333 protein-coding genes, 3 tRNA genes, 1 other RNA gene and 5 pseudogenes (1 of these 342 running past the window's edge) are annotated in these 374578 nt (G+C 62.2%); 169 read left to right on the top strand and 173 right to left on the bottom strand.

The window, feature by feature from the left end:
* Positions 1-265 precede the first annotated feature (265 nt).
* Positions 266-1930, top strand: a complete 1665-nt coding sequence (locus BV82_RS26290; protein WP_036995221.1) for a putative bifunctional diguanylate cyclase/phosphodiesterase — start codon at positions 266-268, stop codon at positions 1928-1930.
* Between the two features lie 54 nt (positions 1931-1984).
* Here the strand turns inward: BV82_RS26290 and BV82_RS26285 are convergent, their stop codons facing one another.
* Positions 1985-3376 (bottom strand): NorM family multidrug efflux MATE transporter, encoded by a 1392-nt coding sequence (locus tag BV82_RS26285; protein WP_036995220.1) that lies wholly within the window; start codon positions 3374-3376, stop codon positions 1985-1987.
* Positions 3377-3531: 155 nt separating this feature from the next.
* Between BV82_RS26285 and BV82_RS26280 the strand changes: the two genes are divergently transcribed.
* The gene (locus tag BV82_RS26280; RefSeq protein WP_026001469.1) at positions 3532-4476 is read left to right on the top strand and encodes a LysR substrate-binding domain-containing protein; all 945 of its coding nucleotides are present in this window, start codon (positions 3532-3534) and stop codon (positions 4474-4476) included.
* Between the two features lie 6 nt (positions 4477-4482).
* Here BV82_RS26280 and hglS read toward each other — a convergent pair whose 3' ends face one another.
* Together hglS and BV82_RS26270 are read right to left on the bottom strand one after the other, a co-directional pair.
* Positions 4483-5880, bottom strand: coding sequence for a 2-oxoadipate dioxygenase/decarboxylase HglS (hglS, locus tag BV82_RS26275; RefSeq protein WP_036995219.1), 1398 nt, complete (start codon positions 5878-5880; stop codon positions 4483-4485).
* A 95-nt stretch (positions 5881-5975) separates the two neighbouring features.
* Positions 5976-6872 carry a LysR family transcriptional regulator gene (locus BV82_RS26270; RefSeq protein WP_010225821.1) on the bottom strand — a complete coding sequence of 299 codons (897 nt, stop codon included), beginning with the start codon at positions 6870-6872 and terminating at the stop codon, positions 5976-5978.
* A 135-nt stretch (positions 6873-7007) separates the two neighbouring features.
* Between BV82_RS26270 and amaB the strand changes: the two genes are divergently transcribed.
* Together amaB and amaA are read left to right on the top strand one after the other, a co-directional pair.
* Positions 7008-8498: an L-piperidine-6-carboxylate dehydrogenase gene (amaB, locus tag BV82_RS26265; RefSeq protein WP_215444970.1), complete on the top strand. Its 1491-nt coding sequence runs from the start codon at positions 7008-7010 to the stop codon at positions 8496-8498.
* 119 nt (positions 8499-8617) lie between these two features.
* Positions 8618-9904 (top strand): L-pipecolate oxidase, encoded by a 1287-nt coding sequence (gene amaA, locus BV82_RS26260; protein ID WP_036994855.1) that lies wholly within the window; start codon positions 8618-8620, stop codon positions 9902-9904.
* Positions 9905-9907: 3 nt separating this feature from the next.
* Here amaA and BV82_RS26255 read toward each other — a convergent pair whose 3' ends face one another.
* The 11 genes from BV82_RS26255 to BV82_RS26205 form a co-directional block, all read right to left on the bottom strand.
* Positions 9908-11338: a mechanosensitive ion channel family protein gene (locus tag BV82_RS26255; protein ID WP_036994857.1), complete on the bottom strand. Its 1431-nt coding sequence runs from the start codon at positions 11336-11338 to the stop codon at positions 9908-9910.
* 55 nt (positions 11339-11393) lie between these two features.
* The gene (locus BV82_RS26250) at positions 11394-12887 is read right to left on the bottom strand and encodes a YifB family Mg chelatase-like AAA ATPase (RefSeq protein WP_036994859.1); all 1494 of its coding nucleotides are present in this window, start codon (positions 12885-12887) and stop codon (positions 11394-11396) included.
* A 313-nt stretch (positions 12888-13200) separates the two neighbouring features.
* Positions 13201-13635, bottom strand: coding sequence for a DUF1090 domain-containing protein (locus BV82_RS26245; RefSeq protein WP_036994860.1), 435 nt, complete (start codon positions 13633-13635; stop codon positions 13201-13203).
* Positions 13636-13715: 80 nt separating this feature from the next.
* Positions 13716-14513: an MrpH family fimbial adhesin gene (locus BV82_RS26240; protein WP_036994861.1), complete on the bottom strand. Its 798-nt coding sequence runs from the start codon at positions 14511-14513 to the stop codon at positions 13716-13718.
* Positions 14514-14561: 48 nt separating this feature from the next.
* The gene (locus tag BV82_RS26235) at positions 14562-15065 is read right to left on the bottom strand and encodes a fimbrial protein (RefSeq protein ID WP_081839644.1); all 504 of its coding nucleotides are present in this window, start codon (positions 15063-15065) and stop codon (positions 14562-14564) included.
* Entirely contained in the window at positions 15062-15571 is a 510-nt protein-coding gene (locus BV82_RS26230; protein WP_081839645.1) for a fimbrial protein, read from the bottom strand. The genes BV82_RS26235 and BV82_RS26230 overlap by 4 nt, the downstream gene beginning before the upstream one ends.
* Before the next feature lie 40 nt (positions 15572-15611).
* Entirely contained in the window at positions 15612-16361 is a 750-nt protein-coding gene (locus BV82_RS26225) for a fimbrial biogenesis chaperone (RefSeq protein ID WP_036994864.1), read from the bottom strand.
* 14 nt (positions 16362-16375) lie between these two features.
* Positions 16376-18832 (bottom strand): fimbria/pilus outer membrane usher protein, encoded by a 2457-nt coding sequence (locus tag BV82_RS26220; protein ID WP_036994865.1) that lies wholly within the window; start codon positions 18830-18832, stop codon positions 16376-16378.
* Between the two features lie 286 nt (positions 18833-19118).
* On the bottom strand, positions 19119-19685 hold the full coding sequence (locus BV82_RS26215; protein WP_036994866.1) for a fimbrial protein: 567 nt from the start codon (positions 19683-19685) through the stop codon (positions 19119-19121).
* Positions 19686-19889: 204 nt separating this feature from the next.
* Complete coding sequence (locus BV82_RS26210) at positions 19890-23579, bottom strand: transporter substrate-binding domain-containing protein (RefSeq protein ID WP_244993531.1); 3690 nt, start codon at positions 23577-23579, stop codon at positions 19890-19892.
* Between the two features lie 130 nt (positions 23580-23709).
* Entirely contained in the window at positions 23710-24912 is a 1203-nt protein-coding gene (locus BV82_RS26205; protein ID WP_036994867.1) for an EAL domain-containing response regulator, read from the bottom strand.
* 334 nt (positions 24913-25246) lie between these two features.
* On the opposite strand from BV82_RS26205, the gene BV82_RS26200 reads away from it, so the two are divergent.
* Positions 25247-25876, top strand: coding sequence for a response regulator transcription factor (locus BV82_RS26200; protein ID WP_036994868.1), 630 nt, complete (start codon positions 25247-25249; stop codon positions 25874-25876).
* A 191-nt stretch (positions 25877-26067) separates the two neighbouring features.
* Here BV82_RS26200 and BV82_RS26195 read toward each other — a convergent pair whose 3' ends face one another.
* Both BV82_RS26195 and BV82_RS26190 read right to left on the bottom strand, forming a co-directional pair.
* A complete protein-coding gene (locus BV82_RS26195) occupies positions 26068-26421 on the bottom strand; it encodes a gamma-glutamylcyclotransferase family protein (protein ID WP_036994870.1) in 354 nt (117 codons plus the stop codon).
* A gap of 7 nt (positions 26422-26428) precedes the next feature.
* Positions 26429-26692 (bottom strand): accessory factor UbiK family protein, encoded by a 264-nt coding sequence (locus tag BV82_RS26190; RefSeq protein WP_010221117.1) that lies wholly within the window; start codon positions 26690-26692, stop codon positions 26429-26431.
* A gap of 329 nt (positions 26693-27021) precedes the next feature.
* Here BV82_RS26190 and glnK point away from each other — a divergent pair, with 329 nt between their 5' ends.
* From glnK to sutA, 3 genes are all read left to right on the top strand, one after another.
* On the top strand, positions 27022-27360 hold the full coding sequence (gene glnK / locus BV82_RS26185) for a P-II family nitrogen regulator (RefSeq protein ID WP_002555808.1): 339 nt from the start codon (positions 27022-27024) through the stop codon (positions 27358-27360).
* A 43-nt stretch (positions 27361-27403) separates the two neighbouring features.
* A complete protein-coding gene (locus BV82_RS26180; RefSeq protein WP_036994872.1) occupies positions 27404-28735 on the top strand; it encodes an ammonium transporter in 1332 nt (443 codons plus the stop codon).
* Positions 28736-29198: 463 nt separating this feature from the next.
* On the top strand, positions 29199-29522 hold the full coding sequence (gene sutA / locus BV82_RS26175) for a transcriptional regulator SutA (RefSeq protein WP_010221119.1): 324 nt from the start codon (positions 29199-29201) through the stop codon (positions 29520-29522).
* A 56-nt stretch (positions 29523-29578) separates the two neighbouring features.
* Here sutA and BV82_RS26170 read toward each other — a convergent pair whose 3' ends face one another.
* The 6 genes from BV82_RS26170 to lptM are packed head-to-tail and all read right to left on the bottom strand — an operon-like array spanning position 29579 to position 34150.
* The gene (locus BV82_RS26170) at positions 29579-30274 is read right to left on the bottom strand and encodes an HAD family hydrolase (protein WP_036994874.1); all 696 of its coding nucleotides are present in this window, start codon (positions 30272-30274) and stop codon (positions 29579-29581) included.
* On the bottom strand, positions 30271-31170 hold the full coding sequence (gene xerC / locus BV82_RS26165; RefSeq protein ID WP_036994876.1) for a tyrosine recombinase XerC: 900 nt from the start codon (positions 31168-31170) through the stop codon (positions 30271-30273). The genes BV82_RS26170 and xerC overlap by 4 nt, the downstream gene beginning before the upstream one ends.
* Positions 31170-31907, bottom strand: a complete 738-nt coding sequence (locus BV82_RS26160; protein ID WP_010221122.1) for a DUF484 family protein — start codon at positions 31905-31907, stop codon at positions 31170-31172. The genes xerC and BV82_RS26160 overlap by 1 nt, the downstream gene beginning before the upstream one ends.
* A gap of 13 nt (positions 31908-31920) precedes the next feature.
* The gene (gene dapF, locus BV82_RS26155) at positions 31921-32751 is read right to left on the bottom strand and encodes a diaminopimelate epimerase (protein ID WP_036994877.1); all 831 of its coding nucleotides are present in this window, start codon (positions 32749-32751) and stop codon (positions 31921-31923) included.
* Positions 32752-32755: 4 nt separating this feature from the next.
* Positions 32756-34003, bottom strand: a complete 1248-nt coding sequence (gene lysA, locus BV82_RS26150) for a diaminopimelate decarboxylase (protein ID WP_010221124.1) — start codon at positions 34001-34003, stop codon at positions 32756-32758.
* A gap of 9 nt (positions 34004-34012) precedes the next feature.
* The gene (gene lptM / locus BV82_RS26145; protein ID WP_010221125.1) at positions 34013-34150 is read right to left on the bottom strand and encodes an LPS translocon maturation chaperone LptM; all 138 of its coding nucleotides are present in this window, start codon (positions 34148-34150) and stop codon (positions 34013-34015) included.
* A 195-nt stretch (positions 34151-34345) separates the two neighbouring features.
* Here lptM and cyaY point away from each other — a divergent pair, with 195 nt between their 5' ends.
* The 3 genes from cyaY (at position 34346) to rnk (ending at position 35452) form a co-directional block, all read left to right on the top strand.
* Positions 34346-34678, top strand: a complete 333-nt coding sequence (cyaY, locus tag BV82_RS26140; RefSeq protein WP_010221126.1) for an iron donor protein CyaY — start codon at positions 34346-34348, stop codon at positions 34676-34678.
* Entirely contained in the window at positions 34678-34899 is a 222-nt protein-coding gene (locus tag BV82_RS26135) for a DUF1289 domain-containing protein (protein ID WP_036994880.1), read from the top strand. Before cyaY ends, BV82_RS26135 begins: the two co-directional genes overlap by 1 nt.
* A gap of 133 nt (positions 34900-35032) precedes the next feature.
* Positions 35033-35452 carry a nucleoside diphosphate kinase regulator gene (gene rnk / locus BV82_RS26130; RefSeq protein ID WP_010221128.1) on the top strand — a complete coding sequence of 140 codons (420 nt, stop codon included), beginning with the start codon at positions 35033-35035 and terminating at the stop codon, positions 35450-35452.
* 3 nt (positions 35453-35455) lie between these two features.
* Here the strand turns inward: rnk and BV82_RS26125 are convergent, their stop codons facing one another.
* From BV82_RS26125 to BV82_RS26115, 3 genes are all read right to left on the bottom strand, one after another.
* Positions 35456-38302: a class I adenylate cyclase gene (locus tag BV82_RS26125; protein ID WP_010221129.1), complete on the bottom strand. Its 2847-nt coding sequence runs from the start codon at positions 38300-38302 to the stop codon at positions 35456-35458.
* A 158-nt stretch (positions 38303-38460) separates the two neighbouring features.
* Positions 38461-38706 carry a TIGR02647 family protein gene (locus BV82_RS26120; RefSeq protein ID WP_010221130.1) on the bottom strand — a complete coding sequence of 82 codons (246 nt, stop codon included), beginning with the start codon at positions 38704-38706 and terminating at the stop codon, positions 38461-38463.
* An 84-nt stretch (positions 38707-38790) separates the two neighbouring features.
* Positions 38791-39075, bottom strand: a complete 285-nt coding sequence (locus tag BV82_RS26115; RefSeq protein ID WP_010221131.1) for a hypothetical protein — start codon at positions 39073-39075, stop codon at positions 38791-38793.
* A 146-nt stretch (positions 39076-39221) separates the two neighbouring features.
* Here BV82_RS26115 and BV82_RS26110 point away from each other — a divergent pair, with 146 nt between their 5' ends.
* A complete protein-coding gene (locus BV82_RS26110; protein WP_036994881.1) occupies positions 39222-39884 on the top strand; it encodes a glutathione S-transferase family protein in 663 nt (220 codons plus the stop codon).
* Positions 39885-39939: 55 nt separating this feature from the next.
* Here BV82_RS26110 and argH read toward each other — a convergent pair whose 3' ends face one another.
* The gene (gene argH / locus BV82_RS26105; protein ID WP_010221133.1) at positions 39940-41334 is read right to left on the bottom strand and encodes an argininosuccinate lyase; all 1395 of its coding nucleotides are present in this window, start codon (positions 41332-41334) and stop codon (positions 39940-39942) included.
* Positions 41335-41554: 220 nt separating this feature from the next.
* On the opposite strand from argH, the pseudogene BV82_RS26100 reads away from it, so the two are divergent.
* The 8 genes and pseudogenes from BV82_RS26100 to BV82_RS26065 all read left to right on the top strand — a co-directional run.
* Positions 41555-41662: pseudogene (locus BV82_RS26100) on the top strand (sensor histidine kinase); the annotation flags it as partial.
* A complete protein-coding gene (locus BV82_RS26095; protein WP_010221134.1) occupies positions 41659-42405 on the top strand; it encodes a LytR/AlgR family response regulator transcription factor in 747 nt (248 codons plus the stop codon). The pseudogene BV82_RS26100 and the gene BV82_RS26095, both read left to right, overlap by 4 nt.
* Before the next feature lie 121 nt (positions 42406-42526).
* Complete coding sequence (gene hemC / locus BV82_RS26090; protein ID WP_010221135.1) at positions 42527-43468, top strand: hydroxymethylbilane synthase; 942 nt, start codon at positions 42527-42529, stop codon at positions 43466-43468.
* Positions 43465-44232, top strand: a complete 768-nt coding sequence (locus BV82_RS26085) for a uroporphyrinogen-III synthase (RefSeq protein ID WP_010221136.1) — start codon at positions 43465-43467, stop codon at positions 44230-44232. The genes hemC and BV82_RS26085 overlap by 4 nt, the downstream gene beginning before the upstream one ends.
* 46 nt (positions 44233-44278) lie before the next feature.
* Positions 44279-45370, top strand: coding sequence for a uroporphyrinogen-III C-methyltransferase (locus BV82_RS26080; RefSeq protein WP_010221137.1), 1092 nt, complete (start codon positions 44279-44281; stop codon positions 45368-45370).
* Positions 45367-46605: a heme biosynthesis protein HemY gene (locus BV82_RS26075; protein ID WP_010221138.1), complete on the top strand. Its 1239-nt coding sequence runs from the start codon at positions 45367-45369 to the stop codon at positions 46603-46605. Before BV82_RS26080 ends, BV82_RS26075 begins: the two co-directional genes overlap by 4 nt.
* Before the next feature lie 217 nt (positions 46606-46822).
* Positions 46823-47344, top strand: coding sequence for a disulfide bond formation protein B (locus BV82_RS26070; RefSeq protein ID WP_010221139.1), 522 nt, complete (start codon positions 46823-46825; stop codon positions 47342-47344).
* A 225-nt stretch (positions 47345-47569) separates the two neighbouring features.
* Positions 47570-48040: an Rsd/AlgQ family anti-sigma factor gene (locus tag BV82_RS26065; protein WP_010221140.1), complete on the top strand. Its 471-nt coding sequence runs from the start codon at positions 47570-47572 to the stop codon at positions 48038-48040.
* Positions 48041-48055: 15 nt separating this feature from the next.
* Here BV82_RS26065 and BV82_RS26060 read toward each other — a convergent pair whose 3' ends face one another.
* Positions 48056-48721 carry an FKBP-type peptidyl-prolyl cis-trans isomerase gene (locus BV82_RS26060; RefSeq protein WP_010221141.1) on the bottom strand — a complete coding sequence of 222 codons (666 nt, stop codon included), beginning with the start codon at positions 48719-48721 and terminating at the stop codon, positions 48056-48058.
* Between the two features lie 226 nt (positions 48722-48947).
* Between BV82_RS26060 and BV82_RS26055 the strand changes: the two genes are divergently transcribed.
* Entirely contained in the window at positions 48948-49922 is a 975-nt protein-coding gene (locus BV82_RS26055; protein ID WP_036994883.1) for an AlgP family protein, read from the top strand.
* Here the strand turns inward: BV82_RS26055 and BV82_RS26050 are convergent.
* Positions 49898-50380, bottom strand: a complete 483-nt coding sequence (locus BV82_RS26050) for a TIGR02444 family protein (protein WP_036994884.1) — start codon at positions 50378-50380, stop codon at positions 49898-49900. The two genes, BV82_RS26055 and BV82_RS26050, sit on opposite strands and share 25 nt — an antisense overlap.
* Before the next feature lie 50 nt (positions 50381-50430).
* On the opposite strand from BV82_RS26050, the gene BV82_RS26045 reads away from it, so the two are divergent.
* The 3 genes from BV82_RS26045 (at position 50431) to BV82_RS26035 (ending at position 53644) form a co-directional block, all read left to right on the top strand.
* Positions 50431-52341, top strand: coding sequence for an ATP-binding cassette domain-containing protein (locus BV82_RS26045; protein ID WP_010221143.1), 1911 nt, complete (start codon positions 50431-50433; stop codon positions 52339-52341).
* A complete protein-coding gene (locus tag BV82_RS26040) occupies positions 52341-52928 on the top strand; it encodes a mechanosensitive ion channel family protein (protein ID WP_010221144.1) in 588 nt (195 codons plus the stop codon). The genes BV82_RS26045 and BV82_RS26040 overlap by 1 nt, the downstream gene beginning before the upstream one ends.
* Before the next feature lie 83 nt (positions 52929-53011).
* Positions 53012-53644 (top strand): LysE family transporter, encoded by a 633-nt coding sequence (locus BV82_RS26035; protein ID WP_010221145.1) that lies wholly within the window; start codon positions 53012-53014, stop codon positions 53642-53644.
* Between the two features lie 50 nt (positions 53645-53694).
* On the opposite strand, the gene BV82_RS26030 is transcribed toward BV82_RS26035, so the two are convergent.
* From BV82_RS26030 to BV82_RS26015, 4 genes are read right to left on the bottom strand one after another with little or no spacing between them, the layout of a single operon-like run.
* Positions 53695-54435 (bottom strand): hypothetical protein, encoded by a 741-nt coding sequence (locus BV82_RS26030; RefSeq protein ID WP_010221146.1) that lies wholly within the window; start codon positions 54433-54435, stop codon positions 53695-53697.
* Between the two features lie 3 nt (positions 54436-54438).
* Entirely contained in the window at positions 54439-55026 is a 588-nt protein-coding gene (lpoB, locus tag BV82_RS26025; protein ID WP_010221147.1) for a penicillin-binding protein activator LpoB, read from the bottom strand.
* Between the two features lie 24 nt (positions 55027-55050).
* Complete coding sequence (locus BV82_RS26020; protein WP_010221148.1) at positions 55051-55422, bottom strand: YcfL family putative periplasmic lipoprotein; 372 nt, start codon at positions 55420-55422, stop codon at positions 55051-55053.
* A gap of 9 nt (positions 55423-55431) precedes the next feature.
* Positions 55432-56829 (bottom strand): COG3014 family protein, encoded by a 1398-nt coding sequence (locus BV82_RS26015; protein WP_010221149.1) that lies wholly within the window; start codon positions 56827-56829, stop codon positions 55432-55434.
* 345 nt (positions 56830-57174) lie between these two features.
* Here BV82_RS26015 and BV82_RS26010 point away from each other — a divergent pair, with 345 nt between their 5' ends.
* Both BV82_RS26010 and BV82_RS26005 read left to right on the top strand, forming a co-directional pair.
* Positions 57175-59073 carry a cytochrome c/FTR1 family iron permease gene (locus tag BV82_RS26010; RefSeq protein ID WP_036994885.1) on the top strand — a complete coding sequence of 633 codons (1899 nt, stop codon included), beginning with the start codon at positions 57175-57177 and terminating at the stop codon, positions 59071-59073.
* A 60-nt stretch (positions 59074-59133) separates the two neighbouring features.
* Positions 59134-59592: a YaiI/YqxD family protein gene (locus BV82_RS26005; protein WP_010221151.1), complete on the top strand. Its 459-nt coding sequence runs from the start codon at positions 59134-59136 to the stop codon at positions 59590-59592.
* Between the two features lie 49 nt (positions 59593-59641).
* Here BV82_RS26005 and elbB read toward each other — a convergent pair whose 3' ends face one another.
* Entirely contained in the window at positions 59642-60310 is a 669-nt protein-coding gene (gene elbB, locus BV82_RS26000; RefSeq protein ID WP_010221152.1) for an isoprenoid biosynthesis glyoxalase ElbB, read from the bottom strand.
* Between the two features lie 113 nt (positions 60311-60423).
* Here elbB and BV82_RS26550 point away from each other — a divergent pair.
* Positions 60424-61050 (top strand): annotated as a pseudogene (locus BV82_RS26550) (sterol desaturase family protein); the annotation flags it as partial.
* Between the two features lie 501 nt (positions 61051-61551).
* Here the strand turns inward: BV82_RS26550 and BV82_RS25990 are convergent.
* Positions 61552-62196, bottom strand: coding sequence for a DedA family protein (locus BV82_RS25990; protein WP_010221154.1), 645 nt, complete (start codon positions 62194-62196; stop codon positions 61552-61554).
* Positions 62197-62403: 207 nt separating this feature from the next.
* On the opposite strand from BV82_RS25990, the gene hemB reads away from it, so the two are divergent.
* Together hemB and ppk1 are read left to right on the top strand one after the other, a co-directional pair.
* On the top strand, positions 62404-63414 hold the full coding sequence (gene hemB / locus BV82_RS25985; protein WP_010221155.1) for a porphobilinogen synthase: 1011 nt from the start codon (positions 62404-62406) through the stop codon (positions 63412-63414).
* Between the two features lie 19 nt (positions 63415-63433).
* Positions 63434-65665 (top strand): polyphosphate kinase 1, encoded by a 2232-nt coding sequence (ppk1, locus tag BV82_RS25980; protein ID WP_010221156.1) that lies wholly within the window; start codon positions 63434-63436, stop codon positions 65663-65665.
* Here the strand turns inward: ppk1 and ppx are convergent.
* Positions 65652-67154 (bottom strand): exopolyphosphatase, encoded by a 1503-nt coding sequence (gene ppx / locus BV82_RS25975; RefSeq protein WP_010221157.1) that lies wholly within the window; start codon positions 67152-67154, stop codon positions 65652-65654. The two genes, ppk1 and ppx, sit on opposite strands and share 14 nt — an antisense overlap.
* 241 nt (positions 67155-67395) lie before the next feature.
* Here ppx and trxA point away from each other — a divergent pair, with 241 nt between their 5' ends.
* The 5 genes from trxA (at position 67396) to BV82_RS25950 (ending at position 72706) form a co-directional block, all read left to right on the top strand.
* Entirely contained in the window at positions 67396-67725 is a 330-nt protein-coding gene (gene trxA / locus BV82_RS25970; protein WP_010221158.1) for a thioredoxin TrxA, read from the top strand.
* Positions 67726-67954: 229 nt separating this feature from the next.
* Positions 67955-69214 carry a transcription termination factor Rho gene (gene rho / locus BV82_RS25965; protein WP_010221159.1) on the top strand — a complete coding sequence of 420 codons (1260 nt, stop codon included), beginning with the start codon at positions 67955-67957 and terminating at the stop codon, positions 69212-69214.
* Between the two features lie 129 nt (positions 69215-69343).
* The gene (gene ubiD / locus BV82_RS25960; RefSeq protein ID WP_010221160.1) at positions 69344-70810 is read left to right on the top strand and encodes a 4-hydroxy-3-polyprenylbenzoate decarboxylase; all 1467 of its coding nucleotides are present in this window, start codon (positions 69344-69346) and stop codon (positions 70808-70810) included.
* A complete protein-coding gene (locus tag BV82_RS25955; RefSeq protein ID WP_010221161.1) occupies positions 70811-71779 on the top strand; it encodes a CDP-6-deoxy-delta-3,4-glucoseen reductase in 969 nt (322 codons plus the stop codon). It begins immediately after the preceding gene.
* 276 nt (positions 71780-72055) lie between these two features.
* Positions 72056-72706 (top strand): gamma-glutamylcyclotransferase, encoded by a 651-nt coding sequence (locus BV82_RS25950; RefSeq protein WP_010221162.1) that lies wholly within the window; start codon positions 72056-72058, stop codon positions 72704-72706.
* Positions 72707-72826: 120 nt separating this feature from the next.
* Here BV82_RS25950 and BV82_RS25945 read toward each other — a convergent pair whose 3' ends face one another.
* On the bottom strand, positions 72827-73804 hold the full coding sequence (locus tag BV82_RS25945; RefSeq protein ID WP_036994890.1) for an NADPH:quinone oxidoreductase family protein: 978 nt from the start codon (positions 73802-73804) through the stop codon (positions 72827-72829).
* A 156-nt stretch (positions 73805-73960) separates the two neighbouring features.
* Between BV82_RS25945 and BV82_RS25940 the strand changes: the two genes are divergently transcribed.
* Positions 73961-74365, top strand: coding sequence for a flagellar basal body-associated protein FliL (locus BV82_RS25940; protein ID WP_010221164.1), 405 nt, complete (start codon positions 73961-73963; stop codon positions 74363-74365).
* On the opposite strand, the gene BV82_RS25935 is transcribed toward BV82_RS25940, so the two are convergent.
* From BV82_RS25935 to BV82_RS25920, 4 genes are all read right to left on the bottom strand, one after another.
* On the bottom strand, positions 74366-75484 hold the full coding sequence (locus BV82_RS25935; RefSeq protein ID WP_010221165.1) for an ABC transporter permease: 1119 nt from the start codon (positions 75482-75484) through the stop codon (positions 74366-74368).
* Positions 75484-78207 carry a ribosome-associated ATPase/putative transporter RbbA gene (gene rbbA / locus BV82_RS25930; protein WP_036994892.1) on the bottom strand — a complete coding sequence of 908 codons (2724 nt, stop codon included), beginning with the start codon at positions 78205-78207 and terminating at the stop codon, positions 75484-75486. Before rbbA ends, BV82_RS25935 begins: the two co-directional genes overlap by 1 nt.
* Complete coding sequence (locus tag BV82_RS25925; protein ID WP_036994894.1) at positions 78204-79169, bottom strand: HlyD family secretion protein; 966 nt, start codon at positions 79167-79169, stop codon at positions 78204-78206. Before BV82_RS25925 ends, rbbA begins: the two co-directional genes overlap by 4 nt.
* A gap of 93 nt (positions 79170-79262) precedes the next feature.
* On the bottom strand, positions 79263-79712 hold the full coding sequence (locus BV82_RS25920; RefSeq protein ID WP_010221168.1) for an EVE domain-containing protein: 450 nt from the start codon (positions 79710-79712) through the stop codon (positions 79263-79265).
* A 178-nt stretch (positions 79713-79890) separates the two neighbouring features.
* On the opposite strand from BV82_RS25920, the gene BV82_RS25915 reads away from it, so the two are divergent.
* The gene (locus tag BV82_RS25915; protein ID WP_010221169.1) at positions 79891-80031 is read left to right on the top strand and encodes a hypothetical protein; all 141 of its coding nucleotides are present in this window, start codon (positions 79891-79893) and stop codon (positions 80029-80031) included.
* 18 nt (positions 80032-80049) lie between these two features.
* Here the strand turns inward: BV82_RS25915 and BV82_RS25910 are convergent, their stop codons facing one another.
* From BV82_RS25910 to BV82_RS25895, 4 genes are all read right to left on the bottom strand, one after another.
* A complete protein-coding gene (locus BV82_RS25910) occupies positions 80050-80658 on the bottom strand; it encodes a 5-formyltetrahydrofolate cyclo-ligase (RefSeq protein ID WP_010221170.1) in 609 nt (202 codons plus the stop codon).
* 79 nt (positions 80659-80737) lie between these two features.
* Positions 80738-80915: non-coding RNA, 6S RNA (gene ssrS, locus BV82_RS25905), on the bottom strand.
* A gap of 18 nt (positions 80916-80933) precedes the next feature.
* The gene (locus tag BV82_RS25900) at positions 80934-81251 is read right to left on the bottom strand and encodes a cell division protein ZapA (RefSeq protein ID WP_010221171.1); all 318 of its coding nucleotides are present in this window, start codon (positions 81249-81251) and stop codon (positions 80934-80936) included.
* On the bottom strand, positions 81248-81457 hold the full coding sequence (locus tag BV82_RS25895) for a TIGR02449 family protein (protein WP_010221172.1): 210 nt from the start codon (positions 81455-81457) through the stop codon (positions 81248-81250). Before BV82_RS25895 ends, BV82_RS25900 begins: the two co-directional genes overlap by 4 nt.
* 152 nt (positions 81458-81609) lie before the next feature.
* Between BV82_RS25895 and BV82_RS25890 the strand changes: the two genes are divergently transcribed.
* From BV82_RS25890 to gcvP, 10 genes are all read left to right on the top strand, one after another.
* Entirely contained in the window at positions 81610-82167 is a 558-nt protein-coding gene (locus BV82_RS25890; protein WP_010221173.1) for a YecA/YgfB family protein, read from the top strand.
* Between the two features lie 22 nt (positions 82168-82189).
* On the top strand, positions 82190-83524 hold the full coding sequence (gene pepP, locus BV82_RS25885) for a Xaa-Pro aminopeptidase (RefSeq protein ID WP_036994897.1): 1335 nt from the start codon (positions 82190-82192) through the stop codon (positions 83522-83524).
* On the top strand, positions 83521-84714 hold the full coding sequence (gene ubiH, locus BV82_RS25880) for a 2-octaprenyl-6-methoxyphenyl hydroxylase (RefSeq protein WP_036994899.1): 1194 nt from the start codon (positions 83521-83523) through the stop codon (positions 84712-84714). Before pepP ends, ubiH begins: the two co-directional genes overlap by 4 nt.
* 2 nt (positions 84715-84716) lie before the next feature.
* Positions 84717-85199, top strand: a complete 483-nt coding sequence (locus tag BV82_RS25875; RefSeq protein ID WP_010221176.1) for a DUF4442 domain-containing protein — start codon at positions 84717-84719, stop codon at positions 85197-85199.
* Positions 85200-85208: 9 nt separating this feature from the next.
* Positions 85209-86426 carry a 2-octaprenyl-3-methyl-6-methoxy-1,4-benzoquinol hydroxylase gene (locus BV82_RS25870; RefSeq protein WP_162471124.1) on the top strand — a complete coding sequence of 406 codons (1218 nt, stop codon included), beginning with the start codon at positions 85209-85211 and terminating at the stop codon, positions 86424-86426.
* A gap of 101 nt (positions 86427-86527) precedes the next feature.
* The gene (locus BV82_RS25865; protein ID WP_010221178.1) at positions 86528-87529 is read left to right on the top strand and encodes an extracellular solute-binding protein; all 1002 of its coding nucleotides are present in this window, start codon (positions 86528-86530) and stop codon (positions 87527-87529) included.
* A 154-nt stretch (positions 87530-87683) separates the two neighbouring features.
* Entirely contained in the window at positions 87684-89306 is a 1623-nt protein-coding gene (locus BV82_RS25860) for an ABC transporter permease (protein ID WP_010221179.1), read from the top strand.
* A 121-nt stretch (positions 89307-89427) separates the two neighbouring features.
* The gene (gene gcvT, locus BV82_RS25855; protein ID WP_010221180.1) at positions 89428-90510 is read left to right on the top strand and encodes a glycine cleavage system aminomethyltransferase GcvT; all 1083 of its coding nucleotides are present in this window, start codon (positions 89428-89430) and stop codon (positions 90508-90510) included.
* A gap of 46 nt (positions 90511-90556) precedes the next feature.
* A complete protein-coding gene (gene gcvH, locus BV82_RS25850; RefSeq protein ID WP_010221181.1) occupies positions 90557-90940 on the top strand; it encodes a glycine cleavage system protein GcvH in 384 nt (127 codons plus the stop codon).
* A gap of 79 nt (positions 90941-91019) precedes the next feature.
* Positions 91020-93893, top strand: coding sequence for an aminomethyl-transferring glycine dehydrogenase (gene gcvP / locus BV82_RS25845; RefSeq protein ID WP_010221182.1), 2874 nt, complete (start codon positions 91020-91022; stop codon positions 93891-93893).
* 43 nt (positions 93894-93936) lie between these two features.
* Here the strand turns inward: gcvP and BV82_RS25840 are convergent, their stop codons facing one another.
* The 3 genes from BV82_RS25840 to BV82_RS25830 all read right to left on the bottom strand — a co-directional run bounded on the left by BV82_RS25840 (position 93937) and on the right by BV82_RS25830 (position 96443).
* Complete coding sequence (locus BV82_RS25840; protein ID WP_036994901.1) at positions 93937-94254, bottom strand: DUF2388 domain-containing protein; 318 nt, start codon at positions 94252-94254, stop codon at positions 93937-93939.
* An 89-nt stretch (positions 94255-94343) separates the two neighbouring features.
* A complete protein-coding gene (locus BV82_RS25835; RefSeq protein ID WP_036994904.1) occupies positions 94344-96041 on the bottom strand; it encodes a GspE/PulE family protein in 1698 nt (565 codons plus the stop codon).
* Between the two features lie 81 nt (positions 96042-96122).
* Positions 96123-96443 carry a hypothetical protein gene (locus BV82_RS25830; protein ID WP_051636746.1) on the bottom strand — a complete coding sequence of 107 codons (321 nt, stop codon included), beginning with the start codon at positions 96441-96443 and terminating at the stop codon, positions 96123-96125.
* A gap of 125 nt (positions 96444-96568) precedes the next feature.
* On the opposite strand from BV82_RS25830, the gene BV82_RS25825 reads away from it, so the two are divergent.
* Positions 96569-97039 carry an Lrp/AsnC family transcriptional regulator gene (locus BV82_RS25825; RefSeq protein WP_010221186.1) on the top strand — a complete coding sequence of 157 codons (471 nt, stop codon included), beginning with the start codon at positions 96569-96571 and terminating at the stop codon, positions 97037-97039.
* A 3-nt stretch (positions 97040-97042) separates the two neighbouring features.
* Here the strand turns inward: BV82_RS25825 and BV82_RS25820 are convergent, their stop codons facing one another.
* Positions 97043-98410: a CYTH domain-containing protein gene (locus tag BV82_RS25820; RefSeq protein ID WP_010221187.1), complete on the bottom strand. Its 1368-nt coding sequence runs from the start codon at positions 98408-98410 to the stop codon at positions 97043-97045.
* A 126-nt stretch (positions 98411-98536) separates the two neighbouring features.
* Between BV82_RS25820 and argE the strand changes: the two genes are divergently transcribed.
* The gene (gene argE / locus BV82_RS25815; RefSeq protein ID WP_010221188.1) at positions 98537-99694 is read left to right on the top strand and encodes an acetylornithine deacetylase; all 1158 of its coding nucleotides are present in this window, start codon (positions 98537-98539) and stop codon (positions 99692-99694) included.
* A gap of 115 nt (positions 99695-99809) precedes the next feature.
* Positions 99810-101108 carry an amino-acid N-acetyltransferase gene (argA, locus tag BV82_RS25810; protein ID WP_036994906.1) on the top strand — a complete coding sequence of 433 codons (1299 nt, stop codon included), beginning with the start codon at positions 99810-99812 and terminating at the stop codon, positions 101106-101108.
* Between the two features lie 157 nt (positions 101109-101265).
* Here the strand turns inward: argA and BV82_RS25805 are convergent, their stop codons facing one another.
* Positions 101266-102642: a glutamine synthetase family protein gene (locus BV82_RS25805; protein ID WP_010221191.1), complete on the bottom strand. Its 1377-nt coding sequence runs from the start codon at positions 102640-102642 to the stop codon at positions 101266-101268.
* A 605-nt stretch (positions 102643-103247) separates the two neighbouring features.
* On the opposite strand from BV82_RS25805, the gene BV82_RS25800 reads away from it, so the two are divergent.
* The 7 genes from BV82_RS25800 to BV82_RS25770 all read left to right on the top strand — a co-directional run bounded on the left by BV82_RS25800 (position 103248) and on the right by BV82_RS25770 (position 111542).
* On the top strand, positions 103248-104606 hold the full coding sequence (locus tag BV82_RS25800; protein WP_010221192.1) for a glutamine synthetase family protein: 1359 nt from the start codon (positions 103248-103250) through the stop codon (positions 104604-104606).
* A 47-nt stretch (positions 104607-104653) separates the two neighbouring features.
* Positions 104654-106012 (top strand): aspartate aminotransferase family protein, encoded by a 1359-nt coding sequence (locus BV82_RS25795; protein WP_010221193.1) that lies wholly within the window; start codon positions 104654-104656, stop codon positions 106010-106012.
* Positions 106013-106180: 168 nt separating this feature from the next.
* On the top strand, positions 106181-107278 hold the full coding sequence (locus tag BV82_RS25790; RefSeq protein ID WP_036994907.1) for a polyamine ABC transporter substrate-binding protein: 1098 nt from the start codon (positions 106181-106183) through the stop codon (positions 107276-107278).
* Positions 107279-107441: 163 nt separating this feature from the next.
* On the top strand, positions 107442-108536 hold the full coding sequence (locus BV82_RS25785) for a polyamine ABC transporter substrate-binding protein (RefSeq protein ID WP_010221195.1): 1095 nt from the start codon (positions 107442-107444) through the stop codon (positions 108534-108536).
* Positions 108537-108595: 59 nt separating this feature from the next.
* The gene (locus tag BV82_RS25780; protein ID WP_010221196.1) at positions 108596-109738 is read left to right on the top strand and encodes an ABC transporter ATP-binding protein; all 1143 of its coding nucleotides are present in this window, start codon (positions 108596-108598) and stop codon (positions 109736-109738) included.
* Complete coding sequence (locus BV82_RS25775) at positions 109735-110655, top strand: ABC transporter permease subunit (protein ID WP_010221197.1); 921 nt, start codon at positions 109735-109737, stop codon at positions 110653-110655. The genes BV82_RS25780 and BV82_RS25775 overlap by 4 nt, the downstream gene beginning before the upstream one ends.
* Positions 110652-111542, top strand: a complete 891-nt coding sequence (locus BV82_RS25770) for an ABC transporter permease subunit (protein ID WP_010221198.1) — start codon at positions 110652-110654, stop codon at positions 111540-111542. The genes BV82_RS25775 and BV82_RS25770 overlap by 4 nt, the downstream gene beginning before the upstream one ends.
* Positions 111543-111639: 97 nt before the next feature.
* Here BV82_RS25770 and BV82_RS25765 read toward each other — a convergent pair.
* A pseudogene (locus BV82_RS25765) lies at positions 111640-111840 on the bottom strand (ATP-binding protein); the annotation flags it as partial.
* Positions 111841-112029: 189 nt separating this feature from the next.
* Here BV82_RS25765 and BV82_RS25760 point away from each other — a divergent pair.
* From BV82_RS25760 to BV82_RS25750, 3 genes are read left to right on the top strand one after another with little or no spacing between them, the layout of a single operon-like run.
* The gene (locus BV82_RS25760) at positions 112030-113121 is read left to right on the top strand and encodes an efflux RND transporter periplasmic adaptor subunit (protein WP_036994908.1); all 1092 of its coding nucleotides are present in this window, start codon (positions 112030-112032) and stop codon (positions 113119-113121) included.
* Positions 113118-114188 carry an efflux RND transporter periplasmic adaptor subunit gene (locus BV82_RS25755; protein ID WP_036994909.1) on the top strand — a complete coding sequence of 357 codons (1071 nt, stop codon included), beginning with the start codon at positions 113118-113120 and terminating at the stop codon, positions 114186-114188. The genes BV82_RS25760 and BV82_RS25755 overlap by 4 nt, the downstream gene beginning before the upstream one ends.
* Complete coding sequence (locus BV82_RS25750; protein WP_036994910.1) at positions 114185-117232, top strand: efflux RND transporter permease subunit; 3048 nt, start codon at positions 114185-114187, stop codon at positions 117230-117232. Before BV82_RS25755 ends, BV82_RS25750 begins: the two co-directional genes overlap by 4 nt.
* 80 nt (positions 117233-117312) lie before the next feature.
* Here BV82_RS25750 and BV82_RS25745 read toward each other — a convergent pair whose 3' ends face one another.
* The 10 genes from BV82_RS25745 to BV82_RS25700 form a co-directional block, all read right to left on the bottom strand.
* Positions 117313-117957 carry a methionine ABC transporter permease gene (locus BV82_RS25745; protein WP_036994912.1) on the bottom strand — a complete coding sequence of 215 codons (645 nt, stop codon included), beginning with the start codon at positions 117955-117957 and terminating at the stop codon, positions 117313-117315.
* Positions 117947-119074: a methionine ABC transporter ATP-binding protein gene (locus tag BV82_RS25740; protein WP_010221205.1), complete on the bottom strand. Its 1128-nt coding sequence runs from the start codon at positions 119072-119074 to the stop codon at positions 117947-117949. Before BV82_RS25740 ends, BV82_RS25745 begins: the two co-directional genes overlap by 11 nt.
* Position 119075: 1 nt before the next feature.
* The gene (locus BV82_RS25735; RefSeq protein ID WP_036994914.1) at positions 119076-119879 is read right to left on the bottom strand and encodes a MetQ/NlpA family ABC transporter substrate-binding protein; all 804 of its coding nucleotides are present in this window, start codon (positions 119877-119879) and stop codon (positions 119076-119078) included.
* Positions 119872-121263, bottom strand: coding sequence for an LLM class flavin-dependent oxidoreductase (locus BV82_RS25730; protein WP_036994916.1), 1392 nt, complete (start codon positions 121261-121263; stop codon positions 119872-119874). The genes BV82_RS25735 and BV82_RS25730 overlap by 8 nt, the downstream gene beginning before the upstream one ends.
* Positions 121263-122468, bottom strand: a complete 1206-nt coding sequence (locus BV82_RS25725; protein WP_036994918.1) for an SfnB family sulfur acquisition oxidoreductase — start codon at positions 122466-122468, stop codon at positions 121263-121265. The genes BV82_RS25730 and BV82_RS25725 overlap by 1 nt, the downstream gene beginning before the upstream one ends.
* A 22-nt stretch (positions 122469-122490) precedes the next feature.
* Positions 122491-123732, bottom strand: a complete 1242-nt coding sequence (locus BV82_RS25720) for an SfnB family sulfur acquisition oxidoreductase (RefSeq protein ID WP_010221209.1) — start codon at positions 123730-123732, stop codon at positions 122491-122493.
* A 276-nt stretch (positions 123733-124008) separates the two neighbouring features.
* Positions 124009-124770: an L-cystine ABC transporter ATP-binding protein TcyN gene (gene tcyN, locus BV82_RS25715; protein WP_010221210.1), complete on the bottom strand. Its 762-nt coding sequence runs from the start codon at positions 124768-124770 to the stop codon at positions 124009-124011.
* A gap of 3 nt (positions 124771-124773) precedes the next feature.
* Positions 124774-125439: a cystine ABC transporter permease gene (gene tcyL, locus BV82_RS25710; RefSeq protein ID WP_010221211.1), complete on the bottom strand. Its 666-nt coding sequence runs from the start codon at positions 125437-125439 to the stop codon at positions 124774-124776.
* Positions 125439-126239 (bottom strand): cystine ABC transporter substrate-binding protein, encoded by an 801-nt coding sequence (gene tcyJ, locus BV82_RS25705; protein ID WP_036994921.1) that lies wholly within the window; start codon positions 126237-126239, stop codon positions 125439-125441. Before tcyJ ends, tcyL begins: the two co-directional genes overlap by 1 nt.
* A gap of 105 nt (positions 126240-126344) precedes the next feature.
* Positions 126345-127343 (bottom strand): D-cysteine desulfhydrase, encoded by a 999-nt coding sequence (locus tag BV82_RS25700; protein WP_036994922.1) that lies wholly within the window; start codon positions 127341-127343, stop codon positions 126345-126347.
* A gap of 193 nt (positions 127344-127536) precedes the next feature.
* Here BV82_RS25700 and epsC point away from each other — a divergent pair, with 193 nt between their 5' ends.
* Positions 127537-128469: a serine O-acetyltransferase EpsC gene (gene epsC, locus BV82_RS25695; protein ID WP_010221214.1), complete on the top strand. Its 933-nt coding sequence runs from the start codon at positions 127537-127539 to the stop codon at positions 128467-128469.
* A gap of 212 nt (positions 128470-128681) precedes the next feature.
* Positions 128682-130643 carry a choline transporter BetT gene (betT, locus tag BV82_RS25685; protein WP_174242344.1) on the top strand — a complete coding sequence of 654 codons (1962 nt, stop codon included), beginning with the start codon at positions 128682-128684 and terminating at the stop codon, positions 130641-130643.
* An 87-nt stretch (positions 130644-130730) separates the two neighbouring features.
* Here the strand turns inward: betT and tauD are convergent, their stop codons facing one another.
* Genes tauD through tauA form a run of 4 tightly spaced genes read right to left on the bottom strand, consistent with a single transcriptional unit; the run spans position 130731 to position 134207 of the window.
* Positions 130731-131564, bottom strand: coding sequence for a taurine dioxygenase (tauD, locus tag BV82_RS25680; protein ID WP_036994923.1), 834 nt, complete (start codon positions 131562-131564; stop codon positions 130731-130733).
* Between the two features lie 19 nt (positions 131565-131583).
* Positions 131584-132423 carry a taurine ABC transporter permease TauC gene (gene tauC, locus BV82_RS25675; RefSeq protein ID WP_010221217.1) on the bottom strand — a complete coding sequence of 280 codons (840 nt, stop codon included), beginning with the start codon at positions 132421-132423 and terminating at the stop codon, positions 131584-131586.
* Positions 132420-133214: a taurine ABC transporter ATP-binding subunit gene (tauB, locus tag BV82_RS25670; protein ID WP_036994924.1), complete on the bottom strand. Its 795-nt coding sequence runs from the start codon at positions 133212-133214 to the stop codon at positions 132420-132422. The genes tauC and tauB overlap by 4 nt, the downstream gene beginning before the upstream one ends.
* A gap of 15 nt (positions 133215-133229) precedes the next feature.
* On the bottom strand, positions 133230-134207 hold the full coding sequence (gene tauA, locus BV82_RS25665; RefSeq protein ID WP_036994925.1) for a taurine ABC transporter substrate-binding protein: 978 nt from the start codon (positions 134205-134207) through the stop codon (positions 133230-133232).
* A gap of 553 nt (positions 134208-134760) precedes the next feature.
* Between tauA and BV82_RS25660 the strand changes: the two genes are divergently transcribed.
* The 8 genes from BV82_RS25660 to BV82_RS25625 all read left to right on the top strand — a co-directional run bounded on the left by BV82_RS25660 (position 134761) and on the right by BV82_RS25625 (position 141834).
* A complete protein-coding gene (locus BV82_RS25660; protein ID WP_036994927.1) occupies positions 134761-136107 on the top strand; it encodes an OprD family porin in 1347 nt (448 codons plus the stop codon).
* 157 nt (positions 136108-136264) lie between these two features.
* A complete protein-coding gene (locus BV82_RS25655) occupies positions 136265-136903 on the top strand; it encodes a peroxiredoxin (protein ID WP_036994929.1) in 639 nt (212 codons plus the stop codon).
* 223 nt (positions 136904-137126) lie between these two features.
* A complete protein-coding gene (gene ssuE / locus BV82_RS25650) occupies positions 137127-137720 on the top strand; it encodes an NADPH-dependent FMN reductase (protein ID WP_010221222.1) in 594 nt (197 codons plus the stop codon).
* A gap of 92 nt (positions 137721-137812) precedes the next feature.
* The gene (locus tag BV82_RS25645; protein ID WP_010221223.1) at positions 137813-138778 is read left to right on the top strand and encodes a sulfonate ABC transporter substrate-binding protein; all 966 of its coding nucleotides are present in this window, start codon (positions 137813-137815) and stop codon (positions 138776-138778) included.
* Between the two features lie 58 nt (positions 138779-138836).
* On the top strand, positions 138837-139985 hold the full coding sequence (gene ssuD, locus BV82_RS25640) for an FMNH2-dependent alkanesulfonate monooxygenase (RefSeq protein WP_010221224.1): 1149 nt from the start codon (positions 138837-138839) through the stop codon (positions 139983-139985).
* Positions 139986-139995: 10 nt separating this feature from the next.
* Positions 139996-140790 carry an aliphatic sulfonate ABC transporter permease SsuC gene (ssuC, locus tag BV82_RS25635; protein WP_010221225.1) on the top strand — a complete coding sequence of 265 codons (795 nt, stop codon included), beginning with the start codon at positions 139996-139998 and terminating at the stop codon, positions 140788-140790.
* On the top strand, positions 140787-141599 hold the full coding sequence (ssuB, locus tag BV82_RS25630; protein ID WP_010221226.1) for an aliphatic sulfonates ABC transporter ATP-binding protein: 813 nt from the start codon (positions 140787-140789) through the stop codon (positions 141597-141599). The genes ssuC and ssuB overlap by 4 nt, the downstream gene beginning before the upstream one ends.
* Positions 141600-141618: 19 nt before the next feature.
* Positions 141619-141834, top strand: a complete 216-nt coding sequence (locus BV82_RS25625) for a TOBE domain-containing protein (protein WP_010221227.1) — start codon at positions 141619-141621, stop codon at positions 141832-141834.
* Positions 141835-141935: 101 nt separating this feature from the next.
* Here BV82_RS25625 and BV82_RS25620 read toward each other — a convergent pair whose 3' ends face one another.
* The 4 genes from BV82_RS25620 to BV82_RS25605 form a co-directional block, all read right to left on the bottom strand.
* On the bottom strand, positions 141936-142562 hold the full coding sequence (locus BV82_RS25620; protein ID WP_010221228.1) for a TetR/AcrR family transcriptional regulator: 627 nt from the start codon (positions 142560-142562) through the stop codon (positions 141936-141938).
* Between the two features lies 1 nt (position 142563).
* A complete protein-coding gene (gene gshA / locus BV82_RS25615; RefSeq protein WP_302183699.1) occupies positions 142564-144150 on the bottom strand; it encodes a glutamate--cysteine ligase in 1587 nt (528 codons plus the stop codon).
* A 153-nt stretch (positions 144151-144303) separates the two neighbouring features.
* The gene (locus tag BV82_RS25610; protein ID WP_010221230.1) at positions 144304-144687 is read right to left on the bottom strand and encodes a PaaI family thioesterase; all 384 of its coding nucleotides are present in this window, start codon (positions 144685-144687) and stop codon (positions 144304-144306) included.
* Positions 144687-147005: a Tex family protein gene (locus tag BV82_RS25605; RefSeq protein WP_010221231.1), complete on the bottom strand. Its 2319-nt coding sequence runs from the start codon at positions 147003-147005 to the stop codon at positions 144687-144689. The genes BV82_RS25610 and BV82_RS25605 overlap by 1 nt, the downstream gene beginning before the upstream one ends.
* Before the next feature lie 241 nt (positions 147006-147246).
* On the opposite strand from BV82_RS25605, the gene ompR reads away from it, so the two are divergent.
* Together ompR and BV82_RS25595 are read left to right on the top strand one after the other, a co-directional pair.
* Complete coding sequence (ompR, locus tag BV82_RS25600; protein ID WP_010221232.1) at positions 147247-147987, top strand: osmolarity response regulator transcription factor OmpR; 741 nt, start codon at positions 147247-147249, stop codon at positions 147985-147987.
* Positions 147988-148114: 127 nt separating this feature from the next.
* On the top strand, positions 148115-149428 hold the full coding sequence (locus BV82_RS25595; RefSeq protein WP_010221233.1) for an ATP-binding protein: 1314 nt from the start codon (positions 148115-148117) through the stop codon (positions 149426-149428).
* A gap of 3 nt (positions 149429-149431) precedes the next feature.
* Here BV82_RS25595 and rimK read toward each other — a convergent pair whose 3' ends face one another.
* Both rimK and rimB read right to left on the bottom strand, forming a co-directional pair.
* Entirely contained in the window at positions 149432-150337 is a 906-nt protein-coding gene (gene rimK, locus BV82_RS25590; protein ID WP_010221234.1) for a 30S ribosomal protein S6--L-glutamate ligase, read from the bottom strand.
* A complete protein-coding gene (rimB, locus tag BV82_RS25585; protein ID WP_010221235.1) occupies positions 150334-150816 on the bottom strand; it encodes a retropepsin-like aspartic endopeptidase RimB in 483 nt (160 codons plus the stop codon). The genes rimK and rimB overlap by 4 nt, the downstream gene beginning before the upstream one ends.
* A 143-nt stretch (positions 150817-150959) precedes the next feature.
* Here rimB and BV82_RS25580 point away from each other — a divergent pair, with 143 nt between their 5' ends.
* Complete coding sequence (locus BV82_RS25580) at positions 150960-151361, top strand: RNA-binding S4 domain-containing protein (RefSeq protein WP_010221236.1); 402 nt, start codon at positions 150960-150962, stop codon at positions 151359-151361.
* Here the strand turns inward: BV82_RS25580 and BV82_RS25575 are convergent.
* Positions 151358-152161: a phosphatase PAP2 family protein gene (locus BV82_RS25575; protein WP_010221237.1), complete on the bottom strand. Its 804-nt coding sequence runs from the start codon at positions 152159-152161 to the stop codon at positions 151358-151360. The genes BV82_RS25580 and BV82_RS25575 overlap by 4 nt on opposite strands.
* Positions 152162-152266: 105 nt before the next feature.
* On the opposite strand from BV82_RS25575, the gene hslO reads away from it, so the two are divergent.
* From hslO to BV82_RS25560, 3 genes are all read left to right on the top strand, one after another.
* A complete protein-coding gene (gene hslO / locus BV82_RS25570; RefSeq protein ID WP_010221238.1) occupies positions 152267-153169 on the top strand; it encodes an Hsp33 family molecular chaperone HslO in 903 nt (300 codons plus the stop codon).
* A 179-nt stretch (positions 153170-153348) separates the two neighbouring features.
* Positions 153349-154890 carry a phosphoenolpyruvate carboxykinase gene (locus BV82_RS25565; protein WP_010221239.1) on the top strand — a complete coding sequence of 514 codons (1542 nt, stop codon included), beginning with the start codon at positions 153349-153351 and terminating at the stop codon, positions 154888-154890.
* A gap of 191 nt (positions 154891-155081) precedes the next feature.
* Complete coding sequence (locus tag BV82_RS25560) at positions 155082-155510, top strand: acyl-CoA thioesterase (protein ID WP_036994932.1); 429 nt, start codon at positions 155082-155084, stop codon at positions 155508-155510.
* Between the two features lie 6 nt (positions 155511-155516).
* On the opposite strand, the gene BV82_RS25555 is transcribed toward BV82_RS25560, so the two are convergent.
* The 6 genes from BV82_RS25555 to BV82_RS25530 form a co-directional block, all read right to left on the bottom strand.
* Positions 155517-156173 carry a response regulator gene (locus BV82_RS25555; protein ID WP_026001197.1) on the bottom strand — a complete coding sequence of 219 codons (657 nt, stop codon included), beginning with the start codon at positions 156171-156173 and terminating at the stop codon, positions 155517-155519.
* A 121-nt stretch (positions 156174-156294) separates the two neighbouring features.
* The gene (locus tag BV82_RS25550) at positions 156295-157107 is read right to left on the bottom strand and encodes a CheR family methyltransferase (RefSeq protein WP_010221242.1); all 813 of its coding nucleotides are present in this window, start codon (positions 157105-157107) and stop codon (positions 156295-156297) included.
* A 287-nt stretch (positions 157108-157394) separates the two neighbouring features.
* A complete protein-coding gene (locus BV82_RS25545) occupies positions 157395-157874 on the bottom strand; it encodes a glycine zipper domain-containing protein (protein WP_026001198.1) in 480 nt (159 codons plus the stop codon).
* A 210-nt stretch (positions 157875-158084) separates the two neighbouring features.
* Positions 158085-160421 carry an FdhF/YdeP family oxidoreductase gene (locus BV82_RS25540; RefSeq protein WP_010221244.1) on the bottom strand — a complete coding sequence of 779 codons (2337 nt, stop codon included), beginning with the start codon at positions 160419-160421 and terminating at the stop codon, positions 158085-158087.
* Positions 160418-161257, bottom strand: coding sequence for a formate dehydrogenase accessory sulfurtransferase FdhD (gene fdhD / locus BV82_RS25535; protein ID WP_036994935.1), 840 nt, complete (start codon positions 161255-161257; stop codon positions 160418-160420). Before fdhD ends, BV82_RS25540 begins: the two co-directional genes overlap by 4 nt.
* Positions 161258-161352: 95 nt before the next feature.
* Positions 161353-162240 carry a LysR family transcriptional regulator gene (locus BV82_RS25530; RefSeq protein WP_010221246.1) on the bottom strand — a complete coding sequence of 296 codons (888 nt, stop codon included), beginning with the start codon at positions 162238-162240 and terminating at the stop codon, positions 161353-161355.
* Positions 162241-162324: 84 nt separating this feature from the next.
* Between BV82_RS25530 and lysM the strand changes: the two genes are divergently transcribed.
* Positions 162325-162765 (top strand): peptidoglycan-binding protein LysM, encoded by a 441-nt coding sequence (lysM, locus tag BV82_RS25525; protein WP_036994937.1) that lies wholly within the window; start codon positions 162325-162327, stop codon positions 162763-162765.
* Here lysM and yrfG read toward each other — a convergent pair whose 3' ends face one another.
* Positions 162766-163428, bottom strand: coding sequence for a GMP/IMP nucleotidase (gene yrfG, locus BV82_RS25520; RefSeq protein WP_010221248.1), 663 nt, complete (start codon positions 163426-163428; stop codon positions 162766-162768).
* A gap of 79 nt (positions 163429-163507) precedes the next feature.
* Between yrfG and nudE the strand changes: the two genes are divergently transcribed.
* Both nudE and cysQ read left to right on the top strand, forming a co-directional pair.
* Entirely contained in the window at positions 163508-164074 is a 567-nt protein-coding gene (nudE, locus tag BV82_RS25515) for an ADP compounds hydrolase NudE (protein WP_010221249.1), read from the top strand.
* Entirely contained in the window at positions 164071-164898 is an 828-nt protein-coding gene (gene cysQ, locus BV82_RS25510) for a 3'(2'),5'-bisphosphate nucleotidase CysQ (RefSeq protein ID WP_010221250.1), read from the top strand. The genes nudE and cysQ overlap by 4 nt, the downstream gene beginning before the upstream one ends.
* On the opposite strand, the gene BV82_RS25505 is transcribed toward cysQ, so the two are convergent.
* From BV82_RS25505 to rfbB, 7 genes are read right to left on the bottom strand one after another with little or no spacing between them, the layout of a single operon-like run.
* On the bottom strand, positions 164887-165342 hold the full coding sequence (locus BV82_RS25505; RefSeq protein ID WP_010221251.1) for a YiiD C-terminal domain-containing protein: 456 nt from the start codon (positions 165340-165342) through the stop codon (positions 164887-164889). The genes cysQ and BV82_RS25505 overlap by 12 nt on opposite strands.
* The gene (locus BV82_RS25500; protein WP_036994939.1) at positions 165339-166751 is read right to left on the bottom strand and encodes a sigma-54-dependent transcriptional regulator; all 1413 of its coding nucleotides are present in this window, start codon (positions 166749-166751) and stop codon (positions 165339-165341) included. Before BV82_RS25500 ends, BV82_RS25505 begins: the two co-directional genes overlap by 4 nt.
* On the bottom strand, positions 166748-168562 hold the full coding sequence (locus BV82_RS25495; protein WP_010221253.1) for a sensor histidine kinase: 1815 nt from the start codon (positions 168560-168562) through the stop codon (positions 166748-166750). The genes BV82_RS25500 and BV82_RS25495 overlap by 4 nt, the downstream gene beginning before the upstream one ends.
* Before the next feature lie 35 nt (positions 168563-168597).
* Positions 168598-169470: a dTDP-4-dehydrorhamnose reductase gene (gene rfbD, locus BV82_RS25490; RefSeq protein ID WP_036994941.1), complete on the bottom strand. Its 873-nt coding sequence runs from the start codon at positions 169468-169470 to the stop codon at positions 168598-168600.
* Positions 169467-170012 carry a dTDP-4-dehydrorhamnose 3,5-epimerase gene (rfbC, locus tag BV82_RS25485; RefSeq protein WP_036994943.1) on the bottom strand — a complete coding sequence of 182 codons (546 nt, stop codon included), beginning with the start codon at positions 170010-170012 and terminating at the stop codon, positions 169467-169469. Before rfbC ends, rfbD begins: the two co-directional genes overlap by 4 nt.
* Complete coding sequence (gene rfbA, locus BV82_RS25480) at positions 170009-170884, bottom strand: glucose-1-phosphate thymidylyltransferase RfbA (protein WP_036994945.1); 876 nt, start codon at positions 170882-170884, stop codon at positions 170009-170011. The genes rfbC and rfbA overlap by 4 nt, the downstream gene beginning before the upstream one ends.
* Entirely contained in the window at positions 170881-171963 is a 1083-nt protein-coding gene (gene rfbB, locus BV82_RS25475; protein WP_036994946.1) for a dTDP-glucose 4,6-dehydratase, read from the bottom strand. The genes rfbA and rfbB overlap by 4 nt, the downstream gene beginning before the upstream one ends.
* Positions 171964-172177: 214 nt before the next feature.
* On the opposite strand from rfbB, the gene BV82_RS25470 reads away from it, so the two are divergent.
* From BV82_RS25470 to BV82_RS26485, 4 genes are all read left to right on the top strand, one after another.
* Positions 172178-175087, top strand: coding sequence for an aminotransferase (locus BV82_RS25470; protein ID WP_036994950.1), 2910 nt, complete (start codon positions 172178-172180; stop codon positions 175085-175087).
* A gap of 169 nt (positions 175088-175256) precedes the next feature.
* The gene (aguB, locus tag BV82_RS25465; protein WP_010221258.1) at positions 175257-176135 is read left to right on the top strand and encodes an N-carbamoylputrescine amidase; all 879 of its coding nucleotides are present in this window, start codon (positions 175257-175259) and stop codon (positions 176133-176135) included.
* 20 nt (positions 176136-176155) lie between these two features.
* Positions 176156-177262, top strand: a complete 1107-nt coding sequence (aguA, locus tag BV82_RS25460; RefSeq protein WP_010221259.1) for an agmatine deiminase — start codon at positions 176156-176158, stop codon at positions 177260-177262.
* Between the two features lie 186 nt (positions 177263-177448).
* Entirely contained in the window at positions 177449-177649 is a 201-nt protein-coding gene (locus tag BV82_RS26485; protein WP_036994952.1) for a hypothetical protein, read from the top strand.
* Between the two features lie 70 nt (positions 177650-177719).
* Here BV82_RS26485 and BV82_RS25455 read toward each other — a convergent pair whose 3' ends face one another.
* A complete protein-coding gene (locus tag BV82_RS25455) occupies positions 177720-179822 on the bottom strand; it encodes a TonB-dependent receptor (RefSeq protein WP_036994953.1) in 2103 nt (700 codons plus the stop codon).
* Positions 179823-180068: 246 nt separating this feature from the next.
* Between BV82_RS25455 and BV82_RS25450 the strand changes: the two genes are divergently transcribed.
* Positions 180069-180758, top strand: a complete 690-nt coding sequence (locus BV82_RS25450; protein ID WP_010221261.1) for a DsbA family protein — start codon at positions 180069-180071, stop codon at positions 180756-180758.
* Positions 180759-180986: 228 nt separating this feature from the next.
* Positions 180987-182288 carry an OprD family porin gene (locus BV82_RS25445; RefSeq protein WP_010221262.1) on the top strand — a complete coding sequence of 434 codons (1302 nt, stop codon included), beginning with the start codon at positions 180987-180989 and terminating at the stop codon, positions 182286-182288.
* Positions 182289-182318: 30 nt separating this feature from the next.
* On the opposite strand, the gene BV82_RS25440 is transcribed toward BV82_RS25445, so the two are convergent.
* A complete protein-coding gene (locus tag BV82_RS25440) occupies positions 182319-183983 on the bottom strand; it encodes an FMN-binding glutamate synthase family protein (RefSeq protein ID WP_036994954.1) in 1665 nt (554 codons plus the stop codon).
* A 114-nt stretch (positions 183984-184097) separates the two neighbouring features.
* Complete coding sequence (locus BV82_RS25435) at positions 184098-185000, bottom strand: LysR family transcriptional regulator (protein WP_036994955.1); 903 nt, start codon at positions 184998-185000, stop codon at positions 184098-184100.
* Between the two features lie 97 nt (positions 185001-185097).
* Between BV82_RS25435 and BV82_RS25430 the strand changes: the two genes are divergently transcribed.
* Positions 185098-186279 carry an MFS transporter gene (locus BV82_RS25430; RefSeq protein WP_036994956.1) on the top strand — a complete coding sequence of 394 codons (1182 nt, stop codon included), beginning with the start codon at positions 185098-185100 and terminating at the stop codon, positions 186277-186279.
* Between the two features lie 5 nt (positions 186280-186284).
* Here BV82_RS25430 and BV82_RS25425 read toward each other — a convergent pair whose 3' ends face one another.
* The 13 genes from BV82_RS25425 to tssA all read right to left on the bottom strand — a co-directional run bounded on the left by BV82_RS25425 (position 186285) and on the right by tssA (position 204695).
* Positions 186285-187439, bottom strand: a complete 1155-nt coding sequence (locus BV82_RS25425) for a lysozyme inhibitor LprI family protein (protein ID WP_036994958.1) — start codon at positions 187437-187439, stop codon at positions 186285-186287.
* An 81-nt stretch (positions 187440-187520) separates the two neighbouring features.
* Positions 187521-187952 (bottom strand): Imm30 family immunity protein, encoded by a 432-nt coding sequence (locus tag BV82_RS25420; RefSeq protein WP_010221267.1) that lies wholly within the window; start codon positions 187950-187952, stop codon positions 187521-187523.
* Position 187953: 1 nt separating this feature from the next.
* Positions 187954-192378, bottom strand: a complete 4425-nt coding sequence (locus BV82_RS25415; RefSeq protein ID WP_215444969.1) for an RHS repeat-associated core domain-containing protein — start codon at positions 192376-192378, stop codon at positions 187954-187956.
* 12 nt (positions 192379-192390) lie between these two features.
* Positions 192391-192825, bottom strand: a complete 435-nt coding sequence (locus BV82_RS25410; RefSeq protein WP_010221269.1) for a DcrB-related protein — start codon at positions 192823-192825, stop codon at positions 192391-192393.
* Positions 192826-192840: 15 nt separating this feature from the next.
* Positions 192841-194784 carry a type VI secretion system Vgr family protein gene (locus tag BV82_RS25405; RefSeq protein ID WP_010221270.1) on the bottom strand — a complete coding sequence of 648 codons (1944 nt, stop codon included), beginning with the start codon at positions 194782-194784 and terminating at the stop codon, positions 192841-192843.
* Positions 194785-194807: 23 nt separating this feature from the next.
* The gene (gene tssH, locus BV82_RS25400; RefSeq protein ID WP_036994978.1) at positions 194808-197486 is read right to left on the bottom strand and encodes a type VI secretion system ATPase TssH; all 2679 of its coding nucleotides are present in this window, start codon (positions 197484-197486) and stop codon (positions 194808-194810) included.
* Positions 197479-198531, bottom strand: a complete 1053-nt coding sequence (tssG, locus tag BV82_RS25395; protein WP_036994980.1) for a type VI secretion system baseplate subunit TssG — start codon at positions 198529-198531, stop codon at positions 197479-197481. Before tssG ends, tssH begins: the two co-directional genes overlap by 8 nt.
* Positions 198495-200354 carry a type VI secretion system baseplate subunit TssF gene (tssF, locus tag BV82_RS25390; protein WP_036994981.1) on the bottom strand — a complete coding sequence of 620 codons (1860 nt, stop codon included), beginning with the start codon at positions 200352-200354 and terminating at the stop codon, positions 198495-198497. Before tssF ends, tssG begins: the two co-directional genes overlap by 37 nt.
* Positions 200351-200866 (bottom strand): type VI secretion system baseplate subunit TssE, encoded by a 516-nt coding sequence (gene tssE, locus BV82_RS25385; RefSeq protein WP_010221274.1) that lies wholly within the window; start codon positions 200864-200866, stop codon positions 200351-200353. Before tssE ends, tssF begins: the two co-directional genes overlap by 4 nt.
* Positions 200867-200968: 102 nt before the next feature.
* Positions 200969-201457, bottom strand: a complete 489-nt coding sequence (locus tag BV82_RS25380) for an Hcp family type VI secretion system effector (protein WP_010221275.1) — start codon at positions 201455-201457, stop codon at positions 200969-200971.
* 80 nt (positions 201458-201537) lie between these two features.
* Complete coding sequence (tssC, locus tag BV82_RS25375; RefSeq protein WP_010221276.1) at positions 201538-203031, bottom strand: type VI secretion system contractile sheath large subunit; 1494 nt, start codon at positions 203029-203031, stop codon at positions 201538-201540.
* 15 nt (positions 203032-203046) lie between these two features.
* Positions 203047-203562 carry a type VI secretion system contractile sheath small subunit gene (gene tssB / locus BV82_RS25370; protein ID WP_010221277.1) on the bottom strand — a complete coding sequence of 172 codons (516 nt, stop codon included), beginning with the start codon at positions 203560-203562 and terminating at the stop codon, positions 203047-203049.
* A 95-nt stretch (positions 203563-203657) separates the two neighbouring features.
* A complete protein-coding gene (gene tssA / locus BV82_RS25365; protein WP_302183778.1) occupies positions 203658-204695 on the bottom strand; it encodes a type VI secretion system protein TssA in 1038 nt (345 codons plus the stop codon).
* 389 nt (positions 204696-205084) lie between these two features.
* Here tssA and tagH point away from each other — a divergent pair, with 389 nt between their 5' ends.
* From tagH to rfaD, 15 genes are all read left to right on the top strand, one after another.
* Positions 205085-206425, top strand: coding sequence for a type VI secretion system-associated FHA domain protein TagH (gene tagH, locus BV82_RS25360; RefSeq protein WP_036994983.1), 1341 nt, complete (start codon positions 205085-205087; stop codon positions 206423-206425).
* 36 nt (positions 206426-206461) lie between these two features.
* The gene (gene tssJ, locus BV82_RS25355) at positions 206462-206959 is read left to right on the top strand and encodes a type VI secretion system lipoprotein TssJ (RefSeq protein WP_026001200.1); all 498 of its coding nucleotides are present in this window, start codon (positions 206462-206464) and stop codon (positions 206957-206959) included.
* A gap of 15 nt (positions 206960-206974) precedes the next feature.
* The gene (gene tssK, locus BV82_RS25350) at positions 206975-208309 is read left to right on the top strand and encodes a type VI secretion system baseplate subunit TssK (protein WP_010221281.1); all 1335 of its coding nucleotides are present in this window, start codon (positions 206975-206977) and stop codon (positions 208307-208309) included.
* 6 nt (positions 208310-208315) lie between these two features.
* A complete protein-coding gene (locus tag BV82_RS25345; protein WP_010221282.1) occupies positions 208316-209626 on the top strand; it encodes a DotU family type VI secretion system protein in 1311 nt (436 codons plus the stop codon).
* Positions 209623-213126: a type VI secretion system membrane subunit TssM gene (tssM, locus tag BV82_RS25340; RefSeq protein ID WP_010221283.1), complete on the top strand. Its 3504-nt coding sequence runs from the start codon at positions 209623-209625 to the stop codon at positions 213124-213126. The genes BV82_RS25345 and tssM overlap by 4 nt, the downstream gene beginning before the upstream one ends.
* On the top strand, positions 213126-213776 hold the full coding sequence (tagF, locus tag BV82_RS25335; protein ID WP_036994984.1) for a type VI secretion system-associated protein TagF: 651 nt from the start codon (positions 213126-213128) through the stop codon (positions 213774-213776). Before tssM ends, tagF begins: the two co-directional genes overlap by 1 nt.
* Entirely contained in the window at positions 213777-214496 is a 720-nt protein-coding gene (locus BV82_RS25330) for a PP2C family protein-serine/threonine phosphatase (RefSeq protein ID WP_010221285.1), read from the top strand.
* A gap of 11 nt (positions 214497-214507) precedes the next feature.
* Entirely contained in the window at positions 214508-217456 is a 2949-nt protein-coding gene (locus tag BV82_RS25325) for a serine/threonine-protein kinase (protein WP_036994985.1), read from the top strand.
* A complete protein-coding gene (locus tag BV82_RS25320) occupies positions 217456-218172 on the top strand; it encodes an ABC transporter ATP-binding protein (RefSeq protein ID WP_036994986.1) in 717 nt (238 codons plus the stop codon). The genes BV82_RS25325 and BV82_RS25320 overlap by 1 nt, the downstream gene beginning before the upstream one ends.
* The gene (locus BV82_RS25315) at positions 218172-219374 is read left to right on the top strand and encodes an FtsX-like permease family protein (RefSeq protein ID WP_036994987.1); all 1203 of its coding nucleotides are present in this window, start codon (positions 218172-218174) and stop codon (positions 219372-219374) included. The genes BV82_RS25320 and BV82_RS25315 overlap by 1 nt, the downstream gene beginning before the upstream one ends.
* The gene (locus BV82_RS25310; protein ID WP_051636749.1) at positions 219367-221106 is read left to right on the top strand and encodes a formylglycine-generating enzyme family protein; all 1740 of its coding nucleotides are present in this window, start codon (positions 219367-219369) and stop codon (positions 221104-221106) included. Before BV82_RS25315 ends, BV82_RS25310 begins: the two co-directional genes overlap by 8 nt.
* Positions 221107-221187: 81 nt before the next feature.
* Positions 221188-222147, top strand: coding sequence for a type VI secretion system-associated lipoprotein TagQ (gene tagQ / locus BV82_RS25305; protein WP_036994988.1), 960 nt, complete (start codon positions 221188-221190; stop codon positions 222145-222147).
* Between the two features lie 77 nt (positions 222148-222224).
* The gene (locus BV82_RS25300) at positions 222225-223130 is read left to right on the top strand and encodes an Ssp4 family T6SS effector (RefSeq protein ID WP_010221291.1); all 906 of its coding nucleotides are present in this window, start codon (positions 222225-222227) and stop codon (positions 223128-223130) included.
* Complete coding sequence (locus BV82_RS25295; protein ID WP_036994989.1) at positions 223127-223573, top strand: hypothetical protein; 447 nt, start codon at positions 223127-223129, stop codon at positions 223571-223573. Before BV82_RS25300 ends, BV82_RS25295 begins: the two co-directional genes overlap by 4 nt.
* A gap of 134 nt (positions 223574-223707) precedes the next feature.
* A complete protein-coding gene (gene rfaD, locus BV82_RS25290) occupies positions 223708-224700 on the top strand; it encodes an ADP-glyceromanno-heptose 6-epimerase (RefSeq protein WP_036994990.1) in 993 nt (330 codons plus the stop codon).
* 85 nt (positions 224701-224785) lie between these two features.
* Here the strand turns inward: rfaD and BV82_RS25285 are convergent.
* Positions 224786-225679: pseudogene (locus BV82_RS25285) on the bottom strand (flavin-containing monooxygenase); the annotation flags it as partial.
* A 461-nt stretch (positions 225680-226140) separates the two neighbouring features.
* Between BV82_RS25285 and BV82_RS25280 the strand changes: the two are divergent.
* The 3 genes from BV82_RS25280 to BV82_RS25270 all read left to right on the top strand — a co-directional run bounded on the left by BV82_RS25280 (position 226141) and on the right by BV82_RS25270 (position 227423).
* Entirely contained in the window at positions 226141-226380 is a 240-nt protein-coding gene (locus BV82_RS25280; RefSeq protein ID WP_036994992.1) for a type II toxin-antitoxin system RelB/DinJ family antitoxin, read from the top strand.
* On the top strand, positions 226370-226660 hold the full coding sequence (locus BV82_RS25275) for a type II toxin-antitoxin system RelE family toxin (protein WP_036994993.1): 291 nt from the start codon (positions 226370-226372) through the stop codon (positions 226658-226660). The genes BV82_RS25280 and BV82_RS25275 overlap by 11 nt, the downstream gene beginning before the upstream one ends.
* 430 nt (positions 226661-227090) lie before the next feature.
* Positions 227091-227423 carry a DUF3077 domain-containing protein gene (locus BV82_RS25270; protein ID WP_036994994.1) on the top strand — a complete coding sequence of 111 codons (333 nt, stop codon included), beginning with the start codon at positions 227091-227093 and terminating at the stop codon, positions 227421-227423.
* A gap of 74 nt (positions 227424-227497) precedes the next feature.
* On the opposite strand, the gene BV82_RS25265 is transcribed toward BV82_RS25270, so the two are convergent.
* The 9 genes from BV82_RS25265 to BV82_RS25225 form a co-directional block, all read right to left on the bottom strand.
* The gene (locus tag BV82_RS25265; RefSeq protein ID WP_036995077.1) at positions 227498-227836 is read right to left on the bottom strand and encodes a hypothetical protein; all 339 of its coding nucleotides are present in this window, start codon (positions 227834-227836) and stop codon (positions 227498-227500) included.
* 548 nt (positions 227837-228384) lie between these two features.
* The gene (drt3b, locus tag BV82_RS25260; RefSeq protein WP_036994996.1) at positions 228385-230301 is read right to left on the bottom strand and encodes an antiviral reverse transcriptase Drt3b; all 1917 of its coding nucleotides are present in this window, start codon (positions 230299-230301) and stop codon (positions 228385-228387) included.
* Positions 230294-231589 carry an antiviral reverse transcriptase Drt3a gene (drt3a, locus tag BV82_RS25255; RefSeq protein ID WP_081839646.1) on the bottom strand — a complete coding sequence of 432 codons (1296 nt, stop codon included), beginning with the start codon at positions 231587-231589 and terminating at the stop codon, positions 230294-230296. Before drt3a ends, drt3b begins: the two co-directional genes overlap by 8 nt.
* 1138 nt (positions 231590-232727) lie before the next feature.
* A tRNA-Thr gene (locus tag BV82_RS25250) sits at positions 232728-232803 on the bottom strand.
* A gap of 97 nt (positions 232804-232900) precedes the next feature.
* Positions 232901-233167 (bottom strand): hypothetical protein, encoded by a 267-nt coding sequence (locus tag BV82_RS25245; protein WP_036994997.1) that lies wholly within the window; start codon positions 233165-233167, stop codon positions 232901-232903.
* 24 nt (positions 233168-233191) lie between these two features.
* Positions 233192-233398: a hypothetical protein gene (locus BV82_RS25240; protein WP_036994998.1), complete on the bottom strand. Its 207-nt coding sequence runs from the start codon at positions 233396-233398 to the stop codon at positions 233192-233194.
* Between the two features lie 24 nt (positions 233399-233422).
* The gene (locus BV82_RS25235; protein ID WP_010221298.1) at positions 233423-233803 is read right to left on the bottom strand and encodes a hypothetical protein; all 381 of its coding nucleotides are present in this window, start codon (positions 233801-233803) and stop codon (positions 233423-233425) included.
* A gap of 18 nt (positions 233804-233821) precedes the next feature.
* Positions 233822-234028: a helix-turn-helix domain-containing protein gene (locus tag BV82_RS25230; RefSeq protein WP_010221299.1), complete on the bottom strand. Its 207-nt coding sequence runs from the start codon at positions 234026-234028 to the stop codon at positions 233822-233824.
* A gap of 9 nt (positions 234029-234037) precedes the next feature.
* Positions 234038-234616, bottom strand: coding sequence for a hypothetical protein (locus BV82_RS25225; RefSeq protein WP_036995000.1), 579 nt, complete (start codon positions 234614-234616; stop codon positions 234038-234040).
* A gap of 542 nt (positions 234617-235158) precedes the next feature.
* Between BV82_RS25225 and BV82_RS25220 the strand changes: the two genes are divergently transcribed.
* Together BV82_RS25220 and mdtI are read left to right on the top strand one after the other, a co-directional pair.
* Positions 235159-235518 carry a multidrug/spermidine efflux SMR transporter subunit MdtJ gene (locus tag BV82_RS25220; RefSeq protein WP_010221301.1) on the top strand — a complete coding sequence of 120 codons (360 nt, stop codon included), beginning with the start codon at positions 235159-235161 and terminating at the stop codon, positions 235516-235518.
* Positions 235512-235841 (top strand): multidrug/spermidine efflux SMR transporter subunit MdtI, encoded by a 330-nt coding sequence (mdtI, locus tag BV82_RS25215; RefSeq protein WP_010221302.1) that lies wholly within the window; start codon positions 235512-235514, stop codon positions 235839-235841. The genes BV82_RS25220 and mdtI overlap by 7 nt, the downstream gene beginning before the upstream one ends.
* Before the next feature lie 230 nt (positions 235842-236071).
* Here mdtI and BV82_RS25210 read toward each other — a convergent pair whose 3' ends face one another.
* Genes BV82_RS25210 through BV82_RS25190 form a run of 5 tightly spaced genes read right to left on the bottom strand, consistent with a single transcriptional unit; the run spans position 236072 to position 240325 of the window.
* Positions 236072-237292, bottom strand: coding sequence for a methyltransferase (locus BV82_RS25210; RefSeq protein ID WP_010221303.1), 1221 nt, complete (start codon positions 237290-237292; stop codon positions 236072-236074).
* A 45-nt stretch (positions 237293-237337) separates the two neighbouring features.
* A complete protein-coding gene (locus BV82_RS25205) occupies positions 237338-238027 on the bottom strand; it encodes an ABC transporter permease (RefSeq protein ID WP_010221304.1) in 690 nt (229 codons plus the stop codon).
* A complete protein-coding gene (locus BV82_RS25200) occupies positions 238024-238719 on the bottom strand; it encodes an ABC transporter permease (RefSeq protein ID WP_010221305.1) in 696 nt (231 codons plus the stop codon). Before BV82_RS25200 ends, BV82_RS25205 begins: the two co-directional genes overlap by 4 nt.
* A 57-nt stretch (positions 238720-238776) precedes the next feature.
* On the bottom strand, positions 238777-239538 hold the full coding sequence (locus BV82_RS25195) for an ABC transporter substrate-binding protein (protein WP_010221306.1): 762 nt from the start codon (positions 239536-239538) through the stop codon (positions 238777-238779).
* 13 nt (positions 239539-239551) lie between these two features.
* Complete coding sequence (locus tag BV82_RS25190) at positions 239552-240325, bottom strand: ABC transporter ATP-binding protein (protein WP_010221307.1); 774 nt, start codon at positions 240323-240325, stop codon at positions 239552-239554.
* A 608-nt stretch (positions 240326-240933) separates the two neighbouring features.
* Between BV82_RS25190 and gabP the strand changes: the two genes are divergently transcribed.
* A complete protein-coding gene (gene gabP, locus BV82_RS25185; RefSeq protein WP_010221308.1) occupies positions 240934-242328 on the top strand; it encodes a GABA permease in 1395 nt (464 codons plus the stop codon).
* Between the two features lie 186 nt (positions 242329-242514).
* Here gabP and BV82_RS25180 read toward each other — a convergent pair whose 3' ends face one another.
* The 3 genes from BV82_RS25180 to BV82_RS25170 all read right to left on the bottom strand — a co-directional run bounded on the left by BV82_RS25180 (position 242515) and on the right by BV82_RS25170 (position 244675).
* Positions 242515-242952, bottom strand: a complete 438-nt coding sequence (locus tag BV82_RS25180) for a hypothetical protein (protein WP_010221311.1) — start codon at positions 242950-242952, stop codon at positions 242515-242517.
* 91 nt (positions 242953-243043) lie between these two features.
* The gene (gene ppk2 / locus BV82_RS25175) at positions 243044-244087 is read right to left on the bottom strand and encodes a polyphosphate kinase 2 (protein WP_036995002.1); all 1044 of its coding nucleotides are present in this window, start codon (positions 244085-244087) and stop codon (positions 243044-243046) included.
* Positions 244088-244186: 99 nt separating this feature from the next.
* Positions 244187-244675: an HPP family protein gene (locus BV82_RS25170; protein ID WP_036995004.1), complete on the bottom strand. Its 489-nt coding sequence runs from the start codon at positions 244673-244675 to the stop codon at positions 244187-244189.
* Between the two features lie 108 nt (positions 244676-244783).
* Between BV82_RS25170 and BV82_RS25165 the strand changes: the two genes are divergently transcribed.
* Complete coding sequence (locus BV82_RS25165) at positions 244784-245317, top strand: TetR/AcrR family transcriptional regulator (protein ID WP_036995005.1); 534 nt, start codon at positions 244784-244786, stop codon at positions 245315-245317.
* On the opposite strand, the gene BV82_RS25160 is transcribed toward BV82_RS25165, so the two are convergent.
* The 5 genes from BV82_RS25160 to BV82_RS25140 all read right to left on the bottom strand — a co-directional run bounded on the left by BV82_RS25160 (position 245314) and on the right by BV82_RS25140 (position 249580).
* Positions 245314-245718, bottom strand: a complete 405-nt coding sequence (locus BV82_RS25160; RefSeq protein ID WP_010221315.1) for a hypothetical protein — start codon at positions 245716-245718, stop codon at positions 245314-245316. The genes BV82_RS25165 and BV82_RS25160 overlap by 4 nt on opposite strands.
* 118 nt (positions 245719-245836) lie before the next feature.
* Positions 245837-245912, bottom strand: a tRNA-Phe gene (locus BV82_RS25155).
* Positions 245913-246003: 91 nt separating this feature from the next.
* A complete protein-coding gene (locus BV82_RS25150) occupies positions 246004-246276 on the bottom strand; it encodes an oxidative damage protection protein (RefSeq protein WP_010221316.1) in 273 nt (90 codons plus the stop codon).
* The gene (gene mutY / locus BV82_RS25145; protein WP_010221317.1) at positions 246273-247340 is read right to left on the bottom strand and encodes an A/G-specific adenine glycosylase; all 1068 of its coding nucleotides are present in this window, start codon (positions 247338-247340) and stop codon (positions 246273-246275) included. Before mutY ends, BV82_RS25150 begins: the two co-directional genes overlap by 4 nt.
* Positions 247337-249580, bottom strand: a complete 2244-nt coding sequence (locus tag BV82_RS25140) for an AsmA family protein (RefSeq protein ID WP_036995006.1) — start codon at positions 249578-249580, stop codon at positions 247337-247339. The genes mutY and BV82_RS25140 overlap by 4 nt, the downstream gene beginning before the upstream one ends.
* Before the next feature lie 339 nt (positions 249581-249919).
* Between BV82_RS25140 and BV82_RS25135 the strand changes: the two genes are divergently transcribed.
* The 6 genes from BV82_RS25135 (at position 249920) to hisF (ending at position 254961) form a co-directional block, all read left to right on the top strand.
* On the top strand, positions 249920-251581 hold the full coding sequence (locus BV82_RS25135; RefSeq protein ID WP_036995007.1) for an OFA family MFS transporter: 1662 nt from the start codon (positions 249920-249922) through the stop codon (positions 251579-251581).
* 196 nt (positions 251582-251777) lie between these two features.
* Positions 251778-252371 (top strand): imidazoleglycerol-phosphate dehydratase HisB, encoded by a 594-nt coding sequence (gene hisB / locus BV82_RS25130; RefSeq protein WP_010221320.1) that lies wholly within the window; start codon positions 251778-251780, stop codon positions 252369-252371.
* Positions 252371-253009: an imidazole glycerol phosphate synthase subunit HisH gene (gene hisH, locus BV82_RS25125; protein ID WP_010221321.1), complete on the top strand. Its 639-nt coding sequence runs from the start codon at positions 252371-252373 to the stop codon at positions 253007-253009. Before hisB ends, hisH begins: the two co-directional genes overlap by 1 nt.
* Positions 253009-253272 carry a DUF2164 domain-containing protein gene (locus BV82_RS25120; RefSeq protein WP_036995008.1) on the top strand — a complete coding sequence of 88 codons (264 nt, stop codon included), beginning with the start codon at positions 253009-253011 and terminating at the stop codon, positions 253270-253272. The genes hisH and BV82_RS25120 overlap by 1 nt, the downstream gene beginning before the upstream one ends.
* Before the next feature lie 85 nt (positions 253273-253357).
* Positions 253358-254107 carry a 1-(5-phosphoribosyl)-5-[(5-phosphoribosylamino)methylideneamino]imidazole-4-carboxamide isomerase gene (hisA, locus tag BV82_RS25115; protein WP_010221323.1) on the top strand — a complete coding sequence of 250 codons (750 nt, stop codon included), beginning with the start codon at positions 253358-253360 and terminating at the stop codon, positions 254105-254107.
* Positions 254108-254190: 83 nt separating this feature from the next.
* Complete coding sequence (gene hisF, locus BV82_RS25110; protein ID WP_010221324.1) at positions 254191-254961, top strand: imidazole glycerol phosphate synthase subunit HisF; 771 nt, start codon at positions 254191-254193, stop codon at positions 254959-254961.
* Positions 254962-255071: 110 nt separating this feature from the next.
* On the opposite strand, the gene choV is transcribed toward hisF, so the two are convergent.
* From choV to BV82_RS25095, 3 genes are all read right to left on the bottom strand, one after another.
* The gene (choV, locus tag BV82_RS25105; RefSeq protein WP_010221325.1) at positions 255072-256250 is read right to left on the bottom strand and encodes a choline ABC transporter ATP-binding protein; all 1179 of its coding nucleotides are present in this window, start codon (positions 256248-256250) and stop codon (positions 255072-255074) included.
* The gene (gene choW, locus BV82_RS25100) at positions 256247-257095 is read right to left on the bottom strand and encodes a choline ABC transporter permease subunit (RefSeq protein WP_174242343.1); all 849 of its coding nucleotides are present in this window, start codon (positions 257093-257095) and stop codon (positions 256247-256249) included. Before choW ends, choV begins: the two co-directional genes overlap by 4 nt.
* 66 nt (positions 257096-257161) lie before the next feature.
* Positions 257162-258109 carry a choline ABC transporter substrate-binding protein gene (locus BV82_RS25095; RefSeq protein WP_010221327.1) on the bottom strand — a complete coding sequence of 316 codons (948 nt, stop codon included), beginning with the start codon at positions 258107-258109 and terminating at the stop codon, positions 257162-257164.
* 448 nt (positions 258110-258557) lie between these two features.
* On the opposite strand from BV82_RS25095, the gene BV82_RS25090 reads away from it, so the two are divergent.
* Together BV82_RS25090 and gbdR are read left to right on the top strand one after the other, a co-directional pair.
* Positions 258558-259934, top strand: a complete 1377-nt coding sequence (locus tag BV82_RS25090) for an L-serine ammonia-lyase (RefSeq protein ID WP_010221328.1) — start codon at positions 258558-258560, stop codon at positions 259932-259934.
* Positions 259935-260343: 409 nt separating this feature from the next.
* Positions 260344-261447, top strand: a complete 1104-nt coding sequence (gbdR, locus tag BV82_RS25085) for a choline metabolism transcriptional regulator GbdR (protein WP_010221329.1) — start codon at positions 260344-260346, stop codon at positions 261445-261447.
* A gap of 85 nt (positions 261448-261532) precedes the next feature.
* Here the strand turns inward: gbdR and BV82_RS25080 are convergent, their stop codons facing one another.
* The 5 genes from BV82_RS25080 to choX form a co-directional block, all read right to left on the bottom strand.
* The gene (locus BV82_RS25080; protein WP_026001204.1) at positions 261533-261787 is read right to left on the bottom strand and encodes a hypothetical protein; all 255 of its coding nucleotides are present in this window, start codon (positions 261785-261787) and stop codon (positions 261533-261535) included.
* A 344-nt stretch (positions 261788-262131) separates the two neighbouring features.
* The gene (locus BV82_RS25075) at positions 262132-262602 is read right to left on the bottom strand and encodes a thioesterase family protein (protein WP_036995009.1); all 471 of its coding nucleotides are present in this window, start codon (positions 262600-262602) and stop codon (positions 262132-262134) included.
* 13 nt (positions 262603-262615) lie between these two features.
* Positions 262616-263581, bottom strand: a complete 966-nt coding sequence (locus BV82_RS25070) for an L-carnitine dehydrogenase (RefSeq protein WP_036995010.1) — start codon at positions 263579-263581, stop codon at positions 262616-262618.
* Positions 263582-263596: 15 nt separating this feature from the next.
* Positions 263597-264481, bottom strand: coding sequence for a 3-dehydrocarnitine:acetyl-CoA trimethylamine transferase CdhC (gene cdhC / locus BV82_RS25065; protein ID WP_010221332.1), 885 nt, complete (start codon positions 264479-264481; stop codon positions 263597-263599).
* A gap of 102 nt (positions 264482-264583) precedes the next feature.
* The gene (gene choX, locus BV82_RS25060; RefSeq protein ID WP_036995011.1) at positions 264584-265528 is read right to left on the bottom strand and encodes a choline ABC transporter substrate-binding protein; all 945 of its coding nucleotides are present in this window, start codon (positions 265526-265528) and stop codon (positions 264584-264586) included.
* A gap of 169 nt (positions 265529-265697) precedes the next feature.
* Here choX and BV82_RS25055 point away from each other — a divergent pair, with 169 nt between their 5' ends.
* Positions 265698-266657, top strand: coding sequence for a GlxA family transcriptional regulator (locus BV82_RS25055; protein ID WP_010221334.1), 960 nt, complete (start codon positions 265698-265700; stop codon positions 266655-266657).
* Here BV82_RS25055 and BV82_RS25050 read toward each other — a convergent pair.
* Both BV82_RS25050 and BV82_RS25045 read right to left on the bottom strand, forming a co-directional pair.
* Positions 266644-267063 carry a DUF3010 family protein gene (locus tag BV82_RS25050; protein WP_010221335.1) on the bottom strand — a complete coding sequence of 140 codons (420 nt, stop codon included), beginning with the start codon at positions 267061-267063 and terminating at the stop codon, positions 266644-266646. The two genes, BV82_RS25055 and BV82_RS25050, sit on opposite strands and share 14 nt — an antisense overlap.
* Before the next feature lie 7 nt (positions 267064-267070).
* The gene (locus BV82_RS25045; protein WP_036995012.1) at positions 267071-267478 is read right to left on the bottom strand and encodes a lysozyme inhibitor LprI family protein; all 408 of its coding nucleotides are present in this window, start codon (positions 267476-267478) and stop codon (positions 267071-267073) included.
* Between the two features lie 194 nt (positions 267479-267672).
* Here BV82_RS25045 and BV82_RS25040 point away from each other — a divergent pair, with 194 nt between their 5' ends.
* Both BV82_RS25040 and BV82_RS25035 read left to right on the top strand, forming a co-directional pair.
* Positions 267673-268380, top strand: a complete 708-nt coding sequence (locus tag BV82_RS25040; protein ID WP_010221337.1) for a winged helix-turn-helix domain-containing protein — start codon at positions 267673-267675, stop codon at positions 268378-268380.
* Positions 268381-269670, top strand: a complete 1290-nt coding sequence (locus BV82_RS25035; protein WP_036995013.1) for an ATP-binding protein — start codon at positions 268381-268383, stop codon at positions 269668-269670.
* 3 nt (positions 269671-269673) lie between these two features.
* Here the strand turns inward: BV82_RS25035 and BV82_RS25030 are convergent, their stop codons facing one another.
* On the bottom strand, positions 269674-271500 hold the full coding sequence (locus tag BV82_RS25030; RefSeq protein ID WP_036995014.1) for a serine hydrolase domain-containing protein: 1827 nt from the start codon (positions 271498-271500) through the stop codon (positions 269674-269676).
* A gap of 250 nt (positions 271501-271750) precedes the next feature.
* Between BV82_RS25030 and BV82_RS25025 the strand changes: the two genes are divergently transcribed.
* The 6 genes from BV82_RS25025 to etfB all read left to right on the top strand — a co-directional run bounded on the left by BV82_RS25025 (position 271751) and on the right by etfB (position 279471).
* Entirely contained in the window at positions 271751-272728 is a 978-nt protein-coding gene (locus BV82_RS25025) for a dipeptidase (RefSeq protein ID WP_010221340.1), read from the top strand.
* Positions 272729-272803: 75 nt separating this feature from the next.
* On the top strand, positions 272804-273334 hold the full coding sequence (locus tag BV82_RS25020; protein WP_010221341.1) for a 4-vinyl reductase: 531 nt from the start codon (positions 272804-272806) through the stop codon (positions 273332-273334).
* Between the two features lie 15 nt (positions 273335-273349).
* Positions 273350-275410 carry a dimethylglycine demethylation protein DgcA gene (dgcA, locus tag BV82_RS25015; protein WP_010221342.1) on the top strand — a complete coding sequence of 687 codons (2061 nt, stop codon included), beginning with the start codon at positions 273350-273352 and terminating at the stop codon, positions 275408-275410.
* Positions 275411-275512: 102 nt separating this feature from the next.
* Positions 275513-277462, top strand: a complete 1950-nt coding sequence (dgcB, locus tag BV82_RS25010) for a dimethylglycine demethylation protein DgcB (protein ID WP_036995015.1) — start codon at positions 275513-275515, stop codon at positions 277460-277462.
* On the top strand, positions 277462-278685 hold the full coding sequence (etfA, locus tag BV82_RS25005) for an electron transfer flavoprotein subunit alpha (protein ID WP_036995016.1): 1224 nt from the start codon (positions 277462-277464) through the stop codon (positions 278683-278685). The genes dgcB and etfA overlap by 1 nt, the downstream gene beginning before the upstream one ends.
* Before the next feature lie 15 nt (positions 278686-278700).
* Positions 278701-279471 (top strand): electron transfer flavoprotein subunit beta, encoded by a 771-nt coding sequence (gene etfB, locus BV82_RS25000; protein ID WP_010221345.1) that lies wholly within the window; start codon positions 278701-278703, stop codon positions 279469-279471.
* A 675-nt stretch (positions 279472-280146) separates the two neighbouring features.
* On the opposite strand, the gene gbcA is transcribed toward etfB, so the two are convergent.
* The gene (gene gbcA, locus BV82_RS24995) at positions 280147-281439 is read right to left on the bottom strand and encodes a glycine-betaine demethylase subunit GbcA (protein WP_010221346.1); all 1293 of its coding nucleotides are present in this window, start codon (positions 281437-281439) and stop codon (positions 280147-280149) included.
* Between the two features lie 286 nt (positions 281440-281725).
* Between gbcA and gbcB the strand changes: the two genes are divergently transcribed.
* Positions 281726-282826: a glycine-betaine demethylase subunit GbcB gene (gene gbcB, locus BV82_RS24990; protein WP_010221348.1), complete on the top strand. Its 1101-nt coding sequence runs from the start codon at positions 281726-281728 to the stop codon at positions 282824-282826.
* A gap of 29 nt (positions 282827-282855) precedes the next feature.
* On the opposite strand, the gene BV82_RS26845 is transcribed toward gbcB, so the two are convergent.
* On the bottom strand, positions 282856-284481 hold the full coding sequence (locus BV82_RS26845; protein WP_010221349.1) for a methyl-accepting chemotaxis protein: 1626 nt from the start codon (positions 284479-284481) through the stop codon (positions 282856-282858).
* Between the two features lie 275 nt (positions 284482-284756).
* Here BV82_RS26845 and BV82_RS24980 point away from each other — a divergent pair, with 275 nt between their 5' ends.
* The 4 genes and pseudogenes from BV82_RS24980 (at position 284757) to BV82_RS26810 (ending at position 287366) form a co-directional block, all read left to right on the top strand.
* Positions 284757-284987: a hypothetical protein gene (locus tag BV82_RS24980; RefSeq protein WP_010221350.1), complete on the top strand. Its 231-nt coding sequence runs from the start codon at positions 284757-284759 to the stop codon at positions 284985-284987.
* Positions 284984-285286: a cell division protein ZapA gene (locus BV82_RS24975; RefSeq protein WP_010221351.1), complete on the top strand. Its 303-nt coding sequence runs from the start codon at positions 284984-284986 to the stop codon at positions 285284-285286. Before BV82_RS24980 ends, BV82_RS24975 begins: the two co-directional genes overlap by 4 nt.
* Before the next feature lie 142 nt (positions 285287-285428).
* Positions 285429-286505, top strand: a pseudogene (locus BV82_RS26815) (cache domain-containing protein); the annotation flags it as partial.
* 123 nt (positions 286506-286628) lie between these two features.
* The gene (locus tag BV82_RS26810; protein WP_374045288.1) at positions 286629-287366 is read left to right on the top strand and encodes a methyl-accepting chemotaxis protein; all 738 of its coding nucleotides are present in this window, start codon (positions 286629-286631) and stop codon (positions 287364-287366) included.
* A 90-nt stretch (positions 287367-287456) separates the two neighbouring features.
* On the opposite strand, the gene BV82_RS24965 is transcribed toward BV82_RS26810, so the two are convergent.
* Positions 287457-288497, bottom strand: coding sequence for a threonine aldolase family protein (locus BV82_RS24965; RefSeq protein WP_036995018.1), 1041 nt, complete (start codon positions 288495-288497; stop codon positions 287457-287459).
* A 254-nt stretch (positions 288498-288751) separates the two neighbouring features.
* Here BV82_RS24965 and glyA point away from each other — a divergent pair, with 254 nt between their 5' ends.
* From glyA to fdhA, 7 genes are all read left to right on the top strand, one after another.
* Complete coding sequence (gene glyA, locus BV82_RS24960; RefSeq protein WP_010221354.1) at positions 288752-290005, top strand: serine hydroxymethyltransferase; 1254 nt, start codon at positions 288752-288754, stop codon at positions 290003-290005.
* 20 nt (positions 290006-290025) lie between these two features.
* The gene (locus BV82_RS24955) at positions 290026-291276 is read left to right on the top strand and encodes a sarcosine oxidase subunit beta family protein (RefSeq protein ID WP_010221355.1); all 1251 of its coding nucleotides are present in this window, start codon (positions 290026-290028) and stop codon (positions 291274-291276) included.
* Between the two features lie 14 nt (positions 291277-291290).
* Positions 291291-291620, top strand: coding sequence for a sarcosine oxidase subunit delta (locus BV82_RS24950; protein WP_010221356.1), 330 nt, complete (start codon positions 291291-291293; stop codon positions 291618-291620).
* Positions 291617-294634: a sarcosine oxidase subunit alpha gene (locus BV82_RS24945; RefSeq protein ID WP_010221357.1), complete on the top strand. Its 3018-nt coding sequence runs from the start codon at positions 291617-291619 to the stop codon at positions 294632-294634. The genes BV82_RS24950 and BV82_RS24945 overlap by 4 nt, the downstream gene beginning before the upstream one ends.
* Positions 294635-294771: 137 nt before the next feature.
* Complete coding sequence (locus BV82_RS24940; protein WP_036995019.1) at positions 294772-295404, top strand: sarcosine oxidase subunit gamma; 633 nt, start codon at positions 294772-294774, stop codon at positions 295402-295404.
* 11 nt (positions 295405-295415) lie between these two features.
* On the top strand, positions 295416-296273 hold the full coding sequence (gene purU / locus BV82_RS24935) for a formyltetrahydrofolate deformylase (protein WP_010221360.1): 858 nt from the start codon (positions 295416-295418) through the stop codon (positions 296271-296273).
* 177 nt (positions 296274-296450) lie between these two features.
* Positions 296451-297650, top strand: coding sequence for a formaldehyde dehydrogenase, glutathione-independent (fdhA, locus tag BV82_RS24930; RefSeq protein WP_010221361.1), 1200 nt, complete (start codon positions 296451-296453; stop codon positions 297648-297650).
* Between the two features lie 65 nt (positions 297651-297715).
* Here fdhA and BV82_RS24925 read toward each other — a convergent pair whose 3' ends face one another.
* Positions 297716-298171, bottom strand: coding sequence for an REP-associated tyrosine transposase (locus tag BV82_RS24925; protein WP_036995020.1), 456 nt, complete (start codon positions 298169-298171; stop codon positions 297716-297718).
* 478 nt (positions 298172-298649) lie between these two features.
* Here BV82_RS24925 and BV82_RS24920 point away from each other — a divergent pair, with 478 nt between their 5' ends.
* The 5 genes from BV82_RS24920 (at position 298650) to BV82_RS24900 (ending at position 302149) form a co-directional block, all read left to right on the top strand.
* Complete coding sequence (locus tag BV82_RS24920; RefSeq protein ID WP_010221363.1) at positions 298650-298955, top strand: DUF3077 domain-containing protein; 306 nt, start codon at positions 298650-298652, stop codon at positions 298953-298955.
* A gap of 173 nt (positions 298956-299128) precedes the next feature.
* Positions 299129-299695: a DUF2780 domain-containing protein gene (locus BV82_RS24915; RefSeq protein ID WP_036995021.1), complete on the top strand. Its 567-nt coding sequence runs from the start codon at positions 299129-299131 to the stop codon at positions 299693-299695.
* A 71-nt stretch (positions 299696-299766) separates the two neighbouring features.
* A complete protein-coding gene (locus BV82_RS24910) occupies positions 299767-300195 on the top strand; it encodes a DUF350 domain-containing protein (RefSeq protein WP_010221365.1) in 429 nt (142 codons plus the stop codon).
* 16 nt (positions 300196-300211) lie between these two features.
* Positions 300212-300982, top strand: coding sequence for a DUF1190 domain-containing protein (locus BV82_RS24905; protein ID WP_010221366.1), 771 nt, complete (start codon positions 300212-300214; stop codon positions 300980-300982).
* 9 nt (positions 300983-300991) lie between these two features.
* Positions 300992-302149 (top strand): glutathionylspermidine synthase family protein, encoded by a 1158-nt coding sequence (locus tag BV82_RS24900; protein WP_036995022.1) that lies wholly within the window; start codon positions 300992-300994, stop codon positions 302147-302149.
* Here the strand turns inward: BV82_RS24900 and BV82_RS24895 are convergent, their stop codons facing one another.
* Positions 302150-303037: an acyltransferase gene (locus BV82_RS24895; protein WP_036995023.1), complete on the bottom strand. Its 888-nt coding sequence runs from the start codon at positions 303035-303037 to the stop codon at positions 302150-302152.
* Between the two features lie 180 nt (positions 303038-303217).
* Here BV82_RS24895 and rloA2 point away from each other — a divergent pair, with 180 nt between their 5' ends.
* The 4 genes from rloA2 (at position 303218) to creD (ending at position 307379) form a co-directional block, all read left to right on the top strand.
* Positions 303218-303721 carry a retropepsin-like aspartic peptidase RloA2 gene (rloA2, locus tag BV82_RS24890; protein ID WP_010221369.1) on the top strand — a complete coding sequence of 168 codons (504 nt, stop codon included), beginning with the start codon at positions 303218-303220 and terminating at the stop codon, positions 303719-303721.
* A 111-nt stretch (positions 303722-303832) separates the two neighbouring features.
* On the top strand, positions 303833-304516 hold the full coding sequence (creB, locus tag BV82_RS24885; RefSeq protein ID WP_010221370.1) for a two-component system response regulator CreB: 684 nt from the start codon (positions 303833-303835) through the stop codon (positions 304514-304516).
* Positions 304516-305949: a two-component system sensor histidine kinase CreC gene (gene creC, locus BV82_RS24880; protein WP_036995024.1), complete on the top strand. Its 1434-nt coding sequence runs from the start codon at positions 304516-304518 to the stop codon at positions 305947-305949. Before creB ends, creC begins: the two co-directional genes overlap by 1 nt.
* 95 nt (positions 305950-306044) lie before the next feature.
* Positions 306045-307379, top strand: coding sequence for a cell envelope integrity protein CreD (gene creD / locus BV82_RS24875; RefSeq protein WP_010221372.1), 1335 nt, complete (start codon positions 306045-306047; stop codon positions 307377-307379).
* 225 nt (positions 307380-307604) lie between these two features.
* Here creD and BV82_RS24870 read toward each other — a convergent pair whose 3' ends face one another.
* The 5 genes from BV82_RS24870 to aceE form a co-directional block, all read right to left on the bottom strand.
* Positions 307605-308237: a glutathione S-transferase gene (locus BV82_RS24870; RefSeq protein WP_036995026.1), complete on the bottom strand. Its 633-nt coding sequence runs from the start codon at positions 308235-308237 to the stop codon at positions 307605-307607.
* Between the two features lie 9 nt (positions 308238-308246).
* Complete coding sequence (gene msrA, locus BV82_RS24865; RefSeq protein ID WP_010221375.1) at positions 308247-308912, bottom strand: peptide-methionine (S)-S-oxide reductase MsrA; 666 nt, start codon at positions 308910-308912, stop codon at positions 308247-308249.
* Positions 308913-309043: 131 nt separating this feature from the next.
* Positions 309044-311737 (bottom strand): putative bifunctional diguanylate cyclase/phosphodiesterase, encoded by a 2694-nt coding sequence (locus tag BV82_RS24860; protein WP_010221376.1) that lies wholly within the window; start codon positions 311735-311737, stop codon positions 309044-309046.
* 303 nt (positions 311738-312040) lie between these two features.
* A complete protein-coding gene (aceF, locus tag BV82_RS24855) occupies positions 312041-313672 on the bottom strand; it encodes a dihydrolipoyllysine-residue acetyltransferase (protein WP_036995027.1) in 1632 nt (543 codons plus the stop codon).
* A gap of 13 nt (positions 313673-313685) precedes the next feature.
* Entirely contained in the window at positions 313686-316331 is a 2646-nt protein-coding gene (gene aceE, locus BV82_RS24850; RefSeq protein WP_010221378.1) for a pyruvate dehydrogenase (acetyl-transferring), homodimeric type, read from the bottom strand.
* A gap of 383 nt (positions 316332-316714) precedes the next feature.
* On the opposite strand from aceE, the gene glnE reads away from it, so the two are divergent.
* The 8 genes from glnE (at position 316715) to BV82_RS24810 (ending at position 326768) form a co-directional block, all read left to right on the top strand.
* Positions 316715-319651 carry a bifunctional [glutamate--ammonia ligase]-adenylyl-L-tyrosine phosphorylase/[glutamate--ammonia-ligase] adenylyltransferase gene (gene glnE / locus BV82_RS24845; RefSeq protein WP_036995028.1) on the top strand — a complete coding sequence of 979 codons (2937 nt, stop codon included), beginning with the start codon at positions 316715-316717 and terminating at the stop codon, positions 319649-319651.
* A gap of 156 nt (positions 319652-319807) precedes the next feature.
* The gene (waaF, locus tag BV82_RS24840) at positions 319808-320857 is read left to right on the top strand and encodes a lipopolysaccharide heptosyltransferase II (protein WP_036995029.1); all 1050 of its coding nucleotides are present in this window, start codon (positions 319808-319810) and stop codon (positions 320855-320857) included.
* A complete protein-coding gene (gene waaC, locus BV82_RS24835) occupies positions 320858-321916 on the top strand; it encodes a lipopolysaccharide heptosyltransferase I (RefSeq protein WP_010221382.1) in 1059 nt (352 codons plus the stop codon).
* Entirely contained in the window at positions 321916-323040 is a 1125-nt protein-coding gene (locus tag BV82_RS24830; RefSeq protein WP_010221383.1) for a glycosyltransferase family 4 protein, read from the top strand. Before waaC ends, BV82_RS24830 begins: the two co-directional genes overlap by 1 nt.
* On the top strand, positions 323037-323843 hold the full coding sequence (gene rfaP / locus BV82_RS24825) for a lipopolysaccharide core heptose(I) kinase RfaP (RefSeq protein ID WP_036995030.1): 807 nt from the start codon (positions 323037-323039) through the stop codon (positions 323841-323843). Before BV82_RS24830 ends, rfaP begins: the two co-directional genes overlap by 4 nt.
* Positions 323843-324577 (top strand): lipopolysaccharide kinase InaA family protein, encoded by a 735-nt coding sequence (locus BV82_RS24820; protein WP_036995031.1) that lies wholly within the window; start codon positions 323843-323845, stop codon positions 324575-324577. The genes rfaP and BV82_RS24820 overlap by 1 nt, the downstream gene beginning before the upstream one ends.
* Positions 324574-325326 carry a lipopolysaccharide kinase InaA family protein gene (locus BV82_RS24815; RefSeq protein WP_010221387.1) on the top strand — a complete coding sequence of 251 codons (753 nt, stop codon included), beginning with the start codon at positions 324574-324576 and terminating at the stop codon, positions 325324-325326. The genes BV82_RS24820 and BV82_RS24815 overlap by 4 nt, the downstream gene beginning before the upstream one ends.
* Complete coding sequence (locus tag BV82_RS24810) at positions 325326-326768, top strand: lipopolysaccharide kinase InaA family protein (RefSeq protein ID WP_010221388.1); 1443 nt, start codon at positions 325326-325328, stop codon at positions 326766-326768. Before BV82_RS24815 ends, BV82_RS24810 begins: the two co-directional genes overlap by 1 nt.
* 33 nt (positions 326769-326801) lie before the next feature.
* On the opposite strand, the gene BV82_RS24805 is transcribed toward BV82_RS24810, so the two are convergent.
* From BV82_RS24805 to BV82_RS24775, 7 genes are all read right to left on the bottom strand, one after another.
* Positions 326802-326975, bottom strand: coding sequence for a hypothetical protein (locus tag BV82_RS24805; RefSeq protein WP_162835456.1), 174 nt, complete (start codon positions 326973-326975; stop codon positions 326802-326804).
* Positions 326972-328105, bottom strand: coding sequence for a PepSY-associated TM helix domain-containing protein (locus tag BV82_RS24800; RefSeq protein ID WP_036995032.1), 1134 nt, complete (start codon positions 328103-328105; stop codon positions 326972-326974). The genes BV82_RS24805 and BV82_RS24800 overlap by 4 nt, the downstream gene beginning before the upstream one ends.
* 8 nt (positions 328106-328113) lie before the next feature.
* On the bottom strand, positions 328114-330540 hold the full coding sequence (locus BV82_RS24795) for a TonB-dependent siderophore receptor (RefSeq protein WP_036995033.1): 2427 nt from the start codon (positions 330538-330540) through the stop codon (positions 328114-328116).
* A 157-nt stretch (positions 330541-330697) separates the two neighbouring features.
* Positions 330698-331663: a FecR domain-containing protein gene (locus BV82_RS24790; protein WP_036995034.1), complete on the bottom strand. Its 966-nt coding sequence runs from the start codon at positions 331661-331663 to the stop codon at positions 330698-330700.
* Positions 331660-332178, bottom strand: a complete 519-nt coding sequence (locus BV82_RS24785) for an RNA polymerase sigma factor (RefSeq protein WP_010221393.1) — start codon at positions 332176-332178, stop codon at positions 331660-331662. Before BV82_RS24785 ends, BV82_RS24790 begins: the two co-directional genes overlap by 4 nt.
* Positions 332179-332273: 95 nt before the next feature.
* Positions 332274-332984 (bottom strand): 3'-5' exonuclease, encoded by a 711-nt coding sequence (locus BV82_RS24780; protein WP_036995035.1) that lies wholly within the window; start codon positions 332982-332984, stop codon positions 332274-332276.
* Positions 332981-334918, bottom strand: a complete 1938-nt coding sequence (locus tag BV82_RS24775; RefSeq protein ID WP_036995078.1) for a DUF294 nucleotidyltransferase-like domain-containing protein — start codon at positions 334916-334918, stop codon at positions 332981-332983. The genes BV82_RS24780 and BV82_RS24775 overlap by 4 nt, the downstream gene beginning before the upstream one ends.
* Before the next feature lie 235 nt (positions 334919-335153).
* On the opposite strand from BV82_RS24775, the gene BV82_RS24770 reads away from it, so the two are divergent.
* Positions 335154-335594: a response regulator gene (locus tag BV82_RS24770; RefSeq protein WP_010221396.1), complete on the top strand. Its 441-nt coding sequence runs from the start codon at positions 335154-335156 to the stop codon at positions 335592-335594.
* 107 nt (positions 335595-335701) lie between these two features.
* Here BV82_RS24770 and BV82_RS24765 read toward each other — a convergent pair whose 3' ends face one another.
* A complete protein-coding gene (locus BV82_RS24765) occupies positions 335702-337879 on the bottom strand; it encodes a malate synthase G (RefSeq protein WP_036995036.1) in 2178 nt (725 codons plus the stop codon).
* A gap of 435 nt (positions 337880-338314) precedes the next feature.
* On the opposite strand from BV82_RS24765, the gene BV82_RS24760 reads away from it, so the two are divergent.
* Positions 338315-338833: a glycine cleavage system transcriptional repressor gene (locus tag BV82_RS24760; RefSeq protein WP_010221398.1), complete on the top strand. Its 519-nt coding sequence runs from the start codon at positions 338315-338317 to the stop codon at positions 338831-338833.
* Positions 338834-338931: 98 nt separating this feature from the next.
* Here the strand turns inward: BV82_RS24760 and rarD are convergent, their stop codons facing one another.
* The 5 genes from rarD to BV82_RS24735 form a co-directional block, all read right to left on the bottom strand.
* The gene (rarD, locus tag BV82_RS24755; RefSeq protein WP_010221399.1) at positions 338932-339819 is read right to left on the bottom strand and encodes an EamA family transporter RarD; all 888 of its coding nucleotides are present in this window, start codon (positions 339817-339819) and stop codon (positions 338932-338934) included.
* 65 nt (positions 339820-339884) lie between these two features.
* On the bottom strand, positions 339885-340859 hold the full coding sequence (locus tag BV82_RS24750; protein ID WP_010221400.1) for a serine/threonine protein kinase: 975 nt from the start codon (positions 340857-340859) through the stop codon (positions 339885-339887).
* Positions 340860-340989: 130 nt separating this feature from the next.
* Complete coding sequence (locus BV82_RS24745) at positions 340990-342891, bottom strand: PhoX family protein (protein WP_036995037.1); 1902 nt, start codon at positions 342889-342891, stop codon at positions 340990-340992.
* Positions 342892-342954: 63 nt separating this feature from the next.
* Positions 342955-343719 carry a TOBE domain-containing protein gene (locus BV82_RS24740; protein ID WP_010221402.1) on the bottom strand — a complete coding sequence of 255 codons (765 nt, stop codon included), beginning with the start codon at positions 343717-343719 and terminating at the stop codon, positions 342955-342957.
* A gap of 59 nt (positions 343720-343778) precedes the next feature.
* Positions 343779-344516, bottom strand: coding sequence for a ComF family protein (locus tag BV82_RS24735; protein ID WP_036995038.1), 738 nt, complete (start codon positions 344514-344516; stop codon positions 343779-343781).
* A gap of 90 nt (positions 344517-344606) precedes the next feature.
* On the opposite strand from BV82_RS24735, the gene bioB reads away from it, so the two are divergent.
* From bioB to BV82_RS24690, 9 genes are all read left to right on the top strand, one after another.
* Entirely contained in the window at positions 344607-345665 is a 1059-nt protein-coding gene (gene bioB, locus BV82_RS24730; RefSeq protein WP_010221404.1) for a biotin synthase BioB, read from the top strand.
* Between the two features lie 7 nt (positions 345666-345672).
* Entirely contained in the window at positions 345673-346845 is a 1173-nt protein-coding gene (gene bioF, locus BV82_RS24725; RefSeq protein ID WP_010221405.1) for an 8-amino-7-oxononanoate synthase, read from the top strand.
* A complete protein-coding gene (locus BV82_RS24720; protein WP_036995039.1) occupies positions 346838-347569 on the top strand; it encodes an alpha/beta fold hydrolase in 732 nt (243 codons plus the stop codon). Before bioF ends, BV82_RS24720 begins: the two co-directional genes overlap by 8 nt.
* Entirely contained in the window at positions 347562-348386 is an 825-nt protein-coding gene (bioC, locus tag BV82_RS24715) for a malonyl-ACP O-methyltransferase BioC (protein WP_036995040.1), read from the top strand. The genes BV82_RS24720 and bioC overlap by 8 nt, the downstream gene beginning before the upstream one ends.
* Position 348387: 1 nt before the next feature.
* On the top strand, positions 348388-349068 hold the full coding sequence (bioD, locus tag BV82_RS24710) for a dethiobiotin synthase (RefSeq protein WP_010221409.1): 681 nt from the start codon (positions 348388-348390) through the stop codon (positions 349066-349068).
* Positions 349069-349175: 107 nt separating this feature from the next.
* On the top strand, positions 349176-349472 hold the full coding sequence (locus tag BV82_RS24705; RefSeq protein ID WP_036995041.1) for a hypothetical protein: 297 nt from the start codon (positions 349176-349178) through the stop codon (positions 349470-349472).
* A 269-nt stretch (positions 349473-349741) separates the two neighbouring features.
* A complete protein-coding gene (locus BV82_RS24700; RefSeq protein WP_010221411.1) occupies positions 349742-351547 on the top strand; it encodes a phenylacyl-CoA dehydrogenase in 1806 nt (601 codons plus the stop codon).
* Positions 351548-351710: 163 nt separating this feature from the next.
* Positions 351711-352994, top strand: coding sequence for a GGDEF domain-containing protein (locus BV82_RS24695; protein ID WP_026001207.1), 1284 nt, complete (start codon positions 351711-351713; stop codon positions 352992-352994).
* Positions 352995-353116: 122 nt separating this feature from the next.
* Positions 353117-354895, top strand: a complete 1779-nt coding sequence (locus tag BV82_RS24690; RefSeq protein ID WP_010221413.1) for an acyl-CoA dehydrogenase C-terminal domain-containing protein — start codon at positions 353117-353119, stop codon at positions 354893-354895.
* Between the two features lie 229 nt (positions 354896-355124).
* Here BV82_RS24690 and BV82_RS24685 read toward each other — a convergent pair whose 3' ends face one another.
* A complete protein-coding gene (locus BV82_RS24685; RefSeq protein ID WP_010221414.1) occupies positions 355125-356048 on the bottom strand; it encodes a LysR family transcriptional regulator in 924 nt (307 codons plus the stop codon).
* A 102-nt stretch (positions 356049-356150) separates the two neighbouring features.
* On the opposite strand from BV82_RS24685, the gene BV82_RS24680 reads away from it, so the two are divergent.
* Together BV82_RS24680 and BV82_RS24675 are read left to right on the top strand one after the other, a co-directional pair.
* Positions 356151-356849 (top strand): MOSC domain-containing protein, encoded by a 699-nt coding sequence (locus BV82_RS24680; RefSeq protein ID WP_026001208.1) that lies wholly within the window; start codon positions 356151-356153, stop codon positions 356847-356849.
* The gene (locus BV82_RS24675) at positions 356846-358126 is read left to right on the top strand and encodes an aspartate aminotransferase family protein (RefSeq protein ID WP_010221416.1); all 1281 of its coding nucleotides are present in this window, start codon (positions 356846-356848) and stop codon (positions 358124-358126) included. The genes BV82_RS24680 and BV82_RS24675 overlap by 4 nt, the downstream gene beginning before the upstream one ends.
* A gap of 140 nt (positions 358127-358266) precedes the next feature.
* Here the strand turns inward: BV82_RS24675 and BV82_RS24670 are convergent, their stop codons facing one another.
* The 12 genes from BV82_RS24670 to panB form a co-directional block, all read right to left on the bottom strand.
* Entirely contained in the window at positions 358267-360105 is a 1839-nt protein-coding gene (locus BV82_RS24670; protein WP_036995042.1) for a S9 family peptidase, read from the bottom strand.
* Positions 360071-361231 (bottom strand): pyrroloquinoline quinone biosynthesis protein PqqE, encoded by a 1161-nt coding sequence (gene pqqE, locus BV82_RS24665; protein WP_010221419.1) that lies wholly within the window; start codon positions 361229-361231, stop codon positions 360071-360073. Before pqqE ends, BV82_RS24670 begins: the two co-directional genes overlap by 35 nt.
* Positions 361203-361478: a pyrroloquinoline quinone biosynthesis peptide chaperone PqqD gene (pqqD, locus tag BV82_RS24660; protein ID WP_036995043.1), complete on the bottom strand. Its 276-nt coding sequence runs from the start codon at positions 361476-361478 to the stop codon at positions 361203-361205. Before pqqD ends, pqqE begins: the two co-directional genes overlap by 29 nt.
* Positions 361475-362230 (bottom strand): pyrroloquinoline-quinone synthase PqqC, encoded by a 756-nt coding sequence (pqqC, locus tag BV82_RS24655; protein ID WP_010221421.1) that lies wholly within the window; start codon positions 362228-362230, stop codon positions 361475-361477. Before pqqC ends, pqqD begins: the two co-directional genes overlap by 4 nt.
* Positions 362231-362238: 8 nt before the next feature.
* Positions 362239-363150 (bottom strand): pyrroloquinoline quinone biosynthesis protein PqqB, encoded by a 912-nt coding sequence (pqqB, locus tag BV82_RS24650; RefSeq protein ID WP_036995044.1) that lies wholly within the window; start codon positions 363148-363150, stop codon positions 362239-362241.
* Between the two features lie 67 nt (positions 363151-363217).
* Positions 363218-363289, bottom strand: coding sequence for a pyrroloquinoline quinone precursor peptide PqqA (gene pqqA / locus BV82_RS24645; protein WP_008365141.1), 72 nt, complete (start codon positions 363287-363289; stop codon positions 363218-363220).
* Positions 363290-363457: 168 nt separating this feature from the next.
* Positions 363458-365797, bottom strand: a complete 2340-nt coding sequence (pqqF, locus tag BV82_RS24640) for a pyrroloquinoline quinone biosynthesis protein PqqF (protein ID WP_036995045.1) — start codon at positions 365795-365797, stop codon at positions 363458-363460.
* A 38-nt stretch (positions 365798-365835) separates the two neighbouring features.
* On the bottom strand, positions 365836-366633 hold the full coding sequence (locus BV82_RS24635) for a carbon-nitrogen hydrolase family protein (RefSeq protein WP_010221425.1): 798 nt from the start codon (positions 366631-366633) through the stop codon (positions 365836-365838).
* 13 nt (positions 366634-366646) lie between these two features.
* The gene (locus tag BV82_RS24630; protein ID WP_010221426.1) at positions 366647-368329 is read right to left on the bottom strand and encodes a flavin monoamine oxidase family protein; all 1683 of its coding nucleotides are present in this window, start codon (positions 368327-368329) and stop codon (positions 366647-366649) included.
* Positions 368330-368488: 159 nt separating this feature from the next.
* Positions 368489-368803 (bottom strand): helix-turn-helix domain-containing protein, encoded by a 315-nt coding sequence (locus BV82_RS24625; RefSeq protein WP_036995046.1) that lies wholly within the window; start codon positions 368801-368803, stop codon positions 368489-368491.
* Between the two features lie 316 nt (positions 368804-369119).
* Positions 369120-369581 carry an Lrp/AsnC family transcriptional regulator gene (locus tag BV82_RS24615; protein ID WP_010221428.1) on the bottom strand — a complete coding sequence of 154 codons (462 nt, stop codon included), beginning with the start codon at positions 369579-369581 and terminating at the stop codon, positions 369120-369122.
* Between the two features lie 92 nt (positions 369582-369673).
* On the bottom strand, positions 369674-370492 hold the full coding sequence (gene panB / locus BV82_RS24610; protein WP_010221429.1) for a 3-methyl-2-oxobutanoate hydroxymethyltransferase: 819 nt from the start codon (positions 370490-370492) through the stop codon (positions 369674-369676).
* Positions 370493-370585: 93 nt separating this feature from the next.
* Here panB and BV82_RS24605 point away from each other — a divergent pair, with 93 nt between their 5' ends.
* From BV82_RS24605 to BV82_RS24595, 3 genes are all read left to right on the top strand, one after another.
* Positions 370586-371368, top strand: a complete 783-nt coding sequence (locus BV82_RS24605; RefSeq protein WP_036995080.1) for an AraC family transcriptional regulator — start codon at positions 370586-370588, stop codon at positions 371366-371368.
* Between the two features lie 93 nt (positions 371369-371461).
* Positions 371462-372115, top strand: a complete 654-nt coding sequence (locus tag BV82_RS24600) for a glycosyltransferase family 25 protein (RefSeq protein ID WP_036995047.1) — start codon at positions 371462-371464, stop codon at positions 372113-372115.
* Between the two features lie 71 nt (positions 372116-372186).
* On the top strand, positions 372187-372339 hold the full coding sequence (locus BV82_RS24595) for a hypothetical protein (RefSeq protein ID WP_158491188.1): 153 nt from the start codon (positions 372187-372189) through the stop codon (positions 372337-372339).
* A gap of 53 nt (positions 372340-372392) precedes the next feature.
* Here the strand turns inward: BV82_RS24595 and BV82_RS24590 are convergent.
* Both BV82_RS24590 and BV82_RS24585 read right to left on the bottom strand, forming a co-directional pair.
* A tRNA-Ile gene (locus tag BV82_RS24590) sits at positions 372393-372469 on the bottom strand.
* Between the two features lie 13 nt (positions 372470-372482).
* Positions 372483-374578, bottom strand: partial view of an EAL domain-containing protein gene (locus BV82_RS24585; protein ID WP_036995048.1) — the 3' portion only. 1648 nt of this gene lie beyond the right edge of the window; 2096 of the gene's 3744 nt are visible here — the last part of the coding sequence; its start codon lies beyond the right edge, outside the window; the stop codon is at positions 372483-372485.

Here is a 374578-nt window from a genome sequence, read left to right as displayed (position 1 = left end):
GACGAAAACCGGGGACGCTAGAAAAATAGCCGGGCATTTTAGCAGGGGTAGAAAGTTTCTGCCGCGACCGTCTGACAGTGTGACGTACCACGCGATCTAAATTTGCCGCATTTGATACTTTCCCGCAGGATGCGTGGCGAAACCTGCGGGATGTCGGCAATGGAATGGCATGACTTTAAGTGAAAATCATTTTCATTAATGGTTTAGGATACGCATTCTCGCTGCCCATCGTCATTTGACTGTGTCTACGTCCTAAGGAGCCAGCTTGTCTACGCCCGTCGAACCCTTGCGTTTGCTCCTGCTGGCCGATGAGCCGGAATGGGCCACTGTCTTGCGCGAGTGTCTGCTGCCGATGGCGGGCCAGGCGGTACTGCTGACCGCTCCGAACTGGGAGGCGGTCGACAGCCTGTTTGCCAATGACCGCAATGCGCTGGTCCTGGCGACTCCGCCACTGCAACCGGCGCCCGGGCGCTGCATATTGCCAATGGTTCTGCTGCTCGAGCACGAGCCGCAGGTGCCGCCGCCGGGGGTCAGTGACTGGCTGATCCGTGACCAACTGACCAGCAATATCCTGCGCCGCAGCCTGCGCCACGTCCGCGAACGCGGCGTGCTGGAAGCGACCCTGCAGCGCCTGGCCGAACAGGACCCGCTGACCGGCATCGCCAACCGCCAGGGCTTCCAGACCCTGCTGGCGGCGCGCCTGGCCGACAATGACGGGCGCGGCGTTGCCCTCGGTCACCTGGACCTCGACAACTTTCGCCATGCCAACGATGCCCTCGGCCACCAGGCCGGCGACCGGCTGATCCTGCAAGTGGTGGGTCGGCTGAAAAGCCAGCTGGAAGCCGGTGACCAGGTCGCACGCCTGGGCAGCGACGAGTTCGCCCTGTTGATCGATACCCGCCGCGAGCCACAACGCGCCGAGTGGATGGCCGAGCGCATTACCGAAGCCCTGGCCGAACCCTACTGGATCGATGGCGAAAGCCTGCTGCTCGGCTGCAGCCTGGGTGTCGCCCACGCCCGCGCCCAGGGCGGCGCCGACCCGCTGATGTGGCATGCGCACATTGCCATGCAGCAGGCCAAGAGTACCCAGGGCTGTACCTTTCACGTCTTTAACGAACGCATCAACCGCAACGCCCGCAGCCTTGCCGACCTGGAAAGCGAACTGCGCCGGGCGCTGCGTCGCGACGAGCTGGAGCTGCACTACCAGCCGCGGCTGAACCTGGCCGACGGGCGCATCGTCGGCCTCGAAGCCCTGGTGCGCTGGCGCCATGTCGAGCGCGGGCTGCTGCCGCCCAGCGAGTTCGTGCCGCTGGCCGAGCAGAGCGGGTTGATCGTGCCCCTGGGCTACTGGGTGATTTCCCGCGCCCTGCGCGACATGCAGGCGCTGCGCGAGCGAGGCCTGGCGCCGCTGCACATGGCGGTGAACCTGTCGTTTCGCCAGTTCCAGGACAGCCAGTTGTTGGCGACCCTGAGCCGGCTGATCATCGAGCATGGTGTCGATGCCCGCTGGCTGGAGTTCGAGCTGACCGAAACCGCGGTGATGCGCCGCAATGACCTGGTCAAGCAGACCATGGATGCCCTCGGGCGCCTGGGTGTGCGCTTTTCCCTGGATGACTTCGGTACCGGCTTTTCGTCGTTCGTGCACCTCAACAGCCTGCCGATCACCTTGCTCAAGGTCGATCGCAGCTTTGTCGGCGGTATGGAGCAGCGCGAAGAGAACCGCAAGCTGGTGCACGCGATGATCAACCTGGCGCACAACCTCAATCTGGAGGTGGTCGCTGAAGGTGTGGAAACCCCTGAGCAAATGGGCCTGTTGCGCAGTTTTGATTGCGACCAGGTGCAGGGGTTTCTGATCAGCCGGCCGTTACCGATCGATGAGTTGATGGCGTATTTGCTGCACGGGCCGGCGCAGCAGTCGGTAGCTCTCTAGAGGCTGGGGCTGCTGTGCAGCCCATCGCTGGCAAGGCCAGCTCCCACAGGGGCCTCAAACCACCGAAGCAGTCGCCTTGTTCACCCCAGCCGAACTGCCCAGCAAGCGCTTCACCCGCCATTCGAAGGCCAGGGTCAGGCTCACCGCTGCACACGCCAGGCCCAGCGCCAGCCCCCACCACACGCCCACCGCACCCAGGCCAAGGGTGAACGCCAGCAGCCAGGCGGCCGGCGCACCAATCACCCAGTAGCAGAACAGCCCGACCAGGAAGGTGGTCTTGGCGTCCTTGAGCCCGCGGATCGAACCCATGGCAATGGTTTGCACGCCATCGAACAGCTCGAACCAGGCGGCGACCATCAGCAGGCTTACGGCCAACTGGATGATCGCGGCAAAGGCCGGGTCATCGTGGTCGAGGAACAGTCCCACCAGCGGATCCGGCAGCAGCCAGAAGAGGATGGCGAACATCAGCATCATCGCCGCGCCAAAACCGATCCCGACGCGGCCGGCATGGCGAGCACCGAGAAGGTTATCGGCACCGTAATAGAGCCCTACACGCATGGTCACGGCGTACGACAAGCCTGCCGGGATCATGAATGCGGTAGAGACGATCTGCAGGGCGATCTGGTGTGCGGCCAGTTCGGTGCTGCCGAGCACGCCCATGCACAGCGCGGCGAAGGCGAACAGGCCCACTTCTACGGTGTAGGTGCCGCCAATCGGCAAGCCCAGGCGCCACAACTCGCGCAAGGCCGGCCACGAAGGGCGGCTCAGGCCCTGGCTAATCGGGTAGGGCGCATAGGCCGGGTGCCAGCGGATGTACAGGGCCATGGCCACGGCCATGCAGTTGGCAACGATGGCGGTCACCAGTCCGATGCCCACCAGGCCCAGTTTCGGCAGGCCGAACATGCCCTCGATCAACGCGTAGTTGAGCAGGAAGTTGGCCACTGTGCCGATCAGGCTGATCACCATTACCGGCGTCGAGCGGCCAATGGCGCTGGTAAAACCGCGCAAGGCCATGAAGCTCAGGTAGCCGGGCAGGGCGAAAGGCAGCAACAGCAGGAACTGCGCGGCAGCCTCGACGTTGTTCGGGCTCTGGCCCAGCAGTAGCAGCACTGGCTCCAGGTTCCATAGCGCCAGCGCTGTCACCAGGGCCATGACCCAAGCCAGCCACAACCCGGCCTGGGTCAGGCGGGTGGCGCCGACGATATCACCGGCACCCTTGCGAATCGCCACCAGGGTACCGACCGCGGCGATCACGCCCAGGCAAAAGATCGACACGAACGAATAGCTCGCCGCACCCAGGCCGCCGCCGGCCAGTGCCTGCGGGCTGATGCGGGCCATCATCAGGGTGTCGGTGAGTACCATCAGCATGTGCGCCAACTGCGAGGCGATCAGCGGCCCGGCCAGGCGCAGCAAAGCCTTGAGTTCATGGGGCGGCGCAGCCTGCATGGAGTCGTCCTTTTCTTACGCGATAGATTCAAAGCGTGAAAGTCTGAGCCTTTGTACGGTTATTCACAAAAGGATAATAGCGATGGTTGGCATGATTAAAACTCATGGGAGTATGATCCTGACGATTGCTTGTGGATAACCCGGAGCCCGCCGTCATGTCTCGTCGTTTACCGCCTCTATACGCACTGCGGGCTTTCGAAGCGGCGGCCCGGCACAGTTCGTTTACCCGCGCCGCAGATGAGTTATCGATAACCCAGAGTGCGGTCAGCCGCCATATCCGCACGCTTGAGGAGCACTTTGCCTGTCGTTTGTTCGTGCGCAATGGCCGCAGCCTGCAGCTCAGCGAAGCGGCGCGCTTGCTGTTGCCAGGGGTGCGCGAAGGCTTTGCGGCGCTGGAGCGTGCCTGTAGCACCCTGCGCAGCGAAGACGATATTTTGCGCATGAAAGCGCCCTCGACCCTGACCATGCGCTGGCTGCTGGCGCGCCTCAGCCGCTTTCGTCACTTGCAGCCGGGCAACGAAGTGCAACTGACCAGTGCCTGGATGGACGTCGATCATGTCGATTTCAATCACGAGCCTTTCGACTGCGCGGTGTTGCTCAGTGATGGGCACTTTGCGCCGGACTGGGAGGTCAAGCGGCTGTTTTCCGAGCTGCTGATCCCGGTCGGGGCACCGGAACTGCTCAAGGAAGGGCCCTGGGACGAGCGGCGCCTGGCGGGCATCGAGTTGCTTCACCCGACCCCCGACAAACGCGATTGGCGCAGCTGGCTGGCGCGCATGGACCTCACCGACAAGGTCTCGCTCAAGGGTGGCCAGGTGTTCGACACCTTGGAGCTGGGCATGATCGCCGCCGCCCGGGGCTATGGCGTGTCCATGGGCGACTTGCTGATGGTCGCCGAGGACGTCGCTCAGGGCCGGCTCAGCCTGCCCTGGCCGACGGCGGTTGCCAGCGGGCTGGACTACTACCTGGTCTGGCCGAAAACCCGTCCGGGTGGCGAGCGCTTGCGGCGCTTGAGCGACTTTCTGCAAGGCGAGGCCGATGCCATGGATTTGCCAAAAGTGGAAATTCTGCCGGCAACAGCTGCGATCACCTCGGTATAAAGGGGCTTAAAGCGCAGGAAGCCCCAACGCCTGCGCACACGCCTGCAACGACCGCCGCTGGCTTTCGGCATACAACGCCAACTCATCCTGCACCGGCTTGCCCAGCGCCTGCTCGAAGGCATCGCGGTTGGCATTGCTGCCGTACTCGCTCTGCGCATCATCGCCCAGGTTGGACTGGAAAATCCCAGCCGCACTGACCGGCAGAAAATCCTCGTACACCAGGGCTTCAAAGTGGATATGCCCGGCGTCGATCAAATCTTGCAATGAACTTGGCCGCTGAGTATCCCCGCGCGCCGCCAGGCCACGCTCGGTGGGGAAGTAGCGGAAGTACGCCAGGTCCTGTTCACGCATCTGTGCCAGGTCATCCGGGAAGGCCTTGAAGCTGTCGCTGAGCAAACCCATGTAGTGCGCGGCATTGGCCTCGGCGGGCACGCCACCCAGCGCCGCGCGGGCGCTATCGAGCAGTTGGTCGTACAGCTGGCGACCCTTCGGCGTCAGCGCGGCGCCCCGTTGCTCGATCTCGCCAAAGCGCGCGGTATGGCTGCCGCTGCCTTCACCGTGCTGATCGGTGAAGGCGACCTTTTCCTGCAGCGCCTTGAAACTGGTCTGACGCAGAAGGATCGGGCAGCGACGCGGTGGCGGGCCTTCGATCACGGCTTTGGGCGGAATACCTTTGGCCGGCATGCCCAGCTGGATGGCATCGATGTCCAGGGTGCGCGGGGTCAGGTGGTTGATGTGTGGGCCTTTGAAGGCCACCACATCGGCAATCAGGCGGTGCTGGTCATGCAGTTGCTGGTACTGCTCGGCGGTCACGGTGGCGTCCCGGTGCCAACGGAAGGTGTGCAGAGCTTCGTTGACAAAAAACTGGGCATCGTCGGCATTCAAGCCGCCATCACGCTCGAACTGCTCGATCAGCTGTAGGGCGCGCGGGGTGAAGATCTGCCGCCGGGCGAGAATCTCGCCAGACAGTTCACGCAGCGCCGGGTTGTCGATCAGCTCCAGACGCAGCAGAGAGGTGAAGACTCGGAACGGGCTGATGTGCAGCGATTGCTCGTGCACCGCGCGAAAGGCAGTGGAATGCACCGGCACGCCGGCCGAGCTGAGGTCGTAGTAACCCACTGGCTGCATGCCCATCACCGCGAACAGGCGGCCGATGGTTGCCAGCTCTTCAGCCGTGCCGACGCGAATGGCGCCGTGGCGTTCCTGGTCGAGGCGTTCAATCTCGCCGGTCCAGCGCAGGGCCTGGGCAACCTCGGGCTGCTCGGCCATCACTTGCTGATTGATTTCGCTCACCAGCGACAGCAGCGTGCCGTACAGCGGCACCTCTTGCTTGTACATGAGCGACATGGCGGCCGAGAACTGCGCGCGAATGCTGTCCGGGCTGACGAAATCTTGAGCGGGCATCGAAAGCTTCCTGGTAAGTGGGCACCCTTACATGAAAGCGAGGAATGCAGTGCCTGCACAAGCGAAAAAAAGTCGATCTGTCATTCCAAAAATTATCAATCTTGCCCAGCCAGCTCTCCGCGAATCCAGTCAACCAAGGCGCGCACCTTTGGCACCTCTGCCGCATGCTCGGAAAACGCCAGGAAATGCGCACCATTGCTGCGCATGCTGTACTGCCAAGGCACGATCAGTTTGCCTTCGGCGAGCTCCTGGGCCACCAGGTAGCGGGGCACCAGGGCCACGCCGCAGCCGGACTGAGCAGCGCTGAGGCTCATATAGAAGGTATCGAAGCGCGGCCCGTGATAGCTGTTGGCCGAATGCAGGCCCTGTTCCAGGAACCACTCGTGCCAGGCTTCCGGGCGCGAGGTACTTTGCAGCAGCACCAGTTCGGCCACTTCGCTGGCGTCCTTGAGCGTACGCCCCTGCAACAGTTCCGGCGCGCACACCGGCAGCACTTCTTCGCCGAACAGCTCGATGCAGGTTGCCCCTGGCCAGGTACCCTGGCCAAAGAAGAACACCACGTCGGCGGTGGCCTGCAGCAGGGCGAAGGGCTCCATCTCGTTGCGGATGTCGAGGTGGATGTTCGGGTACTGCTTGCCGAAACCTTTGAGGTGCGGGATCAGCCAGCGCACACCAAAGCTCGGTTGGGTCGCTACCTTGAGGACTTCGGTTTGTTCGCCGTAGGACATGATGTAACGGCTGGACATGTCGACCTGGGTCAGAATCTTGTTGACCTCGGCCAGGTACAGCGCGCCTGCTGGTGTCAGCTGCAGGCGTCGGCGGATACGCAGGAACAGGTGATGGCGCAGCATCTCTTCAAGCTGGGCCACCTGCTTGCTCACCGCGCTCTGGGTCAGGTGCAGTTCCTCGGCGGCGCGGGTGAAGCTCAGGTGCCGAGCGGCAGCCTCGAAACACTGCAGGGCGGCCATCGATGGCACCAGACGTTTGGACATAGCGGTCTCTAAGCCAGTAGATCATTACCTGGCGGAATGATATGCAGAATAAAGGTCGTTTGTTGCGCCAGAGTGATCGGATTAATACTGATCCCTATCACTTTTTCAACCACTCATCGCATGCAGGAGAAGAAAATGGTTGATGGACTGCTTGACCGCCTCGGTGTCCCGGCTGCTGCCTACACCCACGGTAACCATCCCGTTCACACCCCTATCGATGGCAGCGCGATTGCCTCGGTGCACCTGGAAAGCAAAGCCCAGGTGACCGCCAAGATCGATCAGGCCGAAAAAGCCTTCCAGGCCTGGCGCAACGTCCCGGCCCCCCGCCGCGGTGAGTTGATCCGCCTGTTTGGCGAAGTGCTGCGTAAGTACAAGGCCGAGCTCGGTGAACTGGTGTCGATCGAAGCCGGCAAGATCACCCAGGAAGGCCTGGGCGAAGTGCAGGAAATGATCGATATCTGCGACTTCGCCGTCGGCCTGTCGCGACAGCTCTACGGCCTGACCATCGCCTCCGAGCGCCCCGGTCACCACATGCGTGAAACCTGGCACCCGTTGGGTGTGGTCGGGGTCATCAGCGCCTTCAACTTCCCCGTCGCGGTCTGGGCCTGGAACACCACCCTGGCGCTGGTGTGCGGCAACGCCGTGGTGTGGAAACCGTCGGAGAAGACCCCGCTGACCGCACTGGCCTGCCAGGCCCTGTTCGAAAAAGCCCTGAAGGCCTTTGGTGAAGCGCCAGAAGGCCTGAGCCAACTGGTCATCGGCGATCGCGACGCCGGCGAAGCGCTGGTCGACGACCCGCGCGTGCCGTTGGTCAGCGCCACCGGCAGCACCCGCATGGGCCGAGAAGTCGGCCCGCGTGTCGCCGCGCGTTTCGGCCGCAGCATCCTCGAACTGGGCGGCAACAACGCGATGATCCTGGCGCCCAGTGCCGACCTCGATCTGGCCGTGCGCGGCATCCTCTTTAGCGCCGTCGGTACTGCGGGCCAGCGCTGCACCACCTTGCGCCGCTTGATCGTCCATCGTTCGATCAAGGACGAAGTGGTGGCCCGGGTCAAAGCCGCTTACGCCAAGGTGCGCATCGGCGACCCGCGTAAAGACAACCTGGTCGGCCCGCTGATCGACCAGGCCTCGTTCGCAGGCATGCAGGATGCTCTGGCCCGTGCCCGTGATGAAGGTGGCCAGGTGTTCGGCGGTGAGCGTCAGCTTGAGGAGCAGTACCCGAATGCCTATTACGTGGCGCCGGCGATCGTCGAGATGCCAGGTCAGAGCGCGGTGGTGCGTCATGAAACCTTCGCACCGATCCTCTACGTGCTGGCCTACGACGAATTCGACGAAGCCCTGCGCCTGAACAACGAAGTGCCGCAAGGTCTGTCGTCATGCATCTTCACCACCGACCTGCGCGAAGCCGAGCGCTTCCAGAGCGCGGCGGGCAGTGACTGCGGGATTGCCAACGTCAACATCGGCACCAGCGGTGCGGAGATTGGCGGGGCGTTTGGTGGCGAGAAGGAAACCGGCGGTGGCCGAGAGTCGGGTTCGGATTCGTGGAAGGCCTACATGCGTCGGCAGACCAATACCGTGAACTATTCCCGCGAGCTGCCGTTGGCGCAGGGGATTGTGTTCGACTGACGACTGCGTCGGCCCCATCGCCGGCAAGGCCGGCTCCCACAAGGACCGCTGCTCCCTGTGGGAGCTGGCTTGCCAGCGATAAGGGCACCACCGCACAAGAATAAAAGAGGAAGCCGGCCATGCCAGAACTGCGTCAACAATGCCTCTGGGAACACGTCACCCAGCCCGCCGCGCCATCCCGGGTGCTGAACGTCGAGCTCAAGGCCGATGTGTGCATCATCGGCGGCGGTATCACTGGCCTGTCGGCAGCCATCCACCTGCTCGAACAGGGCAAGACGGTGATCCTGCTCGAAGCCTGGAAAATCGGCCACGGTGGTTCCGGGCGCAACGTCGGCCTGGTCAACGCCGGCACCTGGATTCGCCCGGACGACGTTGAAGCGACCCTTGGCCAGAAGCAAGGCAGCCGCCTGAACAAGATATTGGGCGAGGCGCCGAGCGAAGTGTTCGCCACCATCGAACGTCTGGGTATCGACTGCCAGGCCCACAACACCGGCACCCTGCACATGGCCCACAACGCCACCGGCGTTGCCGATCTCGAAGCCCGTCACCAGCAATGGAGCCGGCGTGGCGCCGATGTCGAGCTGCTGACCGGGGCCAAGTGCGAAGAATATTGCGGTACCGACAAGATTTCCGCCGCGCTGCTTGATCGCCGCGCCGGCACCATCAACCCCATGGGTTATACACAGGGCCTGGCCGCTGCGGTCGAGCGTCTGGGTGGGCAGATCTTCCAGCAGTCCGCCGTGCAAGGTCTTGAGCGTGAAGGCAGCAGCTGGCGGGTGAAGACCGCCAAAGGTTCGGTCAGCGCCGACAAGGTGGTGATCTCCACCGGCGCCTACACCGAAGGCGACTGGACCAACCTGCAACGCCAGTTCTTCCGCGGCTACTACTACCAGGTCGCGTCGGTGCCGCTGCAAGGCGCCGCTGCCGACAACGTGCTCAAGCACGGCCAGGGTTCGTGGGATACGCGCACGGTGCTCAGCAGCATCCGTCGCGATGATCAAGGGCGGCTGTTGCTCGGCAGCCTTGGGCGGGTCGACAACAAACCGGCCTGGTTCATCCGCAGCTGGGCCGACCGCATCCAGAACCACTACTTCCCGCAACTGGGCAAGGTCGAGTGGGAAATGCACTGGACCGGCTGCATCGACTTCACCCCGGACCATCTGATGCGCCTGTTCGAGCCTGCGCCGGGTATCGTCGCCGTCACCGGCTATAACGGCCGTGGCAACACCACCGGCACGGTGATCGGCAAAGCCTTTGCCCAGTACCTGCTCTGTGACAACCCGGATGCCTTGCCGATCCCGTTCTCGGCAATGAAACCAGTGTCGGCACCAGCGCTGCGTACCGGCTTCTACGAAACCGGCTTCTCGCTGTATCACGCCGGGCAATGCTTGCGCGTGGTGCTCTGACGGCTACTTGTGCAGCCAGCTGAGAAAACCGCCTTTCTTGATGGCGGCAGGCTTTTGCTCCAGCAGTGACTGGCGGGTTTGCTGGCGGATGCGTTGCAACTTGATCAGTGCGGTCTTGACCTCGGTGCGTTGCTCCAGGCAGCTGCGCACTTCGTCCTTGTCGATGCGGTAGAGAATGCAGCTGGTCAGGGTGCGGAACTCGGCAGTGGAATCTTCCGCTTCCAGCAGGCCTTCCACTCCCAAAACCTCGCCCGGGCCCATGCGCCCGGCTTCGAGCTGCTTGTCGCCATCACGAATGCCGACAGACACCACCCCGGTGCCAATCACCAGCAGGTAATCCGAGCTGTCGCCGACGCCGAGGATCACCTGGTCGGCCAGGTATTCCACGGCGGTCATGCGCTGGCTGAGGTTGTCTTTTTCCTCGTTACTGAGCGAACGGAAGATGCGCACGTCTTCGAGCAGGGCGCGCTGGCGGTTCCACACCTGGCCTTGCTGGGTGTCGCTGTTCCACACCACGCCGGCGGCTTCCAGGTGGCGGTGGGCGAGGTCGAACATATGGTTGCGCACCTCGGTCTTCTGGCTCATGGAGCCGACAAAACCGCTGGCCTCGTACTCCACCGACTCCAGGCTTGAGCTCTTGATCGTGGCTTTCGGTGCCGGGCTGGTCAGTAAAGTACGTGTGCCCTGCAGGGTTTTCTCCAGCGCATCGAGCACCCGTCGCGGGCGCACCTTGGCCGGCACCACGACGCTGATGGAGACGCCGTGTACATCGCTGGGCTGGCTGAAATTGAGCAGCTTGGCCTTGGCCGCCACCGAGTTGGGAATCACCGCCATGCTGCCGTTGCCGGTCAACAGGCGGGTGGCGCGCCAGTCGATCTCGATGACCTTGCCTTCGGTGCCGTCGATGCTGATCGAGTCGCCGATCTGGTAGGGGCGGGTGGTGTTCAGCACAATGCCGGAGAACACATCGCTGAGCGTGCTTTGCAGCGCCAGGCCGATGACGATCGCCATCACCCCCGAGGTTGCCAGCAGGCCCTTGACCGGCAGCTGCAGCACGTAGGCCGCTGCGGCGACAATGGCCACCAGGAAAATCACCGCCCCCAGCACATCCTGCAGCAAGCGCCCGGTGTGACCGCTACGGGCCACCAGCACCAAGCCAATCACCACCGTCGCGGTGCGCGCCGCAAACAGCCACCAGGCAATTCCCAGCACCGTAGCGAGCAGATTGCGCGGCACATCCTCGACCCAGGGCGCAGGTTGCAGCGGGCTGACCCCGGCGCTGATCAGCACCCAGGTGAACAGTGAAAACGCCAGCAAGCGCGCACCGATGCGCCAGGGCCGGCGATTGGCGGGTATCAGTTGCCAGAGCGTGAGGTCGAACACGATCAGGGTAATGCCGAGCAACAGCGGGTAACTCTGGACGAATGCGAACATACCGGTCTCGGTGCGGTGGGCTGTTGCCAAGTTAAGAGCAGAATGCGGGCAATTACTACTGGTTGCTGGGGCGATAGTGCAGCGCTTCAGCCAGATGCTCGCGGCCAATGCTTTCCACCTGTTCCAGGTCAGCCAAAGTGCGCGCCACCTTGAGCAGACGGTGGGCGGCGCGCAGCGACAGGGTCAGGCGTTCGCAGGCGCTTTCCAGCCAGGTCTGGTCGGCTGTGGATAACCCGCAGTACTGGCGCAGGCCGGGCAGGTCGAGGAAGGCGTTGGCGCAGCCCTGGCGTTGTTGCTGGATGTCGCGGGCGGCGGCGACTTGCGCGGCAATGGTGGCGCTGCTTTCGCCGTGGCGGCTGTTGGGGGAGAGTGCCGTGGCTTCGCGGGCGACGGTCAGGTGCAGGTCGATACGGTCGAGCAAGGGGCCGGAGAGTTTGTTGCGGTAGCGCTGGATCTGTTCGCTGCTGCAGCGGCAACGGCCAGTGGGGTCGCCAAGATATCCACAGGGGCAGGGGTTCATGGCGGCGACCAGCTGGAAGCGCGCCGGAAAGCGGATCTTGTCCTTGGCCCGGGCGATGACGATTTCGCCGGATTCCAGCGGTTCGCGCAGCACTTCCAGTACCCGCCGCTCGAACTCTGGCAGCTCATCGAGAAACAGCACGCCGTGGTGGGCCAGGGTGATTTCCCCGGGCTGCGGTCGGCTGCCACCGCCGACCAGCGCAGCACCGGAGGCCGAGTGATGCGGATGACGAAACGGACGCTGCGGCCAGCTGCTCAGTGGTACATGGCTGGCCACCGACTGGATCGCTGCCACCTCCAGTGCCTCGCGTTCATCCAGCGGTGGCAACAGGCCGGGCAGGCGGCTGGCGAGCAGGGTCTTGCCGGTGCCCGGTGGGCCGCTGAACAGCAGGTTGTGCGCGCCAGCGGCGGCAACCAGCAGTGCGCGTTTGGCGGCTTGCTGGCCCTGTACTTCGTTGAGGTCGGGGTAGGGGCGAATCTGCAGCAACAGGCCGTTGGCAGCGTAGGGATTGAGCGGGGTCTGGCCGTTGAAGTGGGCGACCAGCTCCAGCAGGTGACTGACTGCAAACACTACCAGGCCCGATGCTAAGCAGGCCTCTTCGGCATTCTCTTGCGGCACCACCAAGGCCCGGCCTGCTTCTCGTGCCGCCAAGGCGGCGGGCAGTACCCCTTGCACCGAGCGGATCGCCCCGGACAGCGCCAGTTCACCCAGGCATTCCACCTCGCCAAGCGCTGCAATCGGAAACTGGCCGTTGGCGGCGAGAATGCCCAGGGCGATGGCCAGGTCGAAGCGTCCGCCATCCTTGGGTAAATCCGCGGGAGCAAGGTTGAGGGTGATGCGCCGGGCGGGGAATTCCAGGCCGGAATTGAGGATCGCGCTGCGCACCCGATCCTTGCTTTCTTTCACGGTCGCTTCCGGCAGGCCAACCAGGGTCAGCGCCGGCAGACCATTGGCCAGATGCGCTTCAACACTGACCGCCGGGGCCGAAACACCGACCTGGGCACGGCTGTGGACAAGGGCGAGGGACATGAACGCTCCATGATCTAGACGAGGCCGCGTCCTGCGGCTCTGCAAGCGTAGTGGGGTGGAGCGGATCAAGGTGGGGAAGAGTGAGTCTGGTTTTTACAGGAGTGTTTTGAGTGTGTAAGGCTGCACACCGGCTTATGGCGGCTGTGCGTGGGGCACCTTCGGGTGCGCCGGTTCCTTTGCCCGGTCTGCTAACGTCGACCCAGCATTCGCAAGAGATGGCGCGGGCATTGATTGATGCATTGCTCGATGGCATCGAGCTGCGCGCAGTGAGGCCTTATTGAAAACGTAGGTCTTCAGATACCGAGCAAGCCCATCAACTACCCACCGCCATCGCTTGTGCCTCTCGCAGCTCGGCCGCTATTTCATTCAGGTCGTCCTGCTTTTCCTGCAGTTTCCTTCGAGCCTTGGCAATCTTTTTCGGGGTGCCCGTGGCTTGAGCTTCACGCAGTTTGGCCTGGGCTTCTCGCACGTCGTCCAGTTTATCGTGCAGTTTGCTTTCGAGTTTCACGACGCTCTTCTCTACGTTCGTGATCGGGCTGAGGTAGCTGTGGTCGACACAATAGGCGTTTGTTTTACTCAGTGCCCTTTTCAGTCCTGCCACGCGATAGGTATTACCGTACTTCTGCGCTTGCACGATCTGATATTCAAGGGCAGCACGTTTATGCGCACAATCCGCAGAGGCCGGAGTAGAGAATACTGCCCCCACGGTGAGGACTAACGGAAATACAGCGGTTTTCAGCGTTTTCATAGTTGAAGTTCTTAACTAAAACTCAAAAATAGGCAAATTGTCCGTCTGCCCACAACGTTGAGGGTTTCCCCGCTTGTCACTCAGGGGAATGCAAGCTCCACTTTGGCGCTGCCGCTAAAGTCACCCGGGGTTACAGTGCCGACCGTTCTGAGGACCGATTTAAAGTCCACCGGAGTATAGGTGGTGCCTGCCGTAAATTTATAAGGCTGTCCGACGGGTGCGCCACCGACAGTTAACTGCGAGTACAATCCCTCTACGCCATTGAGTTTTACCATCCCTTCAATCGACAGGCTGACCGATGCGTTTCGGTTGCAGGAAACTAAAGCAGCCGTTTGCGCACTGTTGTTGGCGACTGTTTCTAGTGTCAGGCTGCCGTGATGCAGTTCAATGGTGCCTGTGATACTGCAGCTCAATGTTTCTTCCTCTGGCGGTGGAGGTGTGATTTCTCCCCCCGCGGTAGTGGCCATTTTGCAGGTCATCGCCATAGTGTTGGTCTTATAGTCGCAAACCATAAAAATTAAAGACTTAAATGATGCTGTGGTGACGAGAGGCATGATGATGCCGCCGGCAAGCTGGCTGTTAACGAGTTGGCCTAATACCGCATCTGCATTATCAGTAGGCAATAGATTTTGGCCGAGATAGATGGGGTCCTGCCACGCCACTCCCGGAAAAACGAAAATGATCCAAATTCCATTTTTTGAAGGCCATACGGCCGTCATGGTTGATGGGACATGGCTTTTATATATCTCCTTAGCTCGAATGTTATCCATGTCGCCAAACATGCCATAGTATTGTGTGCCAGCGACTTTTTCTATATAAAGCGATCCCGCAGCCGGAGCGGAAAATATCAAAAACACTAAAAATGGTATGTATTTCATTTGGCTGGCTCACTGCTATGGGTAATCACATTAAGGTGTAATTGGTTACTAGTCGTAATTTGCGGAAATACTCACGCTTGCTGAAAACTCGCCCCCTTTGAACTGGGTGCCGGGAAGTGCGGTCAGCGTTGCAAGGATCATGTTGTTGTTTGCCGCGGTGGCTTTGATACTGGTATTAGCTTGCCAGACAGTTCCCAGGCGCATATAGATTAACTTGATCCCCAGCCCCTCGACATCGGTGTTTATCACGTCCGGGCTGTAACCGGGAGTGCCGGTCAGTTTCAGCGTGATTGAGGCCGCCTGGTTTCCACAGGTAACGTTTAGATCAACGGGGACGCTGTACTGGCCCGTGGCGATTTTCGAGACATCGACATCGGTAAACTTCACATCAAGTGAATTGCCAAGGTTGAATTTGCATCCGGGCTGGGTGATGCTGCCGGAGATGTGCGCCGTTGCGACTTCTGTCCCTGCCAGACAGCGGTCGGACGTCAGGCCCATGGCTAGAACAAGGGCAGGCGTGACGAGATGTTTCAGTTGAAGTATCGGTGTCATGGGTAGGACAACTCGAAGTTGGCTACTGCAGAAAAACTACCTGCCTCGATGGTTCTGTTCGGGAGCCTGAGCACGTAGGCCTTGAACGGCAAGCGTTCTTGGGTGCCCCCGGAAATGTTGAAACTAAGGGTGTCACTGTTGAGCTTGATGGGTTCATCTGCCGATGTTTCCAGGCTGATCGCGATGCCGGAAGCAGCGCCACTGATAGCTAATGCCCCACTGGCCAGCGCTTCTTCCTGCCCTTTAAAAATGATATTGATCTTGCTGGCGGATGCGCAGGTTTTGACCGTTATGTAAAACGGCATTGCCGCGCTCTTGCCGGTCAGCATCAGGTCTTTCTTGCTGTAGTCATCAAACTTGACCGTCTGCTCCGGGTTGTCCACGGTGAGTTCGCAGGTGGGCACAATCAGGTTTCCTGAGAAGTTCAGGCGTATTTCATCGGCTATGACAGTGTTGCCAAGCAGCAGCGCACTGAATGCGCCCAATCCCATGAGTGTTTTTTTCATTACGTCAACCTGGAACCAGTACGGTGAATGAACAACTCATTCATTTGTCGGACTTCGTGGCTTCCTTATTTAACTGGCAGGTACTGGCGTCACAGCGATACTTGAGTTGGTGATAGCCGCCGAAGTCATTGATGTAGGTAAGGACCGGCTGGGCGACCTTGCCGTCGGGAACTACTTCCTGAGCGGAGAAGGGGGCAAGCATGATCGGACTGAAATCTGTCTCACCACGGGTGTTCGAGGCATCTACGATCTCGTTGATGGTGATGTAGTAGGGCGTCGGGTTTTCAATAGTGAAACCCCGTGCATTTTTCTTCACCGTCAAGCGCTCTTGCCAGATATCGCCTCGTTCCGGGGCGATGTTCGCCGGGCGATAGAAGAGTTTGACTTTTGTCTGTAGCGCGATCTGCATGGTGTTACTGGTTTCCGCGCGCGGGGGGACTTCACGCAGGTTGAAGTAAAAGAGTGTTTCGCGGTCTTTTGGCAACTGCTCGACTTCAGCGGACTTCAGTATTTTTACCTGTCCACCGGAGGTCGGTTCCAGCCGCTGTAAAGGCGGCAGGACGATCAACGGCCCGGTTACTTTCTTTTGCTGGTCATTCTCGATCCACGACTGCGCCAGGAACGGCAGCTCTTTGTTGTCGTTACGGATACTTAGACTCAACGATTTGTTTTCGCCGTTGAAAATGACCCGAGTACGGTCCAGCGAAATCGCTGCCTGAGGCGCGAGCCCAGGGGCGATCAGACAACCGGCGACTGCCAGGTATTTAAAGAGCTGCTTATTGATCAGCATGTAAGATCCTCAAGTCAGAATTGCGGTTGGCAGAGCAGGGTGTAGCGCTGCTCCGACTGCAGGTTGTCGGGCAGGTTGAGGTTGCAGCGTTTGTTGCGGCCCCAGACCACTTGGAACTCGGAGCTGGCATTGATACCGGTGAGATAGGCGAAACCACTGTCGGCAACAATCGCGACTTCTCGTCCGGATGTATCCACCAGGCTTGCACCGAAAGGTGGGTATGAACCATCGGGCAACTTCAGGGTAACCAGTGCCTTTTTGCCCTGAATCACGGTGAGCTTGCGATAACCAATAGCGCCTTCAGTCAATGTGGCTTCGGTGACCGATTTACTCGCGTCCATGTCATCGGGCAGGCGATTGAGGTCGATCTGAACATCGGTACGGTAATAGCTGTTGAAGGTCGGCAGCACCGCCACGCCCATGGCGTTGGTGCGGGTTTCACCGTTTTGCAGCGGCACCCCGGCCACACCGTCGGTGTCGAGCATGATCCGTGTGCCGCCGTTCAGCGCAGGCGGGTGCAAGGCCGCGCCTTTGGCGGTGACGGTGGCGCCGCCGCGCACGGACAGGCCGACACTTTGGCTGCCGTTCTCGCGGTAACTGCCGTTAAGGCTGTAGTCGGCCTGAGCGGTGTGCTGGCTGTAATAACCCTGGACACCATCACCGTCGAGTCCGGTGGTGGCGCGGACCTGGTAGTTGCGACTGGGCTCGTATTTCGAGTAGCTGGCGGCGTGACGCACCCCGCCTTTATTGGCGTAGGCGTCGTAGCCAATGCGTTGGCCATCGCCAAAGGGCAGGGTCAGTGAAAGCGACAGGCTATTGTCGGATTCCCAGTTGTTGCGGGTCCGGTTCAACGACAGGGTCATGGACAGGCCTTTGAACCTGCCTACATCGAAGTAGCGGCTCAAGTAGGCACTCACGTTTTCGCTGGAACTTTGATCCCAGTAATTCTCATGGGTGTAGGACACATGGGTGCTGAATCCCAGGTCGCGAAACGACTTGCTGGCCAGTAGGGTATAGGCGGTTTTGCTGTTGCGCTGGACGCCATCGTTGTTTCGCGCGTTGAGAAAGTCATCCATGGTCATGAACTGACGCTGGGAAAAGCGATACCCGGCAAAGTTGAGTTCGCTGTCGTACTCATCAAAGCGTTTCGCATAGTTCAGGCGCAGCGAGCTGCCGCGCAGTTGCCCAAGCTCGGGAACGTCTGCACGGGTGTGGGTGACGTCCACAGACACCACGCCGAACTCATGAAGGTTGCGGCCAATGCCGCCGGCGACTGCGGTGTAATCCTGGGTCAGCAGGCTGCCACCGAACAGCGACCAGTCGCTGTTCATGCCCCAAGACATTTCGCCAGCGGCAAAGGTCGGCCCCGTGTCTTCGCGGTCATAGCTGGACGGCCGACCCACGGTCATGTTGTAGCGAAAATATCCCGGGCGACTCAGGTAAGGGACGTTTGCCGTTTCGGTCTGGTAGCGCTGGGTGCTGCCATCATCTTCGCTGATCTCGATGTCCAGCTTGCCGCTGACCGCGCTATTGATGTCGCGAATGCGGAAGGGCCCAGGTGGCACGGTGGTTTCATAGAGCACGCGATCGTCCTGGCGCACCGTGACTCGTGCGTTGCCCTTGGCGACGCCGACCACTTCCGGGGCATAGCCGCGCAGGCTTGGCGGCAGCATTTGGTCGTCGGTGGCCAGGTTGATGCCCTGGTAGCGGAACGAGTCGAACAGTTTTGAGTTCAGGTTGACTTCGCCGACCATCAGCTTTGCCCCTTGCCGTGGCAGGGGGCGATAGGCATAGAAGCTGCTCCAGGAAAAGTCCTGAGTCTTGTAGTTGCGGGTCTGCGAGCTGCTGCCCTGAAAGTCGCCGCGCAGGCGCCATGCGCCCACGTTTAAGCCCATGGTGCCGTTGCCGCTGACCTGGCGGGTGGTGCCGGCGCCGCTGTGCTGGCTAACAGAGGAGTTAAGGTTGTAATCCAGGATGAAACCGGGGATGCCCTCATCCCATTCGCTGATCGGGCTCCAGTTAGGGTCGCGGTATTCCATCCAGGCCTGGGGAACGCTCAGGCGCAGCACGCTGTGCTCCATATCGGGCGTTAGCCGTAGGCCTTGAATACTTTCCAGATCCGCACAGTTGTCCTCGCCGTGCCAACTGGACAGCTTTTTCAGCACTTCTTCTTTGAGGCCCAGGCTGGGTGCCTGGGACATGGGTACACAAACCCGGGTGGTGGTAGCGTCCGGGTCTGTGGCATAGAAATGCAAGCTACGCTCCGCGAGTTTTTGGTCATTGACCTGAATACTCATCAGGTACTCGCCGGGCATAACGTAGTTCGCCGTTTTGAAACGGCTGAGGTCGATGCTGCCGCGCTCGTCCACATCCATGACGTCGAGGTTGAAGTCGACGGCCAAGGACGCCAGCGGCAAAGCCAACGAACTGATCAGTACCCCCAGCGAAAGAGTGAACTTGCCTGCAGTCATATAAATTCAAATAAAAAATGGAAGTTATCGACTGTTCGTCCAGTCAATAAGAATCAAATAAAAAACACTTCTTGCTCTGCGCGCAGCAAAGCAAAAGTGTGGAGGAGTCGGGATGAACTATCTGGATCACGGCCGGCGCGAATGATCGGCACGTGAATAGACATTAATAGAAACTTTTACAGCCTGCCGATGCAGCTAACCTGAAAGGCTTGATAATATCGAGACTGTAAAGTCTCGATATTATTGAACTCATAACCTGGGAGAGTGCACGCTCTCGGCGGTTACTTTATTCGTAAGCCAGCATGAAGTTGGCAGTGGCGGTGAATTCGCCCGGGGTAACCGCTACGTCTTTAGCGGTGGTACCACGCAGGAACGCGCCGAATGCCAGGGTGTTGTTGCCTTCCAGCAGGGTGCGGGCGGCAGAAGCTTCACCCAGCTTGACCTGAGCGCCGGAGCCGTTGGTCAGGGCGATGCCTGCGCCTTTGGCCGAACCGGCAATACCCAGCAGGGTTGGGTCGGTGATGTCGGCGTCGCCACCGAAGGTGACCTTGACCTTCTTCATTTTGCTGATATCGCACTGCTTGAGCTCAATGTTGAAGCTCTGCATTGACGATTCGCCCTGGTTTGCCAGGGTTTTGTTGGAAATTTCGTCCATGCGAACAGTTTGGTCTTTGCTTTCTGCATCCAGCGAGCAAGGAGCGTCGATAATGCTACCGATAAAGTTGACTTTACCCGAACCACCAACTGCGCTAGCGGCGGCTGGCGGAGTCACCGGATCATCAACGGCAAAAGCAGCACCGCTGGACAATACAAGTGCGGTCAGGAGTGCCAAGGGGGCCTTATTAAAATTCATCTTTCATCCTTAATTGAATCGAGGGTCTATACGCCACATAAAACCTCTAGGAATAGAGGGACGTGAACGCATGGGCCATCATATTAAGATTATGAATAATGATAACTAAGAGGGCCGGTCCTACAATCCAGTAAGGCTTTTCCTACAAGTCGGTATGTAATTCTTATGCTATGCCACGCCGGTAATCAGGCAGCGTAGGCGCCCTCAGGTGCCCTCGATGTCCAGGTGGTTCAACGCTTGTTCCAGTTCAAAGATCGCCTGCTCCACGCCATCACTGGCTTCCAGCAGTACCGAGTAAGACAGCTCCTTGTGGGTGCAAACCTGCTCCAGCTGTACGCAACAAGTGATCAAGCGGTTGGCCGTCACCACTCGGGCCGCACCTTTCAACCGGTGGCCAAGCTCCGACAAACCCGCGCCATCCAGATCCTCGACCATCTGGATCAGTTCCTCCAGGTCCTTGCGATTGCTGGCCACCAGTTCATCGACAAGGTGCTTCATCAGCTTGGGATCGCCGTTAGTCACCTCTGCCAGGGGGGCCAGGTCGAAGAGCACGTTTTCATCGAAGCGCAACACCGGTTGCGGGGTGAATACAGCCTGGTTGCCAGCAGGCTGGCGAACGGCCTGATGAATGCTGGCGATGCGTTCCGCGAGCAGGTCCAGGCCCACAGGCTTGATCAGGCAATCGTTCATGCCTGCCTGGATGCAACGTTCCAGTTCTTCAGGCTGGGCATCGGCAGTAAGGCCGACGATGACACAGGCCTGGCGCTGCTGTTCGCGCTCCTCCTGACGAATTGCCATGGCCAGTTCCGGGCCGCTAAGCAGCGGCATGTGGCAGTCGGTGAGGACGACGTCGAAGTCGCTCTTGCGCCACTTCTCCAGCGCCATCGAGCCATTGTCGGCGTCGATCACGGTATGGCCGAGGAAGTTCATCTGCTGGCGCAGGACTTCCCGGTTGACGGCATGGTCATCGACCACAAGCACGTTCCACGACTGCTGGATTTCCGATGGCAACCTGGTGCTTTCCACAGGCGCGGCCTCGACTGGCTCAAGGACGGTGAGCAACAGTTCGACCTGAACCTGGGTGCCTTTGCCACGGGTGCTGGTCATTGCCAGCCGTCCACCCATGAGCTCACATAGAGAACGACTGATCGACAGCCCCAGACCTGCGCCATCCTGGCCTTTACGTACGCCGTCGTCAGCCTGGGAAAATGGCTTGAACAGTTTTCTCTGGTCCTCGGCGGAGATACCGATCCCGGTATCTTCGATCAACAGGTACACATTCATGCGCCCCTGCTCTGTAACTTCCCCTCTGAGTTGTACTTTGACGCTCCCTTCGTCCGTGAACTTGATGGCGTTACTCAACAGGTTGGACAGCACTTGCTTGAAGCGCAGTGGATCAATCCACACATCGCAATCGGTACTGGAGTCGATATCCAGTTGCAGATTCAAGCCTTTCTGCAGAGACAAACTTTCGAAGACCAGTACCACCGTCTCCATCAGCTCGCGCAGGTTGGTCCGTTTCGGCGACAGGCTCAAGCGACCGGACTCGATGCGGGCAATATCGAGAATGTCGCCAATCAGCCCCAGCAGGCTCTTGGCTGACGAATAGGCAATCTCGATGCTTGCCTTGTCGAAGGTACCTCGCTCGCCACGCATGAGGACAAGTTCCAGAATGCCGATCACCGCGTTCATCGGGGTACGGATTTCATGGCTCATGGAGGCCAAAAAGGTGGTTTTGGTGCGGCTGGCTTCATCGGCGATGTTCTTCGCGGTTTCCAGCTCATCCATCATTCGATGATGTTCGGTGATGTCCAGCCAGCCACAGTTGACACCGTTGACCGCTCCCAGGGCGTCGTGGAAGGGTTGAATCCAGTGATTGATCCACAGCGTTTTGCCGTTCAACTCGACAGCACAGGTCCTCTGGACGACTCGATCATTGTCCATGGCGGCCAGGTAACTACCGTGCAAATCGGGAATTGAGGCGCTATAGCCGTCGATGATCTGCTCGGCCGTCTTGCCCAGCACCTCGTCGCGGGTCAGTCCTGTGGCCTGCAAGTAGCTGAGGTTGCACGACAGCATGCGACCTTCACGATCGCGCACATACACAGGGTGGGGCATGCCGTCGGTGAGGGTCTGCATGACGGTGAGTTGTTGGTGCAATGCCTGGTCGGCGGCGATACGTTTGGCGATCTGGCGACGCAGTTGCAGGATCCAGCCCACGGCCAGTAGCACCAGCAGCAGGGCCCCGCCGGCGACGGTGGCAATGACACCCCGATAGTCGCGCCACGTCTGCCCGCTCATTGAAGCATTCGCCCGCCAGCGGTTGAATACTTCATTCATTTCATCGGGTGGAATGCTCTGCAGTGCCTTGTCCAATATCGATTGGAGTTCGGTCTCGCTGCGGTGCATCGCGAAAGTGCCGGAGGCCTCGCTACCGTTATCAATGATGTTGGCAACTTTCAGCTCTTGGTCATACAGCCGTGATACGTAGTAGCGTGCAACGGCGAGGTTGATAAGCGCGGCATCGGCATCACCATCATTGACCCTACTCAGGGTGTCGAGCGTGGTGGACGTTGGGAGCAGACGGATCTGTGGAAACTCTTTGGCGACCTTGTTGAACAGCACATGCCCCTCGGCAATGGCCATACGCTTGCCTTGCAGGCTGGCGAGATCGACTGTCTCCTTACTGGAGCCGGTTTTCGTCACCAGTGCGAAAGCGGTCGAGACGAAAGGCCGGGAAAAGCGTAGAAACTCCTCGCGCTCAGGGCTGGCAGTTAAAATCGCCAGGTCTGCCTTACGGTTTTTGAGTGCTTGCATGATGCTGGTGAAGCTGCCTCTGCGTTGTACTTCAAACTTAAGGCCGGTGCGCATTGAAATCATCACCAGCAGGTCGGCTACTACACCGCTGAAGTTGCCATCGGTGTTGTAGAACGCCACGGGCGCCAGATCGTCATTGATCACCAGGCGTACCACCGGATGGCGAAGCACCCAGCGATTTTCCTGGGGCGTCAGCGTCAGCTTGCCGTCCGCCAGGGCCACATCGCCGCCGGTCCAGAGTTTGATGATGGACTGTTGCAGATTCACGCCCAGCGTATCGATCACCCGGTCGATAATGCGGTGCAGGCGTGGGTTGTCCTTATTCATGGCGAAGCTGAATCCAGCGACATCCAGGTCAACAAAGCGCACGAAACTCACCTCGTTGAAAAAACTCTGGTTGATCATGTTGAAGGACGAGAGGTTGTCTCCCAGGTACAGGTCGACACGGCCAAAAGCCAGCGCCGCCATGGCTTGCAGGTGCGATTTCATCGGCTGGAAATGCGCGCCGGGGAAGCGGGCCTGCAACTCTGCCAGTTGCAGGTAGTCAACAGCCATGGCGATCGTCAGCCCTCTCAGATCACGAGTGAATTTACGAGTGTCGCCCTTGCGGCTGAACAGCGCTGGCCGATCGTTTACGTATGGCTTGCTCAGAACCACCGACGGGTCGTGTCGTTCAAAACTGTTGGAGCTGCCTAACAGATCAATCTTTCCTGAGGCCAACAGGGCAAGGCCGGTGGCCCGGTCGGGCACGGAGACAACCTGCACGTCGACATTCAGCATTCGACCGATCAAGGCAAAGTAGTCGGCTGTGATGCCTTCGTAGTCATGGTTGCTATAGACGACGTCATAGGGCGCGAAGCGCGATGCCGATACGCCCAGCACCAACTGGTGCTTTTGTCGAAGCCAACGCCAATCAGCATTTTCAAGGTCGATTTCGGTTGAGTCGATGGTCGTCCGGCTATTGAGATTCAGGTGATTGGTATTGGGCTCTTTGGACCACACGGCGCTGTTCAAGAGCAAGAGGCAAATCAACAGTACGATACGTCGCGAGCGACTGAAAATAGACAAAGCAGTCAATTGGGATTACCTGGCTGGGCCCGAGGAACTGCTACAAAGCTAGTTTTGACAGGGGACAACTTTAAGAAAGGGCAGAAGCTCCAGAAAGGCAACGCTGCGTGGCGTCTGCATTGCTTTTCCCACACCTGCATTATAGCGGGTCGAGCTGAATCGTTTTTTGATCCAGGCAGTAGGAAACGAAATGTTTAGCGGGCATCGGACGGGCGAACAGGAAGCCTTGGGCCGTGGTACATCCCAGGCTCGACAGGAGTTGTGCCTGTTCCTGGGTTTCAACCCCTTCAACTACCAAAGACAGGCCCAGGGCCTCGGCGAGGGTGACGGCGCTGCGGATGATCGCTCGGCTGCGAGGTTGAATATCCAGTTTGCGAACGAACGAGGCATCCAGCTTGATCTGGCTGAACGGAAACTCGCAGAGCCGTTCAAGTGAGGAGTACCCTGCTCCGAAATCGTCCATGGCCAGTCCGCACCCCAGCAATCGTAATCTAAGCAGGGTTTCCAGACTGCTGGCGGGCGCCAGTATCAAGCCGGACTCGGTCACTTCAAACAGCAATCCATTGGCGGGCAAGTGGAACTGCTCCAAGGATTGACTGACTTGCTTTACCAACTCGACCGAGGCCAACTGCGATACGTGCAGGTTGAAGGCCAGCTCCACGGACTCTGAAAGCTGGGTCAACTGGCGCTGCAAGGCGATGCCCTGGCTGAGCAATGCAGAGAACAAGCGGCCAATAAGCTCATTGGCTTCCATGATGGAAAGAAAGCGCGCTGGCGGCAGAATTCCCAGTTGCGGGTGATTCCACCGAGCAAGAACCTCGGCGCCGCGCAGCTGGCCGCTGCCCAGATCAACCTTGGGTTGGTAGTAGGCTTCAAACTCTCCATTGTTCAGGCCTCGGACAATATCTGACACAGACAACGGATTGGGGCTCTCCGTGGGCATGGCCGCGTGGGGTTCTGGGCGCCTGTAGCGCTTCAGAAGCGCTTTGGCCCTGCCAAGACTGAAGGGTTTGCCCAGGTCCCCAAGAAACTCCAGCCCCAAGGACAGGATCATAGAGGCGGTGGCTTGACGAAGGACCGGGTCCAGATCGCTGCTGAGAATTACCGAGTGCAGCAGTCCGCTCTGACTGGCATGGTGCAGAAATGTCAGGCCATCCATACCCCGCATGTGCAGATCGCAGATCGCCACGTCCACGCCACCGCTCTCTTTGAGCGCAGCCAGTGCCTGGTCGCCGTCGGCGGCTTCATAGATCTGGCCGATTTCGGCGTTTCTTAACGCCGAGACGGCTACCAGCCTTTGAAAGGGCTGGTCCTCAAGTATCAACACGCGGATTCCGGGCATAACAGACTGTCTGAAAGGGGAGAACGGACTATTTTTAACGAAAATTCCTACAAAATCTTTCAGCCTGATCCTCGTGGGGCGTGGGAAATTTCCCAGTGAAATCAGGAAAATCCTTATCCGACAAAAACGCTTTTATGTAGTTGAAAAATAAGAATGATTATAATAATGATAAAGATCTGAGACTTTACAAATCGCAATCTTTACTTCTTAATGTAGAGGTGGATTACGGTTTAGGTCGTTCAGTACGTGAGCTCCTACTGTTAGGTTAGTGCATCGAGTACTAATCAGTGCCGCTGTAAACCGAAGCCCCAATACCTTGCAAGCGATGTGATATATGAAAAAAGCACTGATTGTCGATGATCACCCTGTCATTCGATCTGCCCTGAAGATGTCATTGGCGAATCAGGGCCTGGAGATTGTTGGCGATAGCGATAACGGGGTTGACGCGCTGATTCTTATCAGAAGTCTCCAGCCGGACATCGTGATCCTTGATATCGGTATGCCGAAGCAAGATGGCCTGGAAGTCATTAGTCGAATTCGCGCTGAGGCGCACCCGGTATTGATCCTGGTGTTCACGTCACTGCCAGTGGAAGTTTATCTCAATCGCTGTATCTCGGCGGGCGCCAATGGTTTTGTAAGCAAAGAGGAAAGTATCCATAACCTGAGCAATGCGATCACCGCCTTGCTTAGCGGTTACACTTACTTCCCCAATCGCTCCTTGAACGCTCCGACGGTTAGGGAAGTAGATGCAGGTGACGCGGCCAGGGTAAAGAAGCTTACGGACAGAGAGATTGTCATTCTCCAACAGCTTGCACTGGGCTACAGTAATAAAGTGGTCGCTGAAAAAATGTTGCTCAGCAACAAAACAATTAGTACTTACAAGTCCAGGATTCTGGGCAAGATCAATGCCGACTCGTTCTTGGAGTTAGTGGATTTTGCTAAAAGAAACAACATTATAAGCTAGTTGTTTTGTCGGCTGCTCAAGCCCTCTAGTGCCCGCATTACAATCCGTGTATTTCTGAATGCAGCGCCCGCACAGGTTAAGAGCGCTGTGCGCTGCTCTCAGGGTTGGTACTGCCCTTGTAGGAGTTGGCTTGCCAGCGATGGGTCCAGTCAGCCAGCCACTCCCGGGATCAAACATGGCGCCTGCTAAACTCAGGCGCGCACGTAAACCCAGGCCGTCAGACCAGAGGCCAGGGTCACCGCAACCCGCTTGTAGTCGGCCACTTCATAGGCGTCCGCCGCCGCAAGTTCCGCTTCGCTGATCTGCAAGACCATGCCGGCCACGCAGTCGTTTGCATTGCTGCTGGGGGTGACGATCGGGTGGTGGGTCTTGCCGCTGGTGGCCAGGACTTGCGGGTCGGTGATTTCCACCCAGGCCTGGCTGTAACCGAGCATCTGATCAGCCTGGCCGACCAGTTCGCGGCCGAAGTTGGCCAGCTGCACGGCTTTGTCCTGCAGGGTGCCGTAGGAGAACAACAGCACCGGATATTCAGCAGATGGCGTCATCGCAGGCTCACTCGGCGGCAGGCGGGTTCAGGCGTGCTTCCATTTCCGCGACCTTGGCTTCGAGCGCTTCAAGGCGGGCACGGGTGCGGGCCAGGACGACCATCTGGCTGTCGAATTCTTCCCGGCTGACCAGTTCCAGTTTGCTGAAGCCGCTTTGCAGCAGGGCTTTGAACTGGCTTTCGATTTCGCTGCGAGGCTGCGAGGTATCACCGCTGAACAGGCGCGAGGCCTGGTCGCTCAGGGCATCAAGAAAGGCTTTGGGCGCGAGCATGTTCGGCTGTCCACAGTATGCAATGGGGCGCCAGTGTAACACGCAGTATTCGCGCCCCAATGCTGCACGCTTTTCGCGCATGGCGGCGAAACGCCGCGCACCGTTGTTGTGCATCAAAACGGTGCTGGCGACTGGCCAAGTCGGGCCGGGTAACGTAAGCCCCTGTAATTCCGGGCTTTAACCAATCTGGCAAGCTTTCTGCTAAGACCTTCATGACCCATGCACTGATGCAGTCACCATGACGACGCGTTACAAAGCCAGGCACTGCGCTTAGACTTGAGTCGGGTTTGTTTTCCTGGGGCAAGTCCACCAATTCGGGAGAGAGTTTCATGAAGCTAGTCACTGCCATCATCAAGCCGTTCAAGTTGGACGACGTGCGCGAGTCGTTGTCCGAAATCGGCGTGCAGGGCATCACTGTCACTGAAGTCAAAGGTTTCGGCCGGCAGAAAGGTCACACCGAGCTGTATCGCGGCGCTGAATATGTGGTCGATTTCCTGCCCAAGGTGAAGATCGACGTTGCTATCGACGACAAGGATCTGGACCGGGTCATCGAGGCGATCACCAAGGCGGCCAACACCGGCAAGATCGGTGACGGCAAGATTTTCGTGGTCAATCTGGAGCAGGCGATTCGCATCCGTACCGGCGAAACCGATACCGACGCGATCTAACAAAAAAGCCTCACCAAACCCCAACGCCCCAGGAGATAACAATATGACTCTGCGTCAGTTCGCAGGGCTAGGAGCCCTTTTGTCCCTCGTAATGCCCGGCCTGGCCATGGCAGAGGAGGCAGCCCCCGTGCTCAACTCCGGCGACACCGCCTGGATGTTGACCGCCACAGCCCTGGTGCTGTTCATGACCATCCCTGGTCTGGCCCTGTTCTACGGCGGTATGGTGCGTTCCAAGAACGTGCTGTCGGTGATGATGCAGTGCTTTGCGATCACCGGCCTGATCAGCGTTCTGTGGGTGGTTTACGGCTATAGCCTGGCGTTCGATACCACGGGTATGGAGCAAGGCGTAGTCAATTTCAATTCCTTCGTTGGCGGTCTGTCCAAGGCGTTCCTTGCCGGCGTGACTCCGGCGAGCCTGACCTCTTCGGCGGCGCTGTTCCCTGAAGCGGTATTCATCACCTTCCAGATGACCTTCGCGATCATCACCCCGGCGCTGATCGTCGGAGCCTTTGCCGAGCGCATGAAGTTCTCGGCTATGCTGATCTTCATGGCCATCTGGTTCACCCTGGTCTATGCGCCGATCGCCCACATGGTCTGGAGCGGTAACGGCGGCCTGATGTGGGACTGGGGCGTGCTCGACTTTGCCGGCGGCACCGTGGTGCACATCAACGCCGGTATCGCCGGCCTGGTGGCCTGCCTGGTGCTAGGCAAGCGCAAGGGCTTCCCGACCACGCCGATGGCCCCGCACAACCTCGGTTACACGCTGATGGGCGCAGCCATGCTGTGGATCGGCTGGTTCGGCTTCAACGCAGGCTCCGCCGCCGCCGCCAACGGCACCGCCGGCATGGCCATGCTGGTCACCCAGATCGCTACCGCGGCAGCGGCACTGGGCTGGATGTTCGCCGAGTGGCTGACCCACGGTAAGCCCAGCGCACTGGGCATCGCCTCGGGCGTGGTAGCCGGTCTTGTGGCCATCACCCCGGCTGCCGGCACCGTCGGGCCGATGGGCGCCCTGGTGATCGGCCTGGTGGCGGGCGTGATCTGCTACTTCTGCGCCACCAGCCTCAAGCGCAAGCTCGGCTATGACGACTCGCTGGACGCCTTCGGCGTGCACGGCATCGGCGGTATCGTCGGTGCAATCCTCACCGGCGTGTTCGCAGCCCCGGCACTGGGCGGCTTCGGCACCGTCGAAGACATCGGCGCGCAAGTCTGGATTCAGGCCAAGGGCGTCGGCTTTACCGTGATCTACACCGCGATCGTCACGTACGTGATTCTCAAGGTGCTGGATCTGGTCATGGGCCTGCGGGTCAACGAAGAAGAAGAGTCGGTCGGTCTCGACCTGGCGCAACACAACGAGCGCGGCTACAACCTGTAACGTCCTCGAAAAAATCTTGCCCGGCTTGCCGGGCATTTTTTTGCCCGGATTTTGCCCGTTCGTTCAAGCGCAAACGGTTTCTTGCCGAGCTTTGATGGCTGCATGTGGCGTGGGTAGAAAACTTACAGCGTTCAGTGAAATTTAGGCACTTTGCTTTTTCTCTGAGCACGCTAGAATGCGCGCCGAAGGGTGCTGACGAGCTGTCCGCAAACTTCCATACCCTTTGCTAGGCTTGCCAATAAGCGAGTCGATCACGCCAGGGTATGTCGGCGCGTTAACGCGCCCGCTCTTTATTTGTACAGACCTCGCCCGTGACGTGGGGTTTGCCCGGTTCTCGCCATTCGTTGTGGCGCAACCACGGTCTGCGGCCAGTCCGCGGACATTGAATTTTTTCTGGCAGCTGTCGATTTTCGACGTTGCTGGTCTATAACTAATCTGCTTTTCGCAAGTCATGAGGTAGAACATGAGCGACGACGATCTGGAAAATGACGACCTCGAAGTAGGCGACGAAGACGAAACTGATGACGGTCTGGAAGCGGCAGCCGATGATGTGGCTGACGACAGCGGCGACGACAGCCCGGCTCCCGTAGCCAAAGGCAAGAAGTCGGCGGCGGTCTCGGTCGACGAGATGCCGAGCATGGAAGCCAAGCAGAAGGAGCGTGATGCCCTGGCCAAGGCCATGGAAGAGTTCCTTTCCCGTGGTGGCAAGGTGCAGGAAGTGGAGGCCAACGTGGTCGCCGATCCGCCCAAGAAGCCGGACAACAAGTACGGTAGCCGCCCTATCTGAGTGGTTCCGTCAGCAAGAAAGCCCGCCGTCGCTGCGGGCTTTTTTGTGTCTGCTGTTCAGCGCCAGCTGTTGAGCAGTTCCGGCAACTGCGACAGCCGCTGGATTTCCGCATCAGGGCGGTTCTCGGCTGCCCAGGCCTTGCCCTGGGGGTTGAACCAGATCGCCCGCAGGCCGGCGCGCTGGGCCCCGGCAATGTCATCGCCGGGGTGATCGCCGATGTGTACCGCCGCATCAGCGTCGACTTCGCCCTGGCGCAGGGCCTCGAGGAAGGGTTGCGGGTCGGGCTTGCCTATCCCTAGGTCTTCGGCGCACAGGGCAAACTTGAAGTAATCGGCCAGGCCCAGGCGGCGCACATCGGCGTTGCCGTTGGTGACCACGCCCAGCGTGTAGCTGTGACGCAGGATCTCCAGCACCGGCTGCACTTCGGGGAAGATGTCGATCTGGTGGCGGGCGTGGAGGAACACCTCGAAGCCTTCGTTGGCCAGCTCACGGGCCTTGTTCTCGCTGTAGCCGACCTCTTCCAGGGCGCGGAACAGCACGCGCCGGCGCAAGGCGCTGATGCGGTGCTTGAGCCCAGGCTCAGCCTGCACCAGGCGCTCACGGATGGCGTACAGGTGCTCCACGGGTACTGCGCCAAGGTCCGGCGCATTGGCGGCCAGCCAGTCGCGCAGGATGGCCTCGGCGCTGACGATCACCGGCGCGGTGTCCCACAGGGTGTCGTCGAGGTCGAAGGTGATCAGCTTGATGCTCATGAGTCACTGCCCTTACTGCGTTTGGCCCGGGGGTGGGCGCTGTCATACACGGCGGCCAGGTGCTGGAAGTCCAGGTGAGTGTAGATCTGCGTGGTGGCGATGTCGGCATGGCCGAGCATCTCTTGTACGGCGCGCAGGTCCTGGGACGATTCCAGCAGATGGCTGGCGAAGGAGTGTCGCAACATGTGCGGGTGCAGGTTCTGGCCCAGCTCGCGGGCGCCAGCGGCCTGTACTCGCAGCTGAATGGCCCGTGGGCCGAGGCGCCGGCCCTGCTGGCTGACGAACACCGCGCCGTCCTGCGGGCCGCTGCCGGCGCGCAGGGGCAGCCATTGCTCCAGTGCCTCGCGGGCCTTGCGGCCGACCGGCAGCACGCGGGTCTTGCTGCCCTTGCCATGCACCTGTACCAGGCCGTCTGGCAGGTCGAGCTGGTCGAGATTGAGGCTGGTCAGCTCCGACAGGCGCAGGCCGGAGGAGTAGAACAGCTCGAGCATGGCCTGGTCGCGGCGGGCGAGAAATTCATCTTCGACCGCGCCTTCCAGCAGTTGCAGGGCTCGGTCGGTGTCGAGGGTCTTGGGCAGGCGCCGCTCGCCCTTGGGCGCCGATAGGCCGTTGGCCGGATCGTGGCTGCAATGGCCTTCGCGGTTGAGGTAGCGGTAGAAACCACGCACTGCCGAAAGCAGGCGGGCAAGGCTGCGTGAAGACTGGCCCTGGTGATGCTGGCGGGCGATCAGTTGGCGCAGATGCTGGATCTGTAGCGCGTTCCAGCTGTCGATGCCGCTCTTGGCGCAGAACGCCAGGACACTCTCCAGGTCGCGTCGGTAGGCCAGCTGGGTGTGTTCGGACACCTGGCGCTCGTTGCGCAAGTGCGCGCAGAAGGCCTCCAGCTGGCGCTCCACTAGCGCACCGGACGCAGGGTCTGGGTATGGCGCGGTACTACTCGGCCGAGCACTTCGGCGATGTAGCTGAGGAACAGGGTGCCGACCGTGCTCTTGTAATGCTGCGGGTCGCGGCTACCGATCGCCAGTACGCCATGCAGGCCCTGATGATTGAGGGTGGCGACGGCGCTGGAGCCGACTTCCTTGCGCTGCTCTTCGCCGAACAGGAAGTCCAGCTCATGATCGCGCAGGTTACCGCTGACCGTCTTACCGGCACACAACAGGCCGCCAATGGCTTGCTGGGCGTCGGCGCTGTTGACCCAGCGACCGACCGGCGCGGCGGTTTCGCCGAACAGGATCAGGCTGACGAAGGGCACCTTGAACTCCTGGCGCAGGCTGTCTTCGACGGCCATGACCACGTTTTCCAGGCTGTCGGCATCGAGCAGGTCGAGGATCAGCCGGCGGGTCTTGTCGAACAGCCGGTCGTTGTCGCGGGCCACGTCCATCAGTTGCGAAAGGCGGTGACGCATCTCGATATTGCGGTCGCGCAGCAGCTTGAGCTGGCGCTCGACCAGCGACACGCTATCGCCACGCTGATGGGGGATGTGCAGCTCGCTGAGCAGCTCGTCGTGCTCGGCAAAGAACGTCGGGTTGTCGCGCAGGTAGGCAACCACGGCCTCAGCCCCGAGGGTGGGCGTCGAGCCCTCGGCACTAAGGTCGCAGGGCTGTTCGGCGGGAGCCTGGGGCTGATCGGTCATGGCTGGTACTCACTCATAGACGAACCTGTCCTTCAAACACGCGTACGGCGGGGCCGGTCATCAGCACCGGTGTGCCCGGGCCTGCCCATTCGATGGACAGGCGCCCACCCGGCAGGTCGATCAACAGCGGTGAGTCCATCCAGCCCTGGCTGATCGCCGCCACGGCTGCGGCGCAGGCGCCGGTTCCGCAGGCCTGGGTTTCGCCAGCGCCACGTTCCCACACCCGCAGTTGCGCGCGGTGGCGGTCGATGACCTGGATGAAGCCGACATTGACCCGCTGCGGGAAGCGCGGGTGATGTTCGATCTGCGGGCCCAGTTCGTGCACCGGTGCGGCGTTGATGTCGTCGACCCGCAGTACCGCATGGGGGTTGCCCATCGATGCGGCGAAGAGTTCCACGTTGCGCCCGGCGACCTCGAGCGGGTAGCTCAGGGCCTGGGCCGGCGCCTCGAACGGGATCTCGGCCGGCACCAGCCGCGGCGGGCCCATGTCGACGCTGATCTGCCCGTCGTTGCGCACGTCCAGCTCGATGATGCCGCCCTTGGTTTCGACGCGGATGCGTTTTTTCGCGGTCAGGCGCTTGTCCAGCACGAAGCGCGCAAAGCAGCGCGCACCGTTGCCGCACTGTTCGACCTCGGAGCCGTCGGCGTTGAAGATCCGGTAGCGGAAATCCACTTCCGGATTGCTTGGCGCCTCGACGATCAGCAGTTGGTCGAAGCCGATGCCGGTGTGGCGGTCGCCCCATTGCTTGGCGTGCTTGGGCAAAATGTGCGCATGCTGGCTGACCAGGTCGAGGACCATGAAGTCGTTGCCCAGCCCATGCATCTTGGTAAAACGCAGCAGCATGGGGTTACTCCGGCAGCAGGCTTTCGCCGGCGAACAACTCGGCCACGGTTTCGCGACGACGCACTTCGAAGGCCTGGTCACCATCGACCAGCACTTCGGCACAACGACCACGGGTGTTGTAGTTCGAGCTCATGACAAAACCATAGGCGCCCGCCGAGTGCACCGCCAGCAAATCGCCTTCGGCCAGGTTCAGTTCGCGCTCTTTGGCGAGGAAGTCGCCGGTTTCGCAGATCGGCCCGACGATGTCGTAGGTACGGCCTTCACCGGCACGCGGCTGCACCGCGGTGACGTTCATCCAGGCCTGGTACAGGGCTGGGCGGATCAGGTCGTTCATCGCCGCATCGACGATGGCGAAATCCTTGTGCTCGGTGTGCTTGAGGTACTCGACCTGGGTCAGCAGCACGCCGGCGTTGGCGACGATGTAGCGGCCCGGCTCGAACACCAGGGCCAGGTCGCGATCACCGACGCGTTCGCGGATGGCCTTGATGTAGTCGCCGGCCAGTGGCGGCTCTTCGTCGCGATAGCGCACGCCGACGCCGCCACCCAGGTCCAGGTGGCGCAGGAGGATGCCGCAGTCGCCGAGGCGGTCGATCAGCGCCAGCAGGCGGTCGAGGGCATCGAGGAAGGGTTCCAGGGTGGTCAGCTGCGAGCCGATATGGCAGTCGACGCCGACCACTTCCAGGTTTGGCAGCTGCGCGGCGCGGATGTACACCTCTTCGGCATCGGCGATGGCGATACCGAACTTGTTTTCTTTCAGGCCCGTGGAGATGTACGGGTGGGTGCCGGCATCGACGTCCGGGTTGACCCGCAACGAAACCGGCGCGCGTACGCCCATTTCGGCAGCCACGACCTGCAGGCGCTCGAGCTCGTCGGTGGATTCGACGTTGAAGCAGTGCACGCCGACTTCCAGGGCGCGGCGCATGTCTTCACGGGTCTTGCCGACGCCGGAGAACACCACGCGATCGGCCCGCCCGCCAGCGGCCAGGACACGCTCCAGCTCACCGCCGGAAACGATGTCGAAACCTGCACCCAGGCGGGCCAGCAGGTTCAGCACGCCGAGGTTGGAGTTGGCCTTGACGGCGAAGCACACCAGGTGCGAAACACCCTCCAGGGCATCGGCGTAGCTACGGTACTGGGCCTCGATGTGGGCGCGCGAGTAGACGTAGGTCGGCGTGCCGAAACGTTCGGCGATGGCCGACAGGGCCACGCCTTCCGCGAACAGTTCACCGTCGCGGTAGTTGAAAGCGTCCATGGGTTACCCTTACTGGTGCTTGTGCGATTGCGACTTTTGACCGTCTTTGCTGTCGTCTGGCAGGTACAGTGGGCCCTTCTGGCCGCAGGCGGAGACGAGGCAGGCAACCGCGACGAGCGCCGCGAGGGTGGAGATCAGGCGCTTCATGGCGTAATCCTTTGTAATAAGCAGTATTGCGCCCGAGTATACCGAGCGCCCGGCCCCTTGCCTATGCAGGCAGCCCGCCGTCGGGCGGGGTGGTGGCTGCGCTGCCTGGCGCAGGTCGGTATCCTTTGCATTCGGCGCGCCGCGCTCGTATCTTGCCCGGCTTGCGTGTGTGCAGACATTTTTGAGGTTCTTGCAATGAGTTTGACCGAAGCGCGTTTTCACGATCTGGTCGACGCGACCCAACAGGCGCTGGAAGACCTGTTCGACGAGACGGACCTGGATCTGGACATGGAGAACTCGGCAGGGGTCCTGACCATCAAGTTCGACAACGGCAGCCAGCTGATCTTCAGCCGCCAGGAGCCGCTGCGCCAGCTGTGGCTGGCGGACAAATCCGGTGGTTTCCACTTCGACTACGATGAGTCGAGCGGCAAGTGGACCTGCGAAAAGACCGAAGAGCTGCTCGGTGAGATGCTTGAGCGCATCGTCTGGGAGCGGGTCGGTGAAAAGCTCGATTTCGACGAAATCTGATGAGCAGCGCGCCCAAGCCGGCCAAGCCGCTCTACAGCAATGTCAGCCCGGCAGTGCCGTCGCCGTGCATCAGCACCTGCCGGCTGGATGAGCACAAGGTCTGCATCGGCTGCTTTCGCCATGTCGAGGACATTCGCCAGTGGCGTGCGGCCGACGATGAGCAGCGCCGGCAGATCTGCCGCGAGGCGCTGGCGCGTCGACAGCTGGCCGGGTCGGCATAGACCCTGCGGGTATTGTGTATTTACTTGGCTGTGGTAGTGTCGAACCTGTTTCGGCTGTGCCGAATTCCTGCAAACCCCGCCCTTGGGCGGGGTTTTGCTTTATATCGCCCAGAAAAAGGAGTCTGACCGGATCATGAGCACCAAGCCTTCCATTATCGTCACCCGATTGGACGTACAGCGTCTCGAGCGTCTTATCGAAAGCCTCGATGAGAAGACGCAGGAGTCGCCGGGTGTGCTCGCCTTGCAGGACGAGCTGGACCGCGCCGAACAGGTCGGTCACGAGGAAGTTCCGGCCGGTGTCGTGACCATGAACTCCCGGGTTCATTGCCGCGAAGAAGCCAGCGGCAAGGACTACCACCTGACCCTGGTCTATCCCAAGGACGCCAACGCTGACGAAGGCAAGATCTCCATCCTCGCACCGATCGGCAGTGCACTGCTGGGCCTGTCGGTGGGCGAGAAGATCGACTGGCCGGCGCCGGGTGGCAAGACCCTCAAGCTCGAGCTGCTGGCAGTCGAGTACCAGCCAGAAGCGGCGGGCGACTTCGACCTCTGAGCCTCAAGCCTGCGCCAGGGCCTCGTTGAGCGCCCGCTCCAGTTCACCCTTGTAGCGCAGGTAGAGGATGCTTGAGCCAAGGCCGTCGGCCAGCAGGCCCGACAGGTCCAGGTCGGTGATATAGCAGCGGTAGCGCTCGGCCTCGCGGCGCTGATCGATGATCTCGCGGGCGACCACCGCATACAGTTGGTCGCCATGCTCGAGCTGGGAAAACTCCCGCTGATTGCAGTACAGCGTCACTTGTACGTCGTCGCTGGCGCCGGCTTGTAAAATTGCCTGCACTTCGTAGTACGGCCGGTCGATGGCCTTGACCTCGACCTGGCGCGCTTCCACCTGGCGGACCTTGCCAGGGCCTGACGGCAACAATTGGTAATAAAGAATATCCAGTGAGCCTTGGGCCTGCAGGCTGTCCAGGGGCAGCCGTGCTTCGCGGCGAAACACGATCGATTGCAAAAAGCGCTGCAGGGGCAGCAACAGGCTGTTTTCATCGTGGAACGGCAGGCGTTGCTGCCACAGGGCATTGTGCTCATCGAGCACGTAGACATCGGCGAAGGCCTCTTGCACCCGATAGAACAGCTGGATGCATTGTGGTTGGCCCAAGGGTAGTACCTGCGCCAGGTCCAGCTCCTGCAGGGCGTTGGCGTCCAGGTGCAGGGGGCTGTAATCGCTGCGTTCTTCGCCGAGGTAGCGCAGTACTGCGTCCTGATCGTCGAGGGTCACCAGGTTCACGGCGCCAGGGTGCAGCTCCAGCACATGGGTGTGCTGCTCAACCTGCAACAGGTAGCGATGGTTGAGGTTCTGCGCCAGCAGCCCCTGGGTGGTGGCGAATACGTCTTCGACCCGCAGGGCAATGGCCTGGGCACGGTTGTGGCAGAAGCAGCGCACCCGCAGCCGAGGGATGTGCTCGCTGCCCAGACCATTGAGGTAATCACGCAGGCAGCGCAACAGCGCATGTCCGCCGTCGTAGCGGTGCACCTGCACTTCGTTCCAGCTGTTGAGCGTGACCTGGTCGAGGGTCAGCACCAGGTTTTCGCGCACCCCGGCATAGCTCAGCGAGTCGGTGCGTTCGGTGGTCATCAGGATGTTCAGGTCGCGGTGGTGTTGCAGCGGGTCGACGCCGACGTTGACCAACAGCAGGATCTCGTCGGCCACACTGGGCTGCAGCAGGCGCTGTTCGCTGACCAGCGACAACGGCAGGGCGACGCTCTGTTGCAGGCTGCCGAGCAGGTTGAACAGCTCGTACTCGCTCAGGTCGCTGCTGCCCGGGTGCAGGGCCAGGCGCGTGCTGCTGTCGATCACGCCGTTGCGGTGGGCCCAGGTCAGTAGCTCAAGCAGCTCGCGGCAACGCTTGATCGGAGCAAAATGCTCCCACTCGTGTACGCCCAGGTTGCCGTTGTACAGGCCCCAGTGGTGTTGCCCGGGCTCCTTGCGGTTGGGTGACTGGACCAGGGTCAGGGTATCTTCGGCCAAGTCCGGGGCGATTCCCGGGTTGATGAACTCGACCTTGCCGGCGCGCCGTTCGAAAGCGGCATACAGGCGCCGGCCGAGCACGCTGAGGTCGCGCTGGTCGATGCGGCTGATGGCGTTCTGGCTGCGGGCAAACTGGCAGAGGAAGCGGTAGCTGTAGTTCAGCTCGGCCACCAGCTCGCGGCGCTCGAGCGCCACCTGGCGGACTTTCCACTGGCTGCGGCTGTCGAGCAGCGTCAGTTGACGCTCGTCCCAGCCCCATTCCCGGCTCAGCCGTTGCAGCAGCTCGCGCTGCCAACTGGTGCTGCGCGAGCGGGCCAGGCCGCTGAGCTTCTTGTTGACCTTCAGGTACAGGCTGCGCCGCACCAGCTCCAGCCGCTCACGTTCGCCCCGGCCTTGCAGGTACTGCTCGATGCGCCGGTAGACCATCATGTAGGGGTCGAGCTCGTCGAGGTCGAGGTGATTGCTGAACACCGCCTGCTTGAACTGCAGGCTCAGGCACTGCACCTGTGGGTGTTCACTGGCATAGACCTCGGTCAGCAGCAGCTTGAGCACCGACTTGTAGGGCGATTCGATGCCCTTGAACAGCTGCCAGAGCCCGGCGCCGACGAACTCGCCTGGCGGGATGTGCGCCAGGTGGCCGAGGTCGAGGTTGTCTTCGGCACGCACGAAGCGTTTGCACAGCAGGGTCTCGATGTATTGCCGGTAGCGTGTTTCTTCGTAGACCGGTACCAGCCACCACAAGGGCGTGCGCCCGGCGAGCCAGATGGCGGTGCGGTAGAACTCGTCGAGCAGCAGGTAATGCTGAGTGGTGCCGCAGTCGTCGGAACTGAGCTGGCCGTCACGTTCGCCCTGGACGAAGCTCTGCGGCTCGATCAAGAACAGGTGGGCCTCGGCGCCCTGGCTGGCCGCCCAGATTTCCAGCAACAGGCACTTCTTGCGCAGCTCCGCCAGCTCGCTTTCGCTGAGGTCGGCGGCGTGGCAGACCCAGACGTCCATGTCGCTTTGCTCGGCCTGGGCCAGGGTGCCCAGGCTGCCCATCAGGTACAGCCCGTGAATCGGCTGGGGCGGGTTGCCGCGCCGGGCCTTGTACGAGAACGAGCGGGTCAGGCGCTGGGCTTCGGCCAGCAGTGGGGCATCAGGCTCGAAGTTGGCGACGCCCGCCGGTGTGTTGCCGGATACATAACCGGGCAGCAGCGGGTGATTGACGTGCAAGAACAGCGGCAGCAGGGTCAGCACCTGCTGTTGCCGGCTCGACAGCCCGTCCATGGCCCGCCCCAGGCGCCCCTGGTTGAGCGTCAGAAAACGTTGGCGCAGCTGGCTGAGCACCTTGCGGTCAATGCCCTGATCGAGGTCGGGGCGAATTTCGTGGGGGTGGTTCATGGCGAGCTGAAACCGGCCGTCTAGGGAGCAATGGCGAGTTTAAGCTATTTTAATTTTGACGCCATTTTATTAGCGATGGTGTGGAGGCGACCGATAGCAAGGCCAGCCCCCACTGTGGGAGCCGGCGTTGCCGGCGATGGACTGCAAGGCAGTCCCGATCAGGCAGGTTCGCCGACATTCAGAATGTTCAGCAACACCTGCACGTTCTCGGCAGCATCGTGACCAAGGCTGGTCAGGTAACCGCCATCGGGCTGGTCAGTGAGCTTTTTCTCGTACAGACGACGCGCTGCAGCGATTACCTCCTTGGAGGCAGTGTTATGAACCTTGATACCTTCCTGGCTGCTATCCAGGTTGAACAAGGCAAGGACTTCCAGCTCGGCAATCAGTTCGGGGGTAAACGACATAGAGACTCCGACTTCCAGACAAGGAGGGCAGCACCGTCGCCGGTGCCTGGTTTTGCAGTGTAGTCAGGGAAATCCTGCTTTGCTTCAGACCTTTTCCGGCGGCAGCTCGGGCAGGGCGCGCAAGGCGGTTTCGTACCATTCGGTGTTGAACGCGCGGTCGTCTTCGAGCATCGCGTCAATCTCGTAGGCCAGCACATGGGCCATGAGGTTGAGGATATCTTCACGCTCGTAACCCACCAGGGTCAACTTGTTGAACGTGGCTTTGGCCGCCGGCGGGTTGTCGCTTTCGATCTGGTTCTCGATCGCTTCGATCAGGGTCGACTCGGCGAACTCTTCTTCGTCGTTGTCGATATCGGTTGGTTCGCTCATGGGCGCTTTCCTCTTTTGGGGTGCCCAGTTTGCCACGAGCCGGGCACCGATGCCTTGCTATCGACAGACTCCATGATGCTGGTCAGTACCCGGCACTTGGGTCTATAACAACCCGGCCAACCCCTTTACGGCCTGGAGGCTGTTTCATGCTCAAGCTTCATGGATTTTCGGTCAGCAACTACTACAACATGGCCAAACTGGCGCTGCTGGAAAAGGGCGTGCCGTTTGAAGAAGTGCTGTTTTTCGGCGGCCAGAGCCCCGAAGCGCTGAAGCTCAGCCCGCGCGGCAAGGTGCCGGTGCTGGAGACCGAAGAGGGCTTTATCAGCGAAACCAACCTGATCCTCGACTACATCGAGCGGACCCAGCCGGGCAAGGCGCTATTGCCTGAAGGGGTTTTTGCCCAGGCCAAGGTGCACGAGCTGGCCAAGGAGATCGAGCTGTACATCGAGCTGCCTGCCCGCGCCTGCTACCCCGAAGCATTTTTCGGCGCACGGGTCGATGACGCCATCAAGGCCAAGGCCAAGGCCGAATTGCTGGCCGGTATCGCCACCCTCAAGCGCAATGGCAAGTTCAGCCCATTTGTGGCCGGCGACAGCCTGACCCTCGCCGACATGCTGTTCTGCTTTAGCGTCGACCTGGCCTATGCCGTGGGCAAGAAGGTCTTCGCCATCGACGTGCTGGAAGACTTCCCGCAAGCGCGTGAGCTGTTGGAGCGTTTCAAGCACAACCCGAACGTGCAGAAAATTGCCGCCGACAAGGAAGCGCAGATGCCTGCTTTCCTGGAGATGGTGCGCTCAAGCAAGCCTTGAAGGCCAAGTGCTGCCACCCAGTCAGAACTGGCCGGGCAGCAGCACGCGACAGGGCTTAGCGCGCGGCGAGCAGCGCCTTGCCGCGGGCTACGGCAGCGCGTACTTGCGCAGGCGCAGTACCGCCGATGTGGTCACGGGCGTTGACTGACCCTTCGAGGGTCAGGACGGCGAACACGTCCTGTTCGATCTGGTCGCTGAACTGGCGCAGCTCGTCCAGGCTCATTTCCGCCAGGTCCTTGCCGGTATCGACACCGTACTTCACCGCATGGCCGACGATTTCATGGCAATCACGGAACGGCAGGCCACGGCGTACCAGGTAGTCGGCCAGGTCGGTGGCGGTGCTGAAGCCGCGCAGGGCTGCTTCACGCATGATGGCGTGACGCGGCTTGATCGCCGGGATCATGTCGGCAAAGGCGCGCAGCGAGTCGCGCAGGGTGTCGGCGGCGTCGAACAGCGGCTCCTTGTCTTCCTGGTTGTCCTTGTTGTAGGCCAGTGGCTGGCCTTTCATCAGGGTCAGCAGGCCGGTGAGGGCGCCGAACACGCGGCCGGTCTTGCCGCGCACCAGCTCCGGCACGTCCGGGTTCTTTTTCTGCGGCATGATCGAACTGCCGGTGCAGAAGCGATCAGGCAGGTCGATGAACTGGAACTGGGCGCTGGTCCACAGCACCAACTCTTCGGAGAAGCGCGACAGGTGCATCATCGCCACGCTGGCGGCCGCGCAGAATTCAATGGCGAAGTCACGATCAGAGACACCGTCGAGCGAGTTGCCGGCTACTGCTTCGAAGCCCAGCAGCTGGCAGGTCAGTTCGCGGTCGATCGGGTAGGTGGTGCCGGCCAGTGCGGCGCTGCCCAGGGGCATGCGGTTGGTGCGCTTGCGGCAGTCGACCAGGCGCTCGTAGTCGCGGCTGAGCATTTCGAACCAGGCCAGCAAGTGGTGGCCGAAGGTCACCGGCTGGGCGGTCTGCAGGTGGGTGAAGCCGGGCATGACGGTTTCGGCTTCGCGCTCGGCCTGCTCCAGCAGGCCCTGCTGCAGGCGGGTGATCTCGGCCAGGATCAGGTCGATTTCGTCACGCAGCCACAGGCGGATATCGGTTGCGACCTGATCGTTGCGGCTGCGGCCGGTGTGCAGCTTTTTACCGGTGATGCCGATGCGGTCGGTCAGGCGTGCCTCGATGTTCATGTGCACGTCTTCAAGGTCGACGCGCCAGTCGAAGTTGCCGGCCTCGATGTCGCCCTGGATGGTCTTCAGGCCGTCGATGATGGTGTCGCGCTCGGCGTCGGTGAGGACGCCGACCTTCGCCAGCATGGTGGCGTGGGCGATCGAACCCATGATGTCGTGGCGGTACAGGCGCTGGTCGAAATTGACGGAGGCGGTGAAGCGGGCGACGAAGGCGTCGACGGGCTCACTGAAGCGGCCGCCCCAGGACTGATTGGTCTTGTCGGTGCTCATGGATTCACTCGTTGAAGGCGTGAACGGAAAAAGTGCTGCCGATCATAGCAGGATTGGCGGCCCTGCCGGAGTGCGGCGGTCGGCGTAAATGCGGGTTTATGTCGCAGCACAGGCCCGCGACAGCGCGCTTGCAACAGGATATTTATCGATTGAACGGCAGTGTTGCGGCAACCGTCTACAGTTGGACAGAGGCTCGGCATGTTTCCTGCCGGGCCAGTGAATCTTTAGCCATCGTGCGAGTCTGAGCGTGGATCGCCGTGACGGTCGTCACCTCACCTGTCTACGCTATCCTTGTGCGAGACTCACGCAGGAATCCAGCGCAATATGAATGTCCTGATCGTTGATGACGAACCCCAAGCCCGGGAACGCCTGAGCCGACTGCTCGGCGAACTGGAGGGCTATACTGTGCTGGAGCCCAGCGCCACCAATGGCGAAGAGGCTCTGGCCCTGATTGACAGCCTCAAGCCCGAGGTCGTCCTGCTCGACATCCGCATGCCGGGGCTCGATGGCCTGCAGGTCGCTGCGCGGCTGTGCGAGCGCGAAGCACCGCCTGCAGTGGTGTTTTGTACCGGTGACCATGAGTTCACCGTCGAATCGTTCAAGGACAGCACCTTGGGCTATGTGCTCAAGCCGGTGCAGCCCGATAGCCTGCGTGACGCCTTGAAAAGGGCCGAACGCCCCAACCGCGTGCAGTTGGCGGCGCTGACCCGGCCGGCGGCCGAGAGTGGCAGCGGGCCGCGCAGCCATATCAGTGCCCGCACGCGCAAAGGCATTGAATTGATCCCCCTCGACCAGGTGATCTATTTCATCGCCGATCATAAATACGTGACCCTGCGGCACGAATCTGGCGAAGTGCTGCTCGACGAGCCACTCAAGGCTCTGGAAGACGAGTTCGGCGAGCGTTTTGTCCGTATTCACCGTAACGCGCTGGTCGCCCGTAACCGCATCGAGCGCTTGCAACGCACGCCGCTTGGGCATTTCCAGCTGTTTCTCAAGGGCCTCAATGGCGATGCCCTGATCGTCAGCCGCCGGCATGTGGCCGGTGTACGCAAGATGATGCAGCAACTGTAAGGGCGAGGACTATCGAGCAGTCGAGGGCCAGGGATGGTCGGCACCTAGCATGATTTAGATCTGCTAGCGGTCTGGACTGAGCTGTTATCATCGGGCGAATCTATCTCGTACGGATCGTTCCATGTCCACTCGCGAAATCCGCATTGCCACCCGCAAAAGTGCCCTGGCCCTGTGGCAGGCCGAATATGTCAAAGCCCGTCTGGAGCAGGCCCATCCTGGCCTGGTCGTGACCCTGGTGCCGATGGTCAGCCGTGGCGACAAGTTGCTCGACTCGCCGCTGTCGAAAATCGGCGGCAAGGGCCTGTTCGTCAAGGAACTGGAAACCGCGCTGCTGGAGAACCAGGCCGACATCGCCGTGCATTCGATGAAAGACGTGCCGATGGACTTCCCGGCAGGCCTGGGCCTGTTCTGCATCTGTGAACGCGAAGATCCGCGCGATGCCTTTGTTTCCAACACCTTTGACAGCCTCGAGGCGCTGCCGGCCGGCAGTATCGTCGGTACCTCCAGCCTGCGCCGCCAGGCCCAGTTGCTGAGCCGTCGCCCCGACCTCGAAATCCGCTTCTTGCGTGGCAACGTCAACACCCGCCTGGCCAAGCTCGATGCCGGCGAGTACGACGCCATCATCCTCGCCGCCGCCGGCCTGATCCGTCTGGGGTTTGAAGATCGCATCACCTCCAGTATCAGCGTTGACGACAGCCTGCCCGCAGGCGGCCAGGGCGCAGTGGGCATCGAGTGCCGCAGCGCCGACAGCGAAATCCATGCGCTGCTGGCTCCGTTGCATCACGTCGACACCGCTGACCGGGTTACTGCCGAGCGCGCCCTGAACAAGCACCTCAACGGTGGCTGCCAAGTACCGATTGCCTGTTATGCGGTGCTGGAAGGCGATCAGCTCTGGTTGCGCGGGCTGGTGGGCGAGCCCGCCGGTGGCAAGTTGCTCACCGCCCAGGCCCGCGCGCCGCGCAAGGATGCCGAAGCGCTTGGCATCAAGGTCGCCGAAGACCTGCTCGGGCAAGGTGCCGAAGAAATTCTCAAGGCGGTCTACGGCGAGGCCGGGCATCCGTGAGCCGCTGGCGCCTGCTGCTGACCCGGCCGGCAGAAGAATGCACGGCGCTGGCCCAGACGCTTGCCGAACAGGGGGTGTTCAGCAGCAGCCTGCCGTTGCTGGAAATCGAGCCGCTGGCGCTGACGCCAGCGCAGCTTGGCCAGGTGCAAACGCTCGATCAGTACTGCGCGGTGATTGTCGTCAGCAAGCCAGCTGCGCGCTTGGCTATAGAACAGCTGAATGTGCACTGGCCGCAGCCCCCCGCGCAGGCCTGGTTTACCGTCGGCGCAGCCACTGCGCAGATTCTTGACGACCATGGCCTCAATGTCAGTTATCCAGCCCAAGGCGACGACAGCGAAGCATTGCTGCAGCTGCCGGCGTTGAGCGAAGCGATCAGGCGCTCACAGCCACGGGTGTTGATCATCCGCGGCGAGGGGGGGCGTGAATTGCTCGCTGAGCGCTTGGCCGCATTGGGTGCCCGTGTCGATTACCTTGAGTTGTATCGCCGCTACCTGCCGCATTACCCTGAGGCCACCCTGGCCCGGCGTATTGCCGGGGAACGCCTGAATGGCCTGGTGGTCAGCAGTGGGCAGGGTTTTGAACACTTGCGCGAGCTGGCAGGTGCAGACTGGCCGCAGTTGGTGCAACTACCGTTGTTCGTGCCCAGCCCGCGGGTAGCGGAACTCGCCCGCGCCAGTGGCGCACAGAATGTAGTGGATTGCCGTGGTGCAAGCGCCGCGGCTTTGCTGGCAACATTGCAGGAAACTCCTGCACCAGCCCCCTAAGGCGCTAAGCTGATTGGCGACGTGCCGTAATGCAAAGGATGGATACGTGAGCGAAACTGTCTTGCCCAACGATGAACTGAAGGCCCCAGAGGCTCCTGCACAAACCCCCGTCGAACCGGCCAAGCGGTCCGGCAATGGTCTGGCAATCCTGGCCTTGCTGCTGGGCGCGGCAGGTGTCGCAGTTGGCGGGTGGGGCGTATGGCAGGTTCGCCAGCTCCAGAGCGCCGAGCAGGGCCAGGCACAGAACCTGCAGTCCCTGAGCGAGCAAACCCAGGCCCTGCAGCAGCGTGAACAGCAACTTTCTGCGCAGTTGGCCGTTCTGCCGCCCGCATCCGAACTGGAAGACCGTCGGCGTCTGGTCGCTCAACTGCAGGGTGACCAGCAACGCTTGAGCCAGCGCCTGGAGACCATCCTTGGCGCCAGCCGCAAGGACTGGCGCCTGGCCGAAGCCGAGCATCTGCTGCGCCTGGCCAGCCTGCGCTTGTCCGCCTTGCAGGACATCGTCAGCGCGCGTGAACTGGTCAAGGGCGCTGATGACATCCTCCGTGAACAGAGCGACCCGGGCTCCTTTGCCGCCCGTGAGCAACTGGCCAAGAGCCTGGCTACGCTCAACAGCGTCCAGCAGCCCGATCGCACCGGCTTGTTCCTGAAGCTCGCGGCCCAGCGTGAGCAAGTGCTGCAGCTCAGTGCCCAGACACCGGAATTCAACAGTGATGCCAATGCGCTGGGTGCCCTGACCGCCGATGGCGATGGCGCCAGTCGCTGGTCACAATGGTGGGCGGAGCTGTCCAAGTACTTCCAGATCGAATTTGACGCCGACGAAAACATCCGGCCATTGCTGGCGGGGCAGTCGCTCAACCAGTTGCGCCTGGCCCTGAGCCTGACCATCGAGCAAGCCCAGTGGGCCGCACTCAATGGCGAAGCCAAGGTGTACACCCAGGCCCTGGATGACGCCCGCAGTGTGCTGCTGGCCAACTTCAACGCCGACAACCCACAGAGCAAGGCCATGCTCGATAGCCTCAACGCGCTGGCTGAACAGCCGGTCGCGGTGGTGGTGCCGGACCTGGCGGACAGTATCAGTGCCGTTCAGGCCTACCTGGAGCGCCGGCACTTGCCGGTCGAGGAGGCCAAGCCATGAGGCGCGTTTACCTGCTGGCGGTGGTGGCGATTATCGTTGCTGCCGGGCTCGGGATCGCGATTGCCAAGCACAGCGGCTATGTGCAGATCGCCTACGGCAGCTTTCGCTATCAATCGGGCCTGTGGGCAGCGCTGGCGGCCCTGACCGCGATCATCCTGGCCGTGCTGCTGGTGCGCTACCTGGTCGGCCTGGTGCTGACATCCGGCGGGGTGGTCAACCCTTGGTCGCGGCGTAATCGCAGCCGTCGCACCCAACTGGCCATCGAGCAGGGCCAACTGGACCTCGCCGAGGGCCGCTGGGCCAGTGCCCAGCGTCACCTGCACCGGGCTGCCGAAGCCGAGCGTCAACCCTTGCTGTATTACCTCGGTGCCGCGCGTGCAGCCAACGAACTGGGCCGAACCGAAGACAGCGACAACTTGCTCGAGCGCGCCCTGGAGCGTCAGCCCGAGGCGGAGCTGGCCATCGCCCTGAGTCACGCCCAGTTGCAGATGGACCGTGGTGACAGCGATGCGGCCCTGATTACCCTGCAGGCCATGCAAGAGCGCCATCCGCATAACGTTCAGGTACTGCGCCTGTTGCAGCGCCTGTATCGCGAGCGTGGCGACTGGTCGGCGCTGATTCGCCTGCTGCCGGAGCTACGCAAGGACAAGGTGCTGCCGGTGAGTGAACTGGCCGAGTTGGAGCGCCGAGCCTGGGGTGAGAACCTGAGCCTGGCCGCCAGCCGTGAAGGCGATGAACAGACAGCTCGTCAATCCCTTGAGCGCGCCTGGCAGCAGCTTACCGCTGCGCAGCGCCAGGAGCCGCAGTTGGTGCTGGCCTATGCCGAGCAACTGCGCCAGCTGGGTGCAGAGAGCGAAGCCGAACAGGCCCTGCGCACGGCGCTCAAGCGCCAGTACGAAAGCCATCTGGCTCGGCTTTATGGGCTGGTGCGCGGTGGCGACCTGGCACGGCAGCTGCAAACCGCAGAAGGCTGGCTCAAGGAACATCCCGACGATCCCAGTCTGCTCCTGACCCTGGGCCGGCTAAGCCTGCAGAATCGCCTTTGGGGCAAAGCGCGGGATTATCTGGAAAGCAGCCTGCGGGTGCAGCGCAATCCCGAAGCCTGTGCCGAACTTGCCCGGTTGTTGGCCAGCTTGGGTGATGCCGAACGCAGCAATCAGCTATTCCAGGAAGGCCTGGGTATGCTTGATCAGCGGTTGCTGGCGTTGCCACTGCCTGAGGCTGTTCGAGCTTGATGTACCCATGGGCGCACCGCAAATCGCGCGCTCATGGGCTTGAGTCATCTTTCTGCGCCTTGCTGGTAAATTTTCCTGCAAATTGCTAAGCATTTTTCTTGCGGCACTCGGGATGCTTCCCTTGTCGATCAGCGACTTGTCCCGACTGTCTTGCCTTGATACAAGCCGCGCCTTTCCTCTACCGTTATCGCCTGTCTATCCCGCTTCTGGACTCGCCATGCTGTTGGCCCGCTTGCGTACATTGTTCTTTCCGGCGTTGCTGGCATCGGTGCTGGTCCAGGCGGCCGCTTTCTATCTGGAGTTCGGCTTGGGCCTGGTACCATGCCCGTTGTGCTACAGCCAGCGCTTGTTTTTGGGGGCTTTTGCCTTGGTCTGCCTGTGTGCGTTGGTGCATTCGCCGGGGCGTCTCGGCACCCGCGTCTATGCCGCCCTGGCGCTGTTCTGTGCGACAGGCGGGGCATTGCTGGCGGCCCGGCATGTCTGGCTGCAGGGCAATCCGGCGTTGTCGAGCATCGAGTGCCAGCCGGCTTTCGATTACGTGATCGAGAGCATGCCCATGGTCCAGGTGATCAAGGTGATGGTGATCGGCAGTGCTGACTGCGTGCCAATCAACTGGAGCTTCCTGGACCTTACCCTGCCCGAGTGGAGCCTGTTGTCCTTCGTGTTGCTGGCGACTTTGCCGATCGTTCGCCTGCTCGGTCGCGGCTGCCCGCTGTTCAGTCGGGCAGGTAAAAGCTGAGGCGGTTTTTTAACGGTGCAAGCGACCGACGGCAAAGAATGGTCGGATTAAACGCTTGTATGAACATTGTCGTCTGCGTACCTTGAAGGCAAGGGCGCACGGGAATAATCTCCCTGCACGCATACCGAAAACACAGCTGCTCGATGCCGCTCTGCTGACTTCACCTTTGCTCTGCACATTTGCGGCGCGGGGGCAGGGGCATTACCCAGAAGGGAAGAGATCGCCATGCTAGATAGTTGTCAGAATGCTCAGGAACGCTGGGGTGGGGTTCATAAGCTCATTGACCGCTGGTTGGACGAGCGTGCAGAGCTGGTGAAGGCTTTCCGCGAGCTGCGTGATGCCAAGCCGGCCTTTGCCGACAAGGACAAGAGCCGGGACTTCTGTGCGGTGCTGATCGACTACGTGTCAGCCTGGCATTTTGAAGTGAGCGAGCAACTGGTCAGCGAAGCCAAGGCGTTTGGCGACACTCGCGGGCTGGAGCTGGCCAAGCAGATCAGCCCTCGCATCGACGCCATCACCGAAATCGCTTCGGCGTTCAACGATCATTGCGACAAGGGCAACTGTAACGACCCTGAACGTTTCGCGGAAAAGCTAGGCAAGCTCGGCAGCTTGTTGCACGAGCGTTTCGAGCTCGAAGACTGCCTGATCGAAGTGCTGCACACCGCGCACAGCGAAGAAGGCGCGGTCCAGGCCTGACGGTGCTGCCGACCCTCAGTCGGCAACCCCGAGCAACTCGATTTCGAACACCAGTGGCGTATAGGGCGCAATCAGGTCGCCCGCGCCTTCGGCGCCGTAAGCCTGCGCCGAAGGGATCACCAGTCGCCACTTAGATCCTGTCGCCATCTGCGGCAATGCGACTTGCCATCCCTCGATCACACTGTCCAGATTGAACCATTGCGCTTGCTGGTTTTGATCGAACACTGTGCCATCCGGCAACTTGCCAACATAGCGAACCTGGACTTTGCCACCCGCTTTTGGCTTGCTTCCTGTCCCGGCCTGCAACTCGCTGACGAGTATGCCTTCGGCCAGTTCGCGCACTCCGGCTTTAGCCCGTTCAGTGGCCAAGAACCGTTTTTCCGCTGTCAGCAATTGCTCGGTCTGTGCTTGAACCGCAGCGTCGTTGGCCTGGGCATCATGTTCGCCGAGTATTGTCGTCATGCGCTCTTTGCTCAGTGCCAATGGCTTGTTCTGATAAGCCTGGCGCAACCCTTCAATCAAGGCGTCGAGTTGCAGGTCGGGCACTTCCGTACGCAGGCGCTCACCCAGGCTGGCGCCCAGGCTGTACGCCAGGTCATGGTCGCTGGCAGGTTTAGTTTCAGGCGCTGCAATTAACGAGGTCGGCAATAGCAACAGGGTAAGGATTAGATAGCGCGGCACAGGCTCGCTCCTGCTTCAGAGGAAATAAAGTATGCCAGCCTTCGCTCGTCACTTCGTGTAAATATCAGCAACACTTTGTGCAGCATCTACACTTGTTTCCAGCTGCAGCGATAACAACTTTGCCCAGGCATGCAACGCGGCGCATTTAATACTGTCAACATGCCCTAGCGGCGGTAGCAGCAGAAGCATAGTATGAGCCGCAATCTCGTCAGCCAGGAGGTAAACCATGTCGGCCAATAAGAAGCCAGTAAGTACGCCGTTGCACCTGCTCCAGCAACTCTCGGGCAGCCTGCTCGATCATTTGGAAAATGCCTGCTCGCAAGCGCTGGCTGATGCTGAAAAACTGCTCGCCAAGTTGGAAAAACAACGGGGCAAGGCGCAGGAAAAACTGCACAAGTCCCGGCTGAAACTGCAGGACGCGGCCAAGGCTGGCAAAGCCAAGGCACAGAACAAGGCCAAGTCGGCTGTGGGCGAACTGGAAAAGTTGCTCGACGAGTTGAAAGACCGTCAATCGCAAACGCGCACCTACATCCTGCAACTCAAGCGTGATGCCCAGGAAAGCCTGAAGCTGGCCCAGGGCGTTGGCAAGGTCAAGGAAGCTGCCGCCAAGGCGCTGACCCTGCGTTCGGCCAAACCTGCCGCCGCCGCTGCGGCCAAGCCCGCCGCCAAACCAGCGGCCAAGGCGCCGGCCAAAGCAGCGAGCAAACCTGCTGCCAAGCCAGCGGCCAAGCCCGCTGCTAAAGCTGCCGCTAAACCTGTGGCCAAGCCTGCGGTTAAAGCTGCCGCCAAACCAGCTGCCAAAGCACCCGCCCGTACCGCTGCCGCCAAACCTGCTGCCGCCAAGCCTGTGGCCAAGCCTGCTGCCAAAGCACCTGCCAAACCAGCCGCTAAAACTGCAGCGGCAAAACCTGCAGCCAAGCCTGCGGCCAAACCGGCAGCAGCGAAAGCGCCAGCCAAACCAGCGGCCAAACCTGCCGCGGCAAAACCCGCTGCCAAGCCACCGGCCAAGCCTGCTGCTGCGAAAGCGCCGGCCAAACCTGCTGCAAAACCTGCAGCCAAGCCAGCCGCTGCCAAACCAGCGCAGCCAGCCGCCGCCAAGCCTGCGACTCCAGCAGCACCGGCAGCACCAGCCGCTGCCCCGTCGCCTGCACCAGCAGCTTCGGCAGCACCGGCTACTCAGACCCCGTCTTCGGCGTCCTGAGTCGTCAGCATCACGACGCGCAGCGCGTGCAGCGCGTCGTGATGCGCACCGGCGCCTTTGGGTGCCAGCCAGCTTATCCAGTCCAATCCCGTTTCGGGCGTCGCTGCCCAGTCCTTGCAAATACCCTCGAGACGCTCCAGCAGGACGCGTTCAGCCGCTAACTCCAAGCCTTTGACCTGCTCACGCAGACCCGCCAATTGCGCGTCTTGGGAAGCCTTGTCGCGCCAGGCCTGGCGCAGCGTGCGTAACGGTTTCACTACATCGGTTTGCCAGGCATCGGCCAATTCAGCGAGCTGTCGTGCCCGCTGTTCGTTCGGGGCTATGCCGCGCGCACTGAGCCACATGCCGCACAGCAGCAGGCAGACGTCGCCACCCAGGTCCTGCCATTGCAGGCAGGCAGCCTCCACGCCTGGTCGGGCGTAAAGTTGCAGGGCAAAATTCCACAGGTCGGTGTGCATGGTCCCACTCGCGCCAGTTGCCGACGAAGCTGGTAGACTCCGCGGCCATTATGATCAGACTATCGAACCTCACTTTACAGCGTGGTCCGCAGCGCCTGCTAGAAGGCGCCGAGATGACCCTGCACGCCGGTCAGAAAGCCGGCCTCATCGGTGCCAACGGTGCCGGTAAATCCAGCCTGTTTGCCTTGCTGCGTGGCGAGTTGACGCCCGACTCCGGCGACTGTCAGCTGCCGGCGGACTGGCGCATTGCGCACATGCGCCAGGAGGTCGACACCCTTGAGCGCCTGGCGGTTGATTATGTGCTCGACGGTGATGCCCGCTTGCGCAAGGTCCAGGCCGACCTGGCCGCTGCCGAAGCCGCCCACGACGGCACCGCACTGGCACGCCTGCACATCGAACTCGACAGCGCCGACGGTTATACCGCCGACGCTCGGGCGCGCAAGTTGCTGGCGGGCCTGGGCTTTACCAACGAGCAGATGGACCGCCGGGTAGGCGACTTCTCCGGTGGCTGGCGGATGCGCCTTAACCTGGCCCAGGCACTGATGTGCCCGTCCGACCTGCTGTTGCTCGACGAGCCGACCAACCACCTGGATCTGGACGCCATTCTCTGGCTGGAAGACTGGCTCAAGGGCTACCCGGGCACGCTGCTGCTGATTTCCCACGACCGTGACTTTCTCGACGCGGTGGTCGATCATGTCGCCCACGTCGAGCAGTGCAAGCTGACCCTCTACCGCGGCGGCTACACCGCCTTCGAGCGCACTCGCGCCGAGCGCCTGGCGCAGCAGCAACAGGCCTATGAGAAGCAGCAGGCCCAGCGCGCGCACATGGAAAAATACATCGCCCGGTTCAAGGCCCAGGCCACCAAGGCCCGTCAGGCGCAGAGCCGGATCAAGGCCCTGGAGCGCATGGAAGAGCTGTCGGCGGCCCATGTCGATTCACCGTTCGACTTCGTCTTCCGCGAGTCGGAGAAAATCTCCAGCCCGCTGCTCGATCTGTCCGACGGCCGTTTGGGCTATGGCGACAAGACCATCCTCGAGAAGGTCAAGCTGCAGCTCACCCCCGGTGCGCGGATCGGCCTGCTTGGCCCCAATGGTGCCGGCAAGTCGACCCTGATCAAGAACCTCGCCGGTGAACTGGAGCCGCTGAGCGGGCGCCTGGTGCGCGGCGAGAACCTGTCGGTGGGCTACTTCGCCCAGCACCAGCTCGACTCGCTGGACAACAAGGCCAGCCCGTTGCTGCACCTGCAACGCCTGGCACCGACCGAGCGCGAGCAGACCCTGCGTGACTTCCTCGGTGGTTTCGACTTCCGTGGCGGGCGCATCGACGAGCCGGTGGTGAATTTCTCCGGTGGCGAAAAAGCCCGTCTGGCCCTGGCCCTGATTGCCTGGGAGCGGCCGAACCTGTTGCTGCTCGACGAACCGACCAACCACCTGGACCTGGAAATGCGCCTGGCGCTGACCATGGCCCTGCAGGAGTTCAGCGGTGCGGTGCTGGTGGTCTCCCACGACCGGCACCTGCTCAAGAGCACCACCGATGATTTCCTCCTGGTAGCCGACGGCAAAGTCGAAACCTTCGACGGCGATCTGGATGATTACACCCGCTGGCTGGTCGAGTACCGTCAGCGCAACGCACCGGTCAGCAGCGCCCCGGTCAATGCCGACAAGACCGACAAGAAGGCCCAGCGCCAGGCGGCGGCAGCCCTGCGCCAGCAGTTGGCACCGCACAAGCGCGAAGCCGACAAGCTTGAACGCGAGTTGGGCAGCGTGCATGAGCAACTGGCCAAGGTCGATGCCAGCCTGGGTGACAGTGCCCTTTATGAGGCGGCGCGCAAGGACGAATTGCGTGACTTGCTGGCCCAGCAGGCCAAGCTCAAGGTCCGTGAAGGGGAGCTGGAAGAAGCCTGGATGGTCGCCCTGGAGACGCTCGAGAGCATGCAGGCGGAGTTGGAGGCGATGTCCTGATGGAATCCTTGCAATGGCCATTGCCGGTGGAATGGATCGCACCGTTCTGGCTGGGTTTGCAGATCCTGCTGATCCTCTCGGCGGCCTTCATCCTGCAGCGCGTGGTTGCGCGCTGCCTCAAGCGCCTGGGCGAGCGCTACCCGTTGCCACCCGAGTTGCTGATGCCGCTGCGTGGTGGCTTGCGCTGGCTGATCATGGGCAGCGCGCTGATCTTCGTGCTCGAGCGCCTGGGTGTTTCTGCCACAGTGCTGTGGACCGCCTTGTCCGGTTTCGTCGCCGTGGCGGCGGTGGCCTTCTTTGCCATGTGGAGCGTGCTGTCGAACCTGCTCTGCGCGGTACTGATCTTTACCGTCGGACCGTTTCGCATCGGTGATGTGGTCGAGTTGGTCGAAACTATCGACAAGCCGGGCGTGAAGGGCCGTGTGGTGGCGATCAACCTGTTGTTCACCACCCTGATCGAGCTGCCGGAAACGGGTGGCGCGCTGGTGCAGGTGCCCAACAGCCAGTTCTTCCAGAAGTCGGTACGACGCTGGCGTGGCGCCGAAGTGCTGCCGCTGGTGAGTGAGAGCAAAACCCCGGGCAATTGATCGGTCGCAGAAAAAAATCGTGGTGATTTTTTCGCCAGGGCACTAGCTTAGAGGTTTGTAACAAGTCAGTGCCGAGGTGCGCGATGTCATTGGAAACGTGGTTGGCATTTTTTGCCGCTTGCTGGGTGATCAGTCTGTCGCCGGGTGCCGGGGCCATTGCCTCGATGTCCTGTGGCCTGCAATACGGTTTCTGGCGCGGCTACTGGAACGCGCTAGGCCTGCAGCTGGGCCTGGTGCTGCAGATTGCGATCATTGCCGCCGGCGTGGGTGCCATCCTCGCGGCTTCGGCCACTGCCTTCCAGGTCATCAAGTGGTTTGGTGTGGCTTACCTGGTCTACCTGGCGGTTAAGCAGTGGCGTGCGCTGCCGGCTGACATCACCGACGATTCCGCCGTACGACCGATCGGCAAGCCGCTGAGCCTGGTGTTCCGTGGCTTTCTGGTCAACGTCAGCAACCCCAAGGCGCTGATCTTCATGCTCGCGGTGCTGCCGCAGTTCATCAACCCGCATGCCGCGCTGCTGCCGCAGTACCTGATCATTACGCTGACCATGGTCACGGTCGACCTGATGGTCATGGCCGGGTATACCGGGCTCGCTGCCAAGGTGTTGCGCTTGTTGCGTACGCCCAAGCAACAGCGGCGGATGAACCGGACCTTTGCTGGGTTGTTCCTGGGCGCGGCTACGTTGCTGGCGAGTATTCGCCGGGCACCGGTGTAGGAACCTATCGCAGACAAAAAAGGCGACCCGAAGGTCGCCTTTTTTGTGTCTCAACGCAGGATCTGCGCCGGCTCATCAGGCGGCAGGTTGTTGCGCGCTGGCGCACGTTCGTGCCCCGGTACGCTACCACCCAGTTGCTCGGCCATCTGCCGGGCAACGTCCATCCCCAGTTCCTTCGACACCTCACGCACCACCCGTGGGCGGTTCAGGGTCACGCGCACATCCTGGCTGTTGACCAGCTTGGTGTCCTGGCCTTCGCCCATGGCGGTGAACGCCGAGGTGATCTCGTAGGTCTTGGTGTTGATCAGGCTGAAATCGGCCACTAGGCTCAGGCCAAGGATGGCCGAATAGCTGTTGGTGTTGTCCAGCGAGGTAATGTCGCGCTGGAAGTCGATATCCGACAAAGTGCCGAACAGCACATAGTCGGCGCCCTTGAAGTTGCCGTTCTTGATGCGCCGGATCACGTCATACACGTCGCCTTTGGCATCGGCGGTGTAGGGCGTGCCCTGAACCAGCTGGAACATCCCGGACTTGAGAATCTCGCCCTTGATGTCGCCAGTGAACTTGCGCAGTTCAGTCTGCTCGATGTAGCTGTCGCGGCTCTCGTACTCGCTGTAGCTCGACGAGCCACTGGCGTGGTACATGCTCGCCTGGCCACTGCTTTGCGCCGAGACCGTGTGGATGTACTGCTCCACACGCTCCTGGTAGGCGAGGTCGGTCACCGCGACCTTGGGGGCCGCTTGCACGCTGAACGCGCAAGCCAGGCCCAGGATGCTCATCCATGCACGCATTGCTTAGCGCTCCGTGGTCTTGCGGATTTCTTTCTCGTCCATCCACTCGGCCAGGCCGCTTTCAACATCGATCAGCTGCAGGCTGAACTTGTAGAACACGTCCTTGTAGTCGCTGCTGCGCTTGACGATCGAGCTGATCGAGCCTTCCAGGCGGTACTTGGCGGCGATCATGTTGCCGGTCTTGGCCACGGTGTTCTTCTTGTACAGGCCGCTCTGGTTCTGCAGCTTGAGCTGGTCGACCTGGCTCTGCATCTGGGTGTTGTCGCTAGCGAAGCGGGCGGTGCCGGACTTCATCAGCTGGGTCTTGATCGAGGTGGTGATCTCGCGGGTATCGATGTACTCGCTGGTCTTGTTCTTCACGTCATAGACCTGCACCACCGGGCGGCCCTGAAGGATGCCGGACTGGGCCAGCGAGCGGGTCATGGATTCGGCGATCATCTGCAGGTCGGTCGAACCGAACTCGTTGGTGACCAGCTCCACGGCCTTGCTGTCGCCATAGCCGATGTTCTTGCCGCCCAGGACTGGCGACGGGGTGCTGCAGCCGCTGACCAGTGCAATGGCGAGGGCGGCGAGGGAGATGCGTGCAATCATGGAAAGGTGCTCCTGCAAAAATGATTACTGAGACTGAACTTCAAGGCGGAAATCGGTGGCCTGCGGCACGGGCGCGATCGCCGGCAACACGCTGGACTGTTTGCCGTACAGGGTCACGGTCTTCCAGCTCTCTTCATCGGCAACCGGGAAACCGTCGTTACCCAGCCAGGCGAAACGGTAGAACAGGGTCTTGTTGCTGGCGCTGGTGTTGTTCAACGACACCTTGACGGTCAGGAAACCGTTCTCGCGCGCAACGCGCATCGGGCCGGTTTCGATGTTCTTCAGGTTGCCCATCTTCACCACCTTGCTGGCGGCGCTGCCAGGCGCTGGTGGTGGCGGGGTTGCGCAACCGGCCAGCAGGGCAGTGACGAGAACGGCGAGCAGTTTGATTCGCATGACGCTTCCTTAAGGTTGTTTGAGGCTGGCGACGGCCTGGGCAGTGGCTTTCGGCTCCACATGCAGGGCAGGGCCGCCGGCGAAGACCTGGTTGCCGACCACGCGCAGGGTGACGACCTGGAACGGCCGGTCGATCTTCACGCTGACCTGACTGCCGCCCAGGCTCGATGGCAGGCTCAGCTGGTGCTCGCCCTGGCGCAGGCGCACACGGGCAACCTGGGTTTCATCGGGCAGGGTGCGCCAGGTGCGGGTGTCGGCGCCTTCGGTGACAGTCGAAGCAATACCCACGGCGAGGCCCGCCAGCGGGTTGACGTCGTTCAGCTGCTTCTGCGCCACGCCACGGGAGATGGCCCGTACGCTGGTACGCAGGATGATCCCCGGCATGTCGTCACGCAGGGCGCGGCGGGACATGGCGGTGGTGCTGTTGAGGGCGGTCAGCTTCAGCTCGCGGTCGTTCAGGTAGATCTCGCTGAAGTGCGCGGTGGAAGTGTCTTCCTTGATTACCGGGAACGACAGCGGAGTGATCACCAGGTTGCCGCTGATAGGCAACGGCAGCGGGATGCGCACGGAGTCGCGGGCCGGGGCCAGGCCACTCTGGATCACGATCAGCACGTCGCTGTCGGTGGTTTTCGCCGCTGGCTTGTCCAGCTCGAGCAGGGCCTGCTCCAGCAGCGGGGTGTTCGGGCGCAGCTCGGCGGCCTTGCGGTAACCCGGTGCAGCCAGACCTTTTTCGCCCAGGGCTTCATACACATAACCGGACAGGTAGTGGCTGAACGCACTCTGGTAGCTGTTCTTCAAACCGACCACTTCCGGGGCGTCGAGGGCGGCCACGGGGTAGCCCTGAAGGTCCTTGTACTCGGTCTTGACCCCTTCTTTCTCGGCTTCTTCCTCGCGCTTGAGGTATTCCTTGTCGCGCAGCTCGGCGATGACCGCTTCGCGCTCGTGGGTCTTCTTGATCTCGGTACGGGCGCCGTCGAAGTCGTTCTGGGCCAGCAGGTTGAGGGCCATCTGCGTGGTCAGCATGACTTTTTCGTAGTCATAGCCTTCGTAGCGACGCACCTTGTCGTTGACCAGGTAGCTGCCGAACTGGCTCAGGTACTTGTCGGTGTCGAGTTTGACCGACTCTTCCCATTTGAACACCACGTCATCGGCACTGCGCCAGGCCAGCTGGCTGCCGGCCAGGTCGCCCTTGGAGCGCAGCAGTTCGCCTTTCTCGAAGTAGTAGAGAAGGTCTTTGTCCTCACCCTTGTTGTTTTTTTCCAGCAGTTGCAGGGCAGCATCGACGTTGCCGCTGCTCAGGTGCTGGTTGGTTTCCTGAAGCTCGCTGTCGTAACTGCGAAAGGCCGAGCAACCAGCCAGTTGGACGGCCGCGACCAGGGTCGCGACGGTGAGGACACGGGATGCCATCTGAATTCTTCTTCCCTGAATTGATGAGAGGCCTGGGGGCGAGACGGCGAGTATCCCTTTGGCATATATCGCCAAATCCTATTAAAACAGGAGCCTAAATTCTTAACCGCTATATAACGGCGCGGCATTATAAACGCATTTGCTGGCTAATTAATGGCGTTTTGCTTTTGGATTTTGTCGTTGTGCCAGCATTCACGTATCGGCCGACGAACGGTTTAGCTTTAATCGGCGGGATGCCCAGGATATTTGTCACAAAATTTTTCAACGATTACGCCGGCAAACCTTGAGCGAACCTCAGTGGAAGTGAACAATGCTTTACCTCGTATTTTCATTTGAGAGTCGCTCATGATTCCCCGTTCCCGCTTACTTGCCTGGCTGCTCTGGCCGGTGCTGGCGCTGAGCAGTGCCACACTGCTGGCCGGCAGCGTCGATGGCGCCGCCAAGGCCCTGCACTTGCTCGATTACATCGGTGCCGACTACCCGGCTACCGTCGAGGCGGGCAAGGTCATCGACGAGGGGGAATACCGCGAGCAGCTCGAGTTCATCGATGTGCTGCAGGGCCTGATCATCGCCTTGCCAGCCCGCCAGGAGCGCCAGGCCCTGGAGCAGGGCGTGGTCAACTTGCGCCAGGCGATCAGCCAGCGTCAGGACGGCCCTGGCGTCGCCCGTCAGGCCCGTCTGCTCGGCGCACAACTGGCGGTGGCCTATGAAGTCAGCCAGGCGCCGATCATTACCCCGGACCCGAGCCGCGGCGCGCCGCTGTACGCCCAGCATTGTTCGGTGTGCCATGGCGATAGCGGTGCCGGTGATGGCCCGGCAGGCCTGGGCCTGAGCCCGCCGCCGGCGAATCTGCGCAGCGCCGAACGGCTCGACCGCTTGAGCTTGTTCGACCTGTACAACACCCTTGGCCTGGGCATCGAAGGCACTGACATGCCGTCGTTCGCCGACCAGCTCGATGAGCGCCAGCGCTGGGACCTGGCGACCTATGTCGCCAGCTTCACCGCCGATCCGGCCAAGGCCAAGGGCGACAAGACCTACAACCTGGCCGACCTGGCCCGCCGGACGCCCGCCGAAGTCGAAGCCGGTGAAGGGCCTGAAGCGCTTGCCCAATTCCGCGCCCAGCGAGCGCAGCCGCCGCAGGTCCAGCGTGGCCCGGGGCAACTGCTGGACTACACCGCCAGCACTCTGGACAAGAGCCTGGCGGCTTACCAGGCAGGCGATCATGAGCAAGCCTATGACCTGTCGGTAGCGGCCTACCTGGAAGGCTTCGAGCTGGTCGAAAGCTCGCTGGACAACGTCGATGCCAATGTCCGCAAAGACACCGAAAAGTCGTTGATGGCGTACCGTCAGTCATTGCAGGACGGCTTGCCGCTTGAGCACGTGCAGCAGCGCCTGAGTGCGGCCAAGGCCAAGCTCAAGGATGCCGCCGAACTGCTCGGCGGCGATGGCCTGAGCTGGTCGCTGAGCTACATCTCCGGTTTGTTGATCCTGCTGCGCGAGGGCCTGGAGGCAATCCTGGTATTGGCGGCGATTCTGGCCTTCCTGCGCAATACCGGCCAGCAGTCGGCGGTGCGCAGTGTCAACGTCGGCTGGGGCCTGGCGCTGCTCGCCGGGCTCGCCACCTGGGCGATGGCGGCGTATGTCATCGACGTCAGCGGCGCCCAGCGCGAATTGCTTGAAGGTTGCACGGCGCTGTTTGCCAGCGTCATGGTGCTCTGGCTCGGCGTGTGGATGCACGATCGCCGTCATGCGGCGGCCTGGCAGGACTACATCAAGAGCAGCCTGGTCGGTGGCGGCGGGCGCTTCGGTTTTGCCGTACTGGCGTTTTTCTCGGTATACCGCGAGCTGTTCGAAGTGATCCTGTTCTATGAAACCCTTTGGCTGCAGGCCGGCCCAGCTGGCCACAACGCGGTGCTGGCTGGTGGCGCCACGGCGCTGGTGCTGCTGGTGGGGCTGGCCTGGGTGATCCTGCGCGGCTCGGCCAAGCTGCCGCTGGCCCTGTTCTTCAGCATCAACGCGGCGCTGCTGTGCGCCTTGTCGGTGGTGTTTGCCGGGCACGGGGTCAAGGCGCTGCAGGAGGCCGGGGTGTTCGGTACGCGGCCGGTGGCGTTCTTCGACTTCGATTGGCTGGGTATTCACGCCGACGCCTATTCACTGGCCGCGCAAGTAGTGGCCTTGCTGGCCATTGCCATCCTTTACGGGCGCAGCCGCCTGGCCGAGCAGCGTCGCCAACCGGCGGGCTGATTTGAAGCAAAACGGGCGAGCAGGGATACTGTTTGCCCGTTTTTGTTGGAAATCTGTGCCATGCGTGTGTGGATCGATGCCGACGCCTGCCCCAAGGCGGCCAAGGATCAACTGGTCAAGTTTGCCCTCAAGCGTCAGCTGGAAGTGGTGCTGGTGGCTGGCCAGAGCCAGATCAAACCGGCCTTTGCCTGCGTCAGGCTGATCGTCGTGCCCAGTGGGCCGGATGCCGCCGACGACTACCTGGTCGAGCACGCGGTACCGGGCGAGCTGGTGATCTGCAGCGACGTGCCACTGGCCGATCGCCTGGTCAAGAAGGGCGTTGCCTGCCTCGACCCGCGCGGCAAGGAATTTGACGAGCGCAACATGGGTGAACGCCTGGCGGTGCGCAACCTGTTCACCGACCTGCGCGAGCAGGGGCAGGTCGGTGGTGGCCAGGCGCCTTATGGCGACCGCGAGAAGCAGGCGTTTGCCAACGCCCTGGACCGGATCCTGACCCGCCTGGCGCGCCAGGTGCCATAGTCACTGGCTTGGCCGGCTCCCACAGTGGATCTGTGCCTCACTCCAGTGTTCAATCATTCTCGTGGGTCAGTTCCAGCACCCGGTCGATCAGCTTGTAGATGCCGCCAGCGGCTTCGCTGATGCTTTTTGCCAGCATGTAGGCCGGAGTGCTGACCAGCTTGCGCTGGGTGTCTTCGACGATGTCATGAACATCGCATTCCTCGTGGGTGCCGCCCATCTTGACGATGGCTGCGCTGGTACCGGCATCGGAGCCGATGGTGCAGACCACGCCGGGCCCGTAGATCTTTGCCGCCAGGGCGGGTGAGATGCAGATCAGGCCGACCGGCTTGCCGGCTTCGGCGAAGGCTTCGGCCAGGGCCAGTACGTCCGGGTGCAGGCTGCAGCCCGCGCCTTCAACGGCAAAGTTCGAGAGATTTTTCGCCGCGCCGAAGCCGCCCGGCACGATCAGCGCGTCGAAGTCCTTGGCGTCGGCCTCGCGCAGGTCCTTGACCTCGCCGCGGGCGATCCGAGCCGATTCCACCAGCACGTTGCGAGTCTCGGGCATTACTTCGCCGGTCAAGTGATTGATCACATGCATCTGGGCAATGTTGGGCGCAAAACACTGCACTTTTGCGCCGCGCTGATCCAGGCGCAGCAGGGTGATCACGCTTTCGTGGATTTCGGCGCCGTCGTACACGCCACAGCCGGAAAGAATCACAGCAATTTTTTTCTGGGTCATGCTCACTACTCCCGATTCGAGGCGCTAAATGTCCTCTAGTTTGGCAGATGTCGCCATAGGGTTTGCGCCATTCCCGGCCTAATCTTGCTGGATAGCCTGGAGATGGATGACCCATGGACCTGATCCTGTTGGCGGTACCGTTTTTCTTCGTTCTGATTGTGGTCGAACTGCTCGCGGATTACTTGCGGGGCATGCGTACCTATCGTCTGGCCGATGCGATCAACAGCCTCAGCGCCGGCGTGTTGTCGACCACCACCGGCCTGCTGACCAAGGGGGTGGGCCTGGTTACCTATGCCCTGGCCTGGGAGCACCTGGCGTTGTTCAAGTTGCCGGGCGAGGCGCTGTGGGTATGGGTGCTGGCGTTTGTTTTCTATGACTTCTGCTATTACTGGCTGCACCGTATGGGCCACGAGCGCAACATCCTCTGGGCCGCCCACTCAGTGCATCACCAGAGCGAGGATTACAACCTGTCCACAGCCCTGCGCCAGACCAGCAGCGGCTTCCTGCTGTCGTGGATCTTCTACTTGCCGATGGCTGTGCTGGGCGTGCCACCGCTGGTGTTCATCACTGTCGCGGCGTTGAACCTTTTGTACCAGTTCTGGGTGCACACCCGGCACATTCCGAAGCTGGGCTGGTTCGAATGGCTGTTCATTACCCCGTCCAATCATCGCGTCCACCATGCGCAGAACCCGCTGTACTTGGATCGCAACTACGGCGGGGTGTTCATTGTCTGGGATCGTCTATTCGGCACCTTCCAGGAAGAGGACGATAACGAGCCGGTGATTTTTGGCGTGACCACGCCGCTGGCCAGCTGGAACCCGCTGTGGGCCAATCTGCAGTTCTATGCCCAGTTGTGGAGTGATGCGCGACGGGCCGAACGCTGGTGGGACAAGCTGCGCATCTGGTTCATGCCCACCGGCTGGCGCCCTGATGACGTGGCCCGGCGGTACCCGCAGGCCAAGCAGGACCTGAGCCGTTTCGAGAAGTTCGAGGTCCCCCTGGCCTGGCCGCAGCAGCTCTACGTCGCGTTGCAGTTCGCGGTGTATGTGGGGTTGGGCAGTTACTTGATGGAGCGCGCCGAACAGCTGCCGGTCGCGGCCTTGCTGTTGGGCTGGGGCTTGATGGCTTGGGGCTTGTTCGTGCTGGGTGCGGCGCTGGAGAACCGGCCCAGGGCCTTGAGGCTGGAGTTGCTGCGCCTGGCGGTGAATATCCCGGCCATGGTGCTGGCCGGGTTTACTGGCTTATGGCCGGTCACTGCCCTGGGTTGGATCTTGCTGCTTGGCTATGGTCTGCTCAGCCTGTTCGGCCTCTATGGCAGCCGCTTCCTTGCGCGCAACGCGCGCGGCCTTGAAGCGCCGACGCAGCCACAGGCAGCCGCCGAGCATCAGCAGGCCGCCGAGCACCCATAGCTCGTACTTCTTCACGTTGCCCAGCAGGCCTTCAAGAATGGCGCCGAAGTGATAGGCGGCGGCGCCCAGGGCCAGGGCCCAGATGGCCGCGCCAATGCCGTTGAGCAGCAGGTAACGGCGTGGCGGATAGCCGGACAGGCCAATGGCCACCGGCATGACCGTGCGCAGGCCGTAAACGAAGCGGAAACTCAGGACCCAGATGTCCGGGTGGCGACGAATGTGCTCCAGCGCACGGTCGCCCATCATCTGCCAGCGCGGTTTGCGCGCCAGCAGCTTGCGCCCGTGGCGGCGCCCCATGAAGTACCACAGTTGGTCGCCGGCGTAGCTGCCGAAGAAGGCCACCACGACCACCAGGTTGATATCCATATATCCGCGGAACGCAAGGAAGCCTGCGAGAACCAGGATGGTCTCACCTTCGAAAAACGTACCGAGAAAAAGGGCAAAGTAGCCGAAATCCTGCAGGAATTGTTGGAGCATTTTCTGGGTGCTGGCGAAATGAACGCGCAGCCTAACCCTTCGTGGCCTTTGGGGAAAGTGTCCAAATGTGTCTCGACGTGAACATTTCCTACAAGGACAATGGCTGCGTCCTCAAGTCGCAGGGTTGCCCTTGGCTGTCATACAGGCGTCATAATGGCCGCTTATAACTGTCGCGCTCGCCCGCCTGCGCGGGCTCAGGAGTCTGCCGTGAGCTTTACCCCCGCTAACCGTTTGTTTCCTGCCACCCGTCTGCGTCGCAACCGTCGTGACGACTTTACCCGTCGTCTGGTTCGCGAAAATGTTCTGACTGTCGATGACCTGATCCTCCCGGTATTTGTCCTCGATGGCGTAAACCGCCGCGAAGAGGTCGCCTCGATGCCGGGCGTCGAGCGTTTGTCCATCGACCTGTTGCTGGAAGCTGCGCAAGAGTGGGTAAACCTCGGGATTCCGGCCCTGGCCCTGTTCCCGGTGACCCCGGTGGAGAAGAAGTCTCTGGATGGCGCCGAAGCCTGGAACCCCGACGGTATCGCCCAGCGTGCCACCCGTGCCCTGCGTGAGCGGTTCCCGGAACTGGGGGTGATCACCGACGTTGCCCTGGACCCGTTCACCACCCATGGCCAGGACGGCATTCTCGACGAAGAAGGCTACGTACAGAACGACATCACCGTCGATGCCCTGGTGCGCCAAGCGCTGTCCCATGCCGACGCCGGTGCCCAGGTGGTTGCACCGTCGGACATGATGGACGGTCGCATCCAGGCCATCCGTGAAGCCCTGGAGCTGGCCGGTCACGTCAACGTGCGGATCATGGCCTACTCGGCCAAATACGCCAGTGCCTACTACGGCCCGTTCCGCGATGCCGTCGGCTCGGCGCTGAACCTGGGCAAGGCCAACAAGGCCTCGTACCAGATGGACCCGGCCAACAGTAACGAAGCCCTGCACGAAGTGGCCGCCGATCTGTCGGAAGGTGCCGATATGGTCATGGTCAAACCGGGTATGCCGTACCTGGATATCCTGCACCGGGTCAAAGACCAGTTCAAAGTGCCGACCTTTGTTTACCAGGTCAGTGGCGAGTACGCCATGCACATGGCGGCGATTCAGAACGGCTGGCTCAGTGAAGGGGTTATCCTTGAGTCCCTCACCGCTTTCAAACGGGCGGGCGCCGATGGCATCCTCACCTATTTCGCTGTTCGCGCTGCTCAATTGATGAGAGGGCAGTAACGCCCTTCAGGAACGCTAGATGAATAACGAAGCACTTACCGACGTTGCAGTGAAAGACGCCCAGCCTGTGCCCGAGCAGATGATCGAGACCCCGCCGCAGCCGGCTGCGGTTGCGGAGCCGGTGGTCGAGGCCCCGGCACCGGCGCCGGTTGTTGCGCCTGCGATCGTCATTCCCGGTCTGGACGACAGCAGCCTGTACATTCACCGCGAATTGTCCCAGCTGCAGTTCAACATCCGCGTGCTGGAACAGGCACTGGATGAGTCCTATCCGCTGCTGGAGCGGCTGAAGTTCCTGCTGATCTTCTCCAGCAACCTGGATGAGTTCTTCGAAATTCGTGTGGCGGGCCTGAAGAAGCAGATCACCTTCGCCCGTGAACAGGCCGGCGCCGACGGCTTGCAGCCGCACCAGGCGCTGGCGCGGATCAGCGAGCTGGTGCACGGCGAAGTCGATCGCCAGTACGCGATCCTCAACGACGTGCTGCTGCCGGAGCTGGAAAAACACCAGATCCGTTTCATCCGCCGGCGTCACTGGAACACCAAGCTCAAGACCTGGGTGCGGCGGTTCTTCCGTGACGAGATTGCCCCGATCATCACCCCGATCGGCCTTGACCCGACCCACCCGTTCCCGTTGCTGGTGAACAAGAGCCTGAACTTCATCGTCGAGCTTGAGGGTGTCGATGCCTTCGGCCGCGATTCGGGCCTGGCGATCATCCCGGCGCCGCGCTTGCTGCCGCGGGTGATCAAGGTGCCGGAAGAGGTCGGTGGGCCTGGCGACAACTATGTGTTCCTGTCGTCGATGATCCACGCCCACGCCGATGACCTGTTCCAGGGCATGAAGGTCAAGGGCTGCTACCAGTTCCGCCTGACCCGTAACGCCGACCTGGCGCTGGACTCCGAAGATGTCGAAGACCTGGCCCGGGCCTTGCGCGGCGAGCTGTTCTCGCGCCGGTATGGTGATGCAGTGCGCCTGGAAGTGGCCGACACCTGCCCCAAGCACCTCTCCGACTACCTGCTCAAGCAGTTCAGCCTGAGCGAGAGCGAGCTGTACCAGGTCAACGGCCCGGTCAACCTGACCCGGCTGTTCAGCATCACCAGCCTGGACAGCCATCCGGAGCTGCAATACACGCCGTTCACCCCGGCGATCCCCAAGCTGTTGCAGAACAGCGAGAACATTTTCAGCGTGGTCAGCAAGCAGGACATCCTGCTGATGCACCCCTTCGAGTCGTTCACCCCGGTGGTCGACCTGCTGCGCCAGGCCGCCAAGGACCCGCACGTTCTGGCTGTGCGCCAGACCCTGTACCGCAGCGGGGCCAACTCGGAGATCGTCGACGCGCTGGTCGACGCCGCGCGTAACGGCAAGGAGGTCACTGCGGTGATCGAGTTGCGTGCGCGTTTCGACGAAGAGTCCAACCTGCAGATGGCCAGCCGCCTGCAGGCCGCCGGTGCGGTGGTGATCTACGGCGTGGTCGGCTTCAAGACCCACGCCAAGATGATGCTGATCCTGCGCCGCGAAGCCGGCGAGATCGTCCGCTATGCGCACCTGGGGACCGGTAACTACCACGCCGGTAATGCCCGCCTGTACACCGACTACAGCCTGCTGACCTCTGACGACGCCCTGTGTGAGGACGTCGGCAAGCTGTTCAGCCAGCTGATCGGCATGGGCAAGACCTTGCGCATGAAGAAGCTGCTGCACGCGCCGTTCACCCTGAAAAAGGGCATGCTCGACATGATCGCGCGCGAAACCCAGTTCGCCCTCGACGGCAAACCTGCGCACATCATCGCCAAGTTCAACTCGCTGACCGATCCGAAGATCATCCGCGCGCTGTACAAGGCCAGCCAGTCAGGGGTGCGTATCGACCTGGTGGTGCGCGGCATGTGCTGCCTGCGCCCGGGCATTGCCGGGGTGTCGCACAACATTCAGGTGCGTTCGATCATCGGCCGCTTCCTCGAGCACACGCGGGTGTTCTACTTCCTCAATGGCGGCGAAGAGCAGATGTTCCTCTCCAGCGCCGACTGGATGGAGCGCAACCTCGACAAGCGCGTCGAGACCTGCTTCCCGGTCGAGGGCAAGAAACTGATCCTGCGGGTGAAAAAGGAACTGGAAGGGTATCTGACCGACAACACCCACGCCTGGATCCTGCAGCCGGATGGCCGCTACGTACGCAGCACGCCAACCGGCAACCAGAACCCGCGCAGTGCCCAGGCCACTCTGCTCGAGCGCCTGAGCAACCCGGTGCTTATCGTACGCTGAGGACGAAGCCGACCCGGGCCAGCCATTCTGCCTCCAGGCCGAAGTCGGCCTGGGTCAGCTGGTTTTCGTCCAGCCAGCCGGCAGGGAACTCGACGTCCAGACTGTCGCCCTTGGCGTGCAGGGTCACCGTGGGCATCTGCTGGGTGCCGCGGATGTGGTGGAACAGGATCGCAAAGCGCAGCAAGACGCACAGGCGGATCAGCTTGACGGCATCGTCGCCAAACTCGGCGAACTTGTCCTTGGGAATGTTGCGTCGATGGCCGCGCACCAGCAGCGCCAGCATCAGTTGGTCTTCACGGGAGAAGCCGGCAAGGTCGGAGTGCTCGATCAGGTAGGCGCCGTGCTTGTGGTAATGATAGTGAGCGATGTCCAGGCCCACTTCATGCACCTTGGCCGCCCAGCCCAGCAGTTCGCGCCAGATGCCATCTTCCAGGTCCCAGGCCTTGGCCACCTGGTCGAAGGCATGCAGGGCCTTGCGCTCGACCCGTGCCGCTTGCCCCTGGTCAACGTGGTAGCGCTCCATCAGCGAGGTCAGGGTGCGTTCACGCACGTCTTCGTGGTGGTGGCGGCCGAGCAGGTCGTAGAGCACGCCTTCGCGCAGGGCGCCGTCGCAGTGGTCCATGCGCTGCAGCTCAAGGGCGTCGAAAATCGCTTCGAGAATCGCCAGGCCCGCCGGGAAGATCGCCCGGCGGTCGGGTTTGACCCCGTCGAAGTCGATCTTGTCGGTTTCCCCCAGCTTGAACAGCTTGCGCTTGAGCCAGGCCAGGCCTTCGGCATTGACCTCGCCGCTGCCCATGCCACCGGACTTGAGCGCCAGGCCGATGGCACGAATGGTCCCCGAGGAGCCGATGGCTTCGTCCCAGGTCAGGCGGTGCAGGGCGTTCTCGATGCTCATCAGTTCAAGGCGCGCGGCAGTGTAGGCCTGGGCGTAGCGCGCCGGGGTGATCTTGCCATCGCGGAAATAGCGCTGGGTGTAGCTGACGCAACCCATTTGCAGGCTTTCGCGCAGCAGCGGCTCGAAACGTTGGCCAATGATGAATTCGGTACTGCCGCCGCCAATGTCGGCGACCAGGCGCTTGCCCGGGGTGTCAGCCAGGGTGTGCGAGACACCGAGGTAGATCAGGCGGGCTTCTTCACGGCCAGAGATGACCTCCACCGGATGGCCGAGAATGGCCTCGGCGCGGCGGATGAATTCGCCGCGGTTGCGCGCCTCGCGCAGGGCGTTGGTGCCGACGATGCGCACGGCGCCATCGGGCAGGCCGTTGATCAGCTGGGCAAAGCGCTTGAGGCAGTCCAGGCCGCGTTGCATGGACTCTTCACTGAGCAGGCGCTCTTCGTTGATGCCGGCGGCCAGCTGAACCTTTTCGCCGAGCCGCTCTAGGATGCGGATCTCGCTATGGTGGGCCTTGGCAACTACCATGTGAAAACTGTTGGAGCCCAGGTCTATGGCAGCGATCAAGGACAGATTCTTGGCTGTGGTTTGCGGCATGGTCATGGGTTCTCGGTCGATAACCCGGCAATCCTGCCACGATCCGGCGCTGGCGCCAACGCGCAGCGTATCAAGGCTTGATATGGGGCAGGTTGTGCGGGAAATATGACTTTCCCGTGACAGCAGCGATATGCGCGGTCATGCACAACTATAGTTACACTCAATCGTTCCCGGCTTCCTGTAGTGAGCCGGTGCGGCTATGATGGGCCACGTTTTTTTGCTTACGACCTTGGAGACTTCCATGAGCAGCGATCTTATCAAACACGTCACCGACGCCACCTTCGAAGCCGAAGTCCTGAAGGCTGAAGGCCCGGTGCTGGTCGACTACTGGGCTGAATGGTGCGGCCCTTGCAAAATGATCGCGCCGGTTCTGGACGACATCGCCGCTACCTACCAGGGCAAACTGATCGTCGCCAAGCTGAACATCGACGACAATCAGGAAACCCCGGCCAAGCATGGCGTACGTGGCATCCCGACGCTGATGCTGTTCAAGAATGGCAATGTCGAGGCCACCAAGGTCGGTGCACTGTCGAAATCTCAGCTGGCAGCCTTCCTGGACGCCAATATCTGAGTCAAAAAAGCCCCGCATTCGTCGGGGCTTTTCTTTATCTGGTGACTAGACGCCAGAAAAAGCAGGTGTTACATTCGGCCTCGCACTGTTTCTTCGGTGCCCTCTGCACGCCGTCGCCGACGCATCCCTAATTCGAATCAGTACGCGATCCTGTCGCCTTCTTTGCGGCGCGGCTTCATTAAGCCAGAAGCTTAATTCCCCCTTCTTACATGATTACGTCACTCCCCTTATGAACCTGACTGAACTCAAGCAAAAGCCGATTACCGATCTGCTCGAAATGGCCGAACAGATGGGCATAGAAAATATGGCCCGTTCGCGCAAGCAAGATGTGATTTTCTCCCTGTTGAAAAAGCATGCGAAAAGCGGCGAGGAAATCTCCGGTGACGGCGTGCTGGAGATTCTCCAGGACGGCTTCGGCTTCCTGCGCTCGGCCGATGCCTCGTACCTGGCCGGCCCGGACGACATCTACGTGTCGCCAAGCCAGATCCGTCGCTTCAACTTGCGTACCGGCGACACCATCGTCGGCAAGATCCGCCCGCCAAAAGAAGGCGAGCGTTACTTCGCCCTGCTGAAAGTCGACACCATCAACTTCGACCGGCCGGAAAACGCGAAGAACAAGATCCTGTTCGAAAACCTGACGCCGCTGTTCCCCAACGAGCGCCTGAAGATGGAAGCCGGCAACGGCTCCACCGAAGACCTCACCGGCCGGGTTATCGATCTCTGCGCCCCGATCGGCAAAGGCCAGCGCGGCCTGATCGTCGCTCCGCCAAAAGCGGGCAAGACCATCATGCTGCAGAACATCGCGGCGAACATCACTCGCAACAACCCCGAGTGCCACCTGATCGTCCTGCTGATCGACGAGCGCCCGGAAGAAGTGACCGAAATGCAGCGCACCGTGCGCGGCGAAGTGGTTGCCTCGACCTTCGACGAGCCGCCAACCCGCCACGTGCAGGTTGCCGAAATGGTCATCGAGAAGGCCAAGCGCCTGGTTGAACACAAGAAAGACGTGGTCATCCTGCTCGACTCCATCACCCGTCTGGCCCGTGCCTACAACACCGTGATCCCGAGCTCCGGCAAGGTCCTCACCGGTGGTGTCGATGCCCACGCCCTGGAGAAGCCGAAGCGTTTCTTCGGTGCCGCGCGTAACATCGAAGAAGGCGGCTCGCTGACCATCATCGCCACCGCGCTGGTTGAAACCGGCTCGAAGATGGACGAAGTGATCTACGAAGAGTTCAAGGGCACCGGCAACATGGAGCTGCCCCTGGACCGCAAGATCGCCGAGAAGCGCGTCTTCCCGGCCATCAACATCAACCGTTCGGGTACCCGTCGCGAAGAGCTGCTGACCGCCGACGACGAGCTGCAGCGCATGTGGATCCTGCGCAAGCTGCTGCACCCGATGGATGAAGTGGCTGCCATCGAGTTCCTGGTCGACAAGCTCAAGCAGACCAAGACCAACGACGAGTTCTTCCTGTCGATGAAGCGCAAGTAAACTGTTGCGCTGGGCAAGAGCCGGGGCGACCCGGCTTTTTGCTATCTGTACTTTGGCTATTCTGAGCAGCCGAGTTCGGCGCTACACTCTGCAGCCCGACCGCTACGGCAGCCAATACGAGGCTTTTGCATGCAGTATCGCGATTTGCGCGACTTTATCCGTGGCCTGGAACAGCGCGGCGAACTCAAGCGCATCCAGGTGCCGATCTCTCCAGTCTTGGAAATGACCGAAGTCTGTGACCGCACCCTGCGCGCCAAAGGCCCGGCCCTGCTGTTCGAAAAGCCAACCGGCTTCGACATTCCAGTGCTTGGCAACTTGTTCGGCACCCCGGAACGGGTGGCCATGGGCATGGGCGCCGAGTCGGTCAGCGAACTGCGTGAAATCGGCAAGCTGCTGGCCTTCCTCAAGGAGCCCGAGCCGCCGAAAGGCCTCAAGGACGCCTGGTCGAAGCTGCCGATCTTCAAGAAGGTGGTGTCCATGGCGCCCAAGGTGGTCAAGGATGCGCCATGCCATGAAGTGGTCATCGAAGGCGACGATGTCGACCTCGGCCTGCTGCCGGTGCAGCACTGCTGGCCGGGCGATGTTGCGCCGCTGATCACCTGGGGCCTGACGGTTACCCGCGGGCCCAACAAGGACCGCCAGAACCTGGGCATCTATCGTCAGCAGGTGATCGGCCGTAACAAGGTCATCATGCGCTGGTTGAGCCACCGCGGCGGTGCCCTGGACTATCGCGAATGGTGTGAAAAGCACCCTGGCCAACCCTTCCCGGTGGCCGTGGCCCTGGGCGCGGACCCGGCGACCATCCTCGGCGCCGTGACGCCGGTGCCCGACACCCTCTCCGAGTACGCCTTTGCCGGCCTGCTGCGCGGTAACCGTACCGAGCTGGTCAAGTGCCGGGGCAGCGACCTGCAGGTGCCGGCCACTGCCGAAATCATCCTCGAAGGCGTAATCCATCCGGGCGAAATGGCCCCGGAAGGTCCATACGGCGACCATACGGGTTACTACAACGAAGTCGACAGCTTCCCGGTGTTCACTGTCGAGCGCATCACTCACCGCAGCAAGCCGATCTACCACAGCACCTACACCGGCCGTCCGCCGGATGAGCCAGCGATTCTCGGCGTTGCCTTGAACGAAGTGTTCGTGCCGATCCTGCAGAAGCAGTTCCCGGAGATCACCGACTTCTACCTGCCGCCTGAGGGGTGTTCGTACCGCATGGCGGTGGTGACCATGAAAAAGCAGTATCCAGGCCACGCCAAGCGCGTGATGCTGGGTGTCTGGTCGTTTTTGCGACAGTTCATGTACACCAAGTTCGTTATCGTTACCGACGACGATATCAATGCACGGGACTGGAACGATGTGATCTGGGCGATCACCACGCGCATGGACCCCAAGCGCGATACGGTGATGATCGACAACACACCGATCGATTACCTGGATTTCGCCTCGCCCGTGTCCGGGCTGGGTTCGAAAATGGGCCTGGACGCCACCCACAAGTGGCCGGGTGAAACCACGCGCGAGTGGGGACGGGTCATCGTCAAGGATGAAGCCGTCACCCGGCGGATCGATGAGCTGTGGCATCAGTTGGGAATAGACTAAATGCAGGTAACCTTGCAGCCGTCCGGGGCCGTACTGGCGCTACAACCCGGGGAAAGGATTCTCGATGCGGCGCGGCGCCTGGGCTACGACTGCCCGCAGAGCTGCCGCAACGGTAACTGCCATGTCTGTGCCGCGCTGCTGGTTGAAGGCCGGGTGCGCCAGGATGGCGTCGAACGTGATCATGGCGAACTGTTCACCTGTATCGCCGAGCCCCTGGAGGACTGTGTCTTGTTGTGGGATGGCGTGCTGGCCCTGGGCGAGCTGCCGGTACGGACACTGGCCTGCCAGCTCAGCGAATGTGTTGAAGTCGGCGGCGATGTCTGGCGCGTACGGCTGCGTGCGCCAGCCGGCAAGCCTCCGCGCTACCACGCTGGCCAGTACCTGATGATCGAGCGTGACAGCGGCGACAAGGCCGCTTTCTCGCTGGCCTCGGCGCCACACAGTGGCCGCGACCTCGAGCTGCATGTGCTGGCCCGTGAGAACAGCGCCCTGGAGCTGATTGCCCAGTTGCAGCGCACACGCATGGCGCGAATCGAAATGCCCTTTGGTGACACCCACCTGGCGCAATTGCCTGACGGCCCGCTGGTGCTGATCGCTGCCGGTACCGGCATGGCGCAGATGCACAGCCTGATCGAGCACTGCCGCGCCAGTGGTTTCAAGCACCCGGTGCACTTGTACTGGGGCGTACGTCTGCCGGATGACTTCTACCAGATCGAACACTGGGCCGAATGGCAGCACCTGCCCAACTTGTTCCTGCACAAGGTGGTCAGTGACCTGTGTGGCTGGGAGGGGCGTTGCGGTCTGCTGCACGAGGCCGTCTGTGAGGACATCAGCGACCTGGCGAGTGTGCATGTCTATGCCAGCGGCTCGCCGAACATGATCTATGCCACCCTCGATGCCCTGGTCGATGCCGGCATGGATGCGCATCAAATGCGCGCCGATGTATTTGCTTATGCGCCGCGCAATTGAATGAAGGAATAAGGCACGCTGCAACAGCGTGCCGGTTTAAATAACTGTCGGCACGGCCGTCGGTTATAAGCCACTTATTATTGCCAACACCGAAAATAACTTTCGCTACACTTGAAACAGTGCACCTGTTATCGCACCTGTCCGGCCATTATTGCCGCCGCAGGGCACCGGGGGCTTGTATTCCGGCGCTTATCTGCCGTACGGTAACTCTGTGCACAGTGCTTTGCCTTTATAGTGCGGAGCGTTGTTAATTCATGGGGAAGTGTGGCGACAGCTATGTCGGCGATCGAAACGGTATCTTTGAATGTGACCTATCCGCCGTTGCTTGATTTCGGCGAGCAATTAACCCGCGAGCAACTTGTACATTCGGTCCAGCACACCATGTCCCGGCATCAGGGTGGCCCGGTGTGGTTGTTTGCCTACGGTTCGTTGATCTGGCGTCCGGAGTGCAATGCCGTTGAGCGGCGGCGGGCACGGGTGCACGGTTATCATCGCGGGTTGTATTTGTGGTCCCATGAACATCGCGGCACGCCGGAGTGCCCGGGCCTGGTGTTCGGCCTGGATCGCGGCGGTTCGTGCAGCGGTTTCGCCTACCGCTTGCCGGACGACTGCCTGGAAGAATCGCTGCTGGCCTTGTGGCAACGGGAGATGCCTTACCCGGCCTATCGTCCGCACTGGCTCAATTGTCGTCTTGAGGATGGCAGCAAGGTCCAGGCCCTGGGCTTCGTACTCGAACGCCACTTGCCGTGCTACGCCGGCAACTTGCCGGACACCTTGCTCAGTCAGATCTTTGCCAGTGCCAAGGGCCGTTATGGCACTACCCGCGACTATGTCGAGCAGACCCTCGATGCCCTGCGCAGCCACGCCATGCCCGATCGCAATCTCGAGGCGCGGTTCCGGCGCTGTCATTCACTTCGGGAGGTCTGAGGCGGCAAGACCGGCTCCCACAGTGTCCAGTGTCTACCTTGAAGCGGTGGGCCTGACAAAGTCCCTTGTGGGAGCTGGCTTGCCAGCGATCGAGCGCGAAGCGGTCGCAATCCGCGGCCTTTAGGCCATGGTTACCACCAGCTTGCCCACCGCCTTGCGCTGCCCCAGCATCTCGATAGCCGTACCGGCTTTAGCCAGCGGGAAGGTCTGCGATACCAGCGGCTTGAGTTTGCCCTCGGCGTACCAGGCAAACAGCTGCTGGAAGTTCGCCGCATTGTCAGCCGGCTGGCGCTGGGCAAAGGCGCCCCAGAACACCCCGAGCACCGCCGCGCCCTTGAGCAGCGCCAAGTTTACCGGCAGCTCTGGAATACGCCCGCTGGCAAACCCGACTACCAGCAAGCGACCATTCCAGGCGATCCCGCGCACCGCTTGATCAAACAAGTCACCACCCACCGGGTCGTAGATCACATCAACGCCGTTACCGCCCGTCAGCCGCTTGATCTCGTCCTTGAGGCTGGCTTGGCCGTAGTTGATCAGCTCGTCGGCGCCGGCGGCCTTGGCTACGGCCAGCTTCTCGGCGCTGCTGGCAGCGGCGATCACCCGCGCGCCCATGGCCTTGCCGATTTCTACCGCCGCCAGGCCCACGCCGCCGGAGGCACCCAGTACCAGCAGGGTTTCCCCGGCCTTGAGCTGGCCGCGCTGGCTCAGGGCATGCATCGACGTGCCGTAGGTCATGCCGAAGGCCGCGGCGGTGGTGAAGTCCATCTGCGCTGGGATCGGCAGCACGTTATAGGCCGGCACCGCTACCTGTTCGGCAAAACTGCCCCAACCGGTCAGGGCCATGACCCGATCGCCAACCTTCAGGTTGCCGGCCTTTTCACCCACGGCACTGACCACGCCGGCTGCTTCGCCTCCGGGCGAGAACGGCAGCGGCGGTTGGAACTGGTACTTGCCTTCGATGATCAGGGTGTCGGGAAAGTTGACCCCGGCGGCCTGCACGTCGAGCAGGATCTCATTCTTCTTCGGCACGGGGCTGGCGACTTCTTCCAGAACCAGGTTTTGCGCCGGACCAAGGGCTTTGCACAACACTGCTTTCATCGGGACTATTCCTTTGCGCGTAGTGGCCGATAAGTGTAGGTGGGCGAGGTGCCGGGTCAACGAGCATGGCCCGCCCTGATAGGCCGGCATAAGCCCGGGCTTGGGTTTGACCGGTGCGCTGGGTATGCTGGCGCCAACTGTATGAGGAGCGAATTCGTGAAAGCGTGGATCTTGATGGTACTGGCGCTGATGCTGCCGATGGCGGCCCAGGCCGAGGAAGCCAAGGAAGGGGAGCCGAAGGTCTCCTACATTTCCCTTACCCCGCCTTTTGTCGGCAACTACGCCCTGGATGGCGGGCCGAAACTGCGCGTGTACAAGGCCGACGTGGCCCTGCGGGTCAACAGCGATGCCGCCGCCGCAGCGGTGCGTCATCACGAGCCGCTGATCCGCAATCAGCTGGTGGCCCTGTTCACCCAGCAGAACCTCGAGAGCATGAGCAATGTCGAGGCCAAGGAAAAACTGCGTCAGGAAGCCCTGAAGCAAGTCCAGCAGGTGCTCGAAAACGAAGAAGGCAAGCCGACCGTCGACGACTTGCTGTTCAACAACCTGATCGTTCAGTAATCAGGACGTCAGGCTGCGGCGAAAGCGCGCCAGGGCAATCGCGAAGAAGGCCAGGCCGATCGCGGCAAGTGCCGCAAGGTCCGGCCAGACCACGGGCAACCCGGCGTCGCGGAACAGGATGGCCGCACTGAGGCTGACGAAGTGGGTCGAGGGCGAGCCCTGCATCACCCACTGCAGCCATTGCGGCATGCTATCCAGCGGCGTGCTGCCACCCGAGAGCAACAGCATCGGGATGATCACCGGGATCGCCAGCAGGCCGAACTGCGGGGTCGAGCGCGCCAGCGTGGCGAGGAAGATCCCCAGTGCCGTGCTGGCGAACAGGTAGAGTGCGGTCACCGCCAAAAACAGCCCCAGTGATCCTGCCAGCGGCACCCCCAGCGCCCCTTTGACGATCACTTCCAGCGACACCCAGGTGCACAGCACCACCACCAGGGCGTTGCTGCCGATCTTCGCCAGCATGATTTCCAGGGCGGTCAGCGGCAGCACCAAGAGGTGATCGAGGGTGCCGTGTTCGCGCTCGCGCAGCAGTGCCGTGCCGGTCAGGACGATGGCCAGAATAGTGATGTTGTTGACGATCTGGATCACCGCCAGGAACCAGCCACCCTCAAGGTTGGGGTTGAACAGCGCCCGGGCGCTGAGCAGGGCCGGGCTGCCGGCAGTCGCCGAGCCCTGGTTGGCGTAGTCGAGCAGTTCGCGCTCGACGATCCTGCCGATGTAGCCGGCACCCATGAAAGCCTGGCTCATGGCCGTGGCGTCGACGTTGACCTGCAGCTCTGGTGAGCGCCCGGCCAGCAGGTCGGTCTGGAAGTTCACCGGCACGTTGATCACGAAGGTGTACTGGCCGCTGTCCATGGCTTGGTCGAGCTGGTTGTAGGCCAGTGGCACGGCGCGCTGGAACTCCGGCGGTTGCAGGGCTTCGGTGAGCTTGCGCGATACCAGGCTATGGTCTTCGTCGATCACCGCGACGCTGGCGTTGTGCACGCCGATCACCGAACCCGCTGCCGGCATGTAGATCGCCACGCTGAAGGCGTACAGCAAAAACAGCAGCAATACGCTGTCATGGCGCAAGCTGGTCAGCTCCTTCAAACCCAGGCGCAGGGTGTGTGCCAGACGATGCATCAGACCTCCTGCTTCTTCAGCATGGCCAGGCTCAGGCCGGTGAAACCAATAAAGAACCCCAGCAGCGCCAGGCACTGAGGCCAGAGTTCGCGCAGGTCCAGGGCCTTGGTGAAGGTGCCGACGGCGATATCGAGAAAATACCCGGCCGGGAACAACTGGCCCATCAAGGCCGCAGCACCCTCGAGCGAAGAGCGCGGCACGATCAGCCCGGAGAACTGGATGGTCGGCAGGCTGGTGATGATCATGGTGCCGAGGATCGCGGCGATCTGGGTGCGGGTGAACGCCGAGATCAGCAGGCCCAGGCTGGTGGTCGCCAGCAGGTACAGCAAACCGCCGCAGGCCAGGGCCAGGGCGCTGCCTTTGAATGGCACGCCGAACAGCCAGCGGTTCATCGCCACCAGCAGCGCCAGGTTGATCAGGCTCACCGCCAGGTATGGCGCCTGCTTGCCGAGCAGGAACTCCAGGCGCGTCAGCGGCGTGGCGTAGAAGTTGGTGATCGAGCCCAGTTCCTTCTCGCGCACGATACCCAGCGCGGTGAGCATCGCCGGAATGAAGGCAAGTATCAGCGCCATTACCCCGGGGCCGATGGCATTCACGCTGACCACATCCTGGTTGTAGCGAAAGCGGCTTTCCAGGCGCACCGGGCTTTGCCCTGGCTGAGCCTTGCTGCTCAGCGCCGCCAATTGCTCAAGGTTGGCCTGGTGCACGGCCTCGACATAGTTGCGGCTGGTTTCGGCGCGAAACGGCATGCCGCCATCCAGCCAGGCCGCCACCACTGGCTGGCGCCCGGCGTGCAGGTCGCGGCCGAAGCCTGGCGGAATCTCCAGGGCCAGTTTGATTTCCGAGCGCTGCAGGCGTTTGTGCAACTGCGCGGCATCGTCGATCGGCGTCTGCTCGGCGAAGTAGCGCGAGCCGCGAAAGGCCTCCAGATAGGCACGGCTTTGCGGGCTCTGGTCCTGGTCATACACGGCGAAGGCGAGGTTCTCCACGTCCAGGGAAATGCCATAGCCGAAGATCACCATCATGAACAGGGCGCCGAGCAGGGCAAACGCCAGGCGCACTTTGTCTCGCAGCAGTTCCTTGCCCTCACGGGTGGCGACGGCGAACAGGCGCTTGAGGCTGAAACCTCGGCGCATGTGCAACGGCGTCGCCTGGGCTGGCGTGTCGAGCTGAGCGCTGGCAGTTGGCGCTTCGCCCGCGCCCTGCGCCTGTTCCAGGCAGGTGACGAAGGCGTCTTCCAGGGTCTGGCCGGCAAATTGCTGTTGCAGCGCCGCCGGGGTGTCGCAGGCCAGGACCTTGCCGGCATGCATCAGGGAGATCCGGTCGCAGCGCAGGGCTTCGTTCATGAAGTGGGTGGAGAGGAAAATCGTCACCCCCTGATCCCGCGACAGCTCGATCAGCAGGCGCCAGAAGTCGTCGCGGGCGGCTGGGTCGACGCCTGAGGTGGGTTCGTCGAGGATCAGCACTTCCGGGCGGTGCAACACCGCCACTGCCAATGACAGGCGCTGGCGCAGGCCCAGGGGCAGGGCGCCGGACTGCTGGTCGGCGATGGCGCCAAGATCGAAGCGCTCGATCAACTCGGCGATACGCGGACTGCTCTGGGCCTTGGGCAGGTCGAACAACCGTGCGTGCAGTTCCAGGTTCTGCCGCACGCTGAGTTCGCCATACAAGGAGAAACTCTGCGACATGAAGCCGACCCGCTTGCGCGTCGCCAGGTCCTTGGCGTTCACTGGGCGGCCGAGTAGCGTGGCGCTGCCTTCGCTGGCCGGCATCAGGCCGGTGAGCACCTTCATGGTGGTGGTCTTGCCGCAGCCGTTGGAGCCGAGAAAACCGAAGATTTCGCCTCGGCCGATGGCGAAGCTGACCTTGTTCACGGCGGTGAAATCACCGAAGCGCAGGGTCAGTTCGTGGGCTTCGATGGCGATCTCGGCATCGCCGTTATCATGGGGTGGTATCACCAAGGGTTGTTGGCTGCGCTGGCGGTTGCCCTGGAAGTGGGTGAAGGCGTCATCGAGCTTGTGACTGGCGGTGGCGGCGGCCAGCTCTTCGCTCAAGCCCGCAGCGATCAGTTGGCCGCGATCGAGCATCAGGCAGTGCTCGAACTGTTCGGCCTCTTCCATGTAGGCGGTCGCCACCAGCAAGGTCAGTTGCGGGCGCTCCTGGCGCACCTGTTCGACCAGCTCCCAGAAGCGTCGACGCGACAGCGGGTCGACGCCGGTAGTGGGTTCGTCGAGGATCAGCAAGTCCGGTTCGTGGATCAGCGCGCAACACAGCCCGAGCTTCTGCTTCATGCCGCCAGACAACTTGCCCGCCGGGCGTTCGGCAAAACGCAGCAGGTCGGTGGCCAGCAGCAGGTTGTGCATGCGCTGCTCGCACTCCCTGGCGCCAAGGCCGAACAGGGTGGCGAAGAAGCGGATGTTCTCGCTGATCGACAGCTCGGGGTACAAGTTGTTGCCCAGCCCTTGAGGCATGAAGGCGATGCGCGGGTACAGGCTGTTACGGTGGCGGCGCTGGCGGATCGAGCCGCCGAGCACCTGCAGCTCGCCGCTCTGCAGCTTCTTCACCCCGGCGATCAGCCCGAGCAGGCTCGACTTGCCGGCGCCATCCGGGCCGATCAGGCCGCAACGGGTGCCCGCCGGCAGGCTGAAAGCGATGTCTTGCAGGGCACTCAGCCCAGCGTAGCGGTGGCTGATGCCCTCGGCCTGCAGCGCCAGCGCGCTCATTGCAGGTTGGCCGGCCAGTCCACTTTAGCGGTGCGCACATAGCCGGCGCCCGGCATGCCGGGTTTGGCCTGGGGCACAGCGCTCGGTTCGGTCAGGCGCAGCTTGACCCGGAACACCAGCTTCTGGCGCTCGTCACGGGTTTCCACCTGTTTGGGGGTGAACTGCGCCTTGGCTGCGACGAAGGCAATCTTCGCAGGCATTGCCTGGTCGGGCAGGGCGTCGAGCACGATGCGCGCCTGGTCGCCAACGGTCAGGCGGCCGGTGGTGGAGGCGGGCAGGTAGAGGTTCATGTACTGATCGCTGGGGTCGATCAGCATCAGTACACGACCGCCGGCGCCGAGCACTTCACCCGGTTCGGCCAGGCGTAGCTGGATCACGCCGTTGATCGGCGCGCGCAGGCTGCTGTCGTCGATCTCGCTGGTCAGTTGCGCGACCTGGGCTTCGGCGGCGCCGATGGCGGCCTTGATCGCGGCCAGTTGTGCACGGGCGGCGACGACTGCGGAGTTGCTGGTGTCGTAACGGGCCTGTTGCTGGTCGAGCAGTTGCTGGCTGGCGTATTTGCGCTGGAAGATTTCGCGCACGCGCTTGAGCTCCTGGCTGGCCAGCAGTTGCTCGCTCTGGCGCAGTTGCACGGTGGCCTGGGCGGCGGAGTAGTTTTCCCGGGCGCGTAGCACTTCGGCTTCGGCCTGGCTGCGTTGGGCTTCGAGGGTGCGGGTGTCGATGCGGGCAAGCAACTGGCCCTGTTCGACCGTGTCGCCTTCGTCGACCAGCACTTCGGCCAGGCGCCCGGGGATCTTGCTGGCGATTTGCACTTCGGTGGCTTCGAGCCGGCCATTGCCCATGCTCAAGCCTTCGGGCAGGCGGTCATGCAGGGATTTCCAGTAGCCCAGGCCGCCAGCGGCCAGGAGCAGGGCGATCAAGGCGCCGGCGAAGAGTTTGGGCGTGTGTTGGCTCATCGACATGGTTGGGCATCCTGCTGCATTAACGTCAAATTGTGACGTCGCACCGGTCCTGGTGCGTTGATGTTCGTCAAATGAGCGGCAATCCTACCCTCTTTAACGCAGTGCGAGTACCGCTGCCCATTGTTCGGCGGTTACCGGCATCACCGACAAGCGGCTGCCTTTCTGAACCAGCGGCAGTTCGGCCAGGGCAGTTTGTTGCTTGAGGTAACCCAGTTGCAGGACCTTGCCGAAGGTTTCGACGTGGGCAACGTCCACGGCGCTCCAGGGGTTTTTCTCGTCGTTGGCCTTGGCGTCGAAGTAATGGCTTTGCGGGTCAAGCGCGGTAGGGTCCGGGTAGGCCGCGGCGCTGATCCGGGCGATGCCGGCAATGCCCGGTTCCGGGCAGCTGGAATGGTAGAAAAAGAACTGGTCACCGACCGCCATGGTGCGCAAGAAGTTACGCGCCTGGTAATTGCGCACGCCATCCCAGCGGGCTTCGCCCAGCCGCGCGAGGTCCTTGATCGAGAGTTCGTCGGGCTCGGATTTCATCAGCCAGTAGGCCATGGGTGGTGCTCCAGACAATGTTTGAAATAACCTGTTTCAGGAAACCGACGGTCGGTTGGCGTCAACGTTTGCGTGTCGCCTCAGGTTGTCGGAGAATGCGCGCATTTTAAGCTTGACGCTGCTGCAACAACAAAATCGTTGCTGACAACGTGATCAGTTTGCCTGAGGGGGGCAATCGATGAATCGCAAACCGGATTTGCTCTGGATTCTGGTGTTTCTGTTCGGTTTGGGTGTTGTCACTACCGGCTATGCGCAAAGCCTTTGGGAACGCAAACTCGACGCCCCCTACGAAGTACCGGTCAATCCGCAACAGCGTTGATTGCTTTGCTGGCGCCCATCACGCGGGTGCCAGGTACCAGCCACGGTCCGAGACCGTCCCCTGCAGCGGCACATCCCAACTGGCTTGCGCCAGTCGCTCAACCTTCTGGCATTCATGCGCCAGGCCCAGCAGCAAGGGCTTCTTCCAGGCTTTGCGGCGAGCCTGATAGGCCAGGCTGCGGTCATAGAAGCCGCCGCCCATGCCCAGCCGGCCACCCACTTCGTCAAACCCCACCAGCGGCAGCAGGATCAGGTCCAGCGCCCAGATCGGCCGTTGCCGGGCCAGGCTGATGTGCGGCTCGGGGATGCGGAAACGGTTGGGCCGCAGCTTCTCGCCGGCGTCGATGCGCTGAAAGACCATCTTGGTTTTTGGCCAGGCGTGCAGCACCGGTAGATAGGTGTGCTTGCCGCGGCGCTGAGCTTCGCGCATCAACAGGCCTGGGTCGATCTCGCAATCGTTGGGCAGGTACAGGGCAATATGTCTGGCCCGGCGAAACAGCGGGTGCTGCGCGAGCTGGCGGTACAGGCCACGGGCTGCCTGACGTTGCTCGGCCGGCGTCAAGGCGCGGCGGGCGTCACGTAGCAGGCGGCGAAGTTGGGGGCGGGTAAGCGGCGCGGTGTCGGTCATGGCACGGGCGGTCCCAGAGAGGGCTGCCACCTGTGGGTGACAGCTCGATTGCCCGCGCAGAAGGGAGGGCAAAGAATTCAGGCTCCCCGACGAACCGCTGTCGGTGTAGCCCTTGAACCCGAAAGTTCAAGGTGGAGATTGCAGGAGGCGTTAAGGCTTTCCGTCAAGCGGACATGCACACCGGCCCCACGTGCAACCCCCGTGGTTGTGCGTATCGGCTCAGGGACATGACCGACTGGCAAGCACTCCAGGGAGTGGCGCAAGTATACCGACACTCAACCCTTTTTTGAATCTTGATCGTCGGCCAATGCCTGATCGACCCGCTCGAGCAGGTCGCGCACCTGTTCACGGGTGGCGCCGCCCGCCGGCACATCAGGACGTTCCTGGTTGTGCAGCAGGTCGTGGGTGATGTTCAGCGCGGCCATCACGGCAATCCGGTCGGCGCCGATGACTTTGCCGCTGCTGCGGATCTCGCGCATCTTGCCGTCCAGGTAGCGCGCGGCGCTGACCAGGTTGCTGCGTTCTTCCGGCGGACAGATGATCGAATACTCTTTGTCGAGGATCTGAACGGTGACGCTATTGCTTGAGCTCATGAGTCTTGCTCCAGGGCCTTGAGTCGCAAAATCATCGATTCGACCTTACGCCGGGCGATTTCATTTTTTTCGATGAGGTGGGCGCGCTCTTCGCGCCAGGATTTTTCCTGAGCTAATAAGAGTGCGTTTTGCCGTTTTAGTTGCTCGACCCGCTCAATCAGCAGTTCGAATCGGCCCATCAGCGCTTGCAGATCGTTCTCTTGCATTGGTTGCCACTCGATTCGGTCGTGCGGGTGGTTGCCCGGTTTATGCCCTGGCCGGCTCGGAGTTGGCCGCGTCGATGGTCTTGGCGCGCCTGCCGGTGCTAGGATACAAGGTCTTCATTCTAGTCATTGCGCCGTCTGGCGCCTAGTTGCCCATGCCCAATACCAATTCGCCGTACACCGCTTTCGCCACCTTGCTCAGCAGCAACGGGCATCCTGTTTCCCCTGCCGAACTGCACGGGCTGTTGCTCGGGCGCAGTTGCGCCGGTGCCGGCTTCGATGCCGAGGCATGGTTGGCCGATGCTGCGCACCTGCTGGAAAACGATCCGGCAGACAACGTTCGTAACGCTTTGATCGGCCTGCAGGAGATGGTCAAGGGCGAACTCGCCGGTGACGATATCACTGTCGTGTTGCTGCTGCCCGGTGATGAAGCGCCATTGGCCGAGCGGGCTGCTGCTCTGGGCGAGTGGTGCAAGGGCTTCCTGTATGGCTTCGGCTTGAACTCGGCTGGCCTGACCCTGAGCGGTGAAGCCAAGGAAGTCCTGCAGGACCTGGATGCGATCTCCCAGGTTCAGGACGCCCTGGAAGAATCCGAAGACGGCGAAAACGACTATATGGAAGTCATGGAATACCTGCGCGTCGCCCCGCTGCTGCTTTACACAGAACTGGCAAAACAGCCGGTCGAGCCTGCGGCCAAACCTTCGCTGCACTGATCAACCAGGACTGCCACTGCCCATGAGCCACATCCCCAAGTCGGAATACGCCCGTCGACGCAAGGCGCTGATGGCGCAGATGGAACCCAACAGCATCGCCATCCTGCCCGCCGCCGCGGTTGCCATCCGCAACCGCGACGTCGAGCATGTGTACCGCCAGGACAGCGACTTCCAGTACCTGAGCGGCTTCCCCGAGCCCGAGGCGGTGATCGCCCTGATCCCCGGGCGCGAGCACGGTGAATACGTGTTGTTCTGCCGCGAGCGCAATCCCGAGCGCGAGCTCTGGGATGGTCTGCGCGCCGGCCAGGAAGGGGCGATCCGCGACTTCGGCGCTGATGATGCCTTCCCTATCACCGATATCGACGACATCCTCCCCGGCCTGATCGAAGGCCGTGACCGGGTGTATTCGGCCATGGGCAGCAACCCCGAGTTCGACCGTCACCTGATGGAGTGGATCAACGTGATCCGTTCCAAGGCGCGCCTCGGCGCCCAGCCGCCGAACGAATTCGTTGCCCTGGATCATCTGCTGCACGACATGCGCCTGTATAAATCGGCGGCGGAAGTGAAGGTGATGCGCGAGGCCGCGGCGATTTCCGCGCGTGCCCATGTCCGGGCGATGCAGGCTTGCCGCGCCGGTTTGCGCGAGTACAGCCTGGAAGCCGAGCTGGACTACGAGTTCCGCAAGGGTGGAGCGAAGATGCCCGCCTACGGCTCGATCGTCGCCGCCGGGCGCAACAGCTGCATTCTGCATTACCAGGAGAACGACGCGCCGCTCAAGGACGGTGACCTGGTGTTGATCGACGCCGGTTGCGAGATCGACTGCTACGCCAGTGACATCACCCGTACCTTCCCGGTCAGCGGGCGTTTTTCGCCGGAGCAGAAGGCGATCTACGAGCTGGTGTTGAAAGCCCAGGAAGCGGCCTTTACGGTCATCGCCCCGGGCAAGCACTGGAACCACGCCCACGAAGCCACGGTACAAGTGATCACCGAAGGCCTGGTGGAGTTGGGCCTGCTCAAGGGGCAGGTGCAGGAACTGATTGAAAGCGAAGCCTACCGGGCCTTCTACATGCACCGTGCCGGGCACTGGCTGGGTATGGATGTGCACGATGTCGGCGAGTACAAGGTCGGCGGCCAGTGGCGGGTGCTCGAGCCGGGCATGGCCTTGACCGTGGAACCGGGCATCTATATCGGTGCCGATAACCAGAGTGTCGCGAAAAAATGGCGCGGCATCGGTGTGCGAATCGAGGATGACGTAGTGGTAACCAAGCAGGGCTGTGAAATCCTGACCTCAGGCGTACCCAAGACGGTCGCCGAAATCGAAGCCTTGATGGCTGCCGCGCGCAGTGCAGCGGCATGAGCCGGGTCAATCTGGCAATCATTGGCGGCGGCCTGGTCGGCGCCAGCCTGGCCCTGGCCCTGCAGGCCGGGGCCAAGGCGCGTGGCTGGAAGATCCTGCTGATCGAACCCTTTGCTCCCGGTGATAGTTTTCAGCCGAGCTATGACGCACGTTCTTCGGCGTTGTCCTTCGGTACCCGACAAATCTATGAACGTTTAGGGTTGTGGCAACCGATCAGCCGTCGCGCCGAGCCGATCCGCCAGATCCAGGTCTCCGACCGTGGCCGTTTTGGCGCAACGCGCCTGGATGCGTTGGAAGAAGGCGTGCCAGCGCTCGGCTATGTGGTCGAGAACGCCTGGCTCGGTCAGTGCCTGTGGCAGGGCCTGGACGCCGAAGTGGTGAGCTGGCGCTGCCCGGCGGAAGTCACCGCCATGCAGGCGCTGGAGGATGGCTATCGACTGGCGCTCAACGACGACACCACGCTCGAATGCGACCTCACGGTACTGGCCGATGGTGGCCGTTCCGGCCTGCGCGAGCAACTGGGCATTCATGTCAGCCAGCGGCCGTACAACCAGAGCGCACTGATCGCCAACATCACCCCAAGCGAAGCCCATTGCGGCCAGGCCTTCGAGCGCTTCACCGACGAAGGGCCGATGGCCTTGCTGCCGCTGCCGGAAAACCGCTGCGCGCTGGTCTGGACCCGCGCCGGGATGGACGCCAAGCGCCTTGCCGAGCTGGACGAGCGTAGCTTTCTCAGCGAACTGCAGGACGTGTTTGGCTACCGCCTGGGCACCTTGCGCCAAGTCGGTGCCCGGCACCTCTATCCGTTGTCGCTGATCGAGGCCCAGGAGCAGGTGCGCCCGCACCTGGTGGTACTCGGTAACGCCGCTCACAGCCTGCACCCGATTGCCGGGCAGGGTTTCAACCTGTCACTGCGCGATGTGCAGTCGCTGGCCGAAGGCTTGCTGGCCAATCCCGGCTTGCCAGGTGACTTTGCCACCCTGCAGTCCTACCGCGAGCGCCAGCGCCTGGATCAGGACCTGACCGTGGGCTTCTCCGATCGCGTAACCCGCCTGTTCGGCAGTGCCCAACCGCTGGTGGCGACCGGCCGCAACCTGGGCCTGCTTGGCCTCGACTTGCTGCCCCCGGCCAAACGCTGGTTCGCCCGCCAGGCCATGGGCCTGGGCACCCGTCCGGACCCGCGGAACTGAACATGAGCGACCCGCGCAAACTGGCCCGGCGAGCGCGCAGGCTGCGCTGGCTGCTGAACCTCTACCCGCCGTACCTGGGCGCGGGCATCCGCGTGCTCAGCGTCAGCCCCGACCTGCGCCACATTCGCGTGCGCATGGGCCTGCGCTGGTTCAACCGCAACTACGTCGGCACCCAGTTCGGCGGCAGCCTGTATTCGATGGTCGACCCGTTCTACATGCTCATGCTGATGGAACTGCTCGGGCGTGAGTACATCGTCTGGGACAAGGCCGCCAGCATCGATTTCGTGTCCCCGGGCAAGGGCCCGGTGTTCGCCGAACTGCGCATCGACGATGCCCTGCTTGATGACATCCGCCAGCACACCGCCGGCGGCAAAAAGTACCTGCCACGACTTCAGGTCGATATCCGCGACGCTGCCGGTGAGCTGGTGGCGCGGGTCGACAAAACCCTTTACGTGCGGCTCAAGCCGCAAGCGAGACAGGCTTAAGGCATGGAAATGCGCGCAGATCTGTTGATTGTCGGTGCCGGTATGGTCGGCAGCGCTCTGGCCCTGGCGTTGCAGCACAGCGGCCTGGAAATTCTCTTGCTCGATGGCAGCCCGTTGTCGATCAAGCCCTTTGACCAGCAGTCGGCATTCGAGCCGCGGGTCAGTGCCTTGTCGGCGGCCAGCCAGCGCATCCTCGAGCGCCTGGGCGCCTGGCAGGGGATCGGCGAACGGCGCTTGAGCCCCTACTCGGACATGCGTGTGTGGGACGGCAGCGGCACTGGCCAGATCCATTTCTCGGCCGCCAGCGTGCATGCCGAGGTGCTCGGTCATATTGTCGAGAACCGGGTGGTGCAGGATGGCCTGCTGGAGCGCCTGCACGACAGCGAAATCGGCCTGCTGGCCAATGCCCGCCTGGAGCAGATGCGCCGCTCCGGCGACGACTGGCTGCTGACCCTGGCCGACGGTCGCACCTTGCGTGCGCCGTTGGTGATCGCCGCTGACGGTGCCAACTCGGCGGTGCGCCGCCTGACCGGCTGTGAGACGCGCGAGTGGGATTACCTGCACCACGCCATCGTCACCAGCGTGCGTTGCGCCCAGCCCCATCAAGCGACTGCCTGGCAGCGCTTTACCGACGAGGGGCCGCTGGCGTTCCTGCCATTGCTGCGCGATGGTCAACAGGATTGGTGCTCAATCGTCTGGTCGACCACGCCGGAGCAGGCCGAACACCTGATGGCCTTGAGCGACGAAGCGTTCTGCGCCGAGCTTGAGCGCGCCTTCGAAGGGCGCCTGGGCGGCGTGCTGCAGGCCGACCCACGGGTTTGTGTACCGCTGCGCCAGCGTCACGCCAAACGCTACGTGGCCGAAGGCCTGGCGTTGATCGGCGATGCTGCACACACCATTCACCCGTTGGCCGGGCAAGGCGTCAACCTTGGCTTTCTCGATGCCGCGGTACTGGCCGAGGAGCTGCAGCACGCCTACGAGCGGGGCGAGCGCCTGGCCGATGTTCGTGTGCTAAGCCGCTTCGAGCGTCGGCGCATGCCGCACAACCTGGCGCTGATGGCGGCGATGGAAGGGTTCGAGCGCCTGTTCCAGGCTGATCCGCTGCCGCTGCGCTGGCTACGCAACAGCGGCCTGAAATGGGTCGAGCAACTGCCTGAAGCCAAAGCCTTGTTCGTGCGCCAAGCCCTGGGCTTGAGCGGTGATCTGCCGGAACTGGCGCGGGCCTGAGGTTTCGCAACATCTGGTAACTCCTCCCTTGTGAGTTCAGTTGAGAAGGCAAATGGGATTAACTACCATTTGCGCCTCTCTTGAACTCCGAGGACCGCACCATGTTGCCACGCAAGCACGTACTGGCCGCTCTGGCTCTGACCCTGTTCGGCACAGCCGCCCAGGCGGCGGACGAGGTGGTGGTGTATTCCTCGCGCATCGACGAGTTGATCAAGCCGGTGTTCGACGCCTACACCAAAGAGACCGGGGTGAAGATCAAGTTCATCACCGACAAGGAAGCGCCGCTGATGCAGCGCATCAAGGCCGAGGGCAAGAACGCCACCGCCGACCTGCTGCTCACCGTCGATGCCGGCAACCTCTGGCAAGCCGAGCAGATGGGCATTCTGCAGCCGATCAAGTCAGACATCATCGACAAGAACATCCCGGCCCAATACCGCGCCTCGTCCCATGACTGGACCGGCCTGAGCCTGCGCGCGCGGACCATCGCCTACTCCACCGACCGGGTCAAGCCCGAAGAGCTGAGCACCTACGAGGCGTTGGCCGACAAGAACTGGGAAGGGCGCCTGTGCCTGCGCACGGCGAAGAAAGTCTATAACCAGTCGCTGACCGCCACCCTGATCGAAACCCACGGCGAGCAGAAGACCGAAGAGATCATCAAGGGCTGGGTCAACAACCTGTCCACTGATGTATTCTCCGATGACACCGCCTTGCTGCAGGCAATCAACGCCGGCCAGTGCGACGTCGGTATCGTCAACACCTACTACTACGGCCGCCTGCACAAGGAAAACCCCAAGCTGGCAGTCAAGCTGTTCTGGCCTAACCAGGCCGACCGTGGCGTGCACGTCAACCTTTCGGGTATCGGCCTGACCAAATACGCGCCGCATCCTGAGGCGGCGAAGAAGCTGGTCGAATGGATGACCGGTGAACACGCACAGAAGATCTTTGCCGGCGTGAACCAGGAGTTCCCGGCCAACCCGGCAGTGGCACCTTCCGAAGAAGTGGCCGCCTGGGGCACGTTCAAAGCTGACACCATCCCTGTGGAAGTGGCCGGCAAACGCCAGGCCGAAGCCATCCGCCTGATGGATCGGGCTGGCTGGAACTAAGCACAAGGCTATATCCTTTTGGGGCCCTATCGGGCCCCAATCGCTGGCAAGCCAGCTCCCACAGGGATAGCGGTGCTCTCTTTTCACTGTGGGAGCTGGCTTGCCAGCGATCGACCGCAACGCGGTCGCAATCATTCCCATAGAGATTTCACTTTTGGCCCACCCCGCCCAACGCCGTTGGTACCCACTGGTCTTCGCCATCGCCGCCCTGGTGCTGCTGCCGCTGAGCGTGCTGCTGTTGTCCTGGCAGGCGGTCGACATGCAGATCTGGTCGCATCTGCTCGACACCCAGATGAGCCGGCTGCTGGGTAACACCCTGACGTTGATCCTCGGTGTGGGCGTCGGCGTGTCGGTGCTGGGGGTGAGCCTGGCCTGGCTTACCAGCCTGTGCGAGTTCCCCGGGCGGCGCTGGCTCGACTGGGCCCTGATGCTGCCCTTCGCGATTCCGGCCTATGTGCTGGCGTTCGTGTTCGTTGGCCTGCTGGATTTCGCCGGTCCGGTGCAAACCCTGCTGCGCGAGTGGTTCGGGCCCATGCGCTTGCCACGGGTGCGCTCCACCGGCGGGGTGATCACCGTGCTGGTGCTGGTGTTTTACCCGTATGTCTATCTGCTGGCGCGTAACGCCTTCCTGGCTCAGGGCAAAGGCCTGATGGAAGCGGCAAGGGTGCTGGGGCTTTCACCCTTGCAGGCATTCTGGCGGGTCGCCATGCCCATGGCACGGCCGGCCATCGGCGCCGGGGTGGCGTTGGCGTTGATGGAGACCCTGGCGGATTTTGGCGCAGTGTCGGTGTTCAACTTCGACACCTTCACCACCGCCATCTACAAGACCTGGTACGGCTTCTTCAGCCTCTCCAGTGCTGCCCAGCTGGCCAGCCTGCTGTTGTTGGCGGTGATGCTGGTGCTGTACGGCGAGCGTCGTGCCCGTGGCGCCGTGCGCAGTAGCAACGAACGGCCGCGGGGCAAAGCGCTGTATCACTTGCATGGCATCAAGGCGCTGGCCGCCAGCAGCTGGTGCCTGCTGGTATTCGCCTGTGCCTTCGTGGTGCCGATGCTGCAGTTGTTGGTGTGGTTCTGGCAGCGCGGGCGTTTCGATCTCGACGAGCGCTATGCTGGCCTGATCCTGCATACCCTCTATCTGGGCGGCATGGCGGCGCTGATTACCGTCTGTGTTGCCCTGGTGCTGGCGTTTGCCCGGCGACAGGCGCCGACCTCGGGAATTCGTGCAGGCGTTGGCCTGGCCAACCTGGGCTATGCCTTGCCTGGCTCGGTGTTGGCGGTGTCGATCATGCTGGCTTTCAGTTACCTCGATAATCAGGTGGTGGTGCCGTTGTCCAGCTGGCTGGGTGGCGCGGGCAAGCCGCTGCTGCTCGGTAGCCTGTCGGCTTTGCTGCTGGCCTATCTGGTGCGTTTTATCGCTGTGGCCTACGGCCCACTGGAAAACAGCCTGGGGCGGATTCGTCCATCTTTGCCGGAAGCGTCCCGTAGTCTCGGCGTGAGTGGCCCAAGATTGTTTTTCAAGGTGTATCTGCCCTTGCTGGTACCCGGTGCATTGAGCGCGGCGCTGCTGGTGTTCGTCGACGTGCTCAAGGAAATGCCGGCCACTCTGCTGATGCGCCCGTTTGGCTGGGACACGCTGGCGGTACGGGTGTTCGAGATGACCAGTGAGGGCGAGTGGTCGCGGGCTTCGCTGCCGGCGCTGACCCTGGTGCTGGTCGGCCTGTTGCCGGTCATCGGCCTGATTCGACGCTCGGCGCAGCACCCGGGTCAAACGCGCTGAGGGTGTAAGCCTGCGAGCTTGCGGCTACAATGCGCGGCATTCGCTGCGGCCGGTCCTACAGACCGGGTAGCTGCAACGCTGCCAGCCGCCGTAGCCTCGCCACGCCCGGAAGGAGAAACCCATGGGACAGCGTACGCCTCTTTATGACCTGCACTTGGCCCTTGGCGCCAAGATGGTCGATTTTGGCGGTTGGGATATGCCCCTGCATTATGGTTCGCAAGTCGAGGAGCACCATCAGGTGCGCCAGGCCTGCGGCGTATTCGATGTATCCCATATGACCGTGATCGATGTTCGCGGTGCCCAGGCCGGCGTCTGGCTGCAGCATGTGTTGGCCAACGATGTCGATCGTCTGAATGCCACCGGCAAGGCCCTGTACAGCACCATGCTCAACGAGCAGGGCGGGGTTATCGATGACATGATCGTCTACCGCTGCGACGACGGTTACCGGCTGGTGGTCAACGCCTCGACCCGCGACAAGGACCTGGCCTGGCTGCAGGCACGGATGATCGGTTTCGAGGTCGAGCTGAGCGAGCGCCCGGAGCTGGCCATCCTGGCCATCCAGGGCCCGCAAGCACGGGAAAAGGTCGCTGAACTGGTGACCGCCGCTCGCGCCGCGCTGATCCGTGAACTCAAGCCCTTCGAAGGCCTGGCCGACGGTGACTGGTTCATCGCCCGCACCGGTTACACCGGTGAGGATGGCCTGGAAATCATCTTCCCGGCGCTACAGGCCCCGGCGTTCTTCAACGACCTGGTCGGCGCCGGCATCGCCCCGAGCGGTCTCGGCGCGCGCGACACCCTGCGCCTGGAAGCGGGGATGAACCTGTATGGCCAAGACATCGACGAAGCCCACACGCCGCTGACCTCGAACCTGGGCTGGAGCATCGCCTGGGAGCCGGCTGAGCGTGATTTCATTGGTCGCAAAGGTTTGCTGAAAGAAATCGAGCATGGCGTCGAGCAGAAACTGGTCGGCCTGGTGCTCGAAGAACGCGGGGTTTTACGCGCGCACCAGGTGGTCCGCGTCGCCGGGATTGGCGAAGGGGAGATCACCAGTGGTAGTTTCTCTCCTACGCTGAGCAAATCCATTGCCCTGGCGCGGGTGCCGATGGCGACCGCCGATCGTGCCGAGGTAGAAATTCGTGGCAAGTGGTACCCGGTGCGGGTGGTCAAGCCGACCTTCGTGCGCCATGGCAAGATCCTGATCTGAACCTATTCTGGCGGGCCAACCGCTGACCCAATCGAGGACAACAATGATGAGCAATATCCCCGCCGACCTGCGTTTTGCCGAAAGCCACGAGTGGGCCCGGCTGGAAGCCGATGGCACCGTGACTGTCGGGATCAGCGACCATGCCCAGGAAGCCCTGGGTGACGTGGTGTTCGTCGAGCTGGCGGAAATTGGCAAGGTCTTCGCTGCCGGCGATGCGGCGGGCGTGGTCGAGTCGGTCAAGGCCGCTTCGGACATCTACGCACCGGTCAGCGGTGAAGTGATCGCAGTCAACGAGGCGCTGGCCGACAGCCCCGAGTCGCTCAACTCCGCGCCCTATGACAGCTGGATCTTCAAGCTCAAGCCAAGCGACAAGGCCGAGCTGGACAAACTGCTCGACGCCGCCGGTTACAAAGCCGCCATCGGCGAATAGTTTCACGCAAGCGGCAATCTCTTCCTAGACTCAATATGCCTCCAGCGCCCGAGGCTTGGTCGAGGAAGAGAGAGCCGCTATGTCCCAGTCGCCGTCCCTGAGCCAACTGCAAGACCGCAATCCTTTCCTGCGTCGCCACCTGGGGCCCGATGCCTCGGAGCAGCAGGCCATGCTCGCCACCCTCGGGGTTGGCAGCCGCCGCGAGCTGATCGAACAGACCGTGCCGCCGGGCATCCGTCTGAACCGGCCGCTGGAGCTTCCTGATGCCCTCGATGAGCAGGCCGCCCTGGCCAGGCTCAAGGGGTATGCCGAGCAGAACCAGGTGTGGACCAGCCTGATCGGCATGGGCTACCACGGTACCGTCACCCCCACTGTCATTTTGCGTAACGTCCTGGAAAACCCGGGCTGGTACACCGCCTATACCCCGTATCAACCGGAAATTGCCCAGGGCCGCTTGGAAGCCTTGCTCAATTTCCAGCAGATGATCATCGACCTCACCGGCCTTGACCTGGCGAACGCCTCGTTACTCGACGAAGCCACCGCTGCGGCGGAAGCCATGGCCCTGGCCAAGCGCGTGGCCAAGTCGAGAAGCAATGTGTTCTTCGCTGATGAACACTGCCACCCGCAAACCCTCTCGGTGCTGCAGACCCGTGCCGAGGGCTTCGGTTTTGAGCTGGTCATCGACGCTGTGGATAACCTCGCCAAGTACCAGGTATTCGGGGCTCTGCTGCAGTACCCCGACACCCATGGCGAAGTGCGCGACCTGCGCCCGCTGGTGACGCAGTTGCATGCCCAGCAGGCGCTGGCTTGCGTAGCGGCCGACCTGCTCAGCCTGGTGATGCTGATGCCGCCGGGCGAGCAGGGCGCCGACGTGGTGCTCGGCTCGTCCCAGCGTTTTGGCGTGCCCATGGGCTTTGGTGGCCCGCATGCGGCGTATTTTGCCTGTCGGGACGAGTTCAAGCGGGCCATGCCCGGGCGCATCATTGGCGTGTCCAAGGATGCCCGCGGCAACACTGCGCTGCGCATGGCCTTGCAGACCCGTGAGCAACACATTCGCCGCGAGAAGGCCAACTCCAACATCTGCACCGCCCAGGTACTGCTGGCCAACATCGCTGCGTTCTATGCGGTGTACCACGGCCCGGAAGGCTTGCAACGCATTGCCCAGCGCGTGCATGCGCTGACCTTCGTCCTCGCTGCGGGCCTGGAGAGCAAGGGCATCAAGCGGCTCAACGAACACTTCTTCGACACCCTGACCCTGGACGTCGGCGGTAGCCAGACGGCAATCATCGAAAGCGCCGAGGCGGCGCAGATCAACCTGCGGATTCTCGGCCGTGGGCAACTGGGCGTGAGCCTCGACGAGACCTGCGATGAAAGCACAGTCATGCGCCTGTTCGATATCTTCCTCGGTGCCGACCATGGCCTGGATATCGCCGCACTGGATGCCCTGGCGCAGCCTGAAGGCATTCCGCCGGCGCTGGTGCGGCGCTCGGCCTTTCTCAGCCACCCGGTATTCAACCTGCACCACAGCGAAACCGAGATGCTGCGTTACCTCAAGCAGCTGGAGAACAAGGACCTGGCGCTGAACCAGTCGATGATCCCGCTGGGTTCGTGCACCATGAAACTTAATGCCAGCAGCGAGATGATTCCGATCACCTGGCCCGGTTTTGCCCTGCTGCACCCCTTTGCGCCGGCTGCACAGGTGCAGGGTTACAAGGCGATGATCGACGAACTGGAAAGCTGGTTGTGTGCGATCACCGGCTTCGATGCCATCTGCATGCAGCCCAACTCTGGCGCCCAGGGCGAGTACGCCGGGCTGATGGCAATCGCCAAGTATCACCGCAGCCGTCACCAGCCCCAGCGCGATATCTGCCTGATCCCGGCCTCGGCCCACGGCACCAACCCGGCCTCTGCACAGATGGCCGGCATGCAGGTGGTGATCGTCGAGTGCGACCAGGCCGGCAACGTCGACCTGGCCGACCTCAAGGCCAAGGCGCAAGCAGCCGGCGAGAAGCTGTCGTGCCTGATGGCCACCTATCCATCGACACACGGCGTGTACGAAGAGGGCATCAGCGAGATCTGCGAAGTTATCCACAAGCACGGCGGCCAGGTGTACATGGACGGTGCCAACCTCAATGCCCAGGTCGGCTTGGCGCGGCCAGCGGATATTGGTGCCGACGTGTCGCACATGAACCTGCACAAGACGTTCTGTATTCCCCATGGCGGCGGTGGCCCGGGCATGGGCCCGATTGGTCTGCGGGCGCACCTGGCGCCTTTTGTGGCCAGCCATCCGGTGGTCCCGCTGCCCGGCCCGGACCCGCAAAACACGGCGGTCAGCGCTGCGCCCTGGGGCAGCGCGAGCATCTTGCCGATCAGCTGGATGTACATCGCCATGATGGGCCCGCAACTGGCCGATGCCAGTGAGGTGGCGATACTGTCGGCCAACTACCTGGCCGAGCAGTTGGGCGGTGCCTTCCCGGTGCTTTATCGCGGCCGAAACGAGCGGGTGGCACATGAGTGCATTCTTGACCTGCGTCCGCTGAAAGCCCTGACCGGCATTTCCGAAGAGGATGTGGCCAAGCGTTTGATGGACTACGGCTTCCATGCACCGACCATGTCATTCCCGGTGCCGGGCACTTTGATGGTCGAACCGACCGAGAGCGAATCCAAGGCCGAACTGGATCGCTTTGTCGAGGCAATGCTGAGCATTCGTGCCGAGATCCGCGAAGTTCAGGAAGGTAACTGGCCGGCAGAAGATAATCCGCTCAAGCATGCGCCGCATACGCTTGAGGATGTGCTGGGCGTGTGGGAGCGGCCCTACAGCATTGCCCAGGGCGTGGCGCCCAGTGCCCATGCGCGGATGCACAAGTACTGGCCGGCGGTGAACCGGGTCGACAACGTGTATGGCGACCGGAATCTGTTCTGTGCCTGTGTGCCGGTGGATGATTACCGCTGAGGCTTTGGTAGGAGGTGGGAGCGGATTCATCCGCTCCCACAGTTTACTCGCTGGCTACCGCGTTCTTGGCCAGGATCGCATTGGCCAGTTCCATGTCACTGACTTTCAGGCCCGGGTTGTCGGCGCGGACTTTCTGCATCGCCGCTTCCAGGTACGGGCCGCGAATCGCGCCTTCGCTGGCGACAAAGCTGCCGGCATCATCCTGGGCAGCCACGACCAGCTTGTGGTCCTTGGAGGTCAGGTAAGAGGACGCGGTGGTGGCGCCGGAAGAGATGACGTTGCGCCAGAAGGTATCGGCCATGGCAGATCCAACCGGCAGGGAGAGCAGGGCAAGGGTTGCGACTGCAAACTTGAAACGCATTAAGGTGACTCCAACTGAGGTGAACTGGGGCCTTTGATTGGGTTTATGTGGATCTAGTTCCCTGGCCAGATAAAGGTTTGGCACCTGCTTCAAGCGATGACGCGAAGCACTTCGGCCTCGGTTGTCTGCCCTGCGGCAACCTTCTCGGCGCCGCTGTGCTTGAGGCTGAGCATGCCCTCATCAAGCGCCAGTCGGCGCAAGGCGAGCAGATCGAGGTCGGGCTCGATTCGAGCTTTGAGTGCATCACTGATGCCCAGCAGTTCGAAGATCGCACTGCGACCGTGATACCCGGTCTGCCGGCATTCACCACAGCCCACCGCTTGATGGCTGTGCATCGGCGCTGTTGGCGCGGCCTTGCAATGGTCACACAGGGTGCGTACCAGGCGCTGGGCCATGACCCCGATCAGGCTGGCTTTAAGCAGATAGGGCGCAATGCCCAGTTCCAGCAAGCGGGTGATAGCGCTGCAGGCATCGTTGGTGTGCAGGGTCGAGAGCACCAGGTGCCCGGTCAGGGCGGCCTGGATCGCCACTTCAGCGGTTTCCAGGTCGCGTATCTCGCCGATCATGATGACATCCGGATCCTGGCGCAGCAGCGCCCGGGTACCGGCGGCAAAGTCCAGGTTGATGGCCGGTTGTACTTGTAGTTGGTTGAACGTGGGTTCAACCATTTCGATCGGGTCTTCGACGGTACACAGGTTGATCTGCGGGGTGGCCAGGTGCTTGAGGCTGGCGTAAAGGGTGCTGGTCTTGCCCGAGCCGGTGGGCCCGGTGACCAGGATGATGCCGTGGCGCTGGCCGAGCATGGCCAGCCAGCGCTTGAGGTCGGCTGCGCCGAGGCCCAGTTGGGCAAAGTCCTGGTGCAGCAGCTGCGGGTCGAAGACTCTCAACACCAGCTTTTCGCCAAACGTGGTGGGCAGGGTCGACAGCCGTAGCTCGACCTCCTCGCCATCGGGCAGGCGGGTTTTGATCCGGCCATCCTGGGGGCGGCGTTTTTCCGCGACATTCATGCGCCCCAGGCTTTTCAGGCGGCTGACCACCGCCAGGGTCACCGGCGCCGGGAACTGGTAGACCGGGTGCAGCATGCCGTCGATGCGAAAACGCAACTGGCCCTGTTCACGTCGCGGTTCGAGGTGGATATCGCTGGCGCGCTGTTCGAAGGCGTACTGCAACAGCCAGTCAACGATGCTGACGATATGCGCATCGTTGGCTTGAACCTCGTTGGCGCGGCTGCCGACTTCAAGCAATTGTTCAAGATTGCCCGCCGCGATCGGTACCGACTGTTGCTGACTGGCGCCGCTGACCGATTGGGCGACCTGGAAGAACGTCTGGCTGAGCTGGCGGATCTGCACGGGGCTGGCCAGCACCCGCTTGATCGGCCGTTGCAGCGCCTGGGCCAGGTCCGCCTCCCAGGCGCGGACATAGGGCTGCGCGCTGGCCACGGTGACACCGCTGGCATCGGCGGCCACCGCGAGGATGCCGTGACGCCTGGCGAAGGCCGCGGACATCAGGCCGGTGAGCCGGGCAAGGTCGGTCTCCAGGGGATCGATACGCAGGTAAGGCTGGCCAGCCTGCTTTGCCTGCCACTGGCACAAGGCGTCCAGGTCCAGGCATTGGCCGGGATTGCGCAGGTCGGCAAGCTGCTGGCTGGCGATCCATTCGAGCGGGTGCTGGTCGTGCTGCAGCGGTGTGCAGTTGCTGCGATCGACCGCGCTGATGCGTTGTTCGGCGAGCAACTCGGCAAGCAAGGTGTCGAGGTCAAGCCAGCGATCTTCATTGGGGTTGGTCATGCGGGCTTCCTTGCCGCGCCGCCGACAGTGGTGGCCTGAGCAAGGTTAGCCGCTGAGCTGAGCCTTTCGCGAGAACAAGGGTTACCAGGCTTTACCGGGCTGGCTCAACTGCACCTCGGTTACGCAGATCAGGTTGCGCATTTTTTGTGCAATCAGCTCGGCGCGGTGCCAGCTCAGGCCGCTGATGCCGATCTCGACACTGAGCAGGTCATCCTGTTGCTCGACATTCAGCCGATGCGGCACCAGGAACTGCAGGGCAAACAGGTTGAGCACCCGGCACAGGCTGTCGGGCTCGGCCTCTACCTGCAGTTGGTAGCAGACATCACTGTGCGCGTTGCTGGCGGCCCAGACATCGGTGCGCAAGGGTGTGAGGGGGCTGTCCAGCCGTTCGAGAGCGCTCATGGGATTCTCCGAAGAAAGTGGAGAAATTTTTACATGCAGGTCAGGGTATTTCTTCTCTATGATCGTGCAATATTGCCACTTATTGAATAATTCAATTCGTAGCTATCCATTTTGGAGAAATAATCATGCATAGCGAGTTGGACGCCTATGACCGGCGCATCCTGGCCTTGTTGCAGGACGACGCCTCGCTCTCCAGTGCGCAGATCGCCGAGCGCGTGGGCTTGTCGCAATCGCCTTGCTGGCGGCGCATCCAGCGCTTGAAAGAGGAGGGGGTGATTCGCGCCCAAGTGACCCTGCTGGATCGCAAGAAGATCGGCTTGAACACGCAGATTTTCGCCGAGGTCAAACTCAACGCCCACGGGCGCTCCAACTTCACCGAGTTCACCGAGGCGATCCGCGGCTTTCCGGAAGTGCTGGAGTGTTATGTACTGATGGGCGCAGTGGACTTTCTGCTGCGTATTGTCACCCCGGACATCGAAGCCTACGAACGGTTCTTCTTCGAAAAGCTGTCGATGGTGCCGGGGATCCAGGAGGTCAACTCGACCGTGGCCTTGTCCGAAATCAAGTCCACGACGAGTCTGCCGGTACTGCCTTGAGCCTTACTTGCGCAGCAGGTGCTTCCAGCCACGGCTCTGGAACACGGCCATGGCCTGGTGGACGCGGGCTTCGAGCACTTCGTCGCTGATTGGCAGGTTGGCCAGTTCGTGCAACTTGTTCAGCTCGCCGAACAGGCGGTCCAGATCCGGGCTCTCCAGCACCTGGCGGGCGTGGTGCAGCCATGCCAGCAGGCGTTCGATGCGCGGCAGCTGCTCGGCCAGGTCTTCCGGCTGGCGATGGTACAGCGGCAGGTTCAGGGCCTTGGCTTCTTCGGCCAGCAGCACGTTCAGCCAGTTGGCCAGTTGTGCGGCGCCCTGGCGGTCGCCGCGCTTGTTGCGCTCGACGGTCCAGGCGCGGGCCAGCAGCCAGCGCGAGGTCTCCAGAGAGAACTGGCCCCAGCGGGTATCCAGCAACTCTTCGGCGAATTGCTCGGGTGCGGCACGGCGTACGTCTTCATCGTCAATACCGGCCAATACCAGCGGGCGCCAGTCTTCGAGCAGGGCGTCGAGGCTGTTGCGCAGCTCGCGGGTGCTGGCGCGTGGGCCGGCCTGGCCGAGGCTGCTGGCCAGGGCGCGCAGTTCCCAGAGGTTGTCGACCCAGTCCTGCAGCAGGCGCCAGTGGCCGTTGAAACGGTACTGTTCGGCCAGGCGCTGGCTGCTGCCGAGCAACTGCCAGGCCAGTGCGGCGAAGGCGTCGTCGAGGGACATCTGGGCGTTCAGTTCGGCGGCCGGCAGGCTCAGGGCGTAGCTGCCGGCGTCGAGCAGGCGATAACCGCGCTCGGCCTTGCTGATGTCACACGGCATCAGCGGCAACTTGGCCGACAGCTCGGCGGCCAGCTCCAGCAGGGCTTCGGGGGCGCCTTCGCGCAACTCGAGCTCCAGCTCGCAGATTTCTTCCTTGTGCTTGCCGGCAACCACGGTGCCGAGGTCCAGTGCGGCCTCGATCACCACCTTGGCCTTGCCGCGGCCCCAGGCGATTTCTGCGTATTCACGGGTGAAGTCAGTGGTGAACAGCGCCTTGATGGTTTTTTTGTCGACATCGGCCAGTTGCTCCGGCCAGCACTCGGCGTCGAGTTTTTTCAGGTCGAGCTTGGCCTTGGGCAACTGCCATTCGAACTCGTTGCGCTGGGACAGGCCGGCGACGCTCTGGCCGCGGGTCTTGAGGGTCTGGATGACCACATCGCCGTCGCGGCGCAGGCGCAGGGCAACCTTGGCGGCGGCCAGGTCGCGCTCCGGGGTATCGAAGTACTGGTTGAGCAGTTCGCGGCTTTGCCACCCGGACTTGTTGCGCTTGTTCAGCAATGGGTGTTCACGCAGGGCGGCGAGGGTCTCGCGGCTGACCCGCAGTTTGATTTCGGTTTCTTTATGCATTGCTGGGTAATCCAGGCTCGAATGACAGGGAGCGTCTTGGGGGTGCAGTGTACAGGAGTCGGCTCACGGCGGTTTATTCCCGGTGCCGGATGGCCCTATGATGAGCTTCGCCCAAGGAGAAAGCGCATGCCATTGCCATCGCTCAAAGAGCAGTTCGCCGCCCTGATCGCCGCGCCGTCGGTCAGTTGTACCCAGCCTGCTCTGGATCAGTCCAACCGCGCGGTGATCGACCTGCTGGCCGGCTGGCTGGGGGACCTGGGTTTTGCCTGCGACATTCAGCAGGTGAACCCGGGCAAGTTCAACCTGCTGGCAAGCTATGGCAGCGGCCCGGGCGGCCTGGTGCTGGCTGGGCACAGCGACACGGTGCCGTACGACCCCGAGCTGTGGCAGACCGACCCGCTCAAGCTGACCGAGGTCGACGGCCGCTGGGTAGGCTTGGGCAGTTGCGACATGAAGGGCTTTTTTGCCCTGGTCATCGAAGCCGTGCAGCCATTGCTTGCCCATGACTTCAAGCAACCGCTGCTGATTCTCGCCACCTGCGACGAAGAAAGCTCGATGGCCGGCGCCCGTGCCCTGGCCGAGGCCGGGCGGCCCCTGGGCCGTGCGGCCGTGATCGGTGAGCCGACCGGGCTCAAGCCGATCCGCCTGCACAAAGGGGTGATGATGGAGCGCATCGACATTCTCGGGCGCAGTGGCCACTCGTCCGACCCGAGCCTGGGCCATAGCGCCCTGGAGGCCATGCACCAGGTCATGAGCGAGCTGATGAACCTGCGCCGGCAATGGCAGAAGGCATTCAACAACGCCCAGTTCAGCGTGCCGCAGCCGACGATGAACTTCGGCTGTATTCATGGCGGCGACAACCCCAACCGCATCTGTGGCCAGTGCGCCCTGGAATTCGACCTGCGCCCGCTGCCGGGTATGGACCCGGAGGTGCTGCGCAGTGCCATTCGGCAAAAACTGGCGCCACTGGCCGAGCAGCACCAGGTGCGCATCGACTATGCGCCGCTGTTCCCCGAAGTGCCGCCGTTCGAGCAGGCCGCCGATGCGGAACTGGTACGGGTAGCCGAACGTCTTACCGGTCATCGCGCCGAAGCGGTAGCCTTTGGCACCGAAGCGCCTTATCTTCAGCGCCTGGGTTGCGAGACCCTGGTGCTCGGCCCCGGTGACATCGCCTGTGCCCACCAGCCGGGTGAATACCTTGAAATGTCACGCTTGCAGCCTACTGTGCGTCTATTGCGTGAGTTGATCGAACATTATTGCCTCAGCCCGGTAATTGCCCGCTGAGTTGAACCGTTTTGCAGAGGAGATTGCGCGTGACGCCAAGCCTGTTCCGACGATAACCCTTCGAGCGCTGTGTGCTTTCCCGTTCTTGTCCCTATTTTCTACAGGCTCTCCGGTTATGCCCGAATACGTCAATTGGCTGCGTCACGCTTCGCCTTACATCAACGCCCACCGCGACTGCACGTTCGTGGTCATGCTCCCCGGTGACGGGGTCGAGCACCCCAACTTCGGCAATATCGTCCACGACCTGGTGCTGTTGCACAGCCTTGGCGTACGCCTGGTGCTGGTCCATGGTTCGCGTCCGCAGATCGAAAGCCGCCTGGCCTCCCGTGGCCTGACCCCGCACTACCACCGCGGCATGCGCATCACCGATGCCGCCACCCTGGAATGCGTGATCGATGCCGTCGGCCACCTGCGCATCGCCATCGAGGCGCGCCTGTCGATGGACATGGCCGCCTCGCCGATGCAGGGTTCGCGCCTGCGCGTGGCCGCTGGCAACCTGGTCACCGCACGGCCGATCGGCGTGGTCGAAGGTGTTGATTACCATCACACCGGCGAAGTGCGCCGGGTCGACCGCAAGGGCATCAACCGTCTGCTCGACGAGCGCTCCATCGTCCTGCTCTCGCCGTTGGGGTACTCGCCTACCGGCGAAATCTTCAACCTGGCCTGTGAAGACGTCGCCACCCGCGCCGCCATCGAACTGGGTGCCGACAAGCTGCTGCTGTTCGGCGCCGAGCGCGGCCTGCTTGATGAACAGGGCCGGCTGGTGCGTGAGCTGCGTCCACAACAGGTGCCGGCGCACCTGCAGCGGTTGGGCAGCGATTACCAGGGCGAGTTGCTCGATGCCGCCGCCGAAGCCTGCCGTGGTGGTGTGGCGCGCAGCCATATCGTCAGCTATGGCGAAGACGGTGCCTTGCTCACCGAGTTGTTCACCCGTGATGGCGGCGGCACCCTGGTGGCTCAGGAGCAGTTTGAAAAGGTGCGTGAGGCGGCGATCGAGGATGTCGGTGGCTTGCTCGAGCTGATCAGCCCGCTCGAAGAGCAAGGCATCCTCGTGCGTCGCTCGCGCGAGGTGCTGGAGCGCGAGATCGAGCAGTTCAGCGTGGTCGAGCGCGAAGGCATGATCATCGCCTGTGCGGCGCTGTACCCGATTGCCGATTCTGAGGCGGGCGAACTGGCGTGCCTGGCGGTGAACCCTGAGTATCGCCATGGTGGGCGTGGTGATGAGTTGCTGGAACGGATCGAGACGCGGGCGCGGGAGATGGGGCTCAACACCCTGTTCGTGCTGACGACCCGGACGGCACACTGGTTCCGCGAGCGCGGCTTTGTGCCCAGTGGGGTCGAGCGGCTGCCGGCGGCGCGGGCCTCGCTGTACAACTATCAGCGTAACTCGAAGATCTTCGAAAAAGCGCTGTAGCCTTTGGGGCTGCCTTGCGGCCCATCGCTGGCAAGCCAGCTCCCACAGGTCCGGTGTACACAGCACTTGTGGGAGCTGGCTTGCCAGCGATGAGGCCATAAAAAACGCCGTCGACTCAGGGGCCGACGGCGTTTTTCATTCCAGCATCCAACCGCTGTTACACGGTATGCAGATACCAGTTGTACTCAAGGTCGGAGATGGAGTGTTCGAACTCCTCCAGCTCGCTCTCTTTACAGGCCACGAAGATATCGATGTATTTCGGGTCGATGTACTTGGCCAGAATCTCGCTGTCGTCCAGCTCGCGCAGTGCATCACGCAGGTTGTTCGGCAGGCTTTGTTCGTTCTGCTCGTAGGAGTTGCCTTCGGTCGGCTCGCCCGGGTCGACCTTGTTGGTCAGGCCATGGTGAACACCGGCCAGCACGGCGGCCATCAGCAGGTACGGGTTGGCGTCGGCACCGGCTACGCGGTGTTCGATGCGCACGGCGTCCGGCGTGCCGGTTGGCACGCGCAGGGCCACGGTACGGTTGTCCAGGCCCCAGCTTGGCGAATTCGGCACGTAGAACTGGGCACCGAAACGGCGGTACGAGTTGACGTTCGGGCAGAGGAACGCCATCGACGCCGGTAGGGTCTCGAGCACACCGCCGATCGCGTGACGCAGTGCGGCGTTCTGCTCGGGATCCTCGCTGGTGAAGATGTTCTTGCCATCTTTGTCCAGCACCGAGATATGGACATGCAGACCATTACCCGCCTGGCCCGGATAGGGCTTGGCCATGAAGGTGGTATCCATCTCATGGTCGTAGGCGATGTTTTTGATCAGGCGCTTGAGCAGTACCGCGTAGTCGCAGGCCTTCATCGGGTCGGCAACGTGGTGCAGGTTGACTTCGAACTGCGCCGGGGCGCTTTCCTTGACGATGGCGTCGGCAGGAATGCCTTGTTCCTTGGCGCCTTCGAGGATGTCCTGCAGGCAATCGACGTACTCGTCGAGGTCGTCGATCAGGTACACCTGGGTCGAGATCGGGCGTTTGCCGGAAATCGGCGAGCGCGGCGGTTGCGGACGGCCGTTCACGTTCTCCTGGTCGATCAGGTAGAACTCAAGCTCGAACGCGGCGCAGATGGTCAGGCCCAGCTCGTCGAACTTGCTCACGACCTGGCGCAGGACTTCCCGCGGGTCAGCGAAGAACGGTTGGCCTTCGAGCTCGTGCATGGTCATCAGCAGTTGCGCGGTCGGGCGCTTCTGCCAGGGCTCGTTGGACAGGGTATCGGGGATTGGATAGCAGATGCGGTCGGCATCGCCGATGTCCAGGCCAAGGCCGGTGCTTTCGACGGTCGAACCGTTGATATCCAGGGCGAAAAGGGAGGCCGGCAGATTGATGCCTTTCTCGTAAACCTTGTGGAGGCTGGTGCGCTCGATGCGCTTGCCGCGCACCACACCATTCATATCTGCAATCAGAAGGTCAACGTAGAGAACCTCAGGATGTTCCTTAAGGAACGCGTTCGCTTCGTTAAGCTGAACGGCACGCGGGGGTACCGACATGATGCAACACCTTTGTTGTTAAAAATATCAATCAATGGGGGCTTGCAGGTTCAGTCAATCGGAAAGCCTTGCTGAAGTCAAGCCAACCCCATGATGCCCTAAAATGGCCCTCAAGCGGCATTTTTGCTGCAATTGGGGGCGCCGACAAGGGCTGCTTTCGTACGGTAACGGCGATCTTGAGCGGGCCGTGTTCTATTTTTTACGGGGGTGTTGTGTAAAAAAATGAACAAGGCTAAGCTCGGTGGCAACCCATAACACCAATAATACCGGGGGTTACATGTCACGCCTGCCGACAACCGGCATCATCGCCCGCCGTTCACAGAACGGTTTGCACGCGTTCCTCGCGGGTGGCTTGCGCCATGCGCTAGCACCTTGCGCCCCGGCTGAAATAATTGACGGCCCGGGCGTCCTGCCTGCTGCCGACGCTGCTTCGAATTACCTCTGCCATCACTATAGCGGGCTCGTCAGCCTTGCGGGAACTGCCCGTCGCGGCCACCCTGCGTCTGACTTTTGCTTTAGCCCCGTAGGGCATCCAGAATGTCTGGGACGGCCCACTCCGGGTATCGTCCTGACGTCTGTCCAGACATTTACCTCCTGAGGTATTTATGAGTAGCAACCTCGACCAGCTCACCGATTGGTTGAAAGAACACAAGATCACCGAAGTCGAGTGTCTGATCAGCGACCTCACCGGTATCACCCGTGGCAAGATCTCGCCGACCAACAAGTTCATCGCCGAAAAAGGCATGCGCCTGCCCGAGAGCGTGCTGCTGCAGACCGTGACCGGCGACTATGTCGATGACGACATCTATTACGAACTACTCGACCCGGCTGACATCGACATGATCTGCCGCCCCGACGAGAACGCGGTGTTTCTCGTACCTTGGGCCATCGAGCCGACCGCCCAGGTGATCCACGACACCTACGACAAGCAGGGCAACCCGGTCGAGCTGTCGCCACGCAACGTGCTCAAGAAGGTATTGAAGCTCTATGCCGACAAGGGCTGGCAGCCGATCGTGGCGCCAGAGATGGAGTTCTACCTGACCAAGCGCTGCGAAGACCCGGACTTCCCCCTGCAGCCGCCAATCGGCCGCTCCGGGCGCCCGGAAACCGGCCGGCAGTCGTTCTCTATTGAAGCCGCCAACGAATTCGATCCGCTGTTCGAGGACGTCTACGACTGGTGCGAGCTGCAGAACCTTGATCTCGACACGCTGATCCACGAAGACGGCACGGCGCAGATGGAGATCAACTTCCGTCACGGCAACGCCCTGTCGCTGGCCGACCAGATCCTGGTGTTCAAGCGCACCATGCGCGAGGCTGCGCTCAAGCACAACGTTGCTGCCACCTTCATGGCCAAGCCGATGACCGGCGAACCGGGCAGCGCCATGCACCTGCACCAGAGCATCATCGACGTGCGTACCGGCAAGAACATCTTCTCGGACGAAGACGGGAGCATGAGCGAGCTGTTCCTCAACCACGTCGGCGGCCTGCAGAAGTTCATTCCGGTGGTGTTGCCGTTGTTCGCACCGAACGTCAACTCGTTCCGCCGCTTCCTGCCCGACACCTCGGCACCCGTGAACGTCGAGTGGGGCGAAGAGAACCGTACCGTGGGCCTGCGCGTACCGGATGCCGGGCCGCAGAATCGCCGGGTCGAAAACCGCCTGCCAGGCGCCGACGCCAACCCGTACCTGGCGATCGCCGCCAGCCTGCTGTGCGGCTTCATCGGCATGGTCGAAGGCATCAAGCCAAGTGCGCCGGTGCAGGGGCGTGGCTATGAGCGGCGCAACCTGCGCCTGCCGCTGACCATCGAGGACGCCCTGGAGCGCATGGAGAACTGCCAGGCGCTGGAACCTTACCTGGGCAAGAAATTCATTGCCGGCTACGTCGCCACCAAGCGCGCCGAGCATGAAAACTTCAAACGCGTAATCAGCTCCTGGGAACGTGAGTTCCTGCTGTTTGCGGTCTGATCAACCCGGAGCCGCAGGACCGCGGCCGTCAACAAACGGAGAAGCACATGAGCGTCAACAACCCGCAAACCCGTGAGTGGCAAACCCTTAGCAGTGAGCATCACCTGGCGCCTTTCAGTGACTATAAACAGCTGAAAGAGAAGGGGCCGCGGATCATCACCAAAGCCGAGGGCGTGCACCTGTGGGACAGCGAGGGCAACAAGATCCTCGATGGCATGGCGGGCCTGTGGTGTGTGGCGGTCGGTTACGGCCGTGAAGAGCTGGTTGAAGTGGCCGCCAAGCAAATGCGCGAGCTGCCGTACTACAACCTGTTCTTCCAGACTGCCCACCCACCGGCACTGGAGCTGGCCAAAGCCGTCTGCGACGTCGCGCCCAAGGGCATGACCCATGTGTTCTTCACCGGTTCCGGTTCTGAAGGCAACGACACCAACTTGCGCATGGTCCGCCACTACTGGGCGCTCAAGGGCAAGCCGCAGAAACAGGTGATCATTGGCCGCATCAACGGTTATCACGGTTCCACCGTGGCCGGTGCCGCCCTGGGTGGCATGAGCGGCATGCATGCGCAGGCCGGGACGCTGCCGGGCATCGTGCATATCCCGCAGCCGTACTGGTTCGGCGAAGGCGGTGACATGACCCCGGACGAATTCGGCGTATGGGCCGCCGAGCAGCTGGAAAAGAAAATCCTCGAAGTCGGCGAAGACAACGTCGCCGCCTTTATCGCCGAGCCGATTCAGGGTGCCGGCGGGGTGATCATTCCGCCAGACACCTACTGGCCGAAGATCAAGGAAATCCTCGCCAAGTACGAGATCCTGTTCATTGCCGACGAAGTGATCTGTGGCTTTGGTCGCACCGGCGAGTGGTTCGGTTCCGATTACTACGACCTCAAGCCCGACCTGATGACCATCGCCAAGGGTCTTACCTCCGGTTACATCCCCATGGGCGGTGTGATCGTGCGTGACGAAGTGGCCAAGGTGCTCAGCGAAGGCGGCGACTTCAATCACGGCTTCACCTACTCCGGCCACCCGGTGGCGGCGGCGGTGGGCCTGGAAAACCTGCGGATCCTGCGCGACGAGAAGATCATCGAGCGGGTTCAGGAAGAAACGGCACCGTATTTGCAAAAGCGTCTGCGTGAGCTCAGCGATCACCCGCTGGTGGGCGAAGTGCGTGGCCTGGGCATGCTCGGTGCCATCGAGCTGGTCAAGGACAAGGCCACCCGTGCGCGTTACGAAGGCCGGGGTGTGGGCATGATCTGCCGACAGTTCTGCTTCGACAACGGGCTGATCATGCGCGCTGTGGGCGACACCATGATCATCGCGCCACCGCTGGTGATCAGTCATGCAGAGATCGACGAGCTGGTGGAAAAGGCGCGCAAATGCCTGGACCTGACGCTCGAAGCGCTGAACTAGCCAAGTGCTAGGCTAGCGTAATGGCATCAATGAGTTTCAAGGCGCCTCTTTCCTTGAAAGAGCGCCTTGTAACTTGCCAGACTAACGACTGTTTCAGTCGCTCGGAGCTTGCGCCGAATAAGCCGGCCGCTGAACAGATGGCTAAATAAAAATTCTGGAGCATTACGCATGAAGAAATTGGGCAAGACGTTGTTGGCTATGTCCCTGATGGGCGCCATGGCCAGTGCTGTTCACGCGGATGACAAAGTACTGCACGTCTATAACTGGTCCGACTACATCGCACCGGACACTGTCGCCAAGTTCGAAAAACAGACCGGTATCAAGGTCGTTTACGATGTCTTCGACAGCAACGAGACCCTCGAGGCCAAGTTGCTGGCAGGCAAGTCTGGCTACGACGTGGTAGTGCCGTCGAACAACTTCCTGGCCAAGCAGATCAAGGCCGGTGTCTATCAGGAGCTGGACAAGTCCAAGCTGCCGAACTGGAAGAACCTCGACGAAGACCTGCTCAAGGCCGTTGGTGATGCCAGCGACCCGGGCAACAAACATGCGTTCCCGTACATGTGGGGCTCCATCGGCATCGGCTACAACCCGGAGAAGGTCAAGGCCGCGCTGGGTATCGACAAGATCGATTCCTGGGACGTGGTGTTCAAGCCGGAGAATATCGCCAAGCTCAAGAGCTGCGGTGTGAGCTTCCTCGACGCTCCGACCGAAATGATCCCGGCGGCGCTGCACTACCTGGGCAAGCCGACCAACAGCACCAGCAAGGAAGACCTCAAAGCCGCCGAAGACCTGTTCCTGAAGATCCGTCCGTCGGTCGGCTACTTCCACTCCTCCAAGTACATCTCCGACCTTGCCAACGGCAACATCTGCGTGGCCGTGGGTTACTCGGGTGACCTGGAGCAGTCCAAGGCCCGTGCCCACGAGGCCGGTGACAAGGTCAAGCTGGACTACATCATTCCGAAAGAAGGCGCCGGTACCTTCTACGACATGGTCGCCATCCCCAAAGATGCGGTCAACGTCGACGCTGCCTACAAGTTCATGGACTTCCTGATGCAACCGGAAGTCATGGCCGAGATCACCAACGCCGTGCGCTTCCCGAACGGCAACAAGGCGGCGACTCCCCTGGTGGACAAGGACATCACCAGCGATCCAAGCATCTACCCGCCGGCTGATGTGAAGAAGCAGCTGTACGCCATTGCTGACCCGGGTGCCAAGGCCCAGCGCGAAATCACTCGCAGCTGGACCAAGATCAAATCGGGCAAGTAAACCTGGTTGCCTCCCTGGGCGCGGTGTAAATCCCGCCCAGGGAGCATGAAAGCACAAATTTTTTTTGCGGCATGAGTGCATCGAAGGTAAGTTGCGCGCCGGTTTGGTTATCCGGCAGGTATTCCTGTCGTTTGCCACGGGCACATTTGTGAGGACCTCCCACTTGTCTATTTCTGTATTTCGCAAGGCCATGCTGGCTGGAGCGGGTCTGACGCTGGCGATCAGCGTCCAAGCGGCGCCCACGGTGCACATTTATAACTGGTCGGACTACATTGGTCAGACCACCCTCGCGGACTTCGAAAAAGCCACTGGCATCAAGCCGGTGCAGGATGTCTTCGATTCCAACGAAACCCTGGAAGGCAAGCTGCTGGCCGGTCGTACCGGCTATGACGTGGTCGTGCCGTCCAACCATTTTCTCGGCAAGCAGATCAAGGCGGGCGCGTTCCAGAAGCTCGACAAGGCGCTGCTGCCCAATTACGCGAACCTTGACCCGGCGCTGATGAAGCGCCTGGAAAAAAACGATCCAGGCAACCAGTACGCCGTCCCCTACCTGTGGGGCACCAATGGCATCGGCTACAACGTCGAGAAGGTCAAGGCGGCGCTGGGTACCGACAAGATCGATTCCTGGGCCATGCTGTTCGAGCCACAAAACATCAAAAAACTCTCCACGTGCGGGGTCGCCTTCCTCGACTCGGCCGACGAGATGCTCCCGGCAGTACTCAACTACATGGGGCGTGACCCCAACAGCACCAACCCCAAGGATTATGCCGACGCCGAGAAGAAGCTCTTGGCCGTGCGCCCGTACGTGACCTACTTCCATTCATCCAAATACATCTCGGACCTGGCCAACGGCGACATCTGCGTGGCTGCCGGTTTCTCCGGCGATGTGTTCCAGGCCAAGTCCCGCGCCGAAGAAGCCGGCAAGGGCGTCAAGCTGGCCTATGCGATTCCCAAGGAAGGCGGCAACCTCTGGTTCGACATGCTGGCGATCCCCAAGGATTCCAAGAATGTCAAAGAGGCCCACGCCTTCATCAACTATTTGCTGCAGCCTGAGGTTATTGCCCAGGTCAGTGATTACGTCGGTTATGCCAACCCGAACCCCAAGGCTGGCGATCTGATGGACCAGAACGTGCGAACCGACGCAGCGGTTTACCCACCGCAAGAAGTGCTGGACAAGTTGTACGTCAATTCCGAGCTACCTCCCAAGGTGCAACGGTTGATGACCCGTAGCTGGACCAAGGTCAAGTCGGGCAAGTAAAAATCCAGGGTCCGTCACGGCAGGGGCGGGCGCAAAAAATCTTGTTGGGAGTTTCACAAATGGCAGTTGCCTCCGGTGCCTATAAGAAAGCCCTCGAGGGCGACCAGCAACCTAAACAGGTGCTGGTCAAAATCGACCGGGTCACGAAAAAGTTCGACGAAACGGTCGCCGTGGACGATGTGTCCCTGGAAATCAAGAAGGGCGAAATTTTCGCCCTGCTCGGTGGCTCGGGTTCGGGTAAGTCGACCTTGCTGCGCATGCTCGCCGGCTTCGAACGACCAACCGAGGGGCGTATTTTCCTCGATGGCGTAGACATTACCGATATGCCGCCCTACGAGCGGCCGATCAACATGATGTTCCAGTCGTACGCGCTGTTTCCGCACATGACCGTGGCCCAGAACATCGCCTTCGGCCTGCAGCAGGACCGTATGCCCAAGTCCGAGATCGACGCCCGCGTGGCCGAGATGCTCAAGCTGGTGCACATGACCCAGTACGCCAAGCGCAAGCCGCACCAGCTCTCCGGTGGCCAGCGTCAGCGTGTGGCCCTGGCCCGTTCGCTGGCCAAGCGGCCCAAGTTGCTGCTGCTCGATGAGCCGATGGGGGCACTGGACAAGAAGCTGCGTTCGCAGATGCAACTGGAGCTGGTGGAGATCATCGAACGGGTCGGTGTGACCTGCGTGATGGTGACCCACGACCAGGAAGAGGCCATGACCATGGCCCAGCGCATCGCCATCATGCACCTGGGCTGGATCGCCCAGATCGGCAGCCCGATCGACATCTATGAAACCCCGACCAGCCGCCTGGTCTGCGAGTTCATCGGTAACGTCAACCTGTTCGAAGGCGAAGTGGTCGACGACGCCGAAGGCCACGCGGTGATCGCCAGCCCCGAGCTTGAGCGCCACATCTACGTTGGCCACGGGGTTACCACCTCGGTGGAAGACAAGCGCATCACCTACGCCCTGCGTCCGGAAAAACTGCTGGTGACCACCGCGCAGCCGACCTGCGAGCACAACTGGTCGCGCGGCAAGGTGCACGACATTGCCTACCTGGGCGGCCATTCGGTGTTCTACGTCGAGCTGCCTGGCGGCAAGATCGTCCAGTCGTTCGTCGCCAACGCCGAGCGCCAGGGCACCCGACCGACCTGGGACGACCAGGTCTACGTCTGGTGGGAGGATGACAGCGGCGTGGTACTGCGGTCATGAATGCGCGCAAGCTCAAGCGAGCCGTCAACCGAATAAAGCCCGAGGGACGCCATCTGGTGATCGGCGTGCCGTTCATCTGGCTGTTCCTGTTCTTCATGCTGCCGTTCTTCATCGTCCTGAAGATCAGTTTCGCTGAAGCCGACGTGGCGATCCCGCCGTATACCGAGATCTACAGCTACGTCGAAGACAAGGTGCAAGTGGTGCTCAACCTGGCCAACTATGGCCTGTTGACCGAAGACGAACTCTACATCTCGGCGTACCTGGGGTCGTTGAAGATGGCCTTCTTCAGCACGCTGTTGTGCCTGCTGATCGGCTATCCGATGGCCTATGCCATCGCCAACGCGCGCAAGGAAGCCCAGACGGTCCTGTTGCTGCTGATCATGATGCCGACCTGGACGGCGATCCTGATCCGCGTCTATGCCTGGATGGGCATCCTCAGCAACAACGGCCTGCTCAACGCCTTCTTGCTGTGGCTGGGGTGGATCGATCAGCCGTTGCAGATCCTCAACACCAACCTCGCGGTGTATATCGGCGTGGTCTATTCGTACCTGCCGTTCATGATCCTGCCGCTCTACGCCAACCTGGTGAAGCATGACCAGAGCCTGCTTGAGGCCGCGTCGGACCTGGGTTCGAGCACCTTCAACAGCTTCTGGAAGATCACCGTGCCGCTGTCGAAGAACGGCATCATCGCCGGCTGTATGCTGGTGTTCATTCCGGTGGTGGGTGAGTTCGTCATTCCTGAGCTGCTCGGCGGCCCGGAAACCTTGATGATCGGTAAAGTGCTCTGGCAAGAGTTCTTCAACAACCGTGACTGGCCGGTGGCCTCTGCCCTGGCGGTAGTGATGCTGGCGATCCTGATCGTACCGATCCTGCTCTTCAACCGTAGTCAGGCCAAAGAGATGGAGGGCAGGGCATGAAGCGTTTCAGTTTCTCCAAATTGATGTTGGTCCTGGGCCTGCTGTTCATCTACCTGCCGATGCTGATCCTGGTGATCTACTCGTTCAACGCCTCCAAGCTGGTGACGGTATGGGGCGGCTGGTCGGTGAAGTGGTACGTCGGCCTGCTCGACAACACCCAGCTGATGGGTTCGGTGATGCGCTCGCTGGAGATCGCCTGCTACACCGCGATCGCCGCCGTGGCGCTGGGCACCCTGGCGGCCTTCGTGCTGACCCGGGTGACCCGCTTCAAGGGCCGTACCCTGTTCGGTGGCCTGGTTACCGCACCGTTGGTAATGCCCGAGGTGATCACCGGTCTGTCGCTGTTGCTGCTGTTCGTGGCCATGGCGCAGATGATCGGCTGGCCGCAGGAGCGTGGCATCGTCACCATCTGGATCGCCCACACCACCTTCTGCGCAGCCTATGTGGCGGTGGTGGTGTCGGCGCGCCTGCGTGAGCTGGACCTGTCGATCGAAGAAGCGGCGATGGACCTCGGTGCGCGGCCGTGGAAGGTATTCTTCCTGATCACCATCCCGATGATTGCACCGTCGCTGGCAGCCGGCGGGATGATGTCCTTTGCCCTGTCGCTGGATGACCTGGTACTGGCCAGCTTCGTCTCGGGCCCGGGTTCGACCACTTTGCCGATGGAAGTCTTCTCTGCCGTGCGTCTGGGCGTGAAGCCGGAAATCAACGCGGTGGCCAGCCTGATCCTGCTCAGCGTGTCGTTGGTGACTTTCATGGTCTGGTACTTCAGCCGCCAGGCCGAAGAGCGTCGCCGTCGGGCGATCCAGCAGGCGATCGAAGAAAGCGCTGCCGACTCGTGGAAACAACCGGACGTGCGTCGCGCGCCGGCGCCGGTTTCAGCGTGATCTGACGGGCCTCATCGCCGGCAAGCCGGCTCCCACAGGTTCTGTGTACAGCAGCCCCTGTGGGAGCTGGCTTGCCAGCGATGGGGCCTTCGGGTTTTTACTCCGGCCAATGCCAGGCTGGCTCATCCAGCATCCCCTGACCGGCAACGCGGGTCTGCCCCAGCACTTTCTCCAGCACGATCGAATTGCAGGTCGCATCCTGTTCCAGCGCCACCACCAGGCGCCGTGCATGTGACACCACCCACACCTGACACTGCTCCGACACGCGGATGATCAAGCGCGCCAGCGCAGGCAGCAAGTGATTGATTGAGCGGTAGTTGGCGACAGCCAGGGTGGTCAGCATGGCAGCGTCCATTCAGGCAAAGAGGGCAGTATCGCCGATTCCGCGTGTTGAACGAATTGTGTACGCCGACAAGCGATCAAGGGATCCCTGATCTACGCTAACACTCGCATTCCTAAATAGATCTGGCACGTGCAAGGAGCCTGCATGACGATGTCGCGTCCTTTATCGATCGTCTGCCTGGGGGGGTGGTTGGTGCTGACGGGGTGCGGTGAGCAAAAAACCGCTGAAGCCGAGCTGCCCAGAGTCGGTGTACAACGTGTTGAACCCAGTGATTTTGCGGCTTCCGTAACCCTGACCGGTGATGTCCAGGCGCGGGTGCAGACTGACCTTTCGTTTCGCGTGGGCGGCAAGATCGTTTCCCGCAGCGTCGATGTCGGTGATCACATCAAGGCCAACCAGGTCCTGGCCCGCCTTGACCCCAAGGACCTGCAGACCAGCGTCGACTCGGCCAAGGCCGAAGTCTTTGCCGAACAGGCACGCGTGACCCAGACTGCCGCCGCCTTTGTCCGCCAGCAGAAGCTGTTGCCCAAAGGCTATACCAGCCAAAGCGAGTACGACTCTGCCGAAGCTGCCTTGCGCAGCAGCCAGAGCGCCCTCAAGGCCGCTCAGGCGCAACTGGCCAACGCCCGTGAACAGCTGAGCTATACCGCGCTGGTGGCTGAGGCGGACGGGGTGATCACCGAGCGCCAGGCCGAAGTCGGCCAGGTGGTCCAGGCCACGGTGCCGATTTTCAGCCTGGCCCGCGATGGCGATCGTGACGCGGTGTTCAATGTCTATGAGTCGTTGCTGGTGGCGCCGCCGAGCGAGCATGCGATTACCGTGCGCCTGGTCGACAACCCGAAGATCCAGACCCTGGGTTATGTGCGCGAAATCACCCCGACGGTGTCGGCGCAAAGCGGTACGGTGCAGGTCAAGGTGGCCTTGAAAAACGTACCTGCGGGCATGGAACTGGGCTCGCCAGTCAGCGCCACTGCCGATGCCCAGGGCAGGCCGAGTATCGAACTGCCCTGGTCGGCGCTGACCAAGGACCTGCATGACCCGGCCGTGTGGGTGATCGGCGAGGGTCACAAAGTCAGCCTGCAGAAGGTCAAGGTCATCCGTTACCTCACCGGCAAGGTGGTGGTCGGCGAGGGCCTTAAAGGCGGCGAGACCGTGGTGGTGGCCGGTGGTCAATTGCTTAACCCGGGAATGCAGGTACAAGTGGCGCCGACGACCGACAGCGGGGTGGCGCAATGAACAGGCTGACGCTGACGTTGTGCAGTGCCCTGCTGCTGGCCGGCTGCGGGAAACCCGCCGAGGCGCCTGAACCTGTGCGACCGGTGTTGTCGCTGGTGGTCGAGCCGCAGAGCCAGGCAAACCTTGGCCGCTTTGCCGGGAGCATTCAGGCCCGCTACGAAAGCACCCTGGGTTTTCGCGTGGGCGGGCGCATTGCCCGACGCTGGGTGGATGTCGGCAGTTCGGTAAAACCGGGCGACGTGCTCGCCAGCCTTGACCCCACCGACCAGCGCAACCAGTTGCGCGCCGCCGAAGGCGACCTGGCCAAAGTGCAGGCACAGTGGATCAATGCCCAGGCCAACGCCCGCCGCCAGCAGCAGCTGTTCGACCGCGGCGTGGGCGCCCAGGCCCAGCTGGATATCGCCCAGACCGACCTGAAAACCACCGGTGCGTCCCTGGAACAGGCGCGTGCGGCAGTCGAGCAGGCCCGCGACCAGCTCGGCTACAGCGAGCTGAAAGCCGATCACGCCGCGGTGGTCACCAACTGGCAGGCCGAAGCCGGGCAAACCGTGAGCGCCGGGCAAGCAGTGGTGACCCTGGCCCGCCCGGACATCAAGGAAGCGGTCATCGACCTGCCCACCAGCTTGGCCGAGCAGGTCTCCGGCGAGCTGAAGTTCCTGGCCGCCTCGCAACTGGACTCAAGCATCAGCACCACTGCCACCTTGCGAGAGCTGGAGCCCCAGGCCGATGCCGCCACCCGTACCCGGCGCGCGCGCCTGACCCTGGCCGATACGCCACTGGCATTCCACCTGGGCACGGCAATCAGCGTCACCCTGACTTCGGCGGTGTCGCCGCGCGTCGAACTACCGGCATCGGCATTACTGGAAAGCGAGGCCAAAACCCGGGTATGGATCGTCGATCCACAACAGAAAACTGTTTCTACTCGCGAGGTAAAGCTGCTTGAGCGGACCGCCAACAGCGTAGTACTGGCCTCTGGCGTGCAGGCCGGCGAGCGGGTGGTGACGGCAGGCGTGAACAGTCTCAAACCGGGCCAGAAGGTCATAGTCGACGAGGAAGACCCGCAATGAAAGGAAGCTTCAACCTGTCGGAGTGGGCGCTGAAGCACCAATCCTTTGTCTGGTACCTGATGTTCGTCGGCTTGCTGATGGGCGTGTTTTCCTACATGAACCTGGGGCGTGAGGAAGACCCTTCGTTCACCATCAAGACCATGGTCATCCAGACCCGCTGGCCCGGTGCGACCCAGGATGAAACCCTGTACCAGGTCACCGACCGTATCGAAAAGAAGCTCGAAGAGCTGGACTCCCTCGACTACGTGAAAAGCTATACCCGCCCGGGCGAGTCGACGGTGTACGTCAACCTGCGTGACACCACCAAGGCGGCGGACATCCCGCAGATCTGGTACCAGGTGCGCAAGAAGATCCAGGACATCCGCGGCGAGTTTCCCCAGGGTATCCAGGGGCCGGGCTTCAACGACGAGTTCGGTGACGTGTTCGGCTCGATCTATGCCTTTACCGCCGACGGCCTGACCATGCGCCAGTTGCGTGACTACGTCGAGCAGGTGCGCGCCGAAGTCCGCGAAGTGCCCAACCTGGGCAAGGTCGAGATGATCGGTACTCAGGACGAAGTGCTGTACCTGAATTTCTCCACGCGCAAGCTGGCCTCCTTCGGCATCGACCAGCGCCAGGTCCTGCAGGCGCTGCAGAGCCAGAACGCGGTGACCCCGGCCGGGGTGATTGAAGCCGGGCCCGAGCGCATCTCGGTGCGCACCACCGGCCAGTTCGCCTCCGAGAAAGACCTGGAGACGGTCAACCTGCGCATCAACGATCGTTTCTTCCGCCTGGCCGACATCGCCGATATCCAGCGCGGTTATGTCGACCCGCCGACCTCGATGTTTCGCTACAACGGCCAGACCGCCATCGGCCTGGCCATCGGCATGAAGGCCGGTGGCAATATCCAGGCGTTCGGTGCCGACCTGCACAAGAAGATGGACAGTGTGATCGCCGAGTTGCCGGTGGGCGTGGGCGTGCACACCGTGTCGGACCAGGCGGTGGTGGTCGAGGAAGCGGTTGGCGGCTTTACCAGCGCGCTGTTCGAGGCGGTGGTCATCGTCCTGGTGGTGAGCTTCGTCAGCCTTGGGGTGCGTGCCGGGCTGGTGGTGGCCTGCTCGATTCCGCTGGTGCTGGCCATGGTGTTCATCTTCATGGAGTACAGCGGCATCACCATGCAGCGGATCTCCCTGGGCGCCCTGATCATTGCCCTGGGCTTGCTGGTGGACGATGCGATGATCACCGTCGAGGTGATGGTCACGCGCCTGGAAAAGGGCGAGAGCAAGGAGCAGGCGGCGACTTTCGCCTACACCTCGACGGCCTTCCCGATGCTCACCGGGACCCTGGTGACGGTGGCCGGTTTCGTGCCCATCGGGCTCAACGCCAGCTCGGCGGGGGAGTACACCTACACGCTGTTTGCGGTGATCGCCGCGGCGCTGCTGGTGTCGTGGGTGGTGGCGGTACTGTTTGCCCCGGTGCTCGGCGTGCATATTCTCAGCACCAAGATCAAACCGCACGACGAAGAGCCGGGGCGCATCGGCAAGGCTTTCGGCAACAGCCTGCTCTGGTGCATGCGTCATCGCTGGCTGACCATCATCGGCACCGTGTTGCTGTTCGTGCTGGCGGTGTTCTGCATGCGTTTCGTGCAGAACCAGTTCTTCCCGTCCTCGGACCGCCCGGAAATCCTCGTCGACCTCAACCTGCCGCAGAACGCCTCGATCGAGGAAACCCGCAAGGCGGTGGACCGCCTCGAAGCGACGCTCAAGGGCGACCCGGACATCGTGCGCTGGAGCACCTACATCGGCCAGGGTGCGATCCGCTTCTACCTGCCCCTGGACCAGCAACTGCAGAACCCGTACTACGCCCAACTGGTGATCGTCAGCAAGGGCCTGGCGTCGCGCGAGGTATTGATGGCGCGTCTGCAGAAGCGCCTGCGCGAAGACTTCGTCGGCATCGGCAGCAACGTTCAGTCCCTGGAAATGGGCCCGCCGGTAGGGCGGCCGATCCAGTACCGGGTCAGCGGCAAGGACATCGACCAGGTGCGCAAACATGCCATTGCCCTGGCCTCGCTGCTCGACAGCAACGAACACATTGGCGAGATGATTTACGACTGGAATGAGCCGGGCAAGGTGCTGCGGGTCGAGATCGCCCAGGACAAGGCGCGCCAGCTCGGGCTGTCGTCCGAAGACGTGGCCAATGTGATGAACAGCATCGTCAGCGGCGCGCCGGTGACTGAGGTCAACGACAACATCTACCTGATCGACGTCATCGCCCGCGCCGAAGACAGCGAGCGTGGCACGCCGCAGACCCTGCAGAACCTGCAGATCGTCACCCCCAACGGCACCTCGATCCCGCTGCTGGCCTTCGCCACCGTGCGCTACGAGCTGGAGCAGCCGCTGGTATGGCGCCGTGACCGCAAGCCGACCATCACCATCAAGGCTTCGGTACGCGGCGACATCCAGCCCACCGACCTGGTGGCCGAGCTCAAGCCGCAGATCGACGACTTCGCCAGCAAGCTGCCAGTGGGTTACGGCGTGGCCACCGGCGGCACCGTGGAAGAAAGCGGCAAGGCCCAGGGGCCGATCGCCAAGGTGGTGCCGCTGATGCTGTTCATGATGGGCACCTTCCTGATGATCCAGTTGCACAGTGTGCAGAAGCTGTTCCTGGTCGCCAGCGTGGCGCCGCTGGGGCTGATCGGCGTGGTCCTGGCGCTGGTGCCGACCGGCACGCCGATGGGCTTTGTGGCGATTCTGGGGATCCTCGCGCTGATCGGCATCATCATCCGCAACTCGGTGATCCTGGTGACTCAGATCGATGAATACGAAGCCCAGGGCTATTCACCCTGGGACGCGGTGCTGGAGGCGACCAACCACAGGCGCCGGCCGATCCTGCTGACGGCGGCAGCGGCGAGCCTGGGCATGATCCCGATCGCCCGCGAAGTGTTCTGGGGGCCGATGGCCTACGCAATGATTGGCGGGATCATCGTCGCCACCTTGCTGACCCTGCTGTTTCTGCCGGCACTGTATGTGGCCTGGTACAAGATCCGCGAGCCGCAGCACCATTGACTACGCCATCGCTGGCAAGCCAGCTCCCACAGGGGCCGGTGCATGCAGACCCTGTGGGAGCTGGCTTGCCAGCGATGAATTCAGCGTTTGTTCAAGCCCTTCGCCAACCGATCCCCGCCCAGCTGAATCAGCGCCACCAACACTACCAGCATGACGATCACCGTCAGCATGATCTGGCTGTCGAAGCGCTGGTAGCCATAGCGGTAGGCAATGTCGCCCAGGCCCCCGGCACCAATGGCGCCAGCCATGGCCGAGGAGTTGATCATGGTCACCAAAGTGATGGTAAAGCCGCCGACAATACCCGGCAGGGCTTCTGGCAGCAGCACATGCCAGACGATGTGCCAGCGCCGGCAACCCATGGCCTGGGCCGCTTCGATCAGGCCATGGTCGACCTCGCGCAGGCTGACTTCGGCGATGCGCGCAAAGAACGGCGTGGCGGCAATGGTCAGCGGCACTACCGCTGCCCAGACACCATAGGTGGTGCCGACGATCAAACGGGTGAAGGGGATCAGCGCCACCATCAGAATCAGGAACGGAATCGAACGGAACAGGTTGACGAAGGCGCCGAGCACCCGGTTCAGGGTGGGCGCTTCGAAGATCCCGCCCTTGCCGCTGGTGACCAGGATCACCGCCAGCGGTACACCGGCGAGCAGGGCAATCAGCGACGAGACGCCAACCATCAGCAGGGTGTCGAGCACACCCTGGAGCAAGCGATCAAACCACATAACCAAGTACCTCCACCTGTGCAGCCCATTGCCGGGCGCGCTCAATCACGTGCGCGTGGCTGTGCGGCGAGTCGGCCACCGACACCACAAGTTGCCCCAGAGCACGGCCCTGGATCGGTTCGATGCCACCTTGCAACAGGCTGACCCGGCCGCCCAACAAGTTGAACAACGCAGAAAGCTCCGGCGCCTGCCGGTCCTTGCCGCTGACCCGCACACTCAACACCAGTGCAGCCTCCGGGCCAGGCGGTTGTGCCTGCAAGCGTGCTTGCAGGGCCGCCGGCAGGGCAGGTTGCAACGGTGCCAGCAAGGTTTTGCTGACTTCATGCTGCGGGTCGCCAAACACTTGCCAGACCGCGCCCTGCTCAACGATGCGCCCGCGCTCGAGCACTACCACCCGGTGGCAGATATCGCGGATCACTGCCATCTCGTGGGTGATCAGCACGATGGTCAGGCCCAGGCGCCGGTTGATGTCGCGCAACAGGCCGAGGATCGATTCGGTGGTTTCCGGGTCGAGCGCCGAGGTGGCTTCGTCGCACAGCAGAATCTGCGGGTCATGCACCAGTGCCCGGGCAATGCCGACGCGCTGCTTCTGCCCGCCCGACAACTGCGCCGGGTAAACCTGGTGTTTGTCCTGCAGCCCGACCAGCTCCAGCAACTCGGCGACCTTGCGCTGGCGCTGGGCCTTGGGCACACCAGCAACCTTGAGCGGCAACTCGACGTTTTGCCAGACGGTCTTGGCCGACATCAGGTTGAAGTGCTGGAAGATCATGCCGATGCGTCGACGCAGGCGCACCAGGCGGTCTTCGTCGTACTCGCCGATGTCCACCTGGTCGATCAGCACCCGGCCATGGCTCGGGTGCTCCAGGCGGTTGATGGTACGGATCAGCGACGACTTGCCGGCACCGCTACGGCCGATGATGCCGAAGATCTCACCGTGCTGGATATTCAGGTCGATACCGTCCAGCGCCGGGGTTTGCTGGCCGGGGTAGGTCTTGCCCAGGCCGATGAAACGCACATGGGCGTTACCCAGTTCCGGGTGCAAAGCCCGTTGCTGAGCCTGCTGCAGGGGCGCGAACGGCTGTTGCTCCTGCGCCACGCGGGCGCTGACGGCGCTCATCTCAGCTCTCCCAGCCAGCTTGGTAGAGCTTGCCGTGGGCCTGATCGAGGGCGGCACGCACCACCGGCGAGTGCTGGTAGATGTCGATGAACTTGGCCAGGCGCGGGTCGTCCTTGCTCTGCGGGCGGATGACGAACTGGATCACGTATTCCTTATGGTCAAGGCCGTCGAACAGCAGCGCCGAGGTGGCGTCGAAAGTCTTCGCCAGGCGGATGTAGGCCGGGTAGCCCTGGACCAGGTCGGCGTCATCGTAGGCGCGCACCAGTTGTACCGCTTCGACCTGGAGAATCTTCAGTTTTTTCGGGTTGGCGACGATGTCTTCCTCGGTGGCCTTGTAACCGACGCCAGACTTGAGGGTGATCAAACCGGCCTTGGCCAGCAGCTGCAAACCGCGGCCGCTGTTGATCGGGTCGTTGGCGATGGCAACGCTGGCGCCCACGGGCAGCTCAGCGAAGCTTTTGTACTTTTTCGAGTACAGGCCGACATTGTTGATGATCCCGGGGGCGAAGGGCACCAGGTCGAAACCGGCGGCGGCCTTGGCGTTTTCCAGGAACGGGATGTGCTGGAAGTAGTTCACGTCGATGTCACCGGCCGCCAGGCTGACGTTTGGCGCGATCCAGTCGCTGAACTCGATCAGCTCGACGTCCAGGCCCTGTTTCTTCGCTTCGCTGACGGCCGCTTCGAGGGGGATGGAGAAGGCCGCGGTGGTGCCGACTTTCAAGGCATCGGCGGCCTGAGCGGCGCCGAACAGACCCAAGGTCAGGGCCAGGGCTGCGACCGGGCGGGCAATAAAGGTCTTAAGCATGCTGTAGCGCTCCCGTCGGGGTCGTAGGGGTGTGGCGGTAGCTGGCGCCAGGATGGTCTGCCGGCAGGTGAGGTTGGTCGCTGGCGAAGAGTTTCTCGCGCAGGCTGCCCTGTTCGTAGGCGGTCTTGTACGAGCCGCGGCGTTGCAGCTCGGGGATCACCAGGTCGATGAAATCGACATAGCTTTCCGGGGTAACCGTGCGGGCCAGGTTGAAGCCGTCCAGGCCGGTTTCGGCGATCCAGCTTTCCAGCGCGTCGGCGACCTGGGTCGGCGAGCCGATCAGGGTGATGTAGCGTCCGCCAAGGGCGTGTTGCTCGAGCAGCTTGCGCCGGGTCCAGTCGTTGTTCTGCAGGTTCTTGGTGGCGGACTGGATGGCGTTGCTTTTCACGTACTGGATCGGCTCGTCCAGTTCGTACTCGGAGAAATCGATGCCGGTGGAACTGGCAAAGTGCGCAACACCGGCCTCGGCGCTGGCATAGCGCAGGTACTCGGCGTGCTTGGCTTTGGCCTGCTCTTCAGTGCGGGCGACGATCACCGTCAGGCCCATGAACACCTTGATCGCCTGCGGGTCACGCCCCGCCGCCACGGCGGCAGCGCGCACCTTGTCGACCTGGGCGCGGGTGGCGGCCTTGTTCTGGCCGCTGATAAACACGCACTCGGCATGGCTGCCGGCAAAGCTCAAGCCGCGCTCGGAGCTGCCGGCCTGGAACAGCACCGGGGTGCGCTGTGGCGAGGGTTCGCAGAGGTGGTAACCCTCGACCCGGTAGAACTCGCCCTGGTGGTTGATTTTGTGCACCTTGTCCGGCTGGGCATAGACCCGCTGCTGGCGGTCGTTGAGCACCGCACCGTCTTCCCAACTGCCTTCCCAGAGCTTGTACAGCACCTGCAGGTACTCGTCGGCCTGGTCATAGCGACGGTCGTGCTCGGGCTGCTGGTCCAGGCCCATGGCCTTGGCTGCGCTGTCGAGGTAGCCGGTGACGATGTTCCAGCCCACCCGGCCACGGCTCAGGTGATCGAGGGTGGAAAGGCGCCGGGCGAACAGGTAAGGCGGCTCGTAGGTCAGGTTGGCGGTCAGGCCGAAGCCGAGGTTGCGGGTGACGGCGGCCATGGCTGAAACCAGCAGCAGCGGGTCGTTGACCGGCAACTGAATCGACTCTTTCAGCGCTACATCGACAGACTGCTGGTAGACGTCATAGACACCGACGATATCGGCGATGAACAAGCCGTCGAACAGCCCGCGCTCCAGTAGCCGGGCCAGCTCGGTCCAGTATTCGAGGGTCTTGTACTGGCTCGAGTTGTCCCGTGGATGGGTCCACAGGCCGTGGTTGATATGCCCGACACAGTTCATGTTGAAGGCGTTGAGCAGGATCTTCTTCTTGGCCATCAGATGGTGCCCCGCAACGGTGGATTTTCATCGTTGAGGTAGTAATTGCCGATGGCGTGGTACTTCCAGCGCACCGGGTCATGCAGGGTGTGCACCCGGGCGTTGCGCCAGTGCCGGTCCAGGCCATGCTCGGCCAGGGTCGCCTGGCTGCCAGACAGCTCGAACAGGGTGGTGCCGGCGGCCAGGGATATCTCGGTGCTGATCGCCCGCGCTTCGGCCACGGCGATCGAGGCGGCGGCGACGGTTTCGGCATTCGGCTCGGCCTGGGCGCGGTCGAGGTATTCACCGGCGCGTTCGAGCAGGGCTTCGCTGGCGTGCAAGCGAATCGCCAGGTGGCCGAAGGACTTCAGGGTCAGCGGGTCTGCGCTGGCCTGATCGACCCCGGCGTCGACCCAGGGCCGGCTGCGGGTGCGCACGAAGTGCAGGGCATCTTCATAGGCGGCGCGGGCGATGCCGGTGTCGATGGCCGCGTGGAGGATCTGCGCCAACGGGCCGACCGTGGTCGGGCGCTCGAAGGCGCTCTGGAACGGCAGCACGTCGTCAGCGGCAACCGGCACGTTGTCGAACACCACCGAACCGCTGCCGGTGGTGCGCTGGCCGAAGCCGCTCCAGTCGTCGATGACTTTCAGCCCGCTGCTGTCAGCCGGTACGAAGGCCAGGCGCTGGACGCCGTCTTCATCGACCACCGAGGTAGGAATGCGCTGGGCATAGATCGCGCCCGTGGCGTAGAACTTGCGGCCATTGATGCGGTAGGCGTCGCCCTCGCGGGTGAGGGCGGTGGTGCGGTCGTGGGCGGTCTTGGTGCCCAGTTCCGCCAGGGCATTGCCGAAGCGCTTGCCGGCCAGTACTTCGGCGTACAGGCGTTGCTGTTGCGCCGGGCTGCCGTTGACCCGCAGCACTTCCAGCGCATAGAAATGGTTTTGCGGGATCTGCCCCAGCGAAGCGTCGGCCTGGGCAATGCGGGCGATGACCTTGGCCAGGGTGACGTTGGACACGCCGGCGCCACCAAAGGCCTTGGGCACGCTGATGCCCCACAGGCCGGAGTGGGAGAACAGCTCGAGTTCAGGCTGCGGCAGGCGCCGTTCACGGTCGCGCAAGGCGCTGTCGCGACGCAGTTGGACGGCGATTTCCTCGGCGATTTGCAAGGCCTGGGCGTCAGCGTGGATGACCGCGACGTTAGCGTGCGGTTGCGGCAAAAGGCTCATAAACAGGGCTCCAGTGGTCTGGTCAAATCCAGGAGTGCCGGGCAGGCAAGGTACCGTTGAGGTGATAGGCGCCGACGGCGTGGTATTTCCAGCGCACCGGGTCGTGCAGGGTGTGCACGCGGGCATTGCGCCAATGCCGGTCGAGGTTGAACTCGGCCAGGGTGGCACGGCTGCCGGAGAGTTCGAAGAGCTTCTCGCTGGCCTGCAGGGCGATCTCGGTGGTCAGCACCTTGGCTTCGGCCACGGCGATCGAGGCGCGGGCGGCAGCGGCGGCGTCGACCGGCGCGGCGTTGACTTCGTCGAGCACTCGCGCGGCTTTGCTCAGCAGCGCCTGGGCAGCATGCAGCTCAAGCTGCAGGCGACCGACATCGGCGATCACGTAGAGATCGTCACTGGCGCGCTCGACCTTGGCGTCGATCCACGGCCGGGCTTTTTCGCGGACAAAAACGATGGTGTCGGCAATTGCCGCTTCAGCGATACCGGCATCGATAGCCGCCTGGATCAGTTGCGAAGCGGCGCCCTGAATGTTCGCGACTTCGCCTTGCTTCCAGGTGTCGATCACCAGCTCTGCATCGACCTGCACCTTGTCCAGCAGCACGGTGCCGCTGGCGGTGGTGCGCTGGCCGAAACCGGACCAGTCATCGACGATGCGCAAGCCCGGGGTGCCACGGCGGACGAAGGCCATGACCTGGCGACCGTCGTCGTTCAGTGCCTTGACCGCCACCCAGTGGGCAAACAGGGCGCCGGTGGAATAGAACTTCTGGCCGCTGAGCACATAGTGATCGCCCTCGCGGGTGATCCGCGCCTTGAGGTCCAGGGTGTGCTTGGTACCGCGCTCCGGCCCGGCATTGCCGATGCGCCAGCCGTCGAGCACCGATTTGAACAGCAATTCTTTTTGCCGCTCAGAGGCGGTGCCTTTGAGCAGTTGCAGGATGCCGAACTGGTTCTGCGGGATCTGCCCCAGCGCCGGGTCGGCGGCGCTGATGATGCGAAATACTTCGGCGATGGTGACAAACGACACCTGCGCGCCACCAAAGGCCCGCGGGATGCTGATGCTGCCCAGGCCGCTGCGGGTGAACTGTTCGATTTCTGCCCAGGGCAGCTTGCGTTGCTGGTCGCGTTTGGCCGCCTGGGTGCGGGCTACCTCGGCCAGCGCATGGGCTGCCTGCAGGGCTTGCTCGTCGTTGCTCAGCACCTTGGCCGGCAACAGCAGCGGGGCGCTGTCCAGGTCGCTGTGGACTGTGGTTTCTGCCAGATTGGACATCAGTACCGCTCCTTGGCTGCACTCAATGCCCTGGCGTTACGCACTGGGGTGATTGTGTTCCTGACCATACCTACCTCACGAATTGAAAACGTCGGCGCGGGGTGCGGCGACAAAATTGCGCTGGTCCGGTGGTCCGGTTCATATACCCTAATAGCGTATAAAAATTAAATAAACTAACTTTTAGGAATAAATATAGAAGTACTTGGCGGTCGCTGGATGAACGCCTGCCGGGGCAGGGCAGGCGCTGTCAGCGAGGCGGGGAGGGCAGGGAAAAACTCAGTAGCCGGTGTTCTGGGTACCGAGAAATTTACTCAGGAACTGACGGGTGCGTTGCTCCTTGGGATGGGCAAACAGTGCCTTGGCTTCGCCCTGTTCGACGATCACGCCCTTGTCGAAGAAGATCACCCGGTTGGCTACATCGCGGGCAAAACTCATCTCGTGGGTGACGATGATCATGGTGCGTTTTTCTTCGGCCAGGCTGCGGATGGTCGCCAGCACTTCGCCGACCAGTTCCGGGTCGAGTGCCGAAGTCGGTTCGTCGAAGAGGATCACCTCCGGCTCCATCGCCAGAGCCCGGGCTATCGCTACCCGCTGTTGCTGACCACCGGACAGCTTGCGTGGGTAGGAGGCCTCCTTGCCGGCCAGGCCAACCTTGGCCAGCAGCGTCATGCCCAGGGCCACGGCCTGTTCGCGCGGTGTCTTCTTGACCACCAGCGGGCCTTCGATGACGTTTTCCAGCGCCGTGCGATGGGGGAACAGGTTGAAGTTCTGAAAGACGAACCCGACCTCCTGGCGCAAGCGGCGGATCAGCCCGCTCTGCTGACCGAGCGGGCGGTTGGCGTCGATCTCCACGTTGCCGACCTTGATGCGCCCGCTGCTGGGGGTTTCCAGCAGGTTCAGGCAACGCAGGAAGGTGGTCTTGCCGGAACCGCTGGGGCCGATGATGGCGATCACTTCGCCGGCCTCGACCGTCAGGCTGATGTCATCGAGCACGGTCTGGCCGTTGAACTGCTTGCTCAGGCGTTGTACCTCGATCATGCCTCAGGACTCCTGGTCGTGTCGGTTGACCCGCGCTTCCAGGCGGTTCTGCAGGTGTGCGAGAACGCTGGCCAGCACCCAGTAGATCAGTGCGGCGGCAAGGTACATGGTGAAGATTTCGAAGGTGCGCGCGGTAATCAGCTGCGCCTGGCGGAACAGCTCCGGCACCTGGATGGTGGCAGCCAGGGCGGTGTCCTTGACCAGCGAGATGAAGCTGTTGCCCAGTGGCGGCAAGGCCGTGCGTGCCGCCTGCGGCAGGATCGCCCGGCGCATGGCCTGGCCACGGGTCATGCCGATGCTGGCGGCGGCCTCCCACTGGCCGCGGTCGATGGAACTGATCGCGGCACGCAGGATTTCACAGGCATAGGCGGCCATGTTCAGCGAGAAGCCGATCAGCGCCGCCGGCAGCGGGTCCAGTTCGATGCCCAGCTGCGGCAGGCCGTAGTAGATCACGAACAGTTGCACCAGCAACGGCGTGCCGCGAAAGAACGAGACATAGACCCGCGCTGTCCAGCTCAGCGGCCTGAGCGCCGACAGGCGCATCAGCGCCAGGCAGAAACCTAGCAGCAGGCCAAAGAACATCCCGCCCAGGCTGAGGATTACCGTGTAGTACGCGCCCCTGAGCAGGAAGGGCGCGGACTCTATGGCGAGTTGGAAAGCTTCTTCCATTATTGAGTGACGTCAGCGTTGAAGTACTTTTCCGAAAGCTTTTTCAGCGTGCCGTCGGCGCGCAGCTTGTCGATCGCCTTGTTCACGGCTTCCAGCAGTTCAGGCTCGCCCTTGCGCAGGGCAATACCGGCTTCCTGACGCGAGAACGCGTCACCGGCGGCGGCAGTGTCCTTGGCTTTCTTGGCGTATTCCAGAGCGGCCAGGCGGTCGATCAGGATGGCGTCGATACGGCCGACACGCAGGTCCTGGAACTTGGTCGGATCGTCTTCGTATGTGCGCACGTCAGCGGTCGGTACATTGGCTTTGACCCACTCTTCGTAGTTGGTGCCCAGGCCTACCCCGACCTTCTTGCCGCCCAGGTCGGCAGCGGACTTGATATTGAGCTCATCCTTCTTCTTGGTCAGCACCAGCGCCTGAATCCCGGAAACGGTATAGGGCTTGGAGAAGTCGTATTTCTTCTTGCGCTCTTCAGAGATGGTCACCTGGTTGACCACCGCGTCCAGGCGCTTGGACTCTAGGGCGGCGAGGATGCCGTCCCACTTGGTCGGTTGCAGCTTGACCTTGACCCCCAGCTCCTTGGCCAGGGCCTCGGAGAGTTCCACTTCGAAGCCGGTCAGCTTGCCGTCGGCATCGACGAAGCTGAACGGTGGATAGGTGCCTTCAAGGCCGACGTTGATCACGCCCTTGTCCTTGATCTGCTGCAGTTGTTCACCAGCCACAGCTTGGCTGAGCATACTGGCCCCGAGCAGCAGGCCCAGGCCGGCGGCGACTGCCTGTTTACCGAAAGCGGAAATCTTCATGGTTAGCCCCAGTGTTGTTGTGAGTGTGGCGCTGACTATAGGGTGACGCTTTTAGTCTTAAAAATAATATAAATTCATGTTCTTATATTATTTTCAAATAAAAAGTTATCCGTTCCAGACCTCAGGGTAGGCGAATAATGCCGGTGCCCCACCGGTATGCAGAAAAATCAGCGGGCCGTCATCGAATCGCTGGCGGGCGATGCCGTCGATCAGCCCGGCCATGGCCTTGCCGGTATACACCGGGTCGAGCAGTAAGCCTTCCTGGCTGGCCAGCAGGCGGATGGCGGCGAGGGTGCCGGCGTTAGGCTCGCCATAGCGCGGGGCGAAGTACTCATCCCACAGTTCGATCTTGAAGGTCGCTGGCAAGCGCACGCCCAGCAGCTCGGTGGTACGTTCGGCCAGGCCCTGGACTTTCGGCCGCTGGTCCTCGTCGCTGCGCGACACGGTCACGCCGATCACCGGCAGGTTCGGCAGTTTTTCCGCCAGGGCGATGGCCAGGCCGCTGTGGGTACCGGCGCTGCCAGAGGCCAGCACCACCCCGGCGAACAGTTCACCGCAATGTTCGATCTGCTTCGCCAGTTCAAGGCCGGCACGCACATAACCCAAGGCCCCGAGTGCGTTGGAGCCGCCAATCGGCACGATGTAGGGTTTGCGGCCGCTGGCGTGCAGGCGCACGGCCAGGGCTTGCAGCTGCTCATCGGCATTGTCGAGGTTGTCGACCAACTCGACCTTGGCATCGAACAGCTCCAGCAACAGGCGGTTGCCGTTGTGCTGGTAGTTGGGTGAGTCAGTGCCGATGGGGTTTTCCAGCAGGGCCACGCAGGCAAGGCCCAGTTGCGCGGCCAGCGCCGCAGTCTGGCGCACATGGTTGGACTGGATCGCACCGGCGGTCACCAGGGTGTCGGCGCCCTTGGCCAAGGCATCGGCGGCCAGGTATTCGAGCTTGCGTACTTTGTTGCCGCCTAGCGCCAACGGCGTGCAGTCGTCACGTTTGACGTAGATATCACGGCCGGCCCAGGCCGAGAGCCGATGCAGTTTTTCCAGCGCGGTGGGGGCGCCAAGCAGGTCCAGACGATTGAAGCGGGCGAGCTGTCGGTCGATCATGGGGTCACGTCGGCTAGGGAAAATTCGACTATAGGCAGCCCGGGGCACGCGGGCAACTCCCCGGCTTATGCCGCCTTTATTGCTTTCTGGAATAAAGCGTTATTTTTTCCGCCGTGGGAATTTGCCGTAGAGTAATCAGCAATTGCGGCGGCACTACCATCCACCGACCGCCGCTGCAGCAGGAGAGGTAACCGTGAGCGACAACGCGCAAACAGGGCATTGGCAGCTGCAAACCATCGTCGGCCAGCTGCGTGCCGCCCGCGACCAGTGGCGTAGCAGTAACGGTCGCAGCAGCGGCGAACAGGGCGGCCGCGAGCTGCCGTCACGCGAAGCCATGCGGCATATTCTCGAGCAGCTGTGTGGCGCGTTGTTCCCCATGCGCCTGGGTCCGGTCGACCTGCGTGAAGAAAGCGAAGACTTCTATGTTGGCCATACCCTCGATGCCGCGCTGACCGCCTTGCTCGCCCAGGCGCGCCTGGAACTGCGCTACGTGGCGCGCCAGGGCAAACAGGCCACGGCTGAAATCGATGCCAAGGCGCTGCGCCTGATCCAGGATTTTGCCGCCGCCTTGCCGGGCCTGCGCAGCATCCTCGATACCGATGTGCTGGCGGCCTTCCATGGTGACCCGGCGGCGCGCAGCGTTGATGAAGTGCTGCTGTGCTACCCGGGCATCCTTGCGGTGATTCACCACCGCCTGGCCCATCACCTGTACCGCGCCGGCCTGCCGTTGCTGGCACGGATCAGTTCGGAGCTGGCCCATTCGGCCACCGGCATCGACATTCACCCCGGCGCGCAGATCGGTCCGAGCTTCTTCATCGACCACGGCACCGGTGTGGTGATCGGCGAAACGGCGATCATCGGCGAGCGGGTACGCATCTATCAGGCCGTCACCCTGGGCGCCAAGCGCTTCCCGGCGGATGAAGACGGGCAGTTGCAGAAAGGCCATCCGCGCCACCCGATTGTCGAGGACGACGTGGTGATTTATGCCGGTGCGACTATTCTGGGACGCATCACCATCGGCAAGGGTTCGACCATCGGCGGCAACGTCTGGCTGACCCGCAGCGTGGCCCCGGGCAGCAACCTGACCCAGGCCAATCTGCAGCATGATGACGGGACCCAGAAGTAGGCGACCCGAAGCTTGGCTTGCGGCAACGGGTCGCATCGCGACCCCCATCCATGTTTAACTTGAACGCTTGTTCAAGTTAAAACGGTGGTCCGCTGCCGGTGTTCAACAGGAGGAAACCCTTTGCTGAACCCGTTCAATCCAAGCTTCTCCCCCCTCGGCGGGGTGCACAATCGATGAGTGCACCCAGCCCCGTCTCCAGCGGCAAGATCCGCATGAACCCGCCGGTTTTCTACTTCGCGGCAAGCTTTATCCTGATATTCGGCCTGGTGGTCATCAGCAATCCGCAAGCGGCCGGCGAGTGGTTGCTGGCAGCGCAGAACTGGGCGGCCAACACCGTTGGCTGGTACTACATGCTGGCGATGACGCTGTATCTGGTCTTCGTGGTGGTCACCGCCTTGTCTGGCTACGGCAAGATCAAGCTCGGTGCCGACCACGACGAGCCCGAGTTCAGCTACCTGTCCTGGGCCGGCATGCTGTTCGCAGCGGGTATCAGCATTACCCTGTTCTTCTTCTGCGTCTCCGAACCCCTGACGCACATGCTCCAGCCGCCGCAAGGCGAGGCCGGCACGGTCGAGGCCGGGCGCCAGGCGATGCAGTTGCTGTTCCTGCACTGGGGCCTGCATGGCTGGGGGGTGTTCGCGTTTGTCGGCATGGCCCTGGCCTATTTCGCCTACCGGCATAACTTGCCGCTGGCCCTGCGCTCGGCGTTGTATCCGTTGATCGGCAAGCGCATCAACGGCCCGATCGGCTATGCCGTGGACGGCTTCGGCATCATCGCCACGGTGTTCGGCCTGGGCGCCGACATGGGCTTTGGCGTGTTGCACCTCAATTCGGGCCTCGACTACCTGTTCGGCGTGCCCCATACCCAGTGGGTGCAGGTGATCCTCATCACCCTGATGATGGGCGCGGCGGTCGCCGTGGCAGTTGCCGGGGTCGAGAAGGGCGTGCGGGTGATGTCCGATATCAACATGTTCCTGGCCTGCGCGCTGCTGCTGTTCGTGTTGTTCGCCGGGCCCACCCAGCACCTGTTCAACACCTTGATCCAGAACCTCGGCGACTACCTCGGCGCCTTGCCGCGCAAGAGCTTCGATGTCTATGCCTACAACCAGGCCAATGAGTGGCTGGGTGGCTGGACCGTGTTCTACTGGGCCTGGTGGATTGCCTGGGCGCCGTTTGTCGGCCTGTTCATCGCGCGGATTTCCCGCGGCCGGACCATTCGCGAGTTCGTCTTCGGCGTGCTGCTGATCCCGCTGGGCTTCACCCTGGCGTGGATGTCGATCTTCGGCAACAGCGCCATCTCCCAGGTGCTCGACCACGGCATGACCGCGCTGGGGCAATCGGCCCTCGACAACCCGTCGATGACCCTTTACCTGCTGCTGGAAACCTACCCGTGGAGCAAGGCGGTGATTGCCGTCACGGTGTTTATCAGCTTCGTGTTCTTCGTTACCTCCGCCGACTCCGGCACCGTAGTGCTCTCGACCCTCTCGGCCAAGGGCGGCAACGCCGACGAAGATGGGCCGAACTGGCTGCGGGTGTTCTGGGGCGCGATGACCGCGCTGGTTACCAGCGCCTTGCTGTTTGCCGGCAGTATCGATTCGCTGAAGTCGGCGGTGGTGCTCACCTCGCTGCCGTTCTCGGTGATCCTGCTGTTGATGATGTGGGGGCTGCACAAGGCGTTCTACCTGGAGTCGCAACGCCAGATTGCCCAGCTGCATTCGCTGGCGCCGTTCGCCAACTCACGGCGTGGCCGTGGCGGCTGGCGTCAGCGCTTGAGCCAGGCCGTGCATTTCCCGTCACGCGATGAGGTGTACCGCTTCATGGATGACGTGGTGCGTCCGGCGATTGCCGAGGTGACTGAAGTGTTTGGCGAGAAGGGCCTGCATGTCATCACCCAGGAGGATCCGAGCCACGACAACGTCAGTTTGAAGATCGGCCATGGCGAAGAGCAGCCGTTCATTTACCAGGTGCAGATGCGCGGTTACTTCACGCCGTCCTTTGCCTTGGGCGGCCTGGGTACCCAGGAGCTGAAGAATCGCCGCTACTACCGTGCCGAAGTGCACCTGAGCGAAGGCAGCCAGGATTACGACCTGGTTGGCTACAGCAAGGAGCAGATCATCAACGATATCCTCGATCAGTACGAGCGGCATATGCAGTTCTTGCATCTGGTGCGTTGATTGTTCTGGCCTCATCGCTGGCAAGCCAGCGCCCACAGGGTTTTGTGGGCGCTGGCTTGCCAGCGATGGTAGCGCCGCGATGGATCTTTAAAACGGCGCATCCCCCAGAATCGTCGCCCGGTGCATCACCCGCCGTGTCGGCCGGTAGTCGTCCACCGCGTAATGCTGGGTCACGCGGTTATCCCAGAACGCCACGTCGTTTTCCTGCCAGCGCCAGCGAATGGTGAACTCCGGGCGGGTCGCGTGAGCGAACAGCAGCTTGAGAATCGCCTCGCTTTCAGCCTCGCTCAGTTCATTGATGCGGGTGGTGAAGCCGTCGTTGACGAACAGCGCCTTGCGTCCGCTCACCGGGTGGGTACGGATCACCGGGTGCGACAGCGGTGGGTTGTTGCGCCGCGCCGCTTCCCAGCGCGCCAGATCTTCCGGGGTGGTGCCGAAGCGCTCCAGCGGGAACGACTTGGTGAAGTCGTGGGTCGCGGTGAGGCCGGCGAGCAGCAACTGCAGCGGTGCCGACAGCGCCTCATAGGCAGCTATGCCACTGGCCCACAAAGTGTCGCCGCCGTAGGCCGGCAGTTGCTTGGCGCTGAGCACCGCGCCCAGTGCCGGGGTCGGCAGGAAGGTCACATCGGTGTGCCAGATGGCGTTGTCGCGCACGTCGGTGACGGCGGTGTCGAGCACCAGCACCTGTGGCGTTTCCGGCACATTCGGGTAGATCGGGTGGATATGCAGGTCGCCAAAACGGGCGGCAAATTCGGCCTGTTGCTGTGGGTTGATCGGCTGGTCGCGGAAGAACAGCACCTGGTGCTTGAGCAGCGCCTGTTCGATGGCGTCGCGTTGTTCTTGGCTGATTTCGCGGCTGAGGTCGATGCCGCTGATGTGTGCGCCGAGGGCAGGGCTCAGCGGGGTAATGGTCAGGCTCATGGTTGTTCTCTATCCGTTGTCAATGGCTCTGGCCGTGCCAGGGCACCAGCTTGCGCTGCAGGGCACGCAAGCTCATCTCCAGGGCGAAGGCAATCAAGGCGATCACCAGGATGCCCAGCACCACCACGTCGGTTACCAGGAACTGCGCGGCCGACTGGACCATGAAACCCAGGCCGCTGGTGGCGGCGATCAGCTCGGCCGCCACTAGGGTCGACCAGCCAACACCCAGGCCGATGCGCACACCGGTAAGAATGTCGGGCAGGGCGCTGGGCAGGATCACATGGCGAATCAACTGCCAGCGCGTGGCCCCCAGCGACTGCGCGGCGCGCAGTTTGGTCGGGTCGACGGTACGCACGCCGGTAGCGGTGGCAATGGCGATCGGGGCGAAGATCGCCAGGTAGATCAGCAGCACCTTCGACAGCTCGCCAATGCCGCACCAGATCACGATCAGCGGCAGGTAAGCCAAGGGCGGAATCGGCCGGTAGAACTCGATCAGCGGGTCGAGAATGCCGCGGGCAATGCGGTTGTGGCCGATGGCGATACCAATCGGAATCGCCGTGACGATCGCCGCACCGAGAGCCAGGCCGATACGTTGCAGGCTGGCACCCAGGTGCTGCCACAAGGTTGATTCCATGTAGCCCTGGGTCAGCAGCAACCAGGCCTTGCTCAACACCGCTGCGGGTGAGGGCAGGAACAGCGGCTCGATCCATTCGGCGGCGGTGACCGCCCACCACAGCAACAGCAGCGTGGCCAGGGTCAGGCCGCTGATCCAGCGGGTGTTCAGGCTGCGCCGGAGTGTGCTCGGCGCGATTTGGCTGGTGGCACGTTTGGCCGCGACCGGGACATCCAGGCTGCTCATGCGAACTCCTGCCGCGTAACGGCACTGCGTTGGGAGAACACCCGGGCCAGCACGTGCTCGCGGGTTTCGATAAAGCGCGGGTCGGACTTGATCGCGCGGGCTGATTCACCAGCGCTGTAGCGCTGGCCGAAATCCAATTGCAGGCGTTCGACGATCTGCCCAGGGTTCGGGGCCAGCAACACCAGTTCGGTGGCGAGGAACACCGCCTCTTCAATGTCGTGGGTAATCAGGAACACCGGCTTGGCGGTACGCTGCCAGACCTGCAACAGCAACTCCTGCATCTGTTCGCGGGTAAAGGCATCCAGCGCGCCGAACGGCTCGTCCATCAGCAGTACCCGCGGGTCGGCAGCCAGGGCCCGGGCCAGGCCCACGCGCTGCTTCTGGCCTCCGGACAACTGCCAGATCCGCCGGCTGGCAAACTCCGCCAGGTCGACCAGGGCGAGCATCTCGCGGGCCTTGCTTTCCCTCACGGCACGCGGCACCCCGGCCAGCTCCAGGCCGAAGGCGACGTTGGCCAGCACGTCTTGCCAGGGCAGCAGCGCATCGTCCTGGAACACCACACCGCGCTCGGCGCCGGGGCCTTGCACCGGTACGCCGTCGAGGGTGATGCGGCCGCTGCTGGGCGCCACGAAACCGGCAATCAGGTTGAGCAACGAGGTCTTGCCGCTGCCCGAAGGGCCGAGGGCCACCAGCAATTGCTGCGGGCCCAGTCTCAGGTTGATATCGGCCAGCACCGGCTCGGCCGCGCCGGGGTACTGTGCGCTGATGCGCTCCAGTTGTAACAGGGCCATGGTCTGCTCCGAGTCTCAGTTGGCGATGAATTTGGCGCTGACGTAGGGCGCGTAGTCCGGCAGCACCGCTTCGACCTTGCCTTGCTCCTTGAGGAAGGTGGCGGTGTCGGTGATCGCCTGGGTGGTCGGTGCGCCCAGCGCTGCAACCTGGTCGGCGGCCAGCGGGAACACGTTGCCTTGCAGCAGGCCGGGGATGTCAGCCGCCTTGGCGCCAGAGAGCTTCACCAGCTTGTCGACGTTGCTCTTGTTCGCCAGCCACGCTTGCGGGTCTTTGCGGTAGTCGGCGTAGGCATCCAGGGTGACCTTGGCGAAGGCCTTGACGATCTCCGGGTGCTTGGCGGCGAAGTCCTTGCGCACGATCCAGGCGTCAAAGGTCGGTGCGCCTTTCGCGGCCAGCTCACCGGAGGTGATCAGCACCTTGCCGTTTTCCTTGGCCACGCCCAGGGCCGGGTCCCAGACGTAGGTGGCGTCGATGTCGCCGCGCTTCCAGGCGGCGATGATTGCCGGTGGTGCGAGGTTGAGGATCTGCACCTTGGCCGGGTCGATGTTCCATTGCTTGAGCGCGGCCAGCAGGCTGTAGTGACCGGTGGATACGAACGGCACGGCGATCTTCTTGCCAATCAGGTCCTGCGGCGAATTGATGCCGGCACCATCGCGGGCGACCAGGGCTTCGGCGGCGCCGATCTGGGTCGCAATCAGGAAGGTTTCCACCGGCAGCTTGCGGGTCGCGGCAGCGGCCAGCGGGCTGGAACCGAGGTAGCCGATCTGCACATCGCCAGAGGCCACGGCGGTGATCACGTCGGCGCCGCTGTCGAACTTGCGCCAGTCGATGTCAGCCTTGCTGGTTTTCTCGTAGGTACCGTCGACCTGGGCGACTTTCGCCGGGTCCACGGTGGTCTGGTAGGCCACCGTCAGGTCGGCCGCCTGGGCAAACCAGCTGGTGCCGGCCAGGGTCAGGGCGGCGAACAGGCGCAGGGGAGCATGCAGGGTCATGGTGAACTCCTTGTCAGGCGGGCGGTTGTGTTGGGGTGAAATAAGACTAGATGATCTAAGAAAGTTAAAATAAATAACTTTTTTGCATTAGCTTAGGAGCCAATTGATTTAAGGCTCTGGGAAGGTGCTGGCTTCATCGGCCTGGGCGCCAAACGTGATGCTGGTCAAGGCCGGGGCACAGGGGAAAGGCAATGATGGTCGGGCCATGGGGCTGCCCTGCCGAAAGGGGACGGTTCGACAAAGCTATGCGGTCTAAAAAGCCGCTTCCCAATACCCTTTAGGAATTAGCTTAGGTGCCGATAACGGCAGCGGAGAAAAATTTGGATCATATTCCGCAATAATCTGAAAAATTACGAAATAAGTCTTTTTGGATTTATAGGATTGTCATTATCCTTCACCCCCACCGTTGGCGCATTAGACCAAAGTAGTGAAATGAATGGTTACGATTGACTAGACGGTCACCCTTTGGTGCTAATCGCCAATCGACGTCGAGCGGGACACAAAGATCCTGCCGTAAGCGACACACAAGAATTAGAACGTAGAGGAGCAAAACATGTACAAGTCCACCTTGGCACTTGCCGTGGCCGTTGGGGTTCTGGCCCAGCAAGCGGGTGCTGCCGGTTTCGTTGAAGACAGCAAGCTGTCGCTCAGTTCCCGCACTATGTATTTCAATAACGACAACCGCGAAGTTCACACTCCGGCCAACAACCGTGGTGGTGACAACCGTGAAGTCGGTCAGGGCTTCAAGCTCGACTACTTGTCGGGTTTCACCGAAGGTACCGTAGGTTTCGGCGTTGACGTCCAGGCGCTGTGGGGCATCCACCTGGATGGCGGCCGTGGTCGTCACCCTGATAACAGCAGCTTCTTCCCAAGCGATACCGATGGTTCGGCTTCCAGCCAGTGGGCGCGCATTGGTGGTAACGCCAAGGCCCGTTTCTCCAAGACTGAAGCTCACTTTGGTAGCGCCCTGGCGCCTAACCTGCCAATCCTGGTGTCCAACGACGGCCGACTGCTGCCACAGACCTTTGAAGGCGGCACAATTCAGTCGAAAGAAATCGACAACCTGACGCTGAACGCCGGTCAACTGACTCATGCTATGGGTCGTGCATCGAGCAACCGTACTGGTCTGTCTGTTGCAGGTGCCACCGAGGACAGTAACAAGTTCCAGTTCGCTGGTGGCGACTGGAAGGTCACCAAAGACCTGACCCTGCAGTACTACTACTCGAACCTGGAAGACTTCTACAAGCAGCACTTCCTGGGCCTGGTTCACGTTTATCCGATCGCCAACGACCAGTCGTTCAAGACCGACCTGCGCTATTTCGATAGCAGCAGCGATGGCAAGAACGGTGACGTTGGCTACCGTTTCAACAACAACGGTGGCTATGCCAAAAATACCGGTGAGGTCGACAACAAAACTTGGAGTGCCATGTTCACCTACACCCTGGGTGGCCATGCGCTGATGCTGGGTCATCAACAAGTCGGTGATGACGGTGGCTTTGTCTGGCTGAACCAAGGTAGTGTCACTGACGGCAATGGCCGCAATGAAGGCGCCGCTGGCGCCAGCTTCTACCTGTTCACCGATAGCATGATCAACCAGTTTGCTCGTGCAGGTGAAAACACCACCTTCGGTCAGTACTCGTATGACTTCGCGCGCCTGGGCGTTCCAGGCCTGAAAGCATCGGTTGCCTACCTGCGTGGCGACGACGTCAAGAACCCTGTGGGCGGCGGTACTTACCACGAGTGGGAGCGCGATGCGCGTGTCGACTACGTGATCCAGGAAGGTACCCTCAAAGGTCTGGGCGCTAGCCTGCGCCATGGTAGCTACCGTGGTGAAGGTCAGAGCATCGACGACCAGGATCAGACCCGCCTGATCTTCAACTACACTTACAACTTCATGTAAGTCGGGTTGAAACGAGAGCCTCGCCCAGTGCGAGGCTTTTTTTTGCCTGCACCAGATTAGATTTATTAGTTATAAATAAATCGATATTTATTCTTTTTAATTTTACAACGAAGCAGGCACAGTGAAGCCATAACGAACCCAGCCAAGGAGCCGCACCATGAGCCTCAGACTCGGCGATATCGCCCCCGACTTCGAACAGGATTCCAGCGCCGGCAAGATCCGCTTCCACGAATGGCTGGGCGACAGCTGGGGCGTGCTGTTCTCTCACCCGGCCGACTTTACTCCGGTGTGCACCACCGAACTGGGCTTCACTGCCAAGCTCAAGGAGCAGTTCGCCGAGCGTGGGGTCAAGGCCATCGCCCTGTCGGTGGACCCGGTGGATTCGCACCACCGCTGGATCGAAGACATCAACGAAACCCAGAACACTATCGTCAACTTCCCGATCCTGGCCGATGCCGATCGCAAAGTCTCCGACCTCTACGACCTGATTCATCCCAATGCCAGCGACACCCTGACGGTGCGTTCCTTGTTCGTCATCGACCCGAACAAGAAGATCCGCCTGACCATCACCTATCCGGCCAGCACCGGGCGCAACTTCCACGAGATCTTGCGGGTGATCGACTCGCTGCAGCTGACCGACAACCACAAGGTCGCCACCCCCGCCAACTGGCAGGACGGTGACGAGGTGGTGATCGTGCCGTCGCTCAAGGATGAAGAGGAAATCAAACGCCGCTTTCCAAAGGGTTACCGGGCGGTCAAGCCGTACCTGCGCCTGACCCCACAACCCAATCGTTGATCTTTAGCCATAGCAGGGATTTTGGGCCGTTTACGGCCCTTTTTTTATTGCCCCCAAGGCCTGTAGGAGCGGGCTTGCCCCGCGATATTCATATAGGTCTATAAGGAATAAACAAATGAAAAAATATGATTTATCGATATATGTATCGAACTGTTAAGGTCACTCCACTCCAGCGAGAACTTCAACTCGCGGCCCTCTAGAACACGATCAAGGATGCGTTCCAATGCTGGTTGTTTCTCTCGGTGGTAGTCCCAGCCTGCGTTCGCGCTCCGGCGTCCTGCTTGAGCGCAGCCGCCAGTGGCTGCAAGGCCAGGGCGTGGAAGTGGTGACTTTCCAGGTGCGGGATTTTCCGGCCGAAGACCTGCTCCATGCGCGCTTCGACAGCCCCAAGGTGCAGCACTTTCTGCAATTGGTAGAACAGGCCGATGGCCTGGTGGTTGCTACCCCGGTGTACAAGGCCTCGTTCGCCGGTGCGCTGAAAACCCTGCTCGACCTGCTGCCCGAGCGTGCCCTGAGCCACAAGGTGGTGCTGCCGATCGCAACCGGCGGCAGCATCGCCCATATGCTCGCGGTGGATTACGCGCTCAAGCCGGTGCTGTCGGCACTCAAGGCCGAGGAAACCCTGCAAGGGATCTTCGCCGACGACAGCCAGATCGCCTACGGCGAAGGCAGTGCCGCCGCACAACTGGCGCCGGCCCTGGAGCAGCGTCTGCTCGAATCGCTGGAACTGTTTCACCGCGCCCTGGCGCGTCGCCCCAAGCCGGTCGCGCCGGGCGTGTTGAATGAACGTCTGCTCAGTGCTCGCTGGAGCATCTGAGGCGTATCACCCGCTACCTGTAATTCCCACCTTACTCGCCCGCCAACGGGCAAGCAGGTGCAGCCTGAACCCCAACAGCAAAGGAGAGCGCTATGCGCACTGTCATTTTGCGTCGTGGTCTGGTCGCTCTGTTTGCTGCGGCTGTGTCCTTCGGCGCCATTACTCAAGCCCAGGCTGAAAGCCTGCGTATCGGTTACCAGAAGTACGGCACCCTGGTGCTGCTCAAGGCCAAGGGCACGCTGGAAAAGCGCCTTGCCGCCCAGGGCGTGCAGGTGCAATGGACTGAATTCCCAGGTGGCCCGCAGCTGCTCGAAGGCTTGAACGTCGGCTCGATCGACTTCGGGGTAACCGGTGAAACACCGCCGGTGTTCGCCCAGGCCGCTGGCGCTGACCTGCTCTATGTCGCCTACGAGCCGCCAGCGCCGCACAGCGAAGCCATCCTGGTGCCCAAAGGGTCGCCGATTCAGTCGGTGAAGGAACTCAAGGGCAAGAAGGTCGCGCTGAACAAAGGCTCCAACGTGCACTATCTGCTGGTCCGCGCCCTGGAAGACGCCGGCCTCAAGTACAGCGACATCCAGCCAGTGTTCCTGCCGCCCGCCGATGCCCGCGCCGCCTTCGAGCGTGGCAGCGTCGATGCCTGGGTGATCTGGGACCCGTACCAGGCCGCTGCCGAGCAGCAGTTGCAGGCACGCACCCTGCGTGATGGCCAGGGCATCGTCGACAACCATCAGTTCTACCTGGCGACCAAGCCCTACGCGCAGAAGCACCCTGAAGTGATCAGCGCCTTGGTCGATGAAGTGCGCGCAGTGGGCGAGTGGTCCAAGGCCAACCCACAGGAAGTCACCGACCAGGTCGCGCCGCTGCTCGGCCTGCCTGCCGACATCACCCTGACCTCGGTCAAGCGCCAGGGCTACGGCGCCGCTTTCCTTACCCCGGAAGTGATCGCCGCCCAGCAGAAGATCGCCGACACCTTCAAGACGCTCAAGTTGATTCCCAAGCCGTTGAGCATCAAGGACGTGATCTGGACTCCGCCGGCCAAAGTCGCCAGCGCCCCTTGACGATTTGCCCGCGCCGGGGCGCCGCCCCGGTCTGCGCCACCCCTAGGAGACAACTCCAATGAGCCTCAACGTATTCTGGTTTCTTCCGACCCATGGCGATGGCCATTACCTTGGCACCGCCGAAGGCGCGCGCGCCGTCGATCACGGCTACCTGCAGCAGATCGCCCAGGCGGCAGACCGCCTCGGCTTTGGCGGCGTGCTGATCCCGACCGGGCGTTCCTGCGAGGACTCCTGGCTGGTCGCCGCTTCGCTGATTCCGGTGACCCAGCGCCTGAAGTTCCTGGTGGCCCTGCGTCCGGGGATCATTTCGCCGACCGTGGCGGCGCGTCAGGCAGCAACCCTGGATCGCCTTTCCGGTGGCCGGGCCTTGTTCAACCTGGTGACCGGTGGCGATCCGGAAGAGCTCTCCGGTGACGGCTTGTTCCTCAGCCACGAAGAGCGCTACCAGGCCTCGGTGGAATTCACCCGCATCTGGCGCCGGGTGCTGGAAGGCGAAACCGTCGACTACGACGGCCAGCACATCCAGGTCAAAGGCGCCAAGCTGCTCTATCCGCCGATCCAGCAGCCGCGTCCGCCGCTGTACTTTGGCGGCTCTTCGGAGGCCGCGCAGGACCTGGCAGCCGAACAGGTCGAGTTGTACCTGACCTGGGGCGAGCCGCCGGCAGCGGTGGCGGAGAAGATCGAACAGGTGCGCGCCAAGGCCGCCAAGCAAGGCCGTACTGTGCGTTTCGGCATTCGTCTGCACGTGATCGTGCGTGAAACCAACGCCGAAGCCTGGCAGGCCGCCGAGCGGCTGATTTCGCACCTGGACGACGACACCATTGCCCGGGCCCAGGCCTCGCTGGCGCGCTTCGATTCGGTCGGCCAGCAACGCATGGCCGCGCTGCATGGCGGCAACCGCGACAATCTGGAAGTCAGCCCCAACCTCTGGGCCGGTGTCGGCCTGGTGCGTGGCGGTGCCGGTACAGCGCTGGTCGGCGACGGCCCGACCGTGGCCGAACGGGTCAAGGAATACGCGGCGCTGGGCATCGACACCTTCATTTTCTCCGGTTATCCCCACCTGGAAGAGTCGTACCGGGTCGCCGAGCTGCTGTTCCCGCACCTGGATGTGGAGCGCCCGGAGCTGCCGAAAAGCGGTGGCTACGTGAGCCCGTTCGGCGAGATGGTCGCCAACGACATCCTGCCCAAATCCTCGGCGCAGCGCTGAGGGCCGGGCCATGAGTCGTTCATCCACTCCCTGGCAGCAACGCCTGGCGCCCTGGGCGCTGCCGTTGCTGTTGTTGGCGGTCTGGCAACTGGCAGTCAGCCTCGGCTGGCTGTCGACGCGGATCCTGCCGGCGCCGAGCGCGGTATTGAGCGCCGGCGTCGAGCTGGTGCGCAGTGGCGAGATCTGGACCCACCTGGCAATCAGCGGCTGGCGGGCAGCCGTCGGCTTTCTGATTGGTGGCGCCATCGGCCTGGCGCTGGGCTTTATCACCGGCCTGTCGAAATGGGGCGAGCGCCTGCTCGACAGCTCGGTGCAGATGATTCGCAACGTGCCGCACCTGGCGCTGATCCCGCTGGTGATCCTGTGGTTCGGCATCGATGAGTCGGCGAAGATTTTCCTGGTGGCCCTGGGCACCTTGTTCCCGATTTACCTGAACACCTACCACGGCATCCGCAACGTCGATCCGGCCTTGGTGGAAATGGCCCGCAGCTATGGTTTGTCCGGCTTTGAGCTGTTTCGCCAGGTGATTCTGCCGGGCGCCTTGCCATCGATCCTGGTCGGTGTGCGCTTTGCCCTGGGCTTCATGTGGCTGACGTTGATCGTGGCCGAAACCATTTCGGCCAACGCCGGCATCGGCTACCTGGCGATGAACGCCCGCGAGTTCCTGCAGACCGATGTGGTGGTGCTGGCCATCGTCCTCTATGCCGTGCTCGGCAAGCTTGCCGACCTGGCCGCACGCGGCCTTGAGCGAGTCTGGCTGCGCTGGCATCCGGCCTATCAACCGAGCAGGGGAGAGGGCGCATGACCATCCTCAAGGAACCACCACTGCGGCTGCTGCGCGGGATTCCGCTGGCGGCGCAGAACCTGCAGAAAACCTTCGGCCAGCGTCAGGTGCTGCGCGACATCGACCTGCACATTCCGGCCGGCCAGTTCGTCGCCATTGTCGGGCGCAGCGGCTGCGGCAAGAGCACCTTGCTGCGCTTGCTGGCCGGGCTTGAGCAACCCAGTGGCGGCGAGCTACTGGCAGGTTCTGCGCCGCTGAGCGAAGCCCAGGAAGACACCCGGCTGATGTTCCAGGAAGCGCGTTTGCTGCCGTGGAAGAAGGTCATCGACAACGTCGGCCTGGGCCTGTCGGGCAACTGGCGGCCGCGAGCCCTTGAAGCGCTGGAGGCGGTCGGCCTGGCCGAGCGTGCCAATGAATGGCCGGCGGCGTTGTCGGGCGGCCAGAAGCAGCGTGTGGCCCTGGCCCGCGCCCTTATTCACCAGCCGCGCCTGTTGCTGCTCGACGAGCCATTGGGCGCGCTGGATGCGCTGACCCGTATCGAGATGCAGCAGTTGATCGAGCGGCTGTGGCGCCAGCATGGCTTTACCGTGTTGCTGGTTACCCACGACGTCAGCGAAGCGGTGGCGGTTGCCGACCGGGTGATCCTCATCGAAGACGGCGAAGTGGGCCTGGACCTCAACGTCGACCTGCCACGCCCGCGGGTACGCGGTTCACACCGCCTGGCCGCACTGGAAACCGAAGTACTCAACCGGGTTCTGTCGATCCCGGGCACACCGCCCGAGCCGGAACCTGTCGCACCTTTGCCGACGCAATTGCGTTGGGCTCTCTGACCTGTAAGGAACCAAGCAGATGACTATCAAAGCGATCAACGTACGTAACCAGTTCAAAGGCACCGTCAAGGAAATCCTCGAAGGCCCGGTGTTGTCGGAAATCGATGTGCAAACGGCCTCGGGGATCGTCACTTCGGTGATCACCACCCGCTCGGTGCGCGAGCTGGAACTGACCATTGGCAGTGAGGTGATTGCCTTTGTGAAGTCGACAGAAGTGTCGATTGCCAAGCTCTGACTACCAGGGCAAGGCTTAGCCTTGCATCGCTGGCAAGCCAGCTCCCACAAGGTTCGGTGTATACAGTCCCTGTGGGAGCTGGCTTGCCAGCGATGAGGCCGTCAGCGTTTAGGCAGGAAAGGCGGCAGATACAAGCCCAGGTACGCATCAAACACCCGCATCCCTTCCTCGGCCATGCGCGGCGTGATCTGCCCGTGCAACTGCACCGAACGGGCATACACCCGATCGCCCAGCTCCATGGCCAAAGCAAACACATCCACATCATCCGGCAACACCGGCAACTGGAAATGCTCGGCGAACAAGGTGTGCATCAGGTCGCCCAACTCGATGTCGTGCTGGCGGTCAGCCTGGGTCACTTCGCTCAAGCCATGCTGGGCCAGAATCAGCTGCCGCGCCGCAGCGTCTTCGTTGTAGATCACCAGCATGCGCTGTTCGACCAGGCGCGAGAGGTCGTGCCAGGTGTTCAACGCCGCCGCATCAATCGGCGCTTCAAGGCAGGCGCGAAAGGCGCTGTGCACGTCGGCGGTGAGTGCTTCAAGCAGGGCCGGAACACTGGCGAAGAAGTGATACACCGATGACGGCGGAATCTGCGCACGCTCGGCCACGCTGTAGATCGACAGGCTGGCCACCCCTTCGCTGGCCAGCAGCGTGCGCGCCGCCTCGAGGATCGAATCGATCCTCGCCTGGCTGCGGGCGCGGGGTTTGCGCGGGGTAGCGGTGCGGGTCATGTCAGTTGCTGATCGCCAGGATGCTCGCCTGGTAAGCGCTGACGAACAGGTCGAAGTCGGCCTTGTCTTCTTCGCGTTCAAGCCTGGCCTGGGCCTCAAGGGATTCGCGAGCCGCCGTTTCAAACCCTTGTTGCTGTTCAGCCGCCAGGGCCTGGGCGCGGAAGAACTCGGCATGGGCCTGGCTTTGCCGCAAGGCGAAGCGGCTGAAGCTTTCCTTGTGCTCGGTCATGCTCGCCAGTACCTGCGCCGATGGTGTCAGGGAAGGGTCGCTGACCTTGGCTTTCTGCGCGTGCAGGGCCTTGGCGTGTTCGTCGCTGCCGTGGCTGCGGTCGAGCAGTTCGGCCAGGGGCGCAATGCGTTCGAGCAGTTCAGCGGCCCACTGCTTGAGCTCGACCGGCTGACCATCACGCTGCAACTCCAGGCCCGGACGGCGACCTTCCTTGACCACGCTAAGGAAGTTGCCGGTGCAGTTGCCGCATTCCAGGTTGCCCAGCAGCGGGCTTTCTTCCAGGGCGCAGAACAGCAGGAAGGCGTCGAGGAAACGCGCTTCGGGCAAGTCGATACCGGTTGGCAGGAACGGGTTGATGTCCAGGCAGCGCACTTCGACGTACTGGATGCCGCGAGCCATCAGCGCCTGGATCGGCCGCTCGCCGCTGTAGGTGACGCGCTTGGGGCGGATGTTGGAGTAGTACTCGTTTTCGATCTGCAGGATGTTGGTGTTCAACTGAACCCATTCGCCATCCTTGTGCGTACCGATCTCGACATAGGGCGCGTACGGCGTGGCCACCGCCTTGCGCAGGCTGTCGGTGTAGCTGGCGAGGTTGTTGTAGCACGGCGTCAGGCCGGCCTGGGCGTTGCTCTGGTAACCCAGGTCGCTCATGCGCAGGCTGGTGGCGTAGGGCAGGTACAGGGTGTCGGCGTCGAACTGTTCGAGCTGGTGTGGGCGACCGCGCAAAAAGCCGGCGTCCAGGGCCGGCGAGGCGCCGAACAGGTACATCAGCAGCCAGCTGTAGCGGCGGAAGTTACGGATCAGGGCGATGTAGGCCGCCGACTGATAGTCGCGATCATCTTCCGTGCTGTGTTCGGCTGCGCGCAGCAGCGGCCAGAGTTTTTCTGGCAGCGAGAAATTGTAGTGAATCCCGGCGATGCACTGCATGGTGCGGCCGTAGCGCAGGGCCAGGCCCTTGCGGTAGACGTACTTGAGCTGACCGATGTTGGAGGTGCCATACCAGGCGATCGGAATGTCTTCCTCGGCTGGCAGCGGGCAGGGCATCGACGGGCTCCAGAGGAACTCGTTGCCAAGCTTGGTGTAGGCGAAGCGGTGGATGTTTTCCAGGCTTTCGAGGGTCTGCGCCGGGTCGGCCAGGGCTGGGGTGATGAACTCCAGCAGCGACTCCGAATAGTCCGTGGTGATCTGCTCGTGGGTCAGCGCCGCGCCGAGGGCTTCGGGGTGCGGAGTCTGGGCCAGACGACCTTCCTCGGTCACACGCAGGCATTCACGCTCGATGCCGTGCAGGCACTGCTTGAGCAGGGAGAGGTTGTCGCCTTGGCCGAGCAGGCTCAGGCGGCGGTTGAGAAGTTCGCTCAAGATGGATTCCTTCACGCGTCAGTCGCCCCAATATGGGGGTGGAGATGACGGTCTACAAGGGTGGACAGAGGAACTGGCGTTGTCGCCTGGTTGTGGCCGGCTTTCGGCAGCGCCTGCGCTCTGCCGAAAGTACCGCAGTTTGGCCATTTGCGGCTAGAGGACGACGAATGTCCCCTGCGCTTTTGCCACCAGTTTGTCGCCCTGAAGTACATCGGCGTCGACCACCAGCGTGCGCCGCCCGGCATGCAGCACCCGGGCAACGCACAGCACTTCACCTTCGCTGACCGCGCGCAGGTAGTTGATCTTGCATTCCAGGGTCACGCTCTGCTGGTCGAAACCATGGGAACTGGAGCAGGCCAGGCCCATGGTGGTGTCCACCAGGCTGAAGATCGCCCCGCCATGCAGCTTGCCGCCCCGGTTGCGCAGGTGCGGCTCCAGGGCCATGGCCACCTCGGCAACCCCTGCTTCCAGGTGTTGCAGGCGGCAGCCGAGCAGTTGGCTGAAGGCGCTGAAGACGACTTCGTCGGGAACCGTCATCACTTCTTCTTCAACTGCTTGGCGTTGGCGAACAGCGCGGCCATGGCGTTGTTGGCCGGGGCCGGGGTTTCCTTGGCGCGGGCTGGAGCGCTTGGCTGGCGTGGGGCCGAGCCCGGGCGGCTGCCACGGGCGCCATCGATCTTCTCGCCCGGGGTGTCGCTCATGCGCATCGACAGGCCGACGCGTTTGCGCGGAATGTCGATTTCCATGACCTTGACCTTGACCACGTCGCCGGCCTTGACCGCTTCACGCGGGTCCTTGATGAACTTCTCCGACAGCGCCGAGATGTGCACCAGGCCGTCCTGGTGCACGCCGATATCGACGAACGCACCGAAGTTGGTGACGTTGGTCACCACGCCTTCGAGGATCATCCCCAGTTGCAGGTCCTTGAGGTCTTCGACGCCTTCCTGGAACTCGGCGGTCTTGAACTCCGGACGCGGGTCGCGACCGGGCTTGTCCAGTTCCTGGAGAATGTCGGTGACGGTCGGCAAGCCAAAGGTTTCGTCGGTGAATTTCTTCGGGTCCAGGCGCTTGAGGAAACCGCTGTCGCCGATCAGCGAGCGGATGTCGCGGTCGGTTTCAGCGGCAATGCGCTGCACCAGCGGGTAGGCTTCCGGGTGCACTGCGGAGGCGTCCAGCGGGTTGTCGCCGTTCATCACGCGCAGGAAACCGGCGGCCTGCTCGAAGGTTTTCTCGCCCAGGCGGCTGACTTTCTTCAGCGCGGCGCGGGTCTTGAAGGCGCCGTTGGCATCGCGGTGGGCAACGATGTTCTGCGCCAGGGTGCTGTTGAGGCCGGAGATGCGCGCGAGCAGGGCCACCGAGGCGGTGTTGACGTCGACGCCGACGGCGTTCACGCAGTCCTCGACCACCGCATCCAGGCCACGGGCCAGTTTCAACTGGGAAACGTCATGCTGGTACTGGCCGACACCGATGGATTTCGGGTCGATCTTCACCAGTTCCGCCAGCGGGTCCTGCAGGCGCCGGGCGATGGATACGGCGCCGCGGATCGATACGTCGAGGTCCGGGAACTCCTTGGCCGCCAGCTCCGAGGCCGAGTACACCGAAGCGCCGGCTTCGGAGACCATGATCTTGGTCATCTTCAATGCCGGGTATTTTTTGATCAGCTCGGCGGCGAGCTTGTCGGTTTCGCGGCTGGCGGTGCCGTTACCGATGGCGATCAGCTCCACCGAGTGCTTGGCGCACAGCGCGGCGAGCACGGCGATGGTCTGGTCCCACTGGTTCTTCGGCACGTGCGGGTAGACGGTGGCGGTGTCCAGCAGCTTGCCGGTGGCATCGACCACGGCGACCTTGCAACCGGTACGCAGACCCGGGTCCAGGCCCAGGGTGGCACGCGGGCCGGCCGGGGCGGCCAGCAGCAGGTCGTGCAGGTTGTGGGCGAAGACGTTGATCGCCTCGCCTTCGGCGTTGTCGCGCAGCTCGCCGAACAGGTCGGTTTCCAGGTGGCTATAGAGCTTGACCTTCCAGGTCCAGCGCACCACTTCAGCCAGCCATTTGTCGGCAGGACGGTTCTGGTTCTGCAGGCCGAAACGTTCGGCGATCATCATTTCGCACGGGTGCAGGGTGCCCGGCAGCTCTTCGCCGACTTTCAGCGAAGCGGCCAGCACGCCTTCGTTGCGGCCACGGAAAATCGCCAGGGCGCGGTGCGACGGCACACTCTTGAGCAGCTCGTCGTGTTCAAAGTAATCGCGAAACTTCGCCCCTTCCTCTTCCTTGCCTGCCACCAGGCGGGCACTGAGCACCGCCTCTTGCTTGAGGAAGCTGCGCAGCTTGTCGAGCAGGCTGGCGTCTTCGGCGAAGCGCTCCATGAGGATGTACTTGGCGCCTTCGAGGGCCGCTTTCACGTCCGCCACGCCTTTTTCGGCATCAACGAAACGTGCGGCTTCGGCTTCAGGGCTCAGTTGCGGGTCGTTCAGCAAACCGTCGGCCAGCTCGCCGAGGCCGGCTTCCAGGGCAATCTGGCCCTTGGTGCGGCGTTTTTGCTTGTACGGCAGGTACAGGTCTTCGAGGCGGGTCTTGGTGTCGGCCAGTTTGATTTCACGGGCCAGTTCCGGGGTCAGCTTGCCTTGCTCTTCGATGCTGGCAAGGATGCTGACACGCCGTTCGTCCAGCTCGCGCAGGTAGCGCAGGCGCTCTTCCAGGTGGCGCAGCTGGGTGTCATCCAGGCTACCGGTGACTTCTTTCCGGTAACGGGCGATAAAAGGTACGGTCGAACCTTCATCAAGTAGAGCCACGGCCGCTTCGACCTGTTGTGGGCGGACACCGAGTTCCTCGGCGATGCGGCTGTTGATGCTGTCCATAAAACCACCTGACAAATTGTGAATACAAAGGCCGCGGGCGGGCGCTGTAGAGCGCTTGTGGTCAATGCGGCGCTGGCTGAAAGCGGCGCATTATACCCAGCGCGTCCGGCTTGCGGTGATAGCAGCGGGCCAGTTGTCGGCCGGGCAACACTGGCACCCGGGGAAAAATCTGCTAACAATGCACACGGCACGGCCACTGATGGCTAAGCCATAATGCGTGCCGAGATTAGAGGAGCTATCCATGAGCAGCACTGCACAAAACGCCGAAGGCGAAAAAATTCTCATCGTCGACGACGACCCGGGCCTGAGCAGCCTGCTGGAACGATTCTTCACCAGCAAGGGTTATCGTGCTCGTGCAGTACCCAATACCGAACAGATGGATCGCTTGCTGGCCCGCGAAGTCTTCAACCTGGTGGTGCTCGACCTGATGCTGCCTGGCGAGGACGGCCTGACCGCCTGCCGGCGCCTGCGCGCCGCGAACAACCAGATCCCGATCATCATGCTCACCGCCAAGGGCGATGAGCTGAGCCGCATCAAGGGCCTGGAGCTGGGCGCTGACGACTACCTGTCCAAGCCTTTCAACCCCGACGAACTGATGGCCCGGGTCAAGGCCGTGCTGCGCCGCCAGGCGCCGGCAGTACCGGGCGCGCCGGGCAGCGAGGACGAAACCGTCACTTTCGGCGACTACGAGCTGTCGCTGGCCACCCGTGAACTCAAGCGCGGCGAAGAAGTGCACATGCTCACCACCGGGGAGTTCGCCGTGCTCAAGGCGCTGGTCATGCATGCGCGCGAGCCGCTGACCCGCGACAAACTGATGAACCTGGCCCGTGGCCGCGAGTGGGACGCGCTTGAGCGTTCCATCGACGTGCAGATCTCGCGCTTGCGCCGGATGATCGAACCCGACCCGTCCAAGCCACGCTATATCCAGACTGTCTGGGGTGTAGGCTATGTGTTCGTGCCGGATGGCAATGCCAGCAAGTGATGTTCCGTTTGTAGAAGTAGCTCACCGCAAGCAGGGCGAACCTTCGGGTTGCCCTGTTTTTGCCTGTGCACTACTTCGCAAAGCCTGCGAGCCCCGCTCGCGCTCGCAAAGTGTGTAGCCGTTGTCGATGAAAACGCCCCTGTGGTTCCCGCAAAGCTTCTTCGCCCGCACGCTCTGGCTGGTGCTGATCGTCGTGCTGTTCTCCAAGGCTCTGACCCTGGTGTACCTGCTGATGAACGAGGACGTACTGGTCGACCGGCAATACAGTCACGGTGTTGCCCTGACCCTGCGTGCCTACTGGGCCGCCGATGAGTCCGACCGTGACAAAATCGCCGAGGCGGCAGGGCTGATTCGCGTGGTGGGCTCCGGCGTTCCCGAGGGTGAACAGCACTGGCCGTACAGCGAGATCTACCAGCGCCAGATGCAGGCCGAGCTTGGCGCCGATACCGAAGTTCGCCTGCGCGTGCATGCACCACCGGCCTTGTGGGTGCGGGCGCCGAGCCTGGGTGATGGGTGGCTGAAGGTGCCGCTGTATCCGCATCCGCTGCGCGGGCAGAAGATCTGGAGCGTGCTCGGCTGGTTCCTGGCCATCGGCCTGTTATCCACCGCTTCGGCGTGGATCTTCGTGCGCCAACTCAATCAGCCGCTCAAGCGCCTGGTGTTCGCCGCCCGGCAACTGGGCCAGGGGCGCAGTGTGCGCCTGCCGATCAGTGACACGCCCAGCGAGATGACCGAGGTCTACCGCGCCTTCAACCAGATGGCCGAGGATGTCGAGCAGGCCGGGCGCGAGCGCGAGCTGATGCTGGCCGGGGTGTCCCATGACCTGCGCACGCCACTGACGCGCTTGCGCCTGTCGCTGTCGCTGCTGGCCAACGAAAGCGACCTGACCGACGACATGGTCCGCGATATCGAAGACATGGACGCGATCCTCGACCAGTTTCTGGCGTTCATCCGCGATGGTCGCGATGAGCCCGTCGAAGAGGTCGACTTCAGTGAGCTGGTGCGCGAGGTGGTGGCGCCGTTCAACCAGCCGCAGGAGCAGGTGCGCCTGTGCCTGGAGCCGATACCGCCATTCCCGCTGCGGCGGGTGTCGCTCAAGCGCCTGCTCAACAACCTGATTGGCAACGCTCTCTATCACGCCGGCAAGGGTGTCGAAGTGGCGGCCTATGTCTCGGGCGAGGGTGGTGCGCCCTATGTGGTCCTGAGCGTGCTGGATCGTGGTGCCGGGATCGACCCGGGCGAACTGGAGGGCATTTTCAACCCGTTCATTCGCGGCGACCGTGCCCGTAGCGGCAAGGGCACCGGGCTGGGCCTGGCGATCGTCAAGCGGATCGCCGCCCAGCACGGTGGCAATGTGCAGTTGCGCAACCGTTCAGGCGGCGGCCTGGAGGCGCGGGTGAGGCTGCCGCTAGGCCTGATGCTGCCGCGCGACGCGGTCTAGGCGCTAGCCTTTGCCCTTGGTGCGGGTCAGGTTCGGCCCGCCGTTCTTCTCCAGATGCTCGATGATCATCCCGGCGACGTTCTTGCCGGTGGTGACTTCGATGCCTTCCAGGCCCGGCGAGGAGTTCACCTCCATCACCAGCGGGCCGTGATTGGAGCGCAGGATATCCACCCCGGCCACGCTCAAGCCCATGACCTTGGCCGCGCGGATGGCGGTCATGCGCTCTTCCGGAGTGATCTTGATCAGGCTGGCGCTGCCGCCGCGGTGCAGGTTGGAGCGAAACTCACCGGGCTTGGCCTGGCGCTTCATCGAGGCGATGACCTTGTCGCCGACCACGAAACAGCGAATGTCCGCGCCGCCGGCTTCCTTGATGTATTCCTGGACCATGATGTTCTGCTTCAGGCCCATGAACGCTTCGATCACCGACTCGGCTGCCTTGGTGGTTTCGCACAACACCACGCCGATGCCCTGGGTGCCTTCGAGTACCTTGATCACCAGCGGCGCGCCATTGACCATCTGGATCAGGTCGGGGATATCGTCCGGCGAGTGGGCAAAGCCGGTGACCGGCAGGCCGATCCCCCGACGCGACAGCAGTTGCAACGAGCGCAGCTTGTCCCGCGAGCGGGCAATGGCCACCGATTCGTTGAGCGGGAACACCCCCATCATCTCGAACTGGCGCAGTACCGCGCAGCCGTAGAAGGTTACAGAAGCGCCGATCCGTGGGATCACCGCGTCGAAGTTTTCCAGCGGCTTGCCACGGTAGTGGATCTGCGGCTTGTGGCTGGCAATGTTCATGTAGGCGCGCAGGGTGTCGATCACAACCACCTCATGGCCTCGTTCGGTACCGGCTTCGACCAGGCGACGAGTGGAATACAGACGCGGGTTTCGCGACAGCACGGCGATCTTCATGCAACACCTGTGGAGGGAGTGATAGTGGCCGGGAATGCCGGCTTGTCCTGAACGTACTTGAGCCCCGGGTTGACCACCAACTGGCCATGGATCAGGGCTTTGGAACCGAGCAACAGGCGATAGCGCATGGCCTTGCGGCAGGCCAGGGTGAACTCCACCTCCCACACCCGGTCACCCAGCGCCAACGGCGTGCGGATGACGTAGCGGGTCTGGGCCTGGCCGTTGGAGCTCTTGATGGTCTTCATCGTCACCAGTGGCGCCTCGCAGCGCCGGTGCCGCAGTTGTACCACCGAACCCAGGTGGGCATTGAAACGCACCCACTGCTCGCCATTGCGCTCGAAGGGCTCGACTTCGGTGGCATGCAGGCTCGAGGTGCTGGCGCCGGTGTCGATCTTGGCCCGCAAGCCGGCCAGGCCGAGGTCCGGCAGGGCCACCCACTCGCGCAGGCCGATCACGGTCAAATGGTCAAATGTCTTCAAAATGCTCAACCAGCGTAGAAAGTCGTCAGGCTCCAGAATGGGCGTGAGCGACAGGTCGGTGAACTGTAAGCACGCCGCGTGTTTTTTGCATCCGCCAGATACGGTAGTACAGTTCTCTTTACGAAAATAAGTGGGGAAATGTGATGGCACAAAAGCCGGAAGAGGACGACAAGGTCCGCTTGGACAAATGGCTATGGGCGGCGCGCTTCTACAAGACCCGGGCGCTGGCCAAGGCGGCCATTGAAAGCGGCAAGGTGCATTGCCGGGGCGAGCGCTGCAAGCCGGGCAAAGAGCCGCGGGTGGGCGATGAGTTCGTGCTGCGCACTGGCTTCGACGAGCGCACGGTAGTGGTCAAGGCGTTGTCGGTGGTGCGCCGCGGCGCGCCTGAGGCCCAGGCGCTGTACGAGGAAACCGCGCAGAGCATTGCCCGCCGTGAACAGGCTGCGGCTATGCGCAAGGCCGGCGCCCTGGGTGTCAGTACCGATGGCCGGCCCACCAAGAAACAGCGGCGCCAGCTGCATCAGTTACATGACAGCGCCGGTTAAGCGCGCGAGTCGATCACGTTCAGGCGCCCGAGCAGCGGCAACCGCGCCAGCAGGTCGAACAACGGTGCGGTCAGGCGCATCAAGGCTGCGCTGGCCTTGGCGGCAAACGGGGTGTAGCAGCTCCAGCCCAGGGCCAGCACCGCCATCAGCACGCCACCGATGTAATCGTCCTGGCCCCAGTGCGCACCGGCCACCAGGCGTGGCAGCATGAACAACAGCGCCAGGGCCCAGATCAGCAGCTGCTGCAGCAGCTTGCGGCTGAACAGGCTCATGAACATCGCCCAGATCAGCAGCACCGAGGCATGGTCCCCGGGGAAGCTCTGGCTGGAGCGGTCCTTGAGCTCCCAGCGGGCTTCCAGGTGCGGGTAGAAATCGCTGAGGTGGATGGCATCGCTGAACACCATCGACGGGCTGTTGTGCTGCCAGCCCATGGCGTTCATCCATTTCGAGAACACGGCGCGAATCACCAGCAGCAGCACCAGGGTGGCGAAGAAGCCGAAGAAGGCCTGGCGCACCTGGCTGGCCTTGAACACCCAATCGCCGCGGATCAGCAGGCTGAGCAGGATCAGGCCGACGACGATATCGAACGGACGCAGGCTGCCGACGGTCCAGATGTAACGCCAGGTGTTATTGTCGGCCAGTGGTCGATTGAGCAGGTGAAACAGCCATTCGTCGAAAGTCAGGCAGATGATCTGGCCAAACGGCCACAACCAGAAACACAGTAGCGCAACGGGCAAAACCGTGCAGAGAATCAAGGGACCCCAAGCCCACCTTGCTTGGAACAGTGAAGAATTGTCCATAAACTACCTCTTTGCTGCGAACCACGAGCGCACCATTCTGGTGCTCTAGACCGGGCTTTATAGGCCCTTGAAATTATTTTGTCATCATTCAGAAAGCCAGAGCCCATGTCCGATTTGCCAGATACCGACTACACACAACGCTTCATCTTCGACGACCGCGATGTACGCGGTGAGATGGTCGGGCTGGAGCGCAGCTACGCCGAAGTGCTGGCCAAGCATCCTTACCCGCAGCCTGTCGCGCAGCTGCTCGGCGAGCTGATGGCGGCAGCCGCGCTGCTGGTCGGTACGCTGAAGTTCGACGGTCTGCTGATTCTTCAGGCACAGTCGAGCGGGCCGGTGCCCCTGCTGGCCATTGAATGCACCAGCGACCACGAAATTCGCGGCCTGGCACGCTATGCGGCCGAGCAGATCAAGGATGATGCAAGCCTTGCCGACCTGATGCCTGGCGGGCATCTGGTCCTGACCATCATTCCGGTCAACGGTCAGCGCTACCAGGGCACGGTGGAGCTGGACGGCAAGGACCTGTCGGAGTGTTTCACCAACTATTTCGTCATGTCCCAGCAGATCAACACCTGCATCTCGCTGGCCGCCGACGGCATTCGAGCCCGTGGTCTGCTGGTGCAGCAGCTGCCTGCCGACCGCCAGAAGGACATCGAGGAGCGCGAGGACAGCTGGAACCATGTGAAAGCGCTGGCCAATACGGTGAAAGCCGAGGAGCTGCTGGGTCTGGACAACGAAACCGTGCTGCATCGCCTGTATCACGAGGATGCCGTGCGCCTGTTCGATATCCAGCCGCTGCATTTCCGCTGCAGCTGCTCGCGTGAGCGCTCCGGTAATGCGTTGGTCAGCCTTGGCAAACATGACGCGCTGGAGCTGATTAACGAGCATGGCGGCAAGATCGAAGTCGATTGCCAGTTCTGTAATCAGTGCTATCAATTCGATGCGGCCGATATCGAGCAATTGTTCGCCGGTGGCGGTGTAGACACACCGTCAGATACTCGGCACTAAAACGTTTCAGTACAGGTAATTCTCCTGTCTAACGCCGGAAACACGCCGTTCTGACAGGAGGGCCCTACTTTTTTTGGGCGTTTCTGGCATAATCCGGCCACTTTTTTCGCTGTAGTAGTTTGGAAAGATCTACTACAAAACGTTTGGAGCACTCGGCCGCAGGCCGGATGGGGAATCTCATGACGCAAGCCAACAACACCGTGTACACCGACCTGAGCGTCGATGAGCTGGTAAAAGAAGCGCTGAACCGCGGTGAAGGCGAGCTGGCCGATACCGGCGCGCTGGTCGTGAAAACCGGTCACCGTACCGGTCGTTCGCCGGTTGACCGTTTCATCGTCGAAGAGCCGTCCACTCAGGATGCCATCGCCTGGGGCCCGATCAACCGCAAGTTCCCGGCCGACAAGTTCGATGCCCTGTGGGACCGCGTCGAGGCGTTCAACAACGCCCAGGATCACTTCGTATCCTACGTTCACGTAGGTGCGGCCGCCGAGCACTACCTGCCGGTCAAGATGACCACCCAGACCGCCTGGCAGAACCTGTTCGGCCGTTGCCTGTTCATCAACCCGCAGCAGTACAACCCGGCTGGCCGTGATCAGTGGCAAGTGCTCAACGTTGCCAACTTCGAGTGCGTGCCTGAGCGTGACGGCACCAACTCCGATGGCTGCGTGATCCTCAACTTCGCCCAGAAGAAAGTGCTGATCGCCGGTATGCGTTACGCCGGTGAAATGAAAAAAGCCATGTTCTCGGTGCAGAACTTCCTGCTGCCGGCTGCCGACGTGCTGCCAATGCACTGCGCCGCCAACATCGGCGAAGCAGGCGACGTGACCCTGTTCTTCGGCCTGTCGGGCACCGGCAAGACCACCCTGTCGGCTGACGAAAGCCGCTACCTGATCGGCGACGACGAGCACGGTTGGGGCGAAGGCGTGGTCTTCAACATCGAAGGTGGCTGCTACGCCAAGTGCATCGACTTGTCCGAGAAGAACGAGCCGGTCATCTGGAAAGCCATCAAGCACGGCGCAGTACTGGAAAACGTCGTCATCGACGATGCCAAGCACGCCGACTACACCGATGTCAGCCTGACCCAGAACAGCCGCGCCGCCTACCCGCTGGAGCACGTTGCCAAGCGTTCGGAAAAGAACCTCGGCGGCGAGCCTAATGCGGTCATCTTCCTGACCTGCGACCTGACCGGCGTGCTGCCGCCAGTGTCGATCCTCAACGAAGAACAAGCGGCCTACCACTTCCTGTCCGGCTACACCGCACTGGTGGGTTCGACCGAAATGGGTTCGGGCAGCGGCATCAAGTCGACCTTCTCCACCTGCTTCGGCGCGCCGTTCTTCCCGCGTCCGGCTGGCGAGTACGCAGAACTGCTGATCAAGCGTATCCGCGGCTTCGGCTCCAAGGTCTACCTGGTCAACACCGGCTGGACCGGCGGTGGCTACGGCGTTGGCAAGCGCTTCAACATTCCGACCACCCGCGCGGTGATCGCAGCGATCCAGAGCGGCGCCCTGGTCGGCACCGCAACCGAACACCTGGACATCATCAACCTCGACGTGCCACTGGCCGTACCGGGCGTTGAAACCAACCTGCTCAACCCACGCAACACCTGGGCTGACAAGGCTGCTTACGATGAAGCTGCAAAAGCGTTGGCTGGCCTGTTCATCGAAAACTTCAAGAAGTTCGAAGTTTCCGACGCCATCAAGGCCGCTGGCCCACAGCTGTAAGCTGAAGCCTGCGTAAACAAAAAGCCGCCCTCAGGGGCGGTTTTTTGTTTTCCGGCCTAACGAAACCCTTGTGGGAGCGGGCTTGCCCTGCGATAGGCCGCGTTGTCTTACCCGAACGACGATCAATTGGTGCTTGATCGCGGGGCAAGCCCGCTCCTACAGTTACGGGCCATCCAATACTCAGGTCCACCATGTCCGAGCTCCCTCAACGCCACGCCTACCCCCACCTGCACCCGATCCTCAGCCGCTGGCAAGACAGCGACCTTAACGGCCATATCGGCGGTGCCACGGTTTACGCCTACTTCGACACAGCGATCCAGGCGTACCTGCTGCAACAGGCCGGGCTGGACCTGCAGGACGGCGAGTTCGCCGGTTTCGTGGTCAGTTCGGCGGCGGACTTCTTTGCCTTGCCGGCCTTTCCCGACACCCTTGAGGTCGGCTTGCGTGTGGCGCGTCTGGCGGGCAGTTCGGTGGAGTATCAGTTGGCACTGTTTCGGGTCGAGGACGGGCAGCCCTGCGCGGTCGGCAAGGTGGTGCAGGTGTTCGTCGAGCGCAGCTCGGGCCGGCCGGCACAGTTGCCGGCCACGCTGCAGGCCGCGCTGGAGCGTTTGCAAGGCTGAGGCCGCTCAGTCATTGAGGCGGATAATTCCTTCGCGCACGGCGAACAGCACCAGACCCGGCACGTCGTGAATCTGCAGGCGGTGCATGATCTGCGAGCGATGCGCCTCGATGGTCTTCACGCTCAGGCCCAGGCCGTCGGCGATCGAGCGGGTCGATTCACCGCGGGCAATCAGCCGCAGGATCTCCAGCTGGCGCGCGGTGAGCTGCATCGTGGTGCTGCCGCTGGGGCGCTTGCGGCTGTGTTTCACCGCCTGGCCAATGACCATCGGCAACACTGCTGATGACAGGTACTGGCCACCATTTTTCAGCGCCTGCAGGGCCTGCTCCAGCTCCAGCACCGTGGCGCTCTTGAGCAGAAAGCCATGGGCACCCAATTGCAGGCAGCGCATGACGAAGTCCAGCTCCGAGCGCGACGAGAGCATCAACACATGGCTGGAGGGCACGCGCAGGAACAGCTCGCGCAGAATCTGTTCGCTGTCCAGGGTATCGGCGGTCATGTCCAGCAGGATGATGTCGGGCTTGAGTTTCTCGGCCAGTGCGACAGCCGTCATGCCATCGCCTGCATCACCGACTACGGCGTATTGTTTTTTTTGTTCGAGCAGCGCTCGCAGGCCCGCTCGAAAGAGCGGCGAGTCATCGGCAAGTAGTATTCGGCAAAGCATGGGTTCGAGCCTGTTTCGCAAAAGAAGAGGGGCGGCAGGTTTGCTCGGTCCGGATGAGCGCTGCCGCGCTGTGGCGCGATCAGTGTCGGGGGCCTGCCGCAGGTCCCGGCAGCGCAGGCCATCATAGGCGTTCGAACACCGATGGCAGGATCGGCCGCAGTGGCAGGTCGAGGCCATGGATGTTCTCGCTATGTCCGATCAGCAGCAGGCCGCCCGGGCGCAGGCAAGCCAGCAAACGTTGAACCACGCGCTGTTTCTCATCCTGACTGAAATAGGTCAGCAGATTGCGCAGAAAAATTCCGTCGAACAGGCCCAGGTCAGCGGGCAGTGGCTGGATCAGGTTGATCTGGCGAAACGTCAACCGCTCCTGCAAGGTGGCCGCCATGCGCATGCGCCCGGCCATCTCGCCGACGCCGCACAGGCAGTAACGTTGCAACCAGCCTTCAGGGAAGTAACGGGCCTGGGAGACGTCGTAGATGCCTTCGGCTGCCTGCTGTAGCAGATGGGGGCTGATGTCGCTGGCCAGCACGCTCCAGTCGTCGTTGACGGCGTGTTCGCTGGCAACCATGGCCAGGCTGTAGGCTTCTTCGCCCGAGGCGCAGGCAGCGCTCCAGAGCCTCAGCGGCCGTGGCATGTCGCGCAGCCATTGGGCAAGGCATTCGAAATGGCGGTGTTCGCGAAAGAAGTAGGTGTCCCGGGCAATCAGCAAGTCGAGTACCTGCTGCTGTTCCTGATGTTGATCGGGCTGCTCGATCAGTTGCAGATACTGTTCGAAGGAGGTCAGTTGCAAATGCCGCAGGCGCTTTCCCAGGCGGGCAGCCACAGCCGCACGGCGGTCGGCGGCGAGGAACACGCCAGAGCGCTGGCTGACCAGGGTGCGAAAGCGCAGGAACTGGGCTTCACTCAGCATCGGAGGGCGGCTGTCGGCTGGCATCTCACACCCCTCGTGCACTGGGCAATCGGGCCGTCTTTGCGTGATAGATGCGCATTCCCTGCGTCCATTGGCTGATTGGGAACGGCCGATGATAGCTACTGGCTATATCCGCCTGAATCGGGGTTGCCCCTAGGTCGCGGGAAGCTGACAAGGAGAAGGGGAAGCAGGGCCTGCCTGGACTGGCCGCAGGATCGGCCTGCAAGGCTTGATCGGTAACGTGCGGGGTGTTGCAGCGATCCCTGCCCGTGAGGGCAGGGACTAGGAGTTTGGCTTAAGCCCGAAATGGCTTAGTCGTGACGCCAGTGCCTTTTGTGCTTGCGGTGCCCGTAGTGATGGCCACGGTCGTAGTAACGACGGTCGTCGTAGCCGCGACGGTAGCGACGGTCATCGCGGTCGTCTTCATCGGCTCTGTTGCCCATGTAGTTACCCAGCGCGCCACCGGCACCACCGCCTGCGGCTGCGCCAATGTAGCTGCCCGTGGTGCCGCCCATGCTGCGGCCTACAACGTTACCGCCGGCTGCGCCCAGGGCACCGCCGATTGCGGCTTCACCACGCTGGCGCTTGTCGGCACCCACGGCACTGCCGGCTGCGCCGCCCAGGCCCGCGCCGATCGCCGAGCCGGTACTGCCGCCGATCGACTGACCGACCACCGAGCCCAGTACCCCACCCAATGCGCCGCCAATACCGGCTTCGGTGGTGCCACCTGCCGAGGCAACGCCGCTGAGCAGGCCAAGAGACAACAACAGAATCGAGGAGTACTTCATCAAGAGAGCCTCATAGGGATGACGCCGCGATCCTGAGGCCGCAGAGGGGGGCTGGCAAACGAAATCCGACGAGTAACACGAGTTGTACACAATTTTCTAAGTTACTGTTTTAACTGTGAAACTTTATTGATTTTCGCTTGTCTGAGCTTACTTGAAACGAGGCCCCGACAGTGATGTCAGGGCCTTTTTTGTGCCTGTTTGCCGCCGATTCTGTCAGAGGATCCGGGCGTTGTCGCTGGCAGGTTGCAGCTTTATCGCAACGAACTTCGAGGTCGGCGTATGGCTGCCATCGCCAACGCTTTCCAGCGGCACCAGCGGGTTCACTTCCGGATAGTAGGCCGCCGCCTGACCGGCCGGGATATCAAAGGCCAGCAACGTGAAGCCCTTGACCCGACGCTCGCGGCCATCACTCCACAGCGAGACGATATCGGCCTTGTCGCCGGGGTGGAAGCCCAGGCGGATGATGTCGGCTTCGTTGACGAACAGTACGTTGCGTTGGCCCTTCACTCCACGGTAACGGTCATCCAGGCCATAGATAGTGGTGTTGTACTGATCGTGGGAACGCATCGACTGCATGATCAGGTCCGGTACCTGGCCGCTGGCGCGCACGCGCTCGTGCAGCAGGTCAGCGGGCAGGGCATTGGCCTTGAAGTTGGCCCGACCGCTGCTGGTCTTCCATTGCCGTTGGCCGGCGCTGTTGCCCAGGTAGAAACCGCCCGGATGCTCCAGGCGCTGGTTGAAGCTCTCAAAGCCTGGGATGGTCTGGTCGATCAGGTCGCGGATCCGTGCGTAATCGGCGATCAGCCAGTTCCAGTCCACCGGTCTGGCGCCGAGGGTGGCATTGGCAATCCCGGCAATCACTGCAGGCTCCGAGCGCATCTGCCGCGACAGCGGCTGCAACTGGCCGTTGGAGGCGTGGACCATGCTGAACGAGTCTTCCACGGTCACGGCCTGCGGGCCTTCGCCCTGCAGGTCGATATCGGTGCGCCCCAGGCACGGCAGAATCAGCGCCTGCTTGCCATGCAGCAGATGGCTACGGTTGAGCTTGGTGCTGATCTGCACGGTCAGCTCGCAGTTGCGCAGGGCCTGGGCGGTACGCTCGGTGTCCGGGGTGGCCTGGGCAAAGTTGCCGCCCAGAGCGATGAACACCTTGGCCTGGCCGTCGGCCATGGCGCGGATCGCTTCGACCGTGTTGTGGCCATTATGGCGCGGCACCTTGAAGCCGAAGCGGCGTTCCAGGGCATCGAGCAGGGCCACTGGTGGCCGCTCGTTGATGCCCATGGTGCGGTCGCCCTGCACGTTGCTATGGCCGCGCACCGGGCACAGGCCGGCGCCGGGTACGCCGAGGTTGCCGCGCAGGAGCATGAGGTTGGCGATTTCCTGGATGGTCGCCACCGAATGGCGATGCTGGGTGATGCCCATGGCCCAGCACATGATGACTTTTTTGGCCTTGCAGTACATGCGCGCGGCGTACTCGATCTCGGCCAGGGTCAGGCCTGATTGTGCGCTGATCTGCTCCCAGGAGGTGGCGTCGACCGCTGCCAGGTAAGCCAGGACGTCCTGGGTGTGCTGGTTGAGAAAATCGTGGTCGAAAATCGCCGGGGCATTGCTGGCCTGGGCTTCGCGCTCCCACTGCAAGAGGAACTTGGCCATGCCGCGCAGTACCGCCATGTCGCCGCCCAGGGCCGGGCGCAAGTAGGCAGTGTTGGTCGGGCGGTCGCCGTTGGTGAGCATCTCCAGCGGGTGCTGCGGGTGCTGGAAGCGCTCCAGGCCGCGTTCCTTGAGCGGGTTGATGCACACCACCTGGGCACCGCGCTTGACCGCTTCACGCAGCGGTTCGAGCATGCGCGGGTGGTTGGTGCCGGGGTTCTGGCCCCAGACGAAGATCGCATCGGCATGCTCGAAATCGTCGAACGTCACCGTGCCCTTGCCAACCCCGACACTCTGCCCCAGGGCCACGCCACTGGCTTCGTGGCACATGTTCGAGCAGTCCGGGAAGTTGTTGGTGCCATAGGCACGGACGAACAGCTGATACAGGTAGGCCGCTTCGTTGCTGGCCCGGCCAGAGGTATAGAACTCAGCCTGGTCGGGGCTTTCAAGCTGTTGCAGGTGCTTGGCGATCAGGGCAAAGGCGCTGTCCCAGTCGATGGGTGTGTAGCGGTCGGTACTGGCGTCGTAGACCATCGGTTCGGTCAGCCGGCCCTGGTATTCGAGCCAGTAGTCGCTCTGGGCCAGTAACGAGGTGACGCTGTGGCGGGCGAAGAATGGCGCATCGACCCGGCGTTTGGTCGCTTCCCAGTTCACTGCTTTGGCGCCGTTCTCGCAGAACTTGACCATGCCGCTTTCCGGCGAGTCGCCCCAGGCGCAGCCGGGACAGTCGAAACCGCCGTTCTGGTTGGTCTTGAGCAGCGCGCGAATGTTCTTCAGGGCGTTGTCGCTGCCGATCCAGGCCTGGGCCACGCTGCGCAGTGCGCCCCAGCCGCCAGCAGCACCGTTGTAGGGTTTATAGCGAGGGACAGGCTTCTGATCGGCTTGGTGATGCAGGCTCACGTTCTGTTCTCCCGCACGGGGCTGAACACCCGTGGCGCGCTGTGTTTGGGCAGGTGAATAAGGTTGAGGTTGTGCCGCCGCGCCCACTGCAGGGCGAGGCCGGTGGGCGAGGACAGGCTGACCAGGGTCTGGATGCCGGCGCGCAGTACTTTCTGGATCAGCTCCAGGCTGCAGCGGCTGGTAACGATTGCCAGGCCGCCGTCGAGGCTCAGGTGCTGGCGGACCAAGGCGCCGATCAGCTTGTCGAGGGCGTTGTGCCGGCCGATGTCTTCGCGACCCAGGAGGATTTCCCCCTGATTGTTCATGAACAATGCCGCATGTACCGCACCGCAGTGCTGGCCCAGGGGCTGGAAGGCATCCATGCGCTGGCGCAGGCCCGCGAGCCATTGCGCAGGTGGCAGCGGCGCGCCCGGCAACACGGGAAGGTCGGGCAGGGCCTGCTCCACCGCTTCCACGCCGCACAGGCCGCAGCCGCTGGTGCCGGCCAGTTGCCGGCGCTGGGTCTTGAGGTTCCAGAAGGCGCGGTTGGCGATCTCGACGTCGGCGTGTATGGCCGAACCAGTGCTGGTGAACTTGACGTCGTAGATCTCATTGGCCGAAGCAATGATGCCGCTGCCGATGCTGAAACCGACGATAAAGTCTTCGAGGTCGGTGGGGCTGACCAGCATCACTGCCTGGCTGATACCGTTGTAGGCAATCGCCAGGGCGACTTCTTCGGCCAGTGCAGTGTGCGCCTGGCTGTCGTCGGTAAGGTGGCAGTAGTCGTAGGTATTGCTGGCCGCGGGCGCAGTCACAAGCGGGGTGGACGCCGCACAGGCCGGGGGTTTTGTGCTCATCAGCAGAGGTACCGGCGGCTGTTCAGCTTTAAGCCTAGGCTTGCGCTCGGGTATCGTCTAATCGCTAATGCTGATGCCTTGATAGACGGCGTCGATCAACCCTCGCCTTGCAGCGCTTGATATTGTGCCAGGCACACCTCGGCCAGGGCCGAGCGTGGCGCCGTGCGGCGCATGATCAGGCCCAGTGGCGCCAGGGTGCAGGCCTGTTCGATCGGTTGCAGGCGCAGCCGTTCGGTGAGCACTTCCAGGCCGGCCGCCAACGGCATGATGGCACAACACAGGCCTCCGCTGACGGCCTGGGCCAACTGATGGACGGCATCGGTCTGCAGCAACAGCTGCGGTGTCAGGCCACGGCTGTGGAAGTTGTGGTCGATCGACTGGCGAAAATGCATGCCGGCGGTAAGCAACCCCAGCGGCAGTTCGGTCAGCTGTTGCCAGCTTAGGGGGTGGTCGTCGAAGCAGAAATGATCTGGATCATATAAAAGCCCCATGCGCGTCTCGCCCAGCGGCAGCGACTGGAAGCGTTCATGATCGAGGCGATCCAGGTACGACACGCCCAGGTCCAGCTGGTTGCTGGTCAGCTGTTCGAGGATCTGCTCGGAGCTCAGGGCGCTGAGTTCAAAGCGCAGTTCCGGATGCTGCTGGTGCATGCGCCGCAGCAGCGGCAGGGGATCGAAGCTCGACAGCGGTACCACGCCCAGGCGCAAGGTGCCGACCAAGTGGCCGCGACAAGCGGCAGCTTCGGCATTCAGGCCGTCGTAGGCGGCGATTACCGAGCGGGCCCAGGCCAGTACCCGTTCGCCCTGGGCGGTAAAGCCCTCGAAGCGCTGGCCGCGATTGACCAGGGCGAGGTCCAGTTCCTGTTCGAGATTGCGCAGGCGCATCGACAGGGTTGGCTGGGTCACGTGGCAGCGCGCGGCGGCTTGGCCGAAGTGGCGGGTTTCATCCAGGGCGATGAGGAATTTGAGTTGTTTGATGTCCATCGTCGCTCCACGGCGCAAAGCAGGCGAAGCATTCTAACCTGTCCTAGACTCCAGGCTCCGAGATTCATCACCAAGGAGAGCGGCATGAGCATTTTCAGTTTCGTCAAAGAAGCAGGCGAGAAACTCATCGACCTGTTGACCCCGGGTAATGCCAATGCCAGCGAGCAGTTGAAGGCGCATGTGGCGAAGGTCGGGCTGGGTAACCCGAACGTTCAGGCCACCGTCGACGGTGACAAGGTTACCCTGACTGGCGAAGTCAGCAGCCAGGAAGAGAAAGAGAAGATCCTGCTGGCGGTGGGCAACATTGCCGGTGTGGCTTCGGTGGATGATCAGATCACCGTCACCGGCCCGGTTGTGGCTGCAGCCCGTTTTGTCGTGGTGAAGAAAGGCGACACCCTCAGTGCCATCTCGTTGGCGGTGTACGGCAATGCCAACCTGTACAACAAGATTTTCGAAGCCAACAAGCCGCTGCTCAGTCACCCGGACAAAATCTACCCGGGCCAGACCCTGCGCATTCCCGAGTAATCACAACCCTTCGAGCAACGCCCGGTAGTCTTCCACCGCAGCGAACTCTTCGGTATCCCGAGGCCCTTTGCGGCTGTCCGGCTGGCGCACCGCAAGCAGGTGCGCCACGCCGAAGTCGCGGGCACTGCGCAGGATCGACAAGGTGTCGTCGATAAACAGGCTGCGTTGCGGGCTGAAGCCGATATCGGCCTCTAGGGCGCTCCAGAACTGTGGGTTCTCCTTGGGGTAGCCGTAGTCATGGGAGCTGATCAGGCGCTCGAAGTAGGGTGCCAGCTCCACCCGTTCCAGTTTCAACGACAGCGAATCGCGATGGGCGTTGGTGATCAGGATTACCCGCTTGCCGGCCTGCTTGATCGCCTGCAGGAACGTATCGGCATCTGGACGCAAGGCGATCAGGTGGGCGGTCTCAAGCTTGAGCTCGCGCACCGAGAAGTTCAGCTCGCGGCTCCAGAAGTCCAGGCAGTACCAGTTCAGCGAGCCGGCGTGTTGCTCGAACAATGGCTGCAATTCAAGCTCGGCCATGGCCCGGCTGATGCCGTGCAGCTCGGCGTAGCGCTGCGGCAGTTGCTCGAGCCAGAAGTGGTTGTCGAAGTGCAGGTCGAGCAGGGTGCCGTCCATGTCCAGCAGGACGGTATCGATGGTGGACCAGGCTAAAACGGGCATATGAAATTCTCGAACAGTCAGGAGGCAGCGGCCGGGCAAGCCACGGTATAGTAACCCGTTCACGCCAAGGAGCCGCCCCATGCGCCAGAAACCCACCGTCCTCTCTCGCGAGATCGTCGCCAGCAGCCGCCTGTTCCGCGTCGAAGCCGTGCAGCTGCGCTTCGCCAACGGTGCTGAGCGCACTTACGAACGCCTGGTCGGGCGCGGTAACGGTTATGGCGCGGTGATGGTCGTGGCGATGCTCGATGCCGAGCATGCGCTGCTGGTGGAAGAGTACTGCGGCGGTACTGACGAGTATGAACTGTCATTGCCCAAGGGCTTGATCGAGCCGGGTGAAGACGTGCTGGCGGCGGCTGACCGGGAGCTCAAGGAAGAAGCCGGGTATGGCGCCCGTCAGCTTGAGCACCTGACCGAGCTGTCGCTTTCGCCTGGCTACATGAGCCAGAAGATTCAGGTAGTGCTGGCCACCGACCTCTACGAGGAGCGCCTGGAAGGCGACGAGCCGGAGCCGATGCGCGTCGACAAGATCAACCTGCGCGAGCTGTCGGCCCTGGCCCAGCATCCGCAGTTTTCCGAAGGCCGGGCCTTGGCGGCGCTGTACCTGGTGCGTGATTTGCTGAGCCAGCGTGGGGTATTCCCGGTATGAGCGACATTGCCCTGATGCAGCAGGTGGTGGAACTGGCCCGCCAGGCGGGCAAGGCGATCCTGCCGTACTGGCGCGCCGACGTGGCGGTGACGGCCAAGGCCGATGAGTCGCCGGTCACTGCAGCCGACCTGGCGGCCCATGAGGTCATTGCCCAAGGCCTGCGCGTGCTGGCCCCGGAAATCCCGGTGCTGTCTGAAGAAGACTGCAACATCCCCCTGAGTGAACGGCAAGGCTGGCAGCGCTGGTGGCTGGTCGATCCGCTGGATGGCACCAAGGAATTCATCGCCGGCACTGAAGAGTTCACTGTCAACATCGCCCTGATCGAGCAGGGGCGGGTGGTGTTTGGCGTAGTGGCAATTCCCACCAATGGCCGCTGTTATTACGGTGGCAAAGGCCTTGGCGCCTGGCTCGAAGCAGCCGCCGGTGTACCTGAAGTCATTAACGTGCGCACGGCACCGCCTGCGGGTGAGCGCTTTACCGTGGTCGCCAGCCGGCGTCATTCGAGCCCGCAACAGGAAGCCTTGCTGGCGGGCTTGAGCCTGGCCGTGGGGGAGCTGGAGCTGGCCAATATCGGCAGCTCGCTGAAATTCTGCCTGTTGGCCGAAGGTGCGGCCGATTGCTACCCACGTCTGGCCCCCACTTCGCAGTGGGATACCGCTGCGGCGCAAGGGGTGTTGGAAGGCGCCGGCGGTGAAGTGCTCGGCCTCGATGGCCAGGCCTTCGTCTACCCGCCGCGCGATTCCTTGCTCAACCCGTTCTTCCTGGCCTTGCCAGCTGCCGCGCCGTGGCGCGACAAGCTGTTGCAGCAAGCCCTAGCGGTGTAGCACGTACTGACCGCTGAACTGCACGGCAGCCTCGCTGCTGCCGGCATTGCTGACCTGGGTGTGCAGGTTCAGGCGCGCCCGGCCACGGCGCTGATAGGTGGCGATGAAGCGCGCCCAGACTTTCTCGTCCGGCGCTGCGCAGGTGGCGATGGCCGCGCCAGTGACCGGCAGCGGATAGCTGATCTGGCCTTCGTGGATGACGATATGGCCGTCATCGATCCCCGCTTCACGCAACCTCAGGTGCAACCAGCCCCAGCCGACCAGCACCGCGGCGCAGTACAGGCTGCCGCCGAACATGGTGCTCTTGTGATTGACGTTGGCCTCCAGCGGCAGCTGCAGGCGCAGGCAATGCTGCTGCCAGTCGAGGACCTGCAGGCCCATCTGGCGGGTCAGCGGGATGTCACTGTGCAGCACCGATTCAAGGTAATGGCTGTCCGCGCTCATGGACGGTTGTCCTCCAGGTCATCGCTGTTTTGGTGACTGTCGGCGAAGCTCAGGCCGTGTTTGCGCAGCTTGTCGTGCAGCGTCTTGCGCGGGATACCGAGGGCTTCGGCCAGGCTGCGCAGGGAGCTGTGCGAGCGTGCCAGTTCGGCGGCGATCAGCGAGCGTTCGAACTGCTCGACTTGTTCGCTGAGGTTAGCGCTGCCAGTGCTTGGCGCGGGATCGTCGGCGGCTGGCGGCACGTCACCGTCCAGCGCCAGTTCAAGGCCCAGGGCGAAGCGCTCGGCGGCGTTTTGCAGCTCGCGCACATTACCCGGCCATTCATGGCGCAGCAGCAGCGCCCGGTGCGTCGGTTGCAGCGGGGGCACCGGCAGGCCATGGCGCTCGCCGGCGGCTTCGGCAAAGTGCTGGAACAGCACCAGAATGTCTTCGCCACGCTCGCGCAGTGGCGGAATGCGCAGCGGTGCAACGTTCAGGCGGTAGTACAGGTCGGCACGAAAGCGCCCCTGGTCGGCGGCCTGGCGCAGGTCTTCCTTGGTCGCCGCGATGATGCGGATATCCAGCGGGATCAGCTGGTTGCCGCCCAGGCGTTCGACGACCCGCTCCTGCAACAGGCGCAGCAGTTTGACCTGTACATCCAGGCTCATGCTTTCGATTTCATCGAGGAACAGCGTACCGCCATTGGCGAATTCGAACTTGCCGATACGGCGCTTCTGCGCTCCGGTGAACGCCCCCGGCTCGTGGCCGAACAGCTCGCTTTCGACTACCGATTCGGCCAGGGCGCCGGCATTGATTGCCACGAACGGGCCATCACGTCGGCTCGACAAATCGTGCAGGGCGCGAGCGACAACTTCTTTGCCGGCGCCCGTCTCGCCAAGGATCAGTACGTCGGCGCGGGTGCCGGCCAAGGCACCGATCTGCTCGCGCAGGCGCAGCATCGGTGCCGAGTGGCCGACCAGGCGCGTGCTCAGCTCCTGGCGATCGCTCAGGGCCAGGCGCAGGCTGCGGTTGTCCAACACCAGGCGGCGCAGGGCCAGGGCACGACGCACACTGTCGAGCAGCGCATCGCTGGCGAAGGGTTTTTCCAGAAAATCATAGGCCCCGGCGCGCATGGCCTGCACGGCCAGCGGCACGTCGCCATGGCCGGTGATCAGCAGCACCGGCAGTTCCGGGTCCTGGGTGTGAAGCTGCTGCAGCAGCTCCAGGCCGTCGATACCGGGCATGCGGATATCGCTGACCACCACGCCCGGCCAGTCGCGCTCGATTCGCCCGGCCAGGCCCTGGGCGTCGGTCAGCGGCAGGATCTTCAGCCCGGCAAGGTCGAGGGTCTGGCTCAGGGCCTGGCGCAGGTGCGGGTCGTCGTCGACCAGAATCACCTGCGTGCGGCTGTCGATGAGCGGCTCGGTCGTCATGCCGATGGGTCCTCCGAAGTAGGTAGTGTAGCGCCGGGCTTGGCGATGCGTAGCTGCAGGGTGAGCAGGGCACCGCCTTCAGGGTGGTTGCCCAGCAGCAGCTCGCCGCCCAGTGCACGCATCAAGGTATCGCAGATCGCCAAGCCAAGGCCAAGGCCCTGGGTGCGCGTCTTGGTGGTGAAAAACGGCTCGCGGGCGCGGGCCAGGGCCTGGCTGGTAAAGCCCGGCCCGTTGTCGCGAATGTACAGGTAGACGTTGCCATCGCGCTGTTCGGCACTGAGCCACAGCTTGCGCGGGTTGGCCTTTTCGGTCAGGGCGTCGAGGGCATTGGCCAGCAGGTTGCCGAGCACCTGGCGCAGGCGGGTTTCGCCGGCCTGCACCCACAGGGTGGCCTCGGGCAGGTCGCGCACCAGCTCCACGGCCATGGCTCGGCGGCGCTTGGCCAGCAGCGCCAGGGCATCGTCCAAGGCCGGCTGCAGGGCTACGCTCTCTGGGGCATGGCGGTCGCGGCGGGCGAAGGCGCGCAGGTGGGCGATGATCGAGGCCATACGCCCGGTCAGCTCGCTGATTAGCTTGAGGTTGCTGCGGGCATCGTCGGTGCGCTGGTGGTCGAGCAGGATCTCGGCGTTTTCGGCATAGCTGCGGATCGCCGCCAGCGGCTGGTTGAGTTCGTGGCTGATGCTCGCCGACATGGTGCCCAGCACCGATAGCTTGCCGGCCTGCACCAGTTCGTCCTGAGCGCGTACCAGCTCCTGCTGGGCCTGTTCGCGTTCCAGTACTTCCTCCTTCAGGCGGCTGTTGAGGCCTTCGAGGTCGGCGGTACGTTCGATCACCCGTTTTTCCAGTTCCTGGCGGCCATGGGCCTCGAAGTCGATGCGGTCCATGTAATGCCGGCGGCGCTGCATGATCAGCCCGAGCAGCAGCATCAGCACCAGCAAGGTGGCACCGCCAATGGCAACCACGGTGCGTACCGAGCGGTCGATCAGGGTGCGCGGAGCGAGGATGCTGACCTGCCAGCCGGTTTCCTCGATGGCCTGGGTCTGGGTCAGCCAGGCCTTGGGGTCGAGGGTCAGCGGCTTGGGCGACTGGGTCGGGTAGGGCTGGATGGCGACAATGGCTGCGCGTTCGGCATCGGTCAGGGGCCGGGTGGCACGGAAACGCCAGTCGGGACGCGACGTGAGGATCACCACGCCGTTGTGGTCGGTCAGCAGCAGCTGTTCCGGGGTCTTGCCCCAGAGGGTTTCGGTATGGTCAAGGTCAACCTTGACCACCAGCGCGCCGATCACCCGGTCGCGGTCGCGCACGGCGGCGGCGAAAAAGTAGCCGCGCTTGGCCGAGGTGGTGCCCTGGCCGAAGAAGCGTCCCAGACGCCCGGCGATGGCTTCGCTGAAATATGGGCGAAAGGCGAAATTGCGACCGACGAAACTGTCGTGTTTGTCCCAGTTGGAGGCGGCCAGGGTATTGCCGTTGGCGTCCATCAGGTACATGACTTCGGCGCCGGTCTGGGTGGCGATGTCCTTGAGCAGACGGTTGGCGTTGGTCAGGGTTTCCAGGCGCAGCGGGTCGGCCAGCACTGCGCGCAATGCCGGCAGGTCACCGAGGATCTGCGGCAGGGTCTCGTAGCGGTGCAGGGTACCGAGCAGGTTGGCCACGTAGAGATCGAGGGTCTGGCGGTTCTGCCCGGCCAGTTCGTCTTGGTAATAGCGCTCGGCAAGATGCTGCAACGGCCATAGCAATGGGGCCAGGCACACTGCGAGTATGGCCAGGCTGCGCCAGCGAGGGCGGCGGGGAACGGGTGGGGTCATGGTCATCGCAACTGCGCCAGAATGATCTGGCGCATTATGCGCTACTTCAGGCAGTCGATCAGTGCCTGCTGCCAGTGCGGTTGGCTGACCTGCCACTCGCGTTGCAGGCGACTGCAATCGAGGCGCGAGTTCAGCGGGCGGCGGGCCGGGGTCGGGTAATCGCTGGAAGGAATCGGTAGCAACTCGGCACAAGGCAGGCCCTGGGCCTTGAGTTGCTCGCCGATGGCCTGGGCGAAACCGAACCAGGATGTCTCGCCTTGGGCGGTCAGGTGATAGGTGCCCCAGGCACCGGCCTGGCCAGCCTGCCAGCGCTCGATCAGGGCACGGGTGCTGATGGCGATGGTGCCGGCCCAGGTCGGCGCGCCGATCTGGTCGGCGACGATGCGCAACTCTGGCTTTTCCTGCAGCAGGCGCTGCATGGTCAGCAGAAAGTTGCTCCCGTGCCGTGAATACACCCAGCTGGTGCGCAGGATCAGGTGCTGGCCGCCGACTGCGGCAATCGCCTGCTCGCCGGCGAGTTTGCTGCGCCCGTAGACGCCGAGCGGGTTGGGCTCGTCATCTTCGGTGTAGGGGCTGTCCTTGCTACCATCGAACACATAGTCGGTGGAGTAGTGGATCAGCGGGATACCGAGCTTCGCGGCTTCTTCGGCAAAGATACCCGGTGCCCGGGCATTGATTGCGAAGGCCAGTTCCGGTTCGCTCTCGGCCTTGTCGACTGCGGTATGGGCCGCGGCGTTGATGATCAGGTCGGGTTTGAGCGTCTGTACGCGTTCACGAATGCCTTCGGGGTTGGCCAGGTCGAGCTGGTCACGACCCAGCACATGCAACTGCGCCAGGTCGCCCAGGCGCTGTTGCAGTTCCCGGGATACCTGGCCGTGTTGGCCGCTGATGAGGATACTCAAGCGTGCGCTCATGGGAACAGGTCCGCCTCCGTCAACCATTTTCCGGCCTGGTCCTTGGCAGACAATTGCGGTGCTTCGTCCAGTTGCCAGTCGATGGCCAGATCCGGATCGTCCCAGCGAATGCAGCGTTCGGCCGCCGGGTTGTAATAGTCGGTGGTCTTGTACAGGAACTCGGCGTTATCACTAAGCACGACAAAACCATGGGCGAAGCCTTCGGGCACCCAGAGTTGGCGGTGGTTGTCGGCGGACAACCTGACCGCGACCCAATTGCCGAAATGAGGGGAACTGCGGCGGATATCCACAGCTACATCCAGTACTTCCCCCTGGGTCACACGAACCAGCTTGCCTTGGGTGTTTTCCAGTTGGTAGTGAAGCCCGCGCAAGACACCTTTTTGTGAGCGTGAGTGGTTGTCCTGGACAAATGTGCTGGTGATGCCAGTTTTTTCCTTGAATACGTCGGCGTTGAAGCTTTCATAGAAAAATCCGCGACTGTCGCCGAACACCCTGGGTTCGATGATCAGTACGCCGGGCAGATCAGTAGTGATTACGTTCATTGGTGTTCTTCAGCCAAGCCGTAGAGGTACTGTCCGTAGCCGGTTTTGCCAAATGCCTTGGCACGCTCCAGCAATTGTGTGCGGTCGATCCAGCCCTGCTGAAACGCGATTTCCTCAAGGCAGGCAACCTTCAGGCCCTGACGGTGTTCGATGGTCTGCACGTACTGCGAGGCTTCCAGGAGGCTGTCATGAGTCCCGGTATCGAGCCAGGCGAAGCCACGTCCGAAACGTTCGACACGCAGGTCACCGCGTTGCAGATAGGCATTGTTGACGTCGGTGATCTCAAGTTCGCCACGTGGCGAAGGCTTGACGTCCTTGGCGATTTTCACCACATCGCGATCGTAGAAGTACAGGCCGGTAACCGCGTAGTGAGACTTTGGCTTGGCCGGCTTCTCTTCGATGGACAACGCACGGCCATCCTGGTCGAAGTCGACAACACCGAAGCGCTCAGGATCCTTGACCCAATAACCGAATACGGTAGCGCCGGAGGGCTGTTTGATGGCACGCAGCAGTTGTTCGCTGAAACCCTGGCCATGGAAAATATTGTCGCCAAGGATCAGGCAGACCGAATCGTCGCCGATGAACTCTTCGCCAATCAGGAACGCCTGGGCCAGGCCGTCCGGAGAAGGCTGCTCGGCATAGCTGAGCTCGATACCGAACTGGCTGCCGTCACCCAGCAGCTGCTTGTACTGCGGCAGGTCCTGCGGGGTGGAGATCAGCAGGATTTCGCGTATACCGGCAAGCATCAATACCGAGATCGGGTAATAGATCATCGGTTTGTCGTAGATCGGCAATAGCTGTTTGGAAACACCCAGGGTAATAGGATGCAGACGGGTGCCGGAGCCGCCCGCCAGGACAATACCTTTGGTCATGCAATCAGATCCTTGAATTCGCTGGCGCCCAGGCGCTGGCCTTGATAACTGCCGTCCTGGACCCGCTGGCACCACTCCAGGTTGTCCAGGTACCACTGTACGGTCTTGCGCAGGCCGGTCTCGAAGGTCTCTTCAGGGACCCAGCCCAGTTCACGTTCGATTTTGCTGGCGTCGATTGCATAACGCTGATCATGGCCAGGGCGATCCTGAACGTAGGTGATCAGGTCGGCATAGTTGGCAATGCCCGCCGGACGTTGCGGTGCCAGCTCTTCGAGCAGTGCGCAAATGCCGCGGACCACGTCGATGTTCTTCTGTTCGTTATGCCCGCCAATGTTGTAGGTCTCGCCCACCTTGCCTTCGGTCACTACCTTGAGCAGGGCGCGGGCGTGGTCCTCGACGAACAGCCAGTCACGCACCTGCAGACCGTTGCCATACACAGGCAGCGGTTTGCCAGCCAGAGCATTGAGAATCACCAGCGGAATGAGTTTTTCCGGGAAGTGGAACGGCCCGTAGTTGTTCGAGCAGTTGGTCACCAGTACCGGCAGACCGTAGGTGCGTTGCCAGGCCCGGACCAGATGATCGGACGCGGCCTTGCTTGCCGAGTACGGCGAACTTGGCGCGTAAGGCGTGGTTTCGGTGAACAGGTCATCGACGCCATGCAGGTCGCCATACACTTCGTCGGTGGAAATGTGATGGAAGCGGAATGCCGCACGCTCATCGCTCGGCAGGGTCAGCCAGTAGGCGCGGGTGGCCTCCAGCAGGCTGTAGGTGCCGACGATATTGGTGTGGATAAAGTCCGAAGGACCGTCGATCGAACGATCTACATGCGACTCTGCGGCCAGGTGCATGATCGCGTGGGGTTTGAAACGTTCAAGCACGCCACTGACGGTTGCCTGATCTGCAATATCGGCCTGGACGAATTCGTAGCGGGTATCGGTCGCGATGCTGGTCAGCGATTCCAGGTTACCGGCATAGGTCAGCTTGTCCAGGTTGAGTACTTCGTGCTCGGTATTGTTGATCAGGTGACGCACCAGCGCCGAACCGATGAAGCCGGCCCCGCCGGTGATGAGAATTCGCATGTCGGACTGCCTTTCTTCCGTAACTGACATTGAAAATTAAAGGACATAGCTTGTGGCCAGGGGGAGACAGGCGCAAGCAAAAAGCGCCGAGCTGTGCCTTTCCCTTGAGATGCTCGAGGCAGCAGAGCAATTCTGCTGCGATTTTAGCCGTTATTCTTGCCAACTGGCACAAGCAGTGGCGATATAGGCAACAAAAAAATGAGGTCCCCAGCCCATGTCGCTCAGTACCCTGATCCATCGCTCCAGTCAGCCATGCCCTGAAGTCAGTGAACAGCAGGCCGCTTGCCTGTTGCAGGAGCATTTCGGCCTCAGCGGCGCATTACAAGCGCTGGGCAGTCAGCAGGACCTGAATTTTCGCCTGGACGCCCCCCAGGGGCGCTATGTGCTGAAAATCTGCCATGGTGATTACGCCATGGCCGAACTGCAGGCCCAGCACAGCGCCCTGGGTTACCTGCGCGATCAAGGGCTACCGGTGCCCGCCGTGCTGGCATCGCGAACGGGCGAGCAACTGCTGGCGGTAGAGGTGGGTGGTCAAGCTTTGCGCGTGCGCGTGCTCGACTATATAGACGGTAATTCGCTGACCCGAATCAAGCACATGGAGCCACGCCTGGTGGCGGAGCTTGGCCGTCTTTGCGCGCGAGTCGACCGAGCCCTGGCCGATTTCACCCACCCAGGGCTCGAACGTACCCTGCAATGGGACCCACGCCACGCCCAGGCATTGATCGAGCATCTGTTGCCGGTGCTGGCTGAAAGCCCGTATCAAGCGCGGATAAGCGCTGCCGCACAGCAGGCCAGGGTACGTCTGCAACCGTTGGTCGACCAATTGCCGCTGCAGGCGGTGCACCTGGACATTACCGATGACAACGCCGTCTGGGCGCGGGATGAGCAGCGGCAGTGGCAGTTGCAAGGGGTGATTGATTTTGGCGACCTGATGCACACCTGGCGCATCGCTGATCTCTCGGTGACTTGCGCGGCATTGCTGCACCATGCCGAGGGTGACCCCTTGCGGATACTGCCGGCGATCGAGGCCTACCATGCGCTCAACCCGCTGACCACAGCCGAACTCCAGGCCTTGTGGCCGCTAGTGGTAGCCCGGGCCGCGGTGTTGGTGCTGAGCGGTGAACAACAGCTGAGTGTCGACCCTGGTAACAGTTACAGCCGCGACAACCTGGCCCATGAGTGGGAAATCTTCGATGTCGCCACCAGCGTGCCCTTCGAGCTGATGGAGGCGGCGATCCTGCAAGTGACCGGGCATGAATTGCCCGCGCGGGTGCTGGAAGATTTCACGCCGCTGTTGCCACCCTCGGTCGCAGCACAGGTGGTAGGGGTGGATCTTGGCGTGCTCAGCGAGCATTACCAGGCAGGGAACTGGGAGCAGCCGGGCATCGATCAGCGCTTGTTGGCCCAGCAGGCTGGCGATTCAGGCGCGGCCTGCACCTTGTACGGGCAGTACCGGTTGTCGCAGACCCACATCGATAACCCCGCGGAGCCGGCAACCTTCGCCCTGAATGTCGAGGTGCACCTGCCTGTAGCCACGGCGCTCAAGGCGCCCTGGGCCGGTACCTGGCACCAGTACGGCGAAGACAGCGGTTGCCTTGCGGGCAATGAATGCAACTTGTGGCTGCATGGGCTGAGCCAGGCGCCAGCCGCGGGGCAGGTGATAGCCCAGGGGCAGTCACTGGGCGCCAGTGCCGCACTGTTGAAGGTTCAGCTGTGCCGGGTTGCCGGGCTGTACCCGCCGGCCTTTGTCGTGCCTTCGCGGGCTCGGGCCTGGCAAGCAGTGTGCCCCTCGCCACAGGCCATCCTCGGTGTTGCCTGCAACGCCGAACCGCTGGTCGATGCCCAGGCTTTGCTGGCCCGGCGCGATGCCAGTTTCGCCCGCTCGCAGAAGCACTACTACCAGCAGCCGCCGCATATCGAGCGCGGCTGGCGCAACTACCTGTTCGACATGCAGGGGCGGGCTTACCTGGACATGCTCAACAACGTTGCAGTTCTTGGTCACGGGCATCCGCGCATGGTTGCCGAGTCGGCGCGGCAATGGTCGCTGCTCAATACCAACTCGCGCTTTCACTATGCGGCCATCGCCGAATTTTCCGAACGCTTGCTGGCCCTGGCGCCGAGCGGCATGGACCGGGTGTTTCTGGTCAACAGCGGTACCGAGGCCAACGACCTGGCGATTCGCCTGGCCTGGGCCTACAGCGGTGGGCGCGACTTGTTGAGTGTGCTTGAGGCCTATCACGGCTGGTCGGTGGCTACCGATGCGATTTCCACTTCCATCGCTGACAATCCCCAGGCCTTGAGCACCCGGCCGGAATGGGTTCATCCGGTGATTGCCCCCAACACCTATCGCGGTGCCTTCCGTGGCGCCGCAAGCACCGCCGATTATTTGCATGATGTCGATGCCAAGCTCGACGCACTGGCTGCCGAGCAACGGCAGCTGGCCGGCTTCATCTGTGAGCCGGTGTACGGCAATGCCGGCGGCATCTCGCTGCCGCCGGGTTACCTGCAACAAGTCTATGCCAAGGTACGGGCAGCGGGCGGCGTGTGCATTGCCGATGAAGTGCAGGTCGGCTATGGCCGGCTGGGTACCTGGTTCTGGGGTTTCGAAGAACAGGGGGTTGTGCCGGACATCATCACCATGGCCAAGGGCATGGGTAACGGTCAGCCATTGGGTGCGGTGATCACCCGCCGGGAGATTGCTGAAGCGCTGGAGGCCGAAGGCTATTTCTTCTCCTCCGCCGGTGGCAGCCCGGTCAGTTGCCGCATTGGCATGGCCGTGCTCGATGTCATGGAAGAAGAGGGGTTGTGGGACAACGCCCGGGAAGTCGGCGGCTACTTCAAGTCACGGCTGCAGCAGTTAGTCGATAAACATCCGCTGGCGGGTGCCGTGCACGGCTCCGGCTTTTACCTGGGGCTGGAGCTGGTGCGTGATCGCCAGACCCTGGAGCCTGCCAGTGCCGAGACCACCCTCCTGTGCAACCGCCTGCGCGACCTGGGCATCTTCATGCAGCCCACAGGCGATTACCTGAACATCCTCAAGATCAAGCCGCCGATGTGCACCACCCGGGCAAGCGTGGACTACTTCGTCGACAGCATCGACCGGGTGTTGTCAGAAGACCTGTAACGCCTGAGCTAAAGCCGGTAGTTCGATTGTTATCGGATTAACCGACTTTTTATTGGCTTCGTTTTTTAAGATGCCTCTTTTAAAGTCGATATTTATCGGATATAAAAGCCTCCATCATCACCGTGATGGCCTGGCCTAGTCGGTCCAGCCACCTGTCGAGGAGGAGTAAATGAGCCGCACCGTCACTGTTGCCGCCACCCAGATGGCCTGCTCCTGGGACCGCCAGGGCAACCTGGAAAGCGCCGAGCGGCTGGTCCGTGAAGCGGCCGCCAAGGGCGCGCAGATCATCCTGATCCAGGAGCTGTTCGAAACCCCGTACTTTTGCCAGAAGCCCAACCCGGACTATCTGCAGTTGGCCACGCCGGTTGAGGCCAATGCCGCCATCGGCCATTTCCAGAAGCTCGCCAAAGAGCTGCAGGTGGTGCTGCCGATCAGCTTCTACGAGCTGGCCGGGCGTGCGCGATTCAACAGCATCGCGATCATCGATGCCGATGGCAGCAACCTGGGCGTGTACCGTAAAACCCACATTCCGGACGGCCCCGGCTACCACGAAAAGTACTACTTCAACCCGGGCGACACCGGCTTCAAGGTCTGGCAGACCCGTTACGCGAAAATCGGCGTAGGCATCTGCTGGGACCAGTGGTTCCCCGAGTGCGCACGCAGCATGGCCCTGCTCGGTGCCGAGCTGCTGTTCTACCCGACGGCTATCGGTAGCGAACCGCACGACAACACCATCTCCTCGCGCGACCACTGGCAGCGTGTACAGCAAGGTCATGCCGGCGCCAACCTGATGCCGCTGATCGCCAGCAACCGCATCGGCCGCGAAGAGCAGGACGGCTACGACATCACCTTCTACGGCTCCTCTTTCATTGCCGACCAGTTCGGCGAGAAGGTCCAGGCGCTGAACGAGACCGAGGAGGGTGTGCTGGTGCATACTTTCGACCTCGACAAACTTGAGCACACCCGCAGTGCCTGGGGCACTTTCCGAGACCGTCGTCCAACGCTGTACGGCCCGGTGAAGACCCTCGACGGCGCGCTGCAATCCTGATAGTTCAGCAAGGATCATCTATGAAAACTCTCACCAGTACCCCGCGCGCCGACGGCTTCCACATGCCCGCCGAGTGGGCGCCACAAACCCAGGTCTGGATGGTCTGGCCCGAGCGCCCGGACAACTGGCGCCTGGGCGGCAAGCCGGTGCAGGCTGCCCATGTGACGCTGGCCAAGGCCATCGCCCGTTTCGAGCCAGTGACCGTCGCCGTCTCCGCCGCCCAGTACGACAACGCTCGCGCCCGGCTCGACCTGCCGAACATCCGCGTGGTGGAAATCAGCAACGACGATGCCTGGGTGCGTGATACCGGGCCGACTTTCGTCATCAATGACAGCGGCGAAGTGCGTGGCGTCGACTGGGGCTTCAATGCCTGGGGCGGCTTCGAGGGCGGCCTGTACTCGCCATGGAATCGTGACGAGCAACTGGCCAGCAAGGTGCTGGAGATGGAGCGCTGCCAGCGCTACCACACCGAAGGTTTCGTACTCGAAGGTGGCTCGATTCACGTTGACGGTGAAGGCACGCTGATCACCACCGAGGAGTGCCTGCTCAACCACAACCGTAACCCGCACCTGAACCGCGAGCAGATCGAAGCGATCCTGCGTGATCACCTGGCAGTGGACACCATCATCTGGCTGCCCGATGGCCTGTACAACGACGAGACCGACGGCCACGTCGACAACTTCTGTTGTTACGTTCGCCCAGGTGAAGTGTTACTGGCCTGGACCGATGATCCGCAAGACCCCAACTACGCACGCTGCCATGGCGCACTCGAAGTGTTGGAGAACAGCCGTGACGCCAAAGGTCGCGCCTTTACCGTGCACAAGATGCCGATTCCGGGGCCGCTGTTCGCCAGCGAAGAAGAGTGCGCCGGGGTCGATCCGGTGGCCGGCAGCCAGGAGCGCAACCCGTCGGTGCGCCTGGCCGGCTCGTACGTCAACTTCCTGATCGTCAACGGTGGCATCATCGCCCCAAGCTTCGACGACCCGGCAGATGCTGAGGCTAGAGCGATTCTGGCGCGGGTGTTCCCCGATCACGAAGTGGTCATGATCCCCGGACGCGAGATGCTTCTGGGGGGCGGCAACATTCATTGCCTGACCCAGCAGCAACCGGCTCCCGCCAAAGGCTGAAGTGCAGCAAGCAAAGAGCCCGTCGATTGACGGGCTTTTTTTTATCCGCGGACGACGATCGGCATAGCTTTTTGGCACACCTCTTGTATTTGTTTTGCATTGTATTTCAAACAGATAGGGCTCCTCAGTTCTGTCACAAAGTTTGAGTAGGTTAGCCGCTCACGGCCCCAGGGAGTACGTGTCGAAATGAATGCAGCAAGTGAGCCGGCTTCGCCCCCATCAGCGGTGAATCACGAGTCCCTCCAGCGCGTGGCGCAGTGGTTGAAACACAATGGAACAAACCGGGTCAGGAAGGCCGATCAGCGTCGCTCGTTGCTGGCGCGTTACCCGGCAGGCCTGCTTACTGAAGCAGAGCTGGAAGCGCTGCTGGGTGATGGCAGCCGCTAGGTGGTTCGGCAGCAGCAATGAAAAGGGCGGCATTGTCTGAACAATGCCGCCCTTTTTTGTTGCTGTGCTGTTAGAAACTATAGGTACCGGTAACGATCAGGCTGCGCGGGTCACCAAACTGGATCTGCGCGGCGCTGGTGGCCGAGCTGTAATAGGTCTTGTCGGTAATGTTGTTGAGCGCCGCACGCAGGTCCCAGTCCTTGGTACGCACACCCACCAGGGCATCCCAGCGGCCATAGCCCGGTAGCACGGCGGTGTTCTGGTTGTCGGCATAACGCTCGCCGATCAGGGTCAGGCCGGTCTCGCCGTACCAGCCCATCTCCGGCTTCCAGGTCACGAACAGGCTGCCATTGTGCTTGGCGACGTTGCTCACGCGGTTGCCTTCCTGGCCGTTGTTGTCCTTGACGATGGTTGCATCCTGAATACCGATACCGCCGCGCACGTACCAGTTGCCAACGATGTTACCGGTGGCGGTCAGCTCGACGCCGCGGGAACGCTGCAGGCCCGAGAGCAGGGTGATGCCAGGGTTGTTCGGGTCGCTGGTACGGCGGTTGTAGAGTTCAAGCTCATAGACCGCCAGGGTGGTGCTCAGGCGCTCGTCGAGCCAGTCGCTCTTGACCCCGATTTCCTTCTGCCGGGTTTGTTCCGGGCTGGTTTCGTTGGTGTTGCCGGCCGCGCCCGGGGTGATACCGATCAGGCCACCGCCCACTGGCGAGAAGGTCTTGCTCCAGGAGGCATAGAAGGAATGTTCCTGCCAGGGCGAATAGACCACGCCCAGGCGCGGGCTGGTGCTGTTGCTGTCCTGCTTCTCGGAGAGGCCGCGGACCTTGTTGGTGGTTTCCACCTCGAACTGGTCGAAACGTACCCCCGCCAGCACTTGCCATTGATCGTTCAGGCGCAGTTGGTCCTGGAGGTACACGCCGCGGCTGTCGACTACGGTGTGGTTGTTGCTGGAGACCACCATGCGACCGTTGTGTTGCAGGTCACGGTTGGGGTTGTTCAGGTCCAGGCCCGGAACCGGGTGAAAGCCCGCGCCCGAGGTCGCTGCGGTGTAGAGGATCGGGTCGCGGCGCTGGTTACCGAACTCAAGGCCGGTGAGCAGGGTGTGCTGCAGGCCGAAGGTGTCGAAGTTGCCTTCCAGTTCAAGGTTGTTGAACAGGTTGCGGGTGTTCAGGTCCTGCTGCCAGCGCTGGCGGGTGACCTGGTTGGTGGTGGCGTTGTAGCCGGTCAGGTAGGTGTTGTCGAAATCGCTGTTGAGCTTGAACAGGCCCAGGGTGTGGCGCACCTGCCAGTTGTCGCTGAGCTGGTAGTTCAGGCGCGAGCGCAGGGACTGGGCCTTGTCGTCGATGAAGTCACGCTGGGTATCGCCGTAGGTGGTGTCGCGGCCGACGTCGGCCGGGCGGCCGTTGACGCTGGGGATGCCGCGATCCGGGGTGCGGTTGTAGCGGCTGTACTCATATTGCACCAGCCAGTTCAGCTCCGGGGTCAGCTGCCAGCTCATCGATGGCGCGAACAGCTGACGGCTGCCATCGATGCCGTCGCGGAAACTGTTGTTGTCCTGGTTGCCCATGTTCAGGCGCAGGCTGATGTTATCGGTCGGATCGGCGCTGAGGTCGGCATACAGGCTGCGCAGGTCTTCGCTACCGCCCTGGGCCTCGATGCTGGAACGCCGTCCGGCTTCCGGCATCTTGCTCACGCGATTGACGATCCCGCCCTGGCTGCCGCGGCCATAGAGTACGGCGGCCGGGCCCTTGAGCACTTCAATCCGCTCGATGTTGTGCAGGTCGCGCACATACTGGCTGTCGTCGCGGATCCCGTCGAGGTAAAAGTCGTTGCTGGCGTCGAAGCCGCGGATGCGCACGCTGTCAAAGCGGGTATCGGCGCCGCTGCTGACGTTGGGGATGCCACTGAGTGCCTTGGCCAGGTCGTTGTTGCCGTAGTCCAGCACGTTGCTAGTCTTCACCGCGTCGATGGCCTGAGGCACATAGCGGGCAGGCGTCGAGGTTCGGGTGGCAGTGCTGACTTCGCGTACCCGCGGGTCATCGCGCTCGCGGTCGGACTCGGCGGTGACCGAGACCTCGGGCAGCGTGGTGGTGGCAGCGGCGACCAGGCCTGAGCTGAAAAACAGCGATAGGCCCAGGGTCAGGGGAGAAAGGCGGCGGGGGGCAAACATGGCGGACATCCGGGCATTTACGGGAAGTGAAAAAAATCGCGCGAATGATAATGCTTGCCATTTACTAACGTTAACTGTTTCTAAGCATGCTGGCGAGGTGTTTGTTTCAAAATGTTTCTATTGATTGGCCTTGGGTCTGGCCAGCTATTTGTGCTGTTTCTCGCAACAAATCTGTAACCAGTGCAGCGTTTTTCGCAACCTCCATCCGGCCTAACCTGACGCCATCACTTTTTCTCGGAGGCGCTCATGCCCGTGCAAACCACCCTTCACTATGTTTTCGATCCGTTGTGTGGCTGGTGCTATGGTGCCGAACCGCTGATCAATGCTGCCAGTGGCCTGATGCCGGTCGTGCTGCATGGCGGCGGGATGATGGCCGGTGCCAATCGGCAAAAGGTTTCGGCGCAGTTGCGCGCCTTCGTCATGCCCCATGACCGGCGCATCGCCGAGTACACCGGGCAGCCTTTTGGCCGGGATTACTTCGAAGGACTGCTGCGCGACAACGACGCGGTATTCGATTCGCAGCCGCCAATTGCCGCCATCCTTGCCGCGGAGCAATTGGCGGGCCGTGGCCTTGAACTGCTGGCGCGGTTGCAGCGTGCGCACTACATAGAAGGCCGACGGATTGCCGATGATGCGGTGCTCAAGGCCATCGCCGCCGAGATGGGGCTGCCTGCACACGCCTTTGCCAGCGCTTTGCTGGAAGTGGATTCAGAAAGCCACATGGGTACCAGCCGCGCGTTCATGGCCAGCGTCGGCGGGCAGGGTTTTCCAACCCTGGTGCTGGAACGGGAAGGGCGGCTGCAGGTGATCGATATCGGTCCCTTCCTCGGCAAGCCCGATGCCTTCGTGCAATGGCTGGACCGGGAGTTCTACCTGAGCGCGGACGCAAATGCCTCTAACCCAGCGTTTTGCGCTCCGAATGGCTGCGACTTGTAAGCAGAAACACTTACTTTTCACGAAATTTTGACACGCCGATCCGCACACGGATAGGATTCGGTCAACGCCTGTAGGCCCATCGGCCAAGAGTCCAGAATAAAAGGCCCGCTGCGATCACTCGCAGGCGGGCTTTTCATTTTTAGACCCGTGAGCGTCAACCCACGCAGGGGGCGTGGTTTTTGGCGTTTGGTCGCAGAGCGTCTTTGACTAAGTAATAAGGAAAATAAAATGTTGAAAACCAGGATCAGTCTGATCGCGCTGGGGCTTATGGCAGCGACTCAGGCTATGGCCAATGACCAGGCCGAAGCCAAGGGCTTCGTAGAAGACAGCAAAGCCAGCGTTCTGCTGCGCAACGCCTTCATCAACCGTGACAAGAAGCACCATACCAAAGACCAAAGCGAGTGGGGCCAGGCCTTCATCGGCAAGTTCTCCTCCGGCTACACCCAGGGCACCGTTGGTGTCGGTGTCGACGCTTTCGGTCTGTACGCTGTGCGTCTGGACGGTGGTAAAGGCCGCAACGGCGGTGGCGGTATCGACTTCTTCAAGCCGGCGGACGGCGACTCGCCAACCAACCAGCAGAACTCCCCGCACAATCTGGCCCGTGGTGGCGCAGCAGTTAAATTCCGCATCTCCAACACTGTACTGAAGTACGGTGACCAGATGCCGGAACTGCCAGTGCTGCAGTACGACGACGGTCGCCTGCTGCCAGAAAGCTACACCGGTACCCTGATCACCTCCAAGGAGATCAAGGGCCTGGAGCTGAACGCCGGTCGTTTCACCCAGGAAGCCCGCAAGAGTGCTGAAGGCCGTGACAGCGGTGGCCTGAAGTCGATCAACGTATTCGGCGGCAGCTACAAGTTCACCGAAAACCTGTCGGCCTCCCTGTACACCTCCGATGTTGAAGATGTACTGAAGAAGCACTACCTGGGCGTGAACTACGTTCACCCTATCGCCGACGACCAGTCGCTGACCCTGGACTTCAACGGCTACAAGTCGGACATCGACAAGAAGTACGTCGCTGCCGCCGACCTGACCGGTGACTCCAACACCATCTGGAGCCTGGCGGCCACCTACGCCTTCGGCCCGCACTCGATCACCATTGCGCACCAGCGCAGCACTGGCGACACCGGTTATCAGTACGGCTTCTACCAGAACGCCGGTGGCGTGGGTGACGGTGGTTCGACCATCTACCTGGCCAACTCCTACTGGTCCGACTTCAACGCTGAAGACGAGCGTTCCTGGCAGCTGGGCTACGGCCTGGACTTCGGCGCCTTCGGCGTACCGGGCCTGACCTACAAAGTGGCCTACGTGCGTGGTGACAACATCAACACCCACGGCTTCGGCGAAGGTAAAGAGCGCGAAATCTTCAACCAGTTCAAGTACGTGGTTCAGGAAGGCCCTGCCAAGGACCTGTCCGTCAAACTGCGTAGCTCGTTCCTGCGTACTTCTGACAGCGTTCGTCAGAACGGCTACAACGACGACGGTAACGAAGTCCGCGTATTCGTCGAGTACCCGATCAGCATTCTCTGATAGCTGTCTGGTGTCTCCAGCAACCCCGGCCTAGGCCGGGGTTGTTTGTTTTCGGCGCGGGATGGGCTTGATCGCCACTGCTTCGCCGCTCTCCGGCTCGAAGCTGTCGCTGCGGGCCATGCGCCACATCCGTGCATAGAACTCGCTGTCGATCGCGCCGCTGAGCAATTCGCCAGGCTTGAGGAACACGTGCAACTGGGAAAACAGACGGATCTCGCTGGCACTGATGCGCCGCACCAGGTGCTTGGGCTTGAGTTCGGACGGGTGCTCCAGGCCCGCAGCGGCGAGCATTTCGCCCAGGGCATGCAGGGTGTTGCGGTGAAAGCTGTAAACCCTGTCGGCTTTTTCCGGTACTACCAGAGCACGCTGGCGTAGCGGATCCTGGGTGGCCACGCCGGTCGGGCATTTGTTGGTGTGGCAGCTTTGCGACTGGATGCAGCCGATGGCGAACATGAAGCCACGGGCCGAGTTGACCCAGTCGGCGCCAATGGCCAGCACGCTGGCAATGTCGAAAGCGCTGATAATCTTGCCGCCAGCGCCGATGCGAATCTTGTCGCGCAGGTTCAGGCCCACCAGGGTGTTATGCACGAACATCAGGCCTTCGCGCATCGGCACACCGATGTTGTCGCTGAACTCCCGCGGCGCGGCGCCGGTACCGCCTTCCTTGCCATCGACGACGATGAAGTCCGGAACGATGCCGGTGACCAGCATGGCCTTGGCGATGCCCATGAACTCCCATGGGTGGCCCAGGCAGAACTTGAAACCCACCGGCTTGCCGCCGGACAGTTGGCGCAGTTGCGCCATGAACTCCAGCAACTGTACCGGGCTGCGAAAGGCGCTGTGCGCCGCAGGCGAAATACAGTCTTCCCCCATCAGTACGCCACGGGTGGCGGCGATTTCGGCACTGACCTTGTGCCCGGGCAGTATCCCGCCGTGCCCGGGTTTGGCGCCCTGGCTGAGCTTGACCTCGATCATCTTCACCTGCGGGTCGCGGGCCTGTTCGGCGAAGCGCTGAGGATCAAAACGACCTTCTGCTGTGCGGCAGCCAAAATAACCGCTGCCGATTTCCCAGATCAGGTCGCCACCATGCTCGCGATGGTAGGGGCTGATGCTGCCCTCACCGGTGTCATGGGCAAAGCGGCCGAGCTTGGCCCCCTTGTTCAGAGCGCCAATAGCGTTGGCGCTGAGTGCCCCGAAGCTCATCGCCGAGATGTTGAAGATCGACGCAGAGTAGGGCTGGCGGCACTGCGGGCCGCCGATGCTGATGCGAAACGAGGCGGGGTCGGGCGTTTCGACCGGCAACATGGAATGGCTGATGAACTCGAAGCCCGGCCGGTAGACATCGTTGAGGGTACCGAAGGCTTTCTCGGCGCTTTCGTTCTTGGCCCGCGCGTACACCAGCGAGCGCTGGGCCCGGGAGAACGGCAGCTTGTCATCGTCGCCTTCGAGCAGGTACTGGCGAATCTCCGGGCGGATGGTTTCGATCAGGTAGCGGATGTTACCCAGGATCGGATAGTTGCGCCGCACGGCGTGCTGGCTCTGGCGCAGGTCATTGAGACCGACCAGGCTGAGCAGTGCGCTGATCAGGGTGAACGGCCAGAGCCAGGAATGGGCAGCGAGAAAGGGCAGGTTGGCAAAGGTGAAAACCAGGCAGCCGATCAGGCAGGCGTAGCGGCTGGGAAGCGAAGCTTTCATGGATCTTCCGCTGATATGAGAGATCCTTCCTAGGATAGGCAAAGCATTGGCTTAGAAAACCAGTGGTTTCGGTAAAACACTTTTATCTCCGCCGTGCTTGTCAGGCGGCCGCGCTCATGCGCTGGTTTCGGTTGCCTGAGCGAGTATTTGCAGAAAAGCGTCGGCGGCCCGTGAGCGTCGATGGCGATGGCTGACGGCGAGTAAACCGATGGTGGCCGCAGCTTCCTTCAGGGGCCGGTAGCACACGCCGCGCTGGTTCAAGGCGCGGGCGCAGGCGGGAACCAACGCAATGCCTTGGCCGGCGGCCACCAAGGCAATGATCGACGTGATCTGGCGTCCCCTCGGCCCGCGCAGCAAGGGCAGCTCGCAATGCTGGAACAAGCGCTCGATGGCATCGTTGAGGCCGGTGCCCTGTTCGTCGCTGTACAGCACCACAGGATGGGCTTGCAGCTCAACGAGGCTGATGGTTTCCAGGGCTGCCAGCGGATCGTCCTCAGCCAGCGCCACCAGCAGTGGCTCCTGATCCAGCGGCTGGACCTGCAGTTCGTTGAGCTGCGGCGGTGGTAACAGACGGCTCAGACCAATCTCCAGGGAGCCTTCGACGATGTGTTGCCATTGCGCCGTAGAGGCTTCCTCGACAAGCGTCAGGCGGACTTCGGGGTAAGCGCGGGAAAACTGCTGAATGGCCTGGGTGAAACGATCGCTCAAGGCCACCGAACTGGCGTAGCCCAGGCTCAGTTGCCCGGCAGTGCCGGCGGCCAGCTTGGCGGCAAAACGCTCGCTGCGTGTCAGTTGCTCCAGTACGCCGCGGGCATAAGGTACGAATTGCTGACCCTCGACGGTCAAACTGACGGCGCGGCTGCTGCGCTCGAACAAGCGAAACCCCAGCTGGCTTTCCAGCGCCGAGATCTGTCGGGTCAGTGCTGGCTGGGCCAGGTGCAGGCGCTGCGCGGCGCGGCCGAAATGCAGGTCGTCGGCGACGGCAATGAAATAGCGCAGTTTTCGCACATCGAGCATGTTGCACCTTGAGGTATCAATCGGTCCGAATTCGGTATTGGTCACGGCCAATGACCGCACCTTATAAACATTGCTCGTCACTGTAACGAGTTTTCCCATGCCATCGCGCCTGTCCGCCACCCGCTTCGCCATGTTCCTCTGCGGATGCGCCGCGTTTCTGCCGCTCTACGCCACCCAGGGCATTCTCGCCGAACTGGCGCAGAGCTTCGCCGTGGATGCCCGGCACGTCAGCTGGAGCATCACCGCCACCACCCTGGCCGTGGCCTTGGTCGCGCCCTTTGTCGGCGTGCTGACCCGGCGCTGGCGTCAGAAGACGGTACTGGTTGTGGCGGCGCTGCTGCTCAGCCTGCCGGGTGTCATGCTGGCTTGCGCCAACGACCTCGAGAGCCTGCTGCTCTGGCGTTTCGTTCAGGGCATGCTGATCCCGGTGATCTTCGCCACCAGCGTGGCCTACATCGGCGAGCGCTGGCAGGGCGCGATGGTTACTGAAGTCACCAGCCTGTACGTCGCCGGGACCATCCTAGGCGGTTTTGCCGGGCGCTTCCTCACGGGGCTGGTGACCGAATACCTGGGTTGGCGCGAAGCCTTCGTGTTACTGGCAATGCTGACCTTGCTGATTGGCTTGAGTATCCACTGGCTGCTGCCCGGTGGCGGGCGCCTGATCGAAAGCAACCTCACCCACAACCGTATCAGCATGCTGCGCAACAGGCCGTTGCTGGCGGCCTACCTGGTCGGTTTTTGCGTGCTGTTTTCGCAGATTGCCACCTTCACCTATGTCGGCCTCCATCTGCTGGCCGCGCCCTTCAATCTCGGCGTCGCGGCGCTAGGTTCGGTCTATGCGGTATTTCTCCTGGCCCTGGTGGTCACGCCGATTGCCGGCAAGCTGGCCGGTGCCAGGCCGCCTGCGCATCTGGTGCTGGCAGCCGGCATGCTGGGCCTGCTTGGGTCGCTGCTGACACTGCTCGGCAGCCTGTGGTGGATCGTGTTGGGCCTGGCGTTGAGTTCCACCGGGGTGTTCCTGGCCCAGGCGGCTGCCAATGCTTTTGTCACCAGCACCGCCAAGCACAACAAGGCCGGCGCCGTGGGTTGCTACCTGACCTTCTACTACCTGGGCGGCAGCGCCGGCGCGCTGTTGCCGGCGCTGTTCTGGGAACGCTGGGGCTGGCCAGGCTGTGTGCCGCTGATCATGAGCGCGCAACTGCTGGTGATGCTGATTGCCTGGTTCGGCTGGCAGCGCAGCGATGCCGATCATCGTGCACACCGCTGGTGCCGAGAGTAGAACCTTTACTGATCCGGGGCGATGGCAAACATCAGCTGGTCGGCTTCCAGGTAGACGATCGCCTCGCGGCCAATGACGTCCACCGGGCGGGCAGCAACCGCTTCATGCTCGGGGACGATCTTCTCCAGGCGCTTGGTTACCAGGTCGACCCGCCAGATACAGGCGAACCCACCGTTGTTGTCGAAGTACAGCACTGGCCGGGTCGGGCTCCAGGTCGGGTTGACCAGGCTCCAGCCGCCGGCATCCTTGTCCATCACCCGGTCGTAGGGGTTGTCATTGCCGTTAAGGTGCGGGTAATAGAGCAGCAGGCCGGAGTTGTCCTGGTTCAGGTCGCCGCTGATCTGCGCCTTGGCGAAACGCTTGCTGTTGGACTCGGCCGCGTACAGTTGCGTCGAGGGTTGCGGCGCGGCCTGGGAGCCCAGTTTGTAGGCCATGCTCTGCTGGGCTTCGCCCGTCATCTTCTGCCGGTAATAGAACACCCCGTCGATGATCCCGGCATAGCGCTGGCCCTGGTCGTTGGAGGTGATTCTGCTCCAGCCGTCAAAGCGTACATTGCGCGCGAACGGGTGCAGCCCAGGGCGAGCATCGGAGTATTCGTAGAGGGTGCCGATCGGGCGGCTGTCATAGATATTGCCGGGGTTGCTGCCTTCGTCATCCTGCTTTTCGGAAACGAACAACACCACGTTCAGCACGCCATCGAGGGTGGCGACGTCCACCAAGTAAGCAAAACTGTCTTCGCTCATGTCGGCGACGGTGGCCAGGGGAAAGCGCTGCCACGGCTCATCCTCGACCTGCGTGTAGCGCTGATCGCGAGGCAGGGGCTGGAGGCTCTTGGGATCGATCTGTGTGAGTGCCGGTACCGGTGTCAGTAGCTTGATCTGCTGGTCGTAGGCGACTTCCAGGCAGGCGGCGGTCTCGCAGCGGTTGCGCACCTCGCGCAGCCAGAAGTTCTCCAGCTCACGGAAGATCTTGCGGTCCTTGAGCGGTTTGTAGCGCTCGTTGAGCTGGTCGTCCTTGGCCGACAGCGACGGCGTGGTGCAGATGGCGGTTTCCAGCAGGGTACTGGCCTTGCTGCAGTCAAAGCCCGCGGCAACGGTTGCAGGGCTGTGCAGGCAGGCAGCGAAAAGGGCAGCAAGGAGCAGGCGCGCGGGGGCTTTCATCGGACGTCCATGTGAATACAAGCGGGGCGCGGATGATACGTCAGCGGCGGCCATAGCGGAATTGGCCGCCGCAGCTTTCATTCATCCTGCCAGAACCGAATCCACCTCGGACTGCTTCTCCGGGTTGTTGGCCAGAAAGTCCTGGAGGTAGCTTTTGATCGCTGCCTTGTTGGCACTTTGCGCCAGGGCGGCGCGGTAGAGTTTGGTGTATTCGGGGGAATTGAAAATCCGATAGTGGATGCTTTCCAGCCAGTCACTGGCCTTTTCTTTAAGGGAGTCGGTGACTTCAATCACTGCTTCGACATAGTTGGCGGGGTCGAAGGATTCAGCCATACCGATTATTTCCTTCATGACGTCGCCATATTCGCAGTCATCGTCCAGGTGCGACAGCATGACCGGAAGGTATTGCGTGTCGCGGGTCTGCGCCATGTCGCGCAGTATTTTGGAAAAACGCGCCACCTCAGCGTCGCTGTTGAAGGTTGCACAGTCGTTGAGGGCTTCTGTCAGGCTCATCCTATTTTCCTCCGCATTTCGATGGTTTCTTGAATATATTCGGAAAGGTACTTTTGTTCTGCCGTATCGTTTCCCGTAGACCCGCCTGGATTTCCTTGGTGTAAAGCCCCTGCTGCTTGTAGATCTTGCGGGCGTCCCAGATATCTCGAGCGAGCGCATCCCTGGGTTTCTCATTGAGGAAAGGTCGCCTTGAATAGGAGCGGGTCATCGGGTGACGGCCTTTGTTCTCAGGATAAATATGCTCCATCTGCATGGCGATGGATTTGTTGCGGCTGATACCGAATTTTTGCTTCATGTATTCGGCTGACGGCATGTGGTGACCGGTCAGGTTATCCCCTGGCGTGCCGGGCAGCTTGCCATAGGCGCCGACACCGCCCTCACCGGGCAGCAATGCGTTGAGCCCGAGCGGGTCGATCCAGCCCACAGGGTTAGCGGCATATTGGTACAGGTTCAAGCCGCCGGCCAGGCCGATCGGATCCGGCTGGGTAAAGCGTCCGACATCCGGGTCATAGAAGCGGAACAGGTTGTAGTGCAACCCGGTCTCGCGATCCAGGTACTGACCCTGGAACCTGAGGTTCTGCTCCTCGATGAAATGCGCCTCGCGCACTTCCTGCAGGGTATTGCCCCAGACCTGATACCGCGCCTGCCACAAGGCTTCGCCAGTGTCTTCGGTCAGCTGCTCGGGTAGGCCATTGAGGTCGTTGTGGTAATAGCGTATCTGTTGCTGCAGGCCAGTGCCGTCGACCCTGGCCAGCGGTTCATAGCTGTTCTGCACGTACAGATAGAGGCTGGTCTGGCTGTGCCGGTGTTCCTGCAGCAGGCGCAGGCCGTCCCAGGTAAACCTGGTCTGATCAAGCAAGTTGCCGTGCTCGTCATACTCGCTTTTTTCAGTGCGCCGACCCAACGGGTCGTAGCGCATGTTTAGTACCCGCTCGCGACCGCCGTGCTGACTGCGCACCTGCACCAGGCGGTGCTCGGCGTCATAGCTGAAGTGCTGGATGCCGCGCCGGCTGCTGCGTTTTTCAATCAGGCGGCCGAAGGCATCGTAGCGGTAACGTTTGTCCTGATAGGTCAGCAGCCGGTTGTGGCGTACCAGCCCCACGCCGGCCTGTGGCCCATCGAGCAGGTTGGCGGCGGCGTCGTAGGTAAAGGCTTCGCTCTGGCCCTGGCCGGCGTCCTGGCTGGCCATGATCCGCCCGCTGGCGTCGTAGTGCAGCAGTTGCTGGTGCTGGCTGCCGGGTTGCTGGTTGAAGCGGCTGGTCAGGTTGTCTGCCGGGTCGAAATCGAAGCGTTGCTGCACCGCAGCCGGCAGTTGCGGCGGCTGATGGCTGGGGCGGCGCAGGCGCGAGCGCAAGCGACCACTGCGGTCGTACTCGCTGCGGGTACTGACACGGCCCTGGGTGCGCAGCACTTCACGGTGCAAACGGTCGCGCTCGAAGTCGCTGATTACCTTGCCATCGAGGTTGAGCTGATGCAGGTGACCGCTGCCGTAGTACAGGCGGTTGAGCCAGCGGCCATCGGGCAGTTGGCTCTGGACCAGGTTGCCGAGCTCATCATAGTGATGCTGCAGCGCACCATTGGCACTGTGCTCCTGTACGAGCTGGCCGGCAGCATCGTAAGCAAAGGCTAGCTGTTCGGTGTTGCCGTCATTGTCGGTGAAGCAGACGGTGGTCAGTTGGTCCAGCGGGTCATAGCTGAAGTCGGTGCGGCCATCGTCGGTCTGTTTGGCAAGCAACCGGCCGGCAGCATCGCGGGTGTATTGGTGAACGATCGACTTCGGCGTTGTGTCCGGCACCACGGCCAGACCGCTGCCGTATGGCGCAGGGACAAACTCCAGGCGGCTGACATTATCCAGCGGTCCATACTCATAGCGTCTGGCGCTGCCGTCGAGGTCTTGTTGCCGGGTCAGGCGGTCTACCAGGTCCCAGCTAAAGCGATAGCTCTCACCGTTCTCGTTGGTCAGGGCCAGCAGACGGCCGTAGTTGTCGTAGCTGTACTGCACCTGACGTCCGTGCGGGTCTATGCGTTGCAGGAGCTGGCCACGGCGGTTGTAGCGAAACTGCAGGACATGCCCGGCCGGATCGATGTAGCGGCTGAGCTGGCCGCTGCTGTTCAGTTCATAACGCTCGCTACGGCCATCCGGCAACTGCGTGGCAACGACTCGCCCCTGGGCGTCATTCTGGTATTCGGTGCGCTCGCCGAGGGCATCGATGACTGCTTGCAAATAGCCGCGCCGGTCATAGCTGAAGCGTGTCGGATACCCTGAACAATCGACCTGCTCAATCAGCAGGCCCAGATCGTTCCAGTGCAACTGCTTGTGCTTGCCCGCCGCATCGATGATCTCCACCACCTGGCCACGATCGTCGTAGCGGTAGCGGGTGGTGCGGCCCAGTGGATCGGTTTCGCTGCTGCAGTTGCCGCGTTGATCGTAACGGTAGCTCCAGCGCTTGCCGGCCTTGTCGGTCTGTACCCGGGGCAGCGACCAGTGTTCCAGCCACAGGGTCGACTCGCTGCGGCCCAGTGGGTCGATGCTTTCGCAGAGGTTGCCGGACTCGTCGTACAGATACTGCCATTGTCCGCCTTGCGGGTCGGTGGCGCCCAGCAGCTGGCGCTCGTCGTTCCACTCGAAGCGCCAGGTCAGACCCACGGCGTCGGTGTATTCGGTGATCTGGTACTGCGGGTTCCAATAGCGTGTGCTGACCCGCTGCAAACCATCGGTGATGCGGGTGATGCCCGCCTCGATGTCGTAGTCGAAACGGTACTCGTCGCCGTCGTCGGTCCAGTGTCGGGCCACGCGCCAGTCGTCTGCAGCACGAGTCCATTCGTAGAAGCAGCGCAGGCCGCTGGGCAACTGGTGCTCGACCATGCGCCGGCCCTGGTCGTAGGCGAAGCGCCGTTGCAACTGGCCAGCGGCATCGCGGACTTCGGCCAGGTCGCCGTTGCTGTCGTAGGCATAGCTGACCAGCAGCTCACTTGAATCATCGCTGTACAGGCGCTCGATATGGCTGACCCGTGCCGGCCATTGCGCGCTGTAAACCAACTGCACCTGAACCGCGTCGAAAGTGTCGCGCAGCCTGAGCAAGCGGCCACTGGCGTCATAGTCGAGGTAAAGGCGGTTGTCGTTGCGGTCGCCCAGTTGCGCCAGGCGCAGGTGCTGCGGGTTGCCCGGGGTCGGCTGAAACAAACGATAGAGTCCGCTGCTGCTTTCAATCAGCAACTCGTCGTCAAGCGCGCGACGCACGCTCAGGCCTTCGCCAGCGCTGAACACCGCATCACCCCGGGGAATGTTGCCCATGTCGACGACCCGCGCCTGCTCGTCGGTGAACAGCAGGCGCTCGCTGCCTTCAGGATGCGTTTCAATGGCGACGAAGACTTCGTAATCGACGCTCCAGCCAGCACCGAACAGGCCGTCGCGGCGTTCATCCCGGCTGTTGTAATAGCGCTGCCAGTCCAGTGGGATCAGCGCCGGCAGGCTGAAATCGAGTTCTTCCTCGCCGCTGAGAATCTTCGCCCCGGTCGGTGCATGTACCGGATTGAGCGAGCCGGCAATAGCATTGGTGATCGCCCCGCTCACCTGGCTGGTGACGGCGCTGGCAATGCCACCGATCACCATGCAGCCGAACTTGCTGTAGAACTTGCCGCCGCGCCCGCGCAGCAGCATCAACGCGGTAATCGCCAGGCCGATGCCCGGGGTCTTGCCGCTGCGAATCTCGCGGACCACGATCGAGCCGCCGCCGATGCGCACGTTATCGGAGATCAGCCCGGCGTCGACGATCACCGCCTCGCAGGTGCTGCGATCGCCGCTGCGGCAGGCCGGATGGCCGTTGATGGTGACCTTGCTCGAACCTTCGGCCAGGTACTGCGGCGGCATCGGCGGGTGCTTGCTGCAGAGAATCTTGTCGTCGTCGGCAGGCTCGGTGTTCGGCGCCGGGCTGGCGACCGTGGGCCGCCACATCTGCGAGAAAAAGCCCTTGGCCATGTCGAGGAAGCTTTCCTCTTCCTCTTCGCCAGGCGGCTGAGCAGCATCACTGCCAGCGGGCGCCGCGGCGGCAACGATGACGCCGGCGGCGCGGGCGGCCGGCTTGCCATTGGTGTGGGTGTTCTTCGAACCGGTGAGGATGTTGGCCTGCACCGAGGGCGGGAACAAAAAGTTGCCGATGCCCTCGCATAAACTGCTCAAGCCTTTGTCGGCGCCGGTCTTGCTCATGGCCACGCCGACCACGATGCCCACCACCGCGCCGAGCACGAAGCAACCCAAGCCACCGGTGGCCACGGTCAGGCCCAGCGCCGCGGTCACCGCGGCGGTGGCCAGGACGCCGATGGCGACGTTGGCGGCCACCTCCAGCACGCCGCTGACGATGTCGGCCATCATCGAGGTGTGCATCAGGGCGTCGCCCTGGCGGGCGGCCCACAAGGCGTCAGACATGCAGGGTGCTCATCAGCTCAGGGCGTCGAAGTTCAGTGATTGCTTGATCGCCGTCCAGTGCGATGCCTCGGCATCACCCAGCGGCTGGGCCTTGACGTAGCTCAGGGCGAACATCTTGCGGGTGCCCGGCAACACCAGGGCCAGTTGGTACTGGAACACCTTCTCGCTGCCCTTGCTGAACTGGCTGCGCAGTTCGATGCCGTCCACCGATTGGTCGGCGCCCAGGCGTACAGCCTGGCCCGGTTGGAAACGTAGATCCTTGACCTGCTGCTGCAGGCGTTCGAGCTGGCCGTCGAAGTTGCTTTGCAGGGTTTCACCGTCGGCCAACAGGCTGCGGCTGACAATCAGCGAGGTCCCCAGGTTGGCAAAGCGCAGGATGTTGATGCTGGTGTCCTGCACCTCTTCATCGGGCAGGGCGAACTGGAATTCATTCAGGCGATAGGTCATGACGCGCAAATCTCGTTATTGGCTGGCTTTGGGCTTGGGGAAGATCGCTTCCACGGCGCCATCGATGGTGCCTTTTACACCTTGCCCATCCGGGGTGGCGCCGGGGCCGCCGCCGATGTTCAGGTCCAGGGTGCCGCCAGTGTTGAACTGGGCATTACCTTCGGCATTGAAGTTGAACTGCACGCCGGTGAGGTTGATCTGGCCGCTGGCATTGAGCTCGAGGATGCTCTTGCCGCACACCAGGCGCAGGTTCTCGCCGACCTCGATCAGGTAGCTGCGGCTGATGCTGTCGGTCTTGGTCGAGCCCACCAGCAGGATGTCGTCGCGCTTGACCGCGCGAATTCGGTCTTCGCCGATGGTCGCCACTTCACTGAAGTCCACTACCTTGTTGCGGTTGTGGCCCACCCAGTGGCTCTCATCGTTCTCGACTTCGATGTCCTGGTTGCGCTCGGCATGGATGTACAGCTGCTCGGCGCCCTTCTTGTCCTCCATGCGGATTTCGTTGAAGTTGGCTGGCGTGCCGCCTTTGCTCGAACGGCTTTTCATCCCGCTCTGGGTAGCGTTGGCCGGCAGGTCGTAGGGCACGGTCTGCTCGGCGTTGTACACCCGGCCGGTGATGATCGGCCGGTCCGGATCACCTTCAAGAAAGCTGACGATCACTTCCTGGCCGATCCGCGGGATCTGCATCGAGCCCCAGTTCTTGCCGGCCCAGGCCTGGGATACGCGGATCCAGCACGAACTGTTTTCGTTGGACTGGTCATGGCGATCCCAGTAGAAATGCACCTTGACCCGGCCATACTGGTCGGTCCAGATCTCTTCACCGGCCGGGCCGACCACGATGGCGGTCTGCGGGCCCCTGACCTGCGGGCGCAGGGTGCTGGCCAGGGGGCGGAAGCTCTGCTGCGCATCAATGCAACTGAGGTTGCTTTCGAACTGCGCGTTGCCACCACCGCCACCGGTTTCCAGGCGTTCCTGGACGACGTAGTAGCGGGCACCGACGATCAGGTACTCGCGGTTCTGGTCCTGACGGCTGAAGCCGCTCATGCTGAACAGGTTGCCCGCTGCCAGGCCCCGGGCGTTGCCACGCAGCTCGATGCGTTCATGCAGGCTTTGCAGCGCCTCGATACGGGTGCGGGCGTAATGCTCGCCGTCTTCGCTCTGTACATAGGTGCCGGGGTAGTCGTATAGCGGGTAATCGCCAGCGGTGTGCGGGCGCGGCATTTCCGAGCGCACGTCGATGCGCGCACTGGGGCGCTGGAAGTCGTAGTCGTTGAGCTCCAGCGAGCCAGACTGCACCTCCTGGGCCAGGTGCCAGTCATTGAGGTGGTCGCGCTCGCGATGCTGGCCATCGGGCGGAAAATACGGCACCGACTCGTAGCCCGGTACCACCTGATGGGCGCCATAGGCATCGGCCAGGACCAGCACGTGACGGTCTTTCTCGTGGCGGAAGTAGTAGTAGATGCCTTCCTGCTCCATCAGGCGGCTGACGAAGTCGAAGCTGGTCTCGCGGTACTGCACGCAGTATTCCCACTCGCGATAGGGCCGGCTGAGGCTGTCTTCGAAATCGGAAAAACCCAGGTCGCGAAACACCTGCTTGATAATCTGCGGGATGCTCTGGTTCTGGAAGATGCGGCAATCGGAGGTCTTGCTCAACAACCACAGCCACGGCCGCAGGGTCACCCGGTAACTGGCGAATTGGCCGCGGTCGATGCTCTGGCTGCAGCGCGCGACGATGCCGTGAAAATACCGCGAGCGGCCCAGCTCCAGCTGCAGGCTCAAGCTCATCGGCTTGCCCAGCAGTTGGTTGAGGTCGATGGCCGAATTGTCCGAGGTCAGCTGCAACTCGTAGTCGAACAGCCGCCCCAGCTCTTCGCCGCCGCCCATTTCCGCCAGGATCAGCGCATCAGGGCCCAGGGGGCTGTTGATTTGCGCCAGTCGGGTGAATTGCTTGAATAGCATCGTTTATCTCGTGAAACGCGCCATCACGGCGCGTCGCTGAAGTGGTAGTGCAGGTCGTTGTCGCGGCGGCTGATGCTCACCCCGGCCAGGGCCTTGCCTTCGAGCATGCGGGTGAGGAACTCGCGGCTCATGTCCGGCAACAGGCTGTTGGTCAGGATCGCGTCGATCATCCGTCCGCCGCTTTCGGTCTCGCTGCAGCGCGAGACGATCAGCTCGACCACCTCGTCGTCGTAGTCGAAGGCGACCTTGTGGGTGCCTTGCACACGCTTGCGGATGCGTTCGAGCTGCAGGCGGGTGATGGCCTTGAGCATCTCGTCGCTGAGCGGGTAGTAGGGGATGGTCACCAGGCGTCCGAGCAACGCTGGCGGGAAGATCTCCAGCAGCGGTTGGCGCAGGGCAGTCGCGATGGCGTCGGGTTCCGGGATGTTTTGCGGGTCCTTGCACACCTGGGAAATCAGCTCGGTCCCGGCGTTGGTGGTGAGCAGGATCAGGGTGTTCTTGAAGTCGATCAGCCGGCCTTCGCCATCCTCCATCACGCCCTTGTCGAAGACCTGGAAGAAGATCTCGTGCACATCCGGGTGGGCTTTTTCCACCTCGTCCAGCAGCACCACGCTGTAGGGCTTGCGCCGGACCGCCTCGGTCAGCACGCCGCCTTCGCCATAGCCGACATAGCCAGGCGGGGCGCCCTTGAGGGTCGAGACGGTATGGGCTTCCTGGAACTCGCTCATGTTGATGGTGATGACGTTCTGCTCGCCGCCGTACATGGCTTCGGCCAGGGCCAGGGCGGTTTCGGTCTTGCCCACCCCGGAAGTGCCGGCGAGCATGAACACGCCGATCGGCTTGTTGGGGTTGTCGAGGCCGGCGCGCGAGGTCTGGATGCGTTTGGCGATCATCTGCAGGGCATGGTCCTGGCCGATGATGCGCTTGGCCAGGTGCTGGTCGAGCTTGAGCACGGTTTCCAGCTCGTTGCGAGCCATGCGCCCGACCGGGATGCCGGTCCAGTCGGCAACCACCGAGGCCACCGCCTGGTAGTCGACGGTCGGCAGGATCAGCGGGGTTTCACCTTGCAGGTCGCTCAGGCGCTGTTGCAGGTCGATGAGCTTCTCGCGCAGCTCATGGCTCTGTTCGCTGCCCGTGTCGCGGTCGACCACGCCGACGTTTTCGCGCAGTTGCGCACGGGTGGCCAGCAGTTCGTCGACCAGGGCTTTTTCTTCGGCCCAGCGGCTTTCCAGCTCGGCCAGGCGCTCGCGCTCGGCCGCCAGCAAGGTTTCAGACTGTTGCTGGCGGTTGCCGATGGCGATACCGATGGCCAGTTCGCGGGCGATGATCTGCAGCTCGGTTTCCAGCGCTTCGATGCGTCGGCGGCTGTCATCCACTTCGGCCGGCACAGCGTGCAGGCTGATGGCGACGCGGGCGCAGGCGGTGTCGAGCAGGCTGACGGATTTGTCCGGCAGCTGGCGCGCCGGGATGTAGCGGTGGGAGAGTTTGACCGAGGCTTCCAGGGCTTCATCGAGGATCTGCACCTGGTGGTGCTGCTCCATGGTTGAGGCCACGCCGCGCATCATCAGCAGCGCCTTGTCTTCGCTCGGCTCGGCGACCTGCACCACCTGGAAGCGGCGGGTCAGGGCCGGGTCTTTCTCGATGTGCTTCTTGTATTCGGCCCAGGTGGTGGCGGCCACGGTACGCAGGCTGCCGCGGGCCAGGGCTGGCTTGAGCAGGTTGGCGGCATCGCCGGTACCGGCAGCGCCACCGGCACCGACCAGGGTGTGGGCTTCGTCAATGAACAGAATGATCGGTTTCGGCGAGGCCTGAACGTCCTCGATGACCTGGCGCAGGCGCTGCTCGAACTCGCCTTTCATGCTCGCCCCGGCTTGCAACAGGCCGACATCCAGGCTGCGCAGTTCGACGTCCTTGAGCGATGGCGGGACATCGCCGGCGACGATACGCAGGGCAAAACCCTCGACCACTGCGGTTTTGCCCACACCGGCTTCACCGGTGAGGATCGGGTTGTTTTGCCGGCGACGCATGAGAATATCCACCAACTGGCGGATCTCTTCATCACGGCCGACGATCGGGTCGAGCTTGCCGCTGCGTGCCTGCTCGGTGAGGTCGACGGTAAAGCGCTTGAGCGCTTCCTGTTTGCCCAGGGCGCTGGGCGCCATGGCACCGCTGGCTTCGCCCGGCACGGCGCCGGCATTGAAACCGTCGCTGGCGCTCAGGGCGTTTTCCGGCGAATCGCCGACATACTCGTCAAAGCGCTCGCTGAGGGCTTCGACCTTGATCTTGGCAAACTCCGACGACAGGCCGAGCAAGGCATTGCGCAGGCTCGGCGTCTTGAGGATGCCGAGCACCAGGTAGCCGGTGCGCACCTGGCTTTCGCCGAACATCAGGCTGCCATACACCCAGCCACGCTCGACGGCTTCTTCGACGTGAGAGGACAGATCGGTGATCGAAGTCGAGCCGCGGGGCAGGCGGTCCAGGGCATCGGTCAGCTCGCGGGCCAGGCGCGCAGGCTCAAGGTTGAACTGGCGGATGATGCGGTGCAGGTCCGAGTCCTGCAGTTGCAGCAGTTGGTGAAACCAGTGGGCCAGTTCCACATAGGGATTGCCCCGCAACTTGCAGAACACCGTGGCGGCCTCGATGGCCTTGTAAGCGACGCTGTTGAGTTTGCCGAACAGCGCGGCGCGGCTGATTTCACCCATGTTCCGGACTCCTTGTGGATTGCGATGCGGTCGCCTGCTCGGCGTAGTACCGAGCCAGTGTCAGGTCGCTGGCATCGTGTTGCGGGCGGCCGAGCCAGGTATCGAAACCCAGGCGTCGGCCGGTGTTGAGTTGCAGGGCGGGTATCGCGTCCTGCTGCAGGATCAGCTTCAGGTCCCAGTCAAGCTCGTGCCCCTGGTGCTCGGCGACCCAGGCCACCAGTTCAGCAAAGGCACTGCCGTCGGGCAGCAGCGCCAGGTAGTGCTCGAGGCTCAGCGGCCCCAGGCAGATGCGAAATTTATGCTGGCGATCCCAGACATGACTGCCCAGGCATACATCCATGCCCAACTGGTTGGCGCTTGCGCCCAGGCGGCTACGCTCGGGCAGTTGCAGCCATTGGCCGACATACTCCTCGATGCTCACCGGCACGCCGAAATACGCCCCGAGAATGCCGCGCAATCCATCCGGATAGCGGGTCTGGGCGGCGAGGTGTCCGCTGTAATGCAGCTTGGCGGTGTCCGGCAACGGGCCCTGGTCGCGCAGTGCCGGGGTGCCGCGGCCGCTGAGGGCGGCCAGGCGCGCGGCCCAGTAGTCGTCAGCGGGGCGGTCATGGCTGACGGTTGGCCGTGCTTCGGCCCAGGCCCGGTAGAACAGGCTCAGCAGGCGGTGATGGAACACGTCGAGAAAACGCTTGCTGGTGCTGTCGGCGTTGTTGCGCTGACGTTCGCGCATGTATTCGGTCAGGTGCAGCGGCAGCGGTCCGTTAGGGCCGCCCAGACCAAAGAAGAACTGCTCCAGGCGCGCCGGGCCCTGTTCTGTGGCTGGGGTCAGCGATGCCAGGGTTGCCGGTGCGAAAGCGCAGTCGAGCTGTTGGCCGAGGCGAATCGGCTCATCGGCCAGACGCAGGGAATGGCCGAAGCGCGGCAATTGCGGCGACTCGCACTCCAGTCGGCGCAGGGCCTGGAAGAAATCGTAGTTCCAGGGTTCGGCCTGCATCTCGCTGAGGATGTTCACAGGGTCGGACGGCGTCCGGGCTTGGCTTTCCATCGCATGATCTCGCCGCGTTCGGTGGTACGAAGCACCGTCTCGGTAAAGCTGTTGATCGACACGTAACGTGCCAGGAAGCGCTCGAACACTGCACCGAGGAGGAACACTCCAGTGCCGCGGAAAGCGTTTTCATCGAATTCCAGGGTGATCTCCAGGCCACGGCCAAACACGATCGGCCCGGGCATCGGCAGCCGCCGCGTGCAGGCTTTGCTGCTGACTTCGCGCAGGCCGTCGATCTGCAATTGCAGGGCGGCGTCATGGCTGTCGCCGTAGAGGCGCAGCAGCTCGCGCAGGGCGGCGGCGCCCTGGCCCTGTTCGGTCAGCGACAGGTAGTTCAGCGACAGCTGGCTGATCAATCGCCAGGCCTTGTTGTCATGGGCGTGGCTGGCGCGTGGTCGGCTTGGCCCGGCCAGGCAGCGAATGGCGGCTACCGGGGCGCTGTCGGCCAGGGTGAAATCACTGCGGCCATCACCGACATTCATGAACAGCGGTAGATCGCGGTTGGTGCACAGGGCGCTGACGCCCAGTTGGCGCAGGTCGTGGCGGTAAGGCGCCTGCTGGCCATCGACCAGGCTGATGAAGGTTTCGCTGCCCATATAGGTCGAACGGGTGCCGTTGCGGCGCTGCTCGCTGGAGAGCATGCGCGGCTCGCGGCGCACGATGTAATACGCCTGGTCACGGCCATAGCGGGACGGGTCGCGCACGGCATAGAAGGGCAGGAAACCCTGGTCAGGGCCGGTGCCATGACCGGTCACGCTGCTCAGCGAATGGATCTCGAAATCCGTCGGCCGGGTGCGGTCGGCGATGACATGGTGTTCGTTGACCCGGTTGCTCAGGTGGATGCGGTCGACCCGGCGCGGGAACAGGTTGATCGCCGGGGTGCAGAAGGGCACGAACTGCTCGACGCCGACGCTGCCTTCCAGGGTCTGGTCGAAGCGCTCGAACAGCACGATCAGCTCCAGCTCCTGACCGTCGCAACGTTTGACTGCGCGCTCCAGTTCGGCGAATTCGACGAACAGGAAGCGCTGCGGCAGGGCGAAGTATTCCTGTAGCAGGCGGTAACCCTGGAATGCCTGCGGGACCACGGGCAGGGCTGCTTCGCGGTCATCGAAGCCGCAAGGGCGCAGGGCCGAGGGCGCAATGCGCTCGACCCAGTCGCTGCCAGGCTGGCGCGCAAACACGGCACAGGCGTTGCCCAGCAGTTGCTCGTACAGGCGAAACGGCAGTTCATCGGCTCCGTTCAGGTACAGCGGCAGGCTGCTGAGATCGAGCGCGTTGAACGGCAGCTCGGCGCCGGTACGCAAGGTAATGCGCAACCCGGCGCGGGCTTTCGGTTCACTGGCGGCAAGGCGCCCGAGGCTGGCCGCCGGATTGCCAAAGTATTCGGCCTGGGCTACCTGCAGTGGCCACAGGGTGACCGGGTGGGCACTGCGAAATTCACACGGTGTCTGCGAATCGCGGCCAAGGGTGGCACGCAACACACTGCCACGGGGCAGGGTGAAGCCAGCACTGAGCGAGCCTTCGTCGGGATCGGCCTGCATCTGCACCACGGTCATCGACGGTGTCGGTGCCAGGTAGTGCGGGTAGGCAATCTCCAGCAGGTTGTGGGTGAAGGTCGGGTACTCGGCGTCGAGCTTGAGTTGCACCCGTGCGGTCAGGTAGGCAAAGCCTTCGAGCAGGCGTTCGACATAGGGGTCGGCGCAGTCGATACCGGACAGGGTCAGGCGCCCGGCGATTTTCGGGTATTCCCTGGCGAACTCGGCGGCGCTTTCGCGGATGTGTTGCAGCTCCTGGTTGTACAGCTCGAGCAGGCGCGGGTTCATGGACGTCTCCGGCGCTCGGCAGGGGCGACCCGGACATGCCCGGACTCCAGGTCCAGATCGGTGCGCAGCAGTAACGGCAGTGCCGCTGGCTGGGCCCACAGATCGCCTTCAATCTCGAAACTCAGGGCGTTGTGGTTCATTTCCCCTGGTGCGACCTGGGCGCGAACCCGCAGGCTGCTGCGCAGGATGCGCGGTTCGAAAGTGGCAATGGCCTGGTAAATGATGCTCTCCAGTGCGCTGATATCAATGTTCGAGGCGCTGTTACCGGCCAGTGCCGGCAGGCCATAGTTGACTACCGAGTTGCCGGCCTGGGTGTTGAGCGTGGCGGCAGCATCGAGCAGTGAGGTGGTATTGAGCAGCCAGGTGAGATCGCGCAGAACCGAGGCCTTGAGCTGGTTCAGCGACAGCACGCGTTTGTCGTTGGCTTCTTGCAGGTTGCCGGGCTCGTCGTCGGTCAGACGATCGAGCAGCGAAGGCTGCAGGCGGTCACGTGCAGCGATTTCGGCTACCAAGGGGCGGCTCCGGTGGTGGGATTCAAGATTGCGTTGGCCTTATCGCGGGGCAAGCCCGCCCCTACACGGTGGGTTTGTCCAGCGATAAGGGCGACGCGCATGTCAGATCTTGACGTTCTGGCGCACGTTCCAGCCGTACTTGACCGGGCCGCCGTCTTTGGTGCCGTCAGCTTTCTGCGGCTGGTAATCGACCGTGACCTTGGCGAAGTTCAGGGTGACGTTTTCGGTCAGGCGATCATCGCTGCCCGAACCACCGGTGCTCAGCGAGCTGATCAGCACCTCTTCGAGGTTGATGACCAGGTACTCGACCTGGCTTTCGCCACCGGCCTTGCGCACGGTCAGCTTGACCTTGTCGATGTGCTTGCCGCTGGAGCAATGCATCATCAGGTTGGGGCTGGATTTGTCGACGTACTTGGTCAGCGACAGGTCCTGGATGTTGACCTTGCCGGCGCCACCGCCACCGCCCATGTGCATGTTGCCGGACTGGGACATGCCCCAGTTCCAGTTCAGCACATCGATCTCGTCCTTGTGGGCCTTGTCCATGGACTCGCCCTTGATGTCGCCGATCTTGATGAAAATATCAACTGCCATGTTGTCTCCAGAGTGTGGCATCTACCACATTGTTTTTCAGTGCACGCCCCGCATTGCGGGGCGCTTCAGCGAGCCAGGGCTCAGGCGCCCTTGGCCGATGGCAACTTCGATACCAGGCGCAGCGACACGGTCAGCCCTTCAAGCTGGTAGTGCGGACGCAGGTAGAAACGCGAGTTGTAGTAGCCCGGGTTGCCTTCGACTTCTTCGACCACCACTTCAGCCGCTGCCAGCGGGTGCTGGGCCTTGGTGGTCTCGGTGGAGTGGGCCGGATCGCCATCGACGTAGTTGAGGATCCAGTCCTGCAACCAGCGCTGCATCTCGTCCTTCTCTTTGAACGAGCCGATCTTGTCGCGCACGATGCACTTCAGGTAATGGGCGAAGCGGCAGGTGGCGAACAGGTACGGCAGGCGCGCCGCCAGGTTGGCGTTGGCGGTGGCGTCCGGGTCGTCGTATTCGGCAGGCTTTTGCAGCGACTGGGCGCCAATGAACGCGGCGAAGTCGGTGTTCTTCTTGTGCAGCAGGGGCATGAAGCCGTTCTTCGCCAGTTCCGCTTCACGGCGATCGGAGATGGCGATTTCGGTCGGGCACTTCATGTCCACGCCACCGTCATCGGTGGGGAAGGTGTGCGCCGGCAGGTTCTGCACTTCGCCACCGGACTCGACGCCGCGAATCCGCGAGCACCAGCCGTAGTACTTGAACGAACGGTTGATGTTCACCGCCATGGCGTAGGCGGCGTTGGCCCAGGTGTACTTGGCGCTGTCGGCGCCGTCGGTGTCTTCTTCGAAGGCGAAGGCTTCCACCGGGTCGGTCTTGGCGCCATACGGCAGGCGGGCGAGGAAGCGCGGCATGGTCAGGCCGATGTAGCGCGAGTCTTCCGATTCACGCAGCGAGCGCCAGCCGGCGTACTCGGGGGTGGTGAAGATCTTGGTCAGGTCGCGCGGGTTCGACAGTTCCTGCCACGAGCCCATGCCCATCACGGTCGGCGAGGCCGCAGCGATGAATGGCGAGTGCATGGCGGCACACACTTTGGACAGCTCGCCGAGCAGCTCGACGTCCGGTGGCGACTGGTCGAAGTAGTAATCGCCGACCAGGCAGCCGTAAGGTTCGCCGCCGAACTGGCCGTATTCCTCTTCGTACATTTTCTTGAATAGCGGGCTCTGGTCCCAGGCCGTGCCCTTGAATTTCTTCAGGGTCTTGTGCAGATCGGGCTTGGAGATGTTGAGCACGCGGATTTTCAGCTGCTCGTCGCTCTCGGTGTTGTTGACCAGGTAGTGCAGGCCACGCCAGGCGCTTTCCAGCTTCTGGAACTCGGGATGGTGGATGACCTGGTTGACCTGGGCGGTGAGCTTGGCGTCGATGGCGGCAATGATCGATTCGATCGACTTGATCGCATCATTGGACACCAGGTCGGTTTGCGCCAGGGCCTGTTCGGCCAGGGTGCGCACCGCAGTTTCGACCGCTTCGCGGGCGCGCTCGGTCTTGGGTTTGAATTCTTGCAGCAACAGCGAGGCGAACTCGCTGGCTTGCTCGGTGGCCGCTGGCTGGGCCTGGGTATCACGCATCGGATCGGTCATGAGGCTTTGTCCTGATTAAGCGTTCGGCTCGGCATCCTGGGGCTTTGGCGCACTGGCCAAGGCCTGGAGCAGGGCCGGATCCTTGATGGCTTTCATGATGATTTCTTCGGCGCCGGTCTTGCCGTCCATGTAGGTCAGCAGGTTGGCCAGTTGGGTCCGCGCTTCGAGCAACTGGTTCAGCGAGTCGACCTTGCGCGCTACGGCGGCAGGGCTGAAGTCGTCCATGCTCTCGAAGGTGATGTCCAGGCTCAGGTTGCCTTCCCCGGTGAGTTCGTTGGGGACGTGGAAGGCTACCCGTGGCTGCATGGCCTTGAGGCGCGAGTCGAAGTTGTCGACGTCGATTTCCAGGAACTTGCGTTCGGCCACCGGCGCCAGCGGCTCGGCGGGCTTACCTGCGAGGTCAGCCATGACGCCCATGACGAAAGGCAGCTGGACCTTCTTTTCGGCGCCGTAGAGCTCGACGTCATACTCGATCTGCACCCGCGGCGCGCGATTGCGCGCAATGAATTTCTGAGAACTGGGGTTCGCCACGTTGTTCCTCCTGGTCGCAGGTGCGACGGTATTGGCGTCATCGATCGTTGCCGGTAACGGTGTTGCGTAATTGCGTTGGGCCTGGCCCGCAGGCCTCAGTCGGTCTCCGGCCCGCGCAGGGTTTCGAACTGCGACAGGCCATCGGGGATCAGGTCGCGGACGATCGCGGCGAAATCGGCATTCACCAGATTTTTCGCGCGATTCAACAGCACCGGCAACGGGCTCGAGGGCTCGTGACGGGCGTAATACTTGAGAATTCGGTCAAGGCTGCGCAGCACCTCGTCGCGGCTGGCGATATCCGCTGAGGCACGGGCAACAGGGGCTGCGGGAGCGGCGCTGTCGAGAGGCGGCGGATTGTCGGCAACCGTGCTGATTTCGGCTGCGGTGTCGTTGGCGGCTTGCTCGCCTGCCGGCGCCTGTTCGGCGAGGATCTGTGCAGCCTGGCGCAACGGTTGCTTGAGGGCGCCGAGATCAATACCGCTGGCCGAGCCGACCTGCTCGTTGACGTACTGCTCGATTGCCTCGGCGGCTTCGCGGGCTTGCTGCAGGGCTTCGCGGGTGGCCTGCAGTTGGTCGGCATCGCTGTCGCGCAGGGCGCCGCCGAGCTCGTCGGCGTTGAGCGTCTCGCTGGCAAAGTGCTGCAGGCCACTGGCGTGCAGGGCCGCGCGCAGGCTGACCGGGCCGAATGCACGGGAGCGGGTCAGCAGGCTTTCACGCAGCAGGGCGATGTTGGTCTCGCAGACCAGACCTGCGAGGGCGTTGATGCGTACCGTCGGGTCGTTGTCGTCATCGGCGTCGAGTTGCGGGTGCACCTGTGGCCAGTACTGGCGCAGCAACTCGTTGATCAGTTGCAGGGTGCTGGCCAGGCCGGCAATACCGTGCAGGGCCAGGGCACTCTGCAAGAGGAAATGCGTGACCCGAAGGTCCTTGCTGCGTTGCAGCAGGGCCGTGCAGGACTGTTCGATCTGCCGCCACTGGGGAGGCTCGGCAGGCTGGATGGCATCACCCATGACACGCTCGGGCTTGCCTTGGGCATCACGCTCCAATTGCAGGAAGTCCGGGTCGTATTCAAGGTCGTCGCCGCAGGGGAAGTTCTCCGAAACGGCAGCGAGCAAATGCGCTGAGTTCACCAGATATCGATCTCCGTATCGTCCCGTGGTGGGGGTAGCTAATGTGCGCAAGTTAATTTTGTGACAGAGCGCACATATTTTGCTGAGTTATCCTTAGTTGATATCAAAGTGATATCACGCTCGTTCAGCAAGTTGCGCATTTTTGGTTTATTTCCAATTGGCTGTCAAGGTAAGCTATCGGCCCACCGTGACCTGAGTGCTGGGCCAAACAGGGTTTTTGACTTGTTGGTCAGGGCGGCGGTGGATGTCATTTGAAACTGACATGGTTCGGCTAGAAACTGTCGAAAATCGGATATTCAGTAGAGTTTTTCAGGGATTGGAAGCGAATCGCTTTTCTGTGTCAGGCCTGCAGCGGGCCAGCAGACGGTTCGGGATGTGGCTAAGGAGGCGTGATGTCGCTGAGTCTGACTATTACCAGTTATCACAAGATTACCCCTGGCCAATGTCCTGAAAAGTTCATCGAATCAGGCGCCATCAGCATCGGACGTGGCTCTGATAATGATTGGGTATTGCCCGATCCGGAGCGTCTGGTCTCTTCGCAACATTGTGTCATTCAATATAAAGATGGCCGCTACTACCTGACTGATAACAGCACAAATGGTGTCGAGTTAATTCACGCCGGTATTCGCTTGCGCCGCGGTAATAGCGAGCCCTTGATGGATGGCGAAATCATCCGTATTGGCGAGTACGAGATCCAGGCGCGGATTGATTCGAGCTTCAAGGTAGGGGATGGCAATCCGATCGGCGGCGATGCCAGCAATAGTTTCGAAGCGTTGATGGCTAACCAGGCCAGCCCTGCGCCTGTCCTTTCTCACGCAGGCACACCGGCGCTCGTGCACGGTGCGTCAAGCAGCGACACCCTGCCGGACCTGTTTGATTTTCTCGCGCCGGCAAGCATTGCGCCGGTAACCCAGCCTGACCATGTACCTGCCCAGCAGCATGACTTTCGTCCGCCCGCGCCGATCGTCCCTGTGGCGGTGCCGGCCCCGGCGAGCCCTGGGGTGATTCCCGCAGATTGGGACCTGTTTGCCGAGCCTTCAGCACCTGCACCTGCTCCCGCTCCCGCTCCCGCACCGACGCCTGTCGCGACCGCAGCGCCTGCGCCGGTGGCCGTCGTCGAGGCCTCGGCCCAGCCTGCCGAATCAGCAGCGCTGGTCCAGGCTTTCCTGCGCGGGGCAGGCCTTGAGCAACTGCGTATCGACAGCGCGCAGGTCGAGGCGCAGATGGAGGCCCTTGGCCGCAGTTACCGCTTGATGGTCGAGGGCTTGATCGACGTATTGCGTGCGCGCAGCAGCCTCAAGGGCGAATTCCGCATGCAGCAGACCATGATCCGCCCGGCGGAGAACAACCCGCTCAAGTTTGCTCCGAATGCCGATGAAGCGTTGCTGTTACTGCTGCGTCACGGCAATCACGCCTTCATGGCGCCGGACCAGGCAGTACGTGACAGCTTCGATGACCTGCGTGCTCACCAGTTGGCAGTGATGGCGGGTGTCGAGGCCGCCATCAAGCACCTGCTCGCGCGTTTCGAACCGGCCCAGCTGGAGTCGCGGTTAGGTGAGCCAGCCGGCTTGTCGAAGCTGTTCGCAGGCTCCCGCCAGGCCCAGTACTGGCAGCAGTTCACCGAGCTGTACAGCAAGATTTCCCGGGAAGCCGAAGACGACTTCCAGGACCTGTTCGGGCGCGAATTCAGCCGCGCCTATGAGGAGCACAGCGCGCGTCTGCAGCGCTCCTGAAACAAACGGAAAGTGCCACGTCATTGAGGACGCAGGATGATTCGAACAATGCTGATGGCAGCGGTAACCGCACTGCTGCTCAGTGGTTGTAGCAAGGATGAAGTTGCAGTACCGGCCCAGCCCGAGGTGGCAGGACCGACCAGCGTCACCTTGTACTTCAGTGCCGCCGCCGGGCTCAACCCGGGCGCCAACGGCCAGGCCGCGCCCGTGCGCGTGCGTATCTACGAGCTGAAGAACAGCGCCAACTTCAATCGCGCCGATTACTTCGCGCTGGCCGATCGGGCCCCCGCGACCCTGGGCGCCGACCTGGTCGATCAGGATGAAGTACTGGTGCAGCCCGGTGAGCAGTTGCGCATCGAGCGTCCACTGAGCCCGACGACCCGCCAGATTGGCCTGGTGGTCGGCTACCGCGAAGTTGACCAGGCGCAGTGGCGCAGCCTGCTACCGGTGCCGCCGCTGGACTACCAGGTCAGCCTCGATGTTCGTGCTGTACGCAGCGCTGCTCATTCCTCCCCAACCAGTACCGCCCAATAGGCGATCGGAGAAGCCATGTCCTGGAACAATCGTGTGGTCTGGTCGGAAGGCATGTTCCTCGGAACCCAGCATTTTCAACAGCATGACCGCTATCTCGAAAACCTGATCGATGCCCGCAGCCGGCCGCTGTCGGCAGGCGCCTGGGGCTTCTCCGAGCTGCTGATCGACCAGGGCCTGCTGGCTCAGGGCAAGCTGGCCATCATCTCGGCCCGCGGCCTGCTCCCGGACGGTACGCCGTTCAATATCCCCCAGGACGACCTGGCGCCAAGCCCGCTGAACATCGACGACAACCTACGCGATGGCCTGGTGTACCTGGCATTGCCGCTCAAGCGCGCTGGCGCCCGCGACACGGTCGACGAAGGTGAGGCCCCGGGCGGTGCGCGTTATGTCAGCCGGGTGGCGGAGGTGCGCGATGACAACGCACCGTTCGAGAACCGCGCGCCGGTGGCCCTCGGTTCCCGGGCCTTGCGCCTGATCACCGCCGAAGAAGGCCTGAGCGACTATGCCGCGCTGGGCCTGGTGCGCATCAAGGAAAAACGCGCCGACCGTGCTTTGGTCCTGGATGACAGCTACATCGCGCCGGTGCTGGATGTGTCGGCGAGCAAGAGCCTGTCGGCGTTTCGCAGCGAACTGCTGGGCCTGCTGCACCAACGTGGCGAGGCCCTGGCCGGGCGGGTGGTGGCCTCGGGCGCGGGTGGTGCTTCGGAGATCGCGGATTTCATGCTTCTGCAACTGGTCAACCGCGCCCAACCGCTGGTTGAGCACCTCAGCCAGTTGAGCCCGCTGCACCCGGAGCGCCTGTACAGCGAGCTGGTCAGCCTGGCCGGTGAGTTCGCCACGTTTTGTGCAAGCAACCGCCGCCCGGGTGAGTTCCCGGTGTATCAGCATGATGACCTGGCAGCGAGTTTCGCCCCGGTCATGCAGGCGCTGCGCGAAGCCCTGTCGATGCTGATCGACAGCAAGGCCACGCCAATCCCGATCGTTGAGAAGGCCTACGGTATCCACGTGGCCATGCTTGCCGACCGCAGCCTGCTCGACAACGCCAGCTTCATCCTCGTGGTGCGTGCCGATGTGCCGAGCGAAACCCTGCGCGGGCGTTTCGCCCAGCAGAGCAAGATCGGTGCGGTCGAACATATCCGCGACCTGGTCAACCTGCAGCTCCCGGGCATCGGCCTGCTGCCGTTGCCGGTGGCGCCACGACAGATCCCGTTCCATGCCGGTTCCACCTACTACGAACTCGATCGCGGTAGCGAGCATTGGCAGCAACTGCAGAACGCCGGCGGCTTTGCCTTCTATGTTGCTGGCGAGTTCCCGGGCTTGAACCTGGCTTTCTGGGCCATCCGAGGATAAGCCGCGATGCAGCCTAACGACCCATCGGCACCACCGGCCAACGACCGCACCCAGTTCATGCCGCGCCCCGGTGGCCGTGGCCCGCAAGCCGGTACGCCGGAGCCGGCCGTGCCGCCGTCGATGCCGGCGCAGCCGTTGCCCGGTGGCCAGGCGCTTGGCCTGAACCCGCTGGAAAGCGCCGCCGGGCCATTGCTGGCGTTGCTGACCCGCTTGCGCAGCACCATTGCCCATCCGGCCCCGGCCAGCCTGCGTGCGCAGTTGCTGGCCTACCTGCGCCAGTTCGAAGAGCGCGCCGAAGCCGCCGGTGTGGCGCGTAACGAAGTGCTGCTGGCCCGTTACGCCCTGTGTACCGCCCTCGATGAAGCCGTACTGAGCACGCCCTGGGGCAGTGGCAGTGACTGGGGCAAGCAGAGTTTGCTGATCACTGTGCACAACGAAGCCTGGGGCGGCGAGAAGGTTTTCCAGTTGCTTGAGCACTGCCTGCAGAGCCCGCGCGAACGCCTGTATCTGCTGGAGTTGCTGTACCTGTGCATGTGCCTGGGCTTCGAAGGCCGCTATCGGGTCATGAACGGCGGTCGTGCCCAGCTTGACGCCTTGCGTGAGCGTACTGCGGCCGCCATTCGCAGCGCCCGTGGCGAGTTCGAGCGCGAGCTGTCGCCGCACTGGCGCGGGGTCAGCGTCACGCGTGATCGACTGTCGCAGTTCATGCCGCCCTGGGTTGGCCTGGCCATTGCCCTGGCGTTGTTACTGGCGCTGCTGTTCGCCCTGCGCTTCATGCTCGCGGCCGACGCCGAACCGGTGTTCAAGAACATTCATGCCCTGGGCGAGATCCCGGTGCAGGCCATCGACCGCCCGGTGACCCAGCCCAAGCCAGTGGAACGCCCGCGCCTGGCGGGTTTCCTGGCCAGCGATATCAAGGCCGGGCGGGTCAGTGTCGAAGACGCCGTCGACCGCTCGGTGGTGACCATCCGCGGCGACGAGTTGTTCGCTTCGGCCAGTACCAGTATCAACGACAGCTTGCAGCCACTGATGCTGCGCATCGCCGACGCCATTGGCCAGGTCAAGGGCCAGGTGCGGATCACCGGCCACAGTGACAACCGGCCAATTGCAACCTTGCGCTTCCCGTCCAACTGGGCGCTGTCCCAGGCCCGTGCCGAGCAGGTTCAGCAGATTCTGGCAGCCAAGACCGGCCAGCCCGCACGCTTTAGCGCGCAGGGCCTGAGCGACACTGAACCACTGGCACCGAACAGCACGGCCGAAGGCCGGGCAAAGAACCGCCGGGTTGAAATCACTGTATTGGCGGAGGGGGTCGAGTGAAGGCGTTTTTCGGTTTTGTCGTTCGCTGGGTGATCCCGCTGCTGGGCTTGATCGCCCTGAGCCTGATCATCTGGTTCATCGGCCCGCTGTGGGACGTGCTGGTCCCGGCGGGGCGCCGCTGGGCCCTGATCGCGCTGCTGTTTGCGGCGTGGATCGGTTATCGCCTGTGGCGCTTCATCCAGGCCCGCCGCCAGGCGGCAGAAGTCATGCGCAGCCTGGCCGCAGAAACCGCCCCGGACCCTGCCAGCGTTGCCACCGCTGAAGAACTGGCCACCCTGCGCCAGCGCATGGACGAGGCCCTGGCACTGCTGAAAAAGGCCCGTCTTGGCGGTGATGAGCGGCGCAATCTGTATGAGCTGCCGTGGTACGTGATCATCGGCCCGCCGGGCTCGGGCAAGACCACCGCACTGGTCAACTCCGGCCTGCATTTTCCGCTCGCGGCGCAGCTTGGCGCCGGGGCGATTCGCGGTGTTGGCGGCACCCGCAACTGCGACTGGTGGTTTACCGACCAGGCTGTGCTGCTGGATACCGCTGGGCGCTACACCACCCAGGACAGCCATGCCCAGGTCGACAAGGCGGCCTGGCTGGGTTTCCTTGACCTGCTGAAGAAGCAGCGCGCGCGCCGGCCGATCGACGGCGCCTTCATCGCCATCAGTCTGTCCGACCTGCTGCTGGGCAGCGACGCGGAACGTGCCGCCCATGCGGCGGCCATTCGCTCGCGTATCCAGGAGCTGTACAGCCAGCTGGGCGTGCGCTTTCCGATCTACCTGATGCTGACCAAGCTCGACCTGGTGCCGGGCTTCATGGAGTTCTTCGACACGCTGAGCAAGGAAGAGCGCGCCCAAGTGTGGGGCATGACCTTTGCCCTGGACGACGACCAGTCGGCCGAAGGGCCGCTGGCGCAGTTCCAGAGCGAGTTTGCCGGCCTTGAGCAGCGCCTCAACGCACGCTTGGTCGAACGCCTGCAGCAGGAGCGGGATCCGGCGCGGCGCGATCTGGTCTACGGCTTTGTCCAGCAGTTCGCCGCCTTGCGTTCGAATCTGCAGAGCTTCCTCGACGGCGTGTTCAAGCCCAATGCCTATGAAGAGCGCGCACTGTTGCGTGGCGTGTACTTCACCAGCGGCACCCAGGAAGGCAGCCCGATCGACCGCCTGATCGGCGCCATGGCCCAAAGCATGGGCCTGGACCGCCAGCACCTGGCGCGCCAGAGCGGCAGCGGGCGCAGCTATTTCATCGAAAAACTGTTCAACGCCGTGGCCTTTGCCGAGCGCGGCCTGGTTGGGGTCAACCCGAAGGTCGAGCGCCGGCGCAAATGGCTGGCCCGTGGCGCACTCGCTGCCAGCATTGCCCTGGTAGTGCTGGTCGGCACCTTGTGGGCGGTGAGCTATCGCGCCAACCAGGCCTACATTGCCCAGGTCGAACACAAGCTCGCGCCCCTGGGGCAAACCTTGCAAACCCTGAGCCCGGCCCAGCGTGATGTGTTGGCAGTGCTGCCGCTGCTCAATGCCGTGCGCCACCTGGCCGAAGATCCGCCCAGCTGGGCCGAGGGCCTGGGGCTGTACCAGGGCGACATGCTTGAGGCCGAATCGGCCAGCGTCTACCGCAAGTTGCTGATTGCCGTGTTCGCCCCGCGCCTGGTCACCCGCATCGAAGAGCAACTGCACAGTGGCGGCGGTTCGGACTTCCTCTACGAAGGCCTCAAGGCTTACCTGATGCTGGCCGATGGCGAGCATTACGACCCGGACTTCATCAAGGCCTGGGTCACCCTCGACTGGGAGCAAAGCCTGCCCCGTGACTTGGCCCCAGAGCAGCGTGCTGCGCTGGGTGAGCACCTGCAGGCGCTGTTTGCAAAACGGCCGCCGAATGCACGCCTGGATGCCAACCTGATCGAAGACTTGCGTCGCCAACTGCAGCAACTGCCGGTGGCCCAGCGCGTCTATGACCGGGTCAAGCGCCAGAAGCTGCCAGACGGCGTCAGCGATTTTCGCCTGAGCGAAGCCGCTGGCCGCGATGCTGCGCTGGTGTTCAGCCGCAAGAGCGGCAAGCCGTTGGGCGAGCCTTTGAGCGGGCTGTTCACCGTCGAGGGGTATCGCAAGGCGTTCCTCGCTACCAGTCTGCAGCACAGCAACACCCTGGCCGAAGAGCGCTGGGTGCTGGGCCGCGAACAAGCCGATGAAGGCGATGTCAGCAGCCTGGCCGCCGATGTGCGCCGCCTGTATTTCGCCGACTACATCCGCCACTGGGACGCGCTGCTGGCCGATATCGACTTCGTGCCGATCACCAGCGTGGCCCAGGCTGCCGATGTATTGCGGGTGATTTCCGGGCCGACTTCGCCGCTGAAAAAACTGCTTGGCGCAGTCGCCAAGGAAACCAACCTGCAACAGCAGGACCCGCTTGCCGCCGCCCAGGCCAAGGCTGGCGAAGCCGGTGTCGATCAGCTCAAGCAACGCCTGGGCAACCTGCTGGGCCAGGATGCACCGGCAGATAGCCGCCAGGCGCAGCAAACTGAAGACCCGGTCACCGCGCACTTTGCCGAACTGGCCAGCCTGGTCAGCAAGGGCGAGGGCGAGCCGGCAGCCATCGACGGCCTGCTCACCGACATGAACGCCTTGTACGTGCAGGTCAGCGCTATGGTCGGTGCCAGCGGCGATGCCTTGCTCGGCGAAGCCAAGAACCAGGCCACTGCCGCCGCCAACCGCGTCAGCCTCACCGCCCAACGCCAGCCGCCGATGGTTCAGGGCCTGGTCAAATCGGTGGTGACTTCGACCACCAACACCATGATGGGCGGCGTGCGCAACCAACTCAACGCCGCTTGGGTCAGCGAGGTGGTCAACGTTTACCGCCAGTCCCTGAGCGGTCGTTACCCGTTGGCGCCGGGCAGCTCGAGGGACGCCACCCTGGATGACTTCGGCCAGTTTTTCGGCGTCGGCGGGGTGATGGACAGCTATTTCCGCAAATACCTGCAGCCGTACGTCGATACCTCGACCAACCCCTGGCGCTGGCAGCCGGGCGCGGCGCAGAAGCTTGGCATCGGCCCTGGCGTGCTGCACACCTTCCAGCGCTCGGCCGCGATTCGGGATGCGTTCTTCCGCTCTGGCGGCCTGCAGCCGACCGTGCGCTTCGAGCTCAAGCCGGTGGCCATGGACGCCTCGATCACCCAGTTCCTGCTTGATCTCGACGGCCAGCAGATCAGCTACGACCATGGCCCCAGCCGCCCGGTAGCGATGCAGTGGCCGAACCCCAACAGCATCGGCGTGGTGCGCCTGTCGATCATGCCGCCGTCTGCCACGGGCCGTTCAGGGTTGACCCTGGAAGGGCCGTGGGCCTGGTTCCGCCTGCTCGACCAGTCGGACCTGGTGGCTGGCAACGGCCCGGATCGTTTCAGCCTGCGCCTGCGCGTCGATGGTGCCAGCGTGTCTTACGAGTTGCGTGCCAATAGCGCCTTCAACCCGTTCAAGAGCCGCGTGCTCAGCGGTTTCAGCCTGCCGGAGCGGCTGTGATGGATGGCGTTGGTTTCTACGGCAAGCTGGCCAGCCGCGGCGACTTTGTCAGCCGTGGCTTGCCGCACAGCTTTATCCAGCCCTGGGACCAGTGGCTGGCGGCGGGGCTGATGGCCAGCCAGCAGCAATTGGCCGAGCACTGGTTGCCGGCCTACCTGGTCAGCCCGCTGTGGCGCTTCGCCCTGGCGCCGGGGGTGTGCGGGCCGCAGGCTGTAGTGGGCGTGCTGATGCCCAGCATCGACAGGGTAGGGCGCTATTTCCCGCTTACCCTGGCCCAGGTTCTGCTGTCGGATGAGTCGCTGGCGGCCGTGGTCAGTGGCCCGGATGACTGGTTCGAGCGTTGTGAGGCGCAGCTGTTGGCAACCCTGGAGCCGCAAGCCACTTTCGAGGCGTTCGATGCGGCGGTGCAGGGCTGTGCCGTACCTCGCCTCAGTGTGGTTTCGAGCCCTGCGGTTGCTGGTTTGCAGCGCTTTGGCGCAGTGACCCCCGAGGCCCGCCAGGCAGCGTTGGCCGAAAGTGCCTGTGCCGGCATGAGCCTGTGGTGGGGGCGGGGATCGGATCGTATCGAGGCGGGATTGTTACGCTGTGCCGGCTTGCCGCGCAGCGAGGATTTCGCCAGTTTTCTTTTGGGCAATGAGGCGGCGCGCTAGATGACGGCATTGCATTACACCGCAGCCAGCTACAGCCATGTCGGCATGGTGCGCAGCATCAACGAAGACGCCTGCCTGGACCTTGGCAGTGAAGGCCTGTGGGCGGTTGCCGATGGCATGGGCGGGCATGCAGCGGGCGATTACGTCAGTTGCCTGATCGTCGATACCTTGCGCCGGTTACCGTCCACGCCGTCCCTGGACGATTACGCGCAGGTGCTGCGCGGGAGGCTGTCGGCGGTCAATGCGGCGGTGCGCGAAGAAAGTGTCCGGCGTGGTGTGGCGATGATGGGCAGCACCCTGGTATTGCTGGCGGTGCGTGGTGATCAGGGCGTCTGCCTGTGGGCCGGCGACAGCCGCCTGTACCGCCTGCGCGATGGGCGCCTGGAAGGTATCTCCCGCGACCACAGTTATGTACAGGAACTGCAGGACAGCGGCCTGCTCAGCGAGGCTGAAGCACGGGTGCATCCGCGGGCCAATATCGTGACCCGGGCAATCGGCGTCGAGCCTGAGCTGGAGCTCGAAAGCGTGCCCCTGCACATCCTCCCCGGCGATACCTACCTGCTGTGCAGCGACGGCGTCAACAAGACCGTCGAAGACCATGAAATTCGCGAAGTGCTGGGCCACAGCGACCCCTATCAGGTGGTACGCAGCCTGGTGCACCTGGGCCTGACCCGGGGCGCCCCCGACAACATTACCGCCGTCGTCATCAAGGCCGGTTGAAGACCAAGCACATGGACAAAGTGATCCCCGGATACGACATCGACGGCGAGATTGGCGAAGGCGCCATGGCCACCGTCTACCTGGCCACCCAGCGCTCGCTGGAGCGCAAGGTGGCATTGAAGGTCATGGCCGCGGCACTGGCCGCCGACCCGACCTTCTGCGAGCGCTTCCTGCGTGAAGGCCGAACCCTGGCGCGGTTGTCGCACCCGCACACGGTGACCATCCACGACATCGGCAATGTCGGCGAGCTGTACTACATGGCCATGGAGTACCTGCCCAACGGTACCCTCAAGGAACGCATTGCCGCCGGGGTAACGCCGGAGCAGGGCCTGTCGTACATCCGCCAGATCGCCTCGGCACTGGGTTACGCCCACGCCCAGGGCCTGGTGCACCGTGACGTCAAACCGGCCAACATTCTGTTTCGCGCCGATGGCACCGCAGTGCTGTCGGACTTCGGCATCGCCAAGTCGCTGGATGACCGGACCCAGTTCACCCAGGCCGGTTTTGCCGTCGGCACCCCGAGCTACATGAGCCCGGAGCAGGCGCGCGGCCAGGAAATCGACGGCCGTGCCGACCTCTACGCCCTGGGCGTGGTGTTCTACGAGATGCTGGTTGGCAAGCTGCCGTACAGCGGCAACGATGCGCTGTCGACGGCGCTGGCGCATTTGACCGAACCGTTGCCGGAGCTGCCGATCGAGCACGGCCGGTATCAGGAGATCCTCCGTGGCTTGCTGGCCAAGGACCCGGCCGAGCGCTACGCCGATGCCGAGACGCTGCTGGCGGCGCTCGATCGCCTGCCAGCGCAAGAAGCTGACAGCACCTTGATCCAGCCGCTGCCAATTACCAGCCCGGTGACGCCTGTAGCGGTGCAGACTCCACAGCTGCCTCCCGCGCCAACACCGGAACCGATCGCCAAGGCATCGCCACCGCCGGCACCGCGCAAGCGTCCGGCGTTGGCCCTGCTCGCCATAGCCGTCGCGGCCGCCCTGGGCCTGGGCGGGGTGGGCTATTGGAGCATGAGTGGCGATGAACAGGTCGTTGAGGCGCCGTCGGTGCAACCCCCCGCGCCGGCGCCGCAGACGCCCGTAGCCGCTAGCAACGACGGTGATCGGCCGCTGCTGATGGCCGGCAAGAAAACCCTGTTCCAGCGTGTGCTGAGCAAGCCTGGCGCCCAGGTCGTCAGCCAGCCGGGCGCCACGCCCAGCGATACCCTGCCGGCCTTTACCGTGCTCTATGTCTACCAGCGCCAGGACGTCAACGGCAGCCCCTGGCTGCAGGTCGGCACCGCCAGTGATGGCCGCCGCGACGGCTGGTTGCCAGCCTCTCAGGTCAGCGACTGGAAGCAGAGCCTGGTACTCAAGTTCACTGAACGCTCGGGGCGCGCGCCAGTGATGTTCCTGCGCCAGGCCGACGAGCTTGAGCGCTTGCTCGGCGATACCTCGGCCGCTCGCAGCGAGCTGCTCAAGGCGCAGAACAACCCGGACGAAGTACCGCAGGTGATGGCCCTGGAACCCAGCGCCAGCGCCGTGCCTCAAGACCAGTTCTACCTGATGCCGATCTTCGAGGCGCGTGAGAGCTTTGACGAAAACGGCCAGCCGCTGCAACTGCTCAATGTCGCCTCCATCGACCCAGGCAGCAGCGCGCGCAGCAGTGAACCCAAGGCCGCCGGCATGGCCACCTCCAGCGATGCCTTCCGTACCGCCGTGGTGCTGGTGGTGGATACGTCGGTGTCGATGCAGCCCTATATCGATCAGGTGCGCCAGGTGGTGCACGAGCTGCATGGACAGATCTCGCGCCGTGGCGAGCTGGATAACGTCAGCTTCGGCCTGGTCGGCTTTCGCAACAACACCACGCGCACACCGGCCCTGGAATATCTGACCAAGACCCTGGTGACCCTGGACCAGGGCCGCGACCCCGAGCGTTTTCTGAAGCTGGCCGAACAGGTCAAGGCCACCAACGTCTCCAGCCACTCGTTCAACGAAGACGCCTTTGCCGGGATCATGCAGGCGGTCGACGGCATGGACTGGTCCGGCTATGGCGGTCGCCTGATCCTGCTGGTCAGCGATGCCGGCTCCTTGCGCAAGAACGACCGCTACAGCAGCACCCAGATGAACGAAGCGGAAGTGCGCCAGGCGGCCCTGAGCAAGCAGATCAAAATCTACGCCTTGCACCTGCGCACCGACGCCGGCAAGAAGAACCACGCCTACGCCGAGCAGCAGTACCGGGTGTTGACTGCCGATGCCAACCCGCAGATCGGCGATCTGTATGTGTCGGTGCCCGGTGGTGATGTGAACAAGTTCGGCGAGCGGGTGCGCGAGATTGGCTCGAGCTTCGCCGACCTGGTTCATCAGGTGCGCAGCAACCAGGCGCAGCCGGTGCCGCTGTTGGCCGCCTCGCCGAGCGTTGCAGATAAATCAGCCGCCATCGGCTATGCCATGCATATGGATTTTCTCGGCCGCAAGAGCGCCAGCCAGGCCCCGCAACTGGTCAGCGCCTGGACCTCGGACCGCGACCTGACCAACCCGGCGCTGCCAACCCTGCAGGTTTGCGTGATGCTTACCAAGCTGCAACTCAACGACCTGCAACAGTCGCTGAAACTGATCGTTGATGCCGCGCGCAAGACCCGCACTTCGCCCAAGGATTTCTTCCAGGAAATCGCCAGCGCCAGTGCTTACATGAGTCGCGACCCGGCCGCCCTGCGCAAGGGCGCCAACCTTGCCGAAGGCGGGGTGCTGGGCGAATACCTGGAGGGCCTGCCATACCGCAGCAAATCCCTGAGCATGACCCAGGACCTGTGGTTGTCGCTCAGCGTTGCCGAACAGGAGGATTTCATCGACGAGCTGGATTCGAAGATCCGCCTGTACGAAACCTTCCACAACGACATGGCCAACTGGGTGCGCTTCGGCAATGCCGAGCCTGGTGACGCCTTGTACCGTGTTCCGTTGTCGACGCTGCCGTGATGATCAGCCTGCACGCGCTGCGTAAAACCCGAGGCCTCGGCACCCAGCGCTACAGCCTGGAGATCGAGCGTCTGGAGCTGCGCGCCGGTCAGCAGCTGGCGCTGGTCGGCCCCAGCGGTTGCGGCAAGAGCACCTTGCTCGACCTGCTGGCGTTGGTGCTGCAGCCGGATCAGGCCGAGCGCTTCGTGTTCAGCACCGACTCGCACACCTACGATGTCCAGCAGCTGTGGCGTGAACAGCGTCAGGACCGGCTGGCGCACCTGCGCCGCCGGCACCTGGGTTATGTGTTGCAAGCGGGCGGCCTGCTGGGCTTTCTCGACGTGCGCAGCAACATCGCTCTGCCTCGTCAGGTGCTTGGCCTGGGCGATGACTGCAGCGTGCAGCGCCTGGCCGAGCAACTGGAGATTGACGACCAGCTCGACAAGAAGCCGACAGCCTTATCGGTCGGCCAACGCCAGCGGGTCAGCTGCGCCCGTGCCCTGGCGCACAACCCCGACCTGCTGCTGGCCGATGAGCCGACGGCGGCCCTTGATCCAATCAATGCCGAACGGGTGTTGCAGCTGTTGCTGCGTCAGGCGCAAGCGCGGCAGGTGGCCTGCCTGATCGCCACCCATGATGAGGCGCTGGCCCGCGATGCCGGCTTGCAGGTGTTGCGCATGAGCTGCCGCCGCGATGCCGACGGTGGCGTGACCGCCACGCTGGAGGGCCAGTCGTAATGCGCCCGATGCTGATCGCCGCCCTGGCTTGGCGGGACTACCGCAACGACGCACGGCTGTCTGCCTGTAGCGTGTTGGCGCTGGTGGCGGTGATTGCGCCGTTGCTGGTGCTGTTCGGCCTGAAGTTCGGCCTGGTCAGCAGCCTGACCGAGCGTTTGCAGCGCGACCCGGCGGTGCGGGAAATCATCCCGTTGGGCGGTGGCCGTTTCAGCGCGGGTTTCGTTGCCGAGTTGGCCGAGCGTCCGGATGTGGCCTTTGCCTTGCCGCGTACCCGGCAAATTGCCGCGACTGCTGATCTGGTGCTGTCTGCCCGCAAGGTGGTGGTGAACGTCGAGATGATCCCGACGGCGCTCCGCGACCCGCTTCTGCAGGGGCTGCAAATCCCCCACGGCATCGACCAGATCGTCCTCAGCCGCACGGCGGCGGAGAAGCTTGGCGCTCAGGTAGGCGACTCGCTTGAGGCGTCGTTCAGCCGCCAGCTGGCCGGGCAGATTCAGGCTCAACGCACTACCTTGAAGGTCTTGGCCGTCTTGCCGATGGAAGCCTTCGAGCGTGACGCCTTGTTCGCCCCGCTGGCGCTGCTGGAAGCTGCCGAAGACTACCGCGATGGCCGCGCCGTACCCGCCTTTGCCTGGGAAGGGGAGACCAAGGCCGGCGAGGCGCAACGGGTCTACCCGGCCTTTCGCCTGTATGCGCGCAACCTCACCGATGTCGAGCCGTTGCGCCGCTTCTTTGCCGACCGCCAATTGCTGGTTTCAACCCAGGCCCCGGCCATTGCCCAGGTGCAGTCGTTGAGCCGCAACCTGACCCTGGTGTTCTGGATCATTGCCGCGCTGGCAGTGGCTGGCGCGTTCGCGGCTATCTGCGCCGGCGCCCTGGCGGCGGTCGAGCGCAAACGCCGTGAGCTGTCGGTGTTGCGCCTGCTCGGTTTCAGTACTTGCGCCTTGCTGGCCTTCGTCGTGCTGCAGGCGCTGTACAGCGGTGTGCTTGCCGCCGTCATTGGCGCTGCGCTGTACGCCTTGGCTGAGAGCGGCCTCAACCAGTTGTTCATGCAGATGCCCGGTGAGTACGCCAGCCATCTGCTCCCGTCGCATTACCTCGTTGCCTTGCTCGCTGTGCTGTTAGCCAGTGCGGCCGCTGCCGCCCTGGGCGGCTGGCGCGTGGCACGAATAGACGCTTGTGAAGGAATTCGAGATGTTTGACCGCCGCTTCCCCGCCCTGGCGCTGATCGTCGCCGCCCTGAGCCTGGTGTCCTGTGCCCAGGCCGAGGACGAGCCCAAGCCTGCCAGCAACAAGCTGGACAACCCCAAGCCGCTGGCTGACGACATCAGCCTGCCGTTGCCGTGCGACGGCGAGATGGTCTTCCGTCATGTCTATGTGCTGGCCCAGGGCAGCCTCGATGACCGGGAAGTGAACCTCGGCTACCCCTTCAGCGAAGGCGAGGCGGGCTACAAACAGTCGTTCATTTCCGGTTATCGCCGCGACTTCATCAACGGTCAGTTCAGCCTGCAGGACCTCTCCGCCGACTGGAAAAAACGCATCGGCCCGAGCTTGCCGAAAACCGACGCCGGCAGCCCGCTGAAACCGATGATGTACTTCATCGGCAAGTACGAAGTCACCGCCCGCCAGTACGCGCAGGTGATGGCCCAGGCCCAGTCGCTGGCCAGCGGCGAGCCGGCGCCGGCCTGTGAGGCGCCGACCGGCATGGCTGCGCGGTTGCCCAAGGTCAAGCTGTCGCGTTTTGAAGCCGAGCGTTTTGCCGCGGTCTACAGCGCCTGGTTGATGAAAAACCACCGCGACCTGCTGCCGGTCAGCGGCCGTGGCAAGAAGGCTGAAGATGGCGGTATCGGCTTTGTGCGCCTGCCGACCGAAGTGGAATGGGAGTTCGCTGCCCGTGGTGGCTCTGCCGTCAGTCGCCAGGAGCTGGAAGGCCGGCTGTTCCCGCGACGCCTTGAAGGCAGCGAAAGCGATGGCCCATTGGCCGACTGGGCGGTGTTCAACCAGGTGGCTGGCGGCACCGGCCAGGCTGCGCGCCTGACCCCGATCGGCACCAAGTTGCCCAACCCGTTGGGGCTGTTCGACGTTGTCGGCAACGCCGCGGAAATGGTCCAGGAGTCGTTCCAGCTGGTGCATGCCGGGCGCCGCCAGGGTGCTTATGGCGGCTTCGTGGTCAAGGGCGGCAACTACTTGGAAGGCGAGGGCACGCTGTTCACCGGCATGCGCCGCGAGTACCCGCTGTTCGGCGCCGATGGCACTGAGCAAAGCAATGAAACTACAGGTTTCCGTGTCGCCATCGGCGCCCTGTCGGCCCCGCGTTCGCGTTATGAGGAACTGTTCGAGCAGTGGCAGAAAGAGGGCCGCCTGGCCTCGCTGACCGATGCCATCGACGACGCCCAGGACCCGACCAAGCGTCTGGACAGCATCATCGCCGCCAGCGCCGACCCGCGCCTGCAAGCGGAGCTTGGCCTGGTCAACGAAGAGCTCAAGCGCAACGTCTCGCTGATCGCCCAGCAGCGCGAAGAAGCCGCCGGCAACCTGATCCAGTCGGCGGCCCTGGTGGCCGAAACCATCAACAACTACAACATCCGCCTGACCAACCTGCAAAAGACCCAGCAGCAGGCCAAGGCTTCCGGTGACGACACCAGCGCCAAGCTGTTCGCCGCCGCGATCAACAACGGCCGCAGCGCCCTCGACGGCGCCGTGGCGATCTACATCGACAACCTTGCCACTGGCACGCGCTACACCGATGCGGTGATCCAGGCGCAGTTCCAGCGGGTCAAGGAAGAACTCAATCGCAAGCCGGTACTGGGCAAGAGCCTGCTCAGCCGCGCGACCCTGTTCGTCCGTCATGTCGGCGACTACCGCCAGCAACGGCGTGCGGACCCGGCGACGATTTTGAAAGAACTGCTCGCATCAGCCGCTCCGCAACCTTGAGCGGCTGTCGGGCGAGCATCGTAGTGACCGGGGCGACATGAGGTTGTTCCGGGCGTGTCTAAACAGAGAGAGAACCTGACCATGCTTTCAACTCGCAAGCCCTTCTTCACTGCTTCCAACGGCCGGGCCGCGCTGCTGCTGGCGGCCGGTTTCAGCACCGTCCTGCTGACTGGCTGCGCCAGCTCGCCGGCGTCCAAGGTCGGTGCGACGACCAAGGTCGAGTACTACCCCAGCTGCTACGAGCCGGTCCAGCACCTGCGCGCCACCGATTCGGACATGACCAAGTCGGTCGCCACCGGTGCCCTGATCGGTGCCGTCGGCGGCGCCCTGACCGGCGCCCTGACCGGCAACTCCGACACCCGTGGCCGTAATGCCGCCATCGGTGCTGCCGGTGGTGCCCTGGTCGGCGGCGCCGCCGGTTACTACACCGAGCGCCAGAAGCAGATCAGCGATGACAACCAGCGCATCGGCTCCTACGCCACCGACATCAACAAGAGCGCGGCCGACATGGACCGCAGCACCGCTTACGCCAAAGCCTCCCAGGCTTGCTACCAGCGTGAGTTCAGCAACCTGATGGACGGCCGCAAAGCCAACAAGATCAGCGACAGCGAAGGCCGCAAGCGCCTGGCGGAAATCATCGCCGGCCTGCAGGAGTCGAACAACCTGATCACCGCGGTCAACGGCCGTCTGGGTGAGAACCTCAACAACTACACCCAGGCCTACGAGCAAGACCTCAAGCAGGTCGGCGTACAGCGTAACGACGTCGTGGTGGTTGCCGAAGCCGAAGCGCCAGTGCTGGCCACCGGCAACGCCAAGAAAACCACCACCGCCAAAACCAAGACCAAAGCCCCGGCCCAGGCGAAGAAAAAGCTGCCAGAGGTGCCGAAGGAAGCCGTTGCCACCGAAAAGACCCTGCAGGACGCCAACGCCAAGAAGGCTGAAAGCCAGAAGGTTGCCAGCGCCGGCCAGAGCCAGGTCAACAGCATGTGCAAAAACCCTGACATGGGTGACTGGGCGCCAGTGCCTTGCCCTAACGTGTAAGGCCTGAGCAGCAGCGTCGCCCGGCCCGGCAGTAACAGGCCGGGCGGCCTGCTGTGCCGTTTCAAGGAAGACCGTAGATGAGTGAGTTGCTCAGCCGACTGGATAGCAATCCGTCGCAGTTTTTCGCCAGGCAGCGCATCGAAAGCCGCATCAACCTGCCGAAACTCTTCGCTGCCATTGATGCCGACCCGGGCATCGTCGGTGCGGGGGTGGTGTATATCGATGCAGATTACAACGTGGTTACCCTGCGTGAGTTTCAGCCGATTTGCAGTGTGTTGCCCAAGCGGGTGATTTTGCGTGAGGCCCCGAAGTACCAGGCTCCTGCGCAATTCATGCACCAGTTGCAGAACAATCCACGTGAGTCACGGGTGGTCAAGGAGGCGGTCAACACCACCTTGTCTTGTACCGGAGCGGTTCTTGGCTGGATTGTTTTGTTCAGTGGTTCGATAGCCGTGCCATTTACCGGCGGCACGAGTCTGGCATTGAGTTACGTGGGCGGTGCGGCGGCACTCGCCAGCTCCGGTCAATGCATTGTTGGGATCGCCAGAACCTATAACGAGATCAACAACCCATCCGACAACGACGAAATGGACCAGAACGTCTGGTTTCAAGCAGTCATGCCGGTTCTGGATGCTGTCTCATTGCTTGGCGTAGGTGCTTCCGGTCTGAACACGGTGAAGTACCTGCAAGTGCGCAAGGCCGCCACTGGCAGCAGTTGGTATGAGCTGACCAAGACCTTGAGTCGGCAACAACGCAAGTCACTGACCAAAGAATTGTTGTTGATCAAACACCCGTCACTCACGGCCAAGCAGTTGAAACTCAAACAAAGCGCGGGCGAGCTGGTCAAGCGCTACACCCCTACCGAGTTCAAGCACGCGACACAGACCCTGATCAAGGATTCGCTCGGTGCCGCCACGGGTCTTGCGGGTAGCAATACCGTGCAGACAATCGCGGTGGGCTTGTATGAGGAGCTGGCGGAATGAATCAAAATTCCAAACTGAAAGATTTTCTAGCCCGCTTTTTCCCGACGTTCCTTTGCACTTACTTCCTCTCCTGTCTTGCCGTAGGGTGCACGCTTTCGCTGGTCTGGAGCACTTATCTGCTTAGCGCTGATATTCGCTCATTTCTGATTACTACAGCGATTGTCACTGTCATCGTTACTGGCGGGCACATCGCCGTTGTCAGAGGGCGTCCCTGGGGTTTGTGGGTGGTGGTTGGCGTATTTCTGGCTTGCCTGTTCATCGTCTTGCCCACGTATGGCTACCGGCCTCATCCGTTCTCCTACACGACGGGTATTTTGTTCCCGCTGCTTGGACTCCTTGTTCTCAATAGCAAGCGCTACCGCGAAATGCGCATCTGCCTGTTCGAGATCCGCGAAGAGCGCACCCGGGATCGTAAAGCACGTGCGGCCAAAGCCCGCCGTTGAGCGCGCAGCCAAACAACGTCAACGAGCAAAGGCTTGAGCCTCACGCAACCGACAAAACCATTGACCCTGGTTAATATTTGCTCAATTTCCACCCCCTAGACTGAGGCCTCTGTACCCTCAAAGGGGGAAATCGCATGACCATTATCGTCACCGGCGCCGCCGGTTTTATCGGTAGCAACCTGGTCCAGGCCCTCAATCAGCGCGGCGAAACCGACATCATCGCGGTCGATGACTTGAGCGATGGCGACAAGTTTCGCAACCTGGCTGACGGCGAAATCGCCGACTACCTGGACAAGGACGATTTTCTTCAGCGTTTTGGTCGTGGCCAGTTCGGCAAGGTACGCGCCGTGCTGCACCAGGGCGCTTGCTCCAGCACCGTCGAAGGCGACGGGCGCTTCATGATGGACAACAACTACCGCTACAGCCGCGACCTGCTCGACGCCGCCCAAGGCCTGCAGGTGCCGTTGCTGTATGCCTCGTCGGCAGCGGTGTATGGCGCCGGGCGCGACTTTCGTGAACAGCGTGAATGCGAGCGGCCCTTGAACGTTTACGGCTACTCGAAGTTTCTCTTCGACCAGCGCGTGCGTCGGCAACTGGCCCAAGCACGCAGCCAGATCGTCGGCCTGCGTTACTTCAACGTCTACGGCCCCCACGAACAGCACAAAGGCGCCATGGCCTCGGTGGCCTTGCACTGCTTCAAGCAGTATCAGGCCGACGGCAAGGTCAGCCTGTTCGGCAGCTATGGCGACTACCCCAGCGGCGCTCACCTGCGCGATTTCGTGGCGGTCGAGGATGTGGTCAGGGTCAACCTGTTCTTCCTCGACCGGCCGCAGGTGAGTGGCCTCTTCAACGTCGGCAGCGGCCGCGCCCAGCCATTCAATGACGTGGCACTGGCGGTGATCAACCGCCTGCGCGAGCAGCAGGACCAGCCGCCGCTGTCGCTGGAGATGGCCCTGCTGGAAGGCATTCTTGAATACAGCGAATTCCCCGAGCACCTGCGCGGCAAGTACCAGTGTTACACCTGCGCCGACCTTGAGCGCTTGCGCAGCGTTGGCTATCAGCAGCCAACGCTGACGGTGGAGCAGGGGGTGGCGCGTTACTGCGACTGGTTGCAGCGCGCACCGTAGTCAGTGCTGGCGCAAGGTCTTCAGGTCGCCCTTGCCCGAGGTCTCGCACAGGTACTCCTGCAGTGAGTCATCCAGCGCGTTCAGCCATAGCCGCTGGCTGCGGCAGCTTGATGCGCCCGAGCATGTAGTCGCGGGCGAACCAGGCCTGGGCGTCGAACAGGTTGAAGCTGTACCAGAGGTCCTGCATGCCGAGGTAGATCAGCTGCGGGTTCTGCTCCCAGACAACCCCTTGGTACAGCCCTGCCGGCCACAGGCGGTTGCTGGTCTTGAGCGTCAGCTCGTCGGGCAGGAACGGGAAGTGATGCTGGTAGCCGGTGCAGAGGATGATCGCATCCACGCGCTTGCTCGAACCGTCGGCAAAGAACGCCATCTCGCCCTCGACCCGCAGCAACTGCGGGCGCTCCTCCCAGCCCTTGGGCCATTTGTAGCCCATGGGCTGGGTGCGGTAGGCGCTGGTGATCGAGCGCGCGCCGTACTTGAAGCACTGCGAACCGATGTCCTCGGCCGAATAGCTGCTGCCGACGAAATCGAACACCTGCTCGATGCCCTGGCCGATGCTGTAGTCATAGGCACTGACAGTGAAGGTGCGGCTAGCCTGGTCAAAACGCACCGCTTTGACGGCGGTATTAAAGCGAATGTAATCGCGCACTCCGGCCTTTTTCACCCGGCCCTGAATGTAGTCCCAGAGCACCTCGCGCGGCGGATAAGACGAAATCGGCCGACCGAAATGCTCATCGAAACTGTAGTCGGCGAACTCCAGGCATTCCTTCGGCCCGTTCGACCACAGGTAGCGATACATACTGCCGTGCTCATCCAGGCCGGTGCGCCAGGTGTAGTTCCACATCCCGCCCCAGTCGGCCTGCTTCTCGAAACAGACCACCTCGGGCATCTCGGCACCCTGGGCATGAGCGGATTGGAAGGCACGCAGCTGCGCCAGGCCGGACGGGCCCGCGCCAATAATGGCAACACGAATAGTCATAAGATTTCCTGACAGAAAACACTGAAAAAATGCAAAGCGTCTCCAGCCCTGAACGGCAGAACCGAGGGCGAGGGGAAGCGGAAACTTCAGGTGTCAGCTGGCAGGTGGAGGGACAGGGCGCTTGCGCTTGTGCGCGAGCAGGACGTCGCGAGGTGGAATCGACAAGGTGTGGAACAGCGTCGACAGGGGGGAGCTGGTCAGCGAAGGGCTAGCGACAGCGTTGGGCCCGTAAGGCTTGCCGAACAGCGCGGCAAACGGGCCTGAAGGGCGAAAGATACGTGTGGTCTCGTACATGGCGGGCTGATTCTGCCTCTTGTGGTTATGGATGCCTTTTTAGCTATAACGGATGGGGAGGGGATTACAACCACCTGCAAGCGGTCGGCAAGCTGCTGGAGGTGCTTGCTCGTCGAGCTGCTTTCGGTCACTGTACAGACTAATGTCATTACAGTGGGGCCAAAGCCATGGCGTCTATCAACGTTCGTATCGACGACGATCTTAAAGCCCGTGCCTACCGTGAGCTCGAAAAGCTCGGCGTTACGCCTTCCGAACTGATGCGCCAGGCTTTGCAGTACGTCGCAGAGCGGGGCCAGCTGCCGTTCAAGCCGGTGCTGTTGACGGAGGATGACGAGGCTTTGCTCGCAACAGTACGCGAGCGGTTGGCTGCACCACAGCGAGTTAAGGTCGCTCTGGATGACCTATAGCCTTGAGTTCGATGCAAGGGCACTGAAGGAATGGCACAAGCTCGGCGACACCATACGTGCCCAGTTCAAGAAGAAGCTGGCGGCTGTCTTGCTGGAGCCGCGAATCGAGGCCAATCGCCTTCGCAGTCTGCAGGATTGCTACAAAATAAAGCTACGCAGCAGCGGCTATCGCTTGGTTTACCAAGTGATAGCTCAGGAGGTTGTGGTGTTCGTGGTGGCAGTGGACAAGCGGGAGCGTGAGCAGGTGTACCGCAAGGCGTCTGAGCGATTGGCAGACTGAGCGAACCAGCTCATATGGATACAAAAAAGGCCGTCTCTGCATCCTCAGAGGGGGACATGGCATCGACACTATCGTCACCGGCGCAACTGCCGGCATAAGCTTGCTGTCAGTGCAAAAGATCGCGAGTTACCGCCACCTGATTATGTACTCGTGTGTTTCCCGCCTTGCCATTTCGGCATGGTGAACGTTAGGCTTCCCCGGTCGCTGCAAAATCAGCGATCGGGTTTGGTCGCCCGTACATACAGTAGTCGCATAGATGCCTTTTTCCCGTTGCTGAGATCATCCTCGGCGATGATGTGTTATGGCAGCTGTGCGCGGGAGGGCTATGCCCTGCCGGGTGCCTACTGTCCCGGTCGACCAACCTGCGTACAGCTGTCACCCTTTGTTTGGTCGCAGATGGTGACGGCTCCACTACGGTAGGAGCGTCACAATGACAAAAAAGATAGTTCCAGATCCCCCTCAATCCCTCCTTGGCAAGACTGCCGCAACCCCCTTCGGCTCCTGTGGTGCCGGACATCCACCGTTATTCTCTGTGCGTGATGGAATCGAGGCTGAAGACGCTTTGGTTCACGTTTCACTCTTGCTACAAGGCATCTATGACACCGCTCAGCAGGCATGCGAGCACATCGATGGCCTGCCCAAGAAGGGCCTGCTCTGGTCAACCCTGCATTCGGCTGAAATGGCCAAGGGGTTGGTGGATGCCGTGCTGGATGGGCTCGAGAGTAAAGCGCTGAGGCGCAAAGGATTGGGAAAGCCTGTCTGATCTAGTCGACGATGCGAAAGGTTTGTCTTCTCGCGTGGGCTGCTTGGCAGCCCATCGTCCACGAGTGTTGCTGATCATTTTTTTGTGAAATTCGGGCCATGCTTTGCCCGAGATCTCAGGTACCAAAGCAGTGTCAGCACGCTCGGCCAAAACAAAGTATTCAGCACATCATGAAGGCTCGCCTGCCACCGCCAGTAGCCAAGGCTATGCAGGTCATCCCACCCGTCGACTATCTCGCCCATGCAGGCCAGGGCTAATACACAAGACCAGGCCAGATAAGGTTTTGGTTGCTTGCTGATGGCTGCAAGGGCGACGAACACCACCATACCGAAGTAGATATGCAGCGCGTCTTTCGAAAGACCGGTAACCGAGACGATGGCCAGCTTGATGGCTTGTGCGGTTGAGGTTTCCATACCAATGATTTTCCTCCCTCTGGTGGCTGAGAGGATAGTTTGGATCATCCCGCGATATACATGTGGGAGCGGGACTTGCCCGCGATCGAGCGCGCAGCGGTCGTAATCCAGACGCCGCAAACAAAAAAGGCCCACCTTGCTGTGAGCCTCTTTTTTACTGCAGGGCACCAGGAGTCGAATAGAGTAATAAGTAATTGAATTTAAATAGTTTAATACGTTAAGTAAAATTCTCTATCCCTAAAACTACCTTTATGGTCCTAATTCGCTTGTATAGGCGGGCTTTAGTGTGTTAGTGCCTCATAAATCATGAGGGGAGGTGGTACTAAAAAGCTTCTAGTCAGAGCTAGGCATTGGCTGAAATTGCTTTACGATCGTGAACTGTAGAGCAAAAAAATTGGCTGCGTACATACTGACCGCAGCCAACCTTTACTTGAGAAGGCTATGTGTGTGTGCAAAATTAATTGCTCAAGACTCTGTGTAAACGCAATTTCTTGCCCCATCGTCCCGTGTTGAGTGGCACTCGCTCAAGCTCTTAGATTCTACTTCGGTTAATAAGTGAATTTCAAGCCTTTTTTGTCGATAGCTCTCTGAAGATTTATTTGGCTGTCCCAGTTGGTGAACCAGGTTTTTGATAATGACTTTAGGAAGTCATTAATTTTGTTTTTGTTGGGGATGTCATACTGATCTAGAACAAGTTGAAGAAATTTTTTCTTGAGTTTTTCAGTGATATATGGGCACGACATGCAGTCTAGTAGCAAATGGATCGTGTTCGACTCAATTGCACGGCGGTCAAGAGAAATAGTGACTTCAATTTTTTCTAGAAGTTCTTCTTTAAGAGTATTGTATATGGGGTTGGACTTAATGTAATGCAAAAAAGTAATGATTTCGAAGTAGCAAGTGTTATGGGTAGAGCTTATTTTTTCATATAAAGACTTTAGCTTTTGAGGAGGGAGTAGATATTCGTGATCCAACGTGGATAGTAGCGTTAAGATATTTAGTGATTCAACCTTGCAGTCATCTTTTTCGTCGTAAATCATTAGGTCCAAAAATAAAATACTTTCATCGAGTATCTTTTTCTTTATGTTGTTTTCGTGATCATAAGAAAGGTGTTTAGAAATATCAAGGCAAATCGAGGATATTTGAATAACTAGATATGTAACTCTAACTCTAGGTGTCATGGAAAGAATGAAGAAGCAGAGTTCAAGTAATATGTATATTAAGTTAAAAATACTTTCTCGATCAGTATTGCCTGCGAAAGCTATATTTCTAAGTTTGCTAATTTTTTTGCAGATTCGACTTAAGGCAATGCCTGCGACGCCAGAGTAATCAGTGACATTGGAGAAAAGTATTTGTTTGAATTCTTGAATTAAGCGATTGGCTTTTTTTGATGGCGAACCTTTGCAAACTACATCACATGTTGCCTCGTCTGTATTTACTATATGCTGATCAATAAAATCATTGATGAATTTCCTGGTTTCGCTTTTTGCAATAGTGAGTGAGGTCATGAATGGCGTAGTGTGAAGGCTAGTTTTGCTTTCATTGATGTGTAGCTTGTATAACTCTAGATTTTCTTTGAATTTCTTGAATATCTTCCTGCAGGTTTCTTCTTTTTTTGAAAATACAAAATAATCATCGACATATCTTTTGACGGTATAGTCGCGCCCCAAGATCAAGTCGTCTTTCGATAGATCTGATATGGTTTCTATATCAATGCGCTGCAGTATTATTTCAGAAAATATTCTTGAGGTTTCGGGGCCGATAATGATGCCGTTAGTTTCTCCATGGTTGGAGTTTCTAATTATTTCATCAAATTTATTTTCAAACGATATTCCGTTATGGTTTTCTTTGGCAAACCCCTTGCTCTTGACCGCCCATGCTACCGAGTGAGTGTAAATAGAGTCGAAGCATTTTGAAATATCAAAGCGCATCAGGAAATTGAATTTCTTTTCGATCCTATGGTATTCGTAGGATTCGTAAAATTTATAAAGAAAATTGTATTTGTTGTAGGAAAAATAAGAGCTTGCATGAGGGGTGTTTAAGTTGTCAGATCCGTCGTTTATCTCCTTGGCTTCTGGGTTGATGTCAGCGCTACTATATTTACTATCAATATCATAGAAAAAACCTGCTATTTTTACAGGCGCTCTGAGAGAGATTTTGCTCCTCGAGCACAGAGACGTAATTAGTACGTCGTAGTCTTTGTAGAATTCTATATAGTCAAGCTGTGATGTTGGGTGCGGCAGACTGAGGCTGCGAGCTCCTAGTGTGTCTTTTTTAATTTTGTAGGGAAGTGGGATTTTCCAAGTATTGCTCCTTATGGAAATGAGAAGGTTTTGTGTGTGTGTATCCCCATTTTTTATGTGTTCATAAAATCCTTCGTTATTGAAAATGACAGGAACTTCATATGGTGCGGTCTCAGTTAATAGAACCCTATTGAAATCTCCCTTGTTGATCCTGGATTTAGGCATTTTTCCAGCACTCCTTTATAGTACTCAGCTTTTCTTCGCTAACTTTATAGGTGATTTTATTTTTGAATCCGGAACGGAATGAAAGTCTCCCTAGCTGAGAGCGTTCCGCGTTGGATAGAGATTTTGATAGCGCTCTCCCCAATGAGCCTCTCTTGCTGTGTATCGATTTTCTTAGGAAGTTTGTGAGATCCAGTAGTGCCGGATCGTCCGCGCTTAAAAGTGGATAGTTATAAAATATTCCGCTTCGAATTTTAAAATCACCTTTAATGCTGAACTCACAGTTCCCTGTTAGGAAGTGAATTCTATCCTTCAGCAATTGGTAGTTCGGTTTTTTGCAATGATCAAGTAGCGCTAGTATTGTTCTTGTCTTGATGCGGTTTACTTTTCTTTCTGCTAGGGTTACGGTTATTTTTTTGGGTTTTTTTCGATCTTCTTTTTTTGAGTTTTTCGGGATATCAGAAAAAGTAAAATTATATCCGAGGTAATCTAGCGTAATATTTTTTGGTGCGTCAGGCTCGCAAGTGCAAGATGCTCTGCATTTACAGTTGTTACTGCATTCGCAATTTAGCAGGCACCTACAAATAATAGGGTGATATTTGCTCTTTTTCTTGTGGGTATTAAGTCCTGTTGGAAGGGAGTTTTTAATTACTCGCTCGCTTCCATTTATTATGTTTTTGTATGCAAATATGATTATGTCGTCTACGTATCTAGCGTAATAGTAGACTCCGCTGAGGCTTCTGATGGCACCGTCGAAATCGCGCATATATATTTCTGTTAGCGTAGAACTTATGTTTAGTCCTCGGGGGATATGGTCAGGGATTGAAGGGTCTCTCAGAATTGCCTTGACTATTTTTTTTGAAGTGGGTGATAGGAGTGTTTCTTCGAAAATTGGTTCAAGTACGGCGTCAAGCTTTATGCTTTCATAAAAGCTTTTAATGTCTAATCTTATTATGTGTATTGGGTTTATTTCTTGGAGTAGTGTGTATACTTGTTTGGTTATTTCTCTGCGGTTAGACTGCTTTGCGCCATAAATGCGTTTTAGATTATCGTTAAGTTTTCTTAGGATTAAAATTTCTTTTATGCTTTTGGTGCGGACTATTGTTTTGTTTTTTATTTGAGTAGTGCTAATGCTTTCAAACTTAAAATCTTGACTGTCCACCTTATAACTCAGATCGGTCAGAATTTTCTGTTCGCTTTCAAAGGAGTTCTGCTTCTTTAATTTCCGCTGATCGCGCCTGCTATGGAGGAATTTTTTAAGGTTGTCCGGTGAAAAGTTCTGATTCAGCATAGGCTTCTCTTTTACCAATCTGGCATGCGATGATAGTCGCTGAAATGTTGAAGGGGGTTGTCGAGAGTTCAGTTTTTCATGTTTCTATTCTGCTAAATAATACGCTATATGGCACTGAATTTAATGAAGTGCTAGTTTGACATCGATTTTTATGTGAGCTAGCAATTTGTTTCATTTTTGGTTTGCCTGGGCGCATCGGATGAAGCATATTTAAATATGGATCAAAGCACAATGCCATCATGGTCTAACCTACCTGCCAAAGCAATTTGAGCTTACGCGGTGTAGAGCTAACCGTACTAAGTCCGCCGGAGCACATTTTTATATCCGAAAGCTTCAGTCGACCACTCGTCGTTTTTGATTGAAGTCTTGGCAAATCTCCCATTTGCACTACATATAAGTGTCGCCGTCGCTCAGTGGCGCTCTTCTGTCAACCTCCCCACGTCATCCCGCCAAGAATGCTGAGTGCTATCAGGGTTCAAGGCCCCTGCGACCTGTGGGGATGTCCTCTAATGCGGGACTGGCGACTCCTGACGACCGGGAGCGAGGGCATCTCATGATCTGGCCTCCTGTGCACCGATACCGATGGGCGGGTGGAGGCTGCACTGGCTGACGAGACCAGTGCCGCAAGATCCTGAACCGGGTGAAAGCAGCAATGCGATGACCGGGGCATGCCTGACTGTCAGTCAGGTGCTGTCCATTCCCTGCTCTGCGGCACCATCATCTGTAGCACTGCTGCTGGTGACATCGGCGTTTGTCACACCGATTGTCACGAGGGGAATTGCCGCAAAGCCATGTGCGATCAGGGCTGCAGCAGTAGTAGAAGCGCCCCTCTCTTTTCTGGAAAAAGAGACGGGCGCAAGATTCGGCCAAGCGGATAGGTTGCTGCTGGACAGCGAAGTGCGGTGTACATGGCACACGAGGGCCATAAGTTTGGAGAGCATCCATCACTGGAACGTAACCGGGCGAGCGCCGGATGCTAATCGCTTTTGGAGGAACCTCCGCGGGGAGCGGCGTAACCTTTCCTTATTAGCGCTGGCCACCGCCGGATCCCGACGGAACGCCAAAACGAAAAAACCCGCCAAAAGGCGGGTTTTTCGGGAGTTACAGAGATGTTGAAAGCTTTCTCTGGAACCTAATATGGTGCCGGCACCAGGAATCGAACCCGGGACCTACTGATTACAAGTCAGTTGCTCTACCATCTGAGCTATACCGGCACAGGGGCGTCATTATAGCGATCAGTTTGCGTCTGTAAACTACTTCTGCAACATTCCTCGCGATGCCCGGTTTCAGCGGCTATCGCGGGGTGTTTTGTTACCAGCCGCGGTGCATGGTCGTGGCGCTGGGTTCGGCTTTGGTGGGGTCGAATATCAGCGGTTTGTAGCGGCAATCGTGCTTTTTACAGTGCTCTCGGCAGCCGTGCTTTTTCTTGCAGGTGTAGGCCGGGCCCGAGTAGCCCTTGTCGCCATAGATCTGCATCTGCGGGATTTCCCAGCCGGACATGGGGGTGTAGTCGCCGGTGGTGCAGCCGCTCAAGTAAAACGCGCACGCCAGCAGGAGGAAGGATCTGATAATAGCCACAGGCAATTCCGTTTGGTCGAAGTGTCAGTGTTTGTGTGTGTCGAGGTAGCGCTGGATGGCGTGGTGGTCGCGGCTGAAGTCCGGCCCGGGGAAGCTCTGGTTGCCGTACATCTGCATGGGCGGCACTTGCCAGCCGGACTCGGGTGGCGGGATTTGCCAGTCGGACATGAAGGTGCAGCCGCTCAGGTAAAACGCGGGCGCAAGCAGGGCGATGGATCTGATGATATCCACAGTCAATTCCGTTTAGTCGAGGCGTCAGTCTTTGTTGAGGATGCGCTGGATGGTGCCGCCGCAGGCCTGGTAGCAACTGTCGTAATCGTTGCCGCACGAGTAGCTCGAACCGCTGTTGAACGGGTAGCTGGGGTAGTAGCAGCTTTTGCGCGCTTCCTTTTTGCTCTTGCCGACCTGGCAATGCTGGTAGCTTCTGAGGTTGGCCTGGTACAGGGCCTGGTCGCTGTTTTCCTGCAGGCGCGCCATCTGTTTGCAGTGGTTGCGCTCCATCGAGCAGGAGTTGATGCAGTTCATGCCCGCCATGCTTGGCGGTGGGGAGTATCTATAGGTGTAGCTGGGGCCGCAGCCGCCGAGCAGGCCGACGGCCAGTAGCAGCGCGGCGCGCCACTTGAGTGAATTGCTCACGAGTTGCCAGTTCCTTGTTCATTCCTCGCTGAACTCCAGCAGGTCACCTGGCTGGCAGTTCAACGCGCGACAGAGCTTCTCGAGGGTTTCCATCTTGAAACCCTTGATCTTGCCGTTTTTCAGCAACGACAGGTTCGCCTCCGTAATACCGATAATCTCGGCCAGATCCTTGGAGCGGATCTTGTTCTTGGCCATGACTACATCGAGTCGAATAATTATCGGCATAGGGGCAAGCTAGACATAACAGTTGTGTTCATCGCTGATGGTTTTGGCGTCACGCATGAGGAGTGAGAAGGCGCACAGGAAGATGCCTTTCATGATCTCGTAAACCGCCTGGGATGATACACCGATCGATACACTGAAGCTTCTTTCGCCTTTGGGCAGGTCGATGGAGAACGCCAGGCCCTGCAAGGTGCCGATCATCGGCCAGACCATAGGCAAGCCGATGCAGAGCAAGCCCACCCACCAGAGCATCTTGATGTTCTGCGTCGTCCAGGTTTCGCCCCGGGACAAACGCAGGAAGAACAAGCCTGTCAGGTACAAGGCAAAGGCCGAGAGGCTGGCGGGGATCAGTTCCAGGCCGATCACCAGGCCCAGGGCCAGGTGCGAAGGCTGGTAGTCCGGGGCCAGCAGCAGCGGCATGTTTTCACCGAAGCTTTGCAGGTAGGCGCTTTGCACCTGGGCTTTTTCGAACACCCACAACAGTACGTTGCCGCCGAACTCGACGATCCCTGTACCCCAGGCGAGCACCGCGGCGAATGCACCGATCACTCGCAGACGCGATCTCGCGTAAGCCACTGTCTTACTGTTCATGGTTTCCCTCCGTGCTAGTTGAGCGGGGTGCATTATTTGTGAAAAATTATCGTATTACAATAATTAATTGTGATTTTGGTTGGGGTGCGGCGTTTTGACACGAGGGGAGTAGAGGAGTGTCAGGGGGCTGCGGGGCGGCTGCATCGCTGGCAAGGCCAGCTCCCACATGGGCCAATGTGCCACTACTGTGGGAGCCGGCCTTGCCGGCGATGGGGTGCGCAGCAGCCCCAGAATGGCCGGGTAATATAATTTACGAACCTTTCTGTAACCTTTAAGGGCTTTCACCTAAATACGGACTGAAAGACGCGAAAATTAATTAGCCATTTTCTATCGATTTGACTTTAACGATGCCTTGAGCTAATTTGTTGTCCATTATGTTGAACACTAAAGCGTTTCCGCTCTTCACCTCCCGCCTGGTTTCCCGTGAACGTCACTGGACCGGCGACCTCTAGCGCCTCCCCCGACAAACAGCCTCATTTCTCTTTTTGTCTGCAGCCGTCAGCGCGATTTCGCTCGGCTTGTGTCGCCCGTGGGAGGGCATCATGCGTTCCTGGATCTATCTGTTTATCGCCATCACCGCTGAGGTGATCGGCACCGCGTCGATGAAATTCGCCGCCAGTCATTTCCCCATTCTTGGCCACGGGTTGATGTACCTGATGATCGGCCTGTCGTACTTCTTCCTGGCGCTGGCGGTTAAGCGCGTACCAGTGGGCGTGGCCTACGCCCTGTGGGAAGGCATCGGCATCGTGCTGATTACCCTGATCAGCGTCACTTGGCTGGGCGAGAGCCTGGGCCTGCTCAAGGCCGCCGGCCTGGGTGTGATGATCGCCGGTATCCTGCTGATCAAGTCGGGTACCCGCGCCGCACCAGCCCCGCGCCACATGGAGGCGCTGCCATGCTGAGCATGAACTGGATTCCCTTCGCTTGGCTGGGCCTGGCGATCGTGCTGGAAGTGATCGCCAACCTGCTGCTCAAGTATTCCGACGGCTTTAAAAAGCGCGGCCTGGGCATCGCCTCGATTCTCTGCGTGCTGGCCGCCTTTACCGCGCTGGCGCAAGCTGTGCGAGATATCGAACTGTCGCTGGCCTATGCCATCTGGGGTGGCTTCGGCATCCTTGCCACTGTGGCCATGGGCTGGGCGTTGTTTGGTCAACGCCTGATGGGGCGTGGTTGGCTGGGGCTGGCGCTGTTGCTGGTGGGCATGAGCCTGTTGAAACTGGCTTGATTCAACGTGTTTAGCGCTATTCGCGCAAAGGCTTATGCACAAGGCGCATGCCAAGTCGATGGTCGTTGCATCGGAGCAATGCTCGCCGTTGGTCTTTGCGCAAATGGCTGTTTTTGCTGGCGATTAATCAGTGAGCAAAAAATGACCAGGCTGTAAAAACGCTTGGATCCATGAATTTGCAGGGGTCCTACGCAAAGTTGCGCACAGAGTTATCCACAGGCTGCGCGCCTTTATCGGCGTTCGGCCAACAGCAACAGATTGCGCGGGGTGAGAGGTTGTTCACAAAACACCCCGAGCTGTACCTCGTAGGACTGTTCCTGCAGGAACAGTGCGCGATCGAGCACCAGCCAAAGTTCCAGCGGGCGGCGGAACACATTGCGTAGTAACTCCAGGTTGCGCACCTGGGCCAGGCGCTGCCAGCCCGCAGCTTCCAGCGCGAGCCAATCAGGCTCGGCCTCTACCGGCAAGCTCTTGAGTGCTGCCAGGTCGAGGCAGTAGTCGGCATACGGCTTGTGCAGCCAGCTGACCGCCAGCGAAGGCGTCGGCAGGTACTCATCCACCCCACGCAGCTGACGTTGCCACAGATCGAAACCCAGGCGCCTGGCCATGGATTGATCGCGCTGGCGGCGAACGCGCGTTCCCGCAGTAACCGTTTCACTGAGCGGCAGGCCGAGGTCATCGATCGACAACTGCAAGCCAGACGCCTTGGCGGCGGTGGATAACGGTTGGTAGTGCGGCGCCTGGATGCGGTTGTAGCAGCAGGGCGCGATGGCCAGCTGGCGGCAGCCCCGAAGGCTGGCCAGCTGCATCAGGCGTACATGCAAATCACCGCAGGCATGCAGGGCCACTGCGGTGTGCTCGGCATTCAACTGCAATGGCGCATCATCGGCCAGTACATCCTGCAGGCGGTGCTCGGCGGGCAAGTGGTGATGCTGGCTGAGAGCGATTCCGGCGTCGACCAGCGCCGGGTCGTATTCCAGGCAGGTCAGTTGCTGGCTGTGCGGCTGCAGCAAGCGCCGGCCCAGATGGCCTTTGCCGGCGCACCAGTCCAGCCAGTGGCGTGGGCTGTGGATAAAGCCCAGGTGGCTGGCGAAAGCTTCGATCTGCTGCCATTTGCGCCCCGGTACATCGACGTTCAGGCGCTGGCTCGCCGAGGGCAGGGCCACGGTGGATAACTCGCCGATGGCAGACAGCTGTGCCGCCATACGCGCCAGTTGTGGCAAGGGCGCCGGTGCGTCCAGTTGCTCGGGATGATTGTGCGCCGCCTCCGCTTCGCTTAACGAGCGCTGGCGCAACCAGCCGGCAAGGGCTGGATACGAGGTTTCCCAAGGCAGCTCAAGCTGGGTGAAAGGCCGTGGCCGCCACAGTGCCTGGTGCTCGCGCAGAAAGCTGTCCAGCGCCTGGAAGCGGCTGAGCAGTTGGTCGCCGGAAAGAGGAAGGGCAGTGGTCATGAGCAGATACGAAAACGGGGCTGTGATCAGCCCCGTTATACAGGTTTATCGACCCTGGCAGGCGTCGACGCGCAGCCAGCGTTCCAGCTGTTTGAAGGCTTGAACCAGCAGGAAGGAAATCAGCAGGTAGAACAGGCCCGCAGCGAAAAAGATCTCCACTGGCAGGTAGGTCCGGGCGATGATGGTCCGCGCCATGCCGGTCAGCTCCAGCAGGGTGACGGTGCTCGCCAGGGCGCTGGCCTTGAGCATCAGGATCACTTCGTTGCTGTAGGCCGGCAGGCCGATGCGCGCTGCGCGTGGCAGCATGATGTAGATCATCGCCTTGGCCCGGGACATGCCCAGGGCCCGCGCCGCTTCAATCTCGCCGCGAGGGATGGCCTGCAACGCGCCACGCAGGATTTCTGCGATGTAAGCGGCAGTATGCAGGGTCATGGTCAGCACCGTGCACCAGAACGGGTCCCGCAGGTAGGGCCACAAGGCACTGTTTCGCACGGCATCGAACTGGGCAAGCCCGTAGTACACCAGGAACAACTGAACCAGCAGCGGTGTGCCACGGAAAAAGAAAATGTAACCGTACGGCAGGGCGCGCACGTACCAGTGTCGCGAGGAGCGGGCGATACCCAGTGGAATGGCGATGATCAGCCCGGCAATGACCGCGATGCTCACCAGTTCCAGGGTCAGCGTGGCGCCTTGGGCCAGGCGTGGCAACCACTTGATGATGACTTCCCAGTTCATTGATTGGCCCTCGCGAAGCCGCGACCGGCGCGTTTTTCCATGAAGTGCATGCCGGTCATGGCCAGGACCGTCAGGCCCAGGTAGATGATGGCGGCGACCATGTAGAAGGTGAACGGCTGCTTGCTCACGGTCACGGCGATTTGCGAGTGACGCATGATTTCTTCCAGGCCGATCACCGAGACCAGTGCGGTGTCTTTCATCAGGATCATGAACAGGTTGCCCAGGCCGGGCAGCGCGATCCGCCACATTTGCGGCAAGATCAGTTTGGAGAAGATTCGCCCTTTGGACAGGCCGAGCGCCAGGCCAGCTTCACGGTGACCCTTGGGAATGGCCAGGATTGCACCACGGAACACCTCCGTGGCATAGGCGCCGAAGCACAGGCCCAGGGCAATCACGCCTGCGGCAAAAGCATTGAGCTCCAGGCCGGGAATATTCAGGAGTTCGCCAAGCCGGTTCATCAGGCTGACGGTACCAAAGTAAATCAACAACACCCAGAGCAGTTCGGGCACGCCGCGAACTATCGTCGAGTAGAAGCCACCCAGCCATTGCAGGGGTTTGTACGGCGAGGTCTTGGCCAGGGCGCCAAGCAGCCCCAGGACCAGCCCCAGGCATAGGGCCGACAACGCGAGTTTGACGGTCATCAGCGTCCCGACAAACAGGGCCGGACCGAATCCGTAGAGATCAATATTCATGGGCAGGTTTGTTCAAGGGACCGGCATCGCCTCCAGGGCAATGCCGGTCGGGGCGAATCAATAGATGCTGAACGGGAAGTATTTGTTGTTGATCTTCTCGTAGGTGCCGTCGGCAACGATTTCTTTCAGTGCAGCGTTCAGCTTGTTGCGCAGTTCATTGTCACCTTTGCGCACAGCGATGCCGACCTTGTCGCTTTCGTTCACCGGCTCGCCTTTGAACTCGTAGTTTTGACCCGCTGCGGACTTGAGCCAGTCGTAGTTGGCGTACTTGTCGGCGAGGATGGCATCGACGCGGCCTGAAGTCAGGTCCAGGTAGGCGTTTTCCTGACCATCATAGAGGTTGACCTTGAACTCGCCGTCCATGCCGCCGTTGTCGTCCAGCCAGGTTGCGGCCTGGGTAGCACGCTGGGTGCCAATGGTCTTGCCTTTGAGTGAGGCGCGGTCGGTCTTGAAGTCGACGTTTTTCGGGGCGATGAACTGCTGCTTGTTCGAGTAGTACGGGTCGGTGAAGTCTACGGCCTGCTTGCGCTCGTCGGTGATCGACAGCGACGAGACGATGAAGTCGGACTTCTTCGCGTTCAGGGCGGGAATGATGCCGTCCCAGTCGGAGACCACGACTTCACACTCGACCTTCATCTTGGCGCACAGGGCGTCGCCGATGTCTTTGTCGAAGCCGACCACCTGGCCGCTGGCATCCTTGTTGTTGAACGGCGGGTAGGCCGCCTCAATGCCCATCTTCAGTTTCTCGGCAGCCATGGCATTGGCCGAGAACACCAGCGTGGCGGCAGCGGCCAGGAGGAATTTCTTATAGGTCTGCATGCGTGTTGCTCCGTTAGCGGTTGCTGGACATGAATTGTTTACAACGCGCCGAGGTCGGGTTTTCGAAAACCTGCTGCGGCGTTCCTTGCTCTTCGACCAGCCCCTGGTGCAGGAAGACGACTTCGCTGGACACCTGGCGGGCAAAGCCCATTTCGTGGGTAACCAGTAGCATGGTACGGCCTTCTTCGGCGAGGGCACGGATAACGTTGAGCACTTCCTGAACCATTTCCGGGTCCAGGGCCGAGGTCGGCTCATCGAACAGGATGACCTTGGGCTTCATTGCCAGGGTGCGGGCGATGGCCGCACGCTGTTGCTGACCTCCGGACAGTTCGGCCGGGTAGCTGTGACGCTTGTTGTGGATGCCGACCTTGTCCAGCAGCGCTTCGGCATGCTCGATGGCCTCGGCCTTGCTTTGGCCCAGCACCCGGCGCGGCGCCTCGATGATGTTGTCGAGGATGCTCATGTGCGGCCACAGGTTGAAGTTCTGGAAGACGAAGCCGATCTCGCTGCGCAGGCGATTGATCTGCTTGTTGTCGGCGGCCACCAGTTCGCCGTTTTTTGCCGCCTTGAGCTTGAGCTCTTCACCGGCCACCAGGATTTGGCCCTGGTGCGGGTTTTCCAGCAGGTTGATGCAGCGCAGCAGAGTGGACTTGCCGGAGCCGGAGGATCCCAGGATCGAGATCACATCGCCATCACGTGCGGTCAGCGAAATTCCCTTGAGGATTTCCTGGTCGCCGTAGCGTTTGTGCAGGTTGCGGATTTCCAGCGCGGGCGTGGCCTCAGCCATGTGCGGTCCTCATGTGTTCTGGTGCGCTCCTGCTGTTAGCGGCCTTCCTGGCGAGGCGCCAAGCTAGCATAGCGGTCCGAAGACAGCCAATAACGTCGGGAGAGGCAATCGGTTGCTGGGAGGGCGGGTGTCGCATCGCTGCAGTGGACTGTCGCGCAGATGTCCGCCTACCCTCGTTTCCAGGGCCGGAGCCTTGATGAAAAAAGGCGCGATGGTGCCAGTTTTGGCCGTTTCTGGGAAGTCGTTTCTGACCTTGTGCACAGGTTCGGGCCTTTATCTACGGTTCTGGTTGTACCTGAGGGTTGCGCCTTTTTGCTCGTAGGAAGTGCATGAGGTGTTACCGGTGACGGTTTGTGGTGCACCTGAGGCATTTGTAAGTGGGTATTTCAGTAATTGGCCCATTCCGTCGATTTATCAGGGGCTTTCGGTCAAGTCTTGGCCGAAAGGCCTGTAAGCCTTGTTAAACGGGGATGTGAGAATTTTCGAACGAACGGTCATCGGAATGGCGCGCTTATTGCCTTATCGATCGGCAACAGGAAGTAGCACTCTTTTTGAAGGGCGCGACTCGGTAGCAGGATCAAAACGCCATTTCTTGCAAAGGTAGTTTTATGAGCGGTACGCACAATTCCAACGACCTCGCTCAGGGGCTCAAACAACGGCATGTGACCATGCTGTCGATTGCCGGTGTCATCGGTGCCGGCCTGTTCGTTGGCTCCGGCCACGCCATCGCCGAGGCCGGCCCTGCGGTTTTGCTCGCCTATGCCGCCGCCGGGACCCTGGTGGTGCTGGTCATGCGCATGCTGGCGGAAATGGCCGTCGCCTCGCCAGACACCGGTTCGTTTTCGACTTACGCCGACAAGGCCATCGGCCACTGGGCCGGTTTTACCATCGGCTGGCTGTACTGGTGGTTCTGGGTGCTGGTGATCCCGCTGGAGGCCAACGCCGCCGCGACCATCCTGCATGCCTGGTTCCCCGATATCGGCATCTGGGTGTTCACCCTGGTCATCACCTTGCTGCTGACCGCGACCAACCTGTTCAGTGTGAAGAACTACGGTGAATTCGAGTTCTGGTTCGCCCTGCTCAAGGTGGTGGCGATCATCGGTTTCATCATTCTTGGCGTGGCCGCGATCTTCGGTCTGCTGCCCAATAGCCAGGTCAGCGGCGTCAGCCATCTGTTCGACACCCAGGGCTTCATGCCCAACGGCATGGGCGCGGTGCTGGCTGCGATGCTGACTACCATGTTCTCGTTCATGGGTACCGAGATCGTCACCATCGCCGCCGCCGAGTCGAAAGACCCGGGCAAGCAGATCACCAAGGCCACCAACTCGGTGATCTGGCGGATCTTCCTGTTCTACCTCGTGTCGATCTTCGTGGTCGTGGCCCTGGTGCCGTGGACCAATAGCGAACTGGCCGAAGTCGGTTCGTACCAGACCGTGCTCAACCTGATGGGCATCCCCAATGCCAAGCTGATCGTCGACATCGTCGTGTTGATCGCGGTGACCAGCTGCCTGAACTCGGCGCTGTATACCTCCTCGCGCATGCTCTTCTCCCTGAGCAAGCGTGGTGATGCCCCGGCCATGGCCCAGCGCACCACTTCCAGCGGTACCCCGTATGTGGCGGTGGTGCTGTCGACTGCGGCGGCGTTCCTCACGGTGATCGCCAACTACCTGGCGCCTGCCCAGGTGTTCGAGTTCCTGCTGGCAAGCTCCGGCGCCATTGCCTTGCTGGTGTACCTGGTGATTGCCGTGTCGCAACTGCGCATGCGCCGTCAGCGTATGCAGCGCGGTGAGAAGATTGCCTTCAAAATGTGGCTGTTCCCGGGGCTGACCTGGGCGACCATCGCCTTTATCGTCGGCATTCTGACCGTGATGCTGATCCGTCCGGATCATCGCATTGAAATCGTTGCCACCGGTTTGCTGTCCATCGCCGTGGTAGCCGCAGGGCTGCTGGTGGCGCGCAAGCGCAAGGCCGAGGCGGCCGGGCGGGCGGTGCTGAACAACTGATGTGCTGCGGGTGAAATGACAAAGGCCGCGATCTGTGAGGATTGCGGCCTTTTTGTTTCAGCAGGAAGTGGTGCGGTGTCCATGCCTCATCGCTGGCAAGCCAGCTCCCACAGGGACTGTGGTGGGAGCCGGTCTTGCCGGCGATGGGCTGCACGCCATTGAGGGGATCAGGAGCCACGCAAGCTGTCAGCCAAACTTCTTCTGCTGCTTGGACACTGCTTCGGAAGCTGCAATGTAGGCGTCCTGGAACTCATCGCTCTCGAGCCAGGCCATGGTCGTGGCTTCGTCGGCGCCGTCCAGCCATTTGCGGTAGGCGCTGAAGACCATGACGATGTAGTCGGTGGCGTGTTCTTCCTTGTGACCCTTGAGTACCAGGGCCAGCAGCGGGTCGACCAGGAATACCGAGATCAGCGCAACCAGGCCGTTGTCCTGGGCTTGCTTCATCTTGTCGAACAGGGCGCTGTAGCTGCCCGATTCCATGGCCTTGTTGAACACCTGCTCGACGCTGGCGCTGGAGCTTTCGCCCGAGCTCTTGACCGCCTGGCCGCTACGCACCATGCGGTTCTCGCGGGCCTTGTTGGCGGCGCGTTTGGCGCGTTTCTGTTGTTTGCTGCTGGAGGCCATCGGTGAACCCTTGTGCTGAACCGGAAAAATTCTGCGTATTGAATCGCAGTTGGCCGGGAAACCCAAGTACAGCCGACGGCCTGGGCCGAGATCAGGCCGGCTGGGCCAGCTCGCCGCGGTCTTCCTCTTCCAGCACGCGCGCGGCGCGGTCTACCAGCAGTGGGTCAGGCTGGTGGGCGACGCTCAGGTCCTTGCCGGGGTAATCCAGCGAGTGCAGGAAGTGGCGGATGCAGTTGATCCGCGCGCGCTTCTTGTCGTCGGACTTGATCACCGTCCACGGTGCGTCGGCGGTGTCGGTGTGGAAGAACATCGCTTCCTTGGCGGCGGTGTATTCGTCCCACTTGTCCTGCGACTTGATGTCGATCGGTGACAGCTTCCAGTGCTTGAGCGGGTCGTCACGGCGCGAGATGAAGCGGCGCAGCTGCTCTTCACGGTTCACCGAGAACCAGTACTTGAACAGCAGGATGCCGCTGTTGCACAGCATGCGTTCGAGCTCCGGCGCCTGGCGCATGAACTCCAGGTATTGCAGCGGCGAGCAGAAGTCCATGACCCGCTCGACCCCGGCACGGTTGTACCAGGAGCGGTCGAAGAAGACCATTTCACCCGCCGTGGGCAGGTGCTGGACGTAGCGCTGGAAGTACCACTGGCCTTTCTCCTGCTCGGAAGGCTTCTCCAGGGCGACGATTCGCGCGCCACGCGGGTTCAGGTGCTCCATGAAGCGCTTGATAGTGCCGCCCTTGCCGGCGGCGTCACGGCCTTCGAACAGCACGACGATGCGCTGGCCGGTTTCCTTGACCCAGCTTTGCACCTTGAGCAGTTCGATCTGCAGCTCATGCTTGGCCTTTTCGTACTCGGCGCGGCGCATGCGGTTGCGGTATGGGTAGCTGGCCGGCAATTTGGCCAAGGCGCTGTCTTCGTTGGAGCCGCGCGGTGCCGAGGCAACCTTCAGGGCTGCCGGTTGCTGGCTGATGGCGCTGATCTGCGCTTCGCCAGCGGCGCTTGCGGCAGGCTTGCGCGGGGTGCGCGGACGGCGTGGACGAGTGCTGGCAGCTTTGTGCGTCGGGCTTGGGCTGGTGCCTGCAGGTGTTTCGGCGGCGGGCGAGGGCAGGGGCAGGGCAGTGGATTCTTCGCTCATTATGGAGGCCTGTTGGTTCTTTCGAATGTCCTCAAGGCATCTTACGGTTGTCTGCCAAGGGCATATTGACGGTGGTCAACAGCCCTTGGCATAGCGCCATCAGTACCAGTATTTCGGGTAGCTGTTGGCCTGGCGCGCATTGTTCAGGCACCAGGCCACGGCGACGATCACCAGCGAGCCAGCAAGCACCGGGGTCACCACGAAGCTCAGCGGTGCATGGCTGGCGATCACCACCAGCGGGTTGGCCCCGGCAGGTGCGTGCAGGGTGCGGGTTTGCTGCATGGCGGCCAGCGCCAGGCCGACGGCCAGGGCTGCGCTCCACCAACTGTCACCCAGGGTATGCAGTACTGCCAGGCCCACCAGGGTGGCAATCACATGCCCGCCGATGATGTTGCGCGGCTGTGCCAGCGGCGAGTCGGGCATGCCGAAGGCCAGCACGCAGCTGGCGCCAAACGGTGCCATCAGCCACAAGGCGCCGGACACCTGGCTGAGCCAGCCGGTGGCGCCGATCGCCAGGGCCGCGCCAATCAGTGACAACAGGCTGAAGTGCAGGGAAGGGGCGGCAGGCGCCTTGGATTTGAGCGGCATGGGTACAGTCTCCGGGTGGGCGATTTGTGCCGAGGATACCGATCGGTTTACCTGCAAGTCAACCGATCGGTATACACTGTTGGCAACTGTCCAGATCGAAGGTGTGGCATGAGTACGTCCGAGAAAATCGCCGAGTCGGCCCTGCAGTTGTTCTACCGTCAGGGTTACCACGGCACCGGGGTCGAGCAACTGAGCCAGGAAGCCGGGGTAACCAAGAAAACCATGTACCGGCATTTCCCCAGCAAGGAACTGTTGATCGAAGCGGCGCTGCAGCGGCGTGACCAGGAATTCATGGCGCGCCTGGAAAGCGCTCTGACGGCCGTAGAGGCAAAAGCGCGGCCACTGGCCTATATCGACTTCATTGAAGCCTGGGCGCGCTCTGAAGGCTTCCACGGCTGTGCCTTCATCAACGCGTCAGCCGAGTATGCCGAGCCGCTTGAGCCGCCCCATGAGCTGGCCAGGCTGCACAAGCACAAGGTCATGGCGACGCTTGAGCGGGCTTGCCAGGCGGCGGGGTGCAAGCCGCTGGCGGCGCAGCAGCTGTTTCTGATGGGCGAGGGGTTGATCGTTGCGTCCCAGGTCAGCGGGCCGCAGGCGCCACTGTTCGAAGCGGCGCGCGGGATGGTGGCTGCGCTGGCCTAGCGCAACATCCCGCAGATCTGGTTGCCTTCGTAACCATGGATTATCGGCGCGAGGATCATCAACGGGCCGCACGCGTACATCGGCGAGCTGATGGTCTGTCTGGCGTTGAACAGGACGACCTGGTCGCCATCGATGTCGGGGCCGTAGGCCACTTCGCTGTAGGTCTTGCACACCGGCAATTGCAAGGGTATCGGCAGGACCACTGCCCAGAGTGTGACGCCGCACCATTCGCGGGTGACGTCGGATTTCTCTGATTTGCTGATCACTGGGGTGATGTTCTTCAGGCGCAGGATGCGATGGGCCGCGCTGGGGTAGGTTTGTTTTTCCGGCAACACGACGGTGGCGCCGACACAGCCGGTCAGGCTCAGAAGTATGGCGACGACAACGGCGATCGATTTCATCCCTGGCTCCGATGAGCTCGCGGCATTTCCGTGCGCGAGAAAGCCTGCGTTCGCTGATAAATCGCAGGCATGAAAAAAGCCCCAAGGAATCACTTCGCTTGGGGCTTTTCGGTATTAGTGGTGCCCAGAGACGGAATCGAACCGCCGACACGGGGATTTTCAATCCCCTGCTCTACCGACTGAGCTATCTGGGCAACGGGGCGCATTAAAAGGGTTTTTCGGATTTACGTCAACGACTTTTTGAAAATTTTTTAAATTAATTCCGTCGCTTACGATTTTCCGGGGTTATTCGCTAGGTGGAACGTAGCCTTCGGCCTTCTCGTAATCCTGGCCGGAGAAGAACTTGTCCATCTCGCCCTGGAGGAATTTACGGTCCTCGGCGTTCATCATGTTCAGGCGCTTCTCGTTGATCAGCATGGTCTGCTCTTTTTGCCAGTCGGCCCAGGCCTTCTGCGAAATGTGATCAAAGATGTCCTGGCCCTTGGCGCCCGGGTAGGGTGGACGCTCAAGGCCTGGCAGTTCTTCGTTGTACTTGCGGCACATTACGGTGCGGGTCATCGCGACTCTCCTGTAAGCAATACGTCGGCCGCGCGTTTAAGCAGTTTTTTCACCGGGGCGGCAAGGCCCAGGCGCGGCGGGGTGGCGAGGTTATACCAGAGCCAGTCGGCCTCGGCCACGTGGTCGGTGGCGGCGTCGACGCGCACCAGCCACGGCTCGATGGCCAGTTGGAAATGGCTGAAGGTGTGGGTCAGGCCGTCCAGCGCCTGGCTGCCGGCCAGGCTCAGGCCGTGCTGGTCGGCCAGATCTTCGATTTGTTCGATGTTGTCCAGCTCCGGCAGGCTCCACAGCCCGCCCCAGAGGCCGCTGGACGGGCGCCGGTAAAGCAGGATGGCGCCTTCGTGGTTGGCCAGCAGCGGCATCAGCGTACGCTTTTGCGGCAGCTCCTTGCGCGGCTTGGGCACGGGGTAGCGGATTTCCTGGCCGAGCATGTGCGCCTCGCAGCCAACCTTGAGCGGGCAGAGCAAGCAACTGGGCTTGCTGCGGGTGCACAGGGTGGCGCCGAGGTCCATCATTGCCTGGGTGTAGTGATTTACCCGGCTGTGCGGGGTATAGCGCTCGGCGTTGGCCCACAATGCCTTGGCCACCTTCGGCTCGCCCGGGTAACCCTCTTGCGCGGTGTAACGGGCCAGCACGCGCTTGACGTTGCCGTCGAGGATCGGCGCACGCAGGCCCATGCTGATGCTGGCAATGGCGCCGGCCGTGGACAGGCCAATGCCCGGCAGGTCGGTGAGCTTCTCGACATCGCGGGGAAATTCGCCGCCGTACTGCTCGACGACGATTTTTGCGGTTTTTTGCAGGTTGCGCGCCCGGGTGTAGTAGCCCAGGCCGGTCCACAGGTGCAGCACTTCGTCCTCGGGGGCCTCGGCCAGGGCCTGGACCGTGGGCAGGGCCTCCATGAAACGGCCGAAGTAGTTGAGCACGGTGCTCACCTGGGTCTGCTGCAACATGATCTCCGAGACCCATACCCGATACGGGGTGATGCCCTGTTGCCAGGGCAGGTCGTGGCGGCCGTTACGGTCGTACCAATCCAGCACGGCGCTGGAAAACTGCTCTGGGCTCATCGCTTGAACAACCCCTTGAGCGCGTCTTTGAGCTCCGGGCTGACCTTGTCACCGAGCTTCTCGTCGATCTTCTCGCTGAGCTTTTCGCTGACTTTGTCGCCGGCAAGCTTGGCCGCGACTTTGCCCAGGCCGTCTTTATCCAGGCGGCAGGCCTTGGCGCCCAGTTCCAGTGGGCCACGGCAGCGCAGCGGCAGTTCCAGGCCGACATAGCGCTCGCCGACCTGGCAGGCCGGGTCGGGCATGTCGCGCTTGTCGCCTTCGACAATCACGCCAATGCGGTAGTCCATGCCCAGCACGCGCAGGTCGAGGTCGCCCTGGCCGTTGACGGTCAGGCCGGGAATCCGTGCCTTGAGGTCAGGGTTGCTGGCTACGCCGTTACGCATTACCAGGCTGCCCTTGAGCTCCTGGAACGGGGTGTCCTTGCCGCGTGGTTCGCCGCTCAAGGTCTTGCGGTTGAGGGTGGCAATGGCCTGGCACAGCTGCTGCTCGAGGTTGGCGTTGACCAGGACGCCGTCGTTGATGACGAAGCTGGCATTGCCGTTGAGGGTGTCGACCAGGGCTTTCTGGCTGTTGCCTGTGGCGGTCAGGTCGCTGTTCAGGGTCAGCAGGCCCTTGACCGGTGGGGTGGCGGTTTCGCTCTTGATGAAGTGCTCGACCGGGACCCGGTTGATGCGGGTGTTGAGGCCGATCTGCGGCACTGCCGGGCGCACGTCGAGGGTGCCTTTGCTTTCGAAGTCGCCGTTGTACAGGCCGCCACGCAGGGTTTCCAGCGTGATCAGGCCACCCTGGCCCTGGGCCTTGAGGTTGGCGTTTTCGATCGGCAGTTTGTCCAGGGTCAGTTGGCCGAAGGTCAGCTCGGCTTGCAGGTCGAGCTGGCGCAGGCGATCGACCGGCAGCAGCTTGTCGTTGCTCCAGGCCACCTGGGTGGGCGCATCTGGCAGCGGCGTGGTGCCGGCACCGGCCAGGGCGCTGGCTTCTTTGCTCTGCACTTCAGCCTGGCGCGCGGCCTTGGCGCCTTTGGCCACATCGCTCTTGGCCAGCAGGTAACGGTCGGCGTCGAACTTGTCGGCCTTGAGCTGCACGCGCAGGGCCTGCTTGGCGACGTCCTCGACGGCCAGGCGGCCGGTAAAGGTGCTGTCGTCGAGCTTGATTGCCAGGTCTTCCAGGGCCAGGCTGTTCGGCGTGCCTTGCAAGCGGGTGACCAGCTCGACCTTGCCCAGGGTGCTGGCGTCGGCCGAAGCCGGCAGCGGGTGGCCGATGCTGTCGAGGAAGTTGCGCAGGTCGAACTGGGCAATCGACAGGCCGCCGCTCAGTTGCGGGGTTTTATCGAGGTCGCGCAGGTTCAGTTCGCCAAGGGCACGCAACTGGTTGGCCGAGAGCTTGAGGCCGTTCCATTCGGCGACGTTGGCCGCCAGATCAACCAGCAACTGGCCTTGGGCTGCGAAGGTCATGGTTTTGCCTTGCAGCGGCTCGCCCGAGGCTTCGCCGCTGAGCTTCATGTCTTCGAACTGGTAGCGCTTGAGCCGGCGGTCGAAGCGCAGCTCGCCGTTCAGCTCGGTGCGCGCCTTGACGACTGGCTGGCCGGCGCTGAGGAACGCGGTCATCTTCAGCGGGATGTTCACCCCTTCATGCACGGCGCCAGTGCTCAGCTGGATGCTTTCGGCAGCGAAACTCTGGCCGCTGCGGGCGTCGTTGTACTGCACGCGGGCGTTGTTGACGGTCAGGCTGTCGATATCGAGCTTGACCAGGCGCTCGCTGGCGCTGTCGGTGCTGGCTTGCGCGGGTGCCTCGGCAGGGGCGCTGCTGCCATCGGCCGGTGCCGGGGTAGCGGCGGGCAATGGCTTGCCGATGTCTTCCCAGTTGCCGTGGCCGTGTTCATCGCGGCTGAGCGTCAGGTTCAGGCCTTCGACGCGCACGTCGCTCATCTGCACTTCACGACGCAGCAAGGGCAGCACGCGTACCGACAGACCGAGCATCTGCAGGTCGGCAAACGGCACTTTCGGGTTGTTCAGGGTGGCGATGCTGGCCTCATGCAGCTCCAGCCCCAGCCAGGGGAACAGGCTCCAGCCGATATCGCCATTGAGCGTCAGCTCGACGTGGGCCTTGTCGCGTGCCAGCTGGCGAATCTCGTCTTTGTAGTCGTTGGGATCGAAGAGGTGGGTCAGGGCGAAGCCCAGAGCCACAATGATCAGCAACAACCCGAGAAGCACCAGCCCCAGGATTTTGCCGAACGCTTTCATGGGCGAGTCCTTGTAGTCCGATTTCTAAATTCAGCCGCAGAGTATAGCGCTGCGGTTATCACCACTGGGTGATATGGGGCGAAGGTTTAGTCCTGCAAAGGTGTCGGATTCGACAACAGGGGGTAGGACAGTTCCTTGCCGGGGGGATCAGTTGTTGAACTCACGACGGTATCAGTTTGCGCTCAGCGCCCAGCGCAAATGCTACTCTCTCGCCGCTCTTGGGCCCTGCTGCGGCTTTTTGTCGCGTAAAAGGGCCGTTCGCCAACAAAAAACGACCAGTTGCCTCAGGGCCAAGGTCGAGGGCCGTGAGCGCTTCATACCTACGAGGGGAGTACAACAATGAGCAGCAGCATCACGGCCGGAGCCATCGCCAGCGCGCCCGGTTTCCTGTCCAAGGAGCGGATCATTGCCCGCCCGGGTTTCAACCGCTGGCTGGTCCCGCCAGCGGCGCTGGCCATTCATCTGTGCATTGGCATGGCCTACGGGTTTTCGGTGTTCTGGTTGCCGCTGTCGCAGGCCATCGGTATCAATGCGCCGGTCGTGTGCTCGGAGCAGACCCACTTTCTACTGCGTATGTTCACCACCGAGTGTGACTGGCCGATCTCGATGCTCAGCTGGATCTACACGCTGTTCTTTGTCTTCCTCGGCTGTTCGGCGGCCATCTGGGGTGGCTGGCTGGAGCACGCCGGGCCGCGCAAGGCCGGCGTTGTATCGACCCTGTGCTGGTGCGGCGGCCTGCTGATTTCTGCCTTCGGCGTCTATACCCACCAACTGTGGCTGATGTGGCTGGGCTCCGGGGTGATCGGCGGTATTGGCCTGGGGCTTGGCTACATTTCGCCGGTCTCGACCCTGATCAAGTGGTTCCCGGACAAACGCGGCATGGCCACCGGCATGGCGATCATGGGCTTTGGCGGTGGTGCCATGGTCGGTGCGCCGCTGGCGGCAGCGCTGATGAATCACTTCGCCACCCCTGAAGACGTCGGCGTCTGGCAGAGCTTCGTGGTGATGGCGGGGATCTACTTCGTGTTCATGCTCGGCGGCGCCCTGGCCTATCGCGTGCCGCCCACCGGCTGGAAGCCTGAAGGCTGGAGCGCACCGCTGAAAAAGGCCAACAACGCGATGATCACCCATCGCCATGTACATGTCAGCGTGGCGTGGAAAACCCCGCAGTTTGTGCTGATCTGGCTGGTTTTGTGCCTGAACGTGTCGGCGGGTATCGGTATTCTCGGCATGGCCTCGCCGCTGTTGCAGGAAGTCTTTGCCGGCAAGCTGCTGGGCAGTGACCTCAGCTTCAGCCAGCTCACCGCCGCGCAACTGGGCCAGATCGCCGCGATTGCCGCCGGCTTTACCGGCTTGCTCAGCCTGTTCAACATCGGCGGGCGCTTCTTCTGGGCGTCGTTCTCCGACTACATCGGGCGCAAGAACACCTATTTCGCTTTCTTCGCCCTGGGCGTGGCGTTGTATGCGCTGGTGCCGAACATGGGCCACCTGGGCAACATCGCCCTGTTCGTGGCGGCGTTCTGCATCATCTTGTCGATGTATGGCGGTGGCTTTGCCACGGTGCCGGCGTACCTGGCTGACCTGTTCGGCACGCAGATGGTCGGCGCCATTCACGGCCGCCTGCTGACCGCCTGGGCCGCAGCCGGGGTGCTGGGCCCGGTGCTGATCACCTACCTGCGCGAATATCAGCTGGAGCTGGGCGTGCCGCGGGCGGCGGCCTATGACATTACCCTGTACATCCTTGCCGGGTTGCTGGTGCTGGGCTTTATCTGCAATGGGCTGGTACGGCCGGTGGCCGACAAGTACTTCATGACCGATACCGAGCTCGCCGCCGAACGGGCCTTGAGCCATGACCAGGGCAGCGTCAGCGAGCGCGTGCTGGAGTGGCAGGCGGATCCGGCCAGCACGCCGCTGGTGCTGGCGGCCTGGTTGGTGGTCGGGGTGCCGCTGGCCTGGGGGATCTGGGTGACGCTGCAGAAGACGGCGGTGTTGTTCAACTAGGTCTGCTGCGCAGACCATCGCCGGCAAGACCGGCTCCCACAGGGTTCACCGATCATTGTGGGAGCTGGCTTTGCCAGCGATGGGGCGCACAGCGGCCCGACTAAATTCCCTGCCGCGCGTCATCTGCGTTTCAAGCCGGGCGCTTCTGGGCCTATAATGATCACCTTTTTCGCCCAATGATTTTGCGGAGCTGGTGATGGTCGAACGTAAGGCTTCCGTCGAGCGCAATACTCTGGAGACCCAGATCAAGGCCTCGATCAACCTGGATGGCAGCGGCAAGGCCCGATTCGATATCGGTGTGCCTTTCCTTGAACATATGCTCGACCAGATCGCCCGGCATGGGCTGATCGACCTCGATATCGAATGCAAGGGCGACCTGCATATCGACGATCACCATACCGTCGAAGACGTCGGTATCACCCTGGGCCAGGCTTTCAGCCAGGCCATCGGCGACAAGAAGGGCATCCGCCGCTACGGCCATGCCTACGTGCCGCTGGACGAAGCGCTGTCGCGGGTGGTCATCGACTTTTCCGGGCGCCCGGGCCTGCAGATGCACGTACCGTATACCCGCGCGTCGGTCGGTGGCTTCGATGTCGACCTGTTCCAGGAGTTCTTCCAGGGCTTCGTCAACCACGCCAACGTCACCCTGCACATCGACAACCTGCGTGGGCACAACACCCACCACCAGATCGAGACCGTGTTCAAGGCCTTCGGCCGCGCGCTGCGCATGGCCATCGAACTGGATGAGCGCATGGCCGGGCAGATGCCATCGACCAAGGGTTGCCTGTAATGCAGACGGTTGCCGTTATCGACTATGGCATGGGTAACCTGCACTCGGTGGCCAAGGCCCTCGAGCACGTAGGCGCCGGCAAGGTCCTGATCACCAGCGACGCCGACGTGATTCGCGAAGCCGACCGCGTGGTGTTCCCGGGTGTTGGCGCGATCCGCGACTGCATGGCTGAAATCCGCCGTCTGGGCTTCGACAGCCTGGTGCGTGAAGTCAGCCAGGACCGTCCGTTCCTCGGCATCTGCGTTGGCATGCAAGCCTTGCTCGATCACAGCGAAGAGAACGACGGCGTCGACTGCATCGGCCTGTTCCCGGGCAATGTGCGTTTCTTCGGCAAAGACCTGCACGAAGACGGCGAGCACCTGAAGGTGCCACACATGGGCTGGAACGAAGTCGTCCAGAGCATCGACCACCCGCTGTGGCACAACATCCCCGACCGTGCGCGCTTCTACTTCGTGCACAGCTACTACATCACCGCCGGCAAGCCGGGTCAGGTGGTGGGTAGCGGTCACTACGGCGTCGACTTTGCCGCAGCGCTGGCCGAAGGCTCGCGCTTTGCCGTGCAGTTCCACCCGGAGAAGAGCCATACCCATGGCTTGCAGCTGCTGCAGAACTTCGCTGCCTGGGACGGGCGCTGGTAATGGGCAAGTCCAGGGCCAAGCCGCCGATCCTCACGCTGGCACCGGAACAGGAACGCGAAGCGCTCGATACCCTCAAGCGCTTTCTCGAAGACCGTTTCGAGCTGCAGCTGGGGTCGTTCGAGGTGGCCGAGGTCCTGGAGCTGTTCACCAAAGAGATTGCCCCGCACTACTACAACAGGGCGATTTTCGATGTGCAGAACCACCTCAAGGAACGGTTCGAGAGTATCGAGAGCGACCTCTGGTCGCTAGAGAAAGGCAGCTGAAAGCGACAAGCTGCAAGAGAACAGACGCGCATGCTTGCAGCTTGTAGCTAGCAGCTTGCAGCTCTTTTTTACGAAGGAAAAAAGCATGCTGATTATCCCCGCTATCGATCTCAAGGACGGTGCTTGCGTACGCCTGCGCCAGGGCCGCATGGAAGACTCCACGGTATTCTCCGACGACCCGGTGAGCATGGCCGCCAAATGGGTTGAAGGGGGCTGCCGCCGCCTGCATCTGGTTGACCTCAATGGCGCCTTCGAAGGCCAGCCGGTCAACGGCGAAGTAGTTACCGCGATTGCCAAGCGCTACCCGACCCTGCCGATCCAGATCGGTGGCGGCATCCGTTCGCTGGAAACCATCGAGCACTACGTCAAGGCCGGCGTCAGCTACGTGATCATCGGTACCAAAGCGGTCAAGGAGCCAGAGTTCGTTGCCGAAGCCTGCCGCGCCTTCCCGGGCAAAGTGATCGTGGGCCTGGATGCCAAAGACGGCTTCGTCGCCACCGACGGCTGGGCTGAAGTCAGCTCGGTGCAGGTCATCGACCTGGCCAAGCGTTTCGAAGCCGACGGCGTCTCGGCCATCGTCTACACCGACATCGCCAAAGACGGCATGATGCAGGGCTGCAACGTGCCGTTCACCGCAGCCCTGGCCGCGGCCACCAAGATCCCGGTAATCGCCTCCGGCGGTATCCACAACCTCGGTGACATCAAGGCCCTGCTTGACGCCAAGGCGCCGGGCATCATCGGTGCGATCACCGGCCGCGCCATTTACGAAGGCACCCTGGATGTCGCCGAGGCACAAGCCTTCTGTGACGCCTATTCGGCTAGCTCCAAGTCGTAAGCTGCAAGCTGCAAGTTAAAAGCGCGACCGAGTCGCTCTTTCTTGCAGCTTGAAGCTTGAAGCTTGCAACTCGAGGACTACCTATGGCTTTAGCCAAACGCATAATTCCCTGCCTCGACGTCGACAACGGCCGGGTGGTCAAGGGCGTCAAGTTCGAGAACATCCGCGATGCCGGTGATCCGGTGGAAATCGCCCGGCGTTACGATGAACAGGGCGCTGACGAGATTACCTTTCTCGACATCACCGCCAGCGTCGATGGCCGCGACACTACCCTGCATACCGTCGAGCGCATGGCCAGCCAGGTGTTCATCCCGCTGACCGTGGGCGGTGGCGTGCGCACCGTGCAGGACATCCGCAACCTGCTCAACGCCGGTGCCGACAAGGTCTCGATCAACACCGCCGCGGTGTTCAACCCGGAGTTCGTTGGCGAAGCCGCCGCGCACTTCGGTTCGCAGTGCATCGTGGTCGCCATCGACGCCAAGAAAGTCTCCGGCCCGGGCGAAACCCCGCGCTGGGAAATCTTCACCCATGGCGGACGCAAGCCGACCGGCCTGGACGCGGTGGAGTGGGCGAAGAAGATGGAAGGCCTGGGTGCCGGCGAAATCCTCCTGACCAGCATGGACCAGGACGGCATGAAGAACGGCTTCGACCTGGGGGTAACCCGGGCGATCAGCGATGCCCTGGGTATTCCGGTGATTGCGTCCGGTGGTGTGGGCAACCTGCAGCACCTGGCCGACGGGATTATCGAGGGGCATGCCAGCGCGGTGCTGGCGGCGAGCATCTTCCACTTCGGTGAGTACACGGTGCCAGAGGCCAAGGCGTTCATGGCCAAGCAGGGGATCGTCGTTCGCTGAGGCTTTGTGGGAGCCGGCGTTGCCGGCGATGCTATCAGCGCGGTCTCCTCTGCACCGCGTTGTCTGCATCGCTGGCAACGCCAGCTCCCACAAGTGCCCTGCGATAGCTTTCAGCCCAGGTTCTTGCCCAGCAGCGCGTGGTACAGCTCGCTGTCGCCAAGAATACCCACCACTTTGTTCCCTTCCTGAAGCACCAGCTTGTTGCCGGTCTGGTAACGGATCTGCAGGGCTTCGCGCATGCCGATGCTGGCGCTGACCAGGGTCGGCTTGCGGCCAAGGCCCTCGACTGCTTCACCCGGTGCCCAGTTCTGCAGGTCCATGCCGTTGGCCCCCTGGCGCGCCCCCTTGATGGTGTTGCCTTCGGCCAGGTCCAGCCAGGAGTCGCCACCCGGGTCCAGGCATACCGAGCCATTGATGCGCTTGCACTTGTCCAGGGTGCGCATCAGGCTGCGGCCGCACAGCACGTTGAGCGGGTTGGTGTGGGCGACGAAGGTGCGCACATAGTCGTCGGCCGGGTTGAGGACGATTTCCTCCGGCTTGCTGTACTGGATGATCTTGCCGTCTTTCATGATCGCAATGCGGCTGCCGAGCTTGAGCGCCTCGTCCAGATCGTGGCTGACGAAGACGATGGTCTTGTTCAGCTTGTGCTGCAGTTCCAGCAACTCGTCCTGCAGGCCCTGGCGGATCAGTGGGTCGAGGGCCGAGAAGGGCTCGTCCATCAGCAGGATGTCGGCATCCATGGCCAACGCCCGGGCCAGGCCGACCCGCTGCTGCATGCCACCGGAGAGCTCATCGGGCTTCTTGTTGCGCCATTGGGTCAGGCCCACCAGCTCGAGTTTTTCGTCGACCAGCTTGCGCCGTTCCTTCTCCGGGCGGCCCTGCATTTCCAGGCCGAAGCTGATGTTCTCGCGCACCGTCAGCCAGGGCATCAGGGCGAACTTCTGGAACACCATGGCGATGCGCTTGGTGCGCATCATCTTCAGTTCCGCCGGGGTGCAGTGGGCAATGTCGATATGCGAGCCTTCGTGCTCGACGAACAGCTTGCCGCGGCTGACGGTATTGAGGCCGTTGATGCAGCGCAGCAGGCTCGACTTGCCCGAACCGGACAGGCCCATCAATACGCAGATCTCGCCCTTGTTGATGTCCAGGTTGGCTTTCTCGACCCCGACCACCAGGCCGGTCTGCTTCAGGATCTGTTCGCGCGAAAGGCCCTGGTCGAGCAGGCTCAGGGCCTCGCGCGGTCGGCTGGAGAAGATAACGTCTACGTCTTCGAAGCGAATAATGCTCATGCTTCACTCCTTACCGGTACGTCGGGTTGTTTGCAGATACGGTCGAGCATGATCGCCAGCAACACGATCGCCAGACCCGCTTCGAAGCCCAGAGCGATATCGGCAGTGTTCAATGCGTTGACCACAGGTTTGCCCAGGCCATCGGCACCCACCAGCGCGGCAATCACCACCATCGACAGCGACAGCATGATGCATTGGGTGACGCCGGCGGCAATGCTCGGCATGGCGTGAGGCAGTTCGATGCGCGACAGCAGCTGGCGGCGCGAGCAGCCAAAGGCCTTGCCGGCATCGAGCAGTTCCTGGGGCACGTCACAGATACCCAGGTAGGTCAGGCGGATCGGTGCGGCGATGGCGAACACCACCGTCGAGATCAGCCCGGGGACCACGCCAAGCCCGAACAGGGTCAGGGTCGGGATCAGGTAAACGAAGGTAGGTACCGTCTGCATCAGGTCGAGGACCGGGCGCATGGCGGTGTAGAACATCGGCTTGTGTGCGGCGAGGATACCCAGTGGCACGCCGATGGCCACGCAGACCAGGGTGGCGAACAGCACCTGGGCCAGGGTCTCCATGGTTTCCTGCCAGTAGCCAAGGTTGAGGATCAGCAGGAATGACAGTACGCAGAATGCGGTCAGCGCCCATTTGCGCTGGATCAAGTGCGCGATCACTGCAATCAGGCCGATCAGGACGAAGGGATTGAACCAGGTCAGCGCCCCGGTTACACCATGAATCATGTATTCCAGTGCTGCCGCGAAGGCATCGAAGTAGTTGGCGCCGTGTTGCGTCAACCATTCAACGAAGCCTGCGATGTACTGGCCCAGAGGGAGTTTTTCATCGATCAGCATGATAGCGAGCGTCCACCTGCAAAAGTTTGAAGACAGCCTGCGGCGGGGCCAGCCCGCCGCAGGCAGTGCTTACTGCGTGAGTTTGGCTTTGGCTGCCTCCAGGCCAGGCTTGCCGTCAACAGTGGTAACCCCGGCCAGCCAGGTGTCGAGCACCTGCGGGTTCTTCTTCAGCCAGGCCTTGGCTGCAGCGTCGGGTTTCATCTTGTCGTCCAGGACGTTGCCCATCAGGGTGCTTTCCATGTCGAGGGTAAAGGACAGGTTCTTCAGCAACTGGCCGACGTTGCTGCATTCCTGCACATAGCCCTTGCGGGTGTTGGTGAGGACGGTGGCCTTGCCGTATTCGGGGCCGAAGAAGTCATCGCCGCCGTCCAGGTACTTCATCTTGAAGCGGGTGTTCATCGGGTGCGGTTCCCAGCCCAGGAACACCACGGCGGTGTCGCGGCGCTGGGCACGCTCCACTTGTGAGAGCATGCCGGCCTCGCTGGACTCGACCACCTTGAAGCCGGCGTCCTTGAGGCCGAAGGCGTTCTTGTCGATCATGCTCTGGATGGTGCGGTTGCCGTCGTTGCCCGGCTCGATGCCGTAGATCTTGCCGTCCAGCTCCTTCTTGAACTTGGCAATGTCGGCGAAGCTTTTCAGGCCCTTGTCATACAGCGCCTGGGGCACGGCGAGGGTGTACTTGGCGTTCTCAAGGTTGGCCCGTACGGTTTCCACGGTGCCGGCATCGCGGTACTGCTTGATGTCGTTTTCCATGGTCGGCATCCAGTTGCCGAGGAACACGTCCATGTTCTTGCCATCGGCCAGCGACTTGTAGGTCACCGGTACCGAAATCATCGTGGTCTTGGTCTTGTAGCCCAGCGACTGGAGCACGACGCTGGTGACCGCGGTGGTCACAGTGATGTCGGTCCAGCCGACATCGGAGAAGTTGACGGTGTGACACTGCTCGGGCTCGGCGGCCTGGGCCAGCACCGGCAGACTCAGCACTGCGGCCAGCAATAGCGAGGGTGAACCTTTCATTCGATGGACTCCTGGGTTTTTTTTCGGATGTCCCACGGGACCGCCGTGCTTTATGGTTTGCATTCGGTCGGGCCTGACTATCGGGCGATAGCGGGACGGCTGCCGTGCAATCGAGTCGATACCGATCATCTAACAGCCAAAATCAAACGCCTACAGGGTGCGTCGTATCCAGTACAGACAGGGTCGCATCCAGTGCCGATGAGGTCGTTTACAGATTTATCTCGCCCTGTAAACGCAGTTTCGCTACCTCTGCACCGCAAAAAAACGGCGCACAAGCGCGGCTGACAGCTGGCGGCGTTGCTGGGCAAGAGCGCGTCGGTTGCAGACGTCAGAGGTCCTGGCAAAAGCCTGATGATGCGCGGAATCGGCGGATTGCCGCCTATTTAGCGTAGCAGTTGCGGCGCCCTTGGCTTGGGCTGTGGGGCTGCACATTCAGGAGGTAGGTGGCATGGCCATCAGTGTGTTCGACCTGTTCAAGATCGGCGTTGGCCCATCCAGTTCCCATACCGTCGGGCCCATGCGCGCCGCGGCGTTGTTCGTCCAGGGCCTAAGCCTGCGCGGTGAGTTGGAGCAGGTGCGGCGCATCGAAGTGCGCCTCTACGGTTCGCTGTCGGCCACCGGTATCGGCCATGGCAGCGACAACGCGGTGATCATGGGCCTGATGGGCGAATGGCCAGACGCCATTGACCCAGCGCAGATCGCCCCGCGCATCGCCGCACTGCGCGAAACAGACACCTTGCTGCTCGACGGCCGGCTCGAAGTCGGTTTCGTCTGGGCCCGCGACATGCGGCTGCTCGACGAGAACCTGCCGTACCATCCCAACGCCATGACCCTGATCGCCGAAGGTGCTGCGGGCGAGCTGCACCGTGATACCTATTACTCGGTGGGGGGCGGCTTCGTGGTCGATGCAGCCCAGGCTGCAAGCGGCGTCCTTGACGCTGACAACACCGTATTGCCGTACGATTTCGACAGCGCTGTGGAGCTGCTTGAACTGTGCAAGAAAAACGACCTGCGCGTGTCGCAATTGATGATGGAAAACGAGAAGGTATGGCGCAGCGAAGCTGAGATTCGCGCCGGGCTTTTGAAGCTGTGGCACGCCATGCAGGACTGCGTCGAAAACGGTCTCAAGTACGAAGGTATCCTGCCCGGCGGGCTGAATGTGAAGCGTCGGGCCGCCAAGCTGCACCGCAGCCTGCAGGAGCTGAACAAGCCCAACGTGATCGGCTCGACCCTGAGCGCCATGGAGTGGGTCAACCTGTATGCCCTGGCGGTCAACGAAGAGAACGCTGCGGGCGGGCGCATGGTGACGGCGCCGACCAATGGCGCGGCAGGGATCATTCCGGCGGTGCTGCACTACTACATGCGCTTCAGCGACGAAGTCAGTGAAGCCAATGTCGTCGACTTCTTCCTCGGTGCAGCAGCAGTGGGCATCCTGTGCAAGAAGAACGCTTCGATCTCCGGTGCCGAAGTCGGTTGCCAGGGTGAAGTCGGTTCGGCCTGCGCCATGGCCGCTGCCGGCCTTGCGGAAGTGCTTGGCGCCACCCCGGCGCAACTGGAAAACGCTGCCGAGATTGGCCTGGAGCATAACCTGGGGCTGACCTGCGACCCGGTTGGCGGGCTGGTGCAGGTGCCGTGCATCGAGCGCAATGCAATTGCTGCGGTCAAGGCGATCAATGCGGCGCAGATGGCGTTGCGCGGCGACGGCGAGCACTTTATCTCCCTGGACCGGGTGATCCGCACCATGCGCGATACCGGCGCCGACATGCACGACAAGTACAAGGAAACCTCGCGCGGCGGCCTGGCGGTCAGCGCTATCGAATGTTGAAGCGTTGCGGCGGCCTGCGCCGTTTTCGTTCACGTTTGGCCTGCGCGCTGCCTTTTGGCGCGCTGGCCGATCCCTCCCCGGGTCACCGGCTGTTACCCCGGCGCCTGGCGCCTTGGGTGACAGTTGCCCATGTCGTTTCTGGGCATCCTTCACACAAGTGCTACCGAATTGCTCACACGTCCTACAGACCAGCACTAGGACGCTCGTTTGCGTTTATTACCACGCCTGGGAACAAGGGCTGAATAGACGCTGCGCGACGTCGTTTTTGGGTTTTATTGAATGGCCATTCAATTTCAGGCATGGCATTTGCGTTGTGATTGGCAAAGCCCCTGCATCCGAATTGGGGCCGTGACAAAAAAAGCCCGTGCCTGCCTGAGGCGCAACCTGCATTGTGTGAGGAGATACCGCGATGACGTCGTACAACTCCGGGACCCCAACCCAGAACCGCACACCTCAATCCATCGGCTTTTTGCTGTTGGACAATTTCACGCTGATTTCCCTGGCTTCCGCTGTTGAGCCACTGCGTATGGCCAACCAGCTGTCCGGCCGCGAGCTGTACCGCTGGAGCACCCTGAGCGTGGATGGCGGTCAGGTCTGGGCCAGCGACGGCTTGCAGATCACCCCCGATGCGGCCATGCACCAGGCGCCGGCCATGGACACCGTGATTGTCTGCGGCGGCATTGGCATCCAGCGCACCGTGACCCGTGAGCACGTCACCTGGCTGCAGAGCCAGGCGCGTCAGTCCCGCCGCCTTGGTGCGGTGTGCACCGGCAGCTGGGCGCTGGCCTGTGCCGGCCTGCTCGATGGCTTCGATTGCAGCGTGCACTGGGAATGCCTGGCGGCGATGCAGGAGGCCTTTCCGCGGGTGAGCATGAGCACTCGCCTGTTTACCCTCGACCGTAACCGTTTCACTAGCTCTGGCGGCACCGCGCCGCTGGACATGATGCTGCACCTGATCAGCCGTGATCATGGTCGCGAGCTGTCGGCGGCGATCTCCGAGATGTTCGTCTACGAGCGCATCCGCAACGAGCAGGATCACCAGCGCGTGCCGCTCAAGCACATGCTCGGCACCAACCAGCCGAAGCTGCAGGAAATCGTCGCGCTGATGGAAGCCAACCTGGAAGAGCCGATCGACCTGGATGAACTGGCCGTTTATGTGTCGGTGTCACGTCGCCAGCTTGAGCGCCTGTTCCAGAAGTACCTGCACTGCTCGCCGTCGCGCTACTACCTGAAACTGCGCCTGATCCGCGCCCGGCAATTGCTCAAGCAAACGCCGATGTCGATCATCGAAGTGGCGTCGGTGTGCGGCTTTGTCTCGACGCCGCATTTCTCCAAGTGCTACCGCGAGTACTTCGGCATTCCGCCGCGTGACGAGCGCGTGGGCTCCAACACCGCCCAGCAGGTGGCGATGATGCCGATCCCGCAGGCGCTGGTGCTGTCGCCGCTGGCCGGGCCGATGTCGGCGTTGAGCCAGGCGCGCAATGAGTCGACGTTTGCCAGTGTGAGGCTCTGATTCCGAGGTGAATCAATCGCGGGTCAAGCCCGCTCCCACAGGAGTTAGGTGATCTCTGTGGGAGCGGGCTTGACCCGCGATGCTGTTAACGATTCTGAAATTCGGCCAACGCCGGCAACAACTGCTTTTCGATCGCCTGGCGCACGGCCGGCAGAATGGTCGCATTGCCGGTGTACATCTGCTCGACCATACCCTTCAAGGCTTTGGCCCGCGGCTCACTCAAACCGCGCACCGCATACTCGCAGGCCTGTTCGGCGCTGGCCCCGCTCGGCATCTCGAAACCCAGGGCGCGCAGTTGGCCCAGCAGGTCGTCTTGATCAATCAAATCCGCATGCATCATGGTTGTTGTCCTTGTTTGCAGGTGTGATCGTCAGTCGATTCTGTGGGCAGCACCGCAGGGCGGCAAGGACAGAATGCCGCAATGGCCGCTTTACCTAAGCCCAGGTCGTTTTCGGGCAAATCGACGGGGAAGGGAGGCTGCACACTGAGGTCATGCACAGCAAAGGAAGGTTTGGTCACCCTCCGCTTGAAGCATGTTCATGCTCGCTCTTGGCCCCGGTTGCTTCACGGCTTGCCGGGGTTATTTTTTGCCTTTGGATCGGTGCTGGATTCATCGCTGGCAAGCCAGCTCCCACAGGGATCACCGCCGCTTCTGTGGGAGCTGGCTTGCCAGCGATAGGGCGGTTACTTTGGCAACCCGATCACCCGGCCAACAAACTCGGCCGCCGGCAGGTCCGCCTGCTCATTCACGATCCCTTGCAAGCGCTCCACCACCCCGGGCGCGAATGGCGCCGACCTTGGCCCTGCCAGGTCCACATGCAGGAGCATCTGTTCGCTGGCCGCCAACGCCTGGTCAAACCCTTCGCGATGCAGGCTGTGATACAGCTGCAGGCGCTTGCAGTCAAAACCGATGACCTGGGTTTGTACCCACACCTGGGTGCCGAGCTTCACCTCGTGCAGGTAGTTCAGGTGGCACTCCAGGGTGAACAGCGAATTGCCGCTGGCGCTGCGGTTGTCGCTGTCAAGGCCGATGCAGTCCATGAAGGCATCGGTGGCATAGCTGAAGATCAGCAGGTAGAAGGCATCGCGCAGGTGCCCGTTGTAGTCGACCCAGTCCGCCAGGACCGGGGTTTGGTAGGTGATCAATGCGGGCATCGCTGCACTCCGGTCAGTCGCTGAAGGCCATGCCGTGCTTGGCCTTGGTGGTTTTTACCGCATCCAGCACGGCCAGCAGGCAATCATCACGATAGCGCTCCAGCGAGCTGATGCTGCGTTCGCCCAGTTGTTCGCCGGTACCCTCGACCACGGCGTCGATCAAGCCGTCGGTCAGCTCCGGGGCTGGCAGGTAGGTCCAGGGCAGTTGCAGCGCCGGGCCGAACTGGGCCATGAAGTGGCGCATGCCAGCATCGCCACCGGCCAGGGTATAGGTGAGGAAGGTGCCCATGAACGACCAGCGCAAACCCGCACCGAAACGAATGGCATCGTCGATTTCACCGGTGGTTGCCACGCCGTCGTTGACCAGGTGCAGCGCCTCGCGCCAGAGCGCTTCGAGCAGGCGGTCGGCGATAAAACCGGGTACTTCCTTGCGCACATGCAGCGGGCGCATGCCCAGCTGGGTGTAGACGATTTTTGCCGCTTCGATGGCCTCGGGCGCGGTCTTGTTGCTGCCGACGATCTCCACCAGCGGCAGCAGGTATACCGGGTTGAACGGGTGGCCGACCACGCAGCGCTCGGGGTGGGTCGAGGACTCGTAGAACTCGCTGGGCAACAGCCCCGACGTGCTGGAGCCGATCAATGCATCGGGCTTGGCCGCGGCGCTGATTCTGCGGTGCAGATCAAGCTTGAGGTCCAGGCGCTCGGGGGCGCTTTCCTGGATGAAATCGGCATTGCGCACGCATTCCTCGATGGTCGCCACAACGCGCAGACGGTCCGGTGATGCGCCGGGCGCCAGGCCTTGTTTTTCCAGGGCGGGCCAGGCATTGGCGATGCGTTTGCGCAAGGCTGCTTCGGCGCCAGGTGCCGGGTCCCAGGCCACTACGTCAAGGCCGTGGGCCAGGGCGCGGGCTACCCAGCCGCTGCCGATCACGCCGCTGCCCAAAGCTGCAAAGGTTTTGATTTCGGTGATAAAGCTCATCGGTTTCTCCAGCAATCAGCGACGGGTCAGGTTCATTTTGGCGCGGCCTTCGGCAGGGGTGAGCACCCGTGCGCCCAGGCGGCTGAGAATCTCGCTGGCGCGTTCTACCAGTTGGCCGTTGCTGGCCAGCACGCCCTTGTCCAGGTACAGGTTGTCCTCCAGGCCGACCCGTACATTGCCGCCGAGCAGCACCGCTTGCGCGGCCATTGGCATCTGCATGCGGCCGATGCCAAAGCCGGCCCAGGTCACGCCGGCTGGCAGGTTGTCGACCATGGCTTTCATGGTGGTGGTATCGGCCGGGGCGCCCCAGGGAATGCCCAGGCACAGCTGGAACAAGGGGTCGTCGAGCAGGCCTTCCTTGATCATCTGCTTGGCAAACCACAGGTGACCGGTGTCGAAGATTTCCAGTTCGGCTTTGACCCCAAGTTCAGTAATGCGTCGGGCGCCAGCGCGCAGTTGCGCCGGGGTCGAGACATAGATGCTGTTGCCGTCGCCAAAATTGAGGGTGCCGCAGTCCAGGGTGCAGATTTCCGGTAGCAACGCCTCGACATGGGCCAGGCGCTCCAGTGGGCCGATCAGGTCGGTGCCGGCGCCGAATTCCAGCGGGGTTTCACCTGGGCCGATCTCCAGGTCGCCACCCATGCCGGCGGTAAGGTTGACGATGATGTCGACGTCCGACTCGCGAATGCGCTCCATGACTTCGCGGTACAGCGCGACATCACGGCTGAAGCGACCGGTTTGTGGATCCCGGACGTGACAGTGGACGACTGTTGCACCGGCTTTGGCGGCCTCTACCGCGGCTTCGGCGATCTGCTTGGGGGTCACCGGGACCAGGTGGCTCTTGCTGGCGGTGTCGCCGGCGCCGGTCAGGGCACAGGTGATGATGACGTCGTGGTTCATGAGCGGTTTCCTTCGGGCGAGTTGGGGCCGTCGCGGGGCAAGCCCGCTCCCACAGATGACCAGTTCCTCTGTGGGAGCGGGCTTGACCCGCGATTGGGTCTGTCAGTTAGCGGTCAGTTGCAGGTTTTCGGCGGCCGGCCTGCCGTCGAACGTGGTCACCCCTTCAAGCCAGCGCTTCTGGTCCTGGGGATGGTCCTTGAGCCACTGGCGGGCGGATTCCAGCGCGTCTTTGTGGTCAAGCAGCGGTTGCATCATGCGGCTCTCGTCCTCGGCGCTGAAGGTCAGGTTGGTCAGCAGCTGGTTGACGTTCGGGCAACGCTGGGCATAGTCCGGCGCGGTGACGGTCCACACCGTGGCCCGGCCTTCGTCCGGGCCCAGGGCGCCTTCGCTGCCGCTGAGGTAGGCCATGTCGATGTTGATGTTCATCGGGTGCGGCGCCCAGCCAAAGAACACCACCGCCTCCTTGCGTCGCACGGCGCGATCGACGGCGGCGAGCATGCCGGCTTCGCTGGACTCGACCAGCTGGAACTTGCCCAGGCCGAACTGGTTCTTGCTGATCATCGCCTTGATCTGGGTGTTGGCGCCCGAGCCCGGCTCGATGCCGTAGATCTTGCCGCCCAGCTCCTTTTCGAACCTGGCGATATCGGCAAAGGTTTTCAGGCCCTTGTCGGCCAGGTACTTGGGCACGGCAAGGGTCGCGCGGGCATCGTCGAGGCTGGGCTGGTCGAGGACCTTGACCTGCTTGGCGTCGATGAACGGGGTGATGGTCTGGGTCATGATCGGGTTCCAGTAGCCGAGGAACATGTCCAGGCGCTGGTCGCGGATACCGGCGAAAATGATCTGTTGCGAGGCGCTGGTCTGCTTGGTCTTGTAGCCCAGGCCATCAAGCAGGACCTGGGTCATGGCGCTGGTGGCCATCACATCGGTCCAGTTGACCACGCCAAGGCGCACGTTCTTGCAGGCGGCCGGCTCTGCGGCCATCACGTTGGTGCTGAGGATTGCGGTACCGACGAGCATCAGCAGGCTACGGCTGATCATTCTGTTCATGGTGGCTCCTCCAACGGCAGTTCTAATTGTTATAGGGGGCGGCCTCTGCGTGCCGTGTGATCAAACTACGCGGGTGCTGTGGGTAAAAATCGCACTCTGGCGACCGGCACTTGCACAGTGGCGACCAGCGCGCTATTAACCCAGCATCCGTGGCCGTCGAGTTGTCGCTATGCCCCAGGATTTCCATTTCTTGCTGTTGCCCGGCTTCTCCGCCATCGGCTTTATTTCCGCGATAGAGCCGCTGCGGGTGGCCAACCGCTTTCGCGGCGAGCTATATCGCTGGCAGGTGCTGAGTATGGATGGCGGCGCGGTGCAGGCCAGCAACGGCATGTCGGTGAATGCCGACGCCGCCCTGGAGCCGCTGGGCAAGGGTGCGACGTTGTTGCTGGTAGCGGGTTTCGAGCCGTTGCGCAGCTACGGCCCGGCCCTGCAACACTGGTTGCGCAAGCTTGATCACGAGGGCGTGGTATTGGGCGGTATCGACACCGGCACCGTGGTGCTGGCCGAGGCCGGGCTGCTCGACGGTCACCGGGTGACCCTGCACTGGGAAGCGCTGGAGGCCTTCAAGGAACGTTACCCGCAGTTGCAGGCAACCCAGGAACTGTTCGAAGTAGATCGCCGCCGTATTACCTCGGCAGGTGGCACCGCGTCGATCGACCTGATGCTCGACCTGATTGCCCAGGCCCACGGCCCGGAGCTGGCGATCCAGGTGTCGGAGCAGTTCGTGCTTGGCCGTATCCGCCCGCGCCAGGATCACCAGCGCATGCAGATCGCCTCACGTTATGGCATCAGCAACAAGAAACTGGTGCAGGTGATCGGCGAGATGGAGCGTAACACCGAACAACCGCTCAACACCCTGGTGTTGGCCGAATCGGTGCAGGTCACCCGGCGCCAGCTGGAGCGCCTGTTTCGCCTGTACCTGCACGACACGCCCAGCGGTTTTTACCTGCGCCTGCGCCTGGACAAGGCCCGGCAACTGCTGCGCCAGACCGATCTGAGCGTACTGGAGGTGAGCATCGCTTGCGGGTTCGAGTCAGCGTCGTATTTCACCCGCTGCTACCGGGGGCGATTCGCGCGTTGCCCGCGGGAAGACCGCAAGGCCGGGGCCGTCAGCCTCAGCGGCGCTTGAGCAACAGCGCGCAGGCGCTCTTGTAGGCTTCGTGCTGGTACTTGTTCAACGAAGCAGGCAGTTCGATGTTGTGTTTCTTGGCCTGAGCGCTGACGGTCTGCGGTGAAACCAGTTCCACCTCGCAATTGTCCAGCAACTGCAATATGCCTTCGATCTTGAAGGTGGTCGGGCCACCCGCGAAGTCGCCTTTCTTGCTGCGTTTCTTGATCGCCAGGTGGCTGATGCCATGTTCAGCGATAAATTGCCGGGCCTGCTGGGCAAAGACTTTGACGTTGTCCGCCAGTTCGTCATCTTCCAGGCCGATTTTTTTCGTGGCCAGGGCAAGATGCACAGGGCTGGTACCGTCCAGCGTGGCAACGGCGAGCAGCGCTTCGCTGCCTTTGATTTCAATTCCGCAGATTTTCATGCTGTTCTCAATCGGAGTTTTGCAGCCCCAGGGACTGCAAGTATTCGGAGCGATCATCGCTACGTTGGGCAAGGCAGGTGTTCAATGCCGCGTCGAAGTCCTTGCCGGGTTTTTGCTCAAAGGTCTCGACCTTGCAGTCGGCGTCGCGCAGCTGCTTCCACAGCGCTTGGGCGTCGTTCAGGCGTTTGCTCACGTCGCTGATCTTCGCGCTTTGACCGGCGTATTGTTCCTTGATTCGATCCAGCAGGTCAGTAAACGCGGCATCGAGTTCGCGTTCGGCGGTGGTGCGGCTGTATTGAGCGCATTCATAGCTTTGCTGGTCGGTTTCGACGTTGTCGCACGGGGTACTTTCGTCGTCCTCGGCATGGGCGCCGAATGCCAGCAATACCAGGGCCAGCCCTACCATCGTTCTCATCTGCGACATCCTCCGAAAGCTTGCGCGAACATGGGCGCCGATTCTCGCTCAGCGCCGCAGCAAAGAACAGGGTAGCCGTTGCACCTGTGAAAAAGCGTGCAGGCTGCGTGAACACTTATTCACAGACGTTTCATAAAGGTGCACATAAACTTGGCGTTTAGCCACTATCCTCACTCTTACCCTGTGGAAACGCCATGGAATGCTCCGGACTGATCAAGGTACTGCTGGTCGAGGATGACTTGAAGCTGGCCAGCCTGGTTGCGCATTTTTTAGCCGAGCACGGCTTCGAGGTGCACTGTGTGCACCGGGGTGACGAGGCACTGGAGGCCTTTTTGGGCTTCAAACCGGCGCTGGTGGTACTCGATCTGATGCTGCCCGGCCTGAGCGGCCTGCAAGTATGCCGGGCAATTCGCAGCCAGGCGGCCACGCCGATCGTGATCCTCACTGCTCGCGAGGATGATCTGGACCATATTCTCGGCCTTGAGTCCGGTGCCGACGACTACGTGATCAAACCGATCAAGCCGCCGGTGTTGCTGGCCCGGCTGCGGGCCTTGCAGCGGCGTAAGGGCAGTGACCCGAGCGAGCGCGACAGCCTCGAGTTCGGGCGCCTGAGTATTGACCGGGCCAGCCGCGAAGCACGCTTGGGCCAGCAGGTCATCGAACTGAGCACCATGGAGTTCGAGCTGTTGTGGTTGCTGGCCAGTTCCGCCGGGCAAATCCTTTCCCGCGACGATATCCTCAGCCATATCCGTGGCATCGCCTTCGACGGCCTCAACCGCAGTGTCGATGTCTACGTCAGCAAGCTGCGCAACAAGCTGCACGACAACCCGCGTGAACCGCTGTGCATCAAGACAGTGTGGGGCAAGGGGTATCTGTTCAACCCCTTTGCCTGGGAGCTGTAGATGCTGCGCCTGTTTCTTGGCCTGTTCATCACCCTGGTACTGGGCTTTGCCCTGGCGATCACCGCGGTCGACCATGTGTTCACCTGGCTGCTCAACGCCCCCACCGAGGTCTACCACCGCGAAGCGGTACGTGGGCCAGCGTACAGCCTGGTGGAGCAACTGCGCCCGCTTACCGCTGAGCAGCGCCAGCGGCGTCTGGACGAATTGCAGCCCAATTACGGCCTGGGCCTGAAACTGGTCGACGCCGGGCAGTTGCAGCTGGATGAGCGCGAGCGTCAGTTGCTGGCAAACCGGCAACTGGTGGTTCGCAAGGAGTTCACCCAGTTCATCAGCCCCATCGACGGTAGCAGCCAATTGCTGAGCATCGACTTGCCGCCTGAGCCCGAGCTGACCCGTACCTATACCGTCGGCGCCTACGCGATGCTCGGCGGCTTGATCGGTATTGCCCTGTTTCTCTGGGTATGGCCGCACTGGCGTGACCTTGAGCGCTTGCGCCTGGCGGCCCAGCGTTTTGGTGACAACGACCTGAGTTCACGTATCTACTTGTCGCGGCGCTCGAACATTCGGGAACTGGCCGAGCACTTCAACCAGATGGCCGGGCGCATCGAAGGCCTGATCGCCAACCAGCGTGAGCTGACCAACGCAGTTTCCCATGAGCTGCGCACTCCCATTGCACGCCTGACCTTCGAACTCGAACAACTGCGCCGGCTGGCCCGCCAGGAAGGCTGCGGTGCGTTGATCGACGAAATGCACGCCGACCTGGGCGACCTGGAGGAGATGGTCTCGGAGTTGTTGACCTATGCCAGCCTTGAGCGTGGCGCCACCGAGATCAAGCGCGAAACCATCCAGGCCAACCATTGGATCGACAGTGTCCTGGGCAGTGTCGCTCTGGAGGCCGAGGCGGCCGGTGTGCAGCTGTCGCTTGAGGCGTGTACGGTACAGAGCATTCGTATCGAGCCGCGGTTCATGGCGCGGGCAGTGATCAATCTGTTGCGCAATGCCATTCGCTATGCCGCCGGTGAAGTCCGGGTCAGCCTGCAGCGAGAAGGTGAGCTGTATCGCCTCGTGGTAGAGGACGACGGCCCAGGCGTACCGCTTGCCGCCCGAGAGAAGATCTTCGAGCCGTTCTCGCGCCTGGACGCCAGCCGTGACCGGCGCACCGGTGGCTTTGGCCTTGGCCTGGCGCTGGTGCGTCGGGTCTCGCAATGGCACGGCGGCTATGCCCAGGTGGGCGATAGCCGCGAAGGTGGCGCCTGCTTCGTGTTGAGCTGGCCGCACGTCGATGGCTGAAACCTAGAGCTGCAGGCCGGCGTCCTGGTCTGGGCTGCGCACAAAGCGATAGCCGAGCACCCGCAAGCCGTCGCTATGCCGAGTCAGGGTGTTGCCCGCGCCCAATGCGCTGCCGGCCAGCAGGGCATGGGCGTCATCCAGTGGCTGGACCACGAATTCACCCAGGGTTTCGCCTTTTCGCCGGCCCTGGGCCAGCAGCAGGCCTTGATCGATGCGCAAGGTCAGGCCGTCGAGCAACGGTTCGCGCTCGTTGGGGCTGATCAGGCGATAGCGTCCGACACTGGCTTGCCAGTCGGCGGGTATCGGCCCGGGGTCAATGCGCTCGCCCAGTGGCAGGGTCTGGCCGTGGCGCCTGACTGCCAGCACTTCTTTGCCCGCGACGCTGATCACATCCAGCTGAAGTTGTTCGAGCAGGCCCAGATCCAGCGACCACAAGCCCAACAGTTTTTTCTGTGCCCGCAGCCAGCCTTGACTGTCGCGCAGCAGTTCGACGCGCTTGCCGCCCAGTTCGGCAAACAGTTGATGGCGCTGGTCCTTGAGGCGAATCACGCCCAACGGGCTGGCGTACAACCCGGCCAGGCGCTGGCGGTCGTGAGGGCTGGGCGCCGCGGCAGCGGCCAGCGGCGGCAGGCTCGGCGCACAGTCGCGCGGGCAGACGAGCTGGTTGCCTTGGGCCTGGAGCATCAGGCGCAGGGCCTGAGTGGCCACTTCGCTGACCAGTGCTTCGGCGGTGTCGGCATTGGCCATCACCACCACCGCCAGCTGTGGCTCGGGTAGCACGCTCAGTTGCGCGGCAAAATCGCCAGTCGAGCCACTGTGTTGCCATTGTTGCAGCTGCGGCCCGATGCGCGGGTCGCCGCAAGGGCCCAGGTACCAGGCAAGGCCTATAGGGCAGTCGAAGTCCAGGGCATTGGCACGGTTCTGTTGGCGGAACATCTCGGCAACCGACTGCTGGCTCAGCAGCTGCCTGCCATCGAAACGTCCCTGGGCGAACAGCATTTGCACGAACTGGCCAACATCCCGTGGCGTGGTCCACAAGCCGCCGGCGGGCAGGTCGCGGATCTCCTCGTCGCTGCTGGGCTGACCTTGTAGGTAGCCTCGGGCGCGATAGGGTTGCAGCTCGCTATTGCCGACGAAACTCGAATGTTCCATGGCCAACGGTTGCAACAGGTGCTGCTGCAGGCGGGTTTCGAATGGTTGCCCGCTGCTGCGCTCGATGGCTGCACCGAGCAGGGCAAAACCCAGGTTGGAATAGGCCATCTGCGTGCCCGGCGGATTGTTCAGCCACAACCCCGAGGCCTTCTGCGGCAGGTACTTCAATGGATCATCAGTGCGCAGGCGAGGCAGGAATTCGCTCGGCAGGCCGGCCTGGTGGCTGAGCAGGCGGCGCAAGGTGATGGCGTCGTTGGCGCTGCGGGCATCGGCGTGAAAGCGCGAGCGCACGCGAAACTCCGGCAGGGTGCGTGACAACGGTGCGTCCAGGCTCAGGCGCTGCTGCTCGACCAGTTGCAGGGTGGCGCTGGCAGTGAACAGCTTGGACAGAGAACCGGCGCGAAACGCCGTGGTTGGTGTTACACGCATGTGTAGCGCCTCGTCAGCCAGACCGAAACCTTCGGCCCAGACCAGCTCCTGGCCGTCGATCAGCGCCAGCGACAGGCCGGGCACGTGGTTCTTGCGCATCTGCTCGGGGATGCTCTGGCGCAAGTGTTCGATGACCGCCCGATAGTCGCCCTTGCCGATCGGCGGCAGGCTCGTCGGCGCCCGTTCGCCGCAACCGGTATTGACGAGCAGCAGGCCGAACAATGAAGCAAGGCGAAGCGAGCGAAGCATGAGGCACCTGGGCGGGAATGGCGGTCAGTGCATGCTAGGGCAGGGGCCTGCGGCAATCTTTGAGCGGATTGTCGGGAAACTGTTAAAGACTGTGCCACGGCGACCTGCAACGCCCCTTTGTCGCTCTTTGACGCTTTCGGCAATTCCCCTGTCGTTTTTGCATCTGGGCGACATTGCCCCTAGGCATATGCTGGCCCCAAAGCGCCGGCAGACGATTCGGCGCAGGTTTACCAATAAAGGGGACAGCCTGATGAGCCCAGCCGAATTACACGCAGACAGCATCGTTATCGACGGGCTGATCATTGCCAAATGGAACCGCGAGCTGTTCGAGGACATGCGCAAGGGTGGCTTGACTGCGGCCAACTGCACGGTGTCGGTCTGGGAAGGCTTCCAGGCCACGGTCAACAACATCGCCGCCAGCCAGAAGCTGATCCGCGAGAACAGCGACCTGGTGATGCCGGTGCGTACCACCGCCGACATCCGCAAGGCCAAGGAAGTGGGCAAGACCGGCATCCTCTTCGGCTTCCAGAACGCCCATGCTTTCGAAGACCAGATCGGCTATGTCGAGGTGTTCAAGCAGCTGGGCGTAGGCATCGTGCAGATGTGCTACAACACCCAGAACCTGGTCGGCACCGGCTGCTACGAGCGTGATGGCGGGTTGTCGGGCTTTGGCCGCGAGATCGTCGCCGAGATGAACCGCGTCGGGGTCATGTGCGACCTGTCCCATGTCGGTTCCAAAACGTCCGAAGAAGTCATCCTCGAATCGAAAAAACCGGTGTGCTACTCCCACTGCCTGCCTTCCGGGCTCAAGGAGCACCCGCGCAACAAGTCCGATGAAGAGCTCAAGTTCATTGCCGACCACGGCGGTTTCGTCGGCGTGACCATGTTCGCGCCGTTCCTGGCCAAGGGCATCGATTCGACCATCGACGACTATGCCGAAGCTATCGAATACACCATGAACATCGTCGGTGAAGACTCCATCGGTATCGGTACCGACTTCACCCAGGGCCACGGCCAGGACTTCTTCGAGTACCTGACCCACGACAAGGGCTACGCCCGGCGCCTGACCAACTTCGGCAAGATCATCAACCCGCTGGGCATCCGCACCGTGGGCGAGTTCCCCAACCTTACCGAGACCCTGCTCAATCGCGGCCATTCCGAGCGCGTGGTGCGCAAGATCATGGGCGAGAACTGGGTCAACGTGCTCAAGGATGTCTGGGGCGAATAAGCCGCCAGTAACCGTCTTCCGCCCCCTGCCACAGGCGCAGGGGCAGCCAACCAAAATTTCTGGAGTTCAGTTTCCATGGCCAAGATCGCCCCGCAATTGCCTATCGAAGTCGACAGCGAGACCGGTGTCTGGACCAGCGATGCCCTGCCGATGCTGTACGTGCCGCGGCATTTCTTCGTCAACAACCACATGGGTATCGAGGAAGTGCTGGGCGCCGACGCCTATGCCGAGATCCTCTACAAGGCCGGTTACAAGTCCGCCTGGCACTGGTGCGAGAAAGAGGCTGAATGCCACGGCCTCGAAGGCGTGGCGGTGTTCGAACACTACATGAAGCGCCTGTCCCAGCGCGGCTGGGGCCTGTTCAAGATCCAGGACATTGACCTGGACAAGGGCACTGCCAGCGTCAAGCTCGAGCACTCAGCGTTCGTCTATGTCTACGGCAAGGTCGGGCGCAAGGTCGATTACATGTTCACCGGTTGGTTCGCCGGGGCCATGGACCAGATCCTGGCGGCCCGCGGCAGCAACATTCGTACGGTCGCCGAGCAGGTCTACGGCGGTTCGGAAGAAGGCCACGACGATGGCCTGTTCATCGTCAAGCCGTTGTAAGTCGAGGATCCCGCCATGGCTTTCGAAGCAATGTTCCAGCCGATCCAGATCGGCAAACTGACCATCCGCAACCGGGTACTGAGCACCGCGCACGCCGAGGTCTACGCCACCGACGGCGGCATGACCACCGAGCGCTACGTGAAGTACTACGAAGAGAAAGCCAAGGGCGGCATCGGCCTGGCCATTTGCGGTGGCTCCTCGGTGGTGGCGATCGACAGCCCGCAGGAATGGTGGGCCTCGGTGAACCTCTCGACCGACCGCATCATCCCGCACTTTCAGAACCTGGCTGATGCCATGCACAAGCATGGCGCCAAGATCATGATCCAGATTACCCACATGGGCCGCCGCTCGCGCTGGGATGGCTTCAACTGGCCAACCCTGATGTCGCCATCGGGGGTGCGCGAGCCGGTGCACCGTGCCACCTGCAAGACCATCGAGCCGGAAGAGATCTGGCGGGTGATCGGCAACTACGCGCAAGCCGCGCGCCGGGCCAAAGAAGGCGGCCTGGATGGCGTCGAGCTGTCGGCGGTGCACCAGCACATGATCGACCAGTTCTGGAGCCCGCGGGTCAATAAGCGTACCGACGAATGGGGCGGCACGTTTGAAGGCCGGATGAAATTCGGCCTGGAAGTGCTCAAGGCCGTGCGTGCTGAAGTCGGCCCGGATTTTTGCGTGGGCATGCGCATCTGCGGTGACGAATTCCATCCCGATGGCCTCAGCCACGAGGACATGAAGGAAATCGCCAAGTACTACGATGCCACCGGCATGCTGGATTTCTTCGGCGTGATCGGTTCGGGCTGCGACACCCACAACACCCTGGCCAACGTTATCCCCAACATGAGCTTCCCGCCCGAGCCGTTCCTGCACCTGGCGGCCGGCATCAAGGAAGTGGTCAAGGTACCGGTGCTGCACGCGCAGAACATCAAGGACCCCAACCAGGCCACGCGCATCCTCGAAGGCGGCTATGTCGACATGGTCGGCATGACCCGCGCGCACATCGCCGACCCGCACCTGATTGCCAAGATCAAGATGGGCCAGATCGACCAGATCAAGCAGTGCGTCGGTGCCAACTACTGCATCGACCGCCAGTACCAGGGCCTGGATGTGCTGTGCATCCAGAACGCGGCAACCTCCCGTGAATACATGGGCGTGCCGCACATCATCGAGAAAAGCACCGGGCCCAAGCGCAAGGTGGTGGTGGTCGGCGCCGGGCCTGCGGGGATGGAAGCCGCTCGTGTGGCGGCCGAACGCGGCCATGACGTCACCCTGTTCGAGAAGAAAGACGCCATCGGCGGGCAGATCAGCATCGCTGCCAAGGCGCCGCAACGCGACCAGATCGCCGGTATCACCCGTTGGTATCAACTGGAGCTGGCGCGCCTGAAGGTCGACCTGCGCCTGGGCACTGCGGCCGATATCGACACCATCCAGGACTTGCGTGCGGACATTATCGTGCTGGCGGTGGGCGGCCATCCGTTCATCGAGCAGAACGAACACTGGGGCGCCGCCGAAGGGCTGGTGGTCAGCAGTTGGGACGTGCTCGACGGCAAGGTGGCGCCGGGCAAGAACGTGCTGGTGTACGACACCATCTGCGAATTCACCGGCATGTCGGTAGCCGACTACATCGCCGACAAAGGCAGCCAGGTCGAGATCGTCACCGACGACATCAAGCCGGGCGTGGCCATTGGCGGCACGTCGTTCCCGACCTACTACCGCAGCATGTACCCCAAGGAAGTGATCATGACCGGCGACCTGATGCTGGAAAAGGTCTACCGCGAGGGCGACAAGCTGGTGGCGGTGCTGGAGAACGAATACACCGGTGCCAAAGAGGAGCGGGTGGTCGACCAGGTGGTGATCGAGAACGGCGTGCGCCCGGACGAGGCGCTGTACTACGGGCTCAAGGAAGGTTCGCGGAACAAGGGCCAGATCGATATCGAAGCCCTGTTCGCGATCAAGCCGCAGCCGATCCTCAGCCAACCGGGCGAAGGCTACCTGCTGTACCGCATCGGTGACTGCGTGGCGCAGCGCAATACACACGCGGCCATTTACGACGCACTTCGGCTTTGTAAGGATTTCTAAGGCAGCTGCAAGCGGCAAGCTTCAAGCGGTAAGCAAGAGCAACGCGGTGTTGCCCTTGCTTGCGGCTTGAGGCTTGAGGCTTGCACCTGAAAGGTGCCTCTGATGTTGAACACCCTTATCCCCATCCTCCTGTTCGCCGCCCTGGGCCTTGCCGTCCTCGGCGCGCTGCGGCGCGTGCGGATGTGGCGCCAGGGTCGGCCGTCGAAGGTCGATCTGCTGGGCGGCCTGCTGGCCATGCCACGGCGCTATATGGTCGACCTGCACCACGTGGTCGCCCGCGACAAGTACATGGCCAACACTCACGTGGCCACGGCTGGCGGCTTCGTCCTGGCAGCGGTGCTGGCGATCCTGGTACATGGCTTTGGCCTGCATAACAAGATCCTTGGGTTTGCCTTGCTGTTCGCCACCGTGCTGATGTTCGGCGGTGCGCTGTTTGTCTACAAACGCCGCCTCAACCCGCCAGCACGGTTGTCGAAAGGCCCGTGGATGCGCCTGCCGAAAAGCTTGCTGGTGTTTGCCGCGAGCTTCTTCATCGCCACCTTGCCGGTGGCCGGGATTCTCCCGCAGGGCTTCGGCGGCTGGCTGTTGGTGGCGTTGCTGGGGATTGGCGTGCTGTGGGGCGTGTCCGAGCTGTTCTTCGGCATGACCTGGGGCGGGCCGATGAAGCACGCCTTCGCCGGTGCCCTGCACCTGGCCTGGCACCGGCGCGCCGAGCGCTTTGGCGGTGGCCGTTCGACCGGGCTCAAACCCATCGACCTTGAGGACCCGCAGGCGTTGCTGGGGGTAGAAAAGCCCAAGGATTTCACCTGGAACCAACTGCTCGGCTTTGACGCCTGCGTACAGTGCGGCAAGTGCGAGGCCGTGTGCCCGGCGTTTGCCGCAGGCCAGCCGCTGAACCCGAAAAAACTCATCCAGGACATGGTCGTTGGCCTGGCCGGCGGCACCGATGCCAAGTTTGCCGGCAGCCCGTACCCTGGCAAGCCGATCGGCGAGCATGGCGGCAACCCGCACCAGCCGATCGTCAACGGCCTGGTAGATGCCGAGACCCTGTGGTCGTGCACCACCTGCCGTGCCTGCGTCGAGGAATGCCCGATGATGATCGAGCACGTCGATGCCATCGTCGACATGCGCCGCCACCTGACCCTGGAAAAAGGCGCGACGCCGAACAAGGGCGCCGAGGTGCTGGACAACCTGATCGCCACCGACAACCCCGGCGGCTTCGCCCCGGGCGGGCGGATGAACTGGGCGGCGGACCTCAACCTCAACCTGCTCGGCGACATCAAGACCGCCGACGTGCTGTTCTGGGTCGGCGACGGTGCCTTTGACATGCGTAACCAGCGCACCCTGCGGGCTTTTGTCAAAGTGCTGAAAGCCGCGCAAGTAGACTTTGCCGTGCTCGGCCTGGAAGAGCGCGACAGCGGCGACGTGGCCCGGCGCCTGGGCGACGAAGCGACCTTCCAGCAACTGGCCAAGCGCAATATCCAGACTATGGCCAAGTACAGCTTCAAGCGCATCGTCACCTGCGACCCGCACAGCTTCCATGTGCTCAAGAACGAGTACGGTGCCTTCGGCGGCAACTACCTGGTGCAGCACCACAGCACCTATATCGCCGAACTGATTGCCGCTGGCGCGCTCAACCTCGGCCAGCACAAGGGCGGCAGCGTGACCTATCACGACCCGTGCTACCTGGGCCGCTACAACGGCGAGTACCAAGCGCCGCGCGAAGTGCTGCGCGCCCTCGGCATCGAGGTCAAGGAGATGCAGCGTTCGGGCTTCCGCTCACGCTGCTGCGGCGGTGGCGGCGGTGCGCCGATTACCGATATTCCTGGCAAACAGCGTATCCCCGACATGCGCATGGACGACATCCGCGAGACCGCCGCCGAATTGGTTGCCGTGGGTTGTCCACAGTGCACGGCGATGCTCGAAGGCGTGGTCGAACCGCGTCCGTTGATCAAGGACCTGGCCGAACTGGTCGCCGACGCCATCCTCGAAGAACCGGCCTCGGCGAGCAAACCCGCCCCGGCAAAGCGTGAACCTGCGGAGGTGCACTGATGAGCGACATTATTCGCCGTGATCCGCGCGCCGAGTGGATCGCCCGTAACCGCCTGCACCCGCTGCACGCAGCCATGCAGCAGGGCCAACAGCACAGCTGGATGGGGCCCAACGGCATCATCCGCAAGAACCCCCATGGGATCGGCTTCATCGGCCCCAACGGTATCAAGCGCATCGACCGCAGCGGCGCCCAGCAGGGCGGTAGCAGCAAGCGCACGGCAGCAGTGGCGGTGCAATTGCCGCTGCACCAGGTGGCGCAGCCGGCGTTCTACATTGCCGTGGTCCCGGACATGGTCGGCGGGCGCCTGGGTAGCCACGACCGCGACCTGCTGGGCCTGGCCCACAGCCTGGCCGGCAGCGACGGCGCAGTGCTGGCGGTGGTGTTTGGCGAACACAAGGAAAGTAACTTTTCCACAGCCGGCGTTGATCGCCTGCTGGTGATCGAAGGCGAGGCGTTCGCAGGTTACGTACCGGAGCAACTGGTGCAGGGTCTGCGTGCTGTGGATAACCAGTACAGCCCGCGCCATTGGCTGCTGCCAGACAGCCGCACCGGTGGCGGCGAGCTGGGCCGGCGCCTTGCCGCGGCCATTGGCGAACGTCCGGCGACAAGAGTCTGGCAAGTCAAAGATGGGCAATGCAGCGGCCGTGCCGGCGCTGGCCAGCAGGACCTGATCCGCGGCCTGCCACGGTTGATCCTGGCGGCTGCCGAATGCGCGGAACCGGTCAGTGAAACTCGCCACGAAGCCTTGCCCGTGCAGTTATCCACAAGCGCGGCGCGCAGCTTGTCGCGTATCGAAGACCTCGGCCCGGTGGCCGTCGACCCGGCTGCCATTGCCATGGCCGAGGCCGAGTTCATTGTCTCTGGCGGCAATGGTGTCAAGGACTGGGAGCTGTTCCACCGCGCCACCGTTGCCCTCGGCGCTACCGAAGGCGCCTCGCGGGTAGCGGTGGACGACGGCTTCATGCCGCGCAATCGCCAGGTCGGTGCTACCGGTACCTGGGTGACCGCACGGGTTTACGTGGCTGTGGGTATCTCCGGGGCGATCCAGCACCTGCAGGGCATCGGTGCCTGCGACAAGGTGGTGGCGATCAACATGGACCCGGGTTGCGACATGATCAAGCGTGCCGACCTGTCGGTGATTGGCGACAGCGCGGCGATTCTGCAAGCGCTGATCGAGGCTGTGGAAAACTACCGCAACGACGCCAAGCGCGATGCGGCCTAAGGGCAGGGGACAACTATGCACACCAAGGTCATCAGTCTGGTTTCAATCGGTGCCCACCCAAGCTCCGGCCGCAGCCGCCGCGCCGAGCAGGATGCCCGGGCAGTGGAACTGGGCCTGCAGCTGGCTGGGGATAACTTGCAGGTGCTGCATGCCGGCGACCCGCAGGAGCCGGCTTTGCGCGCCTACCTGGGCATGGGCCTGGAACACATCGACGTGCTCGAACAGCCGCAAGGCGCCGATGCCCTGGGCGTACTCGGTGACTACCTGCGCGACGCCGGTGCCCAGCTGGTGCTGACCGGCAGCCAGGCGGAAACCGGCGAAGGTTCGGGGATGCTGCCGTTCCTGCTGGCCGAGCGCCTGGGCTGGCCGTTGGTGGTGGGCCTTGCCGAAGTGGAGTCTATCCACAACGGCGTGGCCCAGGTCCTGCAGGCCCTGCCACGGGGCCAGCGGCGCCGCTTGAAGGTGCGCCTGCCGTTGCTCGCCACTGTGGATAACGCCGCGCCCAAGCCGCGCCAGAGCGCGTTTGGCCCCGCCCGGCGTGGTGTATTGGCGGCGCGCCAAGTGGCGATTGTCGCAGACGAGTTATTCACAAGTGCCGAACTGCAACCGGCCAAGCCGCGGCCTAAACGCCTCAAGGTGATCAAGGCCAAGAGCGGCGCCGACCGTATGAAAGCCGCCACCGCCAAGGCCAGCGGCGGCGGTGGGCAAGTGCTCAAGGACGTCAGCCCTCAGGACGGCGCGCAAGCCATCCTCAAGCTGCTGGTGGAAGAGGGCGTGTTGCGCTGACAGTTGCTCACAAAGTCTGTTGGTCGATCTGTGGATAAAGTGTTTGTGTATGGCTGGAGGGCACGCATTGCGTGCCCTTCGGCGTTATGGTCAAAAAATGATCAGGCTAAGTTGTGGATTTTTCGAGGTTTTCTTCCCAGGGCGGCAATGAGTTTGCCCACAATCGCTGTTGGCGGGTCTGTGGATAATATGTTCGCCCATGGCTGAGAGGCCCGTGGCGCAAGGGCTGCGTAGGGTTGATCAGAAACTAGCCAATTGTCTTGTTTATGCCTGCTCAGGCCCGGTATTTCGGTCGCTCAAGGCGTTATCCACAACGGTTTTTTAGCGCTTCGACTTTTGCACACAAAGTCTGTTGGCGTCTCTGTGGATAAGGTGTTCGCCTTCCGCTGTGAGCCTTGTATTTAAAGGCGTGTAGAGATTTGATCAAATATTGATCAATAAAATTTCGCGGGAAAAACAACGACTTGCCCACATTAGCTGTGGGTTGTCCTGTGGATAAAGTGTTTGCTGTGTGGACGGGCCCAGCGGGGCCGGGGGATTGCGGTAGGTGGTCAAAATTTGTACAGGCTGGTACGGCCCCATCGCTGGCAAGGCCAGCTCCCACAGGGTTTGCAGGTATACACACCACCTGTGGGAGCCGGCTTTGCCGGCGATAGGCCGCAAAGCGGCCCCGCTTTACTGCGCAGCCACACCCTTCAGATAAGGCGCCGGCGCCGCCCCCAGGTTGCTCAGCATCCGCTCGCTGTACCAATCGACAAAGTTCACCACACCAAACTCGTAGGTCTTCGAATAAGGCCCCGGCTGGTACGCCGTCGAGTTGATCCCGCGCTGGTTCTCTTCCGCCAGGCGCCGGTCCTGGTCGTTGGTGGCATCCCACACCTGACGCATGCGCGCCGGGTCGTAATCCACACCTTCAACCGCATCCTTGTGCACCAGCCACTTGGTCGTGACCATGGTCTCCTGGGCGCTGATCGGCCACACGGTGAAGACGATCATGTGATCGCCCATGCAGTGGTTCCACGAGTGCGGCAGGTGCAGGATGCGCATCGAGCCCAGGTCCGGGTTCTTGATCCGGCCCATGAGCTTCTGGCAGCCCTGCTTGCCGTCCAGGGTCATCGATACCGTGCCCTTGAGCAGTGGCATGCGCACGATGCGGTTGCGCAGGCCAAAGCTGGCGTGGGCGTAGGGGATCTTCTCGGCGTCCCAGGCGGCGGCCGAGGCCGCGACGTGGTCCTTGAACGCCTGGTCTGCGCGCGGGTCGGTGACGTCGTCCCATTCCAGCAGGGTTTTCAGCAGTTCAGGGTGCGAGCCGCTGCAGTGGTAGCACTCGCGGTTGTTTTCCAGCACCAGCTTCCAATTGGCCTTTTCCATCAAGGTGGTTTGTACCGCCACCTTGGTGTTCTCCATGTCGTAGGGTTCCATGTAGTGGTTCAGGGTGGCGAGGAAGTCATCGATCGCTGGCGGGTTTTCAGCCAGGCTGATGAAGATGTAGCCACCGGCGGTCTTGACGTTCACAGGCTTGAGCCCGTACTGCTTCATGTCGAAGTCGGCGCCCATCTCGGTGCCGGCGAACAGCAGGCGGCCGTCCAGCTCGTAGGTCCACTGGTGGTAGTGGCAGACCAGCTTGGCGACCTTGCCCTTGTCGCTGGTGCACAGGCGCGAACCGCGATGGCGGCAGACGTTGTGGAAGGCATGCACCTGGCCTTCGGCGCCGCGCACCACCAGGATCGGGTTCTTGCCGATCTGCAGGGTGATGAAGTTGCCCTTGGTCGGGATTTCGCAAGTCATCCCGGCGATCAGCCATTCCTTCTGGAAGATCTCTTCCATGTCGATCTGGAACAGGCGCTCGTCGCAGTAGAACGGCTGTGGCAGCGAGAAGGTCCGCTCGCGGCTCTGCAGCATCTCGGCGGTGGCCTTGCGTGCAGGTTCCAGTGGATCGCCCAGACTCAAAGTTGCGGTGACGTCCATCGTGTAGGTCCTCATGGCCAGTGCTTGTGGCCGGTGAAAGTGGCTAATCGTTGTTATGGCGACGCAAGGCTCAAATACAGCAGGATCATTTGCGATGGAGTGTGCGTTCGAAGTGCGCATGAACCATATCCATGGGCGACATGATCAGATCCGTTTCCGACGCGCCAGCCCCTGTAGCCGGGGGCTGGTCGCGATAAGCACGCCAATGTCGCGGATAGGTAAGTGTCGCCTGCGCGGCTTGCGCAGAATCGCAGCCATCAGGCCGCAGTCGGCCGTGGAGACGAGCATGTCCAACAGCTTCCTCAATCCGGTCAGCACCCAGACCTGGGCCAACGGCCGCCATATCGTGCGTTGCGTCAAGGTGATCCAGGAAACCTGGGATGTGCGCACCTTCTGTTTCATGGCCGACCAGCCGATCATGTTCTTCTTCAAGCCCGGGCAGTTCGTTACCCTGGAGCTGGAGATCGACGGCGAGCCGATCATGCGTTCCTACACCATCTCCAGTTCACCGTCGGTGCCTTACAGCTTCTCGGTGACCATCAAGCGTGTACCCGGTGGCAAGGTTTCCAACTGGCTGCACGACACCCTGCACGAAGGCCAGGAGCTGGCGGTGCACGGCCCGGTGGGGCTGTTCAACGCCATCGACTTCCCCAGCCCCAAGGTGCTGTACCTGAGCGGCGGCGTCGGCATCACCCCGGTGATGTCCATGGCCCGCTGGTTCTACGACACCAACGGCAATGTCGACATGGTTTTCGTCCACAGCGCGCGCTCGCCGAAAGACATCATCTATCACCGCGAGCTGGAGCACATGGCCTCGCGGATCGACAACTTCAGCCTGCACATCATTTGCGAGAAGCACGGCCTGGGCGAGCCCTGGGCGGGCTACCGCGGCTACCTGAACCAGAAACTCATGGAGTTGATCGCCCCGGACTATATGGAACGGGAGATCTTCTGCTGTGGCCCGACGCCGTACATGAACGCGGTCAAGCGCTTGCTGGAAGGCAGCGGCTACGACATGAGCCGCTACCATGAGGAGTCGTTCGGCGCGACCCCGGCCGAGGTCAAGGCCGATGCCGTCGAGCACGCCGAACAGGCCGCTGAAGCCGCCGAGCTGGACGCCGGCGACCTGCACCAGGTGGAGTTCACCGCCACCGGCAAGAGCATCCGCGTGGCCCCGGGCGAGACCGTGCACGCGGCGGCGGCCAAGCTCGGCCTGATGATCCCCAAGGCCTGCGGCATGGGCATCTGCGGCACCTGCAAGGTGCTCAAGCTGGGCGGGGAAGTGGAGATGGAGCACAACGGCGGCATCACCGATGAAGACGTCGCCGAAGGCTATATCCTTTCGTGCTGCAGCGTACCGAAAGGGGATGTGCGGATCGAGTACTGAGTAGCGACTTGACCCGCGATGCGTTTGCGTTACACGCTGAAACGTGCCACCAGCCCGCTCAGGTCCACCGCCAGGCGCGACAGTTCGGCGCTCGCTGCGCTGGTCTGGTGGGCGCCGGTGGCCGACTGCACCGACAGGTCGTTGATGTTGACCAGGTTGCGGTCCACTTCGCGGGCGACCTGGGCCTGCTCTTCGGCCGCGCTGGCGATCACCAGGTTGCGCTCGTTGATCTCGGCCACCGCACCGGTGATGGTTTCCAGCGCCAGGCCGGCGCCGCGGGCGATGTTCAGGGTCGACTCGGCGCGTTCGGTGCTGTTGCGCATGGAGTTGACTGCCTGCTCGGTGCCGCCCTGGATGCTGCCGATCATCCGTTCGATTTCGCTGGTCGACTGCTGGGTGCGGTGAGCCAGGGCGCGTACTTCATCAGCGACCACGGCAAAGCCGCGACCGGCCTCACCGGCACGGGCCGCTTCGATGGCGGCGTTCAGGGCCAGCAGGTTGGTCTGGTCGGCCAGGCCGCGAATCACGTCGAGCACTTTGCCGATATCGCGCGATTCTTCCGCCAGGTTGCCGATCAGTTCGGCAGTGCCTTGCACGTCGGTGCTCATGCGCTCGATGGCGCTGACGGTTTCCATCACCAGGTCACGGCCGTCGCCGGCCGAGCGGGTGGCTTCCTTGGAGGCTTCCGAGGTGCTCACGGCATTGCGTGCCACTTCTTCCACGGCGCTGGTCATCTCGGTGACGGCGGTGGCGGCCTGTTCGATTTCGTTGTTCTGCTGCTGCAGGCCACGGGCGCTTTCGTCGGTGACGCTATTCAGCTCTTCAGCCGCCGACGCCAGTTGGGTCGCGGAGCCGGAGATCTGCTGCAGGGTATCGCGCAGCTTATTCTGCATCTTGGCCATGGCTTTGAGCAGGCGCGCCGCTTCGTCCTGGCCTTCGGCCTGGATGCTGCGGGTCAGGTCGCCTTCGGCGATACGCTCGGCAGCCTGCAGGGCCTCGTCGATCGGCTTGACGATACTGCGGGTCAGCAGCAGCGCGCAGACCAGGGTCAAGGCGGTGGCGGCCAGCAGCAGCCCGATCACCAGAGCGACCGCACTGGAATACTGGTCGGCAGCGGTGCGGTTGATCTCGCGGGTCTGCTCGGTATTGATGCTGATCAGTTGATCCATGACGCTGTTGATCTGCTCGGAGCTGTCGAGCATGTCGCGGTTGATCAGATTGCGCAGGCTGTCCAGGTCATTGTTCTGCGATGCCAGGCGCATGCGATTTTCCAGTTGGCGGTACTGGCTCAGCAACTGCACGTACTGGTTGTAGGCGGCGCGTTCCTGGCTGCCGGAGATCAGCGGCTCGTACACCCGGCGCGCGTCATCGATCTGCTGGTTGCGCTGGTCGACCAGCTTGAGGGTGGCCTGCAGGGTGTCGGCTTCGCGGTTGAGCAGCAGGCGGTACGACAGGGTGCGCAGGCGCAGGGTCAGCTGGGTCAACTGGTCGAGGTTGGTGATGCTCGGCACCGTCGAGTTCTCGATGGTTTCGCCGGCCTGGCGAATCTTGCTCATCTGGTTCAGGGCGAACAGACCCAGGGCCAGCATCAGTGCACCGATCAGAGCAAAGCCCAGAAGCGCGCGCGGGGCGATATTCATATTGCGTAGGGACATGGTGGTATCCAGGAAGGGAAAAGGGCACGCGAACCGTGCGCCAGAATCAGGACTGCCATGCCTATCGGTCGGCCGGGTAAAGACTTGAGCCGACGACGACAAAATTGTGAGCCAGCTATCTTTTTTCCTGACCGGTGGTAGGCAAAACGGGGAACCTGACCGACATCGGTGGGTCAATCTGCACCAGGCCGACGCGTCTAAACCCGATATCCCTGGCGAGCACGCGGACTTTTCTTTATCGTGTGCGCCCCCTGAAACACCCCGAGAAGGCAATCATGTTGGAAACTTCCCTTAGTCAACTGGAGCAACTGGTCAGCGACCTGGTGCAGAAGAATCAGGAACTGACCGAGCGCAACGCGCAGATCAGCGCCGAACTGGCCCAGGCCAAAGACGAAAACGACAGCCTGCAACTGAGCCTGCTGGAGCAGGAAGAAAAGCAGGGCGCTACCGCCGCACGCATCCAGGCCCTGGTTGAGCGTGCCAGCGTTGGTACCGTGAACGCATGAGAACCTCAGCGCAGCCGATCAATGTCGTGTCGATCCTCGGCAGCGATTATTCGATCAAGGCCCCCGAAGGCCAGGAGCAGGCGCTGGCGCAAGCAGTGCAAATGCTCAATGCTTCATTGGCCGATACCAAGCGTAAATACCCGACCCTGATCGGTGACAAGCTGCTGGTACTGGCAGCCCTCAACCTGTGCTCGCAGCAGATCGAACTGCAACAGCAGCACCAGCAGGCCCTCGACCGTTACCAAGAGCAAGTCAACGCCACGGTCGATGTGATTGCCCGGACCATCAGTAACAGCTGATCGCGTCAAACCCCTCGCTAGACCTTTTTGCCAGCTCACCACCTTCGGGAGGGTGGGCCGGCATTGCTGTGGATTGTATTTCCTGTTGTATACAATTGGCCTGTCTCTTGCACTACAGGGCTTATTTACCCAGGGGAAATACATGCAGTTCTGGCGGCGCAGTATCCAGTGGCAATTGATCGCAAGCATGGGCGCAGCGCTGTTGCTGAGCATTCTGATCGTGGTCGGCATCTACAGCGTGGCGGTCAATCGGCTGACCGAGCGTTACCTGGTCGACACCGCCTTGCCGGCGAGCATTGAGGCGATTCGTAACGACATCGAACGCATGCTTGGCCGACCGTTGACGGCGGCGGCCGACATTGCCAACAACACGTTGCTGCGCGATTGGCTGGCGGCGGGGGAAGACAGCGCCCAGGCGCCGCAATTTATCGAGTACCTCGAAGCCCTGCGCAAACAGAACCATGCCTTTACCGCGTTGTTTGCCGCTACAGCGAGCAACCACTATTACAACGAGAAAGGCCTGGACCGCACCCTCAGCCGCAGCAACCCGGCGGATAAGTGGTTTTTCGGCTTTATCGACAGTGGCAACCCGCGCCTGCTGAACATCGACACCGACGGCAGCACCGGCGAACTGGCGCTGTTCATCGACTATCGGGTGGAGAAAGCCGGCCAACTGGTGGGTATCGCCGGGCTTGGCCTGCGTATGACCGAACTCTCCGAATTGATCCACAACTTCAGCTTCGGCGAACGTGGGCGGGTGATGCTGGTGCGCGGCGACGGTTTGATCCAGGTGCATCCGCAGTCGGCGTTCAGCGGTAAGAAGCAGCTTGCCGAGCAGATCGGTGGCGAGGCTGCCAAGGTGGTCCTGAGCCGTGAACAGGGCCTGCACAGTAGCCGCTTCGAGCGCGATGGCGAGGGCTATCTGGCCCTCAGCCTACCGCTGCGTGACCTCAACTGGACCCTGGTCGCCGAGGTGCCAGAAGCACAGATCTATGCCCAGGTGCGTGAGACCGTCTGGCTGACTAGCCTGATTGGTGCAGCGGTCGCGCTGGTATCGCTGTTGCTGGTGGTGCTGCTGGCACGCGGCATCGTCCGTCCCATCCGCCGCGTGACCGGCGCCTTGATGGCCATCGGCAATGGCGGCGGCGACCTGACCCAGCGCCTGGACGAAAACCGCGCTGACGAGCTGGGCGACCTGGCCCGTGGTTTCAACCGTTTTCTCGACAGCCAGCGTGACTTGATCGGCGAAGTGTTGAACACCAGCGAACGCTTGCGCGCGTCGGTGGCGCAAGTGACGCAAGTGGTGGACAACACCGCCGAACGCTCCGGCCGCCAGCAGGAAATGACCGAAATGGTCGCCACTGCCGTGCATGAGATGGGCCTGACCGTTCAAGACATAGCGCAGAATGCTGGCAACGCCGCCGTGGCGTCGGAAACCGCGCGCAGCGAAGCGCTGCAGGCCCGCGAAGTGGTGCGCCGCTCAATTGCCCATATCGAGGGCATGTCCGACGAGATTGGCCAGGCGGCCAGTGCGGTGAGTGAACTGGCGACGGAAGTCGCCTCGATTGACGAAGTCTTGGCGGTGATCCGCAGCATCTCCGAGCAGACCAACCTGCTGGCGCTCAACGCGGCCATCGAGGCGGCGCGGGCGGGCGAGATGGGCCGCGGCTTTGCCGTGGTCGCTGACGAAGTACGGACCCTGGCGCGGCGTACCCAGGTATCCACCGATCAAGTGCAGCAGATGATCCTGCGCCTCAAGCATGGCGCGGGCAGTGCGGTCGCGTCGATGCAGGCCGGCCAGGCAGCGACCGGAACGGGGGTGGAGTCGAGCCAGCAGACCGGCGCTTCGCTGGGCACCATCACCGATCAGGTCGAGCACATCAGTGACATGAACCATCAGGTGGCGACGGCGACCGAAGAGCAGTCGGCGGTCACCGAGGAGATCAACCGCACCGTGCAGGGGATATCCGACCTGGCGCGGGAGACGGCGGTGGATGTGCAGGGCTGTCGGCAGGAGTGTCAGGCACTACGCGGCTTGGCCGATGATCTGGCGCGGCAGATGGGTGGGTTCAGGCTTTAAATCGGGGGTGAGTTCATCGCTGGCAAGCCAGCTCCCACAAGTAAGGTGCATGCCGTACCTGTGGGAGCCGGCTTGCCGGCGATGGCGTCGTCAGGCGCCCATTACCGCACGAATATCCGCCGCCAGCTCACGTACCCGCGCTTCTTCGGTGTCCCACGAGCACATGAACCGCGCACCACCGCTACCGATAAAGGTGTAGAAACGCCAGCCCTTGTTGCGCAAGGCTTCCAGCGCCGGTTCCGACATCTGCAGGAACACGCCGTTGGCCTCCACCGGGAACATCAGCTCAACCCCTGGCACATCGCGCACCAGCTCGCAGAGCAATTGCGCGCAGCGGTTGGCATGCACGCCATGGCGCAGCCAGGCGCCGTCTTCCAGCAGGCCGACCCAGGGCGCCGAGAGGAAGCGCATCTTCGATGCCAGTTGCCCAGCCTGCTTGCAGCGGTAGTCGAAGTCTTCGGCCAGCTGGCGGTTGAAGAACAGGATCGCCTCGCCCACCGCCATGCCGTTCTTGGTGCCGCCAAAGCACAGCACATCGACCCCGGATTTCCAGGTCAGCTCAGCCGGCGTGCCGCCAAGGAATGCGCAGGCGTTGCTGAAGCGCGCGCCGTCCATGTGCAGGTTCAGGCCCAGTTCCTTGCAGGTGGCGCTGATCGCCTTGAGTTCGTGCGGGCGATAGACGCTACCGACCTCGGTGGCCTGGGTGATGGTCACCACGCGCGGTTTGGGGTAGTGGATGTCCTGGCGCTTGAGCGCCACTTCGCGGATCGAGTCGGGGGTCAGCTTGCCGGCTTCGCTGCGTGCGGTAAGCAGCTTGGAGCCGTTGGAGAAGAACTCCGGCGCACCGCATTCGTCGGTCTCGACGTGGGCGGTCTCCGAGCAGATCACGCTGTGATAGCTCTGGCACAGCGACGACAGCGCCAGCGAGTTGGCCGCGGTGCCGTTGAAGGCGAAGAACACTTCGCAGTCGGTTTCGAACAGTTTGCGGAAATACTCCGAGGCGCGTGCCGTCCATTGGTCGTCGCCGTAGGCGCGCTCATGGCCCTGGTTGGCTTTTTCCATGGCGGCCCAGGCTTCCGGGCAGATACCTGAGTAGTTGTCGCTGGCGAATTGCTGGCTTTGATCTGTCATGACACTTTCCTGTGAACGACGCAGGTGAGCACTCTAAACCAAGTTCCGGGTGGCCGCCTATCGCTGGCAAGCCAGCTCCCACAGTGACCGTGTGGGAGCTGGCTTGCCAGCGATGCAGGCGACATCGGCCCCCATGTCGTAAACGCACCTTTGCGTGGCGTCCGTAGGCATCTGGGCTGTCTGCGTCGGTCATACCATCGCTGAAAAGGGCAATTGCCCGACAAGAACCGATGCCGCTGCCGGGAGAAACTGCGATGTTCAGCAAGCAAGACCAGATCCAGGGTTACGACGATGCACTGCTGGCGGCGATCAATGCCGAAGAGCAACGCCAGGAAGATCACATCGAGTTGATCGCCTCGGAAAACTACACCAGCAAGCGTGTCATGCAGGCCCAGGGCAGCGGCCTGACCAATAAATACGCCGAAGGCTACCCGGGCAAGCGCTATTACGGCGGTTGCGAGCATGTGGATAAAGTCGAGCAACTGGCCATCGACCGCGCCAAGCAGTTGTTCGGCGCCGATTACGCCAACGTCCAACCGCATTCCGGCTCCTCGGCCAACAGCGCCGTGTACCTGGCCCTGCTGCAGGCTGGCGACACCATTCTGGGCATGAGCCTGGCCCACGGCGGCCATCTGACCCACGGTGCCAAGGTGTCGTCCTCGGGCAAGCTGTACAACGCCGTGCAGTACGGCATCGACACCAGCACCGGGCTGATCGACTACGACGAAGTCGAGCGCCTGGCGGTTGAGCACAAGCCGAAGATGATCGTCGCCGGGTTCTCGGCCTACTCGAAAACCCTCGATTTCCCACGCTTTCGTCAGATTGCCGACAAAGTCGGTGCCTACCTGTTCGTCGACATGGCTCACGTTGCCGGTCTGGTGGCCGCTGGCCTGTACCCCAACCCGCTGCCGTACGCTGACGTGGTCACCACCACCACCCACAAGACCCTGCGCGGCCCGCGCGGCGGCCTGATCCTGGCGCGCAGCAACGAAGAGATCGAGAAAAAACTCAACGCCGCTGTATTCCCCGGCGCCCAGGGCGGCCCGCTGATGCACGTGATCGCTGCCAAGGCGGTGTGCTTCAAGGAAGCGCTGGAGCCTGGCTTCAAGACCTATCAGCAGCAAGTGATCGACAACGCCCAGGCCATGGCCGAGGTGTTCGTCAAGCGTGGCTATGACGTGGTCTCCGGCGGTACCGACAACCACCTGTTCCTGGTCAGCCTGATTCGCCAGGGCCTGACCGGTAAAGATGCCGACGCCGCCCTGGGCCGCGCCCACATCACCGTCAACAAGAACGCCGTGCCCAACGACCCACAGTCGCCGTTCGTCACCTCCGGCCTGCGGATCGGCACCCCGGCGGTCACCAGCCGCGGCTTCAAGGTCAGCCAGTGCGTGGAACTGGCTGGTTGGATCTGCGACATCCTCGATAACCTCGGTGATGCCGATGTCGAGGCCGATGTTGCGAAGAACGTGTCGGCACTCTGTGCAGATTTTCCGGTTTACCGCTGAGTGGTCCAGGAGTAAAGACTATGCAACGTTACTCAGGCTTCGGCCTCTTCAAGCACTCGCTCAGCCACCACGAAAACTGGCAGCGCATGTGGCGCACGCCCACCCCGAAAAAAGTCTACGACGTGGTCATCGTCGGTGGTGGCGGGCACGGCCTGGCCACCGCCTACTACCTGGCCAAGGAACATGGCATCACCAACGTGGCAGTGGTCGAGAAGGGCTGGCTGGGTGGCGGCAACACCGCGCGCAACACCACCATCGTCCGCTCCAACTACCTGTGGGACGAGTCGGCGCACCTGTATGAGCATGCGATGAAGCTCTGGGAAGGGCTGTCGCAGGACATCAACTACAACGTGATGTTCTCCCAGCGCGGTGTCTACAACCTGTGCCACACCTTGCAAGACATGCGTGATTCCGAGCGCCGGGTCAGTGCCAACCGTCTCAACGGTGTCGATGGCGAGCTGCTCAACGCCCGGCAGGTGGCCGAAGAGATCCCTTACCTGGACTGCTCGAAGAACACCCGCTACCCGATCATCGGTGCCACCGTGCAACGGCGCGGCGGCGTTGCCCGTCACGACGCCGTGGCCTGGGGCTTTGCCCGCGCCGCCGACGCCCTGGGCGTGGACCTGATCCAGCAAACCGAAGTGATCGGCTTTCGCAAGGAAAACGGCGTGGTCATCGGGGTCGAGACCAACAAGGGCTTTATCGGCGCCAAGCGTGTTGGCGTGGTCACGGCCGGTAACTCCGGACACATGGCCAAGCTCGCCGGCTTCCGCTTGCCGATCGAGTCGCATCCGCTGCAGGCACTGGTGTCCGAGCCGCTCAAGCCAATCATCGACAGCGTGATCATGTCCAACGCCGTGCATGGTTACATCAGCCAGTCGGACAAGGGCGACCTGGTCATCGGCGCCGGTATCGACGGCTGGGTCGGCTATGGCCAGCGCGGTTCGTACCCGGTGATCGAGCACACCCTGCAGGCCATCGTCGAAATGTTCCCGATCCTCTCGCGGGTACGCATGAACCGCCAGTGGGGCGGCATCGTCGACACCACGCCGGACGCCTGCCCGATCATCTCCAAGACCCCGGTGAAGAACATGTTCTTCAACTGCGGCTGGGGCACCGGCGGCTTCAAGGCCACCCCGGGCTCGGGCAACGTGTTTGCCGCAAGCCTGGCCAAGGGCGAAATGCACCCGCTGGCCAAACCCTTTTCCATTGACCGTTTCCACAACGGTGCACTGATCGACGAACACGGCGCCGCCGCTGTCGCCCACTAACAGGAGAAATCCCCATGTTGCATATCTTCTGTCCCCACTGCGGCGAGCTGCGCTCCGAAGAGGAGTTCCATGCCGCAGGCCAGGCGCACATTCCCCGGCCGCTGGACCCCAACGCCTGCTCCGACGAGGAGTGGGGCGACTACATGTTCTTCCGCGACAACCCCCGCGGCCTGCACCACGAGCTGTGGATTCACGCCGCCGGTTGCCGCCAGTACTTCAATGCCACGCGTGACACGCTGACCTACGAAATTCTGGAAACCTATCCGATCGGCGCCACGCCGCAGGTCACCGGCAAAAGCACCAGCCCGCAGTTGGCAGTCAGTGGTCAGGGAGAAAAGGTATGAGCCAGGTCTATCGCCTGTCCAATGGTGGTCGCATCGACCGCAGCAAGGTTTTGAACTTCACCTTCAACGGCCAGACCTACCAGGGTTTTGCCGGTGACACCCTGGCCGCGGCACTGCTGGCCAACGGCGTCGACATCGTCGGGCGCAGCTTCAAGTACTCGCGCCCCCGCGGGATCATCGCCGCAGGCTCCGAAGAGCCCAACGCCATCCTGCAGATCGGCGCCACCGAAGCCACCCAGGTGCCCAACGTGCGCGCCACCCAGCAGGCGCTGTACGCCGGCCTGGTCGCCACCAGCACCAACGGCTGGCCGAATGTGAACAACGACGTCATGGGCATTCTCGGCAAGGTCGGCGGCAAGCTGATGCCGCCGGGCTTCTACTACAAGACGTTCATGTACCCGCAGTCGTTCTGGATGACCTACGAGAAGTACATCCGCAAAGCCGCAGGCCTTGGCCGGGCGCCGCTGGAAAACGACCCGGACAGCTACGACTACATGAACCACCACTGCGACGTACTGGTGGTGGGCGCAGGCCCTGCTGGCCTGGCCGCAGCATTGGCCGCTGGCCGCAGCGGCGCGCGGGTGATCCTCGCCGATGAACAGGAAGAGTTCGGCGGCAGCCTGCTCGACAGCCGTGAAACCCTCGATGGCAAACCGGCCGCCGACTGGGTCGCGGCAGTCGTGGCCGAGCTCAAGGAATTGCCGGAAGTCACCCTGTTGCCGCGGGCGACGGTCAACGGCTACCACGACCACAACTTCCTCACCATTCACGAGCGTCTGACTGACCACCTCGGTGATCACGCGCCGATCGGCCAGGTGCGTCAGCGCATGCACCGGGTACGCGCCAAGCGTGTGGTGCTGGCGACCGGCGCCCATGAGCGGCCGCTGGTGTATGGCAACAACGATGTGCCGGGCAACATGCTTGCCGGTGCGGTATCGACCTACGTGCGCCGTTACGGCGTGGCGCCGGGGCGCAAGCTGGTGCTGTCGACCAACAACGACCATGCCTATCGCGTGGCCCTGGACTGGCACGACGCCGGCCTGAAAGTGGTCGCCGTCGCCGATGCCCGCCACAACCCACGTGGTTCACTGGTAGAGGAGGCGCGGGCCAAAGGCATCCGCATCCTGACCTCCAGCGCGGTGATCGAGTCCCGTGGCAGCAAGCACGTCACCGCTGCCCGTGTGGCCGCCATCGACGTCAAAACCCATAAAGTCACCAGCCCCGGCGAGTGGCTGGACTGCGACCTGGTGGCGACCTCCGGCGGCTACAGCCCGGTGGTGCACCTGGCTTCGCACCTGGGCGGCAAGCCGATCTGGCGTGAAGACATCCTCGGTTTCGTGCCGGGTGAAGCGCCGCAGAAACGTGTGTGCGTGGGCGGCATCAACGGTGTGTTCGCCCTCGCCGACACCCTCGCCGATGGTTTTGAAGGCGGCGTGCGCGCCGCCACCGAAGCCGGCTTCAAGGCCGCGCTGGGGGTGATCCCGAAAGTCCTGGCGCGTCAGGAAGAGCCCACGGTGGCGCTGTTCCAAGTGCCCCACGACAAGAACACCGCACGGGCGCCGAAGCAGTTCGTCGACCAGCAGAACGACGTCACCGCCGCGGCCATCGAACTGGCCACCCGCGAAGGCTTCGAGTCGGTCGAGCACGTCAAGCGCTACACCGCCCTGGGCTTTGGTACCGACCAGGGCAAGCTCGGCAACATCAACGGCCTGGCGATTGCCGCCCGCTCCATGGGCATCACCATCCCGGAAATGGGCACCACCATGTTCCGCCCCAACTACACGCCGATCACCTTCGGTGCGGTGGCGGGCCGGCACTGTGGCCACCTGTTCGAGCCCGTGCGCTTTACCGCCCTGCATGCCTGGCATGTGAAGAACGGCGCCGAGTTCGAAGACGTTGGCCAGTGGAAGCGCCCGTGGTACTTCCCGCGCAACGGCGAAGACATTCATGCCGCCGTGGCCCGTGAATGCAAGGCGGTGCGTGACAGCGTCGGCCTGCTCGATGCCTCGACCCTGGGCAAGATCGACATCCAGGGGCCGGACGCGCGTGAATTCCTCAACCGCATCTACACCAACGCCTGGACCAAGCTCGACGTCGGCAAGGCCCGCTACGGCCTGATGTGCAAGGAAGACGGCATGGTCTTTGACGACGGCGTCACCGCCTGCGTCGGCGATAACCACTTCATCATGACCACTACCACCGGTGGCGCGGCGCGGGTGTTGCAGTGGCTGGAGATCTACCAGCAGACCGAATGGCCAGACTTGAAGGTGTACTTCACCTCGGTCACCGACCACTGGGCGACCCTGACCCTGTCGGGCCCCAACAGCCGCAAGCTGCTCAGCGAAGTGACCGATATCGACCTGGACAAGGACGCCTTCCCGTTCATGACCTGGAAGGAAGGCCTGGTCGGCGGTGTGCCGGCGCGGGTGTTCCGCATTTCGTTCACTGGCGAGCTGTCGTACGAAGTCAACGTCCAGGCCAACTACGCCATGGGCGTGCTGGAGAAGATCGTCGCTGCCGGCAAGCAATACAACTTGACTCCGTACGGCACCGAAACCATGCACGTACTGCGGGCCGAGAAGGGCTTCATCATCGTCGGCCAGGACACTGACGGCTCGATGACCCCGGACGACCTCAACATGGGCTGGTGTGTCGGCCGTACCAAACCGTTCTCGTGGATCGGCTGGCGCGGGATGAACCGCGAAGATTGCGTGCGCGAGAACCGCAAGCAACTGGTCGGGCTCAAGCCGGTCGACCCGAACACATGGCTGCCCGAAGGCGCGCAACTGGTGTTTGACCCGAAACAACCGATCCCGATGGACATGGTCGGTCACGTTACTTCCAGCTACGCCAGCAACTCCCTGGGGTATTCGTTCGCCATGGGCGTGGTCAAGGGCGGGCTCAAGCGCATCGGCGAGCGGGTCTACTCGCCCCAGGCCGATGGCAGCGTGATCGAGGCGGAGATCTGTTCTTCGGTGTTCTTCGATCCGAAGGGCGAGCGGCAGAACATCTAACGCAAGGTTGATGCAGTACCTGTGGGAGCGGGCTTGCCCGCGATGCAAGGCGAAGCCTTGCGGGGCTCCCATCGCTGGCAAGCCAGCTCCCACAGGGATCGCGTTACCAGGTCCACAGAATTCAAGGCAGGTGTGTAATGAGCACGATCAACGTCTACCAGCAACGCCCCGGCAACGACGCCAAGGCTGAAACACCACTGCACCATGCCGACCTGCCCAGCCTGGTCGGCAAGGGCCGCAAGAACGCCGGGGTGACCCTGCGCGAGAAAAAACTCCTCGGCCACCTGACCATTCGTGGCGATGGCAAGGATCCGGCCTTCGCCGGCGGCGTGTTCAAGGCCCTGGGCCTGGAGCTGCCGGTGGCCCTGACCGTGGTCGCCAACGGCGAGACATCGCTGCAATGGCTGGGCCCGGATGAGTGGCTGCTGATCGTTCCCGGCGGCGAGGAATTTGCCGTCGAGCAAAAACTGCGCGATGCCCTCGATGGCCTGCACATTCAAATCGTCAACGTCAGCGGCGGGCAAACCCTGCTGGAACTGAGCGGCCCCAACGTGCGCGACGTGCTGATGAAATCCACCAGCTATGATGTCCATCCAAATAACTTCCCGGTGGGCAAGGCAGTCGGCACGGTGTTCGCCAAGTCGCAACTGGTGATCCGCCGTACCGGTGAAGAAACCTGGGAGCTGCTGATCCGCCGCAGTTTCTCCGATTACTGGTGGCTGTGGCTGCAGGACGCCTCTGCCGAGTATGGCCTGAGCATTCAGGCCTAAGGAGCAATGCCATGAGTCGTGCACCGGACACCTGGATTCTCACCGCCGACTGCCCCAGCTTGCTCGGAACGGTGGACGTGGTGACGCGCTACCTGTACGAGCAGCACTGCTACGTCACCGAGCATCATTCGTTCGATGACCGACTGTCCGGGCGCTTCTTCATTCGCGTGGAGTTCCGCCAGCCGGATGACTTCGACGAGGCCAGCTTTCGCGCAGGGCTTGCCGAGCGGGGCGATGCGTTCGGCATGCTGTTCGAGCTGACCGCACCCAAGCACCGGCCGAAAGTGGTGATCATGGTGTCCAAGGCCGATCACTGCCTCAACGACCTGCTCTATCGCCAGCGTATCGGCCAGTTGAGCATGGACGTGGTGGCGGTGATTTCCAACCACCCGGACCTCGAGCCCCTGGCCCACTGGCACCGTATTCCCTATTACCACTTTGCCCTCGAGCCTCATGACAAACCGGCGCAGGAGCGCAAGGTGCTGCAGGTGATCGAGGCGTCCGGCGCGGAGCTGGTGATCCTTGCCCGCTACATGCAGGTGCTGTCGCCAGAGCTGTGCCGCAAGCTCGACGGCTGGGCGATCAACATCCATCACTCGCTGCTGCCCGGCTTCAAGGGCGCCAAGCCGTATCACCAGGCCTACAACAAGGGCGTGAAACTGGTGGGCGCCACCGCGCACTACATCAACAACGACCTCGACGAAGGCCCGATCATCGCCCAGGGCGTCGAGGCGGTGGATCACAGCCATTATCCCGAAGACCTGATTGCCAAGGGCCGCGATATCGAGTGCCTGACCTTGGCGCGGGCGGTGGGGTATCACATTGAGCGGCGGGTTTTCCTCAACGCCAACAGAACGGTAGTGCTCTGACGGCCGCCATCGCTGGCAAGCCAGCTCCCACAGGTACTGCATACACCGGACCTGTGGGAGCTGGCTTGCCAGCGATGAGGCCCTCGAGTCGGAACAAAGATTCCAGTAACACAGCGCCGCCCCCGGGCAGCGCACTTTGCACCGCTACATAACAACAAACTTTAGCGAGGTAAAAGCATGTCTGGTAATCGTGGTGTGGTGTATCTCGGCGCTGGCAAGGTCGAGGTGCAGAAGATTGACTACCCGAAAATGCAGGACCCGCGCGGTCGCAAGATCGAGCACGGGGTGATTCTGCGGGTGGTCTCCACCAACATCTGTGGCTCCGACCAGCACATGGTCCGTGGCCGTACCACCGCCCAGGTCGGTCTGGTCCTGGGCCATGAAATTACCGGCGAGGTGATCGAGAAGGGCAGGGACGTCGAGCACCTGCAAATCGGTGACCTGGTGTCGGTGCCCTTCAACGTTGCCTGCGGCCGCTGCCGCTCGTGCAAAGAGCAACACACCGGCGTCTGCCTCACCGTCAACCCGGCCCGCGCCGGTGGCGCCTACGGCTATGTCGACATGGGTGACTGGACCGGTGGCCAGGCCGAGTACGTGCTGGTGCCGTACGCCGACTTCAACCTGCTGAAACTGCCGAACCGCGACAAGGCCATGGAGAAAATCCGCGATCTGACCTGCCTGTCGGACATCCTCCCCACCGGCTACCACGGTGCGGTGACTGCCGGCGTTGGCCCGGGCAGCTCGGTGTACATTGCCGGTGCCGGCCCGGTGGGCCTGGCTGCCGCTGCTTCGGCGCGCCTGTTGGGCGCTGCGGTGGTGATCGTCGGTGACGTCAATCCGGTACGCCTGGCGCATGCCAAGGCCCAGGGTTTCGAAATTGCCGACCTGTCCCAGGACACCCCGCTGCACGAGCAGATCGCCAACCTGCTGGGCGAGCCGGAAGTCGACTGCGCAGTCGATGCCGTGGGCTTCGAAGCCCGTGGTCACGGCCATGCCGGTGCCAAGCACGAAGCCCCGGCCACCGTGCTCAACTCGCTGATGGGCGTGGTGCGGGTGGCGGGCAAGATCGGTATTCCTGGCCTGTACGTCACCGAAGACCCGGGCGCGGTGGATGCCGCGGCGAAGATCGGTAGCCTGAGCATCCGCTTTGGTCTCGGCTGGGCCAAGTCGCACAGCTTCCACACCGGTCAAACGCCGGTGATGAAGTACAACCGCCAACTGATGCAGGCGATCATGTGGGACCGCATCAACATTGCCGAAGTGGTCGGTGTGCAGGTGATCAGCCTCGATCAGGCGCCTGAAGGCTATGGCGAGTTCGATGCCGGCGTGCCGAAGAAATTCGTCATCGATCCGCACAAGCTGTTCAGCGCCGCCTAAAAACATCGCGGGGCAAGCCCGCTCCCACTGTGCCTGTGGGAGCGGGCTTGCCCCGCGATAGGGTTTCACAGCCAAACCGCATCCCAATGCGGATAATCTCCCAGCCTCTTCACCAGCCCGGCCCGCAGCGGGTTGGCCACCACATAGCGCGCCACCGCGCATACATTCTCTTCCCGACGTAACCCATGATCATGGTACCCAGGCTGCCACAGCCTGCCTTGCAGTGTGCCGAGCTTGTACAGCGCACAGCGGCTGCGTGACTTGAAGCGGCGCATCAGGCAGGCCAAGGAGCCCTGCTGCAGTTCGATCAGCCAGTGCACGTGATCGGGCATCACCACCCAGGCCAAGGTGCGAGCGGCGCCTTCGAGTTGTGCCAGGTGAAACTGCCTGGGAATGCAGCGGGCGGCGTGGAAGTTGTCGAATATTGGCACTCGGTCGCGAGTGATGCTGGTCAGCAGGTACATACGGCCGGGTTCGGAGAAACGACCGCGGCGCAGGCGATGGGAAGCGGGACTGTCCATGTCTTGGCTCCTTGGTTGGTGAATATTCAAGGTAGATGCCGGACGGTGGCGACAGTGGACCCGATTGAATCCTGATGTTGCCAGGACCTTTGTGGGAGCGGGCTTGCCCCGCGATAGAGGTCTGTCAGTCACATCGCATCGCGGGGCAAGCCCGCTCCCACAAAGGTGGGTGGCGGTGTTACTTCTGGATGTTTCCAGGCTGGTTAATTTTGGTCCTAGGAAATAACCTACGCAGTCTGTCGATGCCGTTCTGATTGCCCTTGGAAACTCGGCCTTCTAGGCTCTCCCGATCGCTGTAGGTTCAGCGATCGGGTGTGGAAACCTGAACGGTATTGGTTGCAGTCGTTATGGCGGCTGTGCGCGGGAGACCTTCGGGTCTGCCGGGTTTTCCAATGCCTCGGTTTTCCACCCCGCGTACAGCTGCCACCTTTCGTGTGGAAACGAACGGTGCCAGCCTGACTCGCATTGGATACCGATCATGAAAAAACTTGTCCCAGATCCCCCAGCCTCTCTCTGCTCAACCCTCGAAAAACCTTTCGGCGACTGTGCCGCCGGTCACCCCCAACTCTTTTCTGTAAACGCCGGTATTGCCCCGCATGACGCGCTGGTACATATCGCGTTGTACCTGCGCTGCGCCTATGACACGGGGTACAAGGCTTTTGAAGGGGTTGATGAGTCAGCCAAGGGCTTTCTCTGGTCCACCTTGCACTCGGTGGAGATGGCCAAGGGCTTGGTAGAAGCCTTGCTGGATGCCCTGGAGAACCGGGAGCTGAACCAAATGTAGAACCACGGTGTGGGAGCGGCCGTGCGGCGACCCGACTTGCCCCGCGATAGAGGTCTGTCAGTCACATCGCATCGCGGGGCCAGCCCGCTGCCACCTGGTACAACGGAACAATCCCCCGCCCACAAGGTCCAATCCCTCGTTTTCCCTGCCTTAACGGCTGACGAGGTATTTCGATGAAACGTTTCGCACTGGTCACCCTGATGGCCCTGGCTGCCACTCCGGTTTTCGCAGGCTTCAGCCTCAATGACGCGGCCAATGTCTACAACGCCGCCAAGGGCAACAGCGGCGATGCCGCGGTACAGGCACCCGCTGCTTCGGCGAACCTGCTCAATACCCTCGGCAGCGAACTCAAAATCACCCCCGAACAAGCCATCGGCGGCACCGGCGCCCTGTTGGGCCTGGCCAGGAATCAGCTCAGCAGCGGCGATTACGAGCAGTTGAGCAAAGCCGTACCCGGCCTCGACCTGCTCTCCGGCGAGAAGGCCCTGGGCGGCCTGACTGGCTTGGGCGCGCTGCTGGGCAACAGCGACAAGTCCTCGGCCCTGAGCAATGCGCTGGGCAATGTCAAAGACACCAATGACCTGAACAACGCCTTCAGCGCACTGGGCATGGACACCGGCATGATCGGCCAGTTTGCCCCGCTGATCCTGCAGTACCTCGGCCAGCAAGGCGTCGGCGGCTCGCTGCTGCAGAGCCTGGGCAGCCTGTGGGGCAACGGTGCGAGCGTACCTTCCGTTTAAGGCAGGTATTTGCGCGGGCGGGGCGGTGTGCTATATGTCCCGCCCCGTTTTACAAGGAAGTGTGATTCGCAATGTTCATGGACGCCCTGAAGATGTCGTTGCCTGCCGACGCCGTGCTCGGTTTTGTGGTCTACATGCTCGGCGCCGCCGTGCTGTTCGCCCTCTACGCAATCATCTACACCCGCCTGACTCCCTACAATGAATTGCGCCTGATCCGCGAAGGCAACAATGCCGCGGCTATCGCCCTGGCCGGTGCCCTGATCGGCTTTGCGATTCCGGTGGCCAGCGCCATTTCCCATTCGATTTCCCTGCTCGACTTCCTGCTCTGGGCACTGATCGCCGCGGTGGTGCAGTTGCTGGCGTTCGTGGTGGTCAACCGCTGCGTCAAAGGCATGGCTGAACGGGTTGCCCGCCAGGAGACAGCCTCGGCCATTCTCCTGGCTGCGGTGTCGATCGGCATTGGCTTGCTCAACGCCGCCTGCATGACCCCCGCCGCCTGATCAGGGACGATCGACAATGAAACGCAGCAAAACCATTCGTCTGGTCGCCTTGGGCAGTCTGCCCCTGGTGCTGTCCGCCTGTGGCGACCGGCCAACCAGAATCATCAGCGAAACCAAGCGCTACCAGGACGTCGACTATTGCGTCATGGATGGCGTGCCGCGCCAGGTGTGCCAGCAAGCCTGGGTCGCCGCGCAGAACCACCATGCTGCCAACGTGCCGCGCTTTGTCACGGCCGAGGGCTGTGAAGCGGCCTATTTCAAGTGCGACTACCGGCGCTACGCCAACAACTACATTCCGCCGATGGAAGGCTTTGCCCTGACCACCGAACGCCAGGTGTATGCCGACGATGAGGATGAAGGCAGTAGTAGTTCATCGACCAACAGCTCCTCCTCGAGCGGTGGCTCTGGCGGCGGGCGTCGCTACTACGAGTACACCGATACCGACCCGCGTTACTCGTCCGAAGCGATCTATCACGAGCGGGACGGGCGCAACGCGTTCAAGGTCAGCACCCTGACCGAGCAGGTGGCCCGGCATAACTACTACACCGGCCTGGACACTTCGCACCCGGCCTCACAGCCGTTCAGCGAAGCCGCGCAGCATGCGGCAATGAGTGGCGGCGGGGGCACAGGGGCCAGCAGCGATCCGGCGCACGTGAGCGGCGCCCATCCAACGGTTATCCCCATGGCCCAGCCGAACAGGCTGATCGGCTCGGCGCGGCCGTTCGCGGTTGGCAGCCACAACGGCTTTGTCTCGCGCGCTTCGGGGCGTGGCGGCTTTGCGTCCTGAGGCCTGCCGATGAAGCGAGTATCCATCGCCCCGCGCCCGGACTGGCGTGCCACCGCCGAACACTTCGGCTTCAACTTCCACACCTTTGGCGACGAACCCTACTGGGACGAATCGGCTTATTACCAGTTCAGCCTGCGGCAGATCGAAGAGCACCTTGAGGAACCGACCCATGCGCTGCACGAGCTGTGTATGGCGCTGGTGGCCGAGGTGGTCGACAGTGAAGCGCTGCTCGAACGCCTGGCGATCCCCGCGCAGTATTTCGACCTGATCCGCCGCTCGTGGCGCGACGGCCATCCGCATTTCTATGGGCGCATGGACCTGTGCTACGACGGCAAGGGCCCGGCCAAGCTGCTGGAGGCCAACTACGACACGCCGACGTCACTGTACGAGGCCAGCTTCTTCCAGTACCTGTGGCTGGAGCAGCAGATGCAACGCGGCGCGCTGCCGGTCGATGCCGACCAGTTCAACAGCCTGGAAGAAAAACTCACCCAGGTGATGAGCGCCAATAGCTTTGCCACACCGTTTTACTTTGCCTCGGTAAAAGATTCGATCGAAGACCGCGGCACCGTCGAGTACCTGCGCGATATCGCCTTGGGCGCCGGGCTGGATGCGCGTCTGGTGGACATGGAAGACATCGGCCTGAGCCGTGGCGGGCGCTTTGTCGATGACGTTGGCGCGCCGATCCCCAGCCTGTTCAAGCTCTACCCCTGGGAAGATATCTTCCACGACCCGTACGGCCCGGCGATTGCCAACAGCGGCACCTTGTTCGTCGAGCCGCCGTGGAAGGCGATCCTCTCCAACAAGGGCATGCTGGCGCTGCTCTGGGAACGCCACCAGGGCCACCCGAACCTGCTGCCGGCGTTCATTGAGCAAACACCGGGCGCCGGTCTGGGCAAGGGCTGGGTGCGCAAACCCTTCTTCTCGCGCGAAGGCGCCAATATCCAGATCCACACCGGCAGTGGCCAGCATGTGATCGAGGACGGCCCGTATGGCGGCGGCCCGAGCATCATCCAGCAGTTCCAGGCGCTGCCGCGCTTTGGCGACAGCTACACGGTGATCGGCAGCTGGGTGGTCGGCGATCTGCCGGCGGGCATTGGCATTCGCGAAGACAATTCGCTGATTACCAAGGACAGCAGCCGCTTTCTGCCCCACGCGATCATCGACTGATCAACCCAGCTCGGCGCGCAGGGCCTCGATGCGGGCGTCCTTGGCGTGCCAGAGCTGGTTGACCCAGTCCTGCACGGCCTGGCGCAAGGCCGGGTCGTTCTCGTAATCGCTGCTCCATAGTGCAGGGTCCAGCTCATGCACCTGGATGTCGATGATCACTTTCGCCAGGTTGCCACTGAGCAGGTCCCAGAACCCCGGAGCCTTGTCGCCGGGGTAGACGATGGTGACGTCGAGCAGGGCGTCGAGCTGTTCGCCCAGCGCCGCCAGCACGAAGGCCACGCCGCCGGCCTTGGGCTTGAGCAGATGCTTGAACGGTGAGTGCTGGGCGGCGCGCTTGGCTTCGCTGAAGCGTGTGCCTTCCAGGTAGTTGACCACGGTCACCGGTTGGCGCTTGAACAGCTCGCAGGCAGCCTTGGTGATCTCCAGGTCCTGGCCCTTGAACTCGGGGTGTTGGTCGAGGAAGGCCTTGCTGTAGCGCTTCATGAACGGGTAGTCCAGCGCCCACCAGGCCAGGCCTAGCAGGGGGACCCAGATCAGCTCCTTTTTCAGGAAGAACTTGAAGAACGGAATGCGCCGGTTGAGCACCTGGATCAGCGCTGGGATATCCACCCAGCTCTGGTGGTTGCTGACTGCCAGGTAGGAGGTGTCGAGGCGTAGCTCGGCAGCGCCGCGCACGTCCCAGACCGTCGGGATGCACAGGCGGAAGATCAGTTTGTCGATCTCAGCCCAGGTTTCGGCGATCCACATCACCGCCCATGAGGCATAGTCGCGGTAGCGGCCGGGCAGGACCAGTTTGAGCAGGGCGAAGACCATCAGCGGGCCGATCAGGACCAGGGTGTTGAGCAGCAACAGCAAGGTCACAAGAATGCCCGTCAGCAAGCGGCGCATAAGAAAACTCTTATATTCAAGTAAGCGGTCGGCAATGATAAGCACCCCGTCGGCGTACGCCAAATGCTCTGGTCTGCTCCTGTCGGACAAATGTTTCACATTGTGTTGAATAAGCTATTGGCGCGAACCTATCCTGCCTTCGCAGTCTAAACACTGTCTTGTCTCAAGGAAGCGGATCCTGTGAAATCGGTACTTGCACTGCTGTCCCTGTTGGCTCTGCCGGTCATGGCCGCCGAGCCGACCCTGTACGGCCGCTACGAATACATCAAACTGCCGGAAGTCGGTGGCCAGACCTTCAAGGCCAAGATGGACACCGGCGCGCTGACGGCCTCGCTGTCGGCCAAGGACATCGAAACCTTCACCCGTGATGGTGAAGATTGGGTGCGCTTTCGTGTCGCAACCAAGGATGCCGACGGCAAGGTCTATGAACACAAGCTGGCGCGTATCAGCAAGATCAAGAACCGCGCCGATGAAGAGGAAGACGGCGAGGGCGCTGAAATCAGCAAGCGGCCGGTGGTTGACCTGGAGCTGTGCCTGGGGGACGTCAAGCGTACCGTCGAGGTCAACCTGACCGACCGCAGCAGCTTCAACTATCCGTTGCTGATCGGCGCCAAGGCGTTGCGCGAGTTCAAGGCGGCGGTGAACCCGGCGCGACGGTTTACGGCTGACAAACCGGACTGCTAAGCAACTCCAGCTGCAAGCTTTAAGCTACAAGCTGCAAGAAAAAGCGGTTCAGTGTAACTTCACGCGATCCGCTTCTTCTTGAAGCTTGTAGCTTGAGGCTTGCAGCTCCAGATGCCCCACATATTGATTGTCGAAGACGAAGCGGCCATCGCCGATACGCTGGTTTTTGCCCTGCAAGGCGACGGCCACAGCACCGAGTGGGTGACCCTCGGCAGTGCCGCGCTGGAGCAGCAACGCCAGCGCCCGGCCGATCTGATCATCCTCGACATCGGCTTGCCGGATATCAGCGGCTTCGAAACCTGCCGGCAACTGCGGCGCTTCAGCGAGGTGCCGGTGATGTTCCTCAGCGCCCGCGACGGCGAGATCGATCGGGTGGTAGGCCTGGAAATCGGTGCCGATGATTATGTGGTCAAGCCCTTCAGCCCTCGTGAAGTGGCGGCCCGGGTGCGGGCGATCCTCAAACGCATGGCGCCACGCGCCGAGCCGCCTGTCAGTGCCCCGGAGCTGTTCCAGGTCGATACCCTGCGCATGCAGATCCACTACCGCGGCCAAGCCCTGAGCCTGACCCGCCACGAATTTCGCCTGCTGCAAAGCCTGCTCGAACAACCTGAACGCGTTTTCAGCCGCGAGCAACTGCTTGATGCCGTCGGCGTTGCTGCCGATGCCGGCTATGAGCGCAGCATTGACAGCCATATCAAGAGCCTGCGCGCCAAGCTGCGCGGCGTGGCTGCCGATGCCGAGCCGATCCAGACTCACCGTGGCCTCGGCTACAGCTACAGCCCGAGTCACAGCTGATGCGCCTGGGGATCCGGATTTTTCTGGTGTATTTCCTGTTCGTCGGGCTGACCGGCTATTTCATTCTCAGCACCGTGCGCGAGCAGATTCGCCCCGGTGTGCGCCAGTCCACCGAAGAAACCCTGGTCGACACCGCCAACCTGCTGGCGGAAATCCTCCACGACGATGTCAAGGCTGGCACCCTCGGCCAGAGCCGCTTGCCGGTGCTGCTGCGCGCCTACGGCCAGCGTCAGCCCAAGGCTGATATCTGGGGCTTGTCGAAGAACCAGGTCAACCACCGCATTTACGTCACCGATGCCCAGGGCAAGGTGCTGCTCGACTCCGCCGGCGTGGCGGTGGGCGAGGATTATTCGCGCTGGAACGACGTCTACCTGACCTTGCGCGGCCAGTACGGCGCACGCTCGACCCGCAGCAACCCGGACGACCCGGAGTCGTCGGTGATGCACGTGGCGGCGCCGATCCTTGATGAAGGCAAGATCATTGGCGTGGTCACCGTGGCCAAGCCGAACAAGTCGCTGCAACCCTATATCGATCGCTCCGAACGGCGCCTGCTGTACCTCGGCCTGGGCCTGATCGGCCTTGGCCTGCTGGTGGGCGCGGCGCTGTCGTGGTGGTTGGCGCGCTCGTTGCGCCGGCTGACCCGTTACGCTCAGGCGGTGAGCGAAGGAGAGCGCACGGCGTTGCCCCATTACCGGGGCGGTGAGCTGTGGCAACTGGCGGCAGCGGTGGAGCGCATGCGCACCCAGCTTGAAGGCAAGGACTACGTCGAACGTTATGTGCACACCCTGACTCACGAGCTGAAAAGCCCGCTGGCGGCGATCCGCGGCGCTTCCGAGCTGCTTCAGGGGCCCATGAGCGATGAGCAGCGTCAGCGCTTTGCCGGCAATATCGAGAGCGAAAGTGCGCGCATGCAGCAGTTGATCGAGCGATTGCTCAACCTGGCCCAGGTCGAGCAGATGCGGGAGCTGGAAGAACAGCAGCAGGTGCCGCTGGCGGCGCTGGTCGACGAGCTGCTGCTGGCCCAGGGCGCGCGGATCGAAAGCGGCGAACTGCAGGTGCGTCAGCGTGTACCCGTCGCCGTGCGGTTGTTATGTGATCCCTTCCTGATGCGCCAGGCCATCGCCAACCTGCTGGACAACGCCCTGGATTTCACCCCGCCGGGCGGTTTGCTGGTGTTCGAGCTGGAGCACGCCGAGGGGCGCGTGGCCTTGAGCCTGTTCAACCAGGGCGAGGCGATTCCTGACTATGCCCTGGGCCGGCTAAGCGAGCGTTTCTACTCGCTGCCGCGACCGTTCAGCGGGCGCAAGAGCACCGGGCTGGGGCTTAACTTCGTCGAAGAGGTGATGCAACTGCATGGCGGCACGCTGGAAGTCGCCAACGTCGAGGAGGGTGTACGCGTGCGTTTGTGGCTGCCGGCCAGGCGCCTGGGCTGAAAACTTCACACAGTCTGCACACAGGCTCCATATAAGTCCGCAAGGGCTCCATTTCGTTTGCGCAGACTCTGCCCATCGAAACCGGAGTCCCGTTCATGAACCGCAAACTGAGTTACAAACTAGCCGTGATCGGCTTTCTGATCGTCCTGCTGCTGATCCCGTTGTTCATGATCGGCGGCCTGATCCAGGACCGTCAGTACCAGCGCGATCGCGTGGTCCGCGACATTGCCCAAAGCTCCAGCTTTGCCCAGCAGATCACCGGGCCGATGCTGGTGGTGCCGTACCGCAAGATCGAACGGCGCTGGAAGACCGAAGACGGCAAGAGCTTCCAGGAAATCAGCCAGGTCAACGGTCACTTGTATTTCCTGCCGGAAACCTTCGACCTCAACGCCAGCATCGACACCGAGTTGCGTTCGCGCGGTATCTACGAGGCGCGTCTGTTTCACGCCAACAGTCACATCAACGGCCATTTCGAGATCCCGGCCAACTGGGGCATTACCGAGGATTTTGATGATTACCGCTTCGAACCCGCGTTCCTGGTTGTCGGTATCAGCGACATCCGCGGCATCGAAAAAGGCCTGCAGCTGCAGCTCAACGATCAGCGCCTGGACTTTGCCGCCGGGACCAAGCTTGGCTGGATGAGCGGTGGCGTGCACGCCCTGTTGCCAGGTGTCGATGGCAAGGTCGCGAGCGTGCTCAACTACGCCTTCGACCTCAGCCTGCAAGGCACCGAACAGCTGCAGGTGTTGCCGGTGGGGCGTACGACCAGCGTGGCCATGGCCGCCAACTGGCCGCATCCGAGCTTTGACGGCAACTACCTGCCCGTCAGCCGCAAGATCGATGCCGGTGGTTTCTCGGCGCGCTGGCAGACCTCGTTCTTCTCCACCAACCTCGAAGACGCCCTGACCCAGTGCGTGGTCAACGAAAAGTGCGGTGCTTTCAACGAGCGTGCCTTCGGTGTCAGCTTCATCGACCCGGTGGACCAGTACCTCAAGAGCGAACGGGCAATCAAATATGCATTGCTGTTCATCGCCCTGACCTTTGCCGGCTTCTTCCTCTTCGAAGTGCTCAAGGGCCTGAGTGTGCACCCGATCCAGTACGGCCTGGTGGGCGTGGCCCTGGCGTTCTTCTACCTGCTGTTGCTGTCGTTGTCCGAGCACCTGGGCTTTGCCATGGCCTATGCCTTGTCGGCGGGCGGCTGTGTGTTGCTGATCGGCTTCTACCTGTGCCACGTGCTGCACAGCGTGTTGCGCGGCATGGGCTTTGCCTTGGGCCTGGCCATGCTCTACGGCATGCTCTACGGCCTGCTGACGGCCGAGGATTACGCCTTGCTGATGGGCTCGCTGCTGCTGTTCGCGCTGTTGGGGGTGTTCATGGTCCTGACCCGTCGCCTGGACTGGTATGGGGTTGGCCAGGTGAAGCTGTCGTGAGTGGCTTGCGCGAGGAGAGGGTATTGGGTGCAGTGCTGGCGACCCACATTGCCGGCCTGTGGACAGCAGAAGTGATTGTCGGCGCCGGCCTTGCCGGGGATGAGATTGCTGTGGTGTCTGGTAATGCGCGGCGCCTGCATCGCTGGCAAAGCCAGCTCCCACACAGTCAGCGGTACACCGATGCACTGTGGGAGCCGGCCTTGCCGGCGATAGCCCCTGGCAATGTCAGGTAGCCGAAGGATCGGTTGCCTGCATCGACTCACGCTGACTGACCTGCGCATACCACGCCGCCAGCTTGGGCTGTTGCTCACGCCAGCCGAAGTCCGGGAAGCGCAGGTCGAGGTAACCCAGGGCGCAGGCCACGCCGATGGCGGCGATGTCGAACACCGAGGCCAGTTCGGCGAAGTGTTCCTGCTCAAGGTTGCTCAGGCCACGACGGATCTTGTCCTGTTGCGCTTCGATCCAGGCGTCCCATTGTTTGTCCTTGGGCCGCAGGAAGGTCTCGTAGCGGGTCAGCACCGCGGCATCCATGATCGCATCGGCCAGCGATGCCAGGGTCAGGCGATGCCAACGCGGCCAGCCTTCACGGGGGATCAGCGGGTTGCCCACATGCTGCAGGTCGAGGTACTCGCAGATCACCCGGCTGTCGTGCAGTACGCTGCCGTCGGCCAGGCGCAGGGCCGGAATCTTGCCCGCCGGGTTGCCCTGGTTGAGTTCGGCCACCAGGTTGACCGGGGTGAGGTTGACAGTCTGCAGCGCCACCCGGTCGGTTTGCCCGGTTTCGTGCAGTACCACCATGACCTTGCGCACGAACGGCGAGGCCGGCGAATGGAACAGCGTCATGCTCGGTGCGGACATGTCGATCCCTCAGTTGCCTTGCAGGCTCGGTGGCAGGCAGACACCGGTACCACCGATGCCGCAGTAGCCTTCTGGGTTCTTGGCCAGGTACTGCTGGTGGTAGGCTTCGGCGAAGTACACGGTCGGCGCCTGGTCGATCTCGGTGGTGATTTCGCCGAAGCCGGCCTTGCTCAGTTCGGCCTGGTAGGCCTGCTTGCTGGCCAGTGCCTCGTCCAGTTGCTGGGGACTGGTGCAGTAGATCACCGAGCGGTACTGGGTGCCGACGTCGTTGCCCTGGCGCATGCCCTGGGTCGGGTTGTGCAGTTCCCAGAACATCGCCAGCAGCTCTTTGTAGCTGACCTTGTCCTTGTCGAACACCACCAGCACCACTTCGGTGTGGCCGGTCAGGCCCGAGCAGACTTCTTCGTAGGTCGGGTTGGGGGTGAAGCCGCCGGCATAGCCGACCACGGTGCTGACCACGCCTTCGCGCTGCCAGAAGCGCCGCTCGGCACCCCAGAAGCAACCCAGGCCAAAGATCGCGAAGTCGACGTTCTCGAAGAACGGGCCCAGCAACGGGGTGTCTTTGAAGACAAAGTGCTTTTCGGGCAGGACCATCGGCGTTTCACGGCCAGGCAGTGCCTGTTCGGCAGTGGGTAGGACGTTTTTATTCACCAGAATCTCCGAGCGCAGGACCATGATCGTTCCTCTGCTGATTGGGGTAGGCAAGGCTGGCCCCATCGCGGGTCAAGCCCGCTCCCACTGTGGGAGCGGGTTTGACCCGCGATGGGACCCGAATGAACCTATATTGCCCGAGAGAAACGCCGCTGTCAGGCGATAGGGCCACGCGGATAGCGTTTGAGCTTGGCGATCAGCTCGCTGCCCGGGATCGGCCGGTCGAACAGGTAGCCCTGGCCGACATCGCAGCGGTGACGGCGCAGGAACGCCAGTTGCTCGGCGGTCTCGATGCCTTCGGCAACCACTTTGAGCTTGAGGTTGTGGGCCATGGCCACCACCGCCGAGGTGATCTCCATGTCGTCCTGGTTGTCAGGGATTTCATGAATGAAGCTGCGATCGATCTTGATGATGTCGATCGGGAATTTCTTCAGGTAGCTCAGCGACGAATAACCGGTGCCGAAGTCGTCCATGGCCAGGGTCAGGCCCAGTTGTTTGAGCTGGTCGAGCTGGCGGTGGGTGTCTTCGGTGGCTTCCAGCAGCAGGCCTTCGGTCAGCTCCAGCTCCAGCAGGTGCGGGGGCAGGGCTTCTTCCTGGAGGATGTTGGCGATCGAGGCGACCAGGTCGGGGTCGGAAAACTGCTTGGGCGAGAGGTTGATCGCCACTTGCAGGTTGCCCAATCCTTCTGTGCGCAGCTTCTGGCTCATGCGGCAGGCCTGGCGGGCGATCCACTTGCCGATGGGGATGATCAGCCCGGTTTCTTCGGCGACGCTGATGAACTGGTCGGGGCGGATCATGCCCTTTTCCGGGTGGTTCCAGCGCAGCAGCGCTTCCAGGCCCAGCAGGCGGCCGCTGCGCAGGCACAGCTTGGGCTGGTAGAACACGTCCAGTTCGTTCTGGGTCAGGGCGCGGCGCAGGTTGTTCTCGACGAACAGCTTGTAGCTGGCCTCGGCGTTGAGCGCTTCGGTAAACACCTGGACCTGGTGCTTGCCGTTGGCCTTGGCCTTGTGCAGGGCAAGCCCTGCGTTTTTCATCAGGGTCTGCGGGTCGCGGCCATGCAGCGGCGCGCAGGCCAGGCCCACGGAGCCGGTGACGTTGATCAGCTGGTTGTCGACGAACATCGGCTTGTCGAGGGTGCGCAGCAGTTGCTGGGCAACCTGCTGGCCGCCTTCCAGGTCGGTGTCTTCGAGCAGTACGGCAAATTCGTTGCTGGCAAAGCGCGCCAGGCTGCCGCCGGGGCTCAGGCTGTTGCGCAGGCGTCGGGCCAGGCTGATCAGCAGCTTGTCGCCGGTCTGGTGGCCGAGGCTGTCGTTGATCCGCTTGAAGTTGTCGATGTCCACCAGCAGCAGGCTGATCGGGCTGTCGCTGTCGCGGGCGAAGCGCTCGTCGAGGTTGCGGATGAACGCCGGGCGATTGCCCAGGCTGGTCAGGTTGTCGGTATAGGCCAGGCGCTCGATGCGCTGCTGGGCCAGCTTGCTCTGGGTGATGTCTTCGTAGATGCCGATGTAATGGGTCAGTTCGCGGTTGTCGCCGAACACCTTGGAAATCGATAGTTGGCCCCAGTAGGGTTCGAGATTCTTGCGCCGGCTCTTGAACTCGCCCTGCCAGCTATTGCCCATGGCCAGGCTGGACGGCGCGTCGAACAGCAGCTCGCTCAGGTTTTCCAGCGCCGGCAGTTCCGACAGGCGATGGCCGTGGACTTCATCGGTGCTGTACTGGGTGATGGCGGTAAAGCTCGGGTTGACGTACTCGACCACGCCGTCGCGGTTGACCAGCAAGAAGGCGTTGGCGCTTTGCTCGACGGCACGTTGGAACAGGTGCAGGGCGTTGGTTGCGGTGCGTCGGTTGTGGTTGTTGATGACCTGGGCGAACTGATCGGCCAGCTCGCCGGCAAAGGCGATTTCATCGGTTTGCCAGGCACGCGCTGAGCCGGTCTGTTCCAGGCACAACACCCCGACCACCTGGCCATCGATACGGATACTGGCATCGAGCATGGCATTGATGTCGCATGGGCGCAGGCTCTCGGCCATGTCCCGGGTGCGCGGGTCGTGGGTGGCGTTGTGGGCGTCGATGGCGCGGCTGGTGTGCAGGGCTTCGAGGTAGTCGGGAAAACGGCTGGCGTCGATCGGCTCGGGCAGGCGGTATTCCTGAGCGTCGCGGTAGAACGCCGAAATCGGCTGCAGTTGCTGGTCTTCCAGGTACCAGATGCTCGCGCAGTCGATCTTGTAGATCTCGCAGGCGCTGCGGGTGATCAGCTCGGCGGCTTCGAGCAGCGAGTTGCTGGCGCTATAGCGGTGGCGGGCCAAATGCAGGATCAGGTCCTGCTGGGCGCGCACCCGCTCCAGGTGCTCGAGCTGTTCCTGCTGGGCCCGCTGGTTAAGCTGGAGGGCGATTTGCAGGCGGCTGTTGCGGGTCTCGAGATCGACGGCCGACAGGTCGGGAGCGTCGCCAGGCTGGCTGTCGAGGACCATCAGGTAGCCGCGCAGCAGCTGCCGGTTGTGCTGCTTGTAGGCTTCGCCCAACTCCAGCAACTGCAGCGGGCCCTGGGCGGTGTGCAGGGTATAGCGCACCAGGTAATGCGGGCGCTGGGCCAGTTGCAACTGGATGGCGTCGTGCAGTTTGTAGCGGGCTTCGGGCTCCATCAGGCTGGCGTAGGGCGAGCCGACCAGTGCGCAGAGTTCCACTGCAGCAAGGCCAAACTGCCGTTCACAACCAGGATCAAGGTAAAGCAGCGCCCAGCTGGCCTCGTTCAGCCGCTCGAAACGCAGCATCCCGAGCCGCGAGGGCACGGGCAACTGCGTCACGACCTCGGCCACCATACGGCTGGCGGCATCAGGTTGGCTTTTCATCGAGAGCTCGCTTCAAGAAGGCTGTTCGCGCAAACGGAGCAATCTGCTACTACGCGTGTCGGCAAGGTTGCATCATGCGCTTGAGGCTGACAAGCGATACAGAGACCTCCGTGCTAACTGTGTCGGCATGGATGTAGGAATCTTAAGTATCGCGGGACAAGTCGGACCGCCGCATCGCCGCTTCCACAGGGGGACCATTCCAGCAGATAAAAAAAGCCCCGCCAAAATGACGGGGTTGAGGTACGAGCGTGGCAGCTCGAAAAGGGAGCCTGTCTCCCCGGCAGGGGAGACAGGAAACAGCAATTACAACAGCATGGTGCGGATGTCGGTCAGCAGGTCGCCCAGGCGCTTGGTGAAGCGCGCAGCAGCGGCGCCGTTGATCACGCGGTGATCGTAGGACAGCGACAGCGGCAGCATCAGCTTCGGCTGGAAGGCTTTACCGTCCCAGACAGGCTGGATGGTGGCCTTGGAAACACCCAGGATCGCCACTTCCGGCGCGTTGACGATCGGCGTGAAGCCAGTGCCGCCAATGTGGCCGAGGCTGGAGATGGTGAAGCAGGCACCTTGCATGTCGTCAGCCGACAGCTTCTTGGTCCGGGCTTTTTCAGCCAGGGCCGCCGCTTCGCCAGCCAGTTGCAGCAAGCTCTTCTGGTCGACGTTCTTGATTACCGGTACCAGCAGACCATCCGGAGTGTCGACGGCAAAACCGACGTTGACGTACTTCTTGCGGATGATCGCTTTACCGCTAGGCGCCAGCGAGCTGTTGAAGTCCGGCAGTTCCTTGAGCAGGTGAGCACAGGCCTTAAGCAGCAGCGGCAGTACGGTCAGCTTGACGCCGGCCTTTTCTGCAACGGCTTTCTGCGCAACGCGGAAGGCTTCCAGCTCAGTGATGTCGGCGCTGTCGAACTGGGTAACGTGAGGAACGTTCAGCCAGCTGCGATGCAGGTTGGTAGCACCCATCTGCATCAGGCGGGTCATCGGCACTTCTTCGATTTCGCCGAAGCGGCTGAAATCGACTTCCGGGATCGGCGGGATGCCAGCACCACCGGTGGCACCGGCGGCTGGAGCTTCCTTGGCCTTCTGCATCATGGCCTTGACGTAAACCTGCACGTCTTCTTTGAGCACACGACCGTGCGGGCCGCTGGCGGCAACTGCGCTCAGCTCGACGCCGAACTCACGGGCCAACTGACGCACGGCAGGGCCGGCGTGAACCTTGGCACCGTTTGGTGCAGGGGCAGCGGCAGGCGCTGGTGCGGCCTCGGCTTTGGCAGCCGGAGCAGGTGCAGCAGCAGGGGCGGCTTCAGCCTTGGCAGCCGGAGCAGCAGCGGCAGGCGCTGGTGCTGGCGCGGCGGCGCCCTGGACTTTGAGCTTGAGGATGAAGTCGCCAGTGCCGACTTCGTCTTCGAGCTTGACGCCGATGCTTTCCACCACGCCGGCAGCCGGCGACGGGATTTCCATCGAGGCTTTGTCCGATTCCAGGGTGATCAGCGACTGGTCGGCTTCGACCGTATCGCCAACCTTGACCAGCAGCTCGATGATCTTGGCCTTGCCCGAGGAGCCGATGTCCGGAACATGAATGTCCTGAACGGTGGCCGCCGCCGGTGCAGCGGCCGGGGCCGCAGGGGCCTCGGCAACAGCAGGTTGTTGCGCAGCAGCAGGCGCTGCGGCAGGGGCGGCAGCCGCTGGGGCCGCAGCAGCGGCGCCCTCGACTTCCAGTTCCAGCAGTTCGTCGCCTTCTTTCAGGCGGTCGCCCAGCTTGACCTTCAGGCTCTTGACCACACCGGCCTTGGGAGCAGGGATTTCCATGCTCGCCTTGTCCGATTCCAGGGTCAGGATGCTCTGGTCGGCTTCGATACGGTCGCCAACTTTGACGAACAGCTCGATGACTTCACCTTCACCGCTGCCGATGTCAGGTACGCGAATGAGTTCGCTCACTTAAAAATACTCCTCAGCAGTCCAGTGGGTTGCGTTTGTCCGGGTCGATGCCGAACTTGGTGATGGCTTCAGCCACGACCTTAGGTTCGATATCGCCACGGTCAGCCAAGGCTTCCAGGGCAGCCAGCACCACGAAGTGACGGTCGACTTCGAAGAAGTGACGCAGCTTCTTGCGGCTGTCGCTGCGACCGAAGCCATCGGTACCCAGGACTTTGAACTCTTTGCTCGGTACCCACTGGCGAATCTGTTCGGCGAACAGCTTCATGTAGTCGGTGGAGGCGATGACCGGGCCCTTGCGGCCAGCCAGGCACTCTTCGACGTAGGTAACCTGAGGTTTCTGACCAGGCTTGAGGCGGTTGCTGCGCTCTACGGCCAGGCCGTCGCGACGCAGTTCGTTGAAGCTGGTAACGCTCCAGACGTCGGCGCCAACGTTGAACTCTTCACGCAGGATCTTCGCCGCTTCGCGCACTTCACGCAGGATGGTGCCGGAGCCCAGCAACTGAACGTGGTGCGCAGCTTCGCGGGTGTCTTCCTCGAGCAGGTACATACCCTTGATGATGCCTTCCTCGACACCGGCCGGGATGGCTGGCTGCTGGTAGGACTCGTTCATCACGGTGATGTAGTAGAAGACGTCCTGTTGCTCTTCGGTCATCTTCTTCATGCCGTCCTGGATGATCACCGCCAGCTCGTAGCCGTAGGTCGGATCATAGGTGCGGCAGTTCGGGATGGTCGCGGCCAGCATGTGGCTGTGACCGTCTTCGTGCTGCAGGCCTTCACCGTTGAGGGTGGTACGGCCGGCGGTACCGCCGATCAGGAAGCCACGGGTGCGGCTGTCGCCAGCGGCCCAGGCCAGGTCGCCGATCCGCTGGAAGCCGAACATCGAGTAGAAGATGTAGAACGGCAGCATCGGCTGGTTGTGGTTCGAGTACGAAGTACCGGCTGCGATGAAGGAGGACATGGCGCCCGCTTCGTTGATGCCTTCTTCGAGGATCTGGCCCTTCTTGTCTTCGCGGTAGAACATCACCTGGTCTTTATCGACTGGCTCGTAGAGCTGGCCGACGGACGAGTAGATGCCCAACTGGCGGAACATGCCTTCCATACCGAAGGTACGGGCTTCGTCCGGGATGATCGGGACGATGCGCTGGCCGATTTCCTTGTCCTTGACCAGTTGCGCGAGGATCCGCACGAAGGCCATGGTGGTGGAGATTTCACGGTCGCCCGAGCCGTCGAGGATCGCCTTCAGGGTTTCCAGTGGTGGCGTCGGGATGCTGAAGCTCTTCGCGCGGCGCTGTGGCACGAAGCCACCCAGGGCGCTGCGGCGTTCGGCCAGGTAACGGGCCTCGGCGCTGCCTTCTTCAGGCTTGAAGAACGGCAGGTTTTCCAGCTCTTCGTCCTTGACCGGGATGTCGAAGCGGTCGCGGAAGTGACGCAGGCTGTCGACGTCGACCTTCTTGGTATTGTGCGCGGTGTTCTTGGCTTCGCCAGCACCGGTGCCATAACCCTTGATGGTCTTGGCCAGGATGACGGTCGGCTGGTCTTTGTGGTTGACCGCCTGGTGGTAGGCCGCGTAGACCTTGTACGGGTCGTGACCGCCACGGTTGAGCTTCCAGATCTCGTCGTCGGACAGGTCTTCGACCATGGCCTTGAGCTCTGGAGTGTTGAAGAAGTGCTCACGGACGAATGCACCGTCCTTGGCCTTGTAGTTCTGGTACTCGCCGTCGATGACTTCGTCCATGCGGCGTTGCAGGATGCCGTCGACGTCCTTGGCCAGCAATGGGTCCCAGAAACGGCCCCAGACCACTTTGTTGACGTTCCAGCCACCGCCACGGAATACGCCTTCAAGTTCCTGGATGATCTTGCCGTTGCCGCGAACCGGGCCGTCGAGGCGCTGCAGGTTGCAGTTGATGACGAAGATCAGGTTGTCCAGCTTCTCGCGGCCAGCCAGGGAGATCGCGCCCAGGGATTCCGGCTCGTCGCACTCGCCGTCGCCCATGAAGCACCAGATCTTCTGCTTGCCGGCAGGAATGTAGCCACGGCTTTCCATGTACTTCATGAAACGCGCCTGGTAGATCGCCTGGATCGGGCCCAGACCCATGGAAACGGTCGGGAACTGCCAGAAGTCAGGCATCAGCCATGGGTGTGGGTAGGACGACAGGCCCTTGCCATCGACTTCCTGACGGAAGTTGTTCATTTGGTCTTCGCTGATCCGGCCTTCCATGAACGCACGGGCATAGACGCCAGGCGAGGCGTGGCCCTGGAAGTAGATCAGGTCGCCGCCGTGCTCGTCGGTCGGAGCCTGGAAGAAGTAGTTGAAGCCGATGTCGTACAGGGTGGCACTGGAGGCGAAGCTCGAAATGTGGCCGCCCAGGTCCGAGTCTTTCAGGTTGGTGCGCATTACCATGGCCAGCGCGTTCCAACGCACCAACGAGCGAATGCGGCGTTCCATGAACAGGTCGCCAGGCATGCGTGCTTCGTGGGTGACGGGAATGGTGTTGCGGTATGGCGTGGTGATGGCATATGGCAGCTGAGAGCCACTACGGGTGGCCAGCTCGCCCATACGGGTCATCAGGTAGTGAGCGCGGTCTTCGCCTTCTTTGTCGAGAACCGACTCCAGGGCGTCCAGCCATTCCTGGGTTTCGACGGGATCGAGGTCTTGCATGGCTTGCTCCAGGGCGGAAAGGCTTCCAGAATCGGTTGCCTGAGTTTGCGACTGGCCTTTTGGGCAGACGACATAAAATTCTTGGATTACCGGAGAGTGTACCGGCGTTGTGTAGTTTTACTACAAATGAATCACCATTTCATGCTTTTGAGGTGATCGGGCAGTAGTAAAACTACAGAAAAATGGCTCGTGGCCGCTGTTCGGGTTGTGGGAAAAATCGATACCGGTGGTTAAAAACAAGTTAAGAAAAGGTTTGCTGCGATGGTTTCTGCCATAAAATCAGTTTTTTCAGCTATTTCTAACTTTTGTACGACAGTCCAACCGTGGTCAGGGTTCCCCAGTCCGCTCGCTGCCAATCCAATCTCGCCGATCAAGGATAGACCATGAGCCTGCCTTTGCTGGCCGAACTGCCGGCCACTTTCACCGCGTTGGTCAGCCGCAACGCGCAATCGTTTCGTGCGGCTGTTGCCCTGCAACCTGAACTGACTGTCGAAGACTGGAGCGCCGACCGCTGGGCGCAGTTCGCCCGGGTAGCCGCGGCCAGTGATTTCGTCCTTGAACAGGTAGTGCGCGACCCGGCGATGCTGGTTGATCTGGCCGCCAGTGGCGAACTCGACCGGGCCTTTGCCCCGGGCGAGCTGTGCACCCAGATCGCTGCTGCTGCCCAGGCTGCCGAGAGCGAAGACGAACTGGCGCGCAACCTGCGCCGCCAGCGCAGCCGCCAGCAGGTGCGGATCATCTGGCGTGACCTGACCCGCCAGGCTGATCTGGTGCAGACCTGCCGCGATCTGTCCGACCTTGCCGACGCTTCTATCGATCAGGCCTACAACTGGTTGTACCCGCGCCACTGCCAGCAGTTCGGCACGCCGATCGGTCATCGCAGCGGCCAGCCGCAGCACATGGTGGTGCTGGGCATGGGCAAGCTCGGCGCGGTGGAGCTGAACCTGTCGTCGGACATCGATCTGATCTTCGCCTTCCCTGAAGGCGGTGAAACGGAAGGGGTCAAGCGCTCGCTGGACAACCAGGAGTTTTTCACCCGCCTGGGCCAGCGCCTGATCAAGGCCCTGGACCCGATCACCGTCGACGGCTTCGTGTTCCGTGTCGATATGCGCCTGCGCCCTTACGGCTCGGCCGGCGCCCTGGTGCTCAGCTTCAATGCCCTGGAGCAGTATTACCAGGACCAGGGCCGCGACTGGGAACGCTACGCAATGATCAAGGCGCGGGTAGTTGCCGGTGACCAGGTCGCCGGCGCGCAGTTGCTGGATCTGCTGCGGCCCTTCGTTTACCGGCGTTACCTGGACTTCTCGGCGATCGAAGCGCTGCGCACCATGAAGCAGCTGATCCAGCAGGAAGTGCGGCGCAAGGGCATGGCCGAGAACATCAAGCTGGGTGCCGGCGGCATCCGCGAAGTCGAGTTTATTGCCCAGGCCTTCCAGTTGATCCACGGCGGGCGCGACCTGAGCCTGCAGCAGCGGCCATTGCTCAAGGTGCTGTCGACCCTCGAAGGCCAGGGCTACCTGCCGTCGGCGGTAATTGCCGAGCTGCGCGAAGGCTATGAATTTTTGCGTTATACCGAGCACGCGATCCAGGCCATTGCCGACCGCCAGACCCAGATGCTCCCGGACGCTGAACTGGACCGTGCGCGGATTGCCTTCATGCTCGGCTTTGCCGACTGGCCGAGCTTCCATGCCCAGCTGATGCACTGGCGTGGGCGTATCGACTGGCACTTCCGCCAGGTCATTGCCGACCCGGACGAAGACGAGAATGAAGAAGGCGAAGTGATCGTCGGCGGCGAATGGCTGCCGCTGTGGGAAGAAGCCCAGAATGAAGAGGCCGCCTGCCGTCAGTTGCAGGACGCCGGTTTCGCCGACCCGCAAAAGGCCCTCAAGCAGCTGGCCGGCCTGCGTGTCAGCCCGCAGTTGCGGGCCATGCAGCGCTTGGGTCGTGAGCGTCTGGATGCCTTTATTCCACGTTTGCTGGCCCAGGCGGTGGAGCACGCCGACCCGGACCTGGTGCTGGAGCGGGTGTTGCCGCTGGTCGAAGCCGTAGCCCGGCGTTCGGCCTACCTGGTGCTGCTCACCGAAAACCCCGGGGCGCTGCGCCGTCTGTTGACCCTGTGCGCCGCCAGCCCGTGGATCGCCGAACAGATCACCCGTTTCCCGCTGCTGCTCGACGAGCTGCTCAACGAGGGGCGCCTGTTCAGCCCGCCGCAGGCCCCGGAACTGGCCGCCGAGTTGCGCGAGCGGCTGACGCGCATCCCCGAAGACGACCTTGAACAGCAAATGGAAGCCCTGCGCCACTTCAAGCTGGCCCACAGCCTGCGCGTGGCCGCTTCGGAAATCGCTGGCAACCTGCCGTTGATGAAAGTCAGCGACTACCTGACCTGGCTGGCCGAAGCCATCCTCAACCAGGTGCTGGCCCTGGCCTGGCGCCAGACCGTGAGCCGTCACGGCCAGCCCAAGCGCAGCGACGGCAGCCTGTGCGATCCGGGCTTCATTATTGTCGGCTATGGCAAGGTTGGCGGCATCGAGCTGGGCCACGGCTCGGACCTGGACCTGGTGTTCATCCACGACGGTGACCCGCAGGCTGATACCGACGGTGCCAAGCCGATCGACAGCGCGCAGTTCTTCACCCGCCTGGGCCAGCGCATCATTCACCTGCTGACCACCCAGACCAACTCCGGCCAGCTCTACGACGTGGATATGCGCCTGCGTCCCTCGGGTGCCTCAGGTTTGCTGGTCAGCTCGCTGGGCGCCTTTGAGCGCTACCAGCAGAACGAAGCCTGGACCTGGGAACATCAGGCCCTGGTTCGCGCCCGGGTGCTGGTCGGTTGCCCGCAGGTGGGCGCGGCGTTCGAGGCCGTGCGTGCACGCATTCTCGGCCAGGCCCGCGACCTGCCCAAGCTGCAGGCCGAAGTCAGCGAGATGCGCGCCAAGATGCGCGACAACCTCGGCACCAAGCTCAGCGCCGCCGGGACGGCGGCCAATGCCTTCGATGCCGGCGTGCCCTTCGATATCAAGCAGGATGCCGGTGGTATCGTCGATATCGAATTTATGGTGCAATACGCCGCTTTGGCATGGTCTCACGACCATCCGGCACTGCTGCGCTGGACCGACAATATCCGCATCCTCGAAGAGCTCGAGCAGGCCGGGCTGATGCCCGCCAGCGATGCTGTGCTGCTGCGCGAGGTGTACAAGGCGTTCCGTTCCGCCGCGCACCGCCAGGCCCTGCAGAAGCAGGCCGGGGTGATCGACGCCGAACAGTTCGTTCAGGAGCGCCAGGAGGTGCGGCGGATCTGGTCGCAGCTAGGCTTGAGTTGATATATCGGCCAGGCGGTTCAGGCACCAGGACGCCTGCCACGACCACAGTACAGCCCGAGTGGCGTACACTGGTCGACATATAGCCTGAATATAAAGAGGGGAGGCCAGGCTGTTCGCGAACAGTTTGCAGCCTCCCTGATCGTTTCTGGATAAAGCATGAGAATTTTGATCATTGGCCCCAGCTGGGTGGGCGACATGGTAATGGCGCAGACGTTGTTCCAGTGCCTGAAGCAGCGTCACCCGGAATGTGTGATCGATGTGCTGGCCCCCGAGTGGAGCCGGCCGATCCTTGAGCGCATGCCCGAAGTCCGCCAGGCCTTGAGCTTCCCGCTCGGCCACGGAGCGCTCGAGCTGGCTACGCGCCGGCGTATCGGCAAGTCCCTGGCCGGCCAGTACGACCAGGCGATCCTGTTGCCCAACTCGCTGAAGTCGGCGTTGGTGCCGTTCTTTGCCGGCATCCCCAAGCGTACCGGCTGGCGCGGCGAGTTGCGTTTCGGCCTGCTCAACGACGTGCGCAAGCTCGACAAGGCCAAGTACCCGCTGATGATCGAGCGCTTCATGGCCCTGGCCTATCCGGCCGGCGCCGAACTGCCGCAGCCGTACCCGCGCCCGCGCCTGCAGATCCAGGCACAGAGCCGCGACGCGGCCCTGGCCAAGTTCGGCCTGAGCCTGGACCGCCCGGTTCTGGCGTTGTGCCCTGGCGCCGAATTCGGTGAAGCCAAGCGCTGGCCGTCGGAGCATTACGCCAAGGTTGCGGAGAGCAAGATCCGCCAAGGCTGGCAAGTCTGGCTGTTTGGTTCGAAGAACGACCACGCGGTCGGCGAAGCCATTCGTGGGCGCTTGATCCCGGGCCTGCGCGAAGAGGCGAGCAACCTCAGCGGCGAGACCTCGCTGGCCGAGGCCATCGACCTGTTGTCGTGCAGCGATGCGGTGGTGTCCAACGATTCCGGGCTGATGCACGTGGCTGCGGCGCTGAACCGTCCGCTGGTGGCCGTTTATGGCTCGACCTCGCCGGGCTTCACCCCGCCTCTGGCCGATCAGGTCGAGGTGGTGCGCCTGGGTCTGGACTGCAGCCCCTGCTTCGACCGTACCTGCCGGTTCGGCCATTACAACTGCTTGCGTCAGCTGGAGCCGGAAGCCGTGGAAGCTGCGCTGCAGCGCCTGAACGGTCCGAACCTGATCGACGTCATGGCCGAGGTCGAGTAAGTGCGGGTACTGCTGATCAAGACTTCGTCCCTGGGCGATGTGATCCATGCGCTGCCGGCGCTGACCGACGCTGCCCGGGCAATCCCTGGCATCCGCTTCGACTGGGTGGTCGAAGAAGGCTTTGCCGAGATCCCCAGCTGGCACCCGGCGGTAGACAAGATCATCCCGGTGGCCATCCGCCGCTGGCGCAAGAACCTCTGGCAAACCTTCAAGAGCGGCGAGTGGCGCCAGTTCAAGCAGCGTCTGCGCGAGAGCAAGTACGACCTGGTGATCGACGCCCAGGGCCTGGTCAAATCGGCCTGGCTGACCCGTTACGTCAAGGCGCCGGTGGCCGGCATGGACCGCTATTCGGCCCGTGAAGGGCTGTCGAGCCGTTTCTACGACCGGCGTTTGTCGGTGGAGCGCGGCCAGCATGCGGTGGAGCGGGTGCGCCAGCTTTTCGCCCTGGCGCTGGGCTACAACCTGCCGGCCGGGCTCGGTGATTACGGTCTGGACCTCAATCGCCTGCAGCTGCCGCCAGCGGCGCCGTTCGTGGTGTTCCTGCACGGTACCACCTGGGCGACCAAGCATTGGCCGGAAGCCTACTGGCGCCAGTTGGCCGAACGCCTCGGCCAGCAAGGCCTGCAGGTACGCCTGCCGTGGGGCAACGCGGCCGAGCAGGCGCGGGCCGAGCGCATCGCCAAGGGCCTGAGCAACTGCCAGGTGCTGCCCAAGCTGAACCTGGTCGGAGTCGCCCGCGTACTGGCCGCAGCCAAGGCCTGCATTGCCGTGGATACCGGCCTCGGCCACCTGGCGGCGGCACTGGATGTGCCGACCCTGTCGCTGTTCGGCCCGACCAACCCGGGGCTCACTGGTGCCTATGGCAAATCCCAGGTGCATATCGCCAGCGATTTTGCCTGCGCGCCGTGCCTGCAGAAGAAATGTACCTACAAACCGAGCGCTGATGACCAGCGCCGGTTCGATCTCAAACGCGAGTGGCCGCTGTGCTTCACTCGCCTGAATCCCGAGCGTGTGGCGAGCCAATTGCGCGCGTTGCTGCTGGCTGAGGATGTTCGTTGATGCAACTGGCTTTTGTTCTATACAAGTATTTCCCCTTCGGCGGCCTGCAGCGCGACTTCATGCGCATTGCCCTGGAGTGCCAGCGTCGCGGTCACCAGATCCGCGTCTACACGCTGATCTGGGAAGGCGATGTGCCGGAGGGCTTCGAAGTGCTGGTGGCGCCGGTCAAGGCGCTGTTCAACCATCGGCGCAACGAGAAGCTCAGCGCCTGGATGGGCGCGGACCTGGCCAAGCGCCCGGTCGATCGCCTGATCGGCTTCAACAAGATGCCCGGGCTGGACGTGTACTATGCCGCCGACGGCTGCTTTGAAGACAAGGCGCAGAACCTGCGCAACTCGCTGTACCGGCGCTGGGGCCGCTACCGGCACTTTGCCGAGTACGAGCGGGCAGTGTTCGCCAAGGAGGCCAGGACCGAGATCCTGATGATCTCCGAGGTTCAGCAACCGCTGTTCATCAAGCATTACGACACCCCGATCGAGCGCTTCCACCTGCTGCCACCGGGTATCAGCCAGGATCGCCGGGCACCGGCCAATGCCGCCCAGATCCGTGCCGAGTTCCGCCGCGAGTTCGAGCTGAAAGACGATCAACTGCTGATGGTGCAGATCGGCTCGGGCTTTAAGACCAAGGGCGTCGACCGCAGCCTCAAGGCCCTGGCGGCCTTGCCACCGGCCTTGCGCAAGCGCACGCGGCTGATGGTCATCGGCCAGGACGACCCCAAGGTGTTCCAGCTGCAAAGCGCGACCCTCGGCCTGACCGAGCAGGTGCAGTTCCTCAAGGGCCGCAGCGATATCCCGCGCTTTCTGCTCGGCGCCGACCTGCTGATCCACCCGGCCTACAACGAAAACACCGGCACCGTGCTGCTCGAAGCGCTGGTCGCCGGGCTGCCGGTACTGGTCTCGGCCGTGTGCGGCTATGCCCATTACATTGCCGAAGCCGACAGCGGCCTGGTGCTCGATGAGCCGTTCGAGCAGGAGCAGCTCAACCGCTACCTGCAGCGTATGCTCGAAGACGGCCAGGCACGCGCCGCGTGGGCGCGCAATGGCCTGGCATTTGCCGACACGGCCGACCTCTACAGCATGCCCGAGCATGCTGCCGACGTGATCCTGGCGCAGGAGCGCGCATGAAACTGATACTGGCTGAGCCGTTCAAGCGCCTGTGGGCCGGGCGCGATGCCTTCGAGGCCGTCGAGGCCTTGCAAGGCGAGGTGTACCGCGAGCTGGAAGGCCGCCGTACCCTGCGCACCGAAGTCGAAGGCCGCGGCTATTTCGTCAAGATCCACCGCGGCATCGGCTGGGGCGAGATCTTCAAGAACCTGTTCACCGCCAAGCTGCCGGTGCTCGGCGCCGGCCAGGAATGGCAGGCAATCCAGCGCCTGCATGAAGTGGGCGTGCCGACCATGACCGCAGTGGCCTATGGTGAGCGTGGTGATAACCCGGCTGCCCAGCATTCGTTTATCGTCACCGAAGAACTGGCGCCGACCGTCAGCCTCGAAGACTTCAGCATCGACTGGGTCAAGCAGCCGCCCGCGCCGCGTCTCAAGCGTGCGCTGATCGCCGAAGTGGCACGCATGACCGGCATGATGCACCGCGCTGGGGTCAACCACCGCGACTGCTACATCTGCCATTTCTTGCTGCACACCGACCGGCCGGTGACGGCCGATGATTTCAAGTTGTCGGTTATCGACCTGCACCGCGCCCAGACCCGGGCGAAAATCTCCCACCGCTGGCGTGACAAGGACCTGGCCGCGCTGTACTTCTCGGCGCTGGACATCGGCCTGACCCGGCGCGACAAGTTGCGCTTCTTGCGTGGTTACTTTCAGCAGCCGCTACGGCAGATCCTCGCCGAGGAAGCCGGGCTGCTGGCCTGGCTGGAAGGCAAGGCGCAGAAGCTCTACGAGCGTAAACAACGGTACGGAGACGCGCTCTGATGGCGGGTTGGAAACTGGAGCCTGCCTACCAGGCCCTGGCGACGGATTTTGGCAGTATCGAAGCGGTGTTCGCCCTCAAGGGCGAGCGCCTGACCCACGACCCGCTGAGCGAAGTGATCCGTGTCGAGCGCGAGGGGGTCAACTATTACGTCAAGCGCTATACCGGCGCTGGCAAAGGCCTGCGCCGCTACCTCGGGCGCCCGCGAATCAAGGCTGAATGGCAGAACCTCAAGCAGTTCGCCAAGTGGGACATTCCCACCGCTGAAGTGGTCGCCTTCGGCCTTGAGCGTAATGGCCTGGCTTTTGGCCGCGGGGCGATGATCACCCGCGAGCTGCCGCGCACCGAAGACCTCTCGGCGCTGGCCGAGCGCAACGATGCACGCCTGGCCGATCGCGGCTGGGTCGACCACATCAGCCGTCAGCTGGCGCGACACACGCGGATCATGCATGACCACCACTTCACCCATAACGACCTGAAGTGGCGCAACCTGCTGGTGGATGACCAGGCCACGCTATTTTTCATCGACTGCCCGACCGGCGATTTCTGGTGGGGCTTCATGCTGCGTTACCGCATCACCAAAGACCTGGCGTGCCTGGACAAAGTGGCCAAATATCACTTGTCGAACACCCAGCGACTGCGCTTTTACCTGCATTACCGCGGGCGCGAGCGTCTGAATGAATCGGACAAACGCCGCATTCGCCATGTGGTGACGTTTTTCGAGGGACGCGAATGACTGATTTTCTCTCCAGTGCCGATGTGGCGCTGCTTGAGCGCCATGGCCTCAACGGTTTCGATCAGCTGTGGGCGCTGCAGCTCGATGCGGTGGACGAGCCCAACACCGGCCGTGGCGGCTGGAGCAGCGTCTATCGCCTGGAGCTTGAAGGCAAGGGCTATTACCTCAAGCGCCAGAGCGACTACCTGACCCGCACCTTGCACCGACCGTTCGGCGAGCCAACCTTCGCCCGCGAGTTTCGCAATATCAGCCGCTACCAGAAGCTCGGTATCCCTGCATTGCAGGCGGTGTACTACGGCGAGCGCAAGGTCGAAGGCGAGCGTCGGGCGATCCTCATGACCCGTGCCCTGGATGACTGGAGCGATCTGGACAGCCTGCTGGGGCAGTGGCCACAACTGGACATCGGCCAGCGCCAGGGCATCCTGCGTGCCTGCGGGCAACTGGCGCGTACCCTGCACACCGCCAACCAGGTGCATGGCTGCTTCTACCCCAAGCACATCTTCCTGCGCAGCCGCAGCGACAGCTGGCAGGCGCAACTGATCGACCTGGAGAAGACCCGGCCATTGTTGCTGGGCATGCGCGACCGGCTCAAGGATCTTGAGCCGCTGTTGCGCCGGGCACCGATCTGGAGCGAAGCTGAAGTGCGGGTGATGCTCTCGTCCTACCTGGACCAGCCCACCGATAGCCCGCTGGTTGATACCTGGCTGCAGCGCCTGACGCGCCGCCGCCGTGAGAAAGAGGCTCGCTGATGCGATTGTCCGAACTCAAGGATGCCGGGCGCAGCCCGGACCTGCCCCTGAACATCAGCCTGGCCGACGCCGCTGGCAGCGCCGAGCTGCAGTTGCTCAGCCTGCTGCGGGTGCTGCCGGGCCAGCGCTATGTTGGCGCCGGGATCTGGCGTGGCAAGCCGGTGTTGGCCAAGTTGCTGGTCGGCAGCAGCGCCGCCCGGCATTTTCAGCGTGAACTGGAAGGTGCGCGGCTGCTGGCGGCCCAGGGCCTGACCACGCCGCTGCTGCTGGCCGATGGTTTGCGCGAAGGCGAGGGCGGTTGGCTGCTGTTCGAGTTTCTCGAAAACGCCGTGAGCCTGGCCGATGCCTGGGCTGAAGTCGAAGCCCTGCCGCCGCTGGCCGATGAACAGCACCTGGTGCTCGGCGAAGCCCTGACGGCGGTGGCGCAGATGCACGCCAAGGGCCTGTGGCAGGACGACTTGCACCTGGACAACCTGCTGCGCCATAACGGCCAGCTGTATTTGATCGATGGCGCCGGGATCAAGGCCGAAACCCTTGGCCAGCCGCTGTCGCGCCAACAGGTGTTGCAGAACCTCGGGGTATTGTTCGCCCAGTTGCCCAAGCGTCTGGAGCCCTTTATCGAAGAGCTGCTGGTGCATTACCTGCTGGCCAACGCCGAGCACGCGCTGCCGCTGGAAGCCCTGCAGAAGCAGATCGACAAGGTGCGCAGTTGGCGTCTGAAGGACTACCTCGACAAGGCCGGGCGCGAGTGCACGCTGTTCAGCGTCGAGCGCGGCGCGTCGGGCCTGCGTTCAATTCGTCGCAACGAAGTGGTCGCCATGCTGCCGGTGCTGGAGCAGGCCGATACCCTGATCGACCAGGGCCACCTGTACAAGACCGGCGGCGCCGCCAGCGTGGCCAAGGTTGAGGTCAATGGCCGGCCACTGGTGCTCAAACGCTATAACATCAAGAACACTGCCCATTGGTTCAAGCGCTTCTGGCGCCCGAGCCGGGCCTGGCATTCGTGGATCGAAGGGCATCGCCTGGAGTTTCTCGGCATTGCCACGCCCAAGCCGCTGGCGGTGCAGGAGCTGCGCTTCATGGGCTTGCGCAGCCGCGCCTATCTGGTCACCGAGTACGCTGATGGCCCGGATCTGTTGGCCTGTTTCGCGCCGTATGTCGAATCCGGCGAGGTGCCCGAGGAGCAACTGCAGGCCTTGCAGCACCTGCTCGCTCAGTTGATCCACGAGCGCATCAGCCACGGCGACATGAAGGGCCACAACCTGTTCTGGCAGGACGGCCAATGGTCGCTGATCGATCTGGATGCCATGTGTCATCACGCTACCCAGATGAGCTTTGCCCAGGCTTTTGCCCGTGATCGGGCGCGGTTGTTGCGCAACTGGCCCGCTGGCAGTGCGCTGTACAAGCGCCTGGATGAGTGCCTGCCGAAGCTGGCGGACTGATAAAACCGCATCGCGGGGCTTGCCCCGCGATTGCTATCGAGCCAAGCCGCGCAAGCTGTACAGCGCTGGCAAGCCCAACCCCGCCCAGGCCAGGGCATCCCACCAACCATCGCCAAGCAAGGCGGCAAACAGCCCCAGCGCGCCCACCAGGGCTATCGCCACTGGCATGCCGAACACGCTCCAGAAGTTTGACGACTTGCGCTTCATTGCACCGTCTCCGCTTGTGCCACAGCAACCGGCTTGCTGGCCCGTCGGCGCACTACCCACAGGTACACCCCGCTACCCAGCACGATGATGGTCAGCACATCCAGCACTGCCCAGAGAACTTGCATCGGCCGGCCGCCGTAGTCACCGAAGTGCAGTGGCTGCGACAGGCCCATGGCGTCCATGTACCAGGGCCGGTCGCCGATGGCGGTGACTTCAAGGTTACTGGCGTCGATCAGCACCGGGGTCAGCAGGTGTGCGGTCAGGTGGGTGCTGCCCTTCATGAACACCGCATAGTGATGCTCGCTGGAGAAACGCGTGCCGGGGAAGGCGATGAAATCCGGCTGCATGCCTGGCGCGGCACGCGCAGCGATATCCAGAACCCGACTGACCGGCGCCAGATCCGTTAGCGGCGGTGCATCGCGGTAAGGCGCGACCATCGCCGTCAGGCTTTCGTTGCGCCACGCCGCGATGACCAGATCCGACAGGGCGCTGATGACCCCGGTAACCCCAACCACCAGCGCCCAGGTCAGGGTGACGATGCCGATCAGGTTGTGCAGGTCGAGCCAGCGCAGGCGCGTGGACTTGTCGTTGCGCACGGTAGCGAACTTCAGCCGGCGCATGAATGGCGCATAGAGCACCACGCCGGAGACGATCGCCACCACGAACAACAGGCCCATGAACGCCAGCAGCAGCTTGCCGGGCAGCCCGGCGAACATGTCCACATGCAGGCGCAGCATGGTCATCATGAAGCCGCCGTTGGCCGAAGGCATTTCCACCGCTTCGCCGCTGCGTGCATCGAGCATGAACGTGTGCGACGAATTCGGTTCGGTGCCTGCGGTGGCGGCCATGATTGCGATCACGCCGTTGCTGTCGTCCTCATCCCAGCCGAAGTACTGCATCACCTCGCCAGGGCGATGGGCCTGGGCCTTGAGCACCAGTTCCTGCAAATCGAGCTTGGGTGTGTCGGCCGGCATCTGCTTGAGCTCGGGGGCATCGCCCAGCAGGTCGTCGATCTCGTGATGGAAGATCAACGGTAAGCCGGTGGCTGCCAGCATCAGCAGGAACAGGGTGCAGATCAGGCTGGCCCAGGTGTGGACGAAGGACCAGCGGCGAATGGTTCGGCTGTTCATCCAGGGCCTTAGAACTTGTAGTTGACGCTGGCAACGACGTTGCGCTCGTCACCGTAGTAGCACCAGTAGCCGTCGCAGTTGGCCAGGTAGTCCTTGTTGAACAGGTTCTTGGCTTCGACGGCGACGGTCATGCCTTTGAGCGTGCTGACCTTGCGGCCCAGGTCGTAGTGCACCGACGCATCGTAGACGGTGTAGGAGCCGACATAACCGAGATCGGTGTTGGTGGTGTTGCCGTAGTTGTCACCGACATAACGCACGCCACCGCCGACGCCAAAGCCGTCGAGCAGGCCGTTGTGCCAGGTGTAGTCCGCCCACAGGGTCGCCTGGTTGCGCGGGATCAGCGCCATGCGGTTGCCTTGCTCGTTGGCCGCACCCTTGAGGATCTCGGTGTCGGTGTAGCTGTAGGAGCCGATCAGCTTGAGGTTTTCGGTCACCTGTGTGGTGGCCTCCAGCTCAAGGCCGCGGACCTGCAACTGGCCAACCTGCTGGGTAATGTTGCCTTCGGTGACTTTCACGTTGTCCTGGCGCAGGTCATACACGGCAGCGGTGTAGAGGTTCTGGCTGCCAACCGGCTGGTACTTGATGCCGACTTCGTATTGGCGGCCTTCGGTCGGTTTGAACGAATCCGTGGAGGCGACGGCGGCGCCGGTAGTTGGCTGGAACGACTCGGTGTAGGAGATGTACGGGGTCACGCCGTTGTCGAACACGTAGCTCAGGCCGATGTTGCCGGTAAAGGCCTTGTCGCGTTCGGTGCTGGTCGCATCGTTCTGATTGTGGAAGGTGGTGCCGGTGTGTACCCAGTCTTCACGCCCGCCCAGGGTCAGGCGCCAGTTGTCGAGGGCGATCTGGTCTTGCACGTAGAAGCCGGTCTGGCGGGTTTTCTGGCCGTAGTCGTACATGGTGAAGTAATCCACCTTGGAAAAGTCCTGGCCGTACGGCGGGTTGATCACATTGCCTGGCGGTACGCTGTAGCTCAGGCCGTAGTCCCAGCGGTAGTTGGTGTTCGAGCGCTGGTGGTCGAGGCCGATCAGCAGGGTATGGCTCAGGGCGCCGGTCTGGAAGTCGGCCTGGAAGTTGTTGTCGACGGCGAACTGGCTGATGTCTTCGTTGACGATGCCGGTCTCGCGAGGAACGGTGCCGTCAGGCTGGATCGTGTCGTTGTTCATGGTCGCGACGTTGATGCCCTGGAACGACAGGTCGCTCTTGGTGTAGCGCAGGTTCTGACGGAACTGCCAGACATCGTTCAGACGGTGCTCGAAGGCATAGCCCAGGGCGTAGTAGGTGCGATCGTAGAATTCCCAGTCCGGGTCGCCGAGGTTCTTGTGATGGGAGATGTCGCCGGCCGGCGAGCCCAGCTTGGTGCCCTGCAGCGGCAGGAACTGGCCACTGATACCGGTATCGTCACGGGTGAACTGGGTGATGAAGGTCAGGCTGGTGTCTTCATCCATGTTCCAGGTCAGGCTTGGCGCAAGGTTATAGCGCTTGTCCGGGACATGGTCGGTTGGCGAGTCACTGTCGCGGACGACGCCGCTGACGCGGTAAAGGAACTGGCCGTCGTCATCGATTTTGCCGGTGCTGTCGAAGTTGATCTGGCGATGGTTGTTGCTGCCAACCTGCGCTTCGATCTGGTGGGCGCTTTGCGCCTGGGGGCGGCGGCTGACCATGTCGAGCATGCCGCCGGGTGGGGTCTGGCCGTAAACCGACGATGCCGGGCCGCGCAGCACGGCGATGCGCTCCAGGTTCCATGGCTCGACTTTCGGGTTGGCGAACGAGCCTTTGGGCAACGGCAGGCCGTCAAGGAACTGGGTCGGGTCGAAACCGCGTACCCGCAGCCAGTCGGCGCGGGGGTCGGAGGCGTAGCCGCTGCTCTGTACGCCGGCGGTATAGCGCAAGGCGTCGTTGAGGTTGAGGATCTGGCGGTCGTCCAGTTGCTCGCGGGTGATCACGCTCATCGAGCGCGGCACTTCAACGATCGGTGTATCGGTTTTGGTACCGGCTGCGGTGCGGGTGGCGGTGAAGCCGGTGGCCGGGCCCCAGGCGCTTTCGTAGTCGCTGCGGGCGTTGACGCTGGTTTCCGGCAGGGCCAGGGTGCCTTCGGGGGCGGCGATCAGGCTGTAGGTGCCGGCGCTGCTCTGCTGCAGTTGCAGGCCGGTGCCGCGCAAGGCCGCTTGCAGGGCGCCGACGCCGTCGTACTGTCCGCTGACCGGCGCCGAGGTGCGGCCGCTGGCCAGGCTCGGGTCCAGGGTCAGGGCGATGCCGGCCTGGCTGGCGATCTGGTTGAGCGTGGTCGACAGCGGGGCGGCGGGCAGGTTGTAGCTGCGCAGGCTGGCCGATTGTTCGGCGGCAATCAGCGGGCTGCTCGCCAGAGGTGCTGCCAGGGCAATGGCCACGGCCAGCAGGCCGGGACGCAGAACGTTCTCAAAAGCGCGGGACATACAGCGGCTCCTCGACGGAAGTAAGTGCTAACTAGCTTCCTTGCCGAGTGAGTTGGGAAAAGTGTCAGAGGGTAGTGGAAATAATTTCGATTTTTATTTCAGGCTGCTTTCGGGGCAAACCAGCTCCTGTAGGAGCGGGCTTGCCCCGCGATAGGGCTCAGTGCGTATCGCGTTTAGCCACCACCGTCACCCACCACGGTGTACGTTGCTCGATCTGCACCGGTAAGGTCGGCAGCAACGAGGTCAGTGCCAGGTCGGTATTGTTGAGCGGGAAGCTGCCGGTGATGCGCAGGTCGGCTACATCCGCAGCAACCCCCAGATGCCCGCTGCGATAGCGCCCCAGTTCGTCAATCAGATCGGCCAGGCGTACGTTGTCGACCACCAGCATGCCGCGGGTCCAGGCATCGGCACCGGCGGCCAGGCTATCGATGCGGCCCAGGCGGTCGTGACTCATCAGCACTTGTTGGCCTTCCTTGAGGATCTGCTCGTCGCCACTGTCCTGTGGCCGGGCAGCCACCGCCGACTGCAGCACGCTCAGGCGCGTGCCCTGGCCTTCGAGCTTGACCAGAAAGCGCGTACCCAGCGCCCGCATGCGGCCGTCTTCAGTGCTGACCACGAACGGCCGATCATCCTTGTGGCCGGTCTCGATGGAGATTTCGCCTTCGTGCAACACGATCAGGCGTTGTTTCTCGTCGAAGCGGATGTCCACTGCCGAATGGGTGTTGAGGCTGATCAGGGTGCCGTCGGTCAGGCGCAGGGTGCGCTGCTCGCCAGTGCCGGTGCGCTGGTCGGCCAGCCAGTAGCCTAGCGACTGATGGGCATTGACCCAGCTCAGCAGGCCAACCACCAGCATCAGGCTGGCCAGGCCACCGCCTAGCTTGCGCACCCGCTGGCGCAGACCGGCGCGGGACTGCAACAGGGCCTGGCGCGCAGGGCCGGCTGCGGCACTGAAACGCTGGTCGAGCATGCCCAGTTGCATCCAGGCGCGGGCGTGCTCTTCGTTGGCGGCATGCCAGCGGGCGAACTCGGCGCGCTCATCGGCGTTACCAGTGCCCGAGTCCAGGCACAGCTGCCAAGCGATCGCGGCATCCAGCACGCGCGCCGAAACCGGCTTGTTGTTCATGTCGGCTCACCATACAGCGCCACATAACACTGGCGCAGGCCCTGGGCCAGGTACTGGCGTACCCGTGAGACGGACACACCCAGGCGCTCGGCAATCTCGGCATGGCCCAGGCCGTCCAGGCGGTTGTACAGGAAGGCCGCCCGTGCCTTGCTCGACAGCTTGCCGAGCAGGCGGTCGATGGCCTTGAGGTCTTCGAGGATCAGCTGCTGTTGTTCAGGGGAGGGATGCTCGGCCTCGGGCATCAGCATCAACTCGGCCAGATACGCCTGCTCCAGTGCTGCACGGCGAAAGTGGTCGAACAGCAGGCCTTTGGCGATGGCCAGGAGGAACGCCCGGGGTTCGCGCGGCGCAGGCAATTGCGCGCGCCCGAGCAGGCGCACGAAAGTGTCCTGGCTCAGGTCTTCGGCGCGCTCGGCGCAGGCGATGTTGCGCCGCAGCCAGGCGAGCAGCCAACTGCGATGGTCACGGTACAGCGCACCGACCAGCTCAGTGTGTGGGCTTTGCACAGACGACAAGGCGTTCCCCGAAAAGATGCGTTAACTAACGAGAATTATTCGCGATTGTCGCAGAAGCTCCCCATCAGACGCAATTCACACTCATCGGATGATGCTTAAAAACCATGACTTTGTTGCCGACGCCTGCGCAGCCGCTGCAGTTGCTGGTCAAGCAGCGCCGGGCTGTCCAGTTGCTGGCGCCGGGCCTGGCTGAACAGGATCAGCGCCAGCTCGGCAGTCACCATGGCATCGGCACTGGCGTTATGGCGCTCGGCGGCTTGCAGGCCGAAGTAGGCGGTCCAGTCGTCCAGCCCGGCTTCGCGCAGGGTGACCTGCGGGTTGAGCAGGGGGGCCAGCTCGGCGACATCCAGGAACGGATGCTGCAGGCGATAGCCCAGGTGGTCTTTCAGGGCGCGGCCGAGCATGCGCTGGTCGAAGGGCGCATGAAAGGCCAGCAGTGGGCTGTCGCCGATAAAGTCCATCAGCGCGAGCAGGGCTTCGGCCGGCTCGCAACCTGCAGCGATGGCACTGGGGCCCAGGCCGTGGATCAGCACGCTGGAGGTGAGCTTGTGATCGCGCTGGTTCAGCGTGCGCTCGAACTGCTGACTGAAGTCGATGGCGCCGTCTTCGATCACCACCGCGCCGATCGACAGCACCTGGTCACGGTTGAGATTCAGGCCGCTGGTTTCCAGGTCGAGCACTACCCAGTGCTGCTGGCGCAGGCTGTGTTCGGCCAGTGGTGCCGGGGCCGTCAGTTGTTCCACGCGCTGGCGCAGGTGTTCGTCGAGCCGCGGTTGGCTGGGGCGTAGCCAGGCAAACAGGCTCATAGCTGGTACCGCAGGGCCAGGCTGCTTTGCAGGCGCTGGGCCTGGCGTAGGGACTCGCGCAGGATGCGCCGGTCCAGGTGGTTGAGGCTGTCGGGGTCGACCCGGTTGGAGTACGGCAGGTTTTGCCGGCTCTGCAGTTGATGTTGCTGCATGCGGGTTTGCTGGATGAAGTGGTAGGCCTCCTCATAAGCGGCGCCGTCGAGCGGGTCGATCACTTCCTTGGCCACCAACTGGCGCAGGCGCTCCAGCGTGTTGTTGGCAACGATGCCATTGGCCAGGGCCAGCAGGCGTGCGCCATCGACAAACGGCGTCAGGCCCTGGACCTTGAGGTCGAGGGTGGCGGCTTTGTCATTGCCCTGGCGGGTCAGCACGAACTCACGAAAGCGCCCCACCGGCGGCCGCTGACGCCGGGCATTCTCGGCCATCATGCGCTGGAACAGACGGTTGTCGGCCACTTGCTCGAGGATGCTCTGGCGCAGTTGTTCACAGGCCTGTTCATCGCCCCAGACCACCCGCAGGTCAAAGTAGATGCTTGAAGCCAGCAGGTTTTCCGGCGTGGCTTCGCGAATGAAAGCGGCAAAGCGCCGTGCCCACTCAGCGCGGGACAGGCACAGCTCGGGGTTGCCGGCCATGATGTTGCCTTTGCACAGGCTGAAGCCGCACTGCGCCAGGCCCTGGTTGATGTGTTGGGCCAGCGGCAGCAGGCGGCCGCGAATGTCGGCGGCATGGGCAGCATCGCGTGCTTCGAAAATAATGCCGTTGTCCTGGTCGGTGTGCAGGGTCTGTTCGCGGCGCCCTTCACTGCCAAAGCAAAGCCAGCTGAACGGCACGCCCGGGTCGCCCTTGTCTTCGATCGCCAGCTCGATGACCCGGCATACGGTATGGTCGTTGAGCAGGGTGATGATTTGGGTGATCTGCGTAGACGAAGCACCGTGGGCCAGCATGCGCTCGACCAGCTGGCTGATCTCGCCGCGCAGCGACACCAGGTTTTCGACTCGGCTGGCATGGCGGATGGTGCGTGCCAGATGGACCAGGTCGACCCGTTGCAGGGAGAACAGGTCACGCTCGGACACCACGCCGCACAAGCGCCGCTCTTCGACCAGGCAGACGTGGGCAATATGCCGCTCGGTCATGGCGATGGCAGCATCGAAGGCGCTGGCCTGCGGGCTCAGGTAGAAAGGCGAGGCGGTCATGTGCCGGCTGATCGGCTGGGTGAAGTCGGCGCTGGCATCGGCCACCACCTGGCGCAGGTCGCGCAGGGTGAAGATACCGATCGGGAAGCGTTGCTCATCGACAATGGCAATGCTGCCGACCTGCTGCTCGTGCATCAGGCGTACGGCCTCACGCAGCGGCGTGGCCGGATCGCAGACCACCGGATGACGCATGGCCAGTTCGCCCAGGCGGGTGTTCAGTGAATACTGGTTGCCGAGGGTTTCCACCGCGCGGCGCTGGACCTGCTGGTTGACCTGATCGAGCAGGCTGCTGACCCCGCGCAGGGCAAAGTCGCGAAACGCTTCGGACAGGGTGAACAGGCGGATGAACGCGGCCTTGTTCAATTGCAGGCAGAAGGTGTCTTCGCCGGCCAGGTGTTCGGTGCGGGTAGCCCGTTCGCCGAGCAGGGCGGCCAGGGGGAAGCACTCGCCGCTGGTGATCTCGAACGTGGTTTCGGTGCCGGGGCGGGTGACGTGCTGGCGCTCGCCGACCACCCGGCCTTGCTTGACGATGTAGAAGTGCTCGACCGGACCGTCGCTGGGCTTGATGATGCTGTCATTGGCCGCATAGAACCGCAGTTGGCACTGTTCGACGAGAAACGCCAGGTGGGCGTTCTCCATCTGATTGAACGGTGGAAAGCGTTGCAGAAACTGCATGGTCCCCTGGATGTTCTGCATCACTGCAGTCTTTCCTGCCTGGGCGAAGGCGTCCATTTTGCTCATGAGCATTACCGCGTCTTTGTGTCGAGCTGTGACCATCGACCTTGTTGTTTTCGTTGTTCATGGTCGGTCGCGGGCTGCTCAGTGCCCATTGGACGTAAGTCTATAAACTGCGTCAGGGAGTTGAAGTGCTGCGTCATGTGTCAATTACCCGACGAAAGGCAGTTTGCAACTAATCTCAATGCAGTCTGAACTTGATTCAAAGGACATTTAGCAGGTCATTGATGATGAGACAGCCATGTCCGACCACGAAAACATTCTGAGCGAGGCCGAGCGTGAGGCGCTGGCCTCGGTAACGGCGCGGTCGGCGGCGCCGAAGGTATTGATCGTTGATGACAACCGGGTGGCCCGCGAAGCGTTGGCCAGGTACCTGAGTTCCAAGCGGTTCAAATGCCTGACCGCCGACAGCGGCCAGCAGGCACTGGAGTGTCTGGACAAGGAGCGGGGTATTGGCCTGGTGATCACCGACCTGCGCATGGGCACGTTCGGTGGTCTGGAGCTGATTCGACACATACGCGACTCGGAGCGCGCGGCGATGCCGATCATCATTGTGTCAGGGGCTGCGGATGTGAAGGACGCCATCGAGGCGATGCACTTGAGCGTCGTCGACTTTCTGCTCAAGCCGATCGATCTGGACAAGCTGGTGAGGTTGGTGCGCAGGGAACTGGGGATTTCTTAGACAGGTCTGGCCTTATCGCTGGCAAGCCAGCTCCCACAGGGACTGCATTCACCGACCTGTGGGAGCTGGCTTGCCAGAGATGGGGCTGCAAAGCAGCCCCGAGGATGTTACAGACCGTTCTTGGCCTTGAACTCACGACGACGACGATGCAGTACCGGCTCGGTATAACCGTTCGGTTGCTTGGTGCCTTCGACGACCAGTTCGACTGCCGCCTGGAAGGCGATGTTGTTGTCGAAGTCCGGTGCCAGCGGGCGGTACAGCGGGTCGTTGGCGTTCTGCTTGTCGACCACCGGCGCCATGCGCTTGAGGCTTTCAAGGATCTGCGCTTCAGTCACCACGCCATGACGCAGCCAGTTGGCCAGCAACTGCGCGGAAATCCGCAGGGTGGCGCGGTCTTCCATCAGGCCGACATCGTTGATGTCCGGCACTTTCGAGCAGCCCACACCCTGGTCGATCCAGCGCACCACATAGCCGAGGATGCCCTGGGCATTGTTGTCCAGCTCGTTGCGCTTTTCTTCGTCCGACCAGTTGGTGTCGGTCGCCAGCGGGATGGTCAGGATGTCATCGACCGAAGCCGGTGCGCGCTTGGCCAGTTCCGCCTGGCGGGCGAATACGTCAACCTTGTGATAGTGCAGGGCGTGCAGGGCCGCGGCGGTCGGCGACGGCACCCAGGCGGTGTTGGCACCGGCCAGTGGGTGGGCGATCTTCTGCTCGAGCATGTCGGCCATCAGGTCCGGCATGGCCCACATGCCTTTACCGATCTGGGCGCGGCCTTGCAGGCCGGTGGCCAGGCCGATGTCGACGTTGGAGTTCTCGTAGGCGCCGATCCACTTCTGGGTCTTCATGGCGCCCTTGCGCACGACGGCGCCGGCTTCCATGGAGGTGTGGATCTCGTCACCGGTACGGTCGAGGAAGCCGGTGTTGATGAACACCACGCGCTCGCTGGCAGCTTTGATACAGGCCTTGAGGTTGACCGTGGTGCGGCGCTCCTCATCCATGATGCCGACCTTCAGGGTGTTGCGCTTGAGGCCCAGGGCATCTTCGATACGGCCGAACAGCTCGTTGGTGAACGCGGCTTCTTCCGGGCCATGCATCTTCGGTTTGACGATGTACATGGAGCCGGTGCGGCTGTTCTTGCGGCTGGTGTTGCCGTTGAGGTTGTGGATCGAGGCCAGGCTGGTGACCAGGCCATCGAGGATACCTTCCGGCACTTCGTTGCCGTCTTTGTCGAGAATGGCATCGATGGTCATCAGGTGACCGACGTTACGCACGAACAGCAGCGAACGGCCGTGCAGGCTGAGCGAACCACCGTTTGGCGCGGTGTATTCGCGGTCCGGGTTCATGGTCCGGGTGAAGGTCTGGCCCGCTTTGCTGACGCTTTCAGCCAGGTCACCTTTCATCAGGCCCAGCCAGTTGCGGTAGATCACCACTTTGTCGTCGGCGTCGACGGCGGCGACCGAGTCTTCGCAGTCCATGATGGTGGTCAGGGCGGCTTCCATCAGCACGTCCTTGACGCCGGCGGCGTCGGTCTGGCCGACCGGGGTGCTGGCGTCGATCTGGATCTCGAAGTGCAGGCCGTTGTGCTTGAGCAGGATCGCGGTCGGCGCCGAGGCGTCGCCCTGGTAACCGATCAACTGCGCATCATCGCGCAGGCCGCTGTTGCTGCCACCCTTGAGGGCGACAACCAACTTGGCGCCTTCAATGCGGTAAGCCGTGGAGTCGACATGGGAGCCGGCGGCCAATGGCGCCGATTCGTCGAGGAAGGCGCGGGCGAAGGCAATCACCTTGTCGCCGCGAACCTTGTTGTAGCCTTTGCCTTTTTCCGCGCCGCCGGCTTCGCTGATGGCGTCAGTGCCATACAGCGCGTCGTACAGCGAACCCCAGCGGGCGTTGGAGGCGTTCAGGGCGAAGCGCGCATTCATCACCGGCACGACCAGCTGCGGGCCGGCCATGCGGGCGATTTCGTCATCGACGTTCTGGGTCGAGGCCTGGAAGTCTGCAGCTTCTGGCAGCAGGTAACCGATGTCCTGAAGGAAGGCCTTGTAAGCCACGGCATCGTGAGCCTGGCCTTTGCGCGCCTGATGCCAGGCGTCGATCTGCGCCTGCAATGCGTCACGTTTGGCCAGCAGTGCTTTGTTCTTTGGAGCGAGGTCGTTGATGATCTTTTCCGCACCCCCCCAGAATTGCTCGGCGCTGACGCCGGTTCCGGGAATGGCTTCGTTGTTCACGAAGTCGAACAGGACTTTGGCGACCTGAAGGCCACCGACTTGAACGTGTTCAGTCATTGCTTGCCTCACTCTGCTCAGCTATTCAGCTCTTCTATTTAAGCCTTGCGCGCTTCTCTAAACACGGCACCAGAACATGCCCTCGCGGGCGGCTGGGTGCGGCCTGCCAGACAGGCTGGCGGGCGTTGGCGTATTTTCACAGGCGCCTTGGCAGACATCGATCCAACGTTTTGTAGTCCGCGCTGCGGCATACTACATGATGCGCTGCGGTTGTGAAAATTAGACTAAATACGTCGTTCTGCGACCAATTGGTCGCATGGGGTCACGCTGGGAGTCGGTATGTTCTCAAAAAACCGGCAGATTGTTCCAGATAAATCTTGAAACAGTACACGATTAGTCATTCGAAGCTCCTGCGGCAGGTTGCCGCGCCTTGCCTATACTTTCTCCGCGCCCTTTGATTTCAGGGGCTGAACGTTAAATGCAGAGGGTTGCCGCGTGGATCATCTCGTATTGACAGTGATCGCCCCCGACAAGGCCGGGCAGGTCGAGCGTATCGCTGAATGCATTGCCGAGCATAACGGTAACTGGTTGGAGAGCCGCATGTCGCGGATGGCCGGGCAATTTGCCGGCATTCTCAAGGTCGCGGTACCGGCCGAGTCCTACGATGAACTGGTCGAGGCGCTACAGGCCTTGGGCAAGCACGATATTCGTGTCTTGATTGCCGAAAGCGGTATCGAGCCGTCCTGCACCTGGAAGCCGATCGCCATGGAGCTGGTGGGCAATGACCGCCCCGGTATTGTCCGCGACATCACCCGGCTGCTGGCCGATCAGGGCGTCAACGTCGAGCGCCTGACCACCGAGGTGCGCCCGGCGCCGATGAGCAGCGAGCCGCTGTTCCATGCCGATGCCTTGCTGGCGGTGCCACTGACGCTGTCGCTGGATGTCCTGCAGCACAAACTGGAAGCGCTGGCCGACGACCTGATGGTGGAATTGAACCTGCGCCCTGAGGATTAGTTATCCCGGTTTATCGGGGATGCGCCTGTGGATAACCTTGGGAGATGTCGCTACAGGCCACAAATTGCGTGGCCTGCAGCGCTTCGTAAATTTTTTGATCAGCTGCGCCGGCGCAGGCTCAACCAGGCATCCACGCTATACAGCGCCAGGCCTGCCCAGATGAACATGAAGGCCACCAGGGTGCTGCTCGACAGGTGCTCGTCAAACAGCCACACCGCCTGCAGCAGTACCAGGGTGGGGGCCAGGTACTGCAAGAAGCCCAGGGTGGTGTAGGGCAGGTGCCGCGCGGCGGCGTTGAAACACACCAGGGGTACCAGCGTGACTGGCCCTGCGGCTATCAGCCAGAGCGCTTCGCTGCTGGTATAGAAGCTTGCCTGGGCACTGTGCGCCATGGGGTTGAGCAGCATCCAGCCGATGGCCAGCGGCACCAGCATCCAGGTCTCGACCACCAGCCCGGGCAGGGCGGCTACCGGCGCCTGCTTGCGGATCAGGCCGTAGAAGCCAAAGCTCAGTGCCAGCACCAATGACACCCAGGGCAGGCTGCCCACTTGCCAGACCTGCTGGGCCACCCCGAGCGCGGCCAGGCCCACGGCAATCCACTGCAGGCGGCGCAAACGCTCCCCGAGCAGGAGCATGCCGAGCAGCACGTTGACCAGCGGGTTGATGTAGTAGCCCAGGCTGGCTTCGAGCATGCGCCCGTTGTTCACCGACCACACGTAGGTCAGCCAGTTGCCGGCGATCAGCGAGCCGCTCAAGGCCAGGATCGCCAGGCGTTTGGGGTTTTCGCGCAGTTCGCGCAGCCAGCCCGGATGCTTCCAGACCAGCAGCAGCAACGAGCCGAACAACGCCGACCAGAGCACCCGGTGGACGATGATTTCCACTGCGGGGACGCTTTGCAGCGCTTTGAAGTAGAGCGGGAACAAGCCCCAGATGATGTAGGCGCTCAGGCCCAGGATGTACCCGCGGCGCGGGTTGGCGGCGTGCATGCAGATTCCTTGCTTAGGCAGCTATCTAAAAGCAGGGGGCTATTGTAGACAGACTCACGCGCGCTTCAGAACAATTTCAGCGGTTCTTCATCCAGCGCGGCGATCTGCTCGCGCAGGGCGAGGATCTGGTCGCCCCAGTAACGCTCCTGGCCGAACCAGGGGAAGCTGCGCGGGAACGCCGGATCGTCCCAGCGCCGGGCCAGCCAGGCGCTGTAGTGCAACAGGCGCAGGGCACGCAAAGGTTCGATCAGGGCCAGTTCGCGCGGGTCGAAATCGTGGAACTCGTTGTAGCCATCCATCAGCTCGGCCAACTGGCCCAGGCGTTCGTGGCGCTCGCCGGCGAGCATCATCCACAGATCCTGTACCGCCGGGCCCATGCGGCAGTCATCGAGGTCGACGATGTGAAACACCTCGTCGCGACACATCATGTTGCCCGGGTGGCAGTCGCCGTGCAGGCGAATGACCTGGTGCGGGGTGCTGGCGTAAATCGCCTCGACCCGCTTGAGCAGGTCGCGGGCCACCGACTCGAAGGCCGGCAGCAGGCTTTTGGGGATGAAGTTGCCTTCGAGCAGGGTATTGAGCGAGGCGTGGCCGAAGTTATCCACGGCCAGTGCTTCGCGATGCTCGAACGGGCGGGTGGCGCCGACCCCATGCAGACGACCGAGCAGCTGCCCGAGGCGATACAGTTGATCGAGGTTGCCTGGCTCCGGCGCCCGGCCGCCACGGCGCGGGAACAGGGTGAAGCGAAAGCCGCTGTGTTCGAACAGGGTCTTGCCGTTGTGGATAAGTGGCGCCACCACCGGCACTTCGCACTCGGCCAGTTCAGCGGTAAAGCTGTGTTCTTCGAGGATCGCCGCGTCGCTCCAGCGGTCCGGGCGGTAGAACTTGGCGATCAGTGGTTCAGCCCCTTCGATGCCCACCTGGTAGACCCGGTTCTCGTAGCTGTTGAGTGCCAGTACCCGGGCGTCGCTGAGAAAACCGATGCTTTCCACGGCGTCCAGGACCAGATCGGGGGTGAGTGTTTCAAAGGGGTGGGACATGCTCGCTCCTGCTGTGCGGCAGGTCGCCGCAAGGTACCTGCATGGTATCGCACATCGGCTTCCACGGCGGATCTGTGTTGTGGGAGCTGGCCTTGCCAGCGATGGGCTGCACAGCAGCCCCGCGCCAGACTCATGCGCCAACGATCCCGCCATCCTCCCTGCTGATCGCCATCACTGACGACCGTGGCTTGCCATTGGGCAGGTGCTCGGGAAAGGTCGAACCACCGGTTTCCCCCGGGTGCTGGATACCCACGAACAAGGTGCGCTGATCCGGGGCAAAAGCGATACCCGTCACCTCGCACGCCACCGGGCCGACCATGAAGCGGCGGATTTCCCCAGTGACCGGGTCGGCGCAAAGCATCTGGTTGTTGCCCATGCCGGCAAAATCGCCGCTGTTGCTGTAGTCGCCGTCAGTCAGGATCCACAAGCGGCCCTCAGCATCGAAACCCAGGCCATCCGGGCTATTGAACATGTTCTGCGGGGTGATGTTGGCAGAGCCTGCCTTGGCCTCACCGGCATGCACCGATGGATTACCGGCCACCACAAACAGGTCCCAGTCGAAGTTCATCGCACCATGGTCATCGGCGTTTTCACGCCAGCGCAGAATCTGCCCATAGAGATTTTTTTCGCGCGGGTTGGGGCCGCCGACCGGCTGGCCTTCTTCTCCGCGTTTGACGTTGTTGGTCAGGGTGCAATACACCTGGCCGTCCTTGGGGCTGACCACGATCCATTCCGGGCGGTCCATACGCGTGGCCTTGAGATGGCTGGCGGCCAGGCGCGCATGAATCAGTACCTGGGCCTGGCTGGCAAAACCGTTGGCGGCGTTGAGGCCGTTCTTGCCATGGGTCAGCTCCAGCCACTGGTCCTTGCCGCGCGGATGATCAAGGTTATGGTCGCCATCGTCGAAGCGCGCCACGTACAAGGTGCCGTGGTCCAGCAGGTTACGGTTGGCGTTGGCATTCTTGTGGTCGATGCGGTCGCGGCTGATGAACTTGTAAATGAACTCGCCACGCTCGTCGTCGCCCATGTACACCACGGCGCGGCCATCGCGGGTCTCGGCCAGGGCGGCATTCTCGTGCTTGAAACGGCCCAGGGCGGTGCGCTTGACCGGGGTCGACTGCGGGTTGAACGGATCGATTTCCACCACCCAGCCATGACGGTTCAGTTCGTTGGGGTTCTTCGCCAGGTCGAAACGTGGGTCGTGCTGATGCCAGTCGACCTCCTTGCCTGTGACCGAGGCACCGTAGCGCTTTTGGGCGGCATCGAAGGCCTGGGCCGGATCACTGCTGCCGAAGCAGTCGGTGAAGTTCTCTTCGCAGGTCAGGTAGGTGCCCCACGGCGTTTTGCCATTGGCGCAGTTCTGGAAGGTGCCCAGTGCCTTGCGCCCGCTGTTGTCGGTCGCGGTTCTAAGCAGGGCATCGCCGGCGGCCGGGCCGCTGATGCTGATTGGCGTGTTGCCATGGATGCGCCGGTTGTAGGGCGAATCCTGGACGAATTGCCACTGGCCATCGCGGCGCTGCACTTCGATCACCGACACCCCTTCGGCGGCCTGGGCTTTGTGCACTTCTTCAGCAGAGGCCGGTTTGCCGCCGTGGCTGAACAGGTATCGGTAGTTGGTGTATTCGTTGTTGATCGCCATCAGCGCGCGGTTGGCGTCGCCGGGGAAGGGGAACAGGCTCATGCCGTCATTGTGGTCGCCGAACTGCAGTTCCTGGGCCTGGGCGCTGCCGTTGCCGGAAGGATCGAAGGCCGGGGCGCCGGCATGCAGTGGCTGGCCCCAGCTGATCAATACCGAGGCTTTGTAACCAGGCGGCAGGCTGATGCTGTCGGCGGTGGCGGCGGGGATGCTGGCAAAGCCCAGCAGGCTGCTGTTGCCAGCGCTGACGCTGGCTGCCAGTACGCTGCGGCTGAGCAAATTGCCGCCGAGAAACAGCGCTGCGCCGCACAGCGCGCCGGCGCCGATGAAGCGGCGGCGGCTGAGGCTGGTCAGCTGTTCGAGGTCGGTTGGCTGATGTTCTTCTAGTAGGTGCATGACAGGCTTCCTGCGGGTTTGGCAGTCACCTTAGTCAGGGTCCATGACATTTTTGTGGCAGTTTTACAGCGGCGTTCCAAGAAGCACGTAAGAAGGCTGAAATTGCACCTGCAGGTCACTGCCGACAATGACCTGATGGTCTTGTAGCCAGTGTGCGTCGGCGAAAGCACACAGGGTTTGCCCGCTGGCCAGGAGCAGGCGCACTTCGGTCGGACCCTCGGTGTCTGCAAGCAACGCATCGACCTTGACCGGCAAGCAGTTGTAGCCCTCGGCTGGCTGTTGATCGAGGCCCAGCAGTTCGAGCCAGCCCGCCTTGATCAGCGCCACTACTGCGGTACCCGGGCTCAGTTCAAGGCGTCCGGTACTGTCGTGGGTGATCTGGGCATCGATGCGCAGCTCGCCCGCCAGGGTCAGGCTGATGCGGTCATAGCGGCCCTGGGCCTCGATCGAGCTGATACGCCCGTGCAGCTGGTTGCGCGCGCTGGTGCGCAGCATCAGGCGGCCGAGCAGGTCGAGATCGCTAGCGTCTTCGGCCGCTTCAAGGATCTGCGCCTGCAGGGCCTGCAAGCGCTGGTACAGGCGCAGCACCCGCTGGCCCTCGGCAGACAGTTTCGCCCCACCGCCGCCGCGCCCACCAACACTGCGTTCCACCAGTGGGCTGGCGGCCAGGTTGTTGAGTTCGTCGATGGCATCCCAGGCCGCCTTGTAACTCATGCCGGCGCTTTTCGCCGCACGGGTGATCGAGCCTTGTTCGGCAATGTGTTGCAGCAAGGCAATACGCTGCGGGCGGCGGACGATGTGCTGGGTGAGCAGGGCAGGCAGGGACATAAGCGGTAACGGGCACCAGTGGGGAATCAGCCCGAAAGTGCCCGCACCCCGCGCTCAAGTCAAGCGCTGCCGGGCTTGGCGGTGCGCGCCAGGCAGTAGACATCGACCCGTCGGGCGCCGACCTTGAGCAACAGGCTGGCCAACGCCTGGGCGGTGGCACCAGTGGTCAGTACATCATCCACCAGCGCGACATGACGCCCGGCAATCATCGGGCGGTGGTGCACGGCAAAGGCCTGGCGCAGGTTGCGTTTGCGTGCCTGGGCCTTGAGACCTTGCTGGGCTGGGGTATCGAGGGTGCGGGTGAGCACCTGTTCGCTGCAGCGAATGCCCAGTTGTTGTGCCAACCAGTTAGCCAGCATCCCCGCCTGATTGTAGCCGCGCTGACGCAATCGCCGCCTTGACAGCGGTACCGGCAGCAACACAGCCGGGCGCGGTAGCCCTTCGTCAAAGCGGTGGCTCAACCAGCGCCCGAGCAGTTGCGCGAGCAAGCGGCCCAGCGGCCACTGGCTATTGTGCTTGAAGCGGGTAACCAGCGCATCGACCGGGAAGCCGTAGTACCAGGGCGCCTCGACCCGATAGAAGGCCGGCGGGCGCCGGCTGCACTGGCCGCAGACCAGGCCGTGCATGGGCAGCGGCAGGGCACAGACCTGGCAATGCTCGCCCAGCCAGGGCAGTTCGCTCTCGCAGGCGATGCACAGTGGGTAGGGCTGCTCGGCCGCTTCATTGCAAAGCAAGCAGGTCTGGTTATTAAGTAGACAGTTGTAAACCAGTGTTTTGACTTGTGGTTGACAGTGCATCAGCCTTCCTTAACTATGCGAGCTATCCGTGATGCGCTGGCGGGGTTTTTCTGTGCCGGCGCCTGTACAAGCCTAAACAAGGAATCGCCGATGAGCGCCAGCACAACTGCAACAACACGTCACGACTGGTCCCTGGCCGAGGTCAAAGCCCTGTTCCAGCAACCGTTCAATGACTTGCTGTTCCAGGCGCAAACCGTGCACCGCGCGCATTTCGACGCCAACCGCGTACAGGTCTCGACGCTGCTGTCGATCAAGACCGGCGCCTGCCCGGAAGATTGCAAATATTGTCCGCAGTCCGGCCACTACAACACCGGGCTGGAAAAACAGAAGCTGATGGAAGTGCAGAAGGTCCTCGAAGAGGCAGCCCGGGCCAAAGCCATCGGCTCGACGCGCTTTTGCATGGGCGCCGCCTGGAAGCATCCGTCGGCCAAGGACATGCCTTACGTGTTGCAGATGGTCAAAGGGGTCAAGGCCATGGGCCTGGAAACCTGCATGACCCTCGGCAAGCTCGACCTGGAGCAAACCCAGGCGCTGGCCGAGGCCGGGCTTGACTACTACAACCACAACCTCGACACCTCGCCGGAGTTCTACGGCAGTATCATCACCACCCGCACCTACAGCGATCGCCTGCAGACCCTGGCTTACGTGCGCGATGCCGGGATGAAGATCTGCTCGGGCGGCATCCTCGGCATGGGCGAGTCGCTGGACGACCGCGCCGGCTTGCTGATCCAGCTCGCCAACCTGCCGGAACACCCGGAGTCGGTGCCGATCAACATGCTGGTGAAGGTCGCCGGCACGCCGCTGGAGAACGCCGAAGAAGTTGACCCGTTCGACTTCATCCGCATGCTCGCCGTGGCCCGGATTCTTATGCCCAAGTCCCACGTGCGGTTGTCCGCTGGCCGTGAAGCGATGAATGAACAGATGCAGGCCCTGGCCTTCTTCGCCGGCGCCAACTCGATCTTCTACGGCGAGAAACTGCTGACCACCGCCAACCCGCAAGCCGACAAGGACATGCAGCTGTTCGCGCGCCTGGGTATCCAGCCGGAAGCCCGTGAAGAACACGCCGACGAAGTCCATCAGGCGGCCATCGAGCAGGCGCTGGTGGAGCAGAAGAGCAGCGAGCTGTTCTACAACGCCGCCTCGGCCTGAGGCAGCCATGGCTTTTGATCTTCGCGCGCGGCTGGAGCAACGCCGCGCCGCTGACCTGTACCGTCGGCGCCCGCTGCTGGAAAGCCCGCAGGGCCCGGAAGTGGTGGTCGATGGCCAGCCGTTGTTGGCGTTTTGCAGCAACGACTACCTGGGCCTGGCCAATCATCCGCAAGTGATCGCAGCCTGGCGCGCCGGTGCCGAGCGCTGGGGTGTCGGCGGCGGTGCTTCGCACCTGGTGATCGGCCACAGCAGCCCCCATCACGCGGTGGAAGAGGCCTTGGCCGAATTGACCGGGCGGCCGCGGGCGCTGCTGTTTTCCACCGGCTACATGGCCAACCTGGGTGCATTGACGGCGCTGGTCGGGCAGGGCGACACGGTGCTGCAGGACCGTCTCAACCATGCCTCGCTGCTTGATGCCGGCCTGCTCAGCGGTGCGCGTTTCAATCGCTACCTGCACAACGATGCCGAAAGCCTCGCCAACCGCCTGGACAAGGCCGTCGGCAACACCCTGGTGGTGACCGACGGGGTGTTCAGCATGGACGGTGATCTGGCCGATTTGCCTGCCCTGGCTGCGGTGGCCAATGCCCGCGACGCCTGGCTGATGGTCGACGATGCCCATGGCCTGGGCACCCTGGGGCGCAATGGCGGCGGTATCGTCGAGCATTTCGGCCTGAGCCTTGAGCAGGTGCCGGTGCTGATTGGCACCTTGGGCAAAGCCTGCGGCACCGCGGGTGCATTTGTCGCCGGCAGCGATGAGCTGATCGAGTGCCTGATCCAGTTCGCCCGGCCCTACATCTATACCACCAGCCAGCCTCCGGCCCTGGCGTGCGCCACCCTGCGCAGCCTGGAACTGCTGCGCGGCGAGCATTGGCGTCGCGAGCACCTGGCGGCGTTGATTCAGCAGTTTCGTAGCGGCGCCGAGCAGATCGGCCTGCAACTGATGGACAGCTTCACGCCGATCCAGCCGATCCTGATCGGCGACAGCACGCGGGCCTTGCGCCTGTCGCAGATGCTTCGCGAGCGTGGCTTGCTGGTCACCGCGATCCGCCCGCCGACCGTGCCTGCCGGCAGCGCCCGCTTGCGTGTGACCTTGAGCGCGGCACACAGCCCGGCGCAGGTGCAGCTATTGTTGAATGCATTGGCTGACTGTTATCCGCTGCTGGAGCCTGCTGATGCGTAACCATCTGATCCTGTTGCCGGGCTGGGGCCTGGGCAGTTCTGCCTTGCAGCCCTTGGTGGCGACCTTGCGGGCCATCGACCCTGGCTTGCGGGTCGAAATCCAGGCCTTGCCCAGCCTGGTGTCCAGCAACCCCGAGGACTGGCTCGACAAACTCGATCGGCAGTTGCCGCGCAATGCCTGGCTGGGCGGCTGGTCGCTGGGTGGCATGCTCGCCGCCGAACTGGCCGCACGGCGCGGCGATGACTGCCATGGGTTGATCACCCTGGGCAGCAACCTCAGTTTTGTCAGCCGCCCGGACTGGCCGCATGGCATGGCGGTGGATACCTTCCAGACCTTCCTCGAAGGTTGCCGCTATCACACCCAGGTCACCCTCAAACGCTTCGTTTCGTTGTGCAGCCAGGGCGCCGAAGACCCGCGCAGCCTGGCCCGCCTGCTCAGCGCGGGGATGCCGGCCCCGGCTCCGGAAGTGTTGGTGGCGGGGCTCGAAGTCCTTGGCCAGCTCGATACCCGCGCCGCGCTGCAGCGCTATGGCGGTCCGCAATTGCACCTGTTTGCCGGGCGTGACGGGCTGGTGCCGGCGGAGGTCGCCGGCGAACTGCTGGAGATACTGCCCGACGTGGAAGTCGGGCTGCTGGAAGACAGTGCTCATGGTTTTGTGATGGAAACACCTCATGAGTTGGCGGCAGCAATCAAGGCCTTTGTACATGAGAGTGGCGATGACTGATCTTTCCCAGCCGGGCTTGCCCGGCGGCTTGCCCGATAAACGTCAGGTCGCAGCGTCGTTCTCCCGCGCTGCCGCCAGCTACGACAGCGTCGCCGAACTGCAGCGGGCGGTGGGCGCGGCGCTGCTTGAACAGTTGCCCGCTGCATTCGAGCCGCAACGCTGGCTGGACCTGGGCAGCGGTACCGGCTACTTCAGCCGCGCCCTGAACAGCCGTTTTCCCCGGGCCGCCGGTGTGGCTGTGGATATTGCCGAAGGCATGCTCCAGCACGCGCGGGAGCAGGGCGGGGCGCACCACCATGTGGCTGGCGATGCCGAGCGCTTGCCGCTGCGAGATGCCAGCGTCGAGCTGATCTTCAGCAGCCTGGCGGTGCAATGGTGTGGCGATTTTCGCGCCGTGCTCAGCGAGGCCCGGCGTGTCCTGCAACCAGGCGGTGTATTGGCTTTTGCCAGCCTTTGCGTCGGCACCCTGCATGAGCTGCGCGAAAGCTGGCAGGCGGTCGATGGCCTGGTGCACGTCAATCGTTTTCGGCGCCTTGAGGACTATCAACGCCTGTGTGGCGAAAGCGAACTGCAGGTGCTGAGCCTGGCGGCTCGGCCCCATGTGTTGCACTACCCGGATGTGCGCAGCCTGACCCACGAGCTCAAGGCCCTCGGTGCTCACAACCTCAACCCGGGGCGCCCGGCCGGGCTGACCGGGCGGGCACGGATGCAGGGCCTGCTGCAGGCGTATGAGGGCTTCCGTCAGCCCCTGGGACTACCGGCGACCTATCAGGTGGTCTACGGTGTACTGCAAAAGCCGTCGGTAGAAGGGGAGTGAGATGAACCCGGCCTATTTCATCGCAGGGACCGACACCGACGTTGGCAAGACCACCATCGCCGCCGGCCTGCTGCATGCTGCACGCCTGGCCGGGTTGAGTACCCTGGGTGCCAAACCTGTGGCGTCTGGTTGCGAGCTCAGCAGCAAAGGCTTGCGTAATGCCGACGCCATGGCGCTGATTGCCGAAAGCTCGCTCAAGTTGCCCTATGAACAGGTCAATCCGTTCGCTTTCGAACCGGCCATTGCCCCGCACCTGGCTGCACGGGAAGCCGGCGTCGCCTTGAGCGTGCAGGCCTTGCTGACACCGATGCGCGAGGTGTTGGCCAACGGTGCCGATTTCACCCTGATCGAAGGTGCTGGTGGCTGGCGCGTGCCGCTGTCCGGCCAGGCCAATCTGTCGGACCTGGCCGTTGCCCTGAAGCTGCCGGTGATTCTGGTGGTCGGTGTGCGCCTGGGCTGCATCAACCATGCCTTGCTCACGGCCGAAGCCATTGCCCGCGATGGCCTGCAACTGGCTGGCTGGGTCGCCAACATTGTCGAGCCGCGCACCTCGCGGCTGGAAGAAAACCTCGCCAGCCTCGCCGAGCGTTTACCGGCGCCGTGCCTGGGGCGGGTGCCCAAGCTCAAGCAAGTCAGCGCGCAAGCGGTAGCGGCGTACCTGCAACTGGACCTGCTGGACTGACGCGTGTCTATCGTGTGGCACTTTGCTATTAGTGTTTTCAACGGGCCTTTTGCCGGCAAGTCTGCTTCAATAGAGGCTGTTCGCTTTCAGCGTCATGGAGTTTCGACATGGAAATCTCGGGCAACTCAGCATTCTACGCAGGGCTTGGCGCCATCCAGGCCGGGCAGAGTCGCGTCGATCAGGCTGCCAGCCAGATCGCCAACACCACCGTCGAGCGTGCCGCCACCAGCCAGTCCAGCGACTATCAGGCCGAGCGCCTGCGTGCGGTCGATCGCAGCCAGCAAATGGACCTGGCCACCAGCACCGTCGAAATGGCGCTGGGCAAGCATCAGGTCGAATTGGGTGTCAAAGTGGCCAAAGCATCGGACGAAATGCTTGGTACCCTGATCGATACCTACGCCTGACCCCCTTCGGCTCGCTCTCTGTGAGCCTTCAACTAGTCTTTATGTATCAGCGCTTTGCCCTTGCTGGCGGGCGCTCGGCTGCGCGTTTGCGAGGTGTTTTGCCAGGGCAATCGCGCAGTCTGGCATGGCCGAACTGCCCTCTGCTTGATGCTTGACAAGTTTTCGGCGTAAACGTATGTTTCAAACAACTGTTTGACCGAAAGCCGCCTAGAGCTGGTCGGTATATCGCGGTCTCCCTATCCAGGATTCATCAGCAGAGGTTCATCGCTATGCCTGATTACAAAGCCCCCTTGCGTGATATTCGCTTCGTTCGTGACGAGTTGCTCGGCTACGAAGCGCATTATCAGAGCCTGCCGGCTTGCCAGGACGCCACCCCGGACATGGTTGACGCCATCCTTGAGGAAGGCGCCAAGTTTTGTGAACAGGTACTGGCCCCGCTGAACCGTGTCGGCGACCTCGAAGGCTGCACCTGGAGCGAGTCGGGGGTCAAAACCCCGAGCGGCTTCAAGGAAGCCTACAAGCAGTTCGTCGAAGGCGGCTGGCCAAGCCTGGCCCATGACGTCGAGCACGGCGGCCAGGGCCTGCCTGAGTCGCTGGGCCTGGCGGTCAGCGAAATGGTCGGTGAGTCGAACTGGTCCTGGGGTATGTACCCTGGCCTGTCTCATGGCGCGATGAACACCATCTCCGAGCACGGCACCGCCGAGCAACAGGAGACCTACCTGACCAAGCTGGTATCCGGCGAATGGACCGGCACCATGTGCCTGACCGAGCCACACTGCGGTACCGACCTGGGCATGCTGCGCACCAAGGCCGAACCTCAGGCCGACGGCTCCTACAAAGTCACCGGCACCAAGATTTTCATCTCGGCCGGTGAGCACGACATGGCCGACAACATCGTCCACATCGTCCTGGCCCGCCTGCCCGATGCGCCGGCTGGCACCAAAGGCATTTCGCTGTTCATCGTGCCGAAGTTCCTGCCGACCGCCGAAGGCACCGTCGGTGAGCGCAACGCCGTGTCCTGTGGTTCCATCGAGCACAAGATGGGCATCCACGGCAACGCCACCTGCGTGATGAACTTCGACGCGGCTACCGGCTACCTGATCGGCCCGGCCAACAAAGGCCTGAACTGCATGTTCACCTTCATGAACACCGCTCGCCTGGGTACCGCGCTGCAAGGCCTGGCCCACGCTGAAGTGGCGTTCCAGGGCGGCCTGAAATACGCTCGCGACCGTCTGCAAATGCGCTCGCTGACGGGCCCGAAAGCGCCGGACAAAGCCGCTGACCCGATCATCGTTCACCCGGACGTACGGCGCATGCTGCTGACCATGAAGGCGTTCGCCGAAGGCAACCGCGCCATGGTCTACTTCACCGCCAAGCAGGTGGACATCGTCAAGTACAGCCAGGACGAAGAAGAGAAGAAGAAAGCCGACGCACTGCTGGCCTTCATGACGCCGATCGCCAAGGCGTTCATGACCGAAGTCGGCTTCGAAGCGGCCAACCACGGTGTGCAGATCTATGGCGGCCACGGCTTCATCGCCGAGTGGGGCATGGAGCAGAACGTTCGCGACAGCCGTATCTCGATGCTGTACGAAGGCACCACCGGCATCCAGGCGCTGGACCTGCTCGGCCGTAAAGTGCTGATGACCCAGGGCGAAGCGCTCAAGGGCTTCACCAAGATCGTGCACAAGTTCTGCCAGGGCAACGAAGGCAACGAAGCGATCAGCGAGTTCGTAGCACCGCTGGCCCAACTGAACAAAGAGTGGGGCGAGCTGACCATGAAGGTCGGTATGGCTGCGATGAAAGACCGCGAAGAAGTCGGTGCCGCTTCGGTGGACTACCTGATGTACTCCGGTTACGCCTGCCTGGCTTACTTCTGGGCCGACATGGCGCGCCTGGCTGCCGAGAAACTGGCTGCCGGCACCACTGAGGAAGCCTTCTACACCGCCAAGCTGCAGACCGCGCGCTTCTACTTCCAGCGCATCCTGCCGCGTACCCGTACCCACGTGGCAACCATGCTGTCGGGCGCCAACAACCTGATGGACATGAACGAAGAGCACTTCGGTCTCTCGTACTGATTCAACGGCTGTAACAAAAAACGCCTGCCCTTATCGGCAGGCGTTTTTTTTTGCATTTGCTCCCACCCCACCGTTCCGACCAAGTGAATTCATCTATTCATGTGTGCGGCCGATACATTAAAGGCACAATGCCATTATTGATCTGCCGGGTCGGAGATTACCCTTGTTTCGTTTATCCGCTGTACGCCTGAGCCACTTCCTGCCTTCAGCCTGTTTGCTGGTGTCAGGGCTCGCGGCCGCTTACGTGAGAGACCTCAATGTGTTCTTCACGTCGCTGTTCAATGTCCTGCCCACTCTGGTCCTGTTGCTGGGCGGCGCCTATTGCGCCGTGTACCGCCGCCAGCGTGAACTGTTTCTGATGATCACGGTGTATATCGCCTACTTCCTGCTCGATACCCAGACTGATTTCTACCGTGACAATGGCCGGGTCCGAGAAGATGCGGCAGTGGTGTTCCACCTGGTCTGCCTGCTGTTGCCGCTGATGTTTGCCCTGTATGGCGCCTGGCAGGAGCGTACGCACCTGTTCCAGGACATGGTCGCGCGCTTTGCCGTGCTGCTGGCGGTCGGCAGCGTCGCCCTGGGCCTGGAGCAGAGCTTCCCCCAGGCCCTGCTCGGTTGGCTGGCAGAGATTCGCTGGCCGTCATTACACGGCCAATGGATGAGCTTGATCCAGCTGGCCTACCCGGTGTTCTTCTGCGCGTTCATCCTGCTGGTGGTGCAGTACCTGCGCCAGCCAAGGCCCTTGCATGCGGCGCAGGTGATTGGCCTGATCGGTATCTTCTGGATGCTGCCCAAGACCTTCATCCTGCCCTTTACCCTGAACATCATGTGCAGCCAGGTGATGCTGATGATTGCCGCGGCGGTGTCCCATGAGGCTTATCAAATGGCCTTTCGCGATGAGCTGACCGGTTTGCCCGGCCGTCGCGCGCTCAACGAACGCATGCAGCGCCTGGGGCGCAATTATGTGTTGGCGATGACCGACGTCGATCACTTCAAAAAATTCAACGACACCCATGGTCACGACGTTGGCGACCAGGTGCTGCGTCTGGTGGCCAGCAAGCTTTCCAAGGTCACAGGCGGCGGCCGGGCCTATCGTTATGGTGGTGAGGAGTTTGCCGTGGTGTTCGCCGGCAAAAGCATTGAAGAGTGCATGCCGCATCTTGAGGCCGTGCGTGAGGTGATCGCCAACTACAACATCCAGTTGCGCAACCAGGACAGCCGTCCCCATGACGACCAGCAAGGGCGCCAGCGCCGTGGCGCGTCGGCGGCTTCCAGTGTGTCGGTGACTATCAGTATCGGCGTCAGTGAGCGCCTGGCCGATCATCGCTCACCCGACGAAGTGCTCAAGTCTGCCGACCAGGCTCTGTACAGCGCCAAGGGCGCCGGCCGTAACTGCGTCATGGCTTATGGCGTTCAGGCCAGGCGTGGTGCGGTACGCATGGCGTGACCGAAATAGACTATTCAGTCGCCAGATGACCCTATGTCTCGCAAAAGTTGTTCGGGTACACTGGCTGCATAACAGTGACGCGGCCCTGCAGGCCGTCCCCGACTCTAATATGAGAGGTTGCCATGGCTGACTATAAAGCGCCGCTGCGCGATATGCGCTTCGTCCTCAATGAAGTCTTCGAAGTCTCCAAGCTCTGGGCGCAGTTGCCCGGTATTGCCGAAGCGGTGGACGAAGACACCGCCCTGGCGGTGCTGGAAGAAGCCGGCAAGGTCACCAGCAAGAGCATCGCGCCGCTGAGCCGCAGTGGTGACGAAGAAGGTTGCCACTGGGATAACGGCGCGGTGAGTACCCCGGCCGGTTTCATCGAGGCTTACAAAACCTACGCCGAAGGCGGCTGGGTTGGCGTCGGTGGCGACCCTGCCTATGGCGGCATGGGCATGCCTAAAGTGATCTCGGCCCAGGTCGAGGAAATGGTCAACTCGTCCAGCCTGGCCTTTGGCCTGTACCCGATGCTGACGGCTGGTGCCTGCCTGTCGATCAATGCCCACGCCAGCGAAGCGCTGAAGGAAAAGTACCTGCCGAACATGTACGCCGGTGTCTGGGCCGGTTCCATGTGCCTGACCGAGCCTCACGCCGGCACCGACCTGGGCATCATCCGCACCAAGGCCGAGCCGCAGGCGGATGGCAGCTACAAGGTCAGCGGCACGAAGATATTCATCACCGGTGGCGAACACGATCTCACCGAGAACATCATTCACCTGGTGCTGGCCAAGCTGCCGGACGCGCCCGCCGGGCCGAAGGGCATTTCCCTGTTCCTGGTGCCGAAGTTCCTGGTCAACGCCGATGGTAGCCTGGGTGCGCGCAACCCGGCCAACTGCGGCTCGATCGAGCACAAGATGGGCATCCAGGCGTCGGCCACCTGCGTGATGAACTTCGACGATGCGGTCGGTTACCTGGTCGGCGAGCCGAACAAGGGCCTGGCGGCGATGTTCACCATGATGAACTACGAGCGCCTGGGCGTAGGTATCCAGGGCCTGGCCTCGGCCGAGCGCTCTTACCAGAACGCCATCGAGTATGCGCGCGACCGCTTGCAGAGCCGTGCGCCGACCGGCCCGCAAGCCAAGGACAAGGTCGCTGACCCGATCATCGTCCACCCGGATGTACGGCGCATGCTGTTGACCATGAAGGCTCTCAATGAAGGCGGGCGAGCGTTCTCCACGTATGTCGCGATGCAACTGGATACCGCCAAGTTCAGCGAAGACGCCGACACGCGCAAACGCGCCGAAGAGCTGGTGGCGCTGCTGACCCCGGTAGCCAAGGCATTCCTCACCGACCTGGGCCTGGAGTCGGCGGTACATGGCCAGCAAGTGTTCGGCGGCCATGGTTACATCCGTGAGTGGGGCCAGGAGCAACTGGTACGTGATGTGCGCATCACCCAGATCTACGAAGGCACCAACGGTATCCAGGCCCTCGACCTGATGGGGCGCAAGGTGGTCGGTAGCGGCGGCGCGCTGTACAAGCTGTTTGCCGACGAAATCCGTCACTTCACCGCCAGCGCCGGCAGCGACCTGGGTGAATTCGTCAAACCGCTCAATGCAGCCCTGGACAACCTCGACGACCTGACCGCCTGGGTGCTGGATCGGGCCAAAAACAACCCGAATGAAATCGGCGCGGCATCGGTGGAATACCTGCAGGCATTCGGCTATACCGCTTATGCCTACATGTGGGCGCTGATGGCCCGTACGGCCTTGGCCAAGCAAGGCGAAGACGACTTCTATGCCAGCAAGCTGGGCACCGCACGCTTCTATTTCGCCCGTTTGCTGCCGCGTATCCACTCGCTCAGCGCTTCGGTTAAAGCCGGTAGCGAGTCGCTGTACTTGCTGGATGCCGCGCAGTTTTGAGCGTGATAGTAGTTTGTAAGCATTCTCTTACATTGCGTGGTGACTTTTCGCCTCTATCGAAAGATTGGATCCACAGTTAATCTTCTTACATGGACGTAGCGCAGGAAGCGCAAAGTACAGAACACGGACACGAAGGATTCCTGCCAGGATGGTGGGGCGAAAAGGATGTCAGGGAAACAGTCTGCAAAGCCCCGCTTCGGCGGGGTTTTCTTTTGCCTGCGATTTGACCTCAGCCCAGCACATCCAGCGGCGACCCCCCGATCTGCCGCGGGTCGGCTTCTTCTTCCAGCAGATTGCGCAGCAGCTCCACCGACGCCTGCTGGCGCTGCGCATCGCGAAACACCAGGCCGATCTTCAGCGGCACTCGCGGCTCGCTCAGCGGCTTCCACAGCAGTTCCTGGTCATCTTCGACCACTTCCTTGGCGCGCCCCGGCAACACGGTTGCCAGTGAGGTATGCGCCAGGCTGTCGAGAATCCCGCCCATGTTGTTCATCTCGGCCTGCACCTGCGGCCGTCGGCCCAGGTTGGCCAGTTGCGACTGCCAGATCTGCCGCACCTGGAATTCTTCGCCGAGCAAGAGCATCGGCAGCTCGGCAGCCTGCTTCATCGAGACCTTCTTGAATTCACGCAGGGGATGGGTATTGGGGATGACCAATTGCAGTTCGTCTTCGTACAACAACAGCCCATGCAGGCCTGGCTGGCGCGGTGGCAGGTAGCTGATGCCGATGTCCAGGCTGCCATTGAGCAGGCGCCGTTCGATTTCCAGGCCCGACAGTTCGTAGATCTGTACCACCAGATGCGGCTGCGCCTTGCGCACCCGGTCGAGCAGCTGCGGTACCAGGCTTGGGCGCACGGTTTGCAGGACGCCAATGGCCAGGGTACGCAACGCCTGGCCCTTGAAGTTGCGCAGTGCCTCGCGAGCGCGCTGCAGGCCGTCGAGCAAGGGCAGGGCGTGGTTGTACAGGGTGTGCGCGGCCAGGGTCGGCAACAGGCGCTTGTTGCCGCGCTCGAACAGGCTCACATCGAGGTTTTGCTCAAGTTGGCGGATCTGCTGCGAAAGCGCCGGTTGCGACAGTGACAGGCGCTCGGCGGCCCGGCCAACGTGGCCTTCTTCATACACCGCGACGAAATAACGCAGTTGGCGAAAATCCATAAGAGTTACTTATCAAAAATGCTCGAAAAACCAAATGGCCGTTAGCCTGCAAGAAGCCTAGTCTATCCCGTATTCACAAGGTTTACAGGGCCAGAAGGCGCGATGAATACCGTGTATGTGGATGGCGTTTACATAGGCAAGGCAAAAAATCTCGGGCATGGCTTGTTGACTGATATCGATAAGCAGGAGGTTGCAAGACGGTTGTGGTTATGGCCACAGGGGCTGGGGAGCGACGAACACGGCGACCCACGCTTTCACACCGGCCCTGAACGGGCTTTGCACCATTACCCGGCCGAGCACTACGCCTGGTGGCGGCAACGTTATCCACAGATCGATTGGCGCGCCCCGGGTTTCGGCGAAAACCTCTCGACCCGCGGCCTGGATGAACACCAGGTGTGCCTGGGCGATTTGTTCCGCTGGGGCGGGGCGCTGTTGCAGGTCAGTCAGCCGCGCTCGCCGTGCTATCGCCTGAGCCATCGCTGGGGCTTGCCGAACCTGCCGCAACAGGCGCAGGACAGTGGCCGTTGTGGTTGGTTCTACCGGGTGCTCAAGCCTGGTTTCGTCAGCGCCGATGAGCCCTTTGAACTGATTCAACGTAGTTATCCGGGCTTGACCGTGGCCTGGGCACTGCGCACTTTTTACCGTGAGCCTTTGGAGCATGCAGGTTTGAAAAAGCTGGTGGATTGTCCGGCACTCTCGTCACGCTGGCGCGATATCGCGATCAAGCGTCTGCGTACCGGTCAGGTCGAAGACTGGACCGCGCGTCTGCTTGGCCTGCCGCTCGAGGGGCTGCGCGCATGAACCTGTTCAACCTGCGCCGCCCGGCTGCGGCCGTGGCCGAGCGCAAGGTCGCAGCCGTTGTGGCGCAACCTGCACAAGCCGTGTCGCGCGAATACCTGATGCCCGCCGTCGAGCGCGCGCCACAGGTGTTCGTCCGTGGCCAGGGTTCATGGCTGTGGGACAGCGAAGGCCACGCGTATCTGGATTTCACCCAGGGCTGCGCAGTCAACAGCCTCGGTCACAGCCCCAGTGTGCTGGTCAAAGCCCTGGGCAGCCAGGCGCAGGCGCTGATCAATCCGGGCGCGGGGTTTCATAACCGCGGCCTGTTGAACCTGGTCAGTCGCCTGTGCGAAAGCACCGGCAGTGATCAGGCCTACCTGCTCAACAGCGGCGCCGAAGCCTGCGAAGGAGCGATCAAGCTGGCGCGCAAATGGGGCCAACTGCACCGCAACGGCGCCTATCACATCATCACTGCCAGCCAGAGCTGTCATGGCCGCAGCCTGGGCGCGCTGTCGGCTTCCGACCCCTCGCCGTGCAACCGCTGCGAGCCGGGGTTGCCGGGCTTCAGCAAGGTGCCGTTCAACGACCTTGAGGCGCTGCATGCGGCGGTCGATTCGCGCACCGTGGCAATCATGCTCGAACCGATCCAGGGCGAAGCGGGCGTGATTCCAGCGACCCAGGCGTATCTCCAGGGTGTCGAGCGGCTGTGCCGCGAACTGGGCATCCTGCTGATTCTCGATGAAGTGCAGACCGGCGTCGGCCGCTGCGGGGCGATGCTCGCTGAACAGCTGTATGGCGTGCGCGCCGACATCCTCACTCTCGGCAAGGGCTTGGGCGGTGGTGTTCCGTTGGCGGCCCTGCTGGCTCGTGGCAGCGCCTGCTGCGCCGAGGCCGGCGAGCTGGAAGGCAGCCACCATGGCAATGCATTGATGAGTGCGGCGGGCCTGGCGGTGCTGGAGACCGTGCTGGAGCCGGGCTTCTTCGAGCATGTGCAGGATTCCGGGCGCCACCTGCGCGACGGCCTGAGCCGTCTGGCCGGTCGCTATGGCCAGGTCGAGGTGCGCGGCCAGGGGCTGCTCTGGGCTTTGCAACTGAGCGAAGACAATGCCGCCGAGCTGGTCCAGGCCGCCTTGCAGGAAGGCTTGCTACTGAATGCCCCGCAAGCCGACGTGCTGCGTTTCTCCCCGGCGCTGACAGTGAGCAAGGGCAACATCGATGAGATGCTCCTGCGCCTGGCCCGAGCCTTCGCCCGTGTCCATGCGGCGCAGCAAAACCAGCGGCGCGAGGCCACGGCCTGATCAATACACCGCGCTAACGAATTTTCCGAACCGTCTCGCGTTCCTGCGCATCGCCCCGGGCCTGTTGTTTTTGGCTTGGGGCGTTTTTTTGTCTGCCGCCTACAGGTTCTGTGGGCGCGGGCTTGACCCGCGATAGCGATCTAACTGCCTTCCAGCACCCGCCGATAAAACTTCCACTCCTCCTCCAGCGCATGCGCCAGGTTGCTCGCCGTGCGAAAACCGTGGCGCTCCGACGGGTAGAAATGCCCTTCGGCGTGAATGCCGTTGGCTTGCAGGGCGTCCAGCATTGAGCGGGTCTGCTCCGGCACCACGACAACGTCCAGTTCGCCCTGGAAGAAGATCACCGGCACCTTGATGTTCGAGGCGTGCAGCAACGGCGTGCGTCGCTGATAGCGTTCTGCATCCGCCACGGGATCACCGATCAGCCAGTCCAGGTAATCACCTTCGAACTTGTGCGTGGCCCGGGCCAGGGCCTGCGGATCACTGACGCCATACAGACTGGCACCGGCACGGAACACATTGTGGAACGCCAGGGCGCAGAGCGTGGTGTAGCCACCAGCGCTGCCGCCGCGGATAAACGCTCGCTGCGGGTCGATCAGTTGGCGCTCGGCCAGGTGGCTGACCACCGCGCAGGCATCTTCGACATCGATCTCTCCCCAGCGCAGGTGCAGGGCCTGGCGATAGTCACGGCCGTAGCCGCTGCTGCCGCGGTAATTGAGATCGGCCACGGCAAAGCCGCGCTGGGTCCAGTACTGGATGCGCGGGTCGAGCACCGGGAAGCAGGCGGAGGTCGGGCCGCCATGGATGAACACCAGCAGCGGCGGCTGCGCGTCACCGTTCATGGCCGGGTAGAAAAAGCCATGGGCGATGCCATCACCGCTGGGATAGCGCAGCGCCTGCGGGCGGCTGATGCGTTCGGCGGGCAGTGGCAAGGCTCCGCCTGCCAGTACCCGGGCCTTATGGTTGTGGCGATTGATGGCGATGATGGCGGGTGGGCTGATGGCCGACGCGGCAATGGCATAGAGGTGCTGCTCGTCCAGGTCGAGGCAGCGAAAGCGGCTGTAGTCTGTGCTGTAGTCCTCTACCGAACCATCGAGATGACAGACGCCCAAGCGGCTGAAGCCGTTATCGAACCAGCTTGCCAGGTAGCGCTGCTCGTCCAGCGGCAGCCAGGTGCTGGCGCCCAGTTGCCAGGGCGCACCGGCATGGTCGGCAGCGGCGGCTGGCAATGGGCTCCAGCCTGTTGCCGTCTCACCCCAGGGTTGCCAATAGCCGTTGCGATCGGACAGGCAATACAAACGACCGGCTGCGTCAAAGCGGGGTTGTTGCAGGGATTGTTGAGGGCCCTCTTCACCGGCGATGCAGCGCGGCGTGCCCCACTGGCCCCCTGCCTGGCGTTGGCAGCAAAGCAGCCGGGTTGCTGTCCAGGGTTGTTCGGGGCGGCTCCATTCAATCCAGGCCAGGCGCGAGCCATCGGCGCTCAGGGTTGGTGAGGCGTAAAAGTCGGCGCCTTCGGCCAGCACTTCACGGCTGCCCTTGGCGATGGCGACCAGGCGATGCGCGACTGCCCCGGGGCCATGGCTTTCTTCCACGGCCAGCACCTGCCCGTTGGCCCAGCGCAGATCACCGTAGCGCCGCACGCCCTCGGACAACGGCTGCGGCAACCCGCCATTGAGGTCCTGGGTATACAGCTGCTGGTCGGCCTCGTTGACGAACACCAGGCCATCGTCGCTCAGGCAAAAGCTGCCGCCACCGTACTCATAGACCCGGCTGCGTACGCTGAAGCCATTGGGCGTCAGGCAACGGGCCAGGCCATCGCGCCAGTGCCAGATCCGGCAGGCGCCATCGCTGGGGCGAAATTCGTTCCAGAACAATCCTTGGGCAGTCACCCGCAGCTCGGCAAAATCGGTACCGGCGGCGACCGCCTGGGCGGCGCTGAAACGCTCAGCTGCGGACAATGACACGGGAGTTTCGCTCATTACGGAAGGTCAGCTCATCGATGGTCTGGTGGGCATGCTCGGCGTCTTCACGAGCCTTGAGGATGATGCCGTGCTCGGCCGACTTGGCGCAAACCGGGTCGGCATTGCTGGCGTCGCCGGTGAGCATGAACGCCTGGCAGCGGCAGCCACCGAAGTCCTTCTCTTTCTCGTCACAGGAGCGGCATGGCTCGGGCATCCAGTCGTAACCGCGAAAGCGGTTGAAGCCGAACGAGTCGTACCAGATGTGCTGCATGCTGTGCTCACGCACATTGGGAAACTGCACTGGCAACTGGCGGGCGCCGTGGCAGGGCAGGGCGGTGCCGTCCGGGGTGACGGTGAGGAACACGCTGCCCCAGCCGTTCATACAGGCCTTGGGGCGCTCTTCGTAGTAGTCCGGGGTGACGAAGATCAGCTTGCAGGGGTTGCCGGCGGCCTGCAGTTTGGCCCGGTATTCGTTGGTGATGCGCTCGGCGCGTTCGAGCTGGGCACGGGTTGGCAGCAGACCGACGCGGTTGAGGTGCGCCCAGCCATAGAACTGACAGGTAGCCAGTTCGACGAAGTCGGCTTCCAGGGCCACGCACAGCTCGATGATGCGATCGATCTTGTCGATATTGTGCCGATGGGTGACGAAGTTCAGCACCATCGGGTAGCCATGGGCTTTTACTGCCCGGGCCATGTCCAGCTTCTGCGCGAAGGCCTTCTTCGAGCCGGCCAGCAGGTTGTTGACCTGTTCGTCGCTGGCCTGGAAGCTGATCTGGATATGATCCAGCCCGGCCTCCTTGAAGGCGGCGATCTTCTGTTCGGTCAGGCCGATGCCGGAGGTGATCAGGTTGGTGTAATAGCCCAGGCGCCGGCCTTCGCCGATCAGTTCGGCAAGGTCCTGGCGCACCAGCGGCTCACCACCGGAAAACCCCAATTGCGCCGCGCCCATCTCCCGCGCCTCGGCCATGACCCTGAACCACTGCTCGGTGCTCAGTTCCTGACCCTGGGCGGCGAAGTCCAGGGGGTTGGAGCAGTACGGGCACTGTAGCGGGCAACGGTAGGTCAGCTCGGCAAGCAGCCACAGCGGCAGGCCGACTTCGGGCGTTGCCGGCAGGTTATTTGAGCTCGATCCAGTGTTCGGCACGGGCCACCTCCATGAACTGCTCGATGTCGTCACCGAGCTCGGGTACACCGGGGAACTGCTTGTCCAGCTCGGCGATGATCGTGGCCACATCGCGCTGGCCGTCGATCAGCCCGCCGATCAGCGCGGCGCTCTCGTTGAGCTTGATCATCCCTTCCGGATACAGCAGCACATGAGCCTTTTGTGCCGGTTCGTACTGGAAGCGATAACCCGGGCGCCAGGCCGGGACGTGCGTGCGATCGAAACTCATAAGGCGATTCCTTTGTGCCAGACCCTTTCGCGGGTGACACTGTGGTACGGCGGGCGGTTCAGTTCGTAGGCCATGCTCATGGCATCGAGCATGCTCCAGAGAATGTCCAGTTTGAACTGCAGGATCTCCAGCATGCGCTGCTGACCCTCAACGGTAGTGTAGTGCTGCAGGGTGATCGCCAGCCCATGCTCGACGTCACGCCGGGCCTGGCCCAAGCGGGTGCGGAAGTACTCGTAGCCGGCCGGGTCGATCCACGGATAGTGTTGTGGCCAGCTGTCCAGGCGCGACTGGTGGATCTGTGGGGCGAACAGTTCGGTCAGCGAGCTGCTGGCCGCTTCCTGCCAGCTGGCGCGGCGGGCGAAGTTGACGTAGGCATCCACGGCGAAACGCACACCGGGCAGCACCAGTTCCTGGGAGCGCAGTTGCTCCGGGTCGAGGCCGACAGCCTGGCCCAGGCGTAGCCAGGCTTCGATGCCGCCGTCTTCACCGGGAGCGCCGTCATGGTCGAGCAGGCGCTGAATCCATTCGCGGCGAATTTCGCGGTCCGGGCAATTGGCCAGGATCGCGGCATCCTTCAGCGGAATATTGACCTGGTAGTAGAAGCGGTTGGCGACCCAGCCCTGGATCTGCTCGCGGCTCGCACGGCCTTCATACATCGCTACATGGTAGGGATGATGGATGTGGTAATAGGCGCCCTTGGCGCGCAGAGCCTGTTCGAATTCGGCGGGGGACAGCGGTTTGGCGTCACTCATGTCGGCTCCTAGAGGGTGATGCTCATGCCGTCGAAGGCCACTTCGACGCCGCGCCGGGCACATTCGGCGCGTTCGGCCGAGTCCTCGTCGAGAATCGGGTTGGTGTTGTTGATGTGGATAAGCACCTTGCGCTGGCGCGGGAAGCTTTCCAGTACCTCGAGCATACCGCCTGGGCCGTTCTGCGCCAGGTGGCCCATCTCGCGGCCAGTGCGGGTGCCGACACCGCGGCGCTGCATTTCATCATCCTCCCACAGGGTGCCGTCGACCAGCAGGCAGTCGGCCTCGCTCATCATCTGCAGCAGCTTGGCGTCGACCTGGCCCAGGCCCGGGGCGTAGAACAGCTTGCCGCCGCTGCGCAGGTCCTCGACCATCAGCCCGAGGTTGTCGCCCGGGTGTGGGTCGAAGCGGTGCGGCGAATAGGGCGGTGCGGCGCTGCGCAGCGGGAAGGGGGTGAAGCGCAGGTTCGGGCAGGCGTCGATGACGAAGCTGCCTTCAAGCTCGATGCGGTTCCATTGCAGGCCGCCGTTCCAGTGGCTGAGCATGGTGAACAGCGGGAAGCCGGTGCTCAGGTCCTGATGGACCATGTCGGTGCACCAGACCTGGTGCGGGCAACCTTCGCGCAGGCTGAGCAGACCGGTGGTGTGGTCGATCTGGCTGTCGAGCAGGACGATGGCGTTGATGCCGGTGTCGCGCAGGGCGCGGGCCGGTTGCATGGGGGCAAAACTTTGCAGCTGCGCGCGAATATCCGGCGAGGCGTTGCACAGTACCCAGTGAACGCCATCGTCAGACAGGGCAATCGATGACTGGGTACGCGCCGTGGCGCGCAAGCTGCCGTCGCGAAAGCCTTTGCAGTTTGCGCAGTTGCAGTTCCACTGCGGAAACCCGCCACCGGCGGCGGAACCTAGAATCTGGATGTACATGGCCACTCCTGCCGCGTGCTGAAATAAAAACGCCCCGGCGGACCGAGGCGTTGTACCGCAAGCAGGCTCAGCGGCTTGCGAAATACATGGTCACTTCAAAGCCGATACGCAGGTCAGTGTAAGCAGGTTTGGTCCACATGGGATTACTCCTTCCGGATAGGTCTGGGGTTTGCCAGCTACTTATTTAGTCCACCCTCCAGATGAGGGGTTCCCATAGCCGAGATTGCGCTATCTTACTAAAAAAATACGAACTGAATGGTTAAATCTAAGATAAACGTCGTTACAGGGACGGTAAGAATCGCCAGCGTCAGTGCCAGTTTCCAGTGGGCGCCGGACCATTGGCCAGGCACAGCCAGCCTTGTTCGGCCTGGCTCGTCTGGCGGGCCAGGCGCTGCAGTTGTGGCATCTCGACTGCCAGGATCGCCGCTTGCAGATCGCTCAACAACGGCTGCTGCTGACCGGCCAGATGCGCCTGCCAGGCCCATTCGGCAACGTCATTGTTGGCCATGGCCTGTTCGTCGAACTGCGCGGCCAGTGCCTGTTTATCCGCAGTGTTGCAGCTCAGCGTGGCAGGCAGGGCATCGAGCACTGCCTGGATATGCCCGATGATCTCGGCATGGCTGGCCGACGGCGACTGCACGCCGAGCAGCAGGCCATTGCAGCCTTCAATCTGACGGAAGGCGCTGAACACCGCGTAGCCCAAATTCAGCTCGACTCGCAGCCGTTGATAGAACGGCCCTTGCAACTGCTGGGCAAGGAGTCGGGCAGCGGCTTGGTGTTCGATCGGGACCGGGCAAAACAGCAAAAGCGCGTGTTCGCTGGCCGGCGGCGGCAGCGTTTGCCAGCGGCGTAAAGCCTCTATTCGGGGGGGCAGCTGCTTGCCTGCGCGCCCAGGCACCTTCCCCAGGGCCTGATTCAGTGCCTGTTGTTCGGTAAAGCCGAAACCGCTCGAGAGCCCCTGCCAGGTTGAATACTCCCACAGTGCATCAAGATTGCTCTGGCTGATGGTGCAGGCCGGTAACGGCTCGTCCACGCGGCCCAGCACGTGCTCCGGTAACTGCCTGAGCAGGGCCCGGATAGGCATCGAATCGGGTTGCTCGGCGGCGGCGGGTGTCCAGCTTTGGCTCGCTGGCAGCCGCAGGATTGCCAGCGCATGGTCGATAACCGTGGGCACCACGGCGCCGTTACCGGCGCAGCGCAACTGCCAGTAGGTGTCGCAGGCACTCCAGTGCAGGTGTACGCCAGCCTGGGCTGCCTGTTCGCGCAGTGGTTGCAGGGCCCGATCGAGCACCTGCCAGAGGCGCTCACGCAAGGCTGAGGTCAGTTGCCAGCGCAGGTAGACAACGCCGTGCTGGCGTGTGGGTGGGAGCAGAGGAGACAGGGTCAGGCCGTCGGGCGCTGCGGTGGCAGGAACGCTTACGGGCGTTATCTTCAGCAGCGGATTGGCAGCGGGCAGTCGCCAGGGTTCTAGCGGTGTTTGCGCCTGGCCATCGAGCAGGGTGTCGAGCAACCGTTCGAGCGCTGCAAACCCTTGCTCATCCAGTGCCTTGAAGTGTTGCCCGGTGCTATCGCGGCGAGCCAGCTCCAAGGCGCTGGCGGTCTGTTCGCGACAGTGCTGCAGTCGGCCGTATTCCTGGTTGATGTCGCTCAGGTCGGCGCTGCGCAAAAACGCCAGCCAGTCGCTCAGCAGGGCCAGGACCTGATCGACGCTGGCTGCATCGTTGAGCTTCAAGCCTGCATGCAGCAGGGCCTGGCCGGCAAAGCTGTAGAGCGATGAAAACTCGAAATGCTCCAGCCAACCCCGTTCATGCAACGTCGCCGATAACCCGCCAGGCCGGGTGTCGCTCAACCAGGTTGCGAGAAAGTCGATGGCCTGCTCAACGCCTGGGTGAAGGTTGTCGCACGGGTACAACACATCCAGTTGCCGCTTGTCACCCATCAGCAGCGGCGCCTGGCCGTTGAAGCTCGGTGGTAGCGCCTGCTGCACTGTCGTCCCGGCGCTGAACACACGTGCGAATCGACGCGCCAGCGCCTCCAGCTGTGCAAGGCTCTGCGGCCCGCTCAGGCTCAGGGTGAACTGCCCGGCCTGATAGAAGCGCTGATGAAAATCTCGCAGGGCCGCCTGGAACGCCGGGCTTTGGACCTGCAGGCTGTAACGATTGCCCGCCTGAAAAGCGCTCAAGGGATGTTCGCGGCCGGCCGCCTGAAGCAAGGCAAACTGCCGCTGCATTTGTGTGTTGCGCGACCAGGCAATGAACTCGGCATGGATTACTTCGCGTTCGCGCAGTTGCCGCTCAAGCCCGAACTGCGGGTGCGCGAGCATGTCGCAAAGACGCTCCAGGCCACCGGCAAACGCGGCCTGAGGCACTTCAAAGAAGAACTCGGTAGTGCGCTCACGGGTGCTGGCATTGACCTGACCGCCGTGGTGCTGCACGTAGCGCATCAGGCCGTCTTCCAGCGTGAAGCGTTGAGTGCCGAGAAAAAACAGATGCTCGAGAAAGTGCGCCAACCCCGGCCACGCTCGTGGCGCGTCATGGCTGCCGGCCTGGACCCGCACCGCCGCCGCACAACGCTTGAGCTGCGGGGCATGGCGCAGGCTGACCTGCAGGCCGTTGTCGAGGGTCAGTTGATGAAGGGCGCAGGGCATGGCGGCTCCGGAGGCAGGCGAACCGTCATGCTAGCGGATTATCGGCGCGGCGTGCTGTAGAGCTCGGGGCGCAGGTCATGCAGGTAAGGGGTGTTGGCCCGCCCCTGATGTACCCGCTGCAGTTCCAGGTCGGCGCTCAGCAGCGCCGTGTCACGACCGGCCATGGCCAGGATGCTGCCATCCGGGCCGACGATACTGCTTTGCCCGCAGTAGTGGATCTCGTCTTCGCTGCCGCAGTAGTTGGCGTACACCAGGTAGCACTGGTTCTCGTAGGCACGGGCGCGCACGGTAACCTGGGCGATGAAGTCGAAGGGCACCATGTTCGCCGTCGGTACCAGGATCAGCTCGGCACCGGCCATGGCCAGGCGTCGGGCGGTTTCCGGGAACTCGATGTCATAGCAGATCAGAATCCCCAGACGCCAACCGTTGAGCTCGACCACCGGGAAGTGATCAGGGCCTGGGCTGAACATCGCCCGGTCGAGGCCGCCGAACAGGTGGGTCTTGCGGTAGTTGCACAGGCTGCTGCCGTGGGCGTCGATCAGTTGCACGCTATTGAAGACCTGACCGTCGTCCGCCAGCTCCGGGTAGCCGTAGGCGATGGCAATGCGATTGCTCTGGGCGATCTCCACCACGGCCATGGCCGAGGGGCCGTCTTCGGCTTCGGCCAGGCGCGCCACGGCTTCGCTACCGATGTTGTAGCCCGTCAGGAACATCTCCGGGCACACCAACAGCTCGGCGCCGCGTGCAGCGGCCAGTTGCGCCTGCTGGTGCAGGCGCTCGAGGTTGCCGGGCAGGTCCAGCGGTTGCGGTTCGCCTTGGAACAGGGCGATGCGCATGGCGATTCTCCCGTCAGTCGGCCAGGGCGATAGGTCCGATCTCATTGAACACATCGCCCGGGCCTGGGTTGTCCGGGTGGGTATGCCCACCGAAGTGAGTCATGATACCCCAGACCGCATTGAGCGAAGTCTGCACCGCGCCTTCGACCCAGGCCGGGGTCCACGACACATCGTCACCGGCAATGAAGATGCCGCGCTGTTCGGTCGGCATGTCCTGCTGCATGAAGTGCGCGTACATACGCTGATTGTAGCGGTAGTGGCCGGGCAGGGCGCCCTTGAAGGCACCGAGGAAGTGCGGATCGGCCTCCCACGAGACGGTGATCGGGTCGCCGATGATATGCCCGGCGATATCGACTTTCGGGTAGATCTTCTTCAGCGCATCGAGGGCCAGCTTGACGCGTTTTTCCACCGGGTGCGGGAGCATCTTCAGTGCATCGCTCATCCACGAGTAGGACAGGCAGATCACCCCCGGCTTGTCGTCGCCGTTGTCGAACAGGTAGGTGCCGCGGGTCAGGCGGTCGGTCAGGGTCATGCTCATCAGGTCGCGACCGGTTTGCGGGTCCTTGTCCTTCCAGAATGGCCGGTCGACCATGACGAAGGTCTTTGACGACTGCATGTAACGGGTGCGGTCCAGGGCCATCCACATTTTCTGCGAGAACAGCGATTCTTCGCATTCGATCTGGGTGGTCAGCAGCCAGCTCTGGCAGGTGGTCAGCACGGCGGCGTAGTGGCGGGTGTCGCCCCAGTTATCGGTCACTGCCAGGCGCCCATCGCTGTCGCGGGCAATGCTTTTCACCCCGGGGCGTGGCGCGCCGCGATGCAGCGAGCTCAGGCTGGTGCCGGCCGGCCAGTGCGCGCAGCGCTCCGGCACATGGCGCCAGATGCCCAGCGGCACCTGCTCGACGCCGCCGACGACCAGATGCTGGTGATCGTCGCAGTTGGTCATCACCACACGGAAGATTTCCAGCATCGAGTTGGGGAAGTCCGAGTCCCAGCCGCCGGTGCCGAAACCGACCTGGCCGAATACTTCGCGGTGCAGGAAGCTGAGCTTGGCGAACGCCTTGGAGGTGGCGACGAAATCGTAGAAGGTGCGGTCGTCCCACAGCGGTACCAGGGTGTTCCACAGTTCTTTCAGGCGTGGCACATCGCGATCGCGGATGGCCTGCTGGATATCGCCGAAGCGGGCGCCGTCTTCCAGGGCATCGGCCCAGGCGTCAGCCACTTCCTGAAACAGCTTGGGCAGGTCGGAGAGTTTTTCCGCGTAGTGGGTCTGGCCTTCCAGGTCGATTACCGTGCTGCCCGAAGCGGGGGTCAGCGGGTTGGGGAAGGGTTTGGTTTCCAGCCCCAACTTGTCGACGTAGTGATAGAACGCGGTGGACGACACCGGGAAACGCATGCCGCCGAGCTCGGCGATGATCCCGTCGGTGCCTTCGAAGGTTTGCGAACGCAGGCGCCCGCCCATTTTCGAGGCTTCGTACACCACCGGCTTGAGGCCCAGCTTCATCAGTTCGTAGGCTGCCACCAGGCCGGCAATACCGGCACCGACAATGGCCACTTCTTCGCCGTGGCGTTCAGCCGGAATGCTGCCCAGGCCGGCCGGGTGCTCGATCCAGTCGTCAAAGGCGAACGGGAAATCCGGGCCGAAAATAGTGATGGGTTTCTTGCCGTCGGCGGGGTGGCGATTGTTCTTGTTCATAAGTGACCTTGCCAGGCGCTGCGCGGGGTGCGGAGCTTGAGTATAGAAAAACACTGGCGGTCATTTTAGGGGGTGGGGGTTACGTTATTAAGATGCAGAGTGTCGTCGTTATGATTTAATTCAGGTCATTATGACGCTTATTTAAGGCAAATCGACGAGTCAGGTCAAAGCGGCCAGGTGCTCGACGGTTTCGGGGAATTTTTCTACCAGGCGGATCAGTGTCACAGCCTGGGCGTTGGGGCGCGCCCTGCCTTGCTCCCAGTTTTCCAGGGTACGGGCATTGGTGCGCAGATACATGGCGAATACCGCGCGAGACATGTTCAGGCGTTCACGAATAGCCACAAGCTCTTCGGCCGATACCGCCATCAGCTCGGCGAGTTGTACTTTGTGCGAGCGCAGGGTCAGCTTGCCCTGACGCGCCTGGGCAAGGGCATCGAAGCCTTCGCTCAGTTCGGAGAAAACATCGCGTTTCATTTTAAGTCCTCGCTTCGATTTCCAGATCGAGCATCTGTCTGAGCGACTGGCGTTGCGCAGGCCTCCTGTACCCTGGATGACTGAGCCAGCCTGGGGATTGAGCATCAGTACAAACTGCAAGGACCTGAAGGCCTCGTCATCCAGGTAGTCGTGGCGATAACGTGAAAAGGCCGGCAATTCGACGAAAAGTGCTTCCATGCTCTGTACGTTACCTGCGTATAGTTTGTGGTCGTTAGGCTTTACCGTCAAGCGGCAAGCCTGTAACCAGCCTATACGTGGGGCAACTGATCATCCGGGGGGATGATTGCCTGGTGTGTCAAACCGGCTGCCCGCGATCCACCTTGCTGCTGAGGATGATCGAGGTAGTGGTCTTTTCCACCCCATCAACGCTGCCGATCTGATCGAGCAACTGGTCGAGTTGCTCGGGCGAGTCGCTGCGCAGCCAGGCGACGTAATCGAATTCGCCGCTGACCGCGCACAATTGCTGTACCTGGCCCATGGCGCTCAGGCGCCGCACCACGTCCTTGCCCGAGCGCGGTTGCACCTTGATGCCGACATAAGCCTGCAGGCCACCATCGATCAGGCGCTGGCCCAGGCGCACGCCATAGCCGCTGATGACCTTGGTCTTTTCCAGGCGGGCCAGGCGCGAGGTCACCGTGGTGCGCGCGATGCCCAGTTGCCGGGCGAGCGTGGCGACGCTTTCACGGGCGTTGATCTGCAGCAGCGAGATCAGCTGGCGATCGATTTCGTCGAGGGCGACGGGGCGGCTGTCGGACATGGGCACTCTCTGGCAAGAGCCGCATTTTGCGGCTCATGGAATAAGCGCGATAGCCTATCCATTGCCCTCACCCTTGGGCAAGGCGTCTGTGCTCAGCGCGCCTTGAAGCAGTGTTCGGCCTGGGGAAAGCTGCCGTCGCGCACTTCCCGGGCATAGGCGGCCAGGGCTTGGGCAATCTGTGGCTGCAGGTCGGCGAAACGCTTGACGAAGCGTGGCTGGTATTCACCGAACAGCCCCAGCAAATCCTCGGTGACCAGCACCTGACCATCGCAGGCTGGCGACGCGCCGATACCGATGGTGGGGATCGCCAACTCCTCGCTCAGACGCCGGGCCAGAGGTTCGGCGATGCCTTCCAGTACGACCGAGAAAGCGCCTGCGCCCTGCATGGCCAGGGCATCCTGACGCACCTTGGCGGCGCTCTGATCATCCCGGCCCTGGGCCTTGAAACCGCCGAGGCTGTTGACTTGTTGCGGCATCAGACCGACATGGGCCATTACCGGAATACCGCGGCGGGTGAGAAACGCTACGGTCTCGGCCAACTCTTCACCGCCTTCAAGCTTGACGCCCTGGGCGCCGGTTTCGCGCAGCAGTCGGGCGGCACTGAGGAACGCCTGTTCAGGCGAAGCCTGATAGCTGCCAAACGGCAGATCGATAACCACACAGGCGCGCTGGGCCCCACGCATCACCGCCTGGCCATGGGCAATCATCATCTCCAGGGTGACCCCCAGGGTGCTGGGCATGCCATACAGCACCATGCCAAGCGAGTCGCCGACAATGATCACATCGGCCTCGGCATCCACCCAGCGTGCCATCGGCATGCTGTACGCCGTTAGCACCACCAGATTGCCAGCCCCCTTGCGCTGCTGAATGGCGGGCACGCTCAAACGGTTTTCACGTACATGGCTGCTCATCGGTCTCTCCTTGGGTTGTTCAACGAAGCCGGGCGCAGGCTAACATCGGTCCTTGTCGGCTCACTTGAGCAAAGGAGACAGACGATGCTGTCAATGAGACAAGCTAGCGAAGTGCCGCCGCTGCCGGACTTTCAGCAACTGCCGGGCCCGGTGTACCGGCGCATGTTTGCTATTCCGGCGGGCCATCGGGTGCAGATGCACAGTCATCCCTGGGTGCAGTTCACCTATGCCAGTGCCGGCATCATGCAGGTACTGACCGAACACCACAGTTACCTGTTGCCGCCGCAATGTGCGTTATGGATACCGGCTGGCGTCGAGCACACCGCCTATAGCGACCAGGCCATCGAGTTTCGCGGGCTGTACCTGGACGACTCGCTGCTCAATGGTTACCAGCGCCCCTGTGGCGTGCTGCAGGTCACGCCGCTGGTGCGCGAGCTGATCGCCAAGGCCAGCCGCTTTGCACCGGAATATCCCGCACAAGGGGCCCAGGCGCGGCTGCTGCAGGTGTTGGTCGATGAGTTGCGCGAGCTGCCCGAGGCGCCATTTGGCCTGCCACTGCCCAGCGACCCGCGCTTGCGGCGGATCACCGAAGCCTTGCAGGCCACCCCTGCGGATAACCGCAGCATTGAGGACTGGGCGCAGCAGGTAGGGGCTTCACGGCGTACCCTGGTGCGATTGTTCCAGGCGCAGACGCAGTTGTCGTTCAGGGAATGGCGACAGCGCCTGCGCCTGCTTGCGGCGTTGCCGCTGCTGGCCCAGGGAATGAGTGTCACGGCGCTGGCCAACGAGTTGGGCTACGACTCGGTGTCGGCGTTTATTGCCTTGTTTCAGCAGCACTATGGTGTGACGCCAGGACAAATGCGCCGGCGTCAGTAATGGCTTGGTAGTGGCAGTGGTTGCACAGTAAAATCGTGCGTTTTTACGGCTTGGTCGATATCCGGCGCTGGCTGATGCTGGAAGGGTTGCAAGATGAGCAAGATCCACTTCGACGTTGATGCTGTTTATTGCATTTCGATCAAAGAGCGAAACGACCGGCGCGAGTTGTTCAGGCAGACCGTTGGCAGCCTGATCCAGAATCAGGTGATCTTCCACGTTGTCGAGCGTAGCGATGATCCGGTCAGGGGCTGTTATGAGTCCCATCAGGCCTTGGCACGCCAGGCATTGGCTGAAGGTTTGCAGCGCGTGCTGATCTTCGAGGATGACGTCCAGGCCTATGCGTTAAAGGCGGCGCCTATCCGTTGGGTCAATCGCTTTATTCGCACGCGCAGTTTTGAAGTGCTGCACCTGGGGTACAGCATGGGCAGGACCTGGCTGACCTGGTTTCCCTACATCGCTCGCGGTCGCGTGGTGGCCCTGCATGCGTACATCCTGTCGCCTGCGGGCTGCCGGATCCTGGCTGAAACACCTTACGACGGTACGCCGGTGGATGTGCTGTTCAAGCAGCGCATCAAACAGCACTGCGTGTTCCCGATGTTGTTCCGTCAGCATGCGGCGTCAGCGACGGGCAGCGATATCGAAGCGCTGGTCAAGAACGAGGATGAGTTCTGGCAACGCAACTGGGACAAGCATCGCATTTCGCCGCTGAAGAACTTCTGGCGCACCCTGCTTCGGGTGCGTTTCTGAGAGAACCAGCTAGAGTGGTGACAGTACCAGCGGCACGGATGCCGCTGCATGTTCATTGCTCAGGGTTCGAGATGATTCGTAATAAGACCTTTGGCGCGCTGCAGTTATTGAAGCGCGTTCTTTTCACTGTTTTGGCCTTGCTCAGCTTCTTTGTCATACCACTGGTGTGGGTGCCGTTGATCGTCGGTGACAAGTTGCTGGGGAAGTTCAGGCAGCGCAGGTGAAACCGGTTTCTATCGCAGGCACAAAAAAACCGCGCAATGCGCGGTTTTTTGTTTGGTGGGCCCAGCAGGACTCGAACCTGCGACCAAGGGATTATGAGTCCCCTGCTCTAACCAACTGAGCTATAGGCCCCAGTGGACGCGGATTATAACGAGGGTTTCCAGGCTGTGCTATCCGAAAGATCCGAAAGTGCTATGCGAAGGAATGTCGCGGCAAATTCCCCGGCTGGCAGCGGCAGGCTGACGATGTAGCCCTGGATCTGCTCGCACCCTTCGGCTGCCAGGAACTGCTGCTGGGCCTGGCTTTCCACCCCTTCGGCAATTATGGTCAGTTGCATACTGCGCCCCAAGGCAATGATCGCGCGGGCGATGGCGGCGTCGTGGGGGTCGTCCGGCAGGCCGCGGATGAACGACTGGTCGATCTTGAGGATATCCAGCGGCAGGCGTTTGAGGTAGCTCAGTGACGAGTAGCCGGTGCCGAAGTCATCGATCGCCAGTTGCACGCCCAACTGCTTGAGCTGGTGGAGGATGGCCAGGGCTTCTTCGGCCTGGCTCATGATGAAGTTCTCGGTGATCTCCAGTTGCAGGTCGCCAGCCTTGAGCTGGTGGGTCTTGAGCAACTGTTCGATGCGCTTGACCAGGCTTGGCTGGCGCAGTTGGGCGCCGGCCAGGTTGACCGATAGCGGGCCGAACGCCAGGTAGTCGTGCTTCCATGCCTGCATTTGCTGGCAGGCCTGTTCCAGCACCCAGTCACCCAGTTGCAGGATCATGCCGTTTTCTTCGGCCAGTGGGATGAAATGTTCCGGTGGAACGTCGCCGAAGCTTGGGTGGGTCCAGCGGATCAGTGCTTCGGCGCCTACCAGGCTCTGGGTTTTCAGGCTGAACTTGGGCTGGTAGCACAGGCTCAGCTCATTGCGCTCGATAGCCCGGCGCAGCTCGTGCTCCAGGGCGATGCGTTCGCTGGCCTGGGCGGTGAGGTCGCGGGTGTAGGACTCGACCCGGTTGCGGCCTTTGGCCTTGGAGCGGTACATGGCGGCGTCGGCGTTGCGGATCAGTGAGGCGACGTCGGTGCCGTCCTGTGGATACAGGCTGGTGCCGATGCTGGCGCTGGTGAAGAACTCGTGCTCGCCGGCCTGGAACGGCGCCCCGAAGCAGGCCAGCAGCTTGTGCGCGATGTGCCCGGCATCACTGGGCTGGTGCAGGCCGGGCAGGAGGATGATGAACTCGTCGCCACCCAGGCGCGCCACGGTGTCGATATCGCGCACCTGATCCTTGAGTCGCTGGGCGATGGCTTTGAGTAGCAGATCACCCACCGGATGGCCGAGGCTGTCATTGATGTGCTTGAAACGATCGAGGTCGAGAAACAGCACTGCGCCTTGGCGCTGCGAGGCTTGGGCGCAGTTGATTGCAGCCTGCAGACGGCTTTCGAACAGAGTGCGGTTGGGCAAGCCGGTGAGCGGATCGTGATGGGCCTGGTAATCGAGCTTGGCTTGCGCGTGCTTGAGGCTGGAGATGTCGGCGAACACCGCGACAAAGTGGGTGATGCCGCGTTCGCTGCTGCGCACCGCGCTGATGGTCAGCCAGCTGGGGTAGACCTCGCCGTTCTTGCGCCGGTTATGGATTTCGCCTTGCCAATGGCCCTCGGCAGTCAACTGGTGCCACATGGCCACGTAGAAGGCACTGTCGTGCTGACCGGAGGCCAGCAGGCGCGGGGTCTGGCCCAGGGCTTCGAACTCGCTGTAGCCGGTGATTTCGCTGAAGGCGCGGTTGACGGCGCTGATGCGTTGGTCGGTATCGGTGATCAGTACCCCTTCGGCGGTGTTCTCGAACACCGTGGCGGCCAGTTGCAGTTTTTCCTGCATCAGGTGGCGCTCGGTGATGTCGCGGGCGATGGTCAGCATGCAGTCAACGCCGGCGATCGGTAATGGCCTGGCGGATAGCTCGCACAGGCGGATTTGACCGTCGCTGCGGCGGATATGACAGCTGAAATCACGTACGAAACCATCGCGCTGGAGCATGTCCAACAGGCGGCGGCGCTCGTTGAGGTCGACCCAGATACCCAGGTCCAGCGACGTGTGGTCCAGCGACATATGGGTGTCGTAGCCGGTCAGTCGGCAGAAGCCTTCGTTCACCTCGATCAGCAGGCCGTCGCTCTGGCGTGACAGCAGCAGGCCGTCAGGAGAGGCGTGGAAGGCTTTGGCGAACTTCTCTTCGGAGGTTTGCAGCTGTTCCTGGGTTTCCT

Origin of the sequence: Pseudomonas donghuensis (assembly GCF_000696345.2) — a bacterium.
GTDB classification, from domain to species: domain Bacteria; phylum Pseudomonadota; class Gammaproteobacteria; order Pseudomonadales; family Pseudomonadaceae; genus Aquipseudomonas; species Aquipseudomonas donghuensis.
Note: the sequence above shows the minus strand (reverse complement) of the source record. Positions and strands in the feature narration are given on the sequence as shown.

Excerpts from the sequence above, each read along its gene's own strand:
- BV82_RS25990 (WP_010221154.1), bottom strand. The coding sequence starts at position 62,196 with ATGCTCCAACAATTCCTGCAGGATTTCGGCTACTTTGCCCTTTTTCTC.
- ompR (WP_010221232.1), top strand. The coding sequence starts at position 147,247 with ATGAGCAGCACTGCACAAAACGCCGAAGGCGAAAAAATTCTCATCGTC.
- BV82_RS25075 (WP_036995009.1), bottom strand. The coding sequence starts at position 262,602 with ATGCCCGCATTGATCACCTACCAAACCCCGGTCCTGGCGGACTGGGTC.
- BV82_RS25080 (WP_026001204.1), bottom strand. The coding sequence starts at position 261,787 with ATGATGCATGCGGATTTGATTGATCAAGACGACCTGCTGGGCCAACTG.
- gabP (WP_010221308.1), top strand. The coding sequence starts at position 240,934 with ATGAGCGGTACGCACAATTCCAACGACCTCGCTCAGGGGCTCAAACAA.
- BV82_RS25210 (WP_010221303.1), bottom strand. The coding sequence starts at position 237,292 with ATGACCACTGCCCTTCCTCTTTCCGGCGACCAACTGCTCAGCCGCTTC.
- tssC (WP_010221276.1), bottom strand. The coding sequence starts at position 203,031 with ATGACCGATCCGATGCGTGATACCCAGGCCCAGCCAGCGGCCACCGAG.
- BV82_RS24705 (WP_036995041.1), top strand. The coding sequence starts at position 349,176 with ATGGAAATCTCGGGCAACTCAGCATTCTACGCAGGGCTTGGCGCCATC.
- BV82_RS26255 (WP_036994857.1), bottom strand. The coding sequence starts at position 11,338 with ATGTTCGCATTCGTCCAGAGTTACCCGCTGTTGCTCGGCATTACCCTG.
- BV82_RS25915 (WP_010221169.1), top strand. The coding sequence starts at position 79,891 with ATGAATCGCAAACCGGATTTGCTCTGGATTCTGGTGTTTCTGTTCGGT.
- BV82_RS24920 (WP_010221363.1), top strand. The coding sequence starts at position 298,650 with ATGAAAAAACTTGTCCCAGATCCCCCAGCCTCTCTCTGCTCAACCCTC.
- cdhC (WP_010221332.1), bottom strand. The coding sequence starts at position 264,481 with ATGAACCACGACGTCATCATCACCTGTGCCCTGACCGGCGCCGGCGAC.
- ssuE (WP_010221222.1), top strand. The coding sequence starts at position 137,127 with ATGCTGGTTGTTTCTCTCGGTGGTAGTCCCAGCCTGCGTTCGCGCTCC.
- pqqD (WP_036995043.1), bottom strand. The coding sequence starts at position 361,478 with ATGAGTTTCGATCGCACGCACGTCCCGGCCTGGCGCCCGGGTTATCGC.
- BV82_RS24945 (WP_010221357.1), top strand. The coding sequence starts at position 291,617 with ATGAGCCAGGTCTATCGCCTGTCCAATGGTGGTCGCATCGACCGCAGC.
- BV82_RS25050 (WP_010221335.1), bottom strand. The coding sequence starts at position 267,063 with ATGAAAATCTGCGGAATTGAAATCAAAGGCAGCGAAGCGCTGCTCGCC.
- BV82_RS25170 (WP_036995004.1), bottom strand. The coding sequence starts at position 244,675 with ATGCCGCTCAAATCCAAGGCGCCTGCCGCCCCTTCCCTGCACTTCAGC.
- rimK (WP_010221234.1), bottom strand. The coding sequence starts at position 150,337 with ATGAAGATCGCCGTGCTGTCGCGAAACCCGCGTCTGTATTCCACTCGT.
- BV82_RS25900 (WP_010221171.1), bottom strand. The coding sequence starts at position 81,251 with ATGAGCTCAAGCAATAGCGTCACCGTTCAGATCCTCGACAAAGAGTAT.
- BV82_RS26115 (WP_010221131.1), bottom strand. The coding sequence starts at position 39,075 with ATGAGCGAACCAACCGATATCGACAACGACGAAGAAGAGTTCGCCGAG.
- BV82_RS26190 (WP_010221117.1), bottom strand. The coding sequence starts at position 26,692 with ATGCTCGCGCCCAAAGCCTTTCTTGATGCCCTGAGCGACCAGGCCTCG.
- BV82_RS25895 (WP_010221172.1), bottom strand. The coding sequence starts at position 81,457 with ATGCAAGAGAACGATCTGCAAGCGCTGATGGGCCGATTCGAACTGCTG.
- rarD (WP_010221399.1), bottom strand. The coding sequence starts at position 339,819 with ATGCACGCCGCCAACCCGCGCCGCGGGTACATCCTGGGCCTGAGCGCC.
- cyaY (WP_010221126.1), top strand. The coding sequence starts at position 34,346 with ATGAGTTTGACCGAAGCGCGTTTTCACGATCTGGTCGACGCGACCCAA.
- creC (WP_036995024.1), top strand. The coding sequence starts at position 304,516 with ATGCGCCTGGGGATCCGGATTTTTCTGGTGTATTTCCTGTTCGTCGGG.
- BV82_RS25275 (WP_036994993.1), top strand. The coding sequence starts at position 226,370 with ATGACCTATAGCCTTGAGTTCGATGCAAGGGCACTGAAGGAATGGCAC.
- BV82_RS24685 (WP_010221414.1), bottom strand. The coding sequence starts at position 356,048 with ATGGATTTTCGCCAACTGCGTTATTTCGTCGCGGTGTATGAAGAAGGC.
- BV82_RS26245 (WP_036994860.1), bottom strand. The coding sequence starts at position 13,635 with ATGAAAACGCTGAAAACCGCTGTATTTCCGTTAGTCCTCACCGTGGGG.
- BV82_RS25425 (WP_036994958.1), bottom strand. The coding sequence starts at position 187,439 with ATGAAAGCCCCCGCGCGCCTGCTCCTTGCTGCCCTTTTCGCTGCCTGC.
- fdhD (WP_036994935.1), bottom strand. The coding sequence starts at position 161,257 with ATGAGCACAAAACCCCCGGCCTGTGCGGCGTCCACCCCGCTTGTGACT.
- BV82_RS25165 (WP_036995005.1), top strand. The coding sequence starts at position 244,784 with ATGAGTACGTCCGAGAAAATCGCCGAGTCGGCCCTGCAGTTGTTCTAC.
- tagQ (WP_036994988.1), top strand. The coding sequence starts at position 221,188 with ATGCTTTCAACTCGCAAGCCCTTCTTCACTGCTTCCAACGGCCGGGCC.
- BV82_RS24615 (WP_010221428.1), bottom strand. The coding sequence starts at position 369,581 with ATGTCCGACAGCCGCCCCGTCGCCCTCGACGAAATCGATCGCCAGCTG.
- pqqC (WP_010221421.1), bottom strand. The coding sequence starts at position 362,230 with ATGAGTGACGCCAAACCGCTGTCCCCCGCCGAATTCGAACAGGCTCTG.
- BV82_RS26250 (WP_036994859.1), bottom strand. The coding sequence starts at position 12,887 with ATGTCCCTCGCCCTTGTCCACAGCCGTGCCCAGGTCGGTGTTTCGGCC.
- BV82_RS25620 (WP_010221228.1), bottom strand. The coding sequence starts at position 142,562 with ATGACCCGCACCGCTACCCCGCGCAAACCCCGCGCCCGCAGCCAGGCG.
- BV82_RS26810 (WP_374045288.1), top strand. The coding sequence starts at position 286,629 with ATGACCGAAATGGTCGCCACTGCCGTGCATGAGATGGGCCTGACCGTT.
- BV82_RS24790 (WP_036995034.1), bottom strand. The coding sequence starts at position 331,663 with ATGAACAACAAGCCGGTTTCGGCGCGCGTGCTGGATGCCGCGATCGCT.
- BV82_RS24775 (WP_036995078.1), bottom strand. The coding sequence starts at position 334,918 with ATGAGCAAAATGGACGCCTTCGCCCAGGCAGGAAAGACTGCAGTGATG.
- argE (WP_010221188.1), top strand. The coding sequence starts at position 98,537 with ATGCCATTGCCATCGCTCAAAGAGCAGTTCGCCGCCCTGATCGCCGCG.
- BV82_RS25720 (WP_010221209.1), bottom strand. The coding sequence starts at position 123,732 with ATGTCCAATCTGGCAGAAACCACAGTCCACAGCGACCTGGACAGCGCC.
- BV82_RS24795 (WP_036995033.1), bottom strand. The coding sequence starts at position 330,540 with ATGTCCCGCGCTTTTGAGAACGTTCTGCGTCCCGGCCTGCTGGCCGTG.
- tssG (WP_036994980.1), bottom strand. The coding sequence starts at position 198,531 with ATGGAAAGCCAAGCCCGGACGCCGTCCGACCCTGTGAACATCCTCAGC.
- aceE (WP_010221378.1), bottom strand. The coding sequence starts at position 316,331 with ATGCAAGACCTCGATCCCGTCGAAACCCAGGAATGGCTGGACGCCCTG.
- BV82_RS25805 (WP_010221191.1), bottom strand. The coding sequence starts at position 102,642 with ATGTCGGTACCCCCGCGTGCCGTTCAGCTTAACGAAGCGAACGCGTTC.
- BV82_RS25140 (WP_036995006.1), bottom strand. The coding sequence starts at position 249,580 with ATGAAAGCGTTCGGCAAAATCCTGGGGCTGGTGCTTCTCGGGTTGTTG.
- BV82_RS26180 (WP_036994872.1), top strand. The coding sequence starts at position 27,404 with ATGACTCTGCGTCAGTTCGCAGGGCTAGGAGCCCTTTTGTCCCTCGTA.
- BV82_RS25835 (WP_036994904.1), bottom strand. The coding sequence starts at position 96,041 with ATGACCAACCCCAATGAAGATCGCTGGCTTGACCTCGACACCTTGCTT.
- BV82_RS24905 (WP_010221366.1), top strand. The coding sequence starts at position 300,212 with ATGAAACGCAGCAAAACCATTCGTCTGGTCGCCTTGGGCAGTCTGCCC.
- sutA (WP_010221119.1), top strand. The coding sequence starts at position 29,199 with ATGAGCGACGACGATCTGGAAAATGACGACCTCGAAGTAGGCGACGAA.
- BV82_RS24745 (WP_036995037.1), bottom strand. The coding sequence starts at position 342,891 with ATGCACCTACTAGAAGAACATCAGCCAACCGACCTCGAACAGCTGACC.
- BV82_RS26285 (WP_036995220.1), bottom strand. The coding sequence starts at position 3,376 with ATGCAGGCTGCGCCGCCCCATGAACTCAAGGCTTTGCTGCGCCTGGCC.
- BV82_RS25470 (WP_036994950.1), top strand. The coding sequence starts at position 172,178 with ATGTCGCTCAGTACCCTGATCCATCGCTCCAGTCAGCCATGCCCTGAA.
- gbcA (WP_010221346.1), bottom strand. The coding sequence starts at position 281,439 with ATGGACGTCACCGCAACTTTGAGTCTGGGCGATCCACTGGAACCTGCA.
- rfaD (WP_036994990.1), top strand. The coding sequence starts at position 223,708 with ATGACCATTATCGTCACCGGCGCCGCCGGTTTTATCGGTAGCAACCTG.
- BV82_RS26035 (WP_010221145.1), top strand. The coding sequence starts at position 53,012 with ATGTCATTGGAAACGTGGTTGGCATTTTTTGCCGCTTGCTGGGTGATC.
- BV82_RS24780 (WP_036995035.1), bottom strand. The coding sequence starts at position 332,984 with ATGAGCCTGTTTGCCTGGCTACGCCCCAGCCAACCGCGGCTCGACGAA.
- BV82_RS25315 (WP_036994987.1), top strand. The coding sequence starts at position 218,172 with ATGCGCCCGATGCTGATCGCCGCCCTGGCTTGGCGGGACTACCGCAAC.
- BV82_RS25870 (WP_162471124.1), top strand. The coding sequence starts at position 85,209 with ATGCGCGCAGATCTGTTGATTGTCGGTGCCGGTATGGTCGGCAGCGCT.
- fdhA (WP_010221361.1), top strand. The coding sequence starts at position 296,451 with ATGTCTGGTAATCGTGGTGTGGTGTATCTCGGCGCTGGCAAGGTCGAG.
- BV82_RS26220 (WP_036994865.1), bottom strand. The coding sequence starts at position 18,832 with ATGACTGCAGGCAAGTTCACTCTTTCGCTGGGGGTACTGATCAGTTCG.
- BV82_RS26125 (WP_010221129.1), bottom strand. The coding sequence starts at position 38,302 with ATGAACCACCCCCACGAAATTCGCCCCGACCTCGATCAGGGCATTGAC.
- BV82_RS25415 (WP_215444969.1), bottom strand. The coding sequence starts at position 192,378 with ATGTCTGACGCCTTGTGGGCCGCCCGCCAGGGCGACGCCCTGATGCAC.
- BV82_RS25430 (WP_036994956.1), top strand. The coding sequence starts at position 185,098 with ATGCCATCGCGCCTGTCCGCCACCCGCTTCGCCATGTTCCTCTGCGGA.
- tcyL (WP_010221211.1), bottom strand. The coding sequence starts at position 125,439 with ATGGAAGAAGCTTTCCAACTCGCCATAGAGTCCGCGCCCTTCCTGCTC.
- BV82_RS24675 (WP_010221416.1), top strand. The coding sequence starts at position 356,846 with ATGAACCTGTTCAACCTGCGCCGCCCGGCTGCGGCCGTGGCCGAGCGC.
- BV82_RS24630 (WP_010221426.1), bottom strand. The coding sequence starts at position 368,329 with ATGAACAAGAACAATCGCCACCCCGCCGACGGCAAGAAACCCATCACT.
- pepP (WP_036994897.1), top strand. The coding sequence starts at position 82,190 with ATGAGCCACATCCCCAAGTCGGAATACGCCCGTCGACGCAAGGCGCTG.
- elbB (WP_010221152.1), bottom strand. The coding sequence starts at position 60,310 with ATGACCCAGAAAAAAATTGCTGTGATTCTTTCCGGCTGTGGCGTGTAC.
- BV82_RS24940 (WP_036995019.1), top strand. The coding sequence starts at position 294,772 with ATGAGCACGATCAACGTCTACCAGCAACGCCCCGGCAACGACGCCAAG.
- BV82_RS25760 (WP_036994908.1), top strand. The coding sequence starts at position 112,030 with ATGACGATGTCGCGTCCTTTATCGATCGTCTGCCTGGGGGGGTGGTTG.
- BV82_RS25580 (WP_010221236.1), top strand. The coding sequence starts at position 150,960 with ATGGCACAAAAGCCGGAAGAGGACGACAAGGTCCGCTTGGACAAATGG.
- lptM (WP_010221125.1), bottom strand. The coding sequence starts at position 34,150 with ATGAAGCGCCTGATCTCCACCCTCGCGGCGCTCGTCGCGGTTGCCTGC.
- BV82_RS24670 (WP_036995042.1), bottom strand. The coding sequence starts at position 360,105 with ATGAGCGAAACTCCCGTGTCATTGTCCGCAGCTGAGCGTTTCAGCGCC.
- BV82_RS25530 (WP_010221246.1), bottom strand. The coding sequence starts at position 162,240 with ATGGACATCAAACAACTCAAATTCCTCATCGCCCTGGATGAAACCCGC.
- BV82_RS24750 (WP_010221400.1), bottom strand. The coding sequence starts at position 340,859 with ATGTCCCACCCCTTTGAAACACTCACCCCCGATCTGGTCCTGGACGCC.
- BV82_RS24595 (WP_158491188.1), top strand. The coding sequence starts at position 372,187 with ATGATTCGTAATAAGACCTTTGGCGCGCTGCAGTTATTGAAGCGCGTT.
- BV82_RS25040 (WP_010221337.1), top strand. The coding sequence starts at position 267,673 with ATGGAATGCTCCGGACTGATCAAGGTACTGCTGGTCGAGGATGACTTG.
- etfB (WP_010221345.1), top strand. The coding sequence starts at position 278,701 with ATGCACACCAAGGTCATCAGTCTGGTTTCAATCGGTGCCCACCCAAGC.
- BV82_RS25610 (WP_010221230.1), bottom strand. The coding sequence starts at position 144,687 with ATGACGGTTCCCGACGAAGTCGTCTTCAGCGCCTTCAGCCAACTGCTC.
- BV82_RS24955 (WP_010221355.1), top strand. The coding sequence starts at position 290,026 with ATGCAACGTTACTCAGGCTTCGGCCTCTTCAAGCACTCGCTCAGCCAC.
- BV82_RS25890 (WP_010221173.1), top strand. The coding sequence starts at position 81,610 with ATGCCCAATACCAATTCGCCGTACACCGCTTTCGCCACCTTGCTCAGC.
- rbbA (WP_036994892.1), bottom strand. The coding sequence starts at position 78,207 with ATGAGCGCGCTGGCGCTGCAGGCCGAGGGCATCAGCCACCGCTACGCT.
- BV82_RS25945 (WP_036994890.1), bottom strand. The coding sequence starts at position 73,804 with ATGAAAGCAGTGTTGTGCAAAGCCCTTGGTCCGGCGCAAAACCTGGTT.
- BV82_RS26010 (WP_036994885.1), top strand. The coding sequence starts at position 57,175 with ATGATTCCCCGTTCCCGCTTACTTGCCTGGCTGCTCTGGCCGGTGCTG.
- BV82_RS24925 (WP_036995020.1), bottom strand. The coding sequence starts at position 298,171 with ATGGACAGTCCCGCTTCCCATCGCCTGCGCCGCGGTCGTTTCTCCGAA.
- BV82_RS24720 (WP_036995039.1), top strand. The coding sequence starts at position 346,838 with ATGCGTAACCATCTGATCCTGTTGCCGGGCTGGGGCCTGGGCAGTTCT.
- BV82_RS24965 (WP_036995018.1), bottom strand. The coding sequence starts at position 288,497 with ATGACAGATCAAAGCCAGCAATTCGCCAGCGACAACTACTCAGGTATC.
- BV82_RS26015 (WP_010221149.1), bottom strand. The coding sequence starts at position 56,829 with ATGGCATCCCGTGTCCTCACCGTCGCGACCCTGGTCGCGGCCGTCCAA.
- rfbA (WP_036994945.1), bottom strand. The coding sequence starts at position 170,884 with ATGACCAAAGGTATTGTCCTGGCGGGCGGCTCCGGCACCCGTCTGCAT.
- BV82_RS26135 (WP_036994880.1), top strand. The coding sequence starts at position 34,678 with ATGAGCAGCGCGCCCAAGCCGGCCAAGCCGCTCTACAGCAATGTCAGC.
- BV82_RS25790 (WP_036994907.1), top strand. The coding sequence starts at position 106,181 with ATGAAGAAATTGGGCAAGACGTTGTTGGCTATGTCCCTGATGGGCGCC.
- BV82_RS25220 (WP_010221301.1), top strand. The coding sequence starts at position 235,159 with ATGCGTTCCTGGATCTATCTGTTTATCGCCATCACCGCTGAGGTGATC.
- ubiH (WP_036994899.1), top strand. The coding sequence starts at position 83,521 with ATGAGCCGGGTCAATCTGGCAATCATTGGCGGCGGCCTGGTCGGCGCC.
- BV82_RS25925 (WP_036994894.1), bottom strand. The coding sequence starts at position 79,169 with ATGTCGATGAGCCAACACACGCCCAAACTCTTCGCCGGCGCCTTGATC.
- BV82_RS26120 (WP_010221130.1), bottom strand. The coding sequence starts at position 38,706 with ATGTCGTTTACCCCCGAACTGATTGCCGAGCTGGAAGTCCTTGCCTTG.
- BV82_RS25840 (WP_036994901.1), bottom strand. The coding sequence starts at position 94,254 with ATGCGTTTCAAGTTTGCAGTCGCAACCCTTGCCCTGCTCTCCCTGCCG.
- panB (WP_010221429.1), bottom strand. The coding sequence starts at position 370,492 with ATGAGCAGCCATGTACGTGAAAACCGTTTGAGCGTGCCCGCCATTCAG.
- BV82_RS26205 (WP_036994867.1), bottom strand. The coding sequence starts at position 24,912 with ATGCCCGGAATCCGCGTGTTGATACTTGAGGACCAGCCCTTTCAAAGG.
- hemC (WP_010221135.1), top strand. The coding sequence starts at position 42,527 with ATGTCCACTCGCGAAATCCGCATTGCCACCCGCAAAAGTGCCCTGGCC.
- gcvH (WP_010221181.1), top strand. The coding sequence starts at position 90,557 with ATGAGCAATATCCCCGCCGACCTGCGTTTTGCCGAAAGCCACGAGTGG.
- BV82_RS25700 (WP_036994922.1), bottom strand. The coding sequence starts at position 127,343 with ATGATCGACCGACAGCTCGCCCGCTTCAATCGTCTGGACCTGCTTGGC.
- BV82_RS25730 (WP_036994916.1), bottom strand. The coding sequence starts at position 121,263 with ATGGCCAAGAAGAAGATCCTGCTCAACGCCTTCAACATGAACTGTGTC.
- aguA (WP_010221259.1), top strand. The coding sequence starts at position 176,156 with ATGAAAACTCTCACCAGTACCCCGCGCGCCGACGGCTTCCACATGCCC.
- BV82_RS25550 (WP_010221242.1), bottom strand. The coding sequence starts at position 157,107 with ATGCCAGCCGACAGCCGCCCTCCGATGCTGAGTGAAGCCCAGTTCCTG.
- aguB (WP_010221258.1), top strand. The coding sequence starts at position 175,257 with ATGAGCCGCACCGTCACTGTTGCCGCCACCCAGATGGCCTGCTCCTGG.
- BV82_RS25750 (WP_036994910.1), top strand. The coding sequence starts at position 114,185 with ATGAAAGGAAGCTTCAACCTGTCGGAGTGGGCGCTGAAGCACCAATCC.
- dgcB (WP_036995015.1), top strand. The coding sequence starts at position 275,513 with ATGTTGAACACCCTTATCCCCATCCTCCTGTTCGCCGCCCTGGGCCTT.
- BV82_RS24605 (WP_036995080.1), top strand. The coding sequence starts at position 370,586 with ATGAGACAAGCTAGCGAAGTGCCGCCGCTGCCGGACTTTCAGCAACTG.
- BV82_RS25205 (WP_010221304.1), bottom strand. The coding sequence starts at position 238,027 with ATGAACTGGGAAGTCATCATCAAGTGGTTGCCACGCCTGGCCCAAGGC.
- hisH (WP_010221321.1), top strand. The coding sequence starts at position 252,371 with ATGCAGACGGTTGCCGTTATCGACTATGGCATGGGTAACCTGCACTCG.
- BV82_RS24950 (WP_010221356.1), top strand. The coding sequence starts at position 291,291 with ATGTTGCATATCTTCTGTCCCCACTGCGGCGAGCTGCGCTCCGAAGAG.
- ssuD (WP_010221224.1), top strand. The coding sequence starts at position 138,837 with ATGAGCCTCAACGTATTCTGGTTTCTTCCGACCCATGGCGATGGCCAT.
- BV82_RS26485 (WP_036994952.1), top strand. The coding sequence starts at position 177,449 with ATGAATGCAGCAAGTGAGCCGGCTTCGCCCCCATCAGCGGTGAATCAC.
- BV82_RS25555 (WP_026001197.1), bottom strand. The coding sequence starts at position 156,173 with ATGCTTTGCCGAATACTACTTGCCGATGACTCGCCGCTCTTTCGAGCG.
- BV82_RS25755 (WP_036994909.1), top strand. The coding sequence starts at position 113,118 with ATGAACAGGCTGACGCTGACGTTGTGCAGTGCCCTGCTGCTGGCCGGC.
- BV82_RS26195 (WP_036994870.1), bottom strand. The coding sequence starts at position 26,421 with ATGACGCCATCTGCTGAATATCCGGTGCTGTTGTTCTCCTACGGCACC.
- ssuC (WP_010221225.1), top strand. The coding sequence starts at position 139,996 with ATGAGTCGTTCATCCACTCCCTGGCAGCAACGCCTGGCGCCCTGGGCG.
- BV82_RS24635 (WP_010221425.1), bottom strand. The coding sequence starts at position 366,633 with ATGCGCATCGCCCTGTTCCAAGGCGAACCGCAACCGCTGGACCTGCCC.
- BV82_RS24915 (WP_036995021.1), top strand. The coding sequence starts at position 299,129 with ATGAAACGTTTCGCACTGGTCACCCTGATGGCCCTGGCTGCCACTCCG.
- tcyN (WP_010221210.1), bottom strand. The coding sequence starts at position 124,770 with ATGATCGAGGTACAACGCCTGAGCAAGCAGTTCAACGGCCAGACCGTG.
- BV82_RS26005 (WP_010221151.1), top strand. The coding sequence starts at position 59,134 with ATGCGTGTGTGGATCGATGCCGACGCCTGCCCCAAGGCGGCCAAGGAT.
- ssuB (WP_010221226.1), top strand. The coding sequence starts at position 140,787 with ATGACCATCCTCAAGGAACCACCACTGCGGCTGCTGCGCGGGATTCCG.
- BV82_RS25455 (WP_036994953.1), bottom strand. The coding sequence starts at position 179,822 with ATGTTTGCCCCCCGCCGCCTTTCTCCCCTGACCCTGGGCCTATCGCTG.
- BV82_RS25495 (WP_010221253.1), bottom strand. The coding sequence starts at position 168,562 with ATGACCATGACCCCACCCGTTCCCCGCCGCCCTCGCTGGCGCAGCCTG.
- BV82_RS25625 (WP_010221227.1), top strand. The coding sequence starts at position 141,619 with ATGACTATCAAAGCGATCAACGTACGTAACCAGTTCAAAGGCACCGTC.
- tauB (WP_036994924.1), bottom strand. The coding sequence starts at position 133,214 with ATGGCCCTGTTACAACTGGAGCGCATCAGCGCACAGTACCCCGGCGCG.
- gcvT (WP_010221180.1), top strand. The coding sequence starts at position 89,428 with ATGGGACAGCGTACGCCTCTTTATGACCTGCACTTGGCCCTTGGCGCC.
- BV82_RS24735 (WP_036995038.1), bottom strand. The coding sequence starts at position 344,516 with ATGCACTGTCAACCACAAGTCAAAACACTGGTTTACAACTGTCTACTT.
- mutY (WP_010221317.1), bottom strand. The coding sequence starts at position 247,340 with ATGAGCCCAGAGCAGTTTTCCAGCGCCGTGCTGGATTGGTACGACCGT.
- hisB (WP_010221320.1), top strand. The coding sequence starts at position 251,778 with ATGGTCGAACGTAAGGCTTCCGTCGAGCGCAATACTCTGGAGACCCAG.
- BV82_RS26075 (WP_010221138.1), top strand. The coding sequence starts at position 45,367 with ATGAGGCGCGTTTACCTGCTGGCGGTGGTGGCGATTATCGTTGCTGCC.
- BV82_RS25660 (WP_036994927.1), top strand. The coding sequence starts at position 134,761 with ATGTACAAGTCCACCTTGGCACTTGCCGTGGCCGTTGGGGTTCTGGCC.
- BV82_RS25440 (WP_036994954.1), bottom strand. The coding sequence starts at position 183,983 with ATGAAAGCTTCGCTTCCCAGCCGCTACGCCTGCCTGATCGGCTGCCTG.
- BV82_RS26160 (WP_010221122.1), bottom strand. The coding sequence starts at position 31,907 with ATGACCGATCAGCCCCAGGCTCCCGCCGAACAGCCCTGCGACCTTAGT.
- BV82_RS24805 (WP_162835456.1), bottom strand. The coding sequence starts at position 326,975 with ATGAAGCGCAAGTCGTCAAACTTCTGGAGCGTGTTCGGCATGCCAGTG.
- argH (WP_010221133.1), bottom strand. The coding sequence starts at position 41,334 with ATGAGCACCGACAAGACCAATCAGTCCTGGGGCGGCCGCTTCAGTGAG.
- BV82_RS24860 (WP_010221376.1), bottom strand. The coding sequence starts at position 311,737 with ATGAAAAGCCAACCTGATGCCGCCAGCCGTATGGTGGCCGAGGTCGTG.
- BV82_RS26020 (WP_010221148.1), bottom strand. The coding sequence starts at position 55,422 with ATGCGAATCAAACTGCTCGCCGTTCTCGTCACTGCCCTGCTGGCCGGT.
- BV82_RS25950 (WP_010221162.1), top strand. The coding sequence starts at position 72,056 with ATGTCGGCGATCGAAACGGTATCTTTGAATGTGACCTATCCGCCGTTG.
- BV82_RS26050 (WP_036994884.1), bottom strand. The coding sequence starts at position 50,380 with ATGCACACCGACCTGTGGAATTTTGCCCTGCAACTTTACGCCCGACCA.
- gbdR (WP_010221329.1), top strand. The coding sequence starts at position 260,344 with ATGACGTCGTACAACTCCGGGACCCCAACCCAGAACCGCACACCTCAA.
- lysA (WP_010221124.1), bottom strand. The coding sequence starts at position 34,003 with ATGGACGCTTTCAACTACCGCGACGGTGAACTGTTCGCGGAAGGCGTG.
- BV82_RS25030 (WP_036995014.1), bottom strand. The coding sequence starts at position 271,500 with ATGCTTCGCTCGCTTCGCCTTGCTTCATTGTTCGGCCTGCTGCTCGTC.
- BV82_RS24600 (WP_036995047.1), top strand. The coding sequence starts at position 371,462 with ATGAGCAAGATCCACTTCGACGTTGATGCTGTTTATTGCATTTCGATC.
- tauC (WP_010221217.1), bottom strand. The coding sequence starts at position 132,423 with ATGAGCAGCCTGGATGTCCCGGTCGCGGCCAAACGTGCCACCAGCCAA.
- lysM (WP_036994937.1), top strand. The coding sequence starts at position 162,325 with ATGAGCATTTTCAGTTTCGTCAAAGAAGCAGGCGAGAAACTCATCGAC.
- msrA (WP_010221375.1), bottom strand. The coding sequence starts at position 308,912 with ATGGTCCTGCGCTCGGAGATTCTGGTGAATAAAAACGTCCTACCCACT.
- BV82_RS25655 (WP_036994929.1), top strand. The coding sequence starts at position 136,265 with ATGAGCCTCAGACTCGGCGATATCGCCCCCGACTTCGAACAGGATTCC.
- BV82_RS24815 (WP_010221387.1), top strand. The coding sequence starts at position 324,574 with ATGACTGATTTTCTCTCCAGTGCCGATGTGGCGCTGCTTGAGCGCCAT.
- tssH (WP_036994978.1), bottom strand. The coding sequence starts at position 197,486 with ATGGGTGAAATCAGCCGCGCCGCGCTGTTCGGCAAACTCAACAGCGTC.
- BV82_RS25380 (WP_010221275.1), bottom strand. The coding sequence starts at position 201,457 with ATGGCAGTTGATATTTTCATCAAGATCGGCGACATCAAGGGCGAGTCC.
- BV82_RS26095 (WP_010221134.1), top strand. The coding sequence starts at position 41,659 with ATGAATGTCCTGATCGTTGATGACGAACCCCAAGCCCGGGAACGCCTG.
- BV82_RS25045 (WP_036995012.1), bottom strand. The coding sequence starts at position 267,478 with ATGAGAACGATGGTAGGGCTGGCCCTGGTATTGCTGGCATTCGGCGCC.
- BV82_RS26235 (WP_081839644.1), bottom strand. The coding sequence starts at position 15,065 with ATGACACCGATACTTCAACTGAAACATCTCGTCACGCCTGCCCTTGTT.
- creD (WP_010221372.1), top strand. The coding sequence starts at position 306,045 with ATGAACCGCAAACTGAGTTACAAACTAGCCGTGATCGGCTTTCTGATC.
- BV82_RS25865 (WP_010221178.1), top strand. The coding sequence starts at position 86,528 with ATGTTGCCACGCAAGCACGTACTGGCCGCTCTGGCTCTGACCCTGTTC.
- drt3a (WP_081839646.1), bottom strand. The coding sequence starts at position 231,589 with ATGCTGAATCAGAACTTTTCACCGGACAACCTTAAAAAATTCCTCCAT.
- BV82_RS24830 (WP_010221383.1), top strand. The coding sequence starts at position 321,916 with ATGCAACTGGCTTTTGTTCTATACAAGTATTTCCCCTTCGGCGGCCTG.
- rfbC (WP_036994943.1), bottom strand. The coding sequence starts at position 170,012 with ATGAACGTAATCACTACTGATCTGCCCGGCGTACTGATCATCGAACCC.
- amaA (WP_036994855.1), top strand. The coding sequence starts at position 8,618 with ATGCCAGAACTGCGTCAACAATGCCTCTGGGAACACGTCACCCAGCCC.
- BV82_RS26045 (WP_010221143.1), top strand. The coding sequence starts at position 50,431 with ATGATCAGACTATCGAACCTCACTTTACAGCGTGGTCCGCAGCGCCTG.
- BV82_RS24820 (WP_036995031.1), top strand. The coding sequence starts at position 323,843 with ATGGCGGGTTGGAAACTGGAGCCTGCCTACCAGGCCCTGGCGACGGAT.
- dapF (WP_036994877.1), bottom strand. The coding sequence starts at position 32,751 with ATGCTGCTGCGTTTTACCAAGATGCATGGGCTGGGCAACGACTTCATG.
- BV82_RS25830 (WP_051636746.1), bottom strand. The coding sequence starts at position 96,443 with ATGAGCGCTCTCGAACGGCTGGACAGCCCCCTCACACCCTTGCGCACC.
- tcyJ (WP_036994921.1), bottom strand. The coding sequence starts at position 126,239 with ATGAAGATTTCCGCTTTCGGTAAACAGGCAGTCGCCGCCGGCCTGGGC.
- BV82_RS25410 (WP_010221269.1), bottom strand. The coding sequence starts at position 192,825 with ATGACCTATCGCCTGAATGAATTCCAGTTCGCCCTGCCCGATGAAGAG.
- BV82_RS25735 (WP_036994914.1), bottom strand. The coding sequence starts at position 119,879 with ATGCTTAAGACCTTTATTGCCCGCCCGGTCGCAGCCCTGGCCCTGACC.
- tauD (WP_036994923.1), bottom strand. The coding sequence starts at position 131,564 with ATGAGCCTGACCATTACCCCGCTGAGCCCTGCCCTCGGCGCACACATC.
- BV82_RS25265 (WP_036995077.1), bottom strand. The coding sequence starts at position 227,836 with ATGGAAACCTCAACCGCACAAGCCATCAAGCTGGCCATCGTCTCGGTT.
- ppk1 (WP_010221156.1), top strand. The coding sequence starts at position 63,434 with ATGAATAACGAAGCACTTACCGACGTTGCAGTGAAAGACGCCCAGCCT.
- BV82_RS25070 (WP_036995010.1), bottom strand. The coding sequence starts at position 263,581 with ATGAGCTTTATCACCGAAATCAAAACCTTTGCAGCTTTGGGCAGCGGC.
- rfaP (WP_036995030.1), top strand. The coding sequence starts at position 323,037 with ATGAAACTGATACTGGCTGAGCCGTTCAAGCGCCTGTGGGCCGGGCGC.
- rfbD (WP_036994941.1), bottom strand. The coding sequence starts at position 169,470 with ATGAGCGCACGCTTGAGTATCCTCATCAGCGGCCAACACGGCCAGGTA.
- BV82_RS25450 (WP_010221261.1), top strand. The coding sequence starts at position 180,069 with ATGCCCGTGCAAACCACCCTTCACTATGTTTTCGATCCGTTGTGTGGC.
- drt3b (WP_036994996.1), bottom strand. The coding sequence starts at position 230,301 with ATGCCTAAATCCAGGATCAACAAGGGAGATTTCAATAGGGTTCTATTA.
- hglS (WP_036995219.1), bottom strand. The coding sequence starts at position 5,880 with ATGCCCGCTCAAGATTTCGTCAGCCCGGACAGCATTCGCGCGCAGTTC.
- choV (WP_010221325.1), bottom strand. The coding sequence starts at position 256,250 with ATGAGCATTATTCGCTTCGAAGACGTAGACGTTATCTTCTCCAGCCGA.
- hisA (WP_010221323.1), top strand. The coding sequence starts at position 253,358 with ATGCTGATTATCCCCGCTATCGATCTCAAGGACGGTGCTTGCGTACGC.
- BV82_RS25775 (WP_010221197.1), top strand. The coding sequence starts at position 109,735 with ATGAATGCGCGCAAGCTCAAGCGAGCCGTCAACCGAATAAAGCCCGAG.
- BV82_RS25435 (WP_036994955.1), bottom strand. The coding sequence starts at position 185,000 with ATGCTCGATGTGCGAAAACTGCGCTATTTCATTGCCGTCGCCGACGAC.
- BV82_RS25090 (WP_010221328.1), top strand. The coding sequence starts at position 258,558 with ATGGCCATCAGTGTGTTCGACCTGTTCAAGATCGGCGTTGGCCCATCC.
- bioD (WP_010221409.1), top strand. The coding sequence starts at position 348,388 with ATGAACCCGGCCTATTTCATCGCAGGGACCGACACCGACGTTGGCAAG.
- BV82_RS24680 (WP_026001208.1), top strand. The coding sequence starts at position 356,151 with ATGAATACCGTGTATGTGGATGGCGTTTACATAGGCAAGGCAAAAAAT.
- BV82_RS25725 (WP_036994918.1), bottom strand. The coding sequence starts at position 122,468 with ATGAGCCTTTTGCCGCAACCGCACGCTAACGTCGCGGTCATCCACGCT.
- BV82_RS24770 (WP_010221396.1), top strand. The coding sequence starts at position 335,154 with ATGTCCGACCACGAAAACATTCTGAGCGAGGCCGAGCGTGAGGCGCTG.
- BV82_RS25595 (WP_010221233.1), top strand. The coding sequence starts at position 148,115 with ATGAAAACGCCCCTGTGGTTCCCGCAAAGCTTCTTCGCCCGCACGCTC.
- trxA (WP_010221158.1), top strand. The coding sequence starts at position 67,396 with ATGAGCAGCGATCTTATCAAACACGTCACCGACGCCACCTTCGAAGCC.
- BV82_RS25055 (WP_010221334.1), top strand. The coding sequence starts at position 265,698 with ATGCCCCAGGATTTCCATTTCTTGCTGTTGCCCGGCTTCTCCGCCATC.
- BV82_RS26110 (WP_036994881.1), top strand. The coding sequence starts at position 39,222 with ATGCTCAAGCTTCATGGATTTTCGGTCAGCAACTACTACAACATGGCC.
- glyA (WP_010221354.1), top strand. The coding sequence starts at position 288,752 with ATGTTCAGCAAGCAAGACCAGATCCAGGGTTACGACGATGCACTGCTG.
- BV82_RS25180 (WP_010221311.1), bottom strand. The coding sequence starts at position 242,952 with ATGGCCTCCAGCAGCAAACAACAGAAACGCGCCAAACGCGCCGCCAAC.
- glnK (WP_002555808.1), top strand. The coding sequence starts at position 27,022 with ATGAAGCTAGTCACTGCCATCATCAAGCCGTTCAAGTTGGACGACGTG.
- BV82_RS26240 (WP_036994861.1), bottom strand. The coding sequence starts at position 14,513 with ATGAAATACATACCATTTTTAGTGTTTTTGATATTTTCCGCTCCGGCT.
- yrfG (WP_010221248.1), bottom strand. The coding sequence starts at position 163,428 with ATGCCCGTTTTAGCCTGGTCCACCATCGATACCGTCCTGCTGGACATG.
- BV82_RS24800 (WP_036995032.1), bottom strand. The coding sequence starts at position 328,105 with ATGAACAGCCGAACCATTCGCCGCTGGTCCTTCGTCCACACCTGGGCC.
- lpoB (WP_010221147.1), bottom strand. The coding sequence starts at position 55,026 with ATGATTGCACGCATCTCCCTCGCCGCCCTCGCCATTGCACTGGTCAGC.
- BV82_RS24900 (WP_036995022.1), top strand. The coding sequence starts at position 300,992 with ATGAAGCGAGTATCCATCGCCCCGCGCCCGGACTGGCGTGCCACCGCC.
- BV82_RS25500 (WP_036994939.1), bottom strand. The coding sequence starts at position 166,751 with ATGACGACCGAGCCGCTCATCGACAGCCGCACGCAGGTGATTCTGGTC.
- hslO (WP_010221238.1), top strand. The coding sequence starts at position 152,267 with ATGTCCGATTTGCCAGATACCGACTACACACAACGCTTCATCTTCGAC.
- BV82_RS25280 (WP_036994992.1), top strand. The coding sequence starts at position 226,141 with ATGGCGTCTATCAACGTTCGTATCGACGACGATCTTAAAGCCCGTGCC.
- BV82_RS25230 (WP_010221299.1), bottom strand. The coding sequence starts at position 234,028 with ATGCCGATAATTATTCGACTCGATGTAGTCATGGCCAAGAACAAGATC.
- rho (WP_010221159.1), top strand. The coding sequence starts at position 67,955 with ATGAACCTGACTGAACTCAAGCAAAAGCCGATTACCGATCTGCTCGAA.
- BV82_RS24810 (WP_010221388.1), top strand. The coding sequence starts at position 325,326 with ATGCGATTGTCCGAACTCAAGGATGCCGGGCGCAGCCCGGACCTGCCC.
- BV82_RS25160 (WP_010221315.1), bottom strand. The coding sequence starts at position 245,718 with ATGAAATCGATCGCCGTTGTCGTCGCCATACTTCTGAGCCTGACCGGC.
- betT (WP_174242344.1), top strand. The coding sequence starts at position 128,682 with ATGAACCCGCCGGTTTTCTACTTCGCGGCAAGCTTTATCCTGATATTC.
- BV82_RS25875 (WP_010221176.1), top strand. The coding sequence starts at position 84,717 with ATGAGCGACCCGCGCAAACTGGCCCGGCGAGCGCGCAGGCTGCGCTGG.
- bioB (WP_010221404.1), top strand. The coding sequence starts at position 344,607 with ATGAGCGCCAGCACAACTGCAACAACACGTCACGACTGGTCCCTGGCC.
- tssJ (WP_026001200.1), top strand. The coding sequence starts at position 206,462 with ATGATTCGAACAATGCTGATGGCAGCGGTAACCGCACTGCTGCTCAGT.
- tauA (WP_036994925.1), bottom strand. The coding sequence starts at position 134,207 with ATGACCCTGCATGCTCCCCTGCGCCTGTTCGCCGCCCTGACCCTGGCC.
- ppx (WP_010221157.1), bottom strand. The coding sequence starts at position 67,154 with ATGCCGCAAACCACAGCCAAGAATCTGTCCTTGATCGCTGCCATAGAC.
- BV82_RS26270 (WP_010225821.1), bottom strand. The coding sequence starts at position 6,872 with ATGTCCAAACGTCTGGTGCCATCGATGGCCGCCCTGCAGTGTTTCGAG.
- BV82_RS25345 (WP_010221282.1), top strand. The coding sequence starts at position 208,316 with ATGCAGCCTAACGACCCATCGGCACCACCGGCCAACGACCGCACCCAG.
- BV82_RS25445 (WP_010221262.1), top strand. The coding sequence starts at position 180,987 with ATGTTGAAAACCAGGATCAGTCTGATCGCGCTGGGGCTTATGGCAGCG.
- hisF (WP_010221324.1), top strand. The coding sequence starts at position 254,191 with ATGGCTTTAGCCAAACGCATAATTCCCTGCCTCGACGTCGACAACGGC.
- BV82_RS25270 (WP_036994994.1), top strand. The coding sequence starts at position 227,091 with ATGACAAAAAAGATAGTTCCAGATCCCCCTCAATCCCTCCTTGGCAAG.
- tssK (WP_010221281.1), top strand. The coding sequence starts at position 206,975 with ATGTCCTGGAACAATCGTGTGGTCTGGTCGGAAGGCATGTTCCTCGGA.
- BV82_RS25505 (WP_010221251.1), bottom strand. The coding sequence starts at position 165,342 with ATGAGCGCGGACAGCCATTACCTTGAATCGGTGCTGCACAGTGACATC.
- BV82_RS24895 (WP_036995023.1), bottom strand. The coding sequence starts at position 303,037 with ATGCGCCGCTTGCTGACGGGCATTCTTGTGACCTTGCTGTTGCTGCTC.
- BV82_RS24740 (WP_010221402.1), bottom strand. The coding sequence starts at position 343,719 with ATGTCCCTGCCTGCCCTGCTCACCCAGCACATCGTCCGCCGCCCGCAG.
- BV82_RS25330 (WP_010221285.1), top strand. The coding sequence starts at position 213,777 with ATGACGGCATTGCATTACACCGCAGCCAGCTACAGCCATGTCGGCATG.
- BV82_RS26280 (WP_026001469.1), top strand. The coding sequence starts at position 3,532 with ATGTCTCGTCGTTTACCGCCTCTATACGCACTGCGGGCTTTCGAAGCG.
- BV82_RS26065 (WP_010221140.1), top strand. The coding sequence starts at position 47,570 with ATGCTAGATAGTTGTCAGAATGCTCAGGAACGCTGGGGTGGGGTTCAT.
- tssF (WP_036994981.1), bottom strand. The coding sequence starts at position 200,354 with ATGAACCCGCGCCTGCTCGAGCTGTACAACCAGGAGCTGCAACACATC.
- gcvP (WP_010221182.1), top strand. The coding sequence starts at position 91,020 with ATGTCCCAGTCGCCGTCCCTGAGCCAACTGCAAGACCGCAATCCTTTC.
- pqqB (WP_036995044.1), bottom strand. The coding sequence starts at position 363,150 with ATGTACATCCAGATTCTAGGTTCCGCCGCCGGTGGCGGGTTTCCGCAG.
- cysQ (WP_010221250.1), top strand. The coding sequence starts at position 164,071 with ATGAGCGACATTGCCCTGATGCAGCAGGTGGTGGAACTGGCCCGCCAG.
- BV82_RS25800 (WP_010221192.1), top strand. The coding sequence starts at position 103,248 with ATGAGTAGCAACCTCGACCAGCTCACCGATTGGTTGAAAGAACACAAG.
- pqqF (WP_036995045.1), bottom strand. The coding sequence starts at position 365,797 with ATGCCCTGCGCCCTTCATCAACTGACCCTCGACAACGGCCTGCAGGTC.
- BV82_RS25120 (WP_036995008.1), top strand. The coding sequence starts at position 253,009 with ATGGGCAAGTCCAGGGCCAAGCCGCCGATCCTCACGCTGGCACCGGAA.
- BV82_RS25020 (WP_010221341.1), top strand. The coding sequence starts at position 272,804 with ATGGCCAAGATCGCCCCGCAATTGCCTATCGAAGTCGACAGCGAGACC.
- BV82_RS25420 (WP_010221267.1), bottom strand. The coding sequence starts at position 187,952 with ATGAGCCTGACAGAAGCCCTCAACGACTGTGCAACCTTCAACAGCGAC.
- BV82_RS25605 (WP_010221231.1), bottom strand. The coding sequence starts at position 147,005 with ATGGACAGCATCAACAGCCGCATCGCCGAGGAACTCGGTGTCCGCCCA.
- BV82_RS25780 (WP_010221196.1), top strand. The coding sequence starts at position 108,596 with ATGGCAGTTGCCTCCGGTGCCTATAAGAAAGCCCTCGAGGGCGACCAG.
- BV82_RS26055 (WP_036994883.1), top strand. The coding sequence starts at position 48,948 with ATGTCGGCCAATAAGAAGCCAGTAAGTACGCCGTTGCACCTGCTCCAG.
- BV82_RS25795 (WP_010221193.1), top strand. The coding sequence starts at position 104,654 with ATGAGCGTCAACAACCCGCAAACCCGTGAGTGGCAAACCCTTAGCAGT.
- tagF (WP_036994984.1), top strand. The coding sequence starts at position 213,126 with ATGGATGGCGTTGGTTTCTACGGCAAGCTGGCCAGCCGCGGCGACTTT.
- BV82_RS25195 (WP_010221306.1), bottom strand. The coding sequence starts at position 239,538 with ATGCAGACCTATAAGAAATTCCTCCTGGCCGCTGCCGCCACGCTGGTG.
- BV82_RS24870 (WP_036995026.1), bottom strand. The coding sequence starts at position 308,237 with ATGTCCGCACCGAGCATGACGCTGTTCCATTCGCCGGCCTCGCCGTTC.
- BV82_RS26215 (WP_036994866.1), bottom strand. The coding sequence starts at position 19,685 with ATGAATTTTAATAAGGCCCCCTTGGCACTCCTGACCGCACTTGTATTG.
- etfA (WP_036995016.1), top strand. The coding sequence starts at position 277,462 with ATGAGCGACATTATTCGCCGTGATCCGCGCGCCGAGTGGATCGCCCGT.
- rfbB (WP_036994946.1), bottom strand. The coding sequence starts at position 171,963 with ATGCGAATTCTCATCACCGGCGGGGCCGGCTTCATCGGTTCGGCGCTG.
- BV82_RS25310 (WP_051636749.1), top strand. The coding sequence starts at position 219,367 with ATGTTTGACCGCCGCTTCCCCGCCCTGGCGCTGATCGTCGCCGCCCTG.
- glnE (WP_036995028.1), top strand. The coding sequence starts at position 316,715 with ATGAGCCTGCCTTTGCTGGCCGAACTGCCGGCCACTTTCACCGCGTTG.
- BV82_RS25910 (WP_010221170.1), bottom strand. The coding sequence starts at position 80,658 with ATGACCGACACCGCGCCGCTTACCCGCCCCCAACTTCGCCGCCTGCTA.
- BV82_RS24975 (WP_010221351.1), top strand. The coding sequence starts at position 284,984 with ATGAGAACCTCAGCGCAGCCGATCAATGTCGTGTCGATCCTCGGCAGC.
- BV82_RS26040 (WP_010221144.1), top strand. The coding sequence starts at position 52,341 with ATGGAATCCTTGCAATGGCCATTGCCGGTGGAATGGATCGCACCGTTC.
- BV82_RS25320 (WP_036994986.1), top strand. The coding sequence starts at position 217,456 with ATGATCAGCCTGCACGCGCTGCGTAAAACCCGAGGCCTCGGCACCCAG.
- BV82_RS25225 (WP_036995000.1), bottom strand. The coding sequence starts at position 234,616 with ATGAACAGTAAGACAGTGGCTTACGCGAGATCGCGTCTGCGAGTGATC.
- purU (WP_010221360.1), top strand. The coding sequence starts at position 295,416 with ATGAGTCGTGCACCGGACACCTGGATTCTCACCGCCGACTGCCCCAGC.
- BV82_RS26200 (WP_036994868.1), top strand. The coding sequence starts at position 25,247 with ATGAAAAAAGCACTGATTGTCGATGATCACCCTGTCATTCGATCTGCC.
- rnk (WP_010221128.1), top strand. The coding sequence starts at position 35,033 with ATGAGCACCAAGCCTTCCATTATCGTCACCCGATTGGACGTACAGCGT.
- BV82_RS25820 (WP_010221187.1), bottom strand. The coding sequence starts at position 98,410 with ATGCATAAAGAAACCGAAATCAAACTGCGGGTCAGCCGCGAGACCCTC.
- BV82_RS26225 (WP_036994864.1), bottom strand. The coding sequence starts at position 16,361 with ATGCTGATCAATAAGCAGCTCTTTAAATACCTGGCAGTCGCCGGTTGT.
- BV82_RS25300 (WP_010221291.1), top strand. The coding sequence starts at position 222,225 with ATGAGTGAGTTGCTCAGCCGACTGGATAGCAATCCGTCGCAGTTTTTC.
- BV82_RS25190 (WP_010221307.1), bottom strand. The coding sequence starts at position 240,325 with ATGGCTGAGGCCACGCCCGCGCTGGAAATCCGCAACCTGCACAAACGC.
- BV82_RS25645 (WP_010221223.1), top strand. The coding sequence starts at position 137,813 with ATGCGCACTGTCATTTTGCGTCGTGGTCTGGTCGCTCTGTTTGCTGCG.
- mdtI (WP_010221302.1), top strand. The coding sequence starts at position 235,512 with ATGCTGAGCATGAACTGGATTCCCTTCGCTTGGCTGGGCCTGGCGATC.
- argA (WP_036994906.1), top strand. The coding sequence starts at position 99,810 with ATGCCCGAATACGTCAATTGGCTGCGTCACGCTTCGCCTTACATCAAC.
- amaB (WP_215444970.1), top strand. The coding sequence starts at position 7,008 with ATGGTTGATGGACTGCTTGACCGCCTCGGTGTCCCGGCTGCTGCCTAC.
- BV82_RS25405 (WP_010221270.1), bottom strand. The coding sequence starts at position 194,784 with ATGCTATTCAAGCAATTCACCCGACTGGCGCAAATCAACAGCCCCCTG.
- BV82_RS26070 (WP_010221139.1), top strand. The coding sequence starts at position 46,823 with ATGCTGTTGGCCCGCTTGCGTACATTGTTCTTTCCGGCGTTGCTGGCA.
- BV82_RS25200 (WP_010221305.1), bottom strand. The coding sequence starts at position 238,719 with ATGAATATTGATCTCTACGGATTCGGTCCGGCCCTGTTTGTCGGGACG.
- waaF (WP_036995029.1), top strand. The coding sequence starts at position 319,808 with ATGAGAATTTTGATCATTGGCCCCAGCTGGGTGGGCGACATGGTAATG.
- bioC (WP_036995040.1), top strand. The coding sequence starts at position 347,562 with ATGACTGATCTTTCCCAGCCGGGCTTGCCCGGCGGCTTGCCCGATAAA.
- BV82_RS25135 (WP_036995007.1), top strand. The coding sequence starts at position 249,920 with ATGAGCAGCAGCATCACGGCCGGAGCCATCGCCAGCGCGCCCGGTTTC.
- BV82_RS25575 (WP_010221237.1), bottom strand. The coding sequence starts at position 152,161 with ATGGACAATTCTTCACTGTTCCAAGCAAGGTGGGCTTGGGGTCCCTTG.
- tagH (WP_036994983.1), top strand. The coding sequence starts at position 205,085 with ATGTCGCTGAGTCTGACTATTACCAGTTATCACAAGATTACCCCTGGC.
- BV82_RS25745 (WP_036994912.1), bottom strand. The coding sequence starts at position 117,957 with ATGTGGTTTGATCGCTTGCTCCAGGGTGTGCTCGACACCCTGCTGATG.
- BV82_RS25565 (WP_010221239.1), top strand. The coding sequence starts at position 153,349 with ATGACGCAAGCCAACAACACCGTGTACACCGACCTGAGCGTCGATGAG.
- BV82_RS25025 (WP_010221340.1), top strand. The coding sequence starts at position 271,751 with ATGAGCCCAGCCGAATTACACGCAGACAGCATCGTTATCGACGGGCTG.
- gbcB (WP_010221348.1), top strand. The coding sequence starts at position 281,726 with ATGTCCAACAGCTTCCTCAATCCGGTCAGCACCCAGACCTGGGCCAAC.
- ppk2 (WP_036995002.1), bottom strand. The coding sequence starts at position 244,087 with ATGAGCGAAGAATCCACTGCCCTGCCCCTGCCCTCGCCCGCCGCCGAA.
- BV82_RS24765 (WP_036995036.1), bottom strand. The coding sequence starts at position 337,879 with ATGACTGAACACGTTCAAGTCGGTGGCCTTCAGGTCGCCAAAGTCCTG.
- BV82_RS25770 (WP_010221198.1), top strand. The coding sequence starts at position 110,652 with ATGAAGCGTTTCAGTTTCTCCAAATTGATGTTGGTCCTGGGCCTGCTG.
- BV82_RS25920 (WP_010221168.1), bottom strand. The coding sequence starts at position 79,712 with ATGGCCTACTGGCTGATGAAATCCGAGCCCGACGAACTCTCGATCAAG.
- BV82_RS26230 (WP_081839645.1), bottom strand. The coding sequence starts at position 15,571 with ATGAAAAAAACACTCATGGGATTGGGCGCATTCAGTGCGCTGCTGCTT.
- BV82_RS24625 (WP_036995046.1), bottom strand. The coding sequence starts at position 368,803 with ATGAAACGCGATGTTTTCTCCGAACTGAGCGAAGGCTTCGATGCCCTT.
- BV82_RS25035 (WP_036995013.1), top strand. The coding sequence starts at position 268,381 with ATGCTGCGCCTGTTTCTTGGCCTGTTCATCACCCTGGTACTGGGCTTT.
- dgcA (WP_010221342.1), top strand. The coding sequence starts at position 273,350 with ATGGCTTTCGAAGCAATGTTCCAGCCGATCCAGATCGGCAAACTGACC.
- bioF (WP_010221405.1), top strand. The coding sequence starts at position 345,673 with ATGGCTTTTGATCTTCGCGCGCGGCTGGAGCAACGCCGCGCCGCTGAC.
- BV82_RS25740 (WP_010221205.1), bottom strand. The coding sequence starts at position 119,074 with ATGAGCGCCGTCAGCGCCCGCGTGGCGCAGGAGCAACAGCCGTTCGCG.
- BV82_RS26030 (WP_010221146.1), bottom strand. The coding sequence starts at position 54,435 with ATGCGTGCATGGATGAGCATCCTGGGCCTGGCTTGCGCGTTCAGCGTG.
- BV82_RS25295 (WP_036994989.1), top strand. The coding sequence starts at position 223,127 with ATGAATCAAAATTCCAAACTGAAAGATTTTCTAGCCCGCTTTTTCCCG.
- BV82_RS25325 (WP_036994985.1), top strand. The coding sequence starts at position 214,508 with ATGGACAAAGTGATCCCCGGATACGACATCGACGGCGAGATTGGCGAA.
- choX (WP_036995011.1), bottom strand. The coding sequence starts at position 265,528 with ATGAACAGAATGATCAGCCGTAGCCTGCTGATGCTCGTCGGTACCGCA.
- nudE (WP_010221249.1), top strand. The coding sequence starts at position 163,508 with ATGCGCCAGAAACCCACCGTCCTCTCTCGCGAGATCGTCGCCAGCAGC.
- BV82_RS24700 (WP_010221411.1), top strand. The coding sequence starts at position 349,742 with ATGCCTGATTACAAAGCCCCCTTGCGTGATATTCGCTTCGTTCGTGAC.
- BV82_RS24980 (WP_010221350.1), top strand. The coding sequence starts at position 284,757 with ATGTTGGAAACTTCCCTTAGTCAACTGGAGCAACTGGTCAGCGACCTG.
- BV82_RS26845 (WP_010221349.1), bottom strand. The coding sequence starts at position 284,481 with ATGTCCCTACGCAATATGAATATCGCCCCGCGCGCGCTTCTGGGCTTT.
- BV82_RS25095 (WP_010221327.1), bottom strand. The coding sequence starts at position 258,109 with ATGAAAGGTTCACCCTCGCTATTGCTGGCCGCAGTGCTGAGTCTGCCG.
- creB (WP_010221370.1), top strand. The coding sequence starts at position 303,833 with ATGCCCCACATATTGATTGTCGAAGACGAAGCGGCCATCGCCGATACG.
- BV82_RS25955 (WP_010221161.1), top strand. The coding sequence starts at position 70,811 with ATGCAGGTAACCTTGCAGCCGTCCGGGGCCGTACTGGCGCTACAACCC.
- BV82_RS24690 (WP_010221413.1), top strand. The coding sequence starts at position 353,117 with ATGGCTGACTATAAAGCGCCGCTGCGCGATATGCGCTTCGTCCTCAAT.
- BV82_RS25935 (WP_010221165.1), bottom strand. The coding sequence starts at position 75,484 with ATGCATCGTCTGGCACACACCCTGCGCCTGGGTTTGAAGGAGCTGACC.
- BV82_RS25150 (WP_010221316.1), bottom strand. The coding sequence starts at position 246,276 with ATGACCCGCACCGTAATGTGCCGCAAGTACAACGAAGAACTGCCAGGC.
- BV82_RS25560 (WP_036994932.1), top strand. The coding sequence starts at position 155,082 with ATGTCCGAGCTCCCTCAACGCCACGCCTACCCCCACCTGCACCCGATC.
- ubiD (WP_010221160.1), top strand. The coding sequence starts at position 69,344 with ATGCAGTATCGCGATTTGCGCGACTTTATCCGTGGCCTGGAACAGCGC.
- BV82_RS26170 (WP_036994874.1), bottom strand. The coding sequence starts at position 30,274 with ATGAGCATCAAGCTGATCACCTTCGACCTCGACGACACCCTGTGGGAC.
- BV82_RS25825 (WP_010221186.1), top strand. The coding sequence starts at position 96,569 with ATGCATAGCGAGTTGGACGCCTATGACCGGCGCATCCTGGCCTTGTTG.
- BV82_RS24910 (WP_010221365.1), top strand. The coding sequence starts at position 299,767 with ATGTTCATGGACGCCCTGAAGATGTCGTTGCCTGCCGACGCCGTGCTC.